The sequence below is a fragment of the Halomonas sp. SS10-MC5 genome, assembly GCF_015992245.1.
Taxonomy (GTDB): Bacteria; Pseudomonadota; Gammaproteobacteria; order Pseudomonadales; family Halomonadaceae; genus Halomonas; species Halomonas sulfidoxydans.
In genome coordinates, this window is sequence record NZ_CP065435.1 from 225,220 (window position 1) to 679,884 (window position 454,665).

A 454,665-nucleotide genomic window follows, 5' to 3' on the forward strand; every position below is an offset into this window, starting at 1 on the left:
GGTGAAGCAGCGTGACGACCAGGCCAGCGGCAGGTGACCGTAGGCGAACACCTCGCAGGGCGCATCGAGCCCCTCGGCGGTGCAGTCGGCGAGCAGCCGGGCGAGGTCGTCGCGCGACATCTCCACCGGCGCCTGCCAGCGCTGCATGCCGGCCCGCGCCATCACGCCGATGGAAGCCGGGTTGTAGAGATTCAGCGCCGCCCCGGCAACGAAGGGCAGGCCGGCGGCGGCCAGGCGTTGCAGGGCGCTCTGGTCGTTGGCCTCGACCATGAACTCGCCGTTGTCGCACAGCTTGCGCAGGTCGCGCAGGTCGGCCTCGGACTCGATCAGGGTCTGGCTCGCCAGCACCACCTGCTTGCCGCTCTGGGCCAGCTCGCGGCCGATGCCGAGCCAGTCGTCGAGCTTCATGTCGCGGCGGCGAGAGCAGACGGATTCGCCCAGGGTGACGATCTCCACCGGCCAGTCGGCGGCTTCACGGTAGAAGTCGGCGTAGCGCTCGCGGGTCCAGTAGAACAGCACCGGGCCCAGGGCGAGCTGCAGGGAATCGGATGACATGAAACCTCCTATTTCCAGCGGCGTTCGTAGGCGCCCAGGGTAGTGGTGGCGCCCTCGGAGACCTCGCCGAGGCCGGCCATCCAGGCGGGGTCGGGGTGGAAGCGCTCGGGCGCGCGCTCCAGGCGGTCCAGCGCCTGGCGCCAGATCCCGGCCACCTTCGACACGTAGGCCGGGCTGCGCTGGCGGCCCTCGATCTTCACCGCGCTGATGCCGAGTTCGGCGAGCTCCGGCAGCAGCTCCAGGGTGTTGAGGCTGGTGGGCTCCTCGATAGCGTGGTAGGTCTCGCCGCCGACCTCGAAGCGCCCCTTGCACAGGGTGGGGTAGCCGGCCCGCTCGCCCTCGCCGTAGCGGTCGATCAGCACGCCGTTGAGCCGCGACTCGAGTCCTTGCGGGGTCTCCTCCCAGCGTACGTGGGCCGCCGGCGAGCAGACCCCGCGGGTATTGGGCGACTCGCCTGTGAGGTACGACGACAGGTAGCAGCGCCCCTCGGCCATGATGCACAGGCTGCCGAAGGCGAACACCTCGAGCTCCACTGGGCTCTGCTTGGCCAGATCCCGCACCTGGGTGATGGAGAGCACCCGCGGCAGCACGGCGCGCTTGATGCCGAACTGGTCGTGGTAGAAGCGCAGCGCCTCATGGCTGGTGGCCGACCCCTGCACCGAGAGGTGGCGAGGGAGCTCCGGATAGCGACGGGCGGCATAGTCGAGCAGGCCCATGTCGGCCATGATCAGGGCGTCGACGCCGAGCTCGGCGGCCTGGTCCACGGCGCGGGTCCACTGGGCCCAGCCGTCGGGCTGCGGATAGGTGTTGATGGCGCAGAACACCCGCTTGCCGCGGGCATGGGCGTAGTCGATGCCTTCGCGGGCGCGCTTGTCGGTGAAGTTCAGGCCGGCGAACTGCCGGGCGTTGGTGGCGTTCTGGAAGCCGAAGTAGACGGCATCGGCGCCTTCATCCACCGCCCGCTTCAGGGCCGGCAGGTTGCCGGCCGGGCAGACGAGCTCCATGTCGCTCTCCTCGCAGTCTGGGTAAACCCGACCATGCTAGTCGACTACGCGAGGGCCGCTTTTGATGAGGGTCATGGCGAAGCGGGATAGCGCTGGCGCGGTGAGTATTCTCGCCATAAGATAGTAACTAGTCACTATCTTATGGGGTCGGGTATGTCAGGAAAACGCAATCTAACCGCTGCAGAGCGCCGGGAACGAACTGTCGATACGGTCATTGAATTGAGCGCACGGGATGATCCCGCCAATATCACTACCGGCAGCATCGCCAAACACATGCGGGTTACTCAAGGAGCACTGTTCCGCCACTTTCCGAGTAAGGACGCGGTCTGGGAGGCGGTCATCGGCCGAATAGCCGAGCGTATAATCAAGCGGCTGGATAGAGCCGCTGCCTCGGCAGATAGTCCTTTGGCTGCGCTGGAAGCAATGTTTCATGCCCATATCGCCTTCATTGTCGAGCACCCTGGTGTGCCTCGGCTGATGATGGGGCAACTGCAGCACGCTCGGCCGACCCCGGCCCGCCGTATGGTTCGCTCACTGCTGTTTCTCTACCGTGAGCGGATCGAGAAATTGCTGATCGAGGCACAGGAAGCCGGCGATCTGCGCCGAGAGCTGAATATCGAGGCGGCTGCCACGCAGTTCATCGGCACCATCCAGGGCCTGGTCATGCAATCGCTGATGATCGGTAGCATGAACCATATAGCCGAGCAGGCCCAAGGAGCGTTCGATCTTTACTGTCACGGCATCCAGCAGGAGCGAGGGACGCACCCATGACAGTCCTGGCTCAACGTCTGGGGCGTGTACTGGCGGTTGTCATTGGCCTGGCCGTCGGCGTGGTGCTTCTGGTGATGTTTGTGGTCAACCGTCAGACACCGGAGCACAGTGACTCACCGCCTGCCCCCAAGGCGGTGGCGGTGATCGAGGCCCGGCCCCTGCCGTTTCGCCTCGAGGCGCGCGGCCACGGCGTGGCGCGCCCCGCCGAGACCTGGCAGGCGGTGGCCAATGTCTCGGGCAGGGTGGTGGAGCGCCATCCGGCGCTGGAGAGCGGCACACTGCTGCGTGCAGGCACCCTGCTGCTGGCGCTTGACCCGAGTCGCTATGAGCTGGCCATCGCCGAAGCCGAGGCGGAATTGACTCAACTAGAGGCAGAGGAGGCCAATACTCGGCGTTTGCTGGGCCTGGAGCGCCAGGCACTCGATCTCGCCGAGCAGGAGCTTTCACGCATCGAGCGCCTGGCGTCTACCGGTTCTGTTTCCACTTCTCAACGTGATGCTCAGCGTCGCAGCACTGTAGCGCAACGCCAGGCGGTGGCCACGTTGGAGAATGCCTTGGCCTTGCTGCCAGCCCAGCGCGAGCGAGCATCGGTGCGCCTGGCCCAGGCGCGTCGTGACCTGGCGGATACCCGTTTCGTGGCACCCTATGACTTGCGCTTGGGTGAGGTAGAGGTAGAGCTTCACCAGTTCGTCAGTGTGGGCCAGAGCCTATTCGAGGCGGATAGCCTGGCGGCTGCCGAAGTGGAGGCGAGGCTTCCCTTCAGCGTGGTGCGACGCCTGCTGGGTAGTGTGGCGCCGGCCGAACTCGAGCCCGGCTCCCTGGATCTGAGCGAGCGCATCGACCTTGATGCAATCGATGCGGAGCTGGAGCTGGTCGGGGCGTCCGGTGTGGGCTGGACGGGCCGGGTGGTGCGCGTGGCCAGCGGCCTCGACCCGGCCACCCGCGCCGTTCGAATAGTCGTCAGGGTCGACCATCCTTGGCGCGGTGCACGGCCTCCCGATCGACCGCCGCTGCAGCGCGATATGTATACCCGGGTGCGGCTCACGGCCCCCGGCCCCGAGGCCTCAATGGTAGTGCCATCGTCGGCGCTCCATCAGGGTGAGCTTTATCTGGCTGACGAGCAGGGGCGCCTGGTGCGACGCCCGGTCTCCGTGGCATTCAAGCAGGGGGGGCTGGCGGTGATCGAGGCGGGCTTGGTCCCGGGGGAGCGCGTAATCCTCGATGACCTGCAGCCGGCCATCGATGGAATGGCGCTCTCCGTGCGTCGAGACGATGCTGCCGAGGCACGCCTGGCCGCCCTGGCCCGGGGCGAAGCATCGTCGGGAGAGCGGCCATGATTCGCTGGTTCGCCGGGCATCCCACCGCTGCCAACCTGCTGCTGATCCTGCTGCTGGCCGCCGGATTGTTCGCCGCCCCCAGCCTCAAGCGCGAGACTTTCCCCGACTATCGCCCGGTTGAGGTGTCCGTGGAGGTGGCCTACCGCGGGGCCAGCGCCGCCGACGTCGAGGATGCAATCTGCCGGCGCCTGTTCGATGCCGTTAAAGGCGTGGAATTCCTCGATGAGTTTGTCTGCGTGGCTCAGGACAACCTGGCCAGCGCCACCGCCACCATGGAGGCCGGCGGCGATGCCATACGCTTCATGAGCGAGATCGATACCGAAGTCGGTGCCATCACTGAGCTACCGGCACGGGCCGAGCCCCCAGTAGTTCGCGAACTGCACCGCAGCGATCTGGTCGCCGCGGTCGCAGTAACAGCCGACATGCCCATTCGCCAGCTCGAGGAGTACGCCCTGCGCCTGGAGGAGCGCATCATGGCGCTGCCCGGCGTGGCGGACGTGGCAATCCATGGCATGTCGCAGCGCCAATGGCAGGTCGAGGTGCCCCGCGAGGTGCTCGGCCAGCATGGCCTCTCGGCTCAGGAGCTGGCGCAACGCATCTCCGCTCAGAGCCTGGACCTGCCGCTGGGCACTCTGGAAACGGCCGATCGCGATATTTTGCTGCGCTTTACCGACCAGCGCCGCTCCATGGCCGAACTGGCCGAGCTGGTGGTAGTTTCCGACACCGGAGGTGGTGAACTTACTCTTGGTGAGCTGGCCACCTTCACTGAGGCCGGTGAGCGCGCGGAAGAGACGCTTCGCTTCAATAGCGAGCCGGCGCTGGTGCTGGAGGTTAGCAAGGCGCTGCGTGAAGATGCCCTGACGGTCAAGGAGCGGCTCGAGGCGCTGCTCGAGGACGAGCGTCACCGCTTCGACGGCGGCATATCGCTGACTTTGACCCAGGATGCGACAAGCATTGTCCGCGACCGCTTGCGGATGCTGGTGGATAACGGCTTGATGGGCCTGGTACTGGTAGTGCTGGTGATGAGCCTGTTCTTCCGCCCCCGTCTGGCGCTGTGGGCGGTGCTGGGTCTGCCGGTTGCCTTCATGGGCGCTTTCGCGGTGATGGCGTTCGCCGGGCTGTCGCTCAACATGATCACTCTGGTGGCGCTGTTGATGGCCATCGGTATCGTCATGGATGATGCCATCGTTATCACCGACAACATCGCCTCTCATGCCTTGCACCGGAAGTCGCTGCTGGAGGCAGTGGTCGAGGGAACCCGCCAGGTGCTGCCCGGGGTGCTTTCGTCATTTCTTACCACGGTAGCGGTGTTCACCCCGCTCTCCTTCCTTGCCGGGGAGTTGGGTGCAGTGCTGGAGGTGCTGCCAGTAGTGCTGATCGCAGCGCTAATGGCGAGCCTCATCGAGGCGTTCTGGATCCTCCCTCACCACCTCAAAGGCAGCGTGGGGAGCCTGGGCGATGGTCACGACTCCCGCTTCCGGGCCGCCTTCGAGCGACGTTTCGCAAATTTTCGTGAGGCCGTCGGGGGGCTGGCCGACCGGGCGATCCGCTTTCGGCATGCGGTGCTGGGCCTGTTGCTGACGGTGACCCTGGCCTCCGCCGGCTTCATTGCCGGGGGGCACGTGGGTAGTGAGGCGATGCCGGATATCGATGGCGACGTGCTGGAGGCGCGCATTCTGATGCCCCAGGGTACGCCCCTGGCGCGCACCGAGGCGGTGGCCGAGCGGGTCGAGGCGGCGATGCGTGACCTGGACGCGCGCTACTCACCCGAACAGCCAGAGGGCGCCTCCCTGGTCGAGGCGATACAGGTGCGCTTCAACCACAACCTCAGCGCCCGAGAGGCGGGCCCCCATGTGGCCACCGTCAGCGTCGACCTGCTCACCGCCGAGCGACGTAGTGTCACCCTCGATACGCTGACCGAGGCATGGCGGGAGGCTATCGGCAAGATCGAGGGCCTGCAGCGGCTTATCATCCAGGAACCCGGCTTCGGCCCCGCCGGGGTGCCGGTAGAAGTGCGACTGGCCGGGGAGAACCTAGAAGCCATGAAGGCGGCGGCGCTGGAGCTGGGGGGCCATCTCGAGGGCTACGCGGCCGTCCACAACGTCATGGATGACCTGCGTCTGGGCAAGACCCAGCTGGCCTTCTCCATGGCCGAGGGTGCCCACGGCCTGGGGCTTTCCGCCGAGGAGGTGGCCGGCCAGCTGCGCGCGGCGCTGCTGGGTGAGATTGCCGATACCCAGCGCATCGGCGACCAGGAGATCGAAGTGCTGATCCGCCTAGCCGAGGGGGACAGAAGCTCCCTTGATGATCTGGCGGACCTTACCATCGCCCTGCCGGGTGGGCTCCGGGTGCCTCTGGAGGTGGTGGCCAACGCCGAGGAGCGACGCGAATGGGCGCGCATCACCCGTATCGACGGGCGGCGTACCGTCACCGTGGAAGCCAACGTGGATGCACGCCAAGCCAGCGGCCAGGCTATCGTCGATGACCTCACCGGTAGCGGCTGGCTGGAGGTTTTCCTTACCCGCCACCCCAATGTGGCGATCTCCTTCGAGGGGCAGGTGGCCAGCTCCGCCGAGACCGGCGGCTCCATCGGCCGCGGGCTGTTGATCGGCCTGGTGGGGATCTTCGTGATCCTCTCCTTCCAGTTTCGCAGTTATGTGGAGCCGCTAATCGTCATGCTCTCGATCCCGCTGGCCTTCATCGGCGCCATCTGGGGCCATGTGCTCATGGGCTACTACCTCTCCATGCCCTCGCTGATTGGTGCGGCGTCGCTGGCCGGTATTGTGGTCAACAACGCCATCCTGCTGATCCACTTCATCAAGACCCATCGCGAGCGTGGGTTGGATGCCGTTGCAGCCGCCGGCCAGGCCAGCCGCGACCGGCTGCGTGCCATCCTGATCTCGTCCACCACTACCATCGCCGGGCTGCTGCCACTGCTGGCAGAAACCAGTACCCAGGCGGCGGCCATCAAGCCACTGGTGATCTCGGTGGTGTTTGGCCTGCTCAGCGCTACTGTGCTCGTACTGTTGGTGATCCCGGCACTCTACGTGCTGTTCGACGACTGGGGGTGGCTAGGCAAGGCAACGGAGATGGAGCCGCTCCCGGATCAGTTGAGCAAGGACTGAAATCCTTCTCTTGACGGGGCCGGAATAGACTCTAGTCTTGAAAAGGTAGATTGAATGCTTCTTATAAAATGTCCTCCCGGCAAGGCACAACGAAAACAACAGGAGCCAGCCATGACGATCATTGCGCCGAAGTCCTCCGCGCCCAGGTACGCAAGCATTGCTATCGTAAGCCTCCTAGGGCTACTGATGGGTGCGGCCGTCCTATCGGCGGACGAACACGAGGGGCAGGCAGCCTCCGATTCGTGGTTGCCCAGTCTCATGACGGAAACTCCTCAGGAGGGGTTTGCCCTGGCCGTGAAACTATCGCAGAAGGGTGTCGCCACGACACAGACCGATGCCGAAGTGCGAAAAGAGCTACGACCGGAGTACGCAGCAGATCCCAACAGCCTTATTGCCATTTCGCATGTCATTGCGACCCATTTCCAGACGGTGGCTGCGGCTAACGACTACTGGCGCGAGTGACCGGTCCAGTTAAGACACTATCGCTAACTCCAAGCCGAATGATCTGGCTCGGATGCTATTTCTGCTTGGCGCTGTTCGCGCACGGCATCAGATGCCTCGATGCAGTGTTCAGCGCGGTAGGCGCTGATGGGTAATGGCGCGAAATGCTCGACCCCGCCAAAGATGGCCTGTGCCTTTGACGGGGCTAGTAGTGAGAGTATCAGGCAGCTTCAATAGGGCGGGACGGGCCGAAGTGCTCAAAGTGGCGTCGATCCTCTTCAACGCCGAGCTCTGCCAAGGCCTGGTTCACCGCACTCATGAAACCCTGGGGGCCAACGAAGTAGCAGCGCGGGTTGGATGCGGGCAGGTAGTGTCTCAGTAGCTCGCGATCGAGGCGGCCGCAGTGGTCGGCATCGTCGCCGTGTTCGTGTATGGCGACGACCTTGAGCTTAGAGGGATGCACTTCGCGCATCGCGGCGACCTCCTGCCGGAAGGCGTGATGCTCGGCGTCGATGGCGGCATGAAGATAGACTACCTGCCTACCCTCGGCCAGCGCCTGGCGAGCCAGCGGCAGAATAGGTGTCTGGCCCACTCCACCGCTGATCAACAGCAGCGGTTCATTGCCTCCCTGTAGCGTAAGCTCCCCGGCCGGTGGCAGAAGGTCTACGCTGTCGCCAACGTTGAGCACGTCGTGAAAGTAGCGGCTGGCTCGACCCTCGGGCTCACGCTTGATCGAGATCCGATAGGTGCGGCCATTTGGCAGGTCCGAGAGGCTGTAGTGGCGATAGAGCGTCTCGCCCTCGATACCGAGTCGCACGCCGATGTACTGGCCGGGCTCATGATCTGCTACCGGGCCTTCGTCCTCCGGCTCGAGGACGAAGGAGCGAATCATCGCGCTTTCTTGCCGAGTCGCGGCGATGCGGAATCGACGTAAACCGCGCCAGCCACCGGGTTTCAGAGCGAAAGCCTGGTACCGACGATCCTCCAGCTCAATCAACAGGCCGGCCAGCTCTTCATAGAGCGCTGCCCACGCTTCGGCGATCTCTGGCGTCAGAGCGTCACCCAGCTCCTCGCCGATGGCGGCCATCAGGCACTCGCCGACAATGGGGTACTGGTCGGGCTGAATGCCCAGCGACACGTGTTTCTCTACCACTGTGGCCAGCACTCCTCTCGCCCTGGCGGGATCCTGGCGCAGCTGCACGTAGGCCAATACGGCACCGGCCAGGGCCCGTTGCTGGGCACCGCTCTGCTGGTGCGCCTCATTGAACAGCGAGGCCACGTCGGGGTAGCGCTTGAACATCAACGGATAGAAATGCTGGGTAATGGCATCGAGGTGCTCTGCTACCACCGGGGCGGTGGCCTCGATGAGCTGCTCCTGCTGTGAGGTGAGCATGAGGGTCTCCTTCGTCGGGGAAATTATAATAAGCATGTAAAATACTTGTTATTTGGTGCGCGAACCTGAGGCGAATTGTCGCAGAGCAAAGCAAACCCATCATAACGTGGGGGCGCAAAGGATCGAAAAGCAAGAAGGGCTGCTACAAAGGCACTCCTGCAGGGGGGCCGGGGAACGTCAGCCCTTAGTACACGGTGGCTTTTTTAGTATATCTAGCGCTTCTGATGCACGCTTCAGCTCGGCCTTCCCGCATGGCCTGCAACTTTTTGTTCTCGATGGTGCCGGCAATTTCCGGGAGGCTGCAGATGAATGCGTCATCAGAGCCGCCCGGTCGGTGGTCGAACGCACGGTCTCTCGGAACGTGAAGCTCAGCACCCCGACCGAGCCCGTGAGTGCTTGTGGATCAAGCTGGCTGGTTACGACCACGAGGCGTTCGGCCGCCATGGGCTCGTCAACCGCCTGATATGGCAGGGCATGTCGCATTCCGGCACGCCGCTGTCGTTGACCGTGCGGGGTCGGATTGCTAGCTTAGCGACACTCTCAGGTGCCCTAGGCGCGCGCAGACGCGCCGGGGTGAAACGAGAAGTCGGTGCGCCTCGTGCCATTCCGACGCTGCCCCCGCAACGGTAATCGAGTCAAGGAAAGCCTTACACCACTGTGCCCTGACACGGGAAGGTGGCCTTCTGGGACGTTAATTGTCCACTCGTCAGCCCGGAGACCGGCCAGAGAGTGCAGGAAATGCTGTATGACAGCGTTTCCCTCATGCCGGGTTGCGGTGGGCGACTCCGAGGCAGGGCTGGCGCCGCCGTTCACCTCTCCCTTTCTCGATCCCTTTCCCGCCAGCCGGCTTCGCCTAGAAGACCGTGCGGGTAGGCACGGCGAGCAAGGGAATCAGAATGAAAACCAAGCATCATCTGGCCGCCTTCGGCCTGGCAGCGCTTCCTCTGGCCGTTCAGGCCCAGGCCACTGTCACGCAAGACACCGATATTGTCGCCCTCAATCCCATGGTGATCACCGCCACCCTGGCGCCGCGCACCGCCGACGAGACGCTCTCCTCGGTGACCGTGCTCGACGAGGCCACCCTGCGGCGTCAGGACCCCACCAGCGTCACCGATCTGCTGCGCGGCCAGCCCGGAGTGGACGTCAGCTCCAACGGCAGCTTCGGCAAACAGAGCAGCGTGTCGATTCGCGGCACCTCGAATAACCAGAGTCTGCTGATGATCGACGGCATTCGCCTGCGCTCCGCTACGGATGGCGGCCCTGCGTGGCAGTACCTCGACCCGCGCATGTTCCAGCGCGCCGAGATCGTGCGCGGCCCGCGGGGCAGCCTCTACGGCGCCGACGCGGTAGGCGGCGTGGTGCAGCTCTTCACCCATGACGCTCAGGAGGGCGGCCCGCACCCGCGCATCTCTGCAGGCGGCGGCTCCTTCGATACCCAGCGATACAGTGCAGGACTCTCCGGCAGTAGCGGCGGTACCCGCTACAGCTTTGCCGGCAGCCACTTCACCACCGATGGCACGCCGGTGCGTCGTGGTGGTGAGGATATGGGGTACGACAACACCTCAGCGCTGGCGCGAATGTCGCACACCTTCGATAGCGGCGCAGAAGTGGGATTTCTGGCGCTGAGAGCCCGCGGTACCACGGAGTATGACGAGAGCGGCTCCATGGCCACGACTGATTATATGCAGCAGGTGGCGGGAATTTATGGAGAACTGCCGGTAACTGACAGCTGGAGTAGTCGCTTGACGCTGAGCGAAGCGCGCGATGAAAGCGTCAACCACTTCTGGGGGTCTATCCTTGATACGCAGACACGCACGGCCCGCTGGGAGAACACGCTGACTTCAGGGGGGCATGAGTTGATTATCGGTGCGGAGTATATGAACGATAGCGTGGCCGGTAGTGTCACGGGGAATATGCCATGGGATGGTCCTTATGACATCGAGGAGCGTGATAACAAGGCCGTTTTCGGCCAGGCGCTACTCGATTTCGAACCGTTAGCCGTTCAAGCCAGCCTGCGTTATGACGATAACGAAGCCTACGGTGACGAGATTACCGGTAGCCTGGCGCTGGGGTATGACATCAATTCCCACCATACCCTGCGAGCCAGCTATGGCACCGCCTTCAAGGCGCCAACTTTCAACGACCTTTATTGGCCGGGGTTTGGCAATCCCGAGTTAGAAGCGGAAACATCCAAAACGGTGGAGCTCGGAGTACGTGGCCAATATGTGCGCTGGTTCTGGGATGCCGCAATCTATCAGACCGATATTGACAACCTGATCGTCTGGCAGCAAATGGGGCAGCCGACAACGAACGTACCCACTACGCGTATCCGTGGCGTCGAACTCTCCGTGGGCGCTGAGGTAGATGATTGGACGTTAGCTGCCGCCGCGACCTACACCGACCCTGAAGATCGGGCTACCGGAAATCGTCTTAGGCGCCGTTCCAGTCAGAGCGCCCGCTTCGACGTGGATCGTGAGCTGGGCGAGTGGTTCCTGGGGGGCTCCTGGGTTCTGCAGGGCTATCGCTACGAAGATGCCGCCAACACGGATCGAATCGGTGGCTTCGGGCTGGTCAATCTGCGTGCCGGCTGGCAGTTTGCACCGCTGTGGTCGGCTCGACTGACTGTGGAGAATGCCCTTGATAAAGAGTATGTCACGACACGTTTCTTCGATGACGATGACTACCTCAACGCCGGTCGTGCGGCCTTCGTCAGTGTCCACTTTGGCCAGTAGCGGCCGGTTCGGCGGGGCCGTTGGCCCCGCCGTAGGTTTCAGCGCCTTGCTGGCCCTGTCGGGGCCGGCGGCCGGCGAGGCGTATGCCGATTCGCTCTGCGCCACCGACGACCGCGACCGCGAGGTGTGTCTGCCGGTGCCCGCCGGTCGCATCGCCGCGCTGTCGCCCGGTGCGACCGAGCTGGTCTATGCCGCCGGGGCCGGTGACCAGGTAGTGGCCGTAGTGGACTACAGCGACTACCCGCCGCAGGCCCAGGCGGTGCCTTCGCTGGGCAGCCATACGCGCATCGACATGGAGCGCCTCGTCGCCCTGCGGCCCACACTGGTGATCGGCTGGGTGACCGGCAATCCCTCCGAGCAGCTGGAGATGCTGGAGGCGCTCGGCCTGCCGGTGTTCTACCTCGAGCCGCGGTCCTTCGAGGGCGTGGCCAGCGCCATCGAGCGCCTGGGACGCCTGGCCGGCACAGCCGATGCCGCGGATCGCGAGGCGAGGCGCTTTCGCGACGGCATGATCGAGCTTCGAGAACGCTATGCCGGGCGAGCACCGGTGCGCGTCTTCTATCAGGTGTGGGACGAGCCGCTGATGACCGTCAACGACGCGCACCTGATCGGCTCGGTGCTGACCGCCTGCGGTGGCGTCAACGTTTTCGGCGACCTTGAGCGCCTGGTGCCGCGCATCGGCGACGAGTCGGTGCTCGACGCCGACCCCGAGGCGATATTGGCCGGCGGCATGGGCGAGGAGAGCCGTGAATGGCTCACCCACTGGGAGCAGTACACGAACCTCACGGCGGTGGCGGAGGGCAACCTCTTCTTCGTGCCGCCGTCGCTGATCCAGCGCCCCACGCCGCGCCTGCTCGAGGGCAGCCGGCTGTTCTGCGAGAAACTGGAGGCAGCCCGTGCACGCCGCTAGGTACTCACTGGTTGCTGTCAGGCACGGAGGGCTGGCCTTCCCGCTGGGCCTGCTGGCGCTGGCGGCGATGGCCGCCATGGCGTTGGCGGTGTCGGTCGGCAGCGTCAACATCACCCCCGCCGCGCTGTGGGAGGTGGCCCTGGGGCGCGGCGACGCCCTGGCGCGCACCTTGGTGTTGGAGCTGCGTGTGCCGCGGGCCCTCTCGGCATTTGCCACCGGTGGCCTGCTGGCATTGGCCGGCGCGCTGATGCAGGTATTGCTGCGCAATCCCTTGGCGGACCCCTACGTGCTGGGCCTCTCGGGCGGTGCCGCAGTGGGAGCGCTGGCGGCGATGCTTGCCGGGTTGGGCGGCGCGGTGATCAGCGGCTCGGCTTTCGCCGGGGCCTTTCTCTCGACACTGCTGGTTTTTGGCCTGGCCCATGGCACCGGCAGTTGGACGCCTTCCCGCCTGCTGCTCACCGGCGTGGTGGTGGCGGCCGGGTGGGGCGCGGTGGTCACGTTGATGCTGGCGGTGAGCCCCGTTGAGCGTCTTCCCGGCATGCTCTACTGGCTGATGGGCGATCTATCCTACGCCCACACACCCGGCTATCCGCTCGTCGTGCTGCTGGGGGTGTGCCTGCTCGCCTTCCCGCTGGGGCGCAGCCTCAACGTGTTGGCCCGCGGGGCGCTGCAGGCCGCGGCCCTGGGCGTGGTGGTGCGTCCGCTGGAGTGGACGATCTACATCACGGCTAGCCTGCTCACCGCCATGGCGGTGACCACGGCCGGCAGCATCGGCTTCGTCGGCCTGGTGGTACCGCACATGCTGCGCCTGATGCTGGGCAACGACCAACGTCTGATCCTGCCTGCTTGTGCCCTGGCTGGCGGCACCCTGCTGGTGCTCGCCGACACCCTGGCGCGCACCATCATCGCTCCGGAACAGCTTCCGGTGGGGGTGATCACGGCGCTGCTCGGCGTACCGACCTTCCTCTACCTGCTCTACCGGAGCCGCTGATGAGCCGACTCGAGGCGCGAAATCTGGTCATCGACGTACCGGGCCGTCGCGACGGTCGGGCGCTGAACCTGGACCTGGAGCCCGGGCAGGTGTGGGGCGTGCTCGGCCCCAACGGGGCCGGCAAAACCACCTTGCTGCATACCCTAGCGGGGCTGCGAGCACCGCGGGCCGGCAGCGTGCGTCTCGACGGGGGCGCGCTCGCCTCGCTGCCGCGCCGCCGGGTCGCCCGCGCCCTGGGCCTGGTCTTCCAGGAGCGCCAGGACGGCTTTCCCGCCACGGTGCGCGAGACGGCATTGATCGGGCGCCATCCCTGGCTGTCGCCCTGGCAGATGGAGGGCGGCGAGGATCTACAGTTGGCCGAGGCTGCGCTCGAGCGGCTCGATGTCGACCACTTGGCCGAGCGGCTAGTCAGCACGCTCTCGGGCGGTGAAAGGCAGCGCCTGGCCATCGCCACGGTGCTGACCCAGGCGCCGGCCATCTGGCTCGCCGACGAGCCAACCAACCATCTTGACCTGCATCACCAGACCGCGGTGATGGCGCTGCTCGCTGGCGAGGCCCAGGCCGGCAGGGCGGTTATGCTGTGCCTGCACGACCTCAACCTCGCCGCTCGCTGGTGCGACCATCTGCTGCTGCTCTACCCCGACGGTGAAGCGTGTTGGGGGTCGCGCGATGCCATGCTGGTACCTGCAGCCCTTGAGCGCCTCTACGGCCAGCGATTGGCCACCGCCATGGTGGGTGGCGCCCCAGTCTTCGTTTCCGTGAGGTGATATGCACCGCTCGACCCCGATACGCGGCGAGTTCCACAGGGACTTTCCCTCCCCCCGGACAGGTGGCCGCGCTCTTCCACGGCCAGTCGCCGTGGACCTGATGCCATACCAGGCGTTCGTCATGCGCGACAACGCTAAGGACCCATGCCCGCCATGCCAATCGCATGGCCGCCGAGCGGCCACAGCCAATCGCGTACAACCACGGCGGATAGCGCAAACTGATGCGCAGATCAGCGAAATTAAGGTGGCACTCCCCCGATGAGACTGTTTCAGCTGAAACATGAACTCGAGGCGCATGGGCTCGTTTTGCGCGGAGCCTTCGAGGTGGAGCCGGAGGATCATGTGCCCCCGATTGCCCACGCCATCCCGGCCGCAGCACTGGTGCTAGTGGGTAATGTCGGTTCGTCGCTGTGGCCCCAATTCGCTGCTTCGCCCGAATATTGTGACGGAAGACGCGATCCGCTGGACCGCTGGAGCCAACGCATTGGAGAGGCGCTTGCTGCCCGCTACGGTGCGCGTGCGCTCTATCCGTTCGGCGGGCCGCCGCATTATCCCTTTCAGCGCTGGGCGTCGCGTGCCGAGTCGGTACACCCATCTCCGCTCGGCCTGGTCATACACGCCGAATACGGCTCGTGGCACGCCTACCGCTTCGCGCTCGCGCTTGACCACGTGCCGGACGATCTCGCGCCAATGGCCGAACACGAGTCGCCGTGCCTGGGATGCGCCGAGCGTGCCTGTCTCGACGCCTGTCCGGTCGATGCCTTCACCGGTTCCGAGTATCGGATCGGAGCTTGCGCACAGCACCTGCGCGACATGCCCGACGGCGCCTGCATGCGGCTGGGCTGCGCGGCGCGACGTGCCTGTCTGGTCGGTGCCCCATCACGCTACGACTCGCAACATGCGGCATTCCACATGCAGGCCTTCGTTTTCGCTCGATCATCCGAATAGCTACATGATTCCGGCCATGGCCGGGGCGTATGGCTTGTCATGTTCGAGTACGGCGCGGTGGTCCGATGGCCAAGGCCGTTACCCTCGCCTCGAAGAAGACTTCCCCGTCGATGTCGTTATCGACACGGTTTTCCTCAATCTCGAAGCGCACCTCCACCTCGGCCGCACCGGCCTGCCAAGCCAAGGCTTCAGCGCGCTCGGCGGCCGTTTGCCGCGCCATCGCATAGGCTGCCTCGAGTGTGACGTGGTCGCAGGGGCCATTGGGCAGGAAGACCCTAAAGCGGCCTTGTACTGGCTGCAGAACAGAGACATGAACTCGCTGAACCACTTGGCCGAGCAGCGTGCCCACGGCGTTAGCCACCTCGCCGTGGGAAGGCAACACAACTTCGGCGCCCAGCGCCTCGCCAACCGCCGGATAGTAGCTTGCTGCCGGCCCGCCCACCGCGACCACAGGGGATGTCGGCGCGAATTTCAGCGTGAAGACCGATGGGGCCACGGCGACACGGGACTTCCCACGCAGGATCAATGCCGCCAAGGAGGCCGCCAGCCGCCCTTGCTGGCTATCGACATCGGCATCATGCAGCCCCGCCTCGATCAGTTTGGTAGAGATGGCCTCGACCACTCGGCCATAGATCTCGCGTGATGGGGCTTCCGCATCGCCTTCCGGCCAGCGTCCAAGCCCGTATTGGCGGCGCATGCGCTTGGCCCAGATGATCGCTGCCAGGCGGGCGGCCTCGACATCCCAGTGGCGTGAGATACCCAGGACATGGGCGGCATCGGTGGGTGTGAAACCGCTGAAGATCACCAGGCCACGACGTTCCAGGCTGGTTAGTGCACGGGCCAGCCAGCGTTTCTCTTCCACCGCACTCAGCATTTCCACTGGTCCGTCGCCCAACTGCGCCCAGGCCTCATGCTCATCGACGCTGAGCTGGCCCATAAGCGCTTCGTCGTGTTGTAGGCGCATGGCGAAGCGATTATGGTTGCTGCCCGGAGGAAGGTTGAGCTGCCGCAGCAGGGCCTCGTGTAGCTCGGGATGCTGACTGACCAACAGGCTCATGGGCAACACGCGGCGAGGTCCGATGGCAAGGCCTCGACCAGGCGCGAAGGTGACTTCACTATCGCCGCCAAGGCCGATGGAATAGAGCTTGATCGCCTCTACCATGGGACGCCAGTCCCCCACCCGGGCGCCGTCGAAGGAGAGCGTCGGCAAACCGTCTCGCACCACGGCAATATCCGTCGTGGTTCCCCCCATGTCGGCGACGATCAGGTTACGGCGGCCGCTAAGCATCATGGCGCCGTTGACACTGGCCGCTGGCCCGGACAGCACCGTGGTGATGGGCTGCAGGATGGCGCTGTCAGCGGCAATCAGTGAACCGTCGCCCTTCACGATCATCAGCGGTGCCAAAATACGGTGGCGGTGCAACAGCCCTTGGACCGCTTCAATGAGACGAGCAACATAGGCGATCATGCGGGCATTCAGCGCTGCGGTCATGGCACGGCGCGGCGCCCCCAGAGAAGCCGCCAGCTCATGGCCGCAGGTCACCGGCTTGCCGGTCAACTCCTGCACGAGTTCCGCCGCGCGCTGCTCGTGAGCCGGGTTGCGGACACTGAAGGAGGCCGAGACGGCAAAGGCCGATACCCGCTCCCGCCAGGCCAGGATTGTTCTGCGTAGGGCTTGCTCATCCAGGGGCGCGAGTTCGCGACCTTCCGCGTCATGGCCGCCGCCCAGCATAATCAGACTGTTGGCGCCAAGGAGTGAGACCAGTCCGGTCGCCTTGACCTGTCGCTCGTCATACCCAATCAGTAGTACACAGATCGGTGCTCCCTTGCCCTCTACCGCCGAATTGGTCGTCAGCGTCGACGACAGTGACACCAGATCGACCCGGGACAGCAAGTCGGCGGGCAGCGCCCTCAAGGCATCGGCGATGCCCTGCTGAAGGTCCAGGCGCGTCGTCAGGCGCTTGGCCATCGCCACCACCTGGTCGGCCTCGTCCAGGAGGACTGCGTCGGTAAAGGTACCGCCCGTATCGATGCCCAGCCGATAACCCATTGGGGCCTCTCCTCATGTACTTGGGTGTGTTGCCGACCACCCTTGGTGTCATTCTGTGCAGCCACATTGACAGAGCGTTAGAGGGTCGCCCCTCAGGCGCGCTGCCGGCGCCGTCGCCGGCCGCCGCGCGCTGTGGCGCTGGCATCCTCCGTCACCGCCGGCAGGGTCACGTGGGCGCTCAGTTGCGGGAAGGGATCGTGGCGATGAGGGATCGCCATGGCGGCCACGAAGTGCTCCTGGAAACGCGGCTCGGTGGCGGTCTCCACCTTTTCCACGCGGCGCACCACCTCCTCGATTTCGCGGCGCGCCTTGCGGCTCAATAGGGCGATGCGCGCGCCCGTGCCAGCGGCGTTGCCCGCCGAGGTGACGTGCGCCAGATCACAGTCGGGGATCAACCCCAGGGTCATGGCGTACTTGACGTCGATGTGAGCGCCGAAGGCCCCGGCGAGGCGGATGCGATCGACGCGGTCGGTGCCGAAGTGCTCCATCAGCAGGCGGATGCCCGCGTAGAGCGCGGCCTTGGCCAGCTGGATGGCGCGGATGTCGGCCTGGGTGATGGCAATGGTCCGCGTCGCGTCGCGATGCAGCACGTAGGCGAAGGTGCGCCCGTCGGCCACGATCCGTTCGCTGCGCGCCGCCAGGCCGCCCTGCACGATGCCGTCCCGAGTGATGACGCCGGCCAGGTACATCTCGGCGACGACCTCGATGATGCCCGAGCCGCAGATGCCCGTGATACCGTGGGACGCCATCGCCGCGTCGAAGCCCGGCTCGTCGGACCACAGCTCGCCACCGATGACCTTGAAGCGCGGCTCCAGCGTCAGGGGGTCGATGCGCACCCGCTCGATGGCACCGGCAGCCGCCCGCTGCCCGCCGCTGATCTGGGCGCCCTCGAAGGCCGGCCCGGTGGGGCTGGAGCAGGCCAGCAGCCGGTGGCGGTTGCCCAGCACGATCTCGGCATTGGTGCCCACGTCGACCAGCAGCATCAGTTCCTCGCCCAGGTAGGGCGACTCGGAGAGGATCATCCCGGCGGTGTCGGCCCCCACGTGCCCGGCGATGCAGGGCAGGCCATAGACCCGGGCGTTGGGGTGGATGGCCAGGTCCATCTCGGTGGCCCACAGCCCGTCGATGGCCTCGTCGGTGGCCAGCGCAAAGGGCGCACCGCCCAGCTCCACCGGGTTGATGCCGAACACCAGGCTCTGCATGATCGGGTTGCCGACGAAGGTCGCCTCGAGGATGGCGTCCAGCGGCACGTCAGCCTCGGTGGCCAGTTCCACCGTCAGCTCGTTCAGGGCGTCGCGCACCGAGCGCGTCATGGCCTGATCGCCGCCGGGGTGCATCATGATATAGGAGACCCGACTCATCAGGTCCTCGCCGTAGCGGATCTGCGGGTTCATGCGCCCGGTGGAGGCGACCACCTCGCCGGTCTGCAGGTGGCACAGGTGGGCGGCGATGGTCGTCGAGCCCACGTCCACGGCTAGGCCGTAGGCCTGCGCCTGGAAGCCCGGCCAGACGGCGATGAGGCGGCGGTCGTCGTGGACCGCCACCGTCACGCCCCAGCCGCCCCGGCGCAGGGCCTGCTGCAGTTGCTGGACGACGCGGATGTCGGTTTCCAGCCCGGTCAGCCGCCACTCGTGGGCCAGGGCCTCCTTGAGGCGGCGCATGTCCGAGGCCGGAACGTGCATGTCCGGCTCCTGCACCTCCACGTAGTAGAGGCGCACGATGGGGTCGAGCGCGATGTCGAGCACCTCGGCCCGCTTGCGCACGATCTGACGGTGCACCTGGCTGGCAGGCGGCACATCGATCACGGCGTCGCCGAGCAGGAGGGTCGAGCAGCTCAGCCGACGGCCGTCGCGCAGCGGCCCGCGACGCTTCTCCCAGGCCTGCTCGGTGTCGCTCTTGGCGGAGAGGTGATCCGGCCATGACGAGACCCCGTGCTTAGCGAAGCGCCCCTCGCAGAGGTCGACCTGGCAGCGGCCGCACAGGCCGCGCCCGCCGCACACCGAATCGATGTCGACCCCCAGCGCGCGAGCAGCCTCCAGCACCGGGGTGCCGACCGGGAAGCGTCCGCGGCGCCCGGAAGGGGTGAAGACGACGAGCGCTTCGTGAGCATCGGACATGGGAACCTCCGTCCACAGGGGGTCGTTCAGGAGAGCGAAGCGCCTCAGGCGAGGCGCTTGCGTTGTTCGTTGTTATAGTGGTCTGGCAACTATTCGCGCTCAGGTCACGGCGCGGCGTCGGCGCGTCTGCCGCCGCCCGCGCCCTTCGGCCCCGTCCGCACCGACGGCCGGTGGCTCACGGAATTTCTGGATCCAGCGCATACAATCGGGGTCGTGCCCCATCATCACGTCGGCGCCCATGATCGCGGTCATGATCTCGGTGTGCAGCGGGTTGGTGATCGCCGAGGTCATCCCCGAGGCGATGGCCATGCTCATGAACGCCGCATTAATGCCGTTGCGGTTGGGCAGGCCGAAGCTGACGTTGGAGGCCCCGCAGGTAGTATTGACCTTGAGCTCCTGCTGCAGGCGGTGGCACAGGGCAAATACCTGGCGGCCCGCCGAGTTCACCGCGCCGATCGGCATCACCAGCGGATCGACCACCACGTCGCAGGCAGGGATGCCGTGGTCGGCGGCGCGCTCGACGATCTTCTTGGCGACGGCGAAGCGCACGTCGGGGTCGTGGGAGATGCCGGTTTCATCGTTGCTGATCGCCACCACCGCCGCCCCATATTTCTTCACCAGCGGCAGCACCGCCTCGAGGCTCTCGTCCTCGCCGGTCACCGAGTTGACCAGCGCCTTGCCCTTATAAACCGCCAGGCCCGCCTCGAGTGCCTTGATGACCGAGGAGTCGATGCACAGCGGCACGTCGGTCAGCGACTGCACCAGCTCGACGGTCTGGGCCAGGATCGCCGGTTCGTCGGCTAGCGGGATGCCGGCATTGACGTCCAGCATGTGCGCGCCGTGCGCCAGTTGATCCTCCACGTCCTTGACCACGCGGGAGAAGTCGCCGGCGGCCATTTCCGCAGCCAGCTGCTTGCGGCCAGTGGGGTTGATGCGCTCGCCGATGACCACGAAGGGCCGCTCGAAGCCGATCACGACTTCCTTCTTGTGCGAGCTGATGACAGTATCGGTCATGATGCTTCCTCAGTGATGGTGTCTTGTCGTTGCTATTGGGTGCCTGCGGAAGGCGTTGTCGTTAACTGTGGCGTTGCGGCTCCAAGCTGGCGGTCGGATAAGGATGGGTCATCCCGACACAGGCTCGAACTCTTCCGCCAGCGCGTCGGGCGACTCCGGATTGAGTTCGGCCGGGTTGTCGCGCCCCGGGTACCAGGGCACGCGGCCCTCCAGCACGCCGGTGCCTTCGATGATCTCGGCCACGGTATGCTCCTGGCGGTAGGCCATGATGTGGGCACCGCTGACCCCAGGGATCTCGCGGATCTGGTGAAGTAGGTCCATGCACAGCCGCTTGCCCTCCTCCTTCTGGTTCTGGGCGCCCTCGAGGCGCGCGATCACAGCATCGGGGATGTGCACGCCGGGCACGTTGTCGCGGATCCAGCGTGCGCTGCGCGCCGAGGCGAGCGGCCCGACGCCGGGCAGGATGAATACGCGGTCCGGCCCCTCGAGCAGCCCCAGGTCGTTCACCTTGAGCATGAAGTCACGCAGCCGGGGGATGTCGAAGCAGTACTGGGTCTGGATGAACTGCGCCCCGGCAGCGACCTTCTTGGCCAACCGGTGCGGGCGCCACTCCAGGGGTGGCACAAAAGGGTTCTCGGCCGCGCCGAGGAAGATCCGCGGTGGCACGTCGATCTTGCGCCCGCTCTGGAAGCGACACTCGTCGCGCATACCACGGGCGATCTCCAAGAGCGACATGGAGTCGAGATCGAACACTGGCTTGGCTTGGGGATGGTCGCCGGCCTGGACGCCGTCGCCGGACAGGCACAGTAGGTTGCAGGCGCCCATGGCCGCGGCCCCCAGGATCTCGCCCTGTATGGCGATGCGGTTCCGGTCGCGGCATGAGATCTGCAGAATGGTGGCATAACCCACTCGGGTGAGCAGCGAGCAGACCCCGACGCTGGACATGTGGCAGTGCGCACCGGAGCCGTCGGTGGCGTTGATGGCATCCACGTAACCGTCGAAGATCGCCGCACGCTTGAGCACCTCGGCGGGGTCGGCGGAGTCCGGCGGGTCGATCTCGCTGGTGATGGCAAACTTGCCGGCGCGCAGCACGCGCTCCAGGCGCCCGGGCGAGACGTGGCCCGGCAGGATCGGCAGGGAGTAGCCCGGTACGGGCTCGTCGTCGAACTTCATTTCACGGCTCCGCTATCCGCGCGCTCGCGGGTTGGATCGGCCAGCTTGCGCACCACGCGCAGCCAGGACGAGGAATCCTTCAGGCGGAAGTCGACCGGCTGCTGCACCACCTGGATGCGATCGCCATACTTCATCCGGCGGCTGCCTTCCCAGGCCTCGACCCACACGCAGCGCATCTCCGGCTTGACCTCACAGTGGCCGTTGGCACGCACCCCGCCGCAGGGGCCGTTGCGCAGGTTCTTGGGGCAATTCATGGGGCAGGACATGCCGGTGGCGGAGAGCGCACATAGTCCGCACATCTGGCAATCGAACAGCAGGCCCTTGACGCCCTTCTCGATAGCCTTGACCGGGGCCTCGACGCGTTCATAGCCGATTCGCCGCCATAGCGGATGCAGCTTGACCAGCAGCGGCTCGAAGCCTCGATACACCCATTCGAACAGCCGGGCGTGACGGACCACCCAGCGCCTCACCTTGTACATCCTCTCCCTCCTTGCCTCCGCCCCCGAGATCGGGGACCGCGGCCATGGTCATTGTTTTTGTCGTCGTCGCGGGCGCTCTCAGGCGGGCAGGGCCAGCCCCTTCTGGCGCACCAACTGCTTGAGTGCCTCGTCATCGAAGCTTGCCTCGAGGCGTGCCGCCTCGGCTTCGGCCTCCGCCTGCAGGTTGTCGCTGCACTCGCGCGGGACGCTGCGCTGCCAGTCGGCCATGTACGCCTCCGAGCCGCCCTTGCCAGCCCGCATGGCCGCCCGGTCGATGGCGTGCTGGAAGCGCGGCGACAGTAGCACCTTGGCACTCTTGCGCCCCTGCTTGGTGATTACCTGAGCGGGAATATCCCGCCAGCTGACGATGGTCAGAGTTGTCATGTTGCTCGCTCTACAGCGACCGGCTCTGAGACCAAGCGGACCAGGGAGGTCGCCAGCTCGCCGTAGCCGGTATGCCGGTATTCGAAGGAGAGTCCGAGTCGTGCGGCGGCACGCTGGGCCGCCGCCTGAAGAGCGGGATCGTCACGCTGCGACAAGTAGACGAGCCGGCGATACTGGCCGAAATAGAGACTTGCGAGTTGGGGGTGGTGCTCGATGCCGAGCTCCTGGATGACCAGCCGGTCGAAGTGGCGCACGAGAAAATCGGTCAGATAAAAGGTGCCCAACTCTTGTTCGCTGAGCGCCGCGATCACCGACTCCCCGGCATAGACGTCATAGCAGTGTGCCCCCGGCAACCGTTCGGCGCCATGCTCGGCCAGCACTTCGTCCAGCAATCCGCCCGTACCGCAGTCGGCGTAGGCTACGAAAATGCGCGAGTACCGCGATGCTTCCCGCAGTTTCCTGCCCACGGCCTCGGGTATCCGATCCGGCCGATTGTGCAGGTCCGCTGGCAGGCATTCCAGGCGCACATCATGCCAGTCATTGGCGTCGATCAGGGCCATGATCTCCCTAGCCAACGCACCGCAGGCAATGATGAGCGTGGATGACATGACGGCGGACCTCCTCGGCTCAGGCGGCGCGACGCGTCGCGATGAGTTCCTTGGCCATATCGACCGCCACCCCGGCATCGCGGCAGTAGGCATCGGCACCGATGGCCTGGCCGAACTCTTCGTTGAGCGGGGCGCCACCGACCATGACGATGACATCGTCACGCAGCCCCTTCTCGACCAGCGTATCGATGACGACTTTCATGTAGGGCATGGTGGTGGTTAGCAGCGCCGACATGCCAAGGATGTCTGGCCTGTGCTCTTCCAGCGCTTCGATGTAGGCTTCCACTGGGATATTGATACCGATGTCGATCACCTCAAAGCCGGCACCTTCCATCATCATCGACACCAGGTTTTTGCCGATGTCGTGAATGTCGCCCTTGACGGTACCGATCACGATCTTTCCGATGGTCTCGGAGCCGGAAGCTGCCAGCAGGGGGCGCAGCACTTCCATGCCCCCCTTCATGGCATTGGCTGCCATCAATACTTCGGGGACGAAGAGGATGCCGTCACGAAAATCGACACCAACGATGGCCATGCCGCCCACCAGTGCTTCGTCGAGCACTTTGTTGGCGCTCCAGCCACGCTCGAGCAGGATCTCGGTGCCTTCGACCACTTCGTCGCGTAGCCCATTGTAGAGATCGTCGTGTATTTGCTCGACGAGCTCGTCATCGGGTAGGTCGTTTAGGTCGAAGTCTTCGTTTTCATTGTACTGTTCTGTCATGGCGCTCCGCTCCTGGTCATTCCATACCCAAATTACGGGTATGGTTGCGAATGCAGCGTATGCGCTCGCCTTAGGGAACATATCCATGCAAGCGACGCCTTCATGTCGAAAAGCGCCATGCGCCTCACTCCTTCTGGCGTTTTTAAAATATCTTGCAGTTTATTGATTTGAGTCAATTTTTACGATTTTCAAACTTTTCCCTCGTGGTCGCTGCGACAACGTTTCGCGTCGCCTGCAGACATGCGCGCCGATGCCACCGGAGTAAATTGCGACGCATGCCTGAACAACTTCAACAACAACAGCCAAGTGACGCCGAGGTTAGCCATGTCCGCTATGATCGAAGGGAAGAATATTTACTTGCTGAAGGCCAACTGCAAGGGGGCCATCGGTACCGTTTCCCGACTTACTACCTACCTTGCCCAGCGTCACTGCTACATCATGGAGCTGGCCCAGTTTGATGAAATTGAAACCGGTAATTTTTATGTCCGCTGCGTTTTTTCCACCACACCTGGCATCACTCCCAAGTTGGAGGAACTCAGGACCGAATTCGGCCAGGGCGTTGCCGAGCGCGACGGCATGGAGTGGGAGATGCACGACACCCTGGCCCTGCCCAAGGTGCTGATCATGGTGTCGAAGTACGATCATTGCCTCGATGATCTTTTGTATCGACAGCGGACTGGCGAGATCAAGATGGAGATTCCGGCCATCGTCTCCAATCACCCCGACCTAAAGCGCCTCGCCGACTGGTATGAGATTCCTTTCTATCACCTACCCATTACACCGGAGACCAAGCAGGAACAGGAGCGCCAGGTACTCGACCTCATTGAGGAAACGGGGGCCGAGCTGGTCGTCCTTGCGCGTTACATGCAAATCCTTTCCTCCAACCTATGCGAGGAACTGGCTGGTCGCGCCATCAATATCCACCACTCTTTCCTTCCGGGCTTCAAAGGCGCCAAGCCCTATCACCAGGCCTTTGAGCGGGGCGTCAAGCTGATCGGCGCCACCGCCCACTACGTTACAACCGACCTGGACGAAGGGCCGATCATCGAACAAGTCGTCGAACGGGTCGACCACACCTACAGTCCTGCCCAATTGGCAGCCGTGGGACGCGATGCCGAGAACATGGCGCTGTCGCGGGCGGTCCGTTACCACCTGGAGCATCGCGTCTTCCCCAATGGCAACAAGACCGTCGTCTTCCGCTGAGGCGCCCGACAGGAGGAAAGACCATGTCCATCCTGATCGATGGCAAGGCCCACGCCGCTCGGCTTCGCGAAGAGATCGGTCGTCAAGTAGGCAGACTGCGTCAGCACGACCTGATCACACCCGGCCTGGCCGTGATCCTCGTCGGCGAGGATCCAGCCAGTCAAGTCTATGTGCGCAACAAGGCGACCCAGGCCCGGGAAGCTGGCATGTCCTCGTTCGAATACCGCCTGGCTGACAGCGTGCCCCAAATCCAGTTACTCGACCTGATCGAGCGGCTCAACTGCGATCCGGAAGTGCACGGCATCCTGGTCCAGCTGCCGCTACCGCCTCAGGTCGATGAGGCACGTGTAATCCAGGCCATCTGTCCAGCCAAGGACATTGATGGCTTCCATCCGATCAACGTGGGCAACATCGCCACGGGGGGATACGGGATGGTGCCCTGCACGCCACTCGGCTGCCTGACGCTGCTCAAATTTCAACTGGGTGATCTGAGTGGCAAGCGTGCCGTAGTGCTGGGGCGCTCCAACATCGTTGGCAAGCCGATGGCCAGCCTGCTGCTGAAGGAGCACTGCACCGTGACCGTCGCGCACTCACGCACACGGCAACTCGAGGAGGTGTGCCGTCAGGCAGACATCTTGGTGGCTGCGGTAGGCCGGCCGTGCCTGGTCAAGGAGGACTGGATCAAGCCCGGGGCCACGGTGATCGACGTAGGCATCAATCGCATCGAGGCCGATGGACGGACGCGGCTGGTTGGAGACGTGGACTTCGAAGGTGCCCGCAAGGTTGCCGGCGCCCTTACACCGGTCCCCGGTGGCGTCGGCCCCATGACCATCGCCTGCCTGTTACTCAACACCTTGGAAGCCACCTGCCGACAGCATGACATTCCCTTCCCCGACGACATCATGTCGCTGGCTTGGGGGAGCACGTCGGCCGAGATGGCCTAATAACCGTCATCGCCTATGGCGATGGCGCTGCACAGCGGTAGACCAGTCGGTATATGCGGGTCGCTGGATGAGCAATGCCAGCCTGTCGGTGCTCCGCATGTTGCCCTCTCTCCAACCTACTTTCTGCAAAACAAAGCCGGAGAACGCCATGGATTCCACCTCATCTCGCCGCCGTACCCGCACCGCTGGAAACGCCCGCCGCGCCGGTAGAGGGGCCACCGCCGTCTCGGTCCAGCCCTACGCCACACGCCAAATCCCTCACTTCGAAATCCTCGATCACGCGGGGCTCTCCCTCCTTGAGGAGAATGCCGACACCATCCTCGAGGAGATTGGCATCGATTTTCGCGACGATGAGGAAGCCCTGCAGATCTGGCGTGATGCCGGTGCCGACGTGCAGGGGGAGCGCGTACGCATGCCGCGTGGCCTGTGCCGGCGGCTGATCCAGGATAGCGCGCCTCGCCAGTTTACCCAGCACGCGCGAAATCCTGCACGCAATGTGGAGATCGGCGGGCCGCACACCGTCTACGTGCCTGCCTACGGCTGCCCCTTCGTGCACGACATCGACCGTGGAAGGCGCTATGGCACGCTCGAAGACTTCCAGAACTTCGTCAAGCTCGCCTACCTGTCACCGAGCCTCCATCACTCCGGCGGTACCATTTGTGAGCCAGTCGACCTGCCGGTCAACAAGCGTCACTTCGACATGATCTACAGCCACATGAAGTACTCTGACAAGTGCTTCATGGGCTCGGTGACCCACCCAGATCGCGCCCGGGACACGGTCGAGATGGCCAAGATCCTGTTCGGCGAACGCTGGATCGATCCCGACACCGGCAAGCCGCGCACCTGTGTGATCAGCTTGATCAACGCCAACTCGCCGATGACCTTTGATGACACCATGCTGGGTGCCGCAAAGGTCTATGCGCGAGCCAACCAGGCCTGCATCGTGACCCCCTTCATCTTGGCAGGCGCCATGTCACCGGTGACCGTGGCCGGCACCGCCGCCCAGACCCTGGCCGAGGCCATGGCCGGTATGGCCTTCATACAGCTGGTGAACCCGGGCGCCCCGGTGGTGCTGGGCAGCTTCGCCAGCTCCATGTCGATGCAGTCCGGCGCCCCCACCTTTGGTACGCCGGAGCCGGCGCTGGTGCTCTACGTCATGGCGAGCCTGGCCCGCCGCCTCGGAGTACCCTTTCGTTCCGGCGGCTCGTTCACCGCCTCCAAGTTGCCTGACGCCCAGGCCGCCAGCGAGAGTGCCAACACCCTGCTGCCCACCACCCTGGGCGGCGTCAACTTCGCGCTGCATTCGGCGGGTTGGCTGGAAGGGGGGCTGGCCATGGGTTACGAGAAGTTCATCATGGATGCCGACCAGACCGGCATGATGCAGACGCTGCTCAAGGGTGTCGATCTGTCGGAGAACGGCCAGGCCATGGACGCCATTCGCGAGGTCGGCCCCGGCAAGCATTTCCTGGGCTGTGCGCATACCCAGGCCAACTTCAAGGACGCTTTTTACCTCTCACTGATCGCCGACAACAACAGCTTCGAGCAGTGGGATGCCGACGGCCGGCTGGACATGGCCCAGCGCGCCAACGCCCGGTGGAAGAAACTACTCGCCGAATACGAGGCGCCGCCCTTGGATCCGGCGATTGACGAGGCTCTGCTCAACTACATGGCAACCCGCAAGGCAGCCTTCCCCGATTCCAATATATAGCCGCCAGCTAAACCACGATGCCAACCGGTCCCGCCAAGCCGGCTGGCGTCCCGACTGGAGGAGCCGAAGCATTGGCGATCATCACCGCAACGAGATAACAACAACTTGAGGAATCTGTAGATGAAAGAACCCATCTCACCACCCTCCGATGGAGTTCCAGCCCCCGAGGGCCCAGCCGACCTGATCGATACCGATTACGTGATCGGGCAGGACAACATCATCGGCGAGTTCAAGCTGAACCTGGACATCCACGGCAAGGTATTCGCCATCTCGGCCCTGGTCACGCTGTTCTTCGTCATTCTAACCCTGGCCCTGCACAGCGAAGTGGAGCCGCTGTTCACCGGGCTGCGCAACTGGCTGACCAGCCACCTCACCTGGTTCTTCCTGCTCTCCGCCAACATCTTCGTGGTGCTCTGCCTGGTGCTGGTCGTCTCGCCATTGGGCAAGGTGCGCATCGGTGGTGCCAACGCCAGGCCCGACTTCTCCTATTCGGCCTGGTTCTCGATGCTGTTCGCCGCCGGCATGGGCATTGGCCTGATGTTCTACGGCGTCTCGGAGCCCATGTCGCACTTCGCCTCCTCTCTCGGCGGTACCAGCCTGGACGGTGGCATGCGCAGCGACTGGGCACCCCTGGGCGCCGCCGTCGGCAACCCCGAGGCGGCGGCGCGGCTGGGCATGGCGGCCAGCATCTTCCACTGGGGCTTGCATCCCTGGGCGATCTACGCCGTGGTGGCACTGGCCCTGGCGATCTTCTCCTACAACAAGGGCCTGCCGCTGACCATGCGCTCGATCTTCTACCCCATGCTGGGTGAGCGCATCTGGGGCTGGCCAGGCCATGCCATCGACATCCTGGCGGTCTTCGCAACGCTGTTCGGCCTGGCCACCTCGCTGGGATTGGGTGCCTCCCAGGCCACGGCGGGGCTGGGTTACCTGTTCGGCACGCCGGGTGGGGATACCACCATGGTGCTGCTGATCATCGGCATCACGCTGATCGCTATCCTCTCCATCGTGGCTGGCGTCGACAAGGGCGTGCGCCGGCTGTCAGAGATCAACATGGTGCTGGCTTTCCTGCTGCTGGCGTTCGTGATCGTCGTGGGCCCGACCCTGGTGATCTTCACCGGCGTACTGGACAATCTGGTCGCCTACATCACCCACCTGCCGGCGCTCTCGGCGCCGTTCGGTCGCGAGGATGCCAACTTCAGCCAGGGATGGACGGCCTTCTACTGGGCCTGGTGGATCTCCTGGTCGCCCTTCGTCGGCATGTTCATCGCCCGGGTATCACGCGGGCGCAGCGTGCGCGAATTCATCATCGCCGTACTGCTGATTCCCTCGCTGGTTTCGGTAGTGTGGATGACCGCCTTCGGCGGCACCGCCGTCAACCAGTTGGTGACCACTGGTTTCGAGGGTGTCCAGGATGCGGCCCTGGAGCTGCAATTGTTCGTGATGCTCGGCGAACTGCCGCTGACCGCCATCACCTCCTTCGTCGGCATCGTGCTGGTCGTGGTCTTCTTCGTCACTTCCTCAGATTCCGGCTCGCTGGTGATCGATACCATCACGGCCGGCGGCAAGGTCGACGCCCCCAAGCCGCAGCGCGTGTTTTGGGCGGTGATCGAAGGCCTGATTGCGATTGCTCTGCTGCTCGGTGGCGGGTTGGTCGCGCTGCAGGCCATGGCTGTCTCCACGGGCTTGCCATTCACATTGGTGCTTCTCGCAGGTTGTTTTGCAATCGTTAAAGGTCTGCTGAGTGAGCATCGCTTGATTAATCCCAAGTATAGAAAAACATCGATCACATAATTGAGTTGTGATAGAGAAAGCCGGCTAGGAGGACTTGGAGTCCGCCTAGCCAGCTTATTTATCGATTTGTCGATTCATTAAGGGAGTGGTATCTGACTTTCTTGGTAGTGTCAGTGCGTGAATTACGATACGAAATATGTGCAGAAGTGCATGCATTAAAGAAGCGCTTCTACAGCGTTGTTGGTGGATCTAAGCTAAGGGAAAGATTGATATGGCTAGCTGTAATAAGCTCGAGCAAATTTTGACGTCTCGCGATTGGTTGCTGGCAGATGGGGCTACGGGGACCAACCTGTTCGACATGGGTTTGACGTCTGGCGAAGCACCGGAATTGTGGAATGAGCTCTACCCTCGGAGAATTGCTCGAATGTATACTCTAGCCTTGGAAGCCGGCAGCGATATTTTTCTGACTAATTCTTTTGGTAGTAATGCCGCACGGCTTAGGCTACATGGATCACAACACCGAGCTCGCGAATTATCTCGACTGTCCGCCGCCATCGCACGAGATGTAGCAGACCGCTATCCGCGCCCCATCGTTGTTGCAGGTTCTGTGGGGCCAACGGGTGAAATAATGTCTCCCTTGGGCTCGCTAACTCATGAGTTGGCAGTGGAGATCTTTCATGAGCAGGCTGAAGGCCTCAAGGAAGGTGGTGCCGACGTATTGTGGCTGGAGACCATGTCATCAATTGAAGAACTTCAGGCTGCGAGCGATGCCTTTAAACTGGCCAGTATGCCTTGGTGTGGGACGATGAGCTTTGATACGGCTGGGAGAACCATGATGGGTGTGACCGCTCAGAGCGCGATGGAGACGGTTGGTCAGATGCCTAACATGCCAGTAGCGTTTGGAGCGAACTGCGGCGTTGGGGCATCGGATTTGATGCGCACGGTCCTGAACTTTACGTCTCAAGGTAATGCAGTCCCAATTATTGCTAAAGGAAATGCTGGCATACCGGAATACTTCGATGGACATATTCGCTATAGTGGGACTCCTGAGCTCATGGCCGATTATGCGGTTCTGGCGCGGGACGCGGGAGCCAAAATAATTGGTGGCTGCTGTGGTACGACTCCGGAGCATCTCGCTAGGATGCGCGCAGCGCTTGAAGAAAGGCCGCGAGGTGAACGACCCACTTTGGAGCAGATTCGCAATGTGCTGGGTGAATTCTCCTCGGTCAGTGATGACCATGGTAAATCCCGGGAAGGACCTAATCGTCGAAATCGCCGAAGTAAATTTAACAAGTGATCAAGGAGCTGTAACCGGCTGATGTCGCAGTCAATGCACCCGGCAAGGTGCCTCCATAGACCTCGCCGAGGCAGACGATGCCGCGCTGCCCATGAGTCAACAGCAGGTCGCTGATGGCTCTCATGCCCGAAGAGAACGACCAGGCTGCCTCGGCATCCTCCAGAGCAGCTAGCGTCTCCTCCAGAGCGTATAGGGTGGATTCTGGCATAACGCGTGTAGAGCGGCCCTTGGCGACGCCCTTCGACTACCTCCAGCAAGGCTTTACAGACGCTTCACCCCAAACCTTGATCACGATCAGGGCAGTGATGCCAAGTGATCCGGGAGGTTTTCGAACTTGATCCCTACCGCTAAGGCCACAGGCGGTCATCAATATCATGAGGTTTTACGTGCTCTTGCCGCTTCGGCTGGCGACACTGGGAATACTCTTGCCGGGTTATTCGACGAGGCGTGGCGGCTATGCTATAAGAAGTATGTGAGATGCTTCTTTTGTTCGTAAGGGGTGTGAAGGTTGACGCCTGGAAGAGGAACGAGGAGGAGTGATATGCGGCGATACTTTGATGACCCCCAATGTGCCCATGCCCTGGGGAATGCTTTACTGCTTCTAGGGCTGGTATTGCTGGGTGTCGGTGTGACGGGAGGCTACCTCATCGACGGCCGCCTGTCGCTGATCGCTCAAGTTCTGGCTCACGTACTGATCATTCTCGGACCTACACTGGTGAAGCTCGGGTACATACTGCGCATCAATGCCCGACATCGCCTACATCTCACCTATTGAGATGCGTCCACCTGTCGGCAGGGAAAACCGCCATGTTTAGCGTCCGGCTCTATCGCTACCATCCCGAACACGACGCGGCGCCGCGTATGGAAACCTATGAGGTCGAGGAGCGATTCCGCTTAGCGATGGTGCTTGATGTGCTCGAATACCTGAAGCATCAGGACACGACTCTGACCTATCGACGCTCCTGTCGTGAGGGGGTGTGCGGCTCGGATGGCATGAACATCAACGGCAAGAATGGCCTGGCCTGTATTACGCCGGTCGCCGAGGCACTGAACGGCACCGATATCCTGATCTTGCGTCCCTTGCCCGGTATGCCGGTCATCCGCGACCTGGTAGTCGATCAAGCACAGTTCATGCGCCAGTTCGAGAAGATTCGCCCCTGGTTGATCAACGACGAGCCACCCATCGCCCGGGAACGCCTGCAGAGCCCCGAGGAGCGCGAGAAACTCGACGGGCTCTATGAATGCATTCTCTGCGCCTGTTGCAGCTCGGCCTGTCCGTCCTGGTGGTGGAACCCGGATAAGTACATCGGTCCTGCGGGGTTGTTGCAAGCCTACCGCTTTCTGATCGATAGCCGAGATACCGCAACCAGCGATCGCCTGGCCGACCTCGATGACCCCTTCAGCGTGTTCCGCTGTCGACAGATCGCCAACTGCACCTGGGTGTGCCCCAAGGGGCTAAACCCGTTGAAGGCGATCGGTCACATCAAGGCCATGCTGCTGAAACATGGAACCTGACACTCCTTAATGCGCCGCAAACTGTGGCAGGAGGCAATTCTCATGGCTTTTCGCCAAGTCAAGGATCTGCTCGTCTGGATACGCGATTTTCATGCTCGGCTGGGGGAGCAGTACGCCCAACTGGCTGAAGTACAACAGGATGAGCGGATGAAGTTGGCACTTGCGTTCCTTGCAGATCGTGAGAAGCGCATGTCGAGTGGCATGTTGGCCTATCTTGAGGATGGCCGCGAAGGATTGCTCACGACCTGGCTAATCGACAGCCAGGAATTCGGTCATCCTGACGTGCTGGAGCGGATACCTCGCTGCCTGGGCTGTCGCGATACCCACGACCTCCTCGCTAACGTGATGACCGCCCACCAGACGCTCAAGGACATGTACCGGTTGCGTGCCGAATTGGCTTCCATACCTGAGGAAGCTGAGCTGTTCGAACAGCTGGCCGAGCAGCAGGATGCAGAAGCCCGCCTGCAAACACGTGACTTCGCACGCCTCGAGATGTACTGAAGCCAGAGCACTCGCAGTGGGCCTGATGTGGCCCAGATAGGCCGCAGAACGAGAGCCGCATGACGTCCGAGCCCAGAGCTGGCCACCCACGGCGTGTCCAGCATGGGCAAGCTACAGCGCCCAGACCAGCGCCAACAGTATTCCCCACGCCATCAGCCCGAAGGCCATCACCGTGTAGGTGGCCGACATCACCATGACATCGTCCTCCTCGCGCTCGGCGAGCGCCTGCAGGCCGTGGTAGACCAGCCCGCACGACAGCATCATCGCCAGCAGCACGCCACAGACGATGAACACCATGTCGGGGACGAACAGCGTCAGCGAGGAGAACCACAGCGGCAGCGGCGCCATAGCGGCGAGGAAGTAGGCGTCGCGGTGGCTCAGCCGCAGGCGGTGGGCGCGCGCCACGCCGTGGATCAGCCAGCCCATCACCAGGAAGGTGAGCAGCTCGGCGGTGAAGAGGGCCGGCGCGATAATTGCCCAGGGGCGATCGGCCAGGCCGGGCAGCAGGGCATCGCCATGCCGGTAGATGGCGTAGTGCAGCATAACCGGCGGCAGCAGCGACAGCGGCAGTACCACGCGCAGGATCAAGGCATTGAGAGAAGGGCGCTCGCGTCGCAGTTGCTGCCAGCCTCCCTCTTGCGTGAAGGGAAGCTGCAGAATCAGGGAAATGTTCATGGTTTTGCCTTTGCCAGTGTTATGCCGTGTCGTTGTTACATGCAGTGCTGCTCATTCGCTGAAGAGGAATCAGTACGCCCAGACTATGGCCATCAGCAGTCCCCAGGCCAGAACACCGCCAGCCATGACGGTATAGGTCGCAGACATTGCCACGACATCGCTATCCTCGCGATGGCACAGGGCCTGCAGGCCGTGGTAAATCAGGCTGCAGGAAATCCCCAGGGCCACGATTGCCACCAGCGTGTTGAGCAGCACGCTAGGAATCAGCAGGGCCAGCGAGGCGGACCACAGCGGCAACGGCGCCAGGGCCGCAAGCAAGTAAGCGTTGTGGTAATCGATTGACATGTCATCGCTATTGACCACCGCATGAATCAGCCATCCCATTACGAAGAAAGTGAGCAGCTCGGCGAGAAACAGGATCGTGGTGATGTAACGCCATGGACGCTCACCGAACCCAGCAATGAAGGTGTCACCATAGTGCGTGCCGGCGTAATAGAGCAGCACGGGGGGAAGCAGTGACATGGGCAATACCACCAGCCAGACCAACTTCGGAATGGAGGGGCGTCCTTGACGCAGTTGCTGCCAGCCGCCTGCGCGGGTGAAGGGGAGCTGCAGAATTATCGCGAGATTCATGGCGGACACCCCAGTCGAGATTTTTATATCATGCTATGATATTGTTTATGCGCCAAATCGCAATATGTCAAGACTCACCTGTCAGGAGAGCGGCTCGATGTCCGAGCATGATTCATCTGAAGCGGTATCCAGCCCTTTGACCAAGCAGGATTTCGAGCGGCTTTCCCACTTTCGCCACCAGCTGCGCTGTTTCTTGCGGGTCAGCGAAGATATTTGCCAGCAGCATGGCCTCACCTCGCTGCAGTATCAGCTGCTGCTGCACCTGAAGGGGTTTACGGGGCGGGAGTGGGCCACGGTGGGGGAGCTCGCCGAACGGCTCCAGGCCAAGCATCACGGCACCGTGATGCTGGTCGATCGCTGCGAGCAGCTCGGCCTGGTGCAGCGAAGCCCCGGACGCAACGACCGGCGGCGCAGCGAAGTGCACCTGCTGCCGAAGGGGGCGCTGATCGTCGAACAGGTTGCCAGCGAGCATCAGCCGGAGTTGCGTCACTTGCAGGAGGAGTTCCAACTGCCCGGCTGGTCGGAGTCAGTTTAGGGCATCGTGCTGAAATCACGTTTCGTTTTCATGTGCCGCAGAGCGTGCTGACGATACCGGTACATGGTCCGTTGCTTGTATTGAGGAGAGAGTATGAATGACAGCCAACGTCAGGATTGGGACCCCCGCGCCGAGTCAGTGCTTGAAGATCAAATAACCGCCTACGATAGCATGCGCCGCCGCTGCCCGGTGGCCTACAGCGATTACCTGCAGTGGTCGCTGTTTCGCCACGAAGATGTAATGCGAGTGCTCTTGGATCACGAAACCTTCAGCAACGCTGCCAGTCACCATCTCTCCGTGCCCAATGCCATGGACCCGCCCGAGCACACGCATTTTCGGCAGCTCATCGAGCCTTATTTTCTCCCTGAGGCGATGGCGGCGTTCGAGCCGCACTGTCGAGAAATCGCCAAGCGCGTGGTGGCACGGCTGCCGCAAACGGGTGAGATCGAGGCAATGGCCGAGCTGGGGCAGAACTTCGCCTTGGAGATCCAGTGTGCCTACATGGGTTGGCCCGAGAGCCTGCATGAACCATTGCGTGACTGGGTGGAGCGCCAGCAAGCGGCAACCCTGGCAGGTGATCGCCAGGCTCTGGGTGAGTTGGCGTTGGAGTTCGATAGCGTGATTCGCGACCTGCTGGCTGAGCGTCGGACGGCCGGTGAGGCTGCGCCGGATGATGTCACCTCATGCATCATGAACGAGACGGTACAGGGCCGACCGCTCGCTGATGAAGAGATCGTCAGTATCATTCGCAACTGGACGGTGGGTGAGTTGGGTACAATCGCTGCAAGTGTGGGAATACTGGTGCGCTACCTGGCTGAGCATTCAACGTTGCAGGCCAGGCTGCGCGGAGAGCCGGAGCTGTTACCGACGGCCATCGACGAGATCTTAAGGTTGGATGCACCGCTGATATCCAATCGGCGCGTGACCAGGCAGCCGGTAGAGATTGGCGGGCGGCAGATACCCGCCGGGGAGCGACTGACGATTCTGTGGGGCTCGGCGAACAGAGACGAGGCGGTCTTTGGCGATCCGGATGAGCTTCGGTTGGATCGGGACCCCCAGACCAACCTGCTCTACGGTGCCGGCATCCATGTCTGCCCCGGCGCGCCGCTGGCACGTATGGAACTGCGCCTGATCATGGAGGCGCTTCTCGCCGGTACCCTCCACCTGGCCTTGATAGCCGACAAACCGGCGGTTCGGGCCAGATTTCCCGCTGGTGGTTACTCATCGGTGCCCATCAGGGTGACGCGCTGAATCATCGGCCGGTCCTCTGTGGCCGGCCGATCGGCATCGTTCATAGCCCGATCTGGTGGGCCCGATGGGTAAAGAAGATCCCGCTGGGTGATTCGGCCGGCAGTCTGGCCAGCTCCTCGAAGGTGCGGGTGTCGTAGACCACCACCTGGTTGCTGTCCCGCGCCGAGATCCAGATGTGCTCGCCGCGCGGGGTGAACTCCTTGTGCAGGATCGATTCCCCCGGCTCGAGGGTCTCGATCACCTCCAGGGTCTGGGTGTCGATCACCTGCACCCGGCCGTTGTCGGGGTGGGCGAAGGTGACCCACACCTGGCGCTCGTCGGGGCGGCTCATGACGAAGATCGGCTGGCCCTGCACCGGGATGCGTCCGACCAGCGACCAGTTGTCGCTGTCGGCCACCAGCACCTCGTGGCGCCCCACCGCGGGGAAGAAGGCCAGGTCGCCGGCCATCGCCCAGCCCTCCAGGTGCGGCATCTTGTAGACCGGCAGGCGCTCCTCGCCGCGGCCGTAGCCGGGCAGGATGCGCTCCACGCCCTTTTCGGGATGCCACAGGTCGAGCAGGGCCATGCCGTCCTCGCCGAACAGCCCGGCGATATAGTAGCGCCCGTTGCCGCTAATCAGGGCGTCGTACGGCTCCTGGCCCACGTCTCGGTGCTTGTCGAGCACCGGCTCGTCGCCGCTCATGTCCAGGGTCCAGATCTCACCGGCCTCGAACAGGCTGAAGACGAAGCGGTTGCCGGGCGCGTCGACCACGCCCACCACCTTGGCCTGGGCGATGCTGCCGTCGGCCTTCTCGTAGTCGGCCGGCACGTCGGCCACCAGCGCCAGCGTCTCGCTGTCGAACACCTTCACGCCGCCAGGCTCGTAGTTGCCCACCGCCACGAAGCGGCCGTCCTGCGAGATGGCGCCGCCGATGCTGTTGCCCGACTGGATGACGCGCCCGGCGATCTCCCCGGTCAGCAGGTCGAGCTTGGTCAGTCCGCCGTCGCGGCCGAAGACGAAGGCGTACCTGGCATCGCGGCTGAATTTCACCGAGGCGTGGGAGAGGTCGCCGAAGCCGCCGACGTGGCGCAGCACCTCGCGGCGGGTGGTGTCGACCAGCGCCACGCTGCCGCTGGCGCGCTCGATCACCACGCCGAGGTCGCCGGTGCCACGCAGCTCGCTGCCCGTGGCGGTCTCGGCGGCAGCCGGGCCGGTGGTGAACAGGGCCAGGCCAGCGGCGGCGAGCAGGCGCGTCATGGGGAGCGAAAGGGGCATGGCGATCTCCAGGGTCAGTCGCGTTGCAGCGTTTCCAGGCGGTTGTCGGTGCGCAGGTGATCGGCGATCCAGCGTGCCTCCGCCTCGCTGAGCAGGGCCTTCCAGCTCGGCATGGCGCTGCCGGGAATGCCGTGGCGGATGATGTGCGTGAGCGCCTCGGGGCTGAAGCCCTGCATGCGATCGCGGGGCAGCGCCGGGCCCAGCCCGCCGCGCAGGGTCATGCCGTGGCAGGAGCCGCAGTCCTGGTAGAGCAGGGTCTCGAGCTCGGCCCGGCGCTCGGGGCCGAGCGCGTCGGCGCCGGCCAGGGCCGGCAGGGCCAGGGTGGTGAAGAGCAGCGACCTCAGGACCGGCGATGTCATGCAGCACCTCGCAGCGTGGCGGTGGGTCAGGCAGGGAGCGGCCGTCGCCGCAGTGTCCCGCCCCGGAAAAGGGCCCGCCTTGACCGTCATCAAGCTCTCGGCAAGTCGCTCGGGTCTTTTGACTTGCGTCAACGGCATGGCCGATGGCGGCGTTCTGGCCTGATGTGGCATGTAAGATACCGCTTAAGATCATGTCTCCATCGTCCGCCCGGTACCTGCCCATGGCCGAACTCGATGCACTCGACCGACGCCTCATCGATGCCTTCCAGCGCGACCTGCCGCTATGCCCGCGGCCCTTCGCCGTCATGGCCGAGCGTCTGGGCGTGAGCGAAGCGGAGGTGCTGGCGCGCCTTCATGCGCTCCAGCAGGACGAAGTGCTGAGCCGCGTGGGGCCGGTGTTCGACCACGCCCGCGCCGGGGCCAGCCTGCTGGCGGCCGTTTCCGTGCCCGAGGCCGAGCGTGACGCGGTGGCGACGGCGATCAATCGCTCCCCCGGGGTCAATCACAACTATGCGAGAGAACACGACTTCAACCTCTGGTTCGTGATGACGGCCGCCGACGAGAACCAGCTCGAGGCACGCCTGGAGGCGCTGGAGGAGGAGCTCGGCCGGCCGCTGCTGCGCCTGCCGATGGTCGAGGGTTACCACATCGACCTTGGCTTCCCGATCCCCTGGGACGAGCTGGAGGCGCCATGACGCGGCTCTCGTCGCATCTCCTTCCCCCCCAGGCCAGGACGGCGTCGCTGCGCCTACGTGCGCTGCTGGAGCGCGGCCTGCCGCTGACCGAGCGCCCCTGGCGCGCGCTCGCCGAGCAGTGCGGCATGAGCGAAGGCGAGGTGCTGGCCTGGGTCGAGCGCTGGCAGCAGCAGGGGATGATCAAGCGCTTGGGGCTGGTGGTGCGCCATCATGCCCTGGGCATTCGCGCCAACGCCATGGTGGTGTGGGACCTGCCCGACGAGCACGTGAGCGAAGTGGGCCGGCGGCTGGCCGCGGAGCCCGCGGTGACGCTCTGCTACCGCCGTCGTCGCCAGCCGCCCGAGTGGCCCTACAACCTGTTCTGCATGATCCACGGCAGCCACCGCGAGCGGGTGCTGGCGGCGCTCGACGAGATCGTAGGGCGCCACGGCCTGCAGGGCATCCCCCGCCGCGTGCTGTTCAGCCACAAGGCCTACAAGCAGTGCGGCGGCCGCTACACCCACGAGGAAGAGCCATGAGCGGCGAGCGCGTCTCCCGGCCGGAGCCGGCCGAACTCGACGACGCCGACCGGCGCATCGTCAACCGCCTGCAGGAGGGCCTGCCGCTGTGCGAGCGGCCCTACGCCTTCGTCGCCGCCGAGCTGGCGCTCTCCGAGGGGGAGCTGCTCTATCGCCTCGAGCGGCTGCTCGAAGCCGGAGTACTCAGCCGCTTCGGGCCCATGTACCACGCCGAGCGCCTGGGCGGCGGCCTGACCCTGGCGGCGCTGGCGGTGCCGGAAGCCGATTACGAGCGAGTCATCGCGGCGGTCAACGCCTTCCCCGAGGTCGCCCACAACTACCGCCGCGAGCACCGCCTCAACATGTGGTTCGTGCTGGCCACCGAGACGCCGCAGCGCATCGGCGAGGTGATCGCGGCGATCGAAGCCGCCACCGGCCTTGCGGTGTTCAACATGCCCAAGCAGGAGGAATTCCATGTCCGACTCCACCTGCCCGTCTGAGCCGCCTGCCGTCGCCGCGGACTCGGATGGCCTGGATGAGCTCGATCGCGCCATCGTGCTGGCCACTCAGGCCGGCCTGCCGCTGGTACCGGACCCCTGGGGCGCGGTGGGCAGCCCGTTGGGCCTGGCCGGCAACGAGGTGCGCGCGCGCATGCAGCGCATGATCGACAGCGGCGTGATTCGCCGTATTGCCGCGGTGCCCAACCACTACCGCCTGGGCTACATGGCCAACGGCATGAGCGTGTGGGACGTCGACGACGCTCGCATCGACCGGCTCGGGCGCGAGGTGGCCGCCGTTCCGGGGGTCAGCCACTGCTACCGCCGGCCGCGCCACCTGCCCGACTGGCCCTACAACCTGTTCGTCATGCTGCATGGGCACACGCGCGACGAGGTCGAGCGCCAGGCCGAGGCGCTGCACGAGCGGCTCGGCGAGGCCTGCCGCGACTACCGCATCCTGTACAGCACGCGCATTCTCAAGAAGACCGGCCTGCGGCTCGTCCGCCGACCCGGCCCGCCGCGCTGAGGTTCGCTCAGCGCCAGAGGAGGTTTGCATGTTTCGCGTCACCCGCTACGTCAAGTCGCTGCTCGAGCCCGCGATCCCCGATCACGCCACCGCGGGGCCGGCCGCCAAGCCCCCCGGGCCGGTGGTGATCTGGAACCTGATCCGACGCTGCAACCTGACCTGCAAGCACTGCTACACGGTGTCGGCGGACGTCGACTTCCAGGGCGAACTTTCCACCGACGAGGTCTTCACCGTCCTCGACGACCTCAAGCGCTTCCGCGTGCCGGCGCTGATCCTCTCCGGCGGCGAGCCGCTGATGCGGCCCGACATCTTCGAGATCTCCCGGCGCGCCCGCGAACTCGGCATCTACACCGGGCTCTCCACCAACGGCACCCTGATCGACGAGCGCAACATCGCGCGCATCGCCGAGTGCGGTTACGACTACGTGGGCATCAGCATCGACGGCCTCGAGGCCACCCATGACGAGTTCCGCCGCCGAAAGGGCGCGTTTCGCGAGTCGATGCATGCGGTGAAGCTGTGCAAGCAGCACGGCATCAAGGTGGGGCTGCGCTTCACCCTGACCCAGCAGAACTACGAGCAGCTCGATGCCATCCTGGCGCTGATCGACGAGCACGACGTCGACAAGTTCTATCTCTCGCACCTCAACTACGGCGGGCGCGGACACCGCCACCGCAAGCAGGACGCCTGGTACCGGATGACCCGCGACGCCATGACGCGGCTGTTCGACCACTGCCGTGACGAACTCGAGCGCGGCGTCGAGCGCGAGTACGTCACCGGCAACAACGACGCCGACGGTCCCTTCCTGCTGATGTGGGCCCGTAAGCATTTCCCCGACCGGGCCGAGGCGCTGGAACGCCGGCTGATCGACTGGGGTGGCAACGCCTCGGGGGAGCACATCGCCAACATCGACAACCTGGGCACGGTGCACCCGGACACCTTCTGGTGGGACCACGACCTCGGCAACGTGCGCCAGCGCCCCTTCTCCGAGATCTGGCGCGACAGCCAGGATGCGCTGATGCAGGGCTTCCGCCAGCGTCCGCGTCCGCTCAAGGGGCGCTGCGCGGAGTGTTGCTTTCTTTCCATCTGCAACGGCAATACCCGGGTGCGGGCTTGGAAGGTGACTGGCGACCCCTGGGAGGAGGATCCCGGCTGCTACCTCAGCAACGCGGAGATCGGCGTCGAGCCGAGTCGGCAGCGCCGCGTGGCCGCCCCGTTCGATGCCATCCAGGCCATTGAGCTCTGACACGAACAGAGCCGACGAACGAACCCTGCAACCCTGCACAAGAAAACGAATGCCAAGACCGCGTTGACGCTTCGGGGAGAGGCCGACCATGACCACACACCGCCATTCGCGATACCTCAGTTTCGCCCACGACGAGGCGCCGCTGGCCCCCGGCGAAGTCGCCATCGTCGGCGCCGGCCCGGGCGATCCGGGCCTGCTGACCCTGCGCGCGCTGTCGCTGCTGCAGCAGGCCGATTGCCTGGTGTTCGACCGCCTGGTGTCCGAGGAGGTATTGGCTCTGGCCCGCCCCGAGGCGGTGCGCTACTACGTGGGCAAGGCCTCGAGCCATCACTCGCTGCCCCAGGAGCAGACCAACGCCCTGCTGGTCGAGCTGGCCCTCGAGGGCAAGCGGGTGCTGCGCCTCAAGGGTGGCGACCCTTACATCTTCGGCCGCGGCGGCGAGGAGGCCGAGCACCTGGTCGCCTGCGGCGTCGGCTTTCGCGTGGTACCGGGCATCACCTCGGCGTCGGGCTGCTCGAGCTACGCCGGGTTTCCGCTCACCCACCGCGATCATGCGCAGAGCGTCACCTTCGTCACCGGCCACGCCAAGGCCGACGGTGAACTGGCGCTGGACTGGGCCGCGCTGGCGGTGCCGCACCACACGGCGGTGTTCTACATGGGCCTGGCCAATGCCGCGTTGATCAGCCGCGAACTGCAGCGCCACGGCCTGCCGGCGGACCATCCGGTGGCCCTGGTGGAGCGCGGCACGACGCCTGGGCAGCGCCACGTGCTGTCCACCCTGGGTGAGCTGGAGGAGGCGATCGAGCGCGAGGCGCTCAAGCCGCCGACGCTGATCGTGGTGGGCGAGGTGGTGCGCCTGGCCGACACCCTGGGGCCCGGAATGACGACGATGGCACGCCACGGCGTGACACCGATGGATGGCCGGAGGCTGGCCGTATGAGGCGCATACTGCCGCTGTTCGCCGTTCTGCTGGGCCTGGCACTGCCCGTTTCGTCGCTGGCGCAGGCCGATGCGCCGGACCCCACCATGCTCTACCATCAGCACTGCGCCGCCTGCCACGGTGTCGATCGGCTGGGCGGCATCGGCCCCGCACTGCTGCCCGACAACCTCTCACGGCTGAAGCCGGCCGAGGCCGTCGAGGTGATCCGCGGCGGCCGCCTCGCCACGCAGATGCCGGCCTTCGGCGAGATGCTCGGCGAGGCCGAGGTCGGCGCCCTGGCCGAGTGGATCTACGCGCGGCCCGAGGTCGAACCGAGCTGGAGCGATGCGGACATCCTGGCCAGCCACGTGGTCAACCACTACCACGGGACGCTGCCCGACGAGCCGGTGTTCGAGGTGGAGGATCTCAAGAATTTGTTCGTCGTAGTCGAGATCGGCGACCACCACGTCAGCCTACTCGACGGCGACCGCTTCGAGCGCATCGCCCGCTTCCCCAGCCGCTACGCCCTGCACGGCGGGCCCAAGTACTCGCCGGATGGCCGCTACGTCTACTTCGGCTCCCGCGATGGCTGGGTGACCAAGTACGACATCTACAACCTCGAGGTCACCGCCGAGGTGCGCGCCGGCATCAACATGCGCAACATCGCCGTTTCCGCCGATGGCAATTACGTGCTGGCCGGCAACTACTTGCCTCATTCGCTGGTGCTGCTCGATGCGCGCAACCTCGAACTGATCGCCAGCATTCCGGTGGAGGGGCTCGACGGCGACACCTCGCGGGTCAGCGCCGTCTACACCGCGCCGCCGCGCAACAGTTTCGTCGTCGCGCTCAAGGACATCCCCGAGGTGTGGGAGATCCGTTGGCCCGAGGAGCGGGCCGCAGGCGACGAGGCGCTGGTCGGTGACTTCGCCCTGCACCGCATGGCGGCGCCGGACTACCTCGACGACTTCTTCTTCGATCCCGGTTACCGCTACCTGGTGGGGGCGGCGCGTGGCGGACAGGGTGGGCAGGTGTTCGACCTGGACAGCGAAGCCAAGGTCGCCGACCTGCCGTTGGAGGGCATGCCGCATCTCGGCGCCGGTATCACCTGGGAGCTGGATGGCCGCCGGGTGATGGCGATACCGCACATCGACCGCGGCCAGGTCTCGGTGTTCGACATGAGCGACTGGTCGCTGGTCAGCGAGATCGCGACCGACGGCCCCGGCTTCTTCATGCGCAGCCACGCCAACTCACCCTATGCCTGGGTCGACGTCTTCTTCGGCCCCAACCACGACCGCATCCACGTGATCGACAAGCGGACCCTGGAGATCGTCGAGACGCTGATTCCCGAGCCGGGCAAGACCGCCGCCCACGTCGAGTTCGACCGCCGCGGCGAGACCCTACTGCTAAGCATCTGGGACAACGACGGCTACCTGCTGTGGCTCGACGCCAACACCCTGGAGGAGCTGGGGCGCATGCCGATGAACAAGCCCTCGGGCAAGTACAACGTGTGGAACAAGACCCAGTACGAAGAGGGCACCAGCCATTAATTGTGCTGAGGCGGGCTGTTGTCCATTTGGACAAGTTTATTTTTGTTCCATTCTTGGATATTTTGAAAAAAAAGTATAAGAAACAGAAGCAGGCTTGGATGCAGGGGGACGAGAATGATGGATGACAAGCTCAGTGGCATCTTTATTGTCACGGATGCAAGTCCACAGAGCCAGCTGTTTAACCACTATGTGGCGGACCACCTTAACTGTTCTGTGCGCATTGTAGATAAGGAAGAGCTAGTACAAGAAAACATTGCTGATGTGCTTGTTTTGCTCGATGCCGACCACATTGATGGCAGTACGCTCAAGCAGTGTCAGGACCAGGCGACTTCCAGTGAAGGCGTGGCCATGGCAATGCTGAATCTCCGTGACGATGAGCATGCTATTAATTTTTTCTTCAATTACAACTTGACGGGCTGCTTTTACCGCAGGGACTCGCTGGAGCAGATTTGCCGTGGATTGGAGGTACTCCTGGATGGGGGGCTCTGGATGTCGCGTTCGCTGATGTCGCGCTTGATCACCAGTTATCGCGATCACCGGCTGGGCTCTTACCAACCCCCAATGGGCCTGTCTCACCGAGAGCTGGATGTGATCGCTCAGCTGGCCTCGGGCGCTTCGAACAGAGAGATTGCCGACAAACTCTTCGTCAGCGAGCATACGGTCAAGACGCACTTGTATAACGTCTACCGTAAGATTGGGGTGCACAGTCGTCTCCAGGCAATGGCCTGGGCCCGGCACAACTTGGTGGGATTGGAGCGTTATGCCGGGCGCGCTTGCTGAAGATGAGCGAAGCCCAGGCTCAGGCAAGCAATTCTTCCTTAATACGCTGGGCCACTCGGTTCTGCTCAATGAACCGATGGAGTGACTTTCGTATCTCGTTGGTGCAGCAGAAGCGGAGCTGGTCTTCATAGAAGCGAAAGGACGCTTGCGTATCGAGGAGCGCCTGCGTCAGGAGGCGCCTGACCCCCTCGTCCTCATTGACAAAGAACTGGCTGGGGAAGGTATCCATCGGTCCTACGGCTCTTTGGCGCGTGAAAATTTTCCTTTCGGCGTGTGGCATCATTTGGCTGAGCAGGTGACGAAGCGTGTCTAACCGCTCCTCGCATTCGATACCGAACAAGGCCATCACCAGGCTGATGTCTTGCCGGCCAGGAAGAAATCCTAGCGCAAGCTTGCGATAACGGCCGAGTTCGTGGAGCTCGTGTTGGTAAAGTCTTAGAAGCTGGCTCTGGGGAAGAGTGTCACTGTCGCAGCGAGGTAAGGCGAATAGGGGCGCTGTCATGAGGCGGGTTCTCCAAAGTCTTGAGCTGCCGGTTCCATAACGTCTTTGAGCGTTGTTAATCTACCGAGCTTGGAGTTGGCTATGTTGACGAGCATCAATTTTTTCCTCTAGTGAGGCATTTTTAAGCTTTGTTTCGTAGCGGACTACGACACGGCACTACCCAATCTCATTCGCCCATGGCCCATGAGCTCTCAACCTTGCGCTATGCACATGCAGCTTCTTGATGCCGGTCATGACAGTGAGGCGTCGATGGGCGCACAATTGGCAATGTCCTAGCGTTCATGTCGGATATTGCCTCATGCCTCTCCTTTCTGCGCTCCGTTATCAATGCCCGTCCAGCCTGCCCATCGCGCGGCTGGCCTTCCGTCCCTTCTTCCTGCTGGCGTCGCTGTTCAGCGTGCTGGCGATGGTGGTGTGGTTCGCGTTCTGGCACGGCGACATCCTGCTGCGGCCCCACGGCGGGCTGATGTGGTGGCACCAGCACGAGATGCTGTTCGGCTTCGGCGCCGCCGTGGTGGCCGGCTTCCTGCTCACTGCGGTGCAGAACTGGACCGGTCGCAGGAGCATCAGCGGCGCCCCTCTGCTCGGCCTGGTGGCGCTGTGGCTGGCGGCGCGGCTGCTGCTGGCGTACCCCTCTGGCCTGCCGGCATGGCTGCTGGCGAGCGTCGACCTGGCGTTCCTGCCGCTGGCCGCGCTGATCATGGCGCGCCTGGTACTGGCAGCGAAGCTGTGGCGCAACCTGATGTTCGTGCCAGTGCTGCTGCTGCTGGCCACGGCCAACCTGGCGATGCATGTGGGCGTTGCCCAGGGCAAGCTCGAGCTGATCCGCGAGGGCGCCTACCTGGCCGTGCTGCTGATCGCCGTGCTGATGGTGCTGCTGGGCGGCCGGGTGATTCCCTTCTTCACCTCGCGCAAGCTGGGGCGGCCGCAGCCGGCGCCGATTCCGTCGCTGGAGAAGCTGACCCTGGGGTCGTTGCTGGCGGTGGTGCTGCTGCAGCTGCTGACGCTGGGCGGCGTGGCGGTGCCCGAGGCGCTGCATGCGGCGGCGATGCTGGTGGCCGCGGTGGCAGGTGTAATGCGCCTGGCGCGCTGGGAAGGGCACCGCACGCTGCACGAGCCGCTGCTATGGGGGCTCCACCTGAGCTATGCCTTCGTGCCGGTCGGCCTGGCGATGTGGGCCATGGCGCTGCTGGGGGCGTTTCGCGTCGAACTGGCGGTGCACGCCCTGGCCATCGGCGGCATCGGCTCCATGATGCTGGCGATGATGGCGCGGGTGTCGCTCGGCCATACCGGGCGTACCATTCGCACCCTGCCGGGCATCGGCGTGGGGCTGAGCCTGATGTTCGCCGCCGCCCTGTTGCGCTCGCCGGTGCTCGCCGCCTTCCCACAGATCACCCACTGGGTCTACAACCTGAGCATCCTGTTCTGGTGCATCGCCTATCTCATCTTCCTGTTTCACTATACGCTGCCGCTATTGCGTGCCCGTGTGGACGGGCAGGAGGGATAGACGGAGCCAGTCGATGATCGAACACTACGCCCTGATCAAGCACCTGCACATGACCACCGCGGTGCTGAGCATTACCTTCTTCCTCGTACGCGCCTGGTGGTCGGTGCGCGAGGTCACGCTGCTCCAGCGGCGTTGGGTCAGGATCCTGCCCCACGTCAATGACACCCTGCTGCTGGTGCTCGGTCTCACGCTGATGGTCATGCTCTCGCTGTGGCCGCAGCAGCACCCGTGGCTCGCCGCCAAGCTGCTGGCGCTGCTCGGCTACATCCTGCTCGGCACGGTGGCGATCAAGCGCGGTCGTACGCCCATGACCCGTGGCCTGGCGGCCTTGGCCGCGGTGGTGGTCTTCTGCTACATGCTGGGGGCTGCCGTGACCAAGGAGGCGCTGTTCTTTTTGCCGAACTAGGCAGTGTCTATAACTCGACGCACCTTTTCCTACCGGAACGACCTTCTATACTGAGTCGCACAAGGGAAACTCAGTCATAATAATGAGGACGGTAGCATGTCACATCATGATCTTCCCTCCGGTGCCGGCAAGGTGGCCGACGACTACCCCGAGGTGTGGCGCGCCTACGCCTCGCTGGGCAAGGCGTGCGCCGAGGCCGGTCCGCTGGATGCCCGCACGCGGCGCCTGGTCAAGCTGGCGCTGTCCATCGGAGGCGGCTCCGAGGGGGCCGTGCACTCGCACATGCGTCGCGCCCTGGAGGAGGGCATCGAGCCCGAGGCGCTCAAGCAGGTGGCCATGCTGGCGATCCCCACCCTGGGGCTGCCGGCCGGGGTGGCGGCCTTGACCTGGATCGAGGACATCACCGACAGACGCTAGGGAGCGGAGCCTGTCCATGAGCCTTTCTCCGCACGGCGGGCGCGTTGGCCCGACGTGCGACATTCGGACGCAGGCTGTTCAAACCCACTCATTTCGCCGCTTTCGTGCCTCTTCATCAGCACATTGACCGGCGTCAATGTCTGGCTCCGCTCGGAGCTGCTAATCTAAAGATGCATTACGGATGCATCTTTAAAGGTGGGACACGCCGGCCCCGGCTGCAGGTCCCGTAGGCAAGCCACAACTAGCAAGGGGGGATGGCCATGACCGAAGGCCTCACCAAGGCGGCGGCCCGCAATATCTTCTATGGCGGTTCGCTGTTCTTCTTCCTGTTGTTCACCGCACTGACGGCGCACAGCCACTGGTACATGGTGACCAAGTCCACCGACAAAGGGGGGCTCACCGAGTCCGTCGAACTCGGCAAGCACGTGTGGGAAGAGAACATGTGCATCAACTGCCACAGCATCATGGGTGAGGGCGCCTACTTCGCTCCCGAACTGGCCAACGTATGGGAGCGCTACGGCGGCCACACCAACCCGGAGGGCGCACGCATGGCCATAACTGCCTGGATGCGCGCCCAGCCGACCGGAGCACCGGGGCGTCGCCAGATGCCGTACTTCGACCTGACCGACGAGGAGATGACCGCCCTGATCGATTTCCTCGAGTGGACCGATTCCATCGACGACCAGAACTGGCCCCCGCACCCCGCCGGCTGATGCGGTGAATCCGGGTTGAGGCAAGGAGAACGAATACGATGAAATACGAAACCCAGAAGGTGGCCCTGCCATTCTTCGCCGTGGCCATGGCCCTGTTCGCTCTGCAGATCGTCTTCGGTCTGCTGGCGGCGACCGTCTATGTGTCCCCCCACTTCCTGGCCGAGTTGATGCCGTTCAACATCATGCGCGTCAGCCATACCAACTTGCTGATCGTGTGGCTGTTGATCGGCTTCATGGGCTGCACCTACTACCTGATGCCGGAAGAGGCCGAGCAGGAGATCCACAGCCCCGGCCTGGCCTACCTGCAGCTGGCGATTTTCGCCTTCGCCGGCGCGGCGGCCCTGGTCGGCTACCAGTTCGGCATCCACGAGGGACGCGAATTCCTCGAGCAGCCGTTCTGGATCAAGGTGCTGATCACCATCTCGTACCTGATCTTCCTGTTCAACACCAGCATGACCCTGCTCAAGGGGCGTAAGACGGCGATCAACCTGGTGCTGATGCTGGGCCTGTGGCTGGCGGCGGTATTCTGGCTGTTCGCCTTTTACAACCCCTCCAACCTGGCGGTGGACAAGCTCTACTGGTGGTGGGTCGTGCACCTGTGGGTCGAGGGCGTGTGGGAGCTGATCATGGCCTCGCTGCTCGGCTACCTGCTGATCAAGATGTCCGGCGTCGACCGCGAGGTCATCGAGAAGTGGCTCTACGTCATCGTCGGGCTGTCGCTGTTCTCCGGCCTGCTGGGCACCGGTCACCACTACTACTGGATCGGCGCGCCGAGCTACTGGCAGCCCATCGGCAGCATCTTTTCGACGCTCGAGGTGATCCCGTTCTTCGCCATGGTGGTGTTCGCCTTCTACATGTTCTGGAAGGGCAGCCGTAACCATCCCAACAAGGCGGCCATGCTGTGGGCACTGGGCTGCCCGACCATCGCCTTCTTCGGTGCCGGCGTGTGGGGCTTCATGCACACCCTGTCGTTCATCAACTACTACACCCACGGCACCCAGCTTACCGCCGCGCACGGCCACCTGGCCTTCTACGGCGCCTACGTGATGCTGATCCTCGGTGTGATCACCTACGCCATGCCGCAGATCCGTCGCAGCCAGCCGTACAACCAGGTGCTGAACATGTGGGGCTTCTGGATCATGACCTCGGCCATGTGCTTCATGACCTTCACCCTGACCTTCGCCGGTGTGGTGCAGACGCACCTGCAGCGGGTGCTGGGCATGAACTACATGCAGGTGCAGAGCCAGCTCGACCTGTTCTTCATCATGCGCCTGGGTACCGGCGTGGCCGTGACCATCGCCGCGGTGATGCTGATCTACTCGTTCTTCGGTCCCGCACGCGAGCAAGTGCCCGCTTCCAGCCGGCCGCTGGCCGCTACCGAGTGACCGACGCTCGATGGGGCGCACAGGCGCCCCATCGAGCCTTCCCCAGGAGTGACGCCCATGTCCCATATCGCTACCGCTTCCGCCCAAAAGTTCGAGCAGGAGCTGCCCTACTACGAGCCGGTCGGCAACGAGTGCGCCCTGTTCGAGCAGGCCTACCAGCAGCGCCTGCCGCTGCTGCTCAAGGGACCGACTGGCTGCGGCAAGACGCGCTTCGTCAGCCACATGGCGGCGAAGCTCGGCCGGCCGCTGTTCACCGTGTCATGTCATGACGACCTGACCGCCGCCGACCTCACCGGCCGCTACCTGCTGCAGGGCGGCGAGACACGCTGGGTCGACGGTCCGCTGACCCGCGCCGTGCGCGAGGGCGGCATCTGCTACCTCGACGAGGTGGTCGAGGCGCGCAAGGACGTTACCGTGGTGCTGCACCCGCTGACCGACGACCGCCGGCTGCTGCCGCTGGAACGCACCGGCGAGCTGCTCGAGGCACCCGACGATTTCATGCTGGTGGTCTCCTACAACCCCGGCTACCAGCACATCCTCAAGTCGCTCAAGCCAAGCACCCGCCAACGCTTCGTGGCGATGTCGTTCGATTTCCCGCCGCCCAAGGTGGAGTGCGAGATCGTCGCCCGCGAGAGCGGCCTGGCGTTCGATCGCTGTGCCGCGCTGGTCAACCTGGCCGCTAGCCTGCGCGCCATGAAGGGGCAAGACTTGGAGGAGGGCGTCTCCACGCGCCTGCTGGTCTACTGCGCCACGCTGATCAACGCCGGCATGCCGATCCTCGATGCCGCCTGCGCCACCCTCGTCGAGCCACTGTCGGACGACCAGGACGTGCAGCAGGGCTTGATGGAAGCGATCAAGGCCACCTTTGGTTAACCACACTGTTGCCGCGTCACTGGATGATCGGTACCTGCCCACGCGAGGGGCGCCGGGGGCAGGCCAAAGAGGAGGTCCTACGCAGGGGTGAGGAGCACTGCTCCGAACGGGCTGGCCATGGACGGCCAGCACCGGCCCTGCAAGCGAAGCAGGACGCGAGAGCGACGCAGGGCGTAGGTAGCGTACAAGGATGTATTCACAGCGCCTCCTCGACGGCCTGCCGCCGGATCAGCCCCGACTATTTGCCCAGGAGACGATGCATGCTGGACTTTCTTGAGGTCGAAGAATTCGTCGGTCGCCGCTGGCACCGCTGGGCTTCTAGTGCCGTCAGCTACCCCGACCACCCCGAGGCCGCCGTACGCCTCGACGACCTGCGTGCCCTGCTTGGCGTGTTCTTCCGCTGCGGCGGCGGCGAGGCCGGTGTCGAAGTGGCGGCCATCGCCCGGCGCAACTCCAGCCACCGCCTGTCGCTGCGCCAGCGCCTCGGCCTGGACGAGGAGCCGTTGGACCAGGCCCGCCGCGACGAGGAGCACCTGCTGCTGCCGCCGCGCATCGCCGTTTTTCCCGAAGCCGAACTCAACCGCGACCTCTATATCTGGCTGACCGCCTACCTCGCCCTGGGCGAGCTTCCGACCCGGCTCGACGACCCGCTGCAGCGCGACTTGCAGGCGCTGCGCCTGGCGCGCCAAACCACCCAGGCGGTGCTCGAGCGCTTCCCGGGCCTGACCGAACGCTATGCCCGCCTGTGCCAGGCGCTGCTCGCGGTGCGGCCCCAGCGCAAGCGCCTGCCGCCCATGGAGGCCGCGCTCGAATCGACCCTGCTCGCCCAGCTGGGGGGCCCGGTGCCTCAGGCGGGCTGGCCGCTCGCCATGCACGATGCCATTCTCGATCCGAGTCTTTCGCTGGACGACTTCCGCGCCCCGCGCGGCTATCGCCCGCCGCTGCCGGTGCCGTTGTGGGGCGACGTGGTGGCGCTGGGCACCCGCGATGGCGAACGCGAGGCCCTTGATGACGATGCCGATGTTGCCGTGCGGCGCGACCAGCAGGCCGACGACGGCGGCAAACGCAAGGCCGAGCGCCGCGAACAGGACCAGGCCGACCGCGACGACCCGCTGATGCTCAACGCCTCGGAGAAGATGCTCTCCTGGGCCGAGATGGTGAACCTCAACCGTCACGTCGAGGACGAGGAGGAGGAGACGGCCAAGGAGGCCGCCGACCAGATCGACGAGATCGTGCTCAGCCCCAATCGCAAGCAGGCCGCCTCGCGGCTCAAGCTCGACCTCGACCTGGCCCCCGACGAAGCCAGCGGCGGGCGCCTGAGCGGGCGCCACACCTACCCCGAGTGGCACCACCGCAAGCGGATCTACCTGCCCGACCACTGCGTGGTCTTGAGCGACGTGCAGAGCGAGGAGGGCGAGCAGTGGGAGCCCGACGAGGCCACGCGACGCCGCATCCGCAAGGTACGCCGCGAATTCGAGGCGTTGCGCCCGCGGCGCGAGATCCTGCGCGGCCAGCTCGACGGCACCGAACTCGACATGGACGCGGTGATCCGCTCGCGCTGCGACCTGGCGGCCACCGGCGAGTCGAGCGACCGGCTCTACCTGGCGGCGCGGCAGCAGGCCCGCGATCTTGCCGTCTCGATCCTGATCGACGTCTCGCTTTCCACCGAGGCCTGGCTCGAGGACCGGCGCATCCTCGACGTCGAGAAAGAGGCGCTGCTGGTGCTGGGCCACGGCCTGGCCGGCTGCGGCGACGACTACGCCATACACTGCTTCACCTCGCATCGCCGCCACAAGGTGTGGGTCAATACGCTCAAGGGTTTCGACGAGCCCATGGGCGACCGGGTGGGCCGGCGCATCGCGGCGCTCAAGCCCGGCCACTACACGCGCATGGGGCCGGCGATCCGCCACGTGACCCAGGAGCTCGCCAAGCGCCCCAACCGCCACCGGCTGCTGCTGGTGCTCACCGACGGCAAGCCCAACGACACCGACTACTACGAGGGGCGCTACGGCATCGAGGACACCCGCCGGGCGGTGCTCGAGGCGCGCCAGCAGGAGGTGCGGGTGTTCGGCGTCACCGTCGACAGCGAGGGGCACCGCTACGTGCCGCACCTGTTCGGCCGCGGCAGCTACGCCATCGTCAACCGGCCCGAGCACCTGTCGCTGGCGCTACCGGGCATCTATCGTCAGATCATCGGTTCCTGAGGAGGGATGACCATGACCAACCCCCGTCTCGCCGTCGCCGTTGTCGTCGGGCTCGCCATCGGCCTGGCGGTGGTGCTGCCCATCGCCTGGCTGATCAACAACCGCGACTGGGGCGTGGGCCTGATGCTCGCCGTGCCCTTCATCGTCTACGGGATGATGCGCCTGGCCCGCGTGCTCGAAGCCTGGGCACGCAACCCGCCGCCGCTGCCGCACTCGTCGACTCGCGACCGGCCTCCCCGCTAGCGGCAAGCGAAAGCCAGTAACGCATCGCCCGGCCATTCGGCCGGGCGATGTCGTTCAGCTCCACTGCGGCTCAGATCAGCCGCGGCGCCGCGTAGCCGGCACCGATCAGCGTCAGCGTCAGCAGCACCAGCCCGACGAAGGTGCCTTTCCAGGCCGGCGTCGCCGCGCGCAGGTTGAGATAGACCATCAGCAGCCGCTGGGCCTTGAACCCGGTGGCGACGAGCACCAGCAGCGCCGAGGCGAGCGGCAGCGGCGCCCAGTTGGCCTGGTCCAGGCGCGCCGAGAACATCGCCACCAGCGTCAGCGTCATCAGCGTCAGCCAGGTGATGATCAAACGTCGGGTGCCGGGGAGTGCGGTCATGGTCACCTCAGGAGAGAGCCCTCAGCGTAAGAGATAGACAAGCGGATAGAGCAGAATCCAGATCAGATCGACCATGTGCCAGAAGGCGGCCGCCGTCTCGACGTTCTCGGTCGAGGTGCGCCAGCTCACCAGCGCCAGCAGCCCCAGGCCGAACAGCACGTGGGCGAAGTGAAAGGCGGTCAGGCCGTAGTAGTAGCCGAAGAACAGGTGCGTCTCGGGGGAAATGCCGGCGGAGAACTTGCCCGCGTATTCGACGAGCTTGATGACGCAGAACAGCACCCCGAGCCCCATGCTCGCCGCCAGCCACTGCCGTGCCCGCCGGCGCCCGCCGGCGCTGATCGCCTCCACGGCGAGCGCCACGCACAGCCCGCTGGTGAGCAGCACCAGGGTATTGAGCCCGCCCATCAGCGGGTCGAGATTCTGCTGGGCGGCGTTGAAGCCGGCGACGTCGCCGGCGCGCTGCCAGGCATAGAGGGCGAAGAAGGCGGTGAAGACCACCACCTCGCTGAGGATCAGCACCCACATCAGCGGGTTGCCGGGCAGCGCCGAGAGCGGCCCCCAGCCCGGGTTGGGCAGGGGGCGGGCGGGGCTGGCGTCAGTCATGCAGGCTCACGCGGGCGCCGCCGAGCCACAGGCTGCGCGGGGCGTCGATGGGGCGACCCGCCATCAGCCGATGGATGCCCACCCCACAGCGCCCCACCATCCAGATCAGGCAGGCGGTGAAGAAGGCGTAGCCCAGCGCCCAGGGCGCCCAGGCGGAGGCACCGACCAGGCCCAGCACATGCCAGGCCGCCAGAAAGATCGCGGCGCCGACGATGCCCAGCCAAAAGGTGCGGATCTGGAACTGCAGGTGGGTAGCGACCCAGTCGGCTACGTGGCGCCGGCGCAGATGGGCCAGCAGCACGCCAACCGGGGCCGTGACCACGGCCAGGACGCTGCCGAGGAAGAGAATGTAGATCACCGCGGCGAGCTTGGTGCCGCGCTCGTCGGCCTGGGCTGCGCTCGGGGGGAAGGTCGCGGAATTCGAGGTCATGGCCACCTCCTGGTCGGGTCGGCTGGCAGGCGACCGGTTCGCCCGCTCGTTCTGGGTCCTACTGTGCCGCAGCCCGGCGGAAACATCCTTGTCGCAGATCAATGCCCGACCGTTTTGCTCGGGAATAAGGGGTGGTGGGATGTCGCAGGTGATCGGCGCGCTGAGCAGGTCAGCTTCGATTCGAGGTGAGCAAACTAGAAACCGATTTGTTGATACGCATCAACTCTGGCGGGCCGTTTCCGTCCTAGCTTTCTATCGTGGCCTGCGCCTCCGCTAGGTGACCGCAGGAAGTCAGGCCGCAAGTGCTGTCACATTTATCCCGCGTTCGAGGCATCTGCGTGCCTCGAGAGGAGCGACTGCCATGGCCAAGCAAAAAGTCAGGGACATTACCCCAACCGCCGGTGATGCTGCTGCACCGTCGTCCGCGCGTTCTCAGGAAATGAGCCCGTTTCGTGACCTGGACCGCATGTTCGATCGTTTTCTCGAGCGAGGATGGGGGCACCCGCTGCGCTGGGATCTGCCGGTTTTCGAGCGGCTGGCCACCGGGTCCCGCATCCCCAAGGTCGACGTCATCAATCGGGATGCGGAGGTCGTGATACGTGCCGAACTTCCCGGTATGGCGCGTGAGGACCTGGATGTCTCGGTCACCGACAGCACCGTGACGATCAAGGGGGAGAGTCACAAGGAGTCCAAGGAGGAGAGCGGCGAGTACTATCGCTGTGAAATCTCCCATGGCAGCGTAGAGCGTACGGTTGCCCTGCCTTGCGAAGTCGACGCTGAAAAAGCCGAGGCCAAATTCAACAACGGCCTGCTGGAGCTGTCGCTGCCGAAGGTCAAGGAGGTTCCTCGGCGCAAGCTCGATATCAAGTAGACGAGCACCGGGCACGGGACCGGCCGTGCCGACCGGTCCCGTGCCGTAAACGATCAGCAACGCCTGGCATGGCGGGAGGGAAGGCCGGCTTCCTCCGTCAGGCCATGCAGCGCGTGGAGGTCGAGCAGCTCGACCTCCTTGCCGGTGACTTTGAGCAGACCCTGGTCGACGAAGCGCCGGAACGTGCGGCTCGTGGTCTCCGGAGCGAGCCCGAGGTAGTTGCCCAGGTCGAGACGGGACATGGGCAGGCGAAACCGAGTCCGCGACAGACCGCGTCGACCGAAGCGCTGACTCAGGTTGATCAGCATGATGGCCAGGCGCTGCTCGGCCGTTCGTCGCGACACCACCTGCAACAGCTTGTGCTCGTCGAAGATCTCCTTGCTCATGACCCGTAGCAGTTGATGCTGCAATCCGGGAAGCTTGCGCGACAGGATCTCCAATTGGGAGAAGGGGATCCGACAAACGCTGGTGGTTTCCAGAGCCTCGATGGCGGTGGGATGACTCCCGCTGCCGATGGCATCCAGCGCGACCAGCTCGCCAGGCAGGTGGAAAGCGATGACCTGACTCTCTCCATCGTGACCCAGCAGGCTGCTCTTGAGGCAGCCGCTTAGCACGGCATAGATGGCGCTGAAGGGCTGGCCCGGACGGCACAGCTTCTCTCCCTTCCTCAGGGGGCGGCTGCGCTCGACGATGCGATCCAACTCGTCGGTGTCCTTGCGATCCAGGGCGACCGGCAAGCAGAGTTCGCGCAGGCTACAGGCGCTGCACGCCTTGCGAATCTCGTGAAGTCGAATCAGTTGGCTACCGCTGCCGCTTTCCCCCATGGCAACACCTCAACCTGTACGCCACTTTTCACTAAGGGTAATCAAGTTATAGGACGAGGAAAGGTTGAGAGAGGCATATCCTCTCTTTTTCTTATCTTTTCCATACCCGCCACTCCGCAAGTACAAAAAAGCGGCGACCGAAGTCGCCGCCCTCTGAAGAAACCCAACCGGCTCAGCCCTGTTGCGGCTTGGCCCGAGCCGCGGCCAGCTCCTGCTCTTCGATCATGCGGTCGACGGAGGAGACGTAGTACTCCTCGTCGAACGCCCCTTCCGGCTCCTTCAGCCACACCAGGCAGATCAGCCAGCTGAGGAAGGCGCCGGTGGCGATGATGAAGAAGAACTGGGTCGGGGTAACGAAGGTGAAGATGGTCAGGTAGACCACCGCCCCCACGTTGCCGTAGGCGCCGGCCATGCCCGAGATCTGGCCGGTGATGCGGCGCTTGATCGAGGGAATGATGCCGAAGGTGGCGCCCTCCGCCCCCTGCACGAAGAAGGAGGTGAAGATGGTGATGGCGATGGCGATGACCAGCGGCCACTTGGCGTTGAGCAGGCCCATCAGCACGAAGCCGATGCCGATGCCGAACATGTAGCTGAGCATCACGAAGCGGCGGTTGCCCAGGCGGTCGGAGACCAGGCCGCCCATGGGGCGCGCCACCAGGTTGACGAAGGCGAAGGAGGAGGCGATCAGGCCGGCGGCGGCGGCGGTCAGGCCCCAGGTCTGCTCGAAGAACATCGGCAGCATCGAGACCACGGCCAGCTCGGCACCGAAGTTGGCGAAGTAGGTGCTGTTGAGCGCGGCCACGCTGTTGAACGAGTACTTGTCGTCCTCCGGCACGCCCTTCTTGAGGATCGGCACGTTGACGCGCAGGATCTGCACCACCTGATAGAGCACCACGGCGGCGATGACCAGGTAGGCGATGGTGGCGCCGGTGGTGGAGAGGTAGCCCAGGTTCTGGATGCGCCACACCAGGATGCCCAGCACGCCGACCAGCGGGATGGTCCACAGGATCAGCTTGATCATGTCGGCCCAGCTGCTGACCTCCATGGCCATCGCCTTGCGCGCCTTGCGGTGTGCCTTGGCGTCGGGGCCGTCGGTGATGGCGAACCAGTAGAAGACGCCGTAGGCGGCCATGACGATGGCGCTCTGGGCGATGGCCCAGCGCCAGCCCTCGGGGCCGCCGTACCAGGTGAGGGCGATGGTCGGCAGGGTCATGGCGGCGGCGGCGGAGCCGAAGTTGCCCCAGCCGGCGTAGAAGCCCTCGGCGAAGCCGATGTGCTTGGGCTTGAACCAAAGTGCGGTCATGTGGATACCCACCACGAAGCTCGCCCCCACGGAGCTCAGCACCAGGCGGGCGACGAGCAGCTGGGTCATGGAGTTGCCGAAGGCGAACACCAGGGCGGGAATCGACATCAGCACCATGAGCACCGAGAACACCCGGCGCGGTCCGAAGCGGTCGAGCGCCATGCCGACGATGATGCGCGCGGGTATGGTCAGCGCCACGTTGCAGATGGCGAACAGCTTGATGTCATCGGGGGTCAGCCAGTCGACGCTCTTGAGCATGCTCGAGGCGAGCGGCGCCATGTTGAACCAGACGTAGAAGGTGATGAAGAACGCGATCCAGGTCAGGTGCAGCGCCCGTATCTCGGGGGTGCGAAACTTGAATAGGTCGGCGACTTTCATGGTCGTATCATCCTGAGGTGAGAACTCGGTTAGCCACGCGTAACGGGATCGCCGCTCACGGGCTGGGCAGGATCAGCAGCGGGCATTCGACGCGTCGGGCGAGGAAGGAGCTGACCTTGCCGAAGGTCATGTAGTCGAGTTCGTCGACGAAGTAGCTCAGCGACTGGGCGATGATGCCGCCGTCGGGCTTGCTGCTGTGGCGGGCGATGACCAGGACGTCCGGCTGGTGCTTCTGGGTGGCCTGCAGCAGCATCTTGCGGGCGTCGCCCTCGGCCAGCACCCAATCGACCTCGAAGCCCTCCTGATGAGCGAACTCCGCGCCCTCCTTGAGGGCCGCCTTCATCTCCTCGTACTCCTGCTGGAACAGCGTCTCGTTGGCGTCGGTGGCGTCGCCGGGGTTCTCGGCCACGCCGACCAGGATCAACGTGGGAGCGTTGCAGCGAAACAGGCTGACGGTCTGGGCCAGGGCCAGCTTGGCGTTGCGCGAGCCGTCGTAAGCGATCATGACTTTCATGGTTTTCCCTCCCTAGAGGGGCAGGCTGGGGCCGTGCCGCCGGCAGGCTGCCGGAGGCACGGCTGACGGCATCACGGGTTCTTGATCTCGGCGCCGGGGCGCAGGTAGAACCACCAGTTGATCACCAGGCACACCGCGTAGAAGATCGCGAAGCCGTACATGGCGAGCTCGGGGGTGCCGGCGCGGATCTGACCGCCCATCACCACCGGGGCGATGAAGGCGCCGTAGGCGGCCACGGCGGAGGTCCAGCCCAGTACCGGGCCCTTCTGCTGGGCATCGAAGATCACGCCGATGGTGCGGAAGGTGGAGCCGTTGCCGATGCCGCTGGCGGCGAACAGAATCACGAACAGCAGCATGAACACGGCGAAGTAGCTGTTGGGGTCGGTGGAGTTGTAGGCCAGCATCATCACGTAGCCGGTCACCGCCGAGGCCACCACCATGATCACAGAGATCACCTGGGTGACGATGGAGCCGCCCACCTTGTCGGAGATCCAGCCGCCGATAGGGCGGATCAGGGCGCCGACGAAGGGGCCGATCCAGGCCCAGGTCAAGGCGCTGGGGCCGGCGGGGTTGGCCACGCGGGTGACGCTGCCGTCGGCGGCCACTTCCATCATGTTGCCGAAGATGACGTTGATCGAGAGCGGCAGGGCCGCGGAGAAGCCGATGAACGAGCCGAAGGTGAGGATGTAGAGCACCGTCATCGACCAGGTGTGCTTGTTCGAGAAGATCGCGAACTGCTTCTGGATGTTGGGCTTGATCTCGCCGGGGATCAGGCGCATCAGGCCCAGGGTCAGCAGGATGGTGACCGGCAGCGCGACCCACATGCCCAGCCAGGTGAGCGTGACGATACCCACGATGGTGGCGACGACACCTACGCCATAGAGCCCCAGGATCTTGCCGAAGGCCTGCATCGGTGTGCCCGGATGGGGCGTGATGGTGCGCAGGTTGTTCATGCCGAACCAGCCGAGGAAGGCCAGCGGCACCAGGAACACCAGCCAGATGAAGCCGGCATTCTGGATCCAGGTCGGTGTGCCGGCCTCGATGCGGCCGATCAGCGTGCCGCTGGAGCTCGTGAGCTCCATGGCGCCGCCGGCGATGGCGCCGAACAGGCCCACGGTCATCACCAGCGGGATCAGGATCTGCATGGTGGTGACGCCGAAGTTGCCGAGCCCGGCGTTCATGCCCAGCGCATAGCCCTGCTGCTTCTTGGGGAAGAAGGTCGAGATGTTGCTCATCGAGGCGGCGAAGTTGCCGCCGCCGATGCCCGAGAGCAGCGCCAGCGCCTGGAACAGCCAGAACGGCGTGTCGGGATTCATCAGCGCGATCCCGGTGCCGAAGGCCGGGATCATCAGCAGCGCGGTGGTCAGGAACACCGTGTTGCGCCCGCCGGCGATGCGGATCATGAACGAGGCGGGAATGCGCAGCGTGGCACCGGCGAGGCCGGCGATGGCGGTCAGCATGAAGAGCTGGTCGACGGCGAAGGGAAAGCCCAGGTTCTGCATCTGGGTGGTGATCATGCCCCACATCATCCACACCGCGAAACCCATCAGCAGGCTGGGGATGGAGATCCACAGGTTGCGCGAGGCGATGCGCTTGCCCGTCTGTTGCCAGAACTGCTCGTCCTCGACGTCCCAATGCTCGATGTCGGCATTCTTTGGTCTGCCGGCGCCGAGTTTGCCGATATCGGCACTCGTTTTAGCCATGACGTTTTCCCCTTGGTGGTTTCGCTGACCCCGCCTTGCGACTTCCGCCCTGACCGGGATCAATTCAGGTTCGGTTGAGGCAAAGATACGTCGCGCAACGAAGGGGCGAAACGGGCCGAAATTGCCCGAAAATCAGCGAAATACCACTTGAGGGGTAGCAGAGGTATTGAGGTAACCTGTTGTTTTTCAGTGCAGAGGTACAAGCGAGGAGCAAGAAAAAGGCGCCTTGCCGACGCCTGGAAGTCTTTGGAGGTATCCACACAGAACCTCCTTTCAAAGGGCGCTGGTCTACCGGTCGATGCCCTCCTGCACGGCCCACACCGCCGCCTCGACCCGCGAGCGCAGGTTGAGCTTCTTGAGCAGGTGCTTGACGTGCACCTTGACCGTGCCTTCGGTGATGTCGAGCTTGCGCGCGATCAGCTTGTTGGACAGCCCTGCGGCCAGTTCGCGCAGGATCTCGCGCTCGCGCTGGGTCAGGCTGTGGATGTCGGGTGTGGCCGGTGCCGAGCGCTGGTTGCGCAGCGCCTCGGCGAGCAGCGCGGTGAGGCTCTCGCTCACCACCATGCGCCCCAGTGCCGCCTGGCGCAGCTGGCGCACCATCTCCTCGGGCTCCATGTCCTTGAGCAGGTAGCCGTCGGCACCGCCACGCAGCGCCGCCACCAGGTCCTCCTCGTGGTCGGAGACGGTGAACATCACGATGCGCCCGGCGTAGCCCGACTCGCGTAGCGCCCTGAGGGTCTGGATGCCGTCCATGCCCGGCATGTTGAGGTCGAGCAGGATCATGTCCGGGTCGAGCTCTTCGGCCAGGCGCACGCCCTGTGCCGGCTCGCCGGTGTCGCCGACGAGCCGGAGGTCGTCCTCCAGCTCGAGCAGTTGGGCCACGCCGCGGCGCAGCAGCGGGTGGTCATCGATGATCAGGATACTGGCGGGGGTCTCGCTGACTGACTGGCCCATGATGTCTCAGTTTCCTTGGTCGTGAAGAAGGGAATCGGTCGCCGGCTGGCGAGTGATCAGGCGAGCCGTCTGCGGGGTGAAGGTCACCTCGATGCAGGTGCCGCCCGTGGCGCGGTTGGAGAGCTTCAGCTCACCGCCCAGGGTGTGGGCACGGTCGCGCATGATCACCAGCCCGTAGTGCATCGGTGGCGAGTCGCTGTCGGCCAGGCCGATGCCGTCGTCCTCGATGCGCAGGGTAATCCGGGCGTGATGGAAATTCACCGTCACCGCGGCCCAGTGGGCCTGGGCATGCTTGTGCGTGTTGCTCAGCGCCTCGCGGGCGATCTGCAGTACGTGGATCTCCTCGTTGGGGTTGAGCAGGTGGGGCGGCACGTCGTAGTGCATCTCCACCGGCGCGCCCATGCGCTCGGCGAACTCCTCGGTGGTCTGCAGCAGCGCCGTCTGCAGGCCCGGCCCCTCCAGCTTGAGGCGGAAGGTGGTGAGCAGCTCGCGCAGCTGGCGATAGGCGCTGTTGAGCCCGGTGCGCAGCTCGTCGAACACCGCCGCCTGGGCCTCGCGCGGCGCGTCCTTGGCCTGCATGCGCTCCAGCCGCGCCACCTGCATCTTGAGGTAGGAGAGCGACTGGGCCAGCGAATCGTGCAGCTCGCGGGCGATGATGGTGCGCTCGTTCATCAGCGAGACCTGCTGCTCCTCCTCGATGCGCCGTTGCAGGTAGACCGCGGTGGCCAGCTGGTCGGCCAGGGCGTTGAGCAGGCGCCGCACGCTGTCGGAGAGCGGCTGCTCCTTGGGGTACCAGATCTCCAGGGTGCCGAGCATCTCGTCGCCCACGCTCACCGGCAGCAGCACGCAGTCGCCCTCCTCGGTATCGGAGAGGCGCATCGGGCGGGGGGCGATCAGGCAGGCGTGGCAGTCGTGGTCGCGGCAGTAGCCGGGGCGTCGCGCGGCGTGGGTGGCAAGAATCGGCACCGGGCGGTCGTCGTGGGGGTCGTTGAGCAGCAGCCGGATGGGCCCGATCTCGAGCAGTGTCTCGACCTGGCGCAGCATCGGCGCGGCGCTGGCGCATAGATCGTTGCCGCCGCCGTAGAGCCAGCGGCTGCCGTCGTGCAGCACCTGCATCACCTGGCTGCTGCGCTCCAGCTCGCGGGTCTTGCGCTTGACCCGCTCCTCGAGGTCGGCGTAGCTGGTGCCGAGCTCCTCGGCCATGGTGTCGAAGGTGCGGCCGAGCAGGGCCAGTTCGTCGGCGCCCTTGAGCCGGGTGCGCACGGAGAAGTTGTGGCGTGCCGCCTCACCGGCCAGCACCATCAGCTGGCGCAGCGGCGCCACCAGGTTGTGGCGGATGTCGTAGAGCGCAATGGCCACGACCACCGCGGTGAGCCCCAGGAACAGGATCTGCAGGGCGCTGAGCAGGCGGATCTTGGCCTCGGTGTTCTGCTCGAGCTGGGAGACCATCTGGTCGATCTCGCTCACCAGGCCGTCGAGGGTACGATTGAGCGACTCGATGTTCACCGAGCGGCTGTCGACGGCCTCGTTGACCTCCGGCGCCAGCTCGTTGTGCCAGCGCGACAGCACCAGGCGGTACTGGCGCCTGAGCTCGTGAGCCTCGGAGACGGGAATGGCGCCGGTCAGCTCGTCGCTCTCCAGGCGCTCCTCGAAGCGGCGCTTGAGCACGTGCACCGCCGCCTGGTGCTCCATCGAGGGAAGGCGCTCGTAGCGCTGCAGGGCGGCGACGATCTGGTAGGTGTTCATGCGCAGCGAGCCGGCGACGTTGATCGCCGCGGCGTCGCCGCGGCTGCCGCCGGCCACCGCCATGGTCACCACGATGCTGATCAGGGCCATGGTGCTGATCGCCAGCAGCGAGGCGACGATGCGGGCCACGAGGGAGCGTTGCAGCAGTTTCAAGGCGGGGCGAACTCCGAAAAGATGACGGGGCCTGAGGACACTATACCCCAAGGGACGGTGGCGCATCCTACCGGGTGTGCCGGGTGGCTGCTACCAAAGAGGTACCTCGTATGCCCTTTTGACCCCGACCCATGGGGGAACGAGAATCTCTTCGACCACGCCACGAGACCCACCGTTCATGACGTCCGCCGAGAAAGCCCCCGTCGTGGGCCAGCAGGTCGACTATCGCTCGCTGGTGGTCGTGCTGCTGTCGCCGCTGGCCTTCGCCCTGGTGTTCGCCAGCTGGACCATCTTTGCCGTGCTCGGCATCGAGCTCAAGCTGGCGCTGGGCTTCGGCGAGGTGCAGTTCGCCGTGCTGCTGGCCATGCCGATGTTCACCGGCGCACTGTCGGCGCTGCCGCTGGCGGCGCTGGCACGGCTGGTGGGCGGCCGGCGGGTGATGATCGGCTGCCTGCTGCTGATCTGCCCCTTCCTGTGGGCCATCGCCCACTCCAACGACTACTGGGAATTCCTGCTCGCCGGGGCCGGGCTGGGGGTGGGCGCCGGCTCGCTGGCGGCGGGGCTGGTCTACGTGGCGGCGCTGTGCCCGCGGCGCCACGCCGGGCTGGCGCTGGGGCTCTACGGCGCCGGCATGCTCGGCGCCGGGCTCACCTACTTCTTGCTGCCGCTGATCAGCCAGGCCTACGGCTGGCCCATGGCGCCCAAGCTCTACCTGCTGCCGATCGCCCTGGTGGCGCTGCTGCTGTGGGTGTTCGCCGAGGAGTCGCCGCGGCAGCCGGCTGCGCCCGGCGGCAACGTCGCCGCGGCGCTGCCCGGCGGGCTGCCGCCGCCCGCGGCGTGCCGCCTGGCGCTCTACTACAGCTTCTTCTACGGCGCCTTCGTGGCGCTGGCGCTGTGGCTGCCCGCCTATCTCATGGCGCAGTACCGCCTCACGCTGATGGAAGCGGCGCTGTGGGCGCTGGTCTTCACCCTGCCCGGCGGGCTGGGGCAGATCCTCGGCGGGGCCTTGGCCGACCGGCGCGACTTCCGCGACCTGCGCTGGTGGGTCAGCGCCTGCGTGATGGCCTGCCTGTTCCTGCTCTCCTACCCCGACTTCAGCATGCAGATCCACGGCGTGCACGGCGATCTTGCGCTGGAGTTCTCCATGCCGCTGGCCGGCTTCGCCGTGCTGCTCGCCGTCATGGGCCTGGCCATGGGCATCGGCAAGGGCAGCCTGATGTGCCTGATCCATCGCGACCACGGCGACGACATGGTGCGCTCGGGCGGCCTCGCGCTGGCGCTGGGCGGGCTGTTCGCCGCCGCACTGCCGCTGATGTTCGTCCTCGGCAACGAGTGGATCGGCGTGCGCACTGCCGGCTTCATGTTCCTCTACGCCGCGCTCGCGGTGTGCATGCTGGTGATGCTCTGGGAAGTGGGTAGCCGTCCCCGTGCTCGCCGCCTGCGCGAAGGGGATTAACCCCTTTCTCCGGGCCGCCTATCACCTTGTGGGTAGAGGGGGTGTATATGGAGGTAACCGGGCAGTAATCCCCGCTTCGATCCCCCAGAATCCTCTTCAAGCACCTGCCTGACGGTCGCGTCGAACATGTCGTCGCGCGGCACGGCAGGCGGGGTGGCCCGGGCGGCCACGCATCACATCAAGGAGCCTGGAGATCGACCATGAGTCACTTCTTAGATCGGCTGAATTTCTTCCGCAAGGCGCGCGAGCCCTTCGCCAACGGCCATGGCGAGACCCGCGAGGAGTCCCGTGGCTGGGAAGACGGCTACCGTCAACGCTGGCAGCACGACAAGATCGTGCGCTCCACCCACGGCGTGAACTGCACCGGCTCCTGCAGCTGGAAGATCTACGTCAAGAACGGCCTGGTCACCTGGGAGACCCAGCAGACCGACTATCCGCGCACCCGCCCGGACCTGCCCAACCACGAGCCGCGGGGCTGCCCGCGCGGTGCCAGCTACTCCTGGTACATGTATAGCGCCAACCGCCTCAAGTACCCGCTGATCAGAAAGCCGCTGCTCAAGCTGTGGCGCGAGGCCAAGCAACAGCACGGCGACCCGGTCGACGCCTGGGCCTCCATCGTCGAGGACCCGGCCAAGGCCAAGCAGTACAAGCGTGCCCGCGGCATGGGCGGCTTCGTGCGCGCCGACTGGGATGAGCTCAACGAGCTGATCGCCTCGTCCAACGTCTACACCGCCAAGCAGTACGGCCCCGACCGCGTCATCGGCTTCTCGCCGATCCCCGCCATGTCGATGGTCAGCTACGCCTCGGGTGCGCGCTACCTGTCGCTGATCGGCGGCGTGTGCCTGTCGTTCTACGACTGGTACTGCGACCTGCCGCCGGCCAGCCCCCAGACCTGGGGCGAGCAGACCGACGTGCCCGAGTCGGCCGACTGGTACAACTCCGGCTACATCATCGCCTGGGGCTCCAACGTGCCCCAGACGCGGACCCCGGACGCCCACTTCTTCACCGAGGTGCGCTACAAGGGCACCAAGACCGTCTCCATCACCCCGGACTACGCCGAGGTGTCCAAGCTCACCGACGAGTGGCTGTCGGTCAAGCAGGGTACCGACGCCGCCCTGGCCATGGCCATGGGCCACGTCATCCTCAAGGAGTTCCACCTCGACAAGCCCAGCGCCTACTTCACCGAGTACGTGCGCAAGTACTCCGACATGCCCTTCCTGGTCGAACTGGAAGCGCGTGAGGATGGCAGCTTCGTGCCCGGCAAGCAGCTGCGCGCCAGCGACTTCGACGCCAACCTGGGCCAGGACAACAACCCCGAGTGGAAGACCGTGGCGTGGGACGAAACCCGCGATCAGTTGGTCGTGCCGCGCGGCTCCATCGGCTTCCGCTGGGGCGAGGAGGGCAAGTGGAACCTCGAGCCGCGCGACGCCGACGGCGAGGAGATCCACCCGCTGCTGACCCTGGCCGAGCACCACGACGACGTGGCCAGGGTGGCGTTCCCCTACTTCGGCGGCATCGCCCACGAGCACTTCGACCACGTGGCCGGCAACGAGCTGCTGTTCCACAGCCTGCCCGCCAAGCGCCTGAAGAAGGCCGACGGCAGCGACGTACTGGCCGTCACCGTGTTCGACCTGATGTGCGCCAACTACGGCATCGATCGTGGCTTCGGCGAGGACGACGGCGCCACCTCGCTGGACGAGGTCAAGCCCTACACCCCGGCCTGGCAGGAGAAGATCACCGGCGTGCCCGCCGAGCAGGTCACCCGCATCGCCCGCGAGTTCGCCGACAACGCCGACAAGACCCAGGGTCGCAGCATGGTCATCGTGGGTGCCGCGATGAACCACTGGTACCACATGGACATGAACTACCGCGGCCTGATCAACATGCTGATCATGTGCGGCTGTATCGGCCAGAGCGGCGGCGGCTGGGCCCACTACGTGGGGCAGGAGAAGCTGCGCCCGCAGACCGGCTGGACCCCGCTGGCCTTCGGCCTCGACTGGCAGCGCCCGCCGCGCCACATGAACGGCACCTCGTTCTTCTACAACCACTCCTCGCAGTGGCGCTACGAGAAGCTCGAGGTCAAGGAGATCCTCTCGCCGCTGGCCAACCCGGCCGACTACAGCGGCAGCCTGATCGACTTCAACGTGCGCTCCGAGCGCATGGGCTGGCTGCCCTCCGCGCCGCAGCTCGGCACCAACCCGCTGCGCCTGGCCGAGAAGGCCAAGGCCGCCGGCCTCTCCACCGCCGACTACGCCGTCGCCCAGCTCAAGAGCGGCGAGCTGGCGTTCGCCGCCGAGGACCCCGACAGCCCGCAGAACTTCCCGCGCAACATGTTCATCTGGCGCTCCAACCTGCTGGGCAGCTCGGGCAAGGGTCACGAGTACATGCTCAAGTACCTGCTGGGCACCCGCCACGGTATCCAGGGCAAGGACCTGGGCGAGATGGGCGGCGTCAAGCCGGAAGAGGTGAAGTGGCACGACGAGGCGCCGGAAGGCAAGGTCGACCTGGTGGTCACCCTGGACTTCCGCATGTCCTCCACCTGCCTCTATTCGGACATCGTGCTGCCCACGGCGACCTGGTACGAGAAGAACGACCTCAACACCTCGGACATGCACCCGTTCATCCATCCGCTGACCGCGGCCACCGACCCGGCGTGGGAGTCGCGCAGCGACTGGGACATCTACAAGGGCATCGCCAAGGCGTTCTCGAAAGCCTGCGTGGGGCACCTGGGCGAGGAGACCGACCTGGTCACCCTGCCGCACCAGCACGACTCCCCGGCCGAGCTGGCCCAGCCCGAAGTGAAGGACTGGAAGAAGGGCGAGTGCGAACCGATCCCCGGCAAGACCATGCCGGCGCTGATCGAGGTCAAGCGCAACTACCCCGAGACCTATGAGCGCTTCACCTCCGTCGGTCCGCTGCTCGAGACCATCGGCAACGGCGGCAAGGGCATCGCCTGGAACACCGAGACCGAGGTCGAGCTGCTCGGCAAGCTCAACTACCGCAAGACCGAGGGCCCCGCCAAGGGCCGGCCGAAGATCGATAGCGCCATCGACGCCGCCGAGATGATCCTGACCCTGGCGCCGGAGACCAACGGCCACGTGGCGGTCAAGGCGTGGGGCGCGCTGTCCAAGATCACCGGCCGCGACCACACCCACCTGGCGGTCAACAAGGAGGAGGAGAAGATCCGCTTCCGCGACGTGGTGGCCCAGCCGCGCAAGATCATCTCGAGCCCGACCTGGTCCGGCCTGGAGGACGAGCACGTCTCCTACAACGCCGGCTACACCAACGTCCACGAGCTGATCCCGTGGCGCACCGTCAGCGGCCGCCAGCAGTTCTACCAGGATCACCCCTGGATGCGCGCCTTCGGCGAGAGCCTGCTGACCTACCGTCCGCCGATCAACACCAAGACGGTGACCGGGTTCCAGATGCCCGAGGACAACGGCAACCCGACCAAGGCGCTGAACTGGATCACCCCGCACCAGAAGTGGGGCATCCACTCCACCTACAGCGACAACCTGCTGATGCTGACGCTCAACCGCGGCGGCCCGGTGGTGTGGATGTCGGAGACCGACGCCCAGGAGATCGGCATCGAGGACAACGACTGGATCGAGCTGTTCAACGCCAACGGCGCCATCACCGCGCGGGCCATCGTCAGCCAGCGGGTCAAGGCCGGCATGGTGATGATGTACCACGCCCAGGAGCGCCAGGTGAACGTGCCGGGCTCCGAGGTCACCAAGACCCGCGGCGGCATGCACAACTCCGTGACCCGGGTGTGCCCGAAGCCGACCCACATGATCGGCGGCTACGCGCAGCTCTCATACAGCTTCAACTACTACGGCACCGTTGGCTCCAACCGCGATGAATTCGTCCTCATCCGCAAGATGAAGAACGTCGACTGGCTGGACGGCGAAGGCAACGACAGCGTTCAGGAGACCGTGAAATGAAGATTCGTTCACAGGTAGGCATGGTCCTCAACCTCGACAAGTGCATCGGGTGCCACACCTGCTCGGTCACCTGCAAGAACGTCTGGACCAGCCGCGAAGGCCTGGAGTACGCCTGGTTCAACAACGTCGAGACCAAGCCCGGCATCGGCTATCCCAAGGAATGGGAGAACCAGGACAAGTGGAAGGGCGGCTGGATGCGTCGCCGCGACGGCAAGATCGAACCGCGCATCGGCGGCAAGTGGCGGGTGCTGGCGAACATCTTCGCCAACCCCGACCTGCCCGAGATCGACGACTACTACGAGCCGTTCGACTTCGACTACCAGCACCTGCACACCGCCAAGCAGGGCGACCACCAGCCGGTGGCGCGCCCCCGCTCGCTGGTCTCCGGCCAGCGCATGAACAAGATCGAGTGGGGCCCGAACTGGGAGGAGATCCTCGGCACCGAGTTCGCCAAGCGTCGCCGCGACAAGAACTTCGAGCAGGTGCAGGCCGACATCTACGGCCAGTTCGAGAACACCTTCATGATGTACCTGCCGCGCCTGTGCGAGCACTGCCTCAACCCGGCGTGCGTGGCCTCGTGCCCCAGCGGCGCGATCTACAAGCGCGAGGAGGACGGCATCGTCCTGATCGACCAGGACAAGTGCCGCGGCTGGCGGATGTGCATCTCCGGCTGCCCGTACAAGAAGATCTACTACAACTGGAAGACCGGCAAGTCCGAGAAGTGCATCTTCTGCTACCCGCGCATCGAGGCGGGCATGCCGACCGTGTGCTCCGAGACCTGCGTGGGCCGCATCCGCTACCTCGGCGTGCTGCTCTACGACGCCGACCGCATCGAGGAGGTGGCGAGCTCGCCGGACGTGCGCGACCTCTACCACCGGCAGTGCGAGATCTTCCTCGACCCGCACGATCCCGAGGTGATCGCCCAGGCCAAGCGCGACGGCATTCCCGACAACGTGATCGCCGCGGCCCAGGCCTCGCCGGTCTACAAGATGGCCATGGACTGGGGGCTGGCGCTGCCGCTGCACCCCGAGTACCGCACCCTGCCGATGGTCTGGTACGTGCCGCCGCTGTCGCCGATCCAGACCGCCGCCGAGGCCGGCAAGGTCGAGTACGACGGCGTGCTGCCCAAGATCGAGTCGCTGCGCATCCCGGTGCGCTACCTCGCCAACATGCTCACCGCCGGTGAGGAGGAGCCCGTGGTGCTGGCGCTCAAGCGGCTGATGGCGATGCGCGTCTACATGCGCAACAAGCACGTCGAGGGCAAGGTCGACACCGCCGTGCTCGACGCCGTCGATCTCAGCGAGGCGCAGGTGGAGGAGATGTACCGCTACCTCGCCATCGCCAACTACGAGGACCGCTTCGTGGTGCCCACCAGCCACCGCGAGATGGCCACCGAGGCCTTCCCCGAGCGCGGCGGCTGCGGCTTCAGCTTCGGCGACGGTTGCCACGGCGAGAGCAAGCCGAGCCTGTTCAACGGCCGCAAGCAGACCAGCGCACTGGTCAAGCCGGTCGACGTCTTCGATCCGAAGACGGGCGCCAAGGAGACTCACCATGGCTAATGCAGCACTCCAGATGCCTGAAGAGGCCATGATCCAGCCCGAGTCCGGCATGCGCAGCCTGCGCGTGCTGGCCCGGCTGCTCGACTATCCCACCGAGGCGCTACAGGGTGCGGTGGATGAGCTGATCGAGGCGCTCGACGCCGAGCGCCGCCTGCCGGCAGCGCTGCGCGCCGACCTGATGAGCTGGTGCCAGCGCATTCACGAGGCCGACCTGCTCGAGCTGCAGTCCGACTACGTGGCGCTGTTCGACAAGGGGCGCGCCCACTCGCTGCTGCTGTTCGAGCACGTGCACGGCGAGTCGCGCGACCGCGGCCAGGCCATGGTCGACCTGATCGACGAGTACAAGGCCGCCGGCTTCGAACTCGACGCCCGCGAACTGCCCGACTACCTGCCGCTGTTCCTGGAGTATCTCTCCACCCGCAGCGACGAGGAGATCGGCCGCTGGCTGGGCGAGATCCGCCACATCCTGGCGCTGCTCACCGCGCGCCTGGAAGAGCGCGGCGCCGACCATGCCCTGGTCACCCGCGCGCTGCTGGCGCTGATCGGCGCCGAGGAGGACGTCGAAGCGCAGCGCGAGGCGGTGGTCGGCGAGACGCGCGACGACACCCCGGAGGCGCTGGATGCGGTGTGGGAGGAGGAAGCGGTGCGCTTCACCGCCCAGTCCGACGAGGACTGCGCGCTGCAGTCCGCCGAAGGCCGGCGCCTGGCCGAGCGCAAGCGGGCGATCCAGGGCGAGGCGGTGCGCATCCTCGACCCCGTCGATGCCGCCAAGAAACGTTAACGGAGACCTGTCATGAGCACTGTCATGAGCTACATCGATTCCCTGCTGTTCGGGCTCTACCCCTACCTCGCCGGCAGCGTCTTCCTGATCGGCAGCCTGATGCGCTACGACCACGGCCAGTACACCTGGAAGACCGGCTCGAGCCAGATGCTGTCGTCGAAGAACATGCGCCTGGCCAGCAACCTGTTCCATGTCGGCATCATCGTGATCTTCTTCGGCCACCTGGTCGGCCTGCTGACCCCGCACTGGCTCTACGAGCCCTTCATCACGCCGGGGGCCAAGCAGGTGATGGCGGTGGTGGTCGGCGGCATCGCCGGGGTGATGTGCCTGGTGGGCGGCGCCATGCTGTTCCACCGTCGCCTCACCAACCCGCGGGTGCGCGCCTCCTCCAGCACCATGGACACCGTGATCATTGGCCTGCTGGTGCTGCAGGTGGCGCTGGGGCTGCTCACCATCCTGCCCACCCTGGGCCACCTGGACGGCAGCGCGATGCTGAAGTTCTCCGGCTGGGCGCAGTCCATCGTCTACTTCCAGGGCGGCGCCGCCGCGTACCTGGAGGGCGTCAACTGGATCTACAAGCTGCACATCCTGGTCGGCCTGACCATCGTGCTGGTGTTCCCCTTCACCCGCCTGGTGCACGTGTGGAGCGCGCCGATGGGGTATGTGACAAGGCGCTACCAGATCGTCCGCCGCCGCGCCTGAGGAGTCAGCACCATGCAAATGATCGAGATCGAACAGCTGCCGGGCCGCTACGCGCCGCCGCCCGTCAAGGTCGGCGGCAAGGCGATCGACGAGGACAGCATCGCCCGCGAGATGCAGTACCACCCGGCGGCGAGCGCCGACGAGGCGAAACTCGCGGCCGCCCGCGCGCTGGTGGTGCGTGAGCTGCTGCGCCAGCGCGCCGTCGAGCTCGGTCTGGTGGCCGAGACCGACGACGAAGGCGACAACGATGCCGCCATCGCCGCCCTGCTGGAGCAGGAGCTGGACGTGCCGGAGCCCGAGGAGGCGGCCTGCCGCCGCTATTTCGACGCCGAGCCCGAGCGCTTCAGCGCGCCGACCCGCATTGCCGTTCGGCATATCCTGCTGGCCGCCGCGCCCGACGACGCCGAGGCGCGCGACGCCCAGTACCGCCTGGGCGAGACGCTGCTCGAAGAGCTGCAGCGCATTCCCGAGCGCTTCACCGAGTTCGCCATGCGCCACTCCGCCTGCCCGTCGAAGAGCGAGGGCGGCGAGCTGGGCTGGTTGGCCCAGGGGCAGACCGTGGCCGAGCTCGACCGCGCCCTGCAGCACCTGCCCCAAGGGCTGCATGACCGCCCGCTGGCCTCGCGCTACGGCTGGCACCTGGTCAGCATCGACGAGCGCCAAGGCGGCCAGCGCCTGCCCTTCGAGCAGGTCGCCGAGCGCGTTCGCCACACCCTGCGCGAGCAGGCCACGCGCCGCGCCCTGCGCCACTACCTGCTGGCGCTGGAAGAAGAGATCGGCGTGGAAGGGGTGGAGCTCGACGACAACGCCGCCGGCAGCCTGATGCAATAGGAGGAGTCCATGTCCCACGTTCACGCCAACGCCCGCTTCGTGCCGCTCGGCATCAGTGTGCTGACCGTCTCCGATACCCGCGGCTTCGACCGCGACGGCAGCGGCGACCTGCTCAGCGAGCGCCTCTCCGAGGCCGGCCACGCGCTGGTCGAGCGACGCATCGTGCCCGACGACATCTACCGCATCCGTGCGGTGGTCTCGAAGTGGGTGGTGCGCGACGACATCCAGGTGATCCTGGTCAACGGCGGTACCGGCTTCACTCTGCGCGATACCACGCCCGAGGCGCTCGCCCCGCTGTTCGATCGCGCCATCGACGGCTACGGCGAGCTGTTCCGCCAGCTCTCCTTCGACAGCATCGGCACCTCCACCGTGCAGTCGCGGGCGGTGGGCGGGGTGGCCAACCGTACCCTGATCTTCGCCATGCCGGGCTCGCCCAAGGCCTGTGCCACCGCCTGGGACGGTATCCTCGAGAGCCAGCTCGACGCACGCACCCGGCCGTGCAACTTCGTCGCCATGGTCATGCCCGAGCAGCAGGCCTGCGTTTCGCGCGAAGCGCAGGCAATGTGTGACCAGGGTCAAGGAGTGAGTGCATGAGCTGTGGCACCCTGGCCAAGGGCCTGCTCGACCTGGAGGTGGCCCGGGCGCGCCTGATCGCCGCTGCCGAGCCGGTCCAGGGCGAGGAGCTCGTGGCACTCGAGCAGGCGGCCGGCCGGGTGCTGGCCCGCGACCTGCGCGCGCGGCTCGACATGCCCGGCATCGATAACAGCGCGATGGACGGCTATGCCCTGCGCGCCGCGGAACTGAGCGATGCCGGCCTGCCGGTGGTGCTGCGGGTACCGGCCGGGGCCGGCGTGGAAACACTGCCCGAGGGCGGCTGCGCACGCATCTTCACCGGCGCACCGGTGCCCGAAGGCACCGACTGCGTGGTGCCCCAGGAGCGGGTTCGCCTGGACGAAGCGGGGCGGGTGCACGTCGTCGGCGAAGCCAAGCTCGGTGCCAACATCCGCCGGCGCGGCGAGGAGTACCGTGAGGGCGACCCCCTGCTGGCGGCGGGCTGCACGCTCAACGCGGCGGCGTTGGCGCTGCTGGCGAGCCAGGGCATCGCCGAGGTGCCGGTACTGCCGCGGTTCAGGGTGGCGCTGATCTCCACCGGCGACGAGCTGATCGAGCCGGGCGAGCCGTTCGCCCCCGGGCGGGTGTACGACAGCAATCGGGTCATGCTCAAGGCGCTACTGGAGCAGGCCGACTGTGTCGTGCTCGACCTGGGCGTGATCGCCGATGACCCCGCGGCGCTTCGGAAGGCGTTCGTCGCCGCCCGCGACGGCGCCGACCTGGTGGTCTGCACCGGCGGTGTCTCGGTCGGCGAGGAGGACCACGTCAGGCCAGTGCTGGAGGAGCTCGGCGGGCTCTGGTTCCATGGCGTGGCGATCAAGCCGGGCAAGCCGTTCGCCTTCGGCTACCTCGACAACGGCTCGCCCGAAGGCGTGCCGCTGATCGGGCTGCCGGGCAATCCCGTGGCCTCGCTGGTGGGCTGGCATCTGCTGGCTCGGCCCTTCGTTCAGGGGTGCCAGGGGCGCACCGTCGAGGCGCTGCAGCAGTACCGCGTCCGTGCCGGCTTCTCGCGGCGGGGCAGTCCGGGACGGCGCGAGCTGCTGCGGGTCACGCTCGACTGGCAGGGCGAGGGCCCGCTGGCATTGCTGGCGGGCGGGCAGGGCTCCCACATGCTGCATGCCGCCAGCCAGGCGCACGGTTATCTGATGATGGCCGCCGATACCGACGTGGAGGAAGGTCATGAATACCCCTATCTACCCGCCGGACAGTTCGTCGACTGACCTGCTGTTCAAGCCCAAGCAGCTGCGCGAGCTGGTCCAGGGCGTGCCCTGGCTGGGCGAACTGGACGATGACGATGTCACCGAGCTGCTCGAGGATACCGAACTCAAGACGCTCAAGACCCGCGAGTGGCTGTTCCGCCAGGACGCGCCGGCGCACTGGCTCTACATCGTCATCAACGGCGCGGTGCGCCTGGCGCGCAGCGCCGGGGACGGGCGCCTGGCCACCATTCGCTGCGTCGAGCGCGGCGGCACCCTGGGCGAGCTGAGCATGGTCTCCAGCGCCGGGGTCTATCTCTACTCCGCCGAAGCGCTGCGGCGCACCCACGTGCTGGCGATTCCGGCCCGGCGTTGCCGCGAGATCATGGACCGCCAGCCCGCCTGCCGCGCCGAGTTCATGAGCCGCCTGGCGCTGGAGCTCACCGAACGCCTCGAGGACCTGGCGCTGCTGACCCAGGCCGATGCCATGTCGCGGCTGGTCAGCTACGTGCTGCGCCAATTGCCGCCGGGACGCAGCAAGAGCCCGCGGGTGGTGCGCCTGTCGATCCCCAAGCGCTGGCTCGCCGCCCAGCTGGCGATGACGCCGGAGACACTGTCGCGGCTGCTGGCCAAGCTGCGCGACGGCGGCGTGATCGGCATCGACCGCCAGCGCCTGACAGTGCTCGACGAGCAGAAACTGCGCGACGCCATGCTGGCCGACGACTGACGCCGCCGGCCGCCAGGGCGGCGTGCTGACACAATGGGAGGCTAGATGTCCCGAACCAAGCAGAAGCCGAGAACCCTGGTCTACTCCTGCTCCGGCTGCTCCGACGTGGCGCAACTGGCCAACGACGTCGCCGTGCGACTCGACCACAGCGGCGTGGCCGAGATGTCATGCATCTCCGGCGTGGGCGGCGGCGTGCCCGGGCTGGTGCGCATCGCCCGCTCGGGGCGGCCCATCGTTGCCATCGACGGTTGCCAGATGCACTGCGTCACCCACTGCCTGGCCAACGCCGGGGTGAGCCCCACCGAACACGTCAAGCTCTACCAGCAGGGTTTTCGCAAGCGCCGCGGGCAGCGCTACGACGACGAGACCGTCAACGAGGTGGCCGAGCAGGTCGGCGAACTGATCGCCCGGCTGCCGATGGGCGCCGCGGCCCCTGTCGAAGCAAGAGCCGAGGAGAACGCATGAGCCTGATCGACGGCTTCGGCCGCACCGTGCGCTACGTTCGCCTGTCGGTCACCGACCGCTGCGACTTCCGCTGCGTCTACTGCATGGCCGAGGAGATGACCTTTCTGCCCCGTGCCAGGCTGCTCACCCTGGAGGAAATCGCCACGCTGTCGCGCGCCTTCGTCGAGCTGGGCGTCGAGAAGATTCGCCTGACTGGCGGCGAGCCGCTGGTACGCCGCGGCATTGATGAGCTGGTGGCCGAACTCGGCGCGCTGCCGGGGCTGCGCGACTTCGGCATGACCACCAACGGCGCCGGGCTCGTCAAGCACGCCCGCGCCCTCTACCGGGGCGGCCTCAAGCGGCTCAACGTCAGCCTCGACTCGCTCGACCCCGAGCGCTTCCGCGCCCTGACCCGCACCGGCGACCTGGCGCGAGTCATCGACGGCATCCGCGCCGCTCGCGAAGCCGGTTTCGGGCGCATCAAGCTCAACGCGGTGATCCTCAAGGGGCGCAACGACGACGAAGTGCTCGACCTGGTGGAATTCGCGCGAGCGGAGCAGGTGGACATCAGCTTCATCGAGGAGATGCCGCTAGGCCAGAACATGAGCCACGACCGCGGCGAGACCTTCTGCGGAAGCGATACGGTGCGTGCCGCCATCGAGGCGCGCCACGCGCTGCTGCCCACCACCGAAACCTCCCTGGGGCCGTCGCGCTATTTTCGGATGATTGACTCGGACATCCGGGTCGGCTTTATCTCGCCCCACAGCCACAACTTCTGTGCCGCCTGCAACCGCGTGCGCGTCACCGCCGAGGGCCGCCTGCTGCTGTGCCTGGGCAACGAGCACTCCGTCGACCTGCGAGCGGTGATGCGCCGCCACCCCGGCGACCTCGAGCGGCTCAAGGCCGCCATCGTCGCTGCCATGCAGAAGAAACCCGAACGCCACCACTTCACCACCGATGGCGACGTGCAGGTGGTGCGCTTCATGAACATGACCGGGGGCTGACCCCAGCTCCGCTCTCCCTCGTCTCTCGCTGACGCGGCGGCCGCCAGGCTGCTGCGCCTGCCTGTCTGCCCGTCTGCCCGCCTGCCCTGCTTGCGCTCACGCCTGAATCCGGCATGGCGCGGCCCCCTCTGCGTGGCATTGCCGATGCCAATGCCCCTATTTGCACTAGTCATTGGTGTTGCCGATCGGCGCTGGCCATAGTCTTTCCAGACGGCTGGAGAACGCGGAAATGAAACATTGGCGACTGGTGCTGAGAGTGGCTTCCGACTCGAAGGTGTTACATGACGCCGGTGAATTGAGGCGCAATGTCACCGCCTTCCTGCGCGTGGAAAAAACCTACGAAGTGGCCTGCCTCGGCATCGACATGTTCGGCATCGACTTCCTGGCGGAAGACGAAGAGTTCAATCACATCATGAGTCTGGTGAAGATACTGGAATCCAGATACCGACTTTCCATCATGCAGTTCAGCGAGCTCGATGCAGCCAATGAGCCTGGTGTGACAGTAAAGGTCGGTTCTAAACCTGCGACATGTGTCGCGTGAAGAGACGAAGGAGACAACAACATGAAGCTTCCATCGCTGATCGAAATTCCCAATGGCGACAAGGTCGTGCCGACGTTTTCCGATGCCGAGATGCACGGGCGTCTGAAGCGGCTTCGGGAGTACATGGCGGCCAATGACGTCGACGCCGTCGTGCTGACCTCGTACCACAATATCAACTACTTCAGTGACTTCGTTTACTGCAAGTTCGGGCGCGATTACGGCCTGGTCGTGACCCAGGATCGTTTTACCACCGTCACCGCCAATATCGACGGCGGCCAGCCCTATCGGCGCAATCGCCTGGGCGACAACATCGTCTACACCGACTGGCAGAAGGACAACTTCTTCAAGGCGGTCAAGCAGCTGTGCGAGGGCAAGCAGCGCGTGGGCGTCGAGTTCGACCACCTCACGCTGCAGAACCGGGAGAAGCTGCTCTCCGCACTCGGCGAGGTGGAGCTCACCGACATCGGCGTGCCGACCATGAAGATGCGCATGATCAAGTCGGCCGAGGAGATCGCCCTGATCCGCCAGGGCGCGCGCGTCGCCGACGTGGGTGGCGTGGCCGTGCGCGATGCGATCAAGGCAGGCGTGCCGGAGTACGAGGTGGCCTTGGCCGGCCAAGCCGCCATGGTGCGCGAGATCGCCAAGACCTACCCGCACGGCGAGCTGATGGACACCTGGGTCTGGTTCCAGTCGGGCATCAACACCGACGGTGCCCATAACCCGGTAACCAGCCGCCGCGTGCAGCCCGGCGATATCCTGAGCCTCAACACCTTCCCGATGATCTCGGGCTACTACACCGCGCTGGAGCGCACCCTGTTCTGCGAGCACGCCTCCGACGAGCATCTGCGCCTGTGGGAGGTGAACTGCGAGGTGCATCGCCGCGGCCAGGAGCTGATCAAGCCCGGGGTACGCTGCTGCGACATCGCCCACGAGCTCAACGAGATCTTCGCCAAGCATGACCTGCTGCAGTACCGCACCTTCGGCTACGGCCACTCCTTCGGCACCCTCAGCCACTACTACGGCCGCGAGGCGGGCCTCGAGCTGCGCGAGGACATCGAGACCGTGCTCGAGCCCAACATGGTGGTCTCCATGGAGCCGATGATCATGGTGCCGGAAGGGCGCCCGGGGGCGGGCGGCTACCGTGAGCACGACATACTCGTCGTGAACGAACACGGCGCCGAGAACATCACCGGCTTCCCGTACGGGCCGGAGCACAACATCGTCAAGTAAGTATCGAGGGGGCGCTACGCCCCCTTTCCGCCTATAAGAACAAACAGCAGAGGAGGACGACCATGGTCCTGCACTCGGGCCCCTTCAAAGGGGTGAACCCACTGGTGACCCTGGTATCGGTCATCGTCATGGCAGCGTTCATCGCGCTGGCCATTCTCTTCCCGCAAGCCACCACGGCGTTGATCGACCAGGGAAGGACCTTCGTGACCTTCTACTTCAACTGGTGGTATGTCGGCCTGGCGGCGAGCTTCCTGATCTTTCTGCTGGTCCTGGCGTTCAGCAAGTACGGACGCCTGAAGCTGGGGGAGGAGCACGAAAAGCCGGAGTTCGGCTACTTCACCTGGTTTGCCATGCTCTATGCCGCCGGCCAGGGCATCGGCATCATCTTCTGGTCGATCGCCGAGCCGATCATGCACCTCTCCCAGGGGACCCCCTTCTCCTCGGCGGTAGGCAACGCCGAAGCCGCCGACATCGCCATGCGGCTGGCCTATTTCCACTGGGGCCTGAACGCCTGGGCCATCTACTGCATCGTCGCCCTCGGCCTCGCCCTGATGGCCTACCGCTACGGCAAGCCGTTGAGCATCCGCTATACGCTCTATCCCTTGCTGGGGGAGAAGGTCAATGGCTGGATTGGTAATCTCATCGATATCATTGCTGTCTTTGCCACCCTCTTTGGTATCGCCACTTCCCTGGGCCTGGGCGTTCAGCAAATCAATTCCGGCCTTAATTATCTTTGGGACGTGCCTGTCAATAGCCTGGTACAGGTGGCGCTGATCGGCGTGATCACCGTACTGGCCCTGATCTCGGTGCTGACCGGTCTCAAGCGCGGCATCAAGTATCTTTCACAAGCCAACATGTGGCTGACCTTCCTGCTGCTTGCCTTCTTCTTCGCCTTCGGGCCGACGCGCTACATCATCGGCGGGCTGCTTGAGTCAACGGGCGATTACCTACGCTCGGTGATTCCGCTGAGTTTCTACACGGGCAGCAACGCGACGGCGGCCAACGGTGCCGCGTCATGGCAGGACTCCTGGCAGGGCTGGTGGACCGTCTTCTACTGGGGCTGGTGGATGTCGTGGGCACCGTTCGTGGGGGTCTTCGTGGCCCGGGTCTCCCGGGGGCGTACCATCCGCGAGTTCATCTTCGGCGTGGTGGGCGTCTCCTCGCTGCTCTCCTTCGTCTGGCTCTCCGCGTATGGCGGCACCGCGCTGTACGAGGAGCTGTTCGGCAGTGGCGGCATCTCCGAAGCGGTGTCCAAGGACGTTTCCCTGGCGCTCTATGCCACCTTCTCCGCCATGGACGTCGGCGTCATCGGCGTACTGGCCGGGTTCTTCGGTACCGTGCTGGTGGCGACCTATTTCATCACTTCCTCGGATTCGGGAACCCTGGTCATCACCACCATTCTCAGCGAGGGCGATCCGCATCCGCTCTCCCGGCATCGCGTCTTCTGGGGCGTCATGGAGGGGGCCGTCGCGGCGGTGCTGCTGCTGGTGGGCGGGGCCTGGGCGCTGTCGACGCTGCAGACGGCCGCCATTCTCTCGGCGCTGCCCTTCTCCCTGATCATGGTGCTGATGGCCTTCTCCATCGTGCGTGCCGTACAGCAGGATAGTGCCTTTCGACGCGAATACTCGCTGAAGACCATGATGGAGGGAAAAACCTGATGAATAGCGTCAAGCTGGCGGAGCTGGACTGGATGACCTACCGCGACCGGGTGCAGGATGGCGGCAGCCGAATCCTGCTGCCGGTGGGGGCCATCGAGCAGCATGGGCCGCACATGTCGTTGAACCCGGACGTGCTGATACCGGAATACATCGCCTGCCGCGTGGCAGAGCGCAGCGGCAACATGCTGGTCGCGCCGCCCATTGCCTACGGCTACAAGTCGCAGGTGAAGTCGGGGGGCGGCAACTTCTTCCCTGGTACCACCTGCGTCGGCGGTCGCGCTCTGGAGGAGTACGCCTATGACGTGATCCTCGCCTACGCGGCGCATGGCAACCGGGAGTTCGTGCTGATCAACGGCCACTTCGAGAACTCGATGTTCCTGGTCGAGGCGGCCGATCGAGCCGTGAAGCACGCCAGATTGTCCGGCAAGGAGATACGGGTTGTGCTGCTCTCCTACTGGGACTTCATCAGCGAGGCCACCATCGAGAAGGTCTTCCCGGACGGTTTCTCGGGCTGGGCGGTCGAACACGGCGGCGTGCTGGAGACCTCGATCATGCTGAAGATTCATCCCGAGCTGGTGGACATGGCGAAGGCGGTCGATATCCCGCCGGCGGAATTCCCGCCCTACGACGTCTTCCCGCCGGATCCGAGCTGGGTGCCGAGTTCGGGGACGCTCTCTTCCCCGGCGCAGGCCACCGCCGAGAAAGGCGAGTGGATTCTCGACGAATGCATCGCGGGGATCGCTCGCACCTTCGGCTGAATGGGCCATTGGCCGCCGGCGCAGCGGGCGATGCCTCGGCTACATGTTGGCCAGTCCTGAGCGAAGGAAGTCGAGTACGTGGCGAGAGGCGACATTGAGCTCCCGCTGCTTGTAGTACAGGCCGATACAGACTTTGCCGAGCTCGGGAAGGCTCCCGGATCGGACGGTATGCTTCAAGTGCTCGGGTATCACCGATCTCGCCATCGCGGTGATACCCAGCCCCTCTTCCACCGCCGAGAAGATGCCGAGCAGGCTGGTGCTCGTGTACATGAAGCGGAAAGGGTGCTGCTGCGATTGCAGAGCCTCCTCCATCAGGGAGCGATAGACGCAGCCCTGAGGGTAGGCGATCAGCGGAATGGGGTCGTCATCGCCATCGATGAGCCGGCTGTCCTTGTAGACCCACTCCAGGCCTTCCAGCCGGTAGTCGCGCGCGTCCCGGTCCTCGTCCTCCTTGGCGTACTCCATGGCCAGGGCAAGATCATAATGCCCCTTCTGATAGCGCTGCAGGATGACCTTGCTGATCTCGCAGTCGACCTCGACCACGATGTTGGGGTAGACGCGCGAGAGATTCCGCAGCGCCTTGGGCAGAAACGCCAGCTCGAAATCGTTGGGAATACCGAGCCTGACCTTGCCGGAAACGTTGTCGCCCCTGACCTTGGCGATGATCTGATCGTTGATTTCCAGCATCTGGCGTGCGGCCTCGTAGAGGTATTCGCCATCTTCTGTCAGCTCCAGGCTGGAGCCGCGCAGGAAGATCTTGGTGTTCAACAACTCCTCGAGTTTCTTGACCTGAAGGCTGATCGCCGGCTGCGAGCGGCCCAGCAGCTCGCCGGCACTGGTGAAGCCACCGAGGTCTTTGATGGTGACGAAGGTGCGCAGAAGATCAGTCGGTATGTTGGTCATAATTCAAGCCATTTCGATATTTTATGAAGGCATTTTGCTTACAAATTGGCGGGGAGGAGGGGCGTAAAATACCTTGATGACGCTGGATCCAACAAACAATATCACCCACAAAATTAGTGAAGCCAAGAACAAGAGGATGTGTAGATGAATTCCTGGGTATTGGTAACGTTTCTTGTACTGACTTGCTACATGCTGATCCACTCTGGAGCTGTTTACCTTCGCAGAGAGCTGAAGCGAAATTCCGCTGATGGTTCGATGAGGAGGTGATCATGGATGCCTACAAGTTGTTCAACTGGGGGCTATTGATTCTGACCTTCGGTTTGTTGATTTATCTCGGCTATCTCTCCTCGAAATATATGAACAAGAACGATGAGGGAGGTTTTCTGGTCGCGGGGCGATCCTTGGGCGCCTTCGTGGCGGCTGGTACCATCGTGGCCACCGGCTTCAGCGGCTGGGGTTTCATGGGCTCTCCCGGTGTGACTTACCAGTTTGGTGCCATCGAGGTGCTCGGCAATTTCTTCTTTGCCCCCGCCATGATGATCGCCGTCCTCTACTTCGCACGCTTTCTGCAGCGACGGGCGCTCGAGATGGGCAGCAACACTATCCCTGAGTATATCGCACAGAGCCATGGCAGCGGCGCCATGGGGCGAGTGCTCCAGGGGGTGGCAGCCTTCATCACCATCCTGCTGCTCTTGGTCTTCCTGACCAGCCAGATCAAGGCAGTGGGGCTGCTGGGGGCCAGTTGGCTGGGGATCGAGTTAAACCAGAGCGCCTTCCTGATGGTCGCGGTGATCATTATCTATACCATGCTGGGCGGTCTCGCCGCGGTCGCCTGGACCGACACCGTGATGGTCTGTGGGATGGCTCTGGCGGCGGTCATCATCATGGTGCAGATCTTCACCTCGGTGGATCTCGGCAACTGGGAGGCGTCCCTCAACGCCATTGACCCCGAGCTGCTCAACCCCACCACCGGGGCGCACTACGGCGACTCCATCGGCACCGTCTTCCTGGTGCTGCCTTACGCCTTCCTGTTTGCCGCCGTGCTGCCCTACATGGCCATCCGGTTCCTGGCCATGAAGCCGGACGTCAAGCTGCACAAGGTGGGGCTCTACGTGGCGATACTCGGCGCGCTGCTGAGCTTGATCCCTATTGTCGGCCTCTATGTGCGTATGCACATGCCCGACCTCGCCGATCCCGACATGGCAATGCCGATCTACCTCGAGCAGTTCATGCATCCGGCCATCCAAGGCGTCATCACGCTCTTCATAATCTTCGCCATGAAATCCACGGCAAACTCGCTGCTGCATACCGTGGCTTCGGCGACCTCGCATGATCTTCGGCTATCTCTGTTCGGTCCTGTCTCCAGTGAGCGCATGGCGCTGAGGATCAATCGCGCGGCCGTGGTGTTGCTCGGCATCGTAGCACTGCTGATGATGCTCTATGCACCTCCGTTCATGCTTTCCTGGCTGGGGATCCTGGGTTCCGGCACGCTGCTCGCCAGCATGATCGGGCCAGTCTTCATCTCGACGTTCTGGCAAGGCACCGCCTGGGGGGCACTCACTGCCATGCTGGTGGGGTTCTTCACCAGTGGCTACATGATGCTATTTGCCGACGTGGGGTGGCTGATCGGACCGCTGACCGGTTGTGCCGTCTCTTCGGCCTGTTATGTGGGGGTGTCGCTGATAATGAGGCCGATGGAATTCAGCCAGAGGCACTCCTGAAATACAGGATGCCGTCTCCGGTATAGCCCCGGAGACGGCAGGGGAGGGGGGAATACCTCGCTTCAGCAGTTTACAGGCTCGCAGAATCCGATAGAGTCGAGGCGATGGGCCTCGTTCGCCCGGTAGCACCCTTCGCGACGCAGGAGCCGCCATGAATCCTCCTCTCAGGGGCGAGCCCCTCTCGGTCGGCTTCGTCCTGCTGCACCGCTTCACCCTGCTGCCGTTCGCGGCCTTCGTCGATTGCCTGCGCCTGGCCGCCGACGAGGGCGACCGCAGCCGCCAGCTGCGCTGCCACTGGACGTTCATGACCAGTACGGGGGCGCCAGCGACCTCCAGCTGCGGGGCGGCCATCACGCCTTGCGAGCCCTTCCGCGACCCGGAGTCCTTCGATTACATCGTGGTGATCGGCGGCGTGCTGGACGACGCCGACCGCGCCGATACCACGGCGCTGGCCTACCTGCGCCGGGCGGCGCATGCCCAGGTGCCGCTGGTGGGGCTGTGTACCGGCGCCTTCGCCCTGATCCAGGCCGGCCTGATGAACGGGCGGCGCTGCTGCGTGAGCTGGTATCACCATCGCGACATGATCCAGCGCTTCCCCACCATCGAGCCGGTGGCCGACCGGCTTTTTGTGGATGATGGCGACCGGCTTACCTGCGCCGGTGGCTCGGCGGGGGCAGACCTCGCCGCCTATCTGGTCGAGCGGCATCTGGGCAAGGCCTGGGCCATGAAGAGCCTGCGCATCATGTTGCTCGACGAAGCCCGCATCGGCGCGCATCCCCAGCCGCAGCCGGTGGTGTTCGGCAAGATCGAGGATCGCCTGGTGCGCCGTTCCATCGCCGTGCTCGAGCAACATCTCGGCGAGCCGATCTCGATGGAGACGCTGGCGGAGCGAGTGGGGACCTCACGCCGCAACCTGGAGCGCCGCTTCCGCGAGACGCTGGGCGTCGGGCCGCAGAAATTCGCGCGCGATCTGCGCCTGCGCTACGGGCTGTGGCTGCTGCACTACACCGGCAAGAGCGTCACCGAGATCGGCGAGCGCTGCGGCTTCGCCGATACGGCCCATTTCTCGCGGCATTTTCGCAGCGCCTTCGGCATGCCGCCGTCGGAGATGCGCAAGCGCGCTGAGGAGCCGGGAAGCGACCGAGTCGACCCTTTCTTCCTGCATATCGAATCCCGACCGGCGGTCTGACCACCATATCGCTATCTCCCGCCTCATGCGTGCTCCAGGCGTACGCTCGTACTTGGCGGGCGACCTTCGCCAAAAGTGGTAGGCCGACCCCGGCGGTGCCTGTCATTCAGCAAAGCTGTCGCATTTGTTCAATCTTTCTCTCTCTTGTGAGCCTTTAATCGACGCATGAGCCGAAACCCTCCCCGCGAGGGTGATCCAGGCATAAGGATTTCAAATTTCTAACCCCTGCGGGTTGCCGATAGATTCAGAAGACAACACCCCGCCCAGACACGTCACCGTTACAACGGGTCACAACAACAGGAGTCAGTCATGAACCAAGCCGGACTCGCGTCATTCGATTCCCAGATCGCCGCCGCCATCGCCGAGGAAGTGGCCCGCCAGGAGGCGCACGTCGAGCTGATCGCCTCGGAAAACTATGCCAGCCGCGCGGTCATGGAGGCCCAGGGCACCCAGTTGACCAACAAGTACGCCGAGGGCTACCCGGGCAAGCGCTACTACGGTGGCTGCGAGCACGTCGACGTGGTCGAGAAGCTTGCCATCGAGCGGGCCTGCAGCCTGTTCGGCGCCGATTACGCCAACGTCCAGCCCCACTCCGGTGCGCAGGCCAATGCCGCCGCCTTCATGGCGCTGGTCAAGCCGGGCGATACCGTGCTCGGCATGAGCCTGGCCCACGGCGGCCACCTGACCCACGGTGCGGCGCCCAACTTCTCCGGCAAGCACTACCACGCCGTGCAGTACGGGCTGAATGCCGAGACCGGCGAGATCGACTACGAGGAAGTCGAGCGCCTGGCGCGCAGCCACAAGCCCAAGCTGATCATCGCCGGCTTCTCCGCCTACTCCCGCGTGGTCGACTGGCGGCGCTTCCGCGACATCGCCGACGAGGTCGGCGCCTGGCTGATGGTCGACATGGCCCACGTGGCGGGGCTGGTGGCCGCTGGGCTCTACCCCAGCCCGATTCCCCATGCTCACGTGGTGACCACCACCACGCACAAGACCCTGCGTGGCCCGCGCGGCGGCCTGATCCTCTCGGCCCACGGCGACCAGGAGCTGTACAAGAAGCTCAACGGCGCGGTGTTCCCCGGCCAGCAGGGCGGCCCGCTGATGCACGTGATCGCGGCCAAGGCGGTGGCCTTCAAGGAGGCCATGAGCCAGGCCTTCGTGCAGTACCAGCAGCGTGTGATCGACAACGCCCAGGCCATGGCCGAGGTGTTCCTCGATCGCGGCTACGACGTGGTCTCCGGCGGCACCGAGGACCACCTCTTCCTGGTCTCGCTGATCCGCCAGGGCGTGACCGGCAAGGATGCCGACGCGGCGCTGGGGCGTGCCCACATCACCGTCAACAAGAACGCCGTGCCCAACGACCCGCAGAGCCCCTTCGTCACTTCCGGCCTGCGCATCGGCACTCCCGCGGTGACCTCGCGCGGCTTCGACGTGGCCGACTGCCAGGCGCTCGCCGGCTGGATCTGCGACATCCTCGACGTGCTGGCCGAACAGGGCAACAGCGATGCCGTGGAAGCCGAGGTGCGCGCGAAGGTCGCCGAGCTGTGCGAGCGGCATCCGGTCTACGGCGCCGCCGCTCCGGCCGCGGCCCAGGAAACCGCCACCGCCTGAACCCGTATGTCACCGGCCCCGCTCGGCGGGGCCGGTCGAGGAGAGACGAGATGCAACGCTATTCAGGATTCGGGCTGGCCAAGCACGCCCTGAGCCACCATGAGAACTGGGAGCGCCAGTGGCGCAACCCCACGCCCAAGAAGCAGTACGACGTGATCATCGTCGGCGGCGGCGGCCACGGCCTGGCCACCGCCTACTACCTGGCCAAGGAGCACGGCGTCAGGAACGTGGCGGTGCTGGAGAAGGGCTGGCTGGGCGGCGGCAATACCGCGCGCAACACCACCATCGTGCGCTCCAACTACCTGTGGGACGAGGCGGCGGCGCTCTACGAGCACTCGATGAAGCTGTGGGAAGGGCTGTCGCAGGACCTCAACTACAACGTGATGTTCTCCCAGCGCGGGGTGATGAACCTCGCCCACACCCTGCAGGACATGCGTGACGTTCAGCGCCGGGTCAACGCCAACCGCCTGAACGGCATCGACAGCGAGGTGCTCACCCCCGAGCAGATCCAGGAGCTCGTGCCGATCATGGACTGCTCGAAGAACGCCCGTTACCCGATCATGGGGGCGTCCTGGCAGCCGCGCGCCGGTGTGGCGCGCCACGACGCCGTGGCCTGGGGCTTTGCCCGCGCCGCCGACGCGCTGGGCGTCGACCTGCTGCAGAACACCGAGGTCACCGGCTTCAAGATTCGCGACGGCCGCGTCTACGGGGTGCACACCAACCGCGGCGACATCGAGGCCAAGACCGTCGGCTGCGTGGCGGCGGGCAACTCGGGGGTGCTGGCGAAGATGGCCGGTTTCCGCCTGCCGCTGGAGTCGCATCCGTTGCAGGCGCTGGTCTCCGAGCCGCTCAAGCCGATTCTCGACACCGTGGTGATGTCCAACCACGTGCACGGCTACATCAGCCAGAGCGACAAGGGCGACCTGGTCATCGGCGCCGGTATCGACGGCTACAACGGCTATGGCCAGCGCGGCAGCTATCCCACCGTGGAGCACACCCTGCAGGCCATCGTCGAGATGTTCCCGATCTTCTCGCGGGTGCGCATGAACCGGCAGTGGGGCGGCATCGTCGACACCTGCCCGGACGCCTGCCCGATTCTCTCGGCCACGCCGGTGAAGGGGCTGTTCTTCAACTGCGGCTGGGGCACCGGCGGCTTCAAGGCCACCCCGGGTTCCGGTCACGTGTTCGCCTGGACCCTGGCCAAGAACCAGGCCCACCCGCTCGCGGCCCCGTTCTCCATCGACCGTTTCCATACCGGTGCTCTGGTAGACGAGCACGGTGCGGCCGGCGTTGCTCACTGAGGAGGCATCTCCATGTTCCATATCTACTGCCCCTACTGCGAGGAGCTCCGCGAGGAAGAGGAGTTTCATCCCAAGGGCGAGGCGCACATCGTGCGGCCCAAGGATCCCGAGGCCTGCTCGGACGAGGAGTGGGGCGACTACCTGTTCTTCCGTGACAACCCGCGCGGCATCCATCACGAGCTGTGGGTGCACGCCGTCGGCTGTCGCAAGTTCTTCAACGTCACGCGTAACACCGTGACCTACGAGATCCTCGAGACCTACAAGATCGGCGAACGGCCGACGGTCACCGCCGAGCGTGCGGCGGGTGGGGACAACCAGGGCAACGTGCAGGTCGCCAGCGGCGGACAGCAGACCGTGGGTGCCAGCGGCGCCGCCGTGGCATCGGTCAAGGGAGAGCGGGCATGAGCAAGTCCTTGAAACAGCCGAATCGTCTCAAAGAGGGCGGGCGCATCGACCGCTCGCGCAAGCTGAGCTTCACCTTCAACGGCCAGCGCTACCAGGGCCATGCCGGCGACACCCTCGCCTCGGCGCTGCTGGCCAACGGGGTGGACATCGTCAACCGCAGCTTCAAGTACTCGCGCCCGCGCGGCATCGTCGCTGCCGGCGCCGAGGAGCCCAATGCGCTGGTCCAGCTGGGCAGCACCGAAGCGGCCCAGGTGCCCAACGTGCGTGCTACCCAGCAGGCGCTGTTCGACGGGCTCGTTGCGCGTAGCACCAACGGCTGGCCCAACGTGCAGCACGACCTCATGAGCTGGGTCGGCAAGGTGGGCGGGCGCTTCATGCCGCCGGGCTTCTACTACAAGACCTTCATGGCCCCGGCCTCCATGTGGATGACCTACGAGAAGTACATCCGCAAGAGTGCCGGCCTGGGGCGCAGCCCCATGGAGCGCGATCCCGATACCTACGACCACCTCAACCAGCACTGCGACCTGCTGGTGATCGGGGCCGGTCCGGCCGGGCTGGCGGCGGCATTGACCGCGGCGCGCAGCGGTGCCCGGGTGATCCTGGCCGACGAGCAGGAGGAGATGGGCGGCTCGCTGCTCGACAGCCGCGAGCTGATCGACAACCAGCCTGCCGCCCAGTGGGCGGAGCGCGTGCTGAAGGAGCTCGCGGGGCTGGACAATGTCACTCTGCTGGCCCGCACCACCGCCAATGGCTACCACGACCACCATTTCGTGACGCTGCACGAGCGGCGCACCGAGCACCTGGGCGAGACGGCACCGCTGGTCAACGGCCACCGTCCCTCGCGCTCGCGCATGCACCGCGTGCGTGCCGGCCAGGTGCTGCTGGCCACCGGCGCTCACGAGCGGCCGCTGGTCTACGGCAACAACGACCTGCCGGGCAACCTGCTGGCCGGTGCGGTCTCTACCTACATTCGTCGCTACGGCGTGGTGCCCGGCCACAAGCTGGTGCTCTCCACCAGCAACGATTACGCCTACCGCGCCGCGCTCGACTGGATCGACGCCGGCCGTGAGGTGGTGGCCATCGTCGACGCCCGCCCGGCGCCGAACGGCGAATGGGTCGAGCAGGCCCGCGCCCGCGGTATCCGCATCATCGAAGGGGCCGCCGTGCTCGAGGCCAAGGGAGCGAACCGCGTCAACGGGGCGCGTGTCGCCACCATCGATGCCGGCGCCTTCAAGGTCACCGGCCAGGCCGAGACGCTGGACTGCGACACCATCGCCAGCTCCGGCGGCTACAGCCCGGTGATCCACCTGGCCTCGCACACCGGGGCGCGGCCGACCTGGAACGAGGAGATCCTCGGTTTCGTCCCCAGCCTGGTCAAGGGCGTGCACGCCGCCGGCAGCGCGCGTGGCATCCACGACCTGGCCGCCGGCATGGCCGACGGGGTCGCCATGGCCACCCAGGCGCTGGAGGCCCTGAACCGCCCCGCGCAGGTGATCGAGCTGCCGCAGGTCGAGGCCCGGCGCGAGGGAGCGGCCTGTGCGCTCTACCAGGTTCCCCATGAGAAGCCGACCCTGCGCGCGCCCAAGCAGTTCGTCGATCTGCAGAACGACGTGACCGCGGCGGGCATCGAGCTGGCGACGCGCGAGGGCTTCGAATCGATCGAGCACGTCAAGCGCTACACCGCCATGGGCTTCGGCACCGACCAGGGCAAGCTCGGCAACATCAACGGCATGGCCATCGCCGCGCGCTGCCTGAACAGGTCGATTCCCGAGGTGGGCACCACGGTGTTCCGGCCCAACTACACGCCGGTCACCTTCGGCGCCATCGTCGGCCGCCACTGCCGTGAGCTGTTCGACCCCGAGCGCTACACCGCGCTGCATCAGTGGCACGTGGAGAACGGCGCCGAGTTCGAGGATGTCGGCCAGTGGAAGCGCCCCTGGTACTTCCCGCAGACGGTCAACGGCAAGAAGGAGACCATGCACGAGGCGGTGGCCCGCGAGTGCCTCGCGGTGCGCGAGAAGGTCGGCATTCTCGATGCCTCCACCCTGGGCAAGATCGACATCCAGGGCCCGGATGCCCGCGAGTTCCTCAACCGCGTCTACACCAACAAGTGGTTGAAGCTCGAGGTGGGCCGCGTGCGCTACGGCCTGATGTGCAAGGACGACGGCATGCTGATGGACGACGGCACCACCAGTTGCCTGGGCGAGAACCACTTCCTGATGACCACCACCACCGGCGGTGCCGCCGGCGTGCTGGAGTGGCTGGAGCTGTGGCACCAGACCGAGTGGCCCGAGCTGGACGTGACCTTCACCTCGGTGACCGACCACTGGGCCACCATGACGGTGACGGGGCCCGAGGCGCGCAAGCTGCTGGCCGAGATCACCGACATCGACCTCGACCGCAGTGCCTTCAAGTTCATGGACTGGCGCGAGGGCAACGTCGCCGGCGTGCCGGCGCGGGTGTTCCGTATCTCCTTCACCGGGGAACTGGCCTACGAGATCAACGTCCAGGCCAACTATGCCATGCACGTGTGGAAGACCCTGTTCGAGCACGGCGAGAAGTACGGCCTGACGCCCTACGGTACCGAGACCATGCACGTGCTGCGGGCCGAGAAGGGCTTCATCATCGCCGGCCAGGACAGCGACGGCTCGGTGACGCCGGAGGATCTCGGCATGCAGTGGGCGGTCGGCTACGACAAGCCGTTCTCGTGGATCGGCAAGCGCGCGCTGACGCGCTCCGATACCCGCCGCACGGATCGCAAGCAGCTGGTGGGCCTCAAGCCCAAGGACCCCACGGTGGTATTGGAGGAGGGCGCCCAGATCGTCTTCGATCCGGATCACGCCATTCCCATGCCCATGGCCGGGCACGTGACCTCGAGCTACTACAGCCCGACGCTGAATAGCGGCTTTGCCCTGGCGGTGGTGAAGGGCGGCCATCAGCGCATGGGCGAGACCGTCTACCTGCCCATGGCCGACGGCAAGACCCACGCCGCGGAAATCGTCGGCACGATCTTCTACGATCCCAAGGGAGAGCGCCAGAATGTCTGATTCCACAGCGACCCGGGCCAACGTCTACGACGCGCGCCCTAAGACCGAGGTGCCGGCGGAGTCCCCGTTGGCCTGGTCCTACCACACCAGCGGCCGCCCGAGCGTCAGCGAGAAGAGCCGTGTCATCCTGCGCGAGCGCGCCATGGCCGGGCATCTGATCCTGCGCGGCGGCGCCATCGTGCTCGACGAGGCGGTGCGCGGTGTGCTCGGCTTCGGCCTGCCGGCGCGGCCCAATACCCTCAGCCTGAGCGACGACGGCGAGCGTTCGATCCAGTGGCTCTCGCCCGACGAGTGGCTCGTCATCGTGCCCGGCGGCGAGGAGTTCACCCTGGAGCGTCAGCTGCGTGAGGCCCTCGGCAATGCCCACTACGCCATCGTCAACGTCAGCGGCGGCCAGACCCTGCTCGAACTCGAGGGCGACAAGGCGCGCGAGCTGCTGATGAAATCGACGCCCTACGACGTGCACCCCGACGCCTTCCCGGTCGGCAAGGGCGTCACCACGGTGTTCGCCAAGGCCAACCTGATCCTGCGCCGCCCCACGGAGACCCGCTGGGAGCTGGTGCTGCGCCGCAGCTTCGCCGACTACTGCTACCGCTGGCTGCTCGATGCCGGCGCTGAGTACGCCATCGGCGTGGAGAAGTGACTCGGCGTCTCGTTTGCCAGGCGCGTTTGGCCGGGGTTTCCCCGGCCCTTTTTTCCATACGGTGCCCTTAGGCACCAGCCGCCGGAGGGAGCAGCATGAACCGACACGACGACATCTGGATCATGGCCGCGCAGTGTCCCAGCCGCCTGGGCACCGTCGACGTGGTGACCCGCTTCCTCAAGGAACGGCGCTGTTACATCACCGAACAGCAATCCTTCGATGATCGCCTGAGCGGTCGCTTCTTCATTCGCACCGAATTCCGCCCCGAGGAGGACGGCTTCGACGCCGGCGCCTTCCATGCCGCTTTCGCCGAGCGCGCCGCGGAGTTCGACATGACCTTCGAGCTGACCCCACCCGACAGGCGCCTGCCGGTGGTGATCATGGTCTCCAAGGCCGACCACTGCCTCAACGACCTGCTCTACCGCTACCGCACCGGGCAGCTGGCGATCGACATCCGCGCCATCGTCTCCAACCACCCCGACCTGGCCTCGCTGGCGGAGTGGCACGGCATTCCCTATCACCACTTCCCGATCACCGCCGAGACCAAGCCCGAGCAGGAGGCCCAGGTGTGGCGGGTGATCGAGGAGAGCGGGGCCGAGCTGGTCATCCTGGCGCGCTACATGCAGGTGCTGTCTAGCGAGATGAGTGCCAGGCTCGCCGGCCGGGCGATCAACATCCACCACTCGCTGCTGCCCGGCTTCAAGGGGGCGCGCCCCTACCATCAGGCCTACGAGAAGGGGGTCAAGCTGGTCGGCGCCACCGCCCACTACATCAACGACGACCTCGACGAGGGGCCGATCATCACCCAAGGCGTCGAGCCGGTCAGCCACGCCGACTACCCGGAGGACCTGGTCGCCAAGGGCCGCGATATCGAATGCCTGACCCTGGCCCGGGCGGTGGCGCTGCATGTGGAGCGACGCGTATTCCTGAACAAGAACCGCACGGTGGTATTCCAACGCTGACACATTGAGTCCGCGACCGGGGCAGGCTAGCTTGGTGGGCAACCGTTACCCACCAGGAGACCCGCATGGCTGCCCCCTTCGACGAGCACGACCCTTACCTGTGGCTGGAGGAGGTCGAGGGTGAGCGCGCCCTGGCCTGGGTCGAGGAGCGCAATGCCGAGAGCCAGGCCAGGCTCGCCGATGCGCCGGGCTTCACTGAGCTGCGCGACGACCTGCAGGCGATCCTCGAGGCCGACGACCGCATCCCCTTCGTGGTCAAGCGCGGCGAGTACTTCTACAACTTCTGGCAGGACCGCGACCACCCTCGCGGGCTCTGGCGGCGCACCAGCCTGGCTGAATACCGCAAGGCGCGGCCCGAGTGGGAAGTGCTGATCGACCTCGACGCGCTCAACGCCGAGGAGGGCGAGAACTGGGTGTGGCACGGCGCTCACTGCCTGCGTCCCGTCTCGCCCGACGCGCCCTGGCGCCACTGCCTGGTGTCGCTCTCGCGCGGCGGTGCCGACGCCGACGTCACCCGTGAGTTCGACCTAGTCGAGAAGCGCTGGGTCGAGGCGGGTTTCTACCGCCCCGAGGCCAAGGGCGGTTTGGGCTCGATCGACCGCGACACGGTCTACGTCCAGACCGACTTCGGCGAAGGCTCAATGACAAGCTCCGGCTACCCGCGCATCGTCAAGCAGTGGCGGCGCGGCACGCCGATGGCCGAGGCCGAGACGGTCTTCGAGGGCGAGCCCGACGACATGGCGGTGGGCGCGGGGCACGACCCGACGCCGGGCTTCGAGCGCGACTTCGTCAGCCGCGCCCGGGCCTTCTACGACAACGAGCTCTATCTGCGCGAGGCCGACGGCCGCCTCACCCGCATCGAGGTGCCCAACTCCGCCCACAAGCAGGTGCACCGCGAGTGGCTGTTGGTGGAGCTGCGCGAACCCTGGGAGGTGGCGGGCACCACTCACCCCGCCGGCGCGCTGCTGATTGCCGACTTCGACGCCTTCATGAACGGCGAACGCGAGCTGCGCGTGCTGTTCACCCCCACCGAACGCACCTCGCTCTCCGACGTCACCTGGACCCGCCGCCACTTGATCCTCAACGTGCTCGACGACGTCAAGCACCGGCTCTACGTGCTGACGCCGAGCGAAGGCCACTGGCAGCCCGAGCCGCTGCCCGGCGTGCCGACGCTGGGCAGCATCAGCGTGAGCGCGGTGGACGACGAGGAGAGCGACGAGGTGTTCGTCATCGTCAGCGACTACCTGACGCCGACCACGCTGCTGCACGGTCGGGTCGGCGAGGAGTTGGAACCCCTCAAGCAGGCCCCGGCGCTGTTCGATGCCGAGGGGCTCGAGGTGACCCAGCACTTCGCCACCAGCCAGGACGGCACGCCGATTCCCTATTTCCAGGTGGCGCGCCGCGACCTCGAGCCGAACGGCGAGCACCCGACCCTGCTCTATGGCTACGGCGGTTTCGAGGTGCCGCTGCTGCCCGGCTACAGCCCCGGCGTGGGGCGCGCCTGGCTCAGCCGCGGCGGGGTCTACGTGGTGGCCAACATCCGCGGCGGCGGCGAGTACGGCCCGCGCTGGCACCAGGCGGCGCTGCGCGACCAGCGCCACAAGGCGTTCGAGGACTTCGCCGCGGTGGCAGAAGATTTGATCGAGCGCGGCGTCACCTCGCCGCGGCGGCTGGGCATCCAGGGCGGTTCCAACGGCGGCTTGCTGGTGGGCAACATGCTCACCCGCTACTCACAGCGGCTCGGCGCCGTGGTGTGCCAGGTGCCGCTGCTCGACATGCGCCGCTACCACCTGCTGCTCGCCGGCGCCTCGTGGATGGCCGAGTATGGCGACCCCGAGAGCGACGACTGGCAATTCCTGCGTGATGTCTCGCCCTACCACAACCTCGATCCCGCGGCCGAGTATCCGCCCATGCTGTTGATGACCAGCACCCGCGACGACCGCGTCCACCCCGGCCACGCGCGCAAGATGATGGCGCGCATGAGCGGGCAGGGGCATCAGGTGCTCTACTACGAAAACATCGAGGGCGGCCACGGCGGCGCGGCCGACAACCACCAGCGCGCCCATATGCAGGCACTGGCGTTCGGCTTTCTCGTCCAGCAGTTATTCGGCGATGAAGCGCTGGCACCGCGCTAGTCGGTGGTTTCCAAGGCATAGCCATGTCGGGCCTGGAAGCGCTGCAGCTCCTGGGGGCGCGGCGGTTGCCCGGTGAAGATCTCGACATAGGCGGGGATGCGCTGCATGCGAACCTCGAGGGCTTCCTGGGTCTTCATCGAGATGTAGCCGATCTGGGTGAGGTAAATGGTGCGGCCGCGCACGTTGGCCGCCAGAGGCTCGAAGCCGTAGCGCTCGAACATTTGCGTCAGTGCCTCGATGCGCGCCTCGTCGGCCATGTCGATTTCCTTGGCCACCTCATCCGACTGCAGCGCCCAGCTGCGCATGGCGAACTCCAGCGGGGAGTCGAACAGCTCGGGGTCCAGCCAGCAGTCGAAGACGTTGAGAATCGCCTCGGTAATGCTCTCGGCGTAGGCTTCGGTCCGGCGCACCAGGCCATGGGTATTCTTCTCCCGCCAGCGCTCGATCAGGGCGTCGAGTAGCGCCTCGCGATCCTTGAAGAACCAGTAGAAACTGGTGCGCGACACCTTGAGCCGCTTGGCCAGCGGCAGGATGCGCACGCTCTCCACGCCGGAGTCGAGCAGCAGCTCGAAGGCGGCGTCGAGCCAGGCCTCGCGGGAGCCTTTCCATTTGGTGTCGCCGTCAGGGGCGGTGGCCATCGAGTCGCGCTCCATCGATTAGATATCTTTCACCAGCCGCAAAGCATCATAAATCGCCGCATGGGTATTGCGCGACTCGACGGCATCGCCGATGCGGAACAGCTGGAAGCGGCCTTGCGGGTTGCGCACGACCGCCTGGGGCCGGCCGGCGATCAAGTCGTCGTAGTCCACCTCGCCGCCGTTGCTGGAGTGCGGCTTGAGCTCGAAGTAGACGTCCGCCATCGGTGTGATGCCGTAGTTGACCACCACCTGATCGACGCGCCGCTCCTGCTCCAGGTCCTGCTTGCCCGGCGATACGTAGTCGCTGGTGATCCTGGCGAGCAGCTCGCCGCCGTCGCGCTGCACCGATTTCAGCCGGTAGGTGGGGGTGAAGGTGACGTTGGGGCGCTGCAGGGCGCGCATGTAGGGTACCAGGTTCATGCCCATGATCTCCGCCGAGAAGGTGCGATCCGGGGTCATGATCTCGAGTTCGGCGCCGCTGGCGGCGATGATCTCCGCCGCCTGCATGGCGGCATGATCGCCGGCATCGTCGAACAGCAGCACCCGGCTGCCCGGCGCCACGTGACCGGAGAGGATGTCCCAGGTGTTCGCCACCAACTCGTGGCCGACCGCGGGCTGGTCTTCCATGGGGTAGCCGCCGGTGGCCACAATCACCACGTCCGGCTGCTCGGCGAGCACGTCCTCGACCTCGGCCCAGACATTGTAACGGATCTCGACGCCGAGCGCCTCGCAGCGCGCCAGACGCCAGTCGATGATGCCCAGCATCTCGCGGCGGCGCTCGCTCTGCGCGGTGAGGCGCACCTGGCCGCCGGCGTCGCTGGCGGCTTCCAGCACCAGTACGTCATGGCCCCGTTCACCAGCGACGCGGGCGGCCTCCAGGCCTGCGGGGCCGGCGCCGACGATCACCACCCGGCGCTTTTGCGCCGCCTTGGGGATGGTGTGGGGCATGGTGGTTTCGCGCCCGGTGGCGGCGTTGTGGATGCAGTAGGCGGCACCGCCCTGGTAGATGCGGTCGAGGCAGTAGTTGGCGCCGACGCAGGGGCGGATCTCCTCCTCGCGACCCTCGACGATCTTGCGCACGATGTGTGGGTCGGCCATGTGGGCGCGGGTCATGCCGATCATGTCGACCTTGCCCGAGGCGATCGCGTGGCGGGCGGTGGCCACGTCCTGGATCTTGGCGCCGTGGAAGGTGGGGAAGTCGACCTGGCGCTTGATCTCGCCGGCGAAGTCGAGGTGCGGGGCGCTGGGCATGCCCTGGATGGGGATCACGTCGGTGAGCCCTGCGTCGGTGTCGATGTGTCCGCGCACCACGTTGAGGAAGTCGATCAGGCCGCTCTCCTTCAGGCGCCGCGATATCGCCATGCCGTCGGTGGCCGTGAGCCCGCCTTCCAGCATCTCGTCGCCGGTGTAGCGTACGCCGACGATGAACTCGTCACCGACCCGCTGGCGAATGGCCCGCAGCACCTCGAAGGTGAAGCGCAGCCGGTTGTCGAGGTCGCCGCCGTAGGGCTCCTCGAGGGTGTTGGTCAGCGGCGACCAGAACTGGTCCATCAGGTGGCCGTAGGCCTGCAGCTCGATGCCATCGAGGCCGGCGGCATACATGCGCTCGGCGGCGTCGGCGTAGTCGCGGATCAGGCGCTCGATGTCCCACTCCTCGACCTGCTTGGGGAAGGCCCGGTGGGCCGGCTCGCGGCGGTGGCAGGCCGACAGCGCCGGCAGCCAGTCGCCCTTGTCCCAGCGGGTGCGCCGGCCCAGATGAGTGAGCTGGATCATCACTGCGGTGCCGTGTTCATGGCAGGCGTCGGCGAGCTCACGCATCCACGGCACCACCTCGTCCTTGTAGGCGAGGATATTGTTGAACACCGGTGGGCTGTCCTTGGCCACCGCCGCAGAACCGGCGGTCATGGTTAGGCCCAGGCCCGCCCTGGCCCGCTCGACGTGATAGGCGCGGTAGAGCGCCTTGGGCATCCCGTCCTCTGGATAAGCCGGCTCGTGGGAGGTCATCATGAGCCGGTTCCTGAGGGTCAGGTGCTTGAGCTGAAAGGGCTGCAGCAGCGGATCGTTGGCCATGCCCCGGCCTCCATCTTGTTGTGTATTCGACAACAGTAGACGGCACTGTACAAAAGTGTCAATTAAATGTTCAGGCATGTTTGGTTGTGCAGTACGCTGAGGTGACGAGACGCGCCGCGATGCTTCCTCACCTTCGCGGGATACCGATCCGCCGCCCGGCCGCCTCCGGCCAGGCGGCGGCCTCGGTTCGCGGCAGGGCATCGATGGCCTCGGCCACCTCAGGCGGAAAGGGCGCGGGGCGGTGGCTTCCCGTGTCGATGCCCATCAGCATCTGCTCGCTGGTGGCCAGCGTCTCGCCGGCGTCGTCGTGCATCGTGAAGAACAGGTGCAGGCGCTTGGCGTCGCGGTCGAGCAGCAGCGCCTCGACGGTCAGCGCCTGCCCCTGGTGGGCCTCGCGCCGGTAGCAGAGGTGGGTCTCCAGGGTGAAGAGGGTATAGGCGAGGCGCTCGCGCCCCTCGGCATCCAGCCCGATCCGCTCCATCAGCGTGTCCACCGCCAGCGAGAACACCCTGGCGTATTCGGCATCGTTCATATGGCCGTTGTAGTCGACCCACTCCGGGGCGACCCGGGTCGTCAGCAGTGCCATCGGTGGCTCTCCCTTGATTTAGTAATTGCGTCTATTGTCGGCGCAGCGACACCGACCGAGGGGTTTACCAAGAATCGGTCTCGATACCGCAAATGCAACTGCCAATAGTCGAAATAGCGCTGAAAAGTATTCCTAAGGCAATTCTGGCTTTCTTGGCTAAGGTATGGGAGAACCTCTCCAGGGCGAATGCCCATCAAACGCTTGATTGAGGAAATAACAAGATGCTACCCAAGAAGACCCTTCTGGCCACCGCCGTGATCGGCGCCATGCTGGCCACCGCCGCGAATGCCGAGACCCTGCGCTGGACCCGTTCCGCGGACAGCCTGACCATGGACCCCCATTCGCAGAACGAGGGGCCGACCCATTCGGTCAATCATCAGATCTTCGATACGCTGCTGTTCCAGGACATGGACGTCGAGTATCAGCCGGGCCTGGCCACCGAGTGGCACGTGAAGGAGGACGAACCCACCGTCTGGGTGTTCAAGATCCGCGAAGGTGTGACCTTCCACGAAGGCCAGTCGTTGACCGCCGATGACGTGGTCTTCTCCATCAATCGCGCGCGTCACGAGAATTCCGACATGCGCGGCCTGCTCACCTCCATTTCCGAGGTGCGCGCCGTCGACGACCATACCGTCGAGATCGAGACCAGCGAGCCCAACCCGCTGCTGCCCAACAACTTCACCAACCTGTTCATCATGAGCCGCGAGTGGGCGGAGGAGCACGGCGTAGAGGAGCCGCAGAACTACGCCGCCGGCGAAGAGACCTATGCCGTGCGCAACGCCAACGGCACCGGTCCGTTCCGCGTCGAGAGCCGCGAGCCCGACGTGCGCACCGTGTTCGTGCGCAACGACGACTACTGGGGTATCGATGAGTACCCGATGGAGATCTCCCGCCTGGTGTTCACGCCCATCGAGTCGGCTTCCACCCGCGTGGCGGCGCTGCTCTCCGGCGAGGTCGACTTCCTGCAGGAAACCCCGGTCCAGGACATCGAGCGCCTGGCCGAAGCCGACGGTATCAAGAACGAGCAGGGCCCAGAGAACCGCACCATCTTCCTCGGCATGGACATGGGCTCGGCCCAACTGCGCACCGCCGACACCGACGACAACCCCTTCGCCGACCGCCGCGTACGCGAGGCGATCAACCTGGCGGTGGACGCCAACACCATTCAGCGCGCGGTGATGCGCGGCAACTCCCAGCCGGCCGGCATGATCGCGCCGCCCTTCGTCAACGGCTACACGGAAGAGATGGACGAAGTGCCGGAGGCGGATGTCGAACGGGCCCAGGAGCTGATGGAGGAGGCCGGCTACGGTGACGGTTTCCGCGTCACGCTCAACTGCCCCAACGACCGCTACGTCAACGACGAGCAGATCTGCCAGGCAGTGGTCAGCATGCTGGCGCGTATCGGCATCACCGTGGACCTGGTGGCCCAGACCCGTTCGCTGCACTTCGCCGAGCTGGCGCGTGAGGAGTACGACTTCTACCTGCTGGGCTGGGGCGTGCCCACCATGGATTCCGAGTACATCTTCAACTACCTCTACCACACCAAGGACGGCGATCGCGGTTCGTGGAACTTCACCGGCTACTCCGACGAGCGGGTGGACGAGCTGACCGTGGCGATGGGGCAGGAGATCGACGAGGAGGCACGCAACGAGATGATCGCGGAAGCGTGGGAGATCGTGCACGACGAGATCCTCTACATCCCGATCCACCACCAGATGCTGACCTGGTCGATGCGCGACGACATCGACTTCAAGGTGCAGAGCGAAAATACGCCGCACTTCAAGTATCTACAATTCAATCAATAAGTCTTATTGAACACGACCCCCGGCTGCCACAAGCGGCCGGGGGCATCGTCGTGATTTGGTGATCCCATGCTAGCGTTTCTGATCCAGCGCGTGCTGCAGGCCATCTTCGTGATGTTCGTGGTCGCGCTCATCTCGTTCTCGCTGTTCCACTACGTCGGCGACCCGGTGCTCAACATGCTCGGGCAGGAGGCCACCGAGGCCGACCGCGCCGCCTTGCGCGCCCAGCTCGGCCTCGACCAGCCGGTGGTGGTGCAGTTCTGGAATTTCATCGTCAATGCCGCCCAGTTCGAGTTCGGCATCTCCTACCGCTCGGCGCGCCCGGTGACCGACCTGATCCTCGAGCGGCTGCCCGCCACCCTGGAGTTGGCCATCCTCTCGGCGATCTTCGCCGTGGTCATGGGCATCGTGCTGGGCATCTATACCGCACTGCGTCGCCGCAGCTGGCTGGCCAACTTCATCATGACCGCCTCGCTGATCGGCGTGTCGCTGCCCACCTTCCTGATCGGCGTGCTGCTGATCTATGTCTTCGCCGTGGAGCTCGGCGTGCTGCCGGCCTTCGGCCGCGGTGAGACGGTACGCCTCGGCGACTGGTGGACCACCGGGCTGCTCACCGCCAGCGGCCTGCGCTCACTGATCCTGCCGGCGATCACCCTGGGGCTGTTCCAGCTCACGCTGATCATGCGCCTGGTGCGGGCCGAGATGCTCGAGGTACTGAGCACCGACTACATCAAGTTCGCCCGCGCGCGGGGGCTCTCCAAGCGTGTGGTGAACCTGCGCCACGCGTTGAAGAACACCATGATCCCCGTGATCACCATCATCGGCCTGCAGCTCGGCACCATCATCGCCTTCGCCATCATCACCGAGACGGTGTTCCAGTGGCCCGGCGTGGGGGCGCTGTTCATCACCGCCGTGCGCTTCGTCGACGTGCCGGTGATGGCCGCCTACCTGATGATGATCGCGCTGGTGTTCGTGGTCATCAATCTGGTGGTGGATCTGCTCTACTACGCCGTCGACCCACGGCTGCGGGCCCAGGGAGGTGGCAAATGAGTCAGGACGTACAGACCCGAGACCAGGAGGCGCCCGTCGTGCCGCCCAGGCCGAGCAAGTGGCGCACCTTCCTCGACAGCGATGTCGTCTACTCGTGGAAGCGCCAGCCGGTGGTGATACTCGCCACCCTGGTCACGCTGACCATGTTCGCGGCGGCCCTGTTCGCGCCGTGGATCGCGCCGCAGAACCCGTTCGACCCGCGCCAGCTGGAGCTGATCGACGCCTTCGCGCCGCCGATGACGACCTCGGACTTCACCGGCAACTTCTACCTGCTGGGCAGCGACAGCCAGGGCCGCGACGTCTTCTCGGCGATTCTCTACGGCTCGCGCATCTCGCTGCTGGTGGGCTTCGCCGCGGTGATCTTCGCCCTGGTGATGGGCACCGCCCTGGGCCTTTTGGCGGGCTTCCGCGGCGGCTGGCGCGACGCGCTGATCATGCGTATCGCCGATGTGCAGCTCACTTTCCCCTCGATCCTGATGGCGCTGCTGATCTTCGGCGTGATCCGCGGTTTCCTGCCGCGCTCGATGCACGCCGAGGTGGCCATCATCGTGCTGATCATTGCCATCGGCCTCTCCGACTGGGTGCAGTACGCCCGTGCCGTGCGCGGCGCCACCATGGTGGAGAAGAGCAAGGAGTACGTGCAGGCGGCGCGAGTGATCGGCCTGCCGGCGCGCAAGATCCTGTTCCAGCACATCCTGCCCAACGTGCTGCGTCCGGTGCTGGTGATCGGCACCATCGGGCTGGCGCTGGCGATCATCGCCGAGGCCACGCTGTCGTTCCTGGGGGTCGGCATGCCGGCCACCCAGCCGAGCCTGGGCACCCTTATCCGGGTGGGCCAGGATTACATGTTCTCGGGAGAGTGGTGGATCCTGCTCTTCCCCGGGGTGGCGCTGCTGATACTGGCGCTCTCCGTCAATCTGCTGGGAGACTGGTTGCGTGATGTCCTCAACCCCAAGCTCCGTTAACCAAAGCGCCGCCATCGGCCACGAGCCTGCTGCCGCGGCGCAGGAACCGGTGCTCTCCGTGCGCCATCTGCGGGTGGAGTTCCCCACCCGCCACGGCACCCTGGTGGCGCTCGACGACGTCTCCTTCGACATCGCCCCCGGCGAGGTGCTGGGCGTGGTGGGCGAGTCCGGGGCCGGCAAGTCGATGACCGGCAACGCCGTGATCCGGCTGCTCGAGCCGCCCGGGCGCATCGCCGCGGGCGAAGTGCATCTCTCGGGCAAGCGTATCGACGACCTCCCCGAAGAGCAGTTCGTGCCGCTGCGCGGCCGCCATATCGGCATGATCTTCCAGGACCCGCTGACCAGCCTCAACCCGCTGTTCTCGATTGGCGACCAGCTGGTGGAAACCATTCGCGCCCACCTGCCGATGAGCGAGCGCGAGGCGCGCGAAGAGGCGCTCCAGCTGCTGCGCGAGGTGGGCATTCCCGCTCCCGAGAACCGCCTCGACAGCTACCCGCACCAGTTCTCCGGCGGCATGCGCCAGCGCGTGGTGATCGCCCTGGCGCTGGCGGCGCGCCCCGAGTTCATCATCGCCGACGAGCCCACCACGGCACTGGACGTCTCGGTGCAGGCGCAGATCCTCGCCCTGCTCAAGCGGCTGTGCGCCGACCATGGCACCGCGGTAATGCTGGTGACCCACGACATGGGGGTGATCGCCGAGACCGCCGACCGCGTGGCGGTGATGTACGCCGGCCGGCTGATCGAGATCGGCCCGGTCGACGAGGTGGTGCGCCACCCGCAGCACCCCTACACCAAGGGGCTGATGGCCTCGATTCCGAGCGTGGAGAAGCGCCTCGAGCGGCTCTACCAGATCGAGGGCTCGATGCCGCGGCTGGCGGCGATCCCCGCGGGCTGCGCCTTCAATCCGCGCTGCCCCCACGCCCAGCAGCGCTGTCGTGACGAAAGGCCGGAGCTGATGCCGGCGGAGGGCAGCCGCGCGGCCTGCTGGCTGCACGACCCGGTCGACCCACTGCCGCCGCGACAAGACGTAGAGGGACGGGAGGTGAGCCATGTGCGCTGATACGGCAGTGAAGCAGACCACGGCGGCGCAGGGTGAGAACCTGCTCGAAGCCCAGGACCTGGCGCGCTACTTCGACGTCTCCAAGCCTTGGCTCAACCGGGTGATCGAGCGCAGCGAGCGGCTCACGCTCAAGGCGGTGGACGGTGTGGGCTTCTCCATTCGCCGCGGCGAGACCCTCTCGCTGGTGGGCGAATCGGGCTGCGGCAAGTCCACCGTGGCGCGGCTGGTGGTAGGGCTCTACGGGCTCACCCGCGGCAGGCTGACGTTCGACGGCGAGGACATCAGCGACCTGGCCAGCCGCACCGGGCGCCAGGCCGCCAGCGTGCGCAAGCGTTTCCAGATGATCTTCCAGGACCCCTACGCCAGCCTCAACCCGCTGTGGCGGGTGGGCACCATCATCGGCGAGCCGCTGCGCTTCTTCCGCCCCGAGATGAGCGCCACCGACCGCCGCCGCCGGGTGGGCGAGCTGCTCGAGCAGGTGGGGATGTCGGCCATGGATGCCAACCGCTACCCGCACGAGTTCTCGGGCGGCCAGCGTCAGCGTATCTCCATCGCCCGGGCGCTGGCCAACGAGCCGGAGTTCATGATCTGCGACGAGCCGACCTCGGCGCTCGACGTCTCGGTGCAGGCGCAGATCCTCAACCTGATGCGCGACCTGCAGGACGAATACGGCCTGACGTACCTGTTCATCAGCCACGACATGGCGGTGGTCAAGCACATGTCGGACCGCATCGCGGTGATGTACCTGGGGCGTATCGCCGAGATCTCCCCGGCCGACCAGCTCTTCGAGCGCCCTCACCATCCCTACTCGAAGATGCTGCTGGCCGCGGTGCCGTCGCTGGAGGGGGTGGGCAGGGAGCGCAGCGTGATCCAGGGCGAGGTGCCCAACCCGGTGCATCCGCCCTCGGGCTGCGCCTTCCATCCGCGCTGTCCGCACGCCAACGCGCGCTGCCAGGCCGAGGTGCCCAAGCTGATCGCGCGCAGCGATGGCAGCGAGGTGGCGTGTCACGGCGTCGAGGAGGGCAGGTTGCCATGAGGCGCCCGGCCTGATGCTGGAGCTGCTCTCGCCGCTGTCGGCCGGGGTCAACCTGGCCCTGGTGCTGCTCTCGGTGGTGACCTCGGCGCTCTCCGCGGCGGCGGGCATCGGCGGCGGCACGCTGCTGATCATCGCCATGGCCCAGGTGATGCCGGCCACGGCGCTGATTCCGGTGCACGGCATGGTCCAGCTCGGCTCCAACGGCGGCCGCGCGGCGATGACCTGGCGTCACGTGCGCCGCGACATCGTCGCGGCCTTCCTGCCGGGTGTGATCGTCGGCGCCCTGGTCGCGGCCTGGTTGCTGATCCGCCTGCCCTACGGCGTGCTGGAACTGTGTATCGCCGCCTTCGTGCTCTACTCCTGCTGGGGTCCAGGTCTGCCCCAGCGGGCGGTGGGGCGCACCGGCACCGTGGTGGCCGGTGCCGTCACTACGCTGCTCTCCAGCCTGGTGGGCGCCAGCGGGCCGATGGTGGCCTCGTTCATCAAGCTCGGCATGAGCGAGCGGCTGCCGCGGGTGGCCACCTTCGCCACCTGCATGACGCTGCAGCACATGACCAAGGCGTTCATCTTCGGCTTCGCCGGGTTTGTCTTCCGCGACTGGCTATGGCTGATGCTGGCGATGGTGGCGGCGGGCTTCGCCGGCACCTGGCTGGGCTTGCGCCTGCTGCACCGGGTGACCGACCACCGCTTCGACTTTTTCTTCAAGTGGGCCCTGACCCTGCTGGCGCTGCGCCTGATCTGGCTGGGCGCGGAGCGGCTGTTGGGGTTAGGCTGAACGTAAACGGCCTGGCCTGACCGGAAAGGAGTCTGTCATGAAGCGCTTGATAACCTCTCTGCCATTGATTCTGTTGCTGCTATTGGCCGGCTGCGCCGGCATGGGCGATCCACGGGATAGCGCCACCGAACTGGAGCCCGGTCGCTTCTACGAGGTCATGACGCCGGGGCATCGCTACTACACCTTTACCCTGGATGCCCCCGCCCGCGTGGTGCTGGAAAGCCACACCTTCCCCGGCGACACGGGGGTCGTGGCACCCGCGGGACAGCTGCTCGATGCCGACGGGCAAGTGGTGGAGCGCGACTGGAACAGCGGGCGCAACAGCAACTTCAGAATCGAGCGCCGACTCGAGGCGGGCACCTGGTACCTGCGGGTGACCACGCCGCATGCGAGCCCTGGTTCCTTCGGCATGATGGAGCGCGACTATCGTTATTCGGTGACGCTGAAGGTCGACCGGACGCGCTGAAGGGATAAAGGTCTTGGCGTGCCGGTCGCTTGCGAGGTAGCGAAACCCCCGCCCGACGAACAGGCAGGGGCGAGGGCGAGCCGATCAGGACTCGATCGGGGCGCGCCAGTCGTCGGAACCGGAGGTGCCGGCGACGGTGTGTTCCCAGTCGATCTTGCGGTAGGCCAGGGAGACGTCCATCAGCTGAGTGAACTCGGCTTTGGTCATGTCCTGGGCATGCGGCATGCGCAGGTTGATGTCGACGATGGTGGCGTCGGTCAGGGTGGTGGTGAAGAAGTGCTCCTGCTTGCCCTCGACGGAGGTGCGGTACCACTTCAGCTCGACGTTCGGCAGCATCTCGCCGGAGGCCAGGGCGTTGTACATCAGCGGCACGGCCTTGTTCAGGGCCACGGTGAAGACGAACGGCTTGTGGGCGCGCTGGCCGGAGGGCTGGCCGGACTGCGGGTCGGTGGGCACGGTCACGACGTGCTTGAACTCCTGGACCAGCATCTCGTCCTCGTGGCCTTCCACGTAGATGTTGCCCACGGAATCCGGGGTGAAGGCACCGGCAGTGATGTTGCCCTGGGTCTGGCCTTCGATGCTGATATAGCAGGGAGTCGGCATGGTCTGCTCCTTGACGATGTGAATGAAATGTCCGATGGACGGTTCACTAAGGGCAGGAAGCGTGCCGTTGTTAATAAAGTGCTTTTAAAACAATTTGTTTCGCTGTTTTCTATGCTCAAGGCTCAGTTTAATTAGGCAATGGGTTGCCCAGCTCAGGCAAGATCTTGCCCGGCGGGCAACAACTTGCTCGACTGGAAAGTCGCTGAACGCCGCCCAGCTCGGGCTGGGCCTCCTTGCCCGATCCCTTTCCTGCCTGGGAGCACCCTGGCAGGGCCGGCTGAAGGCAGACGTTATTCCAGTTGATTAATAAACGGATCTTTAATGGAAGCCGCCGGAATATATGCAAAAAAACTTGCTATTCCGGCTGTAAAGCGCTCCGTTAATCGCCATACTGAAGCGAGGTCCGCTTCAGAAACGGGCTACAGGGGAATCACAAGGGAACCAGAGGTCTTCGTCATGCGCTCCTACAACCGACACTACCTCGGTGTGGCCATTTTTTTTCTTCTTTGTTTGCAACTGTTGACGGTCAGTACGGCGCAGGCCAACCCCCGCTATGCGGCTATCGTGATCGATGTCGAAAGCGGCGACGTTCTGCATGCTGACAACGCGGATGCCACCCGCTATCCGGCCTCGTTGACCAAGATGATGACGCTCTACATGCTGTTCGAGGCGCTCGAGAACGGCAGCATGCATCTCAGCCAGCCGCTTCCGGTTTCGTCCCATGCCGCTTCGATGCCCGCTTCCAAGCTGTGGCTTTCGGCGGGCAGCACCATCGCGGTCGAGGATGCCATCAAGGCGCTGGTGGTGCGTTCCGCCAATGATGTCGCCGTGGTGGTGGCCGAGGCGCTGGGCGGCACGGAGTCCGGCTTCGCGCGCATGATGACCCAGCGGGCTAACGAGCTGGGCATGCCCAACACCGTGTTCCGCAACGCCTCGGGCCTGCCGGACAACGCCCAGGTGACGACGGCGCGGGACATGGCCACGCTGTCGATCCGCGTGATGCAGGACTTCCCGCAGTACTACCACTACTTCTCGACCCAGAGCTTCAGCTACCGCGGGACCACGCATACCAGCCACAACCGGCTAGTGCGCAACTATCCCGGCGCCGACGGTCTCAAGACCGGCTTCATCCGCGCTTCGGGCTTCAACGTGGCGACCTCGGCGATCCGCAACGACCGCCGCATCGTCTCGGTGGTGATGGGCGGTTTCACTGCCGCCTCGCGTGATACCCACATGGCCGACCTGCTCGACCGTGGCTTCGCCCGCCTTTCCATGCTGCAACGCGGCGACTGGATCGCCCGGGCCGACGTGCTGGGCGATCGCATGGAATTGTCGGAGAGCCCGCCCGCGTCGGCCCAGCAGCTGGCGGCAGCGCCCGAGGCGGGCGGCCAGGTGGCCAGCGCCGAGCTGGAGCGCCGTCTCTCCTTCCAGTCGGAGATGGAGATCGAGATGGGCTCCGCCGACGACCCGATTCGCGCCCTGATCGCCCAGGCCGATTCGCCGCGCGCAGCCAGCGGCAACTGGGCCGTGCAGGTTGGCGCCTTCAACGACGCCGACCAGGCACGCAACCTGGCGACCCGCGCGGCCGATCAGTTGGCCAGCCTGTTGAACGACGTACGCGTATCGGTGGCGGAATCCGGCGGCGATCGTCGCGTCTTCCGGGCCCGCCTGGTCGACCTGCAGGAGAGCGATGCCCACTCCGCCTGCGACAGCCTGCGGGCCCAGGGCATGGATTGCATGGTGGTGGCGCACAACTGACGTCGCGCTTCAGCGCCCTTGCGACATCGCCCCGCTCATGCGGGGCGATGTCGTTTCGTCTCGCGAGTCGCTCAGGCCAGGGCCGGGTCGAGCTCCGGCTCCGCTTCGCGCAGGCTCCCGTCACTGAGCGCGATCCGCCGGTCGCAGATGCGCTCGATCAGCGCGGGATCGTGGCTCACCAGCATCACGCCGCAATGCCGCTCGCGCGCCAGCTCCACCAGCAGCGCCAGTGTCTGGCGTTGGGTGATGGGGTCGAGGCGTGAGGTCGGCTCGTCGGCGAACAGGAAGCACGGTTCGAGCAGCAGTACGCGCAGGATGGCGAAGCGCTGCAGCTCGCCGCCCGAGATCTCGCCGGGACGCCGGGACAGCAGCCGCTCGTCGAGTCCCAGGCGTGCCATCAGCGGGGCGATGGCGGTGCGATCCAGGCGGTGGCGCCGCACCAGGTCGTCGAGCAGACGCGAGAGCCGCCAGTGGGGTGAAAAAGCTGCCGGCGGGTCCTGGTAGAGCTTCTGGAAGCCCAGCAGGTGTCCTTGTGCGCGACGAATCTCGCCGCTATCGGTGCGCGTGACCCCCAGCAGCATGTCGCCCAAGGTGCTTTTGCCGCAGCCGGAAGGGCCGACCACACCGACGATCTCGCCGGGGCTGACCGTGAGCGAGAGGTCGTGGAACAGTTCGCGTCCGCCGCGTGCCTTGACCAAACCGCGGGCGCTCACGACCGCCGCCTGTCGCTCGCTCAGCGGTGCCGGGCGCGGCCAGCGGCCGGGCTCGGCGTCCAGCAGGCGCTGCCCGTACTCGCTTTGTGGGTGAGTGAGCACTTGCTGGGCCGGGCCGCGCTCGACCACCTGGCCCTGGCGCAGGATGAGCACTTCGCCGCCGAGGCGGCGGGCCACGTCGATGTCGTGGGTAATGGTGACCAGGGCGCCGCCGCGCTCGGACGTACGCGCCAGCAGTTCGACCACCGCATCGCGCCTGGGCGCATCGAGCCCCTTGGTCGGCTCGTCGGCGATCACGATGGGGGCGCCGCCGGCACTGGCGGCGGCGAAGGCCACGCGCTGGGCCATGCCGCCGGAGAGCTCGCCGGGCAGCTTGGCGCCGGCGTCCACCAGGCCCAGCTCGGTGAGATCGGTCCAGGCGGCCTGGAGCGACGCACGTCGGTCACGCCCGGCCACGTGGCGGTGGCTCTCGGCGACCTGCGAGATGGCCCGCATGGTCGGGTCCAGCGCGTGCCACGGCTCCTGGGGCAGCAGCGCCAGGCGTCGGCCCCACAGGGCGCGGCGCGACGTTGGGTCGGCGGCCTCGAACGTCTCGCCGTCGATGACGAGACGCCCCTGGGCGGCAAGTCCACGGGGCAGCGTGCCCATGATCGCCTGGGCGATCAGGCTCTTGCCCGAGCCGGTCTCGCCGAGCAGGGTCAGGCGCCCGCCGGGGCCGAGCGAACAGGAGAACGGCGCGATGTTGACGCCCTCACCCCGGATCGTCAGGCCTGCGGCCTGAAGTAAGTACGCACTCATCGTGGATCCCTCCCCGCCAGCAGATTGAGGCTCAGCACCAGCACGAACAGCACAAGGATCGGCTGGGCCATGGCCCAGGGCGCCTCGTGGTAGTAGGGCAGCAGCTCGATCATCATCAGCCCCAGTTCGGCGGTGGGCGGTCGCAGGCCGACGCTGACGAAGCCCAGCGCGGCCATGGCGAGGATCGCGCTGGCGGCGCCGAAGGCGGCCAGGGTCAGCACCTGCGGGGCGAGCTCCGGCCACAGGTGGCGGCGGAACAGGTAGAACGGACCGAAGCCGAGCAGGCGGCTCGCCTCGAGCTGCGGCGAGGCGATCAGGATGCGGGTGCGGGCCCGTACCACGCGGAAGTACTCGATCCACAGTACCAGCGAGATGCCGACGTAGAGCGCCCAGAAGTTGCCCGGGGCGATGGCGACCAGCAGCAGTACCAGCAGCAGGCCGGGCAGCGCCAGGCAGGCATCGGCCAGGCTGCCCAGCACGCGGTCGAACCAGCCGCCGCGCCAGCCGGCGATGACGCCGAGGATCACGCCCGGCACGGCGGCACTGGCCACGCTGAGCAGCGCCATGCCGAACGAGAGCTGTACGGCGGATGCCAGCCGAGCCAGCAGGCTGCGCCCCAGGTGGTCGGTGCCGAGCGGTTCGGCCAGCGACGGCAATTGCAGGATGCGCGTCAGCTGCTGGCGCGCCGGGTCGGCATCGAACAGCCAGGGCACCAGCCAGGCGAAGGCGAGCAGCAGCGCCAGCAGCGCGGCGCCAAGCCGCTGGCGGCCGTTCAGGGCCGGCAAGGCCCAGCGGCGGGAGGGAGTCAGGGCAAGCGTTTTCATGCGCTGCGCCTCCTGGGATCGAGCCAGTGGCAGAGCAGATCTACCACGGTGTTGAGCGCGACGAACATCAGCCCCATTACCAGCGCGGTGCCCTGGATCATCGGCACGTCGCGGGCGACGATGGCATGCACCAGGGCGTGGCCGATGCCGGGCCAGGCGAACAGGGTCTCGACCACCACCACGCCCTCGATCAGGTAGACGAACTGCACGCCGAGGTAGGCGATCACCGGCACCGCGGCGTTGCGCAGGCCGTGGCGCAGGAAGCTCAGGCGTTCGCCAAGGCCCTTGGTGCGCGAGAAGGCGTAGTAGGCCGACTGCGACACGTCGGCCATGGCATTGCGCGCCACCCGGCTGGAGATGGCGGCCAGGGCCAGCGCCAGGGTCAGCGCCGGCAGTATCCCATGCGCGAAGCGGCCATGGCCGGCGGCCGGCAGCCAGCCCAGGGTGACCGAGAAGGTCAGGATCAGCACCAGGCCGACGGCGAAGGGGGGCAGGGCGCGCAGCACGCTGGCGGCCACTTCGCTTACGCGGTCCAGCGTCCCGTTGGGCTTGAGCCCGGCGAGCAGGCCAAGCGGCGGGCCCAGCAGCAGCGAGAGCAGCACGGCCATCGCCGCCAGGCCCAGGGAGTGGCCGAGCTGATGCCACAGCTCGGCCACTACCGGCTCGCCGCTGACCAGCGAGCGGCCCAGGTCGAACTGCACCAGGTCCCACAGCCAGCCGAAGTAGGCGCCGAGCGCCGGCTGGTCCAGCGCCAGTTCGGCGCGTACCGCCTCGGCGGCACTGGTGTTGACCATGTCGTGACCGTAGCGGCCGGCGGCGATGCGGTAGGCCATGTCGCCGGGCAGCGAACGGGTCAGCACGAAGGTCAGGGTACCGACCATCCAGGCCACCAGCCCGGCCTGGAACAGACGCTGCAGCAGCAGGCCACCCAGGCCTGCCGTCCTATGAGAAGCCCGGCGCGGTGTCGTTCGTGATGCCAGGGTCACGCTCATTCACTCCACCTCAGTTCGTCGATGCGATAGCTGCGCTCCAGTGGGTCGATGGAAAAACCCTCCAGCTCGGCGTCGACCGCGGCGGTCTGCTGGTACCAGGCCACGGGCACGACCGGCATGGCCTCGTTCAGGCGGCGTGCCACCTGCCCCGCCAGCTCGCTGCGGGCCTCGCTGTCGGCTTCCTGGCGCAGGGTATCGAGCCAGCCGGGCAGGTCGTCGTCGCGCCAGCCCATGGCGCCCCAGTCGCCGCCCATCGCTTCGGGATCGGTGCCGAAGTCGTCGAGCAGGGTGCCGAGCGGGTCGGGTACCAGGCCGTAGTTACGCGCCATCAGGCCCAGCTCCAGGCTGCCGTCGCGATGGCCGGAGGGAATCTCGCTGGCGTTGCCCACGGCGACTTCCAGCGCCACGCCGATCTCACGCCACTGGTCCTGCAGGGCTGTCGCCACCAGCGGCAGTTCGGGGCGGTCGGAGAAGGTGCGCAGGGTCAGTTGGAACGGTTCGCCGTCGCGCTCGAGCATACCGCTGCCGTTGGCCTGCCAGCCCAGCTCGGCGAGCATCTCGCGGGCCCGCTCTAGGTCCTGGGCATCGCCGGCGTCGAGGCCGAGGTGCCAGGGGCCCAGGCTTGCCGGGAACAGCTCGGCGGCGGCGGCTTCGGGGTCGCGTAGCAGGCCGGCGGCGATGCCCTCGCGGTCGATGGCCAGGCTCAGCGCCTGGCGGGCGCGCTCGTCCTCGAGGAAGGGATGTTCGGCATTGACCTTGAAGACGATGGTGCGCGGCAGCGGCTCGGCGTGCAGCGCCAGGCGGTCGTTGCGCGCCAGCCGCGCGCGGCTGGCCGGGTCGAGGGTGAATACCACGTCGGCATCGCCGCTCTCGGCCATCACGGCACGCGTCTCGCCGCGGCCCACCGCCAGGTAGCTGGCGGTGCCGATGGCGGGTGCCTCGCCCCAGTAGCCGTCGAAACGCTCCACCTCGAGCCGCTGCGGAGGAGCCACGCTCTTTACCCGGTAGGGCCCGGTACCGATCACCTCGGTGACACGCTCCTCGTCGTCGAAGGCGCCCGGGGCGAGAATCAGGGTGGTGGAGTGGGCCAGCAGTGCCGGCAGCGGCGCGAAGGGGCTGTCGAGCCGGATCACCACCTCGTTGCCCTCGGCCTCGATGGCGGCGATGGGCGCCGAATCGAGGATGCCCGGTTTGGCCAGGGCGTGCTCGAGGCTGGCTGCCGCCGCTTCTGCCGTCAGCGGGCTGCCATCATGGAAGGTGACGTCTTCGCGCAGCGCGAAGCGCCAGGCCAGTCCATCGTCGCTGGGCTGCCAGGAAGCCGCCAGCCCGGGGGCGGGCCGGCCATCGGCATCGGTGTCGACCAGGGTCTCGGCGACGCGCATCCGGGCGTAGACATAGCCGGCCGTCGAGGGATCGGCGCCGGTGATCTCCCAGGGGGCGACCACCGCCAGCGGCCGGTCGGCGGCGGCTGACAGGGGCAGCAGGGCCAGGGCAAGGAGAAGGGAACGAGGGGGTCGCACCATTGCAGGATCTTCCTAGCGTAGTCGAAAAATAGGCATGTACGTTATAACATAACTTTTTTGAGTGGAAGCTGCACCTGCCTATATCCCGACCTCGACCTGCCCATGGTTGGATGCGTCATTTTGGGGCGACGTACTTGCCGCAGCCTGCACCAGCCATTAGGTTGTTAATCATCAAGCCCCGCCGCCCTCTCGGTCGGCGGGGTGGTTTTTTGGCAGCCGGGAGGGGTGTCATGTCACCGTCGTTGAAGGGGATTCTGTTCATGTGCGCCGGGGTGCTGTGCCTGGCCATCGGCGATGCCATCGCCAAGTGGCTGGGCGAGGTGCACTCGCCGCTGCAGATCATCTTCTTTCGCACCCTGGTGTCGCTGCCGTTGATCGCGTTGCTGGCCCACTACGGTGGCGGCCTGCGCAAGCTGCGGACCCGGCGCCCGTTCGTGCATCTGGTGCGCGGCCTGATCTATGCCGGCACCATGGTCTGTTTCGTCTTCGGCTTGACTCTGCTGCCGCTGGCGGAGGCCACGGCAATTGCCTTCGTCGCCCCGCTGTTCGTCACGCTGCTCTCTGTGCCGCTACTGGGCGAGCGGATCGACCCGCCGGTGCTGGCCGCGTCGCTGTTCGGCTTCGCGGGGGTGCTGATCGTGGTGCGCCCGGGGGGCGATGCCTTCCAACTGGGTTCGCTGGTGCTCATCGGCGCGGCGCTGTTCTATGCGCTGATGATGATCACGGCCAGGCGCTACGGCACCACCGAATCCCTCTGGGCCATGGTGTTCTACATGACGCTGGTGCCGATGGTGTTGGCCGCCGTGGCGCTGCCATGGGTCTGGCAGATGCCCCAGCCCTGGCACTGGCTGGGTTTCTTCGGGGCCGGCGTGGTCGGGGTGGGGGCCACGGCCTGCATCACCATGGCCTTTCGTTTCGCTCCGGCGGCCATCGCCGCACCGTTCGACTACACCGCCATGCTGTGGGCGGTACTGCTGGGGTGGTGGTTCTGGGGCGAGATGCCCGACGTCTGGGTGTTCGTCGGCAGCGCCCTGATCATCGGCAGCGGCCTGGCGATCGCCTATCACGACCGCCGGACGACCCTGAAACGCCGCCCGACGTCCTAGCCTTCGTGCGACCACTGTCTGCGCTCGGCCATGTGGCGCCAGCCTGGTCAGGCCTGAGCGCGATTGAGCCGCCAGCGCCGCCAGTGGCGCGCCACCAAGCCGTGCCTGGGTGCCGCCAGCAGGGCAAGGAGGAACAGGCCCGAGGCCACCAGCACGATGGCGCCCCCCGAGGCGACGTCCAGCGATACCGACACCACCAGCCCCACCACGGCGGAGGTCACGCCGACCGCGACCGAGATCGCCAGCATCGTGGTGAAGCGGTCGGTGAGCAGGTGGGCCGTGGCGCCGGGGGTGATCAGCATCGCCACCACCAGGATGATGCCCACGGTTTCCAGGCTGGCGACGATGGTCAGCGTCAGCAGCAGGATCAGGCCATAGTGGATCACGCTGGTGCGGAAGCCCAGCGCCTGGGCCTGCTGCGGGTCGAAGGTATAGAGCAGCAGCGGGCGATAGGCCAGCCAGATCGCCAGCAGCGTCACCGCGCTGGCCAGCAGCGTCAGTAGCAGCGCCGAGGTCTTCACCCCCAGCACGTTGCCGAACAGGATATGCAGCAGGTGGGTGCTGGTGGCGATCTTGCTGATGATCACGATGCCCAGCGCGAAGGCGGCGGTGAACATCAGCCCCATCGCCGCATCCGACTTGATGCGGGTGTGGCGTTCGATGGCGCCGATGCCCAGCGAGGTCAGCGCGCCGGTGACGAAGGCGCCGATGAAGAACGGCCAGCCCAGCAGGTAGGCAATCGCCACGCCGGGCAGCACCGCATGGGAAATGGCATCCCCCAGCAGCGACCAGCGCTTGAGCACCACGTAGCAGGAGAGCAGCCCGCAGATCGCCCCCACCAGCACCGACGTGAGCAAGGCGCGCTGCATGAAGCGGTACTCGAAGGGCGCGGCCAGGCTCTCGGGCAGGAGATTGACGAACGCCATCAGCAGTGCCGTCAGCGCATCGACCACCTCCAGGGCGAAGGGCTCAAGCAGCGACACGCGCACCTCCCCGCATGGCGTCTGGGGTACCTACCGCCAGGCGCGCCAGCATAGTGTCGTTGAGCATCTCGTCCGGGGTGCCCAGGCCGACGAGCGTGCGATTGATCAGCAGCACGTTGTCGGCATGGACGCGTGCGCTCGGCATGTCGTGGGTCACCATGATGATGGTCCGCCCGGCGCTGCGCTCGCGCTCGAGGGTGGCGAGAATCAGCTTCTCGCTGGGGGGATCGACCCCTGCCAGGGGCTCGTCGAGCAGCAGGATCCTGGCCTGCTGTGCCAGGGCGCGCGCCAGCATGACGCGCTTCTTCTGCCCCCCGGACAGCTCACCGATGGGGCGGGCGGCATAGTCGGCCATGTCGACGGCGTCGAGGGCGGCTTCCACCGCCTGGCGATGGTCGGGGTTGGCCCAATGGCGGGGCAGCAGGCGCTGCCACAGCGGGTCATGGCGCATCAGGCCGTAGCGGCCGGTCAGCACTGTGTCGCGTACCGAGATGGGAAAGTCCCACTCCATGTTCTCCTGCTGGGCCATGTAGGCGATGTTGCCGGCCCGGCGCTGTGCCGCAGGGCTCCCGCCGAGGATCCGCAGCTCGCCGCGCAGCGGCACGAGGCTGCCGATCACCAGGTTGAGCAGGCTCGACTTGCCGGCGCCGTTGGGGCCGACGATGGCCGTCCACTGCCCCTGCGGCAGCGCCAGGGTGATATCCTCGAGCACAGGCTGCTGGTGATAGGCCGCACAGAGCCGGTGTGCCTGAAGTGCCGGAACGGGGTGGGTCATCGTTCGCCTCCCAGGGTATCGAGCAGTAGCTGGACGTTGTGGCGCAGCATCCCGGGATAGTCCGGCGCCTCGCCCTCCGGCTCGCTGAGGGAATCGACGTAGAGCGGGCCGGCGATCTTCACTTCGGTCTCGCTGGCCACGCTGCGCACGTGGCGATCGGAAATCGTGCTCTCCCAGAAGATGGCGGCCGGCTGGCGCTCCTCGATCTTGTCGACGATGCGCATGACCTGATGCGGCGAGCCCTCCTGCTCGGCATTGTTGCCCCAGATGCCGTCGTGCTCGAAGCCGAAGGCGTCGGCAAAATAGAGGAAGGCCGCTTCGCTGGTGATGAGCAGGCGCCGCTCCTCGGGAATGGTGGCGAGGGATTCCGTGAGTTCGTCGTGCAGGGCGTGAAGCGATTCTCCCAGCGCCTCGGCACGCGAGCGGAAGGCATCGGCGGCGTCCGGCCGGGCCTCGGCGAGGACTTCGGCGGCCACCCGGGCGTACTCGGCGGCGGCACGCGGATCCATCCACATGTGCGGGTCGGCCTCGCCGGCGAAGTCGCCGGTGGCGATCGGCTGGGTCGCATAGCCGCTCTCCTCGGCCAGCGCGACCAGCGGCACGTCGTCACCTACCGTGGCCTCGACCTGGCCGATCCACTGCTCCAGGCCATAGCCGTTGTAGAGCACGACGTCGGCCTTCTCGAGGGCCACGAAGTTGCTCGGCACCAGTTCCCATTCGTGCACTTCCGCGCCCACCGGGGTCAGCACCTCGACCTCGGCGTCGTCGCCTGCCACCTCACGCACCAAGTCCCCCAGCACCGAGAAGGTGGTCGCCACCCGGAGCGGCGACTCCTCGGCATGGGCCGTGTTCGACAAGGCCAGCGCAAGGGCGCTGAGCAGCATCCATCCCCTGGGAAGCGGCATCGGGTCACTCTCCTATGACGTCAGGGCCGTTGAATGTGGGTTGTTTCGTTACAGTGAGTTTCTGAGTGCATGGCTAATATTTTAGCCAAGGTTAACTTGTAGGGTAGTAGGAAATCTCTATCGGTGCACTGTTGCTGCCCTATCAGGACATTGGCTATATTGGCGCGATGACCGACACCCCAGATGACGTGACGCCGGATCGCCTTTGCAAGGCGGATGCCCTGCCGCCCAGCGACCAGCATGCGCAGCAGTATGCTGCCGTGCGCAATGCCCATGAAACCGAGCTGCTCGAGGATTACGTCGAGTTGATCGCCCACTTGCTGAAGCATCAGGGCGAGGCGCGTTCGACCGATATCGCCGCGCGGATGGGGGTCAGCCAGGCCACGGTGTCGAAGACCGTGACCCGGCTCAAGGCGCTGGGGCTGGTCTCCAGCAAGCCCTATCGTTCGCTGTTCCTGACGGAAAAGGGAGAAGCCATGGCGGCCATGTCGCATCAGCGTCATGCCATCGTGCTGCAGTTCCTGCGTGCCCTCGGCGTCAGCGATCGCATTGCGCGCATCGATGCCGAGGGCATGGAGCATCACGTCAGCCAGGAGACCCTGGACATCATGCAGCGCTATACCCGCGAGCAGGAGCGTCGCGGTTCCTGAGGCGATGCCGCCACGGTCTCGCCACGTCTTGCCTTTCCTCTCTGATCAATCGGCGAAGAACGCCCGGGCAGCGGCTTCCGGATCCGGCTGGCCGCAGATCGCCGATACCACCGCCGGCCCCCTGGCGCCGGCCTCCCGCACGGCCCTGGCGTGCTTCGCCTTGAGCCCGCCGATGGCCACCGCCGGCAGCGGGCTTGCCGCCACCAGCGCGGCCAGGCCGTCGAAGCCCAGCGGCCTGGCGTGGTCGCGCTTGGTCGAAGTGGCGAATACCGGGCCGAGGCCGAGATAGTCCAACCGGGCCGGGTCGAGGCGGGCGAGCTGGTCGTGGTTCTGCACCGAGAGGCCGAGAATGGCGTTTTCGCCCAGCGCGGCACGGGCCGCGGCCACGTCGCCGTCGTCCTGGCCGATATGCAGGCCGTCGGCACCGCTCTCCACTGCCACCGCCAGGCGATCGTTGATGATCAGCGGTACGCCGCTACCGGCCAGGGCGGCCTTGAGACGGCGCGCCTGGTCGATCATCTCGCCGTCGGAAGCCTGCTTGTCGCGAAGTTGCACGACGCTGACCCCGCCGCGCACCGCGGCGACGACGGTCTCCACCAGGCCATGGCGGGCGCAGAGCTCGGGGTCGGTTACCAGATAGAGGGAAAGGTCGAGTGGCATGGCATCACCGCTGTGATTTGAAGGCCCTTCATCTTACCCAAGCTGACGAAAGAGTTCAGGGCGCGGGGCCGGCGGCACCTAGAAACCGATCCTGCCAGTAGTCGATGTGCAGCGGCACGCTGCTGACCCTGCGGCCGCTGCCGGGGGCGTGGATCATCTGGCCGTCGCCGCGGTAGATGCCGACATGGGTGGCCTTGCGACCGTCGCCGAAGAACAGCAGGTCGCCGGGCTGGGCACGTTCGACGGCCGGCAGGTTGCGGTACTGCTCGTCGGCGGTGCGCGGCACCCGGATGCCTGCCGCCCGGTAGGCCATCTCCACCAGCCCCGAGCAGTCGAGTCCTTTCGGCGTATTGCCGCCCAGCCGATAGGGCGTGCCCAGGGCTTCCCTGGCGGTAGCCAGGATCAGGGCGCGTTCGATGGATAGCGCGTCGCTGCGCGGGTCGTGGGTGGCCAGATCGCGGCTGGCACAGCCGGCCAGCAGGGCCAGCGCCAGCAGGCAGGCCAAGTGGCGGAAAAGGCGCTCGGCGAGGTGACGGAGCGGCCTTGGCGCCACCGGGGTTGGCAGGGACGAGGTCGGCATCGGCGGTCGCTCTACGCAGCGGTACTTTGCCTACTTTAGCGTGAACCGGGGATTCATGGCAGCGGGCGACGGCTGGAAAAACGTCGAAGCGACCCGCATCATCGTGAGCCCATGCCACAGCCTGAGGAGAGACACATGAGCTTCAAGGGAGAGCAGCATCCCGGTGTGCAGGCGCCGACGGCCGATTCGCAGGGCTTTCGCCTCAACCACACCATGTTGCGGGTCAAGGATCCGCAGAAGGCGCTGGCCTTCTACACCCGCGTGTTCGGCATGCAGGTCCTGCGCCGCCTCGATTTCGAGGAGATGGGCTTCTCGCTCTACTTCCTGGCCAAGCTGGATGGAAACGAGCAGGTGCCCGAGGACCGGGGCGAGCGCACGGTGTGGACCTTCGGCCAGAAAGGCCTGCTCGAGCTGACCCACAACTGGGGCACCGAGAGCCAGGACGACTTCGCCTACCACGACGGCAACGCCGAGCCCCAGGGCTTCGGCCACATCTGCTTCTCGGTGCCGGACCTCGAGGCCGCCGAGGCGTGGTTCGACGCCAACGAGGTGGAATTCGTGAAGCGCTCGGACCAGGGCAAGATGAAGGACGTAATTTTCGTCAAGGACGTGGACGGCTACTGGATCGAGGTGGTCCAGGCCGACCGCCTGTCTGCTCTGGGGGATTGAGCCAGGAGCCGCGGGGTGTCCGCTGCCGCTTTTTCGTTCGGGTAGCGCCCCGCTGCCTGGCGTCGCCGGGCGGCGCCAGGCAGCGGGTTCATTCAGGCGAAGCGACGGCTGACGACCAGGCTACCGCTGCCGAGGCCGGCCTGTACCAGCAGTGCCACGGCCCAGAACACCGGGTACTCCCAGCCGCCGCCCGGGTTGGAGAAGACCCAGCCGTTGCCGGCATGCACCCAGGCGGCGCCGATCAGGACCGGGATCAGGGCCAGGCTGACCCAGCGTGAGTAAATACCGAGGATCAGGGCCAGACCGCCGCCGACCTCGGCGAGGATGGTCAGGTAGGCGATCAAGGCGGGCAGGCCGATCGATTCGAAGTAGCCCACCGTACCGGGCACGGTAAACACGAATACCTTGAGCAGGCCGTGGGCCAGGGCCATGACGCCGAGCGACACGCGCAGCAGGGCGGTGGCATGAGCCTGAAGGGGTTGGCTTTGCGAAGCGCTGGCGAGCGCGGGGCTTGCTTGAGTAGCTTGCGTTTGCATGGGAAGGACTCCGTTGTTCGTCAGGGTTGCCCTCACTCTACGCTGCCCTTCATGCGGGATAATCGTCGATTCGCGAACATCATTGTTGCGCAAGAGGCGGCAATCCGAGCTCCCTTTCCCACGCCGGCGGATCCCCCCACGCCTCGGCGAGGAAATCGAGCAGTCGCTCGACCTTGGCCGGCAGGTGGCGTCGTGCCGGATAGACACCGTAGATCCCCAGGGTGACCGTCGCCTCCTCCAGCAGCAGTGGCACCAGTCGGCCCTGTCGGATGCTCTCGGTCACCAGAAAGCTCGGCTGATGGGCGATGCCAAGCCCGGCCTCGGCGGCCTGGGTCAAGACCTCGCCGTTGTTGCTCTCCAGCGGGCCGTGAACGGCAATGCGGCGATCGCCGAGCTGCCAGTCGGCACCGCTGGCGGTGCGATAGCGCAGGCAGCGATGCTCGGCCAGCTCCGCCAGCGTGCGCGGCTCGCCGAAGCGGGCCAGGTACCCGGGCGAGGCGCACGGCACCAGGCGGCAGCGGGCCAGGCGCCGCGCCACCAGGCTGGAGTCGGGCAGGCTGCCGATGCGGATCGCCAGGTCGTAACCCTCCTCGAGCAGGTCGACGCGGCGGTCGCTGAGATCGAGGCGTACCTCTAGCGCGGGGTGTGCGAGCATGAAGCGCGTGATCAACGGCGAGAGGAAGCGCGTGCCGAAGGACATCGGGCCGTTGACGCGTAGGCGGCCGCACACCTCGGTGCTGCCGGCGCCCAGCTCCGCTTCGGCCTCCTCCAGCGCCTGCAGGATCGCCTGGGCGCGGGCGAGGTAGCTCTCTCCGGCCTCGGTGAGATGCAGGCGGCGGGTCGTCCGCTGCAGCAGGCGCACGCCCAGGTGGCTTTCGAGCTCCATGATCAGGCGCGAGATGCGCGTGCGCGACAGATCCAGCGTCTCGGCGGCGCGGGTGTAGCTGCCGAGTTCGGCGACCCGCACGTAGGCGGTCATGGCATCCAGCAGGTTCATGGCGCTCTCCTCGCAGGCGTCAGTACCCGGTCATCTCCAGGTATCCTACCCCGTGGCGCTCGCCGTCGTCGGCGCCGCGGGCGACCACTTCGCCTTCCCAGTAGGGCACGCTGGTATCCATCCAGCGTTCGGCGTGGGGTGCCTCGACGATCAGGTCGATCCCGGCACGGGGTATCTCCAGGCGCCAGCGGGTCGGCAGCTCGCGGCCCGCCACGCGCCGGGTATCGAGCGGGGTCATGTCGATCTCATTCGGGGCCAGTGCGGTGGGTTCGCCATCGGGACCGATCCAGGTGCCCGAGCGGTAGTCGCCGCCGTCTTCGCCGCCGCCGCGCAGTCGGAAGGCCATCAGCCGATGGCCATCATCGAAGTGCAGCGAGAACCAGTCCCAGCCCTCCTGGCGCTCGTCGAGCAGCTGGCTGCTCCACTCGCGGTCGAGCCAGCCGCGTCCGCTTACCTCTCTGGTCTCTCCGTCCAGGGTGACCTCGCCCTCGATGCGCCAGAACGGCTGGCTATAGTAGAGCGAACCTTCACCGTTGGCGGCCTTCTGGCTGAAGCCGGCTTCGCCGTGCAATACCAGCGGCCCCTCGGCGGTCAGCGTCAGGTCATAGCCGAAGCCGCCGTGCTCGTCGTCCTGATGTGCCGTCAGTGCCAGTTCGGCGAAGGTGTCGCCCCCGCTCGTCGCATCCGCTTCGAGTCGGCTGGCCAGCTGCCACTGGTCGATCCAGGCGCGGAAGGGCTCGGCCCTCGTTCCCGCCTGGCCGTCGTCCTGCCGCGTATGGCCGCGGGCGAAGCGCTCCGCCACGCGGTGGGTGTCCCCTCGGGAGACCGCCATATGGGCCATCCACAGCTGGTCGGCGGCCCAGGGACCGGGCGCAGGGCGCTCGTGGGGTGGCGTCAGTGCCTGGCGGAACAGGGTCCACTGCAGGCCCAGCGGCTCGCCGCCCGCGTCCGTGAGGTTGGCGGTGAGATACCACCACTCGATGCGGTAGTCCGGGTGGGCGCCGTGGTCCTCGGGGAAGCGCAGGGGGATACCCCGCCGGGCCTGGGCGAAGTCACCGGCCTCTTGGCCCAGCCCGGCGAAACCGGCCGACTCGCTGGGCGGTGGCTCGCCTTCGCAGCCGGCAAGCCAGGCGGTCGCCAGCAGGGTCGCCAGCATGCCGACGCGCTTCATGGCGCCTCCTCCGCCAGCAGGGCGCGGGGCGGCGCATGCCACAGGCGAGCCGCCGGCAACGCCGCGGCGAGCAGTGCCACCGCGGCGGCCGTCGCCAGGGTCAGGGCGATATCCTCGGGGAAGATGTGCAACGGCAGGCGCCAGCCGAAGGCGGCCACGTTGATCACCGCCACCAGGCCCAGCGCCAGCACGCTGCCCAGCGGCACGGCGAGGGCGCCGACGGCCAGTGCCATGCCGCCGAGCTGGGCCAGCTGCACCGTGACCAGCCGGGCGCGCGGCACGCCCAGCGCCCACAGTGGGGCGAGCTGGCGGCGACGCTCCCGCGCCTGGGCCAGCAGGCTCGCCAGCAGGGCCAGCGCGGCCACGGCCAGGGTCAATACGCTCAGCGCTCGGGTGATGGTGAAGGTGCGCTCGAAGATCTCGACGGAGACCCGCTTCACCTCGCGCTGGTCCACCAGCGCATCGCCGCCGAGTTCGAAGCGCTGGCGCAGCGCGTCACGCAGCGCCGCCTCATCGGCGCTCGCGGTGAGCACGATGCCGATCGAACTGGGCGCAGCGGCGAAGCGCTCGGCCAGGTGAGGCGTGGCCAGCAGCACTTCGCCGCGGGTGTTGCCGTAGTCGGGATAGACCGCGGCCACCGGCAGTGTCTCGCGTACGCCCGGGGCCGTCAGCGTCAGACGGTCGCCCGGGGCCAGTTCCTGATCGATGGCGAGTTGCTCGTTGACGAAGGCGGCCTTGCCCGCGGCGAACGCCTGCCAGGCGGCGTCGCGCCCGGCCTGGGTGTCGAGCAGCGGCCAGCTCGGGATCAGCGTCTCGCCCGGGGTGATGCCGTAGAGGCCGACCGGCAGCTGCGGCGAGCGTGATCCGCCGCTGCCGTCGATCTCCACCAGCGTGGCCTCGGCGTGACGGGTCGGCAGCAGTTCGTCGACCTCGGGGCGCTCGGCCAGCCACGCCTGCACCGTGTCGAACTGCTCGGGCGGCGGGCGCAGGTAGTAGTCTGCCATCAGGCGCTGGTCGAGCCAGTCGAGGAACGTCAGGCGGAAGCCGCCGACCATGCTGCTCACGCCCAGGTTGGCGGAGAGCGCGATCAGCAGCGCCATCATGGCGAGCGCCAGCCTGGGCAACTGCAGCTGCAGGTCGGCCAGCGCCCAGTGGGCCAGCGGCCGGCGGGCAACGAGGCGGCCGAGGCCGGCCAGCGCCAGGGCCAGCAGCGAGGGCAGCAGCAGGGCGCTGGCCAGCAGCAGTGTGGCGATCAGGGCGAAGCCGGCCAGCAGCCCCTCGCCGGCGGGCTGGCGCGCGAGCCATGCCCACAGCCCCAGACCGACCGCTGCGACTGCGGCCCCTGCCAGTGCCATGCTGCGCAGCTGGCGCAGGAAGCCGGCGCGCCAGGCCTGGGCCTGGCCCAGCCCCAGCACGCTGAGGCGCGCCGACCGCCACAGCACGCCGCTGCCCGCCAGCAGCAGGCCGCCCAGGGTGACGCCGAGCCCGCCGAACCAGTAGTGCCAAGGGAGGTTGAGCGTGACCGCCACCTCGGCGCCGTAGAGGCTGCCCAGGGTGGCGGCCACGTCGGGCAACAGCACGCGCGCCAGCCATACGCCGCTGACGATACCGGCCACGGCGCCGACGACACCCAGCAGCGCCAGCTCCAGGGCGAGCAGCCCGACCAGGCCGCGCCCCGTCACGCCCAAGGCACGCAGCGTACGCAGCATGCCCAGGCGTTGCTCCAGCGCCAGGCCCAGCGCCGCCTGGACGATGAACAGCCCCACCACCAGTGCCAGCAGCGCCATGGCGGTGAGGTTGAGATGGAAGCTCTCGGTGAGCTGACCGGGCGAGACCAGTGTGGCCGCTCGGGTCAGTACCAGCCCCTCGGGGGCGCGTTCGAGTGCGCCCGGGGCGGTGACCAGGCGTGACAGCCGTTCGCCGCTGTCGAGCAGGCGCGCCGCCGCGGCGATATCCATGACCAGGGTGCCGGGTGGCAGCGTGGGCGTGAGCACCAGCGGTGGCATTCGGCGATTGGCCAGGCGCGGCTCGGCGCCGGCGGCTTCGCGGTGGCTCAGGTCCAGTGCGGGCAGGGTGTCCGGGGCGATGCGGGTCTGCCACGGCGGGGTGAGGAAGTCGGCCAGCTCTCCCTGGCTGGAGGCAGCAGCGAAGGCACTGTCGCCGGGCAGGGTCAGGGGATCGATGCCGATCACGCGCAGCTCGGTACCGTCCGGGGCCTCGAGCCGGCCTTCCAGCAGGGGCGATACGAGCCAGCCGGCACGGCGCAGGCGCAGGTAGTCGTCGCGCGTCAGCGGCTCGCCGTCGCGGCGCTCCAGGCGGTCGAGCCCGGTGGTGAACAGCGCCTCGGCGCGGGCGTAGCTGTCGCGTGCCGAGGCGTTGATCGCCTGTACGCCGCTCCATAGCGCACCGGCCACCCACAGCCCCAGCAGCAGCATGGCGAGCTGGCCGGGGTGGCGCTTGTAGTGTGAAAGCAGTGTCGCCAGGGCGGTCAGCATCAGCGGTGGCTCGCCTCCTGGCCGGAAGGCGGCTCGAGCCGGCCGTGGGTCAGGCGCAGGCAGCGGTCCAGCGGGGCGGCGACCTGCGGGCTGTGGGTCACCATCAGCAGCGCACTGCCGGCCTCGCGCACCAGGTCGAGCAGCAGCTCGAGCACCTCAGCGGCGGTGGTCTCGTCGAGGTTGCCGGTGGGCTCGTCGGCGAGCAGCAGGGCGGGGCGGGGCGCCAGGGCACGGCCGATGGCCAGGCGCTGCTGCTGGCCGCCCGAGAGCTGTTCCGGGTAGCGCCGCTCGAGGCCCGCCAGGCCCAGGCGCTCGATCAGGTGCGCCGACCACTTCGGCGTTTCGCGCTTGGCCAGCCGCGCCTGTAGGCGCAGGTTGTCGCTCACGTTCAGGCTCGGCACGAGGTGAAACTGCTGGAACACCAACCCCAGGGTCTCGCGGCGCAGCCGGGCGCGGTCCGGCTCGTCCAGCGCAGCGACCGAACGGCCGGCGACGATCACTTCGCCGCTATCCGGCAGGTCGAGCCCCGCCGCCAGGTGCAGCAGGGTCGACTTGCCGCTGCCCGACTCGCCCATCAGCGCCAGGCTCTCGCCGGGGCGCAGCTCGAGGTCGACGGCGGTGAGCACCGCGAGCGGGCCTTGGGGTGTGGCGTAGGCCTTGTGAACCTGGCGAAATTCGAGCATGTCGGCCTTTCCTGGGGAAAGGCGTATCGTCCCACAAGCGGACGGCTCAGGCGAAGATGCGCACGGCGGGAATCGGCCCCAGGCCCATCACGCCGGGTTCGACCCCGGTGGTGCTGGCGGCGATCAGTCGGGCGCGGGGCGCAAGCCCGCGGCGTTCGGCCTCGTCGGCGAGGGCCAGCAGCAGGCTGGCGGCGCCGCCGAAGCTGCCGATGGCGGTGCGGACTGCCGAGAATGACGACGGAATCGAGCCGCATCTTGTCTCTCCTGTCTGTCGTCGGCGTCAGGTCATCTTGCGTAACGATCGGCATCTCGTATGACTCATGTTCGTTCTTGTGGCGTTTGGCGTTTATCACCAGCTGTGGATAACACTGTGCACTGTTTGGTGAACTTTTGTGCAAAGGGTGTGAGCTGTCCACAAGTGCAGCGTTCTCACCCCCTACTTGCTCGTTCATGGTAGGGAGAAAGCGGTTCGGCCGGTTTACGCATCGCGCCACATTCGTTGCATTTCGTGTCATTTTTTCTTGGCCAGAAGCCGATGCCTCAGACCTGGAAAGAGACGGTGACAGATCGTGCCAAGCCGGTGATGCGATGGTTAGCGCAAGGCAACCGGCGGCTGCCAAGCCATCATTGATCGACGGGCCATGAAGGGGTTATGTGTGCGTGGTGCAAGGCAGCAAGAGAAAGCGCTCAAGCAGCGGAGGGGGCTCCCTCCGCTGGTGGCGCTGCTGCGATGGCAGGGCTGGGCTAGGTGTTGCCAGCCCAGACCGCCATGCCCTGGGTTTCGACGTAGACGGCATAGAGCGACTGGCTGGCGGTCATGAACAGGCGGTTGCGCCTGCGACCGCCGAAGCAGACGTTGGCGCAGGGCTCCGGCAGATGAATCTTGCCGATCAGGGTGCCGTCGTCGGCGTAGACATGCACGCCGTCGTGGTCCTCGGCATCGAACAGCCCGCCGAAGACGGCGCCACACCAGAGGTTGCCGTCCATGTCCGCGGCCATGCCGTCGATGAAACCCGGGCCGACCTCGGCGAACTGACGTTCGTTGGCCAGGCGGGTGCCGTCGTCGACGACGTCCCACACCAGGATCTGGTGGGGATGGTCCGGCGTGTGGGTGCCCCCGGTATCGGAGACGTAGAGGCGGGAGTAGTCGGGCGAGAAGGCGATGCCGTTGGGCTTGGCGACCTCGGCCATCTTGTCCAGCTGGCCGCTGTCGGGATCGATGCGATAGACGGCCTCGGGCAGTTCGAAGTCGGCGACATGGCCTTCATAGTGCATCAGGATGCCGTAGCCCGGGTCGGTGAACCAGATGCCGCCGTCGGGATGGACGATGATATCGTTGGGGGCATTGAGGGGCTTGCCATCGAACTCCTCGGCCAGCACGGTGATGCTGCCGTCATGCTCGGTGCGGGTCACCCGGCGCGTGTCGTGCTCGCAGGATAGCAGCCGTCCTTCTCTGTCCCGGGTATTGCCGTTGGTGAAGTTGGATGGCTCACGGAAGACGCTCACCTCGCCGGTGTCCTCGAGCCAACGCATGTGGCGATTGTTAGGAATATCGCTCCAGACGAGATAGCCGCCATCGCCGAAGTAGACCGGCCCCTCCGCCCAGCGAAATCCCGTGGCGAGGCGCTCGACCGCGGCGTTGGCCAGGCGATAGGCGGCGAAGCGATCGTCGAGGACCTCGATGGCAGGGTCGGGATAGGAGACGAGCGAGCCATCCCAGGGCCGTTCCCGAGCGAGCAGCTCCCCGGGCTTGAGCACCGCCGTTGCGCTGGCGGCCGCCGCCGCCCCGAGAAAACGGCGCCGGGACAGGCGGGCGAAAGGGGGCATGTCCACGGGCTCGGGCTGAGTGTCGTCATGCATGCTTCATACTCCCTCTGTGTTGTTCTGTCAGGGGGCGAGCCCGCCCGGGGCGAAGGCCGGGGCGGGGCGCGGGAGATGGATTGCGATGAGCGGCTATCCAGCATAGTCGCGCTGCGTGGTGTTTGCGCATCCAGGCCGTCGCCGAGCGGACAACGAAAAAGGCGCCCCCTTGCGGGTAGCGCCTTCTGGCTGCTTGCGGAACGCCGTTAGTGGTCGTGGCCGTGGTCGTCGTGGCCATGGTCGTCGTCGCCTTCCCGGTCGTCATGACCCGCCTTGGCCAGGGCATCGTGCAGCACCTGGGCGTTGTGGCGCATCATGCCAAGATAGGTGCTGGCCTCGCCTTCGCTGGCCAGGGCATCGGCGTAGAGCGTACCGGCGATGGGCAGGCCAGTCTCCTCGGCGAGCTGGTTGATCACCGCCGGGCTGGTCATGTTCTCGTGGAACAGGGCGCGCACGTTCTGCTCGCGAATCACGTCGATCAGCCGGGCCATGTCGGCGGCGCTGGGCTCGGCTTCGGTGGAGAGCCCCACCGGCGAGAGGAAGCGTATGCCGTAGGCGCTGGCGAAGTAGCCGAAGGAGTCGTGGCCGGTGATCACGCTGGTGGAGCCCGGTACTTCTCCGAGAAGCTCGCGGATCTCGGCGTCGGTGGCTTCCAGCTCGTTGATGTAGCGCTCGGCGTTCTCGCGATAGGCGGCTTCGTTGTCCGGATCGGCCTCGATCAGGCCATCGCGGATGTTGCCGACATAGACCTTGCCCATGGCCAGGTCTTGCCAGCCGTGCGGGTCGTCGTCGCCGTGGTCGTCGTGGCCAGCCGCCGTTTCCTGGCCGTGCGCGTCGTGGTCGTCATGCCCATGCTCGTCGTGGTCACCATGCCCGTGATCGTCGTGGTCATCCTCATGGTCGTCGTGCCCGTGGGCGTGGGCATGGTCGTGGCCCTGGTAGTCGAGTTTGACGATGCCGTCGCTGGCCGTGACCAGCGCTCCCGCGTAGTCGCTGGAGTCGATCAACCGCTCCATCCAGCCTTCGAACCGCAGGCCATTGAAGACCACCAGCCCGGCCTCGGCCAGCGAGCGCGCATCGCGGGGGCTGGGCGAGAACACGTGGGTGTCGCTGTCGGGGCCGACCAGCGAGGTGACCTCCACGTGTTCGCCGCCTACGTTCTGCACCATGTCGGCCAGAATGCTGAAGCTGGTGACGACCTGAACGCGCTCGGCGGCCATGGCGGCGGGCAGTGCCAGCATGGCCGAAGCGCCCAGCATCAGGGCGGCGGATGTCGGGTATCGCATGGAAAGTCTCCTCGGGGTAGGTGTTTCATGTCGCTTCAGTGCGGTTCTGGCGAGCCGAGCGGTACGGCATGACGCTGGAGCTTCGCCCTCAGGCTGTGATGGCGGCCGAGCAGGGCGGAGAGCACGTAGCCCACGCCCGCCAGCAGGATGATGGCCGGACCCGATGGAACGCTGAGGTGGTAGGAGAGCAGCAGGCCGCCGAGGCTGGCGAAAACGGCCAGCAGGATGGCGATGGTGATCAGCCCCTCCAGGCGCTTGCTCCAGAAGCGCGCCGTGGTGGCCGGCAGCATCATCAGGCCCACGGCCATCAGGGTGCCCAGGGTCTGGAAGCCGGCGGTGAGGTTGAGCACCACCAGGCCGAGGAAGACGCCGTGCACCAGGCTTCCCTGCATACCCTGGCCGCGCAGGAACAGTGGATCGAGGCACTCCACCACCAGGGCGCGAAAGATCAGCGCCAGGGTAATCACAATGACGCTGCTGATCGCCGCGATCAGCACCAGCGCGGTGGTATTCACCGCCAGGATCGAGCCGAACAGCACATGCGTCAGGTCAACGCTACTGCCGCCCAATGAGACGAGCATCACGCCCGCCGCCAGCGAGATCAGGAAGAAGCTGGCCATGGCCGAGTCCTCGCGATGGCCGGTCATCTGCGACACGCTGCCGGCCAGCACCGCGATCAGCAGCCCCGACAGCACGCCGCCCAGGCTCATGACCGGCAGCGAGAAGCCTGCCAGCAGGAAGCCCAGCGCCACGCCGGGCAGGATGGCATGGGCCATGGCATCGCCGATCAGGCTCATGCCACGTAGCATCAGGAACACGCCCATGGGCGGTGCGGCCAGCGACAGGGCCAGGCCGGCCACTGCGGCGCGGCGCATGAAGCCGTAGTCGAAGGGGGCGATCAACCACTCGTGAAGCAGCGCTAGCATGCCCCCACCCCTGGCGTTCCCAAGGCAAGCCGTGCCGAAGCGAGGTGGGCAGGCTGGCTGTGCAGCACCTCCTGGGCCGTGGTCCAGCGCGCATGGCCGTGGTGAAGCACCACCACCTCCTCGGCCAGGCGGGCCAACTGCTCCATGTCGTGCAGCACTACGATGATGGTGACGCCTTCAGCCGCCATGTCGCGCAGCACCGTCATGAGCACCTCGACGGTTTCCGCATCGACGTTGGCGAAGGGCTCGTCGAGCAGCAGCAGCTCGGCTTCCTGCATCAGGGTGCGACCGATCAGCGCGCGCTGGCGCTGGCCGCCGGAAAGCTCGCCCAGCGGGCGGTGGGCCAGGTGCGAGATGCCCAGGCGCGCCATCACTTCACGGCCGCGGCGATAGTGACGGGCACAGTAGCCGGTGAGCGCGCCGTGGCTCGGCCAGCTGCCGGTCATCACCAGCTCTTCCACGCTCATAGGGAAGGTGAGGTCGAGCGCCAACTGCTGGGGCAGCCAGGCGCGCCGCTCCCTGGGCACCGAGCAGACCACCTTGCCCGCCACGGGGCGCAGCATGCCCATGATGCCCTGGATCAGGGTGCTCTTGCCGGCGCCGTTGGCACCGACCAGGGCGGTGATCGCGCCGTCGCGGAAGCGGCCGCTCACGTGCTCGAGGACGGTGCGGTTGGCCTGGGCCAGCTGCAGGTCATGCAGCTCCAGGCGTGACGGGGACGTCTCGGCCATCAGCCCCACCATCCTGCCGCCCAGGAGACGGCGAGCCAGAGCACGCCCAGCGGCGCGGCGGCCAGCAGCAGGCGGCGCGTGGCGGAAAGCGACATCAACGAAAAATGGCACGGCCCCTCGGGGCGATGCCGATGCGTGCGGTGTGCCATGCGTGGCCCTCGCAAAAACCAAGTAAGATATAACATAACAAGACGGCCGGCAAAGTGGCAGTCTTCATTACGACAGGTGGCACCGGAAATCGGCCATTCCAAGGGAGGCAGTATCCAGAATTTGGCGCGGAAGGGAACCGCTCAGCGCAGCTGACCGGCATGCCGGGACCCTATGCCGCGCTTCGGTCTGCTGGCGTTCGCCCTCAGCCCCCGGTAGGGGCCCAGCACGAGCGACATGCCATACCCCAGCCCCGCCAACAGGATAATCGATGGGCCGGAAGGCAGGCCAGCGTGATAGGACACCAGCAGTCCCACCATGCTGGAAGCCAGGGCGATGCCGATCGCGATGGCGATCATGCCCTCGAGGCGCTGGCTCCAGTAGCGTGCCGCCGCGGCAGGCAGCAGCATGAGCCCGGCTGCCATCAGGGTTCCCAGCGTCTGAAATCCCATTACCAGACCGATCACGACCAGCACCATGAACAGCGCGTGCGTCCAGCCGGCGTGGCGACCCTGAAGTGTCAGGAACAGCGGATCGAGGCACTCGACCACCAGCGCGCGAAAGGAGATGGCCAGGCCGACCAGGAGCGTGCTGCTGCCAAGCGCCACCAGCCCCAGCGTGCGGTCATCCACCGCCAATATGCTGCCGAACAGCACGTGGCCGAGATCCAGGGCGCTGCCCGAATGGCTGACGATGGTCACTCCGCCGGCCATGGCGATCAAGAACAGGCTGGCCATGGCGGCATCCTCCCTGAGGCCGCTGAACTGCGTTACGCCACCGGCAAGCGCCACGGTGACCAGGCCCGCCAGTACGCCGCCGAACATCATCAGTGGGAGGGAAAAGCCGGCCAGCATGAAGGCGATGGCCACGCCCGGCATGATGGCATGCGAGAGCGCCTCGCCCATCTGGCCCATGCCGCGCAGCGTCAGCAGCACGCCGAGAATCGGTGCCGTAAGGGAAAGCGCCAGGCAGGCCACCAGGGCGCGGCGCATGAAGGCGTAGTCGAAAGGTGACGTGAGCCACCAGTGCAGAGTATCGAGCATGGGAAGCTTTGGGCCGATATTTGCTATGTTATATCATAACATTTAGGCGAGGCAAAATGGCCACCCTGCGAGTGGCCAGAAGGGTTCTCCGCTCGTTTCAGTAGCGCAGCGCGACTCCCAGCTGATTGGGCGTCACCAGCAGCGCGTACTCGCCCTCCAGGTGCACGTCGCCCAGCGAGGCCCGAACCGGCTTGAAGCGATTGATGGCCACCGAGGCCTGACGTGGCTGGGTCTGCAGCTGCAGCTCGCTGACCAGCATGCCGGTCGCGAAGTTGATCGCCCCGTCGCGGCCGCGGCCGTCGCCCACGCCGATCAACAGCCCCGACGCGGCGTTTATCGCCAGCGACCCCAGCCGTGCCTCCAGGCTGCGGCGTTGGCGCTCCTCCTCGGCCACCGCCTGCAGCAGCCGGCGGGCGCTCTCGATGTCGCCGTCGCCCTCGCGCAGCTCGCGGTAGGCGGCCGGGTGCGGCTGGCGATCCATCAGCGTGCCGGCCAGCGCCAGGGCCGACTTCACCACGCCCACTCGCGCATCGTAGCGATCGTCGCGGTCGTCCGCCTCGCTGGCCTGGTAGCCGTTGAACGCCAGCGACGAGGCATAGACCCCGGCCCAGCCGTACTGCCATACGTTGGCCTGGCGTTCGCCGCGCGCCAGGGCGTCCTCGTAGGCCTGGTATTCGCGCTCGGCGGATTGCGCCAGGGTCAATGGCGAGACGAGGAGCATCAGGACAGCGCATGCGAACGGCAGGAAGGGAGGACGGGGCATAAGGGCGTTCCTTGTCGGGTCATGGGCGTGGTCGCTGTCATTACAGCACAAGACGAACGCCGGGAGCGCCAAAATGGCGCTCCCGGCGAGGGGGAGGTACGCCCGACTAGCGCGTGATGACGATCTCCAGGTACTCCGAGGGCACCACCATGGTGCCGTCGGTGGCGCGGTTGTGGGCTTCGATCAGCGTAAGGATCTCGCCCCGCAGCGCCTGGCCGGCCTCGTCATCCAGCGCTTCGAACGCCTTCAGCGTCGGCCCGTAGTAGGTGCTGAACACGTCCAGCCAGTGCTGGGGCGACTGGTAGCGGAAGGTGAAGTGCTGCGGCTGGGCCTCGATCGCCTGGACATGCGGACCGAAATGCGTGTCGAGGAATTCCCGCGTGCCCCACACCGCCGGAGAGCTGACGCCCGCGGGCGGCGCCACGTAGCGACCGACGGTCTTGAACAGCTGGCCGATGAAGCCCGCCGGGGTCCAGTTGGCCAGCCCGATCTTGCCGCCGGGCCGGCATACGCGGCACAGCTCGGCGGCGGCTTGGGCCTGGTTGGGCGTGAACATCACCCCGTAGGTGGAGATCACGTTGTCGAAGGTGGCGTCGCCGAACGGCAGGTTTTCGGCGTCCGCCGTCTGGTAGTCGATCGCCAGCCCCTCCGCTTCGGCACGCCTGGCGGACTTGGCCAGCAGCGCCTCGACGTAGTCGGTGGAGACGACCTTGCAGAATCGCCGGGCCGCGGCCAGCGAGGCGTTGCCGTTGCCGCCGGCCACATCAAGCACGGACTGGCCGGCATGCAGGTCCATGGCTTCGCAGAGCCGTTCGCCGACGACCTGCAGGGTGACGCCGATGCGGGCATAGTCACCGGCGCCCCAAACCGCTTGTTGCTTGGTCTTGATCGCCGCGTAGTCGGGGCCGGCCACTTGCGGCTCGAGCGAGGGAGAGAGTGTCATGGTTGAACTCCTTGGGTGGGTTGTGGTGGTTCTGCCGTCGATCGCTTCCTGAGGGCCACCAAACGGCAAGCTCAGCCTATGCGGTACCGCTTGGGCCGGCTTGCGGGCCGCATGGGGATTGGCGGGGGATTGCGTGATGAAACGGGGGGGCAAGAGCGTGGCGGGGCTACAGTGCCAGCAAGCGCGTGCCATGTTTCTGCCCGACCAGGGCCGCCACCTGCTCGGCGGTCAGGTCGGGCTTGATGCGGTAGGCATCGTCCAGCGCCCGGCGCGCCAGGTCCTGCCGACCGTCGAGTCGGTGAATGGCGGCCAGCACGATGCGGGGCATGTAGCTGCGGTCGTCCCGTTGGCAGGCCAGTTCCGCCTGCTCGCGGGCAGCGCTGCGATCGCCAAGCAGCAGGTAGGCCAAGGCGAGGACCGCGCCCCAGATCGACAAGCGGCTGTCGAGCGGGCTGATGCGAATGCCATGGCGCAGGTGAACCACCGCGTCGTCCGGGCGATTGCCGGCCAGATACGCCGAGCCCAGCGCCGCCCACGCCTGGGCGTTGGCCGGGTTGAGCTCCAGCGCCTTGCGCAGGATCGGCACGCCGCGCTCGGGATAGCCGATATCGGCCAGCGCGCAGCCGGCATAACCGAGTACGGTCGAGTCCATGCTGTCGAGCTGCAGTGCGCACTCGGCGGCTTCGAGCGCTTCCGCCCAGGCCTGCTCGTGATCGCTCATCAGGTCGAAGCGATGCCCCAGGCCTCGTACCAGCGAGAGATGGGCCGCCGCCAGGGCGAACTCCGGCTCCAGCCGCCAGCTGCGCCGTAGCAGATCCGCCGCTGCCGCGAAGGACTCATGGTGCCAGCCCTGCAGCGCCAGGATGCCGCTGGCCTCGAGATAGAGCTGGCGGGCGCTGCGCTCGCCGTCGAGGCTGCGCACCGTGCGGTAGATGGCACGGTGCAGCTGCGGTTCCAGCTTGGCGATGATCCGGGGCACGCCGGCTTCGAGGGCCTCGCTCACCGGGCCGTCCAGCGTGAAGGTCTCGGCCCACAGCCGAAAGCCGGCCCGTGCATCGGCCAGGTGCACGGTGACGCGCAAGCGCGCCGCGCCCGCGTCGGGCCACGCCTGCACACTGCCCTCCAGCACGTAATCGACTCCCAGCGCCTCGTGAATCTCACGTGCCGCCGGCGTCAGCGTCCGCTCGCTATAGTGCCCGCCGCGGGCGCTCAGGCGCAGTAGCGGTATTCGCGTGAGAACGGAGCTCAGCTCGCCGGTCAGCGCCTCGGTGAAGCGCACAAGCTCCGGCGTATCCGTCAGCGCGCGCAGCGGCAGGATGAGCAGCGAGGGATCGTCGTCGCTGGGGGCCGGTGTCACCGCAGTCGCGAGTGGCTCCGGTGCGGCCGCGTCGGTTTCGGTGACCTTCGCGGTGAAGCGAAAACCGCGGCCGCGTACCGTCCGGATATAGGCCTGGGTATCCCCGCTATCGTCCAGGGCACGGCGCGCCTGCTTGATGCAGGAAGCGACCGTGGCATCCGAGACGATTCGCCCCGCCCAGACGGCCTCGATCAGCTCGTCGCGACTGAAGACCCGATCCGGATGGTGGGCGAAATGCACGAGCAGGTCGAACACCATCGGTTCCACGCGACGCAGCTCACCGTGTCGGCGCAGTTCGTAGTGCGCGGTATCGAGATCGAAATCGTCAAACCGGAGAGTCATGGCGTTACGCCGTCCCGAGCGTTCCCTGGGTGTCGTTACTCTGGTTTAGAGTATGGTGCAGGGGGGGCGCAATCGCCTCGCTCCCGAGCGATACCCAGCCGCAAAGGAGACGCAACATGACCGTCGCTCCCCGTCGCTCGCTGGCGATCCTGTTCGGCTGGCTACTGCTGGTGGCCCTTGCCGCATCGACAGGTGTCTTGACGCCGCCCGGCGCCTGGTACGCCGAGCTACAAAAGCCCCCTCTCACGCCGCCCGACTGGCTGTTCCCGGTGGCCTGGACGGTGCTCTACCTGATGATGGCCGTGGCCGCCTGGCGGGTCACGCTGCGGGTGCCGGCCGGTGAGCGCCTTGCGGTACTGTGGCCGTTCGTCACCCAGCTCGCCGCCAACGGGCTCTGGTCAATCCTGTTCTTCGGCCTGCACTGGATCGTCGTCGCCCTGGCCGACCTGCTGTTGCTGTGGTGCCTCATCCTGCTCTCGATCATCCGCTTTGCCCGCGTTTCGCCACTCGCCGCCTGGCTGCTTACGCCCTACCTGGTCTGGGTAAGCTTTGCGGGTTACCTCAATGCGGGCATCGGCTGGCTGAACGGATAACGCGCGATAACAAGCCGGCAGTGACCGGCCGGTAACGAACGCGTAAAGTGAAATGAGCCTACCGCGATTTGGAGAGCTTCATGCCTCGTCAGCCGCTCGACGACACCGCACTCGACACCGTCTTCCGCGAAGCGCACACCCACTACGGCTTCAAGCCGGCGCCTATCGACGAGGCCACCCTGCGCGAACTCTACGACCTGCTCAAGTGGGGCCCCACCTCCATGAACTGCCAGCCGGCGCGCTATGTCTTCGTGATGAGCGAAGAGGGCAAGTCGCGCCTGCTGCCGGCGCTCTCCGAAGGCAACCGCGACAAGGCCCACGAAGCCCCGGCCACCGTGATCGTTGCTGTCGACACCCGCTTCTACGAATTCATGCCGCGCGTATTCCCCAGCTCACCCAACGCCCGCGAGCGCTTCGCCGAAAACCCCGACAAGGCCAGCGACACTGCCTGGCGCAACGGCACCCTGCAGGGCGCCTACCTCATCGTGGCCGCCCGCATGCTGGGGCTCGACGTCGGCCCCATGAGCGGCTTCGACAACGCCATGGTCGACGAGGAGTTCTTCCCCGACGGCCGCTACAAGAGCAACTTTCTGGTCAACCTCGGCGTGGGCGACCCGGAAAGCCTGCGGCCGCGGGGGGAGAGGCTGGCGTTTGAGGAAGTGGCGGAGGTGGTTTGAGGCGAAGTGACGAGCATCAAGTTTCTTAATGAAAGAAGGCTATCCCTTCGTATGCGGGTGGCATCGCTTAGCAAGGAATGCTTATATAGATTACTAAACAGATACATATAAAAAAGTACGACAGGGAACTCATGGATGACCTTTCGCCTTCGGATCTAAAAACGATCCTGCACTCGAAACGCGCAAATCTTTACTACCTGCAGCACTGTCGCGTGCTGGTCAATGGCGGTCGTGTCGAGTACGTCACCGACGAGGGAAGCCGCTCGCGGTACTGGAATATTCCCATTGCCAACACGACCTCGCTATTGCTCGGCACGGGTACGTCCATTACACAGGCGGCCATGCGTGAGCTGGCCAAGGCCGGTGTGTTGGTTGGTTTCTGCGGTGGTGGCGGTACGCCGCTATTTGCCGCCAATGAGGTGGATGTCGATGTCGCCTGGCTGACTCCCCAGAGCGAATACCGACCCACTGAGTATCTTCAGTACTGGGTGCGCTTCTGGTTCGATGATGAGAAGCGTCTGACGGCAGCAAAAGCCTTTCAGCTCGCACGCCTCGATAGAATCGAAACGCTGTGGACCGGCCATTCTCTCAAGGAGGCCGGTTTTTCGTTTTCAGCGGAGGCGCTTCACCAAGCCTTGGCAACGCATCGCGAAGCCATCGAGAAGTCACCCAGTACCACCGATCTCCTCACCCTTGAAGCGCGCCTGACCAAATTGCTTTTCAAGCTTGCTACCCAGGCCGTGGGCTACGGAGAGTTCACCCGTGCCAAGCGGGGCAGCGGTGCCGATCCTGCCAACCGCTTTCTCGACCATGGCAACTACCTCGCATACGGCCTGGCGGCTACGGCCACGTGGGTGCTTGGCATCCCCCATGGTCTGGCGGTGCTGCACGGAAAGACACGCCGCGGAGGCTTGGTGTTCGATGTGGCCGACCTGGTCAAGGACGCGGTCATACTACCCCAGGCGTTTCTCTCCGCCATGCAGGGCGATGAGGAGCAGGAGTTTCGCCAGGCGTGCATCGAACGGCTGACCAGAACCGAGTCTTTGGACTTCATGATCGATACCCTGAAGGCGGTCGCCGGAGATCTAGGAGCGACGGAGCCATGAATGTCCTGCTAGTCTCCCAGTGCAGCAAGAGCGCGCTCAAGGAGACGCGGCGCATCCTCGATCAGTTCGCTGAGCGACGTGGTGATCGTACCTGGCAGACGCCGATTACCCAGGTGGGGCTCGATACGCTGAGAAAGCTGCTGCGCAAGACGGCGCGCAAGAACACCGCTGTGGCCTGCCACTGGATTCGCGGGCGGGACCACAGCGAGCTGTTGTGGATTGTCGGCAATGCCGCTCAGTTCAATGCGAAAGGGGCGTCACCGACCAACACCACCCGCCGCAATATCCTGCGCGCCGAGGATGAGAATGATTGGCACAGCGGCCGCCTGATCCATCTGCTGGCTTCTATGGCCGCCCTGTTTCATGACCTCGGTAAGGCCAGCCGCGCATTCCAGGACCGGCTCCATGGCCGTTTGGAGGGGCGTAACCGTTACCGGCACGAATGGGTGTCGCTGCGTTTGCTGGAAGCCTTCGTGGGCGAAGACGATGATGAAACCTGGCTTTCTCGCCTCGAACAGCCCACGCAGGACGACGATGAACGCTGGCTGGACTACCTCAAAAGCGATGGAGTGGCTAACGACGCCGAACAAGAGAAAGCGCCTTTCATCAAATTGCCGCCACTTGCCGCAGCGATAGGCTGGCTGGTGCTCAGCCATCATCGCCTGCCGGCATTGCCGGCCTACGATGAGAACGGTCGGCAAAAATGGGTCGGGGCCCGTGCCGAGATGAACGCAGCCAACCTACCTGCGCTCCCCGATGCCATCACGGCGGCTTGGAACGAATGTGTCGAATTAGCCGAGATACAAGACGTCAGGCCGTACTGGGAATTCCCCCATGGCCTGCCTGTCACGACTGACGCATGGCGGCAGCGCAGTCGGCGGCTGGCGCGGCAACTGAAAGAAGTTAGGGTGTCGACACCACCACTGGAGTCTCCCTACGTCATGCATCTGGCGCGTTTGGCATTGATGCTGGCGGATCACCACTATTCGAGCTTGACCAGCACAGGGCGGCTTTCCGGCATCTGGTCGACCGCGCTATACGCCAATACCGCTGTGCTGAATGGCAAGCGTCAGCTATGCCAGCCACTGGAGGAGCACCTACTGGGTGTAACCCGGGCGGTGGGTGAAATCGTGCACCGCTTGCCGGACATGTCCGGCGCCCTGCCTCGTATCGCGCGGCACAAGGGGTTTCGCCAGCGTAGCAGCGACCCTCGCTTTCGCTGGCAGGACAAGGCCTTCGACCTGGCGACAGGCTTGCGTGACAAGGCCCGCGAGCAGGGCTTCTTCGGCATCAACATGGCCTCGACTGGCTGTGGCAAGACCATTGCCAACGGCCGGATCATGTACGCCTTGAGCAATCCCGAGGAAGGCGCCCGTTTCTCGATAGCTCTTGGCTTGAGGACGCTTACGCTGCAAACCGGGCAGGTCTATCGCGAGAGACTTGGGCTGGGTAGCGACGATCTGGCCATCCGAGTGGGTGGCAGCGCCAGCCGTGCGCTCTTCGAGCACCAGCAGCGTGAGAGCGGTGGCTCGGAGTCCCGCGCCGCACTGCTTGATGAGCAGAGCCATGTCCATTTTGAAGGTCAGGTCGATGAACATCCGCTGCTGTCGCGAGCCGCGAATGATCCGCATGCCCGGGCGCTGATCGGCGCGCCGGTGTTGGTGTGTACCATCGATCACCTGATACCAGCCACGGAGAGCCTGCGCGGCGGACATCAGATCGCCCCCATGCTGAGGCTGATGAGCAGCGACCTCGTGCTTGATGAGCCGGATGACTTCGACATCAGCGATCTACCCGGCCTGACGCGCCTGGTGTACTGGGCAGGGCTGCTCGGCTCACGGGTACTGCTCTCCTCGGCCACGCTGCCGCCTGCCCTGGTGCGTGGCCTGTTCGAGGCCTATCGCGCCGGTCGCGCAGAGTATCAGCACCATCGGGGCGTGCCCGGCACTCCAGTGAATCCCTGTTGTGCCTGGTTCGATGAGTTTGGCTGCGCCCAGCAGGAGTGCGCTGAGGGCGTACGGTTCGATGCCGCTCATAAGCAGTTCGCTCAGCAGCGTGCCGTTCGGCTCGGTGAGCAGGTGCCGACCCGCCGTGGCTACCTCGTGCCATTGTCCGCTCCCACCGCCCATCCGGACGCTGTTCATGAGGCGGTCGCCCAGACGATACTCACCGAAGCCTACTCACTCCACGAGCAGCACCACTCTGTTGATTCCCATAGTGACAAGCGAGTCAGCTTCGGCCTGGTGCGGATGGCCAACATCGAGCCGCTGGCCGCCGTTGCCCAGGTGCTCTACCGGTCGGAAATTCCGGAAGGTTGGCAAATTCATCTTTGTGTCTACCACTCCCAGTTTCCGCTGCTGCTGCGCTCACGCCTGGAAGCACGCCTGGACCGAACGCTCGATCGACGCAGCGAGGATGCCGTTTTCGATCTCGCCGACATTCGCTCGCGGCTCGACGGCTGCTCCGCCCAAGATCAGCTCTTCATCGTGCTGGGATCGCCGGTCACCGAGGTGGGTAGGGATCATGATTACGACTGGGCCGTGGTCGAGCCCTCATCAATGCGCTCGATCATTCAGCTAGCCGGGCGCGTGCGGCGCCACCGCCCTGCCCCCGTCCATGCCCCCAACATGGCACTGCTTGGGACCAACGTTCGGCACCTGAAACGGGTCACGCCGGCCTTCAGCCGGCCAGGTTTCGAGACCGAGCGGGACTGGCCGCTGAGGTCACACCAGTTGGCGGAGCTTCTGCGGGAGGCTGGGATCAACCATATCGACTCTCGCCCACGCCTGTTACCGGGCGAGATGCTAGAGCCAGCCCATAAGCTGGTCGATCTAGAGCATGCGCGGCTTGCCGCGCTCATGGTCGAGGGTGCCGATGCCGCTCCAGCTCGCCAGCGGCGCAGGCGTCGCGGTGAGCCGTCGCAGATCCATTTAGGCGCCTATCTCTTCTATCGCCCTGCATCGATGACCCTCGGGGCGCTACCGATACAGCACCACCCTTTCCGAGAAGACAACGAACCGGAGTGCGAATTCGTACTGCTCCCGGATGAGGCAGAGGAAGACTATGGCTTCTGGCGGGTGGAGCAGGACGGCAGGGAGGAGAAACTGACACGCGTGGAGACCGAGCTTGACCGGATACCGGAGGACGTTTTTCACCAACCCCGCATCGCGCACTGGAACGAGCCCGACTACATGGCCGCACTGGCGGATCAAGCCGAGGCCATGGACATGGAGCTAGAGCGATGCGCCCAGCGCTTTGGCCGCATCCGCCTAAAAACGAACCACGCCCCGCAGGGGTGGCATTTTCATCCGGCGCTGGGATTTGTTAAGAAACGATAAAGAAGAGACAACACGCAGCGGGGATTTTCTATGCCTGAACACACTCATACTCCACCCACGATCCAAGCTTTAATACGTAGATTTATCCATGACCGCTTTGCAACCAAAGTGGAAAAGCTCCCAGCGGACGATCCCAAGTATCTCGAACTCCAGCAGCAGTTCGACCCGCAAGTCTGGCTGGCCGATGCGGCCCGCCGCGTCGGCCAGCTTCAGGTAGTCACTCATTCTCTGAAGGCAATACACCCGGATGCCAAGGGCACGAACCTCTACGTCGACCCCGGCCAGCTAATTCAAGATGGTCTGGTAGGCAGCCACTGCCTGCCTGCCGATTTTCAGGGCGATGTCGTTGGCAATGCGGCAGCGCTTGATGTCTACAAGTTCCTGAAACTGGATTGGCAAGGATGTACGCTGCTGGAGCGGGCGCTCGATTTCGACGAAGCACTGATCGATGCCTTGAGCCAGGATCGCGAGGAAGCCGAAAGTTGGGTGCGCGCCTTCGCAAGCATTACCGAGCCCAAGGGCGCGCCGAGCTCTCATGTGATGGGCAAGCAGCTCTACTGGCTGGTGGGCGATGATCCTGCCGATGATAAAAGCTACCGTCTGCTGGCACCGCTCTATGCCACTGCGTTGACTCACCGCTTCTACGCGCAGGTCAGTCCCAATACCTGGTTCTTTGGCGATCACAACAAAGCAGCACGTAAGGCCTTGAAGGATAAGGTGCCGTTTGAGGGCGGCTATACCAGTTACCCCAATCTGGCCGTCCAGAAACTCGGTGGCACCAAACCGCAGAATATCTCGCAGCTCAATAGCGAGCGAGGCGGCCAGAATTATCTGCTGGCATCGTTACCGCCAAACTGGGAATCGCGCGAGGTGTACGCACCGATGCGAGACCCCTTCCGAGCATTCAAAAGGCGCCCGACCGTCTGGCGCATTGTGGATGAACTCAAGCGCTTTCTGGAAACGGATCCTGCCAAGAACATGCACACCCGCGGCCTGCGCGACGACCTCACCTCCATGCTGGTCGACGAGCTGATGCTGTTCACCTTCGACATTCACTCCTTGGCGCCAGGCTGGACGGGGGATGAGAAGTGTCAGTTGGCCCCGGAAGAGCAGTATTGGCTGGATCCAGAGCGAGCCGATGAGGATAGCGAGTTTGCCGAGGCGCGCCGGCAGTCAAACTGGCATGAAGCCATCAGCTCTCGTGCGGTCAGCTGGCTTAACCGTGAACTGAGCTACAAAAGCCCTCTCAGCCTCGGCGATGCGGAACACCATCACTGGAAACGCCAGTTTGAGGGCATCGTGAAAGAGTTCCGCCAACAGCTCGACGATCTGCAAGAAGCTCTACGTGATGAAGACGATGATCAAGGAGACGCGGCATGATCCAGCATCTTCTTCTGCTTCCCCGACTGCGTATCCAGAGCGCCAATACCATCTCCAGCCCAATGACCTGGGGCTTTCCTGCCATGAGCGCCTTCATGGGACTGATGCAGGCGCTGGAGCGCAGCCTGCCGGATGATATCAAGCTGGTCTTCAATGAGATCGGGGTGGTATGCCATCGCCTCGACCCCCAAGTCACATCGGGTGGTTTCACTCGTGCCTTCCACCTCACCCGAAACCCTGTGGACAAGACTGGCAGCACAGCGGCCATCGTCGAGGAGGGCCGGGCACATCTGGAAGTCACTCTACTGATTGGCCTCGAGGCAGACGGTGGTGACGACCTGAAAAGCGCCGAGCGCCGCCAAGAGATCGCTAAAAGGCTTTATCAGCAAGTGCAAGGCATGCGCATTGCGGGTGGCAGTGTGATGCCGCCCCGTCCCGGCGAGCGGCGCCACCGGCCGGAGCTGACCAGCTTCGATGCCGATGAGGAAGAAGGCACACAGCAGTGGCGTCGGCTCAAGCGCAAGCTGTTGCCGGGATTTGCGCTGGTACTCCGGGATGACCGGCTCACTGAGCATACCGCCACACTGAAAGCACATGACGAGTGTGCTACAGCGCTGGATGCCTGGCTCGACCTGTCACGCCTCAACTACGGGTGCCGGATCACCAAGGGCAAAGACGATAACGGCAAGGAGCAGGTCAGCTGGGAGGTTCGCCGCCCGTACCCCGGCTGGTTAGTGCCGATCCCGGTAGGCTACGGCGCCATTTCCGATCTGTTCGATCCGGGCACGGTGGCTAATGCCCGGGACCCAGAGGTGCCGTTCCAGTTCGTCGAAAGCCTCTATTCGATCGGCGAATGGGTAAGTCCTCACCGAATCAAGCACCCCGAAGCTTTGATGTGGTTCGTGGAGAATGACCTCGAACGTGGCCTCTATCGCTTGAGTAACGACTATACCGAAACATTGATCAACGACTGACGCAGGGTATCTATCATGGCCAAGAACGAAACACTCAAAACCGCTTCCGTCCTCGCCTTCGAGCGCAAGCTCGATCCGTCCGACGCACTGTTCAGTGCCGGCAACTGGAAAGACCGCGCTCAGCATGCGAAGTGGAGCGGCATACCCGTACGCGAGAAATCGGTTCGTGGCACTATTTCCAATCGGCTGAAGGCCAAGGATCAAGATCCGGCCAAGCTGGATGCCGCCATTGAGAACCCCAACCTGCAGACAGTAGATGTTGCAGCGCTGCCGCTTGATGCCGACACGTTGGCCGTACATTTCACTCTGCGCGTCCTGGCCGGAGCTGGCACGCCTTCCGCCTGCAACAATGCTGAATACCAGAAGAAACTGGCGCAGACGGTAACGAGTTACGTCAACCAGCATGGCTTTGGCGAGCTTGCTCATCGCTATGCCTGCAACCTCGCTAATGGCCGGTTCCTGTGGCGCAATCGTATCGGTGCCGAAGAAATCGAAGTCATCGTCAGCCAGATGAAAGACGGCCAAGCGGCAAAGCAGTGGACCTTCAATGCGCTCGATCACTCGCTGCGAAGCTTTGAAGGCAGCAAAGAGACTCGAGAGCTAGGCGAACTCATTAATGAGGCGCTGTCCGGTGAGCGTTACCTACTATTGGATGTGGTGGCCTTTGCCCGGGTTGGAGCAGGACAGGAAGTATTCCCTTCTCAGGAGTTGATTTTGGATCGCAGCCGGGGAGACAAGAGCAAGACGCTCTACAGCATTGGAGACGAGAAGATCGCTGCCATCCACTCCCAGAAATTGGGCAACGCCCTGCGCACCATCGATACTTGGTATCCGGTGCCGGAAGGTGGCAGTGACCTTGGCCCAATCGCCGTGGAGCCCTACGGCTCGGTGACCACTCAGGGAAGTGCCTACCGTCAGCCGAAGCAGAAAATGGACTTCTACAACCTGCTCGATAACTGGTTGCTCAAGGACCAGGTGCCACCCGCCGAACAGCAGCACTTCGTTATGGCGACCCTTATCCGTGGCGGCGTATTCGGCGATGCGGGGTAAGCCATGGATCACTATATCGATATCCGCTTGCGGCCCGACCCGGACTTTCCAGCTGCGATGCTGATGGGGGTGCTATACAGCAAGTTGCATCGTGCCCTTTTCGACCTGGAGGCCAATGACATCGGCGTCAGCTTTCCAGATCACAAACTCGGCGTGCGTGCCCGCACGCCGGGAGATCGGCTGCGATTGCACGCTGAGCAGTCGCGACTAGAGCAATTGATGGCGATCCCGTGGCTCACTGGCATGCGCGACCACGTCACGCTGGCATCCATTCAACCTGTGCCTGCCGATGCAAAGCACCGAGTGGTGCGGCGCCGACAGTTCAACACCGGTGGCCCCAGCCGAGCCAGGCGGTATGCACAACGGCATGGCATCGAGTTCGAAGAAGCGCAGCGCTTGATGGAGGCACCTGCCGCCCGGCAGATCGCCCTGCCTTTCGTGCAGGTCAGCAGCCGCTCAAGTGGACAGCGGTTTGCGCTATTCATCGAGCATGGCCTGCCGCAGGCTCAGCCTGTCGCGGGGCGTTTCAATCACTACGGATTGAGTAGCGAGGCGACAGTGCCCTGGTTCGGACCCTTTTCTAGGGAGAATTATTAGCTTTAGAAAAATCAACTTGTTAGAAACGCCTCTCTGAAAAGGGAGGCGTTGCTCTTTGGAAGCATTGCTCTTTAACAATCAATCGCTTAACTTGAAACTGTTCTAGTGAGCTGCCGCACACGCAGCTCAGAAAACCCTGGCCAAGGGCCACCGCCACAAGGTCGCGTGAGCTGCCGCACACGCAGCTCAGAAATCATCGACGGCGCCGATCCTGCTGGTCGGCGAGTGAGCTGCCGCACACGCAGCTCAGAAATTCAGCAGGAGTCGGGCCGCGTGCCGCAGGCCGTGAGCTGCCGCACACGCAGCTCAGAAAGCACAGCAGGCGGCGCGCAGCTCGGCGAGGATGTGAGCTGCCGCACACGCAGCTCAGAAAAGTAGAGATGGGCGCCCCGCCGCTTGCTCTGGGTGAGCTGCCGCACACGCAGCTCAGAAACGGCCAATCCCGACCGCCGTCAGCTCGTCATGGTGAGCTGCCGCACACGCAGCTCAGAAACAGCGGCGCGGGGTCCGACTGGATGGCATGGGGTGAGCTGCCGCACACGCAGCTCAGAAAAGGATTCGGGATATTGAAGGGAATGACTACCGGTGAGCTGCCGCACACGCAGCTCAGAAAACGCCGCACCGTGTAGCCGCTGCCGTCGACAGGTGAGCTGCCGCACACGCAGCTCAGAAAATTGCAGCATATAGCGGATTTTCGACGGCATAGTGAGCTGCCGCACACGCAGCTCAGAAATGCTGCGCCAGGCCTTCGCCGACGCCGGCGACGTGAGCTGCCGCACACGCAGCTCAGAAATTGCCGATGATTCGCGCGACCAGGTCATCCTTGTGAGCTGCCGCACACGCAGCTCAGAAATGGCCCTCGCTATAGGCGACCTCGTAAAGCTCGTGAGCTGCCGCACACGCAGCTCAGAAAATAGAAACGGCGGGCGCACGCGGGCGCCGCACGTGAGCTGCCGCACACGCAGCTCAGAAAGTCTCGGGCATCCTGGAGGTTGATCGACTCGCGTGAGCTGCCGCACACGCAGCTCAGAAAATGAGCATCGATGAGGTGAACGCCATCCGTGAGTGAGCTGCCGCACACGCAGCTCAGAAATCCCGGTCGGGACTGCTACAATGGACCCTGTGGTGAGCTGCCGCACACGCAGCTCAGAAATCCACGGGCACGGACGACAATGAGCAAAGCGAGTGAGCTGCCGCACACGCAGCTCAGAAACTCACCTGGAACAGGCAAGGCCAAAACGGAAGGTGAGCTGCCGCACACGCAGCTCAGAAATGATTGAAGAGCGAGTCGAGGCGTTTTACGCCGTGAGCTGCCGCACACGCAGCTCAGAAATTGACCAGGTTGTCGGCGTTCATCGCCACGATGTGAGCTGCCGCACACGCAGCTCAGAAAACAGGCCAGGTTACGGCAGAGATCCACCCGAGGTGAGCTGCCGCACACGCAGCTCAGAAATGAGTGCCCGCCATAGCATGTCTGCCACGTCAGTGAGCTGCCGCACACGCAGCTCAGAAAGACACGACGTAAACGCTTTCTCGGTCATGGTAGTGAGCTGCCGCACACGCAGCTCAGAAAAACGGCGCCGCGAGTATATCGAAAATGAAGGGGTGAGCTGCCGCACACGCAGCTCAGAAAATAAGTTGACGAGGATACGCAGCGGGAGGCCAGTGAGCTGCCGCACACGCAGCTCAGAAAAGGGTGCGCGCCCGCTTGTCGAGCTGCCCGACGTGAGCTGCCGAACACGCAGCTCAGAAACCTTGGATTCCTCGCCGAACAGTTGCGAGATCGTGAGCTGCCGCACACGCAGCTCAGAAAACAAGGGGCGCGAGGAAGGCCGCACGCTGGATGTGAGCTGCCGCACACGCAGCTCAGAAAACCGGGGCCGCTCAAGACGCCACGCGCAATCAGTGAGCTGCCGCACACGCAGCTCAGAAATCAAGACCGGCGCGCTGGCGATGCGCTTCGCCGTGAGCTGCCGCACACGCAGCTCAGAAATTCCGCGATCCAGCCGAACCCGGCGCCGCTGAGTGAGCTGCCGCACACGCAGCTCAGAAAGTCACCCGCGAGTGCGAGGGAGTGGCCCACTGGTGAGCTGCCGCACACGCAGCTCAGAAAGGCTTGAGCAAGCGCAGTCCTTGCAGCTATCCGTGAGCTGCCGCACACGCAGCTCAGAAATCATTGACCCGGCGACAGGATGCGAGGTGTCCGTGAGCTGCCGCACACGCAGCTCAGAAACGAGAGCGCTCGCACCGTGACGATCACCGAGGGTGAGCTGCCGCACACGCAGCTCAGAAACTGAGCACGGGCTGGAAAAAACGCGATATCGCGTGAGCTGCCGCACACGCAGCTCAGAAAAGAACCGGGCTTCATCAACATCAACTGATAGGGTGAGCTGCCGCACACGCAGCTCAGAAAAAAGTGACGGAACCTTGAGGCCAAGCTCGTTCGTGAGCTGCCGCACACGCAGCTCAGAAAATATCAGCGTCCGTGGCGCCACCGCCCGCATCGTGAGCTGCCGCACACGCAGCTCAGAAATATGGCGTTGCCGGTTTCCGTGGCTTCCTCGGGTGAGCTGCCGCACACGCAGCTCAGAAACTGCCCATCCTGCTGCTTGAACAGGTCGGCCAGTGAGCTGCCGCACACGCAGCTCAGAAATGTACCAGCCCGTAGCGAGCACCCATCGAGGGGTGAGCTGCCGCACACGCAGCTCAGAAATGATAGCCAGCGCCCTAGCGGTCACTTTAGGCGTGAGCTGCCGCACACGCAGCTCAGAAAGCCCGGCACAAAGTTGGTGACGGCCTCGATTTGTGAGCTGCCGCACACGCAGCTCAGAAAATGGGACGTGGTGCTGTTCCGCGTCGACGGCAGTGAGCTGCCGCACACGCAGCTCAGAAATCGCACCACAACCGCTTCTTCGAGAAGTTCCAGTGAGCTGCCGCACACGCAGCTCAGAAAAACAAGAACTGGAGTGTCAGCAAGGGGCAGTAGTGAGCTGCCGCACACGCAGCTCAGAAATGATGCTAAAGCATGATTGGTGTCACAATCGTGTGAGCTGCCGCACACGCAGCTCAGAAATAACATGGCTGCCGCCCAGGGCCTGTTCGACCGTGAGCTGCCGCACACGCAGCTCAGAAATCCTACATCCCCACGGCTGGCAGCCCCGTTACGTGAGCTGCCGCACACGCAGCTCAGAAAGCCAACCCGATCCAGAAGTGGCGGACTATCACGTGAGCTGCCGCACACGCAGCTCAGAAAATGTCGCCGGAGTAGCGCTTGGCGACGGCAGTGTGAGCTGCCGCACACGCAGCTCAGAAATACGCTCGGCGTCGAGACGATGTGGTTCCACGGTGAGCTGCCGCACACGCAGCTCAGAAAATGAAGCCCAACGTTGCCGACAAGGATAGCGGGTGAGCTGCCGCACACGCAGCTCAGAAAAAGCCGCCGTCCCACCTCATGTAACCATTTGAGTGAGCTGCCGCACACGCAGCTCAGAAAGCCGAGCGGCTTGGTGATGTTGGTCCGCACGAGTGAGCTGCCGCACACGCAGCTCAGAAATCCCGCGCCTTGGCCAAGGCGTCTTCCACTGGGTGAGCTGCCGCACACGCAGCTCAGAAATGCAAGAGGCGCCCGATGGGCAACCAAAGCCAGTGAGCTGCCGCACACGCAGCTCAGAAAAGTCCCAGCGGAAACGCTTAGGCGATAGACCGGTGAGCTGCCGCACACGCAGCTCAGAAACCCGCCAATAACGGGGGCGCATGACGTAGGCCGTGAGCTGCCGCACACGCAGCTCAGAAAACCTGACCCACTACGCGACTGTGGCTTACGGTGTGAGCTGCCGCACACGCAGCTCAGAAAAAAGGCGAGCTAGCAGAAGCCCTCTATCCTAGGTGAGCTGCCGCACACGCAGCTCAGAAATTCTGGATCAGCTCGTTCTCGGCCTTGGTGCGGTGAGCTGCCGCACACGCAGCTCAGAAAAAGACACATCGCGGCATGGCCGGCCAGTTTGAGTGAGCTGCCGCACACGCAGCTCAGAAAAGATGGGAGAAAGCGGACCTCGGGGTCCGCGCGTGAGCTGCCGCACACGCAGCTCAGAAAAGTAGCGGTTATGGTTGTCCTCGACGTGCTTCGTGAGCTGCCGCACACGCAGCTCAGAAAGTATGCGAATTGAACGATGGTGTGCGCCGGGGGTGAGCTGCCGCACACGCAGCTCAGAAAAGACCAGGCGCCAGATGCAGGACATGGCCAAAGTGAGCTGCCGCACACGCAGCTCAGAAAATGACCATGACCCCGCCTGAGCGGTTCGGGGTGTGAGCTGCCGCACAGGCAGCTCAGAAAATGAGGATGCACAAGCGTAGAGACGACCCGCTGTGAGCTGCCGCACACGCAGCTCAGAAATGCGCTCCGTGTCCGACCCAGCAGACGTGTCCGTGAGCTGCCGCACACGCAGCTCAGAAACGCCAGGGGCCCGACCGTGAGCTGCCGCACACGCAGCTCAGAAATGGCTGTATAAGACCGGCGAGCAGCTGCTGGCGTGAGCTGCCGCACACGCAGCTCAGAAATGGCTGTATGAGACCGGCGAGCAGCTGCTGGCGTGAGCTGCCACACACGCAGCTCAGAAATTATAGCTGTATGGGCACACACGGCCAACCGGGTGAGCTGCCGCACAGGCAGCTCAGAAACACTGGCTAGTCATGACCATGTCCGCTCTCCTGTGAGCTGCCGCACACGCAGCTCAGAAAATGCGGCCGATGTACTCGACGTCGACCGGCACGTGAGCTGCCGCATAGGCAGCTCAGAATTACTCCATCGACGAAATGTTCGTGCGTTTCGGGTGAGCTGCCGCACAGGCAGCTAAAAACCGTATGGTGGCGAAACCTCTCTGGCGAGCCGTCCCCTATCCCCCAAACTCCTCCGTATCGATCTCTGCCTGCAGCGCTTCGCTGTAGCGGGCGCCGGCCACCTGGTCCGGTGTCAGCAGTGCGTTCAACCGCGCGATGGTGTCGGCATCCAGGCGCAGGTCTTCCGCGGCGAGGTTTTCGCGCATATGCGCGATTGAGCGGGTGCCGGGGATGGGAATCACGTCGTCGCCTTGGGCCTTGAGCCAGGCGAGGGCGAGTTGGCCGGTGGTAACTCCCCGCTCGCGGGCGATGGCCTGGAGCTTTTCCAGCTGACGCAGGTTTTGCGGCAGGTTCTCGGCGCTGAAGCGCGGCATGCCGCGGCGCACGTCGTTCTCGGTGAGCTGGGTGGCGTCGGTCACGGCGCCGGCCAGGAAGCCGCGCCCCAGCGGGCTAAAGGCGACCAGCGCGGTGTCGGCTTCTCGGCAGGCGTCGAGCAGGGCGATCTCGGGGTTGCGGGTCCACAGCGAGTATTCGGACTGCACCGCGGCGATGGGGTGTTCGGTTCTGGCGCGGCGCAGGGTCGCGGCGGAGATCTCGGAGAGCCCGATGGCGCCTATCTTGCCTTCTTCCACCAGCCGCCCCAGGGCGCCGACGCTCTCCTCGATGGGTACGTTGCGGTCCAGGCGGTGCAGGTAGTAGAGGTCGAGGTGGTCGGTTTGCAGCCGTGTGAGGCTCGCCTCGCACTGGCGGCGGATCGTCTCGGGTCGCCCGTCGATGACCTTCCTGCCGAGTTCGGGGTCCATGGCCATGCCGCACTTGCTGGCCAGCAGGATCCGATCGCGCTTGCCGGCAAGCGCCTTGCCCACTACCCGCTCGTTGGCCGTGGCGCCGTAGAGGGTGGCGGTGTCGAAATGGCGGTAGCCCATCTCGAAGGCTTCCTCGAGGGCGCGCAGGGTTTCGGGCTCGGGCACTGGGTTGCCGTAGCCGTGTGAGAGGTTCATGCAGCCCAGGCCGATGGTGGGCGAGGCCACTTCCTTGAGGCGTGAGAAGAGGGACATGCAGGCTCCGCGTCAGGGGGTTGGGTGTTTATTTTACTGCATTAGCGTCCTGACCCGATCCAGGTACTCCCTGCCGCTTTCGCGGAGGCCCTCCTGGCCCTGGCTGTCGGCGCTTGCGCGAACTTCCCGTACCCGCTCACGCATGGTGCCGACCTCTTCTTCGACCTTCGCCAGGGCGTTCTCGATATCTTCGGTGAGCTGCTGGAGGATGGCGAGGTCGCCGTCGGTCAGCGTTTCCTTGGCCATCAGTACGTCGAGCAGGTCGTTACGCAGCTCAAGGGCGTCCACGGCCTGCTTGAGGGTCTCGATGGGCTGGCCCTGGGTCTGTTCGAGCTCTTGCCGGAGTTCCGCTTCGACCCGATCGTCGGCGGGGTCGACGCCGGTGTCTTGCGCTCCGGCATGGGGAATGCCGAGCGTGAGCAGGGCGAAAACGGGCAGCAGAACGCTACGTGGCATGGCGACATCTCTCCGCGCGGTCGATAGGTGTTCTCTTAAGTTAGTTGGAATTCAGTTAGTTACAAGTTGTCTGCCTGGGCTTGGCAAAAGAGTTTGATTGTCGGCGCCATGCCCGGATGCGGTATGCTGTGGCGATAATGACTTGCACGGACTTTCCTATGCCAGATCAAACGCCGTTTCAGCGCGCCATCGCCGAACTCGATGCCCTGCATGCCGAAGACCCCCGTCGGGTGGAAGTCGAGGGCCAGTCCCTGCCTCTGGAGCTGTGGCACGCGGGGCGAATGAGCGCCTGGCTGGCACAGGTGGTGGAGGCCCCGAGCGAGCTGGTGCAGCTTGCGGTGCGCTCGCAGCATCTGCAGCGCTGGGAGGTGCCGCGCAGCGAATACCCAGAGGGGCGCGTGGGCTATCTCACCTGGCGCCGCGACCAGGGCAAGCGGGCCGGCGAGACCACGGCGCGGGTGATGGAGGCGTCCGGCTACTCGGCGCAGGACGCCGCCGAGGTCTCGCGCATGATTCGCAAGCAGGGCCTGGGCCGCGACCCGGGCACCCAGGCGGTAGAGGACTGTGCCTGCCTGGTGTTCCTCGAAAACTACTTCGCCGACTTCTCCAAGCAGGTGGAGCACGAGCACCTGGTGCGCATCGTGCAGATGACCTGGAAGAAGATGTCGCCGCGCGCCCGGGAACTGGCACTGGCCCTGCCGATGAGCGCCGAGGCGCGGGCCGTGGTGGAGGAGGCGCTGGCGGGCTAGGGAGTGCTCCGGCCGGCGCCTGCCCACCGGAGCCGATGAGGCGAAGGCTCAGGGCGCCAGCGTCTGCGCCGCTTCCAGGTAGTCCGCGCCGTGGCTCTGCACGCGCTCGAAGTCACCGGTCTCGGAGCCTTGGTGAACCTCCTCCAGGTTGACCGCCAGGGTCTCCACCTCCTCGTTGATCTTCTCCAGGGCATTCTCCAGGGTGTAGGTGAGCTGGTGGATGGTGCCGAGGTCCGCGAGGCTCGGCTCCTCCTGGGCGAGCAGTTCGGCCAATTGCTGATTGTACTCGGAGAAGTTCGCCATGGCCTGGCTCAGGGTGTCGGCCGGCTCACCCTTGAAGTGCTCGGTGGGTGAGCTGGCCTGGGCGGTGGCGGCAAGCATCAGGCCGGAAAGCAGGGCGGGCAGCATCAGTCGCTTCATGATTCGTCCCCTCTTCAAATGAGAATGGTATGCGTTAGCTTATGTACCACTCCCGTGCGGCCTCGGCAAGCGGGGAAGATAACGAGAATGATTTTTCTTTGTGTCATTTGACAGAGGTCAGGCGGGCGGCTAGATTCTTCATGGTTAATGATAATTGTTATCATTAGTAGCGCGAACGGAGGTCGCCATGTCGCATAGCGCCAATACCGCCATCCGCGGCGTCAAGCCCAGGTGGCTGATCCGCGATACCCCCCCGGGGTCGGTACGCCTGGCCCGAGAGTATCCGCGCCAGGACACCAGCCTCTCCGAAGAGGAGTGGGAGCTGCTTCAACTGTACCGGGAGGAGGCTCGGCACGAGCTGTTCCGGCGCTCGTTCCTGCTCATCTCCGAGCGCTATCTGAAAGGCGAACTGCCCGCTGCCGGCCCGCTTCCCTGAGCGGTCGGTACGCGTCAGCCCAGGGCGATGCTCAGGCTGTCGGCGCTCTCGCAGGGCTTGCCGTGACGCACGGTGAGGCGCCGCTCGCTCAGGTTCATCACCACCGAGAACAGGGTCTCCATGCGTTCCTCGGCGGGCTGGTCCGGGTTGAAGTGGCGGCAGATCGACAGCGGAGCGCCCTGATGATCGCTGAGGATGTCGAACAGGCTGGCCTCGTCGAGGTCGGCATCCGCGGCCAGCTCATCGTGCAGCAGCGCGTCGAGGCGACACAAGCGCGGCCAGGAGTCGACGCGGGGGAAGTCCCGCACCGGGCAGGGGGTGTTGTCCGCATAGAGATGGTTGGTATGGGTGACGATGCCGCCGCGCGGCAGGATACGCCCCGGCTCGCCGGGCTGTACCTCGAGACCCACGGCCTGGCCGTCGCCGTCGGCGAGCAGGAAGTGAGCCGGTGAGCAGACTCGTTGGTGGGTGGCCACGGCGAGCGCGCTCGGCATGTCCTCGCTTTCGAGGATCTTGCGCAGGGCGATATGGATCGGCAGCCCGGCACCGCAGGTCTGCGAGCGAATGGCGTTGAGGCAGACACCGATGCCGCGAGCGTTCAGGCCGACCTTGCCGACCATGCCGGCCTCGCCGATGCTCACCAGCGCGGGGCGTCCGTCGCCCTGGATGTGCAGGGCGACCACGTTGTCGAGCTGATCGTGGCGCCAGTCCCAGTTCTGCGCCAGCCACTGCTGCCCGTGTCGCAGAAGGGAAAAGGCCGAGCAGCCGCCGTCGGCCTGGGTCAGGGCGATCTCGCTGCGACAGTTCAGCGTCAAGATGTCGATGAAGTCGACATCCGCGCCCCAGGCGATGCCGTTCATCTCCTCGAGTATCTCGGGAAAGCCCTGCGCGATCTGGGCCTCGAAGTGGCAGGCCCGGTCGCGGGCCTCTGCCCAGCGGAGGCCGACGAAGTCATGGAACAGCTGGGCGTAGACCTGAAGGCTGCGCTCGATCAGGTGCCGGTGGATGCGGCCGTGCTCCGCACCGATCTCATGGTGGCTTCCCGTCAGTTCGGTGATGGCCAGGGGGCGTGTCTGTCGGCTCATAGCACCTCCTCGAGAAAGGCCAGGAAGGCGCTCCACGACGCCTGGTCGGCGCGCTCCTGGTAGCGCTCGCTGTCGAACTCCGTGAAGCCGTGCGGAGCACCGGAGTAGATCTCCATGGTGTAGGTCGCCTCGATGGCTTCGAGTTCTTCCACCAGGCCGCTGAGGTCCTCCATGGTCACGCTGGTGTCGGCACCGCCGTGGGCGATCAGCAGTGGCGGCACCGCCTCGGGCCACGTCTGGCCCTCCGGCGTGGCCAGGCCGCCGTGGAAGCTGGTGTAGCCCGCCACGTTGTCGGCTTCGCCGGAGCGGGCGAGCTCCAACGCCACGGCCCCGCCGAAGCAGTAGCCCATGATCACCACGCCCTCGGCGACCTCCTGCTCGTGGGCCTCGTCCAGGCCGGCCAGGGTCAGCTCGCGCATGCGCTCACGGTCGGAATAGAGCGCCCGGGTGGCTGCCTGGCGGGCCTCGGTGCTCTCGGGGCGGTTGCCCTGGCCGAACAGGTCGACGGCGAAGGCATCGAAGCCCTGCTCGGCCAGCATGTCGGCACGCTGGCGCTCGTAGTCGCCCAGGCCGTCCCAGTCGTGCACGATCAGCACCGTGCCGCGGGCGTCGCCCTGGGCGGGGCTGTAGTAGCCTTCGAAGCTATCGTCGCCGACCTCGTAGACGATGTCGTTGCCGGCGGGCGTGAAGCCGTGGGCGCCGGTGGCAAGGCCGAGCGATGCCAGCAACGCGAAGGAGAGGGATGCAGGGCGCATGGGAGGCTCCTGTTGTCGTAGGCGTGAGGTGGCGGACTGCGGACTTGAGTATAGGCGAAGGCCGGCGGGCCAGGGTCGCGAGCGTTGAACGCGCGCGGCAGTACCGTGTTGGGTTTTCCATCACTGATAAGGGCTTGGCGCTGTGCAGCAAGGCTCAAACGTTGGTATGGGGGGCTTGTGTTTTGCCTCGGGGCCTTCCAGATTAAGGGGGTGACGTTCATTCGTAACCAGACGTAAATCACCACACCTCAATCACCCCACACTTCAATCACCAGAGTGAGAAGAACAAATGAAGAAGAGCGTTTTGGCGATGGCAATCGCTGCCTCCAGCGTGGCATTCGCTGGCGCGGCGCAGGCGGAAGTGAAGATCGGTTTCATCGGCGGCTTCACCGGCCCGATCGAGAGCCTGACCCCGCCGATCTTCGACGGCGCGCGGCTGGCGGTGAAGCAGATCAACGAGCAGGGCGGCATCCTTGGCGGGCAGGAGCTGGCCATGCCCAATGCCGATACCACCTGTAGCGATGCCTCGGCGGCATCCAACGCGGCGGACCGTATGGTCAACACCGAGAACGTCACGGCGATCGTCGGGGCGCTGTGTACCGGCGCGACCGTGGCGGCGGCCAACAGTGCGGCGATTCCCGGCGGCGTGGTGATGGTGTCGCCGGCCTCCACCGCGCCGGCGGTGACCGAGCTGGACGACAACGACCTGGTGTTCCGCACCGTGCCGTCTGACGCCTACCAGGGCGAGATCCTGGCCAAGCTGATGCTCGAGAAGGGCTTCGACGAGGTGGCGGTGACCTTCGTCAACAACGATTACGGCCAGGGCCTGGCCGATGCCTTTACCACGGCCTTCGAGGCCGGCGGCGGCACGGTGGCGGAGAACCTGGCGCATGAGGACGGCCGCGCCGATTACCGCTCCGAGCTAGGCTCGCTCTCTTCCAGCGGCGCCGAGACCCTGGTGGTGCTCGCCTATGCCGACGGCTCGGGCCAGACCATCCTGCGCCAGGCCTATGAGAGCGGTGCGTTCACCCAGTACGCCGGTGCCGACGGCATGGTCGGGGATTCGCTGGTCGGCGCGGTCGGCGCGGATGCCCTCGAGGGCATGATCGCGACCCGCCCGGGCAGCCCCGAACTGCCGGGCACCGAGATCTTCAACCAAGCGGCCCAGGAGGCCGGCTTCGACCCCAGCGCGGTGTTCGCCGCCCAGGCCTACGACGCCGCCTTCCTGCTGGCGCTGGCCATCGAGCAGAACGGCAGCGCCGAGCGCGAAGGCCTCTCCGAGGCGCTGCGTAGCGTCTCCTCCGCCCCCGGCGAAACGATCCTGCCCGGCGAGTGGGAGAAGGCCCTGGAGCTGATCGCCGCCGGCGAGGAGATCAACTACGAGGGGGCCTCCGGCAGGCACGAGTTCGACGACAACGGCGACGTGCCGGGTGTGGTGGTCGAGATGGCGGTGGAAGGCGGTGCCTTCGTCGGCAAGGGCCTGATTCAGGACTAATCCAGGCCTGAACTGAAGCAGCAAGTGCAATGGCCCCGGCGGGAATTCCCGCCGGGGCCTTTCTTATTGAATGAAGGTTTTAGAGAGGAGCGGATTTATGTCGCATAAACCACCCTCTCTACCCGTGGTGTTTGACTTTCTCGGGCAACAACCCCTGCGGCGCGAAGCGCAGCACCAGGGTAATGAGCAGGCCGATCACGAATACCCGGGCCTGCAGCGCGCGGCTGTCGAGGTTCCCCGGCGGCTCCCAGCCGAACCAGCCCTCGCCGATGGCCGCGGCCCCGTGCATCAGGAACAGCGCCAGCGGTTCGGACATCAGCCAGATGATGTAGACCGCCACGGCGCCGAAGATGGTGCCCAGGTTGTTGCCGGGCCCGCCGAGGATCACCATCACCAGCACCAGGAAGGTGTGGTTCAGCGGCAGGAAACCGTTGGGATCGAAGATGCTGTTGAACGAGGCCAGCGCACCGCCGCCGATGCCGATCAGGATACAGCCCAGCACGAAGATCTCCAGGCGGCGTCGGTTGATGTCCTTGCCCATCGCCGCGGCGGAGATCTCGTTGTCGCGAATGGCGCGGATCATGCGCCCCCAGGGCGCATGGTAGGCGCGGTGGAGCAGGAAGAAGATCACTGCGATCATCACCGCCGTGACCGACAGATAGAGTGCGCGGGCCAGGGTGAACCCCAGCGTGCTGGGACCCGGCGTGGGCCAGGGCAGGGGCGAGACGGTGGCGGTGCCGCGGGTCAGCCAGTCGGAGTTCTTGAGGAAGGCCTTGATGATCTCGGCGATGCCGAGGGTGGCGATGGCCAGGTAATCGCTGCGCAGCCCCAGGCAGATGTGGCCGATGAAGTAGCCGATGGCGCCCGCCAGCGCACCGCCGACGATCCAGCCGCTCCAGGCCGGCAGGCCCAGGCCGCCGATGAAGCCGGCGCGGGATTCGATCTCGCCGGTGACGCTGCGCAGCACGCTGATCACCACCAGGTAGAGCACTACGGCCAGCACGATGGCGATCAGGGTGCGCAGTTTCCTGGGCACGCCGAGGCGGTCGAGCTTGGTGGCGCCATACACGAGCAGGATCGAGGCGGCCACGTAGAGCAGCGCCCTGCCCAGTTCGCCGGGCAGCTCGGTGCCCCAGAAGGCCTCGTTGGCCGGCACGCTGAAGAACATGGTGGCGAAGGCACCCAGGGCGACGAAGCCCATCACCCCGGCATTGAACTGGCCGGCGTAGCCCCACTGGATGGTCAGCCCCAGGGCCAGGATGGCATAGCAGGCGGCCTCCACCAGCATGCGCGTGCTGTAGGCGCTGCCCATCACGGCGTAAACGCCGAGGATCACGACCAGCAGGGCGCCAAAAAGGATGACTTCGCGAAGCGGGAAGCGTGACGGCGCGGCGACGATGTCTTCGCGGCGTTCGGTCTGTTGCGTGCTCATCAGATCACCTTCCCCTTGAAGATGCCGGTGGGGCGCCATACCAGGATCGCCACCAGGATGAAGAAGGGCACCACGATCTTGTACTCGGTGCCGACGAAGGCGAGGTTGCCGGCCTGGGCCAGCCACTCGGGCAGGCTGTCGCGGAAGGGGCGCAGCAGAACCGCCCAGTTGAACACCGCCAGGGTTTCGGCGAAGCCCACCACGAAGCCGCCGGCGATGGCCCCGTAGGGATGGCCCACGCCGCCGACGATGGCCGCGGCGAAGATCGGCAGCAGCAGGAAGAAGCTCAGGTCGGGCTTGAAGGTGACGTCGAGCGCCAGCAGGGTGCCGGCGATGGCGGCGAGCCCGCCGGCGATCACCCAGGTCACCGCCACGATGTGGTTGGTGTTGATGCCCGAGGCCCGCGCCAGGTCGGGGTTGTCGGACATGGCGCGCATCGCCTTGCCCAGCCGCGTGCGGTTGAGGAACAGGTGCAGCCCCATCACGCAGACGATGGTCAGGAGGAACAGGATGATCTGCGGCTCGGTGACGATGATCGGCCGGCTCGCCAGCTCGAACGGCATCTCGAGGCGGTAGATCTCCTTGCGCTCACCGGCCAGGTACAGGTTCTGGGCACCGGTACCGGCGAACAGGCGAATCAGCCCCTGCAGCATCAGGGTCACGCCCAGTGAGGCGATCACCATGACGATGGGCTTGACGCCGTGGGCGCGCAGCGGCTTGTAGAAGGTCTTGTCGACGCCCACCGCGAGCAGGGCGGTGAGCACCATGGCCAGCGGCAGCATGACGATGGGGGTGGGCAGGCCCACCGCGCCGCCTACGCCGGGAAAGGCCAGCGTCAACAGCAGCACCATGAAAGTACCGAAGGTCATCATGTCGGCATGGGCGAAGTGGGCGAAGCGCATGATGCTGAAGATCAGCGTCACGCCGATGGCGCCGATGGCATAGATCGAGCCGGTCACGCTGCCGGCGACGATCACGTTGTTGATGAAGAAAACCAGTTCGTTCACGACTCACTCTCCAGTACGGCTCCGGGCTCAACCGCCCAGGAAGCTCTTGGCCACTTCCGGGTCGGCGAGCAGGGCGGCGCCGGTATCGGTGAAGCGGTTCTTGCCGGCAGCCAGCACGAAGCCCTTGTCGGCGATGGCGAGCGCCTGCTTGGCGTTCTGTTCGACCATCAGGATGCCCACGCCGGCGGCGTTGATCTCCTTCACCCGCTCGAAGATCTCATTCATGTAGAGCGGGGAGAGGCCGGCGGTCGGTTCGTCGAGCAGCAGCACCTCGGGTTCGGCCATCAGCGCGCGGCCCATGGCGACCATCTGCCGCTGGCCGCCGGAGAGCTCGCCGGCGGGCTGGTGGCGCTTGTCGTAGAGCGGCGGAAAGAAGTCGTAGACCTGCCTCAGCATGCGCTTGACGTTGCCCGGCTTGAGGAAGGCGCCCATCTCCAGGTTCTCTTTCACCGTGAGGCTGGGGAAGACGTTCTTCTCCTGGGGCACGAAGCCCATGCCCCTCTGCACCAGCTTGTTGGGCGGCAGGTTGTGGATCGGCTCGCCGCGCAGCAGGATCTCGCCCTGGCTGACGGTGAGCAGGCCGAAGATGGCCTTGAGCATGGTGGACTTGCCGGCGCCGTTGGGGCCGACGATCACACCGACCTCGTCGGCCTCGATCGACATATTCACCCCGTTGAGGATGTTCATGCCGCCGTAGCCGCCGTGCACGTCGCGTGCTTCGAGTAATGGCATCGTGGATTCTCTGCGCTATCGTGGCTGTTCTTCTTGTCGGGTCTGTGCGCCTGGCTTCAGGCGGCGGTGGAACCAAAGTAGGCCTCGATCACCTGAGGATTGTTGCGGATCTCCTCGATGGTGCCTTCGACCATCACGCTGCCCTGGGCCAGCACGATCACCGGGTCGCACAGCCGCGCGATCATGTCCATGTCGTGCTCGATGACCAGGAAGGTGTAGCCCATCTCGCGGTTGAGCCGCTCGATGTTGCTCACCAGGTCGCCCAGCAGGGTGCGGTTGACCCCCGCGGCGATCTCGTCGAGCAGCACCACGCGGGCATCGGTCATCATCGTGCGGCCGAGTTCGAGCAGCTTCTTCTGCCCGCCGGAGAGGTTGCCGGCCAGCTCGTTGCGCACGTGGTGCAGGCCGATGAAGTCGATCACCTCGAGCGCCTTCCGGCGCACCTCGCTCTCCTCGCGGCGCACCAGCCCCGGCTTGAGCCAGGCGTCGAACAGGCTCTCGCCGGCCTGGCGCGGCGGCACCATCATCAGGTTCTCCAGCGCCGTCATGTGGGAGAATTCATGGGCGATCTGGAAGGTGCGCAGCAGGCCCTTGTGGAACAGTTCGTTGGCGGGGCGGTTGGTGATGTCCTCGCCATCGAGCAGAACCTGGCCGCTGTCGAGTGGCAGCGCGCCGGCGATGATGTTGAACAGCGTCGACTTGCCGGCGCCGTTGGGGCCGATCAACCCGGTGATCGAGCCCTGCTCGACCTGGATCGAACAGTCGTTGATGACCTTCAGGCCACCGAAGGCCTTGTGGACGTGCCTGACGTCGATGATGGAAGGCATGTTGGTTCCTGCACGTTTATATCTTTGTTATGCACCCGGCCACTGTTTGGTGTGAGGTCGGGTGGCGTATATCGAGCCGCCGCCCGAAGGCGGCGGCAAGGTGTCGTACTACTGCGCCTGGCGCTTGCCGACCAGGAAGGTGCGCCCGGCGGCGAAGGCGCCGACGATGATCAGCGCACCGGCGGCCGGAATCAGGTAGCCCTCGACCTGCGGGATGGTGCGCAGGAATACGAAGGCCACCGCCGCCGGTGCGACGAAGCGTACCAGGAAGCGCCAGGACTGGAACCAGGCCTCGCTGGTGCGCATCTCCTTCATCACCTCGGAGTGGGTCAGCGCCCAGCCGGCGAACAGCGCGATGAGCAGGCCGCCCAGCGGCATGAAGATGTTGGTCAGAAGCTCGATGAAGTCGAAGGCGCTGCGGCCGAACAGGGTATGGAAGAGGCTGGCCTCGGCCCACAGGTTGAAGCTGACCACCGTGAGCAGGCCCAGCGCCCAGCTGGCCACCACCATGGCGAACACCGCCTGGGGGCGGGTGAGGTCGAAGCGTTCGACCAAGAAGGCGGCCACCGGCTCGATCAGCGAGATCGAGGAGCTGATCGCCGCGCCCAGCACGAGGATGAAGAATACCCCGCCGATCAGCCCACCGAGAGGCATCTCGGCGAACGCCAGCGGCAGGGTGACGAACATCAGGCCAGGCCCGGCGCTGGCGTCCAGGCCGGCGCCGAACACCAGCGAGAAGATCGCCAGCCCCGCCACCATGGCCACGGCGGTGTCGACGAAGGCCACGGCAAAGGCGGTGCGGCTCAGCGAGGCGTCGCTGGCCATGTAGGCGCCGTAGGCCATGATCGCGCCCATGCCGAGGCTCAGGGTGAAGAACGATTGGCCCATCGCCTGCAACCAGCCTTCAAGGCTCAGGTCAGCCAGGTTGAAGGTGAACAGAAAGCTAGCCGCAGCGGCGAAATCGCCGTTGGTGATGCCGTAGGCGAGCACGACCAGCAGGATCACGAACAGCGCCGGCATCATGATGCGCAGCCCGCTCTCGATGCCCTTGTGGATGCCCATGCCCACGATCACCCCCGACGCGATGATGAACAGCGTGTGGTAGAGCGTGAGCAGGCCCGGCGAGGCCAGCAGCGCATCGAAGCCGGCGATGATGGTCGCCGCATCGGCGCCGACCAGCGAGCCGGTCAGCATCAGCCAGGTGTAGTGGATCGCCCAGCCGGCGATCACCGAATAGAAGCTCAGGATCAGGAAGGCCGAAGCGCCCCCCAGCCAGCCGATCGATACCCAGCCGCGGGAGGTCTTGTGGGTGCGGGTCAGGAACTGCATGCCCATGATCGGACTGCGGCGGCTGGCGCGGCCGAGCATGGTCTCGGCGATCAGGATCGGGATGCCGACGGCGAAGATGGTCAGGGCGTAGATCAGGATGAAGGCCCCGCCGCCGTTCTCGCCGGTCAGGTACGGAAAGCGCCACAGGTTGCCGAGCCCCACCGCCGAGCCGACCGCGGCCAGCAGGAAGGTGCCCTTGTGTGTCCAGACGTTGTGCGTGCTCATGTGGTTTCCGAAGCGTCGTCCTGTGGCCTTGTGAGCCGAGTGTGGCGCCCACGAGCTCCGGTCGGATAGGGGCGGTCGTTGGGCGCGTACACTGTGCGACACAACCCGCGTCATGGCCAGTAGACGATCGTTAAGGATACGTTGGGAACGACAGATGACCGGGGCACGGGTTCATGGAAGTCACTGCGGCTCTTCGTCCTGTGCGGCGTTGTCGCTCGGGCGCGGCTCGAAGGCGCGGTCGGCATCCGCCAGGCGCACCGTGTCGCCGACCACCAGCTTGCCGCGGGTCTGCAGGCGCTTGCCGCTGCGCGGCTCGATCAGCGCCACCACCTGGCCGATGCTGGTGCCGTCGACATAGGCCTCGACCCGGATGCGCGCCACCAACCCCTGAAAGCGGGCCGAGAGGATGTCGCCGGGCCCCGGCTCCGAATAACCCTGGGGGCTGCGTTCGTAGTGGCGCATCACGCTGTCGGCGCCGGGGTCGTCCCATTCCACGTGCTTGTGCATGATGTCTCCTGGTCTTGTGGGGGTTGCCTACAGCGTAGCCGCTCGTTTCGAGATGGCGTGAAGCGAAGCGCCCGCCTCAAAGAGGCGGGCGCTATCGTCGGATGGCGAAATTACTTCTTGTTGCGCTTGCGCTCATGCTCCTTGAGGAACTTCTTGCGCAGGCGGATGTGGTTGGGGGTGATCTCCACCAGCTCGTCGTCGTCGAGAAACTCGATGGCCTGCTCCAGCGAGAATTTCACCGGCGGGGTCAGCACGATGTTCTCGTCGTTGCCAGAGGCGCGCATGTTGTCGAGCTTCTTGCCCTTGGTGGGGTTGACCACCAGGTCGTTGGCGCGGTTGTGGATGCCCACCAGCATGCCTTCGTAGACCTCGGTGCCGTGGTCGATGATCAGCTTGCCGCGCTCCTGCAGCGCGTACAGCGCGTAGGCCAGCGCCTTGCCATCGACCATGGAGACCAGCACGCCGTTACGGCGCTCGATGGCGGCGTCGGGCTTGAGCGGGCCATAGTGGTCGAAGCGGCTGGTGAGGATGCCGGTGCCCGAGGTCAGGGTCAGGAACTGGCCGCGGAAACCGATCAGCCCTCGCGCGGGGATGATGAAGTCCAGGCGCACGCGGCCCTTGCCGTCGGGGTTCATGTTGGTCAGCTCGCCCTTGCGGTAGCCGAGCTCCTCCATGATGGCGCCCTGGTGCTGCTCCTCGCAGTCGATGATCACCTCTTCGTACGGCTCCTGCCTGACGCCGTCGATCTCCTTGATGATCACCTCGGGGCGGCCCACCGCCAACTCGAAGCCTTCGCGGCGCATGGTCTCGATCAGCACCGAGAGGTGCAGCTCGCCGCGGCCGGAGACCTTGAACTTTTCCGGGCTCTCGCCCTGTTCGACACGCAGCGCCACGTTGTGGATCAGCTCCTGGTCGAGGCGATCCTTGATGTTGCGGCTGGTGACGTACTTGCCGTCGCGGCCGGCGAAGGGCGAGTCGTTGACCTGGAAGGTCATGGAGACGGTGGGCTCGTCCACCGACAGCGGCGGCAGTGCCTCGACGGCAGCCGGGTCGCACAGGGTGTCGGAGATCGACAGCTCGTCGATGCCGGTGATGCAGACGATGTCGCCGGCGGTGGCGAGTTCGGTCTGAACGCGCTCGAGGCCCATGTGGGTCATCACCTGGCCGACCTTGCCCTTGCGGGTCTTGCCGTCAGTGCCGATCACCACGATCTGCTGGTTGGGCTTGACCGAGCCGCGCTTGATGCGGCCCAGGCCGATGACGCCCACGTAGCTGGAGTAGTCCAGCGCCGAGATCTGCATCTGGAACGGGCCGTCGAGCTCCACCGCCGGCGGCTCGACGATATCGACGATGGCCTGGAACATGGGCGACATGTCCTCGGCCAGCGCGTCCGGGTCCATGCCGGCGATGCCGTTGAGCGCCGAGCAGTAGACGATCGGGAAGTCGAGCTGCTCGTCGGTGGCGCCGAGGTTGTCGAACAGGTCGAAGATCTGGTCGATGACCCAGTCGGGACGCGCACCGGGGCGGTCGATCTTGTTGACCACCACGATCGGCTTGAGGCCCTGGGCGAAGGCCTTCTGGGTGACGAAGCGGGTCTGCGGCATGGGGCCGTCGACGGCGTCGACCAGCAGCAGTACCGAGTCGACCATCGACATCACGCGCTCCACCTCGCCGCCGAAGTCGGCGTGTCCGGGGGTGTCGACGATGTTGATGTGATAGTCGCGGCCGCTGCCGTCCTGCCAGCGGATCGCGGTGTTCTTGGCCAGGATGGTGATGCCGCGTTCCTTCTCCTGGTCGTTGGAGTCCATGATCCGCTCTTGCCCTTCGGCCTTGCGGTCGAGCGTGCCGGACTGGCTCAGGAGCTTGTCGACCAGCGTGGTCTTGCCGTGGTCGACGTGGGCAATGATGGCAATATTGCGCAAACTCTCGATGCGAGAGGGGGTTACAGCTGTGTTCATAAGGTGTGACTCATCAACAGGGGCGCACCTATGTACACATCGGAAGAACGTACCCTAGGCGCGGGGTAGGGAGTGGAGGCGCATTGTACAGGTAAGCGGGGAAAGGGAATAGCACAACCTCGTCATCATGGCTTTCTCAGCCCGAGGCGTGGCGGTTGCCATGCGCCTCGGGCTGCCCGGGCAATGCTCCCGTCACGGCATTGGGGGTCTGGAGGCGATGATCGAGTGGGACAAAATTCAGCAAGGGAACTTTGTCGACACCTTTCTACACTTATCTACGCAGAATGTAACGTAATTGTCGGTCGGCCCTTCCCGCTTCGGTGGAGCCTGAGACATGCCTCTTGCCAGTGTCATTTTCGATGCGCGTGCCGCGGGAGCGAAGCTGCCCCGCAGCATGGTCCTCTTCGAGCAGGCCGCCCGGCGCTGGCAGGGGGGGTACGAGCTGCTGCTGGTGGACGACACCGGCGATCGCCGGCTACCTGACCTGGCGCAGCGCTACCAGGTAATGCTGGTGTCGTGCAGTGCCGCCAACCTGGGCAGCCGATTCAACGCCGCGGTGCGGGTCAGCCGTGGTGACGTCCTGCTCTTTCCCGGATTGGGCGATCGGCGTGCCGTCGACTGGCTCAGCCTTCGGCTGATCGACCTCGATCTCGAACCCGAGAGCGGCTGGGACGCGGCCGTCCTGCCGGTGCGTCGCCACAGCTGGTTGCGCTGGTGGTGGTTGCTCCAGCGCCCCTCGCCGCTGGATACCTTCTGGGTGGCGCGTGACTGGTTCGAGCGCATCGGCGGCTTCGACCCGCAGCTGGGCAGCGATGCGCTGCCCGATCTGCTCGAGCGCCTGCGGGCCTGCCAGGCTCGCGTGTCGATCGAGACTGCGTAACCCCTCCTGCCTGATTTGCACTGATTTGGTGCGTCTCGCGTTATGCTGCACCATTATGGCGCCATTTTTAGGCGCTGAGGGGCCATGGCGAGACCGGTCGAGCCTGCTTGGTGCAGTCCGATACAGCGCGGTGCAAAATATTTCCCCTGGAAAACAGCGAATTATTATTTCGATGGGCTTGGTTGGTGCATGATTGGCACGCCTCCTGCATTTGTCGTGGCAGCTCGTCATGCTCGTGCATGGCGAACGTGGGCAGCCGGCCCACAGCGTGTTACAACAGGCGCTGCATGAACCAGCGCCAGTGGACTTCAGCCAAACGAATCGAGCCATCGCTCAACGGAGGACACAAATGTCAGCCAAGACTCTCGCCCTGATCGAAGAACATGACGTGAAGTGGGTCGACCTGCGCTTCACCGACACGCGGGGCAAGGAACAGCACGTCACCATTCCGGCCCGCGCAGTCGACGAGGAGTTCTTCGAAAACGGCCAGATGTTCGATGGTTCCTCCATCTCCGGCTGGAAGGGCATCAACGAATCCGACATGATCCTGCGTCCGGAAGACGGTACCGCCTTCCTCGACCCGTTCACCGAGGACGCCACCCTGGTGCTGCGCTGCGACATCATCGAGCCGGCCACCATGCAGGGCTACGAGCGCGATCCGCGTTCCATCGCCAAGCGCGCCGAGGCCTACCTGCAGTCCACCGGCCTGGGCGACACCGCCTTCTTCGGCCCCGAGCCCGAGTTCTTCATCTTCGATGAGGTGCACTGGAAGGCCGACATCGAAGGCGCCATGTACAAGATCACCTCCGAGGAGGGGGCCTGGGCCACCGACCGCCAGCTCGAGGGCGGCAACCTGGCGCACCGTCCGCGCGTCAAGGGCGGCTACTTCCCGGTGCCCCCGGTCGACAGCTTCCACGACATCCGCGGTGCCATGTGCAACACCCTGGAAGCCATCGGCCAGAGCGTCGAAGTGCACCACCACGAGGTCGCCAACGCCGGCCAGAACGAGATCGGCGTCAAGTTCAACACCCTGGTGAAGAAGGCCGACGAGGTCCAGGAACTGAAGTACGTGATCCACAACGTGGCCCACGCCTACGGCAAGACCGCCACCTTCATGCCCAAGCCGCTGGTCGGCGACAACGGCAGCGGCATGCACGTGCACCAGTCATTCTGGAAGGAAGGCCAGAACCAGTTCGCGGGTGACCAGTACGCCGGGCTGTCGGAAATGGCGCTGTACTACATCGGCGGCATCATCAAGCATGCGCGTGCCCTGAACGCCTTCGCCAACGCCTCGACCAACTCCTACAAGCGCCTGGTGCCGGGCTTCGAGGCGCCGGTCATGCTGGCCTACAGCGCCCGCAACCGCTCCGCCTCCATCCGCATTCCGTACACGGCGAGCCCCAAGGGCAAGCGCGTCGAGCTTCGCTTCCCCGACCCGACCGCCAACCCCTACCTGTGCTTCGCGGCGATGCTGATGGCCGGTATCGATGGCATCAAGAACAAGATCCACCCCGGCGACGCCATGGACAAGAACCTCTATGATCTGCCGCCGGAAGAGGGCAAGAAAGTGCCGACCGTGGCCCACAGCCTGGATCAGGCCCTGGAAGCCCTGGACAAGGATCGTGCCTTCCTCACCGAAGGCGGCGTGTTCACCGACGACATGATCGATGCCTACATCGAGCTGAAGATGGAAGACGTCGAGCGTATCCGCATGACCACGCATCCGATCGAGTTCGACATGTACTACAGCTGCTGAGCAGCCGCGACCGGCGCTACGCCGCCGGCTCGTCACGAGGGGCTCCGCATCGCGGGGCCCCTTTTTTGTCGTACACTGAGTTGCGAAGCGTTGCGGCAAAATACGTTCATAGACAGATCGGCCGACCGCATGGTGCCGCGCGGGCCGCCGTCGACGGGAGAGTTCCCCATGGCCAAGGCGTTCGTGCTGTGTCTGCTGGGCTTGGCGCTGGTGTCGGAGGCGCTGGCCACGACGATCTATCGCACCACCGATGCGCAGGGCAAGGTGATCTTCACCGACGACCCCGAGCGCGGCGGCGAGCCGGTCGAGCTGGCGCCGCTGACCGTGATCCCTTCGCAGGTCGATGGGGCCCGGGCCGAGCCGCCACGCGTCGAGGGCGTTGCGCCGCGCATGGGCGAGGCGCCGGGCCAGCCCTTCATGCCCTACGACACCTTTCGCATCCGCTCGCCGCAGCACGGGGCGGACCTTCCCGCCAGCTACGCCGGCAACCTGCAGGTGGAGCTGGCGATCGAGCCGGAGCTGCGCCCCGACCATCGCGTGCAACTGCTGGTCGACGGCCGGGTGAGCCAGACCCCGATGCATACCCGCGCCTTCATGCTCAACGACCTCGGTCGCGGCGAATACGTGCTGCAGGCGGAGCTGCTCGATGCCCAGGGCCAGGTGCGTCACCGCAGCTCGCCGGTCTCGCTCTACGTACAGCGCGTCGACTGACGCGGCCGCTCCCTTTCGGGGACGCCCCCTTGAGCCGATGCACCACGATAGGGGAGGCCTCGGCTCCCCGGCTTGGCAGTTTCTTCATCACTGCACCATCATAGTGCATGACGGAGCGCGGCATTCGCCCTGAAACGGCGCCATGCCGCGCCGGGAAGGGTTGGCGCATTTCTTGCTTGGAATGATCGATGCCGAGCCTTGCCTGGCTTCGGGCCGGTGCGACGGCCTCCCGCCGATGCGCCATCACGAGGCACGGGCTGCCCCATGTGCTCCTGCGTTCACCGAGGAAAAGGTCGTAAATGTATCGACGCCTGATGGAACACCTCACCACCGCGGTGCTGCTGCTCGACGATGAACTGCGGCTGAGCTGGATGAACCCGGCCGCCGAGGCCTTGCTGGCGGTCAGCCTGGGCCGGGTGAAGGGGCTCGGCCTGGCGACGCTGCTCGCCGAGGACGACGGCATGGGCGAGGTGCTGGCCAAGGCCCGCGACGACCAGCACCCCTTCACCCAGCGCGAGGTCAGACTGGCACTGGTCGGCGGGGGCGTGGTCACGATCGACTATACGGTGACGCCGCTGTCGGCGATGGAGCTGCTAGTGGAGATGGAGCCGCGTGACCGCCTGCTGCGCATCTCCCGCGAGGAGGCCCTGCTCAATCGCCAGGAGGCGATCAAGGTGCTGTCGCGCGGCCTGGCCCACGAGGTCAAGAACCCCCTGGGCGGGATTCGCGGCGCCGCGCAGCTGCTCGAGCGCGATCTCGACGACCCCGGCCTCAAGGAGTTCACCCGCATCATCGTCGAGGAGGTTGACCGCCTGCGCGACCTGGTCGACAGCATGCTGGGGCCGAACAAGCTGGTGCGTCACGAGCCGCTCAACGTGCACAAGGTGCTGGAGCGGGTGCGTACGCTGCTGATGGCGGAAAGGCCGAGCGTGACGATCGAGCGTGACTACGATCCCAGCCTGCCGGACTTTCCTGGCGACGAGGCGCAGATGATCCAGGCGGTGCTCAACGTCGCGCGCAACGCCGTGGAAGCGATGACCGAGGCCGGCACCGAGGCGCCGAGCCTGCTGCTGCGTACCCGGGCGCGGCGCCAGTTCACCCTGGGCGCGGAGCGCCATCGCCTGGTCTGCGAGGTGGCGTTGATCGACAACGGCCCCGGCATTCCCGAGGGCCTTCAGGAAACCCTGTTCTATCCCATGGTCTCGGGGCGTGCCGACGGCAGCGGGCTGGGGCTGTCCATTGCCCAGGGCATCCTGCACCAGCACCAGGGGCTGATCGAGTGCGAGTCCCGCCCTGGCCATACCGAATTCCGTCTGCTTATTCCATTGGAGAGGCGCCATGACTGATGTCGCACGTGTCGCGGTGGTCGACGACGACCGCGCCATTCGCTGGGTGCTGGAGCGCGCCCTGGCCCAGCCCGACCTCGAGGTCGAGTGCATCGACCGGGCCGACGTGGCGCTCAGCCGCTTGCTGGACGACCCGCCCGACGTGCTGGTCACCGACATTCGCATGCCGGGCATCGACGGCCTCGACCTGATGTCGCGGGTGCGCGAGGTGCATCCCGACCTGCCGGTCATCGTGATGACGGCTCACTCCGATCTCGACAGCGCCGTGGCCTCCTACCAGGGTGGCGCCTTCGAATACCTGCCCAAGCCGTTCGATGTCGACGAGGCGCTGGCCCTGGTGCGCCGCGCCGTGGCCCACGCTCGCGAGCGCAAGCGCCCGGTGAGCGTGCCCGAGGGGCTCGACGCCGAGATCATCGGCGAGGCGCCGGCGATGCAGGAGGTCTTCCGCGCCATCGGCCGGCTGTCGCACTCGCACATCACCGTCTTGATCAACGGCGAGTCGGGTACCGGCAAGGAGCGCGTGGCCCGCGCCCTGCACCAGCACAGCCCGCGCTCCACCCATCCCTTCATCGCCCTCAACATGGCGGCGATTCCCCGCGACCTGATCGAATCCGAGCTGTTCGGCCACGAGAAGGGCGCCTTCACCGGCGCCACGGCGAGCCGGCAGGGGCGCTTCGAGCAGGCCAACGGCGGCACGCTGTTCCTCGATGAGATCGGCGACATGCCCGCCGAGACCCAGACCCGTCTGCTGCGAGTGCTGGCCGACGGCGAATTCTACCGGGTCGGCGGCCATACGCCGGTCAAGGTGGACGTGCGCATCATCGCCGCGACCCACCAGAACCTAGAGCGGCTGGTCGAGGACGGCCGCTTCCGCGAGGACCTCTTCCATCGTCTCAACGTGATCCGCGTGCACCTGCCCAAGCTGGCCGAACGGCGTGAGGACATTCCGCGCCTGGCGCGCCACTTCCTGGCCGAGGCGGCCAAGGAGCTCGCCACCGACGTCAAGGTACTGACCCGTGACGCCGAGGCGCACCTGACCCGCCTGCCGTGGCCGGGCAACGTGCGACAATTGGAGAACACCTGTCGCTGGTTGACGGTGATGGCCTCGGGGCGCGAGATCCTGGTCGAAGATCTGCCCCCGGAGCTGCGCCAGGGCGAGGGTGGCGAGGTGGCCAGCGGCGACTGGCGCGCCGCCTTTCGCGACTGGGCCGACCGCGCCCTGGCCGCGGGCCATACCCATCTGCTCGAGGAGGCGGTGCCGGATTTCGAACGCATCCTGATCGAAACCGCGCTGAAGCATACCGGCGGGCGCAAGGGCGAAGCCGCCGAGCTGCTGGGCTGGGGGCGCAATACCCTGACGCGCAAGCTCAAGGTGCTGCTGCCGGCGCTGGCGGATGGCGATTGAGAACTGCGCGCGCAAACCGAAATGGCCGGCGGATGGCGAACGAAGCCTTTCAGCCAGGCCGATGGCAGGCCCTATAGAAGGCAGGCATACAACGAAAGGCGCATGGCTGTTAAGTGAGCCGGCTACGTACAGTCGAGGAAATCCCTTGCCTGGCTAACCATCATGCTCGACGGGATCAGGGCGCCCAAGCGGGTGCACGTCACCGAGGTGGGCCCGCGCGATGGCCTGCAGAACGAGAAGGTGCTGCTCTCCACGGCGCAAAAGGCCGAGCTGGTGCGCGCCCTGGTCGCGGCCGGGGTGCGCGAATTCGAGCTGACCTCCTTCGTCAGTCCCCGCGCGGTGCCGGCCCTGGCCGATGCCGCGGAGCTGGTGGCCGAACTCCGCGATATCCGGGACGTGCACTTCTCGGCGCTGGTGCCCAACCTGCGCGGGGCCGAGCGGGCCTTGGAGGCCGGCATCGACTCGGTGGTGCTGTTCGTCTCGGCTTCGGAAACCCACAACGCCAAGAACGTCAATGCCAGCGTCGATGAGTCGCTGGCGAGCTTCGAGCAGGTGGCGCGGCGCCTCGAGGGCAGCGGCATCGAGCTGCGCGGCGCCATCGCCACCTGCTTCGGCTGCCCCTTCGAGGGCGACGTCGAGGTCGCCGCGGTGGGGCGCATCGCCCGTCACTTCGCCGACCTCGGCGCGCGCTGCGTGTCGCTGGGCGACACCACCGGCATGGCCACGCCGCCGCTGGTGGCGGAGCGGATCGCCCACCTGCGCGAGGTGGCACCCGGGGTGGCGCCCACCCTGCACTTCCACAATACCCGCGGCATCGGGCTGGCCAACGTCATGCAGGGGCTGGCGCTGGGCGTCGATCGCTACGAGAGCTCGATCGGCGGGCTGGGCGGTTGCCCCTTCGCGCCGAAGGCGACGGGCAACATCGCCAGCGAGGACCTGGTCTACCTGCTCGGCGAGATGGGCATCGAGACCGGCATCGACCTGGAGCGGATGATCGCGGCGGCGCAGCTCGCCACCCGCCTGATGGGGCGGCCGCTGCCGGCGCAGGTCTCCAAGGCGGGCCCGCGGCTGGCGCTGAGCGACTGCTCGGCGGTGCCCACGGCAAGAGGATGAACATGACGAATTCACCAGCCCAGGCGGCGGGAAGCCTGGAGGGCATCCGCGTGATCGACCTCACGCGGGTCATTTCGGGGCCGTTCTGCACCCAGATACTGGGCGACCACGGCGCCGAGGTGATCAAGGTCGAGCCGCCGGGGCGCGGCGATATCGTGCGCTCCCAGGGCAACATCATGGACGGCTTCAGCTGGTACTTCGCTCAGTTCAACCGCAACAAGCGCTCGCTGACGCTCGATCTGCGCAGCGAAGCGGGCAAGGCGATCCTGCATCGCCTGCTGGAGGGGGCCGACGTGCTGGTGGAGAATTTTCGCCCCGGCGTGCTGGAGAAGATGGGGCTCGCCGACGCCACGCTGCGCGAGCGCTACCCCCGCCTGGTCGTCGGGCGCATCAACGGCTTCGGCTCCACCGGGCCCTACCGCGACCGGCCCGCCTACGACTTCATCGCCCAGGCCATGAGCGGCTTCATGGGCGTCAATGGCCCCGCCGACGGCGAACCCATGCGCGCGGCGCCGCCGATCAGCGACATGGTGGCCAGCCAGAACCTGGCCTTCGGCATCTGCGCGGCGCTGGTGCGGCGCGAGCGCAGCGGGCAGGGCGATATCGTCGAGACTGCGCTGACCAACGGGCTGATCGGCATGATGGGCTACCTGGCGGCGGAGTACTTCGCCACCGGCCAGGTCCCGGCGCGCACCGGCAACGACCACCCCATGCTCTATCCCTACGGTCTGTTCCGCGCCAGCGACGGCGAGGTGGCCATCGCCCCCAGCAACGACATCATGGTCGAGCGCTTCCTGCGGGCGCTGGACATGCTGCACCTGCTCGACGACGAGCGCTTCGCCGACAACGCCCGGCGCATGGTGCACCGCGAAGCCCTGCGCGAGATCCTGACGCGGGTCATCGAGCGGCGCAGCGTCGACGCGTGGATCGCGCATCTCAACCGGGCCGGGGTGCCGTGCGGCCGCGTCCACGACCTGCGCGAGACCTTCGACGATCCTCAGGTCCAGGCCCAGCAGATGAAGATCGAACTGGACCAGGGCCCCCTCGGTCGGATACCCGCGACCGGCTTCCCGGTCAAGATGAGCGAGGCCCCCGCGGCGGTACACCGCCCCGTCCCCGACCTCGGCGAGCATAGCGACGAGGTCCTGCGCGAACTGGGCGTTGATGAGGATGGAATAGCGGAACTTCGGGCGCGGGGCATTATATGAGCTAACCTGCAAGGAGCGCGGCGCCTCGTGCAGCGCCGCGCGGCAGTGCCCGCCACAAACACAATGAACAGCGAGGGACACGACAATGCGTACCATCAAGCATGCCCGCCACGGTCTCGCCGCCTCCGCCCTGCTGGGGCTGGGCCTGGCCATCAGCTCACCGAGCCAGGCGCTGCCCATCAGCGAGTGCATCGCCCCGGCCGACCCCGGCGGCGGCTGGGACTTCACCTGCCGCTCGGTGGCCAAGCTGCTGCGCGAGCTGGAATTGACCGACGGCGCCGTGCAGGTCACCAACATGCCGGGCGGCGTGGGGGCCGTGGCGTTCTCCAACGTCGCCAGCAGCCGCGCCGACGACAGCGACCTGATCGTGGCGACCAGCACCGTGGGCATGACGCAGATCGCCCAGGGCCAATACCCCGGCGACGCCGATACCATGCGCTGGCTGGCCATGCTGGGCACCGACGTGGGCGTGATCCTGGTCGATGACGAGAGTTCTTACGAGACCCTCGAGCAGCTGCTCGACGCCATGGTCGAGGATCCCGCTGCCGTTGCCATGGCCGGCTCGAGCGGCGCCGGTGGCTGGGATCACATCCGCGCGCTGCTGCTGGCCAAGGAGGCGGGCATGCCGGCCGATCAGATGGCCAGCGTGCGCTGGGTGCAGTTCGACGGCGGCGGGCCGGCCGTGACCCAGATGATGGGAGGACACGTCGACATGGTCTCCACCGACCTCGGCGAGATCGCCGGTTTCATCGAGTCGGGCGACGTGCGGGTGCTGGCGGTCCTGTCCGACGAGCCGCTGCCCGAGCCCTTCGCCGACCTGCCCACCGCGGTGTCCCAGGGGTATGACGTGACCGGCTACAACTGGCGTGGCTTCTATACCGGTGGTGAAGTCTCCGACGAGGACTACGCAAGCATGGTCGAGACCCTCGAGACGCTCTACCAGAGCGACGAGTGGAAGGAGACCGCCCAGCAGAACGGCCTGGTGCCGCTGTGGCGTGGCGGTGAAGAGTTCACCGACTACGTTTACGAGACCATCGACGAGGTCGAGTCCGTGTCGCGCGAGATCGGTGTCATCGAGTGAGTGAACCCGGACTGAATACGGATCAGGTCTCGGGCGCCGTCGCCGATCGTATCGCCGGCATCGTGCTGCTGCTGATGGCAGTGGGGGCGTGGTGGTATTCGCACACCTTCCCCGCCGGCTTCGGCCAGGTCGTGGGGCCCGGCGCGTTTCCACGTCTCGTCAGCGTGCCGATGGGCCTGTTCGCGGCCTATCTGGTGATACGCCCCGGCGTCAATCAGCGCTGGCCGCAGCGCGCCGCCCTGCTCAGGCAGGGGGCGGCGCTGCTGCTGCTCGGTATCTACGCCGGCGTTCTCAAGTCGCTGGGCTTCCTGCCCGCCAGTCTGGTCTGCGTGGTGCTGCTGATTCGTCTGTTCGGGGCGACCTGGAGGGCCTCGCTGGTCTGCGGCGCGCTGCTGACGGTCTCGCTCTATCTGCTGTTCGAATTCGCCCTCGGCATGCCGCTGCCCAACATGCCGGGCCTCGACTGGTAAGGCGTCTCGATGGATATATTGGCTTTTCTCGCCCAAGGCTTCGCCGTGGCGCTCGAGCCCCAACACCTCTTTCTGGCGCTGGTCGGCTGTGCCGTGGGCACGCTGATCGGGGCGCTGCCGGGGCTCGGCCCGGTCAACGGGGTGGCACTGATGATCCCGCTGACCTTCAATTTCGGCCTGGCGCCGACCGCGGCGCTGATCCTGCTGGTCAGCATCTACTACGGCTGCATGTACGGCGGGCGCATCAGCTCGATCCTGCTCAACATTCCCGGCGACGAGCCCGCGGTCATGACCACCCTCGACGGCTACCCCATGGCGCTCAAGGGGCGTGGCGGCGAGGCCCTGGGGCTTTCCGGCGTGGCCTCGTTCGTCGGTGCCACCGTGGCCACCATCGGGCTCACCCTGTTCGCCCCGCTGCTGGTGGGGTTCGCCATCCGCTTCGGCCCGGCCGAGTACTTCGCCCTGTTCGTGCTGGCCTTCGCCACCATCGGCGGGGTGACCAGCGGCAGCCTGGTGAAGAGCTTCCTCGCCGCCTGCCTGGGCCTGCTGCTGGGGACGGTGGGCATCGACTCGGTGAGCAGCGTGCCGCGCTATACCTTCGGCTGGTACGAGCTCTACGACGGCATCGACTTCATCGTGGCCCTGGTGGGCCTGTTCGCCATCTCGGAGTGCCTGGTGTTCCTCGAGGACATCCGCGGCAGCAACAAGCCGACCCTCAGGGTCGGCTCGGCGATTCCCGGCATCCGCAGCGCCTGGAAATGCGCGCCGACCATCGGGCGCAGTTCGTTCATCGGCTTCGTCGCCGGCGTGCTGCCGGGCGCCGGCGCCGCACTCGGCAGCTTTCTCTCCTACACCCTGGAGCGCCGCTGGCTGGGGCGGCGCGGCAGCTTCGGCCAGGGCGACCCGCGCGGCGTGGCGGCGCCGGAGGCGGGCAACAACGCCGCCGCCGGCGGCTCGCTGATTCCCATGCTCTCGCTGGGCATTCCCGGCAGTGGCACCACGGCAATCCTGCTGGCGCTGCTGCTGTCGATGAACATCACTCCGGGGCCGCTGCTGTTCACGCAGCAGCCCGACATGGTGTGGGGCCTGGTGGCGGCGTTGTTCATCGGCAACGTGATGCTGCTCGTCCTCAACATCCCGCTGGTGGGGCTGTTCGCCAAGGTGCTGCAGGCCCCCGGCTGGTTCCTGATGCCGATGGTGGTGATGGTCGCCTTCGTCGGTGTCTACTCATTGAGCAACAGCGCCTTCGACCTCTACATGATGCTCGCCTTCGGCGTGCTCGGCTACGTGCTGCGCAAGCTCGAAATGCCCGCCGTGCCGGTAGTGCTCGGGCTGCTGCTGGGCGGCCAGATGGAGTACAACCTGCGCCGCGCCATGTCGCTCTCGGGCGGCGACTGGAGCATCCTGTGGAACAGCGGCATCACCGTCGGCATCTACGCTTTCGCCGTCACCCTGATCGTGGCCGGGATGGTCTATGGCTGGATGATTCGCCAGCGGCGTTGACGGCGATTGTCGCAGGTCAACTTTTCGCTCATGTCTCATTCGAAAGCCGTAGGCTGGAGGTCGCTTCCTGACATGGGTCAACTTAAACAAGTATTCAGAATGCTACTTTCAAATCGTCTCCCAAGGTAATTCCTCCGTGAGGAAAAGACGATGAAATTCACCCGTAGCGTTCTCGCCCGCTCCGTCGCCCTGCTCGCTACCAGCGCGGCGCTCGCCAATCCCGCTTTCGCCGCTCACGGCGAAGTCTTGAGTCCCGCCGACGTCACGCCCGACGTGACCTACACGCTGCGGACCGCCGTAGCCGACGGCAAGCTGGTCTTCGTCGGCGACAAGGGGGACATCAAGGATGTCATCAATCCCGACCTGCACGCTCCCGTCGGGGCGGTGGTGCAGATCAACCTGATCAACGGCGACGGCGCCATGCACGACATCGCGCTGCCCGAGTTCGGCGTCGACTCCGACGACATCAGCGGCCAGGGCGCAGCCACCGCCGTGGCCTTCCGCGTCGATGAGGAAGGCAACTTCGAGTACCTGTGCAGCATTCCGGGGCACAAGGCGGCCGGCATGGTCGGCAACCTCATCGTCGGCGATCCGGTGCCGGGCGAAGCGCGGGAGGCGGCCCCGGACCTGTCGATGGACCCCCACGCCGTCGGTGAACCGGTGGGCGATCGCGGCCCGCAGGAGGTCACCCTCAACCTCGAGACCACCGAGCGCGAAGGCCACCTGGCCGACGGCTCGAGCTACCGCTACTGGACCTTCAACGACACCGTGCCGGGCCCCTTCGTACGGGTGCGTGTGGGCGACACCGTCCACGTCAACATGAGCAATGCCGAGGACAGCGCCCACATCCACTCGGTCGACTTCCACGCTGTGACCGGCCCCGGCGGCGGGGCAGCGGTGACCCAGGCGGCCCCTGGCCAGACCAAGAGCTTCAGCTTCCAGGCGCTCAATCCCGGCCTCTACGTCTATCATTGCGCCACGCCGATGGTCGCCCAGCACATCTCCAACGGCATGTACGGCATGATCCTGGTCGAGCCGGAAGGCGGCCTGTCGCCGGTGGATCGCGAGTTCTACATCATGCAGGGCGAGCTCTACACCGCCCAGCGCCACGGTAGCCAGGGGCTGCAGGAGTTCTCTCTCGACAAGCTGCTCGACGAGCGCCCCGAGCACCTGATGTTCAACGGCAACATGGATGCGCTGACCCAGACGCACAAGATGGAGGCCGACGTGGGAGATAATGTGCGCATCTTCTTCGGCGTCGGCGGCCCCAATGCCACCTCCAGCTTCCACGTCATCGGCGAGATCTTCGACAAGGTCTACGACCAGGCCTCGCTGACCAGCCCGCCGCTGACCGACGTGCAGACCACGCTGGTGCCCCCGGGCGGCGCCACCATGGTCGAGTTCGAGGTCGAATACCCCGGCAAGTACATCCTCGTCGACCATGCGCTCTCCCGCCTGGAGAAGGGGCTGGCCGGTTTCCTCCACGTCAACGGCGAGGAGAATCCCGAGGTCTTCCAGACCGAGGAGGCCCACGACCCCAACTCCGGCCACTGAGCCGCGTCACTCCCCTCCATCGCGCCCCGCCCAGCCGGCGGGGCGCCTGCCGTTGACGTGACGCTTCGATGGCAGTGCCGTGACAGCCCTCCCTCGCCTCGTACCAAGTCGCTCGCCTGGCGCCGCGTCAGGTCTCCGTGGCGGGTCGCCACGCCCACGAGGGACGAATAGCGGGGCTGTAGCACGCCCCTTGGCAGATGGTCGGGATAAGGTCCGTTACCCAGCCGCTCAATTCCCTTACCTGCTGCCTCGGGCGGCTGAACTATGGTGGTGGGAGAGCCTTCGTTCGGACAACAGGGAGAGAGTCCATGAAAGCGCTGTGTTGGCACGGAAAGAACGACATCCGCTATGAAACGGTTCCCGACCCGCACCTCGAACACCCCCGCGATGCCATCGTCAACGTGAGCAGCTGCGCCATCTGCGGCTCCGACCTGCACCTCTATCACCACTTCATTCCCGGCATGGAGTCCGGCGACGTGGTGGGGCACGAATTCATGGGCGAGGTCATGGAGGTCGGCGCCGAGGCCGGTGACCTCAAGGTCGGCGACCGGGTCGTGGTGCCCTTCACCATCACCTGCGGCGAATGCGATCAGTGCCGGCGCGGTAATTTCTCCGTGTGCGAGCGCTCCAACCGCAACAAGGCATTGGCCGACAAGGTCTTCGGCCACGGCGGGGCGGGGCTGTTCGGCTACTCCCATCTCACCGGCGGCTATGCCGGCGGCCAGGCGGAGTACGTGCGTGTGCCGTTCGCCGACCAGACGCACATCAAGGTGCCCGACAGCCTGAGCGACGAGCAGGTGCTGTTCCTCGGCGACATCTTCCCCACCGGCTGGCAGGCGGCGGTGGCCTGTGAGATCGAGCCCACCGATACCGTGGCCATTTGGGGCGCCGGGCCGGTCGGCCAGTTCTGCGTGCGCAGCGCCGTGCTGCTCGGTGCCGAGCAGGTCGTAGTGATCGACAACGTGCCCGAGCGGCTGGCCATGGCCGAGGCCGGCGGGGCGATCACCATCAATTTCGACGAGGAGAGCGTGCTCGCCCGGCTGCAGGAGCTCACCCACGGCAAGGGGCCCGAGAAGTGCATCGATGCGGTGGGGCTGGAGTCCCACGTGCCACGTTCGATCGACTCCGTCTACGACCGCGTCAAGCAGGTGATGATGCTGGAGAGCGACCGCGCCCACGTGCTGCGCGAGATGATCTACGTCTGCCGTCCGGCCGGCATCCTGTCGATCCCGGGCGTCTACGGCGGCCTGGTCGACAAGATTCCCATGGGGCCGTTGATGAACAAGGGGCTGACGGTGCGCACCGGCCAGACCCACGTCAAGCGCTGGACCGACGGCCTGCTGCGGTTGATCGACGAGGGCCAGATAGACCCCTCCTTCGTGGTGACCCACACCGCGGGTCTCGAACAGGGACCGGACATGTACAACACCTTCCGCGACAAGCAGGACGGCTGCGTGAAGGTCGTGCTCAAGCCTTGAGGGGCGCTGACGGAACACGTGCGTGACAGGACAAGGAGGTGAACATGAATCTCGATCGTAGCCGTTCATTGCAGCCCAGCGACCGGATGGCGCGAGGGCTGGGCTGGCTGGGTATCGGCCTGGGACTCTACCAGCTCCTGGCGCCACGCAGCGTGACCCGCGCGCTGGGCGTCGAGGGGGCGGAAGCCATCGTGCGGACCTGCGGCGCGCGCGGGGTGGCCACCGGTGTCGGCGCGCTGACCGTCAACCCCGGCCCCGCGCTGTGGGCGCGCAGCGCCGGCGACGCGCTGGACCTGGCGGCGCTGCTGGCGCTACTGGCCGACCGCGACCACCCCAAGCGGGGCAGCGTGAAGTTGGCCCTGCTGTTCGTCGGGGCGGGTACCGCAGCGAGTCTCTATTGCGCCCAGGCCCAGACCCGTGAGCGCGCTTATCGGGGTGGACGCACGCCAGACTACAGCGGCCGCAGCGGCTTCCCCCTGGGCGTGGAGCGTGCCCGCGGCGCCGCGGCGAGCAGCGGGCTGCCCTCGCGTCCCGCGGCGCTGCCGTCGCCGGCGCGCTCACCGGGGCCGCGGTTGCAGGCAACGTCATCGCGGCAGCGCGATACCAGCGGCTATGCCAAGGGCAGTGACTACGACTACTGACCCCGAGCCGCCACGAGCCACACGCCAGAGGCCGAACCGCAGCGGTTCGGCCTCTGGCGTGAACGGGTCGGGAATAGCGCTCAGCCGCCGCCTATGCCCTCGATGACATAGCCGGAGCCGCCGCAGTCGGGGCAGGTGCGGTTCTCGATCCTGCCGTCGCCCTTGCACGTCGGGCAGACGTTCTGGCAGGTCCCGGGTGTACCGGGAGGGGCCTCGTCGCCCGGCTGCTCGGGCCGGGTCGCATCAGGTTTGCGTGTCATGGGGTGCCTCCTTGCCAGTGGGTGGGCGCTCCGCGCAGAGCGACGCCTGGCGACATGCGTCCTCTCGCAGGGCGCGCACTGACAAGTTAGGCGAGCCCTGCGGCAGGCGACAAGCGAGACGGTGGCGGCGGTGATGGTCATGCAACCGGGGCAGTGCCAGAATGGGGCTTCAGGAGGAAGCCCATGACGCAGATGCACTGGCAGCAGTTGCTCGACCCTTCGCGGCTGCACGGAAAGCCCACCAGCGGCCGTGACGAGATCGGCCGTAGCCCGTTCCACAAGGATCACGACCGCATCGTCTTCTCCGGTTCGTTCCGGCGCCTGGGGCGCAAGACCCAGGTGCACCCCTTGACCGACAACGACCATATCCACACCCGCCTGACTCACTCCCTGGAGGTCGGCTGCGTGGGGCGCAGCCTGGGCATGATCGTCGGCGAGCTGCTGCGCGAACGCCTGCCGAGCTGGATCACCCCGGCCGACCTCGGCGTGATCGTGCAGGCCGCCTGCCTCGGGCACGACATCGGCAATCCTCCCTTCGGCCATGCCGGCGAGTACGCCATTCGCGACTGGTTCAAGCGCGCCGAGGCCGATGGCAGCGGCCTGCTCGAGGGGCTCACCGAGCGTGAGCGGGCCGACCTGCTGACCTACGAGGGCAATGCCCAGGGGTTTCGCATCGTCACCCAGATCGAATACAACCAGTTCCGCGGCGGCATGCGGCTGACGGCGGCGACCCTCGGCACCCTGCTCAAGTACCCCTGGACCGTGGAGCACGGCGGCGGTGCCGGCAAGTTCGGTTGCTATCAATCGGAGCGGCCGCTGCTCGATGACGTGACCCGCTGCCTGGGCCTGCTGCCGCGCGGCGAGGGGCGCTGGTGCCGCCATCCACTGGCGTGGCTGGTCGAAGCCGCCGACGACATCTGCTATGCGCTGCTGGATCTCGAGGATGGCCTGGAGATGGGCATCCTGCGTTTCGAAGAGGTAGCCGACGTGCTGCTGCAGATCGCCGGCGACGCGCCGCCCGACTATCCGCGCATGGCTCGCGACGGCGTCTCGCAGCGGCGCCGCATCGCGGCGCTGCGGGGGGCGGCCATGGAGCGTGCGGTCAATGACGTCGGCGCCGTGTTCGTCGAGCACGAGAGCGCGCTGCTGGGCGGCACCCTGACGTCCGACCTGCTCGAGCTCTGCCACCCCGACCTGGGCTGGGGCGTGGCGGCGGCCAAGCAGCTCGCTCGCGAGCGCATCTTCCAGAACGAACGCAAAGCCAAGCTGGAAATCGGCGCCTACACCACCCTCGGCATCCTGCTCGAAGCCTTCATCGGCGCTGCCCACGAACTGCACTACACCGGCCACGCGAGCTTCAAGCACCAGCGGGTGCTGGCGCTGATCGGCGAGAACACCCCACGCCCCTCCTGGCCGCTCTACGACAGTTACCGGCGCATGCTCGACTTCATTGGCGGCATGACCGACCACTACGCGGTGGACCTGGCCCAGGAGATGGGCGGGCGCCTCAGGGGGGACTGAGCGGAAGTACGCATCGCGATCGCCTGGCCGATTTCCCCGCTCGCGACAGCCTGGTTCCCCAGGATCGCGGGCGCTGCGCCAGGCGTTTGCGTATCGCCACCCACGAGGCCGAATGAGCCGGCGTCAGATCGAGGGCTCGCACAGCGTCGGGTTGTGATCCAGCTCCGCGGAACGCTCGATCAACGCCACGATCACCTTGTCGTGCAGGGCGTCATCCAGTGGCTCGAGCCGATGTTCGCTGAGCTGACTGGCCAAGCCTTCGCCGCTGACCACCATCAGGCCCTCGGGCGTGCCGGCACAGGTAATGTCCCAGCCGGGCAGGGCGAGCACGCCCATCACCGGTACCGGCTGGCCGCAGCGCTGCTCGAGCCATGCGCCGAGCCAGCGCGAGGCGCCAAGCACCTTGGCCAGGGGGCGATGCTCGTTCCAGCCGGGGAAGCGCAGCCGCTGCGGTTCGACCGTGACCAGGTTGATCTCGCGTCCGTCGGCGGTGAATGGCCGTGAGCGGGCGCGTGTCTCAACCGCGAACACGCCGTGCGGGGTAACGGCCACATGGTCGATGATGCCGCTGTCGGTCGGTATGTCGTGGAAGACGTAATAAGGATGGGCCTCGGGACGCACCAGGCGCTCCAGCTCCTGACCCACCGCCAGCTCGCAGGCGAGCCCCAGCTTGATGCGCCGGATATGCTGGAAGTCGCGAATCAGCAGGAAGCAGTAGACCAGTACCAGCACGGTACTCAGTGCGCCGTAGAGCGCCCATTCGAGCCAGTTCTGGCGGCTGGCGAAGAGCATGCGGCCCATGCCATACACCAAGGGGGCCAGGGTCACGATGGGCCCCAGCGCGCCGTTGAGGAACAGCGTGGCAAAGGCGCGGTCGAGCCGATCGCGCAGGGCCTGGCCGGGCTCGCGCAGCTGGCGGGCATTGAACGGCGAGCGAACGCGGGCATCATGCAGGTTACGCAAGGCGATGACGATGACGGCCATGGCCCCGAGGGGGAACAGAAATATGAGAGGCAGCAAGTATTCCAGCCAGGCCATCGGGGTTCGTCCTTGCCGGTAAGCGTCACACAAGCATTACATTCTAGACAACCTGAGGCACGCAGAGCCATGTTCAGTACTAACATTGTCCGAAAACTGTCATTTCAGACTATGCCTCGGGCCATGCGCTGCATCATGACGGATAGACGATGAACGATACACGACAGCCCGCCGTGACAGAAGCCATCGAACGCCTGCGAGCGTTCATGGCCCGTCATCCGCGCCTGGCCGTGCTGACCGGCGCCGGCGTCAGCACCGAGAGCGGCATCCCCGATTATCGCGATGCCTCGGGGGCCTGGAAATGCGCGCCGCCCATGCAGCACCGCCAGTTCATGGCCAGTCATGCCGCGCGCCAGCGCTACTGGGCGCGCGCCCTGATAGGGTTTCGTGCGCTGCATCGCGCCCGCCCGGGGGATGCCCACCGGGCTCTGGCGCGGTTGGAGCAAGCCGGCAGAGTTCATGGCGTCATCACCCAGAATGTCGACGGGTTGCATCAGAAGGCCGGTTCGCGGCGTGTCGTCGACCTGCACGGTCGCGCCGAGCTGGTGCGCTGCATGGGCTGCGGCGCCCTGCGCATGCGCCACGACCTGCATGCGGAGCTGGCCGAGCGCAATCCCCATTGGCTGGAGGTGAGAGCCGAAATACGGCCGGATGGCGATGCCGATGTCGAGACGGACTTCACCGACTTCGAGGTACCCGGCTGCCGTCGCTGCGGCCAGGGCATCTGGAAACCCGACGTGGTGTTCTTCGGCGACAGCGTGCCGCTCGAACGGGTGGCTCGCGCCCGGACCATGGTCGACGAGGCCGATGCCCTGCTGGTGGTGGGATCGTCGCTGATGGTCTACTCCGGCTATCGCTTTGCACGTCAGGCGGCCGCCGCCGGCAGGCCGATCGCCTGTCTCAACCTGGGACGTACCCGGGCCGATGCGCTCTACGCACTCAAGCTCGAGGCGCCGGTAGGGGAGGTGCTCGCGGCGGTTGCCGCCACGTTCACCGGCGCGGGTCGAGCGGCAGGTTGAGCGGCCCCTCGCCCGGCGTCGGGACGGGCGCCGGCTCGGAAGTGACATGGGTCAGGCTGCCCTGCTGGCGCAGCTCGGCCGACAGCCGCGGCGAGCGGGCCTCCTCGAGGGTGCGGCGGTCGAAGCGCAGCGTGACCGGCCAGGGCCCGCTGCCGCGCGGCGTAGCGCGGGTCTCCGCCAGGGTGCCGCCGGCATCCCGCAGCTGGACTCGCAGTTCGGCCTCTTCGGTGGGCGCCAGCCCAGGCGGGGGCTCGACGCGAACGTCGAGTTCGGCGAAATCCGGAGCCCCGGCGCAGCCGGCCATCACCAGCAGTGCCAGCGCAGCGACGCCGAGGCGTGTCCGGCGCCGCAGGGCAGAACCAAGCAACGTCATTTTTCCCCTCCCTCGTTCAGCCGCCGGCGAGCTTGACGGTATAGCCCAGGCGCTCGAGCTCGGCCTTGAGCCGCTCGCGGTGGTCCCCCTGGATCTCGATGACCCCATCGTGTACCGAACCGCCGGTACCGCAGCACTTCTTGAGGCTCTTGGCCATTGCCTTCAGCTCAGCGCTAGCCAGCGGCAGGCCTGTGACGGTGGTCACCCCCTTGCCCTTGCGCCCGCTCGTTTCGCGTCGCAGACGGACGATGCCGTCGAGCGCGGCGATGCGCTTCTGCTCGGCCAGTTCGGCGCAGCGACACTCGTCTTGTGGCTGGCGACAGTGGGGGCAGATGTCGCCATGTTCGGTGGAATAGACCAGGCCGCGCAGCTGGTCCTGCAATGTGGCCATGGAAGCTCCTGGCATCTCGAAGGTCGTCGTGTGCTGCCGAGATGATAACGCCCGCGGGAGCGTATGCCTACGCGCCAACATCACGGCGCTCAAGCCGTGGGAGCCGGTGCGGAAGTGTGAGTCGGTACGGGAGGGGACTGCCGGACTCAGCGGGCGTGGGCGACCTGGCGGTTGTCCATGGCCCTGGCGTGCGCCAGGTTCTCGATCACCGTGGGCAGCTGATACATGCTGCTGATCATGATCGCCCCTTCAGGGGTCTCCTCGGCGTCGGGGTAACGATTCAGATGGATCACCGTCATGCCGGCGTCGAGGGCGGCCCTGACGCCTACCAGGGCGTCGTCGATGGCGATGCAGTCCTCGGCCTCGAAGCCCATCATGTTGGCGGCGTGCAGGTAGAGGCGGGGGTCGGGCTTCCAGCACTTGGCGGTATAGCCGCTGTAGAGATGCGAGCCGAAGAAATCGGAGAAGCCGATAGCCTTCAGTGACGTGACGATCTTGTTCTCGGGGCCGTTGGAAACCACGCCACACGGATAGTTGGCCAGCGCCAGCAGGGCTTCGCGGGCGCCCGTGATCGCCCCGAGTTCGGTCTCGAGCCGACGGTTCAGGTTGCTGCGCATTTCGGTTTCGGTCTCGGCCAGGTGCAGTGGGTCGACGCTGCCGTAGCGGTCCTCGAGCACAGCCACGATGTTGCGGAAACGGCTGCCGCGGAATTCGCCGATGTAGTCGCTGGCCTGGAAGGGAAGCCCCAGCCGGGTCAGGCTGGCGGCCATTTCGGCGGCCAGCAGAGGCTCGCTGTCGACCAGCGTGCCGTCACAATCGAAAAGTAGGCATAGGGGGCGAATCATACCGATATTCCTTCGCAGTCCTGTGACTGTCGAGCACCTTACCTCTTGTATCGGCATGCGGGCCGTGAAGTTTAGGGCTGCCGCATGTTTGCGAACGCTGTTTCCTAAGTATTGCCCGTAAGCGAGCCGTGTTCAAGTCCCTGGTCCACGTTGTGTCCCGCCGAGGGTGGGGCCCGGTTGGCATGGCAGGGGCTGCCTAGAACAGACCCATGTGCCAGATGTCGTCACCCCGGAGCCAGCTTTGGGCATCATTGTGAGACGCGTCGTGCGTTCGCAAATCGCTGTTATGATTCTATTTTTAAGTTTATTTGGCCTATTGGCCCGACTGCTGCAACCTTCTGGGTGAGCATGACGTGCCGGTGGAGATCAACAGCGTCGAGTCGCATTCCTCTCGCATCGGCACGACCAGTGAAGCCTCGGCTTCAAGGAAACTCACGTTCAACTCCTTTGGAGGTGCGAACATGATGTCCAAGGAATTCCTCAAGAAACTCGGCATTGTCGGTATCACTTTTGGCCTGACCGCCAGCCCGCTGGTTCTTGCCGACTTTCATGATGAAGAGGATGAGCAGGGTGCCGTGCCGCAGGAAACGGCTCCGGGTGAAGCCGGTGGCTCAATGGGTACCGATGATACGGGTACCGGTGCAGGTGTAGGTGCCGATACTGGTGTCGAAGCCGGTGCCGAAACGGGCGACAGCGGCCTGGGTACCGACGCTGACACCAGCACCGACGCCAATACCGACATGAGCACCGGGGACGCCAATACCGACATGAGCACCGGGACGGGTACGGATGCCGGCGGTGCCATGGGTACCGATGATACAGGCACCAATGCAGGCGCGGGTGCCGATACCGGTATCGAAGCCGGTGCCGAAACGGGTGATAGCGGCCTGGGTACCGACGCCGATACCAACACCGACGCAAGCACTGACGAGTGGGAAGAAGAGAACGAAGAGGAAGAGTGGGAAGAGGATCAGGATGACGACCAGGATTGGTAAAGTCTGATACCCAAGGATGGGTAGTCGCCATCAAGGAAGATGGCGACGTCACCTGGAGGTTGACTATCGTCAACCGCCTCGGACCCGCCCCCGGCCATGCCGGGGGCGGTTCTTTGTTGGAAAGCCGGTTCGGAGCAGTCACGCTCCCGATCCTTGGTGCGTTCATTTCCTGCTCATGTGCCATTTTTCTCCACGCGACGTGGCGTGGATCGAACCCGAATGGAAACGCTGTTCTTCTCCTATCTTATTGTCATGCAGGCATTATTTAGCCACTGGAAAAATATTGGCCTGCATTTCGCTTTCCTCAGGGTGCGTCGGAATCCCAAGCGATTTCGGTACATGCACCAGGAACGCAAGTGCAAACTTCGTTGGAGGTACGAACATGATGTCCAAGGAATTCCTCAAGAAGCTCGGTGTCGTCGGTATCACTTTCGGCCTGACTGCCAGCCCCCTGGCCCTGGCTGATTTCCACGACGAAGAGGAAGAGCAGGAAACCTATCCGGAAGAGACCGCTCCGGAGACCAACGGCAACGCTCAGGGCGGCGCTGACTTCGATACCATCGAGTACGAAAACGAAGAGGAAGAGTGGGAAACCGACGAGTGGGAAGAGGAGAACGAAGAGGAAGAGTGGGAAACCGACGAGTGGGAAGAGGAAAATGAGGAGGAAGAGTGGGAAGAGGAGGGCGACACCGAGCAGGAGTGGTAATGCCCACCTCTCACTGACCTTCCCTCATCTCCAATCGCCCTCGGCTTCGCCGGGGGCGATCGCTTTTCCTAGGGCTCGCCCGGCTCCGCCGGTTCGGCCTGCTCCTGGACTTTCTTCTCGATGGTCTCGCCTTCGGGCGAGAGCAGGTACCAATGGCCGCCCATGTGATCCAGGCCCTGGCCGAGGGCATCGCCGGGGTAGACGTCGCGGGCAAAGTAATAGAGCGGCCAGCCGTCGTAGGTGACCTGCCGCGTGCCGTCCTCCCGCTCGATCACGCCCAGGCGCTCTTCGTCGACCTCCTCGCCGCCGGCCGGGTCCTGCTCGGTGGTATAGGGCGGCCAGGCAATGGCGCAGCTCTCATCGCAGGTGCTGTAATCACCGCCCTGCTGGTCCTGGGTGAAGATGTAGAGGCTCTTGCCGTCCTGGTTGGTCAGGTAACGCCCCAAGGGTTCCTTTTCGTTGGTCTCGACGCGGGCCTGGTCGATGGGGTCGTTGGTCGGCTCCAACTGCTGCTCCGATTCCTCGGGGCCCATGCCCTCCACTTTTTCGGGGTCATCGTCCTCGCCGGTTTCGCCGCCTTCTGGTGCGGCGAAGGCCGGGGCAACCATCAATGTCGCCGCCAGAATGCCGGCTGTCAGCACGCTTGGCTTCATGTCGACCTCTCCTTGGAAGGTGCCTTCCTGAACTGTAGGTAGCCCCATGGGACTGGCGCAAGCTCAGCGTCGGCGGGACAGCCGGCGGACATTGGCGCTACTGCGGCGGTGGAAGGGCGTCATGGTGCGCCGACCGGTGATCCACCAGGGCGTGCCCCCGCCGAACGTCATCTGCAGCATGGCCTTCTGAATCTCGAAGCCGGTTTCCAGGCCGGCCTCGAGCTTCTCGGTCACCATGCGCTGGTTCTCCTTGATCATTCGGGCACTGGTGGGGGACTGGCTCTGCCACAGGCCATGGCGCATGGCGATGGTACTGAATGAAGTCGTCCATAGCTCGAAGGCCATGATGCCCAGCTTCCAGACGTCCAGCATGGCGGCCGGCGTCGAGGGCACGAACGGATAATAGGATGGGGATGGCATTATGACTCCTTGTCATCGGGTGGCGGCGCTCCTGCGCCTACCTCAAATTCATAGATCACTTGATGCTGCATTGCAACGTGAAATGGGAATCGGCGCAAGGTGATAGGCGCGCGACCGCTGCTGGCAGTGCACTGGCACGATGAATGGCAATGGCCCCGGTCGGCGTTGTCTCCACGCCGGGGAAATGGTTGAGATGGATCACCCGCATGCCGGCGGCGAGGCCCGCGGCGACGCCGACGGCGGCGTCGTCGATCACCACGCAGCGTTCCGGCGGGTGGCCCATGGCCTCGGCCGCCTTGAGGTAAAGCGCGGGGTCCGGCTTCCAGGCGCCCAGGGTATAGGCGCTGAACAGGTTGTCGCCGAAGTGGTGCGCGAAACCGACGCACTCCATGGCACAGCGAATCTTGCGTTCTGGACCGTTGGATACCACCGCGCGAGGATGGTCGCTTAGCGCCTCCAGCGCTTCGGCCATGCCGGCGATGGGCATGAGCTGCTCGCGCATGCGCAGTTCCATCGACTCGCGCATCGCCGCTTCCATGGCCTGCCGCTGAGTCTCGCCCAGCGTACGATGGCGGCGTTCCAGCTCGAGCACGATGGTCAGGAAGCGAACGCCGCGGAACTCCTCCATGTACTGCGCGGCCGTAAAGGGCAAGCCATGGCGGGGCAGGACCTCGCCCATGACCTCGGCGAGCAGGATCTCGCTGTCGACCAGGGTGCCGTCGGAGTCGAAGAGCAGGCAGAGCGGAACGGACATACGAAGCCTCTTGAGAGAGGCGTCACGCCTGCACGCGGCGGCGCGACGCGGAGGTTAGACGAAATCCGGCACCAGCAGCTCGGGAATCGCCAGGATCAGTTGAGGATAGAGAATCAGCAGCAGGATTACGGCGAGCATGATGGCCAGATACAGCATGGTGGTCCCCAGCGCCTTGAGCAGCGGGATGCCGCCGATCTTGGCCGAGATCATCAGGCACAGCCCATAGGGCGGCGTGATCAGGCCGAGCCCCAGGGCCATGACGCCGATCACCCCGAACTGCACCGGATGGATGCCGGCCTGTATCGCCAAGGGCTGGAAGATCGGCGCCATGATCGCCATCGCCGGCAGCGAATCCATGAAGGTGCCGATGATGAGCATCACCGCGGTCATGATCAGCAGCAGCACGACCGGGTCGGAGATATTGACCCCGGCCATCAGCTTGGGCGGGATCTGGTAGAAGCTGATCAGGTAGCCGAAGATCGCCGCTCCCACCAGGCTGAACAGCGACAGCGAGCACAGCCGCACGGTGGCGGTGGAGGCGTCGAGCACGTCGCGGAACCGGAGCTCGCGATAGACGATGAAACCCAGCGCCAGCGCATAGAGCACCGCGATCATGGCCGCTTCGGTGGGCGTGACGATGCCGAGCGTGATGCCGCCGATGATCACCACCGGGATGCCCGCCGCCATCATGCCATCCTTGCCCGAGCGCAGCAGCTCGCCGAACGAGGCGCGCGGTCGCACCGGCACTTGGTAACGGCGCACATAGCCCAGGTTCAGGGCGAGCTGGGCCACGCCGATCATGACCCCCGGCAGGATGCCGCCGAGGAACAGCCCGGCGATCGAGGTATTGGTCAAGGCGCCCCAGACGATCATGTTGATCGAGGGCGGAATGATGATGCCCATCACCGACGAGGCGGCGGTGACCGCCACGGCGAAGTGTGCCGGATAGCCCTCGCGTTTCATGGCCGGTATCAGCACCGTGCCCACCCCCGCGCTGTCGGCGGTGGAGGAGCCGGATACCCCGGCGAAGAGCATGCTCACCATCACGTTGACATGGGCCAGCGCGCCCTTGAAGTGACCAACCAGCAGCATGCACAGCGTGATCAGCCGGTCGGTGATGCGCGCGGCGTTCATCAGGTTACCGGCGAGCAGAAAAAGCGGCACGGCCAGCAGCACGAACGAATCCATGCCGTTGTACATGCGCTGGAACATTACCCAGAAGGTCAGGCGGGGGTCGAGCACGATGATGCCGGCGGCGGTGAGAATCAACGCCATGGCGATCGGCACGCCGGCCACGATGAGCACCCCCAGCAGGCCGAACAGCAGCCAGGGCAAGAAGAATATCCACTCCATGGGCAGCATCAGCGGTCGCCTCCATGCCGGTTGGGTTCGAGAGGGGGAGCGCCGTGCTTGACGTTCAGCGGTGTGTTGCCCGACTCACTGACATCGATGGCGTCGAGATCGCTCGGCGTGTTCAGGCTCCGCTCCATGGCGTCCATGCCGTACAGCGCGGCATGCAGCAATCGCTGGAGGCTGAACAGCACCATGAAGGCCCCGCTGACGGCGAAGACCGAGTAGACGTAGACCATCGACAGCCCCGAGGCGGTGGCGTTACGGCGCAGTCCGGACAGGCCGAAGTCCTTCCCGTATACGACGAAGAGGACGCCGAGCAGCAGGCAGGCCAGGTCGCGAACGACACGGGTGAACAGATCGGCCCGCGAGCCGCGGGGAAAGGCTTCGAGCACGAAATGGTCGGCATGCAGAACGCCGACGGCGGCACCCAGCATGACCATCCACTGAAAGGCGAAGCGACTGAACTCCTCGGTCCAGTAGAGACGTGGCATGAAGGGCAGGTTGCGGCTCAGCACCTGGTAGATGATGAACAGGATGAAGCCGAACACCAGCGCCAGCAGCAGCCCATGCAGCAGACGCTCGATACCGCGATTGAGCCATGCCAGGCCTTGAAGCAAACGGGACATGACGGTTTCCTGTGGGTCGGGAGAGGGGCGCCCGGCACGGCCGGGCGCGGGTGCTCACTCGGCGTCGACGATCATGCGATGCAGGTCGGCAAGGCCCATTTCCTCGATCACGCTCTGCAACGGCTCCTCCACCACTTCCTGCATGCGCTCGCGGTCGAGCTCGTGCAGGGTGGCACCCTCGTCGGCCAGCAGATCGAGCGCCTCGGCGTCCTGCTCGAGCTGCACCTCGCGGGCATAGCTTGCCGACTCCTCGGCGGCCTCCTGCACCATCTGCTGCTGCTCCTCGGAGAGTCGGTCCCAGCTCATTTGCGACATGGTCAGCAGACGCACGGTGATGTCGTGCTCGGAGAGCCCGATGTGCGGCGCGACCTCATGGAAGCGCATGCGATGAATCCACTCGGCCTCGTTGAGCAGGCCGTCGATGGCGCCCACCTGCAGGCCGGTGTAGATCTCTTCCCACTCCATCACCGTGGGATCGGCGCCCAGCGCCTCCCAGGCGGTGATCAGCGGCTTGGTGGGATTGGTGCGCAGCTTCAAGCCTTCGAGATCGTCGAGGCTCTCCAGCGGCTCGGTGCTGACGATCTGACGCTTGCCGCCACCGTAGAAGGCGAGAATGCGCACGTCGGTCTCCTCGCTGATGCGGTCGGCGATCTCCCGGCCCACCTCGCCGTCAAGCACCGCTTGCCAATGCTCTTCGTCGCGATAGAGGAAGGGGATGGAGAACACGTTGGCGGTGGAGGAGAAGTCGGTGATCAGCCCGGGGTTGATGATCGAGAGGTCGAGCGCCCCGGCCATCTGCTGCTCGAACATCTCGGTCTCGTGACCGAGCACCGAGTTGCCCAGGATCTCGACGCCGATCTCGCCGCCGCTCTTTTCGTCGAGCAGCTCCTTGAAGCGGGTCGCGCCCAGGTGGTAGGCGGTGTCTTCGGTGCCGCCGTGGCCGAAGCGCAGCTCCGCGGCCTGCGTCGTGCCGGCCGTGCCCAGGGCGGCGACCAGCGTGGCGCCGGCGAGCAGTCCGGCGGCGATGGGGCGAAGAGTGGTTTTTGGATCGATCCAGCTACGAGTCATAAAAATACCTCTTGTTATATCGAAGCCACATGAGTGGCGTGGGTGGCTGGCGTTCGCGGCGGCTGCCGCATCAAGGGGTCGGTGCGAGAGGCCTGTCCAGGCGCAAGGAAGCCCCGCAGGACTCGCGTACCCTGAGCTGGGGGGCGAGCACGACCTGCTCGCGCACCCCGTCGGGGTTCTGGATACGCCGCAGGGCCAGGCGGGCCGCTTCCTGGCCGACGGCGTAGGGATGGGTGGCAATACTGGTCAACGCCGGAGCGCTCAAGGCGGCTTCTTCGACGTCATCGGTGCCAATGACGGCGCAATCGACGCCGGGGGTGAGCCCGCGGCGCTGCAGGCCGAGCATGGCGCCGAAGGCGACCAGGTCGTTGTGGCACACCACGGCCGTGGGCGGCGGCGCTTCGCCTAGCAGCAACTGGATGGCCTCGAAACCGTCGCGACGGGTGACCGTCGAGCGCAGCAGACGCTGATAGCCCAGGCCATGACGAGCGACGGCCTCGCGGTAGCCCTGCCAGCGTTCACGTGTCGCCGAGTGCTCCGTGTGCCCGCCGATGAAGGCGATGCGCTCATGGCCGAGTGCCACCAGATGATCCATGGCCAGGTTGACCCCCTGGCGGAAGTCGGTGCCGGCATAGTCATAGGGCGGCGTACCGATATGGCGCAGCACCTGCACGCAGGGCAGCTTCCACGCTTCCAGCGTTGCGACCAGGGAGGGGTCGGTGCCCTCCGCCGGGCACAGCAGAATGCCGTCGACGCGATGCTCGCGCATACGCTCGAGGAAGCGCTGCTGGCGCTCGGGGGAGTCCTCGCTGTTGGCGAGGAAGGAGACATAGCCTTCTCGGTTGAGGGCGGCATCGATACCCGCCACCATGGCGCCGAAGAAGGGGTTGGCGATGTCGTAGACCACCACGCCCAGGGTCGAGGTGCGGGTGGCCCGCAGCGCCGCCGCGCCGCGGTTGTAGACATAGCCCAGCGCCTTGATCGAACGGCGAACCCGTTCGCGGGTACGCTTGGCCACCAGCGGACTCTCGCGCAGCACCAGCGAAACCGTGGAGCGTGAGACGCCGGCATGTGCGGCGATGTCCTGCAGCGTCACGTTGCCGGAGGCACGATGCGCTCCGTCGGGTTGGCGTGTCTTGTCGCTCATGCTGCATGCTTCCGTCAGAATTGTTTTTGGATTGATCCAAAACTAGAAGAGGTCAATGCCGGGGCCAAGGGGCCTTTAGTCGTAATAGGCTCGTCGCGAGGGGGCCAAGTCTAGACGTCTTGGTTCGCGCTCAGCCCCGCGCCTGCCAGGCCGCCTCGTTGACCAGGCTGATCGGCCGCTGGCCCGTCAGGGCGAGGGTGATATTGTCCACCGCGCGTTGGGCCATGGCATCGCGGGTCTCGTGGGTCGCCGAACCGATATGCGGCAGGGCCACCACATTGGTCATGTACGGCAGCGGCGATTCCGGCGACAGAGGCTCCTGCTCGAACACGTCGAGCCCGGCGGCACGGATCTCGCCGCTCTCCAGCGCGCCGATCAACGCCGCCTCGTCGACCACCTTGCCGCGGGCGATGTTGACGAAGATCGCCGAGCGCTTCATCAGGCCGAACTCGCGAGCGCCGATCAGGTGGGTCGTCTCGGCCGAGAGCGGCACGGTGACGCAGACGAAGTCGCTCTGCGCCAGCAGCTCGTCCAGCTCGCAGCGCGTGGCGCCCAGCTCGCGCTCCAGCTCGGGCTTGGGCGAGGCATTGGAGTAGAGCACCCGCATGCCGAAGCCCAGCGCACCGCGCCGGGCCACGGCGGCGCCGATGCGCCCGAAGCCGATCAGGCCCAATGTCTTGCCGTGCACGTCGCTGCCGAAGTGGGCCTCGCCTATGCTCTCGCACCAATCGCCGCGCTTGACGAACTCGGCCAGCTCGATGGCGCGCCTGGCCGTTGTCATGATCAGCAGGAAGCCGGTGTCGGCGGTGGTCTCGGTGAGCACGTCGGGGGTGTTGCACAGCAGGATGCCGCGCCGGGTCAGCTCATCGACGGGGTAGTTGTCGTAGCCCACCGAGATGCTGGCGATGGCCTCCAACTGCGGGGCTGCATCGAGCAGCTCGGAGGTAATGGCGAGGCTCGAGCCGACGATGCCATGGGCCTTGCCCAGCGCCTGGCGAAAGTCCGGATCGTCGGTGTCCTTCAGGGTTTCGAAATAGTCGACATGGAAATGCTGCCTGAGCTGATCGAGGTGCGTCGGCTTGAGGCGGCTGTAGGCGACGATGCGTTTTGTCATTGTCTCGCTCCGTTATTGAGTCAGGCCGTCACGCCAAGTCTGGCAGATGACGTTCGAGCTCGGTCAGGTGGGCGCGGCTGGGCAGGCCTTCCATGTCGCCCTGTACCTGGACGGCCTCGGCACCGATCAGGTTGCCGCGTCGGGCGGCGGCCTGCGGCGAGCGGCCGTCGAGCAGGGCGCTGATCACGCCCACGGCGAAGCCATCCCCGGCGCCCACGGTATCCACCACGCGCTCGACCGGGAAGCCGGCGACCGTGGCTTCCGCTTCGCGGCCTCCCAGCATGCCGCGGTAATAGGCGCCCTCGGGGCCGAGCTTGAGGAACACGGCCCTGGCGCCGCGCTCGAGATAGAAATCGGCAATCTCACGTGGCGTGTCGCGCCCGGTCAGCAGGCGGCCCTCGGCCAGGCCCGGCAACACCCAGTCGGCCTTCGCCGCCAGCGCGTTCAGCGTGTCGCGCATCTCCGCCTCGCTGGGCCACAGGCTGGGGCGCAGGTTGGGGTCGAAGGAAATGCTCGCGCCCTGCGCCCGGGCACATTCGAGCATGTCCAGGGTCAGCTCGCGGCAGCTGTCGGAGAGCGCCGGGGGGATGCCGGTGGCGTGCAGGTGGCGCGCGGCGGCGAAGTCCACCTGGGCGGCATCTTCGGGCGCCAGGTGGCTGGCCGCACTGCCGCGGCGGAAGTATTCGACCCTGGGGTCGGCGCCGCCCTCGGCGCGCTCCTTGAAGACCAGGCCCGTGGCATGGTTGCTGTCCGTGATCAGGTAGCGGCAGTCGAGCCCCTCGGCCTCGAGCGTGGTGCGGATATAGCGGCCGAAGCCATCTTCGCCGACGCGGCTGAGCCAACCGACCCGGAAGCCGAGCCGGGCCAGGCCGATGGCGACATTGGTGTCGGCCCCGGCGATGCCGCGGCGAAAGCACTCCACGTCCTCCATCGCGCCGGGATGCTCGGCCACGAATAGCGCCATGGCTTCGCCGAAGGCGAGGATTTCCGGAGGCAGTGTCGCGTCGTTCATGGCGTCTCCTTGTCGTGGTCGGGTCCGGGCAGGCGGGTCGAGCCGCGCTCGATCAGCGTCGGCGGAAACAGCGCGTGGCGTGGCGGCGCTGCCGGCTCGCTGCCATCGAGCCGCACCAGCAACTGCTGAACGGCGGCACGGCCGATGGTTTCGGTGGGCTGGGCCAGGGTAGTGATGCCGGGTGGCACGAGGCTGCACCAATCGAGCTCGTCGATACCCAGCAGGCCGACCTCGCCGAGGCGAATGCCCAGCGCCTGCAGGGCGCGGGTTGCCGCCAGGGTCACGTTGCCGTTGGCGCACAGTACCGCGGCGGGCCGGCCGGCGCGGGCGAGGAACGCCTCGATGATCGCCCGCACCGCGGAGCCGTCGAGCGCCGGGTCATGGCGTTCGCCGTGGAGGATCGGCTCCTCGGAAAGGCGCTGCTCGAAACGCTGCCAGCGTTGCTGGCGCGGGCTGGCCAGGCCGACCGGTTGGCTGAGAAACAGCAGATGACGATACCCCTGCGCTCTCAGGTGATCGATGGCCATGTCGACGGCCAGGGCGTTGTCGAGCCCGACCCCGTCCGCCCCGAACGCTTCCAGCCAGCGGTCGAGCAGGACCAGCGGCAGGCCCTGTTCGGCCATGGCCTGAAGCTCATGGGTGGGATGGCCGGCGGCGTTGATCACCAGCCCCTCGACCCGGTAGGAGGCGAGCAGCGACAGGTGAGTGCGCTCCTGCACCGGGTCGTTGTCGGTATTGGCCACCAGCAGCGAATAGCCGTGCTCGCGGCAGGCCTGCTCGACGCCGTGCATCACCGCAATCGAATAGGGGTTGCGGATATCGGCCACCAGCATGCCGAGCAGCCGCGAGCGGCCGCCCTTGAGGCCGCGGGCGATCTGGTTGGGGCGGTAGCCGAGCCGGCGCGCGGCCTCGCCGATGCGCTGGCGCAGCGCCGGCGAGAGCCGCTCGCGCTCGCCGCCGAAGTAGCGCGACACGCTGGTCTTGGAGGCGCCGGCCTCACGCGCCACTTCGAGAATGGTGGCGTGCCGGGTGGATCGGTCAGGCATGGCTCGTCTCTCGATGGGAACGTTCCCATCCTAGGCCTGAAGGACACGGGGAGCAAGTGCTGGGGAAATGGCTCGGAGAGAGGCAAGCGCAAAAAAGAGCGGGGAGAGGGAGGTTGCCGGCAACAGCGGCCGAACGAAACGGCCGTGATGCAACGGGGCGGCCACATGGCCGCCCCGTTGCGTCCAACCAGGGAACTTATCTCACCTTGGGGTCGAGCTCGCCGCGGGCGTAGCGCTCGTACATCGCTTCGAGGCTGATCGGCTTGATGCGGCTGGCGTTGCCGGCGGTGCCGAAGGCCTCGTAGCGGGCGATGCAGACGTCGCGCATCGCGGTCACCGTTTCCTTGAGGTACTTGCGCGGGTCGAACTCGCTGGGGTTGTTGGCCAGGAAGCGGCGCACCGCGCCGGTCGAGGCCAGGCGCAGGTCGGTGTCGATGTTGACCTTGCGCACGCCGTGCTTGATGCCCTCGACGATCTCCTCGACCGGCACGCCGTAGGTCTCGGGGATCTCTCCGCCGAACTCGTTGATGACGGCGAGCCACTCCTGGGGCACCGAGGAGGAGCCGTGCATCACCAGGTGGGTGTCGGGGATGCGCGCATGGATCTCCTTGATGCGCTGGATCGACAGGGTGTCGCCGGTGGGCGGCTTGGTGAACTTGTAGGCGCCGTGGCTGGTGCCGATGGCGATGGCCAGGGCGTCGACCTGGGTCGCCTTGACGAACTCGGCGGCCTCTTCCGGATCGGTCAGCAGCTGGTCGTGGGAGAGCACGCCTTCGGCGCCGATGCCGTCCTCTTCGCCGGCCATGCCGGTCTCCAGGCTGCCCAGGCAGCCCAGCTCGCCCTCCACCGAGACGCCGCAGGCGTGCGCCATCTCGACGGTGCGGCGGGTGACGTCGACATTGTAGTCGTAGTCCATCGGGGTCTTGCCGTCCTCGCCCAGCGAGCCGTCCATCATCACCGAGGAGAAGCCGAGCTGGATCGAACGCTGGCACACCGCCGGGGAGGTGCCGTGGTCCTGGTGCATCACCACCGGGATGTGGGGGAACTCCTCCACGGCGGCCAGGATGAGATGGCGAAGGAAGGGCGCGCCAGCGTACTTGCGCGCACCGGCAGAGGCCTGGACGATCACCGGGGAATCGGTGGCGTCGGCCGCTTCCATGATGGCGCGCATCTGCTCGAGATTGTTGACGTTGAATGCCGGAATGCCGTAGCCGCGCTCGGCGGCGTGGTCCAACATCTGGCGCATGCTGATCAGTGCCATGAACTCACCTGTTCTCTTTCGATCTGTCTGGGGCAGTGGGGCGCCGCCTGGCAGGGCCGGGCGGCGCGGGTCGGGTCAGCGAGCGGCGGCGTCCTCCAGCGCCTTCACGGCGGGCAGCACCTTGCCTTCCACGTACTCGAGGAAGGCGCCGCCGCCGGTGGAGATGTAGGAGACCTGCTCCGCGATGTCGTACTTGTCGATGGCGGCCAGGGTGTCGCCGCCGCCGGCGATGGAGAAGCCGTTGCTCTCGGCGATGGCGCGCGACAACGCCTCGGTGCCGTGGCCGAACTGGTCGATCTCGAACACGCCCACCGGGCCGTTCCACAGGATGGTGCCGGCATCCTTGAGCAGGCCGGCGAGCCGCCCGGCGGTGTCGGGGCCGATGTCGAGGATCATCTCGTCGTCGCCCACCTGGTCGACCGGCTTGACCACGGCCTCGGCCGACTCGGAGAACTCGGTGGCCACCACCACGTCGGTGGGCAGCGGGATCTCGACCTTGGCCATCAGCGCCTTGGCCTGTTCCACCAGGTCGGCCTCATACAGCGACTTGCCGACGTTGTGGCCGGCCGCGGCGATGAAGGTGTTGGCGATGCCGCCGCCGACGATCAGCTGGTCGCACTTGTCGGACAGGGCGTTGAGCACCTCGAGCTTGGTCGAGACCTTGGAGCCGCCGACGATGGCGACCATCGGCCGCTTGGGCGTGGCCAGGGCCTTCTCCAGGGCATCGAGCTCGGCGGCCAGCAGCGGGCCGGCGCAGGCCTGGGGGGCGAAGCGCGCCACGCCGTGGGTCGAGGCCTGGGCGCGGTGGGCGGTGCCGAAGGCGTCCATCACGTAGATGTCGCACAGTGCGGCGTACTGCTGGGCGAGGGTCTCGTCGTCCTTCTTCTCGCCCTGGTTGAAGCGCACGTTCTCGAGCAGCACCACCTCGCCGTCGGCCAGGTCCTGGGCGGTGTCGAGGTACTGCTCGACCAGCCGCACCGGGCGGCCGAGCAGCTCGCCGAGGCGCTCGGCCACCGGGGCCAGCGAGAACTCCGCGGCCGGTTCGCCTTCGGTCGGGCGCCCCAGGTGGCTCATCAGCATCACCTTGGCGCCGGCCTCCATGGCGGCCTGAATGGTCGGCAGGCTGGCCCGCAGGCGGGCGTCGCTGGTCACCTTGCCGTGCTTGACGGGTACGTTCAGGTCCTCGCGGATCAGCACGCGCTGGCCGCGCAGGTCGAGGTCGGTCATCTTGAGCACGTTCATCAGGCGTCTTCCTTTCCTTGATTGGGGGAACCGATGCCGGGCATCAACGGGGCACCGCGGGAAGCGCCGCCATCCGCTGGGCGACGTCGAGCATGCGGTTGGCGAAGCCCCACTCGTTGTCGAACCAGCACAGCAGCTTGATCAGGCGGTTTCCCGCCACCCGGGTCTGAGTGGCGTCAACGATACCCGAGCGGGGATCGTGGTTGAAGTCGACCGAGGCCGTGGGCTCTTCGCTGTAGCCGAGCAGCCCGGACAGCGGGCCGGCGCTGGCGTTCCGCAGCAGGGCATTGACTTCGGCGGCCGAGGTGTCGCGGCGCACGCAGATCGACATGTCCATGGCCGAGACGTTGATCGTCGGCACGCGCATGTGCAGGCACTCGAAGCGTCCGGCCAGGTGCGGCATCAGGCGGTTGATGCCGCGCGCCAGGCTGGTGTCGACGGGCACGATGGAGTGCATCGCCGAGCGCGTCAGGCGCAGGTCGGTCTGGTGGTAGGCGTCGATCACCGGCTGGTCGTTCATCGCCGAGTGCACCGTGGTGGTCACGCCATGCTCGATGCCCAGCGCCTCGTCGATCACGGTGAGTACCGGCACCAGGCAGTTGGTGGTGCACGATGCCGCCGAGACGATGCGCTGCCCGGGGCTGAGCTCATCGTCGTTGATACCGCAAACGATGGTGGCGTCGACATCGCTCTCGGCGGGCTGGGAGAACAGCAGACGGCCGGCGCCGGCGGCGAGGTGGCGCTCGGCGGTGGCGCGATCCTTGAAGCTGCCCGAGCACTCCAGCACCAGGTCGATGCCGAGTTCGCCCCAGGGCAGGCGGGACGGATCGGGCTCGTTGAGCACCGCGATGGGATGTTCGTCGACGACCAGACGCCCGGAGGCGGTGCTCACCCGACCAGGGAAGCGGCCGTGTGTGGTGTCGTAGCAAGTCAGGTAGGCGATGGTGTCCAGGTCGGAGAGTTCGTTGATCGCCACGATGTCGAGGGGGGGCTCCGGCAGGCGCGCCGCGCTCCGGCCGCGCTGGCGCTCGACCAGCGCGCGCAGCACGCACTGGCCGATTCGGCCGTATCCATTGATGGCGATGCGCTGGGCCATGCTTGCCTGGCTCTCCTCGAACGGAAAGCGGGGATTCTACCGCAAAAGCGGCGCGACGTCCCGGCTCGCGGCTCCGGTTCCTGGTTTGCCACGGGGCCTTGAAAGCCCGCCGCGTGCCCCTATTTTTCCTGTACGGGAGGCCGTCGGCCGGTGCGACTGCCGAATTCGGCGTCTCGTTTCCTGGTGGGATGCAAAACGTAGGAGGTGTTCGTCATGTTCGGAGATCTCAGGCGTTTCGACAGCGGGTCTCCCTGGGGGGGGGACTGGTTCCGGGAGTGGCTGGACGAGGTATTTCCCGAGCCCGGGGCGACCAACATCCGCGCGGTACCGCGCGGCACCTATCCGATGATCAACATCGGTCGTACCGACGATGCGGTGCGGGTCTATGTCTTTGCCGCCGGCCTCGCGGCAGGCGATCTTGAACTCAGCCTCCAGGACAACGTCCTGACCGTGCAGGGGGAGCGCAAGGTCGCCGCCGACGAGTCGGAGGGCGACGCACGACGCCCCTATTTTCGCCGCGAGCGCGCGGGCGGCAGCTTCGCCCGGTCCATTGCCCTGCCCGAGGGGCTCGATGCCGACCGGGCGGAGGCGCGCTGGCGCAACGGCGTGTTCGAGATCACGCTGCCCAAGCGTGAGGAGCTCAAGCCGCGGCGCATCGAGATCCAGTCGGCGTGATGGTCGAGCCAGAAGGAGGTGAACGGCAATGAACGAGATCACTCGGCAAGAAGCGACCCGTGAGCCCCGCGTGCAGGGGAGCGAAGGCGCCGGGGGTGAGCGCGACCGGGCGCTGCAGCCTCCGGTCGATATCTTCGAGGAGGGCAACGCCCTGCACCTGCTGGCCGATCTTCCCGGCGTCACGCCGGAGTCGCTGAACATAGAGGTAGACAACAACATTCTGAGCCTGGAGGGCGAGATCCGCCTGGAGATGCCCGAGGGCATGACGGCCATCTACGCCGAGGTCCGGGCTCAGCGCTTCGCACGCCGCTTCACGCTCAGCCACGAGATCGATGGCGATGCCATCGAGGCGCGCATCGAGAATGGCGTGCTGCATCTGCGGCTACCGAAGAAGCCATCGCACCAGCGCCGCCGTATCGAGGTCAGGGCGGCCTGAGCGAAGCCCGACTGGCGCCCTTCCCATGCGGGAAGGGCGCTTCCGTTTGCAAGCAGGGCGCACGCTCGGTACGGTTTTCACTACGCTGGGAATAGCGATTAACGACACCATGGAGAGGAAGACATGACCGACATATCCCAACTGCTCGGTGACGACGCCGACTACCTGCTCGACCACCGCTGCCGCGGCTTTCCCCGCGAACAGCTGCACCTGCCGGGGCCGGACTTCGTCGACCGGGTGGTGGCCGACAGCGACCGCAGCCCGGCGGTGATGCGCAGCCTGCAGGCGATGTTCGACCACGGCCGCCTGGCCGGTACCGGCTACCTCAGCCTGCTGCCGGTGGACCAGGGCATCGAGCACTCCGCCGGCGCCTCCTTCGCCCCCAACCCGCGCTACTTCGACCCGGCCAACATCGTCGAGCTGGCCATCGAGGGCGGCTGCAACGGCGTGGCCTCGACCCTGGGCGTGCTCTCTTCGGTGGCGCGGCGCTACGCCCACCGCATCCCGATGATGCTCAAGCTCAACCACAACGAGACGCTGAGCTACCCGGCGATGTACGACCAGACCCTGTTCGCCGAGGTGGAGCAGGCCCACGACATGGGCTGCGTGGCGGTGGGAGCCACCATCTACTTCGGCTCGCCCGAGAGTCGCCGTCAGATCATGGAAATCAGCGAGGCCTTCGAGCGGGCGCACCAGCTCGGCATGGCCACGGTGCTGTGGGCCTATCTGCGCAATCCCGCCTTCAAGCACGAGGGCAAGGATTATCACGTGGCGGCCGACCTCACCGGCCAGGCCAACCATCTTGCCTCGACCATCAAGGCCGACATCGTCAAGCAGAAGCTGCCCGAGACCAACGGCGGCTACCAGGACATCGGCTTCGGCCACACCCACGCCAAGGTCTACAGCGAGCTGACCTCCGAGCACCCCATCGACCTGGCCCGTTACCAGGTGGCCTGCTGCTACATGGGCCGTGCCGGGCTGATCAACTCCGGCGGCGGCTCCAAGGGCCACTCCGACATGGGCGAGGCGGTGCGCACCGCGGTGATCAACAAGCGTGCCGGCGGCATGGGCCTGATCTCCGGGCGCAAGGCGTTCCAGAAACCCATGACCGAGGGCGTCGAGCTGCTCCACGCCATCCAGGACGTGTACCTGGACAAGAGCGTGACAGTGGCCTGAGTGCCATCCGGTTGACAGGGCAAAGTGAAAGGGCACGACCGCCAGGTCGTGCCCTTTCTTCTTATGCCGGTGGGTGAGGGCGTCTCAGCCCAGCAGCTCCCGGGCCTGCGCGAGCAGGTTCTCCTTGGTGAAGCCGAAGTGCTTGAACAGGTCGCCCGCCGGGGCCGACTCACCGTAGGTGGTCATGCCGATCACGCGACCGTCGAGACCCACGTACTTGTACCAGTAGTCGGCGTGGCCGGCCTCGATGGCGATGCGCTTGGTCACCGCGCGCGGCAGCACCTTCTCGCGATATTCGGCATCCTGGCCGTCGAAGCGGTAGGCCGAGGGCATCGAGACCACGCGCACCGCGCGGCCCTGGTGCTCCAGCTCGGCGGCGGCGTCCATGGCCAGCGCCACCTCGGAGCCGGTGGCGATCAGGATCAGCTCGGGGGTGCCCTCGCTCTCCTTGAGCACGTAGGCGCCGCGCTGGATCTCGGCCAGCTGCTGCTTGCTGCGCGCCTGGTGCGGCAGGTTCTGGCGCGACAGCACCAGCGCGGTGGGGCCGGAGTTGCGCTTGATCGCGGCGTCCCAGGCGGCGGCGGTTTCGACCGCGTCACAGGGGCGCCAGGTGCACAGGTTGGGCGTGCTGCGCAGGTTGGTCAGCTGCTCGATCGGCTGGTGGGTCGGGCCGTCCTCGCCCAGGCCGATGGAGTCGTGGGTGAAGACGTAGATGGCGCGCTTGCCCATCAGCGCCGCCATGCGCACCGAGTTGCGCATGTACTCCATGAAGATCAGGAAGGTGGCGCCGTAGGGGATGAAGCCGCCGTGCAGCACGATGCCGTTCATGATCGCGCCCATGCCGAACTCGCGCACGCCGTAGTGCAGGTAGTTGCCGCCCGGATTCTCCCGTGAGATCGGCTTGGCGCCGCTCCAGAAGGTGAGGTTGGAGGGCGCCAGGTCGGCGCTGCCGCCGAGCAGCTCGGGCAGCTGCGGGCCGAGCTCGTTGAGGCAAAGCAGCGACGCCTTGCGCGTGGCGAGGGTCTCGCCCTGCTCCTGCATCTTCTCGATGAACGCCTCGCTGGTGATCTCCGCCGGCAGCTGGCATTGGGTGCGGCGGTTGAACTCGCGGGCGAGCTCGGGGTGCTCGTCGCGGTAGCGGGCGAAGCGCGCCTGCCACTCGTTCTGCTGGGTCTTGCCGCGCTCGCGTGCATCCCAGGCCTGGTAGATCGGCTCGGGCACGTGGAACGGCGCGTGGGGCCAGTCGAGCTGCTTGCGCGCGGCGGCCACTTCCTCGTCGCCCAGCGGCGCGCCGTGACACTCCTCCTTGCCCTGCTTGTTGGGTGCGCCGAAGCCGATGATAGTCTTGCAGACGATCAGGCTCGGCTTCTCTTCGTGGCTGCGGGCCAGCTCGATGGCGGCCTGGATCTGCTCCGGGTCGTGGCCGTCGACATTGGGTACCACGTGCCAGCCGTAGGCCTCGAAGCGCTTGGCGGTGTCGTCGGTGAACCAGCCCTCGACCTCGCCGTCGATGGAGATGCCGTTGTCGTCGTAGAACACCGTGAGCTTGCCCAGTCCCAGGGTGCCGGCCAGCGAACTCACCTCGTGGGAGATGCCTTCCATCATGCAGCCGTCGCCGACGAAGCAGTAGGTGTGGTGATCGACGATGGTGTGTCCGGGGCGGTTGAACTGCGCCGCCAGAGTCTTCTCGGCGATGGCCATGCCCACGGCGTTGGCCAGGCCCTGCCCCAGCGGACCGGTGGTGGTCTCCACGCCGGGTGCGTAGCCGAATTCGGGGTGGCCGGCGGTCTTGGAGTGCAGCTGGCGGAAGTTGCGCAGCTGCTCGAGCTCAAGCTCGTAGCCGGTCAGGTGCAGCAGCGAGTAGAGCAGCATCGAGCCGTGGCCGTTGGACAGCACGAAGCGGTCGCGGTCGGGCCATTTCGGGTCGTTGGGGTTGTGCTTGAGGTAGTCGTTCCACAGCACTTCGGCGATGTCGGCCATGCCCATCGGGGCGCCGGGATGGCCGGACTTGGCCTTTTGAACGGCATCCATGGACAGGGCGCGAATGGCATTGGCCAGTTCGAAACGGGATGGCATTTGGGTAAGCTCCTCGCCTGCGGCAGAATGGGGCAAGTCAACGGCGGCCTGCCGGGCCTGCCGGTAGCGTTCTGGCTGGGCGCCGCAGGAAGGTACGGCGCAGTCGAATTCGGCCGCCTATTGTCGCCGACTTGCCGCCGGGCAGCAAATGACGGGTGCCTCCCCGAAGGGCACCATGTAAACTCGTTTCCTTGCAGCGCCGCATGCCTGCCGGACAGGAAGCCGGGCAACATGCGGCACGTGGGCCGTCATTGCGCTTCGACGGTGCCGTCTCGCTTTGCCGATACACAGAAGGGCCGATACGCATGAGCGAATACTCCCTGTTCACTTCCGAATCCGTGTCCGAGGGGCATCCGGACAAGATCGCCGACCAGATCTCCGATGCGGTGCTGGACGCCATCATCGCCCGCGACAAGCACGCCCGGGTGGCCTGCGAGACCCTGGTCAAGACCGGCGTGGCGATCGTCGCCGGCGAGATCACCACCTCGGCCTGGGTCGACCTGGAAGAGCTGGTACGCAAGGTAATCATCGACATCGGCTACACCTCCTCGGAGGTGGGGTTCGACGGCGAGACCTGCGGTGTGCTCAACCTGATCGGCAAGCAGAGCGTGGATATCGCCCAGGGGGTGGATCGCAGCAAGCCGGAAGACCAGGGCGCGGGCGACCAGGGGCTGATGTTCGGCTACGCCACCAACGAGACCGATTCGTTCATGCCGGCGCCGATCCACTACGCTCATCGCCTGGTGGAGCGCCAGGCCGAGCTGCGCAAGCACGGCCTGCTGCCGTGGCTGCGCCCCGATGCCAAGAGCCAGATCACCTTCCGCTACGATGAGACGGGCCAGCCCTGTGGCGTCGAGGCGGTGGTGCTGTCGACCCAGCACGCGCCGGAGATCGACCAGGAGGAGCTGCGGCGGATGGTCAAGCGAGAGATCATCGAAGAGGTGATCCCCGCCGAGTGGCTGTCCGGGTCGACCAAGTTCCACATCAACCCCACCGGCAAGTTCGTCATCGGCGGCCCGGTGGGCGACTGCGGCCTCACAGGGCGCAAGATCATCGTCGACACCTACGGCGGCATGGCGCGCCACGGCGGCGGCGCCTTCTCCGGCAAGGACCCTTCAAAGGTCGACCGCAGCGCCGCCTATGCCGGCCGCTACGTGGCCAAGAACATCGTCGCCGCGGGGCTCGCCGACCGCTGCGAGATCCAGGTCTCCTACGCCATCGGCGTGGCCGAGCCGACCTCGGTGTCGATCAATACCTTCGGCACTGGCAAGGTGGACGAGGCGCGCATCATCGAACTGGTCCGCGAGCATTTCGACCTGCGTCCCTTTGCCATCACCCGCATGCTCGACCTGCTCCACCCGATGTACCAGCTCACTTCGGCCTATGGCCACTTCGGCCGCGAGCCCTTCGAGGCCAGCTATCGCTGGAAGGACACCAGCGGCCAGGAGCACACCGAGACCTTCACCGCCTTCCCCTGGGAGCGCACCGACCGCGCCGCGGCGCTACGCCAGGCGGCGGGCCTGTAAACCACACGACGCGTGGTCGAGGCTGTCGCGCCGTCTCGTTCAAGGGGGAGCGGCGACTGGTGTGGTGAGGACGCTTGTTGTGCCAGCCACAACCCAGCTACTCTGAAAGGGCACAGTGGCTGTCAATCGCAGAATTACAGGAGGAAGTAGCATGGAAAAGCGTAAGATTGCCTTGGTCGCATCACTCATCCTTTCAGGTGCCCTGCTGGCCGGCTGTGGGGATGACGACGAGGCCGCCGATACCGAGATGACCGAAGAGCCGGTCACCGAGCAGGAAGCCTCCAGCGATGTCGGTGAAGAGCTGGATGAGGCCGGCGACGAGCTGGAGCAGGCCGGCGAGGCCGCCGCCGAGGAGAGCGAGGAAGCCGGCGGGGAGCTTGCCGAGGAGACCCAGGAGGCCGGTGAGGCGCTCGAGGAAGCCGGTGACGAAATTGCCGCAGAGAGCGAGCAGGCCGGTGACGAAGCTGCCGAGGAAACCGAGCAGGCGCTGGACGAAGCCGCCCAGGAGACCGAGGAAGCGACCGACGAGCTCGAGGAGACCGGCGACGAGATGGCCGACGAGGAAACCAATTCGTAACCTCGCGGCAGGAGCGCAGTGAGTGAAGGGAGGCGGCCATGGCCGCCTCCCTTTCTTGTCGGAGCCCCCTGGCCCGTTTGACCGGGCAATTGAAAAAACGCGCCTGCTGTAGTGAACTCTCAGGGTCGGCTCCGCGTGGGTCGATTCCTGTTGCTGCTGTCCGAGGGGCGCTGCAGTGCAAGGGGCCATGACTCGTTGCGCGAGGCTCGGGCAGGGACATCGCAGACGCAACGGCGCCCATTCCCCGGAATGGAGAGTGACGATGACAGCCATGGCTAGTGCCAAAGCCGCCACGCAGGACCACAAGGTCGCCGATATTTCCCTGGCCGACTGGGGGCGTCGCGAGATTCGTATCGCCGAGACCGAGATGCCGGCGCTGATGAAGATCCGCGCCAAGTATCGCGACGAGCAGCCGCTGGCCGGTGCGCGTATCGCCGGCTGCATTCACATGACCATCCAGACGGCGGTGCTGATCGAGACCCTGATCGACCTGGGCGCCTCGGTGCGCTGGTCGTCGTGCAACATCTTCTCGACCCAGGATCACGCCGCCGCCGCCATTGCCGCCGCGGGCATCCCCGTGTTTGCCTGGAAGGGCGAAACCGAGGAGGAGTTCTGGTGGTGCATCGAGCAGACCGTGGAAGGCCCCGATGGCTGGACGCCCAACATGGTGCTCGACGACGGCGGCGACCTCACCGCGCTGCTGCACGACAAGCGCCCCGAACTGCTCGATGCCATTCACGGCATCTCCGAGGAGACCACCACCGGGGTGCATCGCCTGCAGGAGATGCTGCGCGACCGCACGCTCAAGGTACCGGCGATCAACGTCAACGATGCCGTGACCAAGTCCAAGAACGACAACAAGTACGGCTGTCGCCACTCGCTCAACGACGCCATCAAGCGCGGCCTCGATCACCTGTTGGCGGGCAAGCAGGCGCTGGTGGTGGGCTACGGCGACGTGGGCAAGGGCTCGGCGGCGTCGCTGCGCCAGGAAGGCATGATCGTCAAGATCGCCGAGATCGACCCGATCTGCGCCATGCAGGCGTGCATGGATGGCTACGAGGTGGTCTCGCCCTACCTCGACGGCGTCAACCGCGGCAAGGAGAGCGTCGACCGGGCGCTGCTCGCGCGCATCGATCTGGTGGTCACCTGCACCGGCAACATCCAGGCCTGCGACGCCGCCATGCTCGAGGCGCTCAAGCCCGGCGCGGTAGTGTGCAACATCGGCCACTTCGACAACGAGATCGACACCGCCTACATGCGCCGCCACTGGCACTGGGAGGAGGTCAAGCCGCAGGTGCACAAGGTCTACCGCGACAGCAAGCCGGGCCACTACGACCCCGCCAGCAGCGACTACCTGCTGCTGCTCTCCGAAGGGCGCCTGGTCAATCTGGGCAACGCCACCGGACACCCGTCGCGGGTCATGGACGGCTCCTTCGCCAACCAGGTACTGGCGCAGATCCATCTCTACCAGCAGCGCTTCGCCGACCTGCCGCCGGCCGACAAGCAGGGCGGCCTGGCGGTGACCGTGCTGCCGCGCCATCTCGACGAGGAGGTGGCCCGCTACATGGTCGAGGGCTTCGGCGGGGTACTGACGCACATGACCGAGCAGCAGGCGGAGTACACCGGGGTGCCGGTCGAAGGCCCCTACAAGCCGGATGCCTACCGCTACTGAGACGTGCTGCAGAGTAATGACAACGCCGCCTGCGGGCGGCGTTCTTGCGACTGGCGTGTGACGTTATGTAGGGCCGCTTGTGGTGGCGGGTCGCCTTGGCTAGCTTTTGGGTACTCGAGGCGCCGCTGTGACAGCGCGCCTTCGAGTCCCAGCGAACGACCATAGGAGTGAACGAGATGGATTTTGGTCACTACAAGTCGTGTATCGAAGCCTGCCATGTCTGTGCCGCTTACTGCGACCGCTGCGCCACTTCGTGCCTGCAGGAGGACGACGTCAAGATGATGGCGGAGTGTGTCCGCCTCGATATGCAGTGCGCGCAGATCTGCCGGCTGGCGGCCTCCTTCATGGCCCAGGGTAGCGAATATGCCAAGCAGCTGTGTCGCCTATGCGCCGACATCTGCCAAGCCTGTGGCGATGAGTGTGCCAAGCACGAGGCCGAGCATTGTCAGGAATGCGCCAAGGCCTGCCATCGCTGCGCCGAGGAGTGCAGCGCCATGGCGACCCAGTAAGGACCCTCTGGCGGGGTCACTCCTCGACGAAGGCGAGGAAGCGACCCGCCAGCAACACCGCCGGCCATAGCAGCAGCGACAGCGTGCCGGCCACCAGCAGACGCCGGGGCGTGGCCTGCGCCAGCCCCGGCCCCAGGTTGAGCAGCAGGGCATTGGCGAGGCCCAGTGCAACCAGCACCAGTTTCAGGCGAAACAGCGGCATGCCGGCGTAGCCGGCGGGATCGGCGAGGAACAGCATGCTCCCCGTGGTCATGGCCAGCACCAGCCCGACGAGCGCCACCGGCTGCAGCAAGCGGCCCAGCTCCCGCAGCGCCAAGTGTTGGCGCCAGCCCAGCAGGCGCAGGTCGAGCGCGACAATGGCGCCGATCAGCAGAGCGATGCCGAGCACGTGCAGGGCGTTGATCGCCGCATAGCCCCAGCGCGACAGTCGCATCCATTCAGCGAGGGCCGTGTCGGCAAGCCAGGCCAGTAGTGCTGCCACGACAAGGGGTCAGATTCTGCCGGGATAGAGCACGAAATGCTCGCCGCCGATCCACAGCTGCTCGGCCTTCATCCGCCGTTCGCCGGAGTGCTCGCCGGAGACGCGCAGCTCCACCCCCTCGGCCAGGTCGCCCTCTGCCAGGCCGGCGCGTTCGTTGCGCCAGGGCTGGCCGACCTCCACCGTCCAGGTCTCGCCGTCCACGTCCAGCTGCACTTCGCCGTGCGGGTTGCCCAGCCGTACCTGGGTGATCGTGCCTTCGATCTCGATGGTTTCCCCTCCGGTCCAGCCATGGTGGGCCTGGACGGGGGCAAGAAACAGCAGCATGACGATGGCCAGCAGCCATTTTGCCCGGCAGCGCATGTTCGGCTCCTCCTGTGCGACCTCCTTTCAGGCTAGTCCCGCCGTCACGTCCTGCAAGGTCGCCCGCTCACAGCCCGGCCAGCGGCATGAGCAGCCCCAGGTAGAGCGGAATCAACAGCGGGGCGGCCAGAGTGGTGACCAGTACCGCCAGGGCGCCCTTCGCCGGCTGGATGCCGAGCTCCATGGCGACGACCACCACGTTGGCGGCCATCGGTACCACGCCCAGCAGCAGCAGCGCCAGGGCCAGCTCATCGGCAAGGGGCAACAGCGCTTGCAGCAGCCACACCACGGCCAGCATCATCCACGGCCACAGCAAGTAGCGGATAGCCACGCAGCCGGCCATGAAGCGCAGGTCGATCTCGCGGATCGCGACCCGGCCCAGGGTCATGCCGATGATCATCATGCCGAGCAGCGTGTAGGTGGCCGGGAACACCGCCAGGCTCTCCATCAGCGCGTCAGGTGGCGAGATGCCGAGCCCGCTGACCAGCAGTGCGGCGAGAAAGGCGTAGATCAGCGGCAGCCGCACGATCTTGGCCAGGCTCTCGCGCACCGAGAAGCGGCCGCGCGCGCTGAGGTAGAAGCCCACCGTGAACTCGTAGAGCGTCACGCCGAGGATGCAGAAGAGATACAGCGTCACCCCTTCGGCAGGCAGCAGGATCATGGCGATCGGCAGGCCGAAGTAGCCGGTATTGCCGGTACCGGAGGAGAAGGCCAGTACGGCGCTCTCCTGGGGCGACAGGAAGCGCTGCGCCAAGGGGTTGACGACGGCTGCCACCAGGCTTGCGAGCAGGAACAGCGCCAGGGTCAGCAGCAGGTAATGGGGCGTGGGGCCACCCAGCAGCAGGCCGCGGAAGAAGGTCAGCGGGGCGATGAGGTAGATCAGCAGCGTGGCGATGGGGCGCGGGTCTATCGCCAGCCGCCGGGCGGCGAGCCAACCCAGGCCGACGAAGGCCAGCAGCGTCCAGAGGGGGCCCAACAGGGCGCCGGGGTCGATCATCGCTCGTCATTCCATCGCCGAAAGCCGATATGATGCCTGCCGGCAGGGCGGCTGTCAGCATGGCGTGATCACCCCGGCGCCGCTCGGCGTCAGCCGTTGCGACGGCTCGACCTGGCCCGCTCGGCCTGGTCGTCGATGTTCTCCTTGTGGGCGGTCTTGTCGCGTGCCACCTGGGCGCCGCCTACGGGGGTGGTTTCGCGTCGGGTGTCGATACCGGGCCTCTTGGCGCTATGCTTCTGGTCGTCGACGTTGGCGTCGGGACGGTAGACGTCGTCCTGGGCGGGCGAGTCTCGCCCCCCTTGTGTCCTGCTGACTCGTCGGGAGCGTCGCGCTCGGTCAGGCGCCGTGCCCCCTCGCGCAGGCTCTCGCGCTGCTCTTCGGGAATCTGAGTGCTTTGGCGGTGCGTGCGGTCCTGGCGTGATCGTTCCATGTCACTCTCCTCGTCGAGCTGATGGGTCAGCTTCCCTTGCCCTCGTCGCCCAGGGTGAAGGCAGGCGGATCGCTGGCAGGGAAGGTCTCCGCGTTGGCCTCGTCGAGTTCGCGCTCCTCCTGCTGCGCTTCGGCCTCGCTGGGCGATATCTCGGCATAGCCCGGCTCCAGCATCCAGCGCCGGTCGCGGTAGGCGATCAACTGCTTCGGCACCCAGAAGCGGCTGCCGGTCTCGGTGATGATGCCCACTTTCTCGGCATCGCTCACGTCGGCCACCTTGCCGACTTGCTTGCCCGCGTCATCGAAGACGGTGGTGCCGGTGATGAGATCCTGCGTCATTGGCGTCTCTCCTCATCCGTTCGATCCCGCCCGGTGCTCTCCCTGCCCGGGCCCGAAACCCTTCCATTTCAGCGTCGCCGCCACTCGAAGCAGGGTCAATGCGACGGCGGCGACTTTTTGTTAGCAAAGTTGCCTTCGTGCAGCCGTGTGAAGTGGTCATGTGTCTGGGCGTTGGCCTCGTGGCGCGATCTGCCCGGGCTTCTAACATGACCCAGGCTCATGCAGCAGCGTGAAACTTTTCATTGGTCAGGCGCCAGCCGGGACGGCAGAATGCAGGGATTCGCAAGCCGAGCGCACGTTCACGCCGCCCCGCGGGCGACGCCGAACGGCGCCTGTTACAGAGAGAGTCATTCATGAGCACGCCGTACCCGCTGGGCATCAGTTTCGAATTCTTCCCCCCTAACACCGATGCGGGGCGCGAGAAACTGATGGGGGTGCGTGATGCCTTGGCTGAGCGGAACCCGCGTTTCTTCTCCGTGACCTACGGCGCCGGCGGTTCGACCCAGAGCCGCACGCTGAATACCGTGCGGGCCGTGCGCGAAGCGGGCGTCACCACGGCACCGCACCTCTCCTGTATCGGCAGCGAAAAGGCTCAACTGCGTGACCTGCTCGCCCAGTATCGCGAGGAAGGGATCGACAGCCTCGTGGCACTGCGTGGCGACCTGCCATCCGGCATGGGCGGTATCGGCGAACTGCGCTACGCCAACGAGCTGGTGGAGTTCATTCGCGACGAGACCGGCGACCATTTCGAGATCGCGGTAGCCGCGTATCCGGAGTCCCATCCCCAGGCGCCGAGCTTCGAGCGCGACCTCGAGAACTTCGCGCGCAAGGTCAAGGCCGGGGCCAACCTGGCCATTACCCAGTATTTCTTCTCCGCCGACGCCTACTTCCACTTCGTCGAGCGTGCCCGTGCCCTGGGCGTCGAGGCGCCCATCGTGCCCGGCATCATGCCGATCACCAACTACACCAAGCTGGCGCGTTTCTCCGACGCCTGCGGTGCCGAGATCCCGCGCTGGATCCGCAAGCAGCTCGAGGCCTACGGCGACGATAGCGAAGCCATTGCCAGGTTCGGCACGGAGGTCGTCTCGGGCCTGTGTCAGCGCCTCCTCGAGGGCGGTGCCCCCGGCCTGCACTTCTATACCCTCAACCAGGCCGAACCTTGCCTGAAGATCCTCGACAACCTGAATGGCACTCTGGCAGCGCGCTGAATCTGGGACTAGCCTGTTCCTGCACGTCCATGGAACCCGGAACAGGAGACGCTCGATGCGCCATGCCAAATTGACAGGAGTCACTGCAGCCCTGCTGCTCGCCGCGGGAGCCGCTCAGGCCCAGCAGGGGCAGGAGGTCGAGATGAATCTGGTGACGGCCGATGGGGTCGAGGATGCCATCGGGACCATCAGCTTCGAAGACACCGACCACGGCCTGTTGCTCACCCCCGACCTGAGCGAGCTGCCTCCCGGTGTCTACGGTTTCCACGTTCACGAGAACGCCAGCTGCGAGCCGGGGGAGAACGACTCGGGCGAGATGCAGGCCGCCGGCAAGGCCGGCAGCCACTACGACCCCGAGGATGCCGGCAGCCACGAAGGGCCCTATGCTGAAGGTCACCTGGGCGATCTGCCGGTGCTGATCGTCGACGAGGACGGTAACGCAACCCTGCCACTGCTGGCGCCGCGGCTCAGCGCCGAGGACCTCCAGGATCGCAGCCTGATGATCCATGAAGGGGGCGACAACTACTCGGACGAGCCCGAGCCGCTGGGCGGGGGTGGCAGCCGCATGGCCTGCGGTGTGGTCGAATCCTGAGCCTTCGGCGGCAGCGGCCGCGAGACCTTGAAGCGAGAAGGGCCCCGCCAAGTGGCGGGGCCCTTCTCGTCATGCCAGTGTCGAGCCCATCAACTCGAGGTGACGGGCTTGGCGCCGCCTCCATGCGTGCTGCGCTGGAACAGGAACAGCGACGCACCGATGGCGAGACCGACGATATCGGTATAGATGCCGCCATAGATGAGGAATAGCGCGCCGATGAACATCACCAGGCGTATCCAGGCCTTCACCGGGCCGAAGAACCAGGCCTGGACGGTCGCGGAGAGTAGTACGATGCCCAGCGTCGCGGTGACGCCGACGCGCAGGATCTGCAGCCACGAGCCTTCCATCAGCATGGCCGGGCTATAGAAGAACATGAACGGCACGATGAAGGCGGCGAGGCCGATCTTGAACGACGCCACGGAAGTGGACATGGCATTGTCGCCGGAGATGCCTGCCGCGGCGTACGACGCCAGCGCCACCGGGGGCGTGATCGCCGAGACCACCGCAAAGTAGAACACGAAGAAGTGCGCCACCAGGGGCTGAATGCCGATGTTGATCAGGCCCGGGGCCACCACCGACGCTGCCACGGCATACGCCGCCGTGGTGGGCATGCCCATCCCCAGCAGGATGCTGATGCACATGGCGAAGAACAGCGCGAGCAGCTGGCTGACACCGGCCAGGCCGAGCAGCAGCGAAGAGAAGCGCGCGCCGACGCCGGTCAGCGAGATCACCCCGACGATCAGGCCGGCGCAGGCGCACACGGCGATGATCTGGATCGACATGGTCCCTGCCAGCTGCAGCGCCCGGAGAATCGCCGCCGGGCCCATCTTGTTGGGCGAGATCCAGCTCACCACGGCCGCCGAGGCGGTGGCCAGGGTGCCGGCGCGGATCACCGAGTAGCCCATGAACAGGGCGGCGATCAGGATGATGATCGGGGCGAACAGGTAGACCTGCTTGACCAGGCGACGGAACTGCGGAATCTCGTCCTTGCGCATACCGCGCATGCCCTTGCGGGCGGCCTCGAAGTCCACCATGAAGTAGATCGAAGCGAAGTAGAGGATGGCCGGGATCAGCGCCGCCACGGCGATCTCGGTATACGGGATGCCGGTCACCTCGGCCATGATGAAGGCACCGGCGCCCATGATCGGCGGCATGATCTGCCCGCCGGTCGAGGCGGCAGCCTCGATGGCGCCGGCGCTGCGGCCCGGGTAACCGACCTTCTTCATCAGCGGAATGGTCAGTGAGCCGGTGGAAACCACGTTGCCGGCACTGGTGCCGTTGATCATGCCCATCAGACCCGAGGCGAAGATGGCCACCTTGGCCGGGCCGCCGCGGGCGCGGCCGGCGGCGGCGAAGGCGAAGTTGACGAAGTAGTCGCCGACCTTCGAGGCCTGCAGGAAGGCGGCGAAGATGATGAACAGGATGATGTAGGTCGAGGAGACCGCGGTGGTCGGGCCGAGGATGCCGGTGTCGGTATAGACCTGGCTGAAGAAGCGGTTAAGCGACAGGCCGGGATAGCCGAGGAAGCCCGGCAGATAGGGGCCTGCCCAGACGTAGGCGAGGAAGATGGCCGAGATGATGACCAGGGCCAGACCGGCGACGCGGCGCGTCAGCTCGAGAATCAACAGCGAGCCCGCCATGGCCGCCCAGGTGATGCCGACGGGGGCGAAGGCGGTGCCGGTGGAGGCGCGCAGCGGGGTATTGAACATCACCAGCAGGTAGCCGGCGCTGGCCACGGCACAGACCATCAGCACCAGATCGGCAGGCGAGAGTTTCTCGCGTACCTGGCGATAGCTCCAGGCAAGCAGAATGCCGCCGACGGTCGCGGCCAGCAGCGGGTAGCCGAAGTGCCAGGTCTCGACCGCGGGGTCGATGCGCATGGCGCCGCCACGGATTTCCTGATACATCAGGAAGACCTGGACCAGGGCGTAGAGGCCGGGAAGCAGCAGGGCGTAGCTGGCCCAGGCCAGCCAGGTCGGGGACCGGTCGGTTCCTTCCTCGTTGGCGAAGCGGGTCCCGGCATAGAGGGCGTAGCCGAGGACGAGCGCACCCGCGATATGCACGATGCGGAACGACCAGGTTTCCATCGGATAGACGTTCAGCGAGAACAGATGGAAGCCGGAATAGAAGATGGCCAGGGCGGCGATGACCAGCCAGTGCCAGCCGACGTAGAGCCGACGGTTGGATTCGACGATATCCTCGTCGACCCCTTCGGCGATGGAGTCGGGGGTCTTGACGACCGCCTCCTCGGAAGCCCCGGGACGGGAATCGGACGTGTTGCTCATGGGGATGTCACCCTCGGGTGTAGTGCTGCTGCTGTATCATGACATGCCCCGCACCGGGCGGTGCGGGGCATAGGCCGAGCGAGGCTGCTTACTTCTTCAGCGACTCGTCGATCTCGTAGCCGTTTTCCTCATACCAGCGCACGGCACCCGGATGGAACGGCAGCACCTTGTTGTGCTCCAGGTTCTCGGGCACGCTGTGCTCGGCGCTGCGATGCACGTTGCGCATCTTGTCGTTGTTCTCCATGGTCACCTTGGTGACCTCGTAGACGAAATCTTCCGGCAGGTCGCAACGCGCGATGGCGAAGTTCCACATGGAGACGGCACGCGCATCCTCCTGCAGCGTCTCGTAGGTGCTGGCGGGAATCATGAACTCGGAAACCGGGAAGGCCTCGATCACCTGCTGCTGCTCTTCCTCGGTGAACTCGATGATGTTCACGTCGGTCTGCACTTCCAACTGGCTGACCGCCGGGATCGGAATGCCGGCAGCGAAGGCGATGACGTCAAGCAGGCCATCCTGCAGCTGGCCGCCCAGGTCGTTCCAGCCGCCGTTGCGGCGCTCGAAGTTTACCCCCAGCTCCTCCAGCATCGCCGGGAAGTAGGTGTCCGACGTGGAGGCTGCAGGACCGAAACCGATCTTGGCGCCGTCGGGGATGTCGGAGATCGACTCGATGCCGCTGCTCGACAGGGCGGTGATGGAGAACGGCGTCTCGTACATCGGGAACAGCGCACAGACGTTGTCCATCGGCACGCCCGGAGCCAGCGGGCTCTCGCCTTTCACGGCGTCCGACGCCGGGCCCATGGTGGTCAGGCCGAAGGCCACGTCGCCGCCATGCACCAGCGCCAGGTTCTGGGTCGGGCCGCCGGTCACTTCGCCGCCGCCGGAGATGTCGAGTTCGTCAGCGATCAGGTTGGCCCAGCCCGAGCCGTAGACGAAATAGGTGCCGCCCTGGCTGGCAGTGCCCACGGTGAAGTTGCTCGGCCAGTCGGAGCGATCCTGGGCAGAGGCCGAAGCGGCGGCGAGCACAAGGGCGCTGGCCAGCGTGCCGGTGAGCACTTTGGGTGTGACGTTGCGCATGGCTATCTCCGTTACATTTGTGGTTATGCATCAGCGGCCTCACGGCACGCTGTTGAACAGTATGGTGCAGAACGAGCCAAGGCGCCGGGCGCCGGGCTCGCTTATGGCATGATGACATAGCAGGGGCCGTGCCAATTGACTGTTTACCTAGACGCAACAATGCGTTGCCGTTGTTGGTTACGACCAAGGTCGAAGTCGGGCTCGCAGGCCGGGGCTGGAGTCTCGCACAGACGCGCGGGGGCAGTGTGTGGAAAACCGCTCACTTCCGAGCGGTTTGCCGGTGGCTCAGGGCGGGGTGGGCTCGGCCAGCGCCGCCGCCAGGCGGCTGGCCTGGTGCAGGTCGTTCATCAGCGACGAGGCGAGCCAAGGGTCGAGGCGGTGTTCGCGCAGCCGCTTGGCCAGCTCGTGCTGCCAGTGGTGACGGACCTCCTCGATGGGGAGGGTGATCGCCAGCCCCTCTTCGCCCTCGGCTAGCCGGTTGAGGCCGTCGGCCACGGCGAGGCGCAGGGCGTCATGCGCTTCGCGCAGCGGACTCGCCGGTGCCGCGTGACGCAGCAGGCTGCGTTGCAGCACTTCACCGAATCGCACTGCTTCCACCATGCGCAGCGAGCGTGCCTGCAAAGCCTCCAATTGGGCCTGCTGGGCGGCGGTGAGCGGGACGTCGATGCGTGCCTGGAAGGCGAGGATCTCGGCCAGCAGTGGCTTGATGCGCTCGTGGTAGCGAGCATTGACGGGGGCCCAGATATCGGGATCGATGCGGGCTTCCACCGCGCTCCGCTGTGGCGGGTGGCCGATGACTTCGGCACTGGGCAGCAGGATGGCCGTGCAAAGCAGGTGGTAGGCCCGGCGATCGAGACGACGGCACTCCTGCTGCATGGCGCTGATGGCGGTATCGGCGTGGTTCAGGGCGGCACTGTCGAGATAGCGCGCCTGGGTCGGCGGCAGCCGGTGCGGCTCGGGGAAGCGGCGCTCGAGCAGATTGGCCAGGCGCGAAAGCCAGGGCAGCATCAGCGCGATTCCCAGCAGGTTGAAGAGAGTATGAAACAGCGCCAGCTTGAGCGGCCAGGCTGACTCGGCCAGCCCCGCCAGCTCGGCGATGGCATCCACCAGCCAGGCCAGTGGCACCAGCAGTACCAGCGCGACCATGGCGGTCGCCAGGTTGAAGATCACATGGGCGCCGGCCAGGCGCCGCGCGGCGGCGCCCGCCGACATGGCGCCCAGCACGGCGGTGACGGTGGTGCCGATATTGGCGCCGATGGCGATGGCCAGTGCCGGCAGGTAGGGCAGCTGGCCCGAGGCCAGTGCGGTCAGGGTGAGCAGCAGCGTGGCATGGCTCGACTGCATCACGACGGTGGCGACGATGCCGGCGAGTACGAACAGCGGCCAGTGCCACAGCCGGCTGCCGACCAGCCCATCCAGGCGCAGGCCATCCTGCCAGTCCTCGAAGCCGAGCTTCATGAAGTCGATGCCGAGGAACAGCAGGCCGATGCCCAGCAGCAGCCCGGCGATACCGGCCGAGGCGCCGCTCAACCGATAGCGGCCGAGCAGGCCGAGGGCGAGCAGCGGCATGGCGTAATGGGCCAGGTCGAAGCGCAGGCCGAACGTGGCGATCAGCCAGGCGCCGGTGGTGGTGCCCAGGTTGGCGCCGAACAGCAGCGCGATGGCGCCTGGCAGGGCGATCAGGCCGGCGCTGACGAAGGACATTGCCAGCAGCGTGACCAGCGAGCTGGACTGGACCAGGGCGGTGGCCAGCGCACCGACGCCGATGGCGCGCGCAGGGTGGCACGTGGCGGCATGCAGCCAGCGGTCGAGGGTGCCGCCGGAGAGTCGCTTGACGGCATCTTCCAGCCAGGTCATACCCCACAGGAACAGGCCCAGGCCGGCGACCAGGGTGGCGAGGTCGGGGCGTGACAGCAGCAGGGCGGCCGCTGCCGCCAGGCCGAACAGCTCCAGACGCTGCCGCCTGCCCTGGCGAGCTGCGTCGCCGGGGGTCGCCTCGCCCGTCAAGCTCAGCGGCTCCCGGGGTCGAGGATCCTTACGGTCTGGATGGCATTGCGCTGCTGCTCCTCGCGCTCGCGATTGACGCGGGTCTCCAGCTCGGCAGCCGTGTCGTCCTCGATGGCTGCCTGCTCGAAGAAGTCGCAGCTGACGCAATCACGATAGCGCACGCCGTGCTGTTCCCAGGCGCGGATTCGGTCCATCTCTCCGCAGCGGGGGCACACGGCGCCGGCGATGAAGCGTTTCTGAACGGCCATGAAAACTCCGTGGGTGTGCCACCGGGCGCGGTGGTCTGGTGCCTACCATACCGCGCCCGGCGATTGCTGTCAGGCGGCGCGAATGCCGCTATGACGCAGCAGTGGCTCGACGCTGGGCTCGCGGCCGCGGAAGGCGCGGAACAGCTCCGCGGCATCGCGGGCGCCGCCCTGCTCGAGGATCTCGTGGCGGAAGCGCCGGCCGGTTTCGGGGTCGAAGATGCCGGCCTCTTCGAAGGCGCTCCAGGCATCGGCGGAGAGGACCTCGGCCCACTTGTAGCTGTAGTAGCCCGCCGCGTAGCCGCCGGCAAAGATGTGGCTGAAGCCGTTCTGGAAACGGTTGAAGTCGGCCCTCGGGACGACCGCTACGGCGTCGCGCACCTCATCGAGCAGGGCCTGTACCTCGGCCGCCGTGGGGGCGCTGAGCTCATGATGCAGGCGCAGGTCGAACAGCGAGAACTCGAGCTGGCGCACCAGGCCCATGGCCGACTGGAAGTTCTTGGCCGCCTGCAGGCGCTCCAGCAGCTCGGCGGGCAGCGCAGCGCCGCTGTCGACGTGGCCGGCGATCAGGTCGAGGCCTTCGCGCTCCCAGCAGTAGTTCTCCATGAACTGGCTGGGCAGCTCCACCGCGTCCCAGGCCACGCCGTTGATGCCGGACACTTCGGCCACGGTCTGCCGGGTCAGCATGTGGTGCAGGCCATGGCCGAACTCATGGAACAGGGTGGTGACTTCGTCGTGGGTCAACAGCGCCGGCCTGTCGCCTACCGGACGGGTGAAGTTGCAGGTCAGGTAGGCTACCGGCAGCTGCAGGCCGCCGTCCTCGCGGCGGCGGCGCACCCGGCACTCGTCCATCCAGGCACCGCCGCGCTTGCCCTCGCGGGCGTAGAGGTCGAGGTAGAAGCCGGCGATCGCTTCGCCGTCCTCGAGGATGCGGAAGTAGCGCACCTCGGGGTGGTAGCGCGGTGCGTCGGTGTCCTCCTCGAAGGCGACGCCGTAGAGCCGCTCGACCACCCGGAACAGGCCGTCGACCACCCGCGGGGCGGGGAAGTAGGGCCGCAGCTGCTCCTGGGAGATGGCGTGGCGCGCCTCGCGCAGCTTTTCGCTGACGTAGCCCACGTCCCACGGCGCCAGTTCGGCGAGGCCGAGAGTCTCGCGCGCATAGGTCTCGAGTTCGGCGAACTCCTCCCGGGCCTGGGGTACTGCGCGGCGGGCCAGGTCCTCGAGGAAGTCCAGCACCTGGCGCGGCGATTCGGCCATCTTGGTGGCCAGCGACAGATCGGCGTAGCTGGCAAAGCCGAGCAGTTCGGCCAGCTCGTGGCGCAGGGCCAGCGTCTCCTCGATGATCGGCGCATTGTCGTACTCGCCGGCACTGGGGCCCTGATCCGAGGCGCGGGTGACGAAGGCGGTGTAGACCTCGCGGCGCAGCTCGCGGTCCTCGGCGAAGGTCAGTACCGGATAGAAGCTGGGGAAATCCAGGGTGATGCGGTACCCCTTGACCCCCTTGGCCTCGGCGTTGGCGGCCAGCGTCGCCAGGGCGCTCTCCGGCAGGCCGGCCAGCCTGGCCGCGTCGCCGATGTCCTTGTGCCACGCCTGGGTGGCATCGAGCAGCTGGTTGGAAAAGGTGTTGGAGAGCTCCGACAGGCGCGCCTTGATCTCGCCATAGCGCGTCTTCTTGTCTCCCGGCAGGTCGACGCCGGCGAGGCGGAAGTCGCGCAGGGTGTTGTCGACGCTGCGACGCTGCGCTTCGTCCAGCTCGGCCCAGGCCGGTCCCTCCTTGAGGGCCTGCCAGGCACGGAACAGCCCCTCGTGCTGGCCGAGCCAGGTGCTGTAGTCGGAGAGCTTGCCCAGGCAGGCCTGGTAGGCCTCGCGCAAGGCCGGGGAGTTCATGGTGCCGTTGAGGTGCGAGACCGGCGACCAGGCCCGGGACAGCCGGTCGTTGAGCGCCTCGAGCGGCGCGGCCAGGCTCGCCCAGGTCGGTGCCTCCCGCTGTGCGCGCTCGACCAAGGCCTCGGTGCCGGTGCGATTGTCGGCGAGCAGCTTGTCGATCGCCGGTACCACGTGCTCCGGCTTGATCTCGGCGAAAGGGGGCAGCTCGTGGGGCTCGAGCAGCGGATTGTGGGGCATGCGCACCTCGGGTTGCAGTGGGCGGATGGACGGATAAGCAGTTAGATGCGGCCGCCGGCGGCGGGTTTCAATCCCGCCGGGGGATTGGTGGCGGCGGGCCGGCCTGATAGGCTTGCGCCTCCACGAAAGTCGAGGTGACGGCATGAACGCAACCCTGGAGCGCTGGAGTACACGGCGAGCCTTCATCCTGGCGGTAACGGGCGCGGCAGTGGGGCTTGGCAATATCTGGCGCTTCCCGTACATCACCGGCGAGAATGGTGGCGCCGCCTTCCTGATGCTCTACGTGCTCTTCGTGCTGCTGCTGGGGCTGCCGGTGATGATGGCGGAGATCCTCATCGGCCGCGCCGGGCGGCGCGCGCCCATGCAGTCGCTGGGGCATCTGGCCGGCCAGGCCGGGGCCAGTCCCTACTGGCGATTGCTGGGGCTGTTCGGCGCGTTCACCGTGTTCTGCATCCTGTCGTTCTACTCCGTGGTCTCGGGCTGGTCCATCGAGTTCCTCATCACGGCGGTCAACGGCGACTTCAACGGGCGCGCTGCCGCTGATATCGCGGCCGGCTTCGAGGCCTTCCTCGGCGACCCGCGCCGCATGACCTTCAACCATACGCTGTTTCTGTTCATGACCATGACGGTGGTCGCGGGGGGCGTCGCCAAGGGGCTGGAGCGCCTCAACAATTTGCTGATGCCGCTGCTCTACCTGTTGCTGTTGCTGCTGGCGGGCTACGCTGCCACCACCGACGGGTTCGGCACGGCGCTGGTCTGGCTGTTCCGGCCGGATTTTTCGGCCATCACCCCGCAGGTGGTGATGCATGCCATGGGGCACGCCTTCTTCACCCTGGCGGTGGGCGCCTGTGCGCTGATGGCCTATGGCGCCTACATGCCGGAGCGCCAGAGCCTGCCTCATGCGGCCGGGGCGGTCGCCGTCCTCGACGTCAGCGTGGCGCTGCTGGCCGGTATCGCCATCTTCTCGGTGGTCTTTTCCCAGGGCATGGACCCGGGCGAGGGGCCGGGGCTGATGTTCGTCACCCTGCCGATTGCCTTCGCCGAGCTGCCCTGGGGGGCGCTCTGGCTCAGCGTGTTCTTCCTGCTGCTGCTGCTGGCGACCTGGACCTCGTCGATCAACCTGGCCGAACCCATGGTGGCTACCCTGCAGGGGTTGGGGTTCGGTCGCGGCAAGGCCGCTGCCCTGGTCGGCGTTGCCGTGTGGCTGGTGGGGCTGCTGTCGGTGCTGTCGTTCTCGACCCTGGCCGAATGGCGCCCGTTGTTCGGGATGAACGCCTTCGACCTGGTCACCACCATTCCCACCGAGATATTCCTGCCGGTAGGCGGGCTGCTGATCGCCACCTTCGCCGCCTGGGTCATGCCGCGCGAGGCAGCCCAGGCGGCCCTGGGTGCCGGTGGGGCGGGCTTTCGCCTGTGGCAAGGGGTGGTACGCTGGATCTCGATTCCGCTGGCGGCGATGGTGCTGTTGGCAGGGCTGTGGTAGACAAGAGGCGCCGGCCACGGGGCCGAACGGGAGGCATGCATGAGTAAGAGCGATTCCATCCGCCACTGGCGTGGCACGCGACCCACCCTGGGGGCCAGGGTCTTCGTCGACCCGGCCAGCGTGGTACTGGGCGACGTGGTGCTGGGTGATGACTGCTCGGTCTGGCCCATGGCGGTGATTCGGGGTGACATGCACCGCATCCGCATCGGGGCGCGCACCAGCGTGCAGGATGGCAGCGTGCTGCACATCACTCACGCCAGCGATTTCAATCCCGAAGGCTTCCCCTTGACCATCGGCGACGAGGTCACCATCGGGCACAAGGCCATCCTGCACGGCTGCACGCTGGGCAACCGTATCCTGGTGGGGATGGGCGCCATCGTCATGGACGGCGCGGTGGTCGAGGACGAGGTGATCATCGCCGCCGGCGCCGTGGTGACGCCGGGCAAGCGTCTCGAAAGCGGCTTCGTCTATGCCGGCAACCCGGCCAAGGCGCTGCGCCCGCTGAAGGACAAGGAGCGTGCCTTCTTCCCCTATACCGCCGGCAACTACGTGAAGCTGAAGGATCAGTATCTGGCCGAGTGTGGCGAGGCACCTGCCGAGTAACGCCACGCCTCCCTTTCCGACGACAAGCCTTTGTTTTTCTGCGCCGGGCAAGTAATAATCTGTTTTTTTATCCAGTTGCTTGGGGTTTGCCCGGCATGGCCGACTTTCGTACCCATCTCAGTGCCGCCGTGGGGGGCGGTGCCCTGCTGGCCGTTGCCGGCTGGCAAGGAGGGCTCTGGTCCCCGGGAGAGGCGCTGCCGCTCGGGGTCTTGACCGCCTTCGGCGGCATCCTGCCCGACATCGACGCCGATCACTCCCACGCCGTGCGCCTGATCTTCAATACCATGGCCGTGATGTCGGTGGTGGTGGGCGTGCTGCTGCTGCATGCCCAGCTCGAGCCAGGGGCGCTGCTGATGGTGTGCGGCGGGCTCTATATCGGGGTGCGTCTCGTGCTCAGTCCGATCTTCAAGCGTTTTTCCGTGCATCGCGGCATCTGGCATTCGCTGCTCGCCGCCGCGCTGTGCGGGCTGGCGACCAGCGCTGTCGGCTATCAGTGGCTAGGCCAGCCGGCCTGGCTCGCCTGGGCCCAAGGGGTGGCGCTGCTGCTGGGGTATTGCATCCACCTGCTGCTCGATGAACTCTACAGCGTGGATCTTACCGGTGCGCGGCTCAAGCGCTCCTTCGGCACCGCTCTCAAGCTGTTCGACTACCGCGCGCCAGGCAACTCGCTGCTCATGCTGCTGATCGCGGCGAGCCTGCTGCCCTGGCTGCCGCCCTTCGCCTCCCTGCAGGCGCTGTGGCTTCAGGGTTCGACCTTCTGGCGGTAGTCCTCGGCCTTGAGTCCGTACTTGCGCAGCTTGTCGTAGAGCGTCTTGCGCGGCAGGCCGAGATGCTCGCAGACCTCGGTGATACGTCCGCGGTGGCTGACCAGCGACTGGCTGATCACGCTCTTCTCGAACAGCTCTACCTGCTGCGGCAGGGCGAGTTCGGCGTTGTCCACCTCGACGCCTTCGAGCAGCACGTCGAGGCGGTGGTCGAAGGCCGAGCCCAGCAGCACGTAGCGCTCGGCCAGGTTGCGCAGCTCGCGCACGTTACCGGGCCAATCATGGGCCATGAGGGTCGAGATGCCGCCGGCGTCCAGCGGAGGGGTCTCCTGTCCGCTGCGGTTGGCGGCGACCACGGCGAAATGCTGGAACAGCAGGGGGATGTCCTCACGCCGCTCGCGCAGCGGCGGGATCGGCAGGGTGACGACGTTGAGCCGGTAGTAGAGGTCTTCACGAAACTCGCCGGCCTCGGCGGCCAGCTTGAGATCGACCTTGGTGGCGGCGATCACGCGAATGTCCAGCGGTACGGCCTCATTGGCGCCGAGACGCTCGACGCAGCGCTCCTGCAGTACCCGCAGCAGCTTGACCTGCAGTGCCAGCGGCATCGATTCGATCTCGTCGAGAAACACGGTGCCGCCGTTGGCATACTCGAACTTGCCGATGCGCCGCTCCACGGCGCCGGTGAAGGCCCCTTTCTCGTGGCCGAACAGCTCCGACTCGATGATGCTTTCCGGCACCGCGCCGCAGTTGATGGCGACGAACGGGTGGCCGCCGCGTGGGCTGCGTTCGTGGATGGCACGTGCCACCAGATCCTTGCCGGTACCGGTCTCGCCGAACAGCAACACGTCGGTTTCCACTTGGGCGATGCGCTGCACCATGGAAGCGAGACGCTGGATGGCGGGGGTGCGTCCCACCAGGCGCGGCCCCGGCGCGGCCTGCTGCGCTTCCAGTTCGGCCTTCAGCTGACGGTTCTCCAGGCTTAGCCGGCGCTTGTCGACACCGCGGCGCACCATCTCGACCAGGCGCTCGCCGGCGAAGGGTTTCTCGAGAAAATCCCAGGCTCCCTCACGCATGGCTTCCACCGCGGTGGAGATGTCGCCGTGGCCGGTGATGAGGATCACCGGCAGGTCGGGGTCGCGCAGGCGTACCTCGCGCAGCAGGGCCATGCCATCCATGCCGGGCATGCGGATGTCGCTGACGATCACGCCGGGAAAATCGGACGTGAGCGTTGCCAGGGCGCTCTCGGCGCTGGCGTGGGGTTCCGGCTGGTAGCCGGCCAGCTCCAGGGTCTGGCCGGCGGTAATGCGCAGGTGGGGTTCGTCGTCGATGATCAGTACCGGAATGGCCGCCGGGTCATGCATGTGAGCGCTGCTCCTGGGTTGGCGATGTCTGGGAGGTGTCGGGACGCTCCTCGCGGGGCAGGGTAATGGTGAAGCGTGCGCCGGCGCCAGGCTGGTTGGCGGCCTCGATGCTGCCTCCCAGGTCGTTGATGATGCGTGCCGAGATCGACAGGCCCAGCCCCAGCCCGCTGCCCGGCGACTTGGTGGTGAAGAAGGGTTCGAAGATGCGCGACAGGTGCGCTTCGGGAATGCCCGGCCCGCTATCGGTGACGCTGATCCGCACCTGTGCCGGCTCGACCTCGACGCTCAGGAAGAGCTTGGGGGCGGGCGACTCCGTCATCGCCTGCAGCGCATTGCCGATCAGGTTGACCAGGACCTGCTCGAGGCGCACCAGATCGGCATGCACCCAGACCTCGTCCTCCCAGCAGCGGATCACCTCGACCTGGCGCAGGCGGTTCTGGTAGAGCCGCAGGGCATACCCGAAGCAGGCCTGCACCGACACCGCCGTCAGCGAGCTTTCGCTCTTGCGCGAGAACTGGCGCAGCTGAGCGCTGATCTCGGCCATGCGCTCGGTCAGCTCGACGACCTGGGCCAGGTTGGCATCGGCGGCCTCCAGGCGCTGACGCTCGAGGAAGGCGCGGGCGTTCTCGGCGTAGGCGCGGATGGCGGCCAGCGGCTGGTTGAGTTCATGATTGATGCCGGCGGCCAGTTGGCCGAGTACGGCCAGCTTGGCGGCCTGAATCAGCTCGTCGCGGGTCTGGCGAAGATTCTCCTCGGCCCGGCGGCGCTCCTCGATCTCGTCGGAAAGCCGGCGGTTGGTCTCCAGCAGGTCGCGGGTACGGTGCTCGACATTGCGCTCCAGCTCGTCTCGTGCGTGAGCCAGGGTCTGGCGTTCGCGCTCGGCGAACAGCTCGCGCTCCCGGCGCAGGCGCAGTCGCTGCCAGCCGATGCCGCCGGCCAGGGTGACCACGCCGTAGAGCCCCCCGGCCAGCGCGGCGGCCAGCCACTGGGCGCTGTAGACCGAGTCCAGCGGCTTGAGGATGTGCATGTCCCAGCCGAACGCCTCCATGTGGCGGGCCAGGCCGAGATAGCGGCTCCCGCTCAAGGGGCCTTGGGTGAACCGCACCAGTTGGCTGCCGTCGTCGCGATCCGCGAAGATTTCGATACCGGAGTGGGCCAAGGGCTCGTCGGCGTAGCGACGGGTAGCCAGCAGCGCTTGGCGCTCCTCCTCGGAGAGTGGATGCAGTGCGGCCATGCGCAGCGCGGGGTGGCTGGCCATGAAGATGATGTCGTCCTCGTCGGTCACCATCAATTCGGCATCCTGCTCGGCCCAGCTCGCCTCGACGGCGTCGAGCAGCACCTTGATCACCATCACGCCGCTGGGGCGAGCGTCGGGAGCGGTGTCATCCAGCCATACTGGGGCCGAGAAGTAGTAGCCGCGCTCGAGTGACTGCACGCCCAGGCCGTAGAAGCGACCGCGCCTGCCCTCGATGGCGTCCTGGTAGTAGCTACGGAAGGCGTAGTTCTGGCCAATGAAGGTATCCGGCCGATGCCAGTTGCTGGCTGCTACGGTATTGGCGTATGCATCCAGCAGGTAGACGTCCGATACATCCGCCGTGGCGCGGAACTGGTCGAGCAACAGGTTGAGCGGCATCGGGTCCTGCTGTCCTCGGTTGAGCAGGAAGCGTCGCACCATTTCGCGCGAGGCCAGCAGTTGCGGCAGGTAGTCATGACGAGTCAGGTGCCCTTCCAGGCCGGCAGCGGAGAGCCGCAGCTCGTTCTCGGCCTCTCGCACCAAGGTCTGCAGGGCTTGCTCGCGCGCCATCTGGGCGGTTTGCCACATGACCACGACCAGGCCCAGCGGCAGCAATAACAACAGCAGCCGACGCAGGGGGAGCGGCAGGCGGGGTGGACGGTGTGGGCCTTTCACGCGGCGGTTCCCTACAGCTGGATTTCCGGCAGCGCCTGGGCGCGCCGCAGCGCGCGCTGAGCGCGGGTCTCGGCGCGCTCCATTTCCAGCAGCTCCTCCTCGACGAATACCAGGTGCTCGTGGGAGCGCGCCCGCGCATCCTCGGCGCGGCCCTCGAGGATGGCATCCAGCAGGGCGCGGTGCTGCTTCATCAGCATCGGCCGCGACTGCGGTTTCTCGAACAGGTGGGCGAGGTTGTCGACGATGCTCTTCTCCAGCAGATGGAAGATGCCGCGGATGGTATGTAGTAGAAGAACGTTGTGTGCGGCCTCGGCAATCGCCAGGTGGAAGGCGGCATCCGCCTTGGCTTCCAGTTCGGGGTCGCGGCCGGCGAAGCACGCCTCCAGTTCCTCGAAGCGCTTGATCAGCATGGCGCGATCGGCCGGCGTGGAGCGCAGGGCGGCATAATAGGCCGAGATGCCCTCCATGGCGTCGCGGAATTCGAGCAGGTCCAGGTGGAACTCCTGGTGCCTGGCCAGCATGTCGAGCAGCGGGTCGCTATAGCCGCTGTTGAGTTCGCGGGTGACGAAGGTGCCGCCGCCCTGGCGGCTGGTCAGCAGGCCGCGGGTCGCCAGCTTCTGAATGGCCTCGCGTAGCGAAGGGCGCGAGACACCGAAACGCTCGGCCAGCTCACGCTCCGGTGGCAGGCGCTGGCCGGGCTTGAGGCTGCCCTCAAGGATCATCGCCTCGAGGCGCTCGGTGATGACGTCGGCCAGCCGCGGCTGGCGCACGTTTTGATAGGTCATGCGAATCTTCCTGAGGAGAGCCGATGCTCACTTAATTGGTCTTACCAATAATGGCCTGAAACAGATCGCCTTGCAAATGGCTTGATCTCATCAGGCCTTCAGCGCAACCAAGGTAAACGCTCTCTTGCGCTGGCGCTTAGACGAAAGTCTATGCAAATCCAGCGCATAAAGCAGGGCTCGGCGTTGACACTGACAATGGAGGGCCCTAAGGTTCAACGACCTTCATGGGTAAATTGGTTTGACCAATTTTCCAGAAGGCTCAAAGCTATAATCAGCAAGACCGCTACTGCCCACGGCCGACAGTGAGGGAGCCTCATGACGCCAGTCAAGCTATACCCACCCAAGCCGGAGAAGGTCTACTTCTTCGGCACCTGCCTGATCGACCTCTTCTATCCCGATGCCGGTCTGGATGGCATACGCTTGCTGGAGCGCGAAGGTATCGAAGTGCTCTTCCCCCAGGACCAGACCTGCTGTGGCCAGCCGGCCTATACGTCTGGCTATCACGACGAGGCGCAGGCGGTGGCGGCGGCGCAGCTCGATCTCTTTCCCGAGCCCTGGCCGATCGTCGTGCCCTCGGGCTCCTGTGGCGGCATGATGCGCACCCATTACCCGCAGCTCTTTGCCGGCACCGAGCATGAGACGCGCGCCAACGAGGTGGCGGGGCGTACCTACGAGCTGACCGAGTTCCTGCTGCATGTCTGCCAGCTCAGGCTCGAGGATCACGGGCAGCCCGAAAAAGTGGCCATGCACACGTCCTGCAGTGCCCGTCGCGAGATGGGCCTGGCCGAGACCGGTCCGGCGCTGCTTGCCCGCATGGGTCAGGTCGAACTGGTGGAGCAGGCCCGCGCCGCCGAGTGCTGCGGCTTCGGCGGCACCTTCGCGGTACGCCACCCCGAAGTCTCCGCGGCCATGGTCGAGGACAAGACCCAGGCGATCGAGGCCACCGGGGCGACGCGTTTCGTGACTTCCGATTGCGGCTGCCTGATGAACATTGCCGGCCGTTTCGAGCATCAGGGCAAGCCTGTCGAGGGCGAGCACATCGCCAGCTACCTGTGGCGGAGGACCTCATGAGCGCTTCCGAAGTACAGACGTTCACTCCCCGCGAGTTCCATCGCCAGGCTCACGATGCCCTGGGCAACCCGCAGATTCGCGCCAACTTTCGCAAGGCGATGGATGGCCTGATGGCCAAGCGACGCGATGTCTTCAGCGACTGGGATCTCGAGACGCTACGCGAGCTCGGTGCCAACATCCGCCTTCGCGCGTTGGCCAAGCTGCCCGACCTGCTCGAGCGGCTCGAAGCCAACTGCCAGGCCAACGGCATTCAGGTGCACTGGGCCGAGAACGGCGACGAGGCGTGCCGCATCATTCGTGGAATCTGCGAGCGCCACGGCGCCAAGGCGGTGATCAAGGGCAAGTCGATGGTCTCCGAGGAGATGCACCTCAACGCCCATCTGGAAGCGGCGGGCATCGAGGCGCTGGAGTCCGATCTCGGCGAATACCTGGTGCAGCTCAACGAGCAGACGCCCTCTCATATCATCATGCCGGCGATCCATCTCAATACCGATGAGATCTCCGACATCATGCATACCAGGACCGGTACCGAGCGGACCCGTGACGTCGACACCATGACCGCCGCCGCGCGCGCCCAACTGCGCGAGCGCTTCATGGCCGCCGATGTCGGCATTTCGGGGGTCAACTTCGCCGTGGCCGAGACCGGCACCCTATGCCTGGTGGAGAACGAGGGCAACGGCCGCATGACCACCGCCGTGCCGCCGGTGCACGTCGCCGTGACCGGCATCGAAAAGGTGGTCGAGCATCTGCGCGATGTGCCGCCGCTCTACGCGCTGCTGACCCGTTCGGCCACCGGCCAGCACGTCACCACCTACTTCAACATGATCAGCTCGCCGCGCAAGCCCGGCGAGCACGACGGGCCGCAGGAGGTCCATCTGGTGTTGGTCGACAGCGGCCGCTCCAATATCTATCAGGATGACGAGCTGCTCGACACCCTGCGCTGCATCCGCTGCGGCGCCTGCATGAACCACTGTCCGGTCTATACCCGGGTGGGCGGCCACACCTACGGCACCACCTATCCCGGCCCCATCGGCAGCATCCTGATGCCGCACATGATGGGCCTGGAGGCGACCAAGGACCTGCCCACCGCCTCGAGCCTGTGCGGCGCCTGCGGCGAGGTGTGTCCGGTCAAGATCCCGATTCCCGACCTGCTGGTGCGCCTGCGTCGCGAGGCGGTGGGCGAGGGGCGCGGCAACGTGCCCGGTGCCGGCGTCAAGCGGACGAAGAAGGAAGTGGCGGCGTGGAAAGGCTTTCAGTGGCTGGCCACGCACCCCGGGGTCTGGCGCAGCAGCACGGCCATCGCCGGCAAGCTGCAGGCGCTGATGCCCTCGAAGCTGGGGCCTTGGACCGAATACCGCACCGCGCCCAAGCCGGCCAAGGTTTCACTGCATGCCTTGGTCAAACAGCACAAGGCCAAGCGCCATCAGGCAGAAAAGGCCGACGGGGAGGAACGCTCATGAGCGCCCGCGACAATATCCTCAAGCGCCTGCGCGAACGCACCGACGGCCCGCTGACGGCGCCGCAGAGCGACTTCGCCGTGGTCACCGGGCGCGGCTGGGATCATGCAGAGCGGCTGACGCGCTTCGAGCGCTGGATCACCTCCGTGCATGGCGAGGTGATCCACACGTCACGCGATGACTGGACCAAGGCACTTGCCGAGCTGCTCGAGGCCAAGGGCATTCGCCGCCTGGCCCTGGGGCGGGAGCACCCCGTGGCCGCCGAGGCGCGCGCCGCCCTGGCCGAAGGCGAGGTCTCCCTGGTCGATGCCGACCGCGACATCGAGACCTGGCGGCACGAGCAGTTCCACGATACCGATGCCGGCCTGACCTCCACCCGTGGCGCCATCGCCGAGACCGGCAGCCTGTGGCTGTGGCCGACCCCCGACGAGCCGCGCCTGCTGAGCCTGGTGCCGCCGATCCACATCGCCGTGCTCGATGCCGACACCGTCGAGGACACCTTCTTCGACGTGGTCGAAGCCCACGGCTGGGCCGGCGGCATGCCCACCAATGCGCTGCTGATCTCGGGGCCGAGCAAGACCGCCGACATCGAACAGACCCTGGCCTATGGCGTCCACGGCCCGCGCGAGCTGGTGGTGCTGCTGCGCCACGCCGAGGAGCGCCCATGACCGCCGCAACGAAGGCGCCTGCTGCCGACAGCTGGCGTGAGCTCAAGCAGGAACTGCTCAAGATCATGCCCGCCGAGCGGCTGATCGACGATCCGCTGCGCACCCTGGCCTACGGCACCGACGCCAGCTTCTACCGGCTCATCCCCAAGCTGGTGGTGCGTCCCGCCGACGAGGATGAGCTGATGGCGGTGCTGGCCGGCTGTCGCCGGCGCGGCCTTCCGGTTACCTTTCGCGCCGCCGGCACCTCGCTCTCGGGGCAGGCCGTCACCGACTCGGTACTGATCCAGCTGCGCGAGGGCTGGCGCGGCCACGAGATTCTGGATGGTGGCCGAGCGATCCGCCTGCAGCCCGGCGTCATCGGCGCCCGGGCCAACCAGCTGCTGACTCCCTTCGGACGCAAGATCGGCCCCGACCCGGCCTCGATCAACAGCTGCATGGTGGGTGGGATCGCCGCCAACAACGCCTCGGGCATGTGCTGCGGCACGGCGCAGAACAGCTACCGTACGGTGCGCGACATGCGCGTGATCCTGGCCGACGGCACCCGCCTGGATACCGCCGACCCGGCCAGCCGCGAGGCGTTTCGGCGCAGCCATGCCGAACTCGTCGAAGGGCTCGAACGGCTTTCCGCCGAGACCCGGGCCAATACGGCGTTGGCGGAAAAGATCCGCCACAAGTACCGGCTCAAGAACACTACCGGTTACGCGCTCAACAGCCTGATCGACTTCGACGACGGCATCGAGATACTCAAGCACCTGATGATCGGCTCCGAGGGCACGCTCGGCTTCATCAGCACCATCACCTACGACACCGTCATCGACGAGCCGCACAAGGCCGCGGCGCTGGTCTTCCTGCCCGACATGGCCACCACCTGCCGCGCCACCATCGCGCTCAAGCCTGCGCCGGTTTCGGCGGTGGAGCTGATGGACCGCGCTGCCTTGCGCTCGGTAGAGAACAATCCCGGCATGCCCGAGGGGCTCAGGCGCCTGCCCGAAGGGGCTGCGGCGCTGCTGATCGACGTGCGCGGCCATGACGAAGCGGAACTTCAGGCACGGCTCGAGGCGGTGCAGGCGATCTTCGAGGGCATTCATACCCTGGAGCCGGTCACCTTCACCCGTGAAAAAGGCCTCTACGAACTCTACTGGAAGATCCGCAAGGGTCTTTTCCCTGCCGTGGGGGCGGTGCGCGACACCGGCACCACGGTGATCATCGAGGACGTCGCCTTCCCCATCGAGCGCCTCGACGAGGGTGTGCTGGCGCTGACCGACGCCTTCCATCGTCACGGCTACTCCGAGGCGATCCTGTTCGGCCACGCCCTGGAGGGCAACCTGCACTTCGTCTTCCCTCAGGGCTTCGAGAAGCCCGGCGAGGTGGAGCGCTACCAGGCGCTGATGAACGAGGTGGCGCAGCTGGTCGGCGTCGAATACGGCGGTTCGCTCAAGGCCGAGCACGGCACCGGGCGCAACATGGCGCCCTACGTCGAATTGGAGTGGGGCCCCGAAGCCTATGCGCTGATGTGGCAGATCAAGGCATTGTTCGACCCGGAGAATCTGCTCAATCCGGACGTCATCCTCAGCCGCAACCCGACCCTGCACCTGGAGAACCTCAAGCCGCTGCCGGCGGCCGATCCCATCGTCGACAAGTGCATCGAGTGCGGCTTCTGCGAGCACGTCTGTCCCTCGCGGGATCTCACTCTCACACCGCGGCAGCGCATCGTCGCCGCCCGCGAGATGGCCAGGCTCGAGGCGCTGGGCCCAAGCCTCGACAGCGAAGAAGCCGAACGCCTCGAGCAGTTGCGCGAGGACTATCGCTACGCCGGCGACGAGACCTGTGCCGTCGACGGCCTATGTGCCACCCAGTGCCCGGTGGGCATCAACACCGGCGAGCTGATCCGTGAGATGCGCCGCGAACGCCTGGCGCCGTATGCCGATACGGCGCATCGTGTTGGGCGCCATTTCTCCGGCACCACGCGCCTGGCGCGGGGCATGCTCCACCTGGCCGGTGTCGGCCGCGCCGTGCTCGGCGAGCGAGGCCTCTCCAAGGTCAGCGGGGCCATTACCCAAGCCAGCGGCGGCAAGGTGCCCCAGTGGATACCCACCCTGCCCAGGGCAGCGTCGATTCGCGTGCTGGACCGAAAGCGGACTAGTGACAGCGTGCGAGACAAGGTGGTCTACTTTCCATCCTGCGCCACGCGTGTCTTCGGCGCCGGGCATGGCGACAGCGAGAGCCGTTCGATCATGGAGATCACGCTCTCCCTGCTGGAGAAGGCCGGCTTCGAGGTGATCGTACCCGAAATGCCGGGGCACCTATGCTGCGGCATGGCGTTCCAGTCGAAGGGTCAGTTCGAGGAGGCGACGCACAAGGCGCGCGAGCTCAACCGCGAGCTGCTGGTGGCCAGCCAGAACGGCCGCTACCCGATCCTCAGTGACACCAGTCCCTGCGTGCTGCATATGCAGGGGCGGCTGGACGAGCGGTTAACGGTGCAGGAACCGGTGGCCTTCGCTCACGATCACCTGCTGCCGCGGCTCGACGTCACGCCGCTCGACGAGCGCGTGGCCGTGCACGTGACCTGCTCAAGCACGCACATGGGCCTGGGCGAGCGCATGGTGGCCCTGGCAAGGGCCTGCGCCCGTGAAGTCGTGGTGCCGGCCGAGATCACCTGCTGCGGCTTCGCCGGCGACAAGGGGCTGATCACGCCGGAACTCAATGCCTCGGCCCTGAAAGGGTTGGCCGAGCAGGTGGGCGAATGCGATGCGGGGTATTCCAATTCGCGCACCTGCGAGATCGGTCTGTCGCTGCATGGCGGCATCCCGTATCGTTCGATCCTGTCTTTGCTCGATCGTGCCAGCCGCGAGCACAGGGAAGCGGTCGAGACAGCCTGAATCCTCCACAGCTGCTCGCGAGCGAGCGGCTGTGGATAAGTCTGTATGTCATGTGCCTGGAATTTTTCTCTCCAAAGGCCTTGCGAGCGCCCCGGGGAATGCGTAAAGTACGCATCCGCTGCCGGCGACGGGCAACGTAGCCAGCGGTGGGAGGAGTGGTAAGTGGTTGTCATGCTTTGAATTTTTTCGGCTCGCTTCGCAAGATTCGCGCTTGACGCCCGCGGTGGATTCGGTAGAATGCGCCCCACTCGAAGGCAAGTCCGTAAGCGGGCTTGCGGTCGCCGGCTCAGGCGGGGCTTCGCGGTCAGGATCACCTCGGTGGCGGCCTCGAAGAGAGTTGACAAACTCCGACGCTTCAGTAGAATACGCCTTCCTCGCAGGGCGCTGGCGAGGCCCCTCGGTCACGGGATCGACGGCCGCGACAGCAAGCGAGCTGCTCTTTAACAATCGATCAGGTAATTCATGTGGGCGCTTGTCGATGAGGTGGTGAGAAGTCACACCATTTCAAGGCAAGCGACTCGTCGAGACCTTCGGGTCTTTTGAGAAGCTTTGACCTTGAGCCGAGTTTGGTTCGCTTTCGTCCGTTTCTTCGGGAAGGGGCGAGCAAGAACCGCAATGATTTGAAACTGAAGAGTTTGATCATGGCTCAGATTGAACGCTGGCGGCAGGCCTAACACATGCAAGTCGAGCGGCAGCACGGGGAGCTTGCTCCCTGGTGGCGAGCGGCGGACGGGTGAGTAATGCATAGGAATCTGCCCGGTAGTGGGGGATAACCTGGGGAAACCCAGGCTAATACCGCATACGTCCTACGGGAGAAAGCAGGGGACCTTCGGGCCTTGCGCTATCGGATGAGCCTATGTCGGATTAGCTGGTTGGTGAGGTAACGGCTCACCAAGGCGACGATCCGTAGCTGGTCTGAGAGGATGATCAGCCACATCGGGACTGAGACACGGCCCGAACTCCTACGGGAGGCAGCAGTGGGGAATATTGGACAATGGGCGCAAGCCTGATCCAGCCATGCCGCGTGTGTGAAGAAGGCCCTCGGGTTGTAAAGCACTTTCAGTGGGGAAGAACGCCTTCCGGCTAATACCCGGGAGGAAAGACATCACCCACAGAAGAAGCACCGGCTAACTCCGTGCCAGCAGCCGCGGTAATACGGAGGGTGCGAGCGTTAATCGGAATTACTGGGCGTAAAGCGCGCGTAGGCGGCTTGATAAGCCGGTTGTGAAAGCCCCGGGCTCAACCTGGGAACGGCATCCGGAACTGTCAGGCTAGAGTGCAGGAGAGGAAGGTAGAATTCCCGGTGTAGCGGTGAAATGCGTAGAGATCGGGAGGAATACCAGTGGCGAAGGCGGCCTTCTGGACTGACACTGACGCTGAGGTGCGAAAGCGTGGGTAGCAAACAGGATTAGATACCCTGGTAGTCCACGCCGTAAACGATGTCGACTAGCCGTTGGGTCCTTCGCGGACTTTGTGGCGCAGTTAACGCGATAAGTCGACCGCCTGGGGAGTACGGCCGCAAGGTTAAAACTCAAATGAATTGACGGGGGCCCGCACAAGCGGTGGAGCATGTGGTTTAATTCGATGCAACGCGAAGAACCTTACCTACCCTTGACATCCTGCGAACCCTTCGGAGACGAAGGGGTGCCTTCGGGAACGCAGAGACAGGTGCTGCATGGCTGTCGTCAGCTCGTGTTGTGAAATGTTGGGTTAAGTCCCGTAACGAGCGCAACCCTTGTCCCTATTTGCCAGCGATTCGGTCGGGAACTCTAGGGAGACTGCCGGTGACAAACCGGAGGAAGGTGGGGACGACGTCAAGTCATCATGGCCCTTACGGGTAGGGCTACACACGTGCTACAATGGTCAGTACAAAGGGTTGCGAACTTGCGAGAGTGAGCTAATCCCAGAAAGCTGATCTCAGTCCGGATCGGAGTCTGCAACTCGACTCCGTGAAGTCGGAATCGCTAGTAATCGTGAATCAGAATGTCACGGTGAATACGTTCCCGGGCCTTGTACACACCGCCCGTCACACCATGGGAGTGGACTGCACCAGAAGTGGTTAGCCTAACCTTCGGGAGGGCGATCACCACGGTGTGGTTCATGACTGGGGTGAAGTCGTAACAAGGTAGCCGTAGGGGAACCTGCGGCTGGATCACCTCCTTAAACGACGTATCACGCCTCGCGGCAAGTGCTCACAATGAATTACCTGATCGGCCAGAGCAAAGACTGTTTGGGTCGACGACCCAGTGGTTGTAAGCCGGGTCTGTAGCTCAGTTGGTTAGAGCGCACCCCTGATAAGGGTGAGGTCGGCAGTTCAAATCTGCCCAGACCCACCAATTTCGCCGGATACGGCGTTGCTTTGAACCTCGCATAGCGAGCTATGCGTCGGCCCAAAGCGCCTTGTCTCCGACGAAATTCATCGCCAGTTGCAATGCGGTGATCAGTGGGGCCATAGCTCAGCTGGGAGAGCGCCTGCCTTGCACGCAGGAGGTCAGCGGTTCGATCCCGCTTGGCTCCACCATTTCTCCAAGCCAGTCTTGATCTGCAGAGACCAGCGGCAAGTCATCAGACTTTCCACTGTTCTCTGAACAGTCTGCTCTTTAACAATGTGAATCATGCTGACACGTTTTCTCCGCAAGGAGAAAGCAAAAGTGATACGTTTCAAGCGTATCCGGCAATTGTCGTACGTGATCGCAGACCAGACCCCTTCGGGTTATATGGTCAAGCGATTAAGCGCATACGGTGGATGCCTTGGCAGCCAGAGGCGATGAAGGACGTGGTAGCCTGCGATAAGGCTCGGTGAGGTGGCAAACAACCTGTGACCCGGGCATTTCCGAATGGGGAAACCCACCCAGCACCAGCTGGGTATCCCACACTGAATCCATAGGTGTTGGGAGGCGAACCGGGGGAACTGAAACATCTAAGTACCCCGAGGAAAAGAAATCAACCGAGATTCCCCCAGTAGCGGCGAGCGAACGGGGAGTAGCCCTTAAGCGGCACGACTGGTAGGCGAACGAGCTGGGAAGCTCGACCATAGGGGGTGATAGTCCCGTAGCCGAAACCTGAGTGTCGTGAAATCGAGTAGGTCGGGGCACGTGAAACCTTGACTGAAGACGGGGGGACCATCCTCCAAGGCTAAATACTCCTGGCTGACCGATAGTGAACCAGTACCGTGAGGGAAAGGCGAAAAGAACCCCGGAGAGGGGAGTGAAATAGATCCTGAAACCGTATGCGTACAAGCAGTGGGAGCCCCTTCGTGGGGTGACCGCGTACCTTTTGTATAATGGGTCAGCGACTTATTTTCAGTGGCGAGCTTAACCGAATAGGGGAGGCGTAGGGAAACCGAGTCTTAACTGGGCGACCAGTCGCTGGGAATAGACCCGAAACCGGGCGATCTATCCATGAGCAGGTTGAAGGTTGAGTAACATCAACTGGAGGACCGAACCAGGATCTGTTGAAAAAGATTTGGATGACTTGTGGATCGGAGTGAAAGGCTAATCAAGCTCGGAGATAGCTGGTTCTCCTCGAAAGCTATTTAGGTAGCGCCTCACGTATCACCACCGGGGGTAGAGCACTGTTTCGGCTAGGGGGCCATCCCGGCTTACCAACCCGAGGCAAACTCCGAATACCGGTGAGTGCAAGCGTGGGAGACACACGGCGGGTGCTAACGTCCGTCGTGAAAAGGGAAACAACCCAGACCGTCAGCTAAGGTCCCGAAATCCTGGTTAAGTGGGAAACGATGTGGGAAGGCTCAGACAGCTAGGAGGTTGGCTTAGAAGCAGCCATCCTTTAAAGAAAGCGTAATAGCTCACTAGTCGAGTCGGCCTGCGCGGAAGATGTAACGGGGCTAAACCAGGTACCGAAGCTACGGGTTCGTCGAATGACGAGCGGTAGAGGAGCGTCGTGTAAGCCGATGAAGGTGGATTGAGAAGTCTGCTGGAGGTATCACGAGTGCGAATGCTGACATGAGTAACGACAAGGGGAGTGAAAAACTCCCCCGCCGGAAGACCAAGGGTTTCTGTTCGACGCTAATCGGAGCAGAGTGAGTCGGCCCCTAAGGCGAGGCCGAAAGGCGTAGTCGATGGGAAACGGGTCAATATTCCCGTACCTCACTGTATTGCGATGGGGGGACGAAGAAGGCTAGGTGGGCCAGGCGTTGGTTGTCCTGGTGAAAGCCAGTAGGCTGGGATCTTAGGCAAATCCGGGATCCCAAGGCCGAGAGGCGAGACGAACACCCCACGGGGTGGAAGTCATCGATGCCACGCTTCCAGGAAAAGCCTCTAAGCTTCAGATACAGTGGGACCGTACCCCAAACCGACACAGGTGGTCAGGTAGAGAATACCCAGGCGCTTGAGAGAACTCGGGTGAAGGAACTAGGCAAAATGGTGCCGTAACTTCGGGAGAAGGCACGCCGCGTTAGTGTGAAGGCCCTCGCGGCTGGAGCACGAGGCGGTCGAAGATACCAGGTGGCTGCAACTGTTTATTAAAAACACAGCACTCTGCAAACGCGCAAGCGGACGTATAGGGTGTGACGCCTGCCCGGTGCCGGAAGGTTAAGTGATGGTGTTAGCCCTCGGGCGAAGCTCCTGATCGAAGCCCCGGTAAACGGCGGCCGTAACTATAACGGTCCTAAGGTAGCGAAATTCCTTGTCGGGTAAGTTCCGACCTGCACGAATGGCGTAATGATGGCCACGCTGTCTCCACCCGAGACTCAGTGAAATTGAAATCGCAGTGAAGATGCTGTGTACCCGCGGCTAGACGGAAAGACCCCGTGAACCTTTACTATAGCTTCACACTGGACGCTGATGTTGCTTGTGTAGGATAGCTGGGAGGCTAGGAACCCCGGACGCCAGTTCGGGTGGAGCCAACCTTGAAATACCAGCCTGGCATCATTGGCGTTCTAACTCAGGTCCGTGATCCGGATCGAGGACAGTGTGTGGTGGGTAGTTTGACTGGGGCGGTCTCCTCCCAAAGCGTAACGGAGGAGCACGAAGGTACCCTCAGCACGGTCGGAAATCGTGCATTGAGTGCAAGAGCATAAGGGTGCTTGACTGCGAGACAGACACGTCGAGCAGGTACGAAAGTAGGTTCTAGTGATCCGGTGGTTCTGTATGGAAGGGCCATCGCTCAACGGATAAAAGGTACTCCGGGGATAACAGGCTGATACCGCCCAAGAGTTCACATCGACGGCGGTGTTTGGCACCTCGATGTCGGCTCATCACATCCTGGGGCTGAAGTCGGTCCCAAGGGTATGGCTGTTCGCCATTTAAAGTGGTACGCGAGCTGGGTTTAGAACGTCGTGAGACAGTTCGGTCCCTATCTGCCGTGGGCGTTGGATGTTTGAGAAGAGCTGCTCCTAGTACGAGAGGACCGGAGTGGACGCACCTCTGGTGTTCCGGTTGTCACGCCAGTGGCATTGCCGGGTAGCTACGTGCGGACGGGATAACCGCTGAAGGCATCTAAGCGGGAAGCCCCCTTCAAGATGAGACATCCCCGAGGCCTCGAGCCTCCTGAAGGGCCCAGCGAGACCAGCTGGTTGATAGGTCGGGTGTGGAAGCGCTGCAAGGCGTTGAGCTAACCGATACTAATGGCCCGTGAGGCTTGACCATATAACCCCAAGGGGTCTGCGCATCGCGCACGATTGACGGATACGCACCGCGCCGGTAGGCGCGGGCGAGACGATCACGCAGCATGATTCCAACCGTTTTCGCCTGACGACCATAGCGAGTGGGAACCACCTGATCCCATGCCGAACTCAGCAGTGAAACCGCTCAGCGCCGATGGTAGTGTGGGGTCTCCCCATGCGAGAGTAGGTCATCGTCAGGCATCTTTTCAGAAACCCCGGCCAACTGGTCGGGGTTTCGCCGTTTAGGGGCCTCCCACGTAGAGTAGCGGAGCGCCGCCCGGCTCGGCAGGCATCTATTCCAAAACCCCGAGTTCGTAAGAGTTCGGGGTTTTGTCGTTCTGGGTAGGCCAAGCCTGGGGCAGGTCAGTGGATCGAGGTTACACTGGCAAACAGGGACATACATGATCGAGTGGCGTAGGAGGTGCCGGAGGTTTAGCGTGGCGTCGTCTACTGAAACCATCGTTACGGAGCAAACTGAGTGAAGCCGATCAGACATGGAAACGTCGCCTGGTTGATGGTGGTGATCGTGGTGGGCCTGTTGGGCTGCAAGGAGTCGGGTCCCGAGGACGTCACCGAGCGCAATATCGACGAGGCAATGGACGAAACTCAAGAGCGGCTCGGAGAGGTGGGTGAGAAAATCGAGAAGGACATGGAAGAGGAGAGAAATGATAACGGGTAGAGGGTGCGCGACCCGCCCGTATGGTTCAAGTTTCTTCCCCGCTCGCCGATAAAGTTGACTAAACGGTCAATGCGGCGAGGCCACCCTGGCGATATGCCGCAGCCAAGGGGAAGTAAAAATGAAAAATCTCACCATCGCCCAGCGGCTGATGTTGATCGTCAGCTTCTGCATGCTCCTCATCGTCGGCGGTGCCACCGCCATCCAGTACCACCTATTCGGCAAGCTGGTGACCGAACGCGTCACGACGGCCGAGTTGCCGGCCACGCTGACGAGTATCCGCAACGATATCGAAGCGACGCTGGCGGCCCCCATCAGCGTAGCCGGGAACCTGGCGCACAATCGCTACCTCAAGGATTGGCTGGTCGCGGGAGAGCCCGAGGCGGAAGCTGACCGAGCCATCGAGTACTTCCATGACATACAACGACGCACCGGGGCCGATGTGGTCTTCTACGTATCGGCGCAGAGCGGCAACTACTACACGGCCAACGGAATCGAGCGCACCCTGAGCCGCGCGGACGACCGCTGGTTCTACGACCTCATCGAGGCCTCCGGTGGCAATGCCTACCAGCTCGATATCGATAACGAAGGCGGTGAACTGAAAGTCTTCATCAATCACGTGATCGAAGCGAACGGTGAGCGTGTCGGCATCGCCGGCGTGGGGTATACCCTGGCGACAATGGCAGCCACTATCCGCGATTATCGCCTGGGTGAGAGCGGTACGGTATTCCTGGCCAGCCGGGATGGCGCCATCAGTATTCATCCCGATGGCGCCGAGCGGGTCGGGCAACCGCTGACGGAGCTGTCGGGCTGGGAAAGCGTCGCCCCCGCTCTACTGGCGGAGGAGGGCTATCGTTTCGCTGCGATGCGTGACCGACAGGGGGCCGAACATCTGGTGGCGGCCATCGACGTGCCCGGCACCAACTGGGTTGCCTTTGCCCAGATTCCGCGCGATGAGCTGTTCGCCGACCTCAACCGGGCGGTCATGCTGATTCTGTTGGCGGTGGGTCTGATCCTGCTGGCCAGCCTGGGAGTGATCGCGCTGCTGTTGCGTGCGCTATTGCGGCCGATACGACGCACTGCCGAAGCCATGCGGGATATCGCCCAGGGAGAGGGGGATCTGACCCTGCGCCTGCCGGTCGACGGCAAGGATGAGAGCGCCGAGCTTGCCGTTCAGTTCAATGCCTTTGCCGACAAGATGCATGACGTGCTGAGCCTAGTGCGGGCCAGCAGCGATGCCGTTCGGCGCGCCGCTCAGGAAATCGCTACCGGCGGCAAGGACATGTCGCGGCGTACCGATCAGGCGGCATCCAGCCTGCAAGAGACCTCGGCTTCCATGGAGGAGATCACCGGCACCGTGGAGAACACCTCTGCGTCATCCCGGGAGGCCAACGCCTTGTCGCAGGCTTCGGCAGAACTCGCCCAGCGCACCAGCGGGCAGGTCGAGCAGGTCGTCGTCACCATGGGGGAGATCCACGAAGCCTCCATTAAGGTCGGCGACATCGTGCGGGTCATGGACGACATCGCCTTTCAGACCAACCTGCTGGCCCTCAATGCCTCGGTCGAGGCGGCACGGGCCGGAGAGAGCGGACGCGGATTCGCCGTAGTAGCCGGCGAGGTACGTCAACTGGCCACGCGTAGTGCAGCGGCCTCGCGTGACATTCGTCAACTGATCGAAGCCTCGGGTGAAAGAGTGCAGAGCGGCACGCACCTGGTCAGCGAGGCTGGCAAGGCCATGCATGAGTTGATGGAAGGGGTGCAGCGCGTGGCGGTCATGCTGGGCGAGATCAGCCATGCCGCGGGTGAGCAGAGCGACGGGATTGGCCAGGTCAATATCGCCGTGGCAGAGCTGGACCGCATGACGCAGCAGAACGCCGCACTGGCGGAGCAGTCCACTACGGCAGCCGACCAGCTCAGTGAGCAGGCCGACCAGTTGGCCTCGATGGTGGGGCGCTTCAAGCTGCGCAGCGATCTGTTGCCGGCGCCTGAGGTCGAGCCGGCCTGAACTGCCATACCGCTACCGCTGCGCATCCGTGGCGAGATGACGAGGGCCGATCCAGGATCGGCCCTCGTCGTGGGAGGACCCTCAGCTGGCGTTCTGCTCGATGCCCTGTAGGTACCAGGGAGCGCCATCGCGCACATCGCGAAGCAGGTGCCATGTCTCGTTGAACTCGGTCTGCTCGCCGTTCTCTTCGAGAATGCCATGGAAGATGACCGTGGCCTCCGCTTGGCCATTTATCTCCCGCACGTTGCCGAGTTCTGCCAACAGGCGGACGATCTCCGTGCGGTTGTTGGCCGGCTGCTTGGCGCGCTCTTCGCGCAGCAGGTTGTAGAGTTCGGGCGTGACGTACTCCTGAATGTCAGCGAAGTCATTATTGTCCCAGGCGCGCTGCAGGGTCATGAAGTGCTCCTTGGCGCCGGACAGGAATCGCTCGCGGTCGAACCAGGCCGGCAGGCTGCCGAAGCTGCCGCCACCCTTGACGGCACCCTGAGCCGGCTGGAAGGCCTCGGGCTCGAACTGTGACGGACGCTCGGCCGCTGGCTGGGGGCCTCCGGCCACGGCGGGGCGGCGGCGCGCCAGCAGGCGGAACAGCAGGAAGCCGAGGCCGGCCATCAGCAGGATGTCCATCAGCCGCAGTTCGTCGAAGGCGCCGCCGAAGAACAGTGCCGCCAGCAGCCCGCCGGCGAGCATGCCGCCCAGCATGCCGGGCATGCGTGAGCCGGTGGCCTGGTTGGATTGCGCCTGGCGTGCCGGAGCGGCCTGGTTGGGTGCCGCGGCCGGCCGGTCGGCCGAGCGCGAGAAGCTGCCGACATTACCGCCGCCGCCCATGCGGCGGGCTTCGGCATGTTCGACGGCCAGGCCAAAGCCCAGCACGGCGACCATCAGCATGACGAGGAAGTGACGCATCGAAGGATTCTCTCTGCAAGGATTGGAGGTAAAGTCGAATTTGGAAGTCCCATTCTACCGGGTATGCTGGGGCCTTGATGGCGAAAATGGAAAAAATCATGCGCGTGACAAGCAAACAGAGCCTGCTGCTGATCGTGGACCTTCAGGCCGGCCTGCTGCCGGTCATCGATGGGGGTGACCAGGCCGTGGCCGAGGCGGCGTGGCTGGGGGGAATCGCCGGCATCCTGGGCGTGCCTGTCTGGCTCACGGAGCAGTATCCCGAGGGCCTGGGCAGCAGCGAGCCGCGGCTGCTGGAAGCGCTACCCGGCCATCGGCTGTGGCGTAAGGTTCACTTCAATGCCCATGCCGAGCCGGATTTTGCCGCTGCGCTGGAGGCGAGCGGCAAGCGACAGGTCGTGCTGTGCGGCAGCGAAGCCCATATTTGCGTGTTGCAGACTGGCCTGGGGCTGCTGGAAGCGGGCTACGAGGTGTACTGGCTCAGCGAGGCGACGGTCAGCCGGCGTGCCGAGGAGGCAAGGCTCGCCCGCGAGCGCATGATACGTGCAGGCGCGACCCCGGTGAGTGCCGACATGGTGGCCTACGAGTGGCTCGCGCGCTGTGACGAGGAGCCTTTCCGCCAGGTCCACAAGCGCTTTCTCAAGCCACGATCGGCGCGCCCGCTACGTTTCTTCTGAAACGCTCAGCCCTGGTTCTCGCGGCGAGTGAAGACCAGGGTGTCGCCTTCCGACATGGCAGGATTGAAGGCATAACCCGCCACATCGAACGCCTTGAGTTCATCGGGGTCGTCCAGGCGCTCACGAATCATCCAGGCGGCCATGAGGCCGCGTGCCTTCTTGGCGTAGAAGCTGATGATCTTGAACGTGCCGTTCTTCTCGTCCTTGAACACCGGTGTGATCACACGGGCATCCAGCCGCTTGGTATCGACGGCCTTGAAGTACTCGTTGGAGGCCAGGTTGACCAGCACCTTCGAGCCGCTGGCGGCAATGGCCTCGTTGAGCGCCTCGGTCAGGGTGCCTTGCCAGTACGCGTATAGATCCTTGCCGGCCGGGTTGGGCAGCCGGGTGCCCATCTCGAGGCGGTAGGGCTGGATCAGGTCGAGCGGGCGCAGCAGCCCGTACAGGCCCGAGAGGATGCGCAGGTGCCGCTGGGCGAATGCGTTGTCCTCGTCGCTGAAGCTTGCGGCTTCGAGACCTAAGTAGACGTCGCCCTGGAAGGCCTGTGCCGCCGGCTTGGCGTTTTCGGGCGTGAAGTGGGGCTGCCATTCCGCGAAGCGGGCGGCGTTGAGTCCGGCCAGCTTGTCGCTGATGCCCATCAGCTTGCTGAGCTGCTGCGGCGAGTAGTCGCGAAGAATGGCAACGAGTCGCTGGCTGTGGTCGAGAAAGTCCGGCTGCGAATGGACGGCCGTGGTGGCAGGGGTCTCGAAATCCAGCGTCTTCGCCGGCGAGATCACGCTCAGCATGGGGCGCTCCTGTAGCTGATAGGGGGCGAAACGGGAATGGAGCGAGTATACCAGCCGCGGGGCAATCATAGGGCTATCGTGGCGATAGCCCCGGCGCATCGAGCATTGGCGAAGGCGACGCCTCAGGGACAGGGGTTGGGGACCTGCCGATGGATTTCGTCGATGGCGTCGAGCACGCTCTGCTCGAGCTTGAGCGATTCGCTGGCCAGGTTGCTCTCGAGCTGCTCCATGGTGGTGGCGCCGATGATGTTGCTGGTGAGGAAACTGCGCGAGTTGACGAAGGCCAGCGCCATCTGGGCCGGATCCAGATCGCTTTCCCGGGCGAGATCGACATAGGCGCGGGTGGCCTGCTCGGCGAGCGGTGAAGTATAGCGCTTGAAGCGCTCGAACAGCGTCAGGCGGGCGTTCTCGGGGCGGGCTCCGTCCAGGTACTTGCCGGACAGCACGCCGAAGCCGAGCGGCGAGTAGGCCAGCAGACCCACGTTCTCGCGATGGGCGACCTCGGCCAGACCGACCTCAAAGGTGCGATTGAGCAGGTTGTAGGGATTCTGGATCGAGGCCACACGCGGCAGATCGAGTCGTTCGGCCAGTTGCAGTGCCTTCATCACGCCCCATGGCGTCTCGTTGGAGAGGCCGATGGCGCGCACCTTGCCGGCAACCACCAGCTCCTTGAGCGCACCCAGGGTCTCTTCCAGAGGAATGGCCTCTTCCTCATCGTCGTGCTCATAGCCCAGCCGGCCGAAATAGTTGGTCGAGCGCTCGGGCCAGTGTAGTTGGTAGAGGTCGACATAATCGGTCTGCAGCCGGGCAAGGCTGGCGTCGATGGCCTGGTGGATATGCTGGCGATCGAGGTGCGGGCCGCCGCGGATATGCTCGAGGCCGGGGCCGGTCACCTTGGTGGCGATGATGACATCGTCGCGACTCTCGCGGCGCCTGAGCCAGTTACCGATGTAGGCCTCGGTGCGACCCTGGGTCTCGGGGCGGGGGGGAACCGGATACATCTCGGCGGCGTCGATGAAATTGATGCCGAAGGCTACGGCGCGGTCGAGCTGTTCATGGGCCTCGGCTTCGCTGTTCTGCTCGCCGAACGTCATGGTGCCCAGGCAAAGGCGACTGACCTCGATGCCCGTGTCGCCAAGCGGTCGCGTCTGCATCATCGCTCCTGTATGAGGTAGGGTCGGAAGCGTTCTCGTGGCATATCCAGAGCCATGCTAGCCGAGGCCTACCAAGGCAGCAAATCGTGGGGGTTGAGTCGCCGCCGGGGCGAGCGTATGCTGGCGACCCTCAGCGGCCCCGGCGGAGTCCCGCGGCGAGCTCAAGACAGGCCATGGCGAAGATCACAGGGGCGTGAGCGTAGCGTCAACTGGCCAGCTTCAAGACGAACGCAAGGTTGTTTGCACCATGACGCAGGCATCATCACTGTTTACCCGGCTCGAGTACCGTCTTGCGGAGCAGCTCTTTCATACGCGCTGGCTGCCCCGCTCGCCGCGTACCCAGCGTTTGACCATGCACCTCTTCGAGCGCTGCGCCGATGCCGGCCACCCTGCCGCGCTATCGCTCTACGGGCATATGCTCTTCCAGCGCGGCGTCAGTCCGCAGGACAAGGCGCGCGGCGCGCGCTACGTTCTCGAGGCGGCACAGGCCGGCAATCTCAAGGCTCAGTTCCAGGCGGGGCGCATTCTCGAGCACGGCTGCGCCCAGTATCCGCGTCGCGAGGAGCGCGCCGTGACCTGGTATGCCCGCGCCGGCGAGGCCGGACATCCACTCGCCGCGCTTCGCCTGGCCAGGGCCTACCGCCTGGGCGAGTTGGGGTTGCCGGTGGACAGTGCCCAGGCCGAGCGCTGGCAGGCTCTGGCCGACCGCCATGCAGGCCTGGAAGGTGACGAGCTGGACATGGACGACCTCCAGGCCCGACACTGACCCTTCCCTGCCACGGCTATGCAAGACGGCCCCGCTTTCGAGGACACGCCCATTCGTGACGCTGCCGACACTGCTGGATATCGAGGCGTCCGGGTTCGGGCGCGGTAGCTACCCCATCGAGATCGGCCTGGCGCGGGCCGACGGCAGCTGTTGCGCTTTCCTCATCCAACCCTTGGTGGAATGGACGCACTGGGACCCCAAGGCCGAGCTGCTGCATGGGATTTCCCGGGCGCGACTGCAGCGCGAAGGGCTGCCCGTGGCCCAGGTCGCCCGCTGGCTCAACGACGAGCTGGGTGAGATCGGCGTGGCCTACAGTGACAGCTGGGGGTACGACAATACCTGGCTATCGCTGCTGTTCCACCACGCCGGCATGCTGCCGGCCTTCCGCCTCGAGGCGCTGCGTATCCTGCTCAGTGAGCAGCAGCTTGCCTGCTGGCACAGGACCCGCGAGGCGCTGGTCAAGGAGTTGGGCATCCATCGTCATCGCGCCGGTGAGGATGCCCGGCTGCTGCAGCTTACCTATCAGCGCACCCGCCAGCAGGCCGATTGCGGCTAGGCTGTGCGAAGCCGGCGTCAGCTCTCTCCGCCCACCTCGAGCAGTACCTTGCCGATATTGGCGTCCCGCTCGACATGGGCGTGGGCGGCTTCGGCCTCGGTGATCGGCCAGGTGCGGTCGATCAAGGGTCGAATCTCGCCGCTCGCCAGGCGCGGCCAGACATGGGCCAGCAACGCGTCGAGAATGGCACCCTTGGCCGCCGGCGGCTTGGCGCGCAACGTCGAGCCGATCAGCCGCTGGCGCTTCATCAGCATTCGCCCCAGGTCGAGTTCGGCGCGGCGTCCTCCCATGAGTCCGATCAGCACCAGGCGCCCGCCGACATTGAGCACGCGCTGGTTGTCCGCCAGATAAGCACCGCCCACGGGGTCGAGGATCAAGTCGGCGCCACCCCATTGCTTCACGGCTTCCACGAAGCTGCCCTGGTGGCGATTGAACACGCCGTCGGCACCCAGCTCGCGGCAGGCGGCGAGCTTGTCATCGCTGCCTGCGGTTACGAAGCAGGGATGGCCGAAGGCCCGGCAGAGCTGGATCGCCGCGGTGCCCACGCCACTGGCGCCGGCATGCAGCAGGACGCGCTCGCCGGTCGCCAGCTGGCCTTCCATGAACAGGTTGAGCCAGGCGGTGGCGAACACCTCGGGGAGCGCGGCCGCCTCGCGCAGGCCGAAGCCGTCCGGCAGCGGCAGCACCTGCCTTGCATCGACCACCACCTCCTCGGCATAGCCGCCGCCCGCCAGCAGGGCGCAGACCCGCTCTCCCGGGCGCAGGCCATCGACGCCGGCGCCGACCTCGATCACCGTACCGCTGACCTCGAGACCGAGAAGGTGGCTGGCCCCGGGTGGCGGCGGGTAGTGGCCGCTGCGCTGCATCAGGTCGGCGCGATTGACGCCGGCCCAGGCGACGCGTAGGCGTACCTCTCCCGCCGCGGGACCCTCGGGGGCGGGCTGGTCATGCCAGCGCAGGCAATCCTCATCGACGGCAATGGCATGCATGGGCAGTCTCCCTAGGTGGTGGTCTCGGTGAGCCGGGCTTCCAGGGCATCCAGCAGGGCGGTGGGCTCCTCGGCATCGACCAGGCAGCTGCGGGTGCGGGCATTGAGGAAGCCGTGCTCAACGGTGCTGTCGAGGAAGGCCAGCAGGGGGGAGTAGAAGCCGGCGGTATCGAGTACGCCGATGGGCTTGTCGTGAAGCCCCAGGTACTGCCAGGTCCAGGCCTCGAACAGCTCCTCCAGCGTGCCGATGCCGCCGGGCAGGGCGATAAACGCATCGGCATGGGCGGCCATGCTGGCCTTGCGCTCGTGCATGTTGTTCACGCGAATCAGGGTCGGCAGCCTCTCGTGTGCCTGCTCGCGCTCCACCAGGTGGTCGGGCATCACGCCGATGACGTCGCCGCCGCCTTCCAGCACGGCGTTGGCCAGTTCCCCCATCAGGCCGATGCGGGCGCCGCCATAGACCAGGCCATGCCCGCGCGCGGCCAGCTCACGCCCGAGCGCTCGGGTGGCTTCAACGAAAGCGGGATCCCGACCGTCACGGGAGCCCAGGTAGACACAGAATCTCGACATGCGCTTCTCCTTGGCAAGCCCTTATCCTAGCTGCCGGGGAGAGGCTTCGAAAGCGTCGAAATCGCGTCAGGGCAGGCAGTCGGCCACGGCGAACTCGGCGTCGAGCCACTGGCCGATGACGTTGGAGCCGCACAGGTGGTGGGCGTACTGGGTGTGCAGGCAGCGCACCTGGTCCCAGTTGGCAATGCCGCCGACGCCGCGTTCGCGCAATACCGCCTCGTAGCCGAGGCGCTCGACCTCGCTGCGCTGCGCCGGGCTCATGTTGCGCCAGCGGGTCTCGACATAATCGCGATGGCTGGCATGGTAGGCGGCGAGAAAATCGGCGTCGTCCCGCAGCCTGGCCTCGAGCTGCTTGATCACGCCACTGGCTTCGATCCGGGAGATGGCGACCTTGAGTCGCTCGGAGCAGAGCCAGTAGAGCGTGGGAAAGGGCTTGCCGTCGACGATGGGGGCCATGCGCAGCACCAGGGGTGTGCCTTCGCCATCGGTGGCGGCGACCGCCTCGATGCCGCGCGGGGCTCGCCCCAGCTGCTCGGCGATGATGCTCAGCTGGCGGGCGTCAGGCATCTGGTCGGTCTGGATCACCATCGTTGCGGTCCCGTACGAACTTGTTGGAGCGGCCCACGGCGCGAAAGAAGGTCCGGTTGAGCTGCTCTGGCGTGGGCACGTAGCCACGCCACTGGCGTTCGCAGTACTCGTTGGCCCGCGCCATCAGCACGTCGTAGAGGCGATTGAACGGCGCATCATAATCGTAGGGGTCGGCGCCGAACAAGCGGATATGCGGATAGTCGGCGAACCGCTCCATGAAATAGCGCTCCAGGTCGGCCTCCACGGCGCGATGCTGGGCCACGTTGTCGGGGTCGAGCCAAAGGTTGTAGCGGATGCCCATCATGCTCTCCTGCCAGGATGTATGGCCCCGCATTCCGTCGGGGCATGATGTTTTGACCACGAGAGCGCGGGGTCGGCTCATGCGAATCAGGTACGCGCCAATGGGGCCAGGTGCGCACGACACAGGCGGATCAGGTCGGCAGGCGCCAGGGCGATCTCCAGGCCGCGGCGTCCACCGCTGACATGCATCCGTTCAAGTGGCTCGGCGCTGGCGTCGAGGAAGGTCGGCAGGCGTTTCTTCTGGCCCAGCGGACTGATGCCGCCCAGCACGTAACCGGTGGCGCGCTCGGCCTCGGCCGCTTCGGCCATGCTCGCACGCCGGGCGCCGGCCGCCCTGGCCAGCGCCTTGAGATCGAGCTGGCCGGTGACCGGCACGATGCCCACCGCCAGGCGCCCATCGTCGAGGCAGGCGACCAGGGTCTTGAACACGCAGCGCGGATCGAGCCCCAGGGCGCGTGCCGCCTCCTCGCCGTAGGCCGGCGCGCGCGGGTCGTGCTCATAGCTGAGCAGCGCGAAGGCAGCGCCGTCGCGTTCCAGCGCCTTGACGGCCGGGGTCATGCGTCGCTTGTCTCCTCGAGCGGCTGCAGATGGGCCTCGAGGGCTTCGCGCAGCTCACCTACGATGGGCACGGCACGCTTCAGGCCGTGGTCGAAATGCACCATCACGGTATGCCCCAGGTTGGTCAGCCTTCCTTTCTGCCAGGCTTCCTGGGTCACGGTGAAGGAGCTGTTGCCCAGCCGCGAGACGTAAGTGCGGATCTCGATGTCGCTGCCGTAGTGCAGTTCGGCGCGATAGTCGATCTCCATGCGAGCCATGATCAGCCGCCACTGGCGCGGGTCGAGATCCGGCGTGAACAGGCGGAACAGGTCGTTGCGTGCCAGCTCGAACCAGGCGGGCAGCCGGGTATTGTTGACGTGGCCGAGGGCGTCAGTGTCGTAGAAGGCGGGTTCGATGGTGCGCACGAACATGTGAGAGTCCCTTTGCTGTCTTGTGGTCTTGTGGCAAGCCGATGGCAGAGGGACAGCATTGCCCCGAGCAAACGCTAGGTCAAGTGCCGACGGACCGCCTCTCCCCCTGCCATGCCTGCAGCCGCATCCAGCCCAGCAGCCACAGCGTAGCGACCGCGAATCCCGCCAGAGTGCCCCACAGCAGGCCCAGGGTGGCATAGGTGAGCGAGATGCAAAGGGCGTAGCAGAGCAGCGCACCCAGGCCGGCCGGATAGTGCTTGATCACCGTGGCGGCCGGGGCCGCGCCGTGGGTGAGGTGCAGGATCACCAGCAGCGGATACATCGAGATCGGGAAGGCTGCCAGGATGCCGGCCCACGAGGTCGGCAGCACATGCGCCAGGCCGGTGACCACGAAGACGATGGCGGTGGCGAGCCCGGCACGAAGCATGAGCGGCTTCCAGCGCGAGCTGTCATGAGGCACCTTGACCCGGGTTTCCGGCACGTGCCGATAGAGCCAGGTGAAGGCGAAGATGGCCACCAGTGTCACCAGGGTCCCGCCCAGGCGATCGAAATCGAAGCGCGTCAGCACCAGGCTGGTCAGCCACCAGGCGACGAGGCCGCCCAGGGTGCCGGTGAGGATGCCGACGAGCCCGTCGCGGCGCCCGCACAGCAGGTACCCACCGCCCAGCGCCATGGTGGCGGTGAAGCCCGCCAGGCTGAACACGGCGCTCTCGGCGGCGAAGCCGGGTGAGATCTCCAGGCCGATGAAGAACAGCGCAATGGCCGTACCCAGCGGGTAGCCGGAAAGCAGCCCGGCCACCCGCGTGCTGACGCGCTCGGCCACGACCGACAGGCCGAGCACGATACCGATCGATACCGCAAGCTTGGCCAGCTGCCAGCTCAGGGGGACTTCCATGGCGAATTTCCTTGCACTGGTGCAATGGGGGCGCGGTTAGATGAGCCGCAAGCCCTGGCGATCGGCCCAGGCGGCGCCCACCGCGTGGGTCAGTGTCACCTGCAGATGGTCGGGCAGGGCAGCACGGGCCTCGTCGACGCTGGCGAAATCGCGGTTGCGTAGCCAGCAGTAGGCCCAGGCACAGGCCTCGTCGTCGCTCTTCGGCACCGGGCGCGCCGGCATCTGGATCAGCAGGAAGGTGGCGGTGCGTGCCGCCCACAGCGGAATGTCATCTTCCGCGCCCGGCTCGCTCCAGGCCTCGAGCGTGGCGCCGTCGGGTGTGGCCTCGGGTTCGCCCAGGCGGGCGACGCGGGCCGTCTCGGCCAGGATCAGCGCGAGGCGGTCCGGATCGCCCTGGCCGAGCCGACGCCACTGGGCGATCAATTCCGGCATGCCACGGCGTACCTTGGCATAGAAGCCGCTTTGCGGCATGGTTTCGCTCATACAGCTGCTTCCGAGGAGAGAACATGGAGTTCGATTTTGCCACGCCCATCGAACGTCGCCACCCCGATCGGGGCGAGTGGCCGTCGCAGAAGTGGCATCGCTATGATGCCAGTATTCTGCCGCTGTGGGTGGCCGACATGGATTTTCGCTCCCCTCCCGAAGTGGTCGAGGCGCTGCGTCAGCGGGTCGATCATGGCGTCTTCGGCTACGGGCTGGTGCCCGACAGCCTGCGGGGCACCCTGTGTGAATGGAGCGCTCGGGAGTACGACTGGCCGATCGAGCCGGAGTGGCAGCTGTGGCTGCCCGGCGTGGTGCCGGCCCTGCACCTGGCCAGCCTGGCCCTGACCGAGCCGGGCGAGGGGGTGCTGACCAGCACGCCGATCTACCCGCCGTTCCTGAAGGTGGCCGAGCGTACCGGGCGCCTGGCCCAGCAGGCCCCACTGGGCGAGCCGGTGGCGCCCGGTGAGCCGTGGCGGCTCGACCTGGAGGCGCTGGAGGCGGCGATCACTCCCGAGACACGCCTGCTGCTCTGGTGCCATCCCCACAACCCCACCGGCCGGGTGTGGCGGCACGAGGAGCTCGCTGGGCTGGCGGCCCTGGTCGAGCGGCACGACCTGCTGGTGGTGTCCGACGAACTGCACTGCGACCTGCTGCTCGACGAAGGGGCCGCGCACCGGCCGCTGGCAGCGGCTTTCCCGGCGCTGGCGGCACGTACCATCACGCTGTGGGCGCCTTCCAAGACCTTCAATCTCGCCGGCCTCACCGCAGCCTGTGCGGTGATTTCCGACGTTGCGTTGCGCCAGCGTTTCGCCGCCGCCATGCGAGGATTGCTGCCGGACGTCAACGTGATGGGGCTGGTGGCCGCCGAGGTCGCCTATGGCCAATGCCATGCGTGGCGCCAGGCCCTGCTAGAGACGCTTCGCGGCCACCGCCAGACGCTCAGCAAGCGCGTCGCCGCGTGGCCGGGCGCGAGCATGAGCGTACCGCAATCGACCTATCTGGCCTGGCTCGACCTGCGCCGCGCCGAAGGGCTGGCACGGTATCGAGGCTCGCCTCAGCGGGTGTTGATGGAGCAGGCAGGGGTGGCGCTCTCCGATGGCGCCGACTTCGGCTGGCCGGGCTTCGTGCGGCTCAATTTCGGCACCACCGCGTCACAGCTCGAGGAAGCCTTGAAGCGCCTCGATACGGTGCTGAAGGGATGAAGCGCACGTGATGAGGCGGCCCATCGGGCCGCCATCGGTTCGGCAACGGGTCAGTACAGCAGCGTGAACAGCTTGCGGCGATAGGTCACGGTCAAGGGATGGTCGGCGCCCAGCGCATCGAAGACTCGCAGCAGGGTCAGGCGTGCCGCATCGTCCCCGTAGCCCCGATCCTTGCGCATCACGCCGAGCAGTCCCTCCAGCCCGGCCTCGTAGTCGCCGTCGGCTACCTGGCGCAGGGCGCGCTTGAAATTCGCCTCGCTGTCGTCGCGCCCGGCCAGTGCGGCGAGCTCGTCGTCGCTCGGTGCCTCCTTGCGGAACTCGACGCTGGCGCGCACGCCCCGGGCCGGAGCGGCGTCGCGCTCCTCGGGCGGCAGGTTGTCCAGCAGTGCCAGGGCCTCTTCACTGCGGCCTTCCGCCACCAGCGCGCGAGCCAATTCCACCTGGTAGGGGTAGTGTTCGGGGTGCTGCTGCACGAGCTGCTCGTAGAGCGTGCGGGCCGTGGCGGCGTCGCCCTGGGCCAAGGCCTCGGCGGCCTGCTCCTCGGGGCTGGCCGGCGCGTCTTCCGGCGCGGGGAAGTAGCGTGACAGCCACTCGCGGATCTCCTTCTCGGGCAGCGCGCCCTGGAAATGGTCGACCAGGCCGCCCTGGCTGATGAGCTTGACGTCCGGCACCGAGCGCACGCCGAGCTGGGCGGCGATCTCCTGGTTCTCCTCGATGTTGAGCTTGGCCAGGAGGAAGCTACCGCGATACTCCCGGGTCAGCTTCTCGAGGAGCGGCATCAGCGTCTTGCAGGGCTGGCACCAGGGTGCCCAGCAGTCGAGCAGCACCGGCACCTGCATGGAAACTTCCAGGACCTGCTGGATGTTGTTGCGGTCGACGTCGATGATCAACTGCTCATCGCCGGGCGCCGCTTCCTGCGGTGACGGGGTAGATTGCTGGGGCGCCGTCAGCGGGGCGCCATTGCGAGGGTCGACGATGGACATGGAAACGGCCTTGCACGAAGAGTGAGTTTGTTCGAAAGATGCGGGTAAAGGCCGCGGGATTCAAGGGGGGCGGATGTTGGCTCCCGCGGCGCGTTGGTTGACGAGCGGCTGCAGTCGCGGCATCCATCCCGGGGCTGTGATAGTCTCGTCCTCGTTCGGCCGTATCGGTGCCGGGCATCCAGACATGAGGAGCCGTGGGATGGCAACGTACCGACTGAACCGCGACAGCGACCTGATCGACAACCCTTCGCCGCGCTGCGCCTGCATGCTGGTACTGGATACCTCGGCGTCGATGTCGGGGCCGCCGATTCGTGAACTGAACGCCGGCGTCCAGGCCTTCATTTCGGCGGTTCAGGAAGACGATATGGCCGCCTGCTCCGTCGAGCTCGGGGTAATTACCGCTGGCGGCAAGGTCACCGAGCAGCTGCCCTTCACCACGGCCATGAACATAGCGCAGTGTCGCCAGTTCACCGCCGCCGGGCTGACGCCGCTGGGCAGCGCCATGGAGCTGGCACTGGATCGCCTGGAAGAGCGCACCGCGGCCTACCGCAAGGCGGGGGTCGCCTATTACCAGCCGTGGCTCGTGGTGATCAGCGATGGCGTACCGACCGACCAGTGGCAGGCCGCGTCGACCAGGGCTCGTACCCTGGCCCAGCAGCGCAAGCTGGTGGTCATGCCGGTGGGCGTCGAGGAGGCCGACCTCGAGGCGCTCAGCGCCTTCTCCACCCGGCCGGCCAAGCGCCTCGACGGGTTGAAGTTTCGCGAGTTCTTCCTGTGGCTCTCGGCCAGCATGAGCCGCGTCTCGGCGTCGGCGTCGATCACCGACCAGGTCAAGCTGCCGCCCACGGACAGCTGGGACAGCATCTAGTCCGGATGCGTGGCGTCGAAGGAGGTCGAGTGGTTGCACGCGCACTGGTGGTGACGGATTCACAGGGCAAGCAGCGCCGGCTCGGCAGGCGCCTCGAGCGTGGCGGCGAGGGCGAGATCTTCGCCCTGCGGGATCGCCCCGACGTGATCGTCAAGTGGTACTACCCCGAGGTGCTCGATAAGCGCGGCGAGGAGCTGCATCGCAAGGTCGAGGCCATGCGCGGCCTGCGCGATGCCCACATGACGCGTGACGTCTGTTGGCCGCTGATTCGCGTGTTCGACGAGCGGCATCGCTGGATCGGCTTCGCCATGTACCGGGCACGCGGCGTGAAGATGAGCTTCCTCGCGCATGCCCTGCTCTGCGAGCGCTATTTCCCCGGCCTCGACCGGCGCCGGATCGTCGCCTACCTGATCCGCTTCATCGAGATCGTCCAGCAGTTGCACGAAGCCGGGGTCTGCATCGGTGACTACAACCTCAACAACGTCTTCTGCGTGCCATCATCCGGGCAGGTGACGCTGATCGACTGCGACAGCTACCAGCTACGCGTCGACGGCACCTTCTATCCCTGCCCCGTCGGCAGCCCCGACATGACCCCCAAGGAGCACCAGGGGGTTTCCTTCCGCCATACCGTGCGCACGCCGCGCAGCGAGGCGTTCTCGCTGGCCATCGTACTGTTCAAGTGCCTGATGCTGGGTCGCCATCCCTACGACATCGTCGGGGGCGACGACCCGGTACGCAATCTGCGGCGTGGCAACTTCGCCTATGGCCGCGGCCAGCGCGACGTGCCCCAGGGCGTATGGTACGAACTCTGGAGGGAGCTGCCCGACACCCTGCGCGACATGTTCGTGACCACCTTCACGGTAGGGGCCAATGCACCCGCCCAGCGGGCCACGCTGGCCCAGTGGCATGCCGCCCTGAGCGACTACCGCGAGGCGATGGCGGCAGGGCGGTGCGCCGTGCACCTGGCCAAACCCGGCCGGCCGCGTCGCTCGCAGGTGCAGCATGCCCGCTGAATCGCAGCTCGCCCGGAGCGCACCGGGACTCACCTGGTCGGCACTGAGTGTCGCCACCGTCGGACTGGCGCATCTGGAGCGCCTGCCCCCCTTGCCTTGCCAGGATGCCGCGGGTGCCGTGGCGACTCCGCGACCTGCGCTCGTGGTGGCCGACGGAGCCGGCAGCTCACCGGCGTCGGACCAGGGCGCACGCACCCTGGTCGCCGCTATGTTGCGTCTGGCCGATACCCTGGAGGCGCAACTGGCCTGGCTGCTCGATGCCGACGCGGAGCCGGGGCCCGAGGCCATCCGCCAGTTCGCCGGGCTGCTGGTGCGTCATGCGCAGGGCACGCTCGAGGATCTGGCCTGTGAGCAGCACCGACCGGTGCGCGACCTGCGCTGTACGCTGCTGCTGGCACTGGCCGGGCGCGAGAGGCTGCTGTGGCTCAAGGTGGGCGATGGCGAACTGGTGTTGGAGCGGGCGGTATCCAGCGACGCCGGAGAGGGGGGTGAAGCGGAGCTGACGCCGCATCTCTCGACCCTGGGCGAACGCGGCAGGGGGGAGTTCGCCAACCAGACATGCTTCGTCGACGAACGCCTGGGCTTCGAGCAGGTGCAGTACGGCTGCGAATCGACGGCGGCACTGACGGGGGTCGCGCTGCTCAGCGACGGGGCGGCCGAGAAGCTGGTCTCGCTCGATGGGCAACAGGTGGCAGGACAGCTCAGCCACTGGCTCGACGACTTGCGCCAGGGGCGGTTGCGCCAGCGGGACCTGGTGCGTCGCTTCTACGGAGAGAGCTTCTGCCGCGGTACCAGCGGTGACGACCGCAGCATTGCCCTGCTGGCCAGGGAACTGGAAGCGCTGTGAGGCGTCGATGACCATGAAGGGGCACAACCTCCGGCGTGGACGCGGAGACTTGCAAGATTCGTGCACGCCGTAGGCTATGCTTTGCCGTAGAGGCTCCAGCAGCTGTCGACTCGCCGCGATGCCAGGTACGGCTCGCCATTGGCGATGCGTGGGCAGGCGATACGACTCCCGCTGCACGGGGAGTGCCCAAGGATGGAGGAAGCGATGCAGAAGCCGCAGTACAGGCCGGACATCGATGGCCTGAGGGCGATAGCCGTCATCCTGGTGGTCGCTTATCATGCCGGAATTCCAGGATTTGACTTCGGGTTCATCGGCGTAGACGTCTTCTTCGTCATCTCCGGCTACCTGATCACGAGTTTGCTGATAAGGGAGCTGGAGCGCACCGGCGATATAAGCCTGCTCGCGTTTTACGGTCGCCGTGTCCGGCGGCTGATGCCGGCCATGGTCGTCGTGATCCTGTCCTCCCTTGTCCTTGGCTACCTCCTCCTCACCCCTGTGGGACAGCAGCAGAATCTGTCTGAATCGGCTATTGCCTCCATCGCGTTCTTCGCCAACTATTATTTCATCGCGACGACAGGCGGCTATTTCGATGGCCCCACCGACCAGGTGCCGTTGCTGCACATGTGGTCCCTGTCGGTGGAAGAGCAATTCTATGCCATCTGGCCGGTCCTCCTTATCGCGAGCCTGTCGCTCGCCAGGCACCATGGAAAACGGCCATGGGTCGTCTTTTCGACGCTTGCCGCGTTAGGAATCGGTGCCTCTTTTTGCTACGGGTGGTGGCTTTCCAGCGCCAATCCGAATGCAGCTTATTTCTCCGTTCTCTCCCGCGGCTGGCAGTTGTTGGCGGGCTCGCTGCTGGCGTGTGTGCTGGGGCGTGGGCTGCTTTCGCAGGTCTCGAACGCTGCTCGGTCTGCCCTGGCTGCGCTTGGAGCGGCGCTGCTGCTGGCAGCGGCGTTCGTCATCGAGGGCTCCCACGCGTATCCCGGCTGGGTGGGAATGCTGCCCGTTCTCTCGGCGGTGGCATTGATCGTGGCCGGGTTCGGCCGAGCTTCTAACCCCCTGTCCCGGTTGCTCGCCACACGGCCCTTCGTCTTCGTGGGAAAGATATCGTACCCCTGGTATCTCTGGCACTGGCCCTTGCTGGCCATGTCCCGCGCCTATCACCTGGGCGAGGGTGATCTGGAGCGTGACGTGATGCTGGCATCTCTCTCGTTCGTTCTCGCATTCCTGACCTATCGCCTGGTGGAAATCCCTGCCTCGGGTTTCTTCGCGAGGCGATCCGTATCCCACAAGCAGCTCGTCAAGCTGGGCGGGTTGTCGTCTCTCCTGCTCGCCCTCGCCGCGTTCGGGTTGATGAGCCATGCCAACCAGCAGAAGAGCACGGGCTTCTATCGACAACTGGACCGGGCGGCGGAAGATGTGCCCGAGCTGCGAGGAGAGTGCCATTTGAGCACCCCCTTCCAGGGGCTGCCGGATGCATCCAGCTGTGTGAATCGGTCCGATATGGGCGCGCCGGATCTGCTGCTATGGGGGGACTCCCACGCGGATCACTATTCCCCGATGCTGGAGGAGCTAACCGAAGTCCTGCAGTTCGCCTTCCTGCAGAGATCCTTCAGTACCTGTCCGCCATTGATAGGCTATTCCCACGGTTATTCTCAGGGCCATCCCCGGGAGAACGATCGGAACTGCGAGCTGTTCAAGGAGGCCCTGACCGATGAACTCGCCGAGTTGGCGCAGAGGGGGCTGTCGGGGGTCGTGTTGAGTGCCAGTTGGCTGGGGCGAGCGAGCAGCGAGAGCCACCTGTCGCTGGCGGAAAAGGGACTCAGGAATACCGTCGATCTTCTGCTTGCGCATGGGCTGAGGGTGGTTGTCGTGGCGCCCACGCCTGTGTTCAGCGTACCCATGACGGACTGCCTGGCCAGGCGAACCGTGGCGTCATGCAGCACCTATCAACGGCGGCTGGAAAAACGCAGGGAGGCCATACTTTCCATCATGCACGATATCGCCGAGGAGGAGCCGGGCGTCAGAGTCGTCGACTTCCACGCGCAGCTGTGTCCGGGCGGGAAATGTCACTCTTTGCTTGGCGACACCGTGGTGTATCGGGACGAGCACCATCTCACGACTCGCGCCGCCAGGAAGCTTTCCCCCTACGCGCGCAACGATATCGAATGGCTCCTGTAAAACCGACGGTTGTCGGTTCAGTACCGAGCGGGCACAAAAAACCGAGGCTGTGTGGCCTCGGTTTTCCAATTTGGTAGCGGGGGCCGCTGATCTTGAAACGAAGAGCGAACCGACGGTCGTCGGTTCAGTACCGAGTGGGCACAAAAAACCGAGGCTGTGTGGCCTCGGTTTTCCAATTTGGTAGCGGGGGCCGCTGATCTTGAAACGAAGAGCGAACCGACGGTTGTCGGTTCAGTACCGAGTGGGCACAAAAAACCGAGGCTATGTGGCCTCGGTTTTCCAATTTGGTAGCGGGGGCCGGATTTGAACCGACGACCTTCGGGTTATGAGCCCGACGAGCTACCAGACTGCTCCACCCCGCATCAATGTGCTGAGCATTCTACGCTTTTTCTGCGCTGTGTCAAGGTGGGCGGCAATCCTCGTGCAAGCGTGGCGCATGTGTCCATAATCAGGAGGGGAAGCTTGAAGGCGAGCCCTTCTGCCAGCATCCTGTTACGGCTGGCCTGCTGTGTCAGGTCAAGCAATGCAATGACAAGTGTCATGATCAGGGAGGTGGACTATGACTCAAACAGCACCCGTAGCGTGGGTCACCGGGGGAACCGGTGGCATTGGTTCGGCGATTTGTCGCGCGCTGGCGTCGGCCGGCTACCACGTGGTGGCGGGCTACCACAATCCGGAAAAGGCCAAGGCCTGGCTCGAGGCACAGAAGGCCGACGGATTCGACAATATCTCCCTGTCGGGTATCGACCTGACCGATTACCAGGCGTGCGAAGAGGGCGTAAAGGAGATCGAGGCGGCCCATGGGCCGATCAGCGTACTGGTCAACTGTGCCGGCATCACTCGGGACGGTACCATGAAGAAGATGACGCCGGAACAGTGGCATGAAGTCATCGACACCAACCTCAACACAGTGTTCAACACCTGCCGTAGCGTCATCGAGGGCATGCTCGAGCACAAGCATGGGCGGATCATCAATATCTCCTCGATCAACGGCCGCAAGGGTCAGTTCGGTCAGGTCAACTACTCGGCGGCGAAGGCGGGCATGCATGGCCTGACCATGGCACTGGCCCAGGAGACGGCAACCAAGGGCATCACCGTCAACACCGTGTCGCCTGGCTACATCGCCACCGACATGATCATGAAGATTCCCGAAAACGTGCGTGAAGCCATCCGTGAAACCATCCCGGTGAAGCGCTATGGCACACCGGAGGAGATCGCTCGGCTGGTCGTGTTCCTGGCCGACAAGGAGTCCGGCTTCATCACCGGGGCCAACATCGATATCAACGGTGGTCAGTTCATGGGCTGACAGGCAGTGAGGCTTGACGGGAGGCCTCGTGGCCTCCCGTTTTTGGTTGGTACCGCAAGACGTCAGGGCGGCGGCAGGCGCGTCAGGCGCGTCAGCAGCGAATCGAACTCGCCGACTTCCCGTTCCCATTGCTCGGGGGAGACCGGCCCCGTGGCCAGCAAGTTGCGCAGCACGATGCGAACCTCTTCGGCGCGGCTCAGCTCGCGGCCAAGCCCCTCGTTGAGTCGCTCGACCTGGATGGCGAGCCGCAGCGGCTCGTCATGCTGACTGATGCGCCCCAAGGCGAGCAGCGAAAGATGAACGCGTAGCCGGGCCAGCCCTTCAGCGACCTCTTGTGGAGACAGCGGGTCACGCCGCGAGGCATTGCGCTGCTCGTGGGCACGGCGCATCTCATCGGACAGGCCGAGTTCCGGGTCGAGGGGGACGTCCTCGCAGGCGCCTCCCGCGAGGCACGCGGCATCGGCCGCCAGATGGGCGTCGAGCAGGGGGCGGCAGGCCTGCCACTGCTGGATCTCTTCCACCACGGCCAGGCGCGCCAGGCGCTCGCGACGGGTGCGCACGATACCGCTCCAGCGGCGTCGCATGCCCTCCGTGCGCCGCCCCGAAGGCAGCGGCTCCAAGGCGGCGACCTGCGCAATGGCCTGCTCCAGCACCTGGCCGTCGGCGTGACGGGCCGGCTGCCAGGCGTCGAGCCGGTCGATGAGGGCCTGCATCTCGTCGAGACGTTGGCGCGTACGCTGGGCGCGGTCGTCGCGCTGGGCCTCGCGCATGGCGAAGATCTGGTCGCATGCCGCGCGGAACTCGCGCCACAGCGTCTGTTCCTCACCGCGCGGGGCACGCCCCAGCTCCCGCCAGCGCTGTTGCAGGCGCTTGGCGTGTTCCGCCCGCTCGTCGGGGGAGGAAGGACGCTCGATCAGCGCCTGTGCCTCTTCGATGAGCCGGCGTTTGGCGTCGGCCACCTCCTTGGCGCGCTGGTCGATCAGGCCCTGCAGGGCGAAGCGGATGCGGCCGAAGCGTCGCCCGATGGCCTGGGCCTGCTCGCGAGGCACGGGGGAGTGGCGACGCCACTCCTCGCGGGCCTGATCGCGGATGCGCCGCAGCGCGTCCGGATCGGCGTCGGCGGCGGGCGTATCCAGCAGGGCTTCGAGCTGCTCGCACAGGGCGCTGCGCGCCTCGAGGTTGCGCTGTCGTTCGCTGGCCTGGCGCTCACGCCAGGGTGCCAGGCGTTCGTGAATCCGGTCGGAGGCGTGGCGAAAGCGCTCGGAAAGCTCGCGGCTGGCGGCGGCATCGCCGAGACCCTTCCAGTCGCGCACCAGCTGGCGGTGCCGTCGGTCGAGCTCGGCATCCGCGATGGCACGGTCATCGGCGAGCTGATCGATGGCCTGGCACAGCTGTTCGCGTTTGGGGCCGGCGACGAAGCCGCGCCAGTCGCGTAGCTCCGCCAGCCGGGCGCCAAGCCGCTTGAGCGTCGCCTGGTGTGGGCGCAGGCTCGCGGCGGGCAGCGTATCGGCGCGATGCCTGAGACTCTGGTGGAGACGGCTGGCGCCCTTGAAGGCGCCGCGGTCGAGCAGCGTTTCCAACCGGGCGAGATCCTGGGAGAAGCGCTCGAGGCGTGCCTCGAGGGCCTCTTCCGCCGGCTCCTCCCGGCCGGCCAGCCACTGCTGGGCGCGGGCGAGCAGCGGCGTCGGCGGTAGCGTGCCGGGCCAATGGCATGCGGCGACGCTGGCCTGCAGGCGCTCGGTGTCCTTGTCCTTGAGAGCCTGCTCAATATCGGCGACGTGCGCTTGGAGGCGCTCCCAGGCGTCGAGCACCGCGTCGTAATCCTTGAGCACGGTGTCGTAGCGTCGACGCAGCGTCTCGTCGGTCACGTGCAGGTCGGAAAGCGCTTGCCAGCGGTTGGCCAGCAGCACCTTCTGCGCACGCAGGCTGGCGATGTCCTGGCCCGTCAGGCGATCGCCCCTGGGCAGGCCGGCGAGGCTTTCCTCCAGCGCCTCGAGCAGCGACTCCCGGGCCTCGGCCGCCTGCTCCCGGCGTCGATCCGTCTCGGCGATGGCGTGCTCGCGTGCCTCGTGATCGGAAATGACCTTGCGACAGCGCAGGCAGGCCTCCTGGAAGCGGCGCTCCTGTTCGGTACCGGGCAGGTCGTCGAGCGCTTCCCACTCGCGCACGAGGTGCCGGTACCGACCCGCATAGAGGGGCTCCCAGGGCGCCCTGGCGTGGGTCTCCAGCTTGGCCAGCAGCGCTTCCCGCTGAGCCCGAGCGTGAGCCAGGGAGGCGGCATCCGTGCGCAGCCGGTTCAAGCGCTCGCGCGCTTGGCGCATGACCTGGCGATCGCGGCGCGCCTGCTGGGCCAGGCGCTGCAGGCCGGCTTCGCTGGTGACGCGCGTTGCAGCGGCGTGACGCACGGCGGCGATACCGTTGTCGCAGGCCTGCTCGATGAGATCCTCTTCTTCCGTCAGGCGTGCCACGGCGGCCAGACGCAGCTGCTGGTTGTCGCCCTCCAGTGCCACGCGCGACAGCAGGGCCCTGTCGTCGAGGCCCTCGACGATGCGCAGCCGCCGGGTCAGGTCGATACCGCCGCCCTGGCTGCTGAGCAGCACGATCAGGCGTTGGCGGATCTCGGTCAGTTCCGGCTGGCGGGTCAGAAGTTCCAGAAGGGTTTCGGGCGAATCGATTCTTGCCAGCGCCGCCTGGCGCACGGAGTCCTCCGCATCGAGACACAGCGTTTCCAGTGCCTGGCGCTGCTCAGGGCGCGCAGGGTCGAGCCGGCTGGCGGCCTGACATCGCACCTTGGCATCGGGGTGCTGCCAGCGCGGGGCGAAAAGGCGGCGAAGGAATCCGGGCATGGGGCATCCTGAACGTGAAGGGCGCAGCGACGGCTGCGCAAGCCGTATTGTTGCTGTCGGGGCGGCGTCTTTCGTCTAATGTATGTTATCTAAGCACGCGCCGCGGCTACAGAAAAGCTTGTCGGAACAGGAGCGTGTGGACAAACGACGACAATGGCCGCCGAGCCTTGGCTGGCCGTATCATCAGTTGCAGGGGGGATGGGAGTCGCTTAGCTTTAGTCCCACGACCCGACAACACCCGAGTGGAGTCCGGCAATGAGTCTCAAAGTGGACAGGGCAGACATGGCATTCACCTTCAAGGGGGGCATGCTGCCCATGACGGTCATGGAGTTGGCGAGCGCGGATCCGGAGCAGATCCGCGAACAGCTCTCGGGCAAGCTCAGCCAATCCCCTGCCTTCTTTCAGCATACCCCCGTGGTCCTGAGCGTCGAGAAGCTCGACGAGCCCCACCTGGCCCTGGAGCGGATCTGTGCCGTATGCCGCACTCACAAGCTGCTCCCGGTGGCGGTGCGAGGTGGCGCCGACCCCGTGAAGCAGTCGGCCTGGGCGCTGGGGCTGGGCTGGTTTCCGCCCTCCGACGGGGCGCGGGCCCGCTCGCTCGAAGAGGTTCCGCCCGTTGAGATGCCAGCGGCCAGCACACCTGAGGCGGCAGCCTCGGTGGCCAGCGGCGGCCGCATCTATCGCGGTACGGTGCGTTCGGGACAGCAGGTGAGCGCCCCCGATGGCGACCTGGTGGTCATCGGCGCCGTCAACGCCGGGGCGGAGGTGCTGGCCGCCGGCAGCATTCACGTCTACGGCGCCCTGCGCGGCCGGGCACTGGCCGGCATCCATGGCGATACCGACGCCGGCATCTTCTGCCGTGAACTGCATGCCGAACTGCTTTCGGTGGCGGGCAACTACAAGCGTCTCGAGGACATCGATCCCCACCTGCTGGGCTCCTCGGTCCAGGTCGCCCTGCGCGATGCCCAATTGGGGATCACCTCGCTGGCCTAGGCCGCTTGCGCTCTCTCTTCGTCTTTCTTCGTCTAATCCAAAGGAACGTGTAACTTGGCCAAGATCATCGTAGTGACCTCAGGCAAGGGTGGGGTCGGCAAGACTACCAGTGCAGCGGCCATCGCCACCGGGCTGGCGCTGCGAGGCAACAAGACCGTCGTCATCGACTTCGACGTGGGGCTGCGCAACCTGGACCTGATCATGGGCTGCGAGCGCCGCGTGGTGTATGACCTGGTCAACGTGATCCAGGGGGAGGCCGGCCTCAACCAGGCGCTGATTCGCGACAAGCGGGTCGACAACCTGCACATCCTGCCGGCCTCACAGACCCGCGACAAGGACGCCCTCACCGCCGAGGGCGTCGAGAAGGTGCTCGATACCCTGGGCAAGGATTTCGACTACATCCTCTGCGATTCCCCCGCCGGCATCGAGCGCGGTGCCCAGCTGGCCATGTACTACGCCGACGAGGCGATCGTGGTCACCAATCCCGAGGTATCGTCGGTGCGAGACTCCGACCGAATCCTCGGGCTGCTCGCTTCCAAGACGCGCCGCGCCGAGCGCGGCGAAGACCCGGTCAAGGAGCACCTGTTGATCACCCGCTACAATGCGACCCGGGTCGATCATGGCGACATGCTCAATCTCGAGGACATTCGCGAGATCCTGGCCATCGACCTGATCGGCCTGATTCCCGAGTCCGAGGCGGTGCTGCGTGCCTCCAACCAGGGGGTGCCCGTGACCCATGACGACAACAGCGATGCGGGCCAGGCCTACATGGATACCGTCTCGCGCCTGCTCGGAGAGGAAGTGCCGCTGCGCTTCCATGAACTCCAGAAGAAGAGCCTGCTGAGCCGCATGTTCGGAGGAGGTCGCCGGTGAAGTTGCTGGAATTCCTGAAGCGCGAACGCAAGAAGACCGCCTCGGTGGCCAAGGAGCGGCTGCAGATCATCGTGGCGCACCAGCGTAGCCAGCGTGGCCAGCCCGACTACATGCCGATGCTGGAGAAGGAGCTGCTGGAGGTAATTCGGCGCTACGTCCAGGTGGACGACGACGCTATCAACATCAGCCTGGACAGCGAGGACAACTGCTCGGTGCTGGAGCTCAACGTCACCCTGCCGCGCAGCTAGGGGAAGCCGGACGGAGCGCCGCGCGGCTGAGTCGCCCGCGGGGCTATGTTAGGCTGTGCCATTCAGGACGCCGTCAGGAGACACCGCGCCCATGGCGAAGCCCAATGCCGCCCCGATGACCTTCCTCTGGCACGACTACGAGACCTTCGGCGCCGATCCCCGTCGCGACCGGCCCTCGCAGTTCGCCGCGATTCGCACCGACAGCGACTTCAACGAGATCGGCGAGCCGGTCGAACTCTTCTGCAAGCCGGCGGACGACTACCTGCCGCATCCCCAGGCGTGCCTGATCACCGGCATCACGCCGCAGCAGGCGCGCCGCCGCGGGCTGCCCGAGGCCGAGTTCGCCGGGCGTATCCATGCGCTGATGAGCGAGCCGGGCACCTGCGCGCTGGGCTACAACAGCCTGCGCTTCGACGACGAGGTGAGCCGCTGCCTGTTCTACCGCAACCTGCTCGATCCCTACTCCCGCGAGTGGCAGAACGGCAATTCGCGCTGGGACCTGATCGATGCGGTACGCACCTTCCATGCCCTGCGCCCGGCGGGCATCGAGTGGCCGCGCCGCGAGGACGGCTCGCCCAGCTTTCGCCTCGAGGACCTGACCGCGGCCAACGGCATCGCCCATGAGGGCGCACACGATGCCGTGGCCGACGTGCGTGCCACCATCGCGCTGGCCCGGCTGCTCAGGCAGCGCAATGCGCGCCTGTTCGATCACCTGCTGGCGCTGCGCAACAAGCGCGAGGTGGCCAGGCGCCTCGACATCCCGGGCCGCAAGCCGGTGCTCCACGTATCGCGCCGCTACCCGGCCAGCCGGGGCTGCAGCGCGCTGGTGTTGCCGCTGGCCGAGCATCCCACCAACCCCAATGGGGTGATCGTCTACGATCTCTCGGTGGACCCCCAGGGAATGATCGAGCTGGATGCCGAGCAGATCCGCCAGCGGGTCTTCGTCAGCAGCGACGACCTCGCCGAGGGCGAGGCGCGGATTCCGCTCAAGGTCATCCACATCAACCGCAGCCCGGTGATCCTGCCCGCCGCGGCGCTCAAGGACGTGGAGGGGCCGCGCCAGGGCGAGTACGGTGAAATCGTCGAGCGCCTGGGGTTCGATCTGTCCGCCTGCCGGGCCAACTGGAAGCGTCTCGCGGCGAGCCCCGAGGCGGCCGCCAAGGCGGCCGAGGTCTTCGCCCAGCCACCTCCCGACGGCCCCCACGACCCGGACCTGATGCTCTACAGCGGCGGCTTCTTCTCGCCGGCCGATCGCCAGCAGATGGAGCGTGTCCGCGCGACGCCGCCGTGGGATCTGGTGGATGCCCGGTTTGCCTTCCAGGACCTCCGCCTGGAGGAGATGCTGTTCCGCTACCGGGCGCGCAACTACCCCGACACCCTCAGCGGCGAGGAGCAGGCACGCTGGGAGGCCTACCGCTGGGAGCGCATGAACGACGGCGCCGTGGCCGGGTTCACGCTCAAGGACTTCGCCCGCGAGATCGAGCGGCTCAACCAGGTCGCCCTGAGCGATCGCGACCGCCTGATTCTCGAGGAGCTGGTCATGCATGTGGAGGCGATGATGCCGGCCCAGGCTTTCGGCTGAGCAGCGATTGACGCTGCGTTTCCCCGAGTCGATATGAAGCGCCCGGCCAGTGCCGGGCGCTTCGCCGAAGGCGGCTGCCGTCAGTCGGCGGCTTCGGGCATTGGCTCGAGGTGACGGGTCAGCGCCGCCACGTCGCTGGGTTCGTCACCCGGGTCGTAGGCGATGGTGGCGATGGCCGTGTCGAGCAGTGTCGGCCAGGTCTCGCGCAGGTCCTCGGCGGTGACCGCGAGCACACGCTGGGCCAGGCGCTCGCGGCGGTCGAACTCCGTATCGCCGAACGACAGCGCGCGCCACAGGCGGTTGGTCCGCTCCGACAGGCTGGTGTCGCGCTGCAGCAGACCATCGTGCACGGCTTGACGGTAGGGGGCGAGGTCGTCGTCGTCCATCTCCGCCAGGCGACGGCCGAAACTCTCCAGGAAGGCGTCGATGTGCGCCTGGATCTCGTCGCTGGTGGCATCGGGAGACTGCACCAGCAGGCTCAGCCCCGGGGCGTCGAGCAGCGGTGAATAGCCGGCACTGACGACGTAGCCGAGCTGCTCCTCGGTGCGCAGGCGCTGGTAGAAGGGGGTGTCGATCACCTGGCCGAGCACCGAGAGGCGCGCCTGGGCGTCGAGCGAGCGGTTGCTGCCCTGCAGGTAGCGCAGCACCAGCGACTCCTCGCGGGTGGTCACCGGGCGCAGGATAGGCAGTTCGTCATCGATGCGCAGCGGCGTCAGGTCGGGGATCGCCTCGCGAGGCAGCGACGGAGCGAGCATCTCGGCCACCAGCTGGCCTTCGCGGCGAGCCAACTCGGCATCGAGATTGCCGATGGCCAGTGCCTGCAGGCGCAGCTCGCCGAGGAAGCGCTTGCGGAAGTCGCGCAGGTCATCCACCGTCAGCTCGCGGCTGGCGTCCAGCAGGCTCTGGGTCGGCCAGTGGGGCCGCATCAGGGCCTCGGCCAGAGTGCGATGGCCCTGGCGGAACAGCGCCGCCTGTGGCGCGTTGCGCCATTCGCGCTGCAGCCGGTAGCGCACGCGCTCGAAGCTCGCCTCGTCGATGTCACCCTCGAGCAGCTGTTCGAGGGTGCGGCGCATGACCCGATCCTGGCGGTCTCGCCAGCCCGAGAAGGCCAGCGTGATGCCCCGCGCGTGGGCATAGGCCTCGGCATCGTGGCCGGCCAGGCGCGCGGCATAGAACTCCTCGTTGAGGCTGTCCTCCAGCCAGCCGGCCAGCAGGTTGGCCAGCACGGCATGGCGCGGGTCGCTGCTGGCCGCGGGGTTCTGCAGGCTGAAGCGCCACTCCACCTTGGGCGTGTCGAAGCTGGCGTCGGCCATGTGCCAGAGTTCGAAGCCGGGCGCTTCCAGCAGCTGCGAGGGGCGTTCGTCCTGCTCGTCGAGCAGTGTCACGTCCTCGGCGATGAAGGGGTTGGGGGCCGGCAGGGCAAGGCCCGCCAGCGGCCGGGTCGTGGCGGCCCCCGGCTCGATTTCGCGCCAGGGGGTGTCGAACCAGGGCGAAGTGCGTTCGCCTTCGACGTCGGGGCCGCTATAGACGCGCAGCAGCCGCTCGGGGCGCAGCGCCTCGAGATAGGGCTCGATCAGCTCGGGCTCGAAGCCGTCCATGCGGTACGCGGCGTACTGCACGTCCTCCATCGGGAAGCGGGCCAGGTTCATGGCCAGGCGCATGGCGCTCTGTAGCGTCGAGCCGTGCTGCTGGAAGCGAAACTCCTGTTCGGCAAGCCGAGCCTGCTCGGCGTAGCGCCACGCCTCCAGACCATTCTCGCGGATCGCCTCGATGGCGGCGAACAGCGTGGCCTCGATCTCGTCGATGCGCTCGGCGCCGGCCGGCGTCAGGCTGATGCTGACGGTGAACAGCGCATGTCGCTCATCGCCGCGGCCCACGCCGGCCGAAAGCCCATCGGCCAGACCGGCCTCGCGCAATACCGCGAACAGGCTGCCTTCGCCCTCGTGGCCCAGCAGGTGCGCAAGAAGGTCGGCGGGCTTGTGGCGATAATGCTGGATGGGGTCGGGCACCGGGAACATGAAGCTCACCTGACGGCTATCGCGCACCGATTGCAGCTCCACGTAACGCGGCAGGCTTCCCTCCCGTACCAGCGGCTCCTCGATGACCGGGCGTTCCAGGCCGCGGTCGGCGATGTCGGCGAAGCGCTCGGCCACCATCGCTTCCAGCTCGTCCAGCGGCTGTGGCGCCACCAGTGCCAGGTGCATGACGTTGGCGTCGTAGTAGCGCTCGTAGAACTCGATCACCCGCTCACGCAGGGAGGGTTCGCCCTCGGGCCGGTCAGCCAGCGTCTCGCGGCTGCCCACCGAGAAGCCGGTGGTGGGGTTGGCGGCATTGAGTACCTGGTTGAGCACGTCGTTCTCGCGCCGGCCGTCGTCACGTATCCGCGCCATGTACTCGGAGTGGACGATGTTGCGCTCGCTCTCCAGGCGGCTGGGGTTGAACAACGGCGTGAGAAAGAACTCGCTGAAACGGTCCAGGGCGCCGGGCAGCGCCTCGGGTTCGATGTCGAAGAAGTAGTTGGTGTCCTGTGGCGCGGTGAAGGCGTTGTGGCTGCCACCGTGGCGCTGCAGGTAGCCCTGGTAGGCATCAGCCTCGGGAAAGGGCTCGGTGCCGAGGAACAGCATGTGTTCGAGGAAATGGGCCAGTCCGGCAAGGTCGTCGGGATCCTGGGCGCTGCCGACGCCGACGTTCAACGAGGCGGCCGCCCGGTCGGCCTCGGGATCGCTGACGAGCAGGGCGGTGAGGCCGTTGTCGAGCCGTAGCACGCGATAGTCGCGGCTGTCGTGAGGGCTGACGTGAGGAAGCACGACTTCCTCGACCGCCTCCTCGGCAGCGATATCGCCTGGCTGCTTTGCCTGGGCCAGGCCGGACAGCAAAAGGCCGGCCAGCAGCAGGTAGGCCAGCCAGGGCAGCGAGTGTCGGCGGCCAGGGCGAGGCAGGGGCGGGCGGGGCGTGGGCATCATTTCTCCTCTTCGTTCCAGCGCAGCATGGGACCCGTGGGATGGGCGCAGGCGGGATCCTGGTTGGCAGGGTCGTTCACCCTTCTTGATACCGGAAAGGCGCCCAACAGTTCCCGCGGAGCAGTTTGCAACAGGGCGCGTGCCGCGTCTGGCGGGGTCTCCGGATCGAGCCAGCGCATGGCGTCGGCGGTGTCGATCAGCGCCGGCAGCCTGTCGCCGAGCGGCGCCAGGAAGGCGTTGGTCGGCACGGTGATCAGCGCCATCGAGTCGGCATGTTCGGTCAGGTCGGTATGGTAGCGGCACCAGATGGCGGCCAGCAGCATCGGGCCGCGATCGACCCGGGTGACCAGGAACGGCTGCTTGAAGCGCGGCTGCGTCTTCCACACATAGATGCCTGCCACCGGGACCAGGCTGCGACGAGCACCGAAGGCGTCGCGAAACATGGGGCGGGCCTCGAGCGACTCGGCCCGGGCACAGTGGGGGGCGTGATCGAGCACGCTCAGCCAGGAGGGCGTCAGTCCCCAGAAGACCCGGGTCAGCCGGGCGCGACCGGCGGCCAGGCGGATGTGGGAGACAGGGCGCCTCGGCGCCAGGTTGGTGGCGGTCACCAAGGGAGACTCCTCGCACAGATCGGGCAGCAGTCGGGCCACGTCGAGTGGCGGAATGTAGAGGCGGCCGGCCATGGAGTCTCCGGATGACGTGGTGGCGTCAGGTTAGCCAAGTCGAAGAAAACGGAAAAGGGGTGATGCGCATGGTCGAAAACAGTGTTCGATGTGCGCTATCCTAAGCTACCGGGCGACGTCCTGTCGCCCCGCGATGTACCACCTCCTGCGAGGAACTCGATGGCTCGTCCCCGACAGCATGCGCCCGAAGCACTTCATGCCCAGGTCATGGCCGCCTGCGATGACTGGCTGCAGGGCAACCCTGTGCATGCGCTCTCGCTGCGCGCGCTGGCGCGCGAGGTGGGCTGTGCGCCGAGTACGCTGCTCAAGCTCTACGGCAGCTTCGGCAACCTGCTGCAGCATGTGAACATCGAGACCCTGGCACGCCTGCGCACGGTCATCGAGCCGTTGACCCAGGGGGCGGAGCCTGAAAGGCAGATGCGCGCACTGGCGCTGGCCTACTGGCAGTTCGCCCAGCGCGAGCCGTTCCGCTGGCAACTGCTGTTCGATTATCCGCTGGCTCAGGAGGGTGAACTCGACCAGCGTCAATCCGACATGATCGAGGCCCTGTTCCTGCGTGTCGAGACGAGCCTCAAGGAGTACCAGCCGGCACTTGGCGACCTGGAGGCGAGGCGTCTCGGGCGCACCCTGTGGGGTAGCGTGCATGGCCTGGTGCAACTGGGCCTCAACGAGCGCCTGGGCTACTGGCAGGGGCAGCAGCTCGAAGTGCCGGAGCTGCTCGACCAACTGCTCTCCACTATCCTCGCCGGCCTGAGACACAGGTCCGATATCGCGTGAAGCTGGCGTTGTACGGGCTGGTCGGCTCCCTGCTGGTGTTGGGCGGCTGGCGCGTGGCGCGCTCACCGCGACCGCTCATCCGCTTTCTCATCTACCTGCTGGTTCGCTGCTGCTATCGGTTGCGCCTGCGCGGTCGCAACGCCATCCCGGCCAAGGGAGCGGCGGTGGTGGTGTGCAATCATGTCAGCTTCATGGATGCGCTGGTCATGGGCGGGGCCAGCCCGCGCCCGCTGCGCTTCCTCATGGACCGGCCGATCTACGAGTCGCCCTGGCTCAACTGGCTGTTCCGCCTGGTGGGGGCGATTCCCGTGGAATCCGACCGGCGCGACCCCGGCAGCGTACGTCGCGCGCTGGAGGAGGTCAGCCGGGCGCTGCGCGGCGGCGAGGTGGTGATGCTCTTTCCCGAGGGGCGATTGACCCCGAATGGCGAGGTGCAGGCTTTCCGCCGAGGGCTCGAGACGATCCTGGCGCGCGACCCGGTGCCGGTGATCCCGGCCGGCCTGTCCGGCCTGTGGGGCTCGTGGACCTCGCATCGCGATGGCCCGGCGCTATCCAAGCGGCCGCGGCGTTTCCGTGCCAGGGTGGCGCTCTACTTCGGCAAGCCGATTCCCCCCAGGCTGGCACGGCGCGAGCTGCTCGAGGCGCGGGTGCGGGGGCTCAAGGCCGAGGCCGACGCCTGGGCCTGTCCGCACGAGGTCTCCCCGTTGCGGCGAGGCTGATCACGTCTGGCGCTGGCGGCCGCTGCGCACCACCTGCCAGCAGCGCGCCGAGGTGATCAAGTTGTCACGGACTTCGAGAATTTCCATGCGTACGCTGCCGATCTGCAGGCAGGCGGGACCGTCGGGGAAGGCTTCCAGGTGTTCCAGGATCAGGCCGTTGAGGGTCTTGGGGCCGTCGGTGGGCAGCTTCCAGCCCAGGGCGCGGTTGATGTCGCGGATGTTGGCGGTGCCGTCGATCACATGGCTGCCGTCGTCCTGGCGATGGATCTCCTGATCCTGGCCGGCCACGTCGGTGGTGAACTCGCCGACGATCTCCTCAAGGATGTCCTCCAGCGTGACCAGCCCCTCCACGTCGCCGTATTCGTCGACCACGATGCCAATGCGGCGCTTCTGCTTCTGGAAGTTGAGCAATTGGGTGTGCAGCGGCGTCGATTCGGGAATGAAATAGGGCTCGCGCGCCTCCTGCACGATGGAGGCCTTGGTCACCTCGTCGCGCGACAGGAAGCGCGCCGCGTTGCGCAGGTGCAGCATGCCGATGATGTTGTTGATGTCGCCCTTGAACACCGGCAGTCGGGTGTGCTGGCTGGTGCGGATCTGGGCCAGGATGGCCTCCAGCTCGTCGTCGAGGTCGATCCCCACCACCTCGTGGCGCGGTACCATGATGTCGTTGACCGTGACGTTCTCGAGGTCGAGGATCGACAGCAGCATGGCCTGGTGGCGGTGGGGGATCAGCGTTCCCGCCTCGTGCACCACGGTGCGCAGCTCGTCGCGGGTCAGGCTGTCGGCGCCGCCCTCGAGGCTCTTGATCCCGATCAGCCTGAGCAGCCCGTTGGAGATGGCGTTGACCAGCCACACCAGCGGATAGAGCAGCTTCAGCAGGGGCTCGAGTATCAGCGATGAGGGGTAGGCGACGCGTTCGGGCTTGATCGCGGCATAGGTCTTGGGGCTGACCTCGGCGAAGATGAGGATCACGATGGTCAGGATCAGCGGGGCGATCGCCGGCCCGGTGACCTCGCCGAAGAAGTGAATGGCGAGCACGGTGGCGATGGCGGCCGCCAGGTTGTTGACCAGGTTGTTGCCGATCAGAATCACGCCGATCAGGCGATCCGGGCGTGCCAGCAGGCGCAGGACCCGGCGCGCCCGGCTATCGCCGCTGCTGGCCTCATGGTTCAGCCGGTAGCGGTTGATCGACATCATGCCGGTCTCGGAGCTCGAGAAGAATGCAGAAAGGCAGATGAGCAGAAAAAGCAGGCCGAACAGCAATCCCAAAGGGAAGTCGTCGCTCAAGGTCGTAGGATCCTCGCTGGCGTGTCAGCCCCGTTTGTAGGGATTCGGCCTTTCAGTGTCAAGGCGACTTCCTGCTCAGGCGCGGTTGAGGACGACTTCCAGCACGAACTTGCTGCCGAAATAGGCCAGCAACAGTACGGCGCAGCCGCCCAGCGTCCAGCGTACCGCGCGCATCCCGCGCCAGCCCAGTATGTGGTGGCTGATCAGCAGGATGGCGAAGATCACCCAGGCGGCGAGCGACAGAATCGTCTTGTGGGCCAGGTGCTGGGCGAACATGCTGTCGACGAAGACGAAGCCACTGACGATCGACAGGGTGAGCAGCGCCATGCCCGCCCAGATCAGCTCGAACAGCACCCGTTCCATGGTGGTCAGCGGGGGCAGGACCTGCACCACCCCGCGGGTGTGATGATGGCGCAGGGCCTGGTTCTGCAGGCCGAGCAGGACGGCCTGGCAGGCGGCAATGAACAGGATGCCGAAGGCCAGCGCCGAACTCATGGCGTGCAGGGCGATGCCCGGCGTCATGCCGCCGGTGCGCTCGGGGCTCGGCAGGCCGACCGCCAGCAGCAGCGCCAGGCCCGACACCGGAAACAGGGCCACGGCCACGCTCAGTACCGGCTTGGCCAGGCTCACGCTGAGCAGCAGGATGACCATCACGGCGGTCAGCACCACGGCGCTGGTCGAGAGCCCGGGCATGAGGCCGGGGCTCTGGTCGAGCAGCCCGAAGGCCACGGGAAGGTGGAACAGCAGGCCCAGCAGGCCCAGGGCGCGGACCAGGGCAGGGCGCTGCGGCACACGTCGAAGCAGCGTGAGCCCTTGCCAGGAAGCCGCGCCCAGGTAGAGGATAAAGGCCATGATGGCCAGAGGAAGCGCCTGCATCAGTGTCGTCCGTGCGCCGTCACCAGCGTCTATTCATCTCGTGTGGATGGTGTCTGCCGAGGCCACTATACCCAATCCTCGCTGCGGCGCACAGCTGTGGCGCGTGGCGGCATGCATGGAGACTGTCCGTCGCAGGGCGTATAATGCCGCCCAGATTCTTCAACCGCTTTAATCAGGCTGTTTCCTTGCCTCACAATGGATGTGGCGCTTCGCCGCGGCCTTACGCAATGCGGTAACCCGACAGCCTGACAGCCGGAGTGGCTTATGTTCCAGAACCTCAGCGAGCGGCTCTCCCAGACGCTCAAGTCGATCAAGGGCCAGGCGCGCCTGACCGAGGACAACATCAAGGACACGCTGCGCGAAGTGCGCCGCGCGCTGCTCGAGGCCGACGTCGCCCTGCCAGTGGTCAAGGACTTCATCGAACGGGTGCGGGCGCGCGCCGTGGGGCAGGAGGTATCGAAGAGCCTCTCGCCGGGCCAGCAGTTCGTCAAGATCGTCCAGCAGGAACTCGAGGCGACCATGGGCGAGGCCAACGAGGGACTCTCGCTCAAGGGGTCGCCCGCGGTGGTGCTCATGGCCGGCCTGCAGGGCGCGGGCAAGACCACCTCGGTCGCCAAGCTGGCGCGCTACCTGCGCGAGCGCGAGAAGAAGAAGGTGCTGGTGGTTTCCGCCGACGTCTATCGCCCGGCGGCCATCGACCAGCTCGAGACGCTTGCCGGCGAAGTCGGCGTCGACTTCTTCCCCTCCCGGAGCGACCAGCGGCCGGTGGCCATCGCCGAGGCGGCGATCAAGCACGCCAGGATCCAGTTCCACGACGTGGTGATCGTCGACACCGCCGGCCGCCTGGCGATCGACGACGCCATGATGGCCGAGATCGCCGAGCTGCACCGCGCCTGCCAGCCGCAGGAAACCCTGTTCGTGGTCGACGCCATGACCGGCCAGGACGCCGCCAACACGGCCAAGGCGTTCCACGAGGCGCTGCCGCTGACCGGGGTGATCCTGACCAAGGCCGACGGCGATGCCCGCGGCGGTGCCGCGCTGTCGGTGCGTCACATCACCGGCAAGCCGATCAAGTTCATGGGCGTGGGCGAGAAGGTCGACGCGCTGGAGCCCTTCCACCCGGATCGGGTGGCCTCGCGCATCCTCGGCATGGGCGACATGCTGTCGCTGATCGAGGAGGCCGAGCGCACGGTCGACAAGAAGAAGGCCGAGCAGCTGGCCAAGAAGGTCAAGAAGGGCGAGGGCTTCGACCTCGAGGACTTCCGCGACCAGCTCCAGCAGCTCAAGAAGATGGGTGGCATGGGCGGTCTGCTCGGCAAGCTGCCGGGCATGGGCCAGATGGCCGAGCTGGCCCAGGGGCCGGGGCCTGAGAAGGAACTGGGCAAGCTCGAGGCGCTGATCAACTCGATGACGCCTCAGGAGCGGCGCAAGCCCGACATCATCAACGGCTCGCGCAAGCGGCGCATCGCCGCCGGCGCCGGCCTGCAGGTGCCCGACCTCAACCGCCTGCTCAAGCAGCACAAGCAGATGCAGAAGATGATGAAGAAAGCGGGCAAGAAGGGGGGCATGCAGAAGATGATGCGCGGCATGTCCGGCATGATGGGCGGCGGCGGGCCGGGTGGCCCCGGCGGCATGGGCGGCATGGGTGGCCCCGGCGGCTTCCCCTGGCGATAGCCATGGGGCGGCTGCGCCTGTGAGGCTCGAGAAAAGGGTTTCAAAGCGGGGCTGATTTCCGTAGAATGCTGCGTCTTCATGGCAGGACCGTGGCTCTGCCCGGCTGCACGCTTGTAACGAAGCGCTTGTAAAGAAGTGACCGAATGACGCGAAAGCGGGTCCACGGACCCGCTTTCCTGGCAGATGCCGAGAACCCCGGCCGTTCGCCGGGGCCGGCGCATCGGTATTAAACGTAACCTCAACCGAAGGACAGTTAACGCCATGGTTACCATTCGTCTGGCACGTGGTGGCGCCAAGAAGCGTCCCTTCTACCACCTGACCGTGACCGATTCACGCAACTCCCGCGACGGCCGTTTCATCGAGCGTCTGGGCTTCTTCAACCCGATCGCCCGCGGTCAGGAAGAGCGTCTGCGCGTCGATCTGGACCGCGTCGCTCACTGGCAGGAGCAGGGCGCCCAGCTGTCCGATCGCGTGGCCGAGCTGGTCAAGGAAGCTCGCAAGCAGGCCTGAGCCTGCCGTGCAGCGGTGACCCCATGAGCGAGCAGGCCGTACGCAGCGAACGCGACGACCACGTGGTGCTGGGCAAGCTGACCAGTCCCTACGGCGTCAAGGGGTGGCTCAAGGTCTACTCTCACACCAGCCCGATGGATGGCATCCTCGAGTATCCCGAGTGGGTGCTCCGGCAGGATGGTACGCTGACGCGCCATCGGCTGCTGCAGGGTCGGCGCCATGGCAAGGGCCTGGTGGCGCTGCTGGAGGGCATCGATTCGCGTGAGGCCGCCGAGCGCGCCGCCGGCGCCGAGGTCCTGCTGTCCAAGGCGGAGCTGCCCGAGCTGGACGGCGACGAGTACTACTGGCACCAGCTCGAAGGGCTCACGGTCGTGACCCGCGAGGGCATGGTGCTGGGTCGCGTCGCCTACCTGTTCGAGACCGGCGCCAACGACGTGCTGGTCGTCAGGGGCGATCCGCAGGACGTGCCGCCGGCGATCGACGATCGCGAGCGCCTGCTGCCCTTCCTGCCCGAGGAGGTGATCGTCGAGGTGGACCTGACGGGCGGCGTCATGACCGTCGCCTGGGATCCGGACTTTTGACTGTCGAGGCGAATGCCGGGCCGAGCGAGTCGCCAGGCATGTGGGTCGGCGTCGTGTCGCTGTTTCCCGAGATGTTCGAGGCCATCACCCGGCACGGCGTCACCGGGCGGGCGGTCAGCCAGGGGCGAATTGCGCTGGAGTTCTGGAACCCGCGCGACTACGCCAGCGACCGTCATCGCACCGTGGACGATCGGCCTTATGGCGGCGGCCCGGGCATGCTGATGAAGGTCGACACCCTGCGCGCGGCCATCCACGCCGCCCGAGAGCGCGCCGGTGAGGCCACGGGGCGGCGCCCCAGGGTCATCTACCTGTCGCCCCAGGGACGGCGGCTCGATCAGCAGGGCGTGCACGAGCTGGCGTCCGGCCCCCCGCTGGTGGTGGTGGCCGGGCGCTACGAAGGCATCGATGAGCGCATCGTCGAGAGCGACATCGATGAGGAATGGTCGATCGGCGACTATGTGCTCAGCGGCGGCGAGCTGCCGGCCATGGTGCTGATCGACGCCGCGGCAAGGCTGGTCCCTGGCGTGCTCGGGCACCAGGACTCCGCGGTCGAGGACTCCTTCAACGAAGGGTTGCTGGATTGCCCCCACTATACGCGCCCCGAGGAGATCGACGGGCGGCGGGTGCCGGAGGTGCTGCTCAGCGGCCATCATGGCGAGATCCGGCGCTGGCGCTTGAAGCAGTCGCTGGGGCGGACCTGGCTGAGGCGTCCCGACCTGCTCGAGGGCAGGTCGTTGAGCGACGAGCAGCGCAAGTTGCTCGAGGAGTTCATCGAAGAATACGCCTCGTCTGACAAGTAGGTCGGGGCGGAGGTGCAGGGCACTCTCCTGGCGAGGAGCGGTGGATCTGCGTCACCCATCATCTCCCGCGCTCTCGAGCCAGGCTCGGGCGCCGGGATCACGCACCGTCCGTGCAATCGAGGTCGGTGCCGAACATCGAGGAGTTTATGTCATGAGCAGCAAGAACAAGGTGATCCAGGCGCTCGAAGCCGAGCAGATGAGCAAGCAGGTGCCGGAATTCGCCCCGGGCGATACCGTCGTCGTGCAGGTGAAGGTCAAGGAAGGCAACCGCGAGCGTCTGCAGGCCTTCGAAGGCGTGGTGATCGGCAAGCGCAACCGCGGCCTGAACTCTGCCTTCACCGTGCGCAAGATCTCCCACGGCGTCGGTGTCGAGCGTACCTTCCAGACCTACAGCCCGCTGGTCGATTCCATCGAGGTCAAGCGTCGCGGCGACGTGCGCCAGGCCAAGCTGTACTATCTCCGTGAGCGCAGTGGCAAGTCGGCGCGTATCAAGGAAAAGCTCTCCTGATCCAGGTTGGCTGACGGCGCTTGCGCCATCGCGAAGCCCCGCCACCGCTCACGCGGGGCGGGGCTTCGTCGTATCGGGCGATGACATGACACACGATACCCGCTCCCTGGCCCTGATCGAGAGCTTCCTCGACGCCCTGTGGCTGGAACGCGGGGCGAGCGAGCATACCCTGGCGGCCTATCGCCGCGACCTCGAGGCCTGGGCCGCGCGGCTGGACGAGGCGGGTGATGCGCTGCTCGCCCCGGGCGAGGCGCTGCTGCCGGCCTGGCTCGACGAGCGCCGCGCCGCCGGCTACCAGTTGCGCAGCAACGCCAGGCTGCTCTCCAGCCTGCGCGGCTTTTACCGCTGGGCGCTGGCCGAGGGTCGTATCGGGCGCGATCCGCTGGCCGAAGTGCGCCTGCCGCGGGTGCGGCCTAACCTGCCCGACACCCTCGACGAGGACGAGGTGGAGCGTCTGCTGGCCGCGCCGGATCTCACGACCGATCTCGGCCTGCGTGACCGCGCCATGCTCGAAGTGCTCTACGGCTGCGGTCTGCGCGTGTCGGAGCTGGTAGGGCTCAGGGTGGATGCCCTCAACCTGCGTCAGGGCGTGGTACGGGTGCGTGGCAAGGGCGACAAGGATCGGCTGGTCCCGCTGGGGGAAGAGGCCGTACACTGGCTGACGCGCTACCTGCGCAGCGCCCGTGGCGCGCTGATGGCCGACGTGACGCGGCCGGCGCTGTTTCCCGGACGTGGCGACAACTGCATGACGCGCCAGACCTTCTGGCACCGGATCAAGGCCCATGCGCGTACCGCCGGTATCACCCGGCCGCTGTCGCCGCATACGCTGCGGCATGCATTCGCCACGCATCTGTTGAATCATGGGGCCAACCTGCGTGTCGTACAGCTGCTGCTCGGTCACAGCGACCTGTCGACCACGCAGATCTATACCCACGTGGCACAGGCTCGACTCGAAGCCCTGCATGCCGATCATCATCCTCGAGGCTGAATCATGATTGAGTTCATTCACCGTCCTGCCGGCGCCCTGTTTGCCCTGGTCCTTCCTCTGGCAGCACTCCTGCCCGGCGCCGCCCTGGCCGATGGTGCCGAGCGGCTTGCCGAGCGCCTCAAGGTCAACGGCCAGCCGATGCCCGTGGCCAGCGTGCACGAGACCCCCCTGGAGGGTTTCTACCAGGTGCGCCTGGAAACCGGCGAGGCATTCTACAGCGACGCCGAAGGCAACTACTTCCTGGTCGGCGATCTCTACGAGAACGGCGAGAATGGGCTGACCAACCTGACTGAGCAGTCGCGCAACGTCGAGCGCGCCGAGCGGCTCGCCCAGGTGCCCGAGAGCGAGCGAGTGGTCTTCCGCGGCACCGCTGACAGCCGCGCCGAGCTGGTGGTGTTCACCGACACCACCTGCCCTTACTGCCGTCAGCTCCACGAGGAGGTGCCGACGCTCAACGAGATGGGCATCGAGGTACACTACCTGGCCTTTCCCCGTGCCGGCATGAACTCCCAGGGGGCGCGTATCCTCGAGCAGGTCTGGTGTGCCGACAACCGCAGCGAGGCCATGAACGCCGGCAAGCGCCAGGAGACGCTGTCGGGCAGCGGCGACTGCGACAATCCGGTCGAGGAACAGTATCATCTGGGCATGGCGTTGGGCGTCCAGGGCACGCCGGCCATCGTGCTGCCCGACGGGCAGCTGGTGCCGGGCTACGTGCCCGCCGAGCGCCTGGCCGAGATGCTTGGCCTGGCAGAGTAGTAGTCAGGGTGACAAGCGCCGGCAGCTCAAGCACTGCCGGCCGCAATCAGAACGCTGGACATTGGACACCATCAGGGGAGCAGGACATTGAAACCGGTGAGAGTGGGAATCTGTGGTCTGGGTACCGTCGGCGGCGGCACCTTCAACGTACTGACGCGCAACGCCGACGAGATCGCGCGGCGGGCCGGCCGCCCGATCATCATCGAACAGGTGGCCCTGCGTAGCACCAACCCGGAGTGCGACCTCACCGGTATCAAGACCACCAACGACGTGTTCGAGGTGGCCCGTAACCCCGACATCGACGTGCTGGTCGAGGTGCTGGGTGGCTATGACGTGCCCCGCGAGCTGGTGCTCACCGCCATCGCCAACGGCAAGCACGTGGTCACCGCCAACAAGGCGCTGATTGCCGTGCACGGCAACGAGATCTTCCAGGCCGCCCATGAGCAGGGGGTGATCGTGGCGTTCGAGGCCGCCGTGGCCGGTGGCATTCCGGTGATCAAGTCGCTGCGCGAGGGGCTCGGTGCCAATCGCATCGAGTGGGTCGCCGGCATCATCAACGGCACCGGCAACTACATCCTCACCCACATGCGCAGCGAAGGCCGCGCCTTCGAGGATGTGCTCGCCGAGGCACAGGCGCTGGGCTATGCCGAGGCCGATCCCACCTTCGACGTCGAGGGTATCGATGCCGCCCACAAGCTGACCATCCTGGCCTCCATCGCCTACGGTGTGCCGCTGCAGTTCGAGAAGGCCTACACCGAGGGCATTTCCCGGGTCACCGCCGAGGACGTCGAGCAGGCCGACAACCTGGGCTACACCATCAAGCACCTGGGGATTTCCAAGCGCACCGAGGCGGGGCTGGAGCTGCGCGTGCACCCGACCCTGATCCCCAAGGAGCGGCTGCTGGCCAACGTGCACGGGGTCAAGAACGCCATCGCCATCATGGGCGACGCCGTAGGGCCGACGCTCTACTACGGCGCCGGCGCCGGCTCCGAGCCCACCGCCTCGGCGGTAGTCGCCGACCTGCTCGACGTGGCCCGCGACATCGCCACCGACCACCACTACCGCGTGCCCTACCTGGCCTTCAGCGGCATCGGCGAGGACGAAGGCAACCTGCCGATCCTGCCCATGGAGGACATCGTCACCGCCTATTACCTGAGGCTGCTGGCGGTGGATCGTCCCGGGGTACTGGCACGGGTGGCCACCATCCTTTCCGAGCAGGGCATCTCCATCGAGGCGCTGATTCAGAAGGAGGCCACCGAAGGCGAGCTGGTGCCGATCATTCTGCTGACCCACAGCTGCCGCGAGAAGCACATGAACGAGGCGATCCGCCAGATCGAGTCGATGGCCGACATCGCCGGACCGGTAACACGCATTCGCGTCGAGTCGCTGGACGAGCAGGAGTAAGGGCATGCGTTATATCAGTACCCGCGGGCAGGCGCCTGCGCTCTCCTTCGAAGAGGTCGTGCTGACCGGCATGGCCAGCGACGGCGGCCTCTACGTGCCGGAGACCATCCCGCAGCTCTCCCGTGAAGAACTCGCCGGCATGGCCGGGCTCTCCTACGCCGAGATCGCCTTCCGCGTGATGAAGCCCTACGTCAACGGCGAGATCGACGACGAGACCCTCCGCGGCATCGTGCGCGACGCCTACGCCACCTTCAGTCACGACGCGGTGGTGCCGCTCAACCAGCTCGACGCCAACCACTTCCTGCTCGAGCTGTTCCACGGCCCCACGCTGGCGTTCAAGGACGTCGCCCTGCAGCTGCTCGGCCGTATCCTCGACCACTTCCTGGCCAAGCGCGGCGAGCGGGCGGTGATCATGGGCGCCACTTCCGGCGACACCGGCTCGGCGGCGATCGAAGGCTGTCGCCACTGCGACAACCTCGACATCTTCATCCTCCATCCCCATAACCGGGTCTCCGAGGTGCAGCGTCGCCAGATGACCTCGGTGCTGGCGAACAACGTCTTCAACATCGCCATCGAGGGCAACTTCGACGACGCCCAGGCGATGGTCAAGGCGAGCTTCGCCGACCAGGGCTTCCTCGACGGCACGCGCCTGGTGGCGGTGAACTCGATCAACTGGGCGCGCATCATGGCCCAGATCGTCTATTACGTGGCCGCCGGCGTGGCGCTGGGGGCGCCGCATCGTCAGGTCAGCTTCTGCGTGCCCTCGGCCAACTTCGGCAACGTCTTCGCCGGCTACATGGCCTATCGCATGGGGCTGCCGGTCAAGCAGTTCATCATCGCCACCAATGCCAACGACATCCTGCACCGGACCATCGCCGCCAACGACTTCTCCAAGCAGGAGCTCAAGGCGACCCTGGCGCCCTCCATGGACATCGTGGTGTCGTCCAACTTCGAGCGCTTGCTGTTCGAGGCCTACGAGCGTGACGGTGCCGCCGTGGCGGCGCTGCTCGAGCGCTTCCAGCAGGAGCCCACTGCCCTGGCGGATGCCCCCCTGGCCCGGCTGCGTAAGCTTTTCTCGAGCCACAGCGTCGACGATGCCACCATCCTCGAGGTGATCCGCGAGGCGCACCACCGCACCAAGGAAGTGCTCGACCCCCACACCGCCACTGGCTACCGCGCCGCCGAGCGGGCCCGGGCCGACGCCGAGACGCCGATGATCACCCTGGCCACGGCCCACCCGGCCAAGTTCGCCGAGGCGGTGGTCAAGGCGGGCTTCCCCGGCGTGCCGCTGCCGCCGCACATGGACGACCTGCTCGAACGTGAGGAGCGCTATACCGTGCTGCCGGCGGAGCTGGCGAAGGTGCAGGCGTTCGTGGCCGAAAACCGGCGCTAGAATGGAAGGCCGAAGCTAAGGCGAGGGCGCTGGGGAAAGGCCTCGGGAAGCCTCTATGCCGCTGGCGCCAGATGCCCGCTCAGGGCTGATCCGGCGACAGGCCTACGAGGGGGTGCTGTGAACCCTTCCCTGGGCGCTACTTTTGCCATCCATGGCAAAAGGCCCCCTCTTCGGCTTGTCCTCGGCGCCCTTCGCTCGGCACGCCGTTTCCATCGCCTTGTACCATCGGATGCGAACCAGAGGAGCCACGCTTGGACGTGACCGCGCCGCCCGACCTGCACGCCCGACTCAAGCCGCGACTGTTGCCGCGTCCGCGCAACGACGCACTCTACGCCCGCGCCCGCGCCGAGGGGCTGAGCGAGCTGCAGGCCCGCGTGCTGGCCGGCCGCCTGGCCGACTACGAAGGCGAACTGGCACCGCTGACCCAGCCCAGCCTGCGCTACCTCGAACACCCGGAGCGCCTGGCCGACGGCCGCCGCGCCGCCGAGCGCATCGCCACCGCCGTGGCCGAGGGCGAACACATCGGCATCCTCACCGACTACGACGTCGATGGCATCACCTCCCACGTGGTGATCCGGCGCACCCTGGTGGAACTCTTCGGCGTGCCGGAGTCGCGCCTGCACAGCCTGATCGGTCACCGCATCCACGACGGCTACGGCATCAGCCTGCCGCTGGTGGAGCGCACGCTCGGGCTCTCGCCGCGGCCGACGCTGGTGATCACCGCCGACTGCGGCAGCTCCGACGAACCGCGCATCGCCCGGCTCAAGGCGGAAGGCATCGACGTGGTGGTGAGCGACCATCACGCCTTGCCTATCGAGGGGCCTCCGCCCTCGGCTCATGCCGTGGTCAATCCCACGCGCAGCGACTGCCGGTATCCCGACCGTACTATCGCCGGCTGCATGGTCGCCTGGCTGGTCATGTCGCTCACGCGCAGCGTACTGATCGAATGGGGCGTGATCCCCGAGGCGACGCCCAAGCTCTCCGCCTGGCTCTCCTACGTGGCGCTGGGCACCGTGGCCGACTGCGTGTCGCTGGGGGCGAGCCCGGCCAATCGCGCGGTGGTCAGCCACGGCCTGGCGCTGATCAACCGCATGGAGGCGGCCTGCTGGCGCGCCATGGCCACGCGCCTGGGCGAGGACAGCGTGCCGTTTTCCGCCGAGACGCTGGCCTTCCAGATGGGGCCGCGCATCAACGCCCGTTCCCGCCTCGACGACCCCTACGCGGCATTGCACTTCATGCTGGCGGCGGACGATGCCACCGCGATACGCCATTTGCAGACGCTGGACGAGGACAACCAGTCGCGCAAGGTGATCGAAGCGGAGATGGTCGAGGAGGCGCGCACCCTGGCCCTGCCCCAGATCGAGGCCGATCTGCCGGCGCTGGTGGTCTACCTCGAAAGCGGACATCCCGGCGTGCAGGGCATCGTTGCCTCGCGGCTGGTGCAGGCCTTCGGACGCCCCGCGCTGGTGCTGACGCCGGCCGCGGCGCCCGGCATGCTCACCGGCTCGGGGCGCTCCATCGAGGCGCTGCACCTGCGCGACGCCTTGCAGCGCGCCCATGAGCTGGCGCCCGAGGCGCTGCCGCGCTTCGGTGGCCATCGCGGGGCGGCCGGGGTCGGCGTGCCGGTGGAGCGGTTCGAGGCTTTCCGTGTCGCCTTTCTGCAGGCCGTAGGCGAGCAGCTGGTCGGGCTCGAGCTGTTTCCCCAAGTGTTCACCGACGGGACGCTCATGCCCGAGCAGTTCCGGCTGTCCACGCTGCTCGAGCTGGAGGCGCTGGGCCCCTACGGGCGCGAGTTCGACGCGCCGCTATTCGAAGGGGAGTTCCTGGTGGAGTCGCTGCGTTCGGTGGGGGCCGATGGCACTCATCTGTCGATGACGCTGTCGGCCGGTGCGGCGAGTCTCAAGGCGATCTGGTTTCGTGCCCTCACGCCGGGAGAATTGCCCGCCTTTGGTCTGGGTGACAGGCTGCGCTGCGCCTATCGGCTCAACCGCAACCGCTGGCGGGGGCAGGAGTCGCTGCAGCTGATGATCGAACATGCCGAGCCGCGTCGCGGTTGAAGCGTGCCTCGCGTACAGGTGAGTGAGATCAATGATTTCCCTGGCCCGACCCGCTAGAATCCGGGCCGTTCGGGCGCGATGCCCGCCTCCCAAGGAATCGTGAATGGATCCACAAGATCTCCCCACCGATCCCCATCGCCCCTACGAGGACGTGATGGCGATGCTGGTGGGCACGCTGTTCGTCGCCCTCGGCGTCGCCTTCTATACCCAGGCGCTGCTGCTCACCGGCAGTACCGCCGGCATGGCCTTCCTGCTGCAGTACGCCAGCGGCTGGCGCTTCGGGGTATGGTTCTTCCTGATCAACCTGCCGTTCTACTACCTGGCGGTGAAGCGCATGGGCTGGTCGTTCACCCTGCGCACCTTCGTCGCCATCGCCCTGGTGTCGCTGTTCTCCGAGCTGACCGGCCAGTGGGTCGCCTTCGACAGCCTGAACCCGCTCTACGCCTCGCTGATGGGTGGTAGCCTGATCGGCATCGGCATGCTGGTGCTGTTTCGCCACCGCACCAGCCTCGGTGGTATCAACATCCTGGCGCTCTACCTGCAGGGCCGCTACGGCCTGCGTGCCGGCTACGTGCAGCTCGGCATCGACGGGCTGATCATGCTCGCCGCTTTCCTGGTGCTGCCGCCGGAGCGGGTCTGGCTCTCGGTGCTCGGCGCCGTGGCGCTGAACCTGATCATTGCCCTTAACCACAAGCCCGGCCGCTATATGGGGGTTTCCTAATAATTAGGCCAGACGCCGGGCGTCGCTAGCTCGATCAGGTGGCCGTCGGGATCGCGAAAATAGAGGCTTTCGCCGCCGCGAGGCCAATGGGTGCGGCCCTCGATCGCGATGCCGTGGTCGTCGAGCTGGCGCTCCCAGGCGGGTAGTTCGCGGGCCGAGACGGCAAAGGCGAGATGCACCCGCCCCTTGCCATCGTGGGGCGGAATGGTGCCCATGTCGTGGGGCAGCACCACGGTCTCCAGCGTCTCGCCCTGCAGGAACAGCAGCAGCACCGAGCCGGCGCCGGCGTCGTAGGCGGTGAATCGGTGGTCGGCGTTGAAGGGCTCGAGACCCATCACGCCTTCGAAGAAGACCCGCGCCCGATCCATGTCGTCGACGTAGAGCGCGGTTTCGAGAACGCCGTTGAGCTTGGGCATGGCGTTTTCTCCTGCAACCATAATGTTTTCAGCTTAGCAGGCGCTGTTCGTTCGCCAGCGACGCTCACTTGCAGGGTAGGCGTGTTGCTTCGCACAAGGGAAAAGTTCAACGGCTTACGCTGGAATAGAACTAAAGGATGAGGATTTCTCGTATTAAAACGAACGTTTGGCCTTGATCCAAACGGATGTTTGGCGAAAACTGACCGGGTAGGGCACCGCTCCGGCGAGGGCGGAACTCATAAACAGCTCCAGCTCGCATCTGGATAGAGGACGTCGAGACCATGCAGAACAAGTTCAACAAGATCACCTGGGCCGTGGCCATCGCGGCTGCCGCTTTCACCAGCCAGGCCAACGCCGGCGGTTATCAGATCAACGAGCAGAGTGTCAGCGGCCAGGGCTATGGCCACGCGGGTCGGAGCTCCAACGTCAACGACGCCACCATCGTGTTCGGCAACCCGGCGGGCATGTCCTTCCTCGACCGCGCGCAGCTGACCGCCGGCGGGACCTATCTGAACGTCAACAGCGAGGTTAGCAACGTAGAAGCAAACCGAACCCTAGATGGGGCTGCGCTTCCGCCGGCTATGGGAGTACCGGCTGGAATACAGGTACCTGTAGGTGAAATTCCAGGAGGCAACGACGGGGATATGGTGCCGGGCAAACTGATTCCCTTCGCTTTCTATGCGCATCCCGTCAATGAGCGGCTGGCCTTCGGTTTTGGTGTGTATGCTCCCTTTGGTTCCATGACAGATTACGAGGACGATTTTCAAGGACGCTACTTCGGGGACTATACCGAAGTGCGTGTCGTCAGTGCCCAACCGACAGTGTCGTATCGTTTCAACGACCAGTGGTCCATCGGGGCCGGCATTACCTATAACCGGGTCGAAGGTGAACTTCGTCGGCAATTACCTTCCGAAGCAACCTTCAGTCCAGAGAACGATATCGACTCTCGCGTGGATGGAGATGATGACGGCTGGGGTTATAATCTTGGCGTGATCTATCAGCCGGTGCCCGAAACCACTCTAGGCCTAACCTATCGCTCCAAGGTCGAATATACACTTGAGGGCGATTTCCGCGCTTACGATCCGGCAGGAGAGGTGATCCGGGCTGATAATGCTCAACTGGACCTGATCACCCCAGAAACAGTCAATTTCTCGATCACTCAACAGATGAGCGACAGGCTCAAGCTCATGCTGGGCGCCTCTTGGACGCGTTGGAGTCGCTTCGATCAGATTCACGTGACCAACAATGAAGGTGAGACGATTACCCAAGAGACTCAGGATTACTCGAATGCCTGGGCCTATGGTGTTGGCGGCGAGTATCAGCTCAACCCCCAGTGGGTATTACGCGCTGGCGTTACGCTCGATTTTACACCGACAAGCGATGAGTACCGTAGTGTGCGGATTCCCTCCGACGATCGCCGCATCTTCTCAGTTGGCGCTGGCTGGACGCCTATGGAGAACCTGACTATTGATCTTGCTTACTCCTACCTGACCGAGCGAGGAACACAGATCGATCAGTCTCGTGATGATCTGCTGGATCCGGATGCAGGCGGCCCCACTCCTGCTCTGGGCGGTGCGACCTACACTGCCGACTACAAGAACGAAGCCCATGGCTTCGGTGCTCAGTTGACCTACCGCTTCTGATCGTATCGAAACTCTCCGAGGTTGATACTCCCCGGGCCCGGCACTGCCGGGCCTTGTGCGTTGGGCTGCTAGGCTGCCTCGGTGAGAAAAGCCGCATGTATTAGCTCGCGGGTATAGGCTTCGCGGGGGGAGCGGAACAGGGCCTCGGTCGCGCCCTGTTCGACCACCCGTCCCTCCTTCATCACCAGCACGGTATCGGCCAGCGCGCGCACCACGGCGAGATCGTGGCTGATGAACAGGTAGGTCAGGCCGTGGCGTTGCTGCAGCGTTCGCAGCAGCTCGATCACCGTGGCCTGCACTGAACGGTCGAGCGCCGAGGTCGGCTCGTCCAGCAGCAGGAAGCGCGGCTTGAGCACCAGCGCGCGGGCGATGGCGATGCGCTGGCGCTGGCCGCCGGAGAACTCGTGGGGGTAGCGCTGCCGCGTGGCAGGGTCCAGCGACACTTCCTGCAGCGCCTCGATCACTCGAGCGATGCGCTGCTGGCGGGTCAGCTCCGGATAGTGGACGCGCAGGCCTTCACTAACGATCTCGCCCACCGTCAGGCGTGGCGACAGCGAGCCGAAGGGGTCCTGGAACACCACTTGCATGCGCGAGCGCAGTGGGCGCAACGTGCTGCTGTCGAGGTGGGTCAGGTCGGTATCCTCGAAGCGCACGTCGCCCGAGCTCTGCAGCAATCTCAGCAGCGCCCGGCCCAGCGTCGACTTGCCGGAACCCGATTCGCCAACGATCCCCACCGTCTGGCCCTGGCGAATGGTGAGGTCGATGCCGCGCACCGCCTCGAAGTAGTCGCTGGGTCGGAACAGGCGCTTCTTGAGGGCGAAGCGCACCTTGAGGTCGCGAGCCTGCATGATCACCGGGGCGCTTTCCGCTACCGGCGCCTTGCGTCCGTGCGGCTCGGCGTCGATCAGCATGCGCGTGTAGTCGTGGCGGGGGGAGGCGAACAGCTCCCGGGTCGGGGCGCTTTCGACCACCTCGCCATGGCGCATCACGCAGACGCGGTCGGCGAAGTGCCGGACGATGCCCAGGTCGTGGGTGATGAACAGGATGGCCATGCCGTACTGCCGCTGCAGGTCTTTGAGCAGCGTCAGGATCTGCGCCTGGACGGTGACGTCCAGCGCCGTGGTGGGTTCATCGGCAATCAGCAGCCGCGGCTCACAGGCCAGCGCCATGGCGATCATCACGCGCTGACGCTGGCCGCCGGAGAGCTCATGGGGATAGCTCGACGCGCGCCGCTCCGGCTCGGGAAGGCCGACCTGCTCGAACAGTTCGATCACTCGCCGCTTCGCCGCCTGGCCGCGCAGCGTGGTGTGCTTGTCGAGCACCTCGCGCACCTGGTGTCCGATCCGTTGCAGCGGGTTCAGCGAGGTCATCGGCTCCTGGAAGATCATCGAGATCTCATTGCCGCGGATGTGTCGCATGCGCCGGAGGGGGACGTCGAGCAGTTCCTCCCGGCCCTGGCGACCGTGCCAGTGGATGGCGCCGCGGGTCGAGGCGAACTCCGGGAGCAGGCGCAGGATGGCCGTGGAGGAGACCGACTTGCCCGAGCCGGACTCCCCCACAAGCGCCAGGGTCTCGCCTTCGGCGAGAGAGAAACTCACCTCCTTGACCGCCGGCACCTTCCCGTGGGGCAGGGCGAAGTCGACCTGCAGGTGATCGAGCTCCAGTAATGGCTGAGACATGCAGGCCTCCTTTAGCGAGTGCGAGGGTCGAGGGCGTCACGCAGCCCGTCACCGAGAAAGTTCAGGCACAGCAGGGTGAGCGCAAGAAAGGTCGATGGCACCAGCAGCATCCAGGGGGCGCTCTGCATCATGTCCACGCCTTCACTGATCAGCACGCCCCAACTGGTCATCGGCTCCTGCACCCCGAGCCCCAGGAACGACAGGAAGCTCTCCAGCAGGATCACCTTGGGCACGGTGAGCGTGACGTAGACGATCACCGGACCGAGGGTGTTGGGAATCAGGTGGCGCGTGACGATGGTGCTCGATTTCACCCCCAGGGCGCGGGCGGCCTCGACGAACTCGCGGCGCTTGAGCGCCAGCGTCTGGCCGCGCACGATGCGCGACATGTCGAGCCATTCGACGGCACCGATGGCGGCGTAGATCAGCAGGATGTTGCGGCCGAACACCACCATCAGCAGGATCACCAGGAACATGAACGGCAGCGAGTACATGATGTCGACGAAGCGCATCATCAGGCTGTCGACGCGCCCCCCGAGGTAGCCGGCCACGGCGCCATAGAGCACGCCGATCACCAGCGAGACGAAGGTGGCCACCACGGCCACCGAGAGCGAGATCTGGCCGCCGAAGAGCGTTCGCGTGAGCAGGTCGCGACCGTTGGCATCGGTTCCTGCGTAATGGCCGTCGGCGAGGCTGGGCGGTGCGTTGAAGGCGGCCCAGTCCACTTCGTTGAGCCCCCAGGGCGTGAGCCAGGGCCCCGCCACGCAGGCAAGCGCGATCACGGTCAGCAGCACCAGGCTGACCATGGCGGCGTGGTTCTGCTTGAGGCGACGCCAGGCGTCTTTTCCCAGGCTAGCGCCCACCGGCAGGTCGCCGGCGCCCGGATGGGGGGTCGTTTGTTCAGTCGTCATAGCGGATCTGCGGGTCGAGTGCGGAGTAGAGGAGATCGACGATCAGGTTGAGCAGCACGATCAGGATGCCGTAGAACACCACCGTGCCCATCACCAGTGTGTAGTCCCGATTCAGCGCGGCCTGGACGAAGTAGCGGCCGATGCCGGGGATGCCGAAGATCTGCTCGATCACCACCGAGCCGGTGATGATCCCGGCGATGGCCGGCCCCAGGTACGAAATCACCGGCAGCAAGGAGGGGCGCAGCGCATGGCGCCAGATCACCTCGCGCTCCGTCAGGCCCTTGGCGCGGGCGGTGCGGATGTAGTGGCTGCCCAGCACCTCGATCATGCTGGCCCGGGTCATGCGGGCGATGTAGGCGATCTGCTGAATCGACAGCGCCACCACCGGCAGCACCATGTTGCGCCAGTGTCCGTCGTTCCAGCCGCCCACCGGCAGCCACGCCAGCAGCACGCCGAAGACCAAGGCGAGGATCGGCGCGATGACGAAGTTGGGAATGGCAACCCCCGCCAGTGCCGTGCCCATGACCAGGTAGTCGACGCTCGTGTTGCGTCGCAGCGCCGCCACGATGCCGAGCGGAAGCCCCAGCGCGATGGCCAGGGCGATGGCCCACAGGCCGAGCTCGAGGCTGACCGGAAACCCCTGCGCGATCAGCTCGGTGACGGTGAAATCCTTGTAGCGGAAGGAGGGGCCGAAATCGCCCTGCAGCAGGTTGCCCAGGTAGATCAGGTACTGCTTCCACACCGGCTGGTCGAGATGGTAGGCCGCGCGCAGGTTGGCCTCGATCTCCGCCGGCAGCTGGCGTTCGCCGTCGAACGGTCCTCCCGGCGCCAGGTGCATCAGGAAGAACGACAGGGTAATGACGATCAGCAGGGTGGGAATGGCCTGGAACAGGCGCTTGAAGACATAGAGCAGCATGGCATCCCCCGGCCCCGGTCGCCCGGGGCCTCGTCAGGCTTGATGGAGAAAAATCAATCTTCGAAGGAAACCCAGCGTGAGCGATGGATGTCTTCGATGTTGTTCTCCCAGCCTTGCAGGGCGGGGTTCACCAGATTGCGCGAGACGTAGTAGAAGATCGGCAAGGTAGCGTTGTCCTCGAGCGCCAGGCGCTCGGCTTCGGTCATGATCTCGCCGCGCCGGTCGAGCTCCTGGGTCTCGGCGGCCTCGCGCATCAGGGCATCGAACTCCTCGTTGGAGTAGGCCCCGTAGTTGTTGGCCACGCCGCTCTACAGCAGGCTGAGGAAGTTCTGGGCATCGTTGTAGTCGCCGATCCAGCCGGCACGGCCCACGTCGAACTTGCCCTGTCTGAGATCGGCATAGTGCACGGCGACCTCGGAGTTGAACAGGTCGACCTCGACGCCCAGTGGCTCCCACATGGCAGCGATGGCGATGGCCACCTTGCGATGGTCCTCGCTGGTGTTGTAGCGCAGGTTGAGCTGGAGCGGATTGTCGGGACTATAGCCCGCCTCTGTCATGAGTTCGCGGGCGCGTGCCATGCGCTCATCCAGGGACATATCGGCGAAATCGAGCGTCGCCGGTTCGTAATGGCTGACGCCGGGCGGAACGAAGCTGTAGGCCGGCTCCTCGCCCGTGCCCAGGATCTGCTCGGTGATCACTTCACGCCGCACGGCCAGGCTCAGGGCCTCGCGCACGCGCGGATCCGCCGTGGGATGACCCTCGCGGGAGTTGAGCACGTAGTAGTAGATCCCCAGGAAGGGGGCGGTGTGGGTCGCTTCGGGCAGGTTGTCCTGCAGCCAGCCGTACTGCTGGGTCGGGAACTCGCGCGCCACGTCGATCTCCCCGGCGCGGAAGCGGTTGAGGGCGGTGTTGCGCTCCTCGATGGGGAAGTAGATCACCTGATCGAGCGCGACGCTGTCGGCATCATGGAAGTGCTCGTTGCGTACCGCCTCGATGCGTGTCTGCGACTGCCAGCGCTGGACCTTGAACGGGCCGTTGGAGACCAGGTTGTCGGGCCGCGACCAGCGGTCGCCGTGCTCCTCCACCACGTGCTGGGGAACGGGATAGGCGGTGTAGTGGGAGAGCTGGTCGAGGAAATAGGGCGTCGAGCGCTCCAGGGTGATCTGCAGGGTATGGGCATCGAGCGCCTCGATGCCCAGCGTTTCGGGCTCCGCCTCGCCACCGTAGACCGCCTCGGCGTTCTTCACCGGATAGAGCAGATAGGCATAGTCGGCGGCGGTGGCGGGGTCTAGGATGCGGCGGAAGGCAAAGACGAAGTCCTCGGCGGTGACCGGCTCGCCATCCGACCAGCGGGCATCCTGGCGAAGCTGGAAGGTGTAGGCCGTGCCGTCCTCCGAGATCTCCCACGACTCGGCCACCCCGGGGATGCGCTCCCCATCGGCGGCTTCGGTGACCAGCCCCTCGAAGAGATCGCCCGCCACGTCGTTCTCCCAGGTGCCGCTGATCTTGTGGGGGTCGAGGGAGGCGGGCTCGCCCATGATGGCAATACGCAGCGTGTCGGCCTGAAGCGGCAGGGCGGCGAGGCTGGCCATGAGGGCGGCGGAGCGGAGCGCAGGGCGCAAGCGAGATGCGAGTTCCATCAGCGTGTTTCTCCTTGTATCTTGTTATTGGATGGTGATTCCACTGTCAATTCAGTGGATCTTAGTAGAATTAACCATGGCGGCAACGTGCGACTTTGTCCAGTCCGCTGATGGGACATCGCCGAGGGTCGCGGCGGGCGAGGATGCGTCGCAGCGCCGAGTTGGCTACAATAGTCGCCTTTTCCGCGCTGCCGGGGCGGGTCCATGGCCTGCCCGGCAGCCGTTCTCCAAGCGAACCAGGCGAGCGAGCCCATGCTGGAAACCAACCCCATTCACAATCTCATCAAGGACCTGGCCGAGCGGACAGACGTCCTGAGGGGGTATCTTTGACTATGCCGAACGCAAGGATCGGCTAGAGGAAGTCACCCGCGAGCTGGAAGACCCGGGCGTGTGGAACGACCCCGAGTACGCCCAGAAGCTGGGTAAGGAACGTGCCTCCCTCGAGGCCATCGTCGAGACCATCGACGAACTCGACCAGGGCCTGGCGGACAGCCGCGACCTGCTCGAGCTGGCCGAGATGGAAGAGGACGAAGACACCGTCGCCGAGGTGAAGAGGGAGCTCGATGGGCTCCAGGAGAGCCTGGCGAAGCTCGAGTTCCGGCGCATGTTCTCGGGCGAGATGGACGCCAACAACGCCTACCTCGACATCCAGGCCGGTTCCGGCGGCACCGAAGCCCAGGACTGGGCCAACATGCTGCTGCGCATGTACCTGCGCTGGTGCGAGCACCACGGCTTCAAGACCGAGATCACCGAGCTCTCCGCCGGTGAGGTGGCGGGCATCAAGTCGGCCACGATTCACGTGCAGGGCGACCACGCCTTCGGCTGGCTGCGTACGGAGACCGGCGTGCACCGCCTGGTGCGCAAGAGCCCGTTCGACTCCGGCGGCCGTCGCCACACGTCATTCGCCTCGGTGTTCCTGTCGCCGGAGATCGACGACAGCTTCGAGGTCGAGATCAACCCGGCGGATCTGCGCGTCGACACCTACCGCTCCAGCGGCGCGGGCGGTCAGCACGTCAACACCACCGATTCCGCGGTGCGTATCACCCACGAGCCCACCGGCATCGTGGTGGCCTGCCAGAGCCAGCGCAGCCAGCACGCCAACCGCGACTTCGCCATGAAGCAGCTCAAGGCGAAGCTGTGGGAGCACGAGATGGAGAAGCGCAATGCCGCCAAGCAGGAGGCGGAAGACTCCAAGGCCGATATCGGCTGGGGTAGCCAGATCCGCTCCTATGTGCTCGACGACCAGCGCATCAAGGACCTGCGGACCGGCGTGCAGACCAGCAACTGCGACCGGGTGCTGGACGGTGACCTGGACGCCTTCATCGAAGCCAGCTTGAAGCAGGGGCTATAGCCTGCTGCGCTTGCTGATACGGCGTTGCCCCTCAACTCGAGAGTCTCATTGACGACAGTCAGCTCCGTTCTCGCGTTGAGGGGCGCCTTGTCTCAGCTTCGCTCGCGCGGCGCTAGTCGCGTTTACAACACCGCATATTGTGACTGCTAACAGGTAGCGAGATGGCCAACCAGAGCTCCTCCCCGGAAAGCCCCCAGACCGACGAGAACCGTCTGATCGCCGAGCGTCGGGCCAAGCTGGCGGCGCGCCGCGAGCGCGCCGATGCCGCCGGCGGCAGCGCCTTCCCCAACGATTTTCGCCGCGATAGCCTGGCGGCCGACCTCGTGGCCGAGCTGGGTGAGAAGGACAAGGACGAGCTGGAGTCGCTGCACCGGCCGGCGGCAGTGGCCGGGCGCATCATGCGCAAGCGCGGCCCGTTCCTGGTGATCCAGGACCCCTCCGGCACGATCCAGCTCTACGTCGACAAGAAGGGGCTGGCGGAAGAGGTGCTGGAGGATATCAAGGGCTGGGACATCGGCGACATCGTGGCGGCCCGCGGCCCGGTGCACAAGTCGGGCAAGGGCGACCTCTACGTGATGATGGAGGAGGCCAGGCTCTTGACCAAGAGCCTGCGCCCGCTGCCGGACAAGTTCCATGGCCTGACCGACATGGAGGCGCGCTATCGCCAGCGCTACGTCGACCTGATCATGAACCCCGATTCGCGCAAGGTGTTCGAGACCCGCGCCGGGGTGATCAGCGCCATGCGCCGCTTCTTCGAGGAGCGCGGCTTCATGGAGGTCGAGACCCCCATGCTGCAGCCGATCCCCGGGGGCGCCACCGCGCGGCCCTTCATCACCCACCACAATGCGCTTGACATCGACATGTACCTGCGCATCGCTCCCGAGCTCTACCTCAAGCGCCTGGTGGTGGGCGGCTTCGAGAAGGTCTTCGAGATCAACCGCAACTTCCGCAACGAAGGGCTGTCGACGCGCCACAACCCCGAGTTCACCATGGTCGAGTTCTATCAGGCACACGCCAACCACCATGACCTGATGGACCTCACCGAGGAGATGCTGCGCGCCGTCGCGCTCAAGGTGCTGGGCACCACCACGGTGGTCAACACCGTGCGCAGCGCCGAGGGCGAAGTGCTCGAGACCTACGAATACGACTTCGGCAAGCCGCTCAGGCGCATCAGCGTGTTCGACTCGATCCTCGAGTTCAACCCGGACATTCACGCCGAAGCGCTGGCCGACGAGGCCGCCGCACGGCAGATCGCCGAGCGCCTGGACATCGACGTCAAGGATGGCTGGGGCCTGGGCAAGATCCAGATCGAGATCTTCGAGAAGACCGTCGAGCACCGCCTGAAGGACCCGACCTTCATCACCGACTACCCCACCGAGGTGAGCCCGCTGGCGCGGCGCAAGGACAGCGACCCGTTCGTCACCGAGCGCTTCGAGTTCTTCGTCGGCGGGCGAGAGATCGCCAACGGCTTCTCGGAGCTCAACGACGCCGAGGACCAGGCCGAGCGCTTCCGCGCCCAGGCGGCGGAGAAGGAGGCCGGCGACCTCGAGGCGATGTACTACGACGCCGACTACGTGCGCGCGCTGGAGTACGGCCTGCCGCCCACCGCCGGCGAGGGCATCGGCATCGACCGATTGGTGATGCTGTTCACCGACAGCGCCTCGATCCGGGATGTGTTGCTGTTCCCGGCCATGCGCCCTGAAGTTGAATGAAGGGGCTGCGCTTCGGCCCGGCAAGCTGCTGAAGCGACGGGGGACATGCCTTCGAGGAGGCGCGCCGAGCCCGTCCCTGGGAGCTACCGGCGCCATCCATGGCGCCGGACCTCCTCTCCGGCATTCCCCCGTCGCGTTACCTCTTCTGACGGATCAACCCCGACTTCTCTGCCGACCGGCGGAAGTATTGGTAAGCGGCGGCGCTAGCGCCCATAATGATCACCGTTTCGACGTCGAGGAGACCGCGATGAAACTGCTCAACCGCTCCGCCCTGAGCGTCAGGCCGACCCGGCACTTCGTGGACTGGATCAACGCCCTGGAACCCACCATGGGGGAGGACGACCTCACCCTGGCCGACGTCGAACGCGAAAGCACCGTCTACCTGATTCCCGAGATGGACACCCCGGAGGCGCTGGAGGCCTTCGTGCGGGAGCGCTACCTCGAGATCCTCGAGACCGAGCTGCGCGCCTGGGAAGAGGACGAGCGTCAGTGGCCCGAGGCCCTGGACTGGGCGCTGTTCCAGCGCTTCCTGCAGGTCGAGCACAGCTACCTGGCCATCGACCTCGACGACGAGACGGCGCTGGAGATCTCCGAGGTCGACGATTCCCTGCTGCTGGAGACGGATCAGGACTGATTCGCTCCTTCGTTGATCTTCGAGAACCGGCTGCGGCCGGTTTTCTCGTTATGTACCAAGCCCTGATGGGAACCAAATGAGCCGACTCTTTTCCACCCGGCCCGGCGACGACGGCCTGCCGGGGCCCGAGCGACGCCTGGCGGTACTGGCGCTGATCCTCGGTACGCTGATGGCCGTGGTCGACGTCACCATGGTCAACATTGCGCTGCCGTCCATGGCGCGTGACCTCGAGGTCTCCGACGCCCGCGCGGTCTGGGTCACCAACCTGTTCCAGATCGTCTGCGCCGCCTTCCTGCTGGTGTGCGCCTCCTTCAGCGAGATGATCAGTCGCCGCCGGCTCTACGTGGCCGGGCTGGCGCTGTTCGTGGTTGCCTCGTTGGGTGCGGCACTGTCGCGCAGCCTGGAGTGGCTGCTGCTCTTTCGGGCCCTGCAGGGGCTCGGGGCGGCGGCCACGCTCTCCATCGGCCCATCGCTCTATCGCTCGATCTTTCCCACTCGCCTGTTAGGCAGTGCCTTGGGGCTTTCCGCCCTGGTGGTAGCGGGCGGCTATGCCGCCGGACCGGCCTTGGGTGGGCTGGTGCTGTCGGTGGTCAGTTGGCCCTGGCTGTTCGCCCTGCACCTGCCGCTGGGGCTCGTCGCGCTGTGGCTGGCGTGGCGTGCGCTGCCCCGCGAGAAGGGGCGCCGCGGCGGCTTCGACGGTCGCGGGGCGCTGGGCTCGGTGGTCACGCTGGGAAGCTTCTTCCTGGCCATGGATACCCTGGGCCACGGTGCGGCGCCGTGGCAGTCGCTGGCCTGGCTGACGCTCAGCGTGGTGACGGGCGGGCTGTTCCTGCGCCGCCAGCGCCGGGCCAGCCACCCACTGCTGCCGCCACGGCTGTTCCGGGTGCCGCGCTTCCGCCTGGCGGTGTCGGCGTCGGGGCTCGCCTTCGTCGGTCAGGGGCTGGCCTTCGTCGCGCTGTCGTTCCTTTACCAGCAGGAGATGGGGTTCTCGCCGCTGCACACCGCCTGGCTGTTCACGCCCTGGCCGTTGGCCATCATGCTGGTCGGCCCCCTGGCCGGTCGCCTGGCCGACCGGATGAATCCCAGCCTCATGGCCAGCCTGGGGCTGGTGGTGCTGATGCTGGGGCTCGCCTCGCTGGCGCTGCTGCCGCAGGCGGCCGGTGTGCTGGACAGCCTGTGGCGCACGGCGCTGTGCGGCATCGGCTTCGGTCTGTTCCAGCCGCCCAACAACCGCGAAATGATGACCAGTGCGCCGCACGAACTGAGCACCAGCGCCTCGGGCGTGCTCAGCACCACGCGTACCGTGGGCCAATCCCTCGGCGTGGCGCTGGTCGGTGCCTTCATGGCGGCCAATGCGCCGGTGCAGGCCACGCTGTGGGCTGGCTGCCTGGCCTGCCTGCTGGCGCTCCTGGCCAGCCTGGCGCGGGTGTCACTGGCCGGCGCCGCCCAGGCGGGCTGTCGCGAGGAGGCCGCGCAGGTGCAGTCGCCGAGCAAGCGAGTACAATGACCTGACATCCATGATCGAGGAGCCCTCATGAGCGTTCAGGCCGATATCGAAGAGAAGCTGCAGGCCCTCGAACCCACCCATATGGCGGTGGAGAACGAGAGTCATCGGCATGCCGTGCCGGCCAATTCCGAAACCCACTTCAAGGTCACGGTGGTGTCCGAACACTTCCAGGGATTGATGCCGGTGAAGCGCCACCAGCGTCTCTATGCGCTGCTGGCCGATGAGCTCTCGGGGCCGGTGCATGCCCTGGCCCTGCATCTCTATACCCCGCAGGAGTGGGCCGCCCGCGGCGAGGCGCGCCCCGACTCCCCCAACTGCCGTGGTGCCGGTGCGTGACTACCGAACCGCAGCGTCTGCAGTACCTGGAGGCGATGGGGCTGACGGCCTGGGTGGCGCGTTACCGGCTGCCCCACGCACGGCCGACCGAGGCCTGCGCGTGGGAGCTGCCCGAGCGGCCCGCCGCCACGCCGCCCGCCGAGCGCCTGCATGCGCTGCTCGACGAGGCGGATGCCGCCGCGCGCCAGGCCCCTCCCGGACCGCCGGCCGCGGAGCCGCCGAGGGCGTCGTCTCCCAACCGCGCTCGTCAGCTGCTGGGCATCGCCTCTGCCGATGAGGAGGCCGGGCCGGCGGCCAGCGAGGCGGCGGCTCCCGAGGCGGCAAAGCCGGGCCAGGAGCCGCTGCGCTTCACCCTGCAGGTGGCGTGCCTGGCAGGGCGCTGGCTGGTGACCGTGCCCGGGGAGGCGCCGCCGGGCGACCAGGGACAGCTGCTGGGCAACCTGCTGCAGGCGGCCGGGATCGCAGCCGAGCCCTCGCTGGTCTTCGAGACGTTTCGCTGGCCGCCGATGGAGAACCTGCCGGTCGAGGCGCCGCTGGAAGAGGCGCGCGAGGGGCTGCAGGCCTTCATCGAAGGCACGCGTCGACGGGGCTGGGCGCTCGAACGTATCCTGGTGTTCGGTCGCGACGAAGCCCTGGATCGGCTGCTTGGCCCGCAGCAGGGCGCATTCGAGCTGCTTGGCCTGCCCGCGTGGCAGGGGCCCGCGCTGGGCGAGCTGGCGCAGAGCGCCGCGGCCAAGCGTGAACTGTGGCCTACCCTGCTGGAGTGGCGGCGGGCCTGGTCCCGGTCTGACAGCGAGACCGATGACTGAACTCGCCATCCATCGGTTGACGACCGACGATCTGGAGCGCCTGGTGGCGCTGGAGAACTGTCAGCTGCGCCCCTGGTCACGTCGCCAGCTCGAGGCCGCCCTGAGCGATGCCGGCTGTCTGGTACTGGGGGCGGAGATGGCCGGCCGGCTCGTCGGCCATGCCGTGGTCGCCAGGCTGCCCTTCGAGGCGGAACTACAGGCCATGCTGGTGGCGCCCGACATGCGTCGGCGCGGCCTGGCCGCCGCGCTGCTGGAAACGACGATCGAGCAGTGCCGGCAATGGGGCAGCGAGCGGCTGCTGCTCGAGGTAAGAGCGGGCAATGTGCCGGCCCTCGAACTCTATCGCCACGCGGGCTTCGGCGAGGATGGGCGGCGCCGCGGCTATTACCCGCCTCTGGAGGAGGCGGCCGACGCACGCAGGGAGGATGCCGTTCTGATGTCGCGTCGGCCTTGAGACGGCTGGTGCGGTGAGGCGCCAGGACGCACGGCCGGAAACGCCAGGGCTCAGCCTCGCTCGGTTTCCACCTCGTCGAACTTGCCCAGCAGCGCGGTCAGGCGGCGCTCCCACTCCTCGCGCTCGTGCTTCAGCCGGCTGTTCTCCTCGCGCAGTTCCTCGGCCTCCATCTTCAGCAGTTCCAGGGCCTCGACGGCACTGGCCACTTTCTGTTCGAGCCGGTTGAAGAGTTCGGTGCTCATCGTGTTCTCCTGAATGACGTCCTGCCGGGGCGGGCGCCTGCCCGCGCTGATTCCGTTGCGCAGCGTAACGCCGAGGCCAAGGCTCGGCAAGCGTAGCCGAACGGCGACGCCGGGCCGGCTGACTACCGGCGCCGGTAGAGTCGCCCGGTACTATCGCCGGCCCGCACCTCGCGATGCAGCGCCCAGTTGGCGGGAACGTGTACGTCGAGCGCCGTTTCGGCCTCCAGGTAGATCCACGCCTCCGCGGCGAGCCAGCCCCGCTCCAGGTATTCGCAGCAGGGCTCCGCCAGGCCTTGGCGGAAGGGTGGATCGAGGAAGACCAGGGTAAAGGCAGCGTCGGCCGACCCGGCGGCGAGCAGGGCGAGGGCATCCCCGGCCTGCACCCGGCCCCGCTCGCTGGCGCCCAGGGTGCGGAGATTGTCCGCAAGAGCTCCGGCGACCCTGGCGTCGCGTTCGACGAACAGCACCGAGGCCGCGCCGCGGGAAAGCGCTTCGAGACCCAGTGCGCCGGTGCCGGCGAACAGGTCGAGCGCCTGTGCGCCCGGCGTGGCCGCGGCCAGCCAATTGAACAGGGTCTCGCGCACCCGGTCGGGCGTGGGGCGCAGGCCCGGGCTGTCGAGTACCGGCAGCAGGCGTCGGCGATACTCGCCGCCGATGATGCGCAGGCGGCCGCTACCCTTGGACGGGCGAGCGCCGGGGCGGGAGCGTGAACGAGGGGAGGAGCGGCGACGTGTCATGCGGCGGAATTGTACCCGGCGCCGTGTCCACAGTCATGGTGCGCGGTGTTAGGATGTAGCGATCATTCACCCGTGAGGCTGAATTCCCCCATGTTCGGTTTTTTCAAGCGCAAGAAGCAGCAGGAATCCCAGCAGGAAGAGCAGCAGGAGCGGCAGTCGACTCAGCCTGATGAAGAGCACGAGGAGGAGGCGTCCCGCGAAGGTGCGCCGACGAGTGAAACGGCTGCCGAGGCGGAGCGGGAGGCGGCGCCCGCCGAGCCGGACGTCGTCGACGCCCCGCGCCCCGAGGAGACCGCCATGGCTGGCCCGGCGGCGGATGAGGTGCGTGACCGGACCGAAGCAGTCGATGAGGTCGGCCGGGAAGAGGAGAACGAGGTGCTGCGTGAGGAGGCGCTGGCCTCCGAGCCCGAGCCTCAATCACAACCCGAACCCGAACCCGAACCCGAACCCGAGCCCGAGCCTCAATCACAACCCGAACCCGAACCCGAACCCGAACCCGAACCCGAACCCGAGCCTGCCCGCCCGGCGCTGCAGGAGAAACCGGCCGCCGAGAAGCGGGGCTGGTTCGCGCGCATCCGCTCGGGCCTGGGCAAGACCCGCGCCAACCTCACCGAGGGTGTCGCCGGGCTGTTCCTGGGCAAGAAGCAGATCGACGACGAGCTGATCGAGGACCTCGAGACCCAACTGCTGATGGCCGACGTGGGGATCGAGGCCACCAGCGAGATCATCGAGCGTCTTACCGAGCGCGTCTCGCGCAAGGAGCTCAAGGAGCCCCAGGCACTCTATCGTGCGCTGCAGGACGAACTCACCGTGATGCTCGACGCCGTGGCCAAGCCTCTCGTGCTGCCGGCCAAGAGCGAAGGGCCTTTCGTGATCCTGGTGGTTGGCGTCAACGGTGTCGGCAAGACCACCACCATCGGCAAGCTGACCCAGCGCTTCCAGCGCGAGGGGCGCAGCGTGATGCTGGCCGCCGGCGACACCTTCCGTGCCGCCGCGGTGGAGCAGCTCAAGGTATGGGGCGAGCGCAACAAGGTGCCGGTGATCGCCCAGCACACCGGCGCCGACAGCGCCTCGGTGATCTACGATGCCGTGGCGTCGGCCAAGGCGCGCAAGGTTGACGTGCTGATCGCCGACACCGCCGGGCGGCTGCACAACAAGAGCCACCTGATGGAAGAGCTCAAGAAGGTGCACCGGGTAATGGGCAAACTCGACGGGGATGCCCCCCATGAGGTGATGCTGGTGCTCGATGCCGGCACCGGCCAGAACGCGCTCTCCCAGGCCAATACCTTCAACGAGGCGGTGCCGGTCACCGGCATCACCCTGACCAAGCTCGACGGTACCGCCAAGGGCGGCATCATCTTTGCCCTGGCCAAGCAGCTCGGCACGCCGATCCGCTTCATCGGCGTGGGCGAGGGCCTCGACGACCTGCGCCCCTTCGAGGCCCGCGATTTCGTCGACGCCCTCTTCGACCAGGGCGACGGGGGGGCTGCCGCCTCGTCATGATCCTCTTCGAGCATGTGGGGAAACGCTACGGCGGGCGCTTCGAGGCACTCGCCAACATCGATTTCCGCGTGCAGCGCGGCGAGATGCTCTTCCTCACCGGCCATTCGGGCGCCGGCAAGAGTTCGCTGCTGCGCCTGATCATGCTGCTGGAGCGGCCGACTCGCGGCCGGGTGCTGGTCGCCGGGCACGACATCGGCCGCCTGCACCCCAGCCAGGTGCCCTATTACCGCCGCCAGATCGGCGTCGTGTTCCAGGACCACCAACTGCTGCTCGACCGCTCCATTTTCCACAACGTGGCGCTGCCGCTGGAGATCCGCGGGGTCGATCCGCGTGAGGCGGCCCGCCGGGTGCGCGCGGCGCTGGACAAGGTGGGGCTGCTGCATCGCGAGAAGGCACTGCCCATCGAGCTCTCCGGCGGCGAGCAGCAGCGGGTGGGTATCGCCCGGGCGGTGGTCAACAAGCCCTCGCTGCTGCTCGCCGACGAGCCTACCGGTAACCTCGACCCGCAGCTCTCGGCCGACATCATGGCGCTGTTCGAGGACTTCAACCGCATCGGCACCACCGTGATGATCGCCAGCCACGACCTGGCGCTGATCGCCCGCCTGCGGCACCGCGTGCTGCGCCTGCGCGATGGGCGTCTGGTAGCCGACGAGGAGGCCGCATGAGCCGGCAGCCGCCCGCGCCGCCGCGCGGCGCGCGCACTCAGCGCACCCGCTCCTCCAGCCGCTTTCGCGGCTGGCTGCGCCACCATCGTGCCATGTGCCTCGATAGTGCCCGGCGCCTGCTGCGAGCCCCCATCGGCAGCCTGCTCACCATGCTCGCCATTGCCATTGCCCTGGTATTGCCGGCGGCGCTGTGGCTGGCGCTGGACAGTGCGCGCCTGCTCGATGCCGAACTCGACGAGAGCGCTACCCTGACGGCCTACCTGGAGCGCCACGTGGACGAGGCCCAGGCCGGGCGCATCGGCGAGGCCGTGGCCGCCCAGCAGGGCGTCGCCCGCAGCCGCCTGATCACTGCCGCCGAAGGCATGGCGGAGTTCCAGCAGGCGCTGGGGTTGGACGATGCCTTGGGTCGGCTCGAGGACAACCCGCTGCCGGCCAGCATCGTGGTGGTGCCCGTCGACCCGGCCCCCGAGGCAGTGCGCCGGCTCGCCGGCGAACTCGAGACGTTGAGCGGCGTCGACGAGGTGCGGCTCGACCTGGCCTGGCTCGAGCGGCTGCGCCACCTGGCCGAATTGGGCAGCCGCCTGGCCCTGGCGCTCGGCGTGCTGTTCGGCCTGGGCGTGCTGCTGGTGGTGGGCAACACCATCCGCCTGGCGGTGGAGAGCCGCCGCCAGGAGATCGAGGTGGTGATGCTGATCGGTGCCACCCATGCCTTCGTGCGCCGCCCCTTCCTCTACAGCGGGGCCTGGTACGGGCTCGGCGGCGGCCTGCTCGCCTGTGGGCTGCTGGGGCTCGGCAACCAGTGGCTGGCGGCGCCGGTCAGCGCCCTGGCGGCGAGCTACGGTGCCACCTTCACACTGCCGCGGCTGGGGCCGGGGGGCTCGGCAACGCTGCTGTTGTGCAGTACACTATTGGGCTGGCTGGGTGCCTGGATCGCCGTGAGCCGCCACCTCGCGGAGGTGCGGCCCCGATAGGCCCATCCTCTGGCGATACCGGCCGCATCCGCTCGCTGGCGACATCGTGCGGCATCTGCCACCCTGTCGCCAGACAGGGAACATTATCGATATTCGATCGTCAAACAAGCGGTTGAAACAGACATCGGTCTTTATGTAGATGGGTTTTCAGGGAGACAACCTGCTATGAGCACCAGTCTTCTTCCGGTGGGCCAGCTCTCACCGGGACATGACCTCAACGGGTACATCCAGGCGGTCAATGGCATTCCCATGCTGACCGCCGAGGAAGAGCGCGAACTCGCCTTCCGCCTTCACGACGAAGGCGACCTGGAGGCGGCGCGTCGCCTGGTGCTGTCGCATCTGCGCTTCGTCGTGCACATCGCACGCAGCTACTCAGGTTATGGCCTGCCCCAGGCCGACTTGATCCAGGAGGGCAACGTGGGCCTGATGAAGGCCGTCAAGCGCTTCGATCCCAACCAGGGGGTGCGGCTGGTCTCCTTCGCCGTGCACTGGATCAAGGCCGAGATCCACGAATTCGTGCTGCGCAACTGGCGCATCGTCAAGATCGCCACCACCAAGGCCCAGCGCAAGCTATTCTTCAACCTGCGCAGCGCCAAGAAGCGCCTGGCCTGGTTGAACAACGACGAGGTCGACGCCATCGCCCGCGACCTCGACGTCAAGCCCGAGGTGGTGCGCGAGATGGAGGGCCGCCTCTCGGCCCACGATGCCGGCTTCGACGTCTCGCCGAGCGACGACGAGGAGGCCGCCTACCAGGCGCCGGTCCACTACCTGGACGATGACGGCTCCGATCCCGCCGTCCAGCTCGAGGACAGCGACTGGGAAGACGATGCCAATCGTCGCCTGAAGATGGCCCTGGAGGCGCTGGACGAGCGTTCCCGCGACATCCTCCAGCGTCGTTGGCTGGCCGACGACAAGGCCACGCTGCACGATCTGGCCGATGTCTACGGCGTCTCCGCCGAGCGCATCCGACAGCTCGAGAAGAACGCCATGAAGAAGATCCGTCAGCAGCTGGGCGACACCCTGGCGGCCTGAGCGCCACATTGCCCCGACGACGAAGCCCCGGTTCCGTGAACCGGGGCTTTTGCTTGGCGGGCTGGGCGCCTACGCGCTCTGGGTGATCGGCGTGCGCATCAACTGGGCCGAGAGCAGCGCCCACTGGTCGTCCCAGTGCTCGGTGGGGCGACGCTGGAAGTCGCTGCGCACGTACTGGGAGATGCGCCCCTCCGCCACGGCCATCAGCAGGTTGGCGGTGGCCGATACCGGCAGTACGGTACGCTGCCGTTCGCGCAGTTCGGCTTCGCGCAGCACCTGCTTGAGCTGGGTCTCCAGGCGTTCGAAAAGCTGGTGGATACGCAGCCGCAGCCGCTCGGTCTCGCCGGTCAGGACGTCGCCCTCGAGCAGGCGCGAGAGGCCCGGGTTCTTCTCGGCGAAGGCCAGCAGCAGGGTGAGGATCTGCCCGCAGCGCGGCACGGCCTCGTGCATCTCGTCGAGGATGCGGCTGATGCGCTCGAACAGGGTCTCCTCGATGAACGAGATCAACCCCTCGAACATGCGGGCCTTGCTCGGGAAATGGCGGTATAGCGCGGCTTCGGAAACGCCCACCTGGCGCGCCAGCGCCGCGATGGTGATGCGTTTGCCGCTGTCTTCTTCCAGCATCAGGGCGAGCGCCTGCAGGATCTGCTCGCGCCGGCTGGAGGTCTGTGTTGCCTGCGTCATGTCGAAGTGTGTCTTCTGGTTATTGGGTGGCCGGAGGTGCTCGCCCCATGGCCGGCACGGGGCGAGCGCCTCTTCAGGCGCTGTCGTTCCCTTGCTGGTCGGCATCGGTGATCAGGGTGCCGACCCCGGCATTGGTGAAGATTTCCAGCAGCGTGGCATGCGCCACGCGGCCATCGATGATATGCGCACTGCGTACGCCTCCCTTCACGGCGTCGAGCGCGCAGCGGATCTTGGGCAGCATACCACCATGAATGGTGCCGTCGGCGATCAGGGCGTCCACCTGGGCGGTGGTCAGCCCGGTGAGTACCTCGCCCTCGGCGTTCATCAGGCCGGCCACGTTGGTCAGCAGCATCAGTTTCTCCGCCCCCAGCGCCTCGGCCACCTTGCCCGCCACCAGGTCGGCGTTGATGTTGTAGCTGTGACCCTTGGCGTCGACGCCGATGGGGGCGATCACCGGAATGAAGTCGCGCTCGGCGAGCATCTCGATCAGGTCGGTGGAGACATGCTCGACCTCGCCCACGTGGCCGATGTCGATGATCTCGGGGGCAGTCATTTCCGGCGTCTGGTGCTCGACCTTGAGCTGGCGAGCGCGGATCTGGGCGCCGTCCTTCCCGGTGAGGCCGATCGCCTTGCCGCCGCACTGGTTGATCAGGTTGACGATCTCCTTGTTGACCAGCCCGCCGAGCACCATTTCTACCACATCCATGGTCTGCGAGTCGGTAACCCGCATGCCATTGACGAAGCGCGACTCGATCTTGAGCTTGGCCAGCAATTCCCCGATCTGCGGGCCGCCGCCATGTACCACCACGGGATTGATGCCGACCTCCTTCATCAGCACCATGTCGCGGGCGAAGGAGTCGATTAGGGCATCTTCGGTCATGGCATTGCCGCCGTACTTGACGACGACGGTCTTGCCGGAGAAACGCTGGATGTAGGGAAGTGCCTCGGAGAGCACTTCCACTACCAACCGCGGGTCACGGGTCGTTTCGGTCATGGTCCTTCCTCGGGGATACGAAACGCCGCCGTCAGCTCGGCAGCGTCAGCGCCGGGTCGACCTGCTTGAGGGCGTCGGCGAAACGGTTACGAATACGCTCGAGGGCGGCGTCGCTCTTGCCCTCGAAGCGCAGCACCAGCACCGGCGTGGTGTTGGAGGCGCGGCACAGCCCCCAGCCGTCGGGATAGTCGACGCGGATGCCGTCGAGGGTGGTCTTGACGCCGTCCTCGCCGAAGTCGCCCTCGCGGGCCAGCTTGTCGACCAGCTCGAACTTGTTCTCGTCGGTCACGTGGACGTTGATCTCCGGCGTGCCGAGGTCCTGCGGGTAGCGGGCGAAGAAGGTGTCGGCGTCGTCTTCCTGCTTGGAGAGGATCTCGAGCAGCCGGGCGGCGCCGTAGATGCCGTCGTCGAAGCCGTACCAGCGCTCCTGGAAGAAGATGTGGCCGCTCATCTCGCCGGCGAGCTGAGCCCCGGTCTCCTTCATGCGCGCCTTGATCAGCGAGTGCCCGGTGCGCCACATCTCCGGCGTGCCGCCGGCCCGCTCGACCACGCCCGCCAGGTTGCCGGTGCACTTGACGTCGAAGATCACGCGGGCGCCGGGATTGCGCGACAGCATGTCCTCGGCGAAGGCCATCATCAGGTGATCGGGGTAGATCAGCTTGCCGCTCGGCGTGACCACGCCGAGGCGGTCGCCGTCACCGTCGAAGGCCAGGCCGATGTCGGCGCCGGTCTCCTTCACCGCACGCATCACGTCCTGCAGGTTCTCCACCTTGCCCGGGTCGGGGTGGTGGTTGGGAAAGTTGCCGTCGATCTCGGCGAACAGCGGCACGGTGTCGGCACCGAGCCGCTCGATCAGCTTGGGCCCCAGCTCGCCGGCCACGCCGTTGCCGCAGTCGACCACCGCCTTGAGCGGGCGCTCGAGACGGATGTCGCCGACGATGCGCTCGAGGTAGGCGTCGCGCACGTCCTCGTGCCGCACGCTGCCCTGGCCCTCGGCGAGATCGCCGGACTCGATGCGCTTGTACAGCGCGGTAATCGCCTCGCCGGAGAGCGTCTCGCCGCCCAGCACGATCTTGAAGCCGTTGTAGTCCGGCGGATTGTGGCTGCCGGTGACCATCACCCCCGAGGCGGTGCCTTCGAGGACATGGGTGGCGAAGTAGAGCACCGGCGTGGGCACCATGCCGATGTCGATCACGTCGCGGCCGGCGGCGGTCAGGCCGCGCATCAGCGCCTCGCTCAGCCGCGGGCCGGAGAGGCGGCCGTCGCGGGCCACCACCACGGTGGACTCGTTGCGGGCGGCGGCCTCCGAGCCGATGGCTCGGCCGATCTGCTCGACGGTCGCCTCGGTCAGGGTGTCGTCGACGATGCCGCGAATATCGTAGGCGCGGAATATGGAGGCCGGTATGGGGCTGTTCTCGACTTGGCTCATAGCGGTTCCTTGTCAGACAGTGGTGGGTTCGTTGATGCCAGGTTGCGACGGCGCTGCCGGGCGTCACCGCTCCTTGGGACGCTTGCGGCGTTCTTGCGGTCAGTGGCGGCCCGAGCTGCCGAAGCCGCCTTCACCGCGTAGGCTGGCCTCGAAGTCATCGACGACGTCGAGCTCGGCCTGGACCACCGGTACCAGCACATACTGGGCCAGGCGCTCGAAGGGCTCCAGCACGAAGGTGTTGGTGCCGCGGTTCCACACGGAGATCATCAGCTCGCCCTGGTAGTCGGAATCGATCAGACCCACCAGGTTGCCGAGCACGATGCCGTGCTTGTGGCCCAGCCCGGAGCGCGGCAGGATCAGGCCGGCCAGGTCCGGGTCGCCGATATGGATCGCGAGCCCGGTGCGCACCAGTTCGCACTGGCCGGGCTCGAGGGTCAACGGCGCATCGAGCAGCGCACGCAGGTCCATCCCGGCGGAGCCCAGGGTGGCGTAGCGGGGCATGTAGTCGTGCAGCCGCTCGTCGAGCAGCTTGACGGCCAGGCGCGGTTGTCGGGGTCGGGAATCGGACATGGTGGCTCCGTCGGTTCTGCGGGTTCCGGGCAGGTTTGGGTTCAGTGTACGGGGCGGGAGGTCAGGCAGCCGAGCGCTCGCTCGATCACTGCCCTGGCCAGCTCGCGCTTGGGCTGCGGCGGCAACTGCTCGCCGCCTTCCCCTTCGCCGTCGCGCCACAGCAGCAGGGCGGCGTTGTCGTCGGCGCCGAAGCCGAGCCCTGCGGCCGAGACGTCGTTGGCGACGATCATGTCCAGCCGCTTGCGCTCGAGCTTGTCGCGCGCATAGGCCTCGAGATCGCGGGTCTCGGCGGCGAAGCCCACCACGAAGGGGCGTCCCCCGGCCGCATCGCGCGTATGGGCGATATCGGCAATGATATCGGGGTTCTTGATCAGCTTCAGGGTCAGGCCTTCCTCGCCTTCGCGCTTCTTGATCTTGTGTTCGGCGGCCGTCGCGGCGCGATAGTCGGCCACCGCGGCGCAGCCGATGAACAGGTCGCAGTCGGCCGCCAGGCGGCGGCTCGCCTCGTGCATCTGGCGCGCCGTCTCCACATCGGTGCGCTCGACTCCCACGGGGGTCGGCAGGCTCACCGGCCCGCTGATCAGGCTGACCCGGGCGCCGAGCTCGGCCGCGGCGGCGGCCAGGGCGAAGCCCATCTTTCCCGAGCTGTGGTTGGAGAGGTAGCGCACCGGATCGAGCGGCTCGCGGGTGGGGCCGGCGGTGATCACCACGTGCAGGCCCCGGGCCGGGGCGTCCCCGACCCGCGCCGCCTGGCCTTGTGCAGCCTCGCGGCTGGGCTGAATGAGTTCGGCCACGATCGCCTCGGGCTCGAGCATGCGGCCCGGCCCCACGTCGCCGCAGGCCTGGTCGCCGCTGGCCGGCCCCAGCAGCCGCCAGCCGTCCTGTGCGAGGCGTTCGGCGTTGCGCTGGGTGGCGACATGGCGCCACATGGCCTGGTTCATGGCCGGCGCCATCACCTTTTCGGCGTCGCTGGCCAGGCACAGGGTGGTGAGCAGGTCGTCGGCCATGCCCAGAGCCAGGCGTGCCATCAGGTCGGCGGTGGCCGGGGCGATCAGGATCGTCTCGGCCCAGCGGGCCAGCTCGATATGCCCCATGCCGGCCTCGGCTTCGGGATCGAGCAGCGAGGTGCGCACCGGCTCGCCGGTCAGCGCCTGCAGCGTCAACGGGGTGATGAAGGCCTGGGCGCCTTCGGTCATGACCACGCGAACCTCGCAGCCCGCCTGCTTGAGCAGCCGGGCGAGCTGGGCGCTCTTGTAGGCGGCGATGCCGGCACTGATGCCGAGCAGGATGCGCCGGCCGGCAAACCGTTGTGCGAGTTGCGTTGCCATGCTGTTTCCCTGAGCTGAAACCCGACCGCCTACCTTACCACTGCCGTTGAAGTTGCGCAGCCGCAGCCTTCGGCCAAGGTCGGTTACAATGGGTGACTTCCTATCACCAGGGAAAGCGTAGCAAGGAGACAGGGGATGTCGATTCGCGACTGGCCCGAGGGCGAGCGCCCGCGGGAAAAACTGCTGACGCTGGGCGCCGAGGCACTGTCGGATGCCGAGCTGCTGGCGATCTTCCTGCGCGTAGGAGTAGCGGGGCGTTCGGCGGTGGACCTGGCCCGCGACCTGCTCGGCGCGTTCGGCGGCCTGCGCCAACTGCTCGAGGCCGACCAGGCTCGCTTCTGCGCCGAACGCGGGCTGGGCACGGCCAAGTTCGTCCAGCTCCAGGCCACCCTCGAGCTCTCCAAGCGTCATCTTGCCGCCGAGCTCGCGCGCGGCAATGCGCTGACCTCGCCCACCCTGGTGCGCGCCTATCTGGCCACCCAGTTGCGCCACCTGGGCCACGAGGAGTTCGCTGCGCTGTTCCTCGACACCCAGCATCGCGTGATCCGCTTCGAGTCGCTGTTCCGCGGCACGCTGGACAGCGCCTCGGTCTACCCCCGCGAGGTGGCGCGCCGCGCGCTGGAGCTGGGCGCCGGGGCGCTCATCTTTGCCCATAACCACCCTTCCGGCGTGGCCGAGCCCTCTGACGCCGACCGGCGCATCACCGAGCGGCTGCGCGAAGCGCTGGGATTGTTCGAGATCCGCGTGCTGGACCACTTCGTGGTCGGCGATGGGGAAGTCGTATCTTTTGCAGAGAGAGGGTGGCTTTAGGCGGCAGGAAAGGTAGAATACGCGCCTACTATTGCCTGCCGGGGCGCACTCTGCTATAAAGTGCAGCCTTTGAATTCCCTTGGGTCAAATGACAACGGGGTCGTTCCCGGTTTGCCCGACAGGTTTTGAACACACAGGTTTGACCACCTGGCCAAGCGGTTGGAGGCTCCCATGTCCAAAGTATGTCAGGTTACCGGCAAGCGCCCGGTGACTGGTAACAACGTTTCACACTCCCAGCGCAAGACCCGCCGTCGTTTCTTGCCGAACCTGCACACCCACCGCTTCTGGGTGGAGTCCGAGAACCGCTTCGTCAAGCTGCGGGTTTCCTCCAAGGGTATGCGCATCATCGACAAGAAGGGCATCGACGAGGTGCTCAGCGACATCCGCAAGCGCGGCGAAGCCGTCTAAGCGAACCTCAGGGAGACAGCAGTCATGCGTGACAAGATCAAGTTGGTGTCCAGCGCCGGTACCGGCCACTTCTACACCACCGACAAGAACAAGCGGAACACCCCGGACAAGCTCGAATTCAAGAAGTACGATCCGGTTGTCCGCAAGCACGTGATGTACAAGGAAGCCAAGATCAAGTGAGCCGATCCGGCGTCCGCCGCTGTCGACGGGCGCCCTTGGCGGCTTGACGGCTTCCAGCCGCAGGTAGCAAGACCTGTCCTCCTGAACCCGGCCCTGCCGGGTTCAGGCGTATCTATTCCCCGGATTTACTCGCCATGCCCGAGCTTCCCGAAGTCGAGACCACCCGCCGCGGCATCGCTCCTCACGTGGAGGGGCGCGAGATCGTCGAGGCGATCGTGCGCCAGCCGCGCCTGCGCGTGCCGGTGCCGGACGACTTCATCGAGCGCCTGGTGGGCTCGCGCATCGGCGTCCTGGCGCGCCGCGCCAAGTACCTGCTGCTGCCGATCGAGGGCCGGGGCGAGGGCGCCGGCAGCCTGATCTGGCACCTGGGCATGTCGGGCAGCCTGCGCATCGTCCGGCTGGGCGAACTGCCCAGGAAGCACGACCATGTCGACCTGGTGCTCGACGACGGTGGCATCCTGCGCTACCACGATCCGCGCCGCTTCGGCTTCGTCGACTGGCTTGCCGGAAGCCGGGAGAGCGACCCGCGCCTGGCGAACCTGGGGCCCGAGCCGCTCTCCGAGGCTTTCGACGGCGAGCGGCTCTACCGGCTCTCGCGCGGCCGACGCATGGCCGTGAAGCCGTTCCTGATGGACAATGCCGTAGTGGTCGGCGTGGGCAACATCTACGCCAGCGAGGCGCTGTTCCTGGCCGGCATTGACCCGCGCCGGGCGGCGGGGCGCATCTCCCGCGAGCGCTACGCGCGCCTGGCCGCGGCGGTACGCGAGGTGCTCGCCGCGGCCATCACCCAGGGCGGCACCACCCTGCGCGACTTCGTCAGCGGCACCGGCGAGCCGGGCTACTTCAAGCAGCGTCTCAACGTCTATGGCCGCCATGGCCAGGGCTGCCGGCGCTGCAATGGCGAGCTGCGGCTGGTGACGCTGGGCCAGCGGGCCAGTGTGTTCTGTCCTTCTTGCCAACGATGATTACCATTCCACGAGACCTGCCATGACCCAGACCCTGCGCCTCAAGAAGAATGCCGATCGCCGCCTCAAGGCCGGCCACCTGTGGCTCTACTCCAACGAGGTCGACACCGAGGCCACGCCGCTCAAGGGCCTCGAGCCGGGCGCCCAGGTGGTGGTCGAGGCCGCGGGCGGCAAGGCCATGGGCGTGGCCTACGTCAACCCCAACTCGCTGATCTGCGCCCGGGTGGTGTCGCGCGACCCCGGCATGCGCCTCGACCGTTCGTTGCTGGTGCACCGCTTCAACCAGGCGTTGGCCCTGCGCCAGCGGCTCTACGCCAAGCCGTTCTACCGCCTGGTGCACGGCGAGGGCGACCTGCTGCCGGGGCTGGTGGTGGACCGCTTCGACGACGTGCTGGTGGTGCAGCTCAATACCCTGGGCATGGAGCGCCTGGCCGAGGAGGTCGTGGCCGCGCTCGACAAGGTGCTCTCGCCACGGGTCATCGTGTTCAAGAATGACTCCTCCGGGCGGCGCCAGGAGCAGCTCGAGCGCCAGGTCACCGTGGCCAAGGGCGAACTCGACGGCCCCGTGCTGATGGAAGAGAACGGCGTGCGCTTCCACGCGCCGGTGCTCGACGGGCAGAAGACCGGCTGGTTCTTCGATCACCGCGCCAACCGCGCCTGGCTCAATGGCCTGGTGGCCGGCAAGCGGGTGCTCGACCTGTTCAGCTACGTCGGCGGCTGGGGCGTGCAGGCGGCGGCCCACGGCGCCCGCGAGGTGCTGTGCGTGGACGCCAGCGCCCAGGCGCTGGAACGGGTGGCCGAGAATGCGGCCCTGAACGGCCTGCACGAGCAGGTGGCGGTAGGCGAAGCCGACGCCTTCGAGGCGCTGGCGGCGCTCAAGGCCGACGGCGAGCAGTTCGACGTGGTGATCCTCGACCCCCCGGCCTTCATCAAGAAGCGCAAGGACATTCCCAACGGTGAGCGCGCCTATGCCAGGCTCAACCGCGAGGCGATGCGCCTGCTGGGACGCGACGGCCTGCTGCTGTCGGCCTCCTGCTCCATGCACCTGGCGCCGGAGCGGCTGGTGGACGTGGTACGCGGCGCGGTGCGCCACCAGGATCGTCATGGGCAGGTGATCTACCAGGGTCACCAGGCGGCGGACCATCCGGTACACCCGGCGATTCCCGAGACGGCTTATCTGAAGGCGCTCGGCGTCAGGGTTTTCAGGGATTGAGATGGGCGGCTACGTTCGTGTCTTCGCGCACTCCAACGCGCTGCTGGTCAGCCACGTGCACAACCTGCTGGCGGCGGCGGGAATTCCCGTGGAGCTGCGCAACATGGTGCTGGGCGGCGGTGCGGGCGAGCTGCCGCTGGGCGAGTGCGAGCCCGAGGTATGGGTGGCGCCACACAACCGTGAACGCGCCGAGGCGCTGATCCACGAGGCCATGACGGGCGGCAGTGAAGCGCCGGGCTGGACCTGTTCCGGCTGTGGTGAGGCGTTGGAGGGAGTGTTCGAGGCCTGTTGGCGCTGTGGTGCGACGAGAGACTGAGCTGGCGAAGTAACCCGGCAAGGAGGCGACATTGTCACAGGAGTGGGATCTTCCCGACCCGTACGTCATCGAGCTCGAGGTGGAGGCCTCGGCCATCGACGAGTACGGCCATGCCAACAATGCCGCGTACCTGCGCTGGGTCGAGCAGGTGAGCTGGGCGCATTCGCGGCATCTGGGCCTCGACCTGGCGCGCTATCGGGAACTGGACCGTGCCATGGCCGTGCATCGCCACGAGCTCGACTACCTGGCACCCGCCTTCGAGGGGGAGCGCCTTGCGCTGGCCACCTGGATCGTCGGCTGCGACGGTCGCCTGACCCTGACCCGGCGCTTCCAGCTCGTCCGACCCGCCGACGGTCGCACCCTGCTGCGGGCGCGCACCCGCTTCGCCTGCATCGAGCTCACCACGGGCCGGCCGCGGCGCCTGCCCGTGGAGTACGTGGCCATCTACGGTGGCGCGCTCATTGCCGAGTGATGCTGCGATTTTTTTGTTGAATCCTTGGCTGAGGTGCTGATTTTCTTCTGCTAGTTGTCCTTTCACGATTTTTTACCGTTCTTTATGCGGGGTGCTTCATGTTTGGACTGTCTGTGCTGTAATTCGCCTGTCATACCCTAACAACAGGCGTCGAACGCTCAGGAGGTGTCCCATGAAGATCGCCGTGCCGAAGGAAATCAAGAACCATGAATATCGCGTCGCCCTGACGCCGACAGGGGCTCGAGAGCTGGTGGCCCGCGGTCATTCGGTCACCGTGCAGGCTGGCGCCGGCGTCGGTGCGGGCTTCTCCGATGCCGATTATGAAGCGGCCGGGGCCCGGCTCGAGGCGGACCTGGCCACGCTGTGGGGCGACGCCGAGCTGATCCTCAAGGTCAAGGAGCCGCAGCCGGAGGAAGTGGCACGCCTCACCCGCGGCCAGACCCTGTTCACCTACCTGCACCTGGCGGCCGAGGAGAAGCTGACTCGTGGGCTGATGGAGAGCGGGGCCACCTGCATCGCCTACGAGACCGTCACCGACCGCCAGGGCGGCCTGCCGCTGCTGGCGCCGATGAGCACCGTGGCCGGCCGCATGGCGGTACAGGCCGGGGCCCATAGCCTGGAGAAGGCCCAGGGCGGTTCCGGGGTGCTGCTGCCCGGCGTGCCCGGCGTGGCGCCCGGCAAGGTGGCGGTCATCGGCGGCGGCGTGGTGGGCGAGAACGCCGCGCGCATGGCGCTGGGTCTGGGCGCCGAAGTGACCGTACTCGACAAGTCGATCCCGCGCCTCGAAGTGCTCGACGACCGCTACCAGGGCCGCATGAAGACCGTCTTCTCCACTGCCGACGCCATCGACGAGGCGGTGCGCGAGAGCGACCTGATCGTCGGCGCCGTGTTGATTCCCGGTGCCGCCGCGCCCAAGCTGATCACTCGCGCGATGCTCGCCGACATGAAGCCCGGCAGCGTGCTGGTGGACGTGGCCATCGACCAGGGCGGCTGCTTCGAGACCAGCCGTGCCACTACCCATGCCGAGCCGACCTACCTGGTCGACGGCATCGTTCACTACTGCGTGGCCAACATGCCGGGTGCGGTGGCGCGTACCTCGACCCAGGCGTTGACCAACGCCACCATGCCGTTCGTTATTGCCCTGGCCGACAAGGGCTGGAAGCGGGCGCTGGCCGACGATGCCCACTTCCTGCCCGGCCTCAACGTCCACGACGGCCAGGTCACCTACCGCGCCGTGGCCGAAGCCTTCGGCCTTGAGAGTGTCGATCCCGCGCGCCTGGTGAGCTAAACACTCTGCACCTAGGCATCGTTGTGGCGAGCGGCGCCGGGGATAGGCCGCAGTGGAGGTCCGATGCCATGGGTGAGGAGCATTGCTCCGAACGGGCTGGCCATGGATGGCCAGCACCGGTCCTGCAAGCGGAGCAGGATGCGAGAGCGAATCAGGGCATCGGTAGCGCCCAGGGATGGGTTTACAGCGCCTCACGGAGGCCTGTCGCCGGGAAAGCCGCGGGGGACCGCATCGGGCCAGGTCGCCTTGACCGTCCCCTCGCGTTACCATAGCGGGCATTTCCGATCAGCAGAGTCCGCTTTCCATGAGTGCAGCTTCCCAGAAGACACGCGTTCTCACCGGCATTACCACCACCGGCACGCCCCACCTGGGCAACTACGTCGGCGCCATCAAGCCGGCCATCGCCGCGAGCCAGGACCCCAGCGTGCAGTCCTACTACTTCCTCGCCGACCTGCATGCGCTGATCAAGTGCCAGGATCCACGCCGGGTGCAGGAGTCGCGCCTGGAGATCGCCGCCACCTGGCTGGCGCTGGGGCTCGACACCGACAACGCCATCTTCTACCGCCAGTCGGACATTCCCGAGATCCCTGAGCTGACCTGGATGCTGTCGTGCGTCTGCGCCAAGGGCCTGATGAACCGCGCCCACGCCTACAAGGCGGCAGTGGCCGAGAACGAGGCCGCCGGCAACCAGGACCCCGACAAGGGCATCACCATGGGGCTATTCGGCTACCCGGTGCTGATGGCTGCCGACATCCTCATGTTCAACGCCAACAAGGTGCCGGTGGGTCGCGACCAGATCCAGCACATCGAGATGGCTCGCGACATGGGTGGGCGCTTCAATCACCTCTACAAGGGCGAATTCTTCACTCTGCCCGAAGCGGTGGTGGACGACGAGGTGGCGGTGCTCGGCGGTCTCGACGGACGCAAGATGTCCAAGAGCTACAACAACACCATTCCGCTGTTCGTCTCCGAGAAGAAGCTGCTCAAGCTGGTGCGCAAGATCAAGACCAACTCGCTGGAGCCCGGCGAGCCCAAGGACCCGGAAGGTTGCACCCTGTTCCAGATCTACGCCGCCTTCGCCACACGTGAGGAGCGCGAGGCGATGCGCCGCGAGTACGCGAACGGCATCGGCTGGGGCGAGGTCAAGAATCGCCTGTTCGAACACCTCAACGCGCAGCTGCGCGAGCCCCGTGAGCGCTATGTGGCGCTCATGGAGGACCCCGGGCACATCGAAAGCGTGCTGCTCAAGGGCGCTGAGCGCGCCCGCGCCGAGGCCGCACCGTTCATGGACAAACTGCGTCATGCCGTGGGGCTGGGCCGTTTCGTCTGATCGGCCTCAGCCTCCGTACAGGGCGCCCCTGCGGCGCCCTGTCTCGTTGCGGCGGCCGGTTGGCGCGCATTGGCGAAACTTGCCACGCTGCATGAGAGAGTCGAGAGGAGAAGTCTCATGGTCACTGCGGTAGAGGCGGTACAACCGCGCCGGATCTCCCTGCTGCTGGGCGCGTTGGTAATGACGGGCGCGCTGCTGGTTGGACTGGCCTTCGGCGCGCGCCTGGGCCTGCTGATGATCGTCGGGGCGCTGCTCGGGGTTTCCCTCTACCACGCCGCCTTCGGCTTCACCGCCGCCTGGCGGGTCTTCATCAGCGAGCGCCGCGGGCGTGGGCTGCGCGCCCAGATGGTGATGCTGGCCATCGCCGTGGTGCTGTTCTTCCCCGCACTGGGTGCGGGTACGCTCTGGGGCCAAAGCGTGTCCGGTTTCGTGGCGCCGATCGGGGTTTCGGTGGTGGTGGGCGCGTTCCTGTTCGGCATCGGCATGCAGCTCGGCGGCGGCTGCGCCTCGGGTACGCTGTTCACCGCCGGCGGCGGCAACGCCCGCATGGCGATCACGCTGCTCTTCTTCATCGTCGGCTCGCTGATCGGCACCGCCCACTTCGCCTGGTGGATGGGTCTGCCGGCCCTCGAGCCGGTGTCGCTGGTGGCTACCTTCGGCGCAGGCGGCGGCATCGCCGTGAGCCTGGCGCTGTTCGGCGCCATTGCCGTGCTCACGGTACTGCTGGAGAAGCACCGCCATGGCCGTCTGGAGGAGGCGCCGCGGGCCAACTTCAGCCAGGGACGCTGGTTCACCGGGCCCTGGCCGCTGCTGTTCGGCGCGGTGGCGCTGGCGCTGCTCAACTTCACCACCCTGGCGCTGGCCGGCCGCCCCTGGGGCATTACCTCGGCCTTCGCCCTGTGGGGTGCCAAGGCATACGAATTCATCGGCGGTGACGTCAGCCAGTGGAGCTACTGGCAGAGCCCGGGCAACGCCGCGGCGCTCGAGGCCAGCGTGTGGAGCGACATCACCACGGTGATGAACGTGGGCATCATCCTTGGCGCCATGGTCGCTGCCACCCTGGCCGGGCGCTTCGCCCCGACCCTGCGCATCCCGCTGGGCTCGGTGATGGCGGCGATCATCGGCGGCCTGATGCTGGGCTACGGGGCCAGGCTGGCGTTCGGCTGCAACATCGGTGCCTACTTCAGCGGCATTGCCTCGGGCAGCCTGCACGGCTGGGTGTGGCTGGTGGCGGGCTTCGCCGGCAACATGCTCGGCGTGCGGCTGCGCCCGTGGTTTTTCGATCGTCCGCCCAGCAACAGGACACGCGCCAAGGTCAGCTGATGCGCCACGATGGCAGAGGCGTGGTAGAGTTGGCGCCAAGGCGCCAGTAGAGCGCCTACGGCCCGGTTCCAGTCACCGTATCGAGACAAGAGATGCCCGAAAGCAAACGTCCACTTTACATTCCCTACGCTGGCCCTCCGCTGCTCGAGATGCCGCTGCTCAACAAGGGCAGCGCCTTCACCCGCGAGGAGCGGCTCGAGTTCAACCTGGTCGGCCTGCTGCCGCAGAACGTGGAATCGATCGAGGAGCAGGCCGAACGCGCCTATCGCCAGTACCAGCAGTGCCACAGCGACCTTGAGCGGCACATCCACCTGCGGGCGATCCAGGACGACAACGAGACCCTCTACTACCACCTGGTGATGCAGCACCTCGAGGAGATGCTGCCGATCATCTACACCCCCACGGTGGGCCAGGCCTGCGAGGAGTTCTCCAACATCTACCGCAGCCACCGGGGCCTGTTCGTCAGCTACCCCGACCGCGAGCGTATGGACGACATCCTGCGCAGTGCCACCAAGGACCGGGTCAAGGTGATCGTGGTGACCGACGGCGAGCGTATCCTCGGCCTCGGCGACCAGGGCATCGGCGGCATGGGCATTCCCATCGGCAAGCTGGCGCTGTATACCGCCTGCGGCGGCATCAGCCCCGCCTATACGCTGCCGATCACCCTCGACGTGGGCACCAACAACCAGACCCTGCTCGACGATCCGATGTACATGGGCTGGCGGCATCCGCGTATCTCCCAGGAGGAGTACGACGCCTTCGTCGACGAGTTCATCGCCGCGGTGAAACGCCGCTGGCCCAACGTGCTGCTCCAATTCGAGGATTTCGCCCAGGCCAACGCCGTGCCGCTGCTGGAGCGCTATCGCGATCAGCTGTGCTGCTTCAACGACGACGTGCAGGGCACCGCTGCCGTGGCCGTGGGCACCCTGATGGCGGCCTGCCAGGCCCGCGACGAGACCATCGCCGACCAGCGCGTGGTGTTCGTCGGTGCCGGTTCCGCCGGCTGCGGCATCGCCGAGCAGGTGGTGGTGGCGATGCAGGCGGAGGGGCTCTCCGAGAAGGAGGCGCGGCGGCGCGTCTTCATGGTCGACCGCGATGGCCTGGTGACCTCGGACCAGCCGTGGCTGCGCGACTTCCAGCGGCGCCTGGCGCACGACCCGGAACTGGTCGCGGCGTGGCAGGATCAATCCCTGCTCGAGGTGGCGCGCCATATCAAGCCCACGGTGCTGATCGGCGTCTCGGGCCAGCCGGGACTGTTCTCCGAGGAGGTGGTCCGCGCCATGCACGCCGGCTGCGAGCGCCCGGTGATCATGCCGCTCTCCAACCCCACCTCGCGCGCCGAGGCCACGCCCGCGGACGTGATCGAGTGGACCGACGGTCAGGCGCTGGTGGCCACCGGCAGCCCCTTCATGCCGGTGGTGCACGATGGCAAGACCTATCCCATCGCTCAGTGCAACAACGCCTACATCTTCCCCGGCATCGGTCTCGGCGTGGTCGCCAGCGGTGCCAAGCGAATCACCGACACCATGCTGATGACCGCGTCCCGGGCGCTGGCTCGCGAGGCGCCGCTGGTCAAGGAGGGTGAAGGGGCGCTGCTGCCGCCGCTGTCGCATATCCGCGAACTCTCCAAGGCGATCGCCTTCGAGGTCGCTGCCCAGGCCCAGCAGGAGGGCGTGGCACTGCGTACCGACGGCATCAAGTTGCGCGAGGCGATAGAGCGCAGCAGCTGGACGCCGGAGTATCGCAGCTATCGGCGCCGCTCGTTCTAGGTGCAAGCTACGGGCTACGGGTCTCGAGCTGCGAGCAAGATGCAGCCCGCAACCCATAGCCTGACACAAAGAGGCCCCGTCGGCTGCCGACGGGGCCTTTCTCGTGTAGCGCAACAGGCAGGAAGGGGCTCAGGCTGCGCCGATCATTCGCCGCAGCACGTAGTGGAGGATGCCGCCGTGGCGGTAGTACTCCAGCTCGTTGGCGGTGTCGATGCGGCACAGCGCCTCGATGCGCTTCTCGCCCTTGTCGCTCTTGATGGTCACCGTCACCTTGCCGCCCGGGGTGAGGTCGGCCAGCCCCTCGATCGAGATCGTCTCGTCGCCGGTCAGGCCGAGGCTCTTGCGATCCTCGCCCTCGGGGAACTGCAGCGGCACCACACCCATGCCGATCAGGTTGGAGCGGTGGATGCGCTCGTAGGACTCGGCGAGCACCGCGCGCACGCCGAGCAGGCGCGTGCCCTTGGCCGCCCAGTCGCGTGACGAGCCGGTGCCGTACTCCTTGCCGGCTATCACGACGAGCGGCGTGCCCTTCTCCTGGTACTTCATGGCGGCGTCGTAGATCGCCATCTGCTCGCCCGAGGGCACGTGGCGGGTCTCGCCGCCGACCACGCCGTCGAGCATCTCGTTTCTGATGCGCACGTTGGCGAAGGTGCCGCGCATCATCACCTCGTGGTTGCCGCGCCGCGAGCCGTAGGAGTTGAAGTCCACCGGCTTGATGCCGCGCTCTTGCAGGTAGCGCCCGGCGGGGCTGTCGGGCTTGATCGAGCCAGCCGGCGAGATGTGGTCGGTGGTCACCGAGTCGCCCAGCAGGGCGAGGATATGGGCGTCCCGCACGTCCTCGATCGGGTCGGGGTCACGGCCCATGCCCTCGAAGAAGGGCGGGTGCTGGATGTAGGTCGAGGAGGGAGACCACTCGTAGACCTGGCTCTGCGGTACCTGCAGGGCCTTCCAGGTCTCGTCGCCTTCGAATACCTCGGCGTACTCCTTGCGGAACATCTCGGTCTTGACCTTCTCCACGGCGCTGGCGATATCGGCCTGGGAGGGCCAGATGTCATGCAGGTAGACCGGGTTACCGTCCCGATCCTCACCCAGCGGATCGCGGCTGAGGTCGAGGCGTACGTTGCCGGCCAGGGCATAGGCCACCACCAGCGGCGGCGAGGCGAGCCAGTTGGTCTTCACCAGCGGGTGGATGCGCCCCTCGAAGTTGCGGTTGCCGGAGAGCACCGAGGCCACGGTGAGGTCGCCGTCCTCGATCGCCTTCTCGATGGGCGGCGGCAGCGGGCCGGAGTTGCCGATGCAGGTGGTGCAGCCGTAGCCCACCAGGTTGAAGCCCAGGGCGTCGAGGTCTTCGTTGACGCCACCCGCTTCGAGATACTCGGTGACCACCTTGGAGCCCGGCGCCAGCGAGGTCTTGACCCAGGGCTTGGTCTTGAGCCCCTTGGCCAGGGCGTTGCGCGCCAGTAGCCCCGCGGCCATCATCACGCTGGGGTTGGAGGTGTTGGTACAGGAGGTGATCGCGGCAATCACCACGGCGCCCGGGTTGAGCATGAACCGCTCGCCGTCCATCTCGACGTCCTGGCTGTCGTGGTGCTCGTAGCTCTCGTGCACGCCGACGGCCGTCTGGCCGCCTTCGGAATTGAGCCGCCCGCGCTCCTCGCTGGGCGGGGCCTTGCCGTTTTCCTCGCCCGCCATCAGCTTCTCGAAGGTGGTCTTCATGTCTTTCAGGGCGACACGGTCCTGGGGGCGCTTGGGGCCGGCCAGGCTGGCCTCGACGTCACCGAGGTCGAGGTGCAGGGTGTCGCTGAAGATCGGTTCGTCCCCGGGCTCGCGCCACAGCCCCTGGGCCTTGCTGTACGCTTCCACCAGGGCGATCTGGGCATCGTCGCGGCCGGTCAGGCGCAGGTAGGCCAGGGTTTCGTCGTCGACCGGGAAGAAGCCGCAGGTGGCGCCATACTCCGGCGCCATGTTGGCGATGGTGGCGCGGTCGGCCAGCGGCAGGTCGGCCAGGCCGTCGCCGTAGAACTCGACGAACTTGCCCACCACACCGCGGCTGCGCAGCATCTGGGTTACCGTCAGCACCAGGTCGGTGGCAGTGATGCCCTCCTTGAGCTTGCCGGTGAGCTTGAAGCCCACCACCTCGGGGATGAGCATCGATACCGGCTGGCCGAGCATGGCGGCTTCGGCCTCGATGCCGCCCACGCCCCAGCCCAGCACGCCGAGGCCGTTGATCATGGTGGTATGGGAGTCGGTGCCCACCAGGGTGTCGGGGTAGGCGAAGGTCTTGCCGTCCTCCTCCTTGCTCCACACCGTGCGCCCCAGGTACTCGAGGTTGACCTGGTGGCAGATGCCGGTGCCCGGCGGCACCACGCGGAAGTTGTCGAAGGCCTGTTGGCCCCAGCGCAGGAACTCGTAGCGCTCGCGGTTGCGCTCCATCTCGATGGCGACGTTGTCCTTGAAGGCGGTGGGGTTACCGAACTTGTCGACCATCACCGAGTGGTCGATCACCAGATCCACCGGCGACAGTGGGTTGATGCGCGAGGGATCCTCGCCGAGCTTCTGCACCGCGGCGCGCATCGAGGCCAGGTCCACCACGCCGGGAACGCCGGTGAAGTCCTGCATCAGCACCCTGGCCGGGCGATAGCCGATCTCGCGGCTGGAGCGCCCGCCCTGCTGCCAGTCGACCAGCGCCTGAAGGTCCTCGCGGGCGACGCTCTCGTCGTCGGCGAAGCGTAGCTGGTTCTCCAGCAGGATCTTCAGCGTCTTCGGCAGCCTGTCGATGTTGCCCAGGGCGGCGGCTGCCTGCGGCAGGCTGTAGTAGTGGTAGGTGCTGCCGCCGACAGCCAGGGTCTGCTGGGTGTCCGGCATCTCGTCACGGCTCATGAAGGCCTCCTGTCACGATAGTGAACGGTCCTTTTCTTTGCTCTCATGCTTAGCACATGGTCATGATAGGCCCCCCTTTCAAGCGCTGCCCAAGGTTTCTATGCTGAACGAAAACCGTTGCGTGGCGCTGCCGCCCCGGTAGGAGAGGGCGAGCGCCGGGAGTTTCCCGTCATGCATGAAGAACAGCTCGATACTCATCCGGTCCACTGCCCCTACTGCAGCATGCCTTTCGACCTGCCAGTCGATGTCTCGCAAGGCAGCCATCAGACGTGGGAAGACTGCCCCTACTGCTGTGCGCCGATCCAACTGCGGGTGGAAGTGTCGCCGATGACGGGAGAGCTCGATGCCCTGGTGCTTGGGCGCGACGACGAAGTCCTGTGAAGACGCGGGCCGGGGCGACGCCCTCGGCATCGTAGGCTGGTACAATGGCGGCAACCCTATGCCCCGGCGGGTTGCCATGGCAGCGACCGGGACATGACAAGCCTCATCCTGTTTTCGAGCTGCGAGGATTCCCTTCATGAGCGAAGCGCGTCACGAACGCCTGATCATTCTCGGTTCCGGCCCGGCCGGCTATACCGCCGCGGTCTACGCGGCGCGGGCCAACCTCAAGCCGGTGCTGATCACCGGCATCCAGGCCGGCGGCCAGTTGACCACCACCACCGACGTCGACAACTGGCCCGGCGACGATGCCGGCGTGCAGGGACCGGAACTCATGGAGCGCATGAAGCGCCATGCCGAACGCTTCGATACCGAAGTGCTATTCGACCACATCCATGAGGTGGACCTGCGCAACCGTCCCTTCACTCTGAAGGGCGACAGCGGCAGCTACACTTGCGATGCGCTGATCGTCGCTACCGGCGCCAGCGCCCGCTACCTGGGGTTGCCCTCCGAGCAGCAGTACATGGGCCAGGGGGTGTCGGCCTGCGCCACCTGCGATGGCTTCTTCTACCGCAACAAGGAGGTGGTGGTGGTGGGCGGCGGCAATACCGCCGTGGAAGAGGCGCTCTACCTCTCCAACATCGCCTCCAAGGTGACCCTGGTGCACCGGCGCGACAGCCTGCGCGCCGAGAAGATCCTGCAGGATCGCCTGCGCGAGAAGGCCGAGAGCGGCAACGTGGTGCTCGAGTGGAACCACGTGGTGGAGGAAGTGCTGGGCGATGCCAGCGGCGTGACCGGTGTGCGCGTACGCTCCACCGTGGATGGCGGCGTGAAGGAGATCGCGGCGCCGGGGGTGTTCATCGCCATCGGCCACAGCCCCAACACCGGCATCTTCGAGGGCCAGCTCGAGATGCACGACGGCTACATCAAGGTGAAGTCCGGCCTCGAGGGCAACGCCACGGCCACCAGCGTGCCGGGCGTGTTCGCCGCCGGCGATGTGATGGATCACGTCTACCGCCAGGCGGTGACCTCCGCCGGCACCGGCTGCATGGCGGCATTGGATGCGGAGCGCTACCTCGATGACCTGTAGAACGCGGCTACGCCGCTGCAGAGGGAAGAGCGGCGCTGCGCACCTGGAAGACAGAAGAGAAAACCTTGGGTCGAGGAGAGGTAGCCATGGGCTGGCTTTCCTCTTCTCCCTTCCTTCTTCAGTAATGCGGCGGCACTTCGTCCTGCGCTGACGGTGCCGCCATCTCCGAATCCTGTAGCGCCCGCTGCTGGTCGCGCAGCTTTTCCTGCATCAGGGCGTTGATCCGCTCGAGCTGCGCCAGGCGCCGCTCCTGGGCAGCCACCGCCTGGTCCAGCGTATCCAGCCAGTGTTCCTGATAGGCAATCCGGCTCTCCAAGGCTTCCAGTCGGGTGGCGAGCGCCTGGGAAAGGCTCATGCTAGAATCGTCGCGCTGCGTGTCGCTGTTCATCGTGACACCTTCATTGGTCGGCGGGGCCTCGGGTCGCGTCGTCATCGAACATCCTGTTTCTTCAATTCCCCATAACAAGTGAGCAATACGGATCCATGAATCGCAAGGTCATCATTCGCTGTACGTTGGTCAGCCTGTTGCTGGCGCTGCCGGCGCCGTTGCTGATTGCCCTGTCCCTGGCCCTGGCCGATGCCGGCCTGCCCCAGCAGCTCCTGACCCTGCTGGAGCCCGGCGGCTATGCGGTGGGTTATGTCACCGTCTCCCTCGCTGTCTTCGTGCTGCTGCTCATCGCCACGCTGTCCACCCAGGCGCTGAACCCGCAGCTGGCGGTGCTCGCCGCCGTGGAGAACGACGATCGCGAGATCGGCGAGGTCAAGTGGTTCAACGTCAACAAGGGCTACGGTTTCATCAAGCGCGAGAGTGGCGAGGACGTCTTCGTCCACTTTCGCGCCATTCGCGGCCGCGGCCATCGTACCCTGGCCGAGGGCCAGAAGGTGCGCTATCACGTGATCGAGAACGAGCGGGGATTGCAAGCCGACGACGTCACGGTCATCACTTGAGCGAAGCGCCTGCGCTCGACCAGGCGTTGTTGGAATTGCAGCGCGAGAGGCTCATTTACTAAAGTAAACTCCGCTCTCTCGCTGCAATCCCGCCTAGCCTGGCCATCACTCGGCAGCTTCTCGCATTGAGTCTCACTCTAACCAACCCATCGCCCTGCATGTTTCAGAACATGCGGGGCGATGTCGTTTCGAGTCACTGGCCGGAGTCGGGCCAGTCGATGGCATTTTCGCTGCCGTCGGGCAGCACCTGCCAGAAGCGGTCGGGGTCGTCGCCGGGCTGCCAGCCGCCCAGCGAGCAGCGTACCTCGCAGCCGAGCCGTGCAGCGGCGTCGCGGGCGCAGTCGCAGTCTCTCAACCACGGCGTGTGCGAGCTGTCGAACCACAGGCTGGCGAAGCCGTCGGCGGCCTTCTCGACCAGCAGCACCGGGATCTCGTGCCCGGCGTGATGGCCGCGGGTCTGCCACTTGCCGCGCCCGGCACCGCGCAGCGGGGCGGCATCCAGCGTCTCGCCGAGCCAGGCATCGATCGCTCCCGGCTGAGGGTGGCGCAGGTAGATCTCGATGTCCGGGTAGCGCATGTGGCTGTCGTGCGGGTGTGGCATGGTGAACCCTCTTGGCGCGGTCAGGGCCGGGCGGTGCCGTTGACGAAGAGCCTGGCCAGGATCGCTTCGTAGATCCGGCTCAGGTCGTCGAGGTCGGCGGCGCGAACGTGCTCGTTGGTCTGGTGTATGGTGGCATTGCGTGGCCCCAGTTCCACCACCTGGCTGCCCAGCGTGGCGATGAAACGCCCATCCGAGGTACCACCGCTGGTCGAGAGCCGCGGGCGGCGGCCGAGCACGCTTTCCACGCCGTGCAGGGCGGCATCCACCAGTTCGCCCTCGGCGGTGAGGAACGGTTCGCCGTTGAGCGTCCAGTCGAGCTGGTACTCGAGGCCGTGGGCATCGAGGATCGCCTCGGTGCGTGAGCGCAGCTGCTCATGGGTCACTTCGGTGGAGAAACGGAAGTTGAACACCGCCTCCACCTCGCCGGGGATCACGTTGGTGGCCCCGGTGCCGGCGCGCAGATTGGAGATCTGGAAGCTGGTGGCCGGGAAGAAGTCGTTGCCGCCGTCCCAGTGCTCGCGCACCAGCGCGTCGAGTGCCGGCATGACCTGGTGGATGGGGTTGCGCGCCAGGTGCGGGTAGGCCACGTGGCCCTGGATGCCGCGTACGTGCAGCACGCCGCCGAGCGAGCCGCGGCGGCCGTTCTTGATCACGTCGCCTAGCACGTCGGTGGAGGAGGGCTCGCCGACGATGCAGTAGTCGAGCCGCTCGTGGCGTTCACGCAGGTGTTCGACCACGGCCCGGGTGCCATCCACCGCGGGGCCCTCCTCGTCGGAGGTGATCAGGAAGGCAATGCGGCCGTGGTGATCGGGGTGGGCGGTCACGAAGCGCTCCACCGCGGTGACCATCGCTGCCAGGCTGCCCTTCATGTCGGCCGAGCCGCGGCCGCGCAGCATGCCGGCCTCGTCGATGACGGGTTCGAAGGGAGGCGTGTCCCAGTGGGTGTGGGGGCCGCTCGGCACCACGTCGGTATGGCCGGCGAAGGCCAGTACCGGGCCGTGATGGCCATGGGTCGCCCAGAAGTTCTCCACGTCGCCGAAGGGCAGGCGTTCGACCTGGAAGCCCAACCGCTCCAGGCGCTCGATCATCAGCGCCTGGCAGCCGAGGTCGTCGGGCGTGACCGAGGGGCGGCGAATCAGCTCGAAGGCGAGCTGCAGGGTCGCGGAGAGCCCCTGTGGATCAGTCGTTGGCATGCAGGGCCTCGTTGAGCGCGATGGCGCTCTTGTTGGTCAGGCACTCGATGCGACCGTTCTGCGAATTGCGCCGCAGCAGCAGGTCGCTCTGGCCGGCCAGTTCGCGCGCCGCCACGGTCTTGACCTCCTGGCCCTGGTCGTCGAGCAGGGTGACCTTGGCGCCGGCGGTGATGTAGAGCCCGGCCTCCACGGTGCAGCGGTCGCCCAGCGGAATGCCGATGCCGGCATTGGCGCCGATCAGGCAGCCCTCGCCCACCTTGATGACGATGTTGCCGCCGCCGGAGAGGGTGCCCATGGTGGAACAGCCACCGCCCAGGTCGGAGCCCCGGCCCACCATCACGCCGGCGGAGACGCGGCCCTCGATCATGCCCGGGCCCTCGGTGCCGGCGTTGAAGTTGACGAAGCCCTCATGCATGACGGTGGTGCCTTCGCCCAGGTAGGCGCCCAGGCGCACCCGCGCGGTGTCGGCGATGCGCACGCCGCTCGGCACCACGTAGTCGGTCATCTTGGGGAACTTGTCGACGCAGTCCACCGACAGGGCGCGGCCCTCCAGGCGCGCCTTGAGGCGACGGGCGGGCAGCTCCTCGATGTCGATCGGGCCCTCGCTGCTCCAGGCCACGTTGCGCAGCAGACCGAACATGCCGGTGAGGTCGACGCCGTGCGGCTTGACCAGGCGGTGCGACAGCAGGTGCAGCTTGAGATAGACCTCGGGGGCGCTCTGCGGCGGCAGGTCGCTGTCGAGGAAGGTGGCGACCAGCGGACGCTGGCTGGCGGCCAGTGCCTCGGCCAGCTCGGCCTGGGCCACGTGACCCGCCGCCCTGAGTGCCTCGGCCAGCGTGGCGCAGTGCTCCGGCAGGAAGCTGACGGCGCCGTTGCCGGTGGGAACGTCGAGCACCTTGCCCACGGCCTCCACCAGGCTGGCATCCGGCTTGAGCAGCGGCGCCGGATAGTAGATCTCCAGCCAGTCGCCCTGGGTGTTCTGGGTGCCGATTCCGAAGGCAAAACTCAGCATGGGGGTGTCCTCACGTCTTGAAGGGGGATGGGCCTCAGCCCTTGAGATCGTCGTAGTCGCCGTCGCGGTAGCCGACGCGTATTTCGTCACCGGTATCGAGCAACGGCCGCTTGAGCAGGGTGGGGTGGGCCATGAGCAATGCACGCACCTTGTTGGCGTCGAGGTCCTGCTTGTCCTCCTCGGGCAGGTTGCGCCAGGTGGTGCTGCGCCGGTTGATGGCCTCCATCACGGGGACCCGGGCGAGGATGTGCTCGAGCAGCGCGGCGGAGAGGCCGTCCTCGCGCAGGTCGTGGACCTGATAGGGCAGGCCCTTCGCGTCCAGGGCCTGGCGCGCCTTGCGGCAGGTGTCGCAGTTCTTGATCACGAAGAGGGTCGCCATCATGCACTCCTTTCGATGAAACGGCGAATGCGCCGGGCGGCTTCCACGGTGGCGTCGAGGTCGGCGACCAGCGCCAGGCGGATGCGGCCCGCACCGGGATTGGTGCCGTCGTGGCCCTGGCGTCCCATGTAGGCGCCGGGAAGCACGCTGACGTGCTCGGCGGCAAACAGCGCCCGGGCGAAGGCCTCGTCGTCACCGCCCGGCACCGCCGGCCATAGGTAGAAACTGGCCTCGGGGGAGGGAAATTCAAGTACCGGGGCAAGCATCTCGGTCACCGCGGCGAACGTCTCGCGGTAGGCGTCGCGGTTGGCACGCACGTGAGCTTCGTCGTTCCAGGCGGTGATCGAGGCGTGCTGCAGCGGCAGCGACATGGCGCAGCCGTGATAGGTGCGGTAGCGCTTGAACGGCGCGATCAGCTCGGCGTCGCCGGCGACGAAGCCGGAGCGCAGCCCCGGCAGGTTGGAGCGCTTGGAGAGCGAATGGAACACCAGGCAGCGCCGGTAGTCGTGGCGGCCGAGGGCGGCGCAGGCCTCGAGCAGTCCCGGCGGCGGGGCGTCCTCGTCGAGGTAGAGCTCGGAGTAGCACTCGTCGGAGGCGATGATGAAATCGAACTCGTCGGCCAGGTCAATCAGCTTCTCGAACTCGGCGCGCGGCGTTACCGCCCCGGTGGGGTTGCCCGGCGAGCAGAGGAAGAGGATCTGCACCTCGCGCCAGGTCTCGGGCGGCACGGCATCGAAATCGGGGCGAAAGCCGTTTTCGGCCCGGCAGTCGAGGTAGAGCGGCTGGCCGCCGGCGAGCAGGGTGGCGCCCTCGTAGATCTGGTAGAAGGGGTTGGGTACCGCCACCCGGGCCGGACGGCGGCGGTCCAGGGCGGCCTGGACGAAGGCGAAGATCGCCTCGCGGGTGCCGTTGACCGGCAGCACCTGGCGCTCGGCGTCGAGCCCCTCGAGGCCGAAGCGCCGTGTGGCCCAGCCGGCGATGGCGTCGCGCAGCTCGGGAATGCCGGCGGTGGCCGGGTAGCGGGCGAAATCCTGCTGGTGGGCCTGGAGCGTCGCCAGGGCGGCAGCGAAGGGGGCGTGCTGCGGTTCGCCGATGGTCAGCGGGATGTGCGCGAGCCCCGTAGGGGGCGTCACGCCGGCCTTCAGCTTGGCCAGCCTTTCGAAGGGATACGGCTTGAGGGCGTCGAGGTCGGGGTTCATCGGTGTCCAGGCGCCGTGGGGCGGCGTCGTTGTCGTGTCTGCGGGCAGACCGACGATTATAGGGAAGCGCCAGGCTCGCCTCAAACCCGGACGTGGCGGGCGTCAGCCCGCCACGTCCAGCACCTCGATCAGCCGCTCGCGCAGGCGCTGCTGACGGGCGGGGTCGGTCAGCGGTGTGCCCGTCTTGTCGGTAATGAAGAAGACGTCCTCGACCCGCTCGCCCAGGGTGGCGATCTTGGCCGCCGAGAGCGAGATGTCCTGCTCCATGAAGATGCGTCCGACCCGGGCCAGCAGGCCGGGGCGGTCGGGGGCGGTCAGCTCCAGCAGGGTGCGCTCGTTGGCCGGGTCCTGCTCGATCAGCACCTCGGTCGGTACCTTGAAGTGGCGCAACTGGCGCGGGGTATGACGGGTGACGATCTGCGGGTAGTCGTCGGGGTCGTCGAGCTCCTCGACCAGATGCGCGCGGATCTCCTCGATGCGGTTCGGGTCGCGGATGGCACGGCCCTGGTCGTCGAGCACGATGAAGGTGTTGAGCGTCCAGTCGTTGCTCGAGGTGGCGATGCGCGCGTCGTGGATGGAGAGCCCGAGCTGCTCCATGGCGGCGGCGGTGGCGGCGAACAGGTCGTCCACCGAGCGGGTGTGGATGAACACCTTGGTGCCGCCGTCGGTCATGTCGTCGGTGGGGGCGCTGATCAGGATCAGCGGCAGCGGCGACTCCCCGTGGGCCAGGATGCCCATGGTCTGCCAGGCGATCTCGCTGGGCGCGTACTGCAGGAAGTACTCCTCCCCGAGCGACTCCCACAGGCGGTCGACCCGGTCGATGTCGGCCCCCACCGTGGCCAGCAGCGAGCGCGACTCGCTGCGGGTCTCGCGCACCCACTCCTCGCGGTCCAGCGGGTTGTCCAGGCCGCGGCGCAGGGCGCGCTTGGTTTCGGCGTGGAGCTGGCGGAGCAGCGAGGCGCGCCAGCCGTTCCACAGCGTCGGGTTGGTGGCGTTGATGTCGGCCACGGTCAGCACGTAGAGGTAATCGAGGCGGATCTCGTCGCCGACCTGGGCGGCGAATTCGCGGATCACGTCGGGGTCGGTGATGTCGCGCTTCTGCGCCACCATCGACATCACCAGGTGATTCTCCACCAGCCAGCTGACCAGCCGCGTGTCGCGGCTCGACAGGCCGTGGCGCTCGGCGAAGCGCTCCACGTCGCGGGCACCGAGGAGCGAGTGGTCGCCGCCGCGTCCCTTGCCGATGTCGTGGTAGAGACCCGCGATCCAGAGCAGCTCGAGCTTGGGCAGCTGGTGCACCAGCGCTGCCGCCACCGGGAAGTCATCGCGCGCCTCGGGCTTGCGAAACTGGTGGATGAACTTGAGCAGGCGCAGGGTGTGGGCGTCCACGGTGTAGATGTGGAACAGGTCGTGCTGCATCAGGCCCACCGCCTGGCCGAACTCGGGCAGGTACTTGCCCAGCACGCCGTAGCGGTTCATGCGCCGCAGTTGGCGCGCCACGTTGCCGCTGGAGCAGAGCAGCGACATGAACAGGTGCTGGTGCTGGGCGTCGTCGCGGTAGAGGTCGTCGATCAGGTGGCGGTTGTCGCGAATCAGGCGGATGGTGTCGGCGCGCACGCCCTCGATCTCGGGGTGCTCGGCCATCAGCAGGAACAGCTCGAGCAGCGCATAGGGGTGGTCGCGAAACACCGAGCGGGTGCGCGCCTTGATGTAGCCGCCCTCGATCACGAAGCGCTCGTTGAGATCGGCGGTCTCCAGACGCTCGCCGCTGCGCAGGATCGCCTCGTCGAAGTGCTGCAGCAGCATGTCGTTGAGACCCGCCAGCGCCGTGACGTGGCGGTAGTAGCGCTTCATGAACTGCTCGACGGCGAGCCGCTCGGGGGTGTCGCGAAAACCGAACAGCTCGGCGATGGTGCGCTGGTGGTCGAACAGCAGGCGATCCTCGGCGCGGCCGGTGAGCATGTGCAGCGCATAGCGCACCTGCCACAGGAAGGCCTGGCCCTGGCTCAGGATGCGCAGCTCGGCATCGTTCATGAAGCCGTTCGCCACCAGATCCTCGTAGCGCTGGCTGCCGAAGTGGCGCTTGGCCACCCAGCCGATCATCTGGATGTCGCGCAGCCCGCCCGGTGAACTCTTGATGTTGGGCTCGAGGTGGTACTCGGAGTTGTTGAAGCGGTGATGGCGGGCGATCTGCTCCTGCCACTTGGCCTCGAAGAATCGGTCCGACGGCCACATCCGCTCGCGGGCGATGCGCGCCTTCATCGCCTCGCGCAGCGACTCGGGGCCGGCCAGGAGGCGCGACTCCATCAGGTTGGTGATGACGGTGATGTCGCCTTCTGCCTCGCGTTCGCAGTCGGCAAGCGAGCGCACGCTGTGGCCGATCTCCAGGCCGATGTCCCACAGCAGGGTGATGAAGGCGGTCAGTCCTTCGCGGTAGGGCGTGTCGTCGTCGTCCTCGAGCAGCAGCATCAGGTCGACGTCGGAGTGCGGATGCAGCTCGCCGCGGCCGTAGCCGCCCACGGCGAGCAGCGCCACGCCGTCGTCGGGCCAGTCGTGCAGCGACCACGCCACACCGAGCAGCTGGTCGAGGCACCAGGCCCGACCGTGCACCAGATCGCGGATGTCGGCACCGGCATGGAAGCGCTCGTCGAGCCGGCGCTGGATGTCGCGCAGCGCTGTCTTGAACGGCGCGATGGGTGAACGCGTGCCGGCCAGTTCGCGGCGGAAGGTCTCGGCGTCGAACAGCGTCTCGTCGGGCACGAAGCGGTAGTGGTGCAGGAGCATGTTGGCTCGACTCAGTGGTCGAGGAAGGAGAAGTCTTCCTCGTGGCGCGCGGTGAGCACCTCGACGCCGGTCTCGGTGACCAGCAGCGTGTGCTCCCACTGCGCGGACAGGCTCTTGTCCCGGGTCACGGCGGTCCAGCCGTCGCGCAGCACCTTGGTCTGGTGGCCGCCGACGTTGATCATCGGCTCGATGGTCAGGCACATGCCGGCGGCCAGGGTGGCATCGGCCTCGGGGGCATAGCCGTCATAATGCAGTACCTGCGGGTCCTCGTGGAAGCCGGCACCGATGCCGTGGCCGCAGAAGTCGCGCACCACCGAGTAGCCGTTGGCCTCGGCGTGGCGCTGGATGGCGCGGGCCAGCTCGGAGAGGCGTACGCCCGGACGTACCAGCGCGATGCTCTTGTACAGGCACTCCTGGGTCACGCGGCACAGCCGCTCGCCCTGGATGTTTTCGCCGACGATGTACATGGCGCTGGAGTCGCCGTGGTAGCCGTCGGCGGTCTTCACGGTGACATCGATGTTCATGATGTCGCCCTTCTTGAGCTTCTTGGCCGGATCGGGGATGCCGTGGCACACCACGTGGTTGAGCGAGGTGCAGATCGACTTGGGGAAACCGTGGTAGTTGAGCGGCGCCGGCGTGGAGCCCAGCTCGTCGACGATGTAGTCGTGGCACAGCCGGTCCAGCTCGCCGGTGGTCACGCCGGCCGTGACGTGCGGTGCTATCATTTCCAGCACGCTGGCGGCCTGGCGGCCGGCCTCGCGCATCTTCTCGATCTCGTCGGGCGTCTTGATGGGTATGTTCATGGAATCTCGGTTCAGAGGGGTTGCAGCGCCGGCAACGTGGGCCAAGGACGGCGGGCGACTTCATCTCGTTGGCGAACTATGGTATAAAGCCGCGCGCTTTCCTGCAATCGTCGCCCGCCATGGCCCCGGCCCGGCCGGCAGGCGAGACGCCGAGGGCGCCGGCGCCAGGTCGCGACAGGTCGCGGCTCGAGCCGTCAACTCAACAGCCTTGAAAACACACACGTACCGGCACATGGTCCCGGGTGCTGCCGCGGTCTAGCCCGGCGGTCGGATCCATGGGGTGCGTGGAGGCCTAACCCGATTTTCAGGAGTCATCCATGGCACATGTCAACATGCGCGACCTGCTCAAGGCGGGCGCACACTTCGGTCACCAGACCCGTTACTGGAACCCGAAGATGGGCAAGTTCATCTTCGGCGCCCGCAACAAGATCCACATCATCAACCTCGAGCACACCCTGCCGGCCCTCAACGAGGTAATCGACGTGGTCGAGAAGATGGCGGCGGCCAACAACAAGATCCTGTTCGTCGGCACCAAGCGCAGCGCGAGCAAGATCATCAAGGAAGAGGCCAACCGCGTCGGCATGCCCTTCGTCAACCACCGCTGGCTCGGTGGCATGCTGACCAACTACAAGACCATCCGTCAGTCGATCAAGCGTCTGCGCGACCTCGAGACCATGCGCGAGGACGGCACCTTCGAGAAGCTGACCAAGAAGGAAGTCCTGATGGCGACCCGCGAGCAGGACAAGCTCGAGCGCTCCATCGGCGGCATCAAGGAGATGGGCGGCCTGCCCGACGCGCTGTTCGTGATCGACGTCGACCACGAGCGCATCGCCATCAACGAGGCGAACAAGCTCGGCATCCCGGTCATCGGCGTGGTCGACACCAACTCCGATCCGGACGGCGTCGACTACGTGATCCCCGGCAACGATGACTCCATCCGTGCCATCCAGATCTACGTCAAGGCGATCGCCGACGCCTGCGCGCGGGCGAAGGAAGGCCGTCCCGACGAGTTCGTCGAGGTCACCGAGGGTGAGAGCGGCGACGCGGCGGCCGCTGCCGAGTAACGGCGAGTCGCCCGGGCCGGCGCTGTTGGCCCGGGCGGGCGGCCAGCCCAGGCGGCCGCCCGCCACCGCTCCGCTGCGGCGGAGCGGGATTGCACCGGGCCCACGGGTCCGGCGCCCTTATTCCCAGGTCGAACCTACCCGGGTTCCACTTATCGAGAGGTGAATACCATGGCAGCGATCAGCGCTTCCCAGGTCAAGGAACTGCGCGAGCGTACCGGGCTCGGCATGATGGAGTGCAAGAAGGCGCTCACCGAAGCCGATGGTGACATCGAGGTCGCCATCGAGAACCTGCGCAAGAGCTCCGGCCTCAAGGCCGCCAAGAAGGCCGGCCGTACCGCCGCCGAAGGCGCCGTGGCGACCCGCGTCGCCGAGGACGGCAGCTACGGCGTGGTAGTCGAGATCAACTCCGAGACCGACTTCGTCGCCCGCGATGCCAACTTCAAGGCCTTCGCCGACCAGGTCGCCGACGCCTTCTTCTCCGCCAAGAGCGAAGACGTCGCCGCGGTGATGGAGGGCGCCCTCGAGAGCGCTCGCGAGCAGCTGGTGCAGAAGATCGGCGAGAACATCGGCGTGCGTCGTTGCGCCGTGGTCGAGGCGCCGGAAGGCGCGCTGGTGGGCGAATACGTCCACGGCGGCCGTATCGGCGTGCTCACCGTGCTCAAGGGCGGCAACGCCGAGGTGGCCAAGGACGTCGCCATGCACGTGGCCGCGATCAACCCGGCCGTGGCGCGTCCCGAGGACATGCCGCAGGAGCAGCTCGACAAGGAGAAGGCGATCATCCTGGCCCAGCCCGACATGGCCGGCAAGCCCGAGCAGATCGCCGAGAAGATGGTCGAAGGCCGCCTGAAGAAGTACCTGGCCGAGAACAGCCTGACCGAGCAGCCCTTCGTCAAGGACCCGAACCAGTCCGTGGCCGAGTTCGTCAAGGCCGCCGGCGGCGAGGTGATCGGCTTCACCCGCTTCGAGGTGGGCGAGGGCATCGAGAAGGAAGAGGTCGACTTCGCCAAGGAAGTCATGGAACAGGCTGGCCGTCGCTAAGGTCAGAGGTTCCAGCTCGAGAATGGCGTGCGCGCGAGCGCACGCCTTCTCGTATCCGGCCCCCGCGTCGGCTGTAGTAGAGTTGCTTGATCCCCTTGCGCCCAGGAGAGATGCCATGTCCACGCTCGATCACGTCGATAACCCCGCCAAGACCCGCAGCGACAAGTCCAAGTACAAGCGCATCCTGCTCAAGCTCTCCGGCGAGGCGCTGATGGGCGAACACGACTTCGGCATCGATCCCCAGGTGCTCGATCGCATGGCGCTGGAGATCGGTCAGCTGGTGGGCATCGGCGTGCAGGTCGGCATCGTCATCGGCGGCGGCAACCTGTTCCGCGGCGCCGCGCTCAACGCGGCCGGCATGGACCGGGTCACCGGCGACCACATGGGCATGCTGGCCACGGTGATGAACGCCCTGGCCATGCGCGACGCCCTGGAGCGCTCCAATATCCGCTCACGCGTCATGTCCGCCATTCCCATGAGCGGCGTGGTGGAGCACTACGACCGGCGTACCGCCATCCGCTACCTGACCTCGGGAGACGTGGTATTGTTCTCCGCCGGTACCGGCAACCCCTTCTTCACCACCGACTCCGCGGCCTGCCTGCGCGGCATCGAGATCGATGCCGACGTGGTGGTCAAGGCCACCAAGGTGGACGGCGTCTACGACAAGGACCCGGTGAAACATGCCGATGCGGTCAAGTACGATCATCTGAGCTACGATAATGCGCTCGATCAAAAGCTCGGCATCATGGATTTGACCGCTATCTGCCTGGTGCGGGACCATGACATGCCGGTTCGCGTCTTCAACATGAACAAGCCGGGCGCCCTGCTGAACCTGGTGGTGGGCGGCAAGGAAGGCACGCTGATAGACAGAGGTTGATACCGTGATCAATGACATCCAGAAAGATGCTGAGAGTCGCATGAAGAAGAGCCTCGACGCCCTTCATGCCAACTTCAACAAGATCCGTACCGGGCGTGCTCACTCCAGCATCCTCGACTCGGTCACCGTCGAGTACTACGGCAGTCAGGTGCCGCTCAACCAGGTCGCATCGGTCAACGTCGAGGACGCCCGCACTCTCTCCGTGGTGCCCTGGGAGCAGAACATGGTGCCCAAGATCGAGAAGGCGATCATGACTTCCGACCTGGGCCTGAACCCGGCGAGTGCCGGCAACGTGATCCGCGTGCCGATGCCGATGCTCACCGAGGAGACCCGCAAGGGCTACATCAAGCAGGCGCGCGCCGAGGCCGAGAACGCTCGCGTGGCGGTGCGCAACGTGCGTCGCGATGCCAACAACGACATCAAGGCGCTGCTCAAGGAGAAGGAGATCTCCGAGGACGAGCAGCACCGCGCCGAAGAGGCGATCCAGAAGCTGACCGACAAGTACATCGGCGAGATCGACAAGCAGCTCGAAGTGAAGGAACACGACCTGATGCAGGTCTGAGCAGCGCCGGGCGGCGCCCGCAGCGACGCCGCCTGGTCCTTCCATTCCCATTGCGAGACATCATGACGTCAGCGCAGACTTCCGCATCGCAGATGCCACCGAAGCCCCCCGGCGACGACCTGCCGCGACACGTGGCGATCATCATGGACGGCAACAATCGCTGGGCGCGAGCACGCGGGCTGTCCGGCATTCGTGGTCACCGTGCCGGCGTCGAGGCCGTGCGAGCGGTCATTCGCCGGGCCGCCGAGCGCGGCATCCAGACCCTCACGCTGTTCGCCTTTTCCAGCGAGAACTGGCGCCGCCCGGAGGCCGAGGTGCGCGCCCTGATGGAGCTGTTCCTGATCGCGCTCAAGCGCGAGGTGAGAAAGCTGCATGACAACGGTATCCGGCTCTCGGTCGTCGGCGATCGCAGCGCCTTCTCTTCCTCGATCCAGAAGTACATCGTGCGGGCCGAAGAGCTCACCCGCGACAATACCGGCCTGCACCTCGTCGTCGCCGCCAACTACGGCGGCCGCTGGGACATCGTCAACGCCGCGCGACACCTGGCCATGCGTGTCGCACACGGCGAGCTCGAGCCCGACGCCATCGACGAGCACGTCTTCCAGCGGGAGCTGTGCCTGGGCGACGAGGCGCCGATCGACCTGTGCATCCGCACCAGCGGCGAGCAGCGCATCTCCAACTTCCTGCTGTGGCAGATGGCCTACGCCGAACTCTACTTCACGCCGCTGCTGTGGCCGGACTTCGACGGCCAGGCCTTCGACATGGCGATCGATGATTTCTGCCGGCGCCAGCGTCGCTTCGGCATGACCGACGAACAGATCGAGGCGAAGGGTGCTTAGACAGCGGATCGTGACGGCGGCATGGCTGGCGCCGCTGATGCTGGCCGGCCTGTTCGGCCTCTCGGGAGGGCCTTTTGCCGCTTTCACCGGCCTCGTCGTGCTGCTGGCCGCCTGGGAGTGGACCAACCTCGCGGGGGTGGCCGAGACGAGCCGCCGCCTGACGCTGGTGGGTGTCCTGGCCGTGCTGATGACGCTGCTGTGGTGGCTCGGCGCGGCGCTGGCGGTATGGCCGCTGTGGCTCGCCGTGGCCGGCTGGGCGATCAACTTCTACTGGGTCGTCCACTACCCGGCGAAGCGCGAGCAGTGGGGCTCGACGGCCGCGCGGCTGGCCATGGGGCTGTGGGTGCTGCTGCCGGCCTGGGTCGGGTTCAACGTGCTGCGCGACAGCGGCGGCGTGTGGTTGCTCTACGTGCTGTTACTGGTATGGGGCGCCGATATCGGCGCCTACTTCTGCGGGCGCGCCTGGGGCCGGCGCAAGCTGGCGCCGGGGGTGAGCCCCGGCAAGTCCTGGGAAGGCGTGGCCGGCGGCGTGGCCGTGACCCTGCTGCTGGCGCTGCTGTTCGCCGTGTGGCAGGGGCTGGGCGTGGCCGCTGGCCTGGGGCTCATGGTGGTGACCGCGGGGGTGACGCTGGTCTCGGTGCTCGGCGACCTGCTCGAGAGCATGCTCAAGCGCTTTCGCGGCATCAAGGACTCCAGCAACCTGTTGCCCGGGCACGGCGGCGTACTCGACCGCATCGACAGCCTGACCGCGGCGGTGCCGCTGTTCGCACTGCTCTCCACCGGGATGCTGTGACATGAGCGGTCCGTTTCGGCAGCAGGGCGTCACGGTACTCGGCGCCACCGGCTCCATCGGCACCAGCACGCTCGACGTGGTCGCACGCCATCCCGAGCGCTACCGGGTGCATGCGCTGACGGCGCATCGCTCGCGCGAGGCGCTGCTGGCCCAGTGCCTGCGTCATCGGCCCAGCCTGGCCGTGCTCGACGAGGAGCACGACGCCGCCTGGCTGCGCGAGCGGCTGGCCGGGGCGGGCCTGGCGACCGAGGTACGGGCCGGCGAGGCGGCGCTCGTCGAGGTCGCCAGCGCCGCCGAGGCGGACGTGGTGATGGCCGCCATCGTCGGTGCCGCGGGGCTGTTGCCGACGCTGGCCGCGGTGCGCGCCGGCAAGCGCGTGCTGCTGGCCAACAAGGAGGCGCTGGTGATGTCCGGGGCGCTGTTCATGGACGCCGTCGCGCGCCACGGCGCCACGTTGCTGCCGATCGACTCCGAACATAATGCCATCTACCAGTGTCTACCACCCGAACACCGCGGCGGCCTCTCCCGCCATGGCGTGACCCAACTGCTGCTGACGGCCTCCGGTGGGCCTTTCCGCGGCTGGTCGTCGGAGCGCCTGGCCACGGTGACGCCGGCGCAGGCCTGCGCCCACCCCAACTGGTCGATGGGGCGCAAGATCTCGGTGGATAGCGCCACCCTGATGAACAAGGGGCTGGAACTGATCGAGGCGTGCTGGCTGTTCGACGCCCGCCCTGAGCAGATTCAGGTGGTGGTGCACCCGCAGAGCGTGATTCACTCCATGGCCGCCTACAGCGACGGCTCGGTGCTGGCCCAGTTGGGCAACCCGGACATGCGCACGCCGATCGCCTACGGCCTGGCGTGGCCGGAGCGCATCGCGGCCGGCGTCGAGGCGCTGGACCTGTTCCGGGTCGCGCGGCTCGACTTCGAGGCGCCGGATGAGGTGGCCTTCCCGTGCCTGCGGCTGGCGCGCGAGGCGATGCAGGCGGGAGGCACGGCGCCGGCCGTGCTCAACGGCGCCAACGAGGTGGCCGTCGATGCCTTCCTGGCGGGGCGCCTGAGCTTCCCGGGCATCGGCGAGCTCGTGGCGGAGGTGCTGGAAGCGCTGCCGGTCGAAGCCGGCGGGGACCTGGAAACCATCCTCGGCGCCGATGCCCGGGCGCGCCAGGCGGCGCGCGAGAGGCTGCAAGGGCGCTGAGCCGATTCGCCGACGGCGTCGTGACTTTTCGAGGAGACTGATTTGGGCCTGATCCAGAACGTGCTGGCCGTCATCGTGGTGCTGGGCCTGTTGATCACCTTCCACGAATTCGGCCATTACTGGGTGGCACGCCGCTGCGGTGTCCGGGTGCTGCGTTTTTCGGTCGGCTTTGGCAAGCCGATCTGGTCCCGTGTCGATCGGCATGGGACCGAGTTCGCCGTGGCGGCGGTTCCGCTCGGCGGCTACGTCAAGATGCTCGACGAGCGCGAGGCGCCGGTGCCCGGCGACCAGCTCCACGAGGCGTTCAACCGCAAGACGGTATGGCAGCGCATCGCCATCGTCGCGGCGGGGCCGCTGGCCAACTTCCTGCTCGCCATCGTCGCCTACTGGGCGCTGTTCGTGGCCGGCACCTCCACGGTGGCGCCGGTGGTGGGCGAGGTGGCCCCCGGCTCGCCGGCGGCCCGCGGTGGCCTGCAGCCGGGCCAGGAAATCGTCGCAGTGCAGGGGAGCGAGGTGCGCTCCTGGGACGAGATCAACCTGCGCCTGATCGCCGCCATCGGCTACAGCGGGGAACTCACCCTTCAGGCCCGCGAGGACGCCGCGGCCGACCCCCGTGACTATCGCCTGCCGGTGGAGGACTACCTGGTGCGCCAGGAGCCGCCCCAGCCGCTGGCCACCCTCGGCATCACTCCCTGGCAGCCGAGCATCCCCGCGGTGCTGGGCCAGGTGATCGACGGCGAGCCCGCCGCCGAAGCGGGGCTGCGCCCCGGCGACCGGATACTGGCCGTGGACGGCAGCGCGGTCGAGGAGTGGATGGACTTCGTCAGCGTGGTGCGTGCCAGCCCCGGCGAGACGCTGGAGCTGGAGGTCGCGCGCGGCGACGAGCGCTTCGCCCTGACCCTGGTGCCGGGCGAGCGCGAGCTCGAGACGGGGGCGGCGATCGGCTATGTCGGCGCCGGCGTCGAGGCGGCCGAATGGCCGGAGGAGTTCCGCCGCGAGATTCGCTACGGTCCCGTGGCGGCGGTGGGGCAGGCCATGAGCCGTACCGGCGAGATGACGCTGCTGACCCTGGATGCCATCCGCAAGATGCTGGTGGGGCTGATTTCGCCGACCAACCTCTCGGGGCCTATCACCATCGCCCAGATGGCGGGGGATACGGCGCGCACGGGGCTGGAAAGCTTCGTCAGCTTCCTGGCCTACCTCTCGATCAGCCTGGCGGTGCTCAATCTGCTGCCGATTCCGGTACTTGATGGTGGCCACCTGCTTTACTATCTCGTCGAGGTGGTGCGCGGCCGGCCGGTGTCGGAGCGGGCCCAGGCGTTCGGGCTGCGGATCGGTCTGGCGCTGGTCGGCATGCTGATGCTGATGGCCCTCTATTTCGATCTGATGCGTCTCTGGTAGCAAGCGCCCCACAGGGGCACAGGGAGGCAGAGCTTCGCTCTGCCTTGTCAGTCACCCGCACATATGTATATGGTGCCTGTCTGGACAGGCAGGCGGATCAACGCGAGCGAAGCGACTGCATGAATATCAAGACCCTCGGACTGGCGGCACTGCTGCTGGCCGGTTCCAGTACGGTGCTGGCCGAATCTTTCGAAGTATCCGACATTCGCGTGGAGGGGCTGCAGCGGGTTTCCGCCGCTTCCGTCTTCAACGCCTTCCCCATCAGTGCGAGTGATCAGGTGGATGACCGTGAGCTGGCCGAGGCGGCCCGCAGCTTGTTCGCCACCGGCCTGTTCGAGGACATTCAGCTCGCCCGCGACGGCAACGTGCTGGTCATCCAGGTCGTCGAGCGGCCGACCATCTCGCGGCTCAACATCACCGGCAACAGCAAGATCTCCGAGGAGGACCTGCGTCGCGGGCTGCGCGAAGGCGGGCTGGCGGAGGGCCAGGTGCTGCAGATCTCGACGCTCGAGGACATCCAGCGCGAGCTCGAGGGGGTCTACCAGGCCCAGGGGCGCTACAGTGCCCGCATCGAGACCAGCGTGCGCGAGATCGACGAGGGGCGGGTCCAGGTCGACATCGACATCAACGAAGGCGCGGTGGCCAAGATTCGCCAGATCAACATCGTCGGCAACCGCCAGTTCGACGACGACGAGCTGCGCGAGGTGTTCGAGCTCAACGATCGCCCCGGGCGCTTCTTCGGCTGGTTCTCGAAGGACGAATACTCGCGTGAGGCGCTGGCCGGCGACCTGGAGCGGCTGCGCTCCTTCTACCTCGACCGCGGCTACGTCAACTTCAACATCACCTCCACCCAGGTCTCGATCAGCCCCGACAAGTCGCAGATCTTCGTCACCGTCAACGTCGACGAGGGCAGCCAGTACCGCCTGGGCGATATTCGCTTCGCCGGTGATCTCGAGATCTCCGAGCGCGAAGCGCGCGGCCTGCTGCAGGTGGAGAGCGGCGATATCTTCTCGCGCAGCGACGTCACCGCCTCCACCGAGGCGCTGCGCTCGCGGCTGGGCGCCGAGGGCTTCGCCTTCGCCCGGGTGGAGGGCGTGCCCGAGCCGCGCGCCGACGGCGAAACGGTCGACCTCACCTTCAGCGTCGATCCGGGGCGCCGCGCCTACGTACGCCGCATCAACTTCATCGGCAACACCACCACCCAGGACGAGGTGCTGCGCCGCGAGATGATCCAGATGGAGGGGGCGCCGGCTTCCACCGAATCGATCAGCCAGTCACGCCGCCGCCTGGAGCGCCTGGGCTTCTTCCGTCAGGTCGAGGTGGAGACCCAGCCGGTGGCTGGCGAATCCGACAAGCTCGACGTCACCTATACCGTCGAAGAGCAGCCCTCCGGCTCGGTCTCGGCGAGCATCGGCTTCTCCCAGAGCGCCGGGGTGATCTACGGCGCGGCGCTGGCCCAGAACAACTTCCTGGGTACCGGCAATCGCGTCAACATCGGCGCCCAGCGCAGCGACACCTTCACCAGCGTCAACTTCGGCTTCACCGATCCGTACTGGACGCTGGACGGCATCTCGCGTGGCTACAACCTGTTCTACCGCGAGACCGACTACGAAGATTCGGACATCTCGACCTACTCCACCGACGCCTATGGCGCGGGGATCAACTTCGGCTACCCGGTCAGCGAGCTGTCGCGGCTCAACTTCGGCGCCAGCGTCGAGGACCTGACGGTCAAGACCTATCGCGACACCGCCTCGGAAATCGTGCGCTACGTCGACGAGCAGGGCGACAACGCCCAGAGCCTCAAGCTCACCGCGAGCTGGACCCGCAACAACCTCAACCGCGGCATCATGCCGACCTCCGGCGACTATCAGCGCGTGTCGCTGGAGACCGCGGCGCCCGGCAGCGACGCCGACTACTACAAGCTGCGCGCGCGTGCCCAGCAGCTCTTCGCCCTCAACGAGGAGGAGACCTGGGCGCTCAAGTTCGGCACCACCCTGGGCTACGCCGACAGTATCGGCAGCGATCCCTATCCGTTCTACGAGAACTTCTTCGCCGGTGGCCTGGGGTCGGTGCGCGGCTTTACCGCCAATACCCTGGGCGAGCGCACCACGCCGCGCGAATCCGGACGCGACCGCACCCTGGGCGGCAACATCCTGGTCGAAGGCAGCGCCGAGCTGCTCTTTCCGCTGCCCTTCATCGAGGACCAGCGCTCGCTGCAGACCGGCTTCTTCGTCGACGCCGGCAATACCTTCCTGACCAGCTGCTATCCGGTGGTGGAGGGCGACGGTCCCTCGCGCTGCTCGTCGGGCGTCGACCTGGGTGAGCTGCGCTACAGCATCGGCGTGGGGCTCTCCTGGCTCACTCCGGTCGGCCCGCTGACCTTCAGCATTGCCGAGCCGCTCAACGACGAGAGCGGCGACGACACCCAGTTCTTCCAATTCTCGCTGGGCCAGACGTTCTGAGCCGGCCTGCCAAGAGGGTATTTCGCATGCGCAAGTTGACCGCCATTCTCTGCCTGGGCCTGTTTGCCGTCCTGGCCGTACCGGCTCACTCGGCCGAAGTCGCGCTGCTGGACTGGCGCCGTGCGCTGCTCGCCTCCGATGCCGCCCAGCGCTCCATGCAGGACCTCGAGAGCCGCTTGTCCGGCCAGCAACAGGAGGCCCAGTCGCTGGGTCAGGAGCTGTCCCAGCTGCAGCAGCGGCTGCAGCAGGAGGGCGACAGCCTGCCCGATGCCGAGCGCCAGTCGCTGATCCAGGAGTTCCAACAGAAGGGCGGCCGCTTCGAGCAGCTGCGCCAGCAGATCATGGAGGAGCAGATGCGCGCCGAGCAGGAGTTCCTGCAGCAGGCCGAGCCGAAGCTGGAGGAGGCGGTTGGCCAGGTGATCGAGCGCCACGGCGTCGAGGTGTTGGTGGAGCCCCAGGGCGTGCTGCACGCCGAGCAGGAGCTGCCCAACCTGACGGACGAAGTGATCGAAATCCTCAATTCTCTCAACTGATCATTGCGGCAGCTTCTGCCGCACGCTGTCGATACGGGTTTCCATGAAGCACCCTGTTACTCGCGAATTCACCCTGGCCGAACTGGCCGAGCGGCTCGGCGCCCACCTGGAGGGCGATGGTGGCCGCCGGGTCCGGGGCCTGGCCACCCTGAGGGAGGCCGGTCCCGATCAGGTCGCCTTCGTGGCCAACCGCTCCTACCTCAAGGACCTCTCGGCAACCCGGGCCGGTGCCGTGCTGCTTCAGCCCGAGCATGCCGCCGCCTGCCCGGTGGCGCGTCTGGAACTGGCAAACCCCTACCTAGGCTACGCCCAGCTGTCGCAGCTGTTCGACCCGATCCTGGCCCCCCCGCGGGGAGGCATCCACCCCGCGGCCGTGGTGGCCGATGACGTGGTGCTGGGCGAGCGGGTCGAGGTCGGCCCCAATGCCGTGATCGAAGCCGGCGTGGAGCTGGGCGACGAGGTGGTGGTCGGCGCCGGCTGCTTCATCGGCGCGGGCTCGCGCATCGGTGCGGGCTCGCGGCTGCACCCCAACGTCACCGTCTGCCATGGCGTGGTCGTCGGGGCACGGGCCATTCTGCACAGCGGCTGCGTGATCGGCGCCGATGGCTTCGGCTTCGCCCACGACGGTGGTCGCTGGCACAAGATCGCCCAGCTCGGCGGCGTGGTGCTGGGCGACGACGTCGAGGTGGGCAGCTGCTCCAGCATCGACCGCGGCGCGCTCGACGACACCGTGATCGGCAACGACGTGAAGATCGACAGCCAGGTGCAGATCGCCCACAACGTGCGCATCGGCGACCACACGGCACTGGCCGGCTGCGTCGGCATCGCCGGCTCCACCCGGGTGGGCAGGAACTGCATGCTGGGCGGCGGCGTGGGGCTCGCTGGCCACCTCACCATCGGCGACGGGGTGCAGGTCACCGGCATGAGCCTGGTGACCAACTCGATTCACGAGCCGGGCGTCTACTCCTCGGGCACCGGGGCCATGACCAATGCCCTGTGGCGCAAGAATGCGGTGCGCTTCAAGCAGCTCGATGACTTCGCCCGACGCCTGGCGCGCCTCGAGAAGCGCGGCCGGGAGGGTTGAGACAGGATCGGGCGGCGCTATAATTCCGCCTGCCTGATGCAGGTGTTCTTGCGGGAAGCCCGGGCGACGCGCGCCGCGCTCGCAATGGCTTCCCTACTTCATTTCAGAGGTCGCTACGATGGTAATGGACATCAACGAGATTCGCGAATACCTGCCGCACCGATACCCGTTCCTGCTGATCGACCGGGTGACGGAGCTGAGCCTTGGCGAAGCCATCGTTGCCTACAAGAACGTCAGCATCAACGAGCCGTTCTTCAACGGCCACTTCCCGCACCACCCGATCATGCCCGGTGTGCTGGTGCTGGAGGCGATGGCGCAGGCCTGCGGCATCCTCGGCTTCAAGACCGTCAACAAGCTGCCGGCCGACGGCTATGTCTATTACCTCGTGGGCAGCGACAACGTGCGTTTCAAGCGGCCGGTGATGCCGGGAGACCGGCTGCGGCTGGAGGCGAAGGTCGAGCGTGAAAAGCGCGGCATCTGGAAGTTCGCCTGTCGTGCTACGGTAGATGGCGAGCTGGTCTGCGAGGCCGACGTCATCTGTGCGGAGAGGAAGGTTTCTTGATACATACCACTGCCATCGTCGACCCCGGGGCACGTCTGGCCGAGGATGTGGAGGTCGGTCCCTTCAGCGTGATCGGGCCCGACGTCGAGATCGGTCCCGGCAGCCGCATCGGTCCGCACGTGGTCATCAAGGGGCCGACCGTGCTGGGGGCGCGGACCCGCATCTTTCAGTTCGCCTCGGTGGGAGAGGACTGCCAGGACAAGAAATACGCCGGCGAGCCGACGCGCCTGGTGATGGGCGACGACAACGTCATTCGTGAATGCGTGACGCTGCATCGCGGCACCGCCCAGGATCGCGGCGAGACCACCATCGGTTCGCGCAACCTGTTCATGGCCTATGTGCACGTCGGCCACGACTGCGTCATCGGCGACGACTGCGTGCTGGCCAACCAGGCGACCCTGGCGGGGCATGTGACCCTGGGCAACTTCGCCATCCTCGGCGGGCTGTCGGCGATCCACCAGTTCTGCCACTTCGGCGATCACGCCATGGCCGGCGGTGGTTCGATCATCACCAAGGACACCCCCGCCTTCGTCATGATCAACGGCAATCCGGCCCGGGTGCACGGACTCAACCAGGTAGGGCTCAAGCGGCGCGGGTTCTCGACCGAGGCGATCAAGGCGCTGAACGAGTGCTACCGTCTGGTCTATCGTCAGGGATTGACCATCGCCCAGGCGCTGGAGGAGATCCGCCGCCGCTACTCTCTGGCCGAAACTGAAGCCTTCGCCGCGTCCATCGAGGTCTCGACACGCGGCATCATACGCTGACGCGGCTTCGCAACGGGTCTGATATGAGCAAGCTTGCGCGTGTCTATATCGTCGCCGGCGAGATGTCCGGCGACCTGCTCGGGGCGAGCCTGATGCGCGCGCTGAAGGCGCGCCATCCCGAGGTGCAGTTCCGCGGTATCGGGGGCCCGGGCATGATTGCCGAGGGCATCGACAGCCGCTTCCCGCTCGAGACGCTCTCGGTCATGGGGCTAGTGGAGGTGCTCAAGCATCTGCCCGAGCTGGTACGGGTGCGGCGAGCCCTGCGCGCCGATGCCCTGGCCTGGCAGCCGGACGTGATGATCGGCATCGACGCCCCCGACTTCAATCTCGGCCTCGAGCGCCAGCTGCGCGAGGCGGGCCTCACCACGGTCCATTACGTCAGCCCGACGGTCTGGGCATGGCGCCAGGGCCGGGTGAAGGGCATCGCGCAAGCAGTCGACGCCATGCTCACCTTCCTGCCCTTCGAGGCCGCCTTCTACGAGCGGCATCGTCTGCCGGTGGCCTTCGTCGGCCATCCGTTGGCCGACGAGCTTCCGCTGGTCAGCGATCGCGCCGGTGTGCGTGACGAGCTCGGCCTGCCGCCAGACGATCCGGTGCTGGCCGTACTGCCGGGTTCGCGGGCCAACGAGATCCGCTTTCTCGGCGTGACGTTCCTGGACGCCGCCGAGCGGCTGTGCCGGGAGCGACCCACGCTACGGGTGGTGATCCCGGCGGCAACACCGCTGCGCCGAGAGGAACTCGAGCGCCTGCTGGCCACCCGCCCGACGCTGGCGGGGCGGGTCACGCTCCTCGACGGCCGGGCGCGCCAGGCGATGGTGGCCAGCGACGCGGTGCTGCTGGCCTCGGGCACGGCGGCGCTCGAGGCGATGCTGTGCCACCGCGCGATGCTGGTGGCCTACCGCATGGCGCCGCTGACCCACTGGCTGGCCCGGCGTCTGGTCAAGACGCCGTGGATCTCCCTGCCCAACCTGATCGCCCAGGCGTCGCTGGTGCCGGAGCTGATCCAGGACGCCGCGACGCCCGAGGCGATCGTCGCGCATGTCGGGTCGATGCTCGACGATGACGAGGCTCGCGCCCGCCTGGAGGCGCGCTTCGCTGCCCTGCATGCCGGACTGCAGCGCAACGCCAGCGCCCGGGCGGCCGAGGCCATCGAGGCCGTGGTGGCGGGGCGCCCGCTGCCGACCGAGCTGTCCAGCGATGAGTCCCTGGTGGTGAGCGCCACGCGGCCGGCCGAACGAACGCCGAAAGGGAGAGAAGAGACATGAGTGACTGTCCGTTTCCCCCGCTGGTGATCGACTACCAGGGCCATCTGCTCGCCGGTGTCGATGAGGTGGGCCGTGGGCCGCTGGTCGGCGCGGTGGTGGCAGCGGCGGTAATCCTCGATCCGCTGCGCCCCATCGCGGGGCTGACCGACTCCAAGAAGCTCACGCCGCAGCGGCGTGAGGCGCTGGATACCGAAATCCGCGACAAGGCGCTGGCCTTCGCCGTGGCCGAGGCCACGCATGCCGAGGTCGACGAACTCAACATCTACCACGCCACGCACCTGGCCATGCGCCGGGCGATCGACGCCCTGCCGCTGGCGCCGGAATACCTGCTGGTGGACGGCAACCGCCTCCCCGGGCATCATGTTCCCGGCCAGGCGATCGTCAAGGGGGATGCCCGCCATCCGGCTATCGCCGCCGCCTCGATACTCGCCAAGGTGGCGCGCGATGCCCAGATGGTGGCGCTCGACGGCCTGTTTCCCGACTACGGCTTCGCCCGCCATAAGGGCTATGCCACGCCCGAGCACCTGGCTGCACTGGAGCGCCTCGGGCCGCTGCCCGAACATCGCCGCTCCTTCGCCCCGCTCAAGGGGCAGCTCGAGCTGCTCTAGATCATTTACCGCCTAGCCCCGAGCCTCTTATGACCACGCCTTTCGTTCATCTCCGCGTGCACACCGAATATTCCCTGGTCGACGGCCTGGTGCGGCTCAAGCCGCTGCTCAAGGCCACCGCCGAGCAGGGCATGCCGGCGCTGGCCGTGACCGACGAATCCAACCTGTTCGGTCTGGTCAAGTTCTATCGCGGTGCCCAGGGCAGCGGCCTCAAGCCGGTGATCGGCGCCGACCTGTGGCTGGCCAATCCCCACGACGAGACGCACCCCTACCGGCTGACGCTGCTGGCGATGAACGACACCGGCTATCGCAACCTCACCGAGCTGATCTCGCGGGGCTGGATGCAGGGACAGCGCCAGGGGCGCGCGGTGCTGGAGAAGGCCTGGGTGCTCGAGCAGAGCGAGGGCCTGATCGCGCTGTCCGGCGGCCGTGAGGGCGAGATCGGCCGCCACCTGCTCGCCGATCACCGCGATGAGGCGCGCGCGCTACTGGAGGAGTGGCAGGCGGCCTTCCCGGAGCGCTTCTACCTGGAGCTGACCCGCACCGGGCGACCGCTGGAGGAGGAGTGCGTGCACCTCTCGGTGGAACTCGCCATGGCCTCGGGCACGCCGGTGGTGGCCACCAACGACGTGCGCTTCCTCGAGCGCGACGACTTCTGGGCCCACGAGACCCGGGTCTCCATCGGCGAGGGCAAGGCGCTGGACGACCCGCGCCGCGAGCGCAAGTACACCGAGGAGCAGTACCTCAAGAGCCCGGCGGAGATGGCCGAGCTGTTCGCCGACATTCCCGAGGCGCTGGAGAACAGCGTGATGATCGCCGCGCGCTGCAACGTCGACGTGCGCCTGGGCGAGATCTTCCTGCCGGAGTTCGAGATTCCCGAGGGCATGACCCAGGATGAGTTTTTCCGCAAGGTCTCCCACGACGGCCTCACCGAGCGCCTCGACTTTCTCTACCCGGCCGAGAAGTATCCGCGCGACGGCGCCGAGTTCGCCGAGATCGACAAGCGCTATCGCGAGCGGCTGGACTTCGAGCTCGACATCATCATCCAGATGGGCTTTCCCGGCTACTTCCTGATCGTGATGGACTTCATCCAGTGGGCCAAGGACAACGACGTGCCGGTGGGGCCGGGGCGCGGCTCCGGGGCCGGCTCGCTGGTGGCCTATGCGCAGAAGATCACCGACCTCGACCCGCTGGAGTACGACCTGCTGTTCGAGCGCTTCTTGAACCCCGAGCGGGTCTCGATGCCCGACTTCGACGTCGACTTCTGCATGGAGAAGCGCGACCGGGTGATCGAGTACGTGGCCGACCGTTACGGCCGCAATGCGGTGTCGCAGATCGTCACCTTCGGCACCATGGCGGCCAAGGCGGTGGTACGCGACGTGGCCCGCGCCCAGGGCAAGCCCTATTCGCTCGGCGACAAGCTCTCCAAGCTGATTCCCTTCGAGGTGGGCATGACCCTGGCCAAGGCCATCGAAGCGGAGCCGGCGCTCAAGGAGTTCGTCGAGAATGACGAGGAGGCCGCCGAGATATGGGAGATGGCGGTCAAGCTCGAGGGCATCACCCGCGGCACCGGCAAGCACGCCGGCGGCGTGGTGATTGCGCCGACCAAGCTGACCGACTTCTCGCCGCTGCTGTGCGACGAGGAGGGCAACGGCCTGGTCGTGCAGTTCGACAAGAACGACATCGAGGAGGCCGGGCTGGTCAAGTTCGACTTCCTCGGGCTGCGTACCCTGACCATCATCGACTGGGCGCTGGAGATGGTCGACAAGGTGCGGGCGGTCAAGGGCCAAGGACCGCTCGACATCGACAGCATCCCGCTCGATGACGGTCCCACCTTCGAGATGCTCAAGCGCGCCGAGACCACGGCGGTGTTCCAGCTCGAATCGCGCGGCATGAAGGAGCTGATCAAGCGCCTGCTGCCCGATTCGCTGGAGGACATGATCGCGCTGGTGGCGCTGTTCCGTCCCGGGCCGCTGCAGTCGGGCATGGTCGACGACTTCATCAACCGCAAGCACGGTCGCGCCGAGATCTCCTACCCCCACCCGGACTACCAGCACGAGTGGCTCAAGCCGGTGCTCGAGCCCACCTACGGCATCATCCTCTACCAGGAGCAGGTGATGCAGATCGCCCAGGTGCTGGCCGGCTACACCCTGGGCCAGGCCGACATGCTGCGCCGGGCGATGGGCAAGAAGAAGCCCGAGGAGATGGCCAAGCAGCGCAGCGGCTTCATGGAGGGCTGCGCCGCCAACGGCATCGACAAGGAGCTGGCCGGCAACATCTTCGACCTGGTGGAGAAGTTCGCCGGCTACGGCTTCAACAAGTCGCACTCGGCGGCCTACGGCCTGGTCTCCTACCAGACCGCCTGGCTCAAGACGCACTACCCGGGCCCGTTCATGGCCGCGGTGATGTCCACCGAGATGGACAACCTCGACAAGGTGGTACCGCTGATCGAGGAGTCGCGGCGCATCGGCCTGACCGTGACGCCGCCGGACGTCAACATCGGCGCCTACAAGTTCACCGTCGATACCGAGGGCCGCGTGGTCTACGGCCTGGGTGCCATTCGTGGCGTAGGCGAAGGGCCCATCGGCGCCATCGTCGAGGCTCGCGAGGCCGACGGCCCGTTCACCGACCTGTTCGACTTCTGCCGCCGGGTCGATCCCAAACGCATGAACAAGCGCACCCTGGAGGCGCTGATCCGCTCGGGAGCGCTGGACAACCTGGGGCCGAACCGGGCGGTGCTGGCCGCGGCACTGGACGACGCCATCCGCGCCGCCGCCCAGACCCAGACCAACCAGAGCCTCGGCATGTTGGACATGTTCGGCGAGGCCTTCGCCGACGACGAGGCCGAGAGCGACCCCTACGAGGCCTATCGCAGCGCCCGCGAGTGGACCGACAAGGAGCGTCTGGCCGGCGAGAAGGAGACCCTGGGGCTCTACCTCACCGGCCACCCCATCGACGAGTACGAGAAGGAGCTCGCCCGCTTCGTCTCCACCCGCATCAGCGATCTCAAGCCCTCACGGGAGCCGCAGCGCGTCGCCGGCCTGGTGGTGGCGTTGCGCACCATGAAGTCCAAGCGCGGCGACACCATGGCCTTCGTCACCCTGGACGACCGCACCGGACGCATCGAGGCGTCGCTGTTCGGCGAGCTCTACGACCAGCTGCGTGGCCAGATCGAGGCCGACCAGGTGCTGATCGTCGAGGGGGAGGTCTCCAGCGACGACTTCTCCGGCGGCCTGCGCCTGCGCGGCAAGGAGATCACGCCGATGGTGGCGGCCCGCGCCCGCTACGGCGAGGCGGTGGAGCTGTCGCTCGACGGCACCCGGGTCAACGGGAGGCTGGTGGAGAGCCTGCGCGAGAGCCTCGTGCCGCACCGCGACGATGGCGGCCTGCCGGTGCGCCTGCGCTACCGCAACGACGCCGCTGCCGGCTGGCTGGAGCTGGACGCCCAGTGGCGCGTGGCCCCCAGCGACGAGCTGCTGATCGCGCTGCGTGAGGTGGAGGGGCAGGACGGCGTGCGGCTGAAGTACCGCTAGGTATCGACGATGGGTGTTGGCGCCGAGAAAGGCAGCGGGGCTGACCCGGCGACAGGCCTGAGAGGAGGCGCTGTGAACCCTTCCCTGTGCGCTACTTTTGCCATCCATGGCAAAAGACCTCCTCTTCGGCCTGTCCCCGGCAGCCCTCGGTGCTGGCGAAGTCCGCATACGTTGCCTTGCGCCGCGCGTTGAGGGTGCGATAATGCCCGACACTCGATTTTATGGCTTCCGGGGCGAACAGCGTTCATCATGCCCCGGCGACAGCAAAGACAAGGCGGCCCAGCCACTATGAATCCCAACTACCTCGATTTCGAACAGCCCATCGCCGAACTCCAGGCCAAGATCGAAGAGCTGCGCCTGGTCGGCAACGACAGCCAGCTCAACCTCAGCGACGAGATCGGTCGCCTCGAGGAGAAGAGCCGCAAGCTCACCGAGTCGATCTTCAAGGACCTGAGCCCCTGGCAGGTGTCGCAGCTCTCGCGCCACCCCCAGCGCCCCTATACGCTCGACTACCTCGAGCACGTCTTCACCGACTTCGACGAGCTGCACGGCGACCGGCGCTTTGCCGACGATCCGGCCATCGTCGGCGGCGTCGCCCGCCTCGACGACCGCCCGGTGATGGTCATCGGCCACCAGAAGGGCCGCGACGTCAAGGAGAAGGTGCGGCGCAACTTCGGCATGCCGCGCCCCGAAGGCTACCGCAAGGCGTGCCGCCTGATGGAGATGGCCGAGCGCTTCAAGATGCCGGTGCTCACCTTCATCGACACCCCGGGCGCCTACCCCGGCATCGACGCCGAGGAGCGCGGCCAGAGCGAGGCCATCGCCTACAACCTGGCGGTGATGTCGCGGCTCAAGACCCCGATCGTCTCCACCGTGGTGGGCGAGGGCGGCTCCGGCGGGGCGCTGGCGATCGGCGTATGCGACGAGCTGGCCATGCTGCAGTACTCCACCTACTCGGTGATCTCGCCCGAGGGCTGCGCCTCGATCCTGTGGAAGAGCGCCGAGAAGGCCGCCGACGCCGCCCAGGCCATGGGCATCACCGCCGAGCGGCTGCAGGAGCTCGGCTTCGTCGATACCCTGATCGAGGAGCCGCTGGGCGGCGCCCACCGCCACCCGCAGACCACCGCCGAACGGGTCAAGGAGGCGCTGCTGGCGAGCCTGGATCGGCTCGAGGCGATGGATACCGAGGCGCTCCTCGAACGGCGCTATGAGCGCCTGATGAGCTATGGCGCACCGGCATAAGAGAGTCTCGCTGCAGGCCCTGATCGACGACGCCCTGGCGGAGACCCCGCCGGGGCGTGTCGTCTGGGTGGCGCTCTCCGGCGGGCTGGATTCGAGCCTGCTGCTCACCCTGGCGGCCGCAGCGTGCCGTCTACATCCCCGGCCGCTGCGTGCGCTGCACGTCCACCACGGCCTGCAGGCCGCCGCCGGCGACTTCGAGACCCACTGCCGGCGGCTCGCCTCGCGGCTCGGCGTACCGCTGTTCGTCGAGCGCGTGGCGGTCGAGCGCGACGCCGGGCTGGGGCTGGAGGGCGCGGCGCGCCAGGCGCGCTACGACGCCTTCGCGCGGCGCGTAGCCCCGGGCGAGACGCTGTGGCTGGCCCAGCATGGCGACGACCAGGCCGAGACCTTCCTGCTGGCCGCCCTGCGCGGCAGCGGCGTGCGCGGCCTGGCCGGCATGCCGGCCGGGCGCGAGTGGCGGGGCAGGTGCCTGGTGCGCCCCCTGCTCGCCCGCTCGCGGGCCGAGCTCGAGGCCGAGGCCGCGCGGCGCGGGTTGCGCTGGGTCGAGGACCCCTCCAACGCCGACGAGACGCTCGATCGCAACTTCCTGCGTCGCCGCGTGCTGCCGCTGCTGGCGCAGCGCTGGCCCCACGCGGGCGAGGCGCTGGCGGCCAGCGCGCGCCAGGCCGCCGAAGCCGACGCGCTGATCGCCGATCTGTCCGCCGTGGATCTGGCGGCGGTCTTGGGGGACGACGCCGCGTGCCTGCCGCTGGCGGGGCTGGGGCGCCTATCGCCGGCGCGTCGGCGCGTGCTGGTGCGGCACGCCTGCCACCGTCTGGGGTTGCCCACGCCGCCCGCGGCGCGTCTCGAGGCGCTGCTTGCCCAGTGCGATGCGCGTCATGACGCCCGGGTGAGGGTCACCTGGACCGGCGCCGAGGGGAGGATCTGGCGCGGACACCTTCACTTGTTGTCGAGCCGGCCGCCGCTGGCGCCGACGTGGCAGGTCGAATGGGACGGCGTCTCCCCCCTGGCGACTCCTTGGGGAACCGTCGACGTCACGCTCGTTCCCGAGGAGGGCGGCCAGGCTTCGCTGCGCCTCATGCCGCGCCAGGGCGGCGAGAGTCTGCGTCTGGCACGGCGCGGAAGTCGCGATCTCAAGCGCCTGCTACAGGAAGCGGAGGTACCGCCATGGGAGCGCGAGCGGCTGCTGGTGGCCTGGCACGGCGAGGTGCCCGTGGCGGCGCTTCAGTCCGACGCGATACGCTGGCTGGCGGTGGCCGAGGGGTGGCGGGCCTCTGTCGGCGAGGGGTCAGCGTCGAGCTGAGAGGCCCCGAGCCAGCATGTCGTGCAGCACCCCTTCGCGCAGCGCCCCATCGGCGTAGCGCATCGTGGTCAGCCCGAACGCCTCGAAGATCGCCCCGAGAATGGCCACTCCGGCGGGAAAGATGCGCGCGCGATCGGGCTTGAGGCCTTCCAGGGCGACCCGGTCGAGGTGGCCGCACTGGACCAGGCGCCGGCGCAGCTCTGCCAGGCCGGTCCGGGTGATCTCGCCGGGCGTGCCGCCATCGGCTGCCAGTACCGAAGCGGCGGCCTTGATGGTGCCACTGGAGCCCAGTGCCTCGTCCCAGCCGAGTTCGCTGTAGCTCGCCTTGAGGGGGGCGAGCCGTGCCAGTACGTCCGCTTCGGCCTGCTCCATGCGTGCGGCACTCAGCTGGCCATCGGCGAAGTGGCGCCGGGTATGGGTGACGCAACCGATGTCGAGGCTCTCCAGCATCAGCGGTTTCAGCCGTTCACCGACGATGAATTCGGTGGAGCCTCCGCCGATGTCGACGACCAGGCGGCGGCCGTTCTCGGCCAGGGCGTGGGCCGCGCCCAGATAGATCAGGCGGGCTTCCTCGTGGCCGGGAATCACCTCGACGCGGCAGCCCAGCAGCGCTTCGGCGCGGGCGATGAAGACCCGACGGTTGCGCGCCGTACGCAGCGCGCTGGTCCCGACCACACGCAGGCATTCGGCGCCGACGCCGTCCAGCAGCGGCGCGAAGCGGGCGAGACACGCCATGGCACGCTCCATCGAGGCGTCGTCCAGGCAATTGGTGGCGTCGAGGCCGGCGGCCAGCTGCACCTTCTCACCCAATCGGGCCACCACCTGAAGCCGGTCGTCCTGATACTGCGCGACCAGCAGGTGAAAGCTGTTGGAACCCAGGTCGATCGCGGCCAGGCGCACTGCCTGGGGCATGTCGACAGCGTCGCTGACGAGATTGGGCCGTTCCGTGGGTGAGTTCATCGAAGCATCCTGATAGTCAATGGCTAAAGGGTGCGGCGACTCCCCGGGCGTGTCAATCGCACAAGGTTGATCTGCGGGGTTGCGTTCGTCGCCGGCCTTGACTAACATCGGGTCGTTCGCCTGTTCCGAATGCTTTCCGACCGAGACACGACGTCCGCGTCGCGGTCAACATCAAGTCGTCAGTCAGCCCCCTTTTTGTCGCCCTGTCATGTGCCGTTAGCCTCGGTGGCACTTGAAACGCACCAGGCGAAGAGTCCCGGCGACAAGAAGCGCTGCTCCCTCTAACACGATACCGTGCCGGCGACCCTTGCGCAGAGTGGTCGTACCGCGACGGGCATCGCTCATGAGCGACAGCTTCCCGGGCGCTGAACGCACCCAAGCGGCGTACCGTTCTTTCTCCGCACCATTCCCACGGCCGCCGTGCCGCCACGCTGACATGAGCAACTTCCGAACGCACCGATGAATCTTACCGAACTCAAGCAAAAATCCGTGCCGGACCTCCTGGAGATCGCCCGTGAGATGGGCATCGACAACCTGGCCCGCTCGCGCAAGCAGGACATCATCTTCGCCATCCTCAAGAAGCACGCCAAGAGCGGCGAGGACATCTACGGCGACGGTGTTCTGGAAATCCTCCAGGACGGCTTCGGCTTCCTGCGTAGCGCCGACAGTTCCTACCTGGCCGGCCCCGACGACATCTATGTCTCGCCGTCGCAGATCCGTCGCTTCAACCTGCGCAAGGGCGATTCGATCTCCGGCAAGATTCGTCCGCCGAAGGAAGGCGAGCGCTATTTCGCGCTGCTCAAGGTCAGCCAGATCAACTTCGACAAGCCGGAAAACGCCAAGCACAAGATCCTGTTCGAGAACCTCACGCCGCTGTTCCCCCAGGAGCGGCTGCGCATGGAGATCGGCAACGGCTCCACCGAGGATCTCACCGCGCGCATCATCGATCTCACCGCCCCCATCGGCAAGGGCCAGCGCGGCCTGATCGTCTCGCCGCCCAAGGCGGGCAAGACGCTGATGCTGCAGAACATCGCCACCTCGATCACGCGCAACAATCCCGAGTGTCACCTGATCGTGCTGCTGATCGACGAGCGCCCGGAGGAGGTCACCGAGATGTCGCGCACCGTGCGCGGCGAGGTGGTCGCCTCGACCTTCGACGAGCCGCCGGCGCGCCACGTGCAGGTCGCCGAGATGGTCATCGAGAAGGCCAAGCGCCTGGTCGAGCACAAGAAGGACGTGGTCATCCTGCTCGACTCCATCACCCGCCTGGCGCGCGCCTACAACACCGTGGTGCCGAGCTCCGGCAAGGTGCTCACCGGCGGTGTCGACGCCCACGCCCTGGAGAAGCCCAAGCGCTTCTTCGGCGCCGCGCGCAACATCGAGGAGGGCGGCAGCCTGACCATCATCGCCACCGCGCTGGTCGACACCGGCTCGAAGATGGACGAGGTGATCTTCGAGGAGTTCAAGGGCACCGGCAACATGGAAGCCCACCTGGACCGCAAGCTCGCCGAGCGCCGCGTCTATCCGGCGATCAACATCCGCCGCTCCGGCACTCGCCGTGAGGACCTGATCGCCTCCGAGGACGAGATGCAGCGCATGTGGATCCTGCGCAAGCTGCTCAACCCGATGGAGGATACCGCGGCCACCGAGTTCCTTATCGACCGCCTGAAAGATACCAAGACGAACCTGGAATTCTTCGAGGCGATGAAGCGCCGTTGATCGGAGCTGTTAGGCTTCGATTGCTAGGCCAAGGCTAGCGGCGCCGGGGACAGGTCGAAGAGGAGGTCTTTTGCCATGGATGGCAAAAGTAGCGCCCAGGGATGGGTTCACAGCGCCTCCTCGACGGTCCGGCGCCTGTCGACGGAGTGGCCGCGGGTAAGGATGCGTTGGCCGGCGGGGAAGAGGAAGGGGCGGCATGCTATGCTGCCCCTTTCGTCGTTCCGGAAACGGGAAATCGAATGAAGTACAACGATCTGCGCGACTTCATCGCGGCCCTGGAGGCCCAGGGCGAGCTGGTGCGTGTTGTAGCCGAGGTGGACCCTTACCTCGAGATCACCGAGATCTGCGACCGCACCCTGCGTGCCGGTGGCCCGGCGCTGCTGTTCGAGAACGTCAAGGGGCACGACATGCCGCTGCTCGGCAACCTGTTCGGCACACCGAAGCGGGTCGCCATGGGCATGGGCCAGGACAGTGTCGAGGCGCTGCGCGAGGTGGGCGAGCTGCTCGCCTTCCTCAAGGAGCCCGAGCCGCCCAAGGGCTTTCGCGACGCCTGGGACAAGCTGCCGATCTTCAGGCAGGTGATGAGCATGGGGCCCAGGACGGTGCGCAGCGCCCCGGTGCAGCAGGTGGTGCTCGAGGGCGATGACGTCGACCTTGACCGCCTGCCGATCCAGCACTGCTGGCCCGGTGATGCCGCGCCGCTGGTCACCTGGCCGCTGGTGGTCACCCGCGGGCCGCACAAGAAGCGCCAGAACCTGGGCATCTACCGCCAGCAGAAGCTGTCGAAGAACCGCCTGATCATGCGCTGGCTGTCGCACCGCGGCGGCGCGCTCGACTTCCAAGAGTTCCAGCAGACGAACCCCGGCGAGCCCTTCCCGGTGGCGGTGGCGCTGGGCGCCGACCCGGCCACCATTCTCGGCGCGGTGACCCCGGTGCCGGACTCGCTCTCCGAGTACGCCTTCGCCGGCCTCCTGCGCGGCTCGCGCACCGAGCTGGTCAAGTGCGGCCACGCCGACCTCGAGGTGCCGGCCTCCGCCGAGATCATCCTCGAGGGCTTCATCTACCCCGACGATACGGCGCCGGAAGGGCCCTACGGCGACCATACCGGCTACTACAACGAGGTCGACGAGTTCCCGGTGTTCACCGTGACGCGCATGACCATGCGCCGCGACGCCATCTACCATTCGACCTACACCGGACGACCGCCCGACGAGCCGGCGATCCTCGGCGTCGCGCTCAATGAGGTGTTCGTACCGATCCTGCGCAAGCAGTTCCCCGAGATCGTCGACTTCTACCTGCCGCCGGAGGGCTGCTCCTACCGCATGGCGGTGGTGACCATGAAGAAGCAGTACGCCGGCCATGCCAAGCGCGTGATGATGGGCGTATGGAGCTTCCTGCGCCAGTTCATGTACACCAAGTTCGTGGTGGTGCTCGACGACGATGTCGACGCCCGCGACTGGAAGGACGTGATCTGGGCCATCACCACCCGCATGGATCCTGCCCGTGATACCGTGATGGTCGAGAACACACCCATCGACTACCTCGACTTCGCCTCGCCGGTGGCGGGGCTGGGGTCCAAGATGGGGCTGGATGCCACCACCAAGTGGCCCGGCGAGACCGATCGAGAATGGGGCACGCCCATCGTCATGGACGAGGCCGTCAAGGCCCGCGTCAGCGAACGCTGGAACGAGCTGGGCATTCGCCTGCCCCCCCACCCTGACGACAAGAGGCCTGCATGACCCCGAGGACCCTGAGCTGCCAGGTGACGGCAGTGGAGGACCTGACTCCCGACGTGTTCCGCGTGCGCCTGGAAGGGCGCGCCGAAGCCATGGCGCACGCGCCGGGCCAGTATCTCGAACTCAAGCTGGACGACGAGACCTGGGTGCCGTTCTCCATCGCCAGTGCGCATGCCGGCGACGGCACCCTGGAGCTGCACATCCAGCACTGGCCGGAGCGCGAGAACTCCGCCCGGCTGCGCGAGCTGATCGTGGTGGCGCACCACCTGACGGTACGCCTTCCCGGCGGCGACTGCGTGCTGGACACCACCAGCCGGCGGCCGCTGCTGCTGGTCGCCGCCGGCACCGGCTTCGCCCAGGCGAAGGCGATCGTCGAGGCCTCGTTGCACGAGGTGCCGGAGCGCCCCATCGAGCTGTGGTGGGCCGCCCGCGAGCGGCGCGACCTCTACCTCGAGAGCCTGCCGCGGCAGTGGGCCGAGAGCCACGAGAACGTGCGATTCCACGTGGTCACCGAGGCGGCGCCGGAGCCGCCGGTCACCGGAGAGCGCATCCAGGGCCACCTGGGCCGTATCGACCAGGCGCTGGCCACCGGGCTCGAGGACGTCAGCGGCTACGATGTCTATCTTTCCGGCTCGCCGGGCATGGTCTATGCCTGCGTCGACGTGCTGGCTTCGCTGGGCCTCGAGCCGAGTCGGGTCTTCTCCGACGTCTTCGCCTACGCGCCGCGCCGACCGTTGGTGCCGACCGCCGGGGTGCTGCGCCGGGGGAGCGCGGGGTGAGCGCCTCGCCGATCCTGATCACCGGCGGCGCCCAGCGCCTGGGTCGTCACTGCGCCGAGCGCCTGGTCGAGGATGGGCACCCGGTGATCATCAGCTATCGCCGCGAGCGCCCGGAGCTCGAGGCGATGCGCCGCCGCGGCATCGTCGCCCTTTACGCCGACTTCTCCAGCGAAGCCGGCATTCTCGACTTCATCGCCCGGCTCAAGGACGAGACGCAGTCGCTGCGGGCCATCGTGCACAACGCCAGCGACTGGACACCGGACCGCCAGGGCGACGAGGCCGGCGCCGACTTCGAGCGACTGTTTCGCGTGCACATGCAGGCGCCCTACCTGATCAACCTGCACGGCCGCGAGCTGCTCGAGGCGTGCGGTGAACCCCAGCGCGACATCGTGCACATGACTGACTACGTGGTGCAGAAGGGCTCGAAGCAGCACGCGGCCTACGCCGCCACCAAGGCGGGGCTGGCCAACCTGACGCTCTCCTTCGCGGCAATGTACGCCCCCGCGATCCAGGTCAACGCCATCGCGCCCGCCCTGATCATGCTGGGGGCGGATGACGACCAAGCCTACGCCGAGCAGGCGCGAGCCAAATCGGTCATGGGGATGGTGCCGGGGCCGGGGGTGGTCTACCAGAGCCTGCGCTACCTGCTCGACAACCGCTACGTCACCGGCATCACGCTACCGGTCGATGGCGGCCGCCACCTCCGCTAAAATGGTGTCCCCCCCTGACAACTCGAGAGGAGCCGACATGGCTTACGACCCCGACTTCAAGGACGACAGCGGCCTGCTGTCCATCGTGCTGGGCCTGGTGGTGCTGGTCAGCATGAGCGCACTGCCGGCCACCATCGGCTGGTACCAGGTGTTCGCCGGCTGACGGCCACGCTTGCCAAGCCTGCCCTGATCGGGCACGATGAGGCGAGAACATCGGGAGACGACCATGACACCGAAGCCGCATACGAACCTTGCCGTCGCCTACCGCGCCCCGAGCGCGGTGGCGGCGCATGGCGTCGGCTTCGGTGGTCAGTACTGGTATTGGTTTAGCATCGGTGTGCCCGCGGCCGGGTCCTGAGCGAGGACAGCGCCGCGAAGGCACACCCTAACCGGGTTGCCTCCCACGAAACCCCCGGTCGGCAACCCCGACCGGGGGTTTTGCGTTGGTCGCCCGGTTTTCGCCCGACCCTTCAACCAGAGGAGAAGCACCATGACCGCACGTCGCGCCACTTTCGCCGCCAACGCCCGTTACGCCTATTATGGCTGGGACTACGGCTGGCGATTTAGCGCCGCGCGGTCGGTCCAGTGCGCCACCTCCGACCGTGAGATGACCGGTGGCATGACGACACGATGTTTGCCGATCCCACGGAGTTGAAGACACATGAATGCCCCCGCATCGCTTGCCCAGCGCCTGGCCGACAGCCATGACGATTCTGCCGCCCCTCCCTCCAGCCGGGTCGGGATGACCCTGCCGACGCCCGGCGAACTGCGCCGGCGCCTTCCCGTCTCGCCCCGGGTGGCGGAACGCCTCTCGGCCCAGCGCCGCGCCATCCAGGAAGTGGTCGTCGGTCGCGACGACCGGATGCTGGTAGTGGTCGGCCCCTGTTCGATCCATGAGCCCCTGGCGGCGCTGGAGTATGCCCATCGCCTGGCCGAGCTGTCGCCCAGGGTAAGCGATCGCCTGCTGCCGGTCATGCGGGTCTACGTGGAGAAGCCGCGTACCACGGTCGGTTGGAAGGGGCTCGCCTACGACCCCGATCTGGACGGCAGCGGCGACATGGCCCGCGGCCTGCACCTGTCGCGCCACCTGATGCACGAGATCGCCGCGCTGGGGCTGCCGGTGGCCACCGAGGTGCTGCAGCCGATGCTGGCCGCCTACCTCGGCGACCTGGTGGCCTGGGTCGCCATCGGGGCCCGCACCACCGAATCGCAGCTGCACCGCGAGCTGGCCAGCGGCCTGGACGCGGCGGTGGGCTTCAAGAACGCCACCAGCGGCGACGTAGGCGTGGCGGTGGACGCCATTCGCGCGGCGGCGCATCCTCACCAGCATTTCGGCCTCGACGAAGAGGGCCGCCCGGCGCTGCGCGAGACCAGGGGCAACCCGCATGCCCACGTGGTACTGCGTGGGGGGCATCGGGGGCCCAACCACGACGGCGTCTCGGTGCGTGCCGCCCGCGAGGCCCTGGAGGCTGCCGGCCTGCCGGCCCGGCTGATGGTCGACTGCAGCCACGCCAACGCACGCAAGGATCATCGCCGCCAGGCGGAGGTGCTGCGCGACGTGGTGGCACAGCGAGCGGCGGGCGAGGCGTCTCTCATGGGGCTGATGCTGGAGAGCTACCTCGAGGAGGGCAAGCAGCCCCTGACCCCCGGTGCGCTGCGCCATGGCGTGTCGGTGACCGACCCCTGCCTGGGCTGGCGGGAAACCGAAGCGCTGCTGCTGGAAGCCGCCGAGCGGCTGCGCTGAGCCGCGAGGAGGGCGACTGTACCTCGGCGCGCGATGCCGGGATAATCCCGCCATCGCGTTGCCACAGGAGCCCTCCATGCCGTTTACCTTCGAACACCACGATCCCGAGACCTACCGCCGCAAGGCCAGGATCATCAGCGTGGCCATGGCCGGCCAGCTGATCGTCTTCGGCCTGGTGTTTTCCCAGCTGCTGGTGGCGGCCTTCGGCTCCAGCCTGTGGCTCAACGCGCTGGGGGTATTCCTCGGGCTGCTGGCGACCAGCCTGACCTTTGCCGTGCTGCGCGAGCGGCCATGGATGCGCGAGATGCGCTACGTCTGGCAGCTCAAGCACCATCTGTCCCGGCTCAGCGGCTACCTCGCCACCCTGCGTCGCGAAATGGACCAGGGCAACGGCGTCGCCCTCCACCTGATGACCGCCTATCACCAGGGCATGGCGCAGCTGGCCGAGCTCAACGGCCGCACCCTGGATGACGACGGAGAGCTGCTCGGCGAACGTGCCAGGATCCGCCAGCTGCGCGAGGAACGCGGGCTGGCCGCCCGGGTCGACGGTTTCGATCCTCACGACCTGGCGGCCTTCAAGCGAGGCTAGCCGGCGAGCAGGCGCGCGGCGCGCTTGGCGAAGTAGGTCAGCACGCCGTCGGCGCCGGCGCGCTTGAAGCACATCAGCGATTCGAGGATCACGGCGTCGGCCTCGAGCCAGCCGTTGTCGAAGGCGGCCATGTGCATGGCGTACTCGCCGCTCACCTGGTAGGCGTAGGTGGGCACCCGCAGCTCGTCCTTGACGCGCCGCACGACGTCCAGGTACGGCATGCCGGGCTTGACCATCACCATGTCGGCCCCCTCGGCCAGGTCCAGCGCCACCTCGTGCAGCGCCTCATCGCTGTTGGCCGGGTCCATCTGGTAGGTGCGCTTGTCGGCCTTGCCGAGGTTGGCCGCCGAGCCCACTGCGTCGCGGAACGGGCCGTAGTAGCGCGAGGCGTACTTGGCGCTGTAGGCCATGATGCGCACGCTGTGCAGGTGCTCCTGCTCGAGCACCTGGCGGATCTCGCCGATGCGCCCGTCCATCATGTCCGATGGGGCGACCACGTCGGCGCCGGCTTCGGCATGCGACAGCGCCTGCTTGAGCAGCGTCTCCACGGTGCGGTCGTTGAGCACGTAGCCGCTGTCGTCGATGATGCCGTCCTGGCCGTGGATGGTGTAGGGGTCGAGGGCGACGTCGGTGATGAGGCCGAGCTCCGGCACCGCGGCCTTGAGTGCGCGCACGCTGCGCTGGACCAGGCCGCTGGCGCTGTAGGCCTCCTCGGCGAGCTCGCTCTTCAGCGACTGGTCGACCACGGGGAACAGCGCCAGGGCGGGGATGCCCAGGTCGTGCGCCTCGCGCGCCTCTTCGATCAGCAGGTCCAGCGACAGCCGCTCCACGCCCGGCATCGAGGGCACGGCCTCGCGGCGCTGCTCGCCGTCGAGCACGAACACCGGCCAGATCAGGTCGGCGGCGGTCAGGGTCGATTCCCGCATCAGCCGGCGCGAGAAGTCGTCGCGGCGCATGCGGCGCATCCGGGTGGCGGGGAACTGGCGCGTGGTCATGAAACTCAAGATGTTCTACTCCGGCAGTGGGGCCGCGTTGCGCCATTGGCATGACGTAACGGAAGTGTGCCCCGGCAAGGATGACAGTGCGATGGCGTTCGAATGCGTTTCGTCGAGTATATCAGCGCCACCCCGTGCGGGAAGTCACGCCTTGTCGCACCCGTTGCGACTCTCTAAAGTGTGGGCTTCAGGATTCGAGGCGAAGCTCTTCAACCGAGGCGCCTTTACAACAAGGAGAATGGCATGAGCAAACAAGTGGCGGTCATCCTGGCGGGCTGCGGCGTTCAGGACGGTTCGGAGATCTACGAGACCACCCTGACCCTGCTGCGGCTGGATCAACTGGGCATCGGCCATCGCTGCTTTGCACCGGACATCATGCAGCATCACGTCATCGATCATCGCAGCGGCGAGGTGGCCGAAGGTGAATCACGCAGTGTGCTCACGGAGTCGGCTCGCCTCGCGCGGGGTAATATCGCGCCGCTGGAGGAGCTCGAGGTCGACGAGTTCGACGCGGTGATCCTGCCCGGTGGCTTCGGTGCGGCCAAGAATCTGTCCAACTTTGCCGAAGCCGGCAGTGACATGGAGCCTCTGCCGGAACTGGTCGAGGCGCTGGCACCGTTCCACGAGGCGCGCAAGCCGATCGGGCTGATGTGCATTGCACCGGCGCTGGTGCCCAAGCTGCTGGGGCCTGGCATCGCCGTGACCATCGGCCACGATCCGGGTGTCGCCGGCGCGATCAGCTCGATGGGCGGCCTGCATCGCAGCTGTGGCGTCGAGGACATCGTGGTCGACTTCGAGAACCGCGTGGTGACCACGCCGGCCTACATGCTCGCCACGCGCATCGGCGAGGCCGCCACCGGCATCTTCAAGCTGGTCGAGCGCATCGATGAACTGATGGATCTGTGACCCACCGCGGCAATGCAAGGCGCCCCCGCTTCGTCGGAAGCGGGGGCGCTTTCGCTATGGCGCGACGGCCGGTTCAGGCGTCGTCGCGCTCCTCGGCCGACATCGCTGCGTCTTGCCGGCGCCGGCGCACCAGACGGCCGAACAGGATGCCCACCTCGTAGAGCAGGTACATCGGGATGGCCAGCAGGCTCTGAGAGATCACGTCGGGCGGCGTCAGCAGCATGCCGATCACGAAGCAGCCGAGGATGATGTAGGGCCGCTTCTTCGTCAGGCTCTCCACCGTAGTGGCGCCGGAGAGGATCAGCAGGAAGGTGGCGATGGGGATCTCGAAGGCCACGCCGAAGGCGAAGAACAGCTTGAGGACGAAGTTCAAGTACTGGTTGATGTCGGTCATCACCGCCACGTTCTCCGGCCCGGTCTGGGTGAAGAACTGGAACAGCAGCGGGAAGACGACGTAGTAGGCGAAGGCGGCGCCGGCATAGAACAGCCCCACGCTCGAGGCCAGCAGCGGCAGCGCCAGGGCCTTCTCGTTGTCGTAGAGCCCGGGGGCGACGAAGGCCCAGGCCTGGTGCAACACGTAGGGGATGGCGACGAACACCGCCACCACCAGGGTCAGCTTGAACGGGGCCAGGAACGGCGAGGCCACCTCGGTGGCGATCATCTGCGAGCCTTCCGGCAGCATGCCCATCAGCGGCTGGGCCACGAAGGTGTAGATCTCGTTGGCGAAGGGGTAGAGCCCCAGGAAGATCACCAGGATCGCCACCACGGCGCGCAGCAGGCGCGAGCGCAGCTCGATCAGGTGCTCGATCAGGGGAGCCTGGCCAAGTTCCTGCTTGTCGTCGGAGTCGCTCATCGGGAAGCGGCGTCCTTGTCATCGTCGGAGGGGGAGGGAGGCTCGCTGCCGGCAGCCCGGGCGTCGGCCAGGGCATCGTCGAGGCGCGCGGAGGCCGGCGGTGTCGCCTCGCCGTCGCCCTCGGCGGAGCGCTTGGCGTCGGCCTGGCCTGGCGTCGGAGCGGGGTCGGCGATGCTCTCCACGTCGCGCTTGGCCTTGCTCAGGCTCTCGTCGAGCTTGGCCTGCTGCTCCTTGAGCTTCTGGCGCAGCTCCTCCGCCTCGAGCTGCGAGTTGATCTCTCGCTGCATGCTCGACACGGTGCGCTTGATCTTGCCGACCCACAGCCCCACGGTGCGCGCCGCCTTGGGCAGGCGCTCCGGGCCGAGCACGAGCAGGCCCACGATCCCGAGGACCAGGAGTTCGAGGAAGCCGATATCGAACATGGAGGCTTACTTGCGCTCTTCCCGTTCCTCGACGCTGTCCGCCGCCTTCTTCTCCTCGGCGCGGACGTCATACGTGTTGGGCTGCTCTTCGTGGGTCACCTTGGCCTGCGGCTTGTCGTCCTTGCCCGCCTTGTCTTCTTCATTGACGGCCTGCTTGAAGCCCTTGACCGCGCCACCCAGGTCGGAACCGACGTTGCGCAACTTCTTGGTGCCGAAGATCAGGATGATGATGCCGAGTACGATCAGCAGTTGCCAGATACTGATGCCACCTAACATGAAGCGTTACCTCTGAGTCGGGTTTCCGGCGAATCCGGAAGCCAATTTCACTTGGACCTTGCGGCCTTCTCTTCGTGCCCGGAGATTCCGAAACGGCGGGCCAACTCGTCTAGCACGTCCCGGTGGTCGAGTCCGAGATGCGACAGCATCACCAGGCTATGAAACCACAGGTCGGCGGTTTCGGCGACCAGTGCCTTGCGCTCGGCGTCGCCGCCGGCCTCGGCGTCTTTGGCCGCCAGCAGGGTTTCCGTGGCTTCCTCGCCGACCTTCTCGAGTATCTTGTTGAGCCCCTTCTGATGCAAGGCGGCCACGTAGGAGTCGGCGGGGTCGGCGCTGCGACGGCTTGCCAGGACGCCGAAGAGTTCATCGAGAATATCATGCATGCGGGCGACTCCGGTTGCGATGGATCAAGTTCACTGCCAGGCCAGCAGGGCGAGGCCCAGCACGGCGATCAGCAGCACCGGCCAGGGCTGTCCCGCGGCCCACTCGGAGAGCGGTTGCCAGGCCAGCGCCAGGCCGGCCAGCAGCAGCCCCAGGCGCAGGCGGCGCCCACCGCGCCGGCTTTCGCGCAGCTGGTGCTGGATGCCGCCCAGGGCGTGGGCCTGGCGCCGCCGCTGGCGATGCTCGTGCTCGATACGGCTCAGCGCCTGGTGGGCCACGGAAGGCAGCTCGGGCAGCTGGCGCGACAGCTCCGGCGCCTGACGCTTGAGCGATTCCCACAGGCCCACCGCGCCGGCGCGCTCGTGCATCCAGCGTTCCAGATAGGGCTTGGCGGTGCTCCACAGGTCGAGGTCGGGATAGAGCTGGCGCCCCAGTCCCTCGATGTTGAGCAGGGTCTTCTGCAGCAGCACCAGCTGTGGCTGCACCTCCATGTTGAAGCGCCGTGCGGTCTGGAACAGCCCCAGCAGCACCTGGCCAAAGGAGATGTCCTTGAGCGGCTTCTCGAGGATCGGCTCGCACACCGTGCGGATGGCGGCGGCGAACTCGTTGGCACGCGTGTCCTCGCCGACCCAGCCCGACTCGATGTGCAGCGCGGCGACCTCGTAGTAGTCCTGATGGAAGAAGGCGAGCAGGTTGCGCGCCAGGTAGTCCTGGTCCTCGCGGGTCAGGCTGCCGACGATGCCGCAGTCGATGGCGATGTACTGCGGGTCGTGGGGGTGCTCGCGGGACACGAAGATGTTGCCCGGATGCATGTCGGCATGGAAGAAGTTGTCGCGAAACACCTGGGTGAAGAAGATCTCCACGCCGCGTTCGGCGAGCCGCTTGAGGTCGGTGCCCTGGGCGCGCAGCGCGGCGATGTCGGCCACCGGGATGCCGTGGATGCGCTCCTGCACCATGACCCGGCGGCGGGTGTGCGACCAGTGAACCGTGGGCACGTGAAGCAGCGGCGAATCCTTGAAGTTGCGTTTGAGCTGCGAGGTGTTGGCGGCTTCCTTGTGCAGGTCGAGCTCGTCGAACAGGGTGGCCTCATAGTCACGAACCACCTCCACCGGGCGCAGCCGTCGCGCTTCTGGCAGCAGGGCCAGCAGCCCCGCCACCCGGTACATCAGCGCCATGTCCTGGCGCATCACCCGGTCGATGGCGGGGCGGATGATCTTGACCACCACGTCCTCGCCGCTGTGCAGGCGGGCGGCATGTACCTGGGCAATGGAGGCCGAGGCCAGCGACTCGGGCTCGAAATGGGCGAAGGCGGCGTCGAGTGGCATGCGAAGCTCGGCCTCGACCAGAGCCCTCGCCTCCTCGGCGGGAAAGGGCGGCACCTGGTCCTGCAGGCGCCTCAGCTCGTTGGCGATCTCCTCGGGCAGCAGGTCGCGGCGGGTGGAGAGCAACTGGCCGAACTTGACGAAGATCGGGCCCAGCGATTCGAGCGCCAGGCGCAGGCGTTCGCCGCCGGTGCGGCGTCCCACCGGCACCAGGCGCAGCGGCGAAAGCAGGAAGGCCAGCCGCAGCCACCACGGCAGGCGTTGCAGCGGCAGCAGGGTATCGAGGCGGTAGCGGGTGATCACCCAGATGATGCGCAGCAGCCGTAGCCCCATCATGGCGCGGCCTCGTGTTCCAAGCGGCGGCGCAGCCTGGCCAGGCGGGCCTCGAGGCGGTCGGCGGCCACCTCCAGCTCGGTGAGGTGGTCGCGCAGGGTCTCGAACTGGTGACGCCCGGGCAGCAGGCGCGCCTCCTCGAACACGTACTCGGCGATATCGGCGCGCATCTCCTCCTGGGCACGCAGGCCCCAGCGGGCCATGCGCCTGAGCCCCTCGGCCAGGCTGTGGGCAGGCACGTCGCCGAGCCAGCGGGCGAGCTCCGCCTCCCAGTCGATGTCGAGGTCGAAGAACAGCTCGCGCACCTCCTCGAGCAGGTGGACCCGGCCCCGCACCGCCAGGCGGCCGCGGAACATCAGCCGCTCCATCGATTCGCCGCCGAGCAGCTCACCGAGCGTCTCGGCATCGAGTTCGACGACGGCGTCGGCGCTTCCCTCGTCGAGCTCTTCCTGGCACATCAGGTCGACGCCACGCGGATGGAAGCTCAACAGTAGCGTCAGGGTGGGGTGCTCCAGGCGCAGCAGCAGCCGGCTGCCGGCCAGCCGGGCCAGACGCGAGGGCGCGGCCAGATCGCGGGCGAGAAGGGCATTGAGGGTACGCTCGATGCCGGCCAGGACCAACATTATAACTTGATGCCGCGATGCAGGGCGACGATGCCGCCGGTGAGATTGGTGTACTCGACCCGCTCCAGGCCTGCCGCTTCCATCATCGCCTTGAGCGTCTCCTGGTCGGGGTGCATGCGGATCGACTCGGCCAGGTAGCGGTAGCTGTCGGCGTCGCCCGCCACCATCTGGCCCATCACCGGCAGCAGGCGAAAGGAGTACTCGTCGTAGGCGCGAGTCAGCAACGGATTGCCGGGCTTGGAGAACTCCAGCACCAGCAGGCGGCCGCCGGGCTTGAGCACGCGGCACATGGAGCGCAGCGCGGCGTCCTTGTCGGTGACGTTGCGCAGGCCGAAGGCGATGGTGATGCAGTCGAAGCTGTTGTCGGGAAACGGCAGGCACTCGGCATTGGCCTGCACGTATTCGACGTTGCCGCCGACGCCGTGGTCGAGCAGCTTGTCGCGGCCGACCCGCAGCATCGAGGCATTGATGTCGGCCAGGACCACGCGACCGCGGGGCCCCACCAGGCGCGAGAACTTCAGCGTCAGGTCGCCGGTGCCGCCGGCGATGTCGAGCACGCTGTGGCCGGGGCGCACGCCCGCGCGCTCGATGGTGAGCCGTTTCCACAGCCGGTGGATGCCCAGCGACATGAGGTCGTTCATGACGTCGTAGCGCGCCGCCACGGAGTGGAAGACGTCGGCCACGCGCGAGGCCTTCTCCGCTAACGGCACTTCCTGGTAACCGAAATGGGTGGTGCGCTGGTCCCCGGAGGTGGAGTGAGGGCTCATGCGAAAGGGCTCCCGAGTCGCTGCGGAAAGGTGAGGCGGGCCTCGTTCAGGGCCACATTGTAGCCTTCGGCAACGGCGCTTGTCTTGACGCCCGTCTCCTACAGCTGCTTGATTTCGATGCCCAACGGCTCGCGGCTGGCGCCGGCCTTCTCCAGGCGCTCGAGGTAGTCGGCCCAGTAGGCCTCACGGTTCTCGATCAGCTCGAAGAGATATTCCCAGCTGTACAGGCCACTGTCGTGGCCGTCGTCGAAGGCGAGCTTGACGGCGTAGCGGCCCACCGGCTCGATGTTCTTCAGGCCGACATCCTTCTTGCCGACCTGCAGCACGGCCTGGCTGGGATGATGGCCGCGCACCTCGGCGGAGGGCGAGTAGACGCGCAGGTACTCGACAGCCAGGCGGTGGCTCTCGCCGTCGGGGTAGGTGAGCTCCAGCTCGCGGGCCTTCTTGTGATAGTGGATCTTGCTGGGGATGGGGGCTGTCATGGGCAGACTCCTGACGTCGAGCTTCGAGCTTCGAGCTTCGAGCTTCGAGCTTCGAGCTTCGAGCGGCTCGTGGCCCGAAGCCCGTGGCACGTGGCTTACAGAATATACCGCGACAGATCCTCGTCCATGGCCAGCTCGCCGAGCTGGGAGTCGACGTAGGCGGCATCGATCGCCAGCGGGCTGCCGAGGTCGGCGCCCTTGAACGAGGCCTCTTCCAGCAGCCGCTCCATCACCGTGTGCAGGCGCCGCGCACCGATGTTCTCGGTGCCCTCGTTGACCTTCCAGGCGATCTCGGCGATGCGTTCGATGCCATCCTCGGTGAACTCGATCTCGAGTCCCTCGGTGGCCAGCAGCGCCTTGTACTGCTTGGTCAGCGCGGCGGAGGGCTCGGTGAGGATGCGCTTGAAGTCCTCGGGCGTGAGCGCCTCGAGCTCGACCCGGATCGGCAGGCGGCCCTGCAGTTCGGGGATCAGGTCGGAGGGGCGCGACAGGTGGAAGGCGCCGGAGGCGATGAACAGGATGTGGTCGGTCTTGACCATGCCGTACTTGGTCGAGACGGTGGAACCCTCGATCAGCGGCAGCAGGTCGCGCTGCACGCCCTCGCGGGAGACCTCGCCGCCGCTGGACTGGCCGCTGCCCTTGGCCACCTTGTCGATCTCGTCGAGGAAGACGATACCGTTCTGCTCCACGGCGTCGATGGCGCGGTGCTTGATCTCCTCCTCATTGACCAGCTTGGCGGCCTCCTCGTCGCGCAGCAGGGCGAAGGCATCCTTGACCTTGACCCGGCGGGTCTCGGTCTTGTGGCGGCCCATGTTGGAGAACAGGCTCTGCAACTGGCTGGTCATCTCCTCCATGCCCGGCGGGGTCATGATGTCGATGCCCGGCCCCTGGGGGGTGATCTCGATGTCGATCTCCTTGTCGTCGAGGTCGCCCTCGCGCAGCTTCTTGCGGAAGATCTGACGCGTCGAGCTGTCGGCACGGGGGCTCTCCTCCTGGCCGCGGGGCGGCGGCAGCAGGGCATCGAGGATGCGATCCTCGGCGGCGTCCTCGGCGCGATGGCGCACCTCGTTCTTGGCCTGCTCGCGCACCAGCTTGATGGCGGCCTCGGTGAGGTCGCGGATGATCGATTCGACGTCGCGGCCGACGTAGCCCACCTCGGTGAACTTGGTCGCCTCGACCTTGATGAAGGGCGCGCGGGCCAGTTTGGCCAGGCGCCGGGCGATCTCGGTCTTGCCGACCCCGGTGGGGCCGATCATGAGGATGTTCTTGGGCGTGACCTCGGGGCGCAGGTCGTCGTCGAGCTGCATACGCCGCCAGCGGTTGCGCAGGGCGATGGCGACGGCGCGCTTGGCGTCCTGCTGGCCGACGATGAACTGGTCCAGGGCGTGAACGATCTCGCGGGGTGTCATCTGGGACATGATGGCGGCCTTCAGAGCGTTTCGAGGGTGACGTGATGGTTGGTGAACACGCAAATGTCGCCGGCGATCTCGAGCGATTTCTCGGTGATCTCCCTGGCCGAGAGGTCGGTGTTCTCCAGCAGGGCGCGGGCCGCGGCCAGGGCGAAGTTGCCGCCCGAGCCGATGGCGATGATGCCGCGCTCCGGCTCCACCACGTCGCCATTGCCGGTGATGATCAGCGAGGCGTTCCTGTCGGCTACCGCAAGCAGGGCCTCGAGCCGGCGCAAGGCGCGGTCGGTGCGCCAGTCCTTGGCCAGCTCCACGGCCGCCTTGACCAGGTTGCCCTGGTACTTCTCCAGCTGCGCCTCGAAGCGCTCGAAGAGGGTGAAGGCATCGGCGGTGCCGCCGGCGAAACCCGCCAGCACCTGGCCGCGGTAGAGGCGGCGCACCTTGCTGGCGTTGCCCTTCATCACGGTGTTGCCCAGCGATACCTGGCCGTCGCCGGCCAGGGCTACCTGGTCACCGCGGCGCACGGAAACGATCGTGGTCATGGAGAGTGACTCCGTAACGGGGAGCCGGGGCTCCCGGTGACTTTCGGTCCCCGGCTGGCCGGGGACCGTGAAAGAGCATTCAGGGAAGGTGTGGGCGGCAGGGAGCGAATTCAAGCGCCGTCGGCCGGTCCACCAGCGCGCCTCAGTTGGTGGCGCGATGGCGCAGCGGCGTGATCCCCTGGGTGGTCATCAGGTCCTCGGCGCGATTGAGCTCGCGGGTGTCGTCGTAGGGGCCCACCATGACCCGGTGCCAGGTCTCGCCGTCGGCGGACTGCACCTGGCTGACCTGGGCCATCAGGCTCAGGTTGCGCAGGCGCTGGCGCAACTGCTCGGCGTCCTCCGGCTGGCGGAACGACGCCGCCTGCAGCATGTAGCGCGTCCCCGCCGGCGCTTCTGCCTCGGTGGCCGGGGTGGCATTCACCTCGTCGCGCAGGTTGGCGGCGATCACCTGGGCGATGGGGTCGTCGGCCGGCGCCGTCTCGCTGGCGGCACCGGCGTCGAGGGGCGGCGGCACCTCGACCGTCGGCTCGGGCGGCGAGGCGGTCGAGGCGACCTCCTTGGGGGCCACCACCTCTTCGGGCAGCAGGGTATAGAACTCGAAGGTGGGCATGGGCGGCTCGCGCGGCTCGATGGTCGGCGCGGGCTCGCTCACCTCGGTGGGCGTACGCGGGATCAGCTTGGCCAGCGGCGAGTCGCTGCCCGCCTGCCAAGGGGCGGTGCCGTGCTGGTGCTGGGCCAGCAGGAAGCCCGCCACGACCCCGCCGACGCCCCATACCCAGCCGGGCAGGCGAAAGCCCTCGCGCCGGGCCGGAGTGCGCTTGCGGCTGCTGGTGGCGCCACGTTTCTTCGGCGTGCGACGGGCGGCCATGGCTTACATCTCCTCCGGGGCGCTGACGCCCAGCAGGTCGAGGCCGTTGCGCAGCACCTGGCGCGTGGCCAGGCCCAGGGCCAGGCGGGCGTTGCGCAGCTCGTCGTCGTCGACCATGACCTTCACCGCGTTGTAGCAGGAGTGGAACTCGGCGGCGAGGTCTAGCAGGTACTGGGCGACCTGCTGCGGCTCGCGTGAGGCCGCGGCGTGATCGACCACCTCGGGGAAGCGCGCCAGGCGGTTCATCACCGCTTTTTCCTGGTCCTCCTCGAGCCGGCCCAGGCTGACCATCGCCAGGTCGTGGTCGAACCCCAGACCCTGGGCGTCGGCCTTGCGCAGCATGCTGCACACCCGGGCGTGGGCGTACTGCACGTAGTAGACCGGGTTGTCGTTGGACTGCGAGCGGGCCAGGTCGATGTCGAAGGTGAGCTGCGAGTCGGCGCGGCGCGCGGCGAGGAAGAAGCGCGTGGCGTCGCGGCCGACCTCGTCGATCAGGTCGCGTACGGTGACGTAGCTGCCGGCGCGCTTGGAGAGCTTCACCTCGACGCCGGAGCGGGTCACCATCACCATCTGGTGCAGCACGTAGTCGGGCCAGCCCTGCGGGATGCCGGCCTCCAGCGCCTGCAGGCCGGCGCGCACCCGGGTCACGGTGGAGTGATGGTCGGCCCCCTGCTCGTTGATCACCGTAGTGAAGCCGCGCTGCCACTTGTTCAGGTGGTAGGCCACGTCGGGCAGGAAGTAGGTGTAGCTGCCGTCGGACTTGCGCATCACCCGGTCCTTGTCGTCGCCGAAGTCGGTGGTGCGCAGCCACAGGGCGCCGTCCTGCTCATAGGTATGGCCCTTCTCGATCAGCCGCTCGACCGCTTCCTCGACCTTGCCCTCGCGGTACAGCGAAGACTCCAGGAAGTAGACGTCGAAGGAGACGCCGAACGCCTTGAGGTCGAGGTCCTGCTCGCGGCGCAGCCAGGCCACGGCGAACTCGCGGATGGCGTCGAGGTCGTCGGGGTCGGCCTTGGCGACGACGTGGCGGTCGTCGGCATGCACCGTCTCGCCGGCCAGGTAGTCGTTGGCCACCTCGACGATGTAGTCGCCGCGGTAGCCGTCCTCGGGCCAGCCGCCGTCGTCGGGCGTGAGGCCCTTGGCCCGGGCCTGGACGGACAGCGCCAGGTTGACGATCTGGGCGCCGGCGTCGTTGTAGTAGAACTCGCGGGTGACGTCGTGGCCGGTGGCCTCGAGCAGCCGACAGATGCAGTCGCCGATGGCCGCGCCGCGGCCGTGGCCCACGTGCAGCGGCCCGGTGGGATTGGCGGAGACGAACTCGACCTGGACCTTCTGCCCGCGCCCGGTCAGGCTGCGGCCGAACGCGTCGCCGGCGTCGAGCACCTGGCGCACGACCTGGGCGGCGGCGTCGGTGGCGGCGAAGAAGTTGATGAAGCCGGGGCCGGCGATCTCCACCCTCTCCACGGCGTCGCTCGCGGGCAGTGCCGCGATCAGCGCCTCGGCCAGTTCCCTGGGCTTGCGACCGGCCGGCTTGGCCAGCGTCAACGCCAGGTTGGTGGCATAGTCGCCATGGGCCTTGTCCTTGGTCGGATCGACCTTGATGGTCGGCGCGGCATCGGCGGGCAGCGTGCCCTGCTGCTTGAGCGTGTCGAGGGCGTTCTCGAGCAGGGAGATGATCGTCTCTTTCATGAAGCGGTTATGTCCTGTAGCGGCGGGCGCACGAGGTGACGACGAAGCCTGAGGCACTCGCGAACGAAAAGGCGCGGCCACGAAAGTTGGGCTGGTCGGCCATTATCGGCAATTGTGCCGACGCTTTAAAGGCCGCGTTCAGCTCAGGGTCTGCGGGTCGACGTCCAGCGACCAGCGCACCCGGCGTGCCTCGGGCGAGGCCTCGAGCCAGGCGGTCAGCTGCGCACAGGCGGCGTGAAGCTGGCTGCGCCGGCCGGCGCTGAGCATCAGCTGCATGTGGTAGCGGTTCTGGCGCCGCTCCATGGGCGCCGGCACCGGCCCCAGGCAGTGCACGTCGGGGGCATGTTCGGCGACCCACTGGCGCAGCATGGCGCTCGCTTCGCGGCCAAGCGAGCCGGCCGCTTCCTCGCGCGGGCTCTCCAGTCGCAGCAGGGCGAGGAAGCGGTAGGGCGGCAGCGCGGCGGCGCGGCGCTCGGCCAGCAGCTGGCCGGCCAGGGCATCGTAGCCGTGTTCGGCGAGCAGGCGCAGGTGCGGGTCGTCGGTGTGCAGGGTCTGCACCAGCACGCGGCCGGGGTGGGCGGCCCGGCCGGCGCGGCCGGCTACCTGGACGAGCAGCTGGGCGCTGTGCTCCAGGGCGCGGAAGTCGCTGGCGTAGAGCCCGGCGTCGGCGTTGACCACCACCACCAGCGTGACGTGGGGCAGGTGGTGGCCCTTGGCCAGCATCTGGGTGCCGACCAGCAGGCAGGGGGTGCCGCGCCTCACCTCACCGAGGGTCTGCTCGAAGGCGTCGCGTCGCCGCGTGCTGTCGCGGTCGATGCGGTGTACCGGCACCTTGGGGAAGAGGGCGGCCAAGGTCTCTTCGGTGCGCTCGGTGCCGCTGCCCAGCGGACGCAGGTCGGCGCTGCCGCAGCCGGGGCAGGCGTCCGGCACCGGGCGGTGTTTGTCGCAATGATGGCAGGCCAGCATCGGCGGCTGGCGGTGCAACGTCATGCGCGCGTCGCAGTGGTCACAGTCGGCCAGCCAGCCGCAGGCGTGGCAGGCCAGGGTGGGCGCGAAGCCGCGGCGATTGATGAAGACGAGGACCTGGTGGCCGGCCGCGAGCGTCTCGCGGATCGCCTCGATGGCCGGCGGGATCAGTCCGCCCTGGCGCGGGCGGCCGCGCAGGTCGATCAGCTCCAGCCGGGCCGGGGCGTGGCGGCTGGCGCGGCGGGTCAGGCGCAGGTGACGGTAGTTGCCGCGCTCGGCGTGGTAGAGGCTCTCCAGCGACGGCGTGGCGCTGCCCAGCACGAGGGGGATGCCGTGATGCTTGGCGCGGGCCACGGCCAGGTCGCGGGCGTGGTAGCGCAATCCCTCCTGCTGCTTGAACGAGCCGTCGTGCTCCTCGTCGACGATGATCGCGCCGGGCCGCGCCAGCGGCGTGAAGATCGCCGAGCGGGTGCCGATGACGATCGGCGCACGGCCGCTGGCCACCGCCTCCCAGGCGTCGAGGCGCTCGTTGTCGGTGAGCCCCGAGTGCAGCGCCACCACCGGCACCCGGAAGCGGCTGCGAAAGCGCGCCAGGGTCTGCGGCGTGAGGCCGATCTCCGGCACCAGCAACAGCGCCTGGCGCCCGCGGGCGACCACCGCCTCGATCAGCTGCAGGTAGACCTCGGTCTTGCCGCTGCCGGTCACGCCGTGCAGCAGGCAGGGGTGAAAGGCGTCGAGGCGCTCGTGAATCGCCGCCAGGGCCGTGGCCTGCTCGCGGTTGATCGGCAGCGCCGGCTCGGCCAGCAGCTGTGAGGTGGCGGGCTCGGCGGCGGCGAGCGGTATCTCGTGGCGTTCGGCCAGCGCTTTCTCCACCAGCGCCAGCAGCTGTTCGCGGGAATAGCCCTGGGCCACTATCGCTTGGGTGGGCAAGCCGTGCGGATGCTGGCGCAGCATCGCCAGCAGCTCGGCCTGGCGCGGCGCACGCCGCAGCCGTGCATCGTCATCGCCGGGGGGCGCCAGGGCCTGCCAGCGCTCGCGCCGACGCCCGGCCAGGGGGCGCCCCTGGCGCAGCAGCACCGGCATCGCCTGGTGCAGGGTGTCGCCGAGCGAATGCTGGTAGTAGCGCGCCGTGAAGCGGCACAGCCACAGCCACTCCTCGGGCAGCGGCTCGGCGTCCAGGCGGGCCTCCACCGGCTTCAGCTGCTCCAGGGGCAGGTCGCTGTGGTCGCGGCACTCCATCACCACGCCGATTACCTGGCGACGGCCGAAGGGCACGCGCACGCGAATGCCGGGCTGCCAGCCGCCAACCGGGGCGTCGCGGCACGGGCGGTAGTCGAACAGGCGTCTCAGTGGCGTGGGCACCGCCACGCGCAGCACGCGAGGCGAAGAGTGGGATTCGGGCAATTGGCCTCCGGCGTCGGCTCTGCTAGAATGTCCGGCCGTCGTGGCGCCTGGCTCTCGGGAACCAGGCCCGGCGGCTACCGGTTGGTGGAACGACGTAACGAGTAGCGACGACAGACAACCCGTATGCGGTGCCTGGCAACGGATCAGGTGGCGGCATACCGCTCCAATGAGGCTCAAGATGAAACAAGGTATTCACCCGGATTACAAGATGGTCACCGCGACTTGCTCCTGCGGCGCGACCTTCGAGGTCGGTACCACGGCCGGCCATGACCTGTCACTGGACGTCTGCTCCCAGTGCCACCCTTTCTACACCGGCAAGCAGAAGCAGGCGACCACCGGTGGACGCGTCGAGCGTTTCAACAAGCGCTTCGGTGCCGCCATCAAGCGCGGCTGATTCGCCCCTGCTGCGGCGATACGCCTCGAAAACCCGCCTTCATGGCGGGTTTTCTCGTTCTGGGGGGAAAGGGGAGATATCGACCGGCGATAAGGAAAGGGTTATGGACACCGCATCTGGCATAAGTTGCAGCAAATGGTGGCGATTGTTCGCGAACGAGCGTTCAAAAGCGGCGAATGGCATGCTTGTTGAGTAATGGAAGCTTTTTCTATATTGTAGATGCCCTTACCCAAAAGTATGGATACCGGACCCTCAGCATGACAGACGCCAAGAAGCAGGCAGCGCTGGACTATCACGCCAAGCCGATTCCCGGAAAGCTCTCCGTGGAGCTGACCAAGCCCACCGCGACCGCTCGTGATCTCTCCCTTGCCTACAGTCCTGGTGTCGCCGAGCCGGTACGCGAGATCGCTCGCGACCCGGAGAACGCCTATCGCTACACCGGCAAGGGCAACCTGGTGGCAGTGATCTCCGACGGCAGCGCGATCCTCGGCCTGGGCAACCTGGGGCCGCTCGCCAGCAAGCCGGTCATGGAGGGCAAGGGCGTGCTGTTCAAGTGCTTTGCCGGCATCAACTCGGTGGATGTCGAGGTCAACGCCGAGAGCCCGCAGGCCTTCATCGATACCGTGGCGCGCATCGCCGACACTTGGGGGGGCATCAATCTCGAGGACATCAAGGCGCCCGAGTGCTTCGAGATCGAGCAGGCGCTGATCGAGCAGTGCAGCATCCCCGTGTTCCACGACGATCAGCACGGCACCGCCATCGTCACGGCGGCCGGCATGCTCAATGCGCTGGAGATCGCCGGCAAGCGCCTGGAAGAGGCCAGGATCGTCTGCCTCGGCGCCGGCGCGGCGGCCATCGCCTGCATGAAGCTGCTGGTCTCCTGCGGAGCCCGCGCCGAGAATCTGCTGATGCTCGATCGTCGCGGCGTGATCCACGCCGGCCGCGAGGGGCTCAACCCCTACAAGGCGGTATTCGCGGTGGAGACCGACAAGCGCACGCTGGACGACGCCATCGAGGGCGCCGACGTCTTCATCGGCCTGTCCGGGCCCAACCTGGTGACCGCCGAGCACATGCGCAAGATGGCGCCGAATCCCATCGTCTTCGCCTGTACCAACCCCGACCCGGAGATTCACCCCGATGTGGCACGGGAGGCGCGGCCCGACGTGATCATGGCCACCGGTCGCTCCGACTACCCCAACCAGGTCAACAACGTGCTGGGTTTTCCGTTCATCTTCCGTGGCGCGCTGGACGTGCGTGCCACGCGCATCAACGAGGAGATGAAGGTGGCGGCCGTGCATGCGCTCAAGGACCTGGCCCGTGAGCCGGTGCCCCAGGCGGTGCTCGACGCCTACGAGCGCGAGCACATGGCGTTCGGTCCCGAGTACATCATCCCCACGCCGGTCGACGTGCGGCTGCTGGAGCGCATCCCGGCGGCGGTGGCCCAGGCCGCGGTGGACTCCGGCGTGGCGCGTCGCCCCTATCCGGCCCACTACCCGCTGAAGGCCGTGGACGACGTCTACGGCGGCTGACGCCGGGCCACCTCGCCTCATGCCAGTGCGCCGGCCTTCGGGCCGGCGCACTGCGTTTCGGGCTGCTGCGGCGGATCACCAGTTATAGAGCAGTGTCACGTTGCTGGTGTGGTCGGTGTTCGCATCGGCCGTCTCGGGCGGGTTGGAGTTGTGCTTGACCTCGTGGGAGAGGCGCAGCGAAAGCCGCGAGTTGAGGCGTGTCGTGAGCGACGACACCGAGCGCGACGTGGTGTTCTCGTCGGTGGCTTCCACCGACATCTCCTGGCGCAGGTGGGAGTGGTCGGAGAAGGTCCACTGGTAGTCGAGGGCGCTGTAGACCACGCCAAGGCTCTGGCTCTCGCCCTGATCGATCCGGTCATGGCGAAAGCCCGGTCCGCCTTCGAGCGAGAGCCGGTGCCGGTCGGTGTCGATGACGTCACGCCCGTAGCCGCCGATGGTGGTGATCTGCTGGTCGTAGCCGCTGAAGCGGTCCTTCTCCCAGCGAGCGAAGCCGAACAGGTAATGTGGCCCGTTGAAGTCGTAGCGCTCGCGCCCCGAGAGCAGGTACTGCTCGGCGCTGGTCTCGCCGTCGCGGGCCACGTTGCGCACCTCGCCGCGCAGCGTGTGGGTCAGGCGACCGGTCAGCCAGGCCAGCCGGCTCTTGCCGATCAGGGTCTGGCTGTCGGTGTTGCCGGAGAGGTGGGTGTAGCCGAGTTCGGCTTCGCCGCTGAAGGTGGGGCTGTCTTCCTCGGGCTGCGGCGGGGCATAGAAGACGCTGTTGGCGAGGGCGGTGCCCGGCAGCAGCATCAGACCGGTGAAGCACCATGGAATAAAGCGTGGCATAGCAACGAACCTGTCCTGTTGTCCCGGTAACGGGCCGCCTGGGTGAGCGGCTGTTTGGCGGTTGGCAAGACGGTGGGCGGCGTCCTTGCCACCCCTCGCATACGTTCCGTTCAGAAGATTGCCTCGTAGCTGCCGGTGCCCTGCGAGCCGCTGCGCTGCTCGATCTCCTGCTCGACCCGACGCGGCTCCATGTCGGGCAGATGATCGGGATGGAAGATCTCGGTGATCCCGCCGGGCTGGCCGTCGGCCAGGCGTCGCCCGGTCTGCTCGTCGATGCGCATCCGGACCAGCTGGTCCGGCTCCTCGGGGATGGCCTCGGGCCGACCGTTCAGCGCGTTGCCCATGAAGTCGATCCAGACCGGCAGGGCGGCGTTGCCGCCATACTCGGCGATCGACTCGTTGTTGTCCTTGCCGATCCACACGGTGGCCACCAGGTCGTCGTTGTAGCCGGCAAACCAGGCGTCACGGAAGCCGTTGGTGGTGCCGGTCTTGCCCACCACGTCGCTGCGGTTGAGCGACAGGGCGGCACGCCCGGTGCCGCTCTCGATCACGTCACGCAGCATGTCGCGCAGGATGTAGACGGCCGTCGGGTCGGCGACCCTGGGCGCCACGTCGTAGCGCTTGCCGTCGATCTCGACCTCGGTCTGCCCCTCGCGACAGTCGCGGCAGGCGATCGCGGGGCGGGCCTCGCTGATGACCTGGTCGTCGCTGCCGCGGGTGATGCGTTCGATGAACCAGGGCGAGACCTGGAAGCCGCCGTTGGCCAGCACGGCATAGGCGTTGGTCATCTCCAGCGGGGTCAGGTCGGCGCTGCCCAGCGCCAGCGACAGGCCGCGGGGCAGTCGGCTCGGGCTGAAGCCGAAGCCCTCCAGGTATTCGATGGTGTTGTCGAGCCCCAGGGTCTGGAGGATGCGGATCGTCACCAGGTTGCGCGAACGCGCCAGCGCCACGCGCAGCCGGGTCGGGCCGAGGAAGTCGCCGCTGGAGTTCACCGGTCGCCAGATCTCGTTGCTGCCGTCCTGCATTACCACCGGCGCGTCGTTGACCACCGAGGAGGCGGTCATCAGGCCGGTGTCGAGGGCGGCGAGATAGACGAAGGGCTTGAAGATAGAGCCCGACTGCCGCTGCGCCTGCACCGCGCGATTGAACTTGCTGGCATTGAAGCTGAAGCCGCCCTGCAGGGCGAGAATGGCGCCGTTGGCCGGATTCATCACCACCAGCGAGCCCTCGGCGTCGGGGCGCTGGGAGAGCCGCCAGCTGCCATCTTCGCGCTGCAGGATCCGCACCAGGTCGCCGGTGTCGGCGATCTCGGCGGCGGAGCCGGGCTCGGCCCCGCGAGCCCGCGGGCTGCGGTACTCGCGAGCCCAGGAGAGGCCGTCCCAGTCGAGGGTGACGAGTTCGCCTTCCCGGCTCAGCACGCGCATCTCGCGGCCCTCGCTCCCGACCACGATGGCGGGCTGCAGGGGGCCGAAGCCCGGCGTGCGCTCCAGCACTCGCAGCCAGTTGCTGACGTCGCCGTCGATACCCTCGACGCGCGTCTGGCTGCGCTCCGCGGCCTGACGCGCGGTCTGCATGATCTCGGGCGACTCGTCGAGCTCCTCCTCCAGGCCGCGGCGCTCGGTGCGCTCCTGCGCCTCGGCGAGGCTGGCGGGGATGTTGCGCTCCTCCGGGCCGCGCCAGCCGTGGCGGGTGTCGTAGTCGATCAGGCCGCGGGCCAGGGCCTGGCGGGCGAAGGGCTGCAGCTCGCTGTCCAGGGTGGTGTGGATACGGTAGCCGCCGGTGTAGGCCTCGTCGCCGAAGCGCTCGATGGCGTACTGTCGGGCCATCTCCGCCACGTAGTCGGCGTCCACCTCGACCTGTGCCATGTAGCGGCGGGCGGTGGTCGGCTCCTGCACCGCGGCCTCGTAGGTCTCCTGGTCGATGTGGCCGAGCTCGCGCATGCGGTAGAGGATCCAGTTGCGGCGAATGAGCGAGCGCTCGGGATTGGCCAGCGGGTTGAACGACGAGGGCGCCTTGGGCAGGCCGGCGATCATCGCCTTCTGCGCCAGCGTCAGCTCGTCGAGCGGCTTGTTGTAGTAGACCTCGGCGGCGGCGGCGATGCCGTAGGCGCGGTGGCCGAGGAAGATCTTGTTGACGTAGAGCTCGAGGATCTCCTCCTTCGACAGGATCTTCTCCATCTGCAGCGCCAGCAGGATCTCGCGGATCTTGCGGGTGAAGGTGCGGTCCAGCGTCAGCAGGTAGTTGCGTGCCACCTGCATGGTGATGGTGGAGCCGCCCGACTGGATGTCGCCGCTGGCGACCAGCTCCACGGCGGCGCGTGCCAGGCCCTTGGGGTCGACGCCGCGATGGTCGAAGAAGGAGGCGTCCTCGGCGGCCAGCAGAGCCTGGAGGAAGTCCTCGGGAATCTCGTCGAAGGTGACCGGCATGCGCCGCTCCTCGCCGTATTCGCCGATCAGCTTGCCGTCCCGGGTGAAGATGCGCAGGGGGGTGTGCAGCTCGAAATCCTGCAGCTGGCGAACGTCGGGCAGGCCCGGCGAGAAATAGAGGGCTGCGCCGGCCACGCTGAGCAGGGCCGCGGCGGACAGCGAGACCAGCAGCCAGAAGGCCGAGAGAACCAGAGTCTTGATCCACTTCATGAAAAGACGTTATCCGTGGTGAGGGCAGGAAGGAGATGGCGATGAAAATGCGCCTTCACTGGCGTGGTCGCCATTATAAAGAACCTGAGCCGCTCGCCACCAGCGTTGAGGCAGCGCCCCGTCCAACTTTGTGTGCAGTGGCGAAATATCATGTAACCTCATTCCTAGTAATGCGGGTATGATCTTTCTCAGCCTTCCGCGCTCAGGTGCAACAGGCATACAAGAGCAGGATGACAACTAGCGGCTATCGCGACGGCATACGCAAGGGCAACGATTGATGCGACTCAGACCCTCCGGCAAGGGGTTGATCGGTGTCGATATCACCTCGGCAACGGTCAAGCTGATCGAACTCAAGCGGGTGGGCTCCCACTACCAGATCGAAAGTTATGCCGTCAGGCCGTTGCGCGAAGGTGCCGTGGTCGAGCGACGCATTCGCGACATGGGAGAAGTAGCCGATGCGCTGCGCCGCGCGGTCGAGAGCGCCCGGCCCGCGTCCCGGCTGGCCGCCGCCGCGGTGCCGGCCAGCGCGGCCATCACCAAGACCCTGACGCTGCCCGCTTCGCTCAACGATGACGAGATCGAAGCGCGTATTCAACTCGAATCAGACAAGCACATCCCGTTTCCGTTCAGCGAGGTCGCCTTCGACTTCCAGCGGCTCGGGCTCAACGCCCGCTACGGTGACCAGCAGGACGTGCTGCTGGTCGCCTGTCGCCAGCAAGACGTCGTCCAGCTCACCGATGCCCTGCACCAGTCCGGGCTGTCGCCCGCGGCGGTGGACGTCGAGACCTTCGCCATGGAGCGCGCCTTCGGCGAGCTGCGCCAGCAGCTGCCGCCGGCCGCCGGCGACGACGATTGCGTGGCACTGGTCGATATCGGCGCCACCATGAACGCCTTCCATGTGTTGCGCGGCGGGCGCATCGTCTACAGCCGCGACACCGTCTTCGGCGGGCGCCAGCTCACCGAGGAGATCCGCGCGCGCTACGGCCTGACGCTCGAGGAGGCCGGCCTGGCCAAGAAGCGGGGCGGGCTGCCGGAGGATTACCGGACCAGCGTGCTCGAGCCCTTCATCGACACCCTGGTACAGCAGGTCGGCCGTTCGCTGCAGCTCTACTACACCGCCGGACGCAAGCAGGAGGTGCGGCGCATGGTGCTGGCCGGCGGTTCCAGCGTCATCCCCGGCCTTGCCGAGCGGCTCGCCCGCGAGAGCGCGATGCAGGTGGTGATCGCCAACCCCTTCCTGCGCATGAGGATCAATTCCCGCATCGACGTCCAGACCCTGGCCAGCGATGCCCCGGCGATGGTCACTGCCTGCGGCCTGGCCATGAGGTCGCCGACATGACCATCGAAATCAACCTGCTGGCCTGGCGGGAGCAGCAGCGGGCGCGGCGCAGCCGTCGCTTCTACCTGGCGCTGACGGTCATGGCCCTGCTCGGCGGCGCGGGCGGCCTGGGGCTGACCTACCACTACGACGCCGCGCTGGCTGCCCAGCGTGAACGCAATGCGCACATTCAGGAACGCATGCAGCAACTCGATGGCGATATCCGCTCGATCGGCGAATACGAGGCCATCCGCGAGCGCATGATCGGCCAGGTGCAGGTCTTCAGCGACCTGCAGCAGGGGCGTTCGCAGACGGTCCGTGTCTTCCGCGACCTCACCCTGAGCCTGGTCGACGGCGTGCATTACCTGCAGATGAGCCGCCAGGGCGACCAGCTGCGGCTGACCGGGCGTGCCGAGAGCAACCATCGAGTCTCCGAGCAGATGCGCGCGCTGGCTGCCGCGCCGGCCTTCTCCGAGCCGGTGCTGTCGGAGGTGGAATCCGACGGCGGCGCGCGCCGCCGCTTCAGCCTCGGCGTGACCCAGCTCATGGAAGGCATGCCGCCCCCGGGGGATGAAGAGGAGGGCGAGCCATGAACCTGCGCGCCGAGGTACGCCGTCTTCGCGAGCTCGACTGGCGCGGGCTGGACCTGAAGGAATCGGGTACCTGGCCGCTGCTGCTGCAATGGCTCTGCTGTCTGCTGGTGCTGGGCCTGACCTTCGCCGCTACGCACTGGTACCTGGCCGGCCCCAAGGCGGACGAGCTCAAGCGCGCCGAAGCGGAGGAGGAGCGGCTGCTGATCGACTATCGCAACCGCGCCGCCCAGGCCGCTCGCCTGCCCGACATGCTCGAGCAGCTGGCCCGGCTCGAGTCGCGCATGGACGAGCTCATGGCGATGCTGCCCTCGGGGGCGGAGATCCCCTCGTTGATCGACAGCATCAGCGAGAGCGCCCTCGACCACCATCTGACCATCGACTTCATCCGCCTGCGCAGCACCGTCGAGCGCGACTTCTATGTCGAGCGCCCGTTCGATCTCCAGGTGGAGGGCGAATACCACCACATGGCGGGCTTCCTCGCCAGCGTGGCGGCACTGCCGCGAATCGTGACGCTGCACGACTTCGTGCTGGCGCCGGTGGAGGGCAGCGATCGCCTGCGCCTGTCGATGCTGGCCCGCACCTACAGTTACCGTGCCCAGCCCGAAGAGGAGGCGTCGCCATGATGCGGTCGTCGATGGCGCTGGTGGCCGGCCTGATCCTGGTGGGCTGTGCCGACCCCCATCTGGGCGAGCTGGACCGCCGGCTGAGCGACATTCGCGCCAACCCGGGGGCGCCGCGCGTACTGGAGATGCCGGAGATACCCACCTACCAATCGATACCTTACCAGGCCAGCGATCGTCGCAGCCCCTTCCGCCCCCAGCTGCCGGAGCCGGAGCAGGCGCCGGTGGGCGACAGCGACCTGGCGCCCGACCTCGAGCGGGCACGCGAACCGCTCGAGGGGTATGACCTGGAGGCGTTGAGACTGGTGGGCATCCTGACCATGAGCGGCCAGACCCATGCGCTGGTCCGGGCGCCGGAGGGCGAGGTGCATCGGCTGCGTCCCGGCAACTACCTGGGCCGTAACCATGGCCGTATCGTCAGCATCACCGGTTCGACGGTGCAGCTGGTGGAACTGGTGCCCACCGGCGGAGGCGGCTGGATGGAGCGCACGACACAGCTGGCGCTGGAAGAGACGAGGCGCTGAGAATACTGCGGTAGCTCGTGGCAGGGCACCTGGAACAGGCAGGAGTAGGGCAACGATGAGAGATGTGATTCGCATAGTGGGAGGGCTCTGCCTGGCGCTGGTGGCAATGCCCGGCCTGGCAGCCACCGCGCTGACCGACCTGGACTTCCGCCAGGGCGAGCACGGCGAGCTGCTGATCGACCTCTCCTTCAGCGAGGGCGTGCCGGAAGTCCGTGGCTATCGGCTGGACGAGCCGGCGCGATTGACCCTCGACCTGACGGACACGACCAACGCCCTGGAGCGCCGCCGCATCGACCTCGGCATCGGCGGAGTCGAGCAGGTCACGGCGCTGGAGGCCGGCTCGCGCACGCGCCTGGTCTTCAACATGGATGGCCCGCTGCCCTACGACACGGTGCAGGAGGGTGGTCGGCTGAGGCTGGTCATCGGCGGCAGGGAATCCGCCTCGGCGGCTGCGGCGCCGAGCCCCGAGCCGGCCGCTGCTTCCCGGCCCGCAGCGGCCGTACCGAGCGCGATGCCGACCATCACCGACATCGACTTCCGCCGTGGCGAGGAGGGCGCGGGCCGTCTGATCGTCACCTTCGACCGAGCCGGCATCGATGCCAGGGTGCGCGAGCCGGGCCGAAATCGCATCGTCGCCGAACTCAGTGGGGTCGAGCTGCCGGAGGCGTACAATCAGGCCCTCGACGTCACCGATTTCGGCACGCCGATTCAGCGTATCACGCCGCGCTCCGGACGCGACGGCGTTACCCTGGAAATCGAAGGCAGCGGCGAGTTCGCCATGCTTTCCACCCAGAGCGGGCGGCAGCTCACCATCGAGGCCCAGCCCGTCACCCGGCAGGAGCGCGAACAGCGCGTACGCCAGCAGTTCCCCTACACCGGCGAGCGCATCACGCTCAATTTTCAGGACATCGAGGTGCGTTCGGTGCTGGCGATCATCGCCGACTTCACCGGCCTCAACCTGGTCGCCAGCGACAGCGTCACCGGCGAGGTGACCCTCAACCTGCAGGACGTGCCCTGGGACCAGGCGCTCGACCTGGTGCTCAAGAGCCACGGCCTGGCCAGCCGCCAGGAGGGCAACGTCATCGTGGTGGCGCCGGCCAGCGAGCTGGCCAACATCGAGCGCCAGCAGCTCGAGGCGCGGGCCCAGGCCGAGACGCTGGCGCCGCTGGTGTCGGAGTACGTCCAGGTCAAGTATGCCCGCGCCGAGGACCTGGCCCAGCTGCTGCGGGGTGGCGAGGGCTTCGGGCTGCTCTCGGAGCGTGGCCGGGTGGCGGTGGATGCGCGCACCAACACGCTGCTGATCCAGGATACCGCCGACCAGATCCAGGAGATCCTCGCTACCCTCGAGCAGCTCGACGTCGCCGTGCGCCAGGTGCAGATCGAAGCGCGCATCGTCATCGCCCGCGACGGCGTGACCCAGGAGCTCGGCGTCAACTGGGGGGCCTCGGGCGGCGGCAGCCGCTTCAACCTGGGCGGTGCCTCGACCGGCACCCCGATCGCCGGGTTCGGCGACGGCCTCACCGGCCAGCGCGACGGCCGCGGGCAGTTCACCGGCGAGTTCGACGACCCCACCGGCAGCCGCTTCGAGCGCGGCGGGCTCGCGGTCGACCTGGGTAGCGCCAACCCCATGACCAGCTTCAGCTTCGGCTATCTCTCCGGCGACATCCTGCTCGACCTCGAGCTGCGCGCGCTGGAGAGCGAGAACAAGAGCCAGACCATCTCGCAGCCGCGGGTGATCACCGCCAATCAGCGCAAGGCGACGATCATCCAGGGCGAGGAGCGCGCCTTCCAGTCCATCGGCGAAGGCAACGTGCCGCAGACCGAGTTCAAGGAGGCCGAGCTGTCGCTCGAGGTGACCCCGCAGATCACCCCCGACAACCGCATCATCATGGACCTGGTGGTCAAGAACGACAGCTTCCGCGAGGCGGCGGTGGGCCAGGCGCCGCCCATCGACACCAATCGCATCGAGACCCAGGTGCTGGTCGACAACGGCGAGACGGTGGTGCTGGGCGGCATCCTCACCACCGAGCAGTTGAGCCGCCTGGCCAAGACGCCGTTCTTCGGGGACCTGCCTGTGCTGGGTAGGCTTTTCCGGTACAATGAGTCGAGCAACCAGAAAGTGGAGCTGCTGGTGTTCATCACTCCACGGATACTCGAGGACGGCCTGGCGATTCGCTGATGCAGGACTTGCCCAATCTGATACTGGTCGGCCCCATGGGAGCCGGCAAGAGCACCATCGGCCGCCTCCTGGCGGCCGAGCTTTCCCGCGACTTCCTCGACAGCGACCACGAGATCCAGGCCCGCTGCGGCGCCGACATCCCGTGGATCTTCGATGTCGAGGGCGAGGCGGGCTTTCGTCAGCGCGAAGTACAGATGATCGAAGATCTGACCGCGCGCGAGGGCGTGGTCCTTGCCACCGGTGGCGGGGCGGTGCTGCGCGAGGAGAATCGCCGGCGCCTGCGCGAGCGGGGCACCGTGGTCTATCTGTTCACCACCGTCGAGCAGCAGCTCAAGCGCGTGGCCAAGGACCGCAACCGCCCCCTGCTGCAGCGGCCCGACCGCGAGCAGGTGCTGCGCGAGATGTTCGATCTTCGCGACCCCCTCTATCGCGCCACGGCCGACATCGTGGTGCGCACCGACCGACGCAGCCCGCGGGCGGTGGTCAACGAGATCGTGCGCCGCGTGCAGCGGCTGGTCGATCCCCTACAAGCCAAGGCCTGAACCATGTCCATGAGCGAACCTCGAGCGAGCCGACGCAGCCTGCAGGTGGCGCTGGGCGAGCGCAGCTATCCCATCCACATCGGCACCGGCCTGCTGGGCGACCCCGCCTGGCTCGCGCCCTACCTGGCCGGGCGCCAGGTCATGGTCGTCACCAACGAGACGGTAGCGCCCCACTACCTGGCGCGCCTCAAGCAGGGGTTGCCGGGTGATGCCGAGGTCCGCGAGCTGGTGCTGCCCGACGGCGAGGCGACCAAGACCCTGGCCAGCGTCGGCCGCATCTGGGATGCGCTGCTCGAGGCCGGCTTCAACCGCCGCTGCACCCTGATCGCCCTGGGGGGCGGGGTGATCGGTGACATGGTCGGCTTCGCCGCTGCCTGCTATCAGCGTGGCGTGGCATTCATCCAGGTGCCCACCACGCTGCTCTCGCAGGTGGATTCCTCGGTGGGCGGCAAGACCGGCGTCAACCATCCGCTGGGCAAGAACATGATCGGCGCCTTCTGGCAGCCGCGGGCGGTGCTGATCGATACCGATACCCTGCAGACGCTGCCGGCCAAGGAGCTCTCGGCGGGGCTGGCCGAGGTAATCAAGTACGGTTTGATCCGCGACGCCGAGTTCCTGGCCTGGCTGGAGAGCGAGATGGCCGCGCTGAGAGCGCTGGAGCCGCAGGCGCTGGCCTGGGCCATCGAACGTAGCTGCCAGCTCAAGGCCGAGATCGTCGCGGCGGACGAGACCGAGCAGGGCGTGCGCGCGCTGCTCAACCTCGGCCACACCTTCGGCCATGCCATCGAGGCGCACCAGGGCTACGGCAAGTGGCTGCACGGCGAGGCGGTGGGAACCGGCATGCTGATGGCCGCCGAGCTGTCGCAGCGCCTCGGCTGGCTGTCGCGCGCCGACGTCGAACGCACCGCCGCCATCATTGCCGCTGCCGGCCTGCCGCTGACGGCCCCCGCCGACATGGGGGTGGAGGATTTTCTCGCCCGCATGCGCCTGGACAAGAAGAACGTCGACGCGCGCCTGCGTCTCGTTCTGCTCGAGGCGCTCGGCCGAGCGGTGATCCACGACGAGACCCCTCCGCCGCTGCTCGAGGCGCTGCTGGTCGCCTTTCCGCGCCGTTGACCTGACGCGCAGATCGAGGCGGAGCTTGTAAAGAAGGCCGCACGAAGCGATTCGTGCGGCCTTTTTGCGTGGGCCTGCGTCTGGGGCGCTTTGCCCCTCAAGCATTGAATCCGTATGCCTCATGCCGGATCGGCATGGGGAAAATGGCTGATTTTAGACTAAAGTCGAATGCTCCGTTTTGGCCGTTTGGAATCCGTTTATGGGCCACGCAAGTCTTTGAACTGATGGTTTTTTTTGCTTTGCTTCATTCAGCAAGTTGCGGATTTGGCGAAGGTTTTGCTGGCGAGAGGGGAGGCTGGAGATTGCGCGTCGGGGGAGTAAGTGTCTATGCTGGGCGTCCTTTTCACGCGACGTTAGCCGGCTGTCTTTGTCAGCGCAAACGAAAAGAAAACAGATAAAAATACATAACGGCTAACGTTTGGTCAATAGTCATTCTCTGAGGCACGCCCATGAACCGAGGCCTTCATCATCCAGGCGAATTCCGTGACAACTGCGGCTTCGGCCTGATCGCGCACATGGAAGGGCAGGCCAGCCACGATCTGCTGCGTACCGCCATCGAGTCGCTCACCTGCATGACCCATCGCGGCGGCATCGCCGCCGATGGCAAGACCGGTGACGGCTGTGGCCTGTTGCTCAAGATGCCCGAGGGCTTCATGCGCGAAGTCGCCGCCGAGGCGCTGGGCGTTGAGCTCGGCGACCAGTTTGCCGTGGGCGCGGTGTTCCTGCCCGACGACGACGCCAAGGAGGCGCGCGCGCGCGGCATCCTCGAGGGCGAGCTGCGGGCCTGTGGCCTGGTCATCCGCGGCTGGCGCGACGTGCCGGCCGATCCCTCCTGCTGCGGTCCCATCGCGCGTGCCTGCCTGCCGCGCATCCGGCACCTGTTCGTCGAGCCGGGCAAGCTCGGCGATGCCGCGCGCTTCGATGTCGATCTGTTCATGGCGCGTCGTCGCGCCGAGCAGATGCTGCGCGACGAGGAGGACTTCTACGTCTGCTCGCTGTCATCCAAGGTCGTCTCCTACAAGGGCCTGATGATGCCGGTGGACCTGCCGACCTTCTACCGGGACCTGGGCGACGAGCGCCTCGAGACCGCCATCTGCGTCTTCCACCAGCGCTTCTCCACCAACACCGAGCCGCGCTGGCCGCTGGCCCAGCCGTTCCGCCTGCTCGCGCACAACGGCGAGATCAACACCATCGAGGCCAACCGCAGCTGGGCGAACTCGCGCAAGGAGAACTTCGTCAACGAGCGGCTTCCCGACATCGCCGAACTCGACGAGATCGTCAACACCGTGGGCTCCGACTCCTCGAGCATGGACAACATGCTCGAGGTGCTGCTGATGGGTGGCATGGAACTGCACCGCGCGGTGCGCATGATGGTGCCGCCGGCATGGCAGAACGTCGAGACCATGAGCGGCGAACTGCGCGCCTTCTACGAGTACAACTCCATGCACATGGAGCCGTGGGACGGCCCGGCCGGCTTGGTCATGACCGACGGTCGCCAGGCGGTCTGCATGCTCGACCGCAACGGCCTGCGTCCGGCGCGCTGGGTGATCACCAAGAACGGCTACATCACCCTGGCCTCGGAGATCGGCACCTACGACTACAAGCCCGAGGACGTGGTGGCCAAGGGCCGCGTCGGCCCGGGCCAGATACTGGCCGTGGACACCCACACCGGCGAGGTGCTGCACACCGCGGACATCGACGAGCGCCTGCAGTCCGCCTACCCCTACAAGCGCTGGCTGAAAGAGGAAGCCCACTACCTCGAGTCGGCGCTGACCGAGCTGGCCAGCTTCCAGAACATGGACGCCGAGCAGGTCAAGACCTGGCAGAAGATGTTCCAGGTCAGCTTCGAGGAGCGCGACCAGGTGCTGCGTCCGCTGGGCGAGAGCGGCCAGGAGGCGGTGGGCTCCATGGGCGACGACACCCCGATGGCGGTGCTGTCGCGCAAGCAGCGCCTGCTGACCGACTACTTCCGCCAGAAGTTCGCCCAGGTCACCAACCCGCCCATCGACCCGCTGCGTGAAGCGATCGTGATGTCGCTGGAGACCTGTATCGGTGCCGAGCTCAACGTGTTCAAGGCCACGCCCGAGCACGCTCACCGCATCATCCTGACCACGCCGGTCCTGTCGCCGCGCAAGTTCACCGCGCTGCTCGAGCAGGACGATCCGACCTTTGCGCACCAGCGGCTGAGCCTCGGCTACGACCCCGAGCAGGTGGGGCTAAAGGCGGCCATCGTCGAGCTATGCCGCCAGGCCGAGGCCGCGGTGCACGAGGGCAAGGTGATCCTGGTGCTGTCGGACGCCAACCTGGAGCAGGGCCAGCTGCCGATCCACGCCGCGCTCGCCGTGGGCGCGGTGCACCACCACCTGGGCAAGCTGGCGCTGCGCCCGCGCGCCAACCTGGTGGTCGAGACCGGCTACGCCCGCGACGCCCACCAGATGGCGGTGCTGTTCGGCGTCGGTGCCACCGCGGTGTTCCCGTGGCTGGCCTACCAGGTCATGGCCGACATGCATCGCACCGGCGAACTCACCGGCAACCCGGCGGATGCCCGCGAGAACTACCGCAAGGGCATGCAGAAGGGGCTCTACAAGATCCTCTCCAAGATGGGCATCTCGACGCTGGCTTCCTACCGCGGTTCTCAGCTGTTCGAAGCGGTGGGACTCTCCTCCGAGGTGGTCGAGCTGTGCTTCACCGGCATGGCCTCGCGCATCGAGGGCACCGGCTTCAGCGAGCTGCAGCTGCAGCAGGAGCTGCTGGCGCGCGACGCCTGGACGCCGCGCAAGGGCATCAACCAGGGTGGCCTGCTCAAGTACGTGCACGACCACGAGTACCATGCCTACAACCCCGACGTGGTCAAGGCGCTGCAGGAGGCCGTGCAGGAGGGCGACTACCGCAAGTGGAAGAAATTCGCCCAGCTGGTGAACGAGCGTCCCGCCGCGACCATCCGCGACCTGCTGGGGCTCAAGGCCGCCGAGACGGCGCTGCCGCTCGAAGAGGTGGAGTCGGTCGACGAGCTGATCCCGCGCTTCGACAGCGCCGGCATGTCGCTGGGGGCGCTCTCTCCCGAGGCCCACGAGGCGCTGGCCCAGGCCATGAACGAGGCCGGCGGGCGCTCCAACTCCGGTGAGGGCGGCGAGGACCCGGCGCGCTACGGCACCATCCGCAGCTCCAAGATCAAGCAGATCGCCTCGGGCCGCTTCGGCGTCACCCCGGCCTACCTGGTCAACGCCGAGGTGCTGCAGATCAAGGTGGCCCAGGGCGCCAAGCCCGGCGAGGGCGGTCAGCTGCCCGGCGGCAAGGTCAACGAGCTGATCGCGCGGCTGCGCTACTCGGTGCCCGGCGTGACGCTGATCTCGCCGCCGCCGCACCACGACATCTACTCCATCGAGGACCTGGCGCAGCTGATCTTCGACCTCAAGCAGGTCAACCCCGAGGCGCAGGTGTCGGTGAAGCTGGTCTCCGAGCCCGGCATCGGCACCATCGCCACCGGCGTGGCCAAGGCCTATGCCGACCTGATCACCGTGTCGGGTTACGACGGCGGCACCGCAGCGAGCCCGCTGACCTCGATCAAGCACGCCGGCAGCCCCTGGGAACTGGGCCTGCCCGAGGTGCATCAGGCGCTGCGCATCAACGGCCTGCGCGACAAGATTCGCCTGCAGACCGACGGCGGCCTCAAGACCGGCCTCGACGTGGTCAAGGCGGCGATCCTCGGCGCCGAGAGCTTCGGCTTCGGCACCGCGCCGATGGTGGCGCTGGGCTGCAAGTACCTGCGTATCTGTCACCTCAACAACTGCGCCACCGGCGTGGCCACCCAGCACCAGTACCTGCGCGACGAGCACTTCCGCGGCACTGTGGACATGGTCAAGAACTACTTCCGCTTCATTGCCGAGGAGGTGCGCGAGCTGATGGCCATGCTGGGCGTGCGCAAGCTGACCGACCTGATCGGCCGCACCGACCTGCTCGAGGTGCTGGAGGGCGACACCGCCTCCCAGCGCAGGCTCGACCTGACGCCGCTGCTGGCCAACGACTTCGTGCCGGCCGACGCACCGCAGTTCTGCCAGGTCAGCCGCAATGTGCCGCACGATCCCGGCACCAAGAACCAGGAGGTGCTGGCGACCATCGAGCAGGCCATCGCCGACAAGAGCGGCGGCGAGTTCGCCTTCACCATCACCAACTGCGACCGCTCGGTGCCGGCGCTCTCCTCCGGAGCGGTGGCCAAGCACTACGGCGAGGCGGGTCTCGATGACGCCCCGATCACGCTGCGCTTCACCGGGGTGGCGGGACAGAGCTTCGGCGTGTGGAACGCGCGTGGCCTCGACCTCTACCTCGAGGGCGACGCCAACGACTACGTCGGCAAGGGCATGAACGGCGGCAAGGTGGTGATCGTGCCGCCGCGCGGCAGCCGCTTCGAGAGCCACAAGACGGCGATCATCGGCAACACCTGCCTCTACGGCGCCACTGGCGGCAAGCTGTTCGCCGCCGGCACCGCCGGCGAGCGCTTCGCCGTGCGCAACTCCGGCGCCCACGCGGTGATCGAAGGCGCCGGCGACCACTGTTGCGAGTACATGACCGGCGGCCTGGTCTGCGTGCTCGGCGAGACCGGCGTCAACTTCGGTGCCGGCATGACCGGCGGCTTCGCCTACGTGCTCGACGAGGACCGCTCCTTCGTCGACCGCTACAACCATGAGCTGGTGGAGATCCACCGGGTCAATACCGAGGCCATGGAGGCCTATCGGCGTCACCTGAGGGAGATCATCGAGGAGTTCGTGGCCGAGACCGGCTCCGCCCGCGGCCGCGAGATACTCGACGACTTCAGCGACTTCGCCCGTCATTTCTGGCTGGTCAAGCCCAAGGCGGCGAGCCTGAACAGTCTGCTCGACGAATCGCGCAGACGCCCCGAGTGAGCCGGATTCCAGGAGACAGACAAATGGCCAACCGTTTGACCAGAAACGACTTCCAGTTCATCGACGTGGGGCGTCAGGATCCGCAGAAGAAGGACGCCCGCACGCGCTCGCGCGAGTTCGGCGAGATCTACGAGCCGTTCAAGCCCCAGGAGGCGGCCAGCCAGTCGCATCGCTGCCTGCACTGTGGCAACCCGTACTGCGAGTGGAAGTGCCCGGTGCACAACTACATCCCCAACTGGCTGCAGCTGGTTGCCGAGGGCAACATCCTCGAGGCCGCCGAGCTGTCGCACAAGACCAACTCGCTGCCCGAGGTGTGCGGCCGGGTGTGCCCGCAGGACCGCCTGTGCGAAGGCGCCTGCACGCTCAACGACGGCTTCGGCGCGGTGACCATCGGCTCGGTGGAGAAGTACATCACCGACACCGCCTTCGCCATGGGCTGGCGCCCGGACATGTCCCAGGTCACCTGGACCGACAAGAAGGTCGCCATCATCGGCGCTGGTCCGGCCGGGCTCGGCTGCGCCGACATCCTGGTGCGCAACGGGGTCAAGCCGGTGGTGTTCGACCGCTACCCCGAGATCGGCGGCCTGCTGACCTTCGGCATTCCCGAGTTCAAGCTCGACAAGACGGTGATGGAGCGCCGTCGCGCGGTGTTCGAGGAGATGGGCATCGAGTTCCGCCTGGGCATCGAGGTGGGCAAGGACGTCGACTTCGACACCCTGCTCGCCGAATACGACGCGGTGTTCCTCGGCATGGGCACCTACAAGTACATGACCGGTGGTTTCCCCGGGGAAGACCTGCCCGGCGTGCACAAGGCGCTCGACTACCTGATCGCCAACGTCAACCACTGCCTCGGCTTCGAGAAGGATCCGGCCGACTTCGTCTCGCTGGAAGGCAAGAAGGTGGTGGTGCTGGGCGGCGGCGACACCGCCATGGACTGCAACCGCACGGCGATCCGCCAAGGGGCCAGTTCGGTCACCTGCGCCTATCGCCGCGATGAAGAGAACATGCCGGGCTCCAAGCGCGAGGTGGCCAACGCCCGCGAGGAGGGCGTCGACTTCCTGTTCAACCGCCAGCCGGTGGCGGTGGTCGGCGAGGGCCGGGTCGAGGGCGTCAAGGTGGTGCGCACCCGTCTGGGCGAGCCCGACGAGAACGGTCGCCAGCGCCCCGAGGTGGTGCCCGGCTCCGAGGAGATCCTGCCGGCCGACGCCGTGGTCATCGCCTTCGGCTTCCAGCCGAGCCCGGCGCCGTGGTTCGATCGCTTCGGCATCGAGCTCGACGAGCGCGGCCGCGTGCTGGCGCCGGAGCGGGGCGCCTACGCCTTCCAGACCACCAACGAGAAGATCTTTGCCGGTGGCGACATGGTGCGCGGCTCCGACCTGGTGGTCACCGCCGTGTACGAAGGGCGCGAGGCCGGCGAGGGCATCCTCGACTACCTCGGCGTGTAACCACACCGTTCCCCACCTGCCCGCCCCGGCCAAGTGCCGGGGCGTTGTCGTTCGGCGCGCTGTTTTTCTAGACTCAGGTTCGGGTACCAGTGACAGGAACCGAACGCGACAGGAGACGATCATGGACGATTCGCTCGACATGCTGGGGCTGGCCGATGCCGATGGCGGCCCCGTGGCACCTGAGTGCCGGCACTTCGCCGACGACGGGCGCATTCCCAACAGCCCGCTGGCGACCCTGGCCTTCCGCTCGCGGGGGGTGAACCCGGTGTTCGATCGCGAGGACATCGCCGCGCGCTTCGAGCGCCTGTTCGGTGCCAACGGCTGGCGGCCGAGCTGGCGCGGCGGGGTCTACGACTACCACCACTACCACTCCATCGCCCACGAGGCCTTCGGCGTGCTATCGGGCTGGGGCAGGCTGCGCCTGGGCGGCGAGCGGGGCGATGACGTCGAGCTGCGCACCGGCGACGCCTTGGTGCTGCCGGCGGGCACCGGCCACTGCCACCTCGAGGCCAGCGCCGACTTCCTGCTGCTGGCCGCCTACCCCGAGGATCAGCGCGAGCTCGACCTGATCGGCGCCGACCCGGAGGCGCACGATGCCGCCGTGGCGCGCATCGCCCGTGTCTCGCGGCCGCCGCGCGATCCGCTGGGCGGCGATACGGCGCGCTGGTGGCCTTGAGCCGCGCCCGGCGGCGGCGAAATTGAGCCATTGGTCGTAATCTGCTACGCTGTCGTCCCATCCTGGCGCGGCTTTCTGCCACGCCTCATGATCACGTTTCGACAGGTTCTTCATGACACGATATATCTTCGTGACCGGCGGCGTTGTGTCCTCTCTCGGCAAGGGCATTGCGTCGGCCTCGCTGGCGGCGATTCTCGAGGCGCGCGGCCTCAAGGTCACCATGCTCAAGCTCGATCCCTACATCAACGTGGATCCGGGCACCATGAGCCCCTTCCAGCACGGCGAGGTGTTCGTCACCGAAGATGGCGCCGAGACCGATCTCGACCTGGGCCACTACGAGCGCTTCATCCGCACCAAGATGACCCAGGGCAACAACTTCACCACCGGCCGCGTCTACGAGCACGTGCTGCGGCGCGAGCGCCGCGGCGACTACCTGGGCGGCACCGTGCAGGTGATCCCGCACATCACCGACGAGATCAAGCGCCGGGTCTATGCCGGCGGCGAGGGCTTCGACGTGGCGCTGGTGGAGATCGGCGGCACCGTGGGCGACATCGAGTCGCTGCCGTTCCTCGAGTCGATCCGCCAGATCCGTAGCGAGCAGGGGGCGAGCCGGGCGATCTTCATGCACCTGACCCTGGTGCCCTACATCAAGACCGCCGGCGAGACCAAGACCAAGCCGACCCAGCACAGCGTCAAGGAGCTGCGCTCGATCGGTATCCAGCCCGACATCCTGATCTGTCGCAGCGAGGTCGAGCTCGAGGAGACCGAGCGGCGCAAGATCGCGCTGTTCACCAACGTCGAGGAGCGCGCGGTCATCCCGCTGCAGGATGCCGATACCATTTATCGCATCCCGCTGATGCTCCACGAGCACGGCCTCGACGAGATCGTCTGCGACAAGCTGCGCCTCGAGGCCGAGCCGGCCGATCTCGCCGAATGGGTCCGCGTGCTCGATGCCAAGCTCAACCCGCTCAAGTCGATCAATATCGCCATGGTCGGCAAGTACATGGAGCTGCTCGACGCCTACAAGTCGCTCAACGAGGCGCTGATCCACGCCGGCATCCAGACCCGGGTGAAGGTCAATGTCGACTACATCGACTCCGAGGACATCGAGCGCCACGGCACCGAGCGCCTGGCCGGCAAGGACGCCATCCTGGTGCCGGGCGGCTTCGGCGAGCGCGGCGTGGAGGGCAAGATCGAGACCGCCCGCTACGCCCGCGAGAACGGCATTCCCTACCTCGGCATCTGCCTCGGCATGCAGGTCGCGGTGATCGAGTTCGCTCGCCACGTGGCCGGCTGGGAGGATGCCAACTCCACCGAGTTCACCCACGACACCCAGCATCCGGTGGTGGGCCTGATCACCGAGTGGATCAACGCCGAAGGCAAGATCGAGCTGCGCGACGAGGCCTCCGACCTGGGCGGCACCATGCGCCTGGGCGGTCAGGTCTGCCACCTCGAACCCGGCACCAAGGCGCGCGAGGCCTACGGCAGCGACGAGATCGTCGAGCGGCATCGGCATCGCTTCGAGGTCAACAATCAGTTCGTCGAGCAGCTGCAGAAGGCCGGCCTGGTGATCTCCGGCAAGAGCGTCGACAATTCCCTGGTGGAAATGATCGAACTGCCCGACCACCCGTGGTTCGTGGCCTGCCAGTTCCATCCCGAATTCACCTCCACGCCGCGCGACGGCCACCCGCTGTTCACCGGCTTCGTCAATGCGGCGCTGGAGCACAAGGCGGCGCGCACCCGGGCGCTGTCGTCGCATCAGGAGTGAGACCATGTCCGAGATGGCCCCGTCCGCACCCGAACGTCACGTTTCCATTGCCGGCCTCACCGCCGGCAATTCTTTGCCCTTGATGCTGCTCGGCGGCATGAACGTGCTGGAGTCCCGCGAGCTCGCCCTCGAGGTGGCCGAGACCTATGTCGAGGTGGCCGGCCGGCTCGGCATGCCCTACGTCTTCAAGGCCAGCTTCGACAAGGCCAACCGCAGCTCTATCCATTCGTTCCGTGGCCCCGGCCTGGAGAGGGGGCTCGCGATCCTGGCCGAGATCAAGCAGCGCTTCGGCGTGCCGGTGATCACCGACGTCCACGAGCCGTGGCAGGCCGAGCCCGTGGCCGAGGTGGCCGACATCATCCAGTTGCCGGCCTTCCTGGCGCGCCAGACCGATCTGGTGGTGGCCATGGCCAGGACCGGCGCGGTGATCAACATCAAGAAGCCGCAGTTCCTGGCGCCCCACGAGATGCGCCACATCATCCGCAAGTGCGAGGAGGCGGGCAACGACCGCGTGCTGCTGTGCGAGCGCGGCTCGAGCTTCGGATACAATAACCTGGTGGTCGACATGCTCGGCTTCGGCGACATGAAGCAGACCGGCTGCCCCGTCTTCTTCGACGTCACCCATTCGCTGCAGCGCCCGGGCGGGCGTGCCGACAGTGCCGGCGGGCGTCGCCAGCAGGTCGCCGAGCTGGCCCGGGCAGGTGTCGCCGTGGGGTTGGCCGGGCTCTTCCTGGAAGCCCATCCGGACCCCGACAGCGCGCTGTGCGACGGCCCCTGCGCGCTGCCGCTGGACCGGCTCGAGCCCTTCCTGGCCCAGCTCAAGGCGCTCGACGAACTGGTCAAGGGCTTTCCGGCACTGAACATCGAATAACGGCGGTTACCCAGGCAGTGGCGCTATAAGCCGAGAGAGACATTAGCCCCTATCGACTCAATCAACGCTGACAGAACCAAAGGACGACACCGATGACCAAGATTGTCGACATCCACGCCCTCGAGGTACTCGACTCCCGCGGCAACCCCACCGTGCAGGCCGAAGTGCGCCTCGCGAGCGGCGCCGTGGGCGTGGCCTGCGCGCCGAGCGGCGCTTCCACCGGCTCGCGCGAGGCCCTGGAACTGCGCGACGGCGACAAGTCGCGCTACCTGGGCAAGGGCGTGCTGAAGGCGGTGGAGGCCGTCAACGGCGCCATCCGCGAGCGCCTGGTCGGCATGGATGCCCGCGACCAGCGTGGCCTCGACAACGCCATGCTCGAGCTCGACGGCACCGACAACAAGGCCAGCCTTGGCGCCAACGCCATTCTTGCCGTGTCGCTGGCGGCCGCCAAGGCCGCGGCCAACGCCAAGGGCATGCCGCTCTATGCCCATATCGCCGAACTCTATGGCCAGCCGGGCCAGTACCGCATGCCGGTGCCGATGATGAACATCCTCAACGGCGGCGAGCACGCCGACAACAACGTCGATATCCAGGAGTTCATGATCCAGCCGGTGGGCGCGCCCAACTTCCGCGAGGCCCTGCGGGTCGGCGCCGAGATCTTCCATGCCTTGAAGAAGGTGCTTTCCGCGCGCGGCCTGGCCACCGCGGTGGGCGACGAAGGCGGCTTCGCGCCGAACCTGGAGTCCAACGCCGAGGCGCTGGCGGTGATCAAGCAGGCCGTCGCCGATGCCGGCTACGAGCTCGGCCGCGACGTGACCCTGGCGCTCGACTGCGCCTCCTCCGAGTTCTACCAGGACGGCCAGTATCGCCTCTCCGGCGAGGGCAAGTCCTTCGATGCCAATGGTTTCGTCGACTACCTGGCCGAGCTGTGCGAGCAGTACCCGATCGTCTCCATCGAGGACGGCATGGACGAGTCCGACTGGGACGGCTGGAAGGCGCTGACCGACAAGCTCGGCGACAAGGTGCAGCTGGTCGGCGACGACCTGTTCGTCACCAACACCAAGATCCTCAAGCGCGGCATCATCGATCAGATCGGCAACTCCATCCTGATCAAGTTCAACCAGATCGGCTCGCTCTCCGAGACGCTGGACGCCATCAAGATGGCCCAGGGCGCCGGCTTCACCGCGGTGATCTCCCACCGCAGCGGCGAGACCGAGGACACCACCATCGCCGACCTGGCGGTGGGCACCTCGGCCGGCCAGATCAAGACCGGCTCGCTGTGCCGTTCCGACCGGGTGGCCAAGTACAACCGCCTGCTGGTGATCGAGCAGCAGCTCGGCGATCGCGTTGGTTATCCCGGCCGCTCCGCGATCAAGGGGCAGTGAGCGCATCGCTCTGGCCATCTGGCCGACGATATCGCTGACATTTTTGTAGGACATTGACTACAAAAAGGCGAAGACCTAAGCCTACATAGCAGTGAGAAGGCCGATGCCGGAGGTGTCGGCCTTTTTCTATCCCTTTGTTTTTACTGGCTTGGCTGCTTCTTCAGTCAACTTTAGGGAGGCCTTGAAGTTGATTGGCGGCCGCTTGCGCCTTTTGCCGGACATGCCAGAATGCACGTGGGACAAGGCAGAGCGGGAGGCTCTCCGGCAGGATGCAACGGGATGCTATCGACGTGGCACGCCCGGTGTGACAGGAAGTCGCCTCCGGGCAGGGACGTTGCCGCAGGAGAGAGGGCGGAGGGAACCGCCCAAGGAAATGCTGGGAGCCGGGCGACCTATGGGTCGCCTTTTTTTTTTGCCTGGGCTACGGGGGCGGACGCTGCGCCGAATGCCGGCCGGCATTCGGCGCGAGTGGGCGGGTCTGGCTGGGCTCAGCGCTCCAGGTACTGCAGCTTGCCGGGCTTGCCGTCCCACTCCTCGGCGTCGGCCGGGGGATCCTTCTTCTCGGCGATGTTGGGCCACACCTCGGAGAGCTCGGCATTGAGGGCGATGAACTCCTCCTGGCCCTCGGGGAGTTCATCTTCCGAGAAGATCGCCTCGGCGGGACACTCCGGTTCGCACAGGGCGCAGTCGATGCACTCGTCCGGGTGAATCACCAGGAAGTTGGGGCCTTCGTAGAAGCAGTCCACCGGGCAGACCTCGACGCAGTCGGTGTACTTGCACTTGATGCAGTTTTCGGTGACGACAAAGGTCATGCCTGTCTCCCTCCTCGCAGCCGGGTCGTGACCTCCCGGTTGGTAATGTTCGGTATCAGCCTTAAGCCTGATGGTTATAAAAAATTAACTTTTTATAAGATGTAATTTGCTGGACGCTTCATTCTAGACAGGCCTCCCCGTGTGAGCAAGCGGCGCGACACCTAGAGCTTCTCGCGCCAGGCATAGATCAACTCCAGCGCTCGGCGCGGCGTCAGCTCATCCGGGTCGAGGCCGGCCAGATCGTCGAGCAGGGGGTGGGGCGCGGTGGCAAACAGATCGCTCTGCAACGGGGCCGGCCCGCTGTCGTGTCGAGGGGTGCCACGGTGGCCCTGGTCGACCTCCTGCTGCTCGAGCTGGGCCAGCTTGTCGCGCGCGCGTGCGATGACGGATGGCGGCACGCCGGCCAGTTGGGCCACCTGCAGGCCGTAGCTCTGGCTGGCGGGGCCCTCTTCCACCCGGTGCATGAAGACGATGCCGTCGCGATGCTCGGCGGCGGTGAGGTGCACGTTGGCCACCCCCTCGGCCTGATCGGCCAAGGCCGTCATCTCGAAGTAATGGGTGGCGAACAGGGTGAAGGCACGCGTGCGGGTCAGATGCTCGGCGCTGGCCCAGGCCAGCGACAGGCCGTCGAAGGTGCTGGTGCCGCGACCGATCTCGTCCATCAGCACCAGACTGTGGTCGCTGGCATTGTGCAGAATGCTGGCGGTCTCGGTCATCTCCACCATGAAGGTCGAGCGGCCGCCCGCCAGGTCGTCCGACGAGCCGATGCGGGTGAAGATGCGGTCCACCGGGCCGATGCAGGCCTCGTCCGCCGGCACGAAGCTGCCGGTATGGGCGAGCAGCACGATCAGCGCCGCCTGGCGCATGTAGGTCGACTTGCCCCCCATGTTGGGGCCGGTGATGACCAGCATGCGGCGGCGGTCGTCGAGCACCAGGTCGTTGGGCACGAAGGGCGTGTCGCTGACGTGCTCCACCACCGGATGTCGCCCGCCGCGAATCTCGATGCCGGGCAGTTCGGCGAGACGGGGCCGCGAGAAGCCGAGCGCCTGGGCACGCTCGGCGAAGGCCGCCAGCACGTCCAGCGCGGCCAGCGCCCGGCCGGTGCCCTGAAGCGCGTTGAGTTCGGCGTTGAGCGAGTCGAGCAGGCTGTCGTAGAGCAGCTTCTCGCGGGCCAGGGCGCGTGACTTGGCGGACAGCGCCTTGTCCTCGAACTCCTTGAGTTCGGGAATGATGAAGCGCTCGGCGTTCTTCAGGGTCTGGCGCCGGATGTAGTCGACCGGTGCCTCGCGGGCCTGGGCGCGGGGGATCTCGATGTAGTAGCCGTGCACCCGGTTGTAGCCCACCTTGAGGCCGGCCAGTCCGGTGCGCTCGCGCTCGCGGGCCTCGAGCCGCACCAGGTAGTCGCCGGCGTGCTCGGCCAGCCCGCGGTAGTCATCGAGCTCGGCGTCGAAGCCTTCGCGGATCACGCCGCCGTCGCGGATCACCACCGGCGGGTTGTCGACCAGCCCGCGGGCGAGCAGGTCGGCGAGTTCGGGGTAGGGGCGGATATGATGGCTCAGCTCGTCGAGTGCAGTCCCTTCGCTGTAGTGCTGCAGCTCGCGCTCGAGCGTGGGCAGCGCCAGCAGGGCGTCGCGCAGGCGCGCGAGATCCCGCGGCCGGGCGCTGTAGAGTGCCACCCGGGCGAGGATGCGCTCGACGTCGCCGATCGCCTTGAGCAGCTCGCGCAGGGCCACGAAGCCCTCCTGCTCGAGCAGCAGCGCGACCGCCGCCTGGCGCCCCTGCACCTGGGCACGGTCGCGCAGCGGGCGGTTGAGCCAGCGCTTGAGCAGCCGCGAGCCCATGGCGGTGGCGGTGGTATCGAGCACGCTGGCCAGGGTATTGTCGCCGCCGCCGCCGAGGTTGATGTCGATCTCGAGGTTGCGTCGACTGGCGGCGTCGATCACCACGGCATCGTCGCGGTTCTCCACGCCCAGCGCGGTGACGTGGGGCAGCCGCGAGCGCTGGGTGTCACGGGCGTACTCGACCAGCACGCCGGCGGCGGTGAGGGCGGCCTCCAGGTGGGCACAGCCGAAGCCGCGCAGGTCCTGCACCTGGAACTGGTCGCACAGCAGGCGCGTGGCCGATTCGAGATCGAACAGCCAGTCGCTCTGGCGGCGCAGCCCCGGGCGACCCTCCAGCGCGGGCGGCAGCGACAGGCTCTCGGGCAGCAGCAGCTCGGCGGGGTCGAGGCGCTGCAGTTCGGCGAGCATGTCGCCTTCGCCTTCCACCTCGAGCACGCTGAAGCGGCCGCTGGAGAGTTCCAGCCAGGCGATGCCCCAGCAGTCGCCGACCGGGTGCACGGCGACCAGCAGGTTATCGCGGCGGGCGTCGAGCAGCGCCTCGTCGTAGAGCGTGCCCGGGGTGACGATACGCACCACGCGGCGCTCCACCGGCCCCTTGCTCGTCGCCGGGTCGCCGATCTGCTCGCAGATGGCCACCGATTCGCCGGCCTTCACCAGGCGCGCCAGGTAGCCCTCGGCGCTGTGGTAGGGCACGCCGGCCATGGGAATCGGCTTGCCCGCGGACTGCCCGCGCTGGGTCAGGGTGATGTCGAGCAGCGCGGCGGCGCGCCTGGCGTCGTCGAAGAACAGCTCGTAGAAATCGCCCATTCGGTAGAACAGCAGCACCTCGGGGTGCTCGCGCTTGATCTTCAGGTACTGGGCCATCATCGGCGTATGGCTCGGCACATCCGTCTTGACCGCGTCGTTCATGCTTTCTCGGCTGGCTCGTCGGTTGTGTGGGCATGGAAGGAAGCAAGGTTACCACGCCCCACCCGCGCTCGACATGCTGGAACGACCCTCTCCTGGCTGTGGTTTGCCGATAGTGGATAGTGTGGGAGCCAGAGGTCGTTTACTGCCCTACCTGTTACCGCGGAAAGGATGCGCTATGGTAGCAGGCAGCCGCAGAATGCGTGGCCGGCGCCTGTCGGCCGGTCCTTACCAAAAGGAGCGATACCATGCCCCACAGTGCCTCCAGCCTGGCCAACCTCGACCTCGCCACCCTCGCCGAACGGCTCGGGCGACGCTGTCGCGAGCATGGCGTCAGCGTCACCGCCGCCGAGTCGTGCACCGGCGGCGGGGTGGCCAGCGCGATTACCTCGGTGGCCGGCAGTTCGGATTATTTCGATACCGGCTACGTGACCTACTCCAACGCCGCCAAGGCGCGCCTGCTCGGTGTACCCGAGGCAACGATCGCCCAGCACGGCGCGGTCAGCCGCGAAGTGGTGGAGGCCATGGTGGCGGGCGCCTGCCGCGACAGCGGGGCCAAGCTCGGCGTGGCGATCAGCGGCGTGGCCGGACCCGACGGCGGCACGCCGGAAAAGCCGGTGGGCACCGTGTGGCTGGCCTGGGGCAGCGAGGCACGCCAGCGGGCCGAGCGCTTCCACTTTCCCGGCGACCGCCGCGCGGTGCGCGAGCGCGCGGTACGCGAGGCCATCGTCGGGTTGATTCGTTACCTCGAAGCCGACTAGTCGCGCGGCGTTTTTTTCGTCATACTACTGTCCAACCATACAGTGTCCGGGCGAGCTCCCCACGGTGGCCCGCCTACCAACTGCACCTGCAAGCGTCTGCGAGTTCTGCGAGGAGAGCCTCATGGCACAGGATGAAAACCGTTCCAAGGCATTGAATGCCGCCCTTTCCCAGATCGAGCGCCAGTTCGGCAAGGGCACCGTGATGCGCCTGGGCGACGCGCCGCGGGTAGTGATGCCATCGGTGTCCACCGGCTCGCTGGGGCTCGACATCGCGCTCGGCATCGGCGGCCTGCCCTACGGTCGCGTGGTGGAGATCTTCGGCCCGGAATCCTCGGGCAAGACCACCCTGACCCTGTCGGTGATCGCCCAGGCCCAGCGCCAGGGCAAGACCTGCGCCTTCATCGACGCCGAGCACGCGCTCGACCCGAGCTACGCCGAGAAGCTCGGCGTCAACCTCGACGACCTGCTGGTGTCGCAGCCCGACACCGGCGAGCAGGCGCTGGAGATCTGCGACATGCTGGTGCGCTCCGGCGGGGTCGACGTGATCATCATCGACTCGGTGGCGGCGCTGACACCGCGCGCCGAGATCGAGGGCGAGATGGGCGATTCCCACGTCGGCCTGCAGGCGCGCCTGATGTCCCAGGCGCTGCGCAAGATCACCGGTCACATCAAGAACGCCAACTGCATGGTGGTGTTCATCAACCAGATCCGCATGAAGATCGGCGTCATGTTCGGCAGCCCCGAGACCACCACCGGCGGCAACGCGCTCAAGTTCTACGCCAGCGTGCGCCTCGACATCCGCCGCACCGGCTCGGTGAAGCAGGGCGACGAGGTGGTCGGCAACGAGACCCGGGTCAAGGTGGTCAAGAACAAGGTGGCGCCGCCGTTCCGCCAGGCCGAGTTCCAGATCCTCTACGGCAAGGGCATCTATCACGCCGGCGAGGTGGTCGACCTGGGCGTGCAGTGCAACCTGATCGACAAGGCCGGGGCCTGGTACAGCTACCAGGGCAACAAGATCGGCCAGGGCAAGGCCAACGCCGCCCAGTTCCTCGAGGACAACCCGGCGGTGATGGAGGAGATCGAGAGCCAGATCCGCGGCCAGCTGCTGGCCACGGTCGCGCCCAAGGAGGAGGAGGCCGAGGAGCCGGTGGCGGCCGACGCCGAGCGCGAGGACGACCTGCTCTAAGCCATGCCTGCCCGGTCCGAAGCGCCCGCGGCGTCCCCGCGGGATGACGCCATCCGCCTGCTGGCCCGGCGCGAGTACTCTCGCGCCGAACTGACCCAGCGGCTGGCGTCCCGGGCCCACCCCACGGAGGCGATCGACGCCTGTCTCGACGCGCTGGCCGAGGCCGGCCTGCAGTCCGACGCCCGTTTCGCCGAGAGCTTCCTGCGCTCGCGGGTGATGCGCGGCCAGGGTCCGCTGAAGGTGCGTGCCGAGCTGGAGCGGCGCGGCGTCGAGCGCGGCCTGATCGCGGCCGCGCTGGCCGAGGCCGAGCGGGAGGGCGAGGTCGACTGGTTCGAGCTTGCCCGCGAGGTACTCGAGCGCCGCTTCTCCGGCCCTGGCGATACCCCTCGCGAACGCGCCCGGCGCGAACGCTTCCTGGCGGCCCGCGGCTTCGATTTCGAGCAGATCCGTCATGCCCTGGCGCGACTCGGCGCCGTCGACTGAGCACGGTCATGTGCACCTCCCCTTCAGTCGCTTGACAACTGCGTTATAATGCCTCCCTTTGCGAACGCCCTAGGTGGCGCTCCTGACACGTCAAGGCGTGCGATTCGGCCAGGTTGACACGGTGCTGGACGCGCCTGCCCGTCGGGTGACCACGCTCATCGCCACGGATACCCCATGAAAAGCGCAGACATCAGACAGGCCTTTCTGAGTTACTTCGAGGAGCACGGCCACACCATCGTGCCGTCGAGCTCCCTGGTGCCGGGCAACGACCCGACGCTGCTGTTCACCAACGCCGGCATGGTGCCGTTCAAGGACGTCTTCCTCGGCCGCGACCCGCGCCCCTACGTGCGCGCCACCTCGGCGCAGCGCTGCGTGCGCGCCGGCGGCAAGCACAACGACCTCGACAACGTCGGCTACACCGCGCGCCACCACACCTTCTTCGAGATGCTGGGCAACTTCAGCTTCGGCGACTACTTCAAGCGCGACGCCATCCGCTTCGCCTGGGAGTTCCTCACCCAGCGCCTGGGGCTGCCGGCCGAGAAGCTGTGGGTCACCGTGCACGTGAGCGACGACGAGGCGGAGCGCATCTGGAAGGAGGAGATCGGCGTCGACCCGGCGCGCTTCTCCAAGCTCGACGAGGACAACTTCTGGCAGATGGGAGATACCGGCCCCTGCGGGCCCAGCTCGGAGATCTTCTTCGATCACGGCCCCGAGGTGTGGGGCGGCCCGCCCGGCAGCCCCGAGGAGGACGGCGACCGCTACATCGAGATCTGGAACCTGGTGTTCATGCAGTTCGATCGCGACGCCGCCGGCAACCTGAACCCGCTGCCCAAGCCCTCCATCGACACCGGCATGGGCCTCGAGCGCGTGGCGGCGGTGCTGCAGGGCGTGCACTCCAACTACGAGATCGACCTGTTCCAGAACCTGCTCGAGGCAGCGGCCCGTCACACCGGCCATGCGGATACCACCACGCCCTCGCTGCGGGTCATCGCCGATCACATCCGCTCCTGCGCCTTCCTCATTGCCGACGGCGTGCTGCCCTCCAACGAGGGGCGCGGCTACGTGCTGCGCCGGATCATTCGTCGCGCCATTCGCCACGGCAACAAGCTGGGCGCCAAGGGCAGCTTCTTTCACAAGCTGGTCGGCGCTCTCGATGTCGAGATGGGCGAGGCCTACCCCGAGTTGCGCGAGGCGCGCCACCAGATCGAGCGCATCCTGCTCAAGGAGGAGGAGCAGTTCGCGCGCACCCTGGAGCACGGCATGAGCCTGCTCGAGGAGGCCCTGGCCAACCTCGAGGGCGACGTGCTGCCGGGTGAGACGGTGTTCAAGCTCTACGACACCTACGGCTTCCCCTACGACCTCACCGCCGACGTCTGTCGCGAGCGCGGCGTGAGTCTCGACGAAGCCGGCTTCGAGCGCGAACTCGAGGCCCAGCGCGAACGCGCCCGTGCCGCCAGCCAGTTCGGCGCCGACTACGGCGCGGCGCTGGAGCTCGAGGGCGAGACCGCCTTCACCGGCTACGACCGGCTCGAGGATCGCGCCACGGTGACCGCCATCGTCGATGGCGAGGGCAATGCCCTGGCGGCGCTCGAACCCGAGCAGCGCGGCGTGGTGGTGCTCGACCGCACACCGTTCTACGGCGAGTCCGGCGGCCAGGTGGGCGATATCGGCTACCTGCACCTCGAAGGCGGCCGCTTCCTGGTCACCGATACCCAGAAGCAGGGCGGCCACCATCTGCACCACGGGGTGATGCTGGAGGGCACGCTGTCGGTGGGTGGCGAGGTGCGTCCCCAGGTCGATGCCGGGCTGCGGGCGGCCACCGTGCGCAATCACTCCGCCACCCACCTGATGCACAAGGCGCTGCGTCTGGTGCTGGGCGATCACGTGCAGCAGAAGGGCTCGCTGGTCACGCCCGAGCGGCTGCGCTTCGACTTCAGCCACTTCGAGGCGATGACGCCGAAGCAGCTTGCCGAGGTGGAGCGCCTGGTCAACGAGCAGATTCTGGCCAACGCGCCGACCCGCATCGAGCAGATGACCCTCGACCAGGCCAAGGCCAAGGGCGCGGCGGCGCTGTTCGAGGCCAAGTACGCCGACAGCGTGCGGGTGCTGACCATCGGCGCCGACGACTTCTCCATCGAGCTGTGCGGCGGCACCCACGTCGCGCGCAGCGGCGACATCGGCTGCTTCCACATCGTCGCCGAACAGGGCATCGCCTCCGGGGTGCGCCGCATCGAGGCGATCACCGGCGAAGGAGCGTTGGCCTACTTCCGCGAGCAGGAGGCGCGCCTGGCACGCATCGGCGAGCGCCTCAAGGCCAAGCCGGAGCAGGTCGAGGAGCGCGTCGAGTCGCTGGTCGAGCGCAACCGCAACCTGGAGAAGGAGCTCGAGCGGCTCAAGGCCAAGCTGGCCAGCGCCGCCGGCAGGGACATGCTCAGCCAGGCGCGCGAGATCGGCGGCGTCAAGGTGCTGGCGACCCGGCTCGAGGGCGTCTCGGCCAAGGAGCTGCGCGGCGTACTCGACCAGCTCAAGAACAAGCTGGGCTCGGGCATCGTAGTGCTCGGCGTGGCGGACAGCGACGCCGGCAAGGTGAGCCTGATCGCCGGCGTCACCGACGACCTGACGTCCCGCGTGAAGGCCGGCGAGCTGGTCAACCACGTCGCCTCGCAGGTCGGCGGCAAGGGCGGTGGGCGCGCCGACATGGCCCAGGCCGGCGGCAGCGATGTCGGCGCTCTGCCGGCGGCGCTGGAGAGCGTTCCCGGCTGGGTCGAGCAGCGCCTGCAATGACGCGAGACAGGGCCGGCGACCGTGATGTCCCGGCCCTTTGACTTTGACGACTTTCACTCATCCGGGCGCGTCGCGCTCGATAAGCGAGGGAAAACCGTAGATGGCACTATACGTACAGAAATTCGGCGGCACCTCGGTAGGCTCCGTGGAGCGCATCAAGGCCGTGGCCGAGAAGGTCAAGGGCTTCCGTGACGATGGCCATCAGGTCGTGGTCGTGGTTTCCGCCATGAGCGGCGAGACCAACCGCCTGATCGGCATGGCCAACGAGATCAACGACGAGCCCACGCCGCGCGAGATGGACATGCTGGTCTCCACCGGCGAGCAGGTCACCATCTCGCTGCTGGCGCTGGCCCTGCACAAGCTCGGCGTACCGGCGACCTCCTACACCGGTTCCCAGGTCGGCATCCTTACCGACAGTGCCCACACCAAGGCGCGCATCCAGCGTATCGAGACCGACGAGATGCGCGAAGATCTCGACGAAGGCAAGGTGGTCGTGGTGGCCGGCTTCCAGGGGGTCGACGAGGAGGGCAACATCACCACGCTGGGCCGCGGCGGCTCCGATACCACCGGGGTGGCGCTGGCCGCCGCGCTGGGCGCCGACGAGTGCCAGATCTACACCGACGTGGATGGTGTCTACACCACCGATCCGCGCGTCTGCTCCAAGGCGCAGCGCCTCGACACCATCACCGTCGAGGAGATGCTCGAGCTGGCGAGCCTCGGCTCCAAGGTGCTGCAGATTCGCTCCGTCGAGTTCGCCGGCAAGTACAATGTCCCGCTGCGCGTGCTGTCCAGCTTCCAGGACGGCCCCGGCACCCTGATCGTTGCAGAATCCGACCAAGACGAGGACTCCATGGAAGAACCGCTGATTTCCGGCATCGCCTTCACTGCCAACGAGGCCAAGCTGACCCTGCTCAACACCCCTGACGTGCCGGGCGTGGCCTCGCGCATCCTCGGGCCGATCGCCGACGCCAACATCGAAGTCGACATGATCGTGCAGAACGTGGCGCCGGCCGGCGACTACACCGACTTCACCTTCACCGTGGCCAAGGGCGACTACAAGAAGACCCTGAAGATCCTCGAGGAGCAGGTGATTCCCGACCTGGGCGGCGGCGAGGTCAACGGCGACGACAACATCGCCAAGGTCTCCCTGGTCGGTGTCGGCATGCGCTCGCATGCGGGTGTGGCCTCCAAGATGTTCCGCGTCCTGGCGGACGAGAACATCAATATCCGCATGGTCTCCACTTCCGAAATCAAGATTTCGGTGGTGATCGACGAGAAGCAGATGGAACTCGCCGTGCGTGCCCTGCATACCGCTTTCGGTCTGGACAAGGCCGATATCGAGAGCGAATAGGCAAGCAACAAGAAAATTAACAAGGTACGGACGGCTTGCATACGGTGCCTGTTCTACGCTGGGGGAAGTCTGCTGCGATGAGCGGCGCGGCTTCCCTTCAACGCTGTCATGGTGTCATGGTGTCATGGTGGGGTTGGTGGTGGTGCACAGTGGTACATATGTAACATAATGCAAGCAGCAACTAAGCGTCGGGGATCGACGCGCATCCCGTTGCTAGTCGTCTGAGAAGGAGATCAGTCATGCTCATCCTGACCCGCCGAGTCGGAGAAACGCTGATGATCGGTGATGACATCACCGTGACCGTCCTTGGCGTCAAGGGCAACCAGGTCCGCATTGGCGTCAATGCGCCGAAGGATGTCGCCGTACATCGTGAAGAGATCTACCAGCGCATTCAGCGCGAGAAGTCCGACAATGAGGGGGGTAGCGGCTCCGCCTCGTAACGTCGTGCCGGCTTCCTCCCGTTTGGCGTAGCGAAACAAATAGCTGAATACGCTGGACAAAGGGGAGCCAAAACGATAGGATATGCGCCGTGTCGTTGAGGGAGAGGTGGCCGAGTGGCTGAAGGCGCTCCCCTGCTAAGGGAGTATGGGGTTTATAGCCCCATCGAGGGTTCGAATCCCTCCCTCTCCGCCATGCGACACGTTGTCGTTGTTCGAAGCGTGATGATGCGCCCGTAGCTCAGCTGGATAGAGTACCTGACTACGAATCAGGTGGTCGGAGGTTCGAATCCTCCCGGGCGCGCCAAGAGTGGCGAAGTGAGCACAAGCACTCGAGTCGGGGTGCGCAGGTTTCTCGTCGTGCGGTTCGAAGAAGGCATCGTTTTGCAGGATCGTGGATCTTGCCGTCAGCGCCCGTAGCTCAGCTGGATAGAGTACCTGACTACGAATCAGGTGGTCGGAGGTTCGAATCCTCCCGGGCGCGCCAGATTGTGACCCGTCCTCGTTCGAGGGCGGGTCTTCTGCTTTGGCCCCCCGGCCACGCCGCGGGGTGCGTCGATCGACTAGCCGAGCCGGCATGGGATGATGCCGGTCGCGCGATCGTTTGGGTGCCCTCGCGATGCGGTGGGCACCTTTTTTTATTCTCCTTTTATTCTCCGCAGCTGTCCTCACCTCCGCCTGACCAGGCTTCGCCGTTGTGGCTGAGCCGGGCGCTCAGGCGAGGGCGAGGTCGTTGCACTCCGGCTCCGGCTCTTTGCAGCCGAGCCCTGCCAGCAACGTCTCGAGATCATTGATGCGCTTTAGCGCCTGGAAGCGACGCGCGGCCTCGGCATCGCGCTGGCGCATGTGGTTCAGCCATTGCTTGATCAGGGAAGTGACAACTCGCTCGGGGAGTGTGGTACGCTGCAATGCAGCAAAATCTGCCAGAACCTTGGCGCGAGCCTGCCACGGCGTGGCGGCGAGCTGCTCGCCGGTTGCCAGCCAGTGGCGAATGCGCGGAGCCAGCCAGGGGTCGGCCAGCGCGCCGCGGCCCAGCATCACGTCGCGACAGCCCGAGAGGGTGCGGGCCTTCCAGTAGTCCTCGAGGCTCCAGATGTCGCCATTGGCCACGACCGGAATGCGCAGGTGGCGGCGGATGCGGCCGACCCACTCCCAGTGGGCCGGAGGGCGGTAGCCCTCGTCGCGGGTGCGGGCGTGGACGACGAGCTGCGCAGCACCGCCGTCCTCAGCGGCCCTGGCGCAGTCGAGCGCCAGGCGCCGATGCGAGAAGCCCAGGCGGATCTTGGCCGTGACCGGTATCTCGCTGCCCACAGCGGCATGGACGGCCGCCACGGCGGCGCGCACGCGGCGCGGGTCGCGCAGCAGCGAGGCGCCGCCATCGTGGCGATTGACCAGCTTTGCCGGGCAGCCGAAGTTGAGATCGACGGCGATGGCGCCTAGCCGCAACGCCTGTTCGGCATTGGTTGCCAGGGCTCCGGGGTCGCTGCCCAGCAGCTGCAGCGCCACCGGCACGCCGGAGGGCGTCGTCACGCCCGCGTCGAGCTCGGGGCAGTGGCGGCGAAACACCCTCGGCGGCAGGCGCGCATCGACGACGCGAACGAACTCCGTCACCGTCCAGTCGAAGCCGGGCCGCCGGGTCAGCAGGTCGCGGGTGTGGGCATCGATCACGCCCTCCATGGGGGCGAGACCGATGCGTCCTTGTAGTAAAACAACAACTTTGTCTTCCACCATGGCGCGCTTGCAATATATCCAGAGTGTGGCAGTTTATAGGGCCGCCATTTACCGCTTGGCGACATGTTTGCGGCCATTTGCAGGCAAGTCGTGAAGGATGAGGGAGATAGTGCATGCAGGACAAGCAGTTGCTACTCGACGGTCTGGCCCTGATGGGGGTCGGCATGGGGTTCGTTTTTGTTTTTCTTACGGTCCTCGTAATCATCACGACCCTGATGTCGAGAATCGTCTGCCGCCTGGCGCCAGCTCCCGTGCCCCCGGCCACCGTGCCGACCTCCACGGCTGCCGACAAGACCGATGACGCCCAGCTCCTCGCCGTCATCAGCGCCGCCGTACACCGCTACCGCCGTCGCCACCGCCGCTGACCGGCGCCGCCAGCCTCATACTACTACACAACACGCTACCTACGGGGTCATTCTGATGAGTGAGACCAAGCGCCCGCTGGGCATCACCGACGTCGTCCTGCGCGACGCCCACCAGTCGCTGTTCGCCACCCGCCTGCGGCTCGACGACATGCTGCCGATCGCCGAGAAGCTCGACCGGGTCGGCTTCTGGTCGCTCGAGTCCTGGGGTGGGGCCACCTTCGACGCCTGTATCCGCTACCTCGGCGAGGATCCGTGGGAGCGGATACGGGCGTTGAAGGAGGCCATGCCCAACACCCCGCAGCAGATGCTGCTGCGGGGCCAGAACCTGCTCGGCTACCGTCACTACGCCGACGACGTGGTCGACCGCTTCGTCGAGCGCGCCAAGACCAACGGCGTCGACGTGTTCCGCGTGTTCGACGCCATGAACGACCCGCGCAACCTGGAGCGGGCGATCCAGGCCGTGCGCAAGGTGGGCGGCCATGCCCAGGGTACCATTTCCTACACCGTGAGCCCGGTGCACACGCTGGACAGCTGGGTGGAGCTCGCCGAGACCATCGCCGCCATGGGCGCCGACTCGCTGGCGATCAAGGACATGGCCGGCCTGCTCACGCCCTACGATGCCTTCGAGCTGGTCAGCCGCCTCAAGAAGGCGCTGGACATCCCCATCCACATGCAGTGCCACGCCACCACCGGGCTCTCCACCGCCACCTACCTCAAGGCGATCGAGGCCGGGATCGACAATGTCGACACGGCCATCTCCTCGATGTCGATGACCTACGGCCACAGCCCGACCGAGTCGGTGGTGGCCATCCTCAAGGGGACCGAGCGCGACACCCATCTCGACCTCGAGCTGCTCGAGGACATCGCCGGCTACTTCCGCGAGGTGCGCAAGAAGTACGCCGCCTTCGAGGGCTCGCTGAAGGGCATCGATTCGCGCATCCTGGTCGCCCAGGTACCGGGCGGCATGCTCACCAACATGGAGAGCCAGCTCAAGGAGCAGGGCGCCGGCGACAAGCTCGATGACGTGCTGGCCGAGATCCCGCGCGTGCGCGAGGACCTGGGCTTCATCCCGCTGGTCACGCCCACTTCGCAGATCGTCGGCACCCAGGCGGTGATGAACGTGATGATGGGCGAGCGCTACAAGTCGATCTCCAAGGAGGTCCAGGCGCTGCTCAAGGGCGAGTACGGCGCCGCCCCGGCGCCGTTCGACAAGGCGCTGCAGAGCCGCGTGCTCGAGGGTGGCGAGCCGATCACCTGCCGCCCCGCCGACCTGCTCGAGCCCGAGATGGAGCGTCTGGCCGCCGAACTCAAGGAGAAGGCCGCGGCCGACGGCATCCGCCTCGCCGAGGGCGAGCGTGAGATCGACGACGTGCTGACCTACGCGCTGTTCCCGCAGATCGGGCTGAAGTTCCTCAAGAACCGCGACAACCCCGAGGCCTTCGAGCCCGCTCCCCAGGCCCCCGTCCAGGAGACACCCGGCGCCAAGCTGCCGGCCGCCGCCCCGCAGGGCGGGCCCGCGGCCAAGGTGCCGGCGGCCCAGGCCGACGCGCCCGCCGGCCCCGAGACCTACACCGTCACGGTCAACGGCAAGCAGTACGTGGTCGAGGTCGCCGAGGGCGGCGAGATCGGCGCCGTGACCGAGCAGCCGGGCCAGCCGGCTGCCCGGCCCGCCGAGAGCGCCCCGGCCTCCTCCGGGGCGACGATCGCCGCCCCGCTGGCCGGCAATATCTTCAAGGTCAACGTGCGCCCCGGCGACACGGTCAAGGAGGGCGACGTGGTGATCATCCTCGAGGCCATGAAGATGGAGACCGAAGTGCGCGCCGCCACTGGCGGCACCGTGTCCGAGGTCAAGGTGGGCGAGGGCGACAGCGTCGCCGTCGGCGACACGCTGATCGTGCTCTAAGGGTCGTTATCACATGGACAAGCTACTGACCCTGTGGGAGGGCTCCGGCCTCTACAACCTGTCGTGGGGCCAGGCGGTCATGATCGCGGTGGGCCTGCTGCTGCTCTACCTGGCGATCTACAAGAAGTTCGAGCCGCTGCTGCTGGTGCCGATCGGTTTCGGCGGCATCCTCGCCAACATCCCCGAGGCCGGATTGGCGCTGTCGGCGGCCGAGCAGGCCGCGCACCTGGCGCGTCCCGGCGTGCTCGAGGAAATGGCGGCGGTACTCGGCGTGGACCTGGCGCCGGGCGCCTCGCTGGAAGCCTGGCGCCACGCCCTCGGCGAAGCGCTGCATGGCGACCTCACGCCGCAGGCCTACCGTGCGGCCAGCGACGTGGCGCAGGACGCCGGCTACGGTAACGGCATGCTCTACCAGTTCTACAGCGTGGCGATCGCCTCGGGCATCGCGCCGCTGGTGATCTTCATGGGCGTCGGGGCGATGACCGACTTCGGCCCGCTGCTGGCCAATCCGCGCACGCTGTTCCTGGGCGCGGCGGCACAGTTCGGCATCTTCGCCACCCTGCTCGGCGCGGTGGGTCTCTCGGCGCTCGGCTGGATGGACTTCTCGCTCAACCAGGCCGCCGCCATCGGCATCATCGGCGGCGCCGACGGCCCCACCTCGATCTACGTGTCGAGCGTGCTGGCCCCCGAGCTGCTGGGCGCCATCGCCGTGGCCGCCTACGCCTACATGGCACTGGTACCGCTGATCCAGCCGCCGATCATGCGCCTGCTGACCACGCAGAAGGAGCGCGAGATCACCATGACCCAGCTGCGCCCGGTGTCCAAGCTCGAGAAGATCGTCTTCCCGGTCTCGCTGCTGCTGCTGGTGGCGCTGTTCCTGCCCGACGCCGCGCCGCTGCTGGGGATGTTCTGCTTCGGCAACCTGATGCGCGAGTGCGGCGTGGTCGAGCGCCTCTCCGATACCGCGCAGAATGCGCTGATCAACATCGTCACCATCTTCCTGGGGCTTTCGGTGGGCTCCAAGCTGATGGCCGAGAGCTTCCTGGCGGTGGAGACGCTGGGTATCCTGGGGCTGGGGATCGTGGCCTTCGGCATCGGCACCGCGGCCGGCGTGCTGATGGCCAAGCTGATGAACCTCGTCAGCCACATGCCGATCAACCCGCTGATCGGCTCGGCCGGCGTGTCGGCGGTACCGATGGCGGCGCGGGTCTCCAACAAGATCGGCCTCGAGGCCAACCCGCACAACTTCCTGCTGATGCATGCCATGGGGCCCAACGTGGCCGGCGTGATCGGCTCGGCGGTGGCCGCGGGTGTGATGATCAAGTACCTGGGCTGAGCGAGACCGGCCAAAGCCTGCCAACGGCGCCCTGCGGGGCGCCGTTGGCGTTTTGGGTCGCGGCGAGGCTACCAGGCCAGCACGGCGCCGTCGGTGCGCGGTTCGGTGCCGCCGCACAGCACGCCGCTGTCGCGGTCGCGCAGGATCACCTGGCCGCGGCCGAAGCTCAGCGAATCGGTGCGCTTGACGACCTGGTGACCGCGGCGCGCCAGGGCCTGGGCCAGGTGGTCGGGGAAGTGCGGCTCGACCTCGACGGTCCTGCCCTGGGTCCATTTCCAGCGTGGCAGGTCCAGCGCCGCCTGGGGATTGAGATGGTCGTCGAGCATGGCGGCGACTACCTGCACATGGCCTTGCGGCTGCATGAAGCCGCCCATCACGCCGAACGGCCCCACCGCCTCGCCGTCGCGGGTGATGAAGCCGGGGATGATGGTGTGATAGGTGCGCTTGCCCGGGGCCAGGGCATTGGCATGGGCGGAGTCGAGCGAGAACGACCAGCCGCGGTTCTGCAGGCTGATGCCGGTGCCCGGCACCACGATCCCCGAACCGAAACCCTTGAAGTTGCTCTGGATGAACGACACCATGTTGCCCTCGCCATCGGCGGTGGCCAGGTACACCGTGCCGCCGTGGATCGGGTTGCCGTGCTGCGGGTCGAGCGCCTGTTCGCCGATCAGCCCGGCACGGGCCTCGAGGTAGTCGTCGGTCAGCAGCTGCGCCACGCTCGGCCCCATGGCGTCGCGCTCGGTGACGTAGCGAAGCCCGTCGACGTAGCCCAGCTTGGTGGCCTCGATGCGCCGATGCAGCGTTTCCACCGGATCGCGTCCCTCTTCGCCCAGGCGTTCCAGCATGCCCAGCGCCTGCAGCGCGATCAACCCGCTGCCGTTGGGCGGAATCTCCCAGATGTCGTGGCCGCGGAAGCGGGTGCCGATCGGCTCGACCCACTCGGGCTGGAAGGCCGCGAGGTCTTCGCGGCGCAACAGGCCGCCATGTTCGCGAAAGAAGGCGTCGATGCGCTCGGCCAGCTCGCCCTCGTAGAACGCCTTGGCGCGGGTTTCGCCGATGGCGCGCAGCGTGCGGGCGTGATCGGGTGCCGCCCAGCGCTCGCCGACATGCGGCGCGCGGCCGTGCGGGGCGAAGGTGTCGAACCATGGCTCGAAGGCGGCGTCGTCGTGCTGGCGATAGCTGTCGTAGGCCTCCTCCCACATCCGGTTGACCACCGGCGAGATCGGAAAGCCCGCTTCCGCCAGGGCGATGGCCGGTGCCAGCAGCTCGGCGAAGGGCAGCTTGCCGAAGCGCTCGGAGAGCGCCGCCCAGGCGGCGGGCGCTCCCGGCACGGTGACCGGCAGCAGGCCGTGCTCGGGCATGCGCTCGTGGCCCAGCGCCCTGACGGCCTCGAGGGTGGCTGCCTGGGGCGCCGGGCCGCTGGCGTTGAGGCCGTGCAGCTCGCCGTCGATCCAGACGATGGCGAAGGCATCGCTGCCCAGGCCGTTCGAGGTCGGCTCCACCACCGTCAGCGCCGCGGCGGTGGCAATCGCCGCGTCCACGGCGTTGCCGCCTCGCTGCAGGATCTGCATGCCGGCCTGCGCCCCGAGCGGCTGCGAGGTGGCGACCATGCCGCGGTCGCCGTAGGTGGCCATGCGCCGCGAGGGGCTGGGGTAGAAGTGGGGGTCATGCTGCATGGGGAGGCTCCTTGGAGGGTTTGGCCAGATCCTGGGCCTGGCGCTGATGACGTTGAATCCTGCGATTCTGGTAGAGCGAGAAGATCAACGAGGCCACCGCCAGTGCCAGGAACAGCGCCGAGAGCGGCCGGGTCAGGAAGGTCAGCCAGCTGCTGTCGAGCTCGAGCGCGCGAAACAGCTGGCGCTCCAGGTTGTTGCCCAGCACCACGCCGAGGATGAGCGGAGTCAAGGGAACGTCTGCCTTCCACAACAGGTAGCCGAGGATGCCGAAGGCGAACAGCACCCAGATGTCGAACAGGTTGTTGTTCAGGGCATAGGAGCCGATCGCGCAGAGCATCAGCACCACCGGCACCAGGATCTGCTGGGGGATCAGCGAGATCTTGGCGAACCAGCGCACCAGCATCAGCTGGCACAGCACCATGATCACGGCCCCGATCAGCAGACTGGCGTAGATCGCGCCGACCAGCACCGGATTCTGCTCGAACATCAGCGGCCCCGGGGTGATGCCATGGAGTATCAGCACGCCCATCATGATCGCCATGGGCAGGTCGCCGGGGATGCCCAGCGCCAGGGTCGGCACGAAGGCGCCGCCGGCCACGGCACTATTGGAAGCCTCCGAGGCGACGATGCCGTCCGGCGTGCCGGTGCCGAAGCGCTCCGGGTGGCGCGAGAACTTCTTGGCCTGGTCGTAGCTGACGAAGTTGGCCACGGTGCCGCCGGTGCCGGGCAGGGCGCCGACCAGGCTGCCGATCAGCGAGGAGCGCACGGTGTTGAGCTTCTGCCCCGCCATGTCGCGCAGAATTCGGGCATAAGGGATGGAGACGTTGGTGTCGACTCCCTTGCTCGAGTGCTTCTCGTCGCGCAGCTTCTCGATGTTTCCCATCAGCTGGGAAAATGCGAACACGCCGATCATCACCGGCAGGATCTCGAAGCCTGAGCCGAGCGCCGGCAGGCCGAAGTCGAAGCGCAGGTTGCTGTTGCGATCGTAGCCGACGGTCGTGATCAAAAGCCCCAGCGCCGCTGCCAGCAGCCCCTTGAGCAGAGCGCCGTTGGAGAGCCCGGCGACCAGCGTCAGGGCAAAGACGATCAGCGCCGTGATCTCCCACGGGCGAAAGTTCATGCTGAAGCTCGCGATCAGCGGGCCGAAGAAGACCAGCAGCGCCACGCTGATCAGCGTGCCGAGGAACGATGCCGCCACGCCGATTCCCAGCGCCCGGCCGGGCTGGCCTTGTTGCGCCATGGGGTAGCCATCATAGACGGTAGTGATCGAGGAGGGCGTGCCGGGAATGCCGAGCATCACGCCCGAGACGATGCCGCCCGAATAGCCGCCGACGAACACGCCCACCATCAGCGAGACGCCGCTGACCGGATCCATGGCGAAGGTGAAGGGAAAGACCACCAGAATTGCCATGGTCACGGTGAAGCCAGGGATACTGCCGCCGACGATGCCGAACAGCACGCCGATCACGATCAGCAGCAGCACGGTAGGGCTGCTGACCTGGGCAAGAGCCTGTAGAAAGAAATCAGCCATGGGTCACTCCGTAGCTATCAGGGCAGCCAGACCTTGAGGCCGAAGCGGAAGATCGCGTAAACCAGTGGCGCCAGGGTGAAGCTGACAGCGAGATTGATGGTCCACTTGCGCCTGCTGTCGACGCCCAGCAGCAGTGCCAGCGAAGCCACCAGGAAGCCCAGGGTGGCAGCCAGGTAGCCGATCAGTGGCAGCAGCAGGGCGTAGAGGCCGAACAGGGCGAACAGGGCCAGCACGGTGCGGTTGAGTGCAAGCCACTCGCCGAAGGCAAGGCGTGGCGTGGTGCGTTGCGGTGCACCGGCCAGCAGCGAGCGGATCAGGAGGAGCGTGGCGAGTACCGCGATCACCACCAGCAGGATGCGCGGAAAGAGCGCCGAGCCGTACGGCTGCCAGCTGGTGGGGGGAGGTATGTTGCCGGTCTCGACCAGCAGGATACCGACCAGCACCAGCATGGCGAGCGCGAGGGCGCGGTCCTTGGTTAGCGTCAACATGTCGTCTCTCTCCGGCCCTGCCGGCCGGCTCCGGCCGGCAGGGCCATAGGGCTCAGTTCTGGAAGTCGATGTTCTCGGCCGCCGCGGTCAGGGCCGCCTCGTTGTCGTCCAGGAAGGCCTGGTAATCGTCACCGGCCAGGAAGCGGATCACCGAGCCGAATTCGTTCTCTATGCGGCTGCGTACCTGCTCGTCTTCCAGGGCCTTTCCATAGGCTTCGGCGATGGTCTCCTGAACTTCCTGCGGGGTGCCCTTGGGCGCGAAGATGCCGCGACTGGTGGAGTGGTCCATCTCGATGCCCTGCTCGCGCAGCGTGGCCACGTCGGGCAGGCTGTCGAGCCGCTCGGGGTGCGCCACGCCCAGCGGTCGGAAGGTGCCATCCTCGAAGAAGGCGCCACCCGAGGGCAGGTTGAACATGGCGAAGTCGATCTCTTCGGCCATCAGGGCAGAAACCTGTTCGCCGGTATCCGGATAGCCGACCAGGCGGACGTCGGCCATGTCGATGCCGGCCGCGTCGAAGAACTGGGCCCAGAAGAAGTGATCGGTCGAACTGGGAATCATGCTGAAGCGCACCTGACCGGGATTCTCGCGCACGTAGTCGGCGATCTCCGCGGCGCTCTGCACCGGGTGGTTGGCGTGAGCGGTGGGGATGTTGATGGTCTGGGTCAGCAGGGCGACCGGTTCGAAGGCGTCAAAGGAGTAGTCCACCGTGCCGGCCAGTTTGGACAGCGCGATGGTGTCGTGGCTGCCGAGCAGGGTGTAGCCGTCAGGGCGGGCATCCTTGACGTTGCGTGAGCCCAGCGTGGCGCCGGCTCCGGCCATGTTGACCGGAACGATCGATTCGCCCAGGTGCTGCTCCGCCTCCTGGGAGATCAGGCGGAAGATGATATCGGTGGCGCCGCCCGGGCCGTAGGGGATGATCAGGCGGATGTCCTGCTCGGGGTAGTCGGCCTGGGCCGTGCCGGTCAGGGCAATGCCGGTGGCAAGGCCGATGGCGGCGAGGGTGTGGGTCAGTCGTGTGCGCGTCATGTCGAAACACCTTTGCTATTGTGGGTGGTGTGGTGATGTGCCGCTCGTCATGAGGCGGCACGGTGTGAGCGCCTACTCCGCTTGGGGCGTTATTGTCGTTGTGATGTCGTTGTCGCGAGCAGCCGGCTGGGTGGCGAGCCTCATCCGCCGAGAAAGAGCCCTCCGTAGACGAGCGCCCCCAGCACCACGAAGGCCGGATGAGTGCGAAAGCGCAGCAGGGCAATGGCGGCAGCCGAGGCGATGATCAGCGTGTGAATCAAACCGGCGCCTGCCACCCCCTCGCTGAGGAAACTCCAGGTCAGCCAGGCCATCATCATGGCGATCACCGGGCGTACCCACTGGCTCATGCGCTGGACACGCGGTGAGTGGCGGTGCCGGTAGAGCAGCCCCAGTGCACCGAGCATCAGCAGCAGCGATGGCGCCACCGTGGCCAGCACGGCTACCAGGGCGCCGCCGAAGCCGGCCACGTCGTAGCCCACATAGCCGGCCATCTTGGTGGCGATGGGGCTCGGCAGGGCATTGCCGAGGGCGAGGGTTTCGGCGAACTGCTGGGCGTTCATCCAGCCGTAGCGGCCCACCACTTCGGCTTCGATCAACGGGATGATGGCAGGGCCGCCGCCATAGCCGATGATGTTGGGGATGAAGAAGGCGAGAAAGAGGTGCCAGTAGATCACTGGGTCGCCTCCTTGCGCCGGAGCGCGGGACGCAGCAGGGCGGCAGCCAGCAGTGCGCCGATGATCAGGCCGGGATGGACTCCGATGAGGTAGATCAGCGCCCCCGAGGTCGCCGCCAAGGCCAGGCTGGCGATCCAGCCCAGGGCGAGCCGCGACTTGTGCCAGAAGTCCAGTGTCAGCTGGCCCATCATCACCATGACCACCGGTACCACGGCCTGCCCCATGCCGCGGATCCAGGCCACGTCGCGGTAGCGGCTGAATACGGTGAGCAAGGCGATCATGGCCACGATCATGGGCAGGATGACGGCAATCACGGCCACGAGGCAGCCGAGCGAGCCGGCAACCCGGTAGCCGATATAGCCGGGCATCTTGGTGGCGATGGGGCCGGGCAGGGTGTTGCCGATGGCGAGGATATCGGCGAACTCCTCGTCGCTGAGCCAGGCATGGCGCTTGACCACCTCCTGCTGTACCAGAGGTATCATGGCAGGACCGCCGCCGAAGCCGAGCAGGCCGATGCGGGTGAAGGCCCAGAACAGCGCGCCCAGGGGCGCTTTGCGGGATGCCGTCATGCCGTCGTCTCAGGCGAATCGGTATTGAAGGTGATCGTTGATTTAGATTTCATTTGTCGTCTTATGAGAAAAAAATCGATTATTGTGGCTAGAATATAGGTTGAGTCAGAAAGCAGCGTCAACCTTCGATTCCGAGACGAACAGAGGAGGGGGCATGGGGATCGCCAAACGCAAGGAGCAGCCGACGACGTCCAGTCGCATCTACGACACCCTGCGACAGGACCTGGTGAACGGCCGTTTTGCCGCAGGAGAAAAGGTCGCCATCAGTGCGCTCAAGGAGCGCTACGAGGTAGGCTTGAGCCCGCTGCGCGAGGCATTGAACCGCCTGGCGGCCTACGGTCTGCTGATCCAGGAGAACCAGCGGGGCTTCCGCGTGCCCAGCCTCGAGCGAAGCGAGCTCGACGACATCGCCGAGATGCGCAGAGAACTCGAGGGCATGGCACTGGAGCGGGCCATTCGTTTCGGCGATGCCGAGTGGGAATCCGAGCTGTTGGCCGCGGCGCATCGACTGAAGCGAGCCGACATGGCGCCGGAGAAGGTTGATGAATGGGAGCAGTTTCACGCCCGTTTCCACCGTACCCTGGTGGCGCCGTGCGGGTCGGCCTGGCTGCTGCGTTTCATCGAGCAACTGCACGACCAGTTCGACCGCTACCGCCGGATGGCACCCGAGGCGCCCGAAGTGCGCCGCGTGCTGGACGCCCAGCACGGCGAGCTGGTGCAGCTGGCGCTGGAACGTGACATCAAGGCCGCACGGGCCGTGATGGACGACCATATCCAGCGCTCCTACGAAGTGGCGCTGCGGGGCGTGACGGCGGGAGTCAGTCCGCCTCGACCAGGCTGAGATTGCCGCGCAGGCGCGCTTCCAGTGGGCTGAGATCGACCTCGGTGTCGCTGGGCCAGCCCACGCTGAGCAGCACGCCGTCGCTGGCGTAGTCGGCGGCTTCGACCGGTACGCCGTGGCTCTCGAGCCAGGCGCGGGCCTCGGCCTCGCCGGCGAAGCCGACCTTGAGCCTGAGCGCCGTGCGCTCGACCACTTCCCGTCGCGGCAGCGCGTCGAGCCCGCGGGCCACGGCCTGGGCGTAGGCGCGGGCCAGGCCGCCGGTGCCGAGCTTGGTGCCGCCGAAATAGCGCGTTACCACGCAGCCGACCTGGCCCAGCCCGGCGCCCTCCAGCACTTGAAACATGGGGCGCCCCGCAGTGCCGCCGGGCTCACCGTCGTCGGAGAAGCCGATGGCATTCTGTTCGCCGGGCGGGCCGGCGATGTAGGCACTGCAGTGGTGGCTGGCGTTGGGGTGAGTGCGACGGGCCTCGGCCAGCAGGGTCTCGAAGGCGGCGACGTCGGGGGCGTGGCAGAGCCAGGCGATGAAGCGGCTTTTCTCCACTTCCGTCACGCTCTCGCGCCAGGCGCCCGGCGGCAGGTCGGGGACCGGATAGCGCATCAGTGGGTCAGCTCGCGGCGATCCGCCTGGCGCACCACGCCCATGACCATGCCGAGCACCTGGATGTCGCTGTTCTTGAGGTAGATGGGGGCCATGTTCTCGTTGGCCGGCTGCAGGCGCACGCCGCTCTTCTCGATGTAGAGCTTCTTCAGCGTCACCTCCTGCTGGTTGATCAGCACCACGGCGGTCTCGCCGTTCTCAGCGCTCTCCTGGCGCTCGATGATGATCACGTCGCCGTCGAAGATGTTGCAGTCGACCATCGAATCGCCGCGCACCCGCAGGGCGTAGGTGTTGCGCCGCACCATGCAGGCGGGGGCGTGGATGCTGCCGCCGCTGGGGCAGGCCTCGATCGGCAGGCCCGCCGAGACGTCCCCGAGCAGGGGCACCTCGACGAGGTCGGTGGCGTCGACGCTGGCCCAGGAGGTGGCGATGGGCTGGTTGGGGCGTCGGTACAGGTACTGCATGGAAGGCGTTGGCATTGGCGTTCCCCCTCTTTGCGACCCTGTTGAAATGTACAGGTATCCTGCATCATACCAAGCGGTCGCCGGGTGGCAAGTTTTGCCGAGGCCGACATGCCTTGACCTGAGGCAAGGGTGGCGCCGTGACGCACCCCCCGTCGCTAGCGGCTAGGGGCCTTTCCGTGTAGCATTTCGGTCGAATTTACCCTTTCCTGGAGAGTGCCGTTGAGCCTGCGTCTGCAAGCGCAAAGCCTGGCCTGCGAGCGTGACGACCGCTGGCTGTTCCGGGGCCTGGACCTGGATATTCGCGCTGGCGAGATCGTACGGGTGGAAGGCCCCAACGGCAGTGGCAAGACCACTCTGCTGAAGATTCTCTCCGGCCAGCTGGCCGACTACGAAGGCGAGCTGTTCTGGGGTGAGCGGCCGATGCGCAGGGCGCGGGAGTCCTTCCTCGCCAGCCTGCTCTACCTGGGCCATGCGCCGGGCGTCAAGGGCGCGCTCACGCCGTTGGAGAACCTCGCCTGGTACCAGGCATTGGCCGGCCAGTCGGGGGGTGAGGCGGCACGCTTCCAGGCGTTGGAAGAGGTCGGCCTGGCTGGCTTCGAGGACGTCCCCGCGGCGCAGCTCTCCGCCGGTCAGCAGCGCCGCGTGGCGCTGGCGAGGCTGGCGCTGACGCCGCGGCCGCTGTGGGTGCTCGACGAGCCCTTCACCGCCATCGATCGCGACGGCGTCGCGGCGCTGGAGCGGCGGCTGGTCGAGCACGCCCGCCGCGGTGGCTGCGTGCTGGTCACCACCCACCACGAACTGGCGCCGTGCGCCGAGCTGCGCCGTGTCCGCCTCGGCGGGGGAGGGGCCGATGCCGGCATCTGAGGGCTCGCTGAGAGAGGGTGCGGTGATGGCTCGCGAGGAACCTCGCGGCGGCCTCGCTGTCGCAGTGTGGGCAACGTTGAAGCGGGACCTGGTATTGCTGCTGCGGCGGCGCAGCGAAGTGCTGAACCCCCTGGTGTTCTTCGCCATCGTCATTACCCTGTTCCCGATCGGCATTTCCCCCGACCCGACGCTGCTGGCGACCATCGCGCCCGGCCTGCTGTGGGTGGCGGCACTGCTGGCGGCGCTGCTGTCGCTGGACAGCCTGTTCCGGGCCGATTATGACGACGGCTCGTTGGAGCAACTGCTGCTGACACCCCAGCCGCTGGCGATGCTGGCCCTGGCCAAGGTGGCCGTGCATTGGCTGCTGACCGGCCTGCCCCTGGCGCTGATGGCCCCCGTGCTCGGCATCATGCTGGCGCTGCCGGCGGGCAGCTATCTGGTATTGGCCGTCTCACTGGCACTGGGCAGTGCCAGTCTCAGCCTGATTGGTGCCATCGGAGCGGCGCTGACGGTGGGGCTCTCCCGCGGCGGCGTGCTGCTGTCGCTGCTGGTCTTGCCCCTGTACATTCCGGTGCTGATCTTCGGTGCCGGGGCCGTCCAGGCAGCCATTTTCGGCGATGGCGTGCTGGCGCACCTGGCGATCCTCGGCGCGCTGCTGGCGCTGGCCCTGATCTTCGCGCCACTGGCGATTGCGGCGTCGCTGCGCATCAGTATCAACGGTTGAGAGGTTGACGAGGCATGTGGGCCTTCATAAACAAGTTGCGTTCCCCCAAGTGGTTCTACGCCATCAGCGCCCGCCTGCAGCCCTGGTTCTGGGCCGCAGCGCTGATCCTGATCGTCACCGGCAGCGTCTGGGGGCTGGCCTTCGCCCCCGCCGACTACCAGCAGGGCAACAGCTTCCGCATCATCTACGTCCACGTGCCGGCGGCCTTCCTGGCCCAGTCGATCTTTATCTCGCTGGCGGTGACGGGCCTGGTGTTCATGGTGTGGAAGATCAAGATCGCCGACATGGCCGCCACCGTCATGGCGCCGCTGGGTGCGGCCATGACCTTCGTCGCGCTGTTCTCCGGCGCGGTGTGGGGCGTGCCCACCTGGGGTACCTGGTGGATGTGGGACGCGCGCCTCACCTCGATGCTGATCCTGCTGTTCCTCTACCTCGGCGTGATCGCCCTGCGCGGCGCCTTCGCCAGCCGCGACAGCGCCTCGCGTGCGGCCTCGGTGCTGGCCATGGTCGGGGTGATCAACATCCCCATCATCAAGTATTCGGTGGACTGGTGGTACACGCTGCACCAGCCCGCCACCTTCACCGTCACCGGGCGTGCCGCCATGCCGATGGAGATGTGGCTGCCGCTGCTGATCATGGTGCTGGGCTTCTACAGCTTCTTCATCGCCCTGACCCTGATGCGCACGCGCAGCGAGATCCTGCGCCGCGAGTCCAGCAAGCGCTGGGTGCGCGAGCTGGCCGAGGAGGCGACCTGATGGCCTTCGCGACGTTCCAGGAATTCTTCGCCATGGGCGGGCACGCCCCCTACGTGTGGTCGGCCTGGGGCCTGACCGCCGTACTGCTGCTGGGTGCCGTGCTGCATGCCCGCGTCGAGCGCCGCCAGGTGCTGCGCCAGCTACGGCGCCGCGTACGCCGCGAAGCCCGCCAGGCCGGACACGCCGGCGAGGCGCAACCGATCCAAACTAGCAGGGGTAGAAGCACCAATGAGGCCTAAACGTAAACAGAAGCTCTTCATGGTCCTGGGCCTGGTGTCCCTGGCGGCGATCGCCGTGGGGCTGACGCTCTATGCGCTGCGGGCCAACATCAACCTGTTCTTCAGCCCGATCCAGATCGTCGCCGGCGACGCGCCTTACGAGCGCCAGATCCGCGCCGGCGGCATGGTCAAGGAGGGCAGCGTGGCGCGCAATCCGGACAGCCTCGACGTCGAGTTCACCGTGACCGACTACGTCGAGGACGTGCGCGTGCATTACAGTGGCATCCTTCCCGACCTGTTCCGTGAAGGGCAGGGGGTGGTGGTGGTCGGCCAGCTGCAACGCGACGGCTACATCCGGGCCGACCAGGTGCTGGCGCGCCACGACGAGAACTACATGCCGCCCGAGGTGTCCGAGGCGCTCGAGGCGGCCGGCTACTCTCCTGCCGACTACCAGGCCAAGGCCGCCGAGGTGGCTGAGCGTGTCGAGCAGCGTGAGGGCGCGAGCCAGAACTGATCCGGAGACGTCATGTTCATTCGAATGATCCCTGAAATCGGCCATTTCGCCCTGGTCATCGCCATGCTGATGGCGGCGGTGCAGGGGGTGATGCCGCTGGCCGGCGCCGCGTTGCGCCGGCCGCTGTGGATGGCCTATGCCCGGCCCATGGTCGCCGGTCAGTTCCTGTTCGTGGTCATCGCCTACCTGTGCCTGACGGCGAGCTATCTGCTCGACGACTTCAGCGTGGCCAACGTGGCCAACAACTCCAACTCGATGCTGCCGTGGTACTACAAGCTCAGCGCCGTGTGGGGCAACCACGAGGGCTCGGTGCTGCTGTGGAGCCTGATGCTGGCCGGCTGGAGCTACCTGGCGGCGCGCTTCTCCCGCGAGCTGCCGCGCGACATGGTGGCGCGCGTGGTCGGCGTGCTGGGCCTGGTCGCGGTCGGTTTCCTGGCCTTCGTGCTGGTCACCTCCAACCCCTTCGAGCGGCTGTTGCCGAACGTGCCGGGCGACGGCGCCGACCTCAACCCGCTGTTGCAGGACATCGGCCTGATCCTTCACCCGCCGATGCTCTACATGGGCTACGTGGGCTTCTCGGTGGTCTTCGCCTTCGCCATCGCCGCGCTGCTCGGCGGTCGCCTCGATGCAGCCTGGACCCGCTGGGCGCGGCCCTGGACCAACCTGGCCTGGGCCTTCCTCACCGTGGGCATCGCGCTGGGTAGCTGGTGGGCCTACTACGAGCTGGGCTGGGGCGGCTGGTGGTTCTGGGACCCGGTCGAGAACGCCTCGCTGCTGCCGTGGCTGACCGGCACCGCGCTGATGCACTCGCTGGCGGTCACCGAGAAGCGCGGCGCGTTCAAGAGCTGGACCGTGCTGCTGGCGATCTTCACCTTCTCGCTGTCGCTGCTGGGTACCTTCCTGGTGCGCTCCGGCGTGCTGACCTCGGTGCACGCCTTCGCCAACGACCCCTCGCGCGGCTTCTTCATCCTGATCCTGCTGGGCGTCACCGTCGGGCTGTCGCTGCTGATCTTCGCCCTGCGCGCGCCGCGGGTCAGCCAGCGTACCGGCTTCAACTGGCTGTCGCGCGACGCCCTGCTGCTGATCAACAACATCCTGCTGGTGATCATGACCGTCACCGTGCTGATGGGCACCGTCTATCCGCTGCTGCTCGACGCCCTCGACCTGGGCAAGATCAGCGTGGGCCCGCCCTACTTCAACGCCCTGTTCGTGCCGCTCACGGTGATCATGTGCGTGTTCATGGGCCTGGGGCCGTCGGCGCGCTGGAAGCACACCGACCCAAGCCTGCTGGTCAAGCGGCTGTGGCTCGCCGGCATCGCGGCGCTGGTCATCGCCGCGGCGATGCCGTTCGTCATCGGCGGCGAGTGGAACGCCTGGGTCGCCCTCGGCCTGGTGGCGGCGATGTGGATCGTGCTGCCGACGCTGCGCGACCTCTACGACAAGACCCGTCGCGCCGAGTCGTTCGGCGCCGGTCTCAAGAAGCTGTCGCTGGCCTACTGGGGCATGCAGCTCGGCCACCTGGGCATGGCGGTCACCATCATCGGCGTGGCGGTGGTCTCCAACTTCGAGATCGAGCGCAACGTGCGCATGTCGCCCGGCGACAGCGTCGAGGTGGCCGGCTACACCTTCACCATGCAGGAGTTGACCAGCCGCCGCGGGCCCAACTACATCGCCGACGGCGCCGCGATCGAGGTGCGCCGCGGCGACAGTCGGCGCAGTTTCATGATGAACCCCGAGAAGCGGCTCTACATCGCCCGCGGCATGCCCATGAGCCAGGTCGCGTTGCGCCCGGGGCTGCTGCGCGATCTCTACGTCGCCATGGGCGAGGACCTCGGCGACAACAGCTGGGCGATGCGCGTGCAGTACAAGCCCTTCGTCCGCTGGCTGTGGCTCGGCGCGCTGCTGATGGCGACCGGCGGCGTGCTGGCCGTGATCGACCGGCGCTACCGGCGCCTGGCGACCTCGCGCGACCCCGAGGATAGCGCCCGCGAAGGCGCGACACGGGAGGCCACGGCATGAAACGACGCCTGCTGCTGATGCTGCCGCTGCTCGGCTTCCTGCTGCTGCTGCTGTTCCTCTACCTGGGGCTGGGGCTCAATCCGTTCCACCGCGAATCGCGGCTGGTCGAGGAGGCGCGAGCCTTCCCGGCCTTCGAGCTGACCACGCTGGAGGACCCCGAGCGGCGCGTCGACGAGTCGCTGATACCCGGCCAGGTCACCCTGGTCAACGTGTGGGGCGAATGGTGCCCCGAGTGCAAGCGCGAGATGCCGCAGCTGCTCGACCTGGCCGACCGCGGCGTGCGCCTGGTCGGCATCAACTGGAAGGACACCCGCGACAAGGCGCGGGGCTTCCTCGACGAGTTCGGCGACCCGTTCGAGGTCAACCTCTTCGACCCCGAGGGCGAGCTCGCCTTCGAGCTGGGCGTCTACGGTGCCCCCGAGTCCTTCCTGGTCGACCGCGACGGCATCATCCGTTACCACCATACCGGGTATATCTCGCCATCCGACCTGCGTGAACACATCCTGCCGGAGGTGGAAAAATGGCAGTAATCCGCTGGATGCTGGTCGCCATGGCGCTGATGCTGGCGGCCGGCCTGGTGCAGGGCGCCGCCATCGAGGTGCGTGAATTCGACGACCCGGTGCTGGAGAAGCGCTATCACAGCCTGACGGCCTCCATGCGCTGCCCCACCTGTCAGAACCAGGCGATCAACGACTCCGACGCGCCGGTCTCGGGCGACATGCGCGACCGCGTCTACCTGCTGCTGCAGGAGGGGCGTTCGGACATGGAGATCCGCGACCACATGGTGCAGCGCTTCGGCGACTACATCCTCTACAACCCCCGCCTCGAGGGGCGCACCTACCTGCTGTGGGGGCTGCCCGCGGTGCTGGTCGTGGCCGGCGCCGTGCTGGTGATGCTGCTGGTGCGTGCGCGGCGCAACGCCTCGCTGCGCGCCCTGAGCGACGAGGAGCGCCGACGCCTGGAGACACTGATCAACCGAGGGGAAGGCCAATGATCGAACTGTGGCTAGCCTTTGCCCTGCTGCTGCTGCCGGCGCTGTGGCTGCTGGTGGCACCGCTGCGGCGTTCGCGCCTGGTCCACGACGCCCAGGCCAGCTTCGAGGCCAACGACCGCGCGGCGGAGCAGAACGTGGCGATCTACCGGCGCCGCCTGGCGTCGCTGGAGGCGGCGCTGGAACGCGGCGACATCGACCGCGCGCAGTTCGACGAAGACCGCCTCGAACTCGACCGCAGCCTGCTGGAAGATACCGCGAACCTCAAGCGCCGGCCGCTGCATTCGCCCACGGCGGGACGTTTCGCGGTGCCCGTCGTGGCGCTGGCCCTGGTGCTCTCCGCCATGCTCTGGTACCAGCATGAGGGCGCCGAGGGCGACCTGCGCCTGTTCGCCGCCTTCGAGCAGAGCGATTCGCTGCCGGCCCTGCTGGAGCGCCTGCAGCAGGAGGCCCAGCGTCAGCCGGACAATGCCGACGTGTGGGCCTCGCTGTTCCCGCTCTACCGCGATTCGGGCCAGGGCGAAGCCGCCATCGAGGCGCTGGACCGGCTGATCGAACTCGAGGGGCGGGTACCCTCGCTGCTGGCGCAGAAGGCGCAGCTGCTGTTCTTCATCAACGACCGCACCCTCACCGACGAAGTGCAGGCGCTGGTCGACGAGACCCTTGAGCGCGACTCGCGGGAGCCGACCATCTTCGGCATGCTCGGCGTGCACGCCTTCGACCGAGGCGACTACGAGCGGGCCATCGACCACTGGCGGCGGGCCATCGCCGGGATGTCCGACTCGAGCTCGTCGCGGGCCCTGCGCGAAGGCATCCAGGTCGCCCAGCAGCGCCTCGGCGTCGCTCCCGAGGGGGCGGAAGCCGGCGTCGCCCAGGGGCCGGGGGTGCAGGTGAGCGTCCGCCTCGCCGAGGAGCTCGAGGGCCTGCTCGACGACGACACCCGCGTCTACGTCGTGGCCCGCGACATGGAGGGCGAGCTGCCGCCGCTGGCGGTCGCCCGGCTGACCCTCGGTGAGCTGCCGACCACGCTCACCCTGGACGACCGCCACGCCATGTCCGAGGCGGCGAGCCTGTCCCAGGCCAGCGAGGTGCGCCTGATCGTCCGCGTGACCCGTAGCGGTGGGGCCACGCCCGAGTCCGGCGACATGTACGGCGACCTGGAGGGCGTGCCGGTGGGTGACGTTGAAGGCGAGCCCGTGGAGGTCGTGATCGACCGTGTCATAGAATAGCCGGATGCGACTCACCTCGATCCGCCTGAGCGGTTTCAAATCCTTTGTCGACCCGGTCACGGTGCCCTTCGACGGCAACATGACCGCGATCGTCGGCCCCAACGGCTGCGGCAAGTCGAACATCATCGACGCCGTGCGCTGGGTCATGGGCGAATCCTCGGCCAAGACCCTGCGCGGCGAGTCGATGACCGACGTCATCTTCAACGGCTCCACCGCGCGCAAGCCGGTGGGGCAGGCCGCCATCGAGCTGCGCTTCGACAACAGCGACGGCACCATGGGGGGAATCTACGCCCAGTACGCCGAGATCGCAGTCAAGCGCCTGGTCTCCCGCGACGGCCAGTCAAGCTACTTCTTCAATGGCCAGAAGTGCCGCCGCCGCGACATCGCCGACCTCTTCCTCGGCACCGGCCTCGGCCCGCGCTCCTACGCCATCATCGGCCAGGGCATGATCTCGCGGCTGATCGAGGCGCGCCCGGAGGAGCTGCGCGCCACCCTCGAGGAGGCCGCCGGCATCTCCAAGTACAAGGAGCGCCGCCGCGAGACCGAGAACCGCATGCGCCGCACCCGCGAGAACCTCGAGCGCCTGGAGGACATCCGCGACGAGCTCGACAAGCAGCTTGAGCGCCTGCGGCGCCAGGCCGAGGCCGCCCGCCGCTACCAGACCCTCAAGGAGGAGGAGCACCGCCTCAAGGGCGAGCTGGCGCTGCTGCGCGGCCGCGCCCTGCGCGCCCGCCAGCGCGAGGAGGAGCACCGGGTGCGCGACCTGGAGACCGCGGTCGAGCGCGAGGTCCTCGGCCTGCGCCAGTGCGAGACCCGCCTCGAGGAGGCGCGCGCCGGCCACGACGCCCTGGCCGAGACCCTCGAGGCACGCCAGGCGCGCTTCTTCGAGACCTCCGGCGCCATCGCCCGCCTCGAGCAGAGCCTGGAGCATGCGCGCAGCCGCGAGGGACAGCTGGCCCGCGACCTCGAGAGCGCTCGTCAGGAGCTGGTCGAGCTGGATCGCCTGGGCGAGCACGACCGCGAGCGCCTGGTGCGGCTCGACGAGCGGCTCGAGACCCTGGTGCCGGAGCAGGAGGAGCTCGCCGAGCAGCTCGCCGAGCTGGACGCGATGCTGGAGGAGGCCGAGCCCGGCGCGGAGGAGGCCGAGCGGGCCTTCGAGGCCTTCAGCGAGGGCTGGCGCGAGGCCAGCCGCGACGCGGAGCGCAGCCAGGACCGCCTGCGCGAGCTCGAGAACCGCCTGGCCCGGCTCGAGGCCGATGCCCAGCGCCGCCGCCAGCAGCAGCAGGAGCTGCCCGACCTGGCCGAGCTGACCGCCCGGCGCGACGAATTGAAAGAGCGGCTCGCCGAGTTTGGCTTGGCCCAGGAGGAGACCGAAGCGCGTCGTGAGCGGCTGCAGGCCGCCCGCGAGCAGGCCCGTGAAGCCGCCGCCACGCTGGAGCGTGAGCGCGAGGCCGAACGCGCCCGGCGCAGCAGCCTGCAGGGCGAACTGGCCTCCCTCGAGGCGCTGATCCAGGCCGCCCTGACCGACCCCGACGAGGCCCTCACCGAGCATCTGGCGAACCATGCGCTGGCCGAGCTGCCGCGGCTGGGCGAATCGCTCGAGGTCGAGCCCGGCTGGGAGGCCAGCGTCTCCTGGGTGCTGGCGCCCTGGCTCAAGGCGCGCCTGGCGGAGCCCGATGGCGTTCGCCCGGCAAGCGCCGCCCCGCCCGCCGAGCTGGGCGTGCTGTCGCCCCGTGGCGATGCCGAGTTCGCCCCGCACAGCCTGGCCGCCCGCGTGCGCGGGGCCGGCGCCGCCGCGGCCTGGCTGGCGCCGATCCGCTGCATGGAGGACGACGACCAAGCCTGGCAGGCGCGCGACGGTTTGGCCGCCGGCGAGAGCCTGATCACGCCGCAGGGCCTGTGGCTGGGGCGCGACTGGGTGCGTCATCGCGGCCAGGGAGCCGGTCCCGATGCGCTGCTGGTCAGCCGGCGCCGGTTCGAGGAGGCGGCGGCCGAGCTCGACGCCATCGAGACCCGGCTGGCGGCACGCGACCAGGCCATTGCCGCCGAGCACGAGCGCGCCGAGCGGGCCGAGCACGACCTCGAGGCGATCCGCCACGAGGAGCGACGCCTGGCCGGCGAGCAGCAGCAGCTGGCGGTGCAGGACAGCGGCCTGGCCAGCCGGCTGGAGCACCTGCAGGGGCGCGCCGGCGAACTGGCCGAGGAACTGGCGGGGCTCGACGAGGCCCGCGAAGAGGCGCGACTGGCGATCGAGGAGGCGCGCGAACAGTGGCAGCAGGCCATGGCGCGGCTGGAGGAGGGCGCCGAGCAGCGCGAGCGCCTGGAGCGGGCACGCAGCGACGCCCGCGAGCGCCTGGCATCCCTGCGTGCCCGGCAGCGGCCGCTCAACGAGCGGGTGCAGCAACTGGCGCTGGAGCGTCAGCGGCTCGCCACCGAGCGCGCCGGCCTGGCCGAGCAGCAGGGGCGCAGCGGCGACACGCGCGAGCGGCTGCTGGCGCGCTGCGAGGAGTTGACCGAGGCCCTCGAGCAGCTGCGCGAACCCGACGAGGAGCAGCGCGAGAAGCTCGACGAGCTGCTGCATCGTCGCGAGGGCGACGAGCGATCACTCAACGAGGCCAAGGCGCGCGCCGCCGAACTGGTCGAGCGGCTGCGCGAGGATGAGCTGGCGCGGCAGAACCACGAGCGCAACCTCGAAGGCATCCGCGAGCGCCTGCAGGAGGCGCGCATGCAGGTGCAGGCGCTGGCGCTCAAGGCCGAGACCCAGGACGAGCAGCTCGCCGAACTGGGCCACCAGGCCGCGGCGCTGGAGGAGCACCTCGACCCCAGTGCCACCGAATCGGCCTGGCAGACCCGCCTGGAGGAGGTCGGCGAGCGCATCCGCCGCCTGGGGGCGATCAACCTGGCGGCCATCGAGGAGTACGACCAGCAGGCCGAGCGACGCAACTATCTCGAGGCGCAGCAGTCGGAGCTCAATGAGGCGCTGGAGACGCTGGAGAAGGCGATACGACGCATCGACCAGGAGACCCGCACCCGATTCCGCGACACCTTCGAGCGAGTCAATCAGGGCCTGCAGTCACTTTTTCCACGAGTCTTCGGAGGTGGAACCGCATGGTTGACGCTGACCGGCGAGGATTTGCTCGACACCGGGGTTGCCATCATGGCGCGTCCTCCCGGAAAGAAGAACAGCACCATTCACCTTCTCTCGGGTGGGGAAAAGGCATTGACCGCCCTGTCGCTGGTCTTCGCCATCTTCCAACTCAATCCGGCACCTTTCTGCATGCTCGACGAAGTCGATGCACCGCTCGATGATGCCAATGTCGGGCGCTATGCCAAACTGGTGAAGGACATGTCCGAGTCGGTGCAGTTCATCTATATCACCCATAACAAGATCGCCATGGAGGCTGCCGAAAGGCTAATGGGCGTGACCATGCAGGAGCCCGGCGTCTCGCGCCTGGTGGCGGTCGGTGTAGAAGAGGCGGCGGCCCTCGCCGAGGCCTGAAAAGGGGTTGAAAGCGAGCGGCAAACGCGATATCAGAAGACATATCACGGTCATGACGCAGATTACAAAAGCGAATTGACAGGGAAAGGCGCAGGGTCGATTTGACTCTCGAGCGATAATGCCGGGGCTTGACAAACAAAAAAAGTGGCCCTTTTTCCGGCAATCGCGCTATGCTGTTGACGAACATCCATCCGGCATGGCGCCCTAGTGATAGGCAAGACGACCCATGGAACTTAGAGAATGGCTGATCATTCTGGGGCTGGCCCTGGTAACGCTCATCGTGATCGATGGTGTGCGTCGCCTGAAGCGTCAGCGCCGAGTGCCCCGCCTGGACCAGGTAGGGGATAACAACAACCAAGGCAATGGCCAGGCAGCGGCCGAAGGCGATGACAACTGGGAGTTGCCCAACGGCGGCGCCCGGGTCGTCAGGCCCGCCAGCTATACCCAGGTGCCGGCGAAGCCCAAGCTCGAACGCCAGGATCACCCCGGGCCCTCGCGGGTGCTGGCCGGCCTGAAGAGCGCCAGTGCCGATCCCCGGCCCATGTCGAGCCCCGATTCCGGCGCCGCCGCGGCAACGCGCCCGGCGGCGTCAGCCATGCCGGAAGCGTCGTCCGCGGCCAAGCCTGCCGAGCCGGAAGCGCCGCCCTCGACCCAGCCTGCCATGGCCGAGGCGCACGAGCGCGTGGATCGCCGGGGCGAAGCCGAAGCGCCCCCTCGTCCCGTCGAGCCCGAGCATGCCTCCCGCGTCGAAGCCGCTGCCGAACCGCCGGCACGCGACGAACGGGAAGGGCGCCACGAACCGACCCTCTCCGCGCTGGACGACGAAGCGCCGAGCGCCGTCAGCGAGCCGCTGGCCGCCGACCCCGCCGACCACGATCCCCACCACGACGAGGACGAGCGCTACCGACTGGTCGACCTCGAAGGCATGGGCGATTCGCTCAAGGACGGCTCGCGCCGCGTGGGCGAGTCGGTGCAGCGTTTCGGCCTCTCCATCCAGCAGCGCATGGCCAAGCGCCGTGAGCAGAAGCGCGAAGAGAAGGCACGCCGCGAGCAGGCCCGCGCCGAGAAGGCAGCGCGCGAAGCCGAGCAGCGCCGCGAGGCCGCCGAGGCCCAGGCCGCCAGGGAGGCCGAGCGCCGTCGCCTGGAAGCCGAGGCCATCGAGCGAGCCGACGACGACGACCCACTGTTCGCCCCGCCGCGTTCGCGGGCGGCGGAGCCGGCGCATGCCGAGCCCGTGGCCGATCACGCCGAGCCGGCCACCGTGCAGGCCGAGCCCGTCAACGACGACGACGTGGTCCGCGCCCACCCGACGCTGGCCCGGGCGCTGCGCCACAACGTCAACGCCGAGCGCGCGCGCGACACCCTGAGCCAGGCCGACGAGATCATCGTCATCAGCGTGCTGTCGCGCGACGAAGAGGGCTTCTCCGGCGAGGCGCTGCTCAACCTGATGCTGGCCTGCGGCCTGCGCTACAGCAGCGACATGGGCATCTTCCACCGCTTCGAGACCGAGGACCCCGACAGCGAGCTGCAGTTCTCCATGGTCAACGTGCTCAAGCCGGGCACCTTCCCGATCGAAGCGATGGACGAGTTCCGCACCCCGGGCATCACCCTGCTGATGCCGCTGCCCGGTGCGCTGGACACCGCCGCCGCCTTCGAGGCGATGGTCGAGACCGCCATGGTCATCGTGCGCAACCTGGGGGGCGAGCTGAAGGACGAGAACCGCAGCGTGATGACCGCGCAGACAGTGGAGTTCGCCCGCCAGCGCGTGCAGGAGTTCGAGCGCCGCAACCGCCTCAACCGCTACCAGGTGAACTGACGCCTGACCGCGTGCCATGCCGCACCCGTCGACAACCCCGTGAGCGATCACGGGGTTGTCGTGTTGAGGGCGGCGGAGAATCCTCTTCGAGACATGACAGACGCATGAGCCAGCCCGATCAGAACACCCTCGACGAAGTCGCCAAGCTGCGCGCCGAGCTCGACGACGCCAACTACCGCTACTACGTGCTCGACGAGCCCCAGCTCACCGACGCCGAGTACGACCGCAAGCTGCGCCGCCTGCAGCAGCTGGAGCAGGCGCACCCCGAGCTGGTGACCCCCGACTCGCCGACCCAGCGGGTGGGGGCGCCGCCCGACGCCGGCTTTCCCGAGGTCGAGCACGCGGTGCCGATGCTGTCGCTGGACAATGCCCTGAGCGAGGAGGAGATCGAAGCCTTCGTCAAGCGGGTGGGCGAGCGCCTGGAGACCGACGGCGAGGCGATCCGCTTCTGCTGCGAGCCCAAGCTCGACGGCGCCGCCGTGTCGCTGGTCTACGAGCAGGGCGTGCTGATCAGCGGTGCGACCCGCGGCGACGGCCGCACCGGCGAGGGCATTACCTCCAACCTGCGCACGCTGCGCTCGATCCCGCTCAAGCTGCGCGGCGACGCCCCCGAACTGCTCGAGGTGCGCGGCGAGGTGATCATGAGCCACGACGGCTTCGAGCGTCTCAACGAGCGGGCGCGAGAGGAGGGCGGCAAGGTCTTCGCCAATCCGCGCAACGCCGCGGCGGGCAGCCTGCGCCAGCTCGACCCCGGGATCACCGCCACGCGGCCGCTCGAGTTCAGCGCCTACCAGGTGGCACGCATCGAGCCGGATCCGGGCGATGCCAGCCACAGCGAGCTGATGACTCACCTCAAGGCCTTCGGCTTTCGCAGCAGCGCCCAGCTTCGGGTGGTGACCGGCAGCCAGGGGGTCATCGACTACTGCCGCCGGCTGGGTGAGCGGCGCGACGGCCTCGGCTACGACATCGACGGCGTGGTAATCAAGGTCGACGACCTGCGCCTGCAGCGCGAGCTGGGCTTCGTCGCCCGGGCGCCGCGCTGGGCCATCGCCTTCAAGTTTCCCGCCCAGGAGGAGACCACGCGCCTCAACGACGTCGAGTTCCAGGTCGGCCGTACCGGGGCGATCACCCCGGTGGCGCGGCTCGAGCCGGTCTCGGTGGCCGGCGTCACCGTTTCCAATGCCAGCCTGCACAACGCCGACGAGATCGCGCGGCTCGGCGTGATGATCGGCGACACCGTGGCGATCCGGCGGGCCGGTGACGTCATTCCCCAGGTGGTGCGGGTACTCGAGGAGCAGCGCCCGGACGATGCCCGCGAGATCGTCTTCCCCCGCCGCTGCCCGGTGTGCGGCTCGGAGATCGAGCGCCTCGCGGGCGAGGTGGTGGCGCGCTGCTCCGGCGGGCTCTACTGCGCCGCGCAGCGCAAGGAGGCGCTCAGGTACTTCGCCTCGCGGCGGGCCATGGACATCGACGGGCTGGGCGAGAAGCTCATCGACCAGCTCGTCGAGCTCGACTGGGTCAAGACGCCCGCCGACCTGTTCCGGCTCGACGCCGAGCGCCTGGCCACGCTGCCGCGCATGGCGCGGAAATCCTCCGAGAAACTGGTCGCCGCGCTGGAGAAGGCCAAGTCCACGACCCTGCCGCGTTTCATCTTCGCGCTGGGCATCCGCGAGGTGGGCGAGGCGACGGCGGCCAACCTGGCGCGCCACTTCGGCACCCTGGATGCGCTGATGGCCGCCGAGCTGGCCGACCTCGAGGCGGTGGAGGACGTCGGTCCGGTGGTGGCGGCCCACGTGCACACCTTCTTCCGCCAGGAGCACAACCGCGAGACCATCGAGGCGCTGCGCGAGCTGGGCGTGAGCTGGGCCGAGCAGAGCGTCGGCGAGCGCCCCCAGCCGCTGGCCGGCCAGACCTGGGTGCTCACCGGCACGCTCGAGAGCATGACCCGCGACGAGGGCAAGGAACGCCTGCAGGCGCTGGGCGCCAAGGTGGCCGGCAGCGTATCGAAGAAGACCGCCGCGGTGGTGGCCGGCGAAGCCGCGGGCAGCAAGCTGGCCAAGGCCCGGGAGCTGGGCGTGGAAGTGCTCGACGAGGCCGTCTTCCTCGAGCGGCTGGCCGCCTGGGAGCGCGGTGAAGGCGCAACCGGCGACGAGGAGGCCGAACCATGAGCGACGGTCGCTTCATCGAGGTGCCCTACCGCATGCTGCCGGGCGAGACCCTGGACGCCCTGCTGGAAACCTTCGTCACCCGCCAGGGCTACGACACCAGCGACACCGGCGAGGGCATGCGCGGCTGGGTCGGCCAGCTCAAGCGCCAGCTCGAGCGCGGCGAGCTGATCATCGCCCACGACCTGCAGACCGAAACCACCGAGGTGATGACGCTGGCCCAGTGGCGCGCCTTCGGCCGCGACCTGGCCGACGACGAGGAGGAGGGCTAGCGGGCGCCGCACGACCAAGGTCCAAGCGTACCGACGCGAGAATGTAACGGAGAATTGATCCAGATCAGAGGCTGAGAGCACTCATGCGGCAAGAATGGCTCTTCTCATTCTTCCGCTGACGGTCGCGCCTCCAGGGATGGGAGACGGCGCCTCGTCCCGCTCGTTGAGTATCGCAATGCTCGCCTACGTTCGTTCTCGTCTTGCCTGCTGGAGATCCCTCCAGGGTTTCGTGCTGGTGGCGATCCTCTCTGCCTCGTTGACCGTCTTCGTCGGCGTTACCCTGGTCTCGTCGCTGCTCTATGAGAACATCCTGGCGCGCCAGGTCGAGCAGACCTCCGAGACCCTGGCCCGGCAGAGCTTCAACGCCATGCTGCAGGTGATGCGCCAGGGCTGGAGCCGCGATGAGATGGAAGCCTTCATCGACGAGACCAAGCGCGCCCATGCCGGCGCCGGCTATCGCTTCACCTTCTATCGCGGCGAGCGGGTCTCGGAGCGCTACGGGGTGATCGACCAGCCGCCCCTGGACATCGTCATTCGCTCCGCCCTCGAGACGGGCAACGAGCGGGTGTGGCGCGAGAACGGCACGGTGCGTCGGGTCATGCCGCTGCTGGCGCGGCCGGAGTGCCTCGCCTGCCACCAGAACGCGGCCACCGGCGACGTGCTGGGGGTGATCGACATCCAGCGCGACATGGCCCCGATCAGCCGCGAGATGCGCTTCAATTACCTGGCCCTGTTCATCGTCGCCGCGCTGTTGATTCTGCTGCTGGCGCTGGGCATGTCGAAGCTGTTCGCGGAGCGGATCCAGGTCACCCTCGACCAGTTCCGCGACCGCCTTGCCGCGGTCAACTCGGTCGAGGACTTCCGCAAGCTCGACGTCAGCGACACCCAGGTGCGCTTCCAGGAGCTCAACATCGCCATGCAGCAGGTCAATGCCCTGGTCGACCGGCTCAGGAACGTGGCGGTGGACAAGGATATCCTCGAGTTCGAGATTCGCCTGCTGAGCAAGTTCATCATCACCTCGGAGGTGGTGCGCGACTGGCGCGAGTTCATCAAGGAACTGCTGGCCGACATCAACACCATCATCCAGGCGCATACGCTGGTGACGATCTTCCAGGTGGAGGACGAGGGCTACGAGCTGGAGGTGTTCTGGTACCGCAAGGTGGCCCCCGAGACCCGCGAGACCTTCGAGGCGCTGCTTAGCCAGCTGCTGGAGCGCCGCCACGAGGACCCGCCCGCGGGCAGCATCCTCAAGGTCCTGCACCATACCGTGATGACCGATGGCGAAGGCGAGCTGGCGGCGCGGCTGACACCCGAGGATATCCGCCTGCAGACCAAGTCGCTGCTGCTCGAGGCGCCGAAGATCGGCGGCATCGTCGGCATCGGCGTGCAGTCGGACCTGGCCCAGGACCCGATCCGTCATATCGTCATCGACGGCATCCTGTCGACGCTGCTCAACCTGGTGGGCTCGGTCAAGGCGATCTACAAGTACACCAAGGATCTCGAGTACTACGCCACCCGCGATCCCCTGACCAGCCTGTACAACCAGCGCATCTTCAAGGACATGCTGGCCTACGAGGTGGGCCGGGCGACGCGCCACCAGGACCACTTCAGCCTGCTGATGCTCGATCTCGACAACTTCAAGACGGTCAACGACCGCCACGGTCACGCCTTTGGCGACCAGTTCCTGCACGCGGTGGCCGATACCCTGGCGCACTCGGTACGCCCCGGCGACTTCCTGGCGCGCTACGGCGGCGACGAGTTCACCGTGATCCTGCCCGAGACCGAGGAGCAGCAGGCCTACTCGGTGGCGCTGCGCATCGCCGACAAGCTGGCCGGCCAGGTGCTCACCGCGCCCGACGGCAGCGTGGTGCGGGCCACCACCTCGATCGGCATCGCCAGCTACCCCAACCACGCCGAGAACCCCCACGACCTGTTCCTGATGGCCGACAACATGATGTACAAGGCCAAGCGCCAGGGGAAGAACTGCGTGGCCCTGCCGGAACGGGAGGAGGTGGCGGAGGTGTTCCGCAAGGTGGGCGAGAAGAACCAGATGGTGCTCAGTGCGCTGGAGGAGCAGCGCATCGTGCCCTACTTCCAACCCATCGCCAACGTGGCCAGCGGCGAGGTGCATATCCACGAGCTGCTGATGCGCATCCAGCTCGACGACCGCCTGGTGCCGGCCGGCGAGTTCATCGATCTCGCCGAGAGCATCGGCGTGATCCACAAGATGGACTACCAACTGGTCGAGAAGGCCTTCGCCCAGGTTCGCGAGCAGCACTACGAGGGCATGCTGTTCATCAACCTCTCGCCCAAGTCGCTGATCGTAGGGGAGTTCATCGGCCACATCCATCAGCTGGCGATCGACTACGACATCCTGCCGGAGCGCATCGTCTTCGAACTGACCGAGCGCGAGACGGTGAGCAACCTCAAGCTGCTGGAGAAGTTCGTGCACGACCTCAAGCTCGAGGGGTTCAACTTCGCCATCGACGACTTCGGCTCGGGCTACTCCTCGTTCCGCTACCTCAAGCAGTTCCCCATCGATGTGATCAAGATCGAAGGCGAGTTCATCCGCAACATGCTCGACGACGAGACCTACATGGCCTTCGTCAAGAGCATCGTCACCCTGGCCCAGAGCCTCGGCGTCAGCACCGTCGCCGAGTTCATCGAGGACGAGGCCGTGCTCGAGGCCGTGAGGGCGCTGGGCATCGACTTCGGCCAGGGCTACCACCTGGGCCGGCCGGGGCCGCGCTTCGTCGGCCGCCGCCAGGCGGAGCGCCTGCCCAGCGACTCCTAGCCGCCGCGCACGATGTCGCGAACGACCCGTCGCCCGGGGTGCAGGTGGTCCACCAGCGGCCACTCCAGCGGCAGCGGCTCGTCGCACATCCGCGAGGCGATCAGCTCGGCGCACAGCGGCGCACTGGCCATGCCGCGCGAGCCGTGGGCGGCGCTGATCCACAGCCCCGCGTGGTGCCTGCCGGGAGCGTCGGGTATGCGGGTGGCATCCTTGGCCAGTACGGCATAGTCCTCGCGCCAGGCCTCGGCGTCGGGCACCGGCCCGGCGTAGGGCGACTTGTCGGGGCTCGCCGCGCGAACGCCCACGCGCCCGGTGAGCCGCTCGGGCGCGAGCGCGGCGCCGGCCTCGCGCAGCGCCGCCACGAAATGCGGCAGCCCGCGCTCGAGCTCCGCCAGGTTGGCGGCGTGGTCGGCCTCGCGCTCGGCCCGGTCGGTGTCGCCCGGGGCGAAGGTGGCGCCGAAGTTGAGCACGCCGTCCGCCGGCGGCGGCACGTAGCCGCCGGCACACACCACGCGGCCCAGCGCCGGGGCGCCCTCGGGCAGGGCCAGCTGGCTGACCTGGCCGCGCACCGGCTGCAGCGGCAGCGCCGCCGTCTGGGCGAAGCGGGCGGCCTCGCCGGCGGCGGCGATCACCACCTGGTCGGCGTCAATGCGCTCGCCATCGGCCAGGGTCAGCGACCAGCCCGCCGCGTCCCCATGCAGCGCCGTCACTTCCCCGCGGCGGAAGCTGACGCCGGGCGTCTGGGCCAGGCGCACGCACAGTTCCAGCGGCCTGACCCAGGCGGCGTCGGGATAATCCAGCGCCGGCGCCTCGAGCCGTATTCCCGCCGCGCGGCTGGCCGCCTCGGCGTCGAGGCCGCGCACCACGCTCTCAGGCAGCGAATGGTTGGCCAGGAAGCGCGCCTGGCGCTGTCGCTCCTTCTCGTCCAGGGCCAGCTGCAGCACGCCGCTGGGCCGCCACAGCGACTGATCCGGGTCGAGCTGGGCCAGCCAGCGCCGGCTGTGGAGCAGGCCGGCCAGGTAGGCCCGGCTCTGCAGGTTGGTCTCCACCGCGAGCTTGACGTAGAGCGCCCCCTGCAGGTGCGTGGCGCCCAGCTCGGCGCGGTCGAGGCGATCGATCAGGGTCACCTCGATGCCGCGCCGGGCCAGGGCGGCGGCGGTGCTGGCACCGGCGATACCGGCGCCGATCACCGCCACGCGGCGCGGCGGGCGCGGCGCCGGCGGAGTGAACCAGGGCGTCTGTCCACGGCGGGTGTCGGCGGGCGGCGCGGCGATCTCGCCGGCCAGCATTTCGCGCTTGCGGCCGAAGCCCGGCACCTTGCGCCAGGCGAAGCCGGCCGCGGCCAGGCCGCGCTTGACCACCCCGGCGCAGGTGAAGGTGGCGAAGGTCGCCCCCGGCCGCGAACGGGCGGCCATGGCGGCGAACAGCTCGTCTTGCCACATCTCCGGGTTCCTGGCCGGGGCGAAGCCGTCGAGGAACCAGGCATCCACCTGGCCTTCGAGCAGGGCGAGGCGCTCGGTGGCGTCGCCGAAGTGGAGGTCCAGCGTCACGCGCTCGTCGAGCCATAGCCGGTGCACGCCGGCCACCGGCTCGGGCCACTGGCTCACCAGCCGCTCGGCGCGCCGGGCCAGGTCGGGCCAGGCGGCCAGCGCCCGGGCCAGGTCGTCCCGGGTGAGCGGATAGCGCTCGGTGGAGACCAGGTGCAGCCGCGCGCCGGCCGGGGCGTGTGCGTCGAAGCAGGCCCAGGCGCAGAGCATGTTGAGTCCGGTGCCGAAGCCGGTCTCGCCGATGGTGAAGGGCCGTCGTTCGCGCCAGGCGGCCAGGCGCCGCGGCAGGTCGTTGCCGGCGAGAAAGACATGCTCGGTCTCGGCGCGGCCGTCGTGGCGCGAGAAGTAGACGTCGTCGAACTGCGTCGAGTGCGGCGCGTGCTCGCCGGTGTCGTCGCTCAGCCAGTCGAGGCGTGCGGGTTCGAGACCGGCCAGCGGCGGAAGGGAAGGATAGGACACTGACATCTCCACGAACGGTAAGCTGCTCAAAAAATGATCGATGGCGCCGTGACGGCATGGCATGGTGGATCTCGACGACCATCCGCGGCGTTTCAACAGCGTTATCCACAGAAGCTGTGAGCAAAACCTCTGTGGATAAACGTTCCCGTCGGGGGAGGTGTTGCGGGAGTTGTTATTCGGCCTTCACGGCAGCACTTTCTTGAACGGCTTCACCGTCGCCTTGGCGTAGACCCCGGCGATCATGTAGGGGTCGGCGTCGGCCCAGGCCCGGGCGGTCTCGAGGCTGTCGAACTCGGCCACCACCAGGCTGCCGCTGAAGCCGGCATCGCCGGGGTTCTCGGCATCCACCGCGGGGTGCGGGCCGGCCAGCACCAGGCGGCCCTCGTCCCGCAGCTTCTCCAGGCGGGCCAAATGGTCGGGGCGGGCGGCCAGGCGGCGCTCCAGGCTGTTCTTCACGTCTTCACTGATGATTGCGTACAGCATCGCAGCGTTTCCTCTGGCAAGCGCGGTATCTCCGCAGACTCAAAGCGTGCGTTGACCGACCGTCGCCGGGCGCGCACCATGGGCCATCATTTTGACAAAGTTGCCTGCCTGCGTCATGCCACAGCCCTCCCTGCCCGCGCGCTTCGAAGGCGATTCCGCTCCCCTGGGGGTCGATCTCCACATGCACTCCACCGCCTCGGACGGTGCCCTGGCGCCCGCCGAGGTCGTGGCCCTGTGTGCCGCGCGCGGGGTGAGGCTGATGGCGCTGACCGATCACGACACCGTGGCCGGCGTGGCCGAGGCCGGCGAGGCGGCCATCCGCCTGGGTGTGAGCCTGCTGCCGGCGACGGAGCTCTCGACCCGCTGGCACGGGGTCGGCATCCACGTGGTGGGGTTGCTGCCGCAGGGGGCCCGCGGGGCGCTCGCCGAAGGGCTCGAAGCCCAGGCCCGGGCGCGGGAGGCCCGCGCCGAGGAGATCGCCGGGCGCATGGAGAAGCTCGGGCTCGACGACGCCCTGGCCCGAGCCCGCGAGCAGGCCGGCCCCCATCGCCCCCTGGGGCGGCCGGACTTCGCCCGGGCGCTGGTGGCGGCGGGGCTGGTGCCCGACATGGCCACGGCGTTCCGCAAGCATCTCGGCAGCGGCAAGGCGGGCGACGTCAAGGCGCACTGGCCGGCCCTGGCCGAAGTGGTGGGCTGGGTGGTCGAGGCGGGCGGCGTGGCGGTGCTGGCGCATCCCCTGCGCTACGGGCTGACCCGACGCAAGCGCGGGCAGCTGCTGGACGACTTCATCGCCGCCGGCGGCCAGGCCGCCGAGCTGGTCAGCGGCTTCCAGAACGCCGACGTGACCCGCGACCTGGCCCGCCAGCTCGACGAGCGGGCGCTGCATGCCTCGCTCGGCAGCGACTTCCACTTCCCCGGCGGTCACCTGGCGCCGGGCAGCATGAGCCCGCCACCGCGCACCGCCGTGCCGCCGGTGTGGACCCATCCGCTGCTGGCCGGTGTCGTCGCGACGGGCTGCGACGCGTCCGCCTCCGGCGCGCTATAGTGGGCGGCATGCATCCAACACGACAGGGAGCCCGTGCATGAGTCAGTTCTTCCAGATTCACCCGGAAAACCCGCAGAAGCGGCTGATCGACCAGGCGGTGCAGATCGTGCGCCAGGGCGGGGTGGTTGCCTACCCCACCGACTCCGGCTATGCCCTGGGCTGCCATCTGGGGGACAAGAAGGCGATCGAGAAGATCAAGTGGCTGCGTTCGCTAGACGACAAGCACAACTTCACCCTGGTGTGCTCGGACCTCTCCGACATCGGCACCTACGCCAAGGTCGACAACAGCGTGTTCCGCCTGCTCAAGGCCAACACCCCGGGCGCCTACACCTTCATCCTCAACGCCACCTCCGAGGTGCCACGCCTGCTGCTGCACCCCAAGCGGCGCTCCATCGGCGTGCGCGTGCCCGATCATCGCATCACCCACGCCCTGCTCGAGGCCCTGGGCGAACCGCTGATGAGCGTGACCCTGATCCCGGTGGGTGAAGCGCTGCCGATGACCGATGCGGAGGAGATCCGCGAGCGCTACGGCGCCCACCTGGACCTGATCATCGACGGCGGCGCCTGCCACCTGGAGGCCACCAGCGTGATCGACCTGCGCGAGCTGCCGCCGACCGTCGTGCGCGAGGGGCGCGGCGACCTGGCGCCGTTCCAGGCATAGCCTGGGCGAATCACTCGTCCGACCCCGGTTCGCCGTAGCGTCCTGCGGCGGCGAGGCGAGGGTCCGCCGAGGTCTCATCGAGCCAGGTGCCGCACAGTAGGCAGTAGCGGGCGCGCCGCTCATGCTTGTCATGACCGCAGCCGGGGCAGGCCTCGTCGGAGTAGCGCTCTTCGCGGATGGCGCGGATCACCTGCGCCGAGAATACCCCGGTGGGCACCGCAATGATCGAGTAGCCGATCAGCATCAGCATGACGGTGATCGCCTTGCCCAGCGAGGTCATCGGCACGATATCGCCATAGCCCACCGTGGTCAGGCTGACGATGGCCCAGTAGATCGACATCGGGATGCTGGTGAAGCCCGCCTCGGGCGATTCGATGGTGTACATCACGGCGGCGAAGATCGTCACCACCATGAAGATGCTGAAGAAGAACAGGATGATCTGACGTACGCTGCGCCGGAGGGCATCCAGCAGCAGGCGGCTCTCGCTGACGAACTGCATCAGGCGCAGCACGCGGAAGATCCGCAGCACCCGCAGCAGGCGCACGATCACCAGTGTTTCCCAACTGCCGGGCAGGATCAGCATCAGCCAGGTGGGCAGCACGGCGAGCACGTCGACGATGCCGTAGAAGCTGCGCAGATAGCGCCAGGGTTTCTCCAGGCAGTAGACGCGCAGCGCCAGCTCGACGGTGAAGATCAGCGTGAAGCCCCACTCCAGCCAGTAGAACCACTCCCCATAGGCGGCTTCCCAGGCGGCGATGCTGTCCAGGAGCACGATCGCCACGCTGGCCAGGATCACCGCGATCAGGGCGATGTCGAAGCCCTTGGCCAGCGGCGTGTCGGATTCGAAGATGATCTGGAACAGCCGGGTGCGTATCCCGTCGCCACCCGGCCGAAACGGCTCGCTCATTCCTTTGCTCCCTGAAGCGGTTCTGTTGGGGCGCCTAAGGTGCCAGGCGATGCGCCAGGCGCACGGCCACGCGGCCGAAATCCACGTCGAGCCAGTCGCGCCGCTGCAGCATGGCGGCGAGGGTGCCGGCGTCGCCGTCACCGTCGGCGGCAATCGCCTGCAGCGCCTGCCTGGCCGTGGCCTTCCACTCATCGTCGCCGGTATCGGTCCAGGCATCCAGGGCCAGCAATGCACGCCGCAGCCGCTCGCTTTCAGCCGAGCCTTGCGGCAGCGTCCAGCGGCCGCTGAGCAGGGCGCTGCCGCGAACGGCCTTGCTGGCCTCGGCGGGGCGCAGGGGGACCGTCTCGGCGAAGGCCAGCGCCAGGCTCCACAGCGCCTGCGGGTCGCCATCCTTGAGTTCCAGCTCCAGTTCGTGGATCGGCACGCGGCGGCCGGCGGCACGAATCTCGCCCTGGTCCAGCGCCACCTCGATGCTGGCCTCGGCCAGCTCCAGGCGCCAGGCCCGGCGCTCGAAGTCGGTGGAGAAGCGCGGCTCGAGCCGTGCCAGTACCTCTTCTCCCAGCGCGGCCACGGGGGGCAGGGCGGCAAGCCCGGCGCGGTCGAGGCTGCCCGATGCCACCGGCCACTCCCACTCGCGCCGCCGGCTGAAGCCGCCGCTGCCCTCACCGCTTGTCTTGAGCGTCTGCACCCAGCGCTCGTCACGGCGACGCAGGCGCAGCGCCATGCGTGCGGCCTCGAGGTCGCCTTCGGGCGTGTCGAAGTAGGTGTTCGCCAGGCGCTGGGCCTCGTCCACTCCGCCGCGCAGGAAGGGGTGCTGCAGCAGGCGTTCCGGCCCCGTTTCGCCAAGGGCCAGTTTCATCTCGATCTCTTCGCTCATGCCTCTTCCTGCTATGTGACTGGTGTGAGTACGTGTCAGGAACTATCGTGGGATCAAATATTTCGATGACGTGACAGGGTGCCATTCTTTATACTGGCGCCGCCATTCCACAAGCGCATTAAAACGCCATGGTCAAAACCAACCCGTTTTCGGCGATGTTCGGCCGTTCGCCGTTCCAGCCACTGCTGGCCCATATCGCCAAGTCCAACGAGTGTGCCGACCAGTTGCTGCCCTTCTTCGAGGCATCGCTTGCCGGTGACTGGGACGAGGCCGCCAGGGTCCGCGAGACCATCACGCAGCTGGAGCACGAGGCCGACAGCCTCAAGACCGAACTGCGCCTCAACCTGCCCAACACCCTGTTCCTGCCCGTTTCCCGCAGCGATCTGCTCGACCTGATCAGCGTCCAGGACAAGATCGCCAACAAGGTGCGCGACATCACCGGGATCATGCTCGGCCGCCGCATGCGGGTGCCCGATGAGCTGGCCCAGCCCATGCGCGACTACATGCACACCGCCGTGGCCTGCGTCGCCCAGGCGCGCCAGGCGCTGGAGGAACTCCAGGACCTGCTGGAATCGGGCTTCGGCCGGCATGTCTCCGACGTGATGCAGAACCTGATCCGCGAGCTGCACATCCTCGAACAGCAGGCCGACCAGCAGCAGATCGCCATTCGCCGCCAGCTCTTCGACCTCGAAGACAGGCTCAAGCCGGTAGACGTGGTCTTTCTCTACAAGATCATCGACTGGGTCGGCGAGCTTTCCGATCGCGCCGAGCGCGTCGGCAGCCGTCTCCAGATTCTCACTGCCCGGTAGGGCATCGTCGCCCGGCCTGGCCGGGGCATGCCCTCTCAACCTGACAGCCACATAGGATCCAACCCCCTATGTCGATCATTGCAGAGCACGCGAATACCTTCATCATCCTGGCCTGCCTCTTCGGCTTCTTCATGGCCTGGGGCGTCGGCGCCAACGACGTCGCCAACGCCATGGGTACCTCGGTCGGCTCCAGGGCGATCACCATCAAGCAGGCGATCTTCATCGCCGTGATCTTCGAGTTCCTCGGCGCCTGGCTTGCCGGCGGCGAGGTCACCCAGACCATCCGCAAGGGCATCATCGACCCCGCCTCGCTGCAGAACGACCCCCAACTGCTGATCTACGGCATGCTGGCCTCGCTGCTGGCCGCCGGGACCTGGCTGCTGGTGGCCTCGATGAAGGGCTGGCCGGTGTCGACCACGCACTCCATCGTCGGCGCCATCGTCGGCTTCGCCCTGGCGGGGCTCGGCATCGATGCCGTGGGCTGGGCCAAGGTGGGGCAGATCGCCGCCAGCTGGGTGGTGTCGCCGCTGCTGTCGGGGGTCATCGCCTTCACCCTGTTCAAGTCGGTCCAGCACCTTATCTTCGAGGCCAAGGACCCGTTCGCCGCGGCCAAGCGCTACGTGCCGTTCTACGTGCTGCTGGTCGGCTTCGCCATCTGCATGGTGACCCTCACCAAGGGGCTCAAGCACCTGGGCCTGAACCTGGGCTTCGGCACCAATTTCCTGCTCTCGCTGCTGTTCGGCCTCGGCATGATGGCACTGGGCGGCTGGATGGAGCGGCGCGTACAGGCCGGTAGCCGCCAGAGCGACCACTTCGGTTTCACCGGGGTCGAGCGGGTGTTCGGGGTGCTGATGATCTTCACCGCCTGCGCCATGGCCTTCGCCCACGGCTCCAACGACGTGGCCAACGCCGTCGGCCCGCTGGCGGCGGTGATCAGCGTCGTCGAGCACGGCGGCACCATCGGGGCCTCGGCGCTGGTGCCCTGGTGGGTGCTGGTGCTGGGCGGCGGCGGTATCGTGGTGGGCCTGGTGACCTACGGCCACAAGGTCATCGCCACGGTCGGCACCGGCATCACCGAGCTGACCCCCAGCCGCGGCTTCGCCGCCACCCTGGCCGCGGCGCTGACCGTGGTGCTGGCCTCGGGCACCGGGCTGCCGATCTCCACCACCCACACCCTGGTGGGCGCGGTGCTCGGCGTCGGCCTCGCCCGCGGCATGGCGGCGCTCAACCTGCGCGTGATCGGCACCATCGCGATGTCGTGGCTGATCACTCTGCCGGCCGGGGCGGGCCTGGCTATACTGTTCTTCTTCATGTTCAAGGGAATCTTCGGGTAAGGACAATCCACGAGCCACGAGCCACGAGCCACGAGCCACGAGCCACGAGCCACGAGCCACGAGCCACGAGCTAGGGAAGGAGCATAATCTTCCCGAAGCCCGAAACGGCGGTACCACAACAGTGGTGCCGCCGTTTTCGTCGCTCTGATATAGTCGAAACCGATACACCCTTCTTTTCATCTGCTGCCGGAGAGCGGCCTTGGACACTCGTTTCCCCTTCGTCGACTGGTTCCGCAATTCCTCCCCCTACATCAATGCACACCGGGGCCGAACCTTCGTAATCCTGATCGAGGGCGAGGCCATGGCGCGAGGACGAGGCGAGCAGCTGATCCAGGACCTGGCGTTGCTGCATACCCTCGGCGTGCGGCTGGTCGTGGTGTTCGGCATCCGCCCCCAGGTGGAGCAGGCGCTGAGCGACGCCGGCATCGAGCCGCGGCGCCATGACGGGCGCTGGGTGGCCGACGAGGCGATCATGGCCTGCGTCGAGCGGGTCGCCGCCGAGCAGCGCCTGTGGCTCGAGGCGCGGCTATCGCTGGGCCTGCCCAACACGCCGCTGCACGGGGTCGAGCTGACCGCGGTCTCCGGCAACCTGGTGATGGCCAAACCGCTGGGCGTGCGCGAAGGCGTCGACTACGACCACAGCGGCGAGGTGCGCCGGGTGCGGGTATCGGCGGTGCAGGGGCTGCTCGATCGTGGCTCGCTGGTGCTGCTGCCGCCGCTGGGCTTCTCCAGCACCGGCGAGGTGTTTGACCTGGACGCCGCCGAAGTGGCCCAGCACGCGGCCATGGCGCTGTCCGCCGACAAGCTGATCCTGCTGGGCGAGGCGGCCGGTCTGTACGATGAGAATGGCGCCCTGCAGCGCCAGCTGACGCCCGCCGAAGCCGAGCCGCTGCTGAGCCAGATCGAGGCGGGCTGCGAGCAGGCGCGCCACATCGCCGCCGCCTGCGCCGCGGCGCGCCACGGCGTGGCACGCACGCACCTGCTCTCGTGGCAGGATCATGACGCCCTGCTGGGCGAGCTGTTCACCCGCGACGGCGTCGGCACCATGATCACCCGGCACCGCTACGAGCAGCTGCGCCCGGCCGAGCTCGGCGACATCGCCGGCCTGCTGGAACTGCTCGAGCCGCTGGAGCGCCGTGGCATGCTGGTGCCGCGCTCGCGCGAGCGCCTGGAGCACGAGATCGACGACTACCTGGTGATCGAGCGCGACGGCATGATCATCGGCTGTGCGGCGCTGCACTGCTTCGCCGAGGCCGAGATGGGCGAGCTGGCCTGCCTGGCCATCCACGTCGACTACCGCGGTGGGGCGCGGGGCACCCTGCTGCTGTCCGGCGTCGAGCGCCGCGCACGCCGGCTCGGGCTCAACGCGCTGTTCGTGCTGACCACCCACACCGCCCACTGGTTCGTCGAGCACGGCTTCCGTCCCTCGGACATCGATTCGCTGCCCACGCTGCGTCGCGACACCTACAACCACGCCCGCAAGTCGAAGATCCTCGTCAAGCCGCTCGGCTGAGGGGCCCGTATCAGCGCCTGATACAGGCTGGCTCCTGGGCCCGCCGCCGCTCTGGACCCTGTTCCGGGCGGTGGCTGTCGCTTTGGGGCAACGCCGCCTTCGCGGTTGTCTCCAAAAGGCAACAAGGCAACGCATTGTTTTCTATAGCGCAGCGGGGGATCGTTCGAAAGGGTGTCTCCAATCGATGACGAAAAGTGGCGCCGTCACTCGCTTTTCATCCCGGTTTTACCGCAGGGTGGCGGCATGCCACTTCACAGTGCGTTTTAACACCCTGAATTTAAAGACGTATAAAGATTCCTGGCACGCTATTGGCACTATGCTAGGTGAGCAACGAAAGAAGTGATTCAAACGGCTCGAATCACTTCGGATCGTCGAGAGGCTCGGGGACCACCACCCCCCCATGCCCTGTGCGACCCGGGCATCACGACGATAAACGTTCGCTCCGCGATGTGTAACTTAGGTTGCGATGAGACGGGTACCGCCGACAGGCATGGAACGGTACCAGAAGGGCAAGGATGCCCCGGCAAGGATGCCTCATCCCCTTCGGGGGATCGAATTTCGGGCCAGCGCTGCTGAACATACTCGCAGCGGTGGCGCCAAAGGACGAAGCAGGGCGGTTCGCTGCCCGCCCGTACCGACGGCTCCTGGTGGCACAGCGTCGGTGATGGGGCTTCGGGACCCTCGGGTCCGCTGAAAGTATGGGTCATGGCTCGACCAGGCGAACGATGCCCATATTTTCAACCCCTTCAGTTCCCTGCGTATTGGGCCGGCACTTAGCCGGCCTCTTTTTTTTCCGGGGGGCTGTGACGGGGCAGTAGCCGAGCGTGGAACTCTGTTATCCTTCAGGAACGTACCATGGTGGTCCCTTTTCCTCTCCTGAATAGAACATTGGTCATGACCAAACGGGTCTCGCGCCGCTGGCGTCCACGCTCATTGCTGCAGCTCGTGCTGCTGGCGTTCCTGGTAGTGATGCTGCCGTTGGGAATCCTGATGTACCAGGCCGGTCAGGCCTTGTCCGAACTGTCTCGCCTGGCGGATGTGAGCGCTCGCCAGGCGGTGGAAGAGAGCCGGCGTGCCCGGGTGTTGAGCAGCCTGGCCGTCGAGATGGAGCGCAGCGCGCGCCAGTATGCGGTGCTCGAGCAGGAGAGCCTGCTCGATCTGTATGCCGAGCGTCACGGCGAGTTCCAGGAACTGCTGGCGCAGCAGCGCCGCTTCCTGCCGAACGACCCCGACGTGCTGGCGCTGGAGGAGCAGCTGCTGCTGCTGTCGCAGCTGCCGGAACTGGACGCCGACGCGCTGGAGGTGTGGCTGTCGCTGTTCGTGCCGTTCGCCGAGCATACCGAGGCGATGCGCCGGGCCACCAATCGCCAGATCGACGCCAGCATCGAGATGATCAGTGCGCGAGCGGAGGCGGTCCAGTCGCGGCTGTGGCTGCAGACCACGGCGCTGGTCTCCTCCAGCCTGCTGCTCATGCTGCTGTTCAGCTGGCTGATCATCCGCCCGGTGCGCCAACTCGAGCGGCGCATTCTCAGCATCGGCAGCGGCGTGGAGACCAACGACCGCGATACCATCCAGGGGCCCGCCGAGCTGGTGCAGCTCGGCGACCGGCTCGACTGGCTGTCGACCCGGCTCAGCGACCTAGAGGCCCAGAAGCAGCAGTTCCTGCGCCACATGTCGCATGAACTCAAGACCCCGCTGGCCAGCGTACGCGAGGGCTCGGCGCTGCTGGCCGACGGCGTGGCCGGCGAGCTGAGCCCCCGCCAGCGCGAAATCCTGACGCTGATCGATGCCAGCGGCCGCGAGCTGCAGCGGCTGATCGAGCAGCTGCTCGACTACAACCTGCTGCAGCACAACCAGCGCATCAGCCTCGAGCGGGTGGACCTGACCACGCTGGTCAAGACCACGCTGTCCAAGCACCGCCTGGCGCTGGAGAACAAGGGCATGCGCGTCATCGCCTTCGATGGCCCGCTGGAGTGGGTGGTCGACCGTACCGCGGTGGGGCGCATTCTCGACAACCTGGTCTCCAACGCCATCGCCTACGGCGAGGACGGCGGCGAGTTGATGATTCGCGCCCATGCCGGGCGCGAGCACCTGATCCTCGACGTGGCCAACACCGGCGAGCCCATCGCCGAGCACGACCGCGCGCGCCTGTTCGAGCCGTTCTACCAGGGCCGGTCGCGGCGCAAGGGGCCGCTCAAGGGCTCCGGCATCGGGCTCTCGGTGGCCGCCGACTGCGCGCGCATCCAGAACGGCAGCCTGGTGCTGCTCGAGGATCGCGATTTCGATGTGTGTTTCCGTCTGACGCTGCCGCGCCAGGCGCTTCCCTTGACCACGGAAAACAATAATATTGAGCCCGTCGAAGTGGGCATCAACGCAAGGAGCGATGAACGATGCGGGTAAGAAGAATAGGCTGTGCAAAGAAGGTGTTCGGTGCTGGCGGGCTGGTCCTGTTGATGGGCGGCTGCCAGTACCTACCCGAGCAGGGCGGGCTGGGCACCGAGCCGGAAGCGCCTCAGGCGGCCGGTTGCCGGGGCGGGGAGCCGACGTTCGAGAACGAGGCCTGCCTGCTGCCCAACTGGGTGGCGTACGGGCTGGCCTCGCAGCGCGGCGACAGCGAGTGGCGCCGCCAGGCGCTCAACGAGCTGGACGCCGCCCACGACAGGAGCGAAGCCGAGCGGGAGCTGGCGCGAGCCGTGGCACTTTCCTGGGGCAGCGAGCGGGAATGGCGCCAGGCGGCGGAGCTCTACCAGGAGCATACGCATGCCGCGCCGGCCGACCTGCAGCCGCTGCTGCTCTATTGGCGCAACGAACTGGAAGGGCGACGTGCCCTGGCCGGCAGGAGCGCGGAGGCCCTCGCCCAGGTGAGCACCCTGCAGCGGCAGAACGCCGAGCTCTCCGAAAAGCTCGAGGCACTCACCGCCATCGAGCAGAACATGAACCTGCGACAGCAATCGCCCTGAACGGGCGATCGGGCAAGATGGGAGAAAGACGTGATGGAAGCGGCTCGATTGACCGATACGCGCAAGAATGAGGCTCGCAGGCCGGCGGCACGCACGTCGGGTGCGAAAGCCGGCAACGCCCACGTTCTGCTGGTCGACGACGACGTCAGCCTATTGCGTCTGCTCGGCATGCGCCTGGAGAGCCGCGGCTACCGGGTGACCACCGCCGAGAGCGGCGCCGAGGCACTGCGCAAGCTCGCGGCCGAGCGCCCCGACATCGTGCTCTCCGACCTGCGCATGGACGAGATGGACGGCCTCGCCCTGTTCCAGGCGATCCAGCGCGAGGTGCCGGGGCTGCCGGTTATCATTCTGACCGCCCACGGCTCCATCCCCGACGCCGTGAATGCTACCCAGCAGGGGGTGTTCAGCTTCCTCACCAAGCCGGTGGACCGCGACGAGCTGTTCAGCGCCATCGACGAGGCGCTGACCCACCTGCCGTCCGGCAACGCCGACGACAGCGAGGCCTGGCGCGCCAGCATCATCACCCGCAGCCCCGAGATGGAGCGGGTGCTGGAGCAGGCGCGCATGGTGGCCTCGTCGGACGTCAGCGTGCTGATCACCGGCCCTTCCGGCTCGGGCAAGGAGCTGCTGGCGCGGGCCATCCACGATGCCAGCCCGCGCGCCAACCACCCGTTCGTGGCGATCAACTGCGGCGCGCTGCCCGAACAGCTGCTGGAGAGCGAGCTGTTCGGCCACGCCAAGGGCGCCTTCACCGGGGCGGTGAGCGACCACAAGGGCCTGTTCCAGGCCGCCGAGGGCGGCACCCTGTTCCTCGACGAGATCGGCGACATGCCGTTGCCACTGCAGGTCAAGCTGCTGCGCGCCCTGCAGGAGCGCCAGATTCGCCCGCTGGGCTCGACCCAGTCGATCCCGGTCAACGTGCGCATCCTCTCCGCCACCCACCGCGACCTCAGCCAGGCGATGCACCAGGGCGAGTTCCGCGAGGACTTCTTCTACCGCCTCAACGTGGTCAACCTGAAGCTGCCGGCGCTGAAGGACCGCGCCGAGGACGTGCCGCTGCTGGCGCGCCACCTGGTGGCCCAGGCGGCGGAGCGCCACAAGCCGTTCGTCAAGGGCTTCTCGCCGGAGGCGCTCAATCTGCTCGCCACCAGCGCCTGGCCCGGCAACGTGCGCCAGCTGGTCAACGTGGTGGAGCAATGCGTGGCCCTGACCCGTTCGCCGATGATCCCCGAGGCCCTGGTGGCCCAGGCGCTGGCGGCGGAGGACAGCGCGCTGCCGACCTTCAATGACGCCCGCGCCAGCTTCGAGCGCAGCTACCTGGTCAAGGTGCTCAAGATCACCGAGGGCAACGTGACCCAGGCGGCACGCATCGCCGGGCGCAACCGCACCGACTTCTACAAGCTGCTCAGCCGCCACGAGCTGGAGCCGAGCACCTTCAAGCCGGAGTGACGCCGGCCGAGCCGACACCGAGAGCGCCTGACCCAGGCGCTCTCTTCATTTGAGCCGGCGCTTGACCTCCACCTTCAACCGGCCTTCGCCCAGCCGCGCCGTCAGCGCCTGGCCGGGCTCGGTATCGGCCGCGCGCCGTATCACCCTGCCTGAATCGTCCTGCAGGATGGCGTAGCCGCGCCCCAGCACCGCCAGCGGGCTCACCGCCTGAAGCTGCCGCGCCAGGCCGGCCAGGCGTTCGTGCCGGCGTGACATGTCGCGCTGCATGGCCTGCGCCAGCCGGGCGCGGGCACGGGCCAGCCGTTCCCCGGCTCGTTCGACCCCGCGCCGCGGGTGGCAGGCGCTCGTGCGCCGCTGCAGGTGGTCCAACTGGCGGCGGTCGGCGGCGAGCCGCATGTGCATGGCGCGCCGCAGGCGGGCCTCCAGCTCGCCCAGGGTCTGGCGCTGGCGGGCGACTACCTCGCCCGGGTGGCGCAGCCGCGCGCGCAGGTGGTCGAGCCGCTGGCCCTCGCGTTCGAGCCGCGCCTGGGTGCAGCGCCAGAGCTGGCGCTCCAGCCCGGCCAGGCGTTGCCGCAGGTCGCGCCCATCCGGCACCAGCATCTCGGCGGCGGCGGAAGGCGTCGGGGCGCGCACGTCGGCGGCCAGATCCGACAGGGTGACGTCGACCTCGTGGCCCACCGCCGACATCACCGGCAGGCGCGAATGGAAGATCGCCCGCGCCAGGTGTTCGTCGTTGAAGGCCCACAGGTCCTCCAGGCTGCCGCCGCCGCGGGTGATCAGGATCACGTCGCGGGCCGGGTCGAGCGCCTGCTGGCGGTTGAGCAGCCCCAGCGCGGCGATCAGCGCTGGGGCCGCCTCGCGACCCTGCACGGGCACCGCGATCAGCGTCACGTGGGCCAGCGGCCAGCGCGCGGCGAGCACCGCCAGCACGTCGCGGATGGCGGCGCCGGTGGGCGAGGTGAGCACCAGCAGGTGGCGGGGCGGGCAGGGCAGGGGGCGCGCATTGGCGAAGACGCCCTCGGCGGCGAGACGCTGCTTGAGCCGTTCCAGCGCGAGCAGCAGCTCGCCCTCGCCGGCCGGCTGCACCGCTTCGGCAATCAACTGGTAGTCGCCGCGTGGCTCGAACAGCGACACCCGCCCGCGCACCCGCACCCGGTCGCCGTCGCGCATGGGCGCGGCGACGAAGCGCGCACGGTTGCGGAACAGCGCCCCGCGCAGCTGCGCCGAGCTGTCCTTGAGGGTGAAGTAGACGTGCCCCGAGGCCGGCCGCGAGACGCCGGAGAGCTCGCCCTCGACCCATACCTCGCCGATGCCCTGTTCGAGCAGCAGCCGGGCGCGGCGGTTCACTTCGCTGACGGAGAGCGCGCTAGCGGTGGGCTGGGGCATGAGACGGCGGTTCCTGGGCCTCGACGAGAGCCCTCAAGGCTAGCATGGCGCCGGCGTGCCAGCACGCGGGAGGCAGGCGAAAAAAAGCGCCGGGAAGGCCCGGCGCAAGAGCGTCATGGGGAGGGACACGTCAACTTTTTACTCGAAATCGTCTTCGACATCGTCTTCGGTGACTTCTGCGCCGTCACCGACGGGGCCTGCACCGGTGGTACCGGTGGTCTGCCACACGCCTTCACGCTCACCGCGCTCATCGATGCGACGGTTGCGCTCATCGTCGAACCACTCCTCGTTGTACTCGGGGAAGTTCTCGAGTTCGTCCTCGCTGGCGTCGACCATGATGCGGTGGGAGACGTCGTCATCATCGCGCTCGGTCTCCAGGGTGAAGTGCTCGATGCCGACCACCACTTCATCGCCGCCGATGCCCCACAGGCCGCCCGCGTTCACCACCACGGCGCTGACCTTGCCTTCGTCATCGAGCAGGAGGTTCTCGACGTCGCCGACGTCCTCGTCGCTGTCATCGACGTGGTAGACGTCGGCGCCGATGACGTCGTCGGCGGAGTAGAGGCCCTGGGCCGCCTTGGGATCGTTCTCCTGCGCGATCGCCTGGGTCCCGAGGGCCAGGCTACCGGTTACGGCTGCCACTGCGATGGTAAGTAGATGCTTTTGCATGATCGCTCTCCTTTCCATGGTTCGGATCTTGCTCAGTGGAATGCCAATCTCCGCTCTAGAGATTGCGCGCCCACTCATCGGCCTGGCGTTCCGCTTCTTCACGCTCCAGGCCATAGCGCTGTTGCAGCTTGCCGATCAGCTGCTCCCGCTTGCCGGCAATCTGGTCGAGTTCCTCGTCGCTGAACTCGCCCCAGCTGGCACGGGCCTTGCCCATGTACTCTTTCCATTTGCCTTCGATCTGGTCCCAGTTCATCTCGTCACTCCTTCCATGAGTGAATATGACGTGTGCTTCATCAAACTAGATCAGGTGCCTGGCGCTGTAAGTCAAAGTCGGTTTCGGACTGTTTCGAAGCGTAATTAGAAGCGCGGCGGGCTAGACCAGCAAGCGGCGGAAGGCACGCAGCATCAGCGGCATCAGGAGCATCAAGGCCGTGATCCGCAGCAGATGATGAGAGGTCACGAAAGCGGGGTCGATGCCGAGCGACAGGGCCACCAGGCTCAGCTCCGGGGCGCCGCCGGGCATG

At 66.6% G+C, this 454,665-nt stretch carries 415 protein-coding genes, 6 tRNA genes, 3 rRNA genes, 1 pseudogene, 2 CRISPR repeat arrays and 2 riboswitches (2 of these 429 cut by a window edge); of the genes and pseudogenes, 252 read left to right on the forward strand and 173 right to left on the reverse strand.

Annotation, left to right across the window (positions count from 1 at the left end; all coding sequences use genetic code 11):
- A protein-coding gene (locus I4484_RS01035) for a U32 family peptidase (RefSeq protein ID WP_159548108.1) crosses the window boundary here: on the reverse strand, positions 1-555 show its 5' portion. Its footprint begins 360 nt before the window's first position; 555 of the gene's 915 nt are visible here — the first part of the coding sequence; its start codon is at positions 553-555; its stop codon lies beyond the left edge, outside the window.
- Positions 556-563: 8 nt separating this feature from the next.
- Positions 564-1,559: a peptidase U32 family protein gene (locus tag I4484_RS01040; protein WP_159548110.1), complete on the reverse strand. Its 996-nt coding sequence runs from the start codon at positions 1,557-1,559 to the stop codon at positions 564-566.
- A gap of 153 nt (positions 1,560-1,712) precedes the next feature.
- On the opposite strand from I4484_RS01040, the gene I4484_RS01045 reads away from it, so the two are divergent.
- The 4 genes from I4484_RS01045 (at position 1,713) to I4484_RS01060 (ending at position 7,254) form a co-directional block, all read left to right on the forward strand.
- Positions 1,713-2,330: a TetR/AcrR family transcriptional regulator gene (locus tag I4484_RS01045; RefSeq protein WP_159548112.1), complete on the forward strand. Its 618-nt coding sequence runs from the start codon at positions 1,713-1,715 to the stop codon at positions 2,328-2,330.
- A complete protein-coding gene (locus I4484_RS01050) occupies positions 2,327-3,667 on the forward strand; it encodes an efflux RND transporter periplasmic adaptor subunit (protein ID WP_197449225.1) in 1,341 nt (446 codons plus the stop codon). Before I4484_RS01045 ends, I4484_RS01050 begins: the two co-directional genes overlap by 4 nt.
- The gene (locus I4484_RS01055) at positions 3,664-6,792 is read left to right on the forward strand and encodes an efflux RND transporter permease subunit (protein ID WP_197449226.1); all 3,129 of its coding nucleotides are present in this window, start codon (positions 3,664-3,666) and stop codon (positions 6,790-6,792) included. The genes I4484_RS01050 and I4484_RS01055 overlap by 4 nt, the downstream gene beginning before the upstream one ends.
- 111 nt (positions 6,793-6,903) lie before the next feature.
- On the forward strand, positions 6,904-7,254 hold the full coding sequence (locus tag I4484_RS01060) for a hexameric tyrosine-coordinated heme protein (RefSeq protein ID WP_197449227.1): 351 nt from the start codon (positions 6,904-6,906) through the stop codon (positions 7,252-7,254).
- Between the two features lie 199 nt (positions 7,255-7,453).
- Here the strand turns inward: I4484_RS01060 and hmpA are convergent, their stop codons facing one another.
- Positions 7,454-8,626, reverse strand: coding sequence for an NO-inducible flavohemoprotein (gene hmpA, locus I4484_RS01065; protein WP_197449228.1), 1,173 nt, complete (start codon positions 8,624-8,626; stop codon positions 7,454-7,456).
- Between the two features lie 525 nt (positions 8,627-9,151).
- Positions 9,152-9,368: riboswitch (cobalamin riboswitch) on the forward strand.
- A 154-nt stretch (positions 9,369-9,522) separates the two neighbouring features.
- Between hmpA and I4484_RS01070 the strand changes: the two genes are divergently transcribed.
- The 5 genes from I4484_RS01070 to I4484_RS01090 all read left to right on the forward strand — a co-directional run bounded on the left by I4484_RS01070 (position 9,523) and on the right by I4484_RS01090 (position 14,974).
- On the forward strand, positions 9,523-11,358 hold the full coding sequence (locus I4484_RS01070; protein WP_197449229.1) for a TonB-dependent receptor: 1,836 nt from the start codon (positions 9,523-9,525) through the stop codon (positions 11,356-11,358).
- A gap of 46 nt (positions 11,359-11,404) precedes the next feature.
- Positions 11,405-12,268: a cobalamin-binding protein gene (locus I4484_RS01075; RefSeq protein ID WP_234283661.1), complete on the forward strand. Its 864-nt coding sequence runs from the start codon at positions 11,405-11,407 to the stop codon at positions 12,266-12,268.
- Positions 12,269-12,335: 67 nt separating this feature from the next.
- The gene (locus I4484_RS01080) at positions 12,336-13,259 is read left to right on the forward strand and encodes an iron ABC transporter permease (RefSeq protein ID WP_159555646.1); all 924 of its coding nucleotides are present in this window, start codon (positions 12,336-12,338) and stop codon (positions 13,257-13,259) included.
- Positions 13,259-14,026, forward strand: a complete 768-nt coding sequence (locus I4484_RS01085; protein ID WP_159548116.1) for an ABC transporter ATP-binding protein — start codon at positions 13,259-13,261, stop codon at positions 14,024-14,026. Before I4484_RS01080 ends, I4484_RS01085 begins: the two co-directional genes overlap by 1 nt.
- Before the next feature lie 258 nt (positions 14,027-14,284).
- Complete coding sequence (locus I4484_RS01090; RefSeq protein WP_159548118.1) at positions 14,285-14,974, forward strand: hypothetical protein; 690 nt, start codon at positions 14,285-14,287, stop codon at positions 14,972-14,974.
- 37 nt (positions 14,975-15,011) lie between these two features.
- Here I4484_RS01090 and I4484_RS01095 read toward each other — a convergent pair whose 3' ends face one another.
- The 8 genes from I4484_RS01095 to I4484_RS01130 form a co-directional block, all read right to left on the reverse strand.
- A complete protein-coding gene (locus I4484_RS01095) occupies positions 15,012-17,024 on the reverse strand; it encodes a hydantoinase/oxoprolinase N-terminal domain-containing protein (protein ID WP_197449230.1) in 2,013 nt (670 codons plus the stop codon).
- Positions 17,025-17,116: 92 nt separating this feature from the next.
- Positions 17,117-19,141, reverse strand: coding sequence for an ASKHA domain-containing protein (locus I4484_RS01100; protein ID WP_197449231.1), 2,025 nt, complete (start codon positions 19,139-19,141; stop codon positions 17,117-17,119).
- Positions 19,142-19,240: 99 nt separating this feature from the next.
- Positions 19,241-20,155 carry a dihydropteroate synthase gene (locus I4484_RS01105; RefSeq protein WP_197449232.1) on the reverse strand — a complete coding sequence of 305 codons (915 nt, stop codon included), beginning with the start codon at positions 20,153-20,155 and terminating at the stop codon, positions 19,241-19,243.
- 108 nt (positions 20,156-20,263) lie between these two features.
- Positions 20,264-21,328 carry a methylenetetrahydrofolate reductase gene (locus tag I4484_RS01110; protein WP_159548124.1) on the reverse strand — a complete coding sequence of 355 codons (1,065 nt, stop codon included), beginning with the start codon at positions 21,326-21,328 and terminating at the stop codon, positions 20,264-20,266.
- Positions 21,325-21,807, reverse strand: a complete 483-nt coding sequence (locus I4484_RS01115; RefSeq protein ID WP_159548126.1) for a methylenetetrahydrofolate reductase C-terminal domain-containing protein — start codon at positions 21,805-21,807, stop codon at positions 21,325-21,327. The genes I4484_RS01110 and I4484_RS01115 overlap by 4 nt, the downstream gene beginning before the upstream one ends.
- 78 nt (positions 21,808-21,885) lie before the next feature.
- A complete protein-coding gene (locus I4484_RS01120; RefSeq protein ID WP_159548128.1) occupies positions 21,886-22,191 on the reverse strand; it encodes a virulence factor in 306 nt (101 codons plus the stop codon).
- Complete coding sequence (locus I4484_RS01125) at positions 22,188-22,799, reverse strand: DUF1638 domain-containing protein (RefSeq protein WP_159548130.1); 612 nt, start codon at positions 22,797-22,799, stop codon at positions 22,188-22,190. Before I4484_RS01125 ends, I4484_RS01120 begins: the two co-directional genes overlap by 4 nt.
- Before the next feature lie 19 nt (positions 22,800-22,818).
- Entirely contained in the window at positions 22,819-23,607 is a 789-nt protein-coding gene (locus I4484_RS01130) for a corrinoid protein (protein WP_234283659.1), read from the reverse strand.
- A gap of 237 nt (positions 23,608-23,844) precedes the next feature.
- On the opposite strand from I4484_RS01130, the gene purU (I4484_RS01135) reads away from it, so the two are divergent.
- From purU (I4484_RS01135) to bmt, 5 genes are all read left to right on the forward strand, one after another.
- Positions 23,845-24,723: a formyltetrahydrofolate deformylase gene (gene purU, locus I4484_RS01135; protein WP_159555647.1), complete on the forward strand. Its 879-nt coding sequence runs from the start codon at positions 23,845-23,847 to the stop codon at positions 24,721-24,723.
- Positions 24,724-24,746: 23 nt separating this feature from the next.
- Positions 24,747-25,667 carry a bifunctional methylenetetrahydrofolate dehydrogenase/methenyltetrahydrofolate cyclohydrolase FolD gene (gene folD / locus I4484_RS01140; RefSeq protein ID WP_159548134.1) on the forward strand — a complete coding sequence of 307 codons (921 nt, stop codon included), beginning with the start codon at positions 24,747-24,749 and terminating at the stop codon, positions 25,665-25,667.
- A gap of 148 nt (positions 25,668-25,815) precedes the next feature.
- Complete coding sequence (locus I4484_RS01145; protein ID WP_197449233.1) at positions 25,816-27,375, forward strand: trimethylamine methyltransferase family protein; 1,560 nt, start codon at positions 25,816-25,818, stop codon at positions 27,373-27,375.
- A gap of 120 nt (positions 27,376-27,495) precedes the next feature.
- Positions 27,496-29,169 carry a BCCT family transporter gene (locus tag I4484_RS01150; RefSeq protein ID WP_197449234.1) on the forward strand — a complete coding sequence of 558 codons (1,674 nt, stop codon included), beginning with the start codon at positions 27,496-27,498 and terminating at the stop codon, positions 29,167-29,169.
- Between the two features lie 211 nt (positions 29,170-29,380).
- Positions 29,381-30,406 carry a betaine--homocysteine S-methyltransferase gene (gene bmt / locus I4484_RS01155; protein ID WP_197449235.1) on the forward strand — a complete coding sequence of 342 codons (1,026 nt, stop codon included), beginning with the start codon at positions 29,381-29,383 and terminating at the stop codon, positions 30,404-30,406.
- On the opposite strand, the gene I4484_RS21015 is transcribed toward bmt, so the two are convergent.
- On the reverse strand, positions 30,396-30,614 hold the full coding sequence (locus I4484_RS21015) for a PLP-dependent transferase (RefSeq protein WP_197449236.1): 219 nt from the start codon (positions 30,612-30,614) through the stop codon (positions 30,396-30,398). The genes bmt and I4484_RS21015 overlap by 11 nt on opposite strands.
- A gap of 333 nt (positions 30,615-30,947) precedes the next feature.
- Between I4484_RS21015 and I4484_RS01165 the strand changes: the two genes are divergently transcribed.
- From I4484_RS01165 to I4484_RS01175, 3 genes are read left to right on the forward strand one after another with little or no spacing between them, the layout of a single operon-like run.
- Positions 30,948-31,181 (forward strand): transmembrane sensor/regulator PpyR, encoded by a 234-nt coding sequence (locus tag I4484_RS01165; protein WP_159548140.1) that lies wholly within the window; start codon positions 30,948-30,950, stop codon positions 31,179-31,181.
- Between the two features lie 32 nt (positions 31,182-31,213).
- Positions 31,214-31,921, forward strand: coding sequence for a succinate dehydrogenase iron-sulfur subunit (locus I4484_RS01170; protein ID WP_159548142.1), 708 nt, complete (start codon positions 31,214-31,216; stop codon positions 31,919-31,921).
- 42 nt (positions 31,922-31,963) lie between these two features.
- A complete protein-coding gene (locus I4484_RS01175; RefSeq protein WP_197449237.1) occupies positions 31,964-32,422 on the forward strand; it encodes a 2-hydroxyacyl-CoA dehydratase in 459 nt (152 codons plus the stop codon).
- Between the two features lie 111 nt (positions 32,423-32,533).
- Here the strand turns inward: I4484_RS01175 and I4484_RS01180 are convergent, their stop codons facing one another.
- Positions 32,534-33,097: a YIP1 family protein gene (locus I4484_RS01180; RefSeq protein WP_197449238.1), complete on the reverse strand. Its 564-nt coding sequence runs from the start codon at positions 33,095-33,097 to the stop codon at positions 32,534-32,536.
- A 69-nt stretch (positions 33,098-33,166) separates the two neighbouring features.
- Positions 33,167-33,730 (reverse strand): Yip1 family protein, encoded by a 564-nt coding sequence (locus I4484_RS01185; RefSeq protein ID WP_197449239.1) that lies wholly within the window; start codon positions 33,728-33,730, stop codon positions 33,167-33,169.
- Positions 33,731-33,827: 97 nt separating this feature from the next.
- Between I4484_RS01185 and I4484_RS01190 the strand changes: the two genes are divergently transcribed.
- Positions 33,828-34,265, forward strand: a complete 438-nt coding sequence (locus I4484_RS01190; protein ID WP_159548150.1) for a MarR family winged helix-turn-helix transcriptional regulator — start codon at positions 33,828-33,830, stop codon at positions 34,263-34,265.
- Between the two features lie 93 nt (positions 34,266-34,358).
- A complete protein-coding gene (locus tag I4484_RS01195) occupies positions 34,359-35,516 on the forward strand; it encodes a cytochrome P450 (protein ID WP_159548152.1) in 1,158 nt (385 codons plus the stop codon).
- 40 nt (positions 35,517-35,556) lie between these two features.
- On the opposite strand, the gene I4484_RS01200 is transcribed toward I4484_RS01195, so the two are convergent.
- Together I4484_RS01200 and I4484_RS01205 are read right to left on the reverse strand one after the other, a co-directional pair.
- Positions 35,557-36,771, reverse strand: a complete 1,215-nt coding sequence (locus tag I4484_RS01200; protein WP_197449240.1) for a cytochrome D1 domain-containing protein — start codon at positions 36,769-36,771, stop codon at positions 35,557-35,559.
- A 14-nt stretch (positions 36,772-36,785) separates the two neighbouring features.
- A complete protein-coding gene (locus I4484_RS01205; protein WP_197449241.1) occupies positions 36,786-37,130 on the reverse strand; it encodes a cytochrome c in 345 nt (114 codons plus the stop codon).
- A gap of 191 nt (positions 37,131-37,321) precedes the next feature.
- Between I4484_RS01205 and I4484_RS01210 the strand changes: the two genes are divergently transcribed.
- The 8 genes from I4484_RS01210 (at position 37,322) to I4484_RS01245 (ending at position 43,834) form a co-directional block, all read left to right on the forward strand.
- Entirely contained in the window at positions 37,322-37,825 is a 504-nt protein-coding gene (locus tag I4484_RS01210) for an Lrp/AsnC family transcriptional regulator (RefSeq protein ID WP_234283658.1), read from the forward strand.
- Entirely contained in the window at positions 37,822-38,343 is a 522-nt protein-coding gene (locus tag I4484_RS01215; protein WP_197449242.1) for an AsnC family protein, read from the forward strand. Before I4484_RS01210 ends, I4484_RS01215 begins: the two co-directional genes overlap by 4 nt.
- The gene (locus I4484_RS01220) at positions 38,340-38,822 is read left to right on the forward strand and encodes an Lrp/AsnC family transcriptional regulator (protein WP_197449243.1); all 483 of its coding nucleotides are present in this window, start codon (positions 38,340-38,342) and stop codon (positions 38,820-38,822) included. Before I4484_RS01215 ends, I4484_RS01220 begins: the two co-directional genes overlap by 4 nt.
- Entirely contained in the window at positions 38,797-39,345 is a 549-nt protein-coding gene (locus I4484_RS01225) for an Lrp/AsnC family transcriptional regulator (protein ID WP_197449244.1), read from the forward strand. The genes I4484_RS01220 and I4484_RS01225 overlap by 26 nt, the downstream gene beginning before the upstream one ends.
- A gap of 28 nt (positions 39,346-39,373) precedes the next feature.
- On the forward strand, positions 39,374-40,588 hold the full coding sequence (gene nirJ / locus I4484_RS01230) for a heme d1 biosynthesis radical SAM protein NirJ (RefSeq protein WP_197449245.1): 1,215 nt from the start codon (positions 39,374-39,376) through the stop codon (positions 40,586-40,588).
- Positions 40,589-40,676: 88 nt separating this feature from the next.
- On the forward strand, positions 40,677-41,528 hold the full coding sequence (gene cobA / locus I4484_RS01235; protein WP_197449246.1) for a uroporphyrinogen-III C-methyltransferase: 852 nt from the start codon (positions 40,677-40,679) through the stop codon (positions 41,526-41,528).
- Complete coding sequence (locus tag I4484_RS01240) at positions 41,525-43,054, forward strand: nitrite reductase (RefSeq protein WP_276571215.1); 1,530 nt, start codon at positions 41,525-41,527, stop codon at positions 43,052-43,054. Before cobA ends, I4484_RS01240 begins: the two co-directional genes overlap by 4 nt.
- A gap of 114 nt (positions 43,055-43,168) precedes the next feature.
- Positions 43,169-43,834, forward strand: coding sequence for a LuxR C-terminal-related transcriptional regulator (locus I4484_RS01245; RefSeq protein ID WP_234283657.1), 666 nt, complete (start codon positions 43,169-43,171; stop codon positions 43,832-43,834).
- A 19-nt stretch (positions 43,835-43,853) separates the two neighbouring features.
- Here I4484_RS01245 and I4484_RS01250 read toward each other — a convergent pair whose 3' ends face one another.
- Positions 43,854-44,336, reverse strand: a complete 483-nt coding sequence (locus tag I4484_RS01250) for a hypothetical protein (RefSeq protein ID WP_197449247.1) — start codon at positions 44,334-44,336, stop codon at positions 43,854-43,856.
- A 298-nt stretch (positions 44,337-44,634) separates the two neighbouring features.
- On the opposite strand from I4484_RS01250, the gene I4484_RS01255 reads away from it, so the two are divergent.
- The 8 genes from I4484_RS01255 (at position 44,635) to I4484_RS01290 (ending at position 52,084) form a co-directional block, all read left to right on the forward strand.
- Positions 44,635-45,843, forward strand: a complete 1,209-nt coding sequence (locus tag I4484_RS01255; RefSeq protein ID WP_197449248.1) for an NnrS family protein — start codon at positions 44,635-44,637, stop codon at positions 45,841-45,843.
- Positions 45,844-45,856: 13 nt separating this feature from the next.
- Entirely contained in the window at positions 45,857-46,249 is a 393-nt protein-coding gene (locus I4484_RS01260; RefSeq protein ID WP_197449249.1) for a SirB2 family protein, read from the forward strand.
- A gap of 96 nt (positions 46,250-46,345) precedes the next feature.
- On the forward strand, positions 46,346-46,666 hold the full coding sequence (locus I4484_RS01265; RefSeq protein ID WP_197449250.1) for a carboxymuconolactone decarboxylase family protein: 321 nt from the start codon (positions 46,346-46,348) through the stop codon (positions 46,664-46,666).
- Positions 46,667-46,926: 260 nt separating this feature from the next.
- Positions 46,927-47,379: a cytochrome c gene (locus I4484_RS01270; protein ID WP_197449251.1), complete on the forward strand. Its 453-nt coding sequence runs from the start codon at positions 46,927-46,929 to the stop codon at positions 47,377-47,379.
- Positions 47,380-47,417: 38 nt separating this feature from the next.
- Positions 47,418-48,764 (forward strand): cbb3-type cytochrome c oxidase subunit I, encoded by a 1,347-nt coding sequence (locus I4484_RS01275; RefSeq protein WP_197449252.1) that lies wholly within the window; start codon positions 47,418-47,420, stop codon positions 48,762-48,764.
- Between the two features lie 57 nt (positions 48,765-48,821).
- The gene (locus tag I4484_RS01280; RefSeq protein WP_197449253.1) at positions 48,822-49,637 is read left to right on the forward strand and encodes a CbbQ/NirQ/NorQ/GpvN family protein; all 816 of its coding nucleotides are present in this window, start codon (positions 48,822-48,824) and stop codon (positions 49,635-49,637) included.
- 260 nt (positions 49,638-49,897) lie between these two features.
- Positions 49,898-51,841 (forward strand): nitric oxide reductase activation protein NorD, encoded by a 1,944-nt coding sequence (locus I4484_RS01285; RefSeq protein WP_197449254.1) that lies wholly within the window; start codon positions 49,898-49,900, stop codon positions 51,839-51,841.
- Between the two features lie 12 nt (positions 51,842-51,853).
- On the forward strand, positions 51,854-52,084 hold the full coding sequence (locus tag I4484_RS01290; RefSeq protein ID WP_234283656.1) for a hypothetical protein: 231 nt from the start codon (positions 51,854-51,856) through the stop codon (positions 52,082-52,084).
- A 70-nt stretch (positions 52,085-52,154) separates the two neighbouring features.
- Here the strand turns inward: I4484_RS01290 and I4484_RS01295 are convergent, their stop codons facing one another.
- Genes I4484_RS01295 through I4484_RS01305 form a run of 3 tightly spaced genes read right to left on the reverse strand, consistent with a single transcriptional unit; the run spans position 52,155 to position 53,478 of the window.
- Positions 52,155-52,445, reverse strand: coding sequence for a hypothetical protein (locus I4484_RS01295; RefSeq protein ID WP_197449256.1), 291 nt, complete (start codon positions 52,443-52,445; stop codon positions 52,155-52,157).
- 21 nt (positions 52,446-52,466) lie between these two features.
- On the reverse strand, positions 52,467-53,048 hold the full coding sequence (locus tag I4484_RS01300; protein ID WP_197449257.1) for a cytochrome c oxidase subunit 3 family protein: 582 nt from the start codon (positions 53,046-53,048) through the stop codon (positions 52,467-52,469).
- A complete protein-coding gene (locus I4484_RS01305) occupies positions 53,041-53,478 on the reverse strand; it encodes a hypothetical protein (protein ID WP_197449258.1) in 438 nt (145 codons plus the stop codon). The genes I4484_RS01300 and I4484_RS01305 overlap by 8 nt, the downstream gene beginning before the upstream one ends.
- Before the next feature lie 361 nt (positions 53,479-53,839).
- On the opposite strand from I4484_RS01305, the gene I4484_RS01310 reads away from it, so the two are divergent.
- Positions 53,840-54,349, forward strand: a complete 510-nt coding sequence (locus tag I4484_RS01310) for an Hsp20/alpha crystallin family protein (RefSeq protein ID WP_197449259.1) — start codon at positions 53,840-53,842, stop codon at positions 54,347-54,349.
- Between the two features lie 53 nt (positions 54,350-54,402).
- On the opposite strand, the gene fnr is transcribed toward I4484_RS01310, so the two are convergent.
- From fnr to I4484_RS01340, 6 genes are all read right to left on the reverse strand, one after another.
- Complete coding sequence (gene fnr, locus I4484_RS01315; protein ID WP_197449260.1) at positions 54,403-55,173, reverse strand: fumarate/nitrate reduction transcriptional regulator Fnr; 771 nt, start codon at positions 55,171-55,173, stop codon at positions 54,403-54,405.
- 172 nt (positions 55,174-55,345) lie between these two features.
- Positions 55,346-56,854, reverse strand: coding sequence for an MFS transporter (locus tag I4484_RS01320; RefSeq protein ID WP_197449261.1), 1,509 nt, complete (start codon positions 56,852-56,854; stop codon positions 55,346-55,348).
- 55 nt (positions 56,855-56,909) lie between these two features.
- Positions 56,910-57,368: a universal stress protein gene (locus tag I4484_RS01325; protein WP_197449262.1), complete on the reverse strand. Its 459-nt coding sequence runs from the start codon at positions 57,366-57,368 to the stop codon at positions 56,910-56,912.
- A gap of 71 nt (positions 57,369-57,439) precedes the next feature.
- Positions 57,440-59,071: an antiporter gene (locus I4484_RS01330; protein ID WP_197449263.1), complete on the reverse strand. Its 1,632-nt coding sequence runs from the start codon at positions 59,069-59,071 to the stop codon at positions 57,440-57,442.
- A 288-nt stretch (positions 59,072-59,359) separates the two neighbouring features.
- A complete protein-coding gene (gene narL / locus I4484_RS01335) occupies positions 59,360-60,025 on the reverse strand; it encodes a two-component system response regulator NarL (RefSeq protein ID WP_197449264.1) in 666 nt (221 codons plus the stop codon).
- 6 nt (positions 60,026-60,031) lie between these two features.
- Positions 60,032-61,924, reverse strand: a complete 1,893-nt coding sequence (locus tag I4484_RS01340) for a histidine kinase (protein WP_197449265.1) — start codon at positions 61,922-61,924, stop codon at positions 60,032-60,034.
- A 178-nt stretch (positions 61,925-62,102) separates the two neighbouring features.
- Here I4484_RS01340 and I4484_RS01345 point away from each other — a divergent pair, with 178 nt between their 5' ends.
- The 15 genes from I4484_RS01345 (at position 62,103) to I4484_RS01415 (ending at position 79,367) form a co-directional block, all read left to right on the forward strand.
- The gene (locus tag I4484_RS01345; RefSeq protein ID WP_197449266.1) at positions 62,103-63,380 is read left to right on the forward strand and encodes an MFS transporter; all 1,278 of its coding nucleotides are present in this window, start codon (positions 62,103-62,105) and stop codon (positions 63,378-63,380) included.
- A gap of 200 nt (positions 63,381-63,580) precedes the next feature.
- Positions 63,581-67,324: a nitrate reductase subunit alpha gene (locus I4484_RS01350; protein ID WP_197449267.1), complete on the forward strand. Its 3,744-nt coding sequence runs from the start codon at positions 63,581-63,583 to the stop codon at positions 67,322-67,324.
- Positions 67,321-68,883, forward strand: coding sequence for a nitrate reductase subunit beta (narH, locus tag I4484_RS01355; RefSeq protein WP_197449268.1), 1,563 nt, complete (start codon positions 67,321-67,323; stop codon positions 68,881-68,883). Before I4484_RS01350 ends, narH begins: the two co-directional genes overlap by 4 nt.
- Entirely contained in the window at positions 68,876-69,664 is a 789-nt protein-coding gene (gene narJ / locus I4484_RS01360; protein WP_197449269.1) for a nitrate reductase molybdenum cofactor assembly chaperone, read from the forward strand. The genes narH and narJ overlap by 8 nt, the downstream gene beginning before the upstream one ends.
- A 12-nt stretch (positions 69,665-69,676) precedes the next feature.
- Complete coding sequence (gene narI / locus I4484_RS01365; RefSeq protein ID WP_234283655.1) at positions 69,677-70,366, forward strand: respiratory nitrate reductase subunit gamma; 690 nt, start codon at positions 69,677-69,679, stop codon at positions 70,364-70,366.
- A gap of 12 nt (positions 70,367-70,378) precedes the next feature.
- Entirely contained in the window at positions 70,379-71,197 is an 819-nt protein-coding gene (locus tag I4484_RS01370; RefSeq protein ID WP_197449270.1) for a peptidylprolyl isomerase, read from the forward strand.
- A gap of 9 nt (positions 71,198-71,206) precedes the next feature.
- A complete protein-coding gene (gene moaB / locus I4484_RS01375; protein WP_159548241.1) occupies positions 71,207-71,791 on the forward strand; it encodes a molybdenum cofactor biosynthesis protein B in 585 nt (194 codons plus the stop codon).
- The gene (gene glp / locus I4484_RS01380; protein WP_197449271.1) at positions 71,788-73,029 is read left to right on the forward strand and encodes a gephyrin-like molybdotransferase Glp; all 1,242 of its coding nucleotides are present in this window, start codon (positions 71,788-71,790) and stop codon (positions 73,027-73,029) included. Before moaB ends, glp begins: the two co-directional genes overlap by 4 nt.
- Entirely contained in the window at positions 72,989-73,732 is a 744-nt protein-coding gene (locus I4484_RS01385; protein WP_197449272.1) for a Crp/Fnr family transcriptional regulator, read from the forward strand. Before glp ends, I4484_RS01385 begins: the two co-directional genes overlap by 41 nt.
- A 45-nt stretch (positions 73,733-73,777) precedes the next feature.
- Positions 73,778-74,197 carry a putative zinc-binding protein gene (locus I4484_RS01390; protein WP_197449273.1) on the forward strand — a complete coding sequence of 140 codons (420 nt, stop codon included), beginning with the start codon at positions 73,778-73,780 and terminating at the stop codon, positions 74,195-74,197.
- The gene (moaA, locus tag I4484_RS01395) at positions 74,194-75,180 is read left to right on the forward strand and encodes a GTP 3',8-cyclase MoaA (RefSeq protein WP_197449274.1); all 987 of its coding nucleotides are present in this window, start codon (positions 74,194-74,196) and stop codon (positions 75,178-75,180) included. The genes I4484_RS01390 and moaA overlap by 4 nt, the downstream gene beginning before the upstream one ends.
- A gap of 229 nt (positions 75,181-75,409) precedes the next feature.
- Complete coding sequence (locus I4484_RS01400; protein WP_159548247.1) at positions 75,410-75,721, forward strand: hypothetical protein; 312 nt, start codon at positions 75,410-75,412, stop codon at positions 75,719-75,721.
- A gap of 21 nt (positions 75,722-75,742) precedes the next feature.
- Positions 75,743-76,951, forward strand: coding sequence for a M24 family metallopeptidase (locus tag I4484_RS01405; protein ID WP_197449275.1), 1,209 nt, complete (start codon positions 75,743-75,745; stop codon positions 76,949-76,951).
- Between the two features lie 62 nt (positions 76,952-77,013).
- Positions 77,014-78,609 (forward strand): BCCT family transporter, encoded by a 1,596-nt coding sequence (locus I4484_RS01410; RefSeq protein WP_197449276.1) that lies wholly within the window; start codon positions 77,014-77,016, stop codon positions 78,607-78,609.
- A complete protein-coding gene (locus I4484_RS01415) occupies positions 78,609-79,367 on the forward strand; it encodes a creatininase (protein ID WP_234283654.1) in 759 nt (252 codons plus the stop codon). The genes I4484_RS01410 and I4484_RS01415 overlap by 1 nt, the downstream gene beginning before the upstream one ends.
- Before the next feature lie 39 nt (positions 79,368-79,406).
- Here the strand turns inward: I4484_RS01415 and I4484_RS01420 are convergent, their stop codons facing one another.
- Positions 79,407-80,270 carry a LysR family transcriptional regulator gene (locus I4484_RS01420; RefSeq protein ID WP_159548253.1) on the reverse strand — a complete coding sequence of 288 codons (864 nt, stop codon included), beginning with the start codon at positions 80,268-80,270 and terminating at the stop codon, positions 79,407-79,409.
- Between the two features lie 269 nt (positions 80,271-80,539).
- On the opposite strand from I4484_RS01420, the gene I4484_RS01425 reads away from it, so the two are divergent.
- The 9 genes from I4484_RS01425 to I4484_RS01465 all read left to right on the forward strand — a co-directional run bounded on the left by I4484_RS01425 (position 80,540) and on the right by I4484_RS01465 (position 93,284).
- Positions 80,540-81,991 carry a sodium:solute symporter gene (locus I4484_RS01425; RefSeq protein WP_234283653.1) on the forward strand — a complete coding sequence of 484 codons (1,452 nt, stop codon included), beginning with the start codon at positions 80,540-80,542 and terminating at the stop codon, positions 81,989-81,991.
- Between the two features lie 151 nt (positions 81,992-82,142).
- Positions 82,143-83,180 carry a GlxA family transcriptional regulator gene (locus I4484_RS01430; protein WP_197449277.1) on the forward strand — a complete coding sequence of 346 codons (1,038 nt, stop codon included), beginning with the start codon at positions 82,143-82,145 and terminating at the stop codon, positions 83,178-83,180.
- Between the two features lie 309 nt (positions 83,181-83,489).
- Positions 83,490-84,791: a serine hydroxymethyltransferase gene (gene glyA, locus I4484_RS01435; protein WP_197449278.1), complete on the forward strand. Its 1,302-nt coding sequence runs from the start codon at positions 83,490-83,492 to the stop codon at positions 84,789-84,791.
- A gap of 50 nt (positions 84,792-84,841) precedes the next feature.
- On the forward strand, positions 84,842-86,092 hold the full coding sequence (locus I4484_RS01440) for a sarcosine oxidase subunit beta family protein (RefSeq protein WP_197449279.1): 1,251 nt from the start codon (positions 84,842-84,844) through the stop codon (positions 86,090-86,092).
- Between the two features lie 12 nt (positions 86,093-86,104).
- Positions 86,105-86,497 carry a sarcosine oxidase subunit delta gene (locus tag I4484_RS01445; RefSeq protein ID WP_197449280.1) on the forward strand — a complete coding sequence of 131 codons (393 nt, stop codon included), beginning with the start codon at positions 86,105-86,107 and terminating at the stop codon, positions 86,495-86,497.
- Positions 86,494-89,544, forward strand: coding sequence for a sarcosine oxidase subunit alpha family protein (locus I4484_RS01450; protein ID WP_197449281.1), 3,051 nt, complete (start codon positions 86,494-86,496; stop codon positions 89,542-89,544). The genes I4484_RS01445 and I4484_RS01450 overlap by 4 nt, the downstream gene beginning before the upstream one ends.
- A complete protein-coding gene (soxG, locus tag I4484_RS01455; RefSeq protein ID WP_197449282.1) occupies positions 89,537-90,187 on the forward strand; it encodes a sarcosine oxidase subunit gamma in 651 nt (216 codons plus the stop codon). The genes I4484_RS01450 and soxG overlap by 8 nt, the downstream gene beginning before the upstream one ends.
- A 95-nt stretch (positions 90,188-90,282) precedes the next feature.
- Positions 90,283-91,149, forward strand: a complete 867-nt coding sequence (gene purU, locus I4484_RS01460; protein WP_197449283.1) for a formyltetrahydrofolate deformylase — start codon at positions 90,283-90,285, stop codon at positions 91,147-91,149.
- Positions 91,150-91,214: 65 nt separating this feature from the next.
- Positions 91,215-93,284 (forward strand): prolyl oligopeptidase family protein, encoded by a 2,070-nt coding sequence (locus I4484_RS01465; RefSeq protein ID WP_197449284.1) that lies wholly within the window; start codon positions 91,215-91,217, stop codon positions 93,282-93,284.
- On the opposite strand, the gene I4484_RS01470 is transcribed toward I4484_RS01465, so the two are convergent.
- The 3 genes from I4484_RS01470 to I4484_RS01480 all read right to left on the reverse strand — a co-directional run bounded on the left by I4484_RS01470 (position 93,281) and on the right by I4484_RS01480 (position 96,578).
- Positions 93,281-93,922 (reverse strand): TetR/AcrR family transcriptional regulator, encoded by a 642-nt coding sequence (locus tag I4484_RS01470; RefSeq protein ID WP_234283652.1) that lies wholly within the window; start codon positions 93,920-93,922, stop codon positions 93,281-93,283. The two genes, I4484_RS01465 and I4484_RS01470, sit on opposite strands and share 4 nt — an antisense overlap.
- A gap of 18 nt (positions 93,923-93,940) precedes the next feature.
- On the reverse strand, positions 93,941-95,992 hold the full coding sequence (locus I4484_RS01475) for an NADH:flavin oxidoreductase (protein ID WP_197449286.1): 2,052 nt from the start codon (positions 95,990-95,992) through the stop codon (positions 93,941-93,943).
- 127 nt (positions 95,993-96,119) lie between these two features.
- Complete coding sequence (locus tag I4484_RS01480; RefSeq protein WP_197449287.1) at positions 96,120-96,578, reverse strand: thioesterase family protein; 459 nt, start codon at positions 96,576-96,578, stop codon at positions 96,120-96,122.
- 221 nt (positions 96,579-96,799) lie between these two features.
- Here I4484_RS01480 and I4484_RS01485 point away from each other — a divergent pair, with 221 nt between their 5' ends.
- The 7 genes from I4484_RS01485 to I4484_RS01515 all read left to right on the forward strand — a co-directional run bounded on the left by I4484_RS01485 (position 96,800) and on the right by I4484_RS01515 (position 103,732).
- Positions 96,800-98,383 carry an ABC transporter substrate-binding protein gene (locus I4484_RS01485; protein ID WP_197449288.1) on the forward strand — a complete coding sequence of 528 codons (1,584 nt, stop codon included), beginning with the start codon at positions 96,800-96,802 and terminating at the stop codon, positions 98,381-98,383.
- Positions 98,384-98,449: 66 nt separating this feature from the next.
- Positions 98,450-99,430 (forward strand): ABC transporter permease, encoded by a 981-nt coding sequence (locus I4484_RS01490; RefSeq protein WP_197449289.1) that lies wholly within the window; start codon positions 98,450-98,452, stop codon positions 99,428-99,430.
- Positions 99,427-100,395, forward strand: a complete 969-nt coding sequence (locus I4484_RS01495) for an ABC transporter permease (RefSeq protein WP_197449290.1) — start codon at positions 99,427-99,429, stop codon at positions 100,393-100,395. The genes I4484_RS01490 and I4484_RS01495 overlap by 4 nt, the downstream gene beginning before the upstream one ends.
- The gene (locus I4484_RS01500) at positions 100,370-101,455 is read left to right on the forward strand and encodes an ABC transporter ATP-binding protein (RefSeq protein WP_234283651.1); all 1,086 of its coding nucleotides are present in this window, start codon (positions 100,370-100,372) and stop codon (positions 101,453-101,455) included. Before I4484_RS01495 ends, I4484_RS01500 begins: the two co-directional genes overlap by 26 nt.
- Positions 101,445-102,491, forward strand: coding sequence for an ABC transporter ATP-binding protein (locus I4484_RS01505; protein ID WP_197449291.1), 1,047 nt, complete (start codon positions 101,445-101,447; stop codon positions 102,489-102,491). Before I4484_RS01500 ends, I4484_RS01505 begins: the two co-directional genes overlap by 11 nt.
- Before the next feature lie 13 nt (positions 102,492-102,504).
- On the forward strand, positions 102,505-103,266 hold the full coding sequence (locus tag I4484_RS01510) for a sulfite exporter TauE/SafE family protein (RefSeq protein WP_197449292.1): 762 nt from the start codon (positions 102,505-102,507) through the stop codon (positions 103,264-103,266).
- A 37-nt stretch (positions 103,267-103,303) separates the two neighbouring features.
- Positions 103,304-103,732: a PPC domain-containing protein gene (locus I4484_RS01515; RefSeq protein ID WP_197449293.1), complete on the forward strand. Its 429-nt coding sequence runs from the start codon at positions 103,304-103,306 to the stop codon at positions 103,730-103,732.
- Positions 103,733-103,816: 84 nt separating this feature from the next.
- Here the strand turns inward: I4484_RS01515 and I4484_RS01520 are convergent, their stop codons facing one another.
- Complete coding sequence (locus I4484_RS01520) at positions 103,817-104,335, reverse strand: Hcp family type VI secretion system effector (protein WP_149329746.1); 519 nt, start codon at positions 104,333-104,335, stop codon at positions 103,817-103,819.
- Between the two features lie 564 nt (positions 104,336-104,899).
- Between I4484_RS01520 and I4484_RS01525 the strand changes: the two genes are divergently transcribed.
- Entirely contained in the window at positions 104,900-106,093 is a 1,194-nt protein-coding gene (locus I4484_RS01525; protein WP_330932864.1) for a D-alanyl-D-alanine carboxypeptidase, read from the forward strand.
- A 71-nt stretch (positions 106,094-106,164) separates the two neighbouring features.
- On the opposite strand, the gene I4484_RS01530 is transcribed toward I4484_RS01525, so the two are convergent.
- The 4 genes from I4484_RS01530 to I4484_RS01545 are packed head-to-tail and all read right to left on the reverse strand — an operon-like array spanning position 106,165 to position 110,943.
- Positions 106,165-107,604, reverse strand: coding sequence for an ABC transporter ATP-binding protein (locus I4484_RS01530; protein ID WP_197449295.1), 1,440 nt, complete (start codon positions 107,602-107,604; stop codon positions 106,165-106,167).
- Positions 107,601-108,428 (reverse strand): ABC transporter permease, encoded by an 828-nt coding sequence (locus I4484_RS01535; RefSeq protein WP_197449296.1) that lies wholly within the window; start codon positions 108,426-108,428, stop codon positions 107,601-107,603. The genes I4484_RS01530 and I4484_RS01535 overlap by 4 nt, the downstream gene beginning before the upstream one ends.
- A complete protein-coding gene (locus I4484_RS01540) occupies positions 108,425-109,420 on the reverse strand; it encodes an ABC transporter permease (RefSeq protein WP_197449297.1) in 996 nt (331 codons plus the stop codon). Before I4484_RS01540 ends, I4484_RS01535 begins: the two co-directional genes overlap by 4 nt.
- Entirely contained in the window at positions 109,417-110,943 is a 1,527-nt protein-coding gene (locus tag I4484_RS01545) for an ABC transporter substrate-binding protein (RefSeq protein WP_197449298.1), read from the reverse strand. The genes I4484_RS01540 and I4484_RS01545 overlap by 4 nt, the downstream gene beginning before the upstream one ends.
- 230 nt (positions 110,944-111,173) lie before the next feature.
- Here I4484_RS01545 and I4484_RS01550 point away from each other — a divergent pair, with 230 nt between their 5' ends.
- Positions 111,174-112,049 carry a DMT family transporter gene (locus tag I4484_RS01550; RefSeq protein WP_197449299.1) on the forward strand — a complete coding sequence of 292 codons (876 nt, stop codon included), beginning with the start codon at positions 111,174-111,176 and terminating at the stop codon, positions 112,047-112,049.
- Between the two features lie 47 nt (positions 112,050-112,096).
- Here I4484_RS01550 and I4484_RS01555 read toward each other — a convergent pair whose 3' ends face one another.
- Genes I4484_RS01555 through I4484_RS01565 form a run of 3 tightly spaced genes read right to left on the reverse strand, consistent with a single transcriptional unit; the run spans position 112,097 to position 114,712 of the window.
- Entirely contained in the window at positions 112,097-112,975 is an 879-nt protein-coding gene (locus I4484_RS01555) for a metal ABC transporter permease (protein WP_197450887.1), read from the reverse strand.
- Between the two features lie 43 nt (positions 112,976-113,018).
- Positions 113,019-113,807, reverse strand: a complete 789-nt coding sequence (locus I4484_RS01560) for a metal ABC transporter ATP-binding protein (RefSeq protein WP_197449300.1) — start codon at positions 113,805-113,807, stop codon at positions 113,019-113,021.
- Complete coding sequence (locus I4484_RS01565; protein WP_197449301.1) at positions 113,804-114,712, reverse strand: metal ABC transporter solute-binding protein, Zn/Mn family; 909 nt, start codon at positions 114,710-114,712, stop codon at positions 113,804-113,806. Before I4484_RS01565 ends, I4484_RS01560 begins: the two co-directional genes overlap by 4 nt.
- Before the next feature lie 167 nt (positions 114,713-114,879).
- Here I4484_RS01565 and mntR point away from each other — a divergent pair, with 167 nt between their 5' ends.
- On the forward strand, positions 114,880-115,362 hold the full coding sequence (gene mntR, locus I4484_RS01570; protein ID WP_197449302.1) for a manganese-binding transcriptional regulator MntR: 483 nt from the start codon (positions 114,880-114,882) through the stop codon (positions 115,360-115,362).
- A gap of 45 nt (positions 115,363-115,407) precedes the next feature.
- Here mntR and thiE read toward each other — a convergent pair whose 3' ends face one another.
- Complete coding sequence (gene thiE, locus I4484_RS01575) at positions 115,408-116,022, reverse strand: thiamine phosphate synthase (RefSeq protein WP_197449303.1); 615 nt, start codon at positions 116,020-116,022, stop codon at positions 115,408-115,410.
- Between the two features lie 55 nt (positions 116,023-116,077).
- Positions 116,078-116,602, reverse strand: a complete 525-nt coding sequence (locus tag I4484_RS01580; protein WP_197449304.1) for a C40 family peptidase — start codon at positions 116,600-116,602, stop codon at positions 116,078-116,080.
- A gap of 135 nt (positions 116,603-116,737) precedes the next feature.
- On the opposite strand from I4484_RS01580, the gene gloA reads away from it, so the two are divergent.
- Positions 116,738-117,271, forward strand: coding sequence for a lactoylglutathione lyase (gene gloA / locus I4484_RS01585; RefSeq protein ID WP_197449305.1), 534 nt, complete (start codon positions 116,738-116,740; stop codon positions 117,269-117,271).
- Between the two features lie 92 nt (positions 117,272-117,363).
- On the opposite strand, the gene I4484_RS01590 is transcribed toward gloA, so the two are convergent.
- From I4484_RS01590 to I4484_RS01655, 14 genes are all read right to left on the reverse strand, one after another.
- Entirely contained in the window at positions 117,364-117,807 is a 444-nt protein-coding gene (locus tag I4484_RS01590; protein WP_197449306.1) for a DoxX family protein, read from the reverse strand.
- A 79-nt stretch (positions 117,808-117,886) separates the two neighbouring features.
- Positions 117,887-118,804: a LysR family transcriptional regulator gene (locus I4484_RS01595; protein WP_197449307.1), complete on the reverse strand. Its 918-nt coding sequence runs from the start codon at positions 118,802-118,804 to the stop codon at positions 117,887-117,889.
- 19 nt (positions 118,805-118,823) lie between these two features.
- On the reverse strand, positions 118,824-119,975 hold the full coding sequence (locus I4484_RS01600) for a lipocalin-like domain-containing protein (protein WP_197449308.1): 1,152 nt from the start codon (positions 119,973-119,975) through the stop codon (positions 118,824-118,826).
- On the reverse strand, positions 119,972-122,470 hold the full coding sequence (locus I4484_RS01605; protein ID WP_197449309.1) for an ABC transporter permease: 2,499 nt from the start codon (positions 122,468-122,470) through the stop codon (positions 119,972-119,974). The genes I4484_RS01600 and I4484_RS01605 overlap by 4 nt, the downstream gene beginning before the upstream one ends.
- Entirely contained in the window at positions 122,470-123,153 is a 684-nt protein-coding gene (locus I4484_RS01610; RefSeq protein WP_197449310.1) for an ABC transporter ATP-binding protein, read from the reverse strand. Before I4484_RS01610 ends, I4484_RS01605 begins: the two co-directional genes overlap by 1 nt.
- Before the next feature lie 744 nt (positions 123,154-123,897).
- Positions 123,898-125,013 (reverse strand): SMP-30/gluconolactonase/LRE family protein, encoded by a 1,116-nt coding sequence (locus I4484_RS01615; protein WP_197450888.1) that lies wholly within the window; start codon positions 125,011-125,013, stop codon positions 123,898-123,900.
- 206 nt (positions 125,014-125,219) lie between these two features.
- A complete protein-coding gene (locus I4484_RS01620) occupies positions 125,220-126,299 on the reverse strand; it encodes a metal ABC transporter substrate-binding protein (RefSeq protein ID WP_197449311.1) in 1,080 nt (359 codons plus the stop codon).
- A gap of 35 nt (positions 126,300-126,334) precedes the next feature.
- Positions 126,335-127,225 (reverse strand): metal ABC transporter permease, encoded by an 891-nt coding sequence (locus I4484_RS01625; RefSeq protein ID WP_197449312.1) that lies wholly within the window; start codon positions 127,223-127,225, stop codon positions 126,335-126,337.
- Complete coding sequence (locus tag I4484_RS01630; protein ID WP_197449313.1) at positions 127,219-127,956, reverse strand: metal ABC transporter ATP-binding protein; 738 nt, start codon at positions 127,954-127,956, stop codon at positions 127,219-127,221. The genes I4484_RS01625 and I4484_RS01630 overlap by 7 nt, the downstream gene beginning before the upstream one ends.
- Positions 127,956-128,105: a hypothetical protein gene (locus I4484_RS01635; protein ID WP_162832591.1), complete on the reverse strand. Its 150-nt coding sequence runs from the start codon at positions 128,103-128,105 to the stop codon at positions 127,956-127,958. The genes I4484_RS01630 and I4484_RS01635 overlap by 1 nt, the downstream gene beginning before the upstream one ends.
- Before the next feature lie 141 nt (positions 128,106-128,246).
- The gene (locus tag I4484_RS01640) at positions 128,247-129,146 is read right to left on the reverse strand and encodes a metal ABC transporter permease (protein WP_197449314.1); all 900 of its coding nucleotides are present in this window, start codon (positions 129,144-129,146) and stop codon (positions 128,247-128,249) included.
- 97 nt (positions 129,147-129,243) lie between these two features.
- Entirely contained in the window at positions 129,244-129,909 is a 666-nt protein-coding gene (locus I4484_RS01645) for a hypothetical protein (RefSeq protein WP_234283650.1), read from the reverse strand.
- 106 nt (positions 129,910-130,015) lie between these two features.
- Positions 130,016-130,852 carry a class I SAM-dependent methyltransferase gene (locus I4484_RS01650; RefSeq protein ID WP_197449315.1) on the reverse strand — a complete coding sequence of 279 codons (837 nt, stop codon included), beginning with the start codon at positions 130,850-130,852 and terminating at the stop codon, positions 130,016-130,018.
- Between the two features lie 166 nt (positions 130,853-131,018).
- Positions 131,019-132,551 (reverse strand): winged helix-turn-helix domain-containing protein, encoded by a 1,533-nt coding sequence (locus tag I4484_RS01655; protein ID WP_197449316.1) that lies wholly within the window; start codon positions 132,549-132,551, stop codon positions 131,019-131,021.
- Between the two features lie 116 nt (positions 132,552-132,667).
- On the opposite strand from I4484_RS01655, the gene I4484_RS01660 reads away from it, so the two are divergent.
- The 8 genes from I4484_RS01660 to cas6f all read left to right on the forward strand — a co-directional run bounded on the left by I4484_RS01660 (position 132,668) and on the right by cas6f (position 142,266).
- A complete protein-coding gene (locus tag I4484_RS01660) occupies positions 132,668-133,144 on the forward strand; it encodes a TspO/MBR family protein (RefSeq protein WP_197449317.1) in 477 nt (158 codons plus the stop codon).
- Positions 133,145-133,224: 80 nt separating this feature from the next.
- Positions 133,225-133,821 (forward strand): malonic semialdehyde reductase, encoded by a 597-nt coding sequence (locus I4484_RS01665; protein ID WP_197449318.1) that lies wholly within the window; start codon positions 133,225-133,227, stop codon positions 133,819-133,821.
- A gap of 131 nt (positions 133,822-133,952) precedes the next feature.
- Complete coding sequence (gene cas1f / locus I4484_RS01670; protein ID WP_197449319.1) at positions 133,953-134,927, forward strand: type I-F CRISPR-associated endonuclease Cas1f; 975 nt, start codon at positions 133,953-133,955, stop codon at positions 134,925-134,927.
- Positions 134,924-138,265: a type I-F CRISPR-associated helicase Cas3f gene (cas3f, locus tag I4484_RS01675; RefSeq protein WP_197449320.1), complete on the forward strand. Its 3,342-nt coding sequence runs from the start codon at positions 134,924-134,926 to the stop codon at positions 138,263-138,265. Before cas1f ends, cas3f begins: the two co-directional genes overlap by 4 nt.
- A gap of 30 nt (positions 138,266-138,295) precedes the next feature.
- Entirely contained in the window at positions 138,296-139,645 is a 1,350-nt protein-coding gene (gene csy1 / locus I4484_RS01680; protein WP_197449321.1) for a type I-F CRISPR-associated protein Csy1, read from the forward strand.
- Positions 139,642-140,619 carry a type I-F CRISPR-associated protein Csy2 gene (csy2, locus tag I4484_RS01685; protein ID WP_197449322.1) on the forward strand — a complete coding sequence of 326 codons (978 nt, stop codon included), beginning with the start codon at positions 139,642-139,644 and terminating at the stop codon, positions 140,617-140,619. The genes csy1 and csy2 overlap by 4 nt, the downstream gene beginning before the upstream one ends.
- A gap of 15 nt (positions 140,620-140,634) precedes the next feature.
- Entirely contained in the window at positions 140,635-141,669 is a 1,035-nt protein-coding gene (gene csy3 / locus I4484_RS01690; protein WP_197449323.1) for a type I-F CRISPR-associated protein Csy3, read from the forward strand.
- 3 nt (positions 141,670-141,672) lie between these two features.
- Complete coding sequence (gene cas6f / locus I4484_RS01695) at positions 141,673-142,266, forward strand: type I-F CRISPR-associated endoribonuclease Cas6/Csy4 (RefSeq protein ID WP_197449324.1); 594 nt, start codon at positions 141,673-141,675, stop codon at positions 142,264-142,266.
- 105 nt (positions 142,267-142,371) lie between these two features.
- Positions 142,372-146,719: direct repeats of the CRISPR family, unit length 28 nt; unit sequence GTGAGCTGCCGCACACGCAGCTCAGAAA.
- Positions 146,720-146,735: 16 nt separating this feature from the next.
- Positions 146,736-147,122: a CRISPR direct-repeat array (repeat unit 27 nt; unit sequence GTGAGCTGCCGCACACGCAGCTCAGAA).
- Positions 147,123-147,158: 36 nt separating this feature from the next.
- Here the strand turns inward: cas6f and I4484_RS01700 are convergent.
- Together I4484_RS01700 and I4484_RS01705 are read right to left on the reverse strand one after the other, a co-directional pair.
- Positions 147,159-148,160, reverse strand: a complete 1,002-nt coding sequence (locus I4484_RS01700) for an aldo/keto reductase (protein ID WP_234283649.1) — start codon at positions 148,158-148,160, stop codon at positions 147,159-147,161.
- Positions 148,161-148,193: 33 nt separating this feature from the next.
- Entirely contained in the window at positions 148,194-148,616 is a 423-nt protein-coding gene (locus I4484_RS01705) for a DUF6746 family protein (RefSeq protein WP_197449325.1), read from the reverse strand.
- A 158-nt stretch (positions 148,617-148,774) separates the two neighbouring features.
- On the opposite strand from I4484_RS01705, the gene I4484_RS01710 reads away from it, so the two are divergent.
- On the forward strand, positions 148,775-149,365 hold the full coding sequence (locus I4484_RS01710; RefSeq protein ID WP_197449326.1) for a DUF4202 domain-containing protein: 591 nt from the start codon (positions 148,775-148,777) through the stop codon (positions 149,363-149,365).
- A 48-nt stretch (positions 149,366-149,413) separates the two neighbouring features.
- Here the strand turns inward: I4484_RS01710 and I4484_RS01715 are convergent, their stop codons facing one another.
- Positions 149,414-149,785: a DUF6746 family protein gene (locus I4484_RS01715; RefSeq protein ID WP_197449327.1), complete on the reverse strand. Its 372-nt coding sequence runs from the start codon at positions 149,783-149,785 to the stop codon at positions 149,414-149,416.
- Between the two features lie 187 nt (positions 149,786-149,972).
- Here I4484_RS01715 and I4484_RS01720 point away from each other — a divergent pair, with 187 nt between their 5' ends.
- Complete coding sequence (locus I4484_RS01720; RefSeq protein ID WP_197449328.1) at positions 149,973-150,221, forward strand: hypothetical protein; 249 nt, start codon at positions 149,973-149,975, stop codon at positions 150,219-150,221.
- Positions 150,222-150,235: 14 nt separating this feature from the next.
- Here the strand turns inward: I4484_RS01720 and I4484_RS01725 are convergent, their stop codons facing one another.
- A complete protein-coding gene (locus I4484_RS01725) occupies positions 150,236-151,306 on the reverse strand; it encodes a C45 family peptidase (RefSeq protein ID WP_197449329.1) in 1,071 nt (356 codons plus the stop codon).
- On the reverse strand, positions 151,303-152,061 hold the full coding sequence (locus I4484_RS01730) for a dienelactone hydrolase family protein (RefSeq protein WP_197449330.1): 759 nt from the start codon (positions 152,059-152,061) through the stop codon (positions 151,303-151,305). The genes I4484_RS01725 and I4484_RS01730 overlap by 4 nt, the downstream gene beginning before the upstream one ends.
- A gap of 310 nt (positions 152,062-152,371) precedes the next feature.
- Between I4484_RS01730 and I4484_RS01735 the strand changes: the two genes are divergently transcribed.
- Positions 152,372-153,556 carry an ABC transporter substrate-binding protein gene (locus I4484_RS01735; RefSeq protein ID WP_254799123.1) on the forward strand — a complete coding sequence of 395 codons (1,185 nt, stop codon included), beginning with the start codon at positions 152,372-152,374 and terminating at the stop codon, positions 153,554-153,556.
- A 118-nt stretch (positions 153,557-153,674) separates the two neighbouring features.
- On the opposite strand, the gene I4484_RS01740 is transcribed toward I4484_RS01735, so the two are convergent.
- The 7 genes from I4484_RS01740 to typA all read right to left on the reverse strand — a co-directional run bounded on the left by I4484_RS01740 (position 153,675) and on the right by typA (position 161,573).
- Entirely contained in the window at positions 153,675-154,988 is a 1,314-nt protein-coding gene (locus tag I4484_RS01740; RefSeq protein ID WP_197449332.1) for a branched-chain amino acid ABC transporter permease, read from the reverse strand.
- Positions 154,988-155,995, reverse strand: coding sequence for a branched-chain amino acid ABC transporter permease (locus I4484_RS01745; protein ID WP_197449333.1), 1,008 nt, complete (start codon positions 155,993-155,995; stop codon positions 154,988-154,990). The genes I4484_RS01740 and I4484_RS01745 overlap by 1 nt, the downstream gene beginning before the upstream one ends.
- A gap of 27 nt (positions 155,996-156,022) precedes the next feature.
- A complete protein-coding gene (locus tag I4484_RS01750) occupies positions 156,023-156,727 on the reverse strand; it encodes an ABC transporter ATP-binding protein (protein WP_197449334.1) in 705 nt (234 codons plus the stop codon).
- A gap of 56 nt (positions 156,728-156,783) precedes the next feature.
- A complete protein-coding gene (locus tag I4484_RS01755; RefSeq protein ID WP_197449335.1) occupies positions 156,784-157,554 on the reverse strand; it encodes an ABC transporter ATP-binding protein in 771 nt (256 codons plus the stop codon).
- A 108-nt stretch (positions 157,555-157,662) separates the two neighbouring features.
- Positions 157,663-159,108, reverse strand: a complete 1,446-nt coding sequence (locus tag I4484_RS01760; protein ID WP_197449336.1) for a sodium-dependent transporter — start codon at positions 159,106-159,108, stop codon at positions 157,663-157,665.
- A gap of 180 nt (positions 159,109-159,288) precedes the next feature.
- Positions 159,289-159,615 (reverse strand): hypothetical protein, encoded by a 327-nt coding sequence (locus I4484_RS01765; protein ID WP_197449337.1) that lies wholly within the window; start codon positions 159,613-159,615, stop codon positions 159,289-159,291.
- A gap of 110 nt (positions 159,616-159,725) precedes the next feature.
- Positions 159,726-161,573: a translational GTPase TypA gene (gene typA / locus I4484_RS01770; protein WP_197449338.1), complete on the reverse strand. Its 1,848-nt coding sequence runs from the start codon at positions 161,571-161,573 to the stop codon at positions 159,726-159,728.
- Between the two features lie 334 nt (positions 161,574-161,907).
- On the opposite strand from typA, the gene I4484_RS01775 reads away from it, so the two are divergent.
- From I4484_RS01775 to I4484_RS01835, 13 genes are all read left to right on the forward strand, one after another.
- The gene (locus I4484_RS01775; RefSeq protein ID WP_197449339.1) at positions 161,908-162,453 is read left to right on the forward strand and encodes a hypothetical protein; all 546 of its coding nucleotides are present in this window, start codon (positions 161,908-161,910) and stop codon (positions 162,451-162,453) included.
- A gap of 349 nt (positions 162,454-162,802) precedes the next feature.
- Positions 162,803-164,209, forward strand: a complete 1,407-nt coding sequence (gene glnA / locus I4484_RS01780) for a glutamate--ammonia ligase (RefSeq protein ID WP_197449340.1) — start codon at positions 162,803-162,805, stop codon at positions 164,207-164,209.
- A gap of 168 nt (positions 164,210-164,377) precedes the next feature.
- On the forward strand, positions 164,378-164,920 hold the full coding sequence (locus I4484_RS01785; protein WP_197449341.1) for a DUF4124 domain-containing protein: 543 nt from the start codon (positions 164,378-164,380) through the stop codon (positions 164,918-164,920).
- 299 nt (positions 164,921-165,219) lie between these two features.
- Complete coding sequence (glnL, locus tag I4484_RS01790; RefSeq protein WP_197449342.1) at positions 165,220-166,266, forward strand: nitrogen regulation protein NR(II); 1,047 nt, start codon at positions 165,220-165,222, stop codon at positions 166,264-166,266.
- A complete protein-coding gene (gene ntrC, locus I4484_RS01795) occupies positions 166,259-167,671 on the forward strand; it encodes a nitrogen regulation protein NR(I) (RefSeq protein ID WP_197449343.1) in 1,413 nt (470 codons plus the stop codon). Before glnL ends, ntrC begins: the two co-directional genes overlap by 8 nt.
- Positions 167,672-167,833: 162 nt before the next feature.
- Positions 167,834-168,784 (forward strand): hydroxymethylglutaryl-CoA lyase, encoded by a 951-nt coding sequence (locus tag I4484_RS01800; RefSeq protein ID WP_197449344.1) that lies wholly within the window; start codon positions 167,834-167,836, stop codon positions 168,782-168,784.
- A 2-nt stretch (positions 168,785-168,786) separates the two neighbouring features.
- A complete protein-coding gene (locus I4484_RS01805) occupies positions 168,787-169,992 on the forward strand; it encodes a CaiB/BaiF CoA-transferase family protein (protein WP_197449345.1) in 1,206 nt (401 codons plus the stop codon).
- Between the two features lie 85 nt (positions 169,993-170,077).
- Positions 170,078-171,073, forward strand: a complete 996-nt coding sequence (locus I4484_RS01810; protein WP_197449346.1) for a tripartite tricarboxylate transporter substrate binding protein — start codon at positions 170,078-170,080, stop codon at positions 171,071-171,073.
- Complete coding sequence (locus tag I4484_RS01815) at positions 171,070-171,543, forward strand: tripartite tricarboxylate transporter TctB family protein (protein ID WP_197449347.1); 474 nt, start codon at positions 171,070-171,072, stop codon at positions 171,541-171,543. Before I4484_RS01810 ends, I4484_RS01815 begins: the two co-directional genes overlap by 4 nt.
- A 9-nt stretch (positions 171,544-171,552) precedes the next feature.
- Entirely contained in the window at positions 171,553-173,046 is a 1,494-nt protein-coding gene (locus tag I4484_RS01820; RefSeq protein WP_197449348.1) for a tripartite tricarboxylate transporter permease, read from the forward strand.
- 150 nt (positions 173,047-173,196) lie between these two features.
- Positions 173,197-174,600, forward strand: coding sequence for a copper-containing nitrite reductase (gene nirK, locus I4484_RS01825; protein ID WP_197449349.1), 1,404 nt, complete (start codon positions 173,197-173,199; stop codon positions 174,598-174,600).
- 308 nt (positions 174,601-174,908) lie between these two features.
- Positions 174,909-176,078 (forward strand): zinc-dependent alcohol dehydrogenase, encoded by a 1,170-nt coding sequence (locus I4484_RS01830; protein WP_197449350.1) that lies wholly within the window; start codon positions 174,909-174,911, stop codon positions 176,076-176,078.
- A 44-nt stretch (positions 176,079-176,122) separates the two neighbouring features.
- Positions 176,123-176,719 carry a hypothetical protein gene (locus I4484_RS01835; protein ID WP_197449351.1) on the forward strand — a complete coding sequence of 199 codons (597 nt, stop codon included), beginning with the start codon at positions 176,123-176,125 and terminating at the stop codon, positions 176,717-176,719.
- A gap of 80 nt (positions 176,720-176,799) precedes the next feature.
- On the opposite strand, the gene I4484_RS01840 is transcribed toward I4484_RS01835, so the two are convergent.
- Positions 176,800-176,979, reverse strand: coding sequence for a hypothetical protein (locus I4484_RS01840; RefSeq protein ID WP_197449352.1), 180 nt, complete (start codon positions 176,977-176,979; stop codon positions 176,800-176,802).
- A gap of 183 nt (positions 176,980-177,162) precedes the next feature.
- Here I4484_RS01840 and I4484_RS01845 point away from each other — a divergent pair, with 183 nt between their 5' ends.
- On the forward strand, positions 177,163-178,500 hold the full coding sequence (locus tag I4484_RS01845; RefSeq protein ID WP_197449353.1) for a deoxyguanosinetriphosphate triphosphohydrolase: 1,338 nt from the start codon (positions 177,163-177,165) through the stop codon (positions 178,498-178,500).
- A 123-nt stretch (positions 178,501-178,623) separates the two neighbouring features.
- Here I4484_RS01845 and I4484_RS01850 read toward each other — a convergent pair whose 3' ends face one another.
- Entirely contained in the window at positions 178,624-179,538 is a 915-nt protein-coding gene (locus tag I4484_RS01850) for a nuclease-related domain-containing protein (protein WP_197449354.1), read from the reverse strand.
- A 149-nt stretch (positions 179,539-179,687) separates the two neighbouring features.
- Between I4484_RS01850 and I4484_RS01855 the strand changes: the two genes are divergently transcribed.
- Positions 179,688-180,557 carry an NAD-dependent protein deacetylase gene (locus I4484_RS01855; RefSeq protein WP_197449355.1) on the forward strand — a complete coding sequence of 290 codons (870 nt, stop codon included), beginning with the start codon at positions 179,688-179,690 and terminating at the stop codon, positions 180,555-180,557.
- Here I4484_RS01855 and I4484_RS01860 read toward each other — a convergent pair.
- The 3 genes from I4484_RS01860 to I4484_RS01870 form a co-directional block, all read right to left on the reverse strand.
- Entirely contained in the window at positions 180,529-180,930 is a 402-nt protein-coding gene (locus tag I4484_RS01860; protein WP_197449356.1) for a YbaY family lipoprotein, read from the reverse strand. The two genes, I4484_RS01855 and I4484_RS01860, sit on opposite strands and share 29 nt — an antisense overlap.
- Positions 180,931-180,946: 16 nt before the next feature.
- Entirely contained in the window at positions 180,947-181,321 is a 375-nt protein-coding gene (locus tag I4484_RS01865) for a translation initiation factor Sui1 (RefSeq protein WP_197449357.1), read from the reverse strand.
- Between the two features lie 146 nt (positions 181,322-181,467).
- A complete protein-coding gene (locus I4484_RS01870) occupies positions 181,468-182,166 on the reverse strand; it encodes an HAD family phosphatase (RefSeq protein ID WP_197449358.1) in 699 nt (232 codons plus the stop codon).
- Positions 182,167-182,525: 359 nt separating this feature from the next.
- Here I4484_RS01870 and I4484_RS01875 point away from each other — a divergent pair, with 359 nt between their 5' ends.
- Positions 182,526-183,161, forward strand: coding sequence for a hypothetical protein (locus I4484_RS01875; protein WP_197449359.1), 636 nt, complete (start codon positions 182,526-182,528; stop codon positions 183,159-183,161).
- 382 nt (positions 183,162-183,543) lie between these two features.
- Positions 183,544-183,867, forward strand: a complete 324-nt coding sequence (locus tag I4484_RS01880) for a hypothetical protein (RefSeq protein WP_197449360.1) — start codon at positions 183,544-183,546, stop codon at positions 183,865-183,867.
- 68 nt (positions 183,868-183,935) lie between these two features.
- Here the strand turns inward: I4484_RS01880 and I4484_RS01885 are convergent, their stop codons facing one another.
- The 13 genes from I4484_RS01885 to I4484_RS01945 form a co-directional block, all read right to left on the reverse strand.
- Entirely contained in the window at positions 183,936-184,520 is a 585-nt protein-coding gene (locus tag I4484_RS01885) for a hypothetical protein (RefSeq protein ID WP_197449361.1), read from the reverse strand.
- Between the two features lie 63 nt (positions 184,521-184,583).
- Positions 184,584-184,940 (reverse strand): hypothetical protein, encoded by a 357-nt coding sequence (locus I4484_RS01890; protein ID WP_197449362.1) that lies wholly within the window; start codon positions 184,938-184,940, stop codon positions 184,584-184,586.
- 55 nt (positions 184,941-184,995) lie between these two features.
- The gene (locus I4484_RS01895; protein WP_197449363.1) at positions 184,996-185,694 is read right to left on the reverse strand and encodes an HAD-IA family hydrolase; all 699 of its coding nucleotides are present in this window, start codon (positions 185,692-185,694) and stop codon (positions 184,996-184,998) included.
- Between the two features lie 54 nt (positions 185,695-185,748).
- Positions 185,749-187,056, reverse strand: coding sequence for a TRAP transporter large permease (locus I4484_RS01900; protein WP_197449364.1), 1,308 nt, complete (start codon positions 187,054-187,056; stop codon positions 185,749-185,751).
- On the reverse strand, positions 187,056-187,673 hold the full coding sequence (locus I4484_RS01905) for a TRAP transporter small permease (protein ID WP_197449365.1): 618 nt from the start codon (positions 187,671-187,673) through the stop codon (positions 187,056-187,058). Before I4484_RS01905 ends, I4484_RS01900 begins: the two co-directional genes overlap by 1 nt.
- Before the next feature lie 54 nt (positions 187,674-187,727).
- Positions 187,728-188,741: a TRAP transporter substrate-binding protein gene (locus I4484_RS01910; RefSeq protein WP_197449366.1), complete on the reverse strand. Its 1,014-nt coding sequence runs from the start codon at positions 188,739-188,741 to the stop codon at positions 187,728-187,730.
- 70 nt (positions 188,742-188,811) lie between these two features.
- The gene (locus tag I4484_RS01915) at positions 188,812-189,888 is read right to left on the reverse strand and encodes a LacI family DNA-binding transcriptional regulator (protein WP_197449367.1); all 1,077 of its coding nucleotides are present in this window, start codon (positions 189,886-189,888) and stop codon (positions 188,812-188,814) included.
- A gap of 130 nt (positions 189,889-190,018) precedes the next feature.
- Positions 190,019-191,002: a D-glycerate dehydrogenase gene (locus tag I4484_RS01920; protein WP_197449368.1), complete on the reverse strand. Its 984-nt coding sequence runs from the start codon at positions 191,000-191,002 to the stop codon at positions 190,019-190,021.
- A gap of 28 nt (positions 191,003-191,030) precedes the next feature.
- The gene (locus I4484_RS01925) at positions 191,031-192,014 is read right to left on the reverse strand and encodes a sugar kinase (RefSeq protein WP_197449369.1); all 984 of its coding nucleotides are present in this window, start codon (positions 192,012-192,014) and stop codon (positions 191,031-191,033) included.
- Positions 192,011-193,060 (reverse strand): LacI family DNA-binding transcriptional regulator, encoded by a 1,050-nt coding sequence (locus I4484_RS01930; protein ID WP_197449370.1) that lies wholly within the window; start codon positions 193,058-193,060, stop codon positions 192,011-192,013. The genes I4484_RS01925 and I4484_RS01930 overlap by 4 nt, the downstream gene beginning before the upstream one ends.
- Positions 193,061-193,256: 196 nt before the next feature.
- On the reverse strand, positions 193,257-194,321 hold the full coding sequence (gene fba / locus I4484_RS01935) for a class II fructose-bisphosphate aldolase (protein WP_197449371.1): 1,065 nt from the start codon (positions 194,319-194,321) through the stop codon (positions 193,257-193,259).
- A gap of 75 nt (positions 194,322-194,396) precedes the next feature.
- Positions 194,397-195,563: a phosphoglycerate kinase gene (locus I4484_RS01940; protein ID WP_197449372.1), complete on the reverse strand. Its 1,167-nt coding sequence runs from the start codon at positions 195,561-195,563 to the stop codon at positions 194,397-194,399.
- 43 nt (positions 195,564-195,606) lie between these two features.
- Positions 195,607-196,659, reverse strand: a complete 1,053-nt coding sequence (locus I4484_RS01945; RefSeq protein WP_197449373.1) for a type I glyceraldehyde-3-phosphate dehydrogenase — start codon at positions 196,657-196,659, stop codon at positions 195,607-195,609.
- Positions 196,660-196,872: 213 nt separating this feature from the next.
- Here I4484_RS01945 and I4484_RS01950 point away from each other — a divergent pair, with 213 nt between their 5' ends.
- From I4484_RS01950 to I4484_RS01960, 3 genes are all read left to right on the forward strand, one after another.
- Positions 196,873-197,334 (forward strand): Hsp20/alpha crystallin family protein, encoded by a 462-nt coding sequence (locus I4484_RS01950; RefSeq protein ID WP_197449374.1) that lies wholly within the window; start codon positions 196,873-196,875, stop codon positions 197,332-197,334.
- Between the two features lie 28 nt (positions 197,335-197,362).
- Entirely contained in the window at positions 197,363-197,770 is a 408-nt protein-coding gene (locus I4484_RS01955; RefSeq protein WP_197449375.1) for an Hsp20/alpha crystallin family protein, read from the forward strand.
- A 123-nt stretch (positions 197,771-197,893) separates the two neighbouring features.
- Entirely contained in the window at positions 197,894-198,946 is a 1,053-nt protein-coding gene (locus tag I4484_RS01960) for a class I fructose-bisphosphate aldolase (RefSeq protein WP_197449376.1), read from the forward strand.
- Between the two features lie 84 nt (positions 198,947-199,030).
- On the opposite strand, the gene tkt is transcribed toward I4484_RS01960, so the two are convergent.
- The gene (gene tkt, locus I4484_RS01965; protein ID WP_197449377.1) at positions 199,031-201,022 is read right to left on the reverse strand and encodes a transketolase; all 1,992 of its coding nucleotides are present in this window, start codon (positions 201,020-201,022) and stop codon (positions 199,031-199,033) included.
- Positions 201,023-201,327: 305 nt separating this feature from the next.
- Between tkt and metK the strand changes: the two genes are divergently transcribed.
- The 4 genes from metK to I4484_RS01985 all read left to right on the forward strand — a co-directional run bounded on the left by metK (position 201,328) and on the right by I4484_RS01985 (position 205,306).
- On the forward strand, positions 201,328-202,548 hold the full coding sequence (metK, locus tag I4484_RS01970; protein ID WP_197449378.1) for a methionine adenosyltransferase: 1,221 nt from the start codon (positions 201,328-201,330) through the stop codon (positions 202,546-202,548).
- A gap of 151 nt (positions 202,549-202,699) precedes the next feature.
- Positions 202,700-203,125 (forward strand): hypothetical protein, encoded by a 426-nt coding sequence (locus I4484_RS01975; protein ID WP_197449379.1) that lies wholly within the window; start codon positions 202,700-202,702, stop codon positions 203,123-203,125.
- A 156-nt stretch (positions 203,126-203,281) separates the two neighbouring features.
- Positions 203,282-203,371: riboswitch (S-adenosyl-L-homocysteine riboswitch) on the forward strand.
- Positions 203,372-203,387: 16 nt separating this feature from the next.
- Positions 203,388-204,797, forward strand: a complete 1,410-nt coding sequence (ahcY, locus tag I4484_RS01980; protein ID WP_197449380.1) for an adenosylhomocysteinase — start codon at positions 203,388-203,390, stop codon at positions 204,795-204,797.
- A 176-nt stretch (positions 204,798-204,973) separates the two neighbouring features.
- Positions 204,974-205,306, forward strand: coding sequence for a four-helix bundle copper-binding protein (locus I4484_RS01985; protein ID WP_197449381.1), 333 nt, complete (start codon positions 204,974-204,976; stop codon positions 205,304-205,306).
- Positions 205,307-205,322: 16 nt separating this feature from the next.
- On the opposite strand, the gene I4484_RS01990 is transcribed toward I4484_RS01985, so the two are convergent.
- The 4 genes from I4484_RS01990 to I4484_RS02005 all read right to left on the reverse strand — a co-directional run bounded on the left by I4484_RS01990 (position 205,323) and on the right by I4484_RS02005 (position 207,912).
- A complete protein-coding gene (locus tag I4484_RS01990) occupies positions 205,323-205,787 on the reverse strand; it encodes a hypothetical protein (RefSeq protein ID WP_197449382.1) in 465 nt (154 codons plus the stop codon).
- 9 nt (positions 205,788-205,796) lie between these two features.
- Positions 205,797-206,147 carry a DUF6152 family protein gene (locus tag I4484_RS01995; protein ID WP_197449383.1) on the reverse strand — a complete coding sequence of 117 codons (351 nt, stop codon included), beginning with the start codon at positions 206,145-206,147 and terminating at the stop codon, positions 205,797-205,799.
- A gap of 67 nt (positions 206,148-206,214) precedes the next feature.
- Positions 206,215-207,144, reverse strand: a complete 930-nt coding sequence (locus I4484_RS02000) for an AEC family transporter (RefSeq protein WP_197449384.1) — start codon at positions 207,142-207,144, stop codon at positions 206,215-206,217.
- A 456-nt stretch (positions 207,145-207,600) separates the two neighbouring features.
- Positions 207,601-207,912 (reverse strand): hypothetical protein, encoded by a 312-nt coding sequence (locus I4484_RS02005; RefSeq protein WP_197449385.1) that lies wholly within the window; start codon positions 207,910-207,912, stop codon positions 207,601-207,603.
- Between the two features lie 353 nt (positions 207,913-208,265).
- On the opposite strand from I4484_RS02005, the gene metF reads away from it, so the two are divergent.
- Positions 208,266-209,120 (forward strand): methylenetetrahydrofolate reductase [NAD(P)H], encoded by an 855-nt coding sequence (gene metF, locus I4484_RS02010; RefSeq protein WP_197449386.1) that lies wholly within the window; start codon positions 208,266-208,268, stop codon positions 209,118-209,120.
- Between the two features lie 55 nt (positions 209,121-209,175).
- Positions 209,176-209,712, forward strand: coding sequence for a superoxide dismutase family protein (gene sodC, locus I4484_RS02015; RefSeq protein ID WP_197449387.1), 537 nt, complete (start codon positions 209,176-209,178; stop codon positions 209,710-209,712).
- A gap of 89 nt (positions 209,713-209,801) precedes the next feature.
- Here sodC and I4484_RS02020 read toward each other — a convergent pair whose 3' ends face one another.
- The 5 genes from I4484_RS02020 to prlC all read right to left on the reverse strand — a co-directional run bounded on the left by I4484_RS02020 (position 209,802) and on the right by prlC (position 217,448).
- Positions 209,802-211,997, reverse strand: a complete 2,196-nt coding sequence (locus I4484_RS02020; protein ID WP_197449388.1) for a TRAP transporter permease — start codon at positions 211,995-211,997, stop codon at positions 209,802-209,804.
- A gap of 88 nt (positions 211,998-212,085) precedes the next feature.
- Entirely contained in the window at positions 212,086-213,072 is a 987-nt protein-coding gene (locus I4484_RS02025) for a TAXI family TRAP transporter solute-binding subunit (RefSeq protein WP_197449389.1), read from the reverse strand.
- Between the two features lie 285 nt (positions 213,073-213,357).
- Positions 213,358-215,079 carry a Na/Pi cotransporter family protein gene (locus I4484_RS02030; RefSeq protein WP_197449390.1) on the reverse strand — a complete coding sequence of 574 codons (1,722 nt, stop codon included), beginning with the start codon at positions 215,077-215,079 and terminating at the stop codon, positions 213,358-213,360.
- 2 nt (positions 215,080-215,081) lie between these two features.
- Complete coding sequence (locus I4484_RS02035) at positions 215,082-215,327, reverse strand: YheV family putative zinc ribbon protein (protein WP_197449391.1); 246 nt, start codon at positions 215,325-215,327, stop codon at positions 215,082-215,084.
- A gap of 69 nt (positions 215,328-215,396) precedes the next feature.
- Positions 215,397-217,448 (reverse strand): oligopeptidase A, encoded by a 2,052-nt coding sequence (gene prlC, locus I4484_RS02040; protein WP_197449392.1) that lies wholly within the window; start codon positions 217,446-217,448, stop codon positions 215,397-215,399.
- A gap of 142 nt (positions 217,449-217,590) precedes the next feature.
- Between prlC and I4484_RS02045 the strand changes: the two genes are divergently transcribed.
- From I4484_RS02045 to I4484_RS02055, 3 genes are all read left to right on the forward strand, one after another.
- The gene (locus I4484_RS02045) at positions 217,591-218,931 is read left to right on the forward strand and encodes a sodium-dependent transporter (protein WP_197449393.1); all 1,341 of its coding nucleotides are present in this window, start codon (positions 217,591-217,593) and stop codon (positions 218,929-218,931) included.
- A gap of 39 nt (positions 218,932-218,970) precedes the next feature.
- Positions 218,971-219,534 carry a gamma carbonic anhydrase family protein gene (locus I4484_RS02050; RefSeq protein WP_197449394.1) on the forward strand — a complete coding sequence of 188 codons (564 nt, stop codon included), beginning with the start codon at positions 218,971-218,973 and terminating at the stop codon, positions 219,532-219,534.
- Between the two features lie 95 nt (positions 219,535-219,629).
- Positions 219,630-220,301, forward strand: a complete 672-nt coding sequence (locus tag I4484_RS02055) for a metal-dependent hydrolase (RefSeq protein WP_197449395.1) — start codon at positions 219,630-219,632, stop codon at positions 220,299-220,301.
- Here the strand turns inward: I4484_RS02055 and I4484_RS02060 are convergent.
- From I4484_RS02060 to I4484_RS02070, 3 genes are read right to left on the reverse strand one after another with little or no spacing between them, the layout of a single operon-like run.
- On the reverse strand, positions 220,277-221,659 hold the full coding sequence (locus tag I4484_RS02060; RefSeq protein WP_197449396.1) for a sigma-54 dependent transcriptional regulator: 1,383 nt from the start codon (positions 221,657-221,659) through the stop codon (positions 220,277-220,279). The two genes, I4484_RS02055 and I4484_RS02060, sit on opposite strands and share 25 nt — an antisense overlap.
- A complete protein-coding gene (locus I4484_RS02065) occupies positions 221,652-223,568 on the reverse strand; it encodes an ATP-binding protein (protein ID WP_234283648.1) in 1,917 nt (638 codons plus the stop codon). Before I4484_RS02065 ends, I4484_RS02060 begins: the two co-directional genes overlap by 8 nt.
- A gap of 11 nt (positions 223,569-223,579) precedes the next feature.
- Entirely contained in the window at positions 223,580-224,353 is a 774-nt protein-coding gene (locus I4484_RS02070) for a GntR family transcriptional regulator (RefSeq protein WP_197449397.1), read from the reverse strand.
- 315 nt (positions 224,354-224,668) lie between these two features.
- Between I4484_RS02070 and I4484_RS02075 the strand changes: the two genes are divergently transcribed.
- The 11 genes from I4484_RS02075 to I4484_RS20815 all read left to right on the forward strand — a co-directional run bounded on the left by I4484_RS02075 (position 224,669) and on the right by I4484_RS20815 (position 238,735).
- Complete coding sequence (locus I4484_RS02075; RefSeq protein ID WP_197449398.1) at positions 224,669-225,424, forward strand: (Fe-S)-binding protein; 756 nt, start codon at positions 224,669-224,671, stop codon at positions 225,422-225,424.
- A complete protein-coding gene (locus tag I4484_RS02080; protein ID WP_197449399.1) occupies positions 225,421-226,884 on the forward strand; it encodes a LutB/LldF family L-lactate oxidation iron-sulfur protein in 1,464 nt (487 codons plus the stop codon). Before I4484_RS02075 ends, I4484_RS02080 begins: the two co-directional genes overlap by 4 nt.
- Positions 226,881-227,549, forward strand: a complete 669-nt coding sequence (locus tag I4484_RS02085; protein WP_197449400.1) for a lactate utilization protein C — start codon at positions 226,881-226,883, stop codon at positions 227,547-227,549. The genes I4484_RS02080 and I4484_RS02085 overlap by 4 nt, the downstream gene beginning before the upstream one ends.
- Complete coding sequence (locus tag I4484_RS02090) at positions 227,546-230,428, forward strand: FAD-binding and (Fe-S)-binding domain-containing protein (RefSeq protein ID WP_197449401.1); 2,883 nt, start codon at positions 227,546-227,548, stop codon at positions 230,426-230,428. Before I4484_RS02085 ends, I4484_RS02090 begins: the two co-directional genes overlap by 4 nt.
- Before the next feature lie 623 nt (positions 230,429-231,051).
- Positions 231,052-232,591: ribosomal RNA gene (locus I4484_RS02095) — 16S ribosomal RNA — on the forward strand.
- 96 nt (positions 232,592-232,687) lie between these two features.
- A tRNA-Ile gene (locus tag I4484_RS02100) sits at positions 232,688-232,764 on the forward strand.
- Positions 232,765-232,873: 109 nt separating this feature from the next.
- A tRNA-Ala gene (locus I4484_RS02105) sits at positions 232,874-232,949 on the forward strand.
- Between the two features lie 198 nt (positions 232,950-233,147).
- A 23S ribosomal RNA gene (locus tag I4484_RS02110) occupies positions 233,148-236,037 on the forward strand.
- 101 nt (positions 236,038-236,138) lie between these two features.
- A 5S ribosomal RNA gene (rrf, locus tag I4484_RS02115) occupies positions 236,139-236,254 on the forward strand.
- Together the 16S, 23S and 5S rRNA genes with 2 tRNA genes alongside form the textbook arrangement of a ribosomal RNA operon.
- A gap of 278 nt (positions 236,255-236,532) precedes the next feature.
- Entirely contained in the window at positions 236,533-236,733 is a 201-nt protein-coding gene (locus tag I4484_RS02120) for a hypothetical protein (protein ID WP_197449402.1), read from the forward strand.
- A gap of 118 nt (positions 236,734-236,851) precedes the next feature.
- A complete protein-coding gene (locus I4484_RS20815; RefSeq protein ID WP_234283634.1) occupies positions 236,852-238,735 on the forward strand; it encodes a methyl-accepting chemotaxis protein in 1,884 nt (627 codons plus the stop codon).
- An 81-nt stretch (positions 238,736-238,816) separates the two neighbouring features.
- On the opposite strand, the gene I4484_RS02130 is transcribed toward I4484_RS20815, so the two are convergent.
- Positions 238,817-239,638 (reverse strand): Tim44 domain-containing protein, encoded by an 822-nt coding sequence (locus I4484_RS02130; RefSeq protein ID WP_197449403.1) that lies wholly within the window; start codon positions 239,636-239,638, stop codon positions 238,817-238,819.
- Between the two features lie 98 nt (positions 239,639-239,736).
- On the opposite strand from I4484_RS02130, the gene I4484_RS02135 reads away from it, so the two are divergent.
- Positions 239,737-240,312 carry an isochorismatase family protein gene (locus I4484_RS02135; RefSeq protein ID WP_197449404.1) on the forward strand — a complete coding sequence of 192 codons (576 nt, stop codon included), beginning with the start codon at positions 239,737-239,739 and terminating at the stop codon, positions 240,310-240,312.
- A gap of 5 nt (positions 240,313-240,317) precedes the next feature.
- Here the strand turns inward: I4484_RS02135 and yaaA are convergent, their stop codons facing one another.
- Both yaaA and I4484_RS02145 read right to left on the reverse strand, forming a co-directional pair.
- On the reverse strand, positions 240,318-241,097 hold the full coding sequence (gene yaaA, locus I4484_RS02140; RefSeq protein ID WP_197449405.1) for a peroxide stress protein YaaA: 780 nt from the start codon (positions 241,095-241,097) through the stop codon (positions 240,318-240,320).
- A 122-nt stretch (positions 241,098-241,219) separates the two neighbouring features.
- Positions 241,220-242,251, reverse strand: a complete 1,032-nt coding sequence (locus tag I4484_RS02145; RefSeq protein WP_197449406.1) for an NADP(H)-dependent aldo-keto reductase — start codon at positions 242,249-242,251, stop codon at positions 241,220-241,222.
- Positions 242,252-242,498: 247 nt separating this feature from the next.
- On the opposite strand from I4484_RS02145, the gene I4484_RS02150 reads away from it, so the two are divergent.
- Both I4484_RS02150 and I4484_RS02155 read left to right on the forward strand, forming a co-directional pair.
- Positions 242,499-243,017, forward strand: a complete 519-nt coding sequence (locus I4484_RS02150) for a tetratricopeptide repeat protein (protein WP_197449407.1) — start codon at positions 242,499-242,501, stop codon at positions 243,015-243,017.
- Positions 243,018-243,072: 55 nt separating this feature from the next.
- Positions 243,073-243,573, forward strand: coding sequence for a hypothetical protein (locus tag I4484_RS02155; RefSeq protein ID WP_197449408.1), 501 nt, complete (start codon positions 243,073-243,075; stop codon positions 243,571-243,573).
- Between the two features lie 17 nt (positions 243,574-243,590).
- Here the strand turns inward: I4484_RS02155 and I4484_RS02160 are convergent, their stop codons facing one another.
- The 8 genes from I4484_RS02160 to I4484_RS02195 form a co-directional block, all read right to left on the reverse strand.
- Complete coding sequence (locus I4484_RS02160; protein WP_197449409.1) at positions 243,591-244,562, reverse strand: NAD(P)H-quinone oxidoreductase; 972 nt, start codon at positions 244,560-244,562, stop codon at positions 243,591-243,593.
- A gap of 11 nt (positions 244,563-244,573) precedes the next feature.
- A complete protein-coding gene (locus I4484_RS02165) occupies positions 244,574-245,131 on the reverse strand; it encodes a TIGR00730 family Rossman fold protein (protein WP_197449410.1) in 558 nt (185 codons plus the stop codon).
- 66 nt (positions 245,132-245,197) lie between these two features.
- The gene (locus I4484_RS02170; RefSeq protein ID WP_197449411.1) at positions 245,198-245,719 is read right to left on the reverse strand and encodes a DUF501 domain-containing protein; all 522 of its coding nucleotides are present in this window, start codon (positions 245,717-245,719) and stop codon (positions 245,198-245,200) included.
- The gene (locus I4484_RS02175) at positions 245,691-246,020 is read right to left on the reverse strand and encodes a hypothetical protein (protein ID WP_197449412.1); all 330 of its coding nucleotides are present in this window, start codon (positions 246,018-246,020) and stop codon (positions 245,691-245,693) included. The genes I4484_RS02170 and I4484_RS02175 overlap by 29 nt, the downstream gene beginning before the upstream one ends.
- An 86-nt stretch (positions 246,021-246,106) precedes the next feature.
- Positions 246,107-246,577 carry a Cys-tRNA(Pro) deacylase gene (ybaK, locus tag I4484_RS02180; protein WP_197449413.1) on the reverse strand — a complete coding sequence of 157 codons (471 nt, stop codon included), beginning with the start codon at positions 246,575-246,577 and terminating at the stop codon, positions 246,107-246,109.
- Positions 246,574-246,987, reverse strand: coding sequence for a thioesterase family protein (locus I4484_RS02185; RefSeq protein WP_197449414.1), 414 nt, complete (start codon positions 246,985-246,987; stop codon positions 246,574-246,576). Before I4484_RS02185 ends, ybaK begins: the two co-directional genes overlap by 4 nt.
- Before the next feature lie 79 nt (positions 246,988-247,066).
- Entirely contained in the window at positions 247,067-247,882 is an 816-nt protein-coding gene (locus I4484_RS02190) for a hypothetical protein (protein WP_197449415.1), read from the reverse strand.
- A gap of 36 nt (positions 247,883-247,918) precedes the next feature.
- The gene (locus I4484_RS02195; RefSeq protein ID WP_197450893.1) at positions 247,919-248,353 is read right to left on the reverse strand and encodes a hypothetical protein; all 435 of its coding nucleotides are present in this window, start codon (positions 248,351-248,353) and stop codon (positions 247,919-247,921) included.
- 35 nt (positions 248,354-248,388) lie between these two features.
- Here I4484_RS02195 and I4484_RS02200 point away from each other — a divergent pair, with 35 nt between their 5' ends.
- Positions 248,389-249,567 carry a MalY/PatB family protein gene (locus I4484_RS02200; protein ID WP_197449416.1) on the forward strand — a complete coding sequence of 393 codons (1,179 nt, stop codon included), beginning with the start codon at positions 248,389-248,391 and terminating at the stop codon, positions 249,565-249,567.
- A 50-nt stretch (positions 249,568-249,617) separates the two neighbouring features.
- Here the strand turns inward: I4484_RS02200 and I4484_RS02205 are convergent, their stop codons facing one another.
- Positions 249,618-250,550, reverse strand: a complete 933-nt coding sequence (locus I4484_RS02205; RefSeq protein WP_197449417.1) for a tetratricopeptide repeat protein — start codon at positions 250,548-250,550, stop codon at positions 249,618-249,620.
- Positions 250,551-250,749: 199 nt separating this feature from the next.
- Here I4484_RS02205 and I4484_RS02210 point away from each other — a divergent pair, with 199 nt between their 5' ends.
- From I4484_RS02210 to I4484_RS02225, 4 genes are all read left to right on the forward strand, one after another.
- Positions 250,750-251,418, forward strand: a complete 669-nt coding sequence (locus tag I4484_RS02210) for a VWA domain-containing protein (protein WP_197449418.1) — start codon at positions 250,750-250,752, stop codon at positions 251,416-251,418.
- A 29-nt stretch (positions 251,419-251,447) separates the two neighbouring features.
- Positions 251,448-252,431, forward strand: a complete 984-nt coding sequence (locus I4484_RS02215; RefSeq protein ID WP_234283632.1) for a kinase — start codon at positions 251,448-251,450, stop codon at positions 252,429-252,431.
- Entirely contained in the window at positions 252,421-253,278 is an 858-nt protein-coding gene (locus I4484_RS02220; RefSeq protein WP_197449420.1) for a protein phosphatase 2C domain-containing protein, read from the forward strand. Before I4484_RS02215 ends, I4484_RS02220 begins: the two co-directional genes overlap by 11 nt.
- Positions 253,279-253,482: 204 nt before the next feature.
- Positions 253,483-255,459, forward strand: a complete 1,977-nt coding sequence (locus tag I4484_RS02225) for an acyltransferase family protein (RefSeq protein WP_197449421.1) — start codon at positions 253,483-253,485, stop codon at positions 255,457-255,459.
- Positions 255,460-255,744: 285 nt separating this feature from the next.
- Here the strand turns inward: I4484_RS02225 and I4484_RS02230 are convergent.
- Positions 255,745-255,821, reverse strand: a tRNA-Met gene (locus I4484_RS02230).
- A 197-nt stretch (positions 255,822-256,018) separates the two neighbouring features.
- Between I4484_RS02230 and phbB the strand changes: the two genes are divergently transcribed.
- Positions 256,019-256,765, forward strand: a complete 747-nt coding sequence (phbB, locus tag I4484_RS02235; RefSeq protein WP_197449422.1) for an acetoacetyl-CoA reductase — start codon at positions 256,019-256,021, stop codon at positions 256,763-256,765.
- Positions 256,766-256,827: 62 nt separating this feature from the next.
- On the opposite strand, the gene I4484_RS02240 is transcribed toward phbB, so the two are convergent.
- Positions 256,828-259,611 carry a DUF349 domain-containing protein gene (locus I4484_RS02240; protein ID WP_197449423.1) on the reverse strand — a complete coding sequence of 928 codons (2,784 nt, stop codon included), beginning with the start codon at positions 259,609-259,611 and terminating at the stop codon, positions 256,828-256,830.
- A gap of 255 nt (positions 259,612-259,866) precedes the next feature.
- Between I4484_RS02240 and minC the strand changes: the two genes are divergently transcribed.
- From minC to sbcB, 4 genes are all read left to right on the forward strand, one after another.
- Complete coding sequence (gene minC / locus I4484_RS02245; protein WP_197449424.1) at positions 259,867-260,604, forward strand: septum site-determining protein MinC; 738 nt, start codon at positions 259,867-259,869, stop codon at positions 260,602-260,604.
- Positions 260,605-260,658: 54 nt separating this feature from the next.
- Positions 260,659-261,477 (forward strand): septum site-determining protein MinD, encoded by an 819-nt coding sequence (gene minD / locus I4484_RS02250; RefSeq protein ID WP_197449425.1) that lies wholly within the window; start codon positions 260,659-260,661, stop codon positions 261,475-261,477.
- The gene (gene minE, locus I4484_RS02255; RefSeq protein WP_010630224.1) at positions 261,474-261,725 is read left to right on the forward strand and encodes a cell division topological specificity factor MinE; all 252 of its coding nucleotides are present in this window, start codon (positions 261,474-261,476) and stop codon (positions 261,723-261,725) included. The genes minD and minE overlap by 4 nt, the downstream gene beginning before the upstream one ends.
- A gap of 91 nt (positions 261,726-261,816) precedes the next feature.
- Positions 261,817-263,307 carry an exodeoxyribonuclease I gene (sbcB, locus tag I4484_RS02260; RefSeq protein ID WP_197449426.1) on the forward strand — a complete coding sequence of 497 codons (1,491 nt, stop codon included), beginning with the start codon at positions 261,817-261,819 and terminating at the stop codon, positions 263,305-263,307.
- 80 nt (positions 263,308-263,387) lie between these two features.
- On the opposite strand, the gene I4484_RS02265 is transcribed toward sbcB, so the two are convergent.
- Entirely contained in the window at positions 263,388-266,270 is a 2,883-nt protein-coding gene (locus I4484_RS02265; protein ID WP_197449427.1) for an insulinase family protein, read from the reverse strand.
- Positions 266,267-266,950, reverse strand: a complete 684-nt coding sequence (locus tag I4484_RS02270; protein WP_197449428.1) for an SOS response-associated peptidase — start codon at positions 266,948-266,950, stop codon at positions 266,267-266,269. The genes I4484_RS02265 and I4484_RS02270 overlap by 4 nt, the downstream gene beginning before the upstream one ends.
- A gap of 159 nt (positions 266,951-267,109) precedes the next feature.
- On the opposite strand from I4484_RS02270, the gene I4484_RS02275 reads away from it, so the two are divergent.
- Entirely contained in the window at positions 267,110-267,727 is a 618-nt protein-coding gene (locus I4484_RS02275) for a TetR/AcrR family transcriptional regulator (protein WP_197449429.1), read from the forward strand.
- Positions 267,724-268,446, forward strand: a complete 723-nt coding sequence (locus I4484_RS02280) for a 1-acyl-sn-glycerol-3-phosphate acyltransferase (protein ID WP_197449430.1) — start codon at positions 267,724-267,726, stop codon at positions 268,444-268,446. The genes I4484_RS02275 and I4484_RS02280 overlap by 4 nt, the downstream gene beginning before the upstream one ends.
- Here I4484_RS02280 and I4484_RS02285 read toward each other — a convergent pair whose 3' ends face one another.
- Both I4484_RS02285 and ccsA read right to left on the reverse strand, forming a co-directional pair.
- Positions 268,447-269,733: an HlyC/CorC family transporter gene (locus I4484_RS02285; RefSeq protein WP_197449431.1), complete on the reverse strand. Its 1,287-nt coding sequence runs from the start codon at positions 269,731-269,733 to the stop codon at positions 268,447-268,449.
- Between the two features lie 75 nt (positions 269,734-269,808).
- Positions 269,809-270,609, reverse strand: coding sequence for an inner membrane protein YpjD (ccsA, locus tag I4484_RS02290; protein ID WP_197449432.1), 801 nt, complete (start codon positions 270,607-270,609; stop codon positions 269,809-269,811).
- Positions 270,610-270,873: 264 nt separating this feature from the next.
- On the opposite strand from ccsA, the gene ffh reads away from it, so the two are divergent.
- The 11 genes from ffh (at position 270,874) to I4484_RS02345 (ending at position 282,001) form a co-directional block, all read left to right on the forward strand.
- A complete protein-coding gene (gene ffh, locus I4484_RS02295) occupies positions 270,874-272,283 on the forward strand; it encodes a signal recognition particle protein (protein WP_197449433.1) in 1,410 nt (469 codons plus the stop codon).
- A 261-nt stretch (positions 272,284-272,544) separates the two neighbouring features.
- Positions 272,545-272,793 carry a 30S ribosomal protein S16 gene (rpsP, locus tag I4484_RS02300; protein WP_197449434.1) on the forward strand — a complete coding sequence of 83 codons (249 nt, stop codon included), beginning with the start codon at positions 272,545-272,547 and terminating at the stop codon, positions 272,791-272,793.
- Between the two features lie 23 nt (positions 272,794-272,816).
- Entirely contained in the window at positions 272,817-273,374 is a 558-nt protein-coding gene (rimM, locus tag I4484_RS02305; RefSeq protein ID WP_197449435.1) for a ribosome maturation factor RimM, read from the forward strand.
- Between the two features lie 38 nt (positions 273,375-273,412).
- Complete coding sequence (gene trmD / locus I4484_RS02310; RefSeq protein ID WP_197449436.1) at positions 273,413-274,174, forward strand: tRNA (guanosine(37)-N1)-methyltransferase TrmD; 762 nt, start codon at positions 273,413-273,415, stop codon at positions 274,172-274,174.
- A 151-nt stretch (positions 274,175-274,325) separates the two neighbouring features.
- Positions 274,326-274,682, forward strand: a complete 357-nt coding sequence (rplS, locus tag I4484_RS02315) for a 50S ribosomal protein L19 (protein WP_111412830.1) — start codon at positions 274,326-274,328, stop codon at positions 274,680-274,682.
- Positions 274,683-274,788: 106 nt separating this feature from the next.
- A complete protein-coding gene (gene xerD, locus I4484_RS02320) occupies positions 274,789-275,670 on the forward strand; it encodes a site-specific tyrosine recombinase XerD (RefSeq protein WP_197450894.1) in 882 nt (293 codons plus the stop codon).
- Positions 275,671-275,673: 3 nt separating this feature from the next.
- Entirely contained in the window at positions 275,674-276,426 is a 753-nt protein-coding gene (locus I4484_RS02325) for a DsbC family protein (RefSeq protein WP_197449437.1), read from the forward strand.
- An 87-nt stretch (positions 276,427-276,513) separates the two neighbouring features.
- The gene (locus tag I4484_RS02330) at positions 276,514-277,830 is read left to right on the forward strand and encodes a homoserine dehydrogenase (RefSeq protein ID WP_197449438.1); all 1,317 of its coding nucleotides are present in this window, start codon (positions 276,514-276,516) and stop codon (positions 277,828-277,830) included.
- A 4-nt stretch (positions 277,831-277,834) separates the two neighbouring features.
- Positions 277,835-279,223: a threonine synthase gene (gene thrC / locus I4484_RS02335; protein WP_197449439.1), complete on the forward strand. Its 1,389-nt coding sequence runs from the start codon at positions 277,835-277,837 to the stop codon at positions 279,221-279,223.
- A 251-nt stretch (positions 279,224-279,474) separates the two neighbouring features.
- Positions 279,475-281,280, forward strand: coding sequence for a DHH family phosphoesterase (locus I4484_RS02340; RefSeq protein ID WP_197449440.1), 1,806 nt, complete (start codon positions 279,475-279,477; stop codon positions 281,278-281,280).
- A gap of 103 nt (positions 281,281-281,383) precedes the next feature.
- Complete coding sequence (locus tag I4484_RS02345; protein ID WP_197449441.1) at positions 281,384-282,001, forward strand: YitT family protein; 618 nt, start codon at positions 281,384-281,386, stop codon at positions 281,999-282,001.
- Here the strand turns inward: I4484_RS02345 and I4484_RS02350 are convergent.
- Complete coding sequence (locus I4484_RS02350) at positions 281,998-282,417, reverse strand: VOC family protein (RefSeq protein ID WP_197449442.1); 420 nt, start codon at positions 282,415-282,417, stop codon at positions 281,998-282,000. The genes I4484_RS02345 and I4484_RS02350 overlap by 4 nt on opposite strands.
- A 281-nt stretch (positions 282,418-282,698) precedes the next feature.
- On the opposite strand from I4484_RS02350, the gene I4484_RS02355 reads away from it, so the two are divergent.
- Entirely contained in the window at positions 282,699-284,060 is a 1,362-nt protein-coding gene (locus I4484_RS02355) for an OmpP1/FadL family transporter (protein ID WP_197449443.1), read from the forward strand.
- 68 nt (positions 284,061-284,128) lie between these two features.
- Here the strand turns inward: I4484_RS02355 and I4484_RS02360 are convergent, their stop codons facing one another.
- Genes I4484_RS02360 through I4484_RS02375 form a run of 5 tightly spaced genes read right to left on the reverse strand, consistent with a single transcriptional unit; the run spans position 284,129 to position 289,203 of the window.
- Positions 284,129-285,739, reverse strand: coding sequence for an ABC transporter ATP-binding protein (locus tag I4484_RS02360; RefSeq protein ID WP_197449444.1), 1,611 nt, complete (start codon positions 285,737-285,739; stop codon positions 284,129-284,131).
- An 11-nt stretch (positions 285,740-285,750) separates the two neighbouring features.
- Positions 285,751-286,647 carry an ABC transporter permease gene (locus I4484_RS02365; RefSeq protein WP_197449445.1) on the reverse strand — a complete coding sequence of 299 codons (897 nt, stop codon included), beginning with the start codon at positions 286,645-286,647 and terminating at the stop codon, positions 285,751-285,753.
- Positions 286,637-287,563: an oligopeptide ABC transporter permease OppB gene (gene oppB / locus I4484_RS02370; protein WP_197449446.1), complete on the reverse strand. Its 927-nt coding sequence runs from the start codon at positions 287,561-287,563 to the stop codon at positions 286,637-286,639. Before oppB ends, I4484_RS02365 begins: the two co-directional genes overlap by 11 nt.
- 53 nt (positions 287,564-287,616) lie before the next feature.
- Positions 287,617-287,865, reverse strand: coding sequence for a hypothetical protein (locus I4484_RS20820; protein WP_234283630.1), 249 nt, complete (start codon positions 287,863-287,865; stop codon positions 287,617-287,619).
- A 6-nt stretch (positions 287,866-287,871) separates the two neighbouring features.
- Positions 287,872-289,203 carry a peptide ABC transporter substrate-binding protein gene (locus tag I4484_RS02375; RefSeq protein ID WP_234283629.1) on the reverse strand — a complete coding sequence of 444 codons (1,332 nt, stop codon included), beginning with the start codon at positions 289,201-289,203 and terminating at the stop codon, positions 287,872-287,874.
- A 252-nt stretch (positions 289,204-289,455) separates the two neighbouring features.
- Between I4484_RS02375 and prfB the strand changes: the two genes are divergently transcribed.
- The 7 genes from prfB (at position 289,456) to rimI (ending at position 296,006) form a co-directional block, all read left to right on the forward strand.
- Positions 289,456-290,554 (forward strand): peptide chain release factor 2 gene (gene prfB / locus I4484_RS02380; RefSeq protein ID WP_197449447.1). Its coding sequence is split into 2 segments (ribosomal slippage): positions 289,456-289,530 and positions 289,532-290,554, totalling 1,098 coding nucleotides; the frame shifts between segments, so codons are not numbered across the junction.
- A gap of 161 nt (positions 290,555-290,715) precedes the next feature.
- Complete coding sequence (lysS, locus tag I4484_RS02385; protein ID WP_197449448.1) at positions 290,716-292,266, forward strand: lysine--tRNA ligase; 1,551 nt, start codon at positions 290,716-290,718, stop codon at positions 292,264-292,266.
- A 247-nt stretch (positions 292,267-292,513) separates the two neighbouring features.
- Positions 292,514-292,900: a hypothetical protein gene (locus tag I4484_RS02390; protein WP_197449449.1), complete on the forward strand. Its 387-nt coding sequence runs from the start codon at positions 292,514-292,516 to the stop codon at positions 292,898-292,900.
- A gap of 76 nt (positions 292,901-292,976) precedes the next feature.
- Entirely contained in the window at positions 292,977-294,407 is a 1,431-nt protein-coding gene (locus I4484_RS02395) for an MFS transporter (protein ID WP_197449450.1), read from the forward strand.
- Positions 294,408-294,434: 27 nt separating this feature from the next.
- Entirely contained in the window at positions 294,435-294,743 is a 309-nt protein-coding gene (locus I4484_RS02400) for a BolA family transcriptional regulator (protein WP_197449451.1), read from the forward strand.
- Positions 294,740-295,552, forward strand: a complete 813-nt coding sequence (locus I4484_RS02405) for a hypothetical protein (protein ID WP_197449452.1) — start codon at positions 294,740-294,742, stop codon at positions 295,550-295,552. Before I4484_RS02400 ends, I4484_RS02405 begins: the two co-directional genes overlap by 4 nt.
- Positions 295,545-296,006, forward strand: coding sequence for a ribosomal protein S18-alanine N-acetyltransferase (rimI, locus tag I4484_RS02410; protein WP_197449453.1), 462 nt, complete (start codon positions 295,545-295,547; stop codon positions 296,004-296,006). The genes I4484_RS02405 and rimI overlap by 8 nt, the downstream gene beginning before the upstream one ends.
- 50 nt (positions 296,007-296,056) lie before the next feature.
- Here the strand turns inward: rimI and I4484_RS02415 are convergent, their stop codons facing one another.
- Together I4484_RS02415 and rsmD are read right to left on the reverse strand one after the other, a co-directional pair.
- The gene (locus I4484_RS02415) at positions 296,057-296,248 is read right to left on the reverse strand and encodes a cell division protein ZapB (protein WP_197449454.1); all 192 of its coding nucleotides are present in this window, start codon (positions 296,246-296,248) and stop codon (positions 296,057-296,059) included.
- 122 nt (positions 296,249-296,370) lie between these two features.
- Positions 296,371-296,985, reverse strand: coding sequence for a 16S rRNA (guanine(966)-N(2))-methyltransferase RsmD (gene rsmD, locus I4484_RS02420; RefSeq protein ID WP_197449455.1), 615 nt, complete (start codon positions 296,983-296,985; stop codon positions 296,371-296,373).
- A 90-nt stretch (positions 296,986-297,075) separates the two neighbouring features.
- Between rsmD and ftsY the strand changes: the two genes are divergently transcribed.
- The 4 genes from ftsY (at position 297,076) to rpoH (ending at position 301,156) form a co-directional block, all read left to right on the forward strand.
- Positions 297,076-298,488, forward strand: a complete 1,413-nt coding sequence (ftsY, locus tag I4484_RS02425) for a signal recognition particle-docking protein FtsY (RefSeq protein WP_197449456.1) — start codon at positions 297,076-297,078, stop codon at positions 298,486-298,488.
- Entirely contained in the window at positions 298,485-299,153 is a 669-nt protein-coding gene (gene ftsE, locus I4484_RS02430; protein WP_197449457.1) for a cell division ATP-binding protein FtsE, read from the forward strand. The genes ftsY and ftsE overlap by 4 nt, the downstream gene beginning before the upstream one ends.
- Positions 299,150-300,124 carry a permease-like cell division protein FtsX gene (ftsX, locus tag I4484_RS02435; RefSeq protein ID WP_197449458.1) on the forward strand — a complete coding sequence of 325 codons (975 nt, stop codon included), beginning with the start codon at positions 299,150-299,152 and terminating at the stop codon, positions 300,122-300,124. The genes ftsE and ftsX overlap by 4 nt, the downstream gene beginning before the upstream one ends.
- 165 nt (positions 300,125-300,289) lie before the next feature.
- Entirely contained in the window at positions 300,290-301,156 is an 867-nt protein-coding gene (gene rpoH, locus I4484_RS02440; protein WP_197449459.1) for an RNA polymerase sigma factor RpoH, read from the forward strand.
- Positions 301,157-301,225: 69 nt separating this feature from the next.
- On the opposite strand, the gene slmA is transcribed toward rpoH, so the two are convergent.
- The 5 genes from slmA to coaBC all read right to left on the reverse strand — a co-directional run bounded on the left by slmA (position 301,226) and on the right by coaBC (position 306,161).
- Entirely contained in the window at positions 301,226-301,840 is a 615-nt protein-coding gene (gene slmA / locus I4484_RS02445; RefSeq protein WP_197449460.1) for a nucleoid occlusion factor SlmA, read from the reverse strand.
- A 73-nt stretch (positions 301,841-301,913) separates the two neighbouring features.
- On the reverse strand, positions 301,914-302,834 hold the full coding sequence (gene argB, locus I4484_RS02450; RefSeq protein WP_197449461.1) for an acetylglutamate kinase: 921 nt from the start codon (positions 302,832-302,834) through the stop codon (positions 301,914-301,916).
- Between the two features lie 31 nt (positions 302,835-302,865).
- Complete coding sequence (locus I4484_RS02455; RefSeq protein ID WP_197449462.1) at positions 302,866-304,263, reverse strand: phosphomannomutase/phosphoglucomutase; 1,398 nt, start codon at positions 304,261-304,263, stop codon at positions 302,866-302,868.
- A 99-nt stretch (positions 304,264-304,362) separates the two neighbouring features.
- On the reverse strand, positions 304,363-304,833 hold the full coding sequence (gene dut, locus I4484_RS02460; RefSeq protein WP_197449463.1) for a dUTP diphosphatase: 471 nt from the start codon (positions 304,831-304,833) through the stop codon (positions 304,363-304,365).
- A gap of 41 nt (positions 304,834-304,874) precedes the next feature.
- Positions 304,875-306,161, reverse strand: coding sequence for a bifunctional phosphopantothenoylcysteine decarboxylase/phosphopantothenate--cysteine ligase CoaBC (gene coaBC / locus I4484_RS02465; protein ID WP_197449464.1), 1,287 nt, complete (start codon positions 306,159-306,161; stop codon positions 304,875-304,877).
- 135 nt (positions 306,162-306,296) lie between these two features.
- Between coaBC and radC the strand changes: the two genes are divergently transcribed.
- The 11 genes from radC (at position 306,297) to I4484_RS02520 (ending at position 316,235) form a co-directional block, all read left to right on the forward strand.
- Entirely contained in the window at positions 306,297-306,971 is a 675-nt protein-coding gene (radC, locus tag I4484_RS02470) for a DNA repair protein RadC (RefSeq protein ID WP_197449465.1), read from the forward strand.
- Between the two features lie 171 nt (positions 306,972-307,142).
- Positions 307,143-307,379, forward strand: coding sequence for a 50S ribosomal protein L28 (gene rpmB, locus I4484_RS02475; protein WP_197449466.1), 237 nt, complete (start codon positions 307,143-307,145; stop codon positions 307,377-307,379).
- 24 nt (positions 307,380-307,403) lie between these two features.
- Positions 307,404-307,559 carry a 50S ribosomal protein L33 gene (gene rpmG / locus I4484_RS02480; protein WP_016417370.1) on the forward strand — a complete coding sequence of 52 codons (156 nt, stop codon included), beginning with the start codon at positions 307,404-307,406 and terminating at the stop codon, positions 307,557-307,559.
- 134 nt (positions 307,560-307,693) lie between these two features.
- On the forward strand, positions 307,694-308,524 hold the full coding sequence (mutM, locus tag I4484_RS02485) for a bifunctional DNA-formamidopyrimidine glycosylase/DNA-(apurinic or apyrimidinic site) lyase (RefSeq protein ID WP_197449467.1): 831 nt from the start codon (positions 307,694-307,696) through the stop codon (positions 308,522-308,524).
- A 22-nt stretch (positions 308,525-308,546) separates the two neighbouring features.
- The gene (locus I4484_RS02490; protein WP_197449468.1) at positions 308,547-309,737 is read left to right on the forward strand and encodes a class I SAM-dependent rRNA methyltransferase; all 1,191 of its coding nucleotides are present in this window, start codon (positions 308,547-308,549) and stop codon (positions 309,735-309,737) included.
- A gap of 1 nt (position 309,738) precedes the next feature.
- A complete protein-coding gene (locus I4484_RS02495; protein ID WP_197449469.1) occupies positions 309,739-310,053 on the forward strand; it encodes a DUF2007 domain-containing protein in 315 nt (104 codons plus the stop codon).
- Between the two features lie 31 nt (positions 310,054-310,084).
- Positions 310,085-310,525, forward strand: a complete 441-nt coding sequence (locus I4484_RS02500) for a thioesterase family protein (protein ID WP_197449470.1) — start codon at positions 310,085-310,087, stop codon at positions 310,523-310,525.
- 172 nt (positions 310,526-310,697) lie between these two features.
- Positions 310,698-311,813 carry an alanine dehydrogenase gene (ald, locus tag I4484_RS02505; RefSeq protein WP_197449471.1) on the forward strand — a complete coding sequence of 372 codons (1,116 nt, stop codon included), beginning with the start codon at positions 310,698-310,700 and terminating at the stop codon, positions 311,811-311,813.
- 304 nt (positions 311,814-312,117) lie between these two features.
- Positions 312,118-313,143 carry a tryptophan--tRNA ligase gene (locus I4484_RS02510; RefSeq protein ID WP_197449472.1) on the forward strand — a complete coding sequence of 342 codons (1,026 nt, stop codon included), beginning with the start codon at positions 312,118-312,120 and terminating at the stop codon, positions 313,141-313,143.
- A gap of 117 nt (positions 313,144-313,260) precedes the next feature.
- Positions 313,261-314,466 carry a YeeE/YedE family protein gene (locus I4484_RS02515; protein WP_197449473.1) on the forward strand — a complete coding sequence of 402 codons (1,206 nt, stop codon included), beginning with the start codon at positions 313,261-313,263 and terminating at the stop codon, positions 314,464-314,466.
- A 92-nt stretch (positions 314,467-314,558) separates the two neighbouring features.
- Positions 314,559-316,235 carry an NAD-dependent malic enzyme gene (locus tag I4484_RS02520; RefSeq protein WP_197449474.1) on the forward strand — a complete coding sequence of 559 codons (1,677 nt, stop codon included), beginning with the start codon at positions 314,559-314,561 and terminating at the stop codon, positions 316,233-316,235.
- Positions 316,236-316,364: 129 nt separating this feature from the next.
- Here I4484_RS02520 and acnA read toward each other — a convergent pair whose 3' ends face one another.
- Complete coding sequence (gene acnA, locus I4484_RS02525) at positions 316,365-319,115, reverse strand: aconitate hydratase AcnA (RefSeq protein ID WP_197449475.1); 2,751 nt, start codon at positions 319,113-319,115, stop codon at positions 316,365-316,367.
- Between the two features lie 171 nt (positions 319,116-319,286).
- On the opposite strand from acnA, the gene I4484_RS02530 reads away from it, so the two are divergent.
- The gene (locus tag I4484_RS02530) at positions 319,287-319,496 is read left to right on the forward strand and encodes a CPXCG motif-containing cysteine-rich protein (protein ID WP_197449476.1); all 210 of its coding nucleotides are present in this window, start codon (positions 319,287-319,289) and stop codon (positions 319,494-319,496) included.
- 136 nt (positions 319,497-319,632) lie between these two features.
- Entirely contained in the window at positions 319,633-320,583 is a 951-nt protein-coding gene (trxB, locus tag I4484_RS02535) for a thioredoxin-disulfide reductase (RefSeq protein WP_197449477.1), read from the forward strand.
- A 118-nt stretch (positions 320,584-320,701) separates the two neighbouring features.
- Here trxB and I4484_RS02540 read toward each other — a convergent pair whose 3' ends face one another.
- Positions 320,702-320,938, reverse strand: a complete 237-nt coding sequence (locus I4484_RS02540; protein WP_234283646.1) for a SlyX family protein — start codon at positions 320,936-320,938, stop codon at positions 320,702-320,704.
- A 128-nt stretch (positions 320,939-321,066) separates the two neighbouring features.
- On the opposite strand from I4484_RS02540, the gene I4484_RS20950 reads away from it, so the two are divergent.
- Complete coding sequence (locus tag I4484_RS20950) at positions 321,067-321,531, forward strand: cold-shock protein (protein WP_197449479.1); 465 nt, start codon at positions 321,067-321,069, stop codon at positions 321,529-321,531.
- Between the two features lie 193 nt (positions 321,532-321,724).
- On the opposite strand, the gene I4484_RS02550 is transcribed toward I4484_RS20950, so the two are convergent.
- The 7 genes from I4484_RS02550 to map all read right to left on the reverse strand — a co-directional run bounded on the left by I4484_RS02550 (position 321,725) and on the right by map (position 329,502).
- Positions 321,725-322,132: a hypothetical protein gene (locus I4484_RS02550; RefSeq protein WP_197449480.1), complete on the reverse strand. Its 408-nt coding sequence runs from the start codon at positions 322,130-322,132 to the stop codon at positions 321,725-321,727.
- 20 nt (positions 322,133-322,152) lie between these two features.
- Entirely contained in the window at positions 322,153-323,325 is a 1,173-nt protein-coding gene (dapE, locus tag I4484_RS02555; protein WP_197449481.1) for a succinyl-diaminopimelate desuccinylase, read from the reverse strand.
- Positions 323,312-324,337: a 2,3,4,5-tetrahydropyridine-2,6-dicarboxylate N-succinyltransferase gene (dapD, locus tag I4484_RS02560; protein WP_197449482.1), complete on the reverse strand. Its 1,026-nt coding sequence runs from the start codon at positions 324,335-324,337 to the stop codon at positions 323,312-323,314. Before dapD ends, dapE begins: the two co-directional genes overlap by 14 nt.
- Before the next feature lie 34 nt (positions 324,338-324,371).
- Positions 324,372-324,716 carry a Spx/MgsR family RNA polymerase-binding regulatory protein gene (locus tag I4484_RS02565; RefSeq protein WP_197449483.1) on the reverse strand — a complete coding sequence of 115 codons (345 nt, stop codon included), beginning with the start codon at positions 324,714-324,716 and terminating at the stop codon, positions 324,372-324,374.
- Positions 324,716-325,915 (reverse strand): succinyldiaminopimelate transaminase, encoded by a 1,200-nt coding sequence (gene dapC, locus I4484_RS02570; RefSeq protein WP_197449484.1) that lies wholly within the window; start codon positions 325,913-325,915, stop codon positions 324,716-324,718. The genes I4484_RS02565 and dapC overlap by 1 nt, the downstream gene beginning before the upstream one ends.
- A gap of 102 nt (positions 325,916-326,017) precedes the next feature.
- Positions 326,018-328,699, reverse strand: a complete 2,682-nt coding sequence (locus I4484_RS02575) for a [protein-PII] uridylyltransferase (protein WP_197449485.1) — start codon at positions 328,697-328,699, stop codon at positions 326,018-326,020.
- 11 nt (positions 328,700-328,710) lie between these two features.
- The gene (gene map, locus I4484_RS02580; protein ID WP_197449486.1) at positions 328,711-329,502 is read right to left on the reverse strand and encodes a type I methionyl aminopeptidase; all 792 of its coding nucleotides are present in this window, start codon (positions 329,500-329,502) and stop codon (positions 328,711-328,713) included.
- Between the two features lie 317 nt (positions 329,503-329,819).
- On the opposite strand from map, the gene rpsB reads away from it, so the two are divergent.
- The 18 genes from rpsB to tilS all read left to right on the forward strand — a co-directional run bounded on the left by rpsB (position 329,820) and on the right by tilS (position 350,627).
- A complete protein-coding gene (rpsB, locus tag I4484_RS02585) occupies positions 329,820-330,566 on the forward strand; it encodes a 30S ribosomal protein S2 (protein WP_111412877.1) in 747 nt (248 codons plus the stop codon).
- 168 nt (positions 330,567-330,734) lie between these two features.
- Positions 330,735-331,604 carry a translation elongation factor Ts gene (gene tsf, locus I4484_RS02590; protein WP_197449487.1) on the forward strand — a complete coding sequence of 290 codons (870 nt, stop codon included), beginning with the start codon at positions 330,735-330,737 and terminating at the stop codon, positions 331,602-331,604.
- 115 nt (positions 331,605-331,719) lie between these two features.
- Positions 331,720-332,481, forward strand: coding sequence for a UMP kinase (gene pyrH, locus I4484_RS02595; protein ID WP_197449488.1), 762 nt, complete (start codon positions 331,720-331,722; stop codon positions 332,479-332,481).
- 4 nt (positions 332,482-332,485) lie between these two features.
- Positions 332,486-333,043, forward strand: coding sequence for a ribosome recycling factor (frr, locus tag I4484_RS02600; protein WP_197449489.1), 558 nt, complete (start codon positions 332,486-332,488; stop codon positions 333,041-333,043).
- A 92-nt stretch (positions 333,044-333,135) separates the two neighbouring features.
- The gene (gene uppS / locus I4484_RS02605; RefSeq protein WP_197450895.1) at positions 333,136-333,882 is read left to right on the forward strand and encodes a polyprenyl diphosphate synthase; all 747 of its coding nucleotides are present in this window, start codon (positions 333,136-333,138) and stop codon (positions 333,880-333,882) included.
- A complete protein-coding gene (locus tag I4484_RS02610; protein WP_197449490.1) occupies positions 333,875-334,675 on the forward strand; it encodes a phosphatidate cytidylyltransferase in 801 nt (266 codons plus the stop codon). Before uppS ends, I4484_RS02610 begins: the two co-directional genes overlap by 8 nt.
- Position 334,676: 1 nt before the next feature.
- Entirely contained in the window at positions 334,677-335,870 is a 1,194-nt protein-coding gene (gene ispC / locus I4484_RS02615; RefSeq protein WP_197449491.1) for a 1-deoxy-D-xylulose-5-phosphate reductoisomerase, read from the forward strand.
- Between the two features lie 42 nt (positions 335,871-335,912).
- Positions 335,913-337,271, forward strand: a complete 1,359-nt coding sequence (gene rseP, locus I4484_RS02620; RefSeq protein WP_197449492.1) for a sigma E protease regulator RseP — start codon at positions 335,913-335,915, stop codon at positions 337,269-337,271.
- A gap of 119 nt (positions 337,272-337,390) precedes the next feature.
- Positions 337,391-339,733 (forward strand): outer membrane protein assembly factor BamA, encoded by a 2,343-nt coding sequence (bamA, locus tag I4484_RS02625; protein ID WP_234283627.1) that lies wholly within the window; start codon positions 337,391-337,393, stop codon positions 339,731-339,733.
- A 26-nt stretch (positions 339,734-339,759) separates the two neighbouring features.
- Positions 339,760-340,266 (forward strand): OmpH family outer membrane protein, encoded by a 507-nt coding sequence (locus I4484_RS02630; RefSeq protein ID WP_197449493.1) that lies wholly within the window; start codon positions 339,760-339,762, stop codon positions 340,264-340,266.
- Between the two features lie 43 nt (positions 340,267-340,309).
- Positions 340,310-341,350: a UDP-3-O-(3-hydroxymyristoyl)glucosamine N-acyltransferase gene (gene lpxD, locus I4484_RS02635; protein ID WP_197449494.1), complete on the forward strand. Its 1,041-nt coding sequence runs from the start codon at positions 340,310-340,312 to the stop codon at positions 341,348-341,350.
- A gap of 118 nt (positions 341,351-341,468) precedes the next feature.
- Positions 341,469-341,912 carry a 3-hydroxyacyl-ACP dehydratase FabZ gene (fabZ, locus tag I4484_RS02640; RefSeq protein WP_197449495.1) on the forward strand — a complete coding sequence of 148 codons (444 nt, stop codon included), beginning with the start codon at positions 341,469-341,471 and terminating at the stop codon, positions 341,910-341,912.
- On the forward strand, positions 341,909-342,676 hold the full coding sequence (gene lpxA, locus I4484_RS02645; RefSeq protein ID WP_197449496.1) for an acyl-ACP--UDP-N-acetylglucosamine O-acyltransferase: 768 nt from the start codon (positions 341,909-341,911) through the stop codon (positions 342,674-342,676). Before fabZ ends, lpxA begins: the two co-directional genes overlap by 4 nt.
- 23 nt (positions 342,677-342,699) lie before the next feature.
- On the forward strand, positions 342,700-343,941 hold the full coding sequence (gene lpxB / locus I4484_RS02650; protein ID WP_197449497.1) for a lipid-A-disaccharide synthase: 1,242 nt from the start codon (positions 342,700-342,702) through the stop codon (positions 343,939-343,941).
- A complete protein-coding gene (gene rnhB, locus I4484_RS02655) occupies positions 343,938-344,549 on the forward strand; it encodes a ribonuclease HII (RefSeq protein WP_197449498.1) in 612 nt (203 codons plus the stop codon). Before lpxB ends, rnhB begins: the two co-directional genes overlap by 4 nt.
- Before the next feature lie 29 nt (positions 344,550-344,578).
- On the forward strand, positions 344,579-348,082 hold the full coding sequence (dnaE, locus tag I4484_RS02660; RefSeq protein WP_197449499.1) for a DNA polymerase III subunit alpha: 3,504 nt from the start codon (positions 344,579-344,581) through the stop codon (positions 348,080-348,082).
- 288 nt (positions 348,083-348,370) lie between these two features.
- Complete coding sequence (gene accA / locus I4484_RS02665; protein ID WP_197449500.1) at positions 348,371-349,324, forward strand: acetyl-CoA carboxylase carboxyl transferase subunit alpha; 954 nt, start codon at positions 348,371-348,373, stop codon at positions 349,322-349,324.
- Positions 349,308-350,627: a tRNA lysidine(34) synthetase TilS gene (gene tilS, locus I4484_RS02670; protein WP_197449501.1), complete on the forward strand. Its 1,320-nt coding sequence runs from the start codon at positions 349,308-349,310 to the stop codon at positions 350,625-350,627. Before accA ends, tilS begins: the two co-directional genes overlap by 17 nt.
- 15 nt (positions 350,628-350,642) lie before the next feature.
- On the opposite strand, the pseudogene I4484_RS02675 reads toward tilS, so the two are convergent.
- Positions 350,643-351,539 (reverse strand): annotated as a pseudogene (locus I4484_RS02675) (Ppx/GppA family phosphatase); the annotation flags it as partial.
- A 507-nt stretch (positions 351,540-352,046) separates the two neighbouring features.
- Here I4484_RS02675 and rho point away from each other — a divergent pair.
- The 9 genes from rho (at position 352,047) to I4484_RS02710 (ending at position 358,864) form a co-directional block, all read left to right on the forward strand.
- Positions 352,047-353,306, forward strand: coding sequence for a transcription termination factor Rho (rho, locus tag I4484_RS02680; protein WP_111412893.1), 1,260 nt, complete (start codon positions 352,047-352,049; stop codon positions 353,304-353,306).
- 239 nt (positions 353,307-353,545) lie between these two features.
- Positions 353,546-355,045, forward strand: a complete 1,500-nt coding sequence (gene ubiD / locus I4484_RS02685; protein WP_197449503.1) for a 4-hydroxy-3-polyprenylbenzoate decarboxylase — start codon at positions 353,546-353,548, stop codon at positions 355,043-355,045.
- Positions 355,042-355,821 (forward strand): NAD(P)H-flavin reductase, encoded by a 780-nt coding sequence (locus tag I4484_RS02690; RefSeq protein ID WP_197449504.1) that lies wholly within the window; start codon positions 355,042-355,044, stop codon positions 355,819-355,821. The genes ubiD and I4484_RS02690 overlap by 4 nt, the downstream gene beginning before the upstream one ends.
- A complete protein-coding gene (gene folM / locus I4484_RS02695) occupies positions 355,818-356,531 on the forward strand; it encodes a dihydromonapterin reductase (protein ID WP_197449505.1) in 714 nt (237 codons plus the stop codon). The genes I4484_RS02690 and folM overlap by 4 nt, the downstream gene beginning before the upstream one ends.
- Positions 356,532-356,568: 37 nt before the next feature.
- A complete protein-coding gene (locus I4484_RS20955; RefSeq protein WP_267956410.1) occupies positions 356,569-356,694 on the forward strand; it encodes a hypothetical protein in 126 nt (41 codons plus the stop codon).
- A gap of 63 nt (positions 356,695-356,757) precedes the next feature.
- Positions 356,758-356,889: a hypothetical protein gene (locus I4484_RS20960; protein WP_267956409.1), complete on the forward strand. Its 132-nt coding sequence runs from the start codon at positions 356,758-356,760 to the stop codon at positions 356,887-356,889.
- A gap of 132 nt (positions 356,890-357,021) precedes the next feature.
- Positions 357,022-357,186, forward strand: a complete 165-nt coding sequence (locus I4484_RS02700; protein ID WP_197449506.1) for a hypothetical protein — start codon at positions 357,022-357,024, stop codon at positions 357,184-357,186.
- A 6-nt stretch (positions 357,187-357,192) separates the two neighbouring features.
- On the forward strand, positions 357,193-358,275 hold the full coding sequence (locus I4484_RS02705) for a 3-deoxy-7-phosphoheptulonate synthase (RefSeq protein WP_197449507.1): 1,083 nt from the start codon (positions 357,193-357,195) through the stop codon (positions 358,273-358,275).
- Between the two features lie 76 nt (positions 358,276-358,351).
- Positions 358,352-358,864, forward strand: a complete 513-nt coding sequence (locus tag I4484_RS02710) for a DUF3087 family protein (protein WP_197449508.1) — start codon at positions 358,352-358,354, stop codon at positions 358,862-358,864.
- Here the strand turns inward: I4484_RS02710 and hemB are convergent.
- On the reverse strand, positions 358,861-359,868 hold the full coding sequence (gene hemB / locus I4484_RS02715; RefSeq protein WP_197449509.1) for a porphobilinogen synthase: 1,008 nt from the start codon (positions 359,866-359,868) through the stop codon (positions 358,861-358,863). The two genes, I4484_RS02710 and hemB, sit on opposite strands and share 4 nt — an antisense overlap.
- A gap of 234 nt (positions 359,869-360,102) precedes the next feature.
- Here hemB and elbB point away from each other — a divergent pair, with 234 nt between their 5' ends.
- Complete coding sequence (gene elbB, locus I4484_RS02720) at positions 360,103-360,765, forward strand: isoprenoid biosynthesis glyoxalase ElbB (RefSeq protein ID WP_197449510.1); 663 nt, start codon at positions 360,103-360,105, stop codon at positions 360,763-360,765.
- Positions 360,766-360,838: 73 nt separating this feature from the next.
- Here elbB and tatC read toward each other — a convergent pair whose 3' ends face one another.
- The 13 genes from tatC to I4484_RS02785 form a co-directional block, all read right to left on the reverse strand.
- The gene (tatC, locus tag I4484_RS02725) at positions 360,839-361,618 is read right to left on the reverse strand and encodes a twin-arginine translocase subunit TatC (protein ID WP_197449511.1); all 780 of its coding nucleotides are present in this window, start codon (positions 361,616-361,618) and stop codon (positions 360,839-360,841) included.
- Positions 361,615-362,040 carry a Sec-independent protein translocase protein TatB gene (tatB, locus tag I4484_RS02730; RefSeq protein ID WP_197449512.1) on the reverse strand — a complete coding sequence of 142 codons (426 nt, stop codon included), beginning with the start codon at positions 362,038-362,040 and terminating at the stop codon, positions 361,615-361,617. Before tatB ends, tatC begins: the two co-directional genes overlap by 4 nt.
- 6 nt (positions 362,041-362,046) lie before the next feature.
- Positions 362,047-362,316: a Sec-independent protein translocase subunit TatA gene (tatA, locus tag I4484_RS02735; protein WP_197449513.1), complete on the reverse strand. Its 270-nt coding sequence runs from the start codon at positions 362,314-362,316 to the stop codon at positions 362,047-362,049.
- Positions 362,317-362,363: 47 nt separating this feature from the next.
- On the reverse strand, positions 362,364-362,699 hold the full coding sequence (locus I4484_RS02740; protein ID WP_197449514.1) for a phosphoribosyl-ATP diphosphatase: 336 nt from the start codon (positions 362,697-362,699) through the stop codon (positions 362,364-362,366).
- 30 nt (positions 362,700-362,729) lie between these two features.
- Positions 362,730-364,352: a ubiquinone biosynthesis regulatory protein kinase UbiB gene (gene ubiB, locus I4484_RS02745; RefSeq protein ID WP_197450897.1), complete on the reverse strand. Its 1,623-nt coding sequence runs from the start codon at positions 364,350-364,352 to the stop codon at positions 362,730-362,732.
- Positions 364,352-364,975 carry an SCP2 domain-containing protein gene (locus tag I4484_RS02750; RefSeq protein WP_197449515.1) on the reverse strand — a complete coding sequence of 208 codons (624 nt, stop codon included), beginning with the start codon at positions 364,973-364,975 and terminating at the stop codon, positions 364,352-364,354. Before I4484_RS02750 ends, ubiB begins: the two co-directional genes overlap by 1 nt.
- The gene (ubiE, locus tag I4484_RS02755; protein ID WP_197449516.1) at positions 364,975-365,742 is read right to left on the reverse strand and encodes a bifunctional demethylmenaquinone methyltransferase/2-methoxy-6-polyprenyl-1,4-benzoquinol methylase UbiE; all 768 of its coding nucleotides are present in this window, start codon (positions 365,740-365,742) and stop codon (positions 364,975-364,977) included. The genes I4484_RS02750 and ubiE overlap by 1 nt, the downstream gene beginning before the upstream one ends.
- A 98-nt stretch (positions 365,743-365,840) precedes the next feature.
- On the reverse strand, positions 365,841-366,224 hold the full coding sequence (locus I4484_RS02760) for a gamma-butyrobetaine hydroxylase-like domain-containing protein (RefSeq protein WP_197449517.1): 384 nt from the start codon (positions 366,222-366,224) through the stop codon (positions 365,841-365,843).
- A gap of 95 nt (positions 366,225-366,319) precedes the next feature.
- Positions 366,320-367,642 (reverse strand): ATP-dependent protease ATPase subunit HslU, encoded by a 1,323-nt coding sequence (gene hslU, locus I4484_RS02765; RefSeq protein ID WP_197449518.1) that lies wholly within the window; start codon positions 367,640-367,642, stop codon positions 366,320-366,322.
- Between the two features lie 11 nt (positions 367,643-367,653).
- Positions 367,654-368,172 carry an ATP-dependent protease subunit HslV gene (hslV, locus tag I4484_RS02770; RefSeq protein ID WP_197449519.1) on the reverse strand — a complete coding sequence of 173 codons (519 nt, stop codon included), beginning with the start codon at positions 368,170-368,172 and terminating at the stop codon, positions 367,654-367,656.
- Between the two features lie 142 nt (positions 368,173-368,314).
- Positions 368,315-369,040 (reverse strand): SPOR domain-containing protein, encoded by a 726-nt coding sequence (locus tag I4484_RS02775; RefSeq protein WP_197449520.1) that lies wholly within the window; start codon positions 369,038-369,040, stop codon positions 368,315-368,317.
- 3 nt (positions 369,041-369,043) lie between these two features.
- A complete protein-coding gene (gene argS, locus I4484_RS02780) occupies positions 369,044-370,729 on the reverse strand; it encodes an arginine--tRNA ligase (RefSeq protein WP_197449521.1) in 1,686 nt (561 codons plus the stop codon).
- A 138-nt stretch (positions 370,730-370,867) separates the two neighbouring features.
- Positions 370,868-373,099, reverse strand: coding sequence for a primosomal protein N' (locus I4484_RS02785; protein WP_197449522.1), 2,232 nt, complete (start codon positions 373,097-373,099; stop codon positions 370,868-370,870).
- Between the two features lie 178 nt (positions 373,100-373,277).
- Here I4484_RS02785 and rpmE point away from each other — a divergent pair, with 178 nt between their 5' ends.
- Together rpmE and I4484_RS02795 are read left to right on the forward strand one after the other, a co-directional pair.
- On the forward strand, positions 373,278-373,493 hold the full coding sequence (rpmE, locus tag I4484_RS02790; RefSeq protein ID WP_111412913.1) for a 50S ribosomal protein L31: 216 nt from the start codon (positions 373,278-373,280) through the stop codon (positions 373,491-373,493).
- A 257-nt stretch (positions 373,494-373,750) separates the two neighbouring features.
- Positions 373,751-375,022: a malic enzyme-like NAD(P)-binding protein gene (locus I4484_RS02795; protein ID WP_197449523.1), complete on the forward strand. Its 1,272-nt coding sequence runs from the start codon at positions 373,751-373,753 to the stop codon at positions 375,020-375,022.
- A gap of 75 nt (positions 375,023-375,097) precedes the next feature.
- On the opposite strand, the gene I4484_RS02800 is transcribed toward I4484_RS02795, so the two are convergent.
- Positions 375,098-375,844: a YdiY family protein gene (locus I4484_RS02800; protein WP_197449524.1), complete on the reverse strand. Its 747-nt coding sequence runs from the start codon at positions 375,842-375,844 to the stop codon at positions 375,098-375,100.
- 110 nt (positions 375,845-375,954) lie between these two features.
- Positions 375,955-378,480: a penicillin-binding protein 1A gene (locus I4484_RS02805; protein ID WP_197449525.1), complete on the reverse strand. Its 2,526-nt coding sequence runs from the start codon at positions 378,478-378,480 to the stop codon at positions 375,955-375,957.
- 277 nt (positions 378,481-378,757) lie between these two features.
- Between I4484_RS02805 and pilM the strand changes: the two genes are divergently transcribed.
- The 13 genes from pilM (at position 378,758) to eno (ending at position 396,418) form a co-directional block, all read left to right on the forward strand.
- Positions 378,758-379,819, forward strand: coding sequence for a type IV pilus assembly protein PilM (pilM, locus tag I4484_RS02810; protein ID WP_197449526.1), 1,062 nt, complete (start codon positions 378,758-378,760; stop codon positions 379,817-379,819).
- On the forward strand, positions 379,816-380,391 hold the full coding sequence (locus I4484_RS02815; RefSeq protein ID WP_197449527.1) for a PilN domain-containing protein: 576 nt from the start codon (positions 379,816-379,818) through the stop codon (positions 380,389-380,391). Before pilM ends, I4484_RS02815 begins: the two co-directional genes overlap by 4 nt.
- On the forward strand, positions 380,388-381,014 hold the full coding sequence (locus tag I4484_RS02820; RefSeq protein WP_197449528.1) for a type 4a pilus biogenesis protein PilO: 627 nt from the start codon (positions 380,388-380,390) through the stop codon (positions 381,012-381,014). The genes I4484_RS02815 and I4484_RS02820 overlap by 4 nt, the downstream gene beginning before the upstream one ends.
- Entirely contained in the window at positions 381,011-381,535 is a 525-nt protein-coding gene (locus I4484_RS02825; RefSeq protein ID WP_234283625.1) for a pilus assembly protein PilP, read from the forward strand. The genes I4484_RS02820 and I4484_RS02825 overlap by 4 nt, the downstream gene beginning before the upstream one ends.
- Before the next feature lie 55 nt (positions 381,536-381,590).
- Complete coding sequence (pilQ, locus tag I4484_RS02830) at positions 381,591-383,714, forward strand: type IV pilus secretin PilQ (RefSeq protein ID WP_197449529.1); 2,124 nt, start codon at positions 381,591-381,593, stop codon at positions 383,712-383,714.
- Positions 383,714-384,256, forward strand: coding sequence for a shikimate kinase AroK (aroK, locus tag I4484_RS02835; RefSeq protein ID WP_197449530.1), 543 nt, complete (start codon positions 383,714-383,716; stop codon positions 384,254-384,256). The genes pilQ and aroK overlap by 1 nt, the downstream gene beginning before the upstream one ends.
- Positions 384,257-384,265: 9 nt before the next feature.
- On the forward strand, positions 384,266-385,372 hold the full coding sequence (aroB, locus tag I4484_RS02840) for a 3-dehydroquinate synthase (protein ID WP_197449531.1): 1,107 nt from the start codon (positions 384,266-384,268) through the stop codon (positions 385,370-385,372).
- Between the two features lie 449 nt (positions 385,373-385,821).
- Positions 385,822-390,273: a glutamate synthase large subunit gene (gene gltB / locus I4484_RS02845; RefSeq protein WP_197449532.1), complete on the forward strand. Its 4,452-nt coding sequence runs from the start codon at positions 385,822-385,824 to the stop codon at positions 390,271-390,273.
- Between the two features lie 23 nt (positions 390,274-390,296).
- Positions 390,297-391,718, forward strand: coding sequence for an FAD-dependent oxidoreductase (locus I4484_RS02850; protein ID WP_197449533.1), 1,422 nt, complete (start codon positions 390,297-390,299; stop codon positions 391,716-391,718).
- Positions 391,719-391,839: 121 nt separating this feature from the next.
- On the forward strand, positions 391,840-392,394 hold the full coding sequence (locus I4484_RS02855; protein ID WP_197449534.1) for a cupin domain-containing protein: 555 nt from the start codon (positions 391,840-391,842) through the stop codon (positions 392,392-392,394).
- A gap of 112 nt (positions 392,395-392,506) precedes the next feature.
- Positions 392,507-394,162, forward strand: a complete 1,656-nt coding sequence (locus I4484_RS02860) for a CTP synthase (RefSeq protein WP_197449535.1) — start codon at positions 392,507-392,509, stop codon at positions 394,160-394,162.
- Positions 394,163-394,175: 13 nt separating this feature from the next.
- Positions 394,176-395,033: a 3-deoxy-8-phosphooctulonate synthase gene (gene kdsA, locus I4484_RS02865; protein ID WP_197450899.1), complete on the forward strand. Its 858-nt coding sequence runs from the start codon at positions 394,176-394,178 to the stop codon at positions 395,031-395,033.
- A gap of 92 nt (positions 395,034-395,125) precedes the next feature.
- On the forward strand, positions 395,126-396,418 hold the full coding sequence (eno, locus tag I4484_RS02870) for a phosphopyruvate hydratase (protein WP_197449536.1): 1,293 nt from the start codon (positions 395,126-395,128) through the stop codon (positions 396,416-396,418).
- Positions 396,419-396,906: 488 nt separating this feature from the next.
- On the opposite strand, the gene fdxA is transcribed toward eno, so the two are convergent.
- Both fdxA and mutS read right to left on the reverse strand, forming a co-directional pair.
- On the reverse strand, positions 396,907-397,230 hold the full coding sequence (gene fdxA / locus I4484_RS02875) for a ferredoxin FdxA (protein ID WP_010630102.1): 324 nt from the start codon (positions 397,228-397,230) through the stop codon (positions 396,907-396,909).
- 161 nt (positions 397,231-397,391) lie between these two features.
- Positions 397,392-399,980, reverse strand: a complete 2,589-nt coding sequence (gene mutS, locus I4484_RS02880; protein ID WP_197449537.1) for a DNA mismatch repair protein MutS — start codon at positions 399,978-399,980, stop codon at positions 397,392-397,394.
- 245 nt (positions 399,981-400,225) lie between these two features.
- On the opposite strand from mutS, the gene I4484_RS02885 reads away from it, so the two are divergent.
- The 9 genes from I4484_RS02885 (at position 400,226) to I4484_RS02925 (ending at position 407,466) form a co-directional block, all read left to right on the forward strand.
- Positions 400,226-400,738: a CinA family protein gene (locus tag I4484_RS02885; RefSeq protein ID WP_197449538.1), complete on the forward strand. Its 513-nt coding sequence runs from the start codon at positions 400,226-400,228 to the stop codon at positions 400,736-400,738.
- A gap of 121 nt (positions 400,739-400,859) precedes the next feature.
- On the forward strand, positions 400,860-401,924 hold the full coding sequence (recA, locus tag I4484_RS02890) for a recombinase RecA (RefSeq protein WP_197449539.1): 1,065 nt from the start codon (positions 400,860-400,862) through the stop codon (positions 401,922-401,924).
- Positions 401,925-401,927: 3 nt separating this feature from the next.
- Positions 401,928-402,407: a regulatory protein RecX gene (locus tag I4484_RS02895; protein WP_197449540.1), complete on the forward strand. Its 480-nt coding sequence runs from the start codon at positions 401,928-401,930 to the stop codon at positions 402,405-402,407.
- 174 nt (positions 402,408-402,581) lie between these two features.
- Complete coding sequence (gene alaS / locus I4484_RS02900; protein ID WP_197449541.1) at positions 402,582-405,191, forward strand: alanine--tRNA ligase; 2,610 nt, start codon at positions 402,582-402,584, stop codon at positions 405,189-405,191.
- Between the two features lie 100 nt (positions 405,192-405,291).
- Positions 405,292-406,542 carry an aspartate kinase gene (locus I4484_RS02905; protein ID WP_111412936.1) on the forward strand — a complete coding sequence of 417 codons (1,251 nt, stop codon included), beginning with the start codon at positions 405,292-405,294 and terminating at the stop codon, positions 406,540-406,542.
- A 239-nt stretch (positions 406,543-406,781) separates the two neighbouring features.
- Entirely contained in the window at positions 406,782-406,982 is a 201-nt protein-coding gene (csrA, locus tag I4484_RS02910; RefSeq protein ID WP_197449542.1) for a carbon storage regulator CsrA, read from the forward strand.
- 100 nt (positions 406,983-407,082) lie between these two features.
- Positions 407,083-407,175, forward strand: a tRNA-Ser gene (locus I4484_RS02915).
- A 34-nt stretch (positions 407,176-407,209) separates the two neighbouring features.
- Positions 407,210-407,286: transfer RNA gene (locus I4484_RS02920), tRNA-Arg, on the forward strand.
- A 103-nt stretch (positions 407,287-407,389) separates the two neighbouring features.
- A tRNA-Arg gene (locus I4484_RS02925) sits at positions 407,390-407,466 on the forward strand.
- Between the two features lie 227 nt (positions 407,467-407,693).
- On the opposite strand, the gene I4484_RS02930 is transcribed toward I4484_RS02925, so the two are convergent.
- A complete protein-coding gene (locus I4484_RS02930) occupies positions 407,694-408,656 on the reverse strand; it encodes a tRNA-dihydrouridine synthase (RefSeq protein ID WP_197450900.1) in 963 nt (320 codons plus the stop codon).
- A 167-nt stretch (positions 408,657-408,823) separates the two neighbouring features.
- On the opposite strand from I4484_RS02930, the gene I4484_RS02935 reads away from it, so the two are divergent.
- The 3 genes from I4484_RS02935 to I4484_RS02945 are packed head-to-tail and all read left to right on the forward strand — an operon-like array spanning position 408,824 to position 412,314.
- The gene (locus tag I4484_RS02935; RefSeq protein ID WP_197449543.1) at positions 408,824-409,075 is read left to right on the forward strand and encodes an OadG family protein; all 252 of its coding nucleotides are present in this window, start codon (positions 408,824-408,826) and stop codon (positions 409,073-409,075) included.
- Between the two features lie 55 nt (positions 409,076-409,130).
- Positions 409,131-410,978 carry a sodium-extruding oxaloacetate decarboxylase subunit alpha gene (oadA, locus tag I4484_RS02940; RefSeq protein WP_197449544.1) on the forward strand — a complete coding sequence of 616 codons (1,848 nt, stop codon included), beginning with the start codon at positions 409,131-409,133 and terminating at the stop codon, positions 410,976-410,978.
- A gap of 13 nt (positions 410,979-410,991) precedes the next feature.
- Positions 410,992-412,314, forward strand: coding sequence for a sodium ion-translocating decarboxylase subunit beta (locus I4484_RS02945; protein ID WP_197449545.1), 1,323 nt, complete (start codon positions 410,992-410,994; stop codon positions 412,312-412,314).
- A gap of 68 nt (positions 412,315-412,382) precedes the next feature.
- Here the strand turns inward: I4484_RS02945 and I4484_RS02950 are convergent, their stop codons facing one another.
- From I4484_RS02950 to I4484_RS02975, 6 genes are all read right to left on the reverse strand, one after another.
- The gene (locus I4484_RS02950) at positions 412,383-413,990 is read right to left on the reverse strand and encodes a gamma-glutamyltransferase family protein (RefSeq protein ID WP_197449546.1); all 1,608 of its coding nucleotides are present in this window, start codon (positions 413,988-413,990) and stop codon (positions 412,383-412,385) included.
- Positions 413,980-415,521, reverse strand: coding sequence for a tripartite tricarboxylate transporter permease (locus tag I4484_RS02955; protein ID WP_197449547.1), 1,542 nt, complete (start codon positions 415,519-415,521; stop codon positions 413,980-413,982). Before I4484_RS02955 ends, I4484_RS02950 begins: the two co-directional genes overlap by 11 nt.
- Before the next feature lie 17 nt (positions 415,522-415,538).
- On the reverse strand, positions 415,539-416,009 hold the full coding sequence (locus I4484_RS02960) for a tripartite tricarboxylate transporter TctB family protein (protein WP_197449548.1): 471 nt from the start codon (positions 416,007-416,009) through the stop codon (positions 415,539-415,541).
- A 52-nt stretch (positions 416,010-416,061) separates the two neighbouring features.
- Positions 416,062-417,036: a tripartite tricarboxylate transporter substrate binding protein gene (locus I4484_RS02965; RefSeq protein WP_197449549.1), complete on the reverse strand. Its 975-nt coding sequence runs from the start codon at positions 417,034-417,036 to the stop codon at positions 416,062-416,064.
- A 140-nt stretch (positions 417,037-417,176) separates the two neighbouring features.
- Positions 417,177-417,710, reverse strand: coding sequence for a chromate transporter (locus I4484_RS02970; protein ID WP_197449550.1), 534 nt, complete (start codon positions 417,708-417,710; stop codon positions 417,177-417,179).
- Positions 417,707-418,279, reverse strand: coding sequence for a chromate transporter (locus I4484_RS02975; RefSeq protein ID WP_197449551.1), 573 nt, complete (start codon positions 418,277-418,279; stop codon positions 417,707-417,709). The genes I4484_RS02970 and I4484_RS02975 overlap by 4 nt, the downstream gene beginning before the upstream one ends.
- A gap of 154 nt (positions 418,280-418,433) precedes the next feature.
- Here I4484_RS02975 and I4484_RS02980 point away from each other — a divergent pair, with 154 nt between their 5' ends.
- On the forward strand, positions 418,434-419,120 hold the full coding sequence (locus I4484_RS02980) for a GntR family transcriptional regulator (protein ID WP_197449552.1): 687 nt from the start codon (positions 418,434-418,436) through the stop codon (positions 419,118-419,120).
- Here the strand turns inward: I4484_RS02980 and I4484_RS02985 are convergent.
- Together I4484_RS02985 and I4484_RS02990 are read right to left on the reverse strand one after the other, a co-directional pair.
- The gene (locus I4484_RS02985) at positions 419,098-419,718 is read right to left on the reverse strand and encodes a YigZ family protein (protein ID WP_197449553.1); all 621 of its coding nucleotides are present in this window, start codon (positions 419,716-419,718) and stop codon (positions 419,098-419,100) included. The genes I4484_RS02980 and I4484_RS02985 overlap by 23 nt on opposite strands.
- Positions 419,718-420,197, reverse strand: a complete 480-nt coding sequence (locus I4484_RS02990; protein ID WP_234283624.1) for a LexA family transcriptional regulator — start codon at positions 420,195-420,197, stop codon at positions 419,718-419,720. The genes I4484_RS02985 and I4484_RS02990 overlap by 1 nt, the downstream gene beginning before the upstream one ends.
- A 204-nt stretch (positions 420,198-420,401) precedes the next feature.
- Here I4484_RS02990 and ccmA point away from each other — a divergent pair, with 204 nt between their 5' ends.
- The 14 genes from ccmA to I4484_RS03060 all read left to right on the forward strand — a co-directional run bounded on the left by ccmA (position 420,402) and on the right by I4484_RS03060 (position 438,042).
- Complete coding sequence (gene ccmA, locus I4484_RS02995; RefSeq protein ID WP_197449554.1) at positions 420,402-421,046, forward strand: cytochrome c biogenesis heme-transporting ATPase CcmA; 645 nt, start codon at positions 420,402-420,404, stop codon at positions 421,044-421,046.
- Positions 421,033-421,770, forward strand: a complete 738-nt coding sequence (ccmB, locus tag I4484_RS03000; protein WP_234283622.1) for a heme exporter protein CcmB — start codon at positions 421,033-421,035, stop codon at positions 421,768-421,770. Before ccmA ends, ccmB begins: the two co-directional genes overlap by 14 nt.
- Before the next feature lie 14 nt (positions 421,771-421,784).
- The gene (locus I4484_RS03005; protein WP_197449555.1) at positions 421,785-422,525 is read left to right on the forward strand and encodes a heme ABC transporter permease; all 741 of its coding nucleotides are present in this window, start codon (positions 421,785-421,787) and stop codon (positions 422,523-422,525) included.
- Positions 422,525-422,764 (forward strand): heme exporter protein CcmD, encoded by a 240-nt coding sequence (ccmD, locus tag I4484_RS03010; RefSeq protein WP_197449556.1) that lies wholly within the window; start codon positions 422,525-422,527, stop codon positions 422,762-422,764. The genes I4484_RS03005 and ccmD overlap by 1 nt, the downstream gene beginning before the upstream one ends.
- Positions 422,754-423,257 (forward strand): cytochrome c maturation protein CcmE, encoded by a 504-nt coding sequence (gene ccmE / locus I4484_RS03015; RefSeq protein ID WP_197449557.1) that lies wholly within the window; start codon positions 422,754-422,756, stop codon positions 423,255-423,257. Before ccmD ends, ccmE begins: the two co-directional genes overlap by 11 nt.
- Positions 423,258-423,269: 12 nt before the next feature.
- Positions 423,270-425,276: a heme lyase CcmF/NrfE family subunit gene (locus tag I4484_RS03020; protein ID WP_276571217.1), complete on the forward strand. Its 2,007-nt coding sequence runs from the start codon at positions 423,270-423,272 to the stop codon at positions 425,274-425,276.
- Positions 425,273-425,806, forward strand: a complete 534-nt coding sequence (locus I4484_RS03025; RefSeq protein WP_197449558.1) for a DsbE family thiol:disulfide interchange protein — start codon at positions 425,273-425,275, stop codon at positions 425,804-425,806. Before I4484_RS03020 ends, I4484_RS03025 begins: the two co-directional genes overlap by 4 nt.
- On the forward strand, positions 425,797-426,270 hold the full coding sequence (locus I4484_RS03030; protein WP_197449559.1) for a cytochrome c-type biogenesis protein: 474 nt from the start codon (positions 425,797-425,799) through the stop codon (positions 426,268-426,270). The genes I4484_RS03025 and I4484_RS03030 overlap by 10 nt, the downstream gene beginning before the upstream one ends.
- A complete protein-coding gene (gene ccmI, locus I4484_RS03035) occupies positions 426,267-427,496 on the forward strand; it encodes a c-type cytochrome biogenesis protein CcmI (RefSeq protein WP_197449560.1) in 1,230 nt (409 codons plus the stop codon). The genes I4484_RS03030 and ccmI overlap by 4 nt, the downstream gene beginning before the upstream one ends.
- 4 nt (positions 427,497-427,500) lie before the next feature.
- Positions 427,501-430,995, forward strand: a complete 3,495-nt coding sequence (gene smc / locus I4484_RS03040; RefSeq protein WP_197449561.1) for a chromosome segregation protein SMC — start codon at positions 427,501-427,503, stop codon at positions 430,993-430,995.
- Between the two features lie 226 nt (positions 430,996-431,221).
- Entirely contained in the window at positions 431,222-432,811 is a 1,590-nt protein-coding gene (gene zipA / locus I4484_RS03045) for a cell division protein ZipA (RefSeq protein ID WP_197449562.1), read from the forward strand.
- Positions 432,812-432,915: 104 nt separating this feature from the next.
- Positions 432,916-434,979 carry an NAD-dependent DNA ligase LigA gene (gene ligA / locus I4484_RS03050; RefSeq protein ID WP_197449563.1) on the forward strand — a complete coding sequence of 688 codons (2,064 nt, stop codon included), beginning with the start codon at positions 432,916-432,918 and terminating at the stop codon, positions 434,977-434,979.
- A complete protein-coding gene (locus I4484_RS03055) occupies positions 434,976-435,248 on the forward strand; it encodes a YheU family protein (RefSeq protein ID WP_197449564.1) in 273 nt (90 codons plus the stop codon). The genes ligA and I4484_RS03055 overlap by 4 nt, the downstream gene beginning before the upstream one ends.
- Positions 435,249-435,423: 175 nt before the next feature.
- Positions 435,424-438,042: a bifunctional diguanylate cyclase/phosphodiesterase gene (locus tag I4484_RS03060; RefSeq protein WP_197449565.1), complete on the forward strand. Its 2,619-nt coding sequence runs from the start codon at positions 435,424-435,426 to the stop codon at positions 438,040-438,042.
- Here the strand turns inward: I4484_RS03060 and mnmC are convergent.
- Together mnmC and I4484_RS03070 are read right to left on the reverse strand one after the other, a co-directional pair.
- On the reverse strand, positions 438,039-440,054 hold the full coding sequence (gene mnmC, locus I4484_RS03065) for a bifunctional tRNA (5-methylaminomethyl-2-thiouridine)(34)-methyltransferase MnmD/FAD-dependent 5-carboxymethylaminomethyl-2-thiouridine(34) oxidoreductase MnmC (RefSeq protein ID WP_197449566.1): 2,016 nt from the start codon (positions 440,052-440,054) through the stop codon (positions 438,039-438,041). The genes I4484_RS03060 and mnmC overlap by 4 nt on opposite strands.
- A gap of 177 nt (positions 440,055-440,231) precedes the next feature.
- Positions 440,232-440,531, reverse strand: coding sequence for a YciI family protein (locus tag I4484_RS03070; RefSeq protein WP_197449567.1), 300 nt, complete (start codon positions 440,529-440,531; stop codon positions 440,232-440,234).
- Between the two features lie 115 nt (positions 440,532-440,646).
- Between I4484_RS03070 and I4484_RS03075 the strand changes: the two genes are divergently transcribed.
- Together I4484_RS03075 and I4484_RS03080 are read left to right on the forward strand one after the other, a co-directional pair.
- On the forward strand, positions 440,647-441,576 hold the full coding sequence (locus I4484_RS03075) for a PHP domain-containing protein (RefSeq protein ID WP_197449568.1): 930 nt from the start codon (positions 440,647-440,649) through the stop codon (positions 441,574-441,576).
- A 37-nt stretch (positions 441,577-441,613) separates the two neighbouring features.
- Positions 441,614-442,237 carry an L-threonylcarbamoyladenylate synthase gene (locus tag I4484_RS03080; protein ID WP_197449569.1) on the forward strand — a complete coding sequence of 208 codons (624 nt, stop codon included), beginning with the start codon at positions 441,614-441,616 and terminating at the stop codon, positions 442,235-442,237.
- Positions 442,238-442,247: 10 nt separating this feature from the next.
- Here I4484_RS03080 and I4484_RS03085 read toward each other — a convergent pair whose 3' ends face one another.
- Entirely contained in the window at positions 442,248-443,144 is an 897-nt protein-coding gene (locus I4484_RS03085) for an ion transporter (RefSeq protein WP_197449570.1), read from the reverse strand.
- A 34-nt stretch (positions 443,145-443,178) separates the two neighbouring features.
- A complete protein-coding gene (locus I4484_RS03090; RefSeq protein WP_197449571.1) occupies positions 443,179-444,021 on the reverse strand; it encodes a CYTH domain-containing protein in 843 nt (280 codons plus the stop codon).
- A gap of 128 nt (positions 444,022-444,149) precedes the next feature.
- On the opposite strand from I4484_RS03090, the gene I4484_RS03095 reads away from it, so the two are divergent.
- From I4484_RS03095 to glrR, 6 genes are all read left to right on the forward strand, one after another.
- The gene (locus I4484_RS03095) at positions 444,150-444,830 is read left to right on the forward strand and encodes a TIGR00153 family protein (protein WP_197449572.1); all 681 of its coding nucleotides are present in this window, start codon (positions 444,150-444,152) and stop codon (positions 444,828-444,830) included.
- A 68-nt stretch (positions 444,831-444,898) separates the two neighbouring features.
- Positions 444,899-446,164: an inorganic phosphate transporter gene (locus I4484_RS03100; protein ID WP_197449573.1), complete on the forward strand. Its 1,266-nt coding sequence runs from the start codon at positions 444,899-444,901 to the stop codon at positions 446,162-446,164.
- 199 nt (positions 446,165-446,363) lie between these two features.
- Positions 446,364-447,677: an amino-acid N-acetyltransferase gene (argA, locus tag I4484_RS03105; protein WP_197449574.1), complete on the forward strand. Its 1,314-nt coding sequence runs from the start codon at positions 446,364-446,366 to the stop codon at positions 447,675-447,677.
- 894 nt (positions 447,678-448,571) lie between these two features.
- Positions 448,572-450,077 carry a HAMP domain-containing sensor histidine kinase gene (locus I4484_RS03110; RefSeq protein WP_197449575.1) on the forward strand — a complete coding sequence of 502 codons (1,506 nt, stop codon included), beginning with the start codon at positions 448,572-448,574 and terminating at the stop codon, positions 450,075-450,077.
- On the forward strand, positions 450,068-450,637 hold the full coding sequence (locus tag I4484_RS03115; RefSeq protein ID WP_197449576.1) for a hypothetical protein: 570 nt from the start codon (positions 450,068-450,070) through the stop codon (positions 450,635-450,637). The genes I4484_RS03110 and I4484_RS03115 overlap by 10 nt, the downstream gene beginning before the upstream one ends.
- Before the next feature lie 33 nt (positions 450,638-450,670).
- Entirely contained in the window at positions 450,671-452,086 is a 1,416-nt protein-coding gene (gene glrR, locus I4484_RS03120) for a two-component system response regulator GlrR (RefSeq protein ID WP_267956507.1), read from the forward strand.
- 45 nt (positions 452,087-452,131) lie between these two features.
- Here the strand turns inward: glrR and xseA are convergent, their stop codons facing one another.
- The 4 genes from xseA to I4484_RS03140 all read right to left on the reverse strand — a co-directional run.
- Positions 452,132-453,472, reverse strand: coding sequence for an exodeoxyribonuclease VII large subunit (gene xseA / locus I4484_RS03125; protein ID WP_197449577.1), 1,341 nt, complete (start codon positions 453,470-453,472; stop codon positions 452,132-452,134).
- 138 nt (positions 453,473-453,610) lie between these two features.
- Entirely contained in the window at positions 453,611-454,141 is a 531-nt protein-coding gene (locus tag I4484_RS03130; protein WP_197449578.1) for a PRC-barrel domain-containing protein, read from the reverse strand.
- A gap of 55 nt (positions 454,142-454,196) precedes the next feature.
- Positions 454,197-454,394: a CsbD family protein gene (locus I4484_RS03135; protein ID WP_167112124.1), complete on the reverse strand. Its 198-nt coding sequence runs from the start codon at positions 454,392-454,394 to the stop codon at positions 454,197-454,199.
- A 120-nt stretch (positions 454,395-454,514) separates the two neighbouring features.
- Positions 454,515-454,665: the end of an AbrB family transcriptional regulator gene (locus I4484_RS03140; RefSeq protein WP_234283621.1), read on the reverse strand. It continues 914 nt past the right edge of the window; only the last 151 of its 1,065 coding nucleotides appear in the window; the start codon falls outside the window, past its right edge; it ends in the stop codon at positions 454,515-454,517.

Coding starts and splice junctions, on each gene's coding strand:
- I4484_RS01040 (WP_159548110.1), bottom strand. CDS start 1,559: ATGGAGCTCGTCTGCCCGGCCGGCAACCTGCCGGCCCTGAAGCGGGCG.
- I4484_RS01045 (WP_159548112.1), top strand. CDS start 1,713: ATGTCAGGAAAACGCAATCTAACCGCTGCAGAGCGCCGGGAACGAACT.
- I4484_RS01050 (WP_197449225.1), top strand. CDS start 2,327: ATGACAGTCCTGGCTCAACGTCTGGGGCGTGTACTGGCGGTTGTCATT.
- I4484_RS01055 (WP_197449226.1), top strand. CDS start 3,664: ATGATTCGCTGGTTCGCCGGGCATCCCACCGCTGCCAACCTGCTGCTG.
- I4484_RS01060 (WP_197449227.1), top strand. CDS start 6,904: ATGACGATCATTGCGCCGAAGTCCTCCGCGCCCAGGTACGCAAGCATT.
- hmpA (WP_197449228.1), bottom strand. CDS start 8,626: ATGCTCACCTCACAGCAGGAGCAGCTCATCGAGGCCACCGCCCCGGTG.
- I4484_RS01070 (WP_197449229.1), top strand. CDS start 9,523: ATGAAAACCAAGCATCATCTGGCCGCCTTCGGCCTGGCAGCGCTTCCT.
- I4484_RS01080 (WP_159555646.1), top strand. CDS start 12,336: ATGGCCGCCATGGCGTTGGCGGTGTCGGTCGGCAGCGTCAACATCACC.
- I4484_RS01085 (WP_159548116.1), top strand. CDS start 13,259: ATGAGCCGACTCGAGGCGCGAAATCTGGTCATCGACGTACCGGGCCGT.
- I4484_RS01090 (WP_159548118.1), top strand. CDS start 14,285: ATGAGACTGTTTCAGCTGAAACATGAACTCGAGGCGCATGGGCTCGTT.
- I4484_RS01095 (WP_197449230.1), bottom strand. CDS start 17,024: ATGGGTTATCGGCTGGGCATCGATACGGGCGGTACCTTTACCGACGCA.
- I4484_RS01100 (WP_197449231.1), bottom strand. CDS start 19,141: ATGTCCGATGCTCACGAAGCGCTCGTCGTCTTCACCCCTTCCGGGCGC.
- I4484_RS01105 (WP_197449232.1), bottom strand. CDS start 20,155: ATGACCGATACTGTCATCAGCTCGCACAAGAAGGAAGTCGTGATCGGC.
- I4484_RS01110 (WP_159548124.1), bottom strand. CDS start 21,328: ATGAAGTTCGACGACGAGCCCGTACCGGGCTACTCCCTGCCGATCCTG.
- I4484_RS01115 (WP_159548126.1), bottom strand. CDS start 21,807: ATGTACAAGGTGAGGCGCTGGGTGGTCCGTCACGCCCGGCTGTTCGAA.
- I4484_RS01120 (WP_159548128.1), bottom strand. CDS start 22,191: ATGACAACTCTGACCATCGTCAGCTGGCGGGATATTCCCGCTCAGGTA.
- I4484_RS01125 (WP_159548130.1), bottom strand. CDS start 22,799: ATGTCATCCACGCTCATCATTGCCTGCGGTGCGTTGGCTAGGGAGATC.
- I4484_RS01130 (WP_234283659.1), bottom strand. CDS start 23,607: ATGGATATGTTCCCTAAGGCGAGCGCATACGCTGCATTCGCAACCATA.
- purU (WP_159555647.1), top strand. CDS start 23,845: ATGTCCGCTATGATCGAAGGGAAGAATATTTACTTGCTGAAGGCCAAC.
- folD (WP_159548134.1), top strand. CDS start 24,747: ATGTCCATCCTGATCGATGGCAAGGCCCACGCCGCTCGGCTTCGCGAA.
- I4484_RS01145 (WP_197449233.1), top strand. CDS start 25,816: ATGGATTCCACCTCATCTCGCCGCCGTACCCGCACCGCTGGAAACGCC.
- I4484_RS01150 (WP_197449234.1), top strand. CDS start 27,496: ATGAAAGAACCCATCTCACCACCCTCCGATGGAGTTCCAGCCCCCGAG.
- bmt (WP_197449235.1), top strand. CDS start 29,381: ATGGCTAGCTGTAATAAGCTCGAGCAAATTTTGACGTCTCGCGATTGG.
- I4484_RS21015 (WP_197449236.1), bottom strand. CDS start 30,614: ATGCCAGAATCCACCCTATACGCTCTGGAGGAGACGCTAGCTGCTCTG.
- I4484_RS01165 (WP_159548140.1), top strand. CDS start 30,948: ATGCGGCGATACTTTGATGACCCCCAATGTGCCCATGCCCTGGGGAAT.
- I4484_RS01170 (WP_159548142.1), top strand. CDS start 31,214: ATGTTTAGCGTCCGGCTCTATCGCTACCATCCCGAACACGACGCGGCG.
- I4484_RS01175 (WP_197449237.1), top strand. CDS start 31,964: ATGGCTTTTCGCCAAGTCAAGGATCTGCTCGTCTGGATACGCGATTTT.
- I4484_RS01180 (WP_197449238.1), bottom strand. CDS start 33,097: ATGAACATTTCCCTGATTCTGCAGCTTCCCTTCACGCAAGAGGGAGGC.
- I4484_RS01185 (WP_197449239.1), bottom strand. CDS start 33,730: ATGAATCTCGCGATAATTCTGCAGCTCCCCTTCACCCGCGCAGGCGGC.
- I4484_RS01190 (WP_159548150.1), top strand. CDS start 33,828: ATGTCCGAGCATGATTCATCTGAAGCGGTATCCAGCCCTTTGACCAAG.
- I4484_RS01195 (WP_159548152.1), top strand. CDS start 34,359: ATGAATGACAGCCAACGTCAGGATTGGGACCCCCGCGCCGAGTCAGTG.
- I4484_RS01200 (WP_197449240.1), bottom strand. CDS start 36,771: ATGCCCCTTTCGCTCCCCATGACGCGCCTGCTCGCCGCCGCTGGCCTG.
- I4484_RS01205 (WP_197449241.1), bottom strand. CDS start 37,130: ATGACATCGCCGGTCCTGAGGTCGCTGCTCTTCACCACCCTGGCCCTG.
- I4484_RS01210 (WP_234283658.1), top strand. CDS start 37,322: ATGTCTCCATCGTCCGCCCGGTACCTGCCCATGGCCGAACTCGATGCA.
- I4484_RS01215 (WP_197449242.1), top strand. CDS start 37,822: ATGACGCGGCTCTCGTCGCATCTCCTTCCCCCCCAGGCCAGGACGGCG.
- I4484_RS01220 (WP_197449243.1), top strand. CDS start 38,340: ATGAGCGGCGAGCGCGTCTCCCGGCCGGAGCCGGCCGAACTCGACGAC.
- I4484_RS01225 (WP_197449244.1), top strand. CDS start 38,797: ATGTCCGACTCCACCTGCCCGTCTGAGCCGCCTGCCGTCGCCGCGGAC.
- nirJ (WP_197449245.1), top strand. CDS start 39,374: ATGTTTCGCGTCACCCGCTACGTCAAGTCGCTGCTCGAGCCCGCGATC.
- cobA (WP_197449246.1), top strand. CDS start 40,677: ATGACCACACACCGCCATTCGCGATACCTCAGTTTCGCCCACGACGAG.
- I4484_RS01240 (WP_276571215.1), top strand. CDS start 41,525: ATGAGGCGCATACTGCCGCTGTTCGCCGTTCTGCTGGGCCTGGCACTG.
- I4484_RS01245 (WP_234283657.1), top strand. CDS start 43,169: ATGATGGATGACAAGCTCAGTGGCATCTTTATTGTCACGGATGCAAGT.
- I4484_RS01250 (WP_197449247.1), bottom strand. CDS start 44,336: ATGACAGCGCCCCTATTCGCCTTACCTCGCTGCGACAGTGACACTCTT.
- I4484_RS01255 (WP_197449248.1), top strand. CDS start 44,635: ATGCCTCTCCTTTCTGCGCTCCGTTATCAATGCCCGTCCAGCCTGCCC.
- I4484_RS01260 (WP_197449249.1), top strand. CDS start 45,857: ATGATCGAACACTACGCCCTGATCAAGCACCTGCACATGACCACCGCG.
- I4484_RS01265 (WP_197449250.1), top strand. CDS start 46,346: ATGTCACATCATGATCTTCCCTCCGGTGCCGGCAAGGTGGCCGACGAC.
- I4484_RS01270 (WP_197449251.1), top strand. CDS start 46,927: ATGACCGAAGGCCTCACCAAGGCGGCGGCCCGCAATATCTTCTATGGC.
- I4484_RS01275 (WP_197449252.1), top strand. CDS start 47,418: ATGAAATACGAAACCCAGAAGGTGGCCCTGCCATTCTTCGCCGTGGCC.
- I4484_RS01280 (WP_197449253.1), top strand. CDS start 48,822: ATGTCCCATATCGCTACCGCTTCCGCCCAAAAGTTCGAGCAGGAGCTG.
- I4484_RS01285 (WP_197449254.1), top strand. CDS start 49,898: ATGCTGGACTTTCTTGAGGTCGAAGAATTCGTCGGTCGCCGCTGGCAC.
- I4484_RS01290 (WP_234283656.1), top strand. CDS start 51,854: ATGACCAACCCCCGTCTCGCCGTCGCCGTTGTCGTCGGGCTCGCCATC.
- I4484_RS01295 (WP_197449256.1), bottom strand. CDS start 52,445: ATGACCGCACTCCCCGGCACCCGACGTTTGATCATCACCTGGCTGACG.
- I4484_RS01300 (WP_197449257.1), bottom strand. CDS start 53,048: ATGACTGACGCCAGCCCCGCCCGCCCCCTGCCCAACCCGGGCTGGGGG.
- I4484_RS01305 (WP_197449258.1), bottom strand. CDS start 53,478: ATGACCTCGAATTCCGCGACCTTCCCCCCGAGCGCAGCCCAGGCCGAC.
- I4484_RS01310 (WP_197449259.1), top strand. CDS start 53,840: ATGGCCAAGCAAAAAGTCAGGGACATTACCCCAACCGCCGGTGATGCT.
- fnr (WP_197449260.1), bottom strand. CDS start 55,173: ATGGGGGAAAGCGGCAGCGGTAGCCAACTGATTCGACTTCACGAGATT.
- I4484_RS01320 (WP_197449261.1), bottom strand. CDS start 56,854: ATGAAAGTCGCCGACCTATTCAAGTTTCGCACCCCCGAGATACGGGCG.
- I4484_RS01325 (WP_197449262.1), bottom strand. CDS start 57,368: ATGAAAGTCATGATCGCTTACGACGGCTCGCGCAACGCCAAGCTGGCC.
- I4484_RS01330 (WP_197449263.1), bottom strand. CDS start 59,071: ATGGCTAAAACGAGTGCCGATATCGGCAAACTCGGCGCCGGCAGACCA.
- narL (WP_197449264.1), bottom strand. CDS start 60,025: ATGGGCCAGTCAGTCAGCGAGACCCCCGCCAGTATCCTGATCATCGAT.
- I4484_RS01345 (WP_197449266.1), top strand. CDS start 62,103: ATGACGTCCGCCGAGAAAGCCCCCGTCGTGGGCCAGCAGGTCGACTAT.
- I4484_RS01350 (WP_197449267.1), top strand. CDS start 63,581: ATGAGTCACTTCTTAGATCGGCTGAATTTCTTCCGCAAGGCGCGCGAG.
- narH (WP_197449268.1), top strand. CDS start 67,321: ATGAAGATTCGTTCACAGGTAGGCATGGTCCTCAACCTCGACAAGTGC.
- narJ (WP_197449269.1), top strand. CDS start 68,876: ATGGCTAATGCAGCACTCCAGATGCCTGAAGAGGCCATGATCCAGCCC.
- narI (WP_234283655.1), top strand. CDS start 69,677: ATGAGCACTGTCATGAGCTACATCGATTCCCTGCTGTTCGGGCTCTAC.
- I4484_RS01370 (WP_197449270.1), top strand. CDS start 70,379: ATGCAAATGATCGAGATCGAACAGCTGCCGGGCCGCTACGCGCCGCCG.
- moaB (WP_159548241.1), top strand. CDS start 71,207: ATGTCCCACGTTCACGCCAACGCCCGCTTCGTGCCGCTCGGCATCAGT.
- glp (WP_197449271.1), top strand. CDS start 71,788: ATGAGCTGTGGCACCCTGGCCAAGGGCCTGCTCGACCTGGAGGTGGCC.
- I4484_RS01385 (WP_197449272.1), top strand. CDS start 72,989: ATGAATACCCCTATCTACCCGCCGGACAGTTCGTCGACTGACCTGCTG.
- I4484_RS01390 (WP_197449273.1), top strand. CDS start 73,778: ATGTCCCGAACCAAGCAGAAGCCGAGAACCCTGGTCTACTCCTGCTCC.
- moaA (WP_197449274.1), top strand. CDS start 74,194: ATGAGCCTGATCGACGGCTTCGGCCGCACCGTGCGCTACGTTCGCCTG.
- I4484_RS01400 (WP_159548247.1), top strand. CDS start 75,410: ATGAAACATTGGCGACTGGTGCTGAGAGTGGCTTCCGACTCGAAGGTG.
- I4484_RS01405 (WP_197449275.1), top strand. CDS start 75,743: ATGAAGCTTCCATCGCTGATCGAAATTCCCAATGGCGACAAGGTCGTG.
- I4484_RS01410 (WP_197449276.1), top strand. CDS start 77,014: ATGGTCCTGCACTCGGGCCCCTTCAAAGGGGTGAACCCACTGGTGACC.
- I4484_RS01415 (WP_234283654.1), top strand. CDS start 78,609: ATGAATAGCGTCAAGCTGGCGGAGCTGGACTGGATGACCTACCGCGAC.
- I4484_RS01420 (WP_159548253.1), bottom strand. CDS start 80,270: ATGACCAACATACCGACTGATCTTCTGCGCACCTTCGTCACCATCAAA.
- I4484_RS01425 (WP_234283653.1), top strand. CDS start 80,540: ATGGATGCCTACAAGTTGTTCAACTGGGGGCTATTGATTCTGACCTTC.
- I4484_RS01430 (WP_197449277.1), top strand. CDS start 82,143: ATGAATCCTCCTCTCAGGGGCGAGCCCCTCTCGGTCGGCTTCGTCCTG.
- glyA (WP_197449278.1), top strand. CDS start 83,490: ATGAACCAAGCCGGACTCGCGTCATTCGATTCCCAGATCGCCGCCGCC.
- I4484_RS01440 (WP_197449279.1), top strand. CDS start 84,842: ATGCAACGCTATTCAGGATTCGGGCTGGCCAAGCACGCCCTGAGCCAC.
- I4484_RS01445 (WP_197449280.1), top strand. CDS start 86,105: ATGTTCCATATCTACTGCCCCTACTGCGAGGAGCTCCGCGAGGAAGAG.
- I4484_RS01450 (WP_197449281.1), top strand. CDS start 86,494: ATGAGCAAGTCCTTGAAACAGCCGAATCGTCTCAAAGAGGGCGGGCGC.
- soxG (WP_197449282.1), top strand. CDS start 89,537: ATGTCTGATTCCACAGCGACCCGGGCCAACGTCTACGACGCGCGCCCT.
- purU (WP_197449283.1), top strand. CDS start 90,283: ATGAACCGACACGACGACATCTGGATCATGGCCGCGCAGTGTCCCAGC.
- I4484_RS01465 (WP_197449284.1), top strand. CDS start 91,215: ATGGCTGCCCCCTTCGACGAGCACGACCCTTACCTGTGGCTGGAGGAG.
- I4484_RS01470 (WP_234283652.1), bottom strand. CDS start 93,922: ATGGCCACCGCCCCTGACGGCGACACCAAATGGAAAGGCTCCCGCGAG.
- I4484_RS01475 (WP_197449286.1), bottom strand. CDS start 95,992: ATGGCCAACGATCCGCTGCTGCAGCCCTTTCAGCTCAAGCACCTGACC.
- I4484_RS01480 (WP_197449287.1), bottom strand. CDS start 96,578: ATGGCACTGCTGACGACCCGGGTCGCCCCGGAGTGGGTCGACTACAAC.
- I4484_RS01485 (WP_197449288.1), top strand. CDS start 96,800: ATGCTACCCAAGAAGACCCTTCTGGCCACCGCCGTGATCGGCGCCATG.
- I4484_RS01490 (WP_197449289.1), top strand. CDS start 98,450: ATGCTAGCGTTTCTGATCCAGCGCGTGCTGCAGGCCATCTTCGTGATG.
- I4484_RS01495 (WP_197449290.1), top strand. CDS start 99,427: ATGAGTCAGGACGTACAGACCCGAGACCAGGAGGCGCCCGTCGTGCCG.
- I4484_RS01500 (WP_234283651.1), top strand. CDS start 100,370: ATGTCCTCAACCCCAAGCTCCGTTAACCAAAGCGCCGCCATCGGCCAC.
- I4484_RS01505 (WP_197449291.1), top strand. CDS start 101,445: ATGTGCGCTGATACGGCAGTGAAGCAGACCACGGCGGCGCAGGGTGAG.
- I4484_RS01510 (WP_197449292.1), top strand. CDS start 102,505: ATGCTGGAGCTGCTCTCGCCGCTGTCGGCCGGGGTCAACCTGGCCCTG.
- I4484_RS01515 (WP_197449293.1), top strand. CDS start 103,304: ATGAAGCGCTTGATAACCTCTCTGCCATTGATTCTGTTGCTGCTATTG.
- I4484_RS01520 (WP_149329746.1), bottom strand. CDS start 104,335: ATGCCGACTCCCTGCTATATCAGCATCGAAGGCCAGACCCAGGGCAAC.
- I4484_RS01530 (WP_197449295.1), bottom strand. CDS start 107,604: ATGAGTGCGTACTTACTTCAGGCCGCAGGCCTGACGATCCGGGGTGAG.
- I4484_RS01535 (WP_197449296.1), bottom strand. CDS start 108,428: ATGAAAACGCTTGCCCTGACTCCCTCCCGCCGCTGGGCCTTGCCGGCC.
- I4484_RS01540 (WP_197449297.1), bottom strand. CDS start 109,420: ATGAGCGTGACCCTGGCATCACGAACGACACCGCGCCGGGCTTCTCAT.
- I4484_RS01545 (WP_197449298.1), bottom strand. CDS start 110,943: ATGGTGCGACCCCCTCGTTCCCTTCTCCTTGCCCTGGCCCTGCTGCCC.
- I4484_RS01550 (WP_197449299.1), top strand. CDS start 111,174: ATGTCACCGTCGTTGAAGGGGATTCTGTTCATGTGCGCCGGGGTGCTG.
- I4484_RS01555 (WP_197450887.1), bottom strand. CDS start 112,975: ATGGCGTTCGTCAATCTCCTGCCCGAGAGCCTGGCCGCGCCCTTCGAG.
- I4484_RS01560 (WP_197449300.1), bottom strand. CDS start 113,807: ATGACCCACCCCGTTCCGGCACTTCAGGCACACCGGCTCTGTGCGGCC.
- I4484_RS01565 (WP_197449301.1), bottom strand. CDS start 114,712: ATGCCGCTTCCCAGGGGATGGATGCTGCTCAGCGCCCTTGCGCTGGCC.
- mntR (WP_197449302.1), top strand. CDS start 114,880: ATGACCGACACCCCAGATGACGTGACGCCGGATCGCCTTTGCAAGGCG.
- thiE (WP_197449303.1), bottom strand. CDS start 116,022: ATGCCACTCGACCTTTCCCTCTATCTGGTAACCGACCCCGAGCTCTGC.
- I4484_RS01580 (WP_197449304.1), bottom strand. CDS start 116,602: ATGCCGACCTCGTCCCTGCCAACCCCGGTGGCGCCAAGGCCGCTCCGT.
- gloA (WP_197449305.1), top strand. CDS start 116,738: ATGAGCTTCAAGGGAGAGCAGCATCCCGGTGTGCAGGCGCCGACGGCC.
- I4484_RS01590 (WP_197449306.1), bottom strand. CDS start 117,807: ATGCAAACGCAAGCTACTCAAGCAAGCCCCGCGCTCGCCAGCGCTTCG.
- I4484_RS01595 (WP_197449307.1), bottom strand. CDS start 118,804: ATGAACCTGCTGGATGCCATGACCGCCTACGTGCGGGTCGCCGAACTC.
- I4484_RS01600 (WP_197449308.1), bottom strand. CDS start 119,975: ATGAAGCGCGTCGGCATGCTGGCGACCCTGCTGGCGACCGCCTGGCTT.
- I4484_RS01605 (WP_197449309.1), bottom strand. CDS start 122,470: ATGCTGACCGCCCTGGCGACACTGCTTTCACACTACAAGCGCCACCCC.
- I4484_RS01610 (WP_197449310.1), bottom strand. CDS start 123,153: ATGCTCGAATTTCGCCAGGTTCACAAGGCCTACGCCACACCCCAAGGC.
- I4484_RS01615 (WP_197450888.1), bottom strand. CDS start 125,013: ATGCATGACGACACTCAGCCCGAGCCCGTGGACATGCCCCCTTTCGCC.
- I4484_RS01620 (WP_197449311.1), bottom strand. CDS start 126,299: ATGCGATACCCGACATCCGCCGCCCTGATGCTGGGCGCTTCGGCCATG.
- I4484_RS01625 (WP_197449312.1), bottom strand. CDS start 127,225: ATGCTAGCGCTGCTTCACGAGTGGTTGATCGCCCCCTTCGACTACGGC.
- I4484_RS01630 (WP_197449313.1), bottom strand. CDS start 127,956: ATGGCCGAGACGTCCCCGTCACGCCTGGAGCTGCATGACCTGCAGCTG.
- I4484_RS01635 (WP_162832591.1), bottom strand. CDS start 128,105: ATGGCACACCGCACGCATCGGCATCGCCCCGAGGGGCCGTGCCATTTT.
- I4484_RS01640 (WP_197449314.1), bottom strand. CDS start 129,146: ATGCTCGATACTCTGCACTGGTGGCTCACGTCACCTTTCGACTACGCC.
- I4484_RS01645 (WP_234283650.1), bottom strand. CDS start 129,909: ATGCCCCGTCCTCCCTTCCTGCCGTTCGCATGCGCTGTCCTGATGCTC.
- I4484_RS01650 (WP_197449315.1), bottom strand. CDS start 130,852: ATGACACTCTCTCCCTCGCTCGAGCCGCAAGTGGCCGGCCCCGACTAC.
- I4484_RS01655 (WP_197449316.1), bottom strand. CDS start 132,551: ATGACTCTCCGGTTTGACGATTTCGATCTCGATACCGCGCACTACGAA.
- I4484_RS01660 (WP_197449317.1), top strand. CDS start 132,668: ATGACCGTCGCTCCCCGTCGCTCGCTGGCGATCCTGTTCGGCTGGCTA.
- I4484_RS01665 (WP_197449318.1), top strand. CDS start 133,225: ATGCCTCGTCAGCCGCTCGACGACACCGCACTCGACACCGTCTTCCGC.
- cas1f (WP_197449319.1), top strand. CDS start 133,953: ATGGATGACCTTTCGCCTTCGGATCTAAAAACGATCCTGCACTCGAAA.
- cas3f (WP_197449320.1), top strand. CDS start 134,924: ATGAATGTCCTGCTAGTCTCCCAGTGCAGCAAGAGCGCGCTCAAGGAG.
- csy1 (WP_197449321.1), top strand. CDS start 138,296: ATGCCTGAACACACTCATACTCCACCCACGATCCAAGCTTTAATACGT.
- csy2 (WP_197449322.1), top strand. CDS start 139,642: ATGATCCAGCATCTTCTTCTGCTTCCCCGACTGCGTATCCAGAGCGCC.
- csy3 (WP_197449323.1), top strand. CDS start 140,635: ATGGCCAAGAACGAAACACTCAAAACCGCTTCCGTCCTCGCCTTCGAG.
- cas6f (WP_197449324.1), top strand. CDS start 141,673: ATGGATCACTATATCGATATCCGCTTGCGGCCCGACCCGGACTTTCCA.
- I4484_RS01700 (WP_234283649.1), bottom strand. CDS start 148,160: ATGTCCCTCTTCTCACGCCTCAAGGAAGTGGCCTCGCCCACCATCGGC.
- I4484_RS01705 (WP_197449325.1), bottom strand. CDS start 148,616: ATGCCACGTAGCGTTCTGCTGCCCGTTTTCGCCCTGCTCACGCTCGGC.
- I4484_RS01710 (WP_197449326.1), top strand. CDS start 148,775: ATGCCAGATCAAACGCCGTTTCAGCGCGCCATCGCCGAACTCGATGCC.
- I4484_RS01715 (WP_197449327.1), bottom strand. CDS start 149,785: ATGAAGCGACTGATGCTGCCCGCCCTGCTTTCCGGCCTGATGCTTGCC.
- I4484_RS01720 (WP_197449328.1), top strand. CDS start 149,973: ATGTCGCATAGCGCCAATACCGCCATCCGCGGCGTCAAGCCCAGGTGG.
- I4484_RS01725 (WP_197449329.1), bottom strand. CDS start 151,306: ATGAGCCGACAGACACGCCCCCTGGCCATCACCGAACTGACGGGAAGC.
- I4484_RS01730 (WP_197449330.1), bottom strand. CDS start 152,061: ATGCGCCCTGCATCCCTCTCCTTCGCGTTGCTGGCATCGCTCGGCCTT.
- I4484_RS01735 (WP_254799123.1), top strand. CDS start 152,372: ATGGCAATCGCTGCCTCCAGCGTGGCATTCGCTGGCGCGGCGCAGGCG.
- I4484_RS01740 (WP_197449332.1), bottom strand. CDS start 154,988: ATGAGCACGCAACAGACCGAACGCCGCGAAGACATCGTCGCCGCGCCG.
- I4484_RS01750 (WP_197449334.1), bottom strand. CDS start 156,727: ATGCCATTACTCGAAGCACGCGACGTGCACGGCGGCTACGGCGGCATG.
- I4484_RS01755 (WP_197449335.1), bottom strand. CDS start 157,554: ATGCCTTCCATCATCGACGTCAGGCACGTCCACAAGGCCTTCGGTGGC.
- I4484_RS01760 (WP_197449336.1), bottom strand. CDS start 159,108: ATGAGCACGCACAACGTCTGGACACACAAGGGCACCTTCCTGCTGGCC.
- I4484_RS01765 (WP_197449337.1), bottom strand. CDS start 159,615: ATGCACAAGCACGTGGAATGGGACGACCCCGGCGCCGACAGCGTGATG.
- typA (WP_197449338.1), bottom strand. CDS start 161,573: ATGAACACAGCTGTAACCCCCTCTCGCATCGAGAGTTTGCGCAATATT.
- I4484_RS01775 (WP_197449339.1), top strand. CDS start 161,908: ATGCCTCTTGCCAGTGTCATTTTCGATGCGCGTGCCGCGGGAGCGAAG.
- glnA (WP_197449340.1), top strand. CDS start 162,803: ATGTCAGCCAAGACTCTCGCCCTGATCGAAGAACATGACGTGAAGTGG.
- I4484_RS01785 (WP_197449341.1), top strand. CDS start 164,378: ATGGCCAAGGCGTTCGTGCTGTGTCTGCTGGGCTTGGCGCTGGTGTCG.
- glnL (WP_197449342.1), top strand. CDS start 165,220: ATGTATCGACGCCTGATGGAACACCTCACCACCGCGGTGCTGCTGCTC.
- ntrC (WP_197449343.1), top strand. CDS start 166,259: ATGACTGATGTCGCACGTGTCGCGGTGGTCGACGACGACCGCGCCATT.
- I4484_RS01800 (WP_197449344.1), top strand. CDS start 167,834: ATGCTCGACGGGATCAGGGCGCCCAAGCGGGTGCACGTCACCGAGGTG.
- I4484_RS01805 (WP_197449345.1), top strand. CDS start 168,787: ATGACGAATTCACCAGCCCAGGCGGCGGGAAGCCTGGAGGGCATCCGC.
- I4484_RS01810 (WP_197449346.1), top strand. CDS start 170,078: ATGCGTACCATCAAGCATGCCCGCCACGGTCTCGCCGCCTCCGCCCTG.
- I4484_RS01820 (WP_197449348.1), top strand. CDS start 171,553: ATGGATATATTGGCTTTTCTCGCCCAAGGCTTCGCCGTGGCGCTCGAG.
- nirK (WP_197449349.1), top strand. CDS start 173,197: ATGAAATTCACCCGTAGCGTTCTCGCCCGCTCCGTCGCCCTGCTCGCT.
- I4484_RS01830 (WP_197449350.1), top strand. CDS start 174,909: ATGAAAGCGCTGTGTTGGCACGGAAAGAACGACATCCGCTATGAAACG.
- I4484_RS01835 (WP_197449351.1), top strand. CDS start 176,123: ATGAATCTCGATCGTAGCCGTTCATTGCAGCCCAGCGACCGGATGGCG.
- I4484_RS01840 (WP_197449352.1), bottom strand. CDS start 176,979: ATGACACGCAAACCTGATGCGACCCGGCCCGAGCAGCCGGGCGACGAG.
- I4484_RS01845 (WP_197449353.1), top strand. CDS start 177,163: ATGACGCAGATGCACTGGCAGCAGTTGCTCGACCCTTCGCGGCTGCAC.
- I4484_RS01850 (WP_197449354.1), bottom strand. CDS start 179,538: ATGGCCTGGCTGGAATACTTGCTGCCTCTCATATTTCTGTTCCCCCTC.
- I4484_RS01855 (WP_197449355.1), top strand. CDS start 179,688: ATGAACGATACACGACAGCCCGCCGTGACAGAAGCCATCGAACGCCTG.
- I4484_RS01860 (WP_197449356.1), bottom strand. CDS start 180,930: ATGACGTTGCTTGGTTCTGCCCTGCGGCGCCGGACACGCCTCGGCGTC.
- I4484_RS01865 (WP_197449357.1), bottom strand. CDS start 181,321: ATGGCCACATTGCAGGACCAGCTGCGCGGCCTGGTCTATTCCACCGAA.
- I4484_RS01870 (WP_197449358.1), bottom strand. CDS start 182,166: ATGATTCGCCCCCTATGCCTACTTTTCGATTGTGACGGCACGCTGGTC.
- I4484_RS01880 (WP_197449360.1), top strand. CDS start 183,544: ATGATGTCCAAGGAATTCCTCAAGAAGCTCGGTGTCGTCGGTATCACT.
- I4484_RS01885 (WP_197449361.1), bottom strand. CDS start 184,520: ATGAAGCCAAGCGTGCTGACAGCCGGCATTCTGGCGGCGACATTGATG.
- I4484_RS01890 (WP_197449362.1), bottom strand. CDS start 184,940: ATGCCATCCCCATCCTATTATCCGTTCGTGCCCTCGACGCCGGCCGCC.
- I4484_RS01895 (WP_197449363.1), bottom strand. CDS start 185,694: ATGTCCGTTCCGCTCTGCCTGCTCTTCGACTCCGACGGCACCCTGGTC.
- I4484_RS01900 (WP_197449364.1), bottom strand. CDS start 187,056: ATGCTGCCCATGGAGTGGATATTCTTCTTGCCCTGGCTGCTGTTCGGC.
- I4484_RS01905 (WP_197449365.1), bottom strand. CDS start 187,673: ATGTCCCGTTTGCTTCAAGGCCTGGCATGGCTCAATCGCGGTATCGAG.
- I4484_RS01910 (WP_197449366.1), bottom strand. CDS start 188,741: ATGACTCGTAGCTGGATCGATCCAAAAACCACTCTTCGCCCCATCGCC.
- I4484_RS01915 (WP_197449367.1), bottom strand. CDS start 189,888: ATGAGCGACAAGACACGCCAACCCGACGGAGCGCATCGTGCCTCCGGC.
- I4484_RS01920 (WP_197449368.1), bottom strand. CDS start 191,002: ATGACAAAACGCATCGTCGCCTACAGCCGCCTCAAGCCGACGCACCTC.
- I4484_RS01925 (WP_197449369.1), bottom strand. CDS start 192,014: ATGAACGACGCGACACTGCCTCCGGAAATCCTCGCCTTCGGCGAAGCC.
- I4484_RS01930 (WP_197449370.1), bottom strand. CDS start 193,060: ATGCCTGACCGATCCACCCGGCACGCCACCATTCTCGAAGTGGCGCGT.
- fba (WP_197449371.1), bottom strand. CDS start 194,321: ATGGCACTGATCAGCATGCGCCAGATGTTGGACCACGCCGCCGAGCGC.
- I4484_RS01940 (WP_197449372.1), bottom strand. CDS start 195,563: ATGAACGTGCTCAAGATGACCGACCTCGACCTGCGCGGCCAGCGCGTG.
- I4484_RS01945 (WP_197449373.1), bottom strand. CDS start 196,659: ATGGCCCAGCGCATCGCCATCAATGGATACGGCCGAATCGGCCAGTGC.
- I4484_RS01950 (WP_197449374.1), top strand. CDS start 196,873: ATGTTCGGAGATCTCAGGCGTTTCGACAGCGGGTCTCCCTGGGGGGGG.
- I4484_RS01955 (WP_197449375.1), top strand. CDS start 197,363: ATGAACGAGATCACTCGGCAAGAAGCGACCCGTGAGCCCCGCGTGCAG.
- I4484_RS01960 (WP_197449376.1), top strand. CDS start 197,894: ATGACCGACATATCCCAACTGCTCGGTGACGACGCCGACTACCTGCTC.
- tkt (WP_197449377.1), bottom strand. CDS start 201,022: ATGCCATCCCGTTTCGAACTGGCCAATGCCATTCGCGCCCTGTCCATG.
- metK (WP_197449378.1), top strand. CDS start 201,328: ATGAGCGAATACTCCCTGTTCACTTCCGAATCCGTGTCCGAGGGGCAT.
- I4484_RS01975 (WP_197449379.1), top strand. CDS start 202,700: ATGGAAAAGCGTAAGATTGCCTTGGTCGCATCACTCATCCTTTCAGGT.
- ahcY (WP_197449380.1), top strand. CDS start 203,388: ATGACAGCCATGGCTAGTGCCAAAGCCGCCACGCAGGACCACAAGGTC.
- I4484_RS01985 (WP_197449381.1), top strand. CDS start 204,974: ATGGATTTTGGTCACTACAAGTCGTGTATCGAAGCCTGCCATGTCTGT.
- I4484_RS01995 (WP_197449383.1), bottom strand. CDS start 206,147: ATGCGCTGCCGGGCAAAATGGCTGCTGGCCATCGTCATGCTGCTGTTT.
- I4484_RS02000 (WP_197449384.1), bottom strand. CDS start 207,144: ATGATCGACCCCGGCGCCCTGTTGGGCCCCCTCTGGACGCTGCTGGCC.
- I4484_RS02005 (WP_197449385.1), bottom strand. CDS start 207,912: ATGACGCAGGATCTCATCACCGGCACCACCGTCTTCGATGACGCGGGC.
- metF (WP_197449386.1), top strand. CDS start 208,266: ATGAGCACGCCGTACCCGCTGGGCATCAGTTTCGAATTCTTCCCCCCT.
- sodC (WP_197449387.1), top strand. CDS start 209,176: ATGCGCCATGCCAAATTGACAGGAGTCACTGCAGCCCTGCTGCTCGCC.
- I4484_RS02020 (WP_197449388.1), bottom strand. CDS start 211,997: ATGAGCAACACGTCCGATTCCCGTCCCGGGGCTTCCGAGGAGGCGGTC.
- I4484_RS02025 (WP_197449389.1), bottom strand. CDS start 213,072: ATGCGCAACGTCACACCCAAAGTGCTCACCGGCACGCTGGCCAGCGCC.
- I4484_RS02035 (WP_197449391.1), bottom strand. CDS start 215,327: ATGGCCGTTCAGAAACGCTTCATCGCCGGCGCCGTGTGCCCCCGCTGC.
- prlC (WP_197449392.1), bottom strand. CDS start 217,448: ATGCCCCACAATCCGCTGCTCGAGCCCCACGAGCTGCCCCCTTTCGCC.
- I4484_RS02045 (WP_197449393.1), top strand. CDS start 217,591: ATGAACGCAACCCTGGAGCGCTGGAGTACACGGCGAGCCTTCATCCTG.
- I4484_RS02050 (WP_197449394.1), top strand. CDS start 218,971: ATGAGTAAGAGCGATTCCATCCGCCACTGGCGTGGCACGCGACCCACC.
- I4484_RS02055 (WP_197449395.1), top strand. CDS start 219,630: ATGGCCGACTTTCGTACCCATCTCAGTGCCGCCGTGGGGGGCGGTGCC.
- I4484_RS02060 (WP_197449396.1), bottom strand. CDS start 221,659: ATGCATGACCCGGCGGCCATTCCGGTACTGATCATCGACGACGAACCC.
- I4484_RS02070 (WP_197449397.1), bottom strand. CDS start 224,353: ATGACCTATCAAAACGTGCGCCAGCCGCGGCTGGCCGACGTCATCACC.
- I4484_RS02075 (WP_197449398.1), top strand. CDS start 224,669: ATGACGCCAGTCAAGCTATACCCACCCAAGCCGGAGAAGGTCTACTTC.
- I4484_RS02080 (WP_197449399.1), top strand. CDS start 225,421: ATGAGCGCTTCCGAAGTACAGACGTTCACTCCCCGCGAGTTCCATCGC.
- I4484_RS02085 (WP_197449400.1), top strand. CDS start 226,881: ATGAGCGCCCGCGACAATATCCTCAAGCGCCTGCGCGAACGCACCGAC.
- I4484_RS02090 (WP_197449401.1), top strand. CDS start 227,546: ATGACCGCCGCAACGAAGGCGCCTGCTGCCGACAGCTGGCGTGAGCTC.
- I4484_RS20815 (WP_234283634.1), top strand. CDS start 236,852: ATGAAAAATCTCACCATCGCCCAGCGGCTGATGTTGATCGTCAGCTTC.
- I4484_RS02130 (WP_197449403.1), bottom strand. CDS start 239,638: ATGCGTCACTTCCTCGTCATGCTGATGGTCGCCGTGCTGGGCTTTGGC.
- I4484_RS02135 (WP_197449404.1), top strand. CDS start 239,737: ATGCGCGTGACAAGCAAACAGAGCCTGCTGCTGATCGTGGACCTTCAG.
- yaaA (WP_197449405.1), bottom strand. CDS start 241,097: ATGCTGAGCGTGATCTCGCCGGCGAAGACGCTGGATTTCGAGACCCCT.
- I4484_RS02145 (WP_197449406.1), bottom strand. CDS start 242,251: ATGCAGACGCGACCGCTTGGCGACACGGGCATCGAGGTCAGTCGCCTT.
- I4484_RS02150 (WP_197449407.1), top strand. CDS start 242,499: ATGACGCAGGCATCATCACTGTTTACCCGGCTCGAGTACCGTCTTGCG.
- I4484_RS02160 (WP_197449409.1), bottom strand. CDS start 244,562: ATGCATGCCATTGCCGTCGATGAGGATTGCCTGCGCTGGCATGACCAG.
- I4484_RS02165 (WP_197449410.1), bottom strand. CDS start 245,131: ATGTCGAGATTCTGTGTCTACCTGGGCTCCCGTGACGGTCGGGATCCC.
- I4484_RS02170 (WP_197449411.1), bottom strand. CDS start 245,719: ATGGTGATCCAGACCGACCAGATGCCTGACGCCCGCCAGCTGAGCATC.
- I4484_RS02175 (WP_197449412.1), bottom strand. CDS start 246,020: ATGGGCATCCGCTACAACCTTTGGCTCGACCCCGACAACGTGGCCCAG.
- ybaK (WP_197449413.1), bottom strand. CDS start 246,577: ATGACCCCGGCCGTCAAGGCGCTGGAACGCGACGGCGCTGCCTTCGCG.
- I4484_RS02185 (WP_197449414.1), bottom strand. CDS start 246,987: ATGTTCGTGCGCACCATCGAACCCGCCTTCTACGACACTGACGCCCTC.
- I4484_RS02190 (WP_197449415.1), bottom strand. CDS start 247,882: ATGGAAGTCCCCCTGAGCTGGCAGCTGGCCAAGCTTGCGGTATCGATC.
- I4484_RS02195 (WP_197450893.1), bottom strand. CDS start 248,353: ATGCCGCAAAGCGGCTTCTATGCCAAGGTACGCCGTGGCATGCCGGAA.
- I4484_RS02200 (WP_197449416.1), top strand. CDS start 248,389: ATGGAGTTCGATTTTGCCACGCCCATCGAACGTCGCCACCCCGATCGG.
- I4484_RS02205 (WP_197449417.1), bottom strand. CDS start 250,550: ATGTCCATCGTCGACCCTCGCAATGGCGCCCCGCTGACGGCGCCCCAG.
- I4484_RS02210 (WP_197449418.1), top strand. CDS start 250,750: ATGGCAACGTACCGACTGAACCGCGACAGCGACCTGATCGACAACCCT.
- I4484_RS02220 (WP_197449420.1), top strand. CDS start 252,421: ATGCCCGCTGAATCGCAGCTCGCCCGGAGCGCACCGGGACTCACCTGG.
- I4484_RS02225 (WP_197449421.1), top strand. CDS start 253,483: ATGCAGAAGCCGCAGTACAGGCCGGACATCGATGGCCTGAGGGCGATA.
- phbB (WP_197449422.1), top strand. CDS start 256,019: ATGACTCAAACAGCACCCGTAGCGTGGGTCACCGGGGGAACCGGTGGC.
- I4484_RS02240 (WP_197449423.1), bottom strand. CDS start 259,611: ATGCCCGGATTCCTTCGCCGCCTTTTCGCCCCGCGCTGGCAGCACCCC.
- minC (WP_197449424.1), top strand. CDS start 259,867: ATGAGTCTCAAAGTGGACAGGGCAGACATGGCATTCACCTTCAAGGGG.
- sbcB (WP_197449426.1), top strand. CDS start 261,817: ATGGCGAAGCCCAATGCCGCCCCGATGACCTTCCTCTGGCACGACTAC.
- I4484_RS02265 (WP_197449427.1), bottom strand. CDS start 266,270: ATGATGCCCACGCCCCGCCCGCCCCTGCCTCGCCCTGGCCGCCGACAC.
- I4484_RS02270 (WP_197449428.1), bottom strand. CDS start 266,950: ATGGCCGGCCGCCTCTACATTCCGCCACTCGACGTGGCCCGACTGCTG.
- I4484_RS02275 (WP_197449429.1), top strand. CDS start 267,110: ATGGCTCGTCCCCGACAGCATGCGCCCGAAGCACTTCATGCCCAGGTC.
- ccsA (WP_197449432.1), bottom strand. CDS start 270,609: ATGCAGGCGCTTCCTCTGGCCATCATGGCCTTTATCCTCTACCTGGGC.
- ffh (WP_197449433.1), top strand. CDS start 270,874: ATGTTCCAGAACCTCAGCGAGCGGCTCTCCCAGACGCTCAAGTCGATC.
- rpsP (WP_197449434.1), top strand. CDS start 272,545: ATGGTTACCATTCGTCTGGCACGTGGTGGCGCCAAGAAGCGTCCCTTC.
- rimM (WP_197449435.1), top strand. CDS start 272,817: ATGAGCGAGCAGGCCGTACGCAGCGAACGCGACGACCACGTGGTGCTG.
- trmD (WP_197449436.1), top strand. CDS start 273,413: ATGTGGGTCGGCGTCGTGTCGCTGTTTCCCGAGATGTTCGAGGCCATC.
- rplS (WP_111412830.1), top strand. CDS start 274,326: ATGAGCAGCAAGAACAAGGTGATCCAGGCGCTCGAAGCCGAGCAGATG.
- I4484_RS02325 (WP_197449437.1), top strand. CDS start 275,674: ATGATTGAGTTCATTCACCGTCCTGCCGGCGCCCTGTTTGCCCTGGTC.
- thrC (WP_197449439.1), top strand. CDS start 277,835: ATGCGTTATATCAGTACCCGCGGGCAGGCGCCTGCGCTCTCCTTCGAA.
- I4484_RS02345 (WP_197449441.1), top strand. CDS start 281,384: ATGGATCCACAAGATCTCCCCACCGATCCCCATCGCCCCTACGAGGAC.
- I4484_RS02350 (WP_197449442.1), bottom strand. CDS start 282,417: ATGCCCAAGCTCAACGGCGTTCTCGAAACCGCGCTCTACGTCGACGAC.
- I4484_RS02355 (WP_197449443.1), top strand. CDS start 282,699: ATGCAGAACAAGTTCAACAAGATCACCTGGGCCGTGGCCATCGCGGCT.
- I4484_RS02360 (WP_197449444.1), bottom strand. CDS start 285,739: ATGTCTCAGCCATTACTGGAGCTCGATCACCTGCAGGTCGACTTCGCC.
- I4484_RS02365 (WP_197449445.1), bottom strand. CDS start 286,647: ATGACGACTGAACAAACGACCCCCCATCCGGGCGCCGGCGACCTGCCG.
- oppB (WP_197449446.1), bottom strand. CDS start 287,563: ATGCTGCTCTATGTCTTCAAGCGCCTGTTCCAGGCCATTCCCACCCTG.
- I4484_RS02375 (WP_234283629.1), bottom strand. CDS start 289,203: ATGGAACTCGCATCTCGCTTGCGCCCTGCGCTCCGCTCCGCCGCCCTC.
- lysS (WP_197449448.1), top strand. CDS start 290,716: ATGGCCAACCAGAGCTCCTCCCCGGAAAGCCCCCAGACCGACGAGAAC.
- I4484_RS02390 (WP_197449449.1), top strand. CDS start 292,514: ATGAAACTGCTCAACCGCTCCGCCCTGAGCGTCAGGCCGACCCGGCAC.
- I4484_RS02395 (WP_197449450.1), top strand. CDS start 292,977: ATGAGCCGACTCTTTTCCACCCGGCCCGGCGACGACGGCCTGCCGGGG.
- I4484_RS02400 (WP_197449451.1), top strand. CDS start 294,435: ATGAGCGTTCAGGCCGATATCGAAGAGAAGCTGCAGGCCCTCGAACCC.
- rimI (WP_197449453.1), top strand. CDS start 295,545: ATGACTGAACTCGCCATCCATCGGTTGACGACCGACGATCTGGAGCGC.
- I4484_RS02415 (WP_197449454.1), bottom strand. CDS start 296,248: ATGAGCACCGAACTCTTCAACCGGCTCGAACAGAAAGTGGCCAGTGCC.
- rsmD (WP_197449455.1), bottom strand. CDS start 296,985: ATGACACGTCGCCGCTCCTCCCCTCGTTCACGCTCCCGCCCCGGCGCT.
- ftsY (WP_197449456.1), top strand. CDS start 297,076: ATGTTCGGTTTTTTCAAGCGCAAGAAGCAGCAGGAATCCCAGCAGGAA.
- ftsE (WP_197449457.1), top strand. CDS start 298,485: ATGATCCTCTTCGAGCATGTGGGGAAACGCTACGGCGGGCGCTTCGAG.
- ftsX (WP_197449458.1), top strand. CDS start 299,150: ATGAGCCGGCAGCCGCCCGCGCCGCCGCGCGGCGCGCGCACTCAGCGC.
- rpoH (WP_197449459.1), top strand. CDS start 300,290: ATGAGCACCAGTCTTCTTCCGGTGGGCCAGCTCTCACCGGGACATGAC.
- slmA (WP_197449460.1), bottom strand. CDS start 301,840: ATGACGCAGGCAACACAGACCTCCAGCCGGCGCGAGCAGATCCTGCAG.
- argB (WP_197449461.1), bottom strand. CDS start 302,834: ATGACCGAAACGACCCGTGACCCGCGGTTGGTAGTGGAAGTGCTCTCC.
- I4484_RS02455 (WP_197449462.1), bottom strand. CDS start 304,263: ATGAGCCAAGTCGAGAACAGCCCCATACCGGCCTCCATATTCCGCGCC.
- dut (WP_197449463.1), bottom strand. CDS start 304,833: ATGTCCGATTCCCGACCCCGACAACCGCGCCTGGCCGTCAAGCTGCTC.
- coaBC (WP_197449464.1), bottom strand. CDS start 306,161: ATGGCAACGCAACTCGCACAACGGTTTGCCGGCCGGCGCATCCTGCTC.
- radC (WP_197449465.1), top strand. CDS start 306,297: ATGTCGATTCGCGACTGGCCCGAGGGCGAGCGCCCGCGGGAAAAACTG.
- rpmB (WP_197449466.1), top strand. CDS start 307,143: ATGTCCAAAGTATGTCAGGTTACCGGCAAGCGCCCGGTGACTGGTAAC.
- rpmG (WP_016417370.1), top strand. CDS start 307,404: ATGCGTGACAAGATCAAGTTGGTGTCCAGCGCCGGTACCGGCCACTTC.
- mutM (WP_197449467.1), top strand. CDS start 307,694: ATGCCCGAGCTTCCCGAAGTCGAGACCACCCGCCGCGGCATCGCTCCT.
- I4484_RS02490 (WP_197449468.1), top strand. CDS start 308,547: ATGACCCAGACCCTGCGCCTCAAGAAGAATGCCGATCGCCGCCTCAAG.
- I4484_RS02495 (WP_197449469.1), top strand. CDS start 309,739: ATGGGCGGCTACGTTCGTGTCTTCGCGCACTCCAACGCGCTGCTGGTC.
- ald (WP_197449471.1), top strand. CDS start 310,698: ATGAAGATCGCCGTGCCGAAGGAAATCAAGAACCATGAATATCGCGTC.
- I4484_RS02510 (WP_197449472.1), top strand. CDS start 312,118: ATGAGTGCAGCTTCCCAGAAGACACGCGTTCTCACCGGCATTACCACC.
- I4484_RS02515 (WP_197449473.1), top strand. CDS start 313,261: ATGGTCACTGCGGTAGAGGCGGTACAACCGCGCCGGATCTCCCTGCTG.
- I4484_RS02520 (WP_197449474.1), top strand. CDS start 314,559: ATGCCCGAAAGCAAACGTCCACTTTACATTCCCTACGCTGGCCCTCCG.
- acnA (WP_197449475.1), bottom strand. CDS start 319,115: ATGAGCCGTGACGAGATGCCGGACACCCAGCAGACCCTGGCTGTCGGC.
- I4484_RS02530 (WP_197449476.1), top strand. CDS start 319,287: ATGCATGAAGAACAGCTCGATACTCATCCGGTCCACTGCCCCTACTGC.
- trxB (WP_197449477.1), top strand. CDS start 319,633: ATGAGCGAAGCGCGTCACGAACGCCTGATCATTCTCGGTTCCGGCCCG.
- I4484_RS02540 (WP_234283646.1), bottom strand. CDS start 320,938: ATGAGCCTTTCCCAGGCGCTCGCCACCCGACTGGAAGCCTTGGAGAGC.
- I4484_RS20950 (WP_197449479.1), top strand. CDS start 321,067: ATGAATCGCAAGGTCATCATTCGCTGTACGTTGGTCAGCCTGTTGCTG.
- I4484_RS02550 (WP_197449480.1), bottom strand. CDS start 322,132: ATGCCACACCCGCACGACAGCCACATGCGCTACCCGGACATCGAGATC.
- dapE (WP_197449481.1), bottom strand. CDS start 323,325: ATGCCAACGACTGATCCACAGGGGCTCTCCGCGACCCTGCAGCTCGCC.
- dapD (WP_197449482.1), bottom strand. CDS start 324,337: ATGCTGAGTTTTGCCTTCGGAATCGGCACCCAGAACACCCAGGGCGAC.
- I4484_RS02565 (WP_197449483.1), bottom strand. CDS start 324,716: ATGGCGACCCTCTTCGTGATCAAGAACTGCGACACCTGCCGCAAGGCG.
- dapC (WP_197449484.1), bottom strand. CDS start 325,915: ATGAACCCCGACCTCGACGCCCTCAAGCCGTATCCCTTCGAAAGGCTG.
- I4484_RS02575 (WP_197449485.1), bottom strand. CDS start 328,699: ATGCTCCTGCACCACTACCGCTTCGTGCCCGACGAGACGCTGTTCGAC.
- map (WP_197449486.1), bottom strand. CDS start 329,502: ATGAACATACCCATCAAGACGCCCGACGAGATCGAGAAGATGCGCGAG.
- rpsB (WP_111412877.1), top strand. CDS start 329,820: ATGGCACATGTCAACATGCGCGACCTGCTCAAGGCGGGCGCACACTTC.
- tsf (WP_197449487.1), top strand. CDS start 330,735: ATGGCAGCGATCAGCGCTTCCCAGGTCAAGGAACTGCGCGAGCGTACC.
- pyrH (WP_197449488.1), top strand. CDS start 331,720: ATGTCCACGCTCGATCACGTCGATAACCCCGCCAAGACCCGCAGCGAC.
- uppS (WP_197450895.1), top strand. CDS start 333,136: ATGCCACCGAAGCCCCCCGGCGACGACCTGCCGCGACACGTGGCGATC.
- ispC (WP_197449491.1), top strand. CDS start 334,677: ATGAGCGGTCCGTTTCGGCAGCAGGGCGTCACGGTACTCGGCGCCACC.
- bamA (WP_234283627.1), top strand. CDS start 337,391: ATGAATATCAAGACCCTCGGACTGGCGGCACTGCTGCTGGCCGGTTCC.
- I4484_RS02630 (WP_197449493.1), top strand. CDS start 339,760: ATGCGCAAGTTGACCGCCATTCTCTGCCTGGGCCTGTTTGCCGTCCTG.
- lpxD (WP_197449494.1), top strand. CDS start 340,310: ATGAAGCACCCTGTTACTCGCGAATTCACCCTGGCCGAACTGGCCGAG.
- fabZ (WP_197449495.1), top strand. CDS start 341,469: ATGGTAATGGACATCAACGAGATTCGCGAATACCTGCCGCACCGATAC.
- lpxB (WP_197449497.1), top strand. CDS start 342,700: ATGAGCAAGCTTGCGCGTGTCTATATCGTCGCCGGCGAGATGTCCGGC.
- rnhB (WP_197449498.1), top strand. CDS start 343,938: ATGAGTGACTGTCCGTTTCCCCCGCTGGTGATCGACTACCAGGGCCAT.
- dnaE (WP_197449499.1), top strand. CDS start 344,579: ATGACCACGCCTTTCGTTCATCTCCGCGTGCACACCGAATATTCCCTG.
- accA (WP_197449500.1), top strand. CDS start 348,371: ATGAATCCCAACTACCTCGATTTCGAACAGCCCATCGCCGAACTCCAG.
- tilS (WP_197449501.1), top strand. CDS start 349,308: ATGGCGCACCGGCATAAGAGAGTCTCGCTGCAGGCCCTGATCGACGAC.
- rho (WP_111412893.1), top strand. CDS start 352,047: ATGAATCTTACCGAACTCAAGCAAAAATCCGTGCCGGACCTCCTGGAG.
- ubiD (WP_197449503.1), top strand. CDS start 353,546: ATGAAGTACAACGATCTGCGCGACTTCATCGCGGCCCTGGAGGCCCAG.
- I4484_RS02690 (WP_197449504.1), top strand. CDS start 355,042: ATGACCCCGAGGACCCTGAGCTGCCAGGTGACGGCAGTGGAGGACCTG.
- I4484_RS20955 (WP_267956410.1), top strand. CDS start 356,569: ATGGCTTACGACCCCGACTTCAAGGACGACAGCGGCCTGCTGTCCATC.
- I4484_RS20960 (WP_267956409.1), top strand. CDS start 356,758: ATGACACCGAAGCCGCATACGAACCTTGCCGTCGCCTACCGCGCCCCG.
- I4484_RS02700 (WP_197449506.1), top strand. CDS start 357,022: ATGACCGCACGTCGCGCCACTTTCGCCGCCAACGCCCGTTACGCCTAT.
- I4484_RS02705 (WP_197449507.1), top strand. CDS start 357,193: ATGAATGCCCCCGCATCGCTTGCCCAGCGCCTGGCCGACAGCCATGAC.
- I4484_RS02710 (WP_197449508.1), top strand. CDS start 358,352: ATGCCGTTTACCTTCGAACACCACGATCCCGAGACCTACCGCCGCAAG.
- elbB (WP_197449510.1), top strand. CDS start 360,103: ATGAGCAAACAAGTGGCGGTCATCCTGGCGGGCTGCGGCGTTCAGGAC.
- tatC (WP_197449511.1), bottom strand. CDS start 361,618: ATGAGCGACTCCGACGACAAGCAGGAACTTGGCCAGGCTCCCCTGATC.
- tatB (WP_197449512.1), bottom strand. CDS start 362,040: ATGTTCGATATCGGCTTCCTCGAACTCCTGGTCCTCGGGATCGTGGGC.
- tatA (WP_197449513.1), bottom strand. CDS start 362,316: ATGTTAGGTGGCATCAGTATCTGGCAACTGCTGATCGTACTCGGCATC.
- I4484_RS02740 (WP_197449514.1), bottom strand. CDS start 362,699: ATGCATGATATTCTCGATGAACTCTTCGGCGTCCTGGCAAGCCGTCGC.
- ubiB (WP_197450897.1), bottom strand. CDS start 364,352: ATGGGGCTACGGCTGCTGCGCATCATCTGGGTGATCACCCGCTACCGC.
- I4484_RS02750 (WP_197449515.1), bottom strand. CDS start 364,975: ATGTTGGTCCTGGCCGGCATCGAGCGTACCCTCAATGCCCTTCTCGCC.
- ubiE (WP_197449516.1), bottom strand. CDS start 365,742: ATGAGCCCTCACTCCACCTCCGGGGACCAGCGCACCACCCATTTCGGT.
- I4484_RS02760 (WP_197449517.1), bottom strand. CDS start 366,224: ATGACAGCCCCCATCCCCAGCAAGATCCACTATCACAAGAAGGCCCGC.
- hslU (WP_197449518.1), bottom strand. CDS start 367,642: ATGTCCCAGATGACACCCCGCGAGATCGTTCACGCCCTGGACCAGTTC.
- hslV (WP_197449519.1), bottom strand. CDS start 368,172: ATGACCACGATCGTTTCCGTGCGCCGCGGTGACCAGGTAGCCCTGGCC.
- I4484_RS02775 (WP_197449520.1), bottom strand. CDS start 369,040: ATGGCCGCCCGTCGCACGCCGAAGAAACGTGGCGCCACCAGCAGCCGC.
- argS (WP_197449521.1), bottom strand. CDS start 370,729: ATGAAAGAGACGATCATCTCCCTGCTCGAGAACGCCCTCGACACGCTC.
- rpmE (WP_111412913.1), top strand. CDS start 373,278: ATGAAACAAGGTATTCACCCGGATTACAAGATGGTCACCGCGACTTGC.
- I4484_RS02795 (WP_197449523.1), top strand. CDS start 373,751: ATGACAGACGCCAAGAAGCAGGCAGCGCTGGACTATCACGCCAAGCCG.
- I4484_RS02800 (WP_197449524.1), bottom strand. CDS start 375,844: ATGCCACGCTTTATTCCATGGTGCTTCACCGGTCTGATGCTGCTGCCG.
- I4484_RS02805 (WP_197449525.1), bottom strand. CDS start 378,480: ATGAAGTGGATCAAGACTCTGGTTCTCTCGGCCTTCTGGCTGCTGGTC.
- pilM (WP_197449526.1), top strand. CDS start 378,758: ATGCGACTCAGACCCTCCGGCAAGGGGTTGATCGGTGTCGATATCACC.
- I4484_RS02815 (WP_197449527.1), top strand. CDS start 379,816: ATGACCATCGAAATCAACCTGCTGGCCTGGCGGGAGCAGCAGCGGGCG.
- I4484_RS02820 (WP_197449528.1), top strand. CDS start 380,388: ATGAACCTGCGCGCCGAGGTACGCCGTCTTCGCGAGCTCGACTGGCGC.
- I4484_RS02825 (WP_234283625.1), top strand. CDS start 381,011: ATGATGCGGTCGTCGATGGCGCTGGTGGCCGGCCTGATCCTGGTGGGC.
- pilQ (WP_197449529.1), top strand. CDS start 381,591: ATGAGAGATGTGATTCGCATAGTGGGAGGGCTCTGCCTGGCGCTGGTG.
- aroK (WP_197449530.1), top strand. CDS start 383,714: ATGCAGGACTTGCCCAATCTGATACTGGTCGGCCCCATGGGAGCCGGC.
- aroB (WP_197449531.1), top strand. CDS start 384,266: ATGAGCGAACCTCGAGCGAGCCGACGCAGCCTGCAGGTGGCGCTGGGC.
- gltB (WP_197449532.1), top strand. CDS start 385,822: ATGAACCGAGGCCTTCATCATCCAGGCGAATTCCGTGACAACTGCGGC.
- I4484_RS02850 (WP_197449533.1), top strand. CDS start 390,297: ATGGCCAACCGTTTGACCAGAAACGACTTCCAGTTCATCGACGTGGGG.
- I4484_RS02855 (WP_197449534.1), top strand. CDS start 391,840: ATGGACGATTCGCTCGACATGCTGGGGCTGGCCGATGCCGATGGCGGC.
- I4484_RS02860 (WP_197449535.1), top strand. CDS start 392,507: ATGACACGATATATCTTCGTGACCGGCGGCGTTGTGTCCTCTCTCGGC.
- kdsA (WP_197450899.1), top strand. CDS start 394,176: ATGGCCCCGTCCGCACCCGAACGTCACGTTTCCATTGCCGGCCTCACC.
- eno (WP_197449536.1), top strand. CDS start 395,126: ATGACCAAGATTGTCGACATCCACGCCCTCGAGGTACTCGACTCCCGC.
- fdxA (WP_010630102.1), bottom strand. CDS start 397,230: ATGACCTTTGTCGTCACCGAAAACTGCATCAAGTGCAAGTACACCGAC.
- mutS (WP_197449537.1), bottom strand. CDS start 399,980: ATGAACGACGCGGTCAAGACGGATGTGCCGAGCCATACGCCGATGATG.
- I4484_RS02885 (WP_197449538.1), top strand. CDS start 400,226: ATGCCCCACAGTGCCTCCAGCCTGGCCAACCTCGACCTCGCCACCCTC.
- recA (WP_197449539.1), top strand. CDS start 400,860: ATGGCACAGGATGAAAACCGTTCCAAGGCATTGAATGCCGCCCTTTCC.
- I4484_RS02895 (WP_197449540.1), top strand. CDS start 401,928: ATGCCTGCCCGGTCCGAAGCGCCCGCGGCGTCCCCGCGGGATGACGCC.
- alaS (WP_197449541.1), top strand. CDS start 402,582: ATGAAAAGCGCAGACATCAGACAGGCCTTTCTGAGTTACTTCGAGGAG.
- I4484_RS02905 (WP_111412936.1), top strand. CDS start 405,292: ATGGCACTATACGTACAGAAATTCGGCGGCACCTCGGTAGGCTCCGTG.
- csrA (WP_197449542.1), top strand. CDS start 406,782: ATGCTCATCCTGACCCGCCGAGTCGGAGAAACGCTGATGATCGGTGAT.
- I4484_RS02930 (WP_197450900.1), bottom strand. CDS start 408,656: ATGGAGGGCGTGATCGATGCCCACACCCGCGACCTGCTGACCCGGCGG.
- I4484_RS02935 (WP_197449543.1), top strand. CDS start 408,824: ATGCAGGACAAGCAGTTGCTACTCGACGGTCTGGCCCTGATGGGGGTC.
- oadA (WP_197449544.1), top strand. CDS start 409,131: ATGAGTGAGACCAAGCGCCCGCTGGGCATCACCGACGTCGTCCTGCGC.
- I4484_RS02945 (WP_197449545.1), top strand. CDS start 410,992: ATGGACAAGCTACTGACCCTGTGGGAGGGCTCCGGCCTCTACAACCTG.
- I4484_RS02950 (WP_197449546.1), bottom strand. CDS start 413,990: ATGCAGCATGACCCCCACTTCTACCCCAGCCCCTCGCGGCGCATGGCC.
- I4484_RS02955 (WP_197449547.1), bottom strand. CDS start 415,521: ATGGCTGATTTCTTTCTACAGGCTCTTGCCCAGGTCAGCAGCCCTACC.
- I4484_RS02960 (WP_197449548.1), bottom strand. CDS start 416,009: ATGTTGACGCTAACCAAGGACCGCGCCCTCGCGCTCGCCATGCTGGTG.
- I4484_RS02965 (WP_197449549.1), bottom strand. CDS start 417,036: ATGACGCGCACACGACTGACCCACACCCTCGCCGCCATCGGCCTTGCC.
- I4484_RS02975 (WP_197449551.1), bottom strand. CDS start 418,279: ATGACGGCATCCCGCAAAGCGCCCCTGGGCGCGCTGTTCTGGGCCTTC.
- I4484_RS02980 (WP_197449552.1), top strand. CDS start 418,434: ATGGGGATCGCCAAACGCAAGGAGCAGCCGACGACGTCCAGTCGCATC.
- I4484_RS02985 (WP_197449553.1), bottom strand. CDS start 419,718: ATGCGCTATCCGGTCCCCGACCTGCCGCCGGGCGCCTGGCGCGAGAGC.
- I4484_RS02990 (WP_234283624.1), bottom strand. CDS start 420,197: ATGCCAACGCCTTCCATGCAGTACCTGTACCGACGCCCCAACCAGCCC.
- ccmB (WP_234283622.1), top strand. CDS start 421,033: ATGCCGGCATCTGAGGGCTCGCTGAGAGAGGGTGCGGTGATGGCTCGC.
- I4484_RS03005 (WP_197449555.1), top strand. CDS start 421,785: ATGTGGGCCTTCATAAACAAGTTGCGTTCCCCCAAGTGGTTCTACGCC.
- ccmD (WP_197449556.1), top strand. CDS start 422,525: ATGGCCTTCGCGACGTTCCAGGAATTCTTCGCCATGGGCGGGCACGCC.
- ccmE (WP_197449557.1), top strand. CDS start 422,754: ATGAGGCCTAAACGTAAACAGAAGCTCTTCATGGTCCTGGGCCTGGTG.
- I4484_RS03020 (WP_276571217.1), top strand. CDS start 423,270: ATGTTCATTCGAATGATCCCTGAAATCGGCCATTTCGCCCTGGTCATC.
- I4484_RS03025 (WP_197449558.1), top strand. CDS start 425,273: ATGAAACGACGCCTGCTGCTGATGCTGCCGCTGCTCGGCTTCCTGCTG.
- I4484_RS03030 (WP_197449559.1), top strand. CDS start 425,797: ATGGCAGTAATCCGCTGGATGCTGGTCGCCATGGCGCTGATGCTGGCG.
- ccmI (WP_197449560.1), top strand. CDS start 426,267: ATGATCGAACTGTGGCTAGCCTTTGCCCTGCTGCTGCTGCCGGCGCTG.
- smc (WP_197449561.1), top strand. CDS start 427,501: ATGCGACTCACCTCGATCCGCCTGAGCGGTTTCAAATCCTTTGTCGAC.
- zipA (WP_197449562.1), top strand. CDS start 431,222: ATGGAACTTAGAGAATGGCTGATCATTCTGGGGCTGGCCCTGGTAACG.
- ligA (WP_197449563.1), top strand. CDS start 432,916: ATGAGCCAGCCCGATCAGAACACCCTCGACGAAGTCGCCAAGCTGCGC.
- I4484_RS03055 (WP_197449564.1), top strand. CDS start 434,976: ATGAGCGACGGTCGCTTCATCGAGGTGCCCTACCGCATGCTGCCGGGC.
- I4484_RS03060 (WP_197449565.1), top strand. CDS start 435,424: ATGCTCGCCTACGTTCGTTCTCGTCTTGCCTGCTGGAGATCCCTCCAG.
- mnmC (WP_197449566.1), bottom strand. CDS start 440,054: ATGTCAGTGTCCTATCCTTCCCTTCCGCCGCTGGCCGGTCTCGAACCC.
- I4484_RS03070 (WP_197449567.1), bottom strand. CDS start 440,531: ATGCTGTACGCAATCATCAGTGAAGACGTGAAGAACAGCCTGGAGCGC.
- I4484_RS03075 (WP_197449568.1), top strand. CDS start 440,647: ATGCCACAGCCCTCCCTGCCCGCGCGCTTCGAAGGCGATTCCGCTCCC.
- I4484_RS03080 (WP_197449569.1), top strand. CDS start 441,614: ATGAGTCAGTTCTTCCAGATTCACCCGGAAAACCCGCAGAAGCGGCTG.
- I4484_RS03085 (WP_197449570.1), bottom strand. CDS start 443,144: ATGAGCGAGCCGTTTCGGCCGGGTGGCGACGGGATACGCACCCGGCTG.
- I4484_RS03090 (WP_197449571.1), bottom strand. CDS start 444,021: ATGAGCGAAGAGATCGAGATGAAACTGGCCCTTGGCGAAACGGGGCCG.
- I4484_RS03095 (WP_197449572.1), top strand. CDS start 444,150: ATGGTCAAAACCAACCCGTTTTCGGCGATGTTCGGCCGTTCGCCGTTC.
- I4484_RS03100 (WP_197449573.1), top strand. CDS start 444,899: ATGTCGATCATTGCAGAGCACGCGAATACCTTCATCATCCTGGCCTGC.
- I4484_RS03110 (WP_197449575.1), top strand. CDS start 448,572: ATGACCAAACGGGTCTCGCGCCGCTGGCGTCCACGCTCATTGCTGCAG.
- I4484_RS03115 (WP_197449576.1), top strand. CDS start 450,068: ATGCGGGTAAGAAGAATAGGCTGTGCAAAGAAGGTGTTCGGTGCTGGC.
- glrR (WP_267956507.1), top strand. CDS start 450,671: ATGGAAGCGGCTCGATTGACCGATACGCGCAAGAATGAGGCTCGCAGG.
- xseA (WP_197449577.1), bottom strand. CDS start 453,472: ATGCCCCAGCCCACCGCTAGCGCGCTCTCCGTCAGCGAAGTGAACCGC.
- I4484_RS03130 (WP_197449578.1), bottom strand. CDS start 454,141: ATGCAAAAGCATCTACTTACCATCGCAGTGGCAGCCGTAACCGGTAGC.
- I4484_RS03135 (WP_167112124.1), bottom strand. CDS start 454,394: ATGAACTGGGACCAGATCGAAGGCAAATGGAAAGAGTACATGGGCAAG.